The 373,391-nt window shown below is 72.1% G+C and carries 320 protein-coding genes, 10 tRNA genes and 3 pseudogenes; 170 read left to right on the forward strand and 163 right to left on the reverse strand.

Annotated elements, in window-relative coordinates:
• Positions 1-55: 55 nt before the first annotated feature.
• Positions 56-129 (reverse strand) — tRNA-Lys (locus tag ACFV46_RS00005).
• A gap of 186 nt (positions 130-315) precedes the next feature.
• Here ACFV46_RS00005 and ACFV46_RS00010 point away from each other — a divergent pair.
• The 4 genes from ACFV46_RS00010 (at position 316) to ACFV46_RS00025 (ending at position 4,233) form a co-directional block, all read left to right on the forward strand.
• On the forward strand, positions 316-1,647 hold the full coding sequence (locus tag ACFV46_RS00010; RefSeq protein ID WP_385496501.1) for a peptidoglycan-binding protein: 1,332 nt from the start codon (positions 316-318) through the stop codon (positions 1,645-1,647).
• Between the two features lie 120 nt (positions 1,648-1,767).
• Complete coding sequence (locus tag ACFV46_RS00015) at positions 1,768-2,898, forward strand: SPFH domain-containing protein (protein ID WP_376726747.1); 1,131 nt, start codon at positions 1,768-1,770, stop codon at positions 2,896-2,898.
• A 119-nt stretch (positions 2,899-3,017) separates the two neighbouring features.
• A complete protein-coding gene (locus tag ACFV46_RS00020; protein ID WP_361924630.1) occupies positions 3,018-3,623 on the forward strand; it encodes a lytic polysaccharide monooxygenase in 606 nt (201 codons plus the stop codon).
• Between the two features lie 94 nt (positions 3,624-3,717).
• Positions 3,718-4,233 carry a DUF3592 domain-containing protein gene (locus tag ACFV46_RS00025; RefSeq protein ID WP_385496502.1) on the forward strand — a complete coding sequence of 172 codons (516 nt, stop codon included), beginning with the start codon at positions 3,718-3,720 and terminating at the stop codon, positions 4,231-4,233.
• A gap of 286 nt (positions 4,234-4,519) precedes the next feature.
• Here the strand turns inward: ACFV46_RS00025 and ACFV46_RS00030 are convergent.
• The 6 genes from ACFV46_RS00030 to ehuB all read right to left on the reverse strand — a co-directional run bounded on the left by ACFV46_RS00030 (position 4,520) and on the right by ehuB (position 8,652).
• A tRNA-Lys gene (locus tag ACFV46_RS00030) sits at positions 4,520-4,593 on the reverse strand.
• 97 nt (positions 4,594-4,690) lie between these two features.
• Entirely contained in the window at positions 4,691-5,449 is a 759-nt protein-coding gene (locus ACFV46_RS00035; RefSeq protein WP_361924634.1) for an IclR family transcriptional regulator C-terminal domain-containing protein, read from the reverse strand.
• A 171-nt stretch (positions 5,450-5,620) separates the two neighbouring features.
• Positions 5,621-6,412: an ectoine/hydroxyectoine ABC transporter ATP-binding protein EhuA gene (gene ehuA / locus ACFV46_RS00040; RefSeq protein WP_385496503.1), complete on the reverse strand. Its 792-nt coding sequence runs from the start codon at positions 6,410-6,412 to the stop codon at positions 5,621-5,623.
• Positions 6,402-7,052 carry an ectoine/hydroxyectoine ABC transporter permease subunit EhuD gene (gene ehuD / locus ACFV46_RS00045; protein WP_376726743.1) on the reverse strand — a complete coding sequence of 217 codons (651 nt, stop codon included), beginning with the start codon at positions 7,050-7,052 and terminating at the stop codon, positions 6,402-6,404. The genes ehuA and ehuD overlap by 11 nt, the downstream gene beginning before the upstream one ends.
• A complete protein-coding gene (ehuC, locus tag ACFV46_RS00050; RefSeq protein WP_361924640.1) occupies positions 7,049-7,750 on the reverse strand; it encodes an ectoine/hydroxyectoine ABC transporter permease subunit EhuC in 702 nt (233 codons plus the stop codon). Before ehuC ends, ehuD begins: the two co-directional genes overlap by 4 nt.
• Entirely contained in the window at positions 7,747-8,652 is a 906-nt protein-coding gene (gene ehuB / locus ACFV46_RS00055; protein WP_385496504.1) for an ectoine/hydroxyectoine ABC transporter substrate-binding protein EhuB, read from the reverse strand. Before ehuB ends, ehuC begins: the two co-directional genes overlap by 4 nt.
• Before the next feature lie 97 nt (positions 8,653-8,749).
• Between ehuB and ACFV46_RS00060 the strand changes: the two genes are divergently transcribed.
• Positions 8,750-9,244, forward strand: coding sequence for a DUF3830 family protein (locus ACFV46_RS00060; protein WP_376726741.1), 495 nt, complete (start codon positions 8,750-8,752; stop codon positions 9,242-9,244).
• Here ACFV46_RS00060 and ACFV46_RS00065 read toward each other — a convergent pair.
• Both ACFV46_RS00065 and ACFV46_RS00070 read right to left on the reverse strand, forming a co-directional pair.
• Complete coding sequence (locus tag ACFV46_RS00065) at positions 9,221-10,654, reverse strand: amidase (RefSeq protein ID WP_385496505.1); 1,434 nt, start codon at positions 10,652-10,654, stop codon at positions 9,221-9,223. The two genes, ACFV46_RS00060 and ACFV46_RS00065, sit on opposite strands and share 24 nt — an antisense overlap.
• 30 nt (positions 10,655-10,684) lie before the next feature.
• Positions 10,685-11,653, reverse strand: a complete 969-nt coding sequence (locus tag ACFV46_RS00070; protein ID WP_385496506.1) for a D-2-hydroxyacid dehydrogenase — start codon at positions 11,651-11,653, stop codon at positions 10,685-10,687.
• A gap of 219 nt (positions 11,654-11,872) precedes the next feature.
• Here ACFV46_RS00070 and ACFV46_RS00075 point away from each other — a divergent pair, with 219 nt between their 5' ends.
• From ACFV46_RS00075 to ACFV46_RS00085, 3 genes are all read left to right on the forward strand, one after another.
• Entirely contained in the window at positions 11,873-12,664 is a 792-nt protein-coding gene (locus tag ACFV46_RS00075) for an aspartate/glutamate racemase family protein (RefSeq protein WP_361924888.1), read from the forward strand.
• Positions 12,665-12,701: 37 nt separating this feature from the next.
• Positions 12,702-13,433 (forward strand): decarboxylase, encoded by a 732-nt coding sequence (locus ACFV46_RS00080; protein WP_385496507.1) that lies wholly within the window; start codon positions 12,702-12,704, stop codon positions 13,431-13,433.
• 101 nt (positions 13,434-13,534) lie between these two features.
• Entirely contained in the window at positions 13,535-14,638 is a 1,104-nt protein-coding gene (locus tag ACFV46_RS00085; protein WP_361924652.1) for an LLM class flavin-dependent oxidoreductase, read from the forward strand.
• Positions 14,639-14,647: 9 nt separating this feature from the next.
• On the opposite strand, the gene ACFV46_RS00090 is transcribed toward ACFV46_RS00085, so the two are convergent.
• Positions 14,648-16,468, reverse strand: a complete 1,821-nt coding sequence (locus tag ACFV46_RS00090; RefSeq protein ID WP_385496508.1) for a putative bifunctional diguanylate cyclase/phosphodiesterase — start codon at positions 16,466-16,468, stop codon at positions 14,648-14,650.
• Between the two features lie 345 nt (positions 16,469-16,813).
• Here ACFV46_RS00090 and ACFV46_RS00095 point away from each other — a divergent pair, with 345 nt between their 5' ends.
• The gene (locus ACFV46_RS00095) at positions 16,814-18,175 is read left to right on the forward strand and encodes a M6 family metalloprotease domain-containing protein (RefSeq protein ID WP_361924656.1); all 1,362 of its coding nucleotides are present in this window, start codon (positions 16,814-16,816) and stop codon (positions 18,173-18,175) included.
• 126 nt (positions 18,176-18,301) lie between these two features.
• Here ACFV46_RS00095 and ACFV46_RS00100 read toward each other — a convergent pair.
• The 7 genes from ACFV46_RS00100 to ACFV46_RS00130 all read right to left on the reverse strand — a co-directional run bounded on the left by ACFV46_RS00100 (position 18,302) and on the right by ACFV46_RS00130 (position 24,857).
• Positions 18,302-18,375, reverse strand: a tRNA-Lys gene (locus ACFV46_RS00100).
• Positions 18,366-18,968, reverse strand: coding sequence for a bifunctional DNA primase/polymerase (locus ACFV46_RS00105; RefSeq protein WP_361924658.1), 603 nt, complete (start codon positions 18,966-18,968; stop codon positions 18,366-18,368). The genes ACFV46_RS00100 and ACFV46_RS00105 overlap by 10 nt, the downstream gene beginning before the upstream one ends.
• A 140-nt stretch (positions 18,969-19,108) precedes the next feature.
• A complete protein-coding gene (locus ACFV46_RS00110; protein ID WP_361338729.1) occupies positions 19,109-19,474 on the reverse strand; it encodes a hypothetical protein in 366 nt (121 codons plus the stop codon).
• A 389-nt stretch (positions 19,475-19,863) separates the two neighbouring features.
• Entirely contained in the window at positions 19,864-21,198 is a 1,335-nt protein-coding gene (locus tag ACFV46_RS00115; protein WP_385496509.1) for an AAA domain-containing protein, read from the reverse strand.
• Entirely contained in the window at positions 21,195-22,802 is a 1,608-nt protein-coding gene (locus ACFV46_RS00120; RefSeq protein ID WP_385496510.1) for a hypothetical protein, read from the reverse strand. Before ACFV46_RS00120 ends, ACFV46_RS00115 begins: the two co-directional genes overlap by 4 nt.
• Positions 22,793-23,938 carry a hypothetical protein gene (locus ACFV46_RS00125; protein ID WP_385496511.1) on the reverse strand — a complete coding sequence of 382 codons (1,146 nt, stop codon included), beginning with the start codon at positions 23,936-23,938 and terminating at the stop codon, positions 22,793-22,795. Before ACFV46_RS00125 ends, ACFV46_RS00120 begins: the two co-directional genes overlap by 10 nt.
• Complete coding sequence (locus ACFV46_RS00130; protein ID WP_376726735.1) at positions 23,889-24,857, reverse strand: phosphatase PAP2 family protein; 969 nt, start codon at positions 24,855-24,857, stop codon at positions 23,889-23,891. Before ACFV46_RS00130 ends, ACFV46_RS00125 begins: the two co-directional genes overlap by 50 nt.
• A gap of 189 nt (positions 24,858-25,046) precedes the next feature.
• On the opposite strand from ACFV46_RS00130, the gene ACFV46_RS00135 reads away from it, so the two are divergent.
• Positions 25,047-25,643: a histidine phosphatase family protein gene (locus tag ACFV46_RS00135; protein WP_361924668.1), complete on the forward strand. Its 597-nt coding sequence runs from the start codon at positions 25,047-25,049 to the stop codon at positions 25,641-25,643.
• Positions 25,644-25,658: 15 nt separating this feature from the next.
• Here ACFV46_RS00135 and ACFV46_RS00140 read toward each other — a convergent pair whose 3' ends face one another.
• Positions 25,659-27,137, reverse strand: a complete 1,479-nt coding sequence (locus tag ACFV46_RS00140; RefSeq protein WP_385496512.1) for a hypothetical protein — start codon at positions 27,135-27,137, stop codon at positions 25,659-25,661.
• A gap of 295 nt (positions 27,138-27,432) precedes the next feature.
• Here ACFV46_RS00140 and ACFV46_RS00145 point away from each other — a divergent pair, with 295 nt between their 5' ends.
• Both ACFV46_RS00145 and ACFV46_RS00150 read left to right on the forward strand, forming a co-directional pair.
• Complete coding sequence (locus ACFV46_RS00145; RefSeq protein WP_361924671.1) at positions 27,433-27,867, forward strand: hypothetical protein; 435 nt, start codon at positions 27,433-27,435, stop codon at positions 27,865-27,867.
• A 59-nt stretch (positions 27,868-27,926) separates the two neighbouring features.
• Positions 27,927-28,793, forward strand: a complete 867-nt coding sequence (locus ACFV46_RS00150; RefSeq protein WP_385496513.1) for a spermidine synthase — start codon at positions 27,927-27,929, stop codon at positions 28,791-28,793.
• Here the strand turns inward: ACFV46_RS00150 and ACFV46_RS00155 are convergent.
• The 5 genes from ACFV46_RS00155 to ACFV46_RS00175 form a co-directional block, all read right to left on the reverse strand.
• A complete protein-coding gene (locus tag ACFV46_RS00155) occupies positions 28,790-28,915 on the reverse strand; it encodes a hypothetical protein (RefSeq protein WP_361924675.1) in 126 nt (41 codons plus the stop codon). The genes ACFV46_RS00150 and ACFV46_RS00155 overlap by 4 nt on opposite strands.
• A 105-nt stretch (positions 28,916-29,020) precedes the next feature.
• Positions 29,021-29,476, reverse strand: a complete 456-nt coding sequence (locus ACFV46_RS00160) for a type VII secretion target (RefSeq protein ID WP_361924677.1) — start codon at positions 29,474-29,476, stop codon at positions 29,021-29,023.
• 20 nt (positions 29,477-29,496) lie between these two features.
• Positions 29,497-29,967, reverse strand: coding sequence for a hypothetical protein (locus ACFV46_RS00165; RefSeq protein ID WP_361924679.1), 471 nt, complete (start codon positions 29,965-29,967; stop codon positions 29,497-29,499).
• Between the two features lie 58 nt (positions 29,968-30,025).
• Positions 30,026-31,687: an alpha/beta hydrolase gene (locus ACFV46_RS00170; RefSeq protein WP_385496515.1), complete on the reverse strand. Its 1,662-nt coding sequence runs from the start codon at positions 31,685-31,687 to the stop codon at positions 30,026-30,028.
• A 158-nt stretch (positions 31,688-31,845) separates the two neighbouring features.
• Positions 31,846-32,373 (reverse strand): hypothetical protein, encoded by a 528-nt coding sequence (locus tag ACFV46_RS00175; RefSeq protein ID WP_385496516.1) that lies wholly within the window; start codon positions 32,371-32,373, stop codon positions 31,846-31,848.
• Between the two features lie 110 nt (positions 32,374-32,483).
• On the opposite strand from ACFV46_RS00175, the gene ACFV46_RS00180 reads away from it, so the two are divergent.
• From ACFV46_RS00180 to ACFV46_RS00190, 3 genes are all read left to right on the forward strand, one after another.
• The gene (locus ACFV46_RS00180; protein WP_361924684.1) at positions 32,484-33,224 is read left to right on the forward strand and encodes a response regulator transcription factor; all 741 of its coding nucleotides are present in this window, start codon (positions 32,484-32,486) and stop codon (positions 33,222-33,224) included.
• Positions 33,221-34,624: a sensor histidine kinase gene (locus ACFV46_RS00185; protein WP_385496517.1), complete on the forward strand. Its 1,404-nt coding sequence runs from the start codon at positions 33,221-33,223 to the stop codon at positions 34,622-34,624. Before ACFV46_RS00180 ends, ACFV46_RS00185 begins: the two co-directional genes overlap by 4 nt.
• A gap of 113 nt (positions 34,625-34,737) precedes the next feature.
• Positions 34,738-36,207: a cellulose binding domain-containing protein gene (locus tag ACFV46_RS00190; protein WP_385496518.1), complete on the forward strand. Its 1,470-nt coding sequence runs from the start codon at positions 34,738-34,740 to the stop codon at positions 36,205-36,207.
• A gap of 195 nt (positions 36,208-36,402) precedes the next feature.
• Here the strand turns inward: ACFV46_RS00190 and ACFV46_RS00195 are convergent, their stop codons facing one another.
• From ACFV46_RS00195 to ACFV46_RS00210, 4 genes are all read right to left on the reverse strand, one after another.
• Complete coding sequence (locus tag ACFV46_RS00195) at positions 36,403-37,821, reverse strand: GH1 family beta-glucosidase (RefSeq protein ID WP_385496755.1); 1,419 nt, start codon at positions 37,819-37,821, stop codon at positions 36,403-36,405.
• 135 nt (positions 37,822-37,956) lie between these two features.
• Positions 37,957-38,859, reverse strand: coding sequence for a carbohydrate ABC transporter permease (locus ACFV46_RS00200; RefSeq protein WP_283291205.1), 903 nt, complete (start codon positions 38,857-38,859; stop codon positions 37,957-37,959).
• Entirely contained in the window at positions 38,856-39,884 is a 1,029-nt protein-coding gene (locus ACFV46_RS00205; RefSeq protein WP_151784157.1) for a carbohydrate ABC transporter permease, read from the reverse strand. Before ACFV46_RS00205 ends, ACFV46_RS00200 begins: the two co-directional genes overlap by 4 nt.
• Positions 39,881-41,206, reverse strand: a complete 1,326-nt coding sequence (locus ACFV46_RS00210) for an ABC transporter substrate-binding protein (RefSeq protein ID WP_361924692.1) — start codon at positions 41,204-41,206, stop codon at positions 39,881-39,883. The genes ACFV46_RS00205 and ACFV46_RS00210 overlap by 4 nt, the downstream gene beginning before the upstream one ends.
• A gap of 378 nt (positions 41,207-41,584) precedes the next feature.
• Here ACFV46_RS00210 and ACFV46_RS00215 point away from each other — a divergent pair, with 378 nt between their 5' ends.
• Positions 41,585-42,643: a LacI family DNA-binding transcriptional regulator gene (locus tag ACFV46_RS00215; protein WP_376726730.1), complete on the forward strand. Its 1,059-nt coding sequence runs from the start codon at positions 41,585-41,587 to the stop codon at positions 42,641-42,643.
• A 76-nt stretch (positions 42,644-42,719) separates the two neighbouring features.
• Here the strand turns inward: ACFV46_RS00215 and ACFV46_RS00220 are convergent.
• From ACFV46_RS00220 to ACFV46_RS00235, 4 genes are all read right to left on the reverse strand, one after another.
• Positions 42,720-42,792: transfer RNA gene (locus ACFV46_RS00220), tRNA-His, on the reverse strand.
• A gap of 107 nt (positions 42,793-42,899) precedes the next feature.
• Entirely contained in the window at positions 42,900-43,502 is a 603-nt protein-coding gene (orn, locus tag ACFV46_RS00225) for an oligoribonuclease (RefSeq protein WP_361924696.1), read from the reverse strand.
• Positions 43,503-43,578: 76 nt separating this feature from the next.
• On the reverse strand, positions 43,579-44,808 hold the full coding sequence (locus tag ACFV46_RS00230) for a helix-turn-helix domain-containing protein (RefSeq protein WP_361924698.1): 1,230 nt from the start codon (positions 44,806-44,808) through the stop codon (positions 43,579-43,581).
• A gap of 377 nt (positions 44,809-45,185) precedes the next feature.
• Entirely contained in the window at positions 45,186-45,503 is a 318-nt protein-coding gene (locus ACFV46_RS00235) for a hypothetical protein (protein WP_062670240.1), read from the reverse strand.
• 348 nt (positions 45,504-45,851) lie between these two features.
• Between ACFV46_RS00235 and ACFV46_RS00240 the strand changes: the two genes are divergently transcribed.
• A complete protein-coding gene (locus ACFV46_RS00240; RefSeq protein WP_361924700.1) occupies positions 45,852-46,379 on the forward strand; it encodes a universal stress protein in 528 nt (175 codons plus the stop codon).
• Positions 46,380-46,478: 99 nt separating this feature from the next.
• On the opposite strand, the gene glmS is transcribed toward ACFV46_RS00240, so the two are convergent.
• From glmS to ACFV46_RS00255, 3 genes are all read right to left on the reverse strand, one after another.
• On the reverse strand, positions 46,479-48,296 hold the full coding sequence (glmS, locus tag ACFV46_RS00245; RefSeq protein WP_361924702.1) for a glutamine--fructose-6-phosphate transaminase (isomerizing): 1,818 nt from the start codon (positions 48,294-48,296) through the stop codon (positions 46,479-46,481).
• A gap of 14 nt (positions 48,297-48,310) precedes the next feature.
• Entirely contained in the window at positions 48,311-48,568 is a 258-nt protein-coding gene (locus ACFV46_RS00250) for a hypothetical protein (RefSeq protein WP_055623450.1), read from the reverse strand.
• 85 nt (positions 48,569-48,653) lie between these two features.
• Entirely contained in the window at positions 48,654-49,511 is an 858-nt protein-coding gene (locus ACFV46_RS00255) for a DUF4429 domain-containing protein (RefSeq protein WP_385496520.1), read from the reverse strand.
• 81 nt (positions 49,512-49,592) lie between these two features.
• On the opposite strand from ACFV46_RS00255, the gene ACFV46_RS00260 reads away from it, so the two are divergent.
• A complete protein-coding gene (locus ACFV46_RS00260) occupies positions 49,593-51,173 on the forward strand; it encodes a beta-N-acetylhexosaminidase (RefSeq protein WP_385496521.1) in 1,581 nt (526 codons plus the stop codon).
• Between the two features lie 273 nt (positions 51,174-51,446).
• Here ACFV46_RS00260 and ACFV46_RS00265 read toward each other — a convergent pair whose 3' ends face one another.
• The 10 genes from ACFV46_RS00265 to ACFV46_RS00310 all read right to left on the reverse strand — a co-directional run bounded on the left by ACFV46_RS00265 (position 51,447) and on the right by ACFV46_RS00310 (position 64,420).
• Positions 51,447-53,219 (reverse strand): IucA/IucC family protein, encoded by a 1,773-nt coding sequence (locus tag ACFV46_RS00265; protein ID WP_385496522.1) that lies wholly within the window; start codon positions 53,217-53,219, stop codon positions 51,447-51,449.
• Positions 53,216-53,758, reverse strand: a complete 543-nt coding sequence (locus tag ACFV46_RS00270; protein WP_385496523.1) for a GNAT family N-acetyltransferase — start codon at positions 53,756-53,758, stop codon at positions 53,216-53,218. The genes ACFV46_RS00265 and ACFV46_RS00270 overlap by 4 nt, the downstream gene beginning before the upstream one ends.
• Positions 53,755-55,038 carry a lysine N(6)-hydroxylase/L-ornithine N(5)-oxygenase family protein gene (locus ACFV46_RS00275; protein WP_385496524.1) on the reverse strand — a complete coding sequence of 428 codons (1,284 nt, stop codon included), beginning with the start codon at positions 55,036-55,038 and terminating at the stop codon, positions 53,755-53,757. The genes ACFV46_RS00270 and ACFV46_RS00275 overlap by 4 nt, the downstream gene beginning before the upstream one ends.
• The gene (desA, locus tag ACFV46_RS00280) at positions 55,022-56,464 is read right to left on the reverse strand and encodes a lysine decarboxylase DesA (protein ID WP_385496525.1); all 1,443 of its coding nucleotides are present in this window, start codon (positions 56,462-56,464) and stop codon (positions 55,022-55,024) included. The genes ACFV46_RS00275 and desA overlap by 17 nt, the downstream gene beginning before the upstream one ends.
• Positions 56,465-56,598: 134 nt before the next feature.
• Positions 56,599-57,432, reverse strand: coding sequence for a siderophore-interacting protein (locus tag ACFV46_RS00285; protein ID WP_376726727.1), 834 nt, complete (start codon positions 57,430-57,432; stop codon positions 56,599-56,601).
• Positions 57,433-57,535: 103 nt separating this feature from the next.
• Positions 57,536-58,582 (reverse strand): ABC transporter substrate-binding protein, encoded by a 1,047-nt coding sequence (locus ACFV46_RS00290; RefSeq protein ID WP_385496526.1) that lies wholly within the window; start codon positions 58,580-58,582, stop codon positions 57,536-57,538.
• A 185-nt stretch (positions 58,583-58,767) separates the two neighbouring features.
• Positions 58,768-59,928, reverse strand: a complete 1,161-nt coding sequence (locus tag ACFV46_RS00295) for an acyl-CoA dehydrogenase family protein (RefSeq protein ID WP_361924719.1) — start codon at positions 59,926-59,928, stop codon at positions 58,768-58,770.
• A 6-nt stretch (positions 59,929-59,934) separates the two neighbouring features.
• A complete protein-coding gene (locus ACFV46_RS00300; RefSeq protein ID WP_385496527.1) occupies positions 59,935-60,870 on the reverse strand; it encodes a hydroxymethylglutaryl-CoA lyase in 936 nt (311 codons plus the stop codon).
• Entirely contained in the window at positions 60,867-62,795 is a 1,929-nt protein-coding gene (locus ACFV46_RS00305; protein ID WP_385496528.1) for a biotin carboxylase N-terminal domain-containing protein, read from the reverse strand. The genes ACFV46_RS00300 and ACFV46_RS00305 overlap by 4 nt, the downstream gene beginning before the upstream one ends.
• Positions 62,796-62,803: 8 nt before the next feature.
• The gene (locus ACFV46_RS00310; protein WP_385496529.1) at positions 62,804-64,420 is read right to left on the reverse strand and encodes a carboxyl transferase domain-containing protein; all 1,617 of its coding nucleotides are present in this window, start codon (positions 64,418-64,420) and stop codon (positions 62,804-62,806) included.
• Positions 64,421-64,507: 87 nt separating this feature from the next.
• Between ACFV46_RS00310 and ACFV46_RS00315 the strand changes: the two genes are divergently transcribed.
• From ACFV46_RS00315 to ACFV46_RS00325, 3 genes are all read left to right on the forward strand, one after another.
• A complete protein-coding gene (locus ACFV46_RS00315) occupies positions 64,508-65,122 on the forward strand; it encodes a TetR/AcrR family transcriptional regulator (protein ID WP_361924727.1) in 615 nt (204 codons plus the stop codon).
• Positions 65,123-65,228: 106 nt separating this feature from the next.
• Positions 65,229-66,386, forward strand: a complete 1,158-nt coding sequence (locus ACFV46_RS00320) for an acyl-CoA dehydrogenase family protein (protein WP_361924890.1) — start codon at positions 65,229-65,231, stop codon at positions 66,384-66,386.
• A 35-nt stretch (positions 66,387-66,421) separates the two neighbouring features.
• Positions 66,422-67,294 carry an acyl-CoA thioesterase II gene (locus ACFV46_RS00325; protein ID WP_361924729.1) on the forward strand — a complete coding sequence of 291 codons (873 nt, stop codon included), beginning with the start codon at positions 66,422-66,424 and terminating at the stop codon, positions 67,292-67,294.
• An 18-nt stretch (positions 67,295-67,312) separates the two neighbouring features.
• Here ACFV46_RS00325 and ACFV46_RS00330 read toward each other — a convergent pair whose 3' ends face one another.
• The 3 genes from ACFV46_RS00330 to ACFV46_RS00340 all read right to left on the reverse strand — a co-directional run bounded on the left by ACFV46_RS00330 (position 67,313) and on the right by ACFV46_RS00340 (position 70,109).
• Positions 67,313-67,696, reverse strand: a complete 384-nt coding sequence (locus tag ACFV46_RS00330) for a nuclear transport factor 2 family protein (protein WP_361924730.1) — start codon at positions 67,694-67,696, stop codon at positions 67,313-67,315.
• A 74-nt stretch (positions 67,697-67,770) separates the two neighbouring features.
• Entirely contained in the window at positions 67,771-68,565 is a 795-nt protein-coding gene (locus ACFV46_RS00335; protein ID WP_361924731.1) for a phosphatase, read from the reverse strand.
• Positions 68,566-68,627: 62 nt separating this feature from the next.
• Positions 68,628-70,109 carry a PucR family transcriptional regulator gene (locus tag ACFV46_RS00340; RefSeq protein ID WP_385496530.1) on the reverse strand — a complete coding sequence of 494 codons (1,482 nt, stop codon included), beginning with the start codon at positions 70,107-70,109 and terminating at the stop codon, positions 68,628-68,630.
• Between the two features lie 186 nt (positions 70,110-70,295).
• Here ACFV46_RS00340 and ACFV46_RS00345 point away from each other — a divergent pair, with 186 nt between their 5' ends.
• Genes ACFV46_RS00345 through ACFV46_RS00355 form a run of 3 tightly spaced genes read left to right on the forward strand, consistent with a single transcriptional unit; the run spans position 70,296 to position 74,491 of the window.
• A complete protein-coding gene (locus ACFV46_RS00345) occupies positions 70,296-71,765 on the forward strand; it encodes a sodium:solute symporter (protein WP_376726721.1) in 1,470 nt (489 codons plus the stop codon).
• Between the two features lie 57 nt (positions 71,766-71,822).
• Positions 71,823-72,803 (forward strand): agmatinase, encoded by a 981-nt coding sequence (gene speB / locus ACFV46_RS00350; RefSeq protein ID WP_361924736.1) that lies wholly within the window; start codon positions 71,823-71,825, stop codon positions 72,801-72,803.
• Positions 72,800-74,491 (forward strand): thiamine pyrophosphate-binding protein, encoded by a 1,692-nt coding sequence (locus ACFV46_RS00355; RefSeq protein WP_385496531.1) that lies wholly within the window; start codon positions 72,800-72,802, stop codon positions 74,489-74,491. The genes speB and ACFV46_RS00355 overlap by 4 nt, the downstream gene beginning before the upstream one ends.
• A 24-nt stretch (positions 74,492-74,515) precedes the next feature.
• Here the strand turns inward: ACFV46_RS00355 and ACFV46_RS00360 are convergent, their stop codons facing one another.
• Positions 74,516-75,322, reverse strand: coding sequence for an endonuclease I family protein (locus ACFV46_RS00360; RefSeq protein WP_385496532.1), 807 nt, complete (start codon positions 75,320-75,322; stop codon positions 74,516-74,518).
• A 211-nt stretch (positions 75,323-75,533) separates the two neighbouring features.
• Between ACFV46_RS00360 and ACFV46_RS00365 the strand changes: the two genes are divergently transcribed.
• The 3 genes from ACFV46_RS00365 to ACFV46_RS00375 all read left to right on the forward strand — a co-directional run bounded on the left by ACFV46_RS00365 (position 75,534) and on the right by ACFV46_RS00375 (position 80,722).
• Positions 75,534-76,412, forward strand: coding sequence for a serine hydrolase (locus ACFV46_RS00365; protein WP_361924742.1), 879 nt, complete (start codon positions 75,534-75,536; stop codon positions 76,410-76,412).
• Positions 76,413-76,511: 99 nt separating this feature from the next.
• Complete coding sequence (locus tag ACFV46_RS00370; protein WP_385496533.1) at positions 76,512-80,228, forward strand: ABC transporter ATP-binding protein; 3,717 nt, start codon at positions 76,512-76,514, stop codon at positions 80,226-80,228.
• Positions 80,229-80,332: 104 nt separating this feature from the next.
• Positions 80,333-80,722: a hypothetical protein gene (locus ACFV46_RS00375; protein ID WP_361924746.1), complete on the forward strand. Its 390-nt coding sequence runs from the start codon at positions 80,333-80,335 to the stop codon at positions 80,720-80,722.
• Positions 80,723-80,741: 19 nt separating this feature from the next.
• On the opposite strand, the gene ACFV46_RS00380 is transcribed toward ACFV46_RS00375, so the two are convergent.
• From ACFV46_RS00380 to ACFV46_RS00400, 5 genes are all read right to left on the reverse strand, one after another.
• Positions 80,742-81,359: a hypothetical protein gene (locus tag ACFV46_RS00380; RefSeq protein WP_376726716.1), complete on the reverse strand. Its 618-nt coding sequence runs from the start codon at positions 81,357-81,359 to the stop codon at positions 80,742-80,744.
• Between the two features lie 128 nt (positions 81,360-81,487).
• Complete coding sequence (locus tag ACFV46_RS00385) at positions 81,488-83,323, reverse strand: glycoside hydrolase family 3 protein (protein ID WP_385496534.1); 1,836 nt, start codon at positions 83,321-83,323, stop codon at positions 81,488-81,490.
• Between the two features lie 336 nt (positions 83,324-83,659).
• On the reverse strand, positions 83,660-84,892 hold the full coding sequence (locus ACFV46_RS00390; RefSeq protein WP_361924751.1) for an MFS transporter: 1,233 nt from the start codon (positions 84,890-84,892) through the stop codon (positions 83,660-83,662).
• A gap of 116 nt (positions 84,893-85,008) precedes the next feature.
• Positions 85,009-85,809, reverse strand: a complete 801-nt coding sequence (locus ACFV46_RS00395; RefSeq protein ID WP_376726714.1) for a sugar phosphate isomerase/epimerase family protein — start codon at positions 85,807-85,809, stop codon at positions 85,009-85,011.
• Between the two features lie 79 nt (positions 85,810-85,888).
• Positions 85,889-86,935 (reverse strand): LacI family DNA-binding transcriptional regulator, encoded by a 1,047-nt coding sequence (locus tag ACFV46_RS00400; RefSeq protein ID WP_385496535.1) that lies wholly within the window; start codon positions 86,933-86,935, stop codon positions 85,889-85,891.
• Positions 86,936-87,251: 316 nt separating this feature from the next.
• Between ACFV46_RS00400 and ACFV46_RS00405 the strand changes: the two genes are divergently transcribed.
• From ACFV46_RS00405 to ACFV46_RS00415, 3 genes are read left to right on the forward strand one after another with little or no spacing between them, the layout of a single operon-like run.
• Positions 87,252-88,409 (forward strand): Gfo/Idh/MocA family protein, encoded by a 1,158-nt coding sequence (locus ACFV46_RS00405; RefSeq protein ID WP_385496536.1) that lies wholly within the window; start codon positions 87,252-87,254, stop codon positions 88,407-88,409.
• Positions 88,406-89,563 carry a dihydrodipicolinate synthase family protein gene (locus ACFV46_RS00410; protein ID WP_385496537.1) on the forward strand — a complete coding sequence of 386 codons (1,158 nt, stop codon included), beginning with the start codon at positions 88,406-88,408 and terminating at the stop codon, positions 89,561-89,563. Before ACFV46_RS00405 ends, ACFV46_RS00410 begins: the two co-directional genes overlap by 4 nt.
• Complete coding sequence (locus ACFV46_RS00415) at positions 89,560-90,390, forward strand: sugar phosphate isomerase/epimerase family protein (RefSeq protein ID WP_385496538.1); 831 nt, start codon at positions 89,560-89,562, stop codon at positions 90,388-90,390. Before ACFV46_RS00410 ends, ACFV46_RS00415 begins: the two co-directional genes overlap by 4 nt.
• Before the next feature lie 63 nt (positions 90,391-90,453).
• Here ACFV46_RS00415 and ACFV46_RS00420 read toward each other — a convergent pair whose 3' ends face one another.
• From ACFV46_RS00420 to ACFV46_RS00450, 7 genes are all read right to left on the reverse strand, one after another.
• Positions 90,454-90,840 carry a DUF937 domain-containing protein gene (locus ACFV46_RS00420; RefSeq protein ID WP_361924760.1) on the reverse strand — a complete coding sequence of 129 codons (387 nt, stop codon included), beginning with the start codon at positions 90,838-90,840 and terminating at the stop codon, positions 90,454-90,456.
• Positions 90,841-91,072: 232 nt separating this feature from the next.
• A complete protein-coding gene (gene rbsD, locus ACFV46_RS00425; protein ID WP_361924762.1) occupies positions 91,073-91,462 on the reverse strand; it encodes a D-ribose pyranase in 390 nt (129 codons plus the stop codon).
• On the reverse strand, positions 91,459-92,361 hold the full coding sequence (locus ACFV46_RS00430; RefSeq protein WP_376726709.1) for a ribokinase: 903 nt from the start codon (positions 92,359-92,361) through the stop codon (positions 91,459-91,461). The genes rbsD and ACFV46_RS00430 overlap by 4 nt, the downstream gene beginning before the upstream one ends.
• 107 nt (positions 92,362-92,468) lie before the next feature.
• Positions 92,469-94,421, reverse strand: a complete 1,953-nt coding sequence (locus tag ACFV46_RS00435) for a substrate-binding domain-containing protein (RefSeq protein ID WP_385496539.1) — start codon at positions 94,419-94,421, stop codon at positions 92,469-92,471.
• Positions 94,411-95,931 (reverse strand): sugar ABC transporter ATP-binding protein, encoded by a 1,521-nt coding sequence (locus ACFV46_RS00440; protein WP_385496540.1) that lies wholly within the window; start codon positions 95,929-95,931, stop codon positions 94,411-94,413. The genes ACFV46_RS00435 and ACFV46_RS00440 overlap by 11 nt, the downstream gene beginning before the upstream one ends.
• The gene (locus tag ACFV46_RS00445) at positions 95,928-96,965 is read right to left on the reverse strand and encodes a LacI family DNA-binding transcriptional regulator (protein WP_385496541.1); all 1,038 of its coding nucleotides are present in this window, start codon (positions 96,963-96,965) and stop codon (positions 95,928-95,930) included. Before ACFV46_RS00445 ends, ACFV46_RS00440 begins: the two co-directional genes overlap by 4 nt.
• A gap of 157 nt (positions 96,966-97,122) precedes the next feature.
• Entirely contained in the window at positions 97,123-97,686 is a 564-nt protein-coding gene (locus tag ACFV46_RS00450) for a hypothetical protein (protein ID WP_385496542.1), read from the reverse strand.
• A 126-nt stretch (positions 97,687-97,812) separates the two neighbouring features.
• Here ACFV46_RS00450 and ACFV46_RS00455 point away from each other — a divergent pair, with 126 nt between their 5' ends.
• A complete protein-coding gene (locus tag ACFV46_RS00455; RefSeq protein WP_385496543.1) occupies positions 97,813-98,409 on the forward strand; it encodes a TetR/AcrR family transcriptional regulator in 597 nt (198 codons plus the stop codon).
• Here ACFV46_RS00455 and ACFV46_RS00460 read toward each other — a convergent pair.
• Together ACFV46_RS00460 and ACFV46_RS00465 are read right to left on the reverse strand one after the other, a co-directional pair.
• Entirely contained in the window at positions 98,390-99,739 is a 1,350-nt protein-coding gene (locus tag ACFV46_RS00460; protein WP_385496544.1) for a HEAT repeat domain-containing protein, read from the reverse strand. The two genes, ACFV46_RS00455 and ACFV46_RS00460, sit on opposite strands and share 20 nt — an antisense overlap.
• A 77-nt stretch (positions 99,740-99,816) precedes the next feature.
• On the reverse strand, positions 99,817-100,227 hold the full coding sequence (locus ACFV46_RS00465) for an ATP-binding protein (protein WP_086872351.1): 411 nt from the start codon (positions 100,225-100,227) through the stop codon (positions 99,817-99,819).
• A gap of 147 nt (positions 100,228-100,374) precedes the next feature.
• On the opposite strand from ACFV46_RS00465, the gene ACFV46_RS00470 reads away from it, so the two are divergent.
• On the forward strand, positions 100,375-101,211 hold the full coding sequence (locus tag ACFV46_RS00470) for a helix-turn-helix transcriptional regulator (protein WP_385496545.1): 837 nt from the start codon (positions 100,375-100,377) through the stop codon (positions 101,209-101,211).
• Between the two features lie 6 nt (positions 101,212-101,217).
• Complete coding sequence (locus tag ACFV46_RS00475) at positions 101,218-101,394, forward strand: DUF397 domain-containing protein (RefSeq protein ID WP_361924781.1); 177 nt, start codon at positions 101,218-101,220, stop codon at positions 101,392-101,394.
• On the opposite strand, the gene ACFV46_RS00480 is transcribed toward ACFV46_RS00475, so the two are convergent.
• Positions 101,381-101,698 carry a hypothetical protein gene (locus ACFV46_RS00480; RefSeq protein WP_361924782.1) on the reverse strand — a complete coding sequence of 106 codons (318 nt, stop codon included), beginning with the start codon at positions 101,696-101,698 and terminating at the stop codon, positions 101,381-101,383. The genes ACFV46_RS00475 and ACFV46_RS00480 overlap by 14 nt on opposite strands.
• Before the next feature lie 98 nt (positions 101,699-101,796).
• On the opposite strand from ACFV46_RS00480, the gene ACFV46_RS00485 reads away from it, so the two are divergent.
• Together ACFV46_RS00485 and ACFV46_RS00490 are read left to right on the forward strand one after the other, a co-directional pair.
• Complete coding sequence (locus ACFV46_RS00485; protein ID WP_385496546.1) at positions 101,797-104,052, forward strand: ATP-dependent RecD-like DNA helicase; 2,256 nt, start codon at positions 101,797-101,799, stop codon at positions 104,050-104,052.
• 266 nt (positions 104,053-104,318) lie between these two features.
• Positions 104,319-105,608 carry a citrate synthase gene (locus tag ACFV46_RS00490; protein ID WP_151784104.1) on the forward strand — a complete coding sequence of 430 codons (1,290 nt, stop codon included), beginning with the start codon at positions 104,319-104,321 and terminating at the stop codon, positions 105,606-105,608.
• Between the two features lie 625 nt (positions 105,609-106,233).
• Here the strand turns inward: ACFV46_RS00490 and ACFV46_RS00495 are convergent.
• The 3 genes from ACFV46_RS00495 to ACFV46_RS00505 form a co-directional block, all read right to left on the reverse strand.
• Positions 106,234-108,537: a heavy metal translocating P-type ATPase gene (locus tag ACFV46_RS00495; RefSeq protein ID WP_385496547.1), complete on the reverse strand. Its 2,304-nt coding sequence runs from the start codon at positions 108,535-108,537 to the stop codon at positions 106,234-106,236.
• A gap of 7 nt (positions 108,538-108,544) precedes the next feature.
• Positions 108,545-108,784, reverse strand: a complete 240-nt coding sequence (locus ACFV46_RS00500; RefSeq protein WP_376726698.1) for a heavy-metal-associated domain-containing protein — start codon at positions 108,782-108,784, stop codon at positions 108,545-108,547.
• A gap of 182 nt (positions 108,785-108,966) precedes the next feature.
• A complete protein-coding gene (locus ACFV46_RS00505) occupies positions 108,967-109,677 on the reverse strand; it encodes a TetR/AcrR family transcriptional regulator (RefSeq protein ID WP_385496548.1) in 711 nt (236 codons plus the stop codon).
• Positions 109,678-109,836: 159 nt separating this feature from the next.
• Between ACFV46_RS00505 and ACFV46_RS00510 the strand changes: the two genes are divergently transcribed.
• Positions 109,837-112,080 carry an MMPL family transporter gene (locus tag ACFV46_RS00510; protein ID WP_385496549.1) on the forward strand — a complete coding sequence of 748 codons (2,244 nt, stop codon included), beginning with the start codon at positions 109,837-109,839 and terminating at the stop codon, positions 112,078-112,080.
• Positions 112,081-112,133: 53 nt separating this feature from the next.
• On the forward strand, positions 112,134-113,186 hold the full coding sequence (locus ACFV46_RS00515; RefSeq protein WP_385496550.1) for a zinc-dependent alcohol dehydrogenase family protein: 1,053 nt from the start codon (positions 112,134-112,136) through the stop codon (positions 113,184-113,186).
• On the opposite strand, the gene ACFV46_RS00520 is transcribed toward ACFV46_RS00515, so the two are convergent.
• A complete protein-coding gene (locus ACFV46_RS00520; RefSeq protein WP_385496551.1) occupies positions 113,158-113,769 on the reverse strand; it encodes a GNAT family N-acetyltransferase in 612 nt (203 codons plus the stop codon). The two genes, ACFV46_RS00515 and ACFV46_RS00520, sit on opposite strands and share 29 nt — an antisense overlap.
• 51 nt (positions 113,770-113,820) lie before the next feature.
• On the reverse strand, positions 113,821-114,021 hold the full coding sequence (locus ACFV46_RS00525; protein WP_361924797.1) for a MerR family transcriptional regulator: 201 nt from the start codon (positions 114,019-114,021) through the stop codon (positions 113,821-113,823).
• Between the two features lie 410 nt (positions 114,022-114,431).
• On the opposite strand from ACFV46_RS00525, the gene iolC reads away from it, so the two are divergent.
• The 10 genes and pseudogenes from iolC to ACFV46_RS00575 all read left to right on the forward strand — a co-directional run bounded on the left by iolC (position 114,432) and on the right by ACFV46_RS00575 (position 127,927).
• Positions 114,432-115,382: a 5-dehydro-2-deoxygluconokinase gene (iolC, locus tag ACFV46_RS00530; protein ID WP_361924799.1), complete on the forward strand. Its 951-nt coding sequence runs from the start codon at positions 114,432-114,434 to the stop codon at positions 115,380-115,382.
• Positions 115,379-115,588 (forward strand): hypothetical protein, encoded by a 210-nt coding sequence (locus ACFV46_RS00535; protein ID WP_385496552.1) that lies wholly within the window; start codon positions 115,379-115,381, stop codon positions 115,586-115,588. The genes iolC and ACFV46_RS00535 overlap by 4 nt, the downstream gene beginning before the upstream one ends.
• Before the next feature lie 237 nt (positions 115,589-115,825).
• Positions 115,826-116,029: pseudogene (locus ACFV46_RS00540) on the forward strand (3D-(3,5/4)-trihydroxycyclohexane-1,2-dione acylhydrolase (decyclizing)); the annotation flags it as partial.
• 14 nt (positions 116,030-116,043) lie between these two features.
• Positions 116,044-117,546: a CoA-acylating methylmalonate-semialdehyde dehydrogenase gene (mmsA, locus tag ACFV46_RS00545; protein ID WP_361924801.1), complete on the forward strand. Its 1,503-nt coding sequence runs from the start codon at positions 116,044-116,046 to the stop codon at positions 117,544-117,546.
• Between the two features lie 197 nt (positions 117,547-117,743).
• Positions 117,744-119,141, forward strand: coding sequence for an APC family permease (locus ACFV46_RS00550; protein ID WP_361924803.1), 1,398 nt, complete (start codon positions 117,744-117,746; stop codon positions 119,139-119,141).
• A gap of 113 nt (positions 119,142-119,254) precedes the next feature.
• Complete coding sequence (locus ACFV46_RS00555) at positions 119,255-121,906, forward strand: alpha/beta fold hydrolase (protein ID WP_385496553.1); 2,652 nt, start codon at positions 119,255-119,257, stop codon at positions 121,904-121,906.
• Complete coding sequence (locus ACFV46_RS00560; protein WP_385496554.1) at positions 121,903-122,766, forward strand: ABC transporter permease; 864 nt, start codon at positions 121,903-121,905, stop codon at positions 122,764-122,766. The genes ACFV46_RS00555 and ACFV46_RS00560 overlap by 4 nt, the downstream gene beginning before the upstream one ends.
• 177 nt (positions 122,767-122,943) lie before the next feature.
• Entirely contained in the window at positions 122,944-124,488 is a 1,545-nt protein-coding gene (locus ACFV46_RS00565) for a von Willebrand factor type A domain-containing protein (RefSeq protein WP_385496555.1), read from the forward strand.
• Between the two features lie 79 nt (positions 124,489-124,567).
• The gene (locus ACFV46_RS00570; protein ID WP_385496556.1) at positions 124,568-126,487 is read left to right on the forward strand and encodes an AMP-dependent synthetase/ligase; all 1,920 of its coding nucleotides are present in this window, start codon (positions 124,568-124,570) and stop codon (positions 126,485-126,487) included.
• Positions 126,488-126,574: 87 nt separating this feature from the next.
• The gene (locus ACFV46_RS00575; RefSeq protein ID WP_385496557.1) at positions 126,575-127,927 is read left to right on the forward strand and encodes a glycoside hydrolase family 26 protein; all 1,353 of its coding nucleotides are present in this window, start codon (positions 126,575-126,577) and stop codon (positions 127,925-127,927) included.
• Here ACFV46_RS00575 and ACFV46_RS00580 read toward each other — a convergent pair.
• Genes ACFV46_RS00580 through ACFV46_RS00615 form a run of 8 tightly spaced genes read right to left on the reverse strand, consistent with a single transcriptional unit; the run spans position 127,918 to position 137,243 of the window.
• Positions 127,918-129,027 carry a GNAT family N-acetyltransferase gene (locus ACFV46_RS00580; protein WP_361924814.1) on the reverse strand — a complete coding sequence of 370 codons (1,110 nt, stop codon included), beginning with the start codon at positions 129,025-129,027 and terminating at the stop codon, positions 127,918-127,920. The genes ACFV46_RS00575 and ACFV46_RS00580 overlap by 10 nt on opposite strands.
• Positions 129,024-129,707 carry a lipopolysaccharide biosynthesis protein gene (locus tag ACFV46_RS00585; protein WP_361924815.1) on the reverse strand — a complete coding sequence of 228 codons (684 nt, stop codon included), beginning with the start codon at positions 129,705-129,707 and terminating at the stop codon, positions 129,024-129,026. The genes ACFV46_RS00580 and ACFV46_RS00585 overlap by 4 nt, the downstream gene beginning before the upstream one ends.
• A complete protein-coding gene (locus ACFV46_RS00590) occupies positions 129,704-130,846 on the reverse strand; it encodes a glycosyltransferase (protein ID WP_385496559.1) in 1,143 nt (380 codons plus the stop codon). Before ACFV46_RS00590 ends, ACFV46_RS00585 begins: the two co-directional genes overlap by 4 nt.
• Entirely contained in the window at positions 130,843-131,634 is a 792-nt protein-coding gene (locus ACFV46_RS00595) for a polysaccharide deacetylase family protein (protein WP_385496560.1), read from the reverse strand. Before ACFV46_RS00595 ends, ACFV46_RS00590 begins: the two co-directional genes overlap by 4 nt.
• Entirely contained in the window at positions 131,624-133,309 is a 1,686-nt protein-coding gene (locus tag ACFV46_RS00600) for a lipid II flippase MurJ (RefSeq protein WP_385496561.1), read from the reverse strand. The genes ACFV46_RS00595 and ACFV46_RS00600 overlap by 11 nt, the downstream gene beginning before the upstream one ends.
• Positions 133,306-134,643 carry an O-antigen ligase family protein gene (locus ACFV46_RS00605; RefSeq protein WP_385496562.1) on the reverse strand — a complete coding sequence of 446 codons (1,338 nt, stop codon included), beginning with the start codon at positions 134,641-134,643 and terminating at the stop codon, positions 133,306-133,308. Before ACFV46_RS00605 ends, ACFV46_RS00600 begins: the two co-directional genes overlap by 4 nt.
• Positions 134,644-134,649: 6 nt before the next feature.
• Entirely contained in the window at positions 134,650-136,107 is a 1,458-nt protein-coding gene (locus ACFV46_RS00610; protein ID WP_385496563.1) for an exopolysaccharide biosynthesis polyprenyl glycosylphosphotransferase, read from the reverse strand.
• Positions 136,104-137,243, reverse strand: coding sequence for a glycosyltransferase (locus ACFV46_RS00615; RefSeq protein ID WP_385496564.1), 1,140 nt, complete (start codon positions 137,241-137,243; stop codon positions 136,104-136,106). The genes ACFV46_RS00610 and ACFV46_RS00615 overlap by 4 nt, the downstream gene beginning before the upstream one ends.
• 370 nt (positions 137,244-137,613) lie before the next feature.
• Here ACFV46_RS00615 and ACFV46_RS00620 point away from each other — a divergent pair, with 370 nt between their 5' ends.
• Together ACFV46_RS00620 and ACFV46_RS00625 are read left to right on the forward strand one after the other, a co-directional pair.
• Complete coding sequence (locus ACFV46_RS00620) at positions 137,614-138,264, forward strand: hypothetical protein (protein ID WP_385496565.1); 651 nt, start codon at positions 137,614-137,616, stop codon at positions 138,262-138,264.
• A 162-nt stretch (positions 138,265-138,426) separates the two neighbouring features.
• Complete coding sequence (locus tag ACFV46_RS00625) at positions 138,427-138,708, forward strand: hypothetical protein (RefSeq protein WP_361924892.1); 282 nt, start codon at positions 138,427-138,429, stop codon at positions 138,706-138,708.
• A gap of 157 nt (positions 138,709-138,865) precedes the next feature.
• Here ACFV46_RS00625 and ACFV46_RS00630 read toward each other — a convergent pair whose 3' ends face one another.
• The 4 genes from ACFV46_RS00630 to ACFV46_RS00645 form a co-directional block, all read right to left on the reverse strand.
• Positions 138,866-139,186, reverse strand: a complete 321-nt coding sequence (locus tag ACFV46_RS00630; protein ID WP_361924830.1) for a hypothetical protein — start codon at positions 139,184-139,186, stop codon at positions 138,866-138,868.
• 60 nt (positions 139,187-139,246) lie between these two features.
• Positions 139,247-139,567, reverse strand: coding sequence for a hypothetical protein (locus ACFV46_RS00635; protein WP_361924832.1), 321 nt, complete (start codon positions 139,565-139,567; stop codon positions 139,247-139,249).
• 61 nt (positions 139,568-139,628) lie between these two features.
• Positions 139,629-139,976 (reverse strand): hypothetical protein, encoded by a 348-nt coding sequence (locus ACFV46_RS00640; protein ID WP_361924833.1) that lies wholly within the window; start codon positions 139,974-139,976, stop codon positions 139,629-139,631.
• A 442-nt stretch (positions 139,977-140,418) separates the two neighbouring features.
• Positions 140,419-140,685 carry a hypothetical protein gene (locus tag ACFV46_RS00645; protein WP_361924835.1) on the reverse strand — a complete coding sequence of 89 codons (267 nt, stop codon included), beginning with the start codon at positions 140,683-140,685 and terminating at the stop codon, positions 140,419-140,421.
• 326 nt (positions 140,686-141,011) lie between these two features.
• Here ACFV46_RS00645 and ACFV46_RS00650 point away from each other — a divergent pair, with 326 nt between their 5' ends.
• From ACFV46_RS00650 to ACFV46_RS00670, 5 genes are all read left to right on the forward strand, one after another.
• Positions 141,012-141,770, forward strand: a complete 759-nt coding sequence (locus tag ACFV46_RS00650) for a beta-glucanase (protein WP_361924837.1) — start codon at positions 141,012-141,014, stop codon at positions 141,768-141,770.
• A gap of 98 nt (positions 141,771-141,868) precedes the next feature.
• Complete coding sequence (locus ACFV46_RS00655; protein ID WP_385496566.1) at positions 141,869-142,459, forward strand: vitamin K epoxide reductase family protein; 591 nt, start codon at positions 141,869-141,871, stop codon at positions 142,457-142,459.
• 112 nt (positions 142,460-142,571) lie between these two features.
• Positions 142,572-143,072: a tyrosinase family oxidase copper chaperone gene (locus ACFV46_RS00660; protein WP_385496567.1), complete on the forward strand. Its 501-nt coding sequence runs from the start codon at positions 142,572-142,574 to the stop codon at positions 143,070-143,072.
• A complete protein-coding gene (locus tag ACFV46_RS00665; RefSeq protein ID WP_361924841.1) occupies positions 143,056-143,916 on the forward strand; it encodes a tyrosinase family protein in 861 nt (286 codons plus the stop codon). The genes ACFV46_RS00660 and ACFV46_RS00665 overlap by 17 nt, the downstream gene beginning before the upstream one ends.
• A gap of 64 nt (positions 143,917-143,980) precedes the next feature.
• A complete protein-coding gene (locus ACFV46_RS00670) occupies positions 143,981-144,559 on the forward strand; it encodes a DUF2087 domain-containing protein (protein ID WP_385496568.1) in 579 nt (192 codons plus the stop codon).
• Positions 144,560-144,576: 17 nt separating this feature from the next.
• Here ACFV46_RS00670 and ACFV46_RS00675 read toward each other — a convergent pair whose 3' ends face one another.
• Positions 144,577-145,536: a D-2-hydroxyacid dehydrogenase family protein gene (locus ACFV46_RS00675; RefSeq protein WP_385496569.1), complete on the reverse strand. Its 960-nt coding sequence runs from the start codon at positions 145,534-145,536 to the stop codon at positions 144,577-144,579.
• Between the two features lie 90 nt (positions 145,537-145,626).
• Between ACFV46_RS00675 and ACFV46_RS00680 the strand changes: the two genes are divergently transcribed.
• Both ACFV46_RS00680 and ACFV46_RS00685 read left to right on the forward strand, forming a co-directional pair.
• Positions 145,627-146,535, forward strand: coding sequence for an NAD-dependent epimerase/dehydratase family protein (locus ACFV46_RS00680; RefSeq protein WP_385496570.1), 909 nt, complete (start codon positions 145,627-145,629; stop codon positions 146,533-146,535).
• Positions 146,532-147,314, forward strand: a complete 783-nt coding sequence (locus ACFV46_RS00685; RefSeq protein ID WP_385496571.1) for an SDR family oxidoreductase — start codon at positions 146,532-146,534, stop codon at positions 147,312-147,314. The genes ACFV46_RS00680 and ACFV46_RS00685 overlap by 4 nt, the downstream gene beginning before the upstream one ends.
• A gap of 13 nt (positions 147,315-147,327) precedes the next feature.
• Here ACFV46_RS00685 and ACFV46_RS00690 read toward each other — a convergent pair whose 3' ends face one another.
• Entirely contained in the window at positions 147,328-147,762 is a 435-nt protein-coding gene (locus tag ACFV46_RS00690) for a hypothetical protein (RefSeq protein ID WP_385496572.1), read from the reverse strand.
• A 175-nt stretch (positions 147,763-147,937) separates the two neighbouring features.
• Between ACFV46_RS00690 and ACFV46_RS00695 the strand changes: the two genes are divergently transcribed.
• Positions 147,938-148,705: a hypothetical protein gene (locus tag ACFV46_RS00695; RefSeq protein WP_385496573.1), complete on the forward strand. Its 768-nt coding sequence runs from the start codon at positions 147,938-147,940 to the stop codon at positions 148,703-148,705.
• A gap of 227 nt (positions 148,706-148,932) precedes the next feature.
• On the opposite strand, the gene ACFV46_RS00700 is transcribed toward ACFV46_RS00695, so the two are convergent.
• Entirely contained in the window at positions 148,933-149,310 is a 378-nt protein-coding gene (locus ACFV46_RS00700; protein ID WP_376726673.1) for a DUF6223 family protein, read from the reverse strand.
• A 230-nt stretch (positions 149,311-149,540) separates the two neighbouring features.
• Between ACFV46_RS00700 and ACFV46_RS00705 the strand changes: the two genes are divergently transcribed.
• Both ACFV46_RS00705 and ACFV46_RS00710 read left to right on the forward strand, forming a co-directional pair.
• Positions 149,541-150,668 (forward strand): sensor histidine kinase, encoded by a 1,128-nt coding sequence (locus ACFV46_RS00705; protein WP_385496574.1) that lies wholly within the window; start codon positions 149,541-149,543, stop codon positions 150,666-150,668.
• Entirely contained in the window at positions 150,665-151,327 is a 663-nt protein-coding gene (locus ACFV46_RS00710) for a response regulator (protein WP_376726671.1), read from the forward strand. The genes ACFV46_RS00705 and ACFV46_RS00710 overlap by 4 nt, the downstream gene beginning before the upstream one ends.
• Positions 151,328-151,540: 213 nt before the next feature.
• On the opposite strand, the gene ACFV46_RS00715 is transcribed toward ACFV46_RS00710, so the two are convergent.
• Positions 151,541-151,696 (reverse strand) — tRNA-Arg (locus ACFV46_RS00715).
• Between the two features lie 464 nt (positions 151,697-152,160).
• Here ACFV46_RS00715 and ACFV46_RS00720 point away from each other — a divergent pair.
• The 5 genes from ACFV46_RS00720 to ACFV46_RS00740 all read left to right on the forward strand — a co-directional run bounded on the left by ACFV46_RS00720 (position 152,161) and on the right by ACFV46_RS00740 (position 156,563).
• A complete protein-coding gene (locus ACFV46_RS00720; protein WP_385496756.1) occupies positions 152,161-152,508 on the forward strand; it encodes a type II toxin-antitoxin system RelE/ParE family toxin in 348 nt (115 codons plus the stop codon).
• 14 nt (positions 152,509-152,522) lie between these two features.
• Positions 152,523-152,981 carry a helix-turn-helix domain-containing protein gene (locus tag ACFV46_RS00725; protein ID WP_385496575.1) on the forward strand — a complete coding sequence of 153 codons (459 nt, stop codon included), beginning with the start codon at positions 152,523-152,525 and terminating at the stop codon, positions 152,979-152,981.
• A 1-nt stretch (position 152,982) separates the two neighbouring features.
• Entirely contained in the window at positions 152,983-153,471 is a 489-nt protein-coding gene (locus ACFV46_RS00730; protein ID WP_385496576.1) for a protein-export chaperone SecB, read from the forward strand.
• A gap of 976 nt (positions 153,472-154,447) precedes the next feature.
• Entirely contained in the window at positions 154,448-155,032 is a 585-nt protein-coding gene (locus ACFV46_RS00735) for a hypothetical protein (protein WP_385496577.1), read from the forward strand.
• Between the two features lie 289 nt (positions 155,033-155,321).
• Positions 155,322-156,563, forward strand: a complete 1,242-nt coding sequence (locus tag ACFV46_RS00740; RefSeq protein WP_385496578.1) for a helix-turn-helix domain-containing protein — start codon at positions 155,322-155,324, stop codon at positions 156,561-156,563.
• A 415-nt stretch (positions 156,564-156,978) separates the two neighbouring features.
• Here the strand turns inward: ACFV46_RS00740 and ACFV46_RS00745 are convergent.
• A pseudogene (locus ACFV46_RS00745) lies at positions 156,979-157,379 on the reverse strand (NUDIX hydrolase).
• Positions 157,380-157,546: 167 nt separating this feature from the next.
• On the opposite strand from ACFV46_RS00745, the gene ACFV46_RS00750 reads away from it, so the two are divergent.
• Positions 157,547-157,972, forward strand: coding sequence for a hypothetical protein (locus ACFV46_RS00750; RefSeq protein WP_385496579.1), 426 nt, complete (start codon positions 157,547-157,549; stop codon positions 157,970-157,972).
• Positions 157,973-158,207: 235 nt separating this feature from the next.
• On the opposite strand, the gene ACFV46_RS00755 is transcribed toward ACFV46_RS00750, so the two are convergent.
• A tRNA-Arg gene (locus ACFV46_RS00755) sits at positions 158,208-158,280 on the reverse strand.
• Between the two features lie 321 nt (positions 158,281-158,601).
• Here ACFV46_RS00755 and ACFV46_RS00760 point away from each other — a divergent pair.
• The 7 genes from ACFV46_RS00760 (at position 158,602) to ACFV46_RS00790 (ending at position 168,183) form a co-directional block, all read left to right on the forward strand.
• Positions 158,602-160,209 (forward strand): dynamin family protein, encoded by a 1,608-nt coding sequence (locus ACFV46_RS00760; protein WP_385496580.1) that lies wholly within the window; start codon positions 158,602-158,604, stop codon positions 160,207-160,209.
• Positions 160,210-160,212: 3 nt separating this feature from the next.
• On the forward strand, positions 160,213-162,468 hold the full coding sequence (locus ACFV46_RS00765) for a GTPase (protein ID WP_385496581.1): 2,256 nt from the start codon (positions 160,213-160,215) through the stop codon (positions 162,466-162,468).
• 287 nt (positions 162,469-162,755) lie between these two features.
• Positions 162,756-163,223: a single-stranded DNA-binding protein gene (locus ACFV46_RS00770; RefSeq protein ID WP_385496582.1), complete on the forward strand. Its 468-nt coding sequence runs from the start codon at positions 162,756-162,758 to the stop codon at positions 163,221-163,223.
• 261 nt (positions 163,224-163,484) lie between these two features.
• Positions 163,485-164,903, forward strand: coding sequence for a Cys-Gln thioester bond-forming surface protein (locus tag ACFV46_RS00775; protein WP_376726657.1), 1,419 nt, complete (start codon positions 163,485-163,487; stop codon positions 164,901-164,903).
• 491 nt (positions 164,904-165,394) lie between these two features.
• On the forward strand, positions 165,395-167,059 hold the full coding sequence (ettA, locus tag ACFV46_RS00780; protein ID WP_361924077.1) for an energy-dependent translational throttle protein EttA: 1,665 nt from the start codon (positions 165,395-165,397) through the stop codon (positions 167,057-167,059).
• 6 nt (positions 167,060-167,065) lie between these two features.
• Positions 167,066-167,494 (forward strand): thioesterase family protein, encoded by a 429-nt coding sequence (locus tag ACFV46_RS00785; protein WP_151784065.1) that lies wholly within the window; start codon positions 167,066-167,068, stop codon positions 167,492-167,494.
• On the forward strand, positions 167,491-168,183 hold the full coding sequence (locus ACFV46_RS00790) for a hypothetical protein (RefSeq protein ID WP_385496583.1): 693 nt from the start codon (positions 167,491-167,493) through the stop codon (positions 168,181-168,183). The genes ACFV46_RS00785 and ACFV46_RS00790 overlap by 4 nt, the downstream gene beginning before the upstream one ends.
• Before the next feature lie 21 nt (positions 168,184-168,204).
• Here the strand turns inward: ACFV46_RS00790 and ACFV46_RS00795 are convergent, their stop codons facing one another.
• Entirely contained in the window at positions 168,205-168,618 is a 414-nt protein-coding gene (locus ACFV46_RS00795) for a globin (RefSeq protein ID WP_361924074.1), read from the reverse strand.
• 98 nt (positions 168,619-168,716) lie between these two features.
• Between ACFV46_RS00795 and ACFV46_RS00800 the strand changes: the two genes are divergently transcribed.
• Positions 168,717-169,730 carry a methyltransferase domain-containing protein gene (locus ACFV46_RS00800; RefSeq protein ID WP_385496584.1) on the forward strand — a complete coding sequence of 338 codons (1,014 nt, stop codon included), beginning with the start codon at positions 168,717-168,719 and terminating at the stop codon, positions 169,728-169,730.
• Between the two features lie 79 nt (positions 169,731-169,809).
• Here the strand turns inward: ACFV46_RS00800 and ACFV46_RS00805 are convergent, their stop codons facing one another.
• The 15 genes from ACFV46_RS00805 to ACFV46_RS00875 form a co-directional block, all read right to left on the reverse strand.
• Positions 169,810-171,183 (reverse strand): FHA domain-containing protein, encoded by a 1,374-nt coding sequence (locus ACFV46_RS00805; protein WP_385496585.1) that lies wholly within the window; start codon positions 171,181-171,183, stop codon positions 169,810-169,812.
• Positions 171,184-171,277: 94 nt separating this feature from the next.
• Positions 171,278-172,618 carry a VWA domain-containing protein gene (locus tag ACFV46_RS00810; protein WP_385496587.1) on the reverse strand — a complete coding sequence of 447 codons (1,341 nt, stop codon included), beginning with the start codon at positions 172,616-172,618 and terminating at the stop codon, positions 171,278-171,280.
• 95 nt (positions 172,619-172,713) lie between these two features.
• Positions 172,714-174,087, reverse strand: coding sequence for a PP2C family serine/threonine-protein phosphatase (locus ACFV46_RS00815; protein ID WP_385496588.1), 1,374 nt, complete (start codon positions 174,085-174,087; stop codon positions 172,714-172,716).
• A gap of 3 nt (positions 174,088-174,090) precedes the next feature.
• Positions 174,091-176,604, reverse strand: a complete 2,514-nt coding sequence (locus tag ACFV46_RS00820; protein WP_385496589.1) for a tetratricopeptide repeat protein — start codon at positions 176,602-176,604, stop codon at positions 174,091-174,093.
• A 16-nt stretch (positions 176,605-176,620) separates the two neighbouring features.
• On the reverse strand, positions 176,621-177,937 hold the full coding sequence (locus ACFV46_RS00825; RefSeq protein ID WP_385496590.1) for a hypothetical protein: 1,317 nt from the start codon (positions 177,935-177,937) through the stop codon (positions 176,621-176,623).
• 67 nt (positions 177,938-178,004) lie between these two features.
• Positions 178,005-179,066 carry a glutamate ABC transporter substrate-binding protein gene (locus tag ACFV46_RS00830; protein ID WP_385496591.1) on the reverse strand — a complete coding sequence of 354 codons (1,062 nt, stop codon included), beginning with the start codon at positions 179,064-179,066 and terminating at the stop codon, positions 178,005-178,007.
• A gap of 14 nt (positions 179,067-179,080) precedes the next feature.
• On the reverse strand, positions 179,081-180,553 hold the full coding sequence (locus ACFV46_RS00835; protein ID WP_385496592.1) for a hypothetical protein: 1,473 nt from the start codon (positions 180,551-180,553) through the stop codon (positions 179,081-179,083).
• Positions 180,554-180,787: 234 nt separating this feature from the next.
• On the reverse strand, positions 180,788-181,759 hold the full coding sequence (locus ACFV46_RS00840) for an N-acetylglucosamine kinase (RefSeq protein WP_385496593.1): 972 nt from the start codon (positions 181,757-181,759) through the stop codon (positions 180,788-180,790).
• Positions 181,750-183,015, reverse strand: a complete 1,266-nt coding sequence (locus tag ACFV46_RS00845; protein ID WP_385496594.1) for a 6-phospho-beta-glucosidase — start codon at positions 183,013-183,015, stop codon at positions 181,750-181,752. The genes ACFV46_RS00840 and ACFV46_RS00845 overlap by 10 nt, the downstream gene beginning before the upstream one ends.
• Before the next feature lie 7 nt (positions 183,016-183,022).
• Positions 183,023-183,913, reverse strand: a complete 891-nt coding sequence (locus ACFV46_RS00850; RefSeq protein ID WP_385496595.1) for a carbohydrate ABC transporter permease — start codon at positions 183,911-183,913, stop codon at positions 183,023-183,025.
• Positions 183,910-184,857 carry a carbohydrate ABC transporter permease gene (locus tag ACFV46_RS00855; RefSeq protein WP_385496596.1) on the reverse strand — a complete coding sequence of 316 codons (948 nt, stop codon included), beginning with the start codon at positions 184,855-184,857 and terminating at the stop codon, positions 183,910-183,912. Before ACFV46_RS00855 ends, ACFV46_RS00850 begins: the two co-directional genes overlap by 4 nt.
• A 6-nt stretch (positions 184,858-184,863) precedes the next feature.
• A complete protein-coding gene (locus ACFV46_RS00860; protein ID WP_376726646.1) occupies positions 184,864-186,192 on the reverse strand; it encodes an ABC transporter substrate-binding protein in 1,329 nt (442 codons plus the stop codon).
• Between the two features lie 101 nt (positions 186,193-186,293).
• Positions 186,294-187,505: an ROK family transcriptional regulator gene (locus ACFV46_RS00865; protein ID WP_361924048.1), complete on the reverse strand. Its 1,212-nt coding sequence runs from the start codon at positions 187,503-187,505 to the stop codon at positions 186,294-186,296.
• Between the two features lie 170 nt (positions 187,506-187,675).
• Complete coding sequence (locus ACFV46_RS00870; RefSeq protein ID WP_385496757.1) at positions 187,676-188,989, reverse strand: MFS transporter; 1,314 nt, start codon at positions 188,987-188,989, stop codon at positions 187,676-187,678.
• A gap of 73 nt (positions 188,990-189,062) precedes the next feature.
• Positions 189,063-190,157: a mechanosensitive ion channel family protein gene (locus ACFV46_RS00875; RefSeq protein WP_376726644.1), complete on the reverse strand. Its 1,095-nt coding sequence runs from the start codon at positions 190,155-190,157 to the stop codon at positions 189,063-189,065.
• 326 nt (positions 190,158-190,483) lie between these two features.
• On the opposite strand from ACFV46_RS00875, the gene ACFV46_RS00880 reads away from it, so the two are divergent.
• Positions 190,484-191,020, forward strand: a complete 537-nt coding sequence (locus ACFV46_RS00880; protein WP_019760491.1) for an HNH endonuclease — start codon at positions 190,484-190,486, stop codon at positions 191,018-191,020.
• Between the two features lie 48 nt (positions 191,021-191,068).
• On the opposite strand, the gene ACFV46_RS00885 is transcribed toward ACFV46_RS00880, so the two are convergent.
• From ACFV46_RS00885 to ACFV46_RS00905, 5 genes are read right to left on the reverse strand one after another with little or no spacing between them, the layout of a single operon-like run.
• The gene (locus ACFV46_RS00885) at positions 191,069-191,668 is read right to left on the reverse strand and encodes a hypothetical protein (protein ID WP_361924045.1); all 600 of its coding nucleotides are present in this window, start codon (positions 191,666-191,668) and stop codon (positions 191,069-191,071) included.
• The gene (locus ACFV46_RS00890) at positions 191,665-192,993 is read right to left on the reverse strand and encodes a hypothetical protein (protein ID WP_385496597.1); all 1,329 of its coding nucleotides are present in this window, start codon (positions 192,991-192,993) and stop codon (positions 191,665-191,667) included. The genes ACFV46_RS00885 and ACFV46_RS00890 overlap by 4 nt, the downstream gene beginning before the upstream one ends.
• Positions 192,990-193,751 (reverse strand): ABC transporter ATP-binding protein, encoded by a 762-nt coding sequence (locus ACFV46_RS00895; RefSeq protein WP_385496598.1) that lies wholly within the window; start codon positions 193,749-193,751, stop codon positions 192,990-192,992. The genes ACFV46_RS00890 and ACFV46_RS00895 overlap by 4 nt, the downstream gene beginning before the upstream one ends.
• A gap of 28 nt (positions 193,752-193,779) precedes the next feature.
• Positions 193,780-194,631 carry a zf-HC2 domain-containing protein gene (locus ACFV46_RS00900; RefSeq protein WP_385496599.1) on the reverse strand — a complete coding sequence of 284 codons (852 nt, stop codon included), beginning with the start codon at positions 194,629-194,631 and terminating at the stop codon, positions 193,780-193,782.
• On the reverse strand, positions 194,628-195,227 hold the full coding sequence (locus tag ACFV46_RS00905) for an RNA polymerase sigma factor (RefSeq protein ID WP_385496600.1): 600 nt from the start codon (positions 195,225-195,227) through the stop codon (positions 194,628-194,630). The genes ACFV46_RS00900 and ACFV46_RS00905 overlap by 4 nt, the downstream gene beginning before the upstream one ends.
• A 175-nt stretch (positions 195,228-195,402) precedes the next feature.
• Here ACFV46_RS00905 and ACFV46_RS00910 point away from each other — a divergent pair, with 175 nt between their 5' ends.
• The 3 genes from ACFV46_RS00910 to ACFV46_RS00920 are packed head-to-tail and all read left to right on the forward strand — an operon-like array spanning position 195,403 to position 198,131.
• Positions 195,403-195,663: a hypothetical protein gene (locus tag ACFV46_RS00910; RefSeq protein WP_361924035.1), complete on the forward strand. Its 261-nt coding sequence runs from the start codon at positions 195,403-195,405 to the stop codon at positions 195,661-195,663.
• Positions 195,664-197,805 carry a 4-alpha-glucanotransferase gene (malQ, locus tag ACFV46_RS00915; RefSeq protein ID WP_385496601.1) on the forward strand — a complete coding sequence of 714 codons (2,142 nt, stop codon included), beginning with the start codon at positions 195,664-195,666 and terminating at the stop codon, positions 197,803-197,805. It begins immediately after the preceding gene.
• A 50-nt stretch (positions 197,806-197,855) separates the two neighbouring features.
• The gene (locus ACFV46_RS00920; protein WP_151784042.1) at positions 197,856-198,131 is read left to right on the forward strand and encodes a hypothetical protein; all 276 of its coding nucleotides are present in this window, start codon (positions 197,856-197,858) and stop codon (positions 198,129-198,131) included.
• Positions 198,132-198,248: 117 nt separating this feature from the next.
• Here the strand turns inward: ACFV46_RS00920 and ACFV46_RS00925 are convergent, their stop codons facing one another.
• Complete coding sequence (locus ACFV46_RS00925) at positions 198,249-198,827, reverse strand: TetR family transcriptional regulator (RefSeq protein WP_385496602.1); 579 nt, start codon at positions 198,825-198,827, stop codon at positions 198,249-198,251.
• 60 nt (positions 198,828-198,887) lie between these two features.
• Positions 198,888-199,361 carry a DUF1203 domain-containing protein gene (locus ACFV46_RS00930; protein WP_385496603.1) on the reverse strand — a complete coding sequence of 158 codons (474 nt, stop codon included), beginning with the start codon at positions 199,359-199,361 and terminating at the stop codon, positions 198,888-198,890.
• A gap of 112 nt (positions 199,362-199,473) precedes the next feature.
• Between ACFV46_RS00930 and pepN (ACFV46_RS00935) the strand changes: the two genes are divergently transcribed.
• Complete coding sequence (gene pepN, locus ACFV46_RS00935; RefSeq protein WP_385496604.1) at positions 199,474-202,053, forward strand: aminopeptidase N; 2,580 nt, start codon at positions 199,474-199,476, stop codon at positions 202,051-202,053.
• Between the two features lie 70 nt (positions 202,054-202,123).
• On the opposite strand, the gene ACFV46_RS00940 is transcribed toward pepN (ACFV46_RS00935), so the two are convergent.
• A complete protein-coding gene (locus tag ACFV46_RS00940; protein WP_385496605.1) occupies positions 202,124-203,140 on the reverse strand; it encodes an aspartate-semialdehyde dehydrogenase in 1,017 nt (338 codons plus the stop codon).
• A 338-nt stretch (positions 203,141-203,478) separates the two neighbouring features.
• Between ACFV46_RS00940 and ACFV46_RS00945 the strand changes: the two genes are divergently transcribed.
• Together ACFV46_RS00945 and ACFV46_RS00950 are read left to right on the forward strand one after the other, a co-directional pair.
• The gene (locus ACFV46_RS00945) at positions 203,479-204,036 is read left to right on the forward strand and encodes an RNA polymerase sigma factor (RefSeq protein ID WP_376726635.1); all 558 of its coding nucleotides are present in this window, start codon (positions 203,479-203,481) and stop codon (positions 204,034-204,036) included.
• A gap of 1 nt (position 204,037) precedes the next feature.
• The gene (locus ACFV46_RS00950; RefSeq protein ID WP_385496607.1) at positions 204,038-204,790 is read left to right on the forward strand and encodes a hypothetical protein; all 753 of its coding nucleotides are present in this window, start codon (positions 204,038-204,040) and stop codon (positions 204,788-204,790) included.
• A gap of 54 nt (positions 204,791-204,844) precedes the next feature.
• On the opposite strand, the gene ACFV46_RS00955 is transcribed toward ACFV46_RS00950, so the two are convergent.
• Positions 204,845-208,132 (reverse strand): S8 family serine peptidase, encoded by a 3,288-nt coding sequence (locus ACFV46_RS00955; protein ID WP_385496608.1) that lies wholly within the window; start codon positions 208,130-208,132, stop codon positions 204,845-204,847.
• A 364-nt stretch (positions 208,133-208,496) separates the two neighbouring features.
• Here ACFV46_RS00955 and ACFV46_RS00960 point away from each other — a divergent pair, with 364 nt between their 5' ends.
• Positions 208,497-209,690 (forward strand): serine hydrolase domain-containing protein, encoded by a 1,194-nt coding sequence (locus ACFV46_RS00960; RefSeq protein ID WP_385496609.1) that lies wholly within the window; start codon positions 208,497-208,499, stop codon positions 209,688-209,690.
• Positions 209,691-209,776: 86 nt separating this feature from the next.
• On the opposite strand, the gene ACFV46_RS00965 is transcribed toward ACFV46_RS00960, so the two are convergent.
• Together ACFV46_RS00965 and pepN (ACFV46_RS00970) are read right to left on the reverse strand one after the other, a co-directional pair.
• The gene (locus ACFV46_RS00965; protein ID WP_385496610.1) at positions 209,777-210,829 is read right to left on the reverse strand and encodes a hypothetical protein; all 1,053 of its coding nucleotides are present in this window, start codon (positions 210,827-210,829) and stop codon (positions 209,777-209,779) included.
• Positions 210,830-211,038: 209 nt separating this feature from the next.
• On the reverse strand, positions 211,039-213,621 hold the full coding sequence (pepN, locus tag ACFV46_RS00970; RefSeq protein WP_385496611.1) for an aminopeptidase N: 2,583 nt from the start codon (positions 213,619-213,621) through the stop codon (positions 211,039-211,041).
• A gap of 162 nt (positions 213,622-213,783) precedes the next feature.
• Here pepN (ACFV46_RS00970) and ACFV46_RS00975 point away from each other — a divergent pair, with 162 nt between their 5' ends.
• Positions 213,784-214,422 carry a DsbA family protein gene (locus ACFV46_RS00975; protein ID WP_361924009.1) on the forward strand — a complete coding sequence of 213 codons (639 nt, stop codon included), beginning with the start codon at positions 213,784-213,786 and terminating at the stop codon, positions 214,420-214,422.
• A gap of 3 nt (positions 214,423-214,425) precedes the next feature.
• On the opposite strand, the gene ACFV46_RS00980 is transcribed toward ACFV46_RS00975, so the two are convergent.
• Genes ACFV46_RS00980 through ACFV46_RS01025 form a run of 10 tightly spaced genes read right to left on the reverse strand, consistent with a single transcriptional unit; the run spans position 214,426 to position 224,337 of the window.
• On the reverse strand, positions 214,426-214,659 hold the full coding sequence (locus ACFV46_RS00980) for a hypothetical protein (protein WP_385496612.1): 234 nt from the start codon (positions 214,657-214,659) through the stop codon (positions 214,426-214,428).
• Complete coding sequence (locus ACFV46_RS00985) at positions 214,659-215,714, reverse strand: glycerophosphodiester phosphodiesterase family protein (RefSeq protein ID WP_385496613.1); 1,056 nt, start codon at positions 215,712-215,714, stop codon at positions 214,659-214,661. Before ACFV46_RS00985 ends, ACFV46_RS00980 begins: the two co-directional genes overlap by 1 nt.
• 58 nt (positions 215,715-215,772) lie before the next feature.
• Positions 215,773-217,197, reverse strand: a complete 1,425-nt coding sequence (locus tag ACFV46_RS00990) for an FGGY family carbohydrate kinase (RefSeq protein ID WP_385496614.1) — start codon at positions 217,195-217,197, stop codon at positions 215,773-215,775.
• Positions 217,198-217,217: 20 nt separating this feature from the next.
• Positions 217,218-218,246, reverse strand: a complete 1,029-nt coding sequence (locus ACFV46_RS00995; RefSeq protein WP_385496615.1) for a 2-hydroxyacid dehydrogenase — start codon at positions 218,244-218,246, stop codon at positions 217,218-217,220.
• Positions 218,243-219,322, reverse strand: coding sequence for an ABC transporter ATP-binding protein (locus ACFV46_RS01000; protein ID WP_361923999.1), 1,080 nt, complete (start codon positions 219,320-219,322; stop codon positions 218,243-218,245). Before ACFV46_RS01000 ends, ACFV46_RS00995 begins: the two co-directional genes overlap by 4 nt.
• A complete protein-coding gene (locus ACFV46_RS01005; RefSeq protein ID WP_385496616.1) occupies positions 219,300-220,124 on the reverse strand; it encodes a DeoR/GlpR family DNA-binding transcription regulator in 825 nt (274 codons plus the stop codon). Before ACFV46_RS01005 ends, ACFV46_RS01000 begins: the two co-directional genes overlap by 23 nt.
• Positions 220,121-221,206, reverse strand: coding sequence for an ABC transporter ATP-binding protein (locus tag ACFV46_RS01010; protein WP_385496617.1), 1,086 nt, complete (start codon positions 221,204-221,206; stop codon positions 220,121-220,123). Before ACFV46_RS01010 ends, ACFV46_RS01005 begins: the two co-directional genes overlap by 4 nt.
• Entirely contained in the window at positions 221,203-222,033 is an 831-nt protein-coding gene (locus ACFV46_RS01015; protein ID WP_361923994.1) for a carbohydrate ABC transporter permease, read from the reverse strand. The genes ACFV46_RS01010 and ACFV46_RS01015 overlap by 4 nt, the downstream gene beginning before the upstream one ends.
• Positions 222,030-222,911, reverse strand: a complete 882-nt coding sequence (locus tag ACFV46_RS01020) for a carbohydrate ABC transporter permease (RefSeq protein ID WP_385496618.1) — start codon at positions 222,909-222,911, stop codon at positions 222,030-222,032. The genes ACFV46_RS01015 and ACFV46_RS01020 overlap by 4 nt, the downstream gene beginning before the upstream one ends.
• A 4-nt stretch (positions 222,912-222,915) precedes the next feature.
• The gene (locus ACFV46_RS01025) at positions 222,916-224,337 is read right to left on the reverse strand and encodes an ABC transporter substrate-binding protein (protein ID WP_385496619.1); all 1,422 of its coding nucleotides are present in this window, start codon (positions 224,335-224,337) and stop codon (positions 222,916-222,918) included.
• A 170-nt stretch (positions 224,338-224,507) separates the two neighbouring features.
• On the opposite strand from ACFV46_RS01025, the gene ACFV46_RS01030 reads away from it, so the two are divergent.
• Positions 224,508-225,971, forward strand: coding sequence for an FGGY-family carbohydrate kinase (locus ACFV46_RS01030; protein WP_385496620.1), 1,464 nt, complete (start codon positions 224,508-224,510; stop codon positions 225,969-225,971).
• Positions 225,968-226,618 (forward strand): histidine phosphatase family protein, encoded by a 651-nt coding sequence (locus ACFV46_RS01035; protein WP_385496622.1) that lies wholly within the window; start codon positions 225,968-225,970, stop codon positions 226,616-226,618. Before ACFV46_RS01030 ends, ACFV46_RS01035 begins: the two co-directional genes overlap by 4 nt.
• 121 nt (positions 226,619-226,739) lie before the next feature.
• On the opposite strand, the gene ACFV46_RS01040 is transcribed toward ACFV46_RS01035, so the two are convergent.
• From ACFV46_RS01040 to ACFV46_RS01075, 8 genes are all read right to left on the reverse strand, one after another.
• On the reverse strand, positions 226,740-227,381 hold the full coding sequence (locus tag ACFV46_RS01040; RefSeq protein ID WP_385496623.1) for a superoxide dismutase: 642 nt from the start codon (positions 227,379-227,381) through the stop codon (positions 226,740-226,742).
• 104 nt (positions 227,382-227,485) lie between these two features.
• Positions 227,486-228,877 (reverse strand): amino acid permease, encoded by a 1,392-nt coding sequence (locus ACFV46_RS01045; RefSeq protein ID WP_361923982.1) that lies wholly within the window; start codon positions 228,875-228,877, stop codon positions 227,486-227,488.
• 121 nt (positions 228,878-228,998) lie between these two features.
• A complete protein-coding gene (locus tag ACFV46_RS01050) occupies positions 228,999-229,895 on the reverse strand; it encodes a TauD/TfdA dioxygenase family protein (protein WP_385496624.1) in 897 nt (298 codons plus the stop codon).
• 27 nt (positions 229,896-229,922) lie between these two features.
• Positions 229,923-231,263 carry an LLM class flavin-dependent oxidoreductase gene (locus tag ACFV46_RS01055; RefSeq protein WP_385496625.1) on the reverse strand — a complete coding sequence of 447 codons (1,341 nt, stop codon included), beginning with the start codon at positions 231,261-231,263 and terminating at the stop codon, positions 229,923-229,925.
• 50 nt (positions 231,264-231,313) lie between these two features.
• Complete coding sequence (locus tag ACFV46_RS01060; RefSeq protein WP_361923977.1) at positions 231,314-232,027, reverse strand: ABC transporter ATP-binding protein; 714 nt, start codon at positions 232,025-232,027, stop codon at positions 231,314-231,316.
• On the reverse strand, positions 232,003-232,854 hold the full coding sequence (locus ACFV46_RS01065; protein ID WP_385496626.1) for an ABC transporter permease: 852 nt from the start codon (positions 232,852-232,854) through the stop codon (positions 232,003-232,005). Before ACFV46_RS01065 ends, ACFV46_RS01060 begins: the two co-directional genes overlap by 25 nt.
• 5 nt (positions 232,855-232,859) lie before the next feature.
• A complete protein-coding gene (locus ACFV46_RS01070) occupies positions 232,860-233,924 on the reverse strand; it encodes an ABC transporter substrate-binding protein (protein WP_385496627.1) in 1,065 nt (354 codons plus the stop codon).
• Between the two features lie 215 nt (positions 233,925-234,139).
• Positions 234,140-235,354, reverse strand: a complete 1,215-nt coding sequence (locus tag ACFV46_RS01075) for an ROK family protein (protein ID WP_385496628.1) — start codon at positions 235,352-235,354, stop codon at positions 234,140-234,142.
• A gap of 464 nt (positions 235,355-235,818) precedes the next feature.
• Here ACFV46_RS01075 and ACFV46_RS01080 point away from each other — a divergent pair, with 464 nt between their 5' ends.
• A complete protein-coding gene (locus tag ACFV46_RS01080) occupies positions 235,819-236,400 on the forward strand; it encodes a biotin transporter BioY (RefSeq protein WP_385496629.1) in 582 nt (193 codons plus the stop codon).
• A 75-nt stretch (positions 236,401-236,475) separates the two neighbouring features.
• Here ACFV46_RS01080 and ACFV46_RS01085 read toward each other — a convergent pair whose 3' ends face one another.
• Entirely contained in the window at positions 236,476-237,204 is a 729-nt protein-coding gene (locus ACFV46_RS01085) for a hypothetical protein (RefSeq protein WP_385496758.1), read from the reverse strand.
• 240 nt (positions 237,205-237,444) lie between these two features.
• On the opposite strand from ACFV46_RS01085, the gene ACFV46_RS01090 reads away from it, so the two are divergent.
• The gene (locus tag ACFV46_RS01090) at positions 237,445-240,198 is read left to right on the forward strand and encodes a protein kinase (protein WP_385496630.1); all 2,754 of its coding nucleotides are present in this window, start codon (positions 237,445-237,447) and stop codon (positions 240,196-240,198) included.
• A gap of 100 nt (positions 240,199-240,298) precedes the next feature.
• Here the strand turns inward: ACFV46_RS01090 and ACFV46_RS01095 are convergent, their stop codons facing one another.
• Complete coding sequence (locus ACFV46_RS01095) at positions 240,299-241,771, reverse strand: amino acid permease (protein ID WP_361923965.1); 1,473 nt, start codon at positions 241,769-241,771, stop codon at positions 240,299-240,301.
• A 219-nt stretch (positions 241,772-241,990) separates the two neighbouring features.
• On the opposite strand from ACFV46_RS01095, the gene ACFV46_RS01100 reads away from it, so the two are divergent.
• Positions 241,991-242,482, forward strand: coding sequence for a ribose-5-phosphate isomerase (locus tag ACFV46_RS01100; protein ID WP_361923963.1), 492 nt, complete (start codon positions 241,991-241,993; stop codon positions 242,480-242,482).
• Positions 242,483-242,558: 76 nt separating this feature from the next.
• Positions 242,559-243,368: an Fpg/Nei family DNA glycosylase gene (locus ACFV46_RS01105; RefSeq protein ID WP_385496633.1), complete on the forward strand. Its 810-nt coding sequence runs from the start codon at positions 242,559-242,561 to the stop codon at positions 243,366-243,368.
• Positions 243,369-243,384: 16 nt separating this feature from the next.
• Here ACFV46_RS01105 and ACFV46_RS01110 read toward each other — a convergent pair whose 3' ends face one another.
• Positions 243,385-244,641, reverse strand: coding sequence for a GNAT family N-acetyltransferase (locus ACFV46_RS01110; RefSeq protein ID WP_385496634.1), 1,257 nt, complete (start codon positions 244,639-244,641; stop codon positions 243,385-243,387).
• 162 nt (positions 244,642-244,803) lie between these two features.
• Here ACFV46_RS01110 and ACFV46_RS01115 point away from each other — a divergent pair, with 162 nt between their 5' ends.
• Positions 244,804-245,982, forward strand: coding sequence for a PP2C family protein-serine/threonine phosphatase (locus ACFV46_RS01115; protein WP_283290988.1), 1,179 nt, complete (start codon positions 244,804-244,806; stop codon positions 245,980-245,982).
• Between the two features lie 32 nt (positions 245,983-246,014).
• Positions 246,015-246,491: an HD domain-containing protein gene (locus ACFV46_RS01120; protein ID WP_385496635.1), complete on the forward strand. Its 477-nt coding sequence runs from the start codon at positions 246,015-246,017 to the stop codon at positions 246,489-246,491.
• A gap of 15 nt (positions 246,492-246,506) precedes the next feature.
• On the opposite strand, the gene ACFV46_RS01125 is transcribed toward ACFV46_RS01120, so the two are convergent.
• Positions 246,507-247,709, reverse strand: a complete 1,203-nt coding sequence (locus ACFV46_RS01125; protein WP_385496636.1) for an acyltransferase family protein — start codon at positions 247,707-247,709, stop codon at positions 246,507-246,509.
• Positions 247,710-248,262: 553 nt separating this feature from the next.
• On the opposite strand from ACFV46_RS01125, the gene ACFV46_RS01130 reads away from it, so the two are divergent.
• From ACFV46_RS01130 to ACFV46_RS01145, 4 genes are all read left to right on the forward strand, one after another.
• Entirely contained in the window at positions 248,263-248,457 is a 195-nt protein-coding gene (locus tag ACFV46_RS01130) for a hypothetical protein (protein WP_004001285.1), read from the forward strand.
• Positions 248,458-248,566: 109 nt separating this feature from the next.
• Positions 248,567-250,705, forward strand: a complete 2,139-nt coding sequence (locus ACFV46_RS01135) for a serine/threonine-protein kinase (protein ID WP_385496637.1) — start codon at positions 248,567-248,569, stop codon at positions 250,703-250,705.
• A 44-nt stretch (positions 250,706-250,749) separates the two neighbouring features.
• Complete coding sequence (locus tag ACFV46_RS01140) at positions 250,750-251,541, forward strand: alpha/beta fold hydrolase (protein ID WP_385496638.1); 792 nt, start codon at positions 250,750-250,752, stop codon at positions 251,539-251,541.
• 31 nt (positions 251,542-251,572) lie between these two features.
• On the forward strand, positions 251,573-251,983 hold the full coding sequence (locus ACFV46_RS01145; RefSeq protein ID WP_361923949.1) for a VOC family protein: 411 nt from the start codon (positions 251,573-251,575) through the stop codon (positions 251,981-251,983).
• Between the two features lie 1,278 nt (positions 251,984-253,261).
• Here ACFV46_RS01145 and ACFV46_RS01150 read toward each other — a convergent pair.
• Together ACFV46_RS01150 and ACFV46_RS01155 are read right to left on the reverse strand one after the other, a co-directional pair.
• A complete protein-coding gene (locus ACFV46_RS01150) occupies positions 253,262-253,846 on the reverse strand; it encodes an AAA family ATPase (RefSeq protein WP_385496639.1) in 585 nt (194 codons plus the stop codon).
• Entirely contained in the window at positions 253,816-254,574 is a 759-nt protein-coding gene (locus ACFV46_RS01155) for a GntR family transcriptional regulator (protein ID WP_344410674.1), read from the reverse strand. Before ACFV46_RS01155 ends, ACFV46_RS01150 begins: the two co-directional genes overlap by 31 nt.
• A gap of 205 nt (positions 254,575-254,779) precedes the next feature.
• Here ACFV46_RS01155 and ACFV46_RS01160 point away from each other — a divergent pair, with 205 nt between their 5' ends.
• The 5 genes and pseudogenes from ACFV46_RS01160 to ACFV46_RS01180 all read left to right on the forward strand — a co-directional run bounded on the left by ACFV46_RS01160 (position 254,780) and on the right by ACFV46_RS01180 (position 258,506).
• Complete coding sequence (locus tag ACFV46_RS01160) at positions 254,780-255,010, forward strand: hypothetical protein (protein ID WP_385496640.1); 231 nt, start codon at positions 254,780-254,782, stop codon at positions 255,008-255,010.
• Positions 255,007-255,741 (forward strand): helix-turn-helix domain-containing protein, encoded by a 735-nt coding sequence (locus ACFV46_RS01165; RefSeq protein WP_385496641.1) that lies wholly within the window; start codon positions 255,007-255,009, stop codon positions 255,739-255,741. Before ACFV46_RS01160 ends, ACFV46_RS01165 begins: the two co-directional genes overlap by 4 nt.
• 35 nt (positions 255,742-255,776) lie before the next feature.
• Positions 255,777-257,159 (forward strand): replication initiator protein RepSA, encoded by a 1,383-nt coding sequence (gene repSA / locus ACFV46_RS01170; RefSeq protein ID WP_385496643.1) that lies wholly within the window; start codon positions 255,777-255,779, stop codon positions 257,157-257,159.
• Positions 257,160-257,161: 2 nt separating this feature from the next.
• Positions 257,162-257,373, forward strand: a pseudogene (locus tag ACFV46_RS01175) (excisionase family DNA-binding protein).
• The gene (locus ACFV46_RS01180) at positions 257,373-258,506 is read left to right on the forward strand and encodes a tyrosine-type recombinase/integrase (protein WP_385496644.1); all 1,134 of its coding nucleotides are present in this window, start codon (positions 257,373-257,375) and stop codon (positions 258,504-258,506) included. Before ACFV46_RS01175 ends, ACFV46_RS01180 begins: the two are co-directional and overlap by 1 nt.
• Before the next feature lie 69 nt (positions 258,507-258,575).
• On the opposite strand, the gene ACFV46_RS01185 is transcribed toward ACFV46_RS01180, so the two are convergent.
• Positions 258,576-258,646: transfer RNA gene (locus ACFV46_RS01185), tRNA-Gly, on the reverse strand.
• Between the two features lie 131 nt (positions 258,647-258,777).
• Between ACFV46_RS01185 and ACFV46_RS01190 the strand changes: the two genes are divergently transcribed.
• The 5 genes from ACFV46_RS01190 to clpX all read left to right on the forward strand — a co-directional run bounded on the left by ACFV46_RS01190 (position 258,778) and on the right by clpX (position 263,531).
• A tRNA-Pro gene (locus ACFV46_RS01190) sits at positions 258,778-258,854 on the forward strand.
• A gap of 210 nt (positions 258,855-259,064) precedes the next feature.
• Positions 259,065-260,459 (forward strand): trigger factor, encoded by a 1,395-nt coding sequence (gene tig / locus ACFV46_RS01195; RefSeq protein ID WP_283290971.1) that lies wholly within the window; start codon positions 259,065-259,067, stop codon positions 260,457-260,459.
• A 269-nt stretch (positions 260,460-260,728) separates the two neighbouring features.
• A complete protein-coding gene (locus tag ACFV46_RS01200; RefSeq protein ID WP_055570713.1) occupies positions 260,729-261,337 on the forward strand; it encodes an ATP-dependent Clp protease proteolytic subunit in 609 nt (202 codons plus the stop codon).
• Positions 261,338-261,389: 52 nt separating this feature from the next.
• Entirely contained in the window at positions 261,390-262,070 is a 681-nt protein-coding gene (locus ACFV46_RS01205; RefSeq protein ID WP_151783989.1) for an ATP-dependent Clp protease proteolytic subunit, read from the forward strand.
• A 177-nt stretch (positions 262,071-262,247) separates the two neighbouring features.
• Positions 262,248-263,531, forward strand: coding sequence for an ATP-dependent Clp protease ATP-binding subunit ClpX (gene clpX / locus ACFV46_RS01210; protein ID WP_062669900.1), 1,284 nt, complete (start codon positions 262,248-262,250; stop codon positions 263,529-263,531).
• A gap of 85 nt (positions 263,532-263,616) precedes the next feature.
• Here the strand turns inward: clpX and ACFV46_RS01215 are convergent, their stop codons facing one another.
• On the reverse strand, positions 263,617-263,865 hold the full coding sequence (locus ACFV46_RS01215) for a hypothetical protein (protein WP_361923947.1): 249 nt from the start codon (positions 263,863-263,865) through the stop codon (positions 263,617-263,619).
• A gap of 392 nt (positions 263,866-264,257) precedes the next feature.
• Positions 264,258-265,184, reverse strand: coding sequence for a hypothetical protein (locus ACFV46_RS01220; protein ID WP_385496647.1), 927 nt, complete (start codon positions 265,182-265,184; stop codon positions 264,258-264,260).
• A gap of 136 nt (positions 265,185-265,320) precedes the next feature.
• Between ACFV46_RS01220 and ACFV46_RS01225 the strand changes: the two genes are divergently transcribed.
• The 13 genes from ACFV46_RS01225 to ACFV46_RS01285 all read left to right on the forward strand — a co-directional run bounded on the left by ACFV46_RS01225 (position 265,321) and on the right by ACFV46_RS01285 (position 284,219).
• Positions 265,321-267,945 carry a valine--tRNA ligase gene (locus ACFV46_RS01225; protein ID WP_385496648.1) on the forward strand — a complete coding sequence of 875 codons (2,625 nt, stop codon included), beginning with the start codon at positions 265,321-265,323 and terminating at the stop codon, positions 267,943-267,945.
• Positions 267,946-268,033: 88 nt separating this feature from the next.
• Positions 268,034-269,536, forward strand: coding sequence for a bifunctional folylpolyglutamate synthase/dihydrofolate synthase (locus tag ACFV46_RS01230; protein ID WP_385496650.1), 1,503 nt, complete (start codon positions 268,034-268,036; stop codon positions 269,534-269,536).
• A gap of 7 nt (positions 269,537-269,543) precedes the next feature.
• On the forward strand, positions 269,544-269,900 hold the full coding sequence (locus ACFV46_RS01235) for a DUF4233 domain-containing protein (protein WP_385496651.1): 357 nt from the start codon (positions 269,544-269,546) through the stop codon (positions 269,898-269,900).
• Between the two features lie 65 nt (positions 269,901-269,965).
• Positions 269,966-270,379 (forward strand): nucleoside-diphosphate kinase, encoded by a 414-nt coding sequence (gene ndk, locus ACFV46_RS01240; RefSeq protein ID WP_361923938.1) that lies wholly within the window; start codon positions 269,966-269,968, stop codon positions 270,377-270,379.
• A gap of 267 nt (positions 270,380-270,646) precedes the next feature.
• A complete protein-coding gene (locus ACFV46_RS01245; protein ID WP_004001297.1) occupies positions 270,647-271,666 on the forward strand; it encodes a rod shape-determining protein in 1,020 nt (339 codons plus the stop codon).
• A gap of 147 nt (positions 271,667-271,813) precedes the next feature.
• A complete protein-coding gene (mreC, locus tag ACFV46_RS01250; RefSeq protein ID WP_361923936.1) occupies positions 271,814-272,836 on the forward strand; it encodes a rod shape-determining protein MreC in 1,023 nt (340 codons plus the stop codon).
• 13 nt (positions 272,837-272,849) lie between these two features.
• On the forward strand, positions 272,850-273,521 hold the full coding sequence (gene mreD, locus ACFV46_RS01255; protein WP_361923934.1) for a rod shape-determining protein MreD: 672 nt from the start codon (positions 272,850-272,852) through the stop codon (positions 273,519-273,521).
• Between the two features lie 176 nt (positions 273,522-273,697).
• On the forward strand, positions 273,698-275,959 hold the full coding sequence (gene mrdA / locus ACFV46_RS01260) for a penicillin-binding protein 2 (RefSeq protein ID WP_361923932.1): 2,262 nt from the start codon (positions 273,698-273,700) through the stop codon (positions 275,957-275,959).
• Entirely contained in the window at positions 275,956-277,155 is a 1,200-nt protein-coding gene (gene rodA / locus ACFV46_RS01265) for a rod shape-determining protein RodA (RefSeq protein WP_361923930.1), read from the forward strand. Before mrdA ends, rodA begins: the two co-directional genes overlap by 4 nt.
• Before the next feature lie 73 nt (positions 277,156-277,228).
• Complete coding sequence (locus ACFV46_RS01270) at positions 277,229-278,731, forward strand: CHAD domain-containing protein (RefSeq protein ID WP_385496654.1); 1,503 nt, start codon at positions 277,229-277,231, stop codon at positions 278,729-278,731.
• 88 nt (positions 278,732-278,819) lie between these two features.
• On the forward strand, positions 278,820-280,793 hold the full coding sequence (locus ACFV46_RS01275; protein WP_385496655.1) for a TIGR03960 family B12-binding radical SAM protein: 1,974 nt from the start codon (positions 278,820-278,822) through the stop codon (positions 280,791-280,793).
• A gap of 257 nt (positions 280,794-281,050) precedes the next feature.
• Positions 281,051-283,678 carry an NACHT domain-containing protein gene (locus tag ACFV46_RS01280; RefSeq protein ID WP_385496656.1) on the forward strand — a complete coding sequence of 876 codons (2,628 nt, stop codon included), beginning with the start codon at positions 281,051-281,053 and terminating at the stop codon, positions 283,676-283,678.
• A gap of 133 nt (positions 283,679-283,811) precedes the next feature.
• The gene (locus ACFV46_RS01285; RefSeq protein WP_385496657.1) at positions 283,812-284,219 is read left to right on the forward strand and encodes a hypothetical protein; all 408 of its coding nucleotides are present in this window, start codon (positions 283,812-283,814) and stop codon (positions 284,217-284,219) included.
• 4 nt (positions 284,220-284,223) lie between these two features.
• Here ACFV46_RS01285 and ACFV46_RS01290 read toward each other — a convergent pair whose 3' ends face one another.
• Positions 284,224-284,796: a hypothetical protein gene (locus ACFV46_RS01290; protein ID WP_385496659.1), complete on the reverse strand. Its 573-nt coding sequence runs from the start codon at positions 284,794-284,796 to the stop codon at positions 284,224-284,226.
• A 369-nt stretch (positions 284,797-285,165) separates the two neighbouring features.
• On the opposite strand from ACFV46_RS01290, the gene ACFV46_RS01295 reads away from it, so the two are divergent.
• The 12 genes from ACFV46_RS01295 to ACFV46_RS01350 all read left to right on the forward strand — a co-directional run bounded on the left by ACFV46_RS01295 (position 285,166) and on the right by ACFV46_RS01350 (position 304,312).
• Positions 285,166-286,188, forward strand: coding sequence for a hypothetical protein (locus ACFV46_RS01295; RefSeq protein ID WP_385496660.1), 1,023 nt, complete (start codon positions 285,166-285,168; stop codon positions 286,186-286,188).
• A 48-nt stretch (positions 286,189-286,236) separates the two neighbouring features.
• On the forward strand, positions 286,237-287,019 hold the full coding sequence (locus ACFV46_RS01300) for a TIGR03936 family radical SAM-associated protein (protein ID WP_361923917.1): 783 nt from the start codon (positions 286,237-286,239) through the stop codon (positions 287,017-287,019).
• A 261-nt stretch (positions 287,020-287,280) separates the two neighbouring features.
• Positions 287,281-291,345, forward strand: a complete 4,065-nt coding sequence (locus ACFV46_RS01305) for a ribonuclease E/G (RefSeq protein WP_385496662.1) — start codon at positions 287,281-287,283, stop codon at positions 291,343-291,345.
• Between the two features lie 247 nt (positions 291,346-291,592).
• Positions 291,593-291,913, forward strand: coding sequence for a 50S ribosomal protein L21 (gene rplU, locus ACFV46_RS01310; RefSeq protein WP_004931419.1), 321 nt, complete (start codon positions 291,593-291,595; stop codon positions 291,911-291,913).
• 14 nt (positions 291,914-291,927) lie between these two features.
• Positions 291,928-292,182 carry a 50S ribosomal protein L27 gene (gene rpmA, locus ACFV46_RS01315; RefSeq protein WP_055620927.1) on the forward strand — a complete coding sequence of 85 codons (255 nt, stop codon included), beginning with the start codon at positions 291,928-291,930 and terminating at the stop codon, positions 292,180-292,182.
• A 138-nt stretch (positions 292,183-292,320) separates the two neighbouring features.
• Positions 292,321-293,757 (forward strand): GTPase ObgE, encoded by a 1,437-nt coding sequence (obgE, locus tag ACFV46_RS01320; protein ID WP_361923913.1) that lies wholly within the window; start codon positions 292,321-292,323, stop codon positions 293,755-293,757.
• A 231-nt stretch (positions 293,758-293,988) separates the two neighbouring features.
• A complete protein-coding gene (locus tag ACFV46_RS01325) occupies positions 293,989-295,506 on the forward strand; it encodes an FG-GAP-like repeat-containing protein (RefSeq protein WP_385496663.1) in 1,518 nt (505 codons plus the stop codon).
• Positions 295,507-295,549: 43 nt separating this feature from the next.
• Complete coding sequence (locus ACFV46_RS01330) at positions 295,550-297,034, forward strand: FG-GAP-like repeat-containing protein (protein ID WP_385496664.1); 1,485 nt, start codon at positions 295,550-295,552, stop codon at positions 297,032-297,034.
• 208 nt (positions 297,035-297,242) lie between these two features.
• Positions 297,243-298,802, forward strand: a complete 1,560-nt coding sequence (locus tag ACFV46_RS01335; protein ID WP_385496665.1) for an alkaline phosphatase D family protein — start codon at positions 297,243-297,245, stop codon at positions 298,800-298,802.
• A 374-nt stretch (positions 298,803-299,176) separates the two neighbouring features.
• Positions 299,177-300,676 (forward strand): D-ribitol-5-phosphate cytidylyltransferase, encoded by a 1,500-nt coding sequence (locus tag ACFV46_RS01340; protein WP_376726591.1) that lies wholly within the window; start codon positions 299,177-299,179, stop codon positions 300,674-300,676.
• Between the two features lie 147 nt (positions 300,677-300,823).
• Positions 300,824-302,866 (forward strand): hypothetical protein, encoded by a 2,043-nt coding sequence (locus ACFV46_RS01345; protein WP_361924284.1) that lies wholly within the window; start codon positions 300,824-300,826, stop codon positions 302,864-302,866.
• A gap of 276 nt (positions 302,867-303,142) precedes the next feature.
• Complete coding sequence (locus ACFV46_RS01350) at positions 303,143-304,312, forward strand: glycosyltransferase family 2 protein (RefSeq protein ID WP_385496759.1); 1,170 nt, start codon at positions 303,143-303,145, stop codon at positions 304,310-304,312.
• Here ACFV46_RS01350 and ACFV46_RS01355 read toward each other — a convergent pair.
• Together ACFV46_RS01355 and ACFV46_RS01360 are read right to left on the reverse strand one after the other, a co-directional pair.
• Complete coding sequence (locus tag ACFV46_RS01355) at positions 304,284-306,326, reverse strand: hypothetical protein (protein ID WP_385496667.1); 2,043 nt, start codon at positions 306,324-306,326, stop codon at positions 304,284-304,286. The two genes, ACFV46_RS01350 and ACFV46_RS01355, sit on opposite strands and share 29 nt — an antisense overlap.
• Before the next feature lie 116 nt (positions 306,327-306,442).
• Complete coding sequence (locus ACFV46_RS01360; RefSeq protein ID WP_385496668.1) at positions 306,443-307,849, reverse strand: polysaccharide pyruvyl transferase family protein; 1,407 nt, start codon at positions 307,847-307,849, stop codon at positions 306,443-306,445.
• 190 nt (positions 307,850-308,039) lie between these two features.
• Here ACFV46_RS01360 and proB point away from each other — a divergent pair, with 190 nt between their 5' ends.
• The 5 genes from proB (at position 308,040) to ACFV46_RS01385 (ending at position 313,187) form a co-directional block, all read left to right on the forward strand.
• Positions 308,040-309,167, forward strand: coding sequence for a glutamate 5-kinase (gene proB / locus ACFV46_RS01365; protein ID WP_383655947.1), 1,128 nt, complete (start codon positions 308,040-308,042; stop codon positions 309,165-309,167).
• Between the two features lie 197 nt (positions 309,168-309,364).
• Positions 309,365-309,820, forward strand: coding sequence for a hypothetical protein (locus ACFV46_RS01370; RefSeq protein ID WP_361924281.1), 456 nt, complete (start codon positions 309,365-309,367; stop codon positions 309,818-309,820).
• Between the two features lie 84 nt (positions 309,821-309,904).
• A complete protein-coding gene (locus ACFV46_RS01375; protein WP_151783966.1) occupies positions 309,905-311,191 on the forward strand; it encodes a glutamate-5-semialdehyde dehydrogenase in 1,287 nt (428 codons plus the stop codon).
• Positions 311,192-311,352: 161 nt separating this feature from the next.
• Positions 311,353-311,949 carry a hypothetical protein gene (locus ACFV46_RS01380; RefSeq protein WP_361923899.1) on the forward strand — a complete coding sequence of 199 codons (597 nt, stop codon included), beginning with the start codon at positions 311,353-311,355 and terminating at the stop codon, positions 311,947-311,949.
• Positions 311,950-312,104: 155 nt separating this feature from the next.
• Positions 312,105-313,187, forward strand: coding sequence for a hypothetical protein (locus ACFV46_RS01385; protein ID WP_385496670.1), 1,083 nt, complete (start codon positions 312,105-312,107; stop codon positions 313,185-313,187).
• An 18-nt stretch (positions 313,188-313,205) separates the two neighbouring features.
• Here ACFV46_RS01385 and ACFV46_RS01390 read toward each other — a convergent pair whose 3' ends face one another.
• Positions 313,206-314,312, reverse strand: a complete 1,107-nt coding sequence (locus ACFV46_RS01390; RefSeq protein WP_385496671.1) for a M48 family metallopeptidase — start codon at positions 314,310-314,312, stop codon at positions 313,206-313,208.
• A gap of 127 nt (positions 314,313-314,439) precedes the next feature.
• Between ACFV46_RS01390 and ACFV46_RS01395 the strand changes: the two genes are divergently transcribed.
• The 9 genes from ACFV46_RS01395 (at position 314,440) to ACFV46_RS01435 (ending at position 319,642) form a co-directional block, all read left to right on the forward strand.
• Complete coding sequence (locus ACFV46_RS01395; protein WP_361923894.1) at positions 314,440-314,601, forward strand: hypothetical protein; 162 nt, start codon at positions 314,440-314,442, stop codon at positions 314,599-314,601.
• A 129-nt stretch (positions 314,602-314,730) separates the two neighbouring features.
• The gene (locus ACFV46_RS01400) at positions 314,731-314,895 is read left to right on the forward strand and encodes a hypothetical protein (protein ID WP_361923892.1); all 165 of its coding nucleotides are present in this window, start codon (positions 314,731-314,733) and stop codon (positions 314,893-314,895) included.
• A 76-nt stretch (positions 314,896-314,971) separates the two neighbouring features.
• A complete protein-coding gene (nadD, locus tag ACFV46_RS01405) occupies positions 314,972-315,610 on the forward strand; it encodes a nicotinate-nucleotide adenylyltransferase (RefSeq protein ID WP_376726585.1) in 639 nt (212 codons plus the stop codon).
• A gap of 25 nt (positions 315,611-315,635) precedes the next feature.
• On the forward strand, positions 315,636-317,303 hold the full coding sequence (locus ACFV46_RS01410; RefSeq protein ID WP_385496673.1) for an LCP family protein: 1,668 nt from the start codon (positions 315,636-315,638) through the stop codon (positions 317,301-317,303).
• A gap of 97 nt (positions 317,304-317,400) precedes the next feature.
• The gene (gene rsfS, locus ACFV46_RS01415) at positions 317,401-317,847 is read left to right on the forward strand and encodes a ribosome silencing factor (protein ID WP_361923889.1); all 447 of its coding nucleotides are present in this window, start codon (positions 317,401-317,403) and stop codon (positions 317,845-317,847) included.
• Positions 317,844-318,515: a histidine phosphatase family protein gene (locus tag ACFV46_RS01420; RefSeq protein ID WP_151783962.1), complete on the forward strand. Its 672-nt coding sequence runs from the start codon at positions 317,844-317,846 to the stop codon at positions 318,513-318,515. The genes rsfS and ACFV46_RS01420 overlap by 4 nt, the downstream gene beginning before the upstream one ends.
• Before the next feature lie 108 nt (positions 318,516-318,623).
• A tRNA-Ala gene (locus ACFV46_RS01425) sits at positions 318,624-318,696 on the forward strand.
• 501 nt (positions 318,697-319,197) lie between these two features.
• Positions 319,198-319,431, forward strand: coding sequence for a hypothetical protein (locus tag ACFV46_RS01430; RefSeq protein WP_003976229.1), 234 nt, complete (start codon positions 319,198-319,200; stop codon positions 319,429-319,431).
• 138 nt (positions 319,432-319,569) lie between these two features.
• Positions 319,570-319,642, forward strand: a tRNA-Ala gene (locus ACFV46_RS01435).
• A 132-nt stretch (positions 319,643-319,774) separates the two neighbouring features.
• On the opposite strand, the gene ACFV46_RS01440 is transcribed toward ACFV46_RS01435, so the two are convergent.
• Together ACFV46_RS01440 and ACFV46_RS01445 are read right to left on the reverse strand one after the other, a co-directional pair.
• Entirely contained in the window at positions 319,775-321,397 is a 1,623-nt protein-coding gene (locus tag ACFV46_RS01440) for an NADH-ubiquinone oxidoreductase-F iron-sulfur binding region domain-containing protein (RefSeq protein WP_361923887.1), read from the reverse strand.
• Positions 321,394-322,719 carry a cytochrome b/b6 domain-containing protein gene (locus ACFV46_RS01445; RefSeq protein ID WP_376726583.1) on the reverse strand — a complete coding sequence of 442 codons (1,326 nt, stop codon included), beginning with the start codon at positions 322,717-322,719 and terminating at the stop codon, positions 321,394-321,396. The genes ACFV46_RS01440 and ACFV46_RS01445 overlap by 4 nt, the downstream gene beginning before the upstream one ends.
• Positions 322,720-323,165: 446 nt before the next feature.
• Between ACFV46_RS01445 and leuS the strand changes: the two genes are divergently transcribed.
• From leuS to ACFV46_RS01490, 9 genes are all read left to right on the forward strand, one after another.
• Complete coding sequence (gene leuS / locus ACFV46_RS01450) at positions 323,166-326,039, forward strand: leucine--tRNA ligase (protein WP_385496674.1); 2,874 nt, start codon at positions 323,166-323,168, stop codon at positions 326,037-326,039.
• Between the two features lie 132 nt (positions 326,040-326,171).
• The gene (locus tag ACFV46_RS01455) at positions 326,172-326,936 is read left to right on the forward strand and encodes a hypothetical protein (protein WP_361923881.1); all 765 of its coding nucleotides are present in this window, start codon (positions 326,172-326,174) and stop codon (positions 326,934-326,936) included.
• A 90-nt stretch (positions 326,937-327,026) separates the two neighbouring features.
• On the forward strand, positions 327,027-327,872 hold the full coding sequence (locus ACFV46_RS01460; RefSeq protein WP_361923879.1) for a DegV family protein: 846 nt from the start codon (positions 327,027-327,029) through the stop codon (positions 327,870-327,872).
• 122 nt (positions 327,873-327,994) lie between these two features.
• Positions 327,995-329,038 (forward strand): helix-hairpin-helix domain-containing protein, encoded by a 1,044-nt coding sequence (locus ACFV46_RS01465; RefSeq protein WP_385496675.1) that lies wholly within the window; start codon positions 327,995-327,997, stop codon positions 329,036-329,038.
• Entirely contained in the window at positions 329,035-331,635 is a 2,601-nt protein-coding gene (locus ACFV46_RS01470) for a ComEC/Rec2 family competence protein (protein WP_385496676.1), read from the forward strand. Before ACFV46_RS01465 ends, ACFV46_RS01470 begins: the two co-directional genes overlap by 4 nt.
• A gap of 4 nt (positions 331,636-331,639) precedes the next feature.
• Complete coding sequence (locus tag ACFV46_RS01475) at positions 331,640-332,488, forward strand: arylamine N-acetyltransferase (RefSeq protein WP_385496677.1); 849 nt, start codon at positions 331,640-331,642, stop codon at positions 332,486-332,488.
• Between the two features lie 67 nt (positions 332,489-332,555).
• On the forward strand, positions 332,556-332,801 hold the full coding sequence (locus ACFV46_RS01480; RefSeq protein ID WP_361923872.1) for a hypothetical protein: 246 nt from the start codon (positions 332,556-332,558) through the stop codon (positions 332,799-332,801).
• A gap of 69 nt (positions 332,802-332,870) precedes the next feature.
• Entirely contained in the window at positions 332,871-333,860 is a 990-nt protein-coding gene (gene holA / locus ACFV46_RS01485) for a DNA polymerase III subunit delta (protein ID WP_385496678.1), read from the forward strand.
• Between the two features lie 122 nt (positions 333,861-333,982).
• Entirely contained in the window at positions 333,983-334,378 is a 396-nt protein-coding gene (locus ACFV46_RS01490; RefSeq protein ID WP_361923868.1) for a nuclear transport factor 2 family protein, read from the forward strand.
• 201 nt (positions 334,379-334,579) lie between these two features.
• On the opposite strand, the gene rpsT is transcribed toward ACFV46_RS01490, so the two are convergent.
• The gene (rpsT, locus tag ACFV46_RS01495) at positions 334,580-334,846 is read right to left on the reverse strand and encodes a 30S ribosomal protein S20 (RefSeq protein ID WP_015660447.1); all 267 of its coding nucleotides are present in this window, start codon (positions 334,844-334,846) and stop codon (positions 334,580-334,582) included.
• Positions 334,847-335,085: 239 nt separating this feature from the next.
• Between rpsT and lepA the strand changes: the two genes are divergently transcribed.
• Positions 335,086-336,954: a translation elongation factor 4 gene (lepA, locus tag ACFV46_RS01500; protein WP_361923866.1), complete on the forward strand. Its 1,869-nt coding sequence runs from the start codon at positions 335,086-335,088 to the stop codon at positions 336,952-336,954.
• Between the two features lie 240 nt (positions 336,955-337,194).
• On the forward strand, positions 337,195-339,069 hold the full coding sequence (locus ACFV46_RS01505; RefSeq protein WP_385496679.1) for an AMP-dependent synthetase/ligase: 1,875 nt from the start codon (positions 337,195-337,197) through the stop codon (positions 339,067-339,069).
• 64 nt (positions 339,070-339,133) lie between these two features.
• On the opposite strand, the gene ACFV46_RS01510 is transcribed toward ACFV46_RS01505, so the two are convergent.
• Positions 339,134-339,709, reverse strand: coding sequence for a two-component system response regulator (locus ACFV46_RS01510; protein ID WP_376726576.1), 576 nt, complete (start codon positions 339,707-339,709; stop codon positions 339,134-339,136).
• Positions 339,710-339,927: 218 nt separating this feature from the next.
• On the opposite strand from ACFV46_RS01510, the gene ACFV46_RS01515 reads away from it, so the two are divergent.
• Together ACFV46_RS01515 and hemW are read left to right on the forward strand one after the other, a co-directional pair.
• Complete coding sequence (locus tag ACFV46_RS01515) at positions 339,928-341,979, forward strand: SpoIIE family protein phosphatase (protein ID WP_385496680.1); 2,052 nt, start codon at positions 339,928-339,930, stop codon at positions 341,977-341,979.
• A 27-nt stretch (positions 341,980-342,006) separates the two neighbouring features.
• The gene (gene hemW, locus ACFV46_RS01520) at positions 342,007-343,239 is read left to right on the forward strand and encodes a radical SAM family heme chaperone HemW (RefSeq protein ID WP_376726575.1); all 1,233 of its coding nucleotides are present in this window, start codon (positions 342,007-342,009) and stop codon (positions 343,237-343,239) included.
• A 98-nt stretch (positions 343,240-343,337) separates the two neighbouring features.
• Here the strand turns inward: hemW and ACFV46_RS01525 are convergent, their stop codons facing one another.
• Both ACFV46_RS01525 and ACFV46_RS01530 read right to left on the reverse strand, forming a co-directional pair.
• Positions 343,338-344,159 carry a DUF3097 domain-containing protein gene (locus ACFV46_RS01525; RefSeq protein ID WP_385496681.1) on the reverse strand — a complete coding sequence of 274 codons (822 nt, stop codon included), beginning with the start codon at positions 344,157-344,159 and terminating at the stop codon, positions 343,338-343,340.
• Between the two features lie 31 nt (positions 344,160-344,190).
• Complete coding sequence (locus tag ACFV46_RS01530) at positions 344,191-344,934, reverse strand: MBL fold metallo-hydrolase (RefSeq protein WP_376726573.1); 744 nt, start codon at positions 344,932-344,934, stop codon at positions 344,191-344,193.
• 178 nt (positions 344,935-345,112) lie between these two features.
• Between ACFV46_RS01530 and hrcA the strand changes: the two genes are divergently transcribed.
• The 8 genes from hrcA to ACFV46_RS01570 all read left to right on the forward strand — a co-directional run bounded on the left by hrcA (position 345,113) and on the right by ACFV46_RS01570 (position 354,427).
• Entirely contained in the window at positions 345,113-346,129 is a 1,017-nt protein-coding gene (gene hrcA, locus ACFV46_RS01535) for a heat-inducible transcriptional repressor HrcA (protein WP_361339355.1), read from the forward strand.
• Positions 346,130-347,266, forward strand: coding sequence for a molecular chaperone DnaJ (dnaJ, locus tag ACFV46_RS01540; RefSeq protein ID WP_361923855.1), 1,137 nt, complete (start codon positions 346,130-346,132; stop codon positions 347,264-347,266).
• A 77-nt stretch (positions 347,267-347,343) separates the two neighbouring features.
• Positions 347,344-348,426, forward strand: a complete 1,083-nt coding sequence (locus ACFV46_RS01545; RefSeq protein ID WP_361923853.1) for a nitronate monooxygenase — start codon at positions 347,344-347,346, stop codon at positions 348,424-348,426.
• On the forward strand, positions 348,423-349,169 hold the full coding sequence (locus tag ACFV46_RS01550) for a 16S rRNA (uracil(1498)-N(3))-methyltransferase (protein WP_385496682.1): 747 nt from the start codon (positions 348,423-348,425) through the stop codon (positions 349,167-349,169). Before ACFV46_RS01545 ends, ACFV46_RS01550 begins: the two co-directional genes overlap by 4 nt.
• 59 nt (positions 349,170-349,228) lie before the next feature.
• Positions 349,229-349,762 (forward strand): hypothetical protein, encoded by a 534-nt coding sequence (locus ACFV46_RS01555; RefSeq protein WP_385496683.1) that lies wholly within the window; start codon positions 349,229-349,231, stop codon positions 349,760-349,762.
• A gap of 74 nt (positions 349,763-349,836) precedes the next feature.
• Positions 349,837-353,052 (forward strand): S41 family peptidase, encoded by a 3,216-nt coding sequence (locus ACFV46_RS01560; RefSeq protein WP_385496684.1) that lies wholly within the window; start codon positions 349,837-349,839, stop codon positions 353,050-353,052.
• 103 nt (positions 353,053-353,155) lie between these two features.
• Positions 353,156-353,509 (forward strand): histidine triad nucleotide-binding protein, encoded by a 354-nt coding sequence (locus ACFV46_RS01565; RefSeq protein ID WP_361923845.1) that lies wholly within the window; start codon positions 353,156-353,158, stop codon positions 353,507-353,509.
• 6 nt (positions 353,510-353,515) lie between these two features.
• Positions 353,516-354,427, forward strand: a complete 912-nt coding sequence (locus ACFV46_RS01570) for a ribonuclease Z (protein WP_376726569.1) — start codon at positions 353,516-353,518, stop codon at positions 354,425-354,427.
• Positions 354,428-354,431: 4 nt separating this feature from the next.
• On the opposite strand, the gene ACFV46_RS01575 is transcribed toward ACFV46_RS01570, so the two are convergent.
• Positions 354,432-355,688, reverse strand: a complete 1,257-nt coding sequence (locus ACFV46_RS01575) for an MFS transporter (protein WP_385496685.1) — start codon at positions 355,686-355,688, stop codon at positions 354,432-354,434.
• Positions 355,689-355,886: 198 nt separating this feature from the next.
• Positions 355,887-356,675: an IclR family transcriptional regulator gene (locus ACFV46_RS01580; protein ID WP_385496686.1), complete on the reverse strand. Its 789-nt coding sequence runs from the start codon at positions 356,673-356,675 to the stop codon at positions 355,887-355,889.
• Between the two features lie 94 nt (positions 356,676-356,769).
• On the opposite strand from ACFV46_RS01580, the gene ACFV46_RS01585 reads away from it, so the two are divergent.
• Positions 356,770-357,735: a 5-dehydro-4-deoxyglucarate dehydratase gene (locus tag ACFV46_RS01585; RefSeq protein ID WP_385496687.1), complete on the forward strand. Its 966-nt coding sequence runs from the start codon at positions 356,770-356,772 to the stop codon at positions 357,733-357,735.
• 89 nt (positions 357,736-357,824) lie between these two features.
• Positions 357,825-358,982, forward strand: coding sequence for a carbohydrate kinase family protein (locus tag ACFV46_RS01590; protein WP_385496688.1), 1,158 nt, complete (start codon positions 357,825-357,827; stop codon positions 358,980-358,982).
• 49 nt (positions 358,983-359,031) lie between these two features.
• Here the strand turns inward: ACFV46_RS01590 and ACFV46_RS01595 are convergent, their stop codons facing one another.
• Both ACFV46_RS01595 and ACFV46_RS01600 read right to left on the reverse strand, forming a co-directional pair.
• Positions 359,032-359,385: a cytidine deaminase gene (locus tag ACFV46_RS01595; protein ID WP_376726564.1), complete on the reverse strand. Its 354-nt coding sequence runs from the start codon at positions 359,383-359,385 to the stop codon at positions 359,032-359,034.
• Positions 359,386-359,413: 28 nt separating this feature from the next.
• On the reverse strand, positions 359,414-360,232 hold the full coding sequence (locus tag ACFV46_RS01600; protein WP_376726811.1) for a helix-turn-helix transcriptional regulator: 819 nt from the start codon (positions 360,230-360,232) through the stop codon (positions 359,414-359,416).
• 148 nt (positions 360,233-360,380) lie between these two features.
• Here ACFV46_RS01600 and ACFV46_RS01605 point away from each other — a divergent pair, with 148 nt between their 5' ends.
• A complete protein-coding gene (locus tag ACFV46_RS01605; protein ID WP_385496689.1) occupies positions 360,381-361,835 on the forward strand; it encodes an MFS transporter in 1,455 nt (484 codons plus the stop codon).
• Here the strand turns inward: ACFV46_RS01605 and ACFV46_RS01610 are convergent.
• From ACFV46_RS01610 to era, 5 genes are all read right to left on the reverse strand, one after another.
• Positions 361,797-362,156, reverse strand: coding sequence for an MmcQ/YjbR family DNA-binding protein (locus ACFV46_RS01610; RefSeq protein WP_376726562.1), 360 nt, complete (start codon positions 362,154-362,156; stop codon positions 361,797-361,799). The two genes, ACFV46_RS01605 and ACFV46_RS01610, sit on opposite strands and share 39 nt — an antisense overlap.
• Positions 362,153-363,460 (reverse strand): hemolysin family protein, encoded by a 1,308-nt coding sequence (locus ACFV46_RS01615; RefSeq protein ID WP_376726561.1) that lies wholly within the window; start codon positions 363,458-363,460, stop codon positions 362,153-362,155. The genes ACFV46_RS01610 and ACFV46_RS01615 overlap by 4 nt, the downstream gene beginning before the upstream one ends.
• A complete protein-coding gene (gene ybeY / locus ACFV46_RS01620; protein ID WP_062669419.1) occupies positions 363,457-363,954 on the reverse strand; it encodes an rRNA maturation RNase YbeY in 498 nt (165 codons plus the stop codon). The genes ACFV46_RS01615 and ybeY overlap by 4 nt, the downstream gene beginning before the upstream one ends.
• Positions 363,955-363,967: 13 nt before the next feature.
• Positions 363,968-365,041, reverse strand: a complete 1,074-nt coding sequence (locus ACFV46_RS01625) for a PhoH family protein (protein WP_376726560.1) — start codon at positions 365,039-365,041, stop codon at positions 363,968-363,970.
• 144 nt (positions 365,042-365,185) lie between these two features.
• Positions 365,186-366,148 (reverse strand): GTPase Era, encoded by a 963-nt coding sequence (gene era / locus ACFV46_RS01630; RefSeq protein ID WP_361923825.1) that lies wholly within the window; start codon positions 366,146-366,148, stop codon positions 365,186-365,188.
• A 150-nt stretch (positions 366,149-366,298) separates the two neighbouring features.
• Here era and ACFV46_RS01635 point away from each other — a divergent pair, with 150 nt between their 5' ends.
• Positions 366,299-366,637, forward strand: coding sequence for a P-II family nitrogen regulator (locus ACFV46_RS01635; RefSeq protein ID WP_361923823.1), 339 nt, complete (start codon positions 366,299-366,301; stop codon positions 366,635-366,637).
• A gap of 5 nt (positions 366,638-366,642) precedes the next feature.
• Here the strand turns inward: ACFV46_RS01635 and ACFV46_RS01640 are convergent, their stop codons facing one another.
• Positions 366,643-367,491, reverse strand: coding sequence for a helix-turn-helix transcriptional regulator (locus ACFV46_RS01640; protein WP_385496690.1), 849 nt, complete (start codon positions 367,489-367,491; stop codon positions 366,643-366,645).
• Positions 367,492-367,610: 119 nt separating this feature from the next.
• On the opposite strand from ACFV46_RS01640, the gene ACFV46_RS01645 reads away from it, so the two are divergent.
• Positions 367,611-368,465, forward strand: coding sequence for an NAD(P)-dependent oxidoreductase (locus ACFV46_RS01645; RefSeq protein WP_361923819.1), 855 nt, complete (start codon positions 367,611-367,613; stop codon positions 368,463-368,465).
• A gap of 6 nt (positions 368,466-368,471) precedes the next feature.
• On the opposite strand, the gene ACFV46_RS01650 is transcribed toward ACFV46_RS01645, so the two are convergent.
• The 3 genes from ACFV46_RS01650 to ACFV46_RS01660 are packed head-to-tail and all read right to left on the reverse strand — an operon-like array spanning position 368,472 to position 371,235.
• Positions 368,472-369,827, reverse strand: a complete 1,356-nt coding sequence (locus tag ACFV46_RS01650; RefSeq protein WP_376726810.1) for a GH1 family beta-glucosidase — start codon at positions 369,825-369,827, stop codon at positions 368,472-368,474.
• Positions 369,828-369,877: 50 nt separating this feature from the next.
• The gene (locus ACFV46_RS01655) at positions 369,878-370,144 is read right to left on the reverse strand and encodes a protealysin inhibitor emfourin (RefSeq protein WP_385496692.1); all 267 of its coding nucleotides are present in this window, start codon (positions 370,142-370,144) and stop codon (positions 369,878-369,880) included.
• Positions 370,145-370,164: 20 nt separating this feature from the next.
• Positions 370,165-371,235, reverse strand: a complete 1,071-nt coding sequence (locus ACFV46_RS01660; protein ID WP_385496693.1) for a M4 family metallopeptidase — start codon at positions 371,233-371,235, stop codon at positions 370,165-370,167.
• A 348-nt stretch (positions 371,236-371,583) separates the two neighbouring features.
• On the opposite strand from ACFV46_RS01660, the gene leuA reads away from it, so the two are divergent.
• On the forward strand, positions 371,584-373,305 hold the full coding sequence (gene leuA, locus ACFV46_RS01665; RefSeq protein ID WP_361923811.1) for a 2-isopropylmalate synthase: 1,722 nt from the start codon (positions 371,584-371,586) through the stop codon (positions 373,303-373,305).
• The last annotated feature ends 86 nt before the right edge of the window (positions 373,306-373,391 follow it).

Raw genomic sequence — 373,391 nt, forward strand, 5'->3', positions numbered from 1 at the left:
GGGGGCCGGAACGCCGGAAGCCCCTCGCGCGCGCGCGGGGCTTCCGGACCGTCTGTGCGCCGCCAGGGACTCGAACCCCGGACCCGCTGATTAAGAGTCAGCTGCTCTAACCAACTGAGCTAGCGGCGCCTGCTGACGTCGTCACTCTACATGACCTTCGCCGGTGCTCCCGACCACCCGCCGCGGGGCGCCGGGGCCGGAGGAGGGGGCCCTGTAAACCATTCGGACCGTCAACATGCGGGTCCCGGTGACAGTTGGGAAACTGTCGAGGTGCACAGCCGAGGAATGTTCCGTCTGGAGTGTGAAGGGAATCGCATGGGAACTCGGACTCCGGTGTTCGAGGAATTCGATCCGGCGAGTGACTGCGACTGCCCGGGATGCGTCCACTGGCGGCGCGTCCTGCCGCATTCCACGACCGGCCGCCACCCGGCGGCCTACCGGGCCCTGGTGCTCGCCGCCACGGCGTCCAGCGCGCTCGCCGCCGCTCACACGGTCGCGGCGGCCACCCCCCAGGCTTCCGACCGGCCGGGCGTCCCCGCAGGTGACGAGCCCGGTACCCCGCAGGGCCGCAAGGCCCCGCTGCACGGTCCCGGCGGGGCACCGGCCGCCCCGGCCGCCGCGACGGAGACCCCCTCCACCACCCGGACGGAGATCATCAACCGGGCGAAGAAATGGGTCGCGGCGAAGGTGCCGTACAGCATGTCGAAATTCTGGTCGGACGGATACCGGCAGGACTGCTCCGGATTCGTCTCGATGGCGTGGAGCCTGCCCGGCAACGAATGGACGGGAAGCCTCGCCCAGTACGGCGTCCGTATCAAGAAGGAGGATCTCCAGCCCGGGGACATTCTGCTGTTCCACAATCCGGCGGACCCCCAGAAGGGTTCACACGTCGTGATCTTCGGCGGCTGGACGGACCACACCCACTCCTCCTACGTGGCCTATGAGTCGGCGCCCCCGCACGCCCGCCGCCAGACCACCCCGTACGCCTACTGGAGCCACTCCGACCGCTATGTCGCCTACCGCTACAAGGGGCTGGTGAAGGGCACGGCGGGCGCGAAGCCGGAGACCGCCGGGCCGGACCAGCCGAAGCCCCCGCAGCAGCCGGCGGGTGCGGCGCCCTACCCGGGGCGGGCCTACTTCGGCCCCGGCGCGAACAACAAGCACGTCACCCGGCTGGGCCGCATGCTCGTCGAACGCGGCGCCGGCCGGTACTACACCTCGGGCCCCGGCCCGCGCTGGACGGACGCCGACCGCCGTGCGACCCAGGCGTTCCAGCGGGCCCAGGGCTGGCGGGGCCAGGACGCGGACGGGCTGCCCGGCCCGGCGACCTGGAAGCTGCTGGTCACCGGCGAGGGCAAGGACGTCCAGGGCGGGCCGGGTGCGCCGGAGCGGCCCGCCTCGCACGGCGTGCCCGGCTATCCGGGGCGGGCCGCGTTCCGGCCGGGCGCGGAGAACGCGTATGTCACCAGGCTCGGCGAGCGGCTGGTGAAGAAAGGGTTCGGCAGCTCCTACAGGTCGGGGCCGGGGCCGCGCTGGAGCGAGGCCGACCGGCGTGCCGTCGAGGCCTTCCAGCGCGCCCAGGGCTGGCGGGGCGGCGCGGCGGACGGCTACCCGGGGCCGGAGACCTGGCGGCGGTTGTTCGCGTAGCCGACCCGGCGCGCGGAGGCGCGCGCACCCCCTGGGGGCGGTCCGGGCGCGGGGTGCGCGCGCCGGGCGCCGCACCTCATTTCCCTGTGACGCATCTGGCGCGGAGGCTGGAGGCAACGCATGACCACGACCACGTCCCACACCCCGGAGCCCGACGGGCTCGACGGGCCGGCTGAGCCGCCCGTGCGGCCCGCACGGCTGATCCAGAACGAGTCGACCACCGAGATCCCCGTCCATCTGCTCTTCCGTGACGAAGCGGACCCGGTGCCGGTGCCGCTGCGCCCGACGGTGGTGGCCCGCCGGCAGGGCACGGGGGAGCAGCCCCGGGTTCGCCGGCCGGTGCAGCCGAAGCCCCGGCCCGAACTCCGGGTCGACCCGGAGCTGGTGGAGCGGCCCGCCCGGGTGCTGCCGGGCGCGGTCGGGCTGATCGCCGGGATGTGCGCGGCGGCCGGGGCGCTGGCCACCTCCTGGTGGGCGGGGGTGCTGCCCGCGGCGGCCGTGCGCGCGCTGGGGCTGCCGGCGGTGGCCGGGGCCGGGCTCGGACCGGCGCAGTGGGCGGCGTACACCGGCGCCGGTGCGCTCGGCCTGTTCGGCTTCGGCGGGCTGGCGCGCGGGCGCACCGGCGCGGCCTGGGTGCTGGGGCTGTTCGGCCGCTACCGGGGGACCGTGCGGCGGACCGGCCTGCTGTGGGTCAACCCGCTGCTGCTGCGCCGCCGGGTCGACGTACGGCTGCGGCACTGGCGCAGCGAGCCGATGCAGGCGGCCGACGGCAGCGGGGTCGCGCTGCGGGCGGTCGTGCTGGTGGTGTGGCGGGTGCGGGACACCGCGCGGGCGACGCTCGCGGTCGAGGACCACGAGGCGTACCTGCGCGAGTGCGTGGAGGCGGCGCTGGCGCGGGTCCCGGTGGAGATGCCGGGTGCGTCCCGGGGCGCGGTGGAGGCGTCGGGGGACGCGCTGACCCGGCTGGTGGTGCGGGACGCCGGGGCGGTGGGGCTCGAGGTGTTCTCGGTACGGCCGCTGCGGGTGGAGTACGCCCCCGAGGTGGCCGCCGCCATGAACCGGCGCCGGATCGCGGTGCTGGACGCCCAGAACCGGGCGACCGTCCTCACCTCGGTCGTGGACTCGGTGGAGGACACGGTGACCCGGCTGACCACGCGGGGCCTGGTCGACCTGGACGACTACGAGCGCAAGGCACTGGTGAAGGACCTGACGGTGGCGTTCTGCTCGGGGCGGGGGGAGACGGCGGGCTGACGGAGTGCCGAACGAGGCCCGCTATTGGTATGGACATGTTCAAGCGTCAGCAATAATCTGGGACTTGGTCTAGACCTGCAAGCTCACCGAACCTCCCCCACGTTCCCAGGAGCAGCAGCATGCGCAGAAGGACCAAGCTGTACGCCGCCGCGCTCGGACTCACCACGGCCGGAGCGCTCGCCCTGTCCACGCAGGGCGCGAGCGGGCACGGGTACACCGACCTCCCCATCAGCCGCCAGAAGCTGTGTCAGAACGGCACCGTCGCCAACTGCGGGTCCATCCAGTGGGAGCCGCAGAGCGTCGAGGGCCCGAAGGGCTTCCCCGGCGGCGGCCCGGCCGACGGGCAGATCTGCAACGGCGGACTCGGCCAGTTCAGCCAGCTGAGCGCGCCGAGGACGCCGTCCGGGGCCGCCTGGCCCACCACCCGGGTCACCGGTGGTCAGAACTACACGTTCCGGTGGCAGTTCACGGCCATGCACGCCACGACCGACTTCCGGTACTACGTCACGAAGCAGGGCTGGAACCAGGACCACGCCCTGTCCCGCTCCGACCTCAACCTCACGCCGTTCTTCACGGTCCCGTACAACGGCCAGCGCCCGCCGTCCACGCTCTCGCACAGCGGGCGGCTGCCGACCGGGCTGAGCGGCCACCACGTGATCCTCGCGGTGTGGACGATCGCGGACACCGGCAACGCGTTCTACGCGTGCTCGGACGTCACGTTCTGAGGTTCCCTTGAGTCAGGGTCCCGGCCGGCGTGGGTACGTTCCTGCCACGCCGGCCGTTCGAGGCCGGCGCCGCTGACCACGGGGGACCCTCATCATGGACGCACTTTTCTACGTCGTGCCCTGCCTCATCCTGGCGGTCGTGCTCTTCATCGGCCTGCGCGTGACGCGCCGCTCGTGGCAGATCCGCGCCGCCTGGAACAGCGGGCTGACGGCCGAGGGCCGCTGTCTGCGCACGTTCACGACCACGCACGGCGGCGGGCGCGACACCTCGGTGCACACGACGCTGCACCACGTGTACGAGTTCACCGCGCGCGACGGCCGCGTCGTGCGCTTCGAGGAGGAGGACGGCCCGGCGACGACGGTGGTCGGCGACTTCGTCACCGTCCACTACACGGAGGGCCCCAGGATCGCGGCCACGGCCCGCAGGCCCGGCCACCTCGGCCTGGCGGCCTCCACCCTGGGCGTCCTGGCCGTCCTGAGCGTGGCCGCGGTGATCTGCGTCACCTTCATGGCCACGTACCACGGCATGTCGTCGGAGTTCGGCTTCGGCGAGGACACGGGTGACGCGGGGGACACGGTGGTCGTCGACGGGGTGACGATGACGCCGTGAGCTTCGGAGGACCTGCCCGCGGGCAAGTCGAAGGGCCCCTCGCTCCCACGAGAGGCCCTTCCGGTGTGCGCCGCCAGGGACTCGAACCCCGGACCCGCTGATGCTGTGTCTTCCCGGGGGGCGACCCCCGGACCCCCGGCAGTGACCACCGGCGGGCGGGATGGGTGGGTGCGCCCGCGAGGAGCGTGCGGTGTCCGCAGGCGTCGGGGGTCGGTGGGCTCGCCCGCGTGGGGGGTGTGGGCACAAGTCGAAGGGCCTCCCGCTCCCACGAGAGGCCCTTCCGGTGTGCGCCGCCAGGGACTCGAACCCCGGACCCGCTGATTAAGAGTCAGCTGCTCTAACCAACTGAGCTAGCGGCGCATGACTCACGCCGACCGCGTTCTCACTGCTCCCGCGGTGGGCGACGAAGAAAATACTACCCGGTCCTGAGGGGTGCTTCCGACCACCCGGCGCGGACCTAGATCGCCAGGGAGAGGAGCACCGGCGCCGCGTTGCGGTTGAGGGCGTCCGCCGCCTGGCGCAGGCGGTGGGCGTGGCGGACCGGGAGGGACAGGGCCAGGCAGCCGACGGACGAGCCGGCCGTGATCGGTACCGCCGCGCAGACCGTGCCCACCGCGTACTCCTGCAGGTCGAGGTGGGGGACCGTCGGCGGCTGGGACTCCAGGCGGGACAGCAGCACCTTGTCGCTGGTGATCGTGCGCGAGGTGAGCCGGGCCATCTTGTGCCGCGAGAGGTGGTCGCGCCGCCCGTTGTGGTCGAGCTGTCCGAGCAGGCTCTTGCCGATCGCCGTGGCGTGCGCCGAGTAGCGGAAGTCGACCCACTCGTTCACCACGGGGGTGGCCGGGCCGGCGGCGAACTGGTCGATCCGGATCTCCCCGTCGACGTACCGGCTGACGTAGACGGCCGCGCCGACCGAGTCACGCAGCCGGTCCAGAGTGCGCTGGAGGTTCTCCCGCAGCGCCCGCGCCCTGCTCTCCGCGGAGCCGAGGCGGGCCAGCGCCTCCCCGGCGACGTAGGCCCCGTCGGTCACCTGCTCGACGTACCCCTCCCGGCGCAGCATCCGCAGGAGGCCGGTCAGGCGCTCCCGGCCGATGCCCGTGTGCCGGGCGAGCTCCGTGCCGGTGACTCCGGTGCCGTGCCGGACCACGGTCTCCAGGACGCGCAGGGCGTCCTGTGCCGAGTGGTACGGCGTCGTCGGCTCGTGCTGCAGCGCCACGGTCCCCCCTGCGGTCGCACAGTGCTTCCCGATGCGGGTTCTGGTCAGCCGGTCCCCTTCACGATAGCGGCCGAGGGGGCCGTGGCGAGCGGTCGTCGACGAGATTCCGGCGCCCTCAACTGCGGCAGCGGCACTCTGGCACATGTCAGCGTCATGGGCCCGGGAGCGACGTCACAGGACAGCGCCGAGGAACTCCCGGGTGCGCTCGTTCTCGGGGTCGTTGAAGATCTTCTCCGGGCTGCCGGACTCGATCACGCGGCCGGCGTCGAACATCAGGACCTGGTCCGAGATGTCCCGGGCGAAGTTCATCTCGTGCGTCACACAGAGCATGGTGATGTCCGTGCTGCGCGCGATGTCCCGCAGCACGTCGAGGACGCCCGCGACCAGCTCCGGGTCCAGGGCCGAGGTGACCTCGTCCAGCAGGAGCACCTGCGGGCGCATCGCCAGCGCCCGCGCGATCGCCACCCGCTGCTGCTGCCCGCCGGACAGCTGCGTCGGGCGGGCGTCGCACTTGTCGCTCAGGCCCACCATCTCCAGCAGTTCCCGGGCGCGCACCTCCGCCTCGTCCTTGGACATGCCGAGGACGGTGACCGGGGCCTCGGTGATGTTCCGCAACACGGTCATGTTCGGGAACAGGTTGAACTGCTGGAAGACCATCCCGATCTTCTTGCGGATCTCCCGGACCTGCTTCTCGCCGGCCGGGTACAGCTGGTCCCCGTCGACGGTGATCCGGCCCTCGTCCGGCTTCAGCAGGGTCATCAGCAGCCGCAGGATCGTGGTCTTGCCGGACCCGGACGGGCCGATCAGCGTCACGTGCTTGCCGGCGTCGACCGAGAAGTCCAGGTCGTCCAGGACCGTGTGGTCCCCGAACCGCTTGGTGACCCGCTCCAGCCGGATCAGCTCACCGGTCGCGCGCGGGGTCTCGGGCTTCTCTTCGAACGGGGCGTGGGTGTCAGTGGACAAGGCGTCGCTCCAGGGCTCGCAGGGCAAGGGAGGCCAGGTAGGAGATGACGATGAAGGCAACGCCGATCACCGTCAGGGGCTCGGTGAACTGGAAGTTCTGCTGGGCGAACAGCCGTGCCTCGCCCAGCATCTCCAGCACGGTGATCGCCATCAGCAGAGGCGTGTCCTTCAGCATCGAGATGACGTAGTTGCCGAGCGCGGGCACCACCCGGCGGACGGCCTGCGGCAGGATCACCACAGTCCACGTCCGGCGCAGCGGCAGGTTCAGCGCCGTCGCCGCCTCCCACTGGCCCACCGGCACGGCGTCGATCCCGGCCCGGTAGACCTGCATGGTGTACGTCGAGTAGTGCAGCCCGATGGCGAAGACGCCGGTGGTCAGCGCCGAGGCGGTGATCCCCCACTCGGGCAGCACGTAGAAGAGGAAGAACAGCTGCACCAGCAGCGGGGTGTTGCGGACGAACTCCGTGACGGCGCCCACCGGCCAGGTCACCCAGCGCGTGGGCACCCGCATGAGCAGCGCCCACACCAGTCCCAGCGCGAACGAGATCAGGGAGCCCAGGACCAGGATCTGCAGGGTGACCAGCAGCCCGTCCCAGAAGTACGGCATGAAGTCGGAGACGGCGCTCCAGTCCCACTTCACGAGACACCACTTCCCTCGGGCACGCGCACGGCGGCGGTCTCCTTCTTCGGCGCCTTGCCGACCCCGGCCTTCAGCCGCTTCTCCAGGCCGCGCATCAACCGGGTCAGGGCGAAGGCGATCACGAAGTAGATGAGCAGGATGTACGTGTAGATCTCCGCGCTCTCCTGGAGCGCGAGGCGCACCAGGTTGCCGCTGAACGCCAGGTCGCCCATGCCCATGATCGACACGAGCGCGGTGCCCTTCAGCAGCTCCACGAGCAGGTTGGAGAACGGCGGGATCATCTCCGGCACCGCCTGCGGCAGCAGGATGAGCCTCATCCGCTGCCAGGGCGTGAAGCTGAGCGCGATCCCGCCCTCACGCTGGGCCGGGTCGACCGCGGCGAGGGCGCCGCGCACGATCTCCGAGCCGTAGGCGCCGTAGGTCAGGCCGAGGGCGAGCGTGCCCGCCCACAGCGGGACCAGCTGCCAGCCGAAGGCCGGCGGCAGCACGAAGAACACCCAGAAGATCATCACCAGCGCCGAGGTCCCGCGGAACACCTCGGTGTAGAAGCCCGCTAGGAAGCGGACGAACGTCAGCCGGTGGGTGCGCGCGACGCCGACCACGAAGGACACGGCGGTCGCCAGCAGCGCGCTGAGGACGAGCAGCTGGACCGTGACCCAGACGCCGTTCAGTACGAGTTCCCAGAGTCCCGAGGTCATCCGCCGCACAGCTCCTTCGCGGTCAGATCCGTCATCTCGTCCTCGGTGAAGCCGAAGGGCTCGAGGATGCGGAGCAGTTCGCCGCTCTTCTTGAGCTCGGCCAGTTCCTTGTTGAAGGCGTCCCGGAGCCTTGTCTCGGTGGGGCGGAACGCGAACGCGCCGCCGTCGACGTGCGGTTGCCCGTCCACGAGCGGCTTGAAGGGTTCCGTGGACTCCGCCTTGGAGGACTTCTTCACCACCTCGCGGGTGGTCAGCGCGGTCCCGGCGAAGACGTCGACCCGTCCGGCCTCGACGGCGTTCAGGCCGGCGACCTGGTCGGGCACGATCAGGATGTCGCTCTCCTTGTACCCGGCCTCCACGGCGTACGCGATCTCCGCGTACCCGGTGCCGGTGGCGAACTTCGCCTTCTTCTCGACGACGTCCTTGTAGTCGCGCAGGCCCATCGGGTTGCCCTTGCGCACGATGAAGGCGTCCAGCATCTGGTAGTCGGGGTCGGAGAAGATGACCTGTTCGCAGCGCTCGGGGTTCACGTACATCCCGGCCGCGACGACGTCGAACTGCTGGGAGTTCAGGCCGGGTATGAGCGAGCCGAACTCCGTGGGGACCGGCTGCACCCGGTCGACGCCCAGCCGTTTGAAGATGACCCGGGCCAACTGCGGTGCCTCGCCGGTCAGTTCGCCGTCCTTGTCGATGTATCCGAAGGGGATCTCACCGGCGATGCCCAGCCGGACCACGCCCGCCGCACGCAGCCGTTCGAGCAGGTCACCGCCGTCCTTCGTCGACGCCGTGGCCACGCGCGAGCAGCCCGCGGCCCCCAGCACACCGAGCGCCGCCACCCCCGCGAGCAGCGACCGGCGTGTGGTCCCCGAGGTGTCTCTGTCGTTCCCATTAGGTGGAGCCATGGCGGCGCGGCTACCCGAAGCGATGCGGGTTATTCCGGCCAGTTTCGGCCCCGTTCGGCGATCGGGCGGTCTTGACCGGCGCGGGACCATGGAGGGCATGGCCGACCGATATCTCGAGATCTCCCTGGTCGAGCGCGGAATCAGCTGCACGGCCCGACTCCTGGACGACCGGGCGCCGCTCACCTGCGAAGCCGTCTGGAATTCTCTCCCGCTGTCCGGCGACGTCTACCACGCCAAATACGCCCGTAACGAGATCTACGCCCTTTTCCCGCCTTTCGCGGAGACCGAACCACCGTTGGAGAATCCGACCGTCACTCCCATTCCGGGTGATCTGTGCTATTTCTCCTTCGCCGGCGCCGAACTCGGTACCTCCGCCTACGGCTACGACCGGGAGGTCCGCCCCGGCACGACCGTGGTGGACCTGGCCCTCTTCTACGAGCGCAACAACCTGCTCCTCAACGGGGACGTCGGCTGGGTGCCCGGCATCGTCTGGGGCCAGGTCGTGGACGGCCTGGAGGCGATGGCCGACGGCTGCAACGACCTGTGGCGCACGGGGGCCGCGGGGGAGTCACTGCGCTTCCGCAGGGTCTGACCCGCCGGGCGCGAAGGGCGGCGCGGGCACGCCGGCCGCCCCCGCCTCGTACAGCGCGTGCGCCGCGCGCAGCACCAGGTCGTCCCGGTGCCGGGCGGCCACCAGCTGCAGCCCCACGGGCAGCCCGTCGGCGTCGGTGCCGACCGGGACCGAGGCGGCGGGCTGCTGCGTCATGTTGAACGGGTAGGTGAACGGCGTCCACCCGGTCCACCGTCGGTGCCCGGACCCCTTCGGCACCTCCCCGCCCGCCTCGAACGCCGTGATCGGCAGCGTGGGCGTGACCAGCAGGTCGTACGACGTGTGGAAGCGGCCCATCCGGCGGCCCAGGTCCCGCCGGACGTCCACGGCGGCCAGATACTCCAGCGCGCTGCGCCGGGAGCCGAGGGCGCAGATCTCCCGCAGTCCGGGGTCCAGGAGGGCGCGTTCGGCCGGTCCGAGGCGCTGGACGACCCGGGCCGCCCCGGAGAACCACAGGGTGTGGAACGCCTCCACCGGATCGGTGAGGTCGGGGTCGCGCTCCTCGACGTACGCCCCGAGGTGCGCCAGCCGCTCCACCGCCCGCCGGACCGCCGTCGCCACCGCGGGACGCACCGCGACCTGGCCGCCCAGGGTCGGTGAGTAGGCGATCCGCAGACCGCGCACACCGTCCGCGAGGGCGGCCGCGAAGGAGCGGGGCACGGGCGGGAGCGCCGTCCCGTCACGGGGGTCGGGCACACCTATCACGTCGAGCAGCAGCGCCGCGTCGGCCGCGTCCCGGGTCATCGGGCCGACGTGCGCGAGGGAACCGAAGGCGCTCGCCGGGTACAGCGGCACCCGCCCGTACGTCGGTTTCAGGGCGAACACTCCGCAGAAGGCCGCCGGGATACGGACGCTGCCGCCGCCGTCGGTGCCCAGGGCGAGCGGTCCCGCGCCCAGCGCCACGGCCGCGGCGGCGCCCCCGCTGGAGCCGCCCGCCGTGCGGGACAGGTCGTAGGGGTTGCGGGTGACGCCGGACAGCGGTGAGTCGGTGACGCCCTTCCAGCCGAACTCGGGTGTCGTCGTCTTGCCGAGGAACACGGCGCCCTGCTCGCGCAGCCGGGCCACCGACGGCGCGTCCTCGTCCCAGCGGCCCCGCTCCGGGACGGTCCGGGAGCCGCGCAGCGTCGGCGTGCCCCGCGTCAGCAGGATGTCCTTCACCGTGACCGGCACCCCGTCGAGCGGCCCGGCCGGTGTGCCCTGGCGCCACCGCCGCGCCGACTCGGCGGCCCGCGCCAGAGCCTCGTCGGCCGTCAGCCGGACGAACGCATTGACCCGGGGCTGGATCCGCTCGGCCCGCTCCAGCGCGGCACGGGTCGCGTCGACCGGGTCGAACCGCCCGGTGCGGTATCCGTCGCGGAGTTGTACGGCGGTCAGTCCGGCGAGTTCCGTCATGCGCCCTCCAGGCCCGTGTCCGTGCGCGGTTCAGCGGCCGGGTACGTACCCGCGCTGTTTGTCCACCACGTTCAGCAGCGGTCTGCCCGCCTCCCAGCGCTCGTACAACTCCACGAACTGGGTGCCGAGCCGATCGCGCCAGCCGACCGTGTCCCCGCTCATGTGCGGGGAGACGAGCAGCCCCGGCACCTGCCACAACGGGCTGTCCGGGCCGAGGGGTTCGTGCTCGAAGACGTCGAGCGCCGCCCCCGCGATCCAGCGCTTCCGCAGCGCCTCGGCCAGCGCCTCGGTGACGACGAGTTGCCCGCGTCCGACGTTGACGAACCGGGCCGAGGGCTGCATGACGCCGAAGCGCCTCAGGTCGAACATCCCGCGGGTCCGCTCGGTCAGCGGTGCCGCCGCGATCACCCAGTCGGCGCGCGCGATCAGCCGGTCGAGGTCCTCGGGACCGTGGATACCGGTCCGCGCGACCCGCCCCACCAGCGCGGTCGTCACGTCCAGCGCCTTCAGGGTGCGGGCGATCGCCCGGCCGATGGGGCCCGAGCCGACGACACACGCGCGGGTCCCCGCCACCTGCTGTCCCTCGCGGTGCCGCCACTCACGGGCGCGCTGGAGGTCCAGGCTGCGCGGCAGATCCTTGGCCATCGCCAGGACCAGCGCGGCCACGTACTCGGCGATGGGCTGGTCGAAGACACCGCGCGCGTTGGTGACGACCGTGTCGGACGCGGTGAGTTCCGGGCACATCAGATGGTCGACGCCCGCGCTCGCGGTGTGCACCCAGCGCGGCCGGGGCCCCTCGCCGGGCCAGGCGTGGCGCACGGCGTGCGAGGTGAAGTCCCAGACGAGCAGGACGTCCGCGTGCGGGAGCCGGGCGGCGAGTGTGGACGCGTCCGCGTGCTCGACCCGGACGCGTCCGGTGAGCCGGCCCAGCCGGGGCGGGGGGTCCGCGTCGAGCACGAGGAGCGTGGGCCGGGACGCGGGCGGGACGGGTGGGGTCATGCGGGGTCGCTTCTCCGGAGGTGTGGGGCGGCGGGGGCCGGGGGCCGGCTCTGGGAGGATGCGGGTGCGGTCGAACGGAGTCCCGCGCCGGGTACGGGCCGTCTGACATGCGAGGTTTGACCACGCTCGCACCCGAACCTACCTTCGTCAACACGGGCGCACGCACGGTCCGTTGCTCAGCCGTATCTCGCCGTGAGGACGGTGCCCGCCATGGACGCCATGGACCTCTCCTTCCTCGGCGGACCCCGCCCGCAGCGCGGTGTCGGTGTCGTCGCCCCCTTCGACTTCGCGCTGGACCGGGAGCTGTGGCGGTGGGTCCCGGACGAGGTCTCCCTGCATCTGACGCGGACGCCGTTCGTGCCGGTCGAGGTGAGTCTCGATCTGGCCCGGCTGGTCAGCGAGCACGAGACGCTGGGCGACGGAGTGCGCACCCTGACCGCCATCAGTCCGGAAGTGGTCGCGTACGCCTGCACCTCGGGCAGCTTCGTCGGCGGCGTCGCGGGCGAGCGCGCGATGTGCGAGGCCATGACCCGGGCCGGCGCGGTGCCCGCGGTGACCACTTCCGGGGCACTGCTGGAGGCGCTGGCCGAACTACGGGTGCGGCGGGTGGCGCTGGTGACGCCGTACACCGAGTCGGTGACCCGTTCTCTGGAGGAGTACGTGGCGGAGGCCGGGGTATCCGTCGCGGGGTGCGCGTACATGGGGCTCACGCGGCACATCTGGAAGGTGCCGTACCGGGAGGTGGCCGAGATGGCGCACCGGGCGGTGCGCGCGCCCGCCGACGCGCTGTTCATCAGCTGCACCAACCTGCCCACCTACGACGTGCTCCCGCAGCTGGAGGCGGAGCTGCGCATACCGGTGATCTCGGCCAACCAGGTGACGATGTGGGCTGCGCTGCGCCGGTTGGGTACCCGCGCGGTGGGACCGTATCAGGCGCTGATCGATCCGGCGGCGCGCGGCGGCCCGGTCCTCCCGGACGTGCCGGACGTGCCCGAACAGGAACAGCAGTAGCAGCCCGACCAGAGCACCGACCAGCAGAAAGGCCGACATGACCGCACTGGGATTCCTCTACCCGGGCCACTCCGCCGAGGACGACTACCCGCGTGTCGAGCAGCTGCTCGCCAGCGACATCCGGCTCGACGTGGTGCACACCGACATCGGTGAGGACGCGCACCGGGTGGACGCGCTGCTGAGGATGGGCTCCGCCGAGCAGCTCGCGACGGGCATCGAGGAGCTGCGGCGGACCGGCGCCGAGGCGGTCGTGTGGGCGTGCACCAGCGGCAGCTTCGTGTACGGCTGGGAGGGCGCCCACGACCAGGTGCGCTCCCTGGCCCAGGCGGCGGGCATGCCGGCGTCGTCGACGTCGTTCGCCTTCGTCCACGCGATGGCTGAGCTGGGGGTGCGCCGGGTGGCGGTCGGCGCGACCTACCCGGACGACGTGACGGGGCTCTTCACCGAGTTCCTGCGCTCCGGCGGAGCGGAGGTCGTCGCGGTGCGCGGCGCCGGGGTGGTCACCGCGGCCGAGGTCGCGACCTGGGAGGAGAAGGAGCTGTTCGCGCTGGCGCGGGAGGCCGACCACGCCGACGCCGAGGCGGTCCTCCTGCCGGACACCGCCCTGCACACCGCCTCCCACGTCCCGGCCCTGGAGGAGGCGCTCGGCAAGTCGGTCCTCACTGCCAACCAGGTCACCGTCTGGGAGGGGCTGCGGCTCACCGACCGCCGGGTGCACGCCCCGGCCCTCGGCTCGCTGTTCACCCGGGAGCCGATCGTGCAGGTGTGACCCGTGTCGGGCGGGCCGTCCGCGCGGGCCGGGAATAAAGCGGAGACCCCCTCCTGTTATCGCCGTACGCACACCGCACGGAGACGACGCAGGAGGCAGACGTGGCCGCAGACGACACCGGGGCCGACGGGATCCGGGGTACGGCACACGGCACGGCACCGACACCGCTGTCCGTGCTGGACCTCGTCACCGTCAGCGCCGGCCACACCGCCACGGAGGCGCTGCGCACCAGCGTCGAGCTGTCCCGGCTGGCCGAGGCGCGCGGCTTCCACCGCTACTGGGTCGCCGAGCACCACTCCATGCCGGGCGTGGCCTCCTCCTCCCCGGCCGTGATCCTGGCGCACCTCGCCGCCCACACCGAGCGCATCCGCCTCGGCTCCGGCGGCGTGATGCTCCCCAACCACGCGCCGCTGGTCATCGCCGAGCAGTTCGGCACCCTGGAGGCGCTGGCGCCGGGGCGCGTCGACCTCGGCCTCGGGCGCGCTCCCGGCACCGACGGCGCCACCGCGGCGGCCCTGCGCCGCACGGACCACCTCAACGAGGGCGCCGACGACTTCCCCGAGCAGCTCGGGGAACTGATCCGCTTCCTCGACGACGACTTCCCCGACGGGCACCCCTACCGCCGCATCCACGCCGTCCCCGGCCCCGTGCAGGCCACGTCGCCCGGCGGTGTCCAGTCCACCCACCGGCCGCCCGTCTGGCTGCTCGGCTCCTCCGGGTTCAGCGCCCGGCTCGCCGGCGTCCTCGGTCTGCCGTTCGCCTTCGCCCACCACTTCTCGGCGCGCAACACCGTCCCGGCACTCGACCTGTACCGGGAGACCTTCCGGCCCTCCGCCGTCCTCGACCGGCCGTACGCCCTCATCGGCGTCGGCACGCTCGCCACGGACGACGAGAAGGAGGCCCGGCGCCAGCTCAAGGCCGCCGCGCTCAGCATGATCCGGCTGCGCACCGGCCGCCCCGGCCTCGTTCCGTCGGTGGAGGAGGCGGAGCGCTACGCATTCACGGAGATGGAGCGGGACTTCGCCGACTCCTGGAACGCCAACGTCGTCCACGGCACACCCGACGAGGTCCGTGCCGGACTGGACGACCTCCAGAAGCGCACCGGCGCCGACGAGTTGATGCTCACCAGCAACGCCCCCGGCATGGACATCCGGCTGCGCTCGTACGAACTCATCGCCGACGCCTACGGGTTGCCGACGGCCTGACCCGTCCCGTCAGACCTTCACGCCGAGCAGCTCGGAGATGCGGTCCGGGGACACCGGCCGGGAGTACAGCCACCCCTGGCCGGTGTCACAGCCGATCCGCCGCAGCCGTGAGGCCTGCGCCATCGTCTCCACGCACTCCGCGGTGACCGTCAGGCCCAGCCGGTGGGCGAGCTGGATCATCGCCTCGACCACCACCTCGTCGGCCGGGTTCGGCGTCGCCGCCGCCGTGTCGTCGCCCTCGTACTGGAAGCCCCGGACGAAGGCGCCGTCCAGTTTCAGCACGGACACCGGCAGCCGGCTCAGATACGCCAGGTTCGAATAGCCCGTGCCGAAGTCGTCGATGGCGATGCGCACTCCCATGTCGCTGAGCGCCTGCAGATCCCGCAGGGGCCGTCCCGCCGAGCCCATCACGGCCGACTCGGTCAGCTCCAGCTGGAGCAGCCGGGGTTCGAGCCGCGTCTCCTCCAGGATCCGGGCCACGTCCGTCACCAGGTCGGAGTCCCAGACCTGGCGCACGGCCACGTTCACGCTCACGAAGATCGGCGGTTCGCCGGGGTGCGCGGCCTGCCAGTCGACGGCCTGCCGGCAGGCCGTCGCGAGGATCCAGCGGCCGAGCGGCACGATCGAGCCGTCCTCCTCCGCCAGTCCGATGAACCGATTCGGCGGCAGCACGCCGAACTGCGGGTGGTTCCAGCGGACCAGCGCCTCCACCCCGCGCAGCCGTCCGTCCTCCATGCTCACCAGCGGCTGGTACTCCAGCGCGAACTCCCCGCGCTCGATGGCCGGCCGGAGCGTGGCGGCGAGCGCCTGACGGGTGATGAGGTGCGCGCTGCGCTCGGGGTCGAAGAGCGTCCAGCGGTCCTTGCCGTCGGCCTTCGCCCAGTACAGCGTGGTGTCGGCGGCCTGCATCAGGGCGGTCGGTGTCGTGCCCGCCGCGTGCCGCTCGACCACGCCGATCGACGCCGACACCGACAGCCGCCGGCCGGGCAGGTCGAACGGCTCCCGGACCGCCTCCAGCAACGACTCGGCGAGGTCGGCCAGTTGGTCGGTGCCGGTCGAGTCCTCCACGAGCAGGGCGAACTCGTCGCCGCCGAGCCGCGCGACCAGCGGCGGGATCGACCGGCTGCGCCCGGCCTCCTCGGCGCAGCGCGTGAGCCGTTCGGCGACGGCGGCCAGCAGCTTGTCGCCGATGCGGTGCCCGAGGGTGTCGTTGATCGCCTTGAAGCCGTCGAGGTCCAGGTAGCACAGGCCGATCCGTCCGGTGCTGCCGCTCTCGTCGTACGACTCCACCTCCAGCGCGGCCGACAGCCGTTCGAAGAAGAGGGTGCGGTTGGGCAGCCGGGTCACCGGGTCGTGCATCTGCAAGTGCCGCAGCCGCGCCTGGAGTTCGCGGTGGGCGCCGATGTCGGCGACGGACAGCAGGACGGCGTCCGTCTCGTCGCCGGGCAGCGGCGCGACGGTGACCCGGGCCCACAGGGAGCGCCCGTCGGGGTGCTTGAGGCGGCGCGTGCAGCGCAGTTCGGCCTGCCGGCCGCGCAGCACCTCCCGGTACGCGTGCCAGGTGCGCGCGTCGGAGGCGAGGTCCACCAGGTCGGCGGCGACCGACCCGGCCAGTTCGTCGTCCCCGGTGCCGAGCAGGTCGGCGAAGCTGGGGTTGGCCCCGGTCACCAGGCCCTCGCGGTCGACCACCGCCATCGCCAGTGGCGCGGCGCGGAAGACGGCGGCGTAGGGCGGCCCGCCGGTACCGGGGGACGGCTGTTCACCACTCTCTGTGACGGCCGGCCCGATGAGGTCTGCCGCGGGCGCCGGCCCTTCGGACGTTCCGCTCACCGCTCGCTCCCGCAGTGCACTCGATCTTCGGATGGGTCTCATCGGAATGGGTGGCCGGGTGGCGATCCGGTCGCCGGGCCGTGTCCGTGCAGGAAAGTGTCAGGAAAGTGTGCCGATCATAGAGGCTGGCTCAGGGGCCTTCCACCTACTGTCCAGTGTTCCCCTGCGGGCCGCGCTCGCGCCAGATCGTTTCTGCCCGCACGTGGACGGCTTCTTAGGGCCTCCGACCAGTTGTGACGTTCTGTGAGCGAACCGGGGTGTCGCCCTGGCGGTTCCTGAGCACTCTCACCCGTCCGGTGCAGCTGAACAGGACGTAGTACGACAATCCGACACAGGCTGGGTGCGGTGTCCCGCGAACCGTTCCCGGAGGTCGTCGTGCCGCGTCAGTTCCCCCTGCTCCGTGGGACGGGCCTGCCGCGGGACCGGCGCCGACTGCGCAGCACCGCCGCGGTGTTCACCACCATGTCGGCGCTCGCGGCCACCTCGCTGATCGCGGGCCCCTCGTCCGCCGAGCCGTTCGACGCGGCACCCTGCGCCCTCGCCCGCACCGACGCCCACCACTCCGAGGGCCTGGACACCTGGAACGCCGCCTATCCGCGCCCCACCCGGAAGCTGGACGCGGTGATGGTCTTCCTGTCCTTCCCGGACTCCCCGCCGCAGACCACCCCCGCCGAGCTGGCCGCCGACCACTTCCCGGCGACCAGCCACTTCTTCGAACGCGCCTCCTACGGCAGGTTCAGCCTGCGCGCCCACCCGATGGGGCACTGGCTGCGCATGCCGAAGCCGTCCACGGCGTACGCCATACAGCGTGACTGGCGGGCCGCCGACCGCGCCGCCTATCTGCGGGACGCGCTCGCCGCGGCGGACCCGGAGGTGGACTTCTCCCGCTACGACATCGTGTACTTCGTCGCCGACCCGGACGCGCCCGGCGTCGACTCCGACGCCACGAAGGTCGTCAACCTGGAGCGGCCGCTGCGGGCCGACGGCACGGACATCCGGCGGGTCGTCACCGTCTTCGAGAACCATCCGCCCGACCGCCTGGTCCTCGCCCACGAGACCGGACACGTCTTCGACCTGCCGGATCTCTACCACCGCCCCGTGGACGGCAAGGGGGACTGGGACACCTACGTCGGGGACTGGGACCTGATGGGCAGCCAGTTCGGGATGTCGCCGGACCTGTTCGCCTGGCACAAGTGGAAGCTGGGCTGGCTGGACCCCCGGCAGGTGGTGTGCGTACGGGGCATGGGCTCCTCGACACGGCTCACCCTGGAGCCGCTGGCGGCCGGCGCGGGCGTCCCGGTGCCGGTCGGGGCCGCCGGGGCGCCCGGGTTCTCCGGCACACCCGGCACGGTGCCCGGGTTCGGGCTGGGCCACGGCATCAAGCTCGCCGTCGTGCGCACCGGGGCCGACAGCGTGCTGGCCTTCGAGGTCCGCAGCCCGGCGGGCAACGACGTCCAGGCGTGCCGGGAGGGTGTGCTCGTCTACCGGGTGCGCAGCCACACCGAGTCCGGCGGCGGGCCCATCGAGGTGGTGGACGCGCATCCGCGCAGCGAGGCGTGCTGGGAGGAGTCCGTGTATCCGCCGCTCGCGGACGCGCCGGTCGGGCTCGGCGAGAGCTTCACGGTGCCGGAGGACGGGGTGCGCGTGGAGGTGGAGGGACGGTCCGTCTCGGGGGCGTGGACGGTGCGGATCACGACGGTGCGGTAGCGCCCGCGCCCGGCCCGGGGTCGCGCGACCGGGCCACGAACGCGCCGCGTGGGACGGTGCGCCCGGGCAGCCTGTCCCCGGCATGCGAAAAGCCCCCCGCTCGCGCGAGGGGCTTCTCACTGTCTGTGCGCCGCCAGGGACTCGAACCCCGGACCCGCTGATTAAGAGTCAGCTGCTCTAACCAACTGAGCTAGCGGCGCCTGCTGACGTCGTAGACCTTAGCACCCTGATCGGCGTGGGGAAAAATCGATATCCGCACGGTCGCCCGCGCCGCCCGCACGGCCGCCCAGAGGAGTACCTCCGGGCCCGGTAACCAGGGATTACGGGTGTCCGGCGCCACCAGCCAGCGGGAGTCGCGCGGGGGCTCGGCGGCCGTGCGCGCGCCGGTCGCGGAGGGGACGGTCACCGCGTCGCCGGCGCCGTGGCACAGCAGGGGCGGGATGCCCTCCGTACGGCCGAAATCCTCCCAGCGCAGCAGGGAGGGCAGCCGCTGAGCGGTGCCCGGAGCGGCGAACATCAGCAGCCGGCCGCGATGGGCGGCGACGGGTCCGGACCCCGGGCCCTCGTTCCACAGCCGGTCGAGCATGCGGCGCCCGAAGACGGCGGGCGCGCTGACGACGTCGAAGACCGAGCCGCACGGCAGGACCACGGGGGCCTGCGGGCGCTCGCGCCACAGGGCGAGCGTGCTGCGCGGATACGTTCCTGCGGAGGCGAGCCAGGCGGCGCCGTCGCGGGTGACCCCGGTGACGTCGCAGCGGTCGTCCTGGAAGAGTGCGTCCGGTGTGCTGCTCATGCCGTCTACATCTACCGACGGTGAGCGTCCCGTATCGCTGGGTTGCCGAAAGGCGGGACAGGAAAGGGCGCGAACGGGTATCTTGCGCACCCTCCTGGCATATGCCGGGTGAGGCCGGGTGATGAGACGCCGGGCCGGGGTCACACGGGGTCGACGGTCCCCGCGCCCTCCACGCCGCGCAGCAGGTCCCTGCCGAACTCGACCATCTTCTTGGCGTAGTCCTCGGTCCACTCGGCCCGCTCGGCGATGTCGGCGGGCGTCAGCCGGTCGAACCGCCGCGGGTCCGCGAGCTGGGCCGCCGCCATGGCCTGGAACTCCATCGCGCGGTCCGTCGCCGCCCGGAACGCCTGCGTCAGCTCCGTCGCCCGGGCCAGCAGGGCCCGCGGGTCGTCGATCGACTCCAGGTCGAAGAAGTGCTCCGGGTCGGCCGCCGCCTGGGTGGGCTCGAAGAGCAGGGGCGCGGGGCGTAGCCGCGGTTCGTTCCTGTGCGGCGTGGGCTCCGCCATGTCGTGTCCTCCTCGTACGTCACCGATCCCCGGTACCGATACCCACCCTGGCGGGCGCGCACCGCGGCGGACCGGTCCATCGTCCATTGTCCCGCGCCCACGCAAGGGGGCGCCGGGCTCCCGGGCCCGCCGACTCCACGCTCTTCAAGGCGACGGGGGCACGAGATGTTCCAGAGGGTGACGCGTCTCGCAGCCGGCTGACGGCCGGGCACCCGTCGAGCACTACGGCCGCCAGACCACCCGGTGTTCGGCCAGGCGGGCCAGGACCGCGTGATTGGCCTCCCAGCCGTCCGGGCTGTGTCTTCGGCCGCCTCCGGCGGCGGTGCCGGACTCCGTCCGGCGGTCGGGCGGGGTGGTGACGCCTGTCGGCCGGGTGGGCCGGGGCGCTGTCAGGGGCGCCAGACCACCCGGTGTTCGGCCAGGCGGGCCAGGACCGCGTGGTTGGCCTCCCAGCCGTCCGGGAACTTCACGAGCGTGCCCAGCTGGACCGGTTCCGTGGACGGGTAGTCGTCCAGGAGATCGCCGACGCCTGCCCGGCACACCACGATGCACGCGTGCCGGTGCCGGGAGGCCAGGACGCACAGGCGGCCCGTCTCCAGGTGGAACGCCGTGGCGTCGGGGCGACCGGACAGCGGGTGCAGGACGACCGTCACGTCGTACTCGCGGCCCTGGAGCCGGTTCGCGGTGTCGACCGTGACGTCCGGCACCCCCAGCTCGGCCAGGGCCGCGCGGACCGCCGCCGCCTGGTCCCGGTGCGCGGTGCCGACCGCGATCCGGGCGGCCGTCAGCGGCACCGGGTCGGGGGAGCGCTCCGAGGTGGCCGCACCGCCCCGGTCCAGCAGCCGCCGGACCACCGCGGCGACCGCCCCCACCGCCTCCGGGTCCGTGCGCGGGGTGTGCCGGGCGGGCAGCTCCAGCAGCCCCCAGCCCGACACGGCCGCCTCGTCGATCACCCGGTCGGGCCCGGAGCCGTCCGACGCCACGGCGAAGGAGAGCCGCCGGTCGCCGGGACCGGTGCCGCTGCGGAACGGCGTGTACGGGTAGAAGGCGTCGGAGACCAGGGGCGCCGCGGACGCGGGCAGCCGCCACGACACCGGGAGCCGGTGCTGGGGCAGCTCGGGGTTGTGGGCCAGCAGCGTGGTGACGGCGGACGCCGCCGGGTCGTACGACAGGCCCGCCCACTGCTCGCCGCCCACGATCGAGAACGGGTCCAGCTGGCCCGGGTCGCCGACGAACAGCGCCCGCTCGAACAGCCCCGCCACGGCGAGCAGCGCGTCCGAGCGCATCTGGTACGCCTCGTCGACGATCGCGTGCGGCCAGGGCTCGTCGGTCTTCACATGCCCCCACTTGGCCGCCGTGGAGACGACCACCGGCAGCCCCCCGAGATCCCCCGCCTTCGCCGACGTGCGCACCTGCGGATGCGCGTCCAGCGCCTTGTCGTACGGGTCGGCGTCACTGCTGTGCAGCCGGCCCACGGGCAGCTCGGGGTTCTTCGCGGCGAGCGACAGCACCAGATCGTCCACCTGCGCGTTCGTCTGCGCCACGATCATCAGCGGCCGCCCCGCCTCGGCGAGTTCCAGCGCCGCGCGCACCACGAGCGTGGACTTGCCGGCACCGGGCGGGGAGTCGACCACCACACCGCGCGCGGTGCCGTGCAGCGTGTCGTGGAGGATCGCCCCGGTGGCCTCGGCCGCCGCGGCGCCCGGATCGAACGTGACGGTCACAGGACGTCCTCCTCGGTCAGCGCGTCGGCGGCCTCGGGCACCTGCTCCCCGGGCGGCCCGCCGTGCGTCCACGGTGTCTGCTCGGGCTCGGGCAGCTTCGGCCCGCCCCGCTGCTCGTGCTCGAACAGCGTGAAGCACACCAGGTCGCCCTTCTCGGGCACCGACCCCTCCTCCGGCTCCTTGCCGCGCCCCATCTTGTCCAGCACCCGCAGCACCACCAGGACCTCCCCGTCCGCGTCGACGGCCCCCTCGTACCCGACGAACTCCGCCGACTGCGGCTTCCCGCCCAGCGAACGGAACACCTTGGCGCGTTCGCCCAGATGCGGCCGGTCCTGCGTGCGGACCGTCACCAGGGGGCGCGGGCTGGGCCGCTTGCCCTCGCTGTACGCCATGACCGCGTCGACGACCTCGCCCGCGAACGCCTCCCCGGCCAGCCGCCGCCCCGCCATCACCAGCGGGTCGTCCAGCGCCTCCTGCGCCTCCAGCCGGGCCTGCTCGCGCTCGCGCGCGGCCAGCTTGGAGGCCGCGGTGACCGCGTCGTCGCGGCGCGGCTGCGGCGGCTCCCCGGCGAGCACCCGGTCCCGGTGGCCGGTGAACGACCACCGGTCGCGGGTCCACCGCTCCTCCACCCGGCTGCCCTCGGGCAGCTCCCGCAGCCGGTCCAGGCCCCGCCACACCGCCTCCCAGGTCGGCAGGGTGCGGCTCTCGACGAGGGCGCGGATCTCCCGCTCGGCGGCGGTGAGGTCGCCGAGCCGGTCGTCGGCCTCCAGCCCGTCCTCGGCGGCGGCGAGGGCGGTGCGGGCGCGGTCGTAGCGCTCGATGGCCGGGGCCAGCAGCTTGTTGTCGAACGCCGGGTCGGTGGCGGGGCCGGCCGGCGGGCACAGCAGCTGGCCGTCCCGGTCCCGGGCGAGCTCCGCGCGCAGGGCCGCCTCGGCGCCGGACTCGCCCTCGGGCGGGTCGATCCAGGCGAGCAGCGCGCCGAGGTGCTGGTCCTCCAGCGTGGACTGGCCGGTCGCCCAGTGCCGGGTCAGGACGTCCGTCATGGCCAGCAGCAGCGAGGAGCCGGGCACCCGGGCCCGCTCGCCGAAGTGGGTCAGCCACCGGCCGAGCAGCGGCACGCGCGGGGGCGCCGGGTACGGGGTCTCCGGGTCCTGCTCCGCCGTCCGGCGGAACCGCATCGACCGGCCCAGCAGCCGGACGAACTCGACGCCCGCGCGGCTCGGCACGATCAGCTGCGGGGCGTCCGCGCACAGGTCCACCTCGACCTTGACCCGCTTGCCGGTCTCCGGGTCGGTCTCGGTGCGCTCGGCCGCCTCCACGGCCTCGGCGTGCGCGTCGATGTACGGCAGGACGATGTCCGCCAGCTCGGCCAGGAACGCGAACCGCAGGTCCCGGTCGCGCGGCTGCGGCACGGCCAGCAGACGCGGGGCGTCCCGGTCGGTGCCGACCAGCGCGCCGAGCGGGGCGCCGGCCTCGCCCGCGGTGGTCAGCGGCACGAAGACCAGCGGACGGTCGGACAGATGCCGGTGCCGCACGGTGGCGGCGGGCTGCGCGCGGCCGGACTCGACCGCCTCCAGCCGGGCGAGGGTGGCGATCAGGGACACGGGGCCGCCTCCTTCGCCGCGAGGGCCTCGGCCCGCAGCCGGGCCGCGCGGCGCAGGGCCGCGACCGCCGGGTCGTCCGGGTCGCCGGACGTGCCGCGGGCCGCCGACAGGACGTCCTCGACCGTGCTGAGGCCGCCGAGCTCGGCCCGCACCGACCGGCCCAGCGAGGTCACCGCGCCGGACGCGCGGGAGCGGGCCCGGCAGTGGAACGCCAGCTCGCACGCGGACAGGCACTCCGGCGCGTAGCTCGCCGGCACGGACTCGACGGCGGCCGTCAGCTCGGGGGCGGGCAGCTCGGGCGAGAAGCAGGTGCCCTCGGGCAACGCGGCCGCGATGTCCTCGATGCGGGTGAGGCGGGCCAGCTGCCGGGCCGTCACCGCGCGCTGCTTGCGGACGTCCACGGCGGCGGCCGTCGGCAGGTTGGAGAAGTCCTTCGGGCAGACGAGGAGGACCCGGTGGCGCACCCTCGGGACCTCGGCGCCCCCCGCGCCGAGGCGGTCGGCGGCCTCCTCCAGGGCCAGCACGTACACCGCCGCCTGCCGGGCCGCCGCGCCGACCTTCGCGGGGTCCGCCGAGCCGTCCAGCATCGGGAAGGACTTGATCTCCACGACGGTCCAGCTGCCGTCCGGGTGCACGACGACCGCGTCCGGCTCCAGGAAGGCCGGCGACCCGGCCACGTCCAGCGCGAGCATCGGGTGGTCGAGCAGCGTCCACTCGCCGCGCGCCTCGGCGGCCTCGCGCAGCGCCAGCTCCGTACGGGCCGTCCGCCCCTCGGGGCCGGTCGCGGTGAGCTCGGGCACCCGCGCGCGGGCGGGCGGCTCGGCGCGGCGGTCCAGCCTCTCGTGCACCAGCCGCAGCAGCTCCGCGCCGCCGTCCGCCTTCACCTTGGCCTCGAAGGCGTTCCCCCGGGTGAAGGCGAACTGCGACTGGCCGAAGGCCGAGGGCGCGCCCAGCGCGCCGGCCAGCGCCGCCTTGTTCACCCCGGCGCCGTCCAGGAGGGCGCGCCGTCTGCAGCCCGGGTTGGCGGCGAGGGCCGCCAGGGCCCGGGCGTCCAGCGCCTTGGCCGGGACGTCGGGACCGCGCAGCTCAGCGAGCCGGTGCCGGAGCCCCGTCCCCCGTGTCCTGGGGGGCGGCACTCGGCTCGGCTCCGGATCCGAACCGGGACTCGCGCTGCCGTGGAATTCGCTCACCCGCGGAAGTCTGGCATCCGGCACTGACAACCGGGACGGGGGCGTCGCCCGGGACCGCCGTGGCGGAGGCGGCGGAGGTGACCGCGCGCCGCGTGGCGTACCAGGAGCGCACGCGCTCGGCGGCGCGCAGCACGTACGGCGTCAGCAGCAGCCCCACGCCCATCACGGCCGCCCCGGCGACCGCGTCGAGGAAGTAGTGGTTGGCGGTGCCCATGACCACGATCGTGGTGATCAGCGGGTAGGCGACGGCGGCCGTCTTCGCCAGGCGCGTGCCGCCGTGGCGCCACAGCATGACCCCGCACCACAGCGACCAGCCGACGTGGAGGCTCGGCATGGCCGCGTACTGGTTCGTCATGCCGCCCATGCCGCGCGGGGCGCTCGCCTCTCCGCCCCACCAGCCGTACGAGCTGTACTGCGCCATCGTGTCGACGAAGCCGTAGCTCTCGGCGAGCAGCCGGGGCGGGCAGGTGGGGAGCAGCGTGAAACCGATCAGGCCGATGAAGGTCGACGTCATCAGCCAGGTGCGGGCCGCGCGGTAGCGCACGGCACGGGAGCGGAACAGCCACACCAGGATCACGGGCGTGACCAGGTAGTGCAGCGACGCGTACCAGAAGTCCGCCGGGACGCCGATCCACGGCTCGCGCGTGAAGAGCCGGTTGAGGGGGTGCTCCGCGTTGAGGAACAGCGCCTTCTCGATGTCCAGGATCGCCACGCCGTGGTCGACGGCCGTACTGACGTCGCCCCGGGCGAGCAGGCGGCCCGCCGAGTAGCAGGCGTAGACCAGCAGGATCAGCGGCAGCTCGGTCCACCAGCGCAGGCGGGTTCGAGGCGTCGCCTCCACGCCAGCTATGTCGGCGTGCGGCATCCGATCGCCTCCCCCTTCTCGTCACGGCGTCCGGTGGACAGGTCGTGACACTTTACGGTGTCCCGGGGCTCGCCCGTCGGCCGCCCTGGCCCACTAGACGCAGAGATCGCCCCCCGGGTTGCCCGGCTGGGCCGTACGCGATGATGGACGGGTTCCACCGCTCGTACCTCCCCGGAAGGTCCCCCGCCCATGGCATCGCGCATGCTGCTGGCCCGGCACGGACAGACGTCCTGGTCGCTGGCCGGAAAGCACACCGGCAGGACCGACGTCCCCCTCCTGGAGGAGGGCCGCCGGGGCGCGAAACTGCTGGGCGAGCGCCTGCACCGAGCGCCCTTCGACGGGCTGGCGGACGTCGAGGTGCGCACCAGCCCGCTCTCCCGCGCGCGGGAGACGTGCGACCTCGCCGGCTTCGGCGAGCGCGCCCGGACCTGGGACACGCTGATGGAGTGGGACTACGGCGCCTACGAGGGCATGACGCCGGCGGAGATCCAGGCCGTCCGGCCCGGCTGGCTGATCTGGCGGGACGGCGTCCCCGGCGGCGAGAGCCTGGCCGAGGTCACCGCCCGGGCCGACGAGGTCGTCGCCTGGGCGCGCGAGGCGGACCGGGACGTGCTGGTCTTCGCGCACGGGCACATCCTCCGGTCCATCGGCGCGCGCTGGCTGGGGCTGCCGCTGGACTTCGCGTCCCGGCTCCGGCTGAACCCGACCTCGCTGTCGGTCCTGGGCTGGGCCTACGGCGAGCCCGCGATCGAGAGCTGGAACGACCTGGGGCATCTGAGCCCCTGACCTCCGGGGCCTCCCTCACGCGGTGCGCGGCAGCGACGCGTGCCGGTCCAGGAACGCCGACACCCCGCTCGCACGCCGGTGCGGCAGCAGCACCCGGGCCGTACCGGCCAGCATGGTCTGCACCCGTGACGACTGCACCTGGTCCAGCAGGTCCAGCACCCGCATCCCGGCCGCCGCCGCCTCGTCCGGGCTGCCGCCACGGGCCAGGTCGTCCGCCAGCTCCGCCGTGTAGAGCGCGATGTTCCGGGTGAAGTGGGGGTCCTGCAGACGCGCCGCGCGCCCCGCGTGCCGGGCGGCGCGCCGCCAGTTGCCCAGCGTCGACCAGCACTGCGCCTCCAGGATCTCCAGCTCGGCCTCCCCGTAGAAGCTCATCCACTCGGGGTCGGCGTCCGAGCGGCCCCGGTCGTAGAGGGCCTGCGCGCGGACCAGCGCCTGCTCGCACCCGGTGCGGTCGGCGAGCCCCGCCCAGCCGCCCGCCTCGCGCAACGACAGCAGGCTCATCAGCCGGGACGAGCCCAGGGCGCGCGCCACACGCTGGGCGGCCTGCGCGGCACGGACCGCCTCCCGGGGCCGGCCCGCGTCACGGGCGAGGAAGGAGGTGTTGCAGAAGGCGTGCGCCTCCAGGGCCGGGTCCCCGGCCATCCGGGCGGTCGCCAGGGCCTCCGCGTAGTGCGAGCGCGCGTCGTCGAAACGGCCGGAGTCATGGGCCAGCCAGCCCACCGAGATGGCCAGCTCGCCCGCGCCGGAGTGCAGCCGGTCGCTGGTCGCCTGCCGGGCCGTACCGGCGTCGAGCAGTTCGTACGCGGCGCGCAGCGGTGCGGCCGCGCGCCGGTAGAGACCGTCGGCGCCGTGCCGGTCGTCCAGCAGCCGGATACGGCGTACGGCGTCCTCGAGCGCGCCGGCCTCGCGTACCCCGACGCGTCGGTAGGGGCGGTCGGTGGCGGCGGCGTCGTGGGCCAGGCCCAGGGGGGCCAGCGAGGCGGCGGCCACCGTGGCGCCCCCACCGGTCATGAATGCGCGACGCAGCACGTCGCTCTCCTCGTGGTTCTCGTGGTTCTGCGCGGTGCCGAACGGCACGTGCGCGGCGTACGGATCCTGCGGGTTCTCACGGTCGTACGGCTCGTCGGCCCCTCTCGTCCCACCCGTGACGCGGGCCGGGCGCGCGAGGTGCACGCCGGGCGCCTCCTCCATCGCGCGCGCCCGGCGTCCGCGGACGGACGAGCGGGGCGCGAAGCCGAGGTCGGTGAGCGTGCGGCCGGGGAACATGTGCAGGAACACCCGTTCGTACGCGTAGTTGGGACAGCGGATCTCGCCGGCCTCCACCCGCCCGATGTACCGCGCGTCACAGCTGACCCGCTCACCGATCTCGCGAGCGGCCCGGCGGACCGCCGCGGCGAACTCGGCCGGCGAGAGCTGCCCGCGCAGCTGCCGGAAGGCGGTGTTCGGCCGCGATGGCCTGGGGGGCTGGGACGAGGTCGGGTCTGACGACGCCATGGCCGGGTCCTCTCGTGCGAACCGTCGAACCATGCCGGGGTGCGGGACGGGACGGACCGTGATCCGGTGATCGTGAGCCGTGCCCTCTGATCCGTGGGACGTCCTTGTCCCCGGCGGGCAAGAACGTACCTGCTGTAGCGAAGCCGCCACACAGTGTTTAGCTACAAAACGGATATCTCATCCGGGATCTGCCATGAACTGCCATCCTTTGCGGCGGACTTCCGCCGTAGCCGTTGACGCCGTGCCGCGTTGAACTGTCCGGATCTGCTGAAAGGGTTCTGTGGTGGAGGTCGGGATGGAGACCAGCCAGAGCAGCGTTCCCCGAGCCGCGTCGGCGGCGGGGCACACGCCGACCGGGGGGTGCAGCGAGCCGCCGGGCACGGGGTGCGACGTGGTCACGGTCCCGGCGCGCCAGGGCCTCGAGGCGGTCGACATCCTGCGGCGCGGCGCCGGGGACGGCGTCGGGCCCGTCCTGCACGACGACGGCTGCGACACCCTCGGCTTCGTGGTCCCGCCCGGCACGGCCGCCGCCTGGGACGTGCCCGGTAGCACCTGCACCGGAACCGACGGACGCGGCTTCAGCCTTGCCGCGGACCCCGAGCCGCCCGTCGACGGCTCCGACTGGCTGCTGCCGCCCGGCGAGGCCGACCTCGCGACCGACCCCGCGGTGCTGCGCGCGGCGCTCGGCGAGGCCGCCCGGCTGATCCGGGCCGCCGACGACTGCCGGTGACGGACGGCTGAGAGGCGGTCACGGGCGAGGCGCGTGCCGCACGCCGCGATAATGGCCGCATGGGAAAGTCCAGGAAGTCCCGGCGCGGGGCCGCCGCGGCCTCCGTCACCGAGACGGTCGACGGCGGGCTGGCGGAGCTCATACCGGACCCGGACCGGGCGCGGGCCTGGACCCTGCTCCTCGACGGGGCGCCCCAGTCGCACGTCGACCTGGACGACCCCGCCTACCTCTCCTTCGAGTACCAGCGCCGGCTCGGGCACGTCATCGACCTCGTCGCCCCGCCCGGCAAGCCCGTGCAGGCCGTGCACCTCGGCGGCGGCGCCCTGACCCTCGCGCGCTACGTCGCCGCCACCCGGCCCCGCTCCACCCAGCAGGTCGTGGAACGGGACGCGCCCCTCGTCGGCCTGGTCCGCCGGGAACTCCCCCTCGACCGGAACGCCCGCATCCGGGTCCGCTCCACCGACGCCCGCGAAGGGCTCGCCAAGGTGCCGGACGGCTGGGCGGACCTCGTCATCGCGGACGTCTTCAGCGGCGCCCGCACCCCGGCCCACCTCACCTCGACGGAGTTCCTCGACGACGTACGGCGGGCGCTCGCGCCGGGCGGCTGGTACGCGGCCAACCTCGCCGACGGGCCCCCGCTCACGCATCTGCGCGGCCAGATCGCCACCGCCGCCGCCCGGTTCGCCGAGGTCGCCCTGGTCGCCGACCCCACGGTGCTGCGCGGCCGGCGCTTCGGCAACGCGGTCCTCGTCGCCGCCGACCAGCCTCTCCCGGTCGCCGACCTCACCCGTCGCGCCGCCTCCGACCCGCACCCGGGCCGCGTCGAACACGGGCGCGCGTTGAGGGACTTCACGGGTGGCGCGACCCCGGTGACGGACGCGTCGGCGGTGGACTCCCCGGCTCCACCGGACTCGGTGTTCACCTAGGTCTTCCCGAGGCAGTCCTCGAAGTGGACCTTCTCCGTGTCCGGAAGCAGTTCCACGTCGGTGAGCTTCGCCATGTACGCGGTGTAGCCCTTGGGCCCCTTCAACGCGTCGTCCTTTGCCATGCGGGGCAGCGGGGCGTTCGGATCCGCGCCCTCGGAGGTGCAGTCCGCCTCAGAAGGAGGGCGGCGAGCGGACGACGGCGGTGCGGAGCGTGCCGGCCCGTGACATCAGCCGAAGTCGTTCGTGCCGGGGGTGGGGTGCGTACTGACGGGCTCGTCGTACGTGGGCATGGTGGTGCCGTACGAGGCACGCGGGTCGGGGAGGCCGCTCGGGGTCGGGCGCAGGACGGCGGGCATCACGCCGGGCGTGGCCTGGGTCGCGGTGTCCGTCTTCTCGAAGTCCTGCGAGGCCCGCTGGTCGTTCCATTCGTGGCCGTCCGCGGACGACCGGAGGTTGTCACGGCCGGCCTCGATGCGGGCGTGCAGTCCGTCGAGGGCGGGCTTCCAGCTGGTGGCGATCTCCGTCAGCGCGGGGCCGAGGGACCAGCCGGTGAGGGAAGCGGCCGCCGTCCTCGACTCCTTGACGGCCTTGTCGGCCGGTTCCTTCAGGGTGTGCGCGATGCCGTCGCAGGCGCCGGCGGACGCGCGCAGTTCGGCCGGGTCGACGTCGGTGGTCCGGGACACGTTCGGCTCCTCTCAGCCGGTCAGAACTGCTGCTGCTTCACGCCGGGCGGGAGCATGCAGGGGGTGCGTACCGCGAAGGAGAAGCGCTGAGGCTTGTCCTCCCCAGAACCGACTGTGTCCGCCTCGACCGAGTAGTTGTTCTTGTTGTTGCGGGCCGTGAGGACCGCTGACTCGTAGGCGTTCTTGAACTCCCGGTAGGAGGTCACCTCGTAGCCTCGCTTGGGGAGCTCGTCGCGCAACTGGCGCACAATGCGGGTGTGGTCGGTGACCGGAGCGGGGGAGTAAATGTAGTAGAAGAGGCTGTACCGTCCGTCCTTTGCCACCTCGTCGTTCTTTCCGAGGCAGTCCTCGAAGTGGACCTTCTGCGTGTCCGGAAGCAGCTCCACGTCGGTGAGCTTCGCCATGTACGCGGTGTAGTCCTTGGCCCACCGCAGTGCCTCCTCCTTCGCCATGCGCGGCAGCGGGGCGTTGACGTCGTCACCCTGGGACACACAACCTCCAGTTGAGAGCAGGATCGCGAAGACAGCGAGCAGCGTGCGGAGAACGGACCTAGAGCCCGGGGACGATGTAGCCCTCGGGGGGCAGATCGGAGCCTTGCTTCGGAGCCTCCGCGGGCGGCTTGCCCACGATGATCGCGCCTTGATTGCGCAGCGAGACGCTCCCTTCGTCCCAGTAACCGCTGTGTCCATGTGTGTCGACCTGGAGGTTGTTCCCACCGAAGCCTCCCAGCATCGGGTCGCGGCCGAGGGTGTAGCCGGAGGTGTTGTTGGCGACGGCGTCGTCCTCCGCGGTACCGATCCATACATGCTCTGGGTCCATCTGAAGGTCGGAGGCATGGTCCACGGTCATGCCGGGGCTGCCGACCGCGACGACGTCGTCCGCCCCCAGCCCGTTGCCCCCCGCTGCTGCGGCGCCCACCACCGTGGTGCCGTAGCTGTGCCCGAGGACGGTGGTGTGACTGGGCGACCCGTCGTGAGCGGCTTGGGTGCCCGCGACGAACTGCCGCAGGTCCGGGGCCGCGTCCTCGGCCCGGTCCCGCGTGGCGACGCTGCCGGGGTCGGTCGGTTTGAACTCGGGGGCGTCGTAGCCGATCCACGTGATCATTGCCACGCTCTTGCCGTCGGACTGCTTCGCGGCGGAGGAATGGAGCCTGTCGATGCGGGTGAGCTGGCCGTCCACACCGCTCATCTCCGTATTGGTCCCCGGTACAAGGATGCCCGTGTGCCGGGCGGTGTCCGGGTTGCCCATCGCGATGATGGCCCGGCCGTCGTCCTTGGAGTCGTAGCCGAGGAGGTACAGCTCCTTGCCCTTTGGGGCGCTGTCCGACGCTTCGAGCCGGTCGTTGAGCATCAGCAGGTTGTCGAGGCGTTTGTTGACCGTCTCGTCGCTGTCCCCGGGGAACCCTTCGTCCCAGTTGCCTTCCTGGATCAGATTGAGTTCTTGGCCGAGCGCCGTGCGGTTGGCGTCGTCCCGTACGTCCGTCGGCAGACCGTCGGTCGCTCCGATCTGCTTCGGATAGAGCGTGGTGTAGGCCTGGCGCTCCTCCGGGCTGAGGGCCTTCCACCACTCGGCGGCGGCTTTCGGGTCATCGTCGGGTATCTGCGGGGCCTTGACGCCCACGGCCTTCATCGCGTTCTTGACGTCCTGGGCGGACTCCGCCGCCGCGTCATGGCTGAGCGGGTCGGTGAGGATGTCGCCGTTCAGCTCCCCGAGGGCGCGGGCGCCGTCGTTGCTCGCCTTGTGCGCGGCGGCCAGGGCGTCGTCCATGGCGGCACGGTGCTCCGTGAGCAGCCTGTTGCGGTCGGCGATGAGCTGCTGGGCCTCGGGATCCTGGCGCGGGAGGTCCGAGGTCGTCCGGTCGCTCACCCAGCCCTCGTCGTCGACGTCGAAGCCGTCCTGCTCCGCCCGCCGCACCGCGTTGCGCAGATCGGTCTGGGCCTGCTCCATCCAGAACCGGGTGGTGTCGAGGACCTCGGCGATGGCCATGGCCTCCGTCTCGACCACGCCGATGCGCGACTCGACGTCCTCCAGGTAGAACAGGGCAGCGTCCGCGTCGTCGCCCTTCCAGGACCGGTGCAGCGGCCCGGTCACCTGCCGTCGGTGGCGGTCGGTGAGCGAGTCCGTGGTCGTCGACAGCCCGCGCCAGACCTTGACGGCGGCTTCCAGGTCGGAGAAGTCCTGCTTCATCAACCGCGCGAAGTCAGACGCCACGTCGGCTCCCGCCCGCCCGGTCGGAGCGCTCCCCGGAGCATGGCGAAACAGCCCAAGTGTGCATGATGCAACCCCCGTTGCCGCTCACTCATGAGTTCGAAGCGCTCAGCGTAGCCGATGCGTTTCCGGGGACTCTCGGGGGTGCCGGGACGGATGGGTCAGTAGGTCCCGATCTCCACCCGAGGCGGCCCGTCGTGCCACGTGCAGAACACCGACACCCGGTCCGCGCCCGCGCTGAACTCCACCCGGATCCAGGACTCCGTCTTCCACACCTGCATCGACCAGCCCGCGCCGGGCGCTGCCGAGACGAGGGACGCCGAGGACGTGCCGATGTCGAAGACGACCCGGCCGCCGTCGGTGTCGTAGCTCTTGACCTGGCCCGAGGTGTCCGGCGAGGACGGAGGGCCGGAGGTCTTCGGCGGTGGGGCCGAGGTGGCCGCAGTGCTGGGCGTGCGGCTCGGCTTGGGGGAACGCGGGGATGGACTCGGCGACGGCGTCGGACGGTTGGTGGAGGACGCCAGCGGCTCGGAGTCCCTCGTCGTCACGTCCGCCGCCGTGATCGGCAGGGCGCGCGGCCGGTCGTAGACCGTGCCGGCCATGACCGTGTGGACACCCCACCACGACAGCGTGACCGCCGCGCCCGTGGCGAGCGACCACGCGAGTACGTGTACGACTCCTCTGTGCATCGCGGGCCATACTGCCCCACGCGCCCCACGGGTGTCGCGTCCCCGTCCACAGAGGCCGAGTTGTCCACAGGCCCGGACCGGTCTCACCGGCATGGCGTACGGTGCGGCGCATGGCAAGTGTGCTCGTGGTCGAGGACGACCAGTTCGTGCGCTCGGCGCTCATCCGGCACCTGACCGACGCCGCCCACACGGTGCGCAGCGTCGGTACCGCGCTGGAGGCGCTGCGCGAGGTCGCCCATTTCCGTTTCGACGTGGTCATCCTGGACCTCGGTCTGCCCGATCTCGACGGCTCCGAGGCCCTGAAGATGCTGCGCGGCATCACCGACGTCCCGGTCATCATCGCCACGGCACGGGACGACGAGGCGGAGATCGTCCGGCTGTTGAACGCGGGCGCCGACGACTATCTGACCAAGCCCTTCTCGGTGGAGCACCTGTCGGCGCGGATGGCGGCCGTGCTCCGCCGGGCCCGGGCCGCCGGGGTGGAGGCGGCACCCTCCAGCGTGCTGCGCGTCGGCGGGCTGACCGTCGACCCGCTGCGCCGCCAGGCGGAGTTGGACGGGGTGCGGCTGGACCTGACCCGGCGCGAGTTCGACCTGCTCGCCTTCCTCGCCGGGCGCCCCGGTGTCGTCGTCCCCCGCAAGGAGTTGCTCGCCGAGGTCTGGCAGCAGTCGTACGGTGACGACCAGACCATCGACGTCCATCTGTCCTGGCTGCGCCGCAAACTGGGCGAGACGGCGGCCAGCCCGCGCTATCTGCACACGCTCAGGGGCGTCGGAGTGAAGCTGGAGCCGCCCGCCGTGCCGTCCTTCGGCGCGGAAGGCGCGCAGAGCCCGGGGGAGCAGCCGCGATGAGATGGGCCCTGGTCAAGGTCAGCCTGGCGGTCACCACCATGGTCGTGCTCGCCTTCGCCGTCCCGCTCGGACTCGTCATCCGGGAGATGGCCCGCGACCGCGCCTTCTCCAACGCCGAGCGCCAGGCCGCCGCCGTCGCCCCCGCGTTGTCCATCACCACCGACCGGGACCAGCTGGAGCGCGTCGTCGCCTCCGCCGGGTCCGACGACGGCATGGCCGTCCACATCCCGGCGTCGGGCAAGAGCGCCGCCGTCGACCTCGGCCGGCGCCGGGCCGCCGCCGGCGACATCGCGACCGTGCGCCGGCTGGGCCGTGCCTCCACCACCGACGTACCCGGCGGCTCCACACTGCTCCAGCCCGTCGCGCTGAGCACCGGCGAGATCGCCGTCGTCGAGGTGTACGTCCCCGACGCCGAGGTCACCAACGGCCTCGCCACCGCCTGGGCCGTCCTGGCCGGCGTGGCCATCGCCCTGATCGTCGGCTCGGTCGCGGTCGCCGACCGGCTCGGCGTCAGGATGGTGCGGCCCGCGCAGCGCCTGGTCGAGGGCGCGCACGAACTGGGCGAGGGCAAGCTCGGCGCCCGCGTCCCCGAGGAGGGGCCGAACGAACTGCGGCTCGCGGCGGTCGCGTTCAACGCGATGGCCGACCAGGTCGTGCAGCTCCTCGCCAACGAACGGGAGCTGGCCGCCGACCTGTCCCACCGGCTGCGCACCCCGCTGACCGTCCTGCGGCTGAACGCGGCCTCCCTCGGGGACGGCCCGGCGGCCGACCAGACCCGGGCCGCGGTGGCCCAGCTGGAGGGCGAGGTCGACACGATCATCCGCACGGCACGCGAGGCCAAGCCGCAGACCGTCGCGGCCGGGCCGGGCGCCGGGTGCGACGCGGCCGAGGTGGTGCGCGAGCGGATGGCGTTCTGGTCGGCGCTGGCCGAGGACGAGGGCCGCAAGGTGCGGGTGGCCGGCGTGGACCGGCCGGTGCGGATACCCGTCGCCCGGGCCGACCTGGCGGCCGCACTGGACGCCCTCCTCGGCAACGTCTTCCGGCACACCCCCGAGGGCACCGCCTTCGCGGTCGACGTGCACAACGGCGAGGACGCCGTGATCGTGCTCGTCTCCGACGCCGGGCCCGGCATCGCCGACCCCGAGGCCGCCATGGCCCGCGGGCACGGCTCGGGGAGCGCCGGGTCGACCGGCCTCGGCCTGGACATCGTGCGCCGGCTCGCCGAGTCCACCGGCGGTGACGTACGGATCGGCTCGTCGGTGCTCGGCGGGACCGAGGTACGCCTGTGGATACAGCTCGACGGCCGGGCACCGGTCCGCAGGGGACATCGCGGTGCCGTCCGGCGCCGCCGCCCCGGCCGACTGGTCTCGACCTTTAACCGCTCCCGATCCCTTCCTTAAGCGCGCCCTAAGGTCCCCGGCCACCGTCCGGATCAGGACCTTTGTCCGATTCCCGCTCGCTAGCGTGCTGCCGCACCCACCCCCCACTCCCGAACAGCGAAGGCAGACACGCGATGAGCACCCACCGGCGCAGGATCAGCGGCAGGAACAAGGCGATCGGCGGTCTCGTCGCCGCGGCCGTGGTCGGCGGCGGCGCGCTCGTGGTCACCGGGACGGCCCAGGCGGCCGGCGCCGGCGCCGTCTACACGAGGACCAGCGACTGGTCGACCGGGTACACCGCGCAGTACGTCGTCACCAACGACACCGGCGAGGTGAAGAAGGACTGGAAGCTGGAGTTCGACCTGCCGTCCGGCTCGAAGCTCAGCTCCCTGTGGAACGCCGAGTCCAGTGTGCGCGACGGCCACGTGACCGTGACCCCGCCGAAGTGGGACACCGACGGTCTCGCGCCCGGCGAGTCGATCACGGTCGGCTTCGTGGTGAACGGCACCGCGTCGCCGAAGAGCTGTCTGATCGACGGCACGAAGTGTTCCACCGACGGCACCGCGACGCCCGAGCCGAGCGGCCGCCCCACCGAGACCGCGACGCCGAAGCCGACCGCGACGGCCACGGCATCCGAGCCCACCGCCACCCCCTCCGGTTCCGCGACCCCCACCGGCAAGCCGTCCCAGAGCCCGGGCACCGGCACCAAGGCCTCCGCCGGCTTCGCCCCGTTCGTCGACACCTCGCTCTACCCGGCGTTCGACCTGGCCGCGAGCGCGGCGGCGACCGGCGTGAAGGACTACAACCTCGCCTTCGTCACCGACGGCGGCGGCTGCACCCCGAAGTGGGGCGGTGTCACCGACATCGGCGCCGACGCGGTGGCCGCCCAGATAGGCGACCTGCGCGCCAAGGGCGGTGACGTGCGCATCTCCTTCGGCGGCGCGGCCGGCAGCGAGCTCGCCACGACCTGCTCCTCGGCGGACGCGCTGGCGGCGGCGTACGGCAAGGTCGTGGACGCCTACCAGCTGACCAAGGCCGACTTCGACGTCGAGGGCGGCGCGCTGCCCGACAAGGCGGCCAACACCCGCCGTGCGCAGGCGATCGCCAAGCTCCAGAAGCAGCACCCGGACCTGGACGTGTCCTTCACCCTCCCGGTGATGCCGGAGGGCCTCACCCAGCCCGGCGTCGACCTCCTCGCCGACGCGAAGCAGAACGGCGTGCGCATCGGCGCGGTCAACATCATGGCGATGGACTACGGTCCCGCCTACAGCGGCGACATGGGCACGTACGCCGAGCAGGCGGCCACCGCCACCCAGGCCCAGATCAAGGGTGTGCTCGGCCTCTCCGACGACGCGGCCTGGAAGACGGTCGCGGTCACCCCGATGATCGGCGTCAACGACGTCGCCAGCGAGATCTTCAAGGTCGACGACGCCACCCAGCTGGTGGACTTCGCCAAGTCCAAGGGCCTGGGCTGGCTGTCGATGTGGTCGGCGACCCGTGACCAGCAGTGCGCGGGCGGCGAGAAGCCGGCCGCCGACGCCACGTGCAGCTCGATCCTCCAGGACAAGTTCGCCTTCTCGAAGGCGTTCGCGGCCTACAACTGACGGCCTGCAACCGACGGCCTCAACCGACGCCGCCCGGCTCTCACGCCCGGCGACGCGCGGCCCGCGCACGACCGAGCGGGCCGGTCCACCCACGGGGGGCGCGCCCCGGCCGGTCCACCCCCCACCCGGCCGGGGCGCGGCACGTCCCCTATATACGCGCCGCGCCCCGCCCCCCGGCTGGTACCGCCCGGTCGGCTAGAAGACCTCGTCGACCTCGGGCAGCGTGCCCGTGCGGGCGGCCTTGCCGTACCAGTGGGCGCTCGACTTCGGCGTCCGTTCCAGGGTCGTGTAGTCGACGTACACGGCGCCGAAGCGCTTCTCGTAGCCGTACGCCCACTCGAAGTTGTCCAGCAGGGACCACAGGTAGTAGCCCCGGACGTCCGCGCCGTCGGCGATCGCGCGGCGGACCTCGGCGAGGTGGCCGTGCAGATAGGCGACGCGCTCCGGGTCGTGCACGCGGCCCTCGGCGTCGGGCTTGTCGTCGTAGGCGGCGCCGTTCTCCGTGATGTACAGCGGCAGGCCCGGCACCTCGCGCTCGTACCGCATGATCAGGTCGTACAGCCCGGTCGGGTCGATCGACCAGCCCATCGCCGTCCGCTCGCCGGGCGGCTGGTGGAACAGCACGTCGTCGGCTGCCGGCCACGGCGAGTGCTCGCTCGCCCCGTGCCCGTCGGCGCGCGGCCCGGTGTGGTCGGGGCCGGCCGCGGAGACCAGCGCGGGCGTGTAGTAGTTGAGGCCCAGCGCGTCGAGCGGCTGGTTGATGGTGGCGAGGTCGCCGTCCTGGACGTACGACCAGTCGGTGAGCTGCCGGGTCGCCGTGAACAGGCTCTCCGGGTAGGCGCCGTGCAGGATCGGGCCGTGGAAGATCCCGTTGGCCAGGTCGTCGATCTTCCGGGCCGCCGCCAGGTCCGCCGCGTCCTGCGTCAGCGGGCGCACGGTGGAGGAGTTCAGGCTCAGCGCCACCGTGTTGCGCGCCGGCATCACCGAGCGCAGCGCCTTGGCGCCGAGGCCGTGCGCGAGGTTCAGATGGTGGGCCGCGCGCAGCGTCGCGACCGGCTCGGTGCGGCCCGGCGCGTGCACCCCGGAGCCGTAGCCCAGGAAGGCGCTGCACCACGGCTCGTTGAGCGTGATCCACTGCTCCACACGGTCGCCGAGCGCCTCGCCGACGATCTGCGCGTACTCGGCGAAGCGGTAGGCGGTGTCGCGCTCCGGCCAGCCGCCCGCGTCCTCCAGCTCCTGCGGCAGGTCCCAGTGGTAGAGGGTGACAGCCGGCTTGATGTCCTTGGCCAGCAGCTCGTCCACCAGCCGGCGGTAGAAGTCCAGGCCCCGCTGGACCGCGGGCCCGCGCCCCGTGGGCTGCACCCGTGACCAGGAGATCGAGAAGCGGTACGCGCCCAGGCCGAGGCCGGCCATCAGCGCCACGTCGTCGCGGTAGCGGTGGTAGTGGTCGACGGCGACGTCACCGTGATCGCCGCCGGCCGTCTTGCCCGGGGTGTGGGCGAAGGTGTCCCAGATCGACGGGGTGCGTCCGTCCTCCCGGACCGCACCCTCGATCTGGTACGCCGAGGTCGCGGCGCCCCAGAGGAAGGTGGAGGGGAAGGACACGGGGGACATGGGCTCAGGCATGGAAGCGCTCCCATAGGAGGTCGTGATGACCGACGGGTACGGGTAGGGGGGAGGGGAGGGGGATGGGCCGGGGGCCGGGGCGACGTGACGCGGCCCCCGGGTGGCCGTGCGACGGGAAGCGCGTCAGCCCTTGACCGCGCCCTGCATGATGCCGCCGACGATCTGCTTGCCGAACAGCAGGAAGGCGATCAGCAGGGGCAGCGTGCCGAGCAGGGCGCCCGCCATGATCACCGCCTGGTCCGGGACATAGCCGGTGCCCAGCGAGTTGAGCGCGACCTGCACGGTCGGGTTCTCCTGGTTCAGGGCGATGATCGGCCACAGGAAGTCGTTCCAGGCGAACACGAAGGTCAGCAGGCCGAGGACGGCCATGGCCGGCCGGGCCGCCGGGAACACCACGTGCCACACGACCCGCAGACTGCTCGCGCCGTCCACCCGCGCCGCCTCGATCAGCTCCGTCGGCAGCGCCTGGAGCAGGTACTGCCGCATGAAGAACGTGCCGAAGGCCGTGCACAGGGTCGGCAGGATGACCGTCTGGAGCTGGTTCGACCAGCCGAGGTCCGCCATCCACAGGTACAGCGGCACGACCGCCAGCTGCGGCGGGATCATCATCGTGCCGATCGTCAGCAGCAGCAGGACGCCGGAGAACCGGAAGCGGAGCTTGGCGAAGGCGAAGCCGGCGAGCGTGGAGAACAGCACCGTGCTGATGGTGATCATGCTCGCCACGAAGATCGTGTTGAACATGGCCGTGCCGAGGCCGCCCTCCTCCCAGGCCCGCTCCATGTTCTTGAAGAGGTTCCCGCCGAACCACAGCGGTGGAGGCGTCTCGGCGAGGCGCTGGTTGGTGCGCGAGGCCGCGATGGCCGTCCACACCAGGGGCGCCAGCGAGACCAGCGCGAACAGGGTGAGCACGACATAGGTGAGCGGACCGGCGTGCAGCTGCTTGCCGGCACCCATCACCCGGGTCCGCTCGCGGCGGGGCTTCGCGGGCTCCTCGGCCCGAGGAGGCGTGAGTTCTGTCGCGGTCATTGGGACTTCCTCAGCCGTCGGGAGATCAGCAGCTGGATCACGGCGACGATCAGCAGGATCAGGAACATCGTCCAGGCGATCGCCGACGCCTTGCCGAGGTTGCCGATGATCCAGCCCTGGTCGTACATGTACAGACCGAGCGTCTGGTACTGGTGCTCGGAGCCGCCCTTGGAACCGGAGACCCCGCCGAACAGCAGGGGCTCACCGAAGAGCTGGGTCGCGCCGATCGTGGAGACGACCACGGTGAACAGGATCGTCGGCCGCAGCTGCGGGATCGTCACATGGATGAACTGCTGCCAGCGGTTCGCGCCGTCGATCGCCGCGGACTCGTAGAGGTCGGCGGGGATGGCCTGCATCGCGGCCAGGTAGATCAGCGCGTTGTAACCGGTCCAGCGCCAGATCACGATGGAGGACACCGCGAACTGCGAACCCCAGTCGGACTCGCGCCAGTTGACCGGGTCGATACCGACGAAGTCCAGCAGCCAGTTGATCATGCCGCCGTCCCACGAGTACAGCAGCACGAACACCAGCGTCGCCGCCGCCACCGAGGTGGCGTACGGGGTGAGCATCACGACCCGCCACACGGTGGAGCCGCGCAGCTTGTAGTTGAGCAGATGGGCCAGGCCGATGGCCATGACCAGCTGCGGCACCGTGGAGATGACGCCGATGGTGAAGGTGTTCCACAGCGCGTTCCAGAAGAAGTCCGAGGACAGCAGGTTCTCGTAGTTCTTCAGACCGGCCCAGGTCTGGCCGTCGAGGTTGGCCAGCTGCACGTCGTGCAGCGAGTACCAGGCCGTGTAGAGCAGCGGGACGAGCGAGAACGCCCCGAACACGATGAAGAAGGGGGCGATGAACGCGTACGGCGACGCCTTCATGTCCCAGCGGTACAGCCGGCTGCGCCAGGAGTCGTTCCCCGGAGGCGGCGTACCGCGACCGTGAGCGCGGGGCGCCGCGCCCGGCTGATCACCGGGCGCGGCGTCGGCGCTCGACGCGGGATGCGCGAGGGCCTGCTTGGGACTGCTCACTGTCCGAGCACGTCCTTGATCTCCGCGGTGGCGGCGTCCCAGCCCTGGGCCGGGGACTTGCCCTTCTGCTCGACCTGGAGGATGCCGATGTCGGTGATCGCGGTGCCGATCGGCTGGTCCTTGGTGCCCAGGTACTGGGTCGGGATCGTCTTGGCGGAGTCCGAGAAGATCTGGGTGATCGGCGCGCCGGAGAAGTACTCCTGCGTGGCGGACGCCGGCTTCAGGCTGCCGTACGCCGACGGGGTCGACGGGAAGCTGGCCTGCTTGGCGAAGACCTTCGCCTGCTGCTCGGGCGCGGTCAGCCACTTCGCCAGGGCGATGGCCTCCTTCTGGTGCTTGCCCGCCGTCGGCACGCCGATGAACGAACCGCCCCAGTTGGCCGCGGTCGGCGCCGCCGCCACGTCCCACTTGCCCTTGCCGGCCTCACCGGACTTCTCCTGGATGTAGCCGATCATCCAGGCGGGGCAGGCCACGGTGGCGAAGGTGCCGTTCGCGTAGCCCTGGTCCCACGGCTTGTCGAACTGCTTGAGCTTGGCGGACATGTCGCTGGTCGCCACGTCCATGGCGACGTTCCACGCCTTCTTCACGCCGGCGGACTTGTCCCAGACGACGTTGCCGTCCTTGTCGTAGTACCGCTCGGTCTCGCCGCCGAGGGCCGCGTTGTAGACGGAGGACGCGGAGTCCACGAACTTGGTGCCGCTCGGCGCCTTCTTCATGTACTGCTTGCCGAGGTCGACGTACTTGCCCCAGTCGCCCTTCCACTGCTCGGCGAGCTTGGCGCGGTCGGTCTCGAGGCCAGCCTTCTCGAAGAGGTCCTTGCGGTAGCAGATCGCCATCGGGCCGATGTCGGTGCCGAGACCGATGAGCTTGCCGTCCTTGGTGGTGGCCTGGGTGTTCTTCCAGTCCAGCCACTGGGACTTGTCGACCTCCTTGCCGAGGTCGACGAACTTGTCGGCCTGGGTCTGGACGGCCTCGGTGATGTTGCCGACCTCGATCGCCTGGATGTCGTCGGTGCCGGAGCCGGCCTGGAGCCGGGTCAGGGTCTTGGGCCAGTAGACGTCGGTCCGGGTGGTGACGTTCTCCTTGATGGAGATGTCGGGGTGCAGCTTCATGTACTCGTCGTAGAGGCCGGCCTGCTTGTAGCCGAAGACACCGAAGGTGCCGATGGTCAGCGTGGTCTTGCCCCCGCCGCCGTTGCCACCGCCCTCGTTCGAAGAGCCGTCGTCCGAGTCCTCGGCGCAGCCGGCGAGCAGCCCTGTCGTCAGCGCGGCTATGGCCGCGAGGGCCATCAGCCGGCGGGACCCGCGGGTACTCGTGCGCATTGCGTCCTCCTGTTGCCTGACGTGCCGACCCCCCGGCCAACTGCACTGTTGGGCCCGTTCATCTTGCTAGCTGCGGCTCGGGCGGGGAACGTGCGGGACATGTATGTGTCAGGTACTGTGGGAGCGCTCCCACATGTGATGAGTTGAAGGTTCGCCGGTCGGGGCGGGGGTGTCAAGGGACCGGACACGCACTCGTGCGTTCAGTTATCGGCCTGTTAACAAACGTCGCGCCCCAAGTGCTCAGGGAGTCAAACCGGCCAAGTTCCGGCGGCACTTGGCCGAGGGGGGCAAGTCGATCACTGCCCCCGCCGACAGCTCCGTCCCGGGCGGGGCTGTTAAATTCCAGGCCGACGACACGGTCAACGGGAGGCGGAGCCCATGGCAACCCACGGAACGCGGGGCCGCAGCGGCGGCCGGCCCACCCTCGAAGAGGTGGCGGCCCGGGCCGGCGTGGGCCGTGGCACCGTCTCCCGGGTGATCAACGGCTCGCCGCGGGTCAGCGACGCCACGCGCGCCGCGGTGGAGGCGGCGGTCGCCGAGCTGGGCTACGTCCCGAACACGGCGGCCCGCGCCCTGGCGGCGAACCGCACGGACGCGATCGCGCTGGTCGTGCCCGAGCCGGAGACCCGCTTCTTCGCCGAGCCGTACTTCTCGGACATGCTGCGGGGCGTCGGCGCCGAGCTGTCCGACACCGAGATGCAGCTCCTGCTGATCTTCGCGGGCAGCGACAAGGAGCGCCGCCGGCTCGCCCAGTACCTGGCCGCGCACCGCGTGGACGGCGTCCTGCTGGTCTCCGTGCACGCCGACGACCCGCTGCCCGACATGCTGGCCCAGCTGGAGATCCCCGCGGTGATCAGCGGTCCGCGCTCCGCCGCCGAGACCCTGACCTCGGTGGACTCCGACAACTACGGCGGCGCCCGCTCGGCCGTCGAGCACCTGGTCTCGCACGGCCGGCGCCGGATCGCCCACATCACCGGCCGCCTCGACGTCTACGGCGCCCAGCGGCGTGTCGACGGCTACCGCGACGCCATGCGGGACGCCGGCCGGCCCGCCGACGAGCTGCTGATCGAGGCGGGCGACTTCACCGAGGAGGGCGGCGTCCGGGCGATGCGGGCGCTGCTCGCGCGCTGCCCCGACCTGGACGCCGTGTTCGCCGCCTCGGACGTGACGGCGGCGGGCGCCCGGCAGGTGCTGCGCGAGGCGGGCCGGCGCATCCCGGACGACGTCGCGCTCGTCGGCTACGACGACTCGGCCATCGCCCGTCATATGGATCCGCCCCTCACCAGCGTCCGTCAGCCCATCGTCGAGATGGGCCGCAAGATGATAGATCTCCTGCTCACGGAGATCGCCGACCGCAGGCCCGCGGTGTCCCGGGGCCTGGCGGAGCGGACGCAGGTCGTGCTGGCCACGGAGCTGGTGACCCGCGCCTCGTCCTGAGCGCGGGGCAGGGCCCGGCAGGGGCCGGGAATGCGATCAGCCGGTGACCTCGGGAGGTCACCGGCTGATCGGTGAGGGTGAGTGACGGGACTCGAACCCGCGGCATCCTGGACCACAACCAGGTGCTCTACCAGCTGAGCTACACCCACCATGACCGGCTCCGGGTTTCCCCGACCGGCCGAGAAAAAGTGTACAGGGTCCGAAGGGGTGCTCGCGCACACATTCCGCGGCGCCCCCCGGCACCCCTTCCGCACCCCTACTGAGCAGGCAGGACGTGCTTCGCGGCGATCGCCTTCGCGGTCTCCGAGTCGGGGCCCGGCTGCGCCACGAAGACGGCCTCGCGGTAGTACCGCAGCTCGGCGATCGACTCGCGGATGTCGGCGAGGGCGCGGTGGTTGCCGTTCTTCTCGGGGCTGTTGAAGTAGGCGCGCGGGTACCAGCGGCGGGCCAGTTCCTTGATCGAGGAGACGTCCACGATCCGGTAGTGGAGGTAGTCCTCCAGCGTCGGCATGTCGCGCAGCAGGAAGCCCCGGTCGGTGCCGACGGAGTTGCCGCACAGCGGCGCCTTCCCCGGCTCCTTCACATGCTCGCGGACATAGGCGAGGACCTGCTCCTCGGCGTCGGCGAGCGTCGTGCCGCCGGCGAGCTCGTCGAGCAGACCGGACGCGGTGTGCATCTGACGCACCACCTCCGGCATCGTCTCCAGCGCCGCGTCCGGCGGGCGGATGACGATGTCGACCCCCTCGCCGAGGACGTTCAGCTCGGAGTCGGTGACGAGGGCGGCAACCTCGATGAGCGCGTCGTCGGACAGCGAGAGGCCGGTCATCTCGCAGTCGATCCACACCATGCGATCGTTCATGCGACCACCCTAAGGCGGGCGCTCCCGTTTGGGAGGACCGGTGCCGCCCCCGGCGCACGCCGGGGGCGGCACGGTGTCATGCTCCGCTGCGCTGCCCGGGCAGGCTCGCCCGGCCGCCGACGTACAGCTCGCGTCCGTGGTCGGCGGACGCGGACGACCCCACGGAGGCGGGGGTGCGCCGGGTCTGCAGCGGGACCGGTCCGCCCTCCGGGTAGGGGGAGGGCGGCGGGCCCTGCGGTGTGTGGCCGGTGCCGACCGCGGGCTCCGGCTCGGTGGGCCGGTCGCCCTGCGGGCGCCGGGCCCGGTACGCCGCCCGGTACGCGGCCGGCGACGAGCCGAGCTGGCGGCGGAAGTGCCCGCGCAGCGCGACCGGCGAGCGGAAGCCGCAGCGTCCGGCGACCTCGTCGACCGAGTAGTCGGACGTCTCCAGCAGGCGCTGCGCCTGGAGGACCCGCTGGGTGATCAGCCACTGCAGCGGGGCGCTGCCGGTCAGCGAGCGGAACCGGCGGTCGAAGGTGCGGCGGCTCATGTACGCGCGGGCCGCCAGCGTCTCGACGTCGAACTGCTCGTGCAGGTGCTCCAGCGCCCAGGCGACGACCTCGGCGAGCGGGTCGGCGCCGATCTCCTCCGGTAAAGAGCGGTCCAGGTAGCGCTCCTGGCCTCCCGTCCGGCGCGGCGGGACGACCAGGCGGCGGGCGAGCGCTCCGGCCGCCTCGTTTCCGTGGTCCGTCCGCACGATGTGGAGACAGAGGTCGATTCCGGCCGCCGTACCGGCCGACGTCAGCACGTCGCCGTCGTCGACGAACAGCTCCCGTGGATCGACGTGGACCGACGGATAGCGCTTGGCCAGCGTCGGTGCGTACATCCAGTGGGTGGTCGCCGGACGGCCGTCCAGCAGGCCGGCCGCCGCGAGGACGAAGGCGCCGGTGCACAGCCCGACGATGCGGGCGCCCTCCTCGTGGGCCCGGCGCAGCGCGTCGAGCGCCTCCTCCGGTGGTGGTGAGGTGATCGAACGCCAGGCCGGCACGACGACCGTGCCCGCCCGTGAGATCGCCTCCAGGCCGTGTGGCGCGGTGAGTTCCAGGCCCCCTGTGGTCCGCAGTGGGCCTTCCTCGCCGCCGCACACCAGCAGTCGGTAGCGCGGCACGCCGGCGTCCTGGCGGTCTATCCCGAACACCGACAGCGGTATGGAACTCTCGAAGATGGGGCCGCCGCTGAACAGCAGCACCGCGACGATCTCCTTGCGGCGTCGCCCGGAGAGTTTCCGGGCCGCGGCTTCCGGCGCGGCAGTGGAGTCGTGGCTCATCCTGCTAAGCCCCCCTCGGTGGTCGCGGCTCCTCGGTTGTGTCGCTCCTGCACGTTTCCCCTCGGTCCTGCACGAGTCCCCCGCCGTAGACAGTCAAGATCGAATCTACTGTGTCGCGCCGTGCCGCAGTGGCCGGTTCGGCACTCGGCACATTGTCGACTTGGCAACTTGGCGTGAAGCATTCGATCACGAAGCGTTGCACTCCCGCGCCGTGCAGGGAAGTACGCCTTGTGGCAGTGGCCGATCCCCATACGGTGCGCGGGGGCCTCCGGGTCCTTTTCGCGCAGGTGGGGCGGGGGTTGGGGGGTGTGGAGGGCAGGGGATGCCCGCGCAACGGAAGTTGGCTGAAAACCAACGTACGCGTGCGCGGAAACCGGTCAGCCGCCCGGTGTAATCCGTCCCGTGTGCCGTCCACCGCGATGCGCACCGGTCCCGGTGCGATGGTGACGGCCGCGACGACGCGGGGAGGGGCCGGCGCGCTCCATGTCCCGGGCGCGGGCCGCCCCTCGCTCCGACTGGCGCAGCAGCAGGCGGCAGGCGGCGGTGACGGCCGCGAGACCGAGGGCGGTGCCGGCGGCGCCGGCGAACGAGGTGCCGTACCAGAGGAGCACGACGGGGACCAGGACACAGCTGAAGGCCGCCCAGCGGACCACCTCGGTCACGCTGTCCTCGGAGGGGGTGCGGGGTCCGGTCATGCGTGCGTGTGCTCCTGGGGTCCCTGGCGGACGGCTCGTGGTGATCAACGCGGGGACGGGCCGTCGGTCACTGGTGGACGACCGGCTTCCCGCCGGGCGGGACGTGCGCCGGCGCAAACCGCCTGTACACCGCAGCAACCATTGCGTTACGGGCGCACCCTCGTGCATGCTCCCTGGAACCCGTACGGACCGCTGCGGGTATCTGGGCTAAGGAGGAGTGCCGCCGTACCCTTGGGGTATGGGCTTGGGAAGACCATTCCCGGACACCGCTCAGCCACAGACCGCCACATCCGTCAACGAGCTCCGCTCGCGAGCCCGTCCATAAAGGATCACAACGCCGAGACAGCCATGGCCGGTCACGAATTCTTCGAACCCGCGGACCGCAAGCGGCCCGTCGCCGATCCCACGGCGGCCGATCCCCTCGCGGCGGAAGAGTCACGCCACCCCTGCGATCCCGCCTTCAAGCACGGCGTCGTCGTGGGCTTCGACGGTTCCACGTCCAGTGAGCGGGCCCTCGCCTACGCCATCGGCATGGCCCATCGGTCCGGGGCGGGCCTGATCATCGTCCATGTCGCCAACCGGCTGCCCACCACGGTGTGGGCGGGCTGTGAGCCGCCGGTCTTCGTCGACGTCCCGGACCACCGCACCGAGGTGCTCGGCCTCGAACTGGCCTGCGCCGACTACCTCGCCGAGGTCGCCTGGATCCTGGTCGAGCGCGGCGGCGACATCTGCCACGAACTCGAGGAGGTCGGGGTGGAGTACGAGGCGGACGCGATCGTCGTCGGCTCCACGCACGGCCTCGTCGGACGGCTCTTCGGTTCGGTCGCCGGGCGGCTCGCCAAGCGGGCCAAGCGCCCGGTCGTCGTCATTCCCTGACGCGCCCTCCCCGCACGGACTTCGCGCCCTTCGGCGCACGGAACCCCTCGCACGCCGTGGCGTCACGAGGGGTTCCGGGGTGTACGGGGGCCGGTCCGGCTACTCGACGGTGACCGACTTGGCGAGGTTGCGCGGCTTGTCGATGTCCCGGCCCAGCGCCAACGCCGTGTGGTAGGCGAGGAGTTGCAGCGGGATGCCCATGAGGATCGGGTCCAGCTCGTCCTCGTTCTTCGGGACCACGATCGTCTGGTCCGCCTTCTCCTGCGGCTGGTGCGCGACCGCGAGGATCTTGCCGCTGCGGGCCTTGATCTCCTCCATCGCGGCGCGGTTCTTCTCCAGCAGGTCGTCGTCGGGGACGATCGCGACCGTCGGCAGGGCGGGCTCGATCAGGGCCAGCGGGCCGTGCTTCAGCTCGGAGGCCGGGTAGGCCTCGGCGTGGATGTACGAGACCTCCTTGAGCTTCAGGGACGCCTCGCGGGCGACCGGGTAGCCCCGGACGCGGCCGATGAAGAGCATCGAGCGGGCGTCGGCGTACTGCTTGGCCAGCTTCTCGATCTCCGCCTCCTGCTCCAGGATCTCGGCGATCTGCGCGGGCAGCTTGCGCAGGCCCTCGATGATCCGCTTGCCGTCGCGCACGGACAGGTCACGGGTGCGGCCGAGGTGCAGGGCGAGGAGGGCGAAGGCCACCGTGGTGTTGGTGAAGCACTTCGTGGAGACCACGCAGACCTCGGGGCCGGCGTGCACGTACACGCCGCCGTCGGCCTCGCGGGCGATCGCGGAGCCCACCACGTTCACGACGCCGAGGACCCGGGCGCCCTTGCGCTTGAGCTCCTGCACGGCCGCGAGGACGTCGTAGGTCTCACCGGACTGGGAGACGGCGACGTAGAGCGTGTCGGGGTCCACGACCGCGTTGCGGTAGCGGAACTCGGAGGCCGGCTCGGCGTCCGCGGGGATACGGGCCAGCTCCTCGATCATCTGGGCGCCGATCTGCCCCGCGTGGTACGAGGTGCCGCAGCCGAGGATCTTCACCCGGCGGATCTGGCGGGCCTCCCGGGCGTCCAGGTTGAGGCCGCCGAGGTGCACGGTGGAGAAGCGGTCGTCGATACGGCCGCGCAGCACGCGGTCCACGGCCTCGGCCTGCTCGTGGATCTCCTTGTGCATGTAGGTGTCGTGGCCGCCCATGTCGTAGGAGGCGGCCTCCCACTCCACGGTGGTGGGCTCGGCGGTGGTGCGGGTGCCCTCGGTGGTGTACGTGCGGAAGTCGTCGGCCTTGAGGGTGGCCATCTCGCCGTCGTCCAGGGTGACGATCTGCCGCGTGTGGGCGACCAGCGCGGCGATGTCGGAGGCGACGAACATCTCCTTCTCGCCGATGCCGAGGACGACCGGGGAGCCGTTGCGGGCCACGACGATGCGGTCCGGGAAGTCGGCGTGCAGGACGGCGATGCCGTAGGTGCCCTCGATGAGGCGCACGGTCTCGCGGACCTTGTCCTCCAGCTTCTCCGCCTCGGAACGGGCGATGAGGTGGACGAGGACCTCGGTGTCGGTCTCCGACAGGAACTCGACGCCGTCCGCCTCCAGTTTGCGGCGCAGGTCGGCGGCGTTGTCGATGATGCCGTTGTGGACGACGGCGACCTTGCCCTCGGCGTCCAGGTGCGGGTGGGCGTTCACGTCGGAGGGGGCGCCGTGGGTGGCCCAGCGGGTGTGGGCGATGCCGGTGGTGCCCTTGAAGCGCGCCGGGACCTTGGCCTCCAGGTCGCGGACCCGGCCCTTGGCCTTCACGGTCTTGAGGCCGGCGGTCTTCGGGGAGGTGACGGCGATGCCCGCCGAGTCGTACCCGCGGTACTCCAGGCGCTGCAGGCCCTCCAGGAGCAGGGGCGCGACGTCACGCTTCCCGATGTATCCGACGATTCCGCACATAGGAACAGGTACCCCTAGCCGTAGACGATCCGGCGCAGCTGCCGGAGCGAGAGCTCCGGCGGTGCCACCGCCCGGTATTTCAGGTCCGCCTCGATCCGTTCGAAGATCGTCGCGTTCACCAGGCCCTGGGCCTGGAGCTCGCGGTGGCGGCGACGGACGAACTGCTCGGTCGTCTCGTCGAAGTAGGCGAGCACGTCCTGGATCACCCTCAGCGCCTCGCCCCGGTTCAGGGGCGTGCTGCGGGTCAGATGATCAACAAGGTCGTCGTGCACTCGCTAGATCCTGGGGTATCGGAGATCTCTTCGCAAGAATTCTGCCCGATTTCGGGCAGGGGTGCGCTCGCGGCGGAGCTGTCTGCTACAGGCGCTTCAACACGGCCTGCTTGGCGGCCGTGAACTCCTCGTCCGTCAGGACGCCTGTGCGGTGCAGGTCGCCGAGTTCGCGCAGCCTGCGCAGCAGCACGTCGTGGTCCTCGCCGTCCGCCTGGCGCGGGACGGTGTCCCGGGGGGCGGGTGCGGCCGGATGGGGGATGCGGGCCTGTACGGCCGCCGCGACCAGCGCCATCAGCGGGTCCTTCTTGAACCCCCACAGCTCGACCGCGTGCGGGTCGTACTTCGGCGGCGTCGTGGCGGAGCCGTGGCGCACGACGAAGCGGAGGTGGCCGTTCTCCAGGCCCGCGGCCGGCTGCCACTCCACCGCGCGGACGTCCGTGACCGGGATCGTGCGGGGCCCGCCCGCGGCCTTGGCCTCCTCCGTCTTCCAGTTCCACTCCAGGCGGACCTGCTCCCCGTCGAAGGCGGCCGTGCCGTCCCCGGCGGAGAAGGACAGCGGCAGCGAGGGGCCGGGCAGCAGATACCGGTCGACCGGGCCGGCCGGGACCTCGTCCAGCAGCAGCGCGTTGCGGACCTCGTCCACGACGTACTCCGCGACGCCGTACCGGTCGGGCTCCACCAGCAGTTGGTACGGGTCGTGGGGCTCGGTCAGCCGGCCGCCCGTGGCGATCAGCAGCGGGTCGGCGCCGTCGCGGAGCCGCAGCCGGAGCCGCCCGGCCCGCTTGCCCTGCTCGAAGGAGATCCCTGCCAACGCCTCGACCGGCACGACGAGTTCGCCCAGAGCCGCGCGCAGCAGGGCGACGCCCCTGTCGCGGCCGGGGATCAGCCGCAGGGCGTCGCCGTCGAAGATCCAGGTGCCGTCCTTCTGGATGATTTCCGCCATGGGGTGGATTGTTCCATCCGGGTCACGAGAGAGTGGTCCAGACCTCTTGGAGCGTCAACTGCCCATGGAAGGGACGGTTTTGTGAAACACAGAACGCTGCGCCTTCTCGGTTCCCTGGTCCTCGTCGCCCTCGGCGTCTCGGCGACCGGGGCCACCCCCGCACCCCGCCCGACGTCACCCACCCCGTTCGACCACGTCGTCCCCGCGCCCGCGCACGCCACCCCGGGCGAGCACCCGTACCGCATCACCCGCGGCACCCACATCCGGGTCGACGGCTCCGCGGAGGCGCGCCGCGTCGGCGAGTACCTCGCCGGTCTTCTGCGCCCCTCCACCGGCTACCGCCTCCCGGTCACCGACCGGGGCGCCGGGGGCATCCGGCTGCGCCTGCACCAGGGCCCGTTCGGCGCCGAGGGCTACCGCCTCGACAGCGGGCCCGCCGGCGTCACCATCACCGCGGCGGCCCCGGCCGGCCTCTTCCACGGCGTGCAGACGCTGCGCCAGCTGCTCCCGGCCGCCGTCGAGAAGGACTCCGTGCAGCCCGGCCCCTGGCTGGTCGCGGGCGGCTCCCTCCAGGACACCCCGCGCTACGGCTGGCGTGGCGCGATGCTGGACGTCTCCCGGCACTTCTTCACCGTCGAGCAGGTCAAGCGGTACATCGACCAGCTCGCCCTCTACAAGATCAACAAGCTGCATCTGCACCTCAGCGACGACCAGGGCTGGCGCATCGCCATCGACTCCTGGCCGCGGCTGGCGACCTACGGCGGCTCCACCCAGGTCGGCGGCGGCCCCGGCGGCCACTACACCAAGGCCGACTACCGGGAGATCGTCCGGTACGCCTCCTCCCGCTATCTGGAGGTCGTCCCCGAGATCGACATGCCCGGGCACACCAACGCCGCCCTCGCCTCGTACGCCGACCTGAACTGCGACGGCGTCGCACCCCCGCTCTACACGGGCACCGCGGTCGGCTTCAGCTCGCTGTGCGCCGGCAAGGAGATCACCTACGACTTCGTCGACGACGTGATCCGCGAGCTGGCCGCGCTGACCCCCGGCCGCTATCTGCACATCGGCGGTGACGAGGCGCACTCCACCAGCCACGAGGACTACGTGGCGTTCATGGAGAGGGTGCAGCCGATCGTGGCCCGGTACGGCAAGACCGTGGTGGGCTGGCACCAGCTGACCGGCGCCACCCCGGCGAAGGGCGCGCTCGCGCAGTACTGGGGCCTGGACGGCACGAGCGCCGAGGAGAAGGAACGGGTCGCCGCGGCCGCGCGCAACGGCACCGGGATCGTCCTGTCCCCGGCCGACCGCGTCTACCTCGACATGAAGTACACCGCCGACACCCCGCTGGGGCTGTCCTGGGCGGGCCTCGTGGAGGTGCGCCGGTCCTACGACTGGGACCCGGCCGCGTATCTGCCGGGGGCGCCCGCGTCGGCGATCCGCGGTGTCGAGGCCCCGCTGTGGTCGGAGACGCTGACCCGGTCCGACGAGATCGAGTACATGGCGTTCCCGCGGCTCCCGGGCGTCGCCGAGCTGGGCTGGTCGCCGGCCTCGACGCACGACTGGGACGCCTACAAGGTGCGGCTCGCCGCACAGGCGGAGCGGTGGGAGGCACTGGGCATCGACTTCTACCGGTCGCCCCAGGTCCCCTGGCCCTCGGCCTAGGTCGTGTCCGCGAAGTCCCGCCTGCCGCCCGGCGCCCGGCACGCCCTCTCGGCGCACCGGCCGGCCACCCGCGTACAACCAGTACGCGGGAGTCCGCCCGGCACTCCCCCGAGCTCTTCGAGCAGGGGGGACCCCCAGAGCACGCACCGGACACCGCTCGGCCCGCCCTACGGGCGAACGATGGGACTTTGCGGACACGACCTGGCGCACACGGCACACGACGACGGGCGCGCCCGGAGGACCGTACTCCGGGGGCGCCCGCCTGTCCGTGGGTCAGAGCCCCGCGATGGGGTTCTTCAGGGTGCCGACGAGCTGGAGCGCGCCCGCCGGGTCCGTGAGGTCCACCATCTGCCGGTTGTTCCGCAGCTGGAGCCGGTTGAGGCAGGACAGCGCGAACTCGGGCACGAAGATGTCGTACCGCTCGAACTTCTCGGCGAGCTCGGGCACCGACCGCTGATAGTCGCGGGTCACCTCGGCGACCGTCCCCCAGAAGGCGTCCTCGTCGAGGACGCCCTCGGTGGCGAGGTCGGCCGCGAGGAAGCGGAAGAAGCAGTCGAAGACGTCCGTGAAGACGGACAGCAGCTTCGTGTCCTCGGGCACGTCCACGCGCACCCGCTCGACCGCCGGCGGCAGCACCGCGTCCGGGTCCATCACGGCGATCTCCTCGGCGATGTCCTTGAAGATCGCGCGCCGGACCACGCCGTCCTTCAGGACCAGGATGACGTTCTCGCCGTGCGGCATGTACACCAGGTCGTAGGCGTAGAAGCTGTGCAGCAGCGGGACGAAGTAGGCCCGCAGATAGTGCCGCAGCCACTCCACCGGGTCCAGGCCCGACCGCTCGATCAGGGCGGCCGCGAACGACGCGCCCTCGTGGTCGACGTGCACGAGCGAGGCCATGGTGGCGAGGGTCTCGCCGTCCTCCAGGCGGGCCACCGGGCTCTCGCGCCACAGCGCCGCCAGCATCTTCCGGTACGGCGAGTACCGGTCCGTCGCCGCCTCGTACTCCAGATGCCGGTAACCGACCGCGGCCCGCTCCCGGATGATCGTCAGGCCCGTCGAGCGCAGCACCGGATCGCCGTCGACGAGCTGGGCCAGCCAGTCGTTGATGGCGGGCGTGGCCTCCATGTACGCGGCCGAGAGGCCCCGCATGAAGCCCATGTTGAGGACCGACAGGGCCGTCTTCACATAGTGCTTGTGCGGACTGGTGCTGTTGAAGAAGGTCCGGATGGACTGCTGGGCGAGGTATTCGTCGTCGCCCTCACCGAGCACGACCAGGTGCTCGCGGGCGACCTCGGCGGCGAAGGTGACGGCCAGCTTGTTCCACCACTGCCACGGGTGCACGGGGATGAGGAGGTAGTCACCGGGGTCGAGGTCCCGCGCGCGCAGCACCCCGTGGAACCGGTCCACGGTCTCCGCGCCCAGCTCCTGGCGCAGGAACGACTCGTACTCGACGCCGGCGCCCGCCGTGAACGCGGCGCGCGAGCGGTGGGCCGCCAGCCACACCAGCCGGACCGGACGCGCTGCCTCCGGGGCGTACTCCAGGTACTCGTGGACGCCGAAGCCGAGCCGCCCGTTGTTGGCGACGAAGCAGGGGTGGCCCTCGGTCATCCCGGCCTCGATCGCCTGGAACCCGGACCGGGCCAGCTCGGCGGCCGGGATCCGCGGCTTGGTCAGCTTGAAGCAGGTGCCCGAGAGGGTGGAGGAGATCTCCTCCAGGTACACGGGCAGGATCTCGTCGCTCAGCCCGAGGGACTTCTGCAGCTCGACGAAGAAGTCCAGCGCCTCCAGCGGGAGTTCGGTGTCGTCGCGGTGACGGGCGATCGAGTCGTCGTCGATCTGCCAGTGGTCCAGGGCACGCCGCACGGCGGTGAACGTGTACCGGGTGCGCTCGTCGTCGCTGCGGACCGTGTAGCGCCCGTCGCCGGACGGCTCGGGGGTGAGCAGGCGCTCGTGGGAGAACTCGGCGAGCGCCTTGCGGATCAGGAGGCGGTTGGCCCGCGTCCAGCGGTGGGGGGACAGATGCGCCACGGCGTCGGACAGGCTCATACGGTCGCTCCTCGGGCCGCCTCGAACTGCTCACGGGTGCAGAAGCTCAGCAGCGCCTTCTTCTCGGGCTTCTGTATCTCGCGCTCGGGCACGAACCCCACCGCCGCGTTCAGGGCGTGGACGGCCGTGTTGGCGACGTCCGGCTCCACGACGACCCGCCGGACCGCCGGGTCCTCGAAGAGGTGCTCCATCACGGCGGTGATGACGGCCCGGGTGAAGCCGTGCACGGGACGGTCGGTCGCCGGCGTGAGGAAGTGCATGCCCACGTCGCCCGGCAGCGGGTCGTACAGGCCGGTCAGCTCCCGGTGGGCGGGGTCGTACTTCTCCATCAGGAAGGCCGGCGCCCCGTGTTCGTCGAGGCCGAGCAGGGCGTGGTGGTGCTCGTCGGCCGCGATCTCCATGTAGGCGCGCTCGACGTCCTCCAGCCTCGCGTCCTGCATCATCCAGAACGCGGCCTTGGGGTGGGTCACCCAGGAGTGCAGGAGCTCGGCGTCCCGCAGCGGGTCGAGGGGGCGGAAGGTGAAGGTGCGGGTGCTCATACGGAGAACTCCTGGAACGCGATCGTCTTCTCGACGGGGTAGTACTCGGTGCCGAGCAGCTCGCGGATGATGTACGCGTTGCGGTACGGCCCCATGCCCAGGTCGGGGCTGGTGATGCTGTGCGTGTGGACGCCGGCGTTCTGCAGGAAGATCCCGCGGCCGGTGACGTCGACGGCGTAGTTGCGGGCGACGTCGAAGTTGCCGCGGCCGTCGTAGACGAGGCGGTCGCGCACCGGGCGCAGGAACTCGGGCTCGGCGTACTTGTAGCCGGTCGCCAGCACCAGGCCCTGCGACTCGATCGTGAAGTCCTTGCCCTGCTCCTCCTGGCGGAAGTCCAGGGTGTACGTGCCGTTCTCGTGGCGCGCGCCGGTGAGGGCGGAGTTGGTGAGCAGCCGGGTGGGGACCGGACCGCCGAGGCTCTTTTGGTAGAGCAGGTCGAAGATCTCGTTGATCAGGTCGCCGTCGATGCCCTTGAACAGGCCCTTCTGCTCGGCCGTGAGCCGGTAGCGGGTGTCCTCGGGCAGCGCGCGGTAGTAGTCGACGTACTCGGGGGACGTCATCTCCAGCGTGAGCTTGGTGTACTCGAGCGGGAAGAACCGCGGGGAGCGGGTGACCCAGTTCAGCCGGTAGCCGTGGACGTCGATCTCGCTGAGCAGGTCGAGGTAGATCTCGGCGGCGGACTGCCCGGAACCGACCAGTGTGATGGACTCCTTCCTCTGCAGCTCCGCCTTGTGCTGGAGGTATCGGGAGTTGTGCAGGAAGTCGCCGCCGAGGCCCTCGCACGCCTCGGGTATGTGGGGCGGGGTGCCGGTGCCGAGGACGAGGTGGCGGGCCCGGTAGAGGTCGCCGGCCTCGGTGCGCACGGCGTAGACCGCGGCCTCGTCCTCGTACGTCACCTCGGTCACCGTCGTGCCGAAGCGGATGCTGCTCAGCCGGCTCGCGGCCCAGCGGCAGTAGTCGTCGTACTCGACGCGCAGCGGGTAGAAGTTCTCGCGGATGTAGAACGAGTACAGCCGCCCCTTCTCTTTCAGGTAGTTCAGGAAGGAGTACGGCGAGGTCGGGTCGGCGAGGGTCACCAGGTCCGACATGAACGGCGTCTGGAGGTGGGCGCCGTCCAGGAACATGCCCGCGTGCCACTCGAAGTCGGGCTTCGACTCCAGGAACACGCCGTCGAGTTCGGCGATCGGCTCGGTCAGGCAGGCGAGGCCCAGGTTGAACGGGCCGAGCCCGATGGCCACGAAGTCGTGGATCACGGGCGGGTTGTCAGGACGCGCGGTCAAGGGAGTCTCCCAGGTACTGCTCGGCGTGGCCGGCGATCAGGTCGAGGACGGCGGCGATGTCTCCGGTCGTCGTCTCGGGGTTGAGCAGGGTGAACTTCAGGTAGTGGCGGCCGTTGACCTTGGTGCCCGCGACCACGGCGTCACCGGAGGCGAACAGGGCCTTGCGGGCGTACAGGTTGGCCCGGTCGATCTCGGCCGGATCGGTGACGGCGGCCGGGATGTGGCGGAAGACGAGGGTGGACAGTCTGGGCTCCACGACCACCTCGAAGCGGGGGTCGGCGGCCAGCAGCCGCCAGCCCGCCGCTGCCAGGTCGCACACCTCGTCGAAGAGCTGCCCGATGCCGTCGGCCCCCATCGTGCGCAGGGTCATCCACAGCTTGAGCGCGTCGAAACGGCGGGTCGTCTGGAGGGACTTGTCGACCTGGTTGGGGATGCGCTCCTCGACCATGCGGCGCGGGTTGAGGTACTCCGCGTGGTAGGTGGCGTGCCGCAGGGTCGCGGCGTCGCGGACCAGCACGGCGGACGAACTGACCGGCTGGAAGAAGGACTTGTGGTAGTCGACGGTGACGGAGTCGGCGCGCTCGATGCCGTCGATGCGGTCCCGGTACTTCACGGAGGCGAGCAGGCCGCAGCCGTAGGCGGCGTCGACGTGCATCCAGGTGTCGTACTGCTCGCAGAGCCCGGCGATCTCGGGCAGCGGGTCGATGGAGCCGAAGTCGGTCGTGCCCGCGGTGGCGACGACGGCCATGGGGACCAGACCGTCCCGGGCGCAGCGCTCCAGCTCGCGGGCGAGCGCGACGGTCTGCAGGCGCTTGTCGTGGTCGACGGGGACGGACACCACGGCGTCCGGGCCGAGTCCGAGGAGCTTGGCGGACTTCTTCACGCTGAAGTGGCTGACCTCGGAGGCGAAGACACGCAGTTTCGCCAGGTCGTCCGTCTTGGCCTCCTCACGGGCCAGCAGCAGCGCCTGGAGGTTCGACTGGGAGCCGCCGGAGGTGAACACGCCGTCGGCGGCCGGCCCGAGGCCGATCCGGGCGGCGGTCCAGTCGACGAGCTTGCGCTCGATCAGGGTGCCGCCGGCCGACTGGTCCCAGGTGTCCAGGGAGGAGTTGACGGCGGAGAGCACCGCCTCGCCCACCACCGCCGGTATGACGACGGGGCAGTTGAGGTGGGCGAGGTAGCGCGGGTGGTGGAAGTAGACGGCGTCCCGGAGGTAGACCTCCTCCAGCTCGTCGAGCACCGCGGTGGTGTCGTGCAGCGGGCGGTCGAGGTCGATCGCGTCGACGGCGGGCGCGAGGTCGTCGACCGGGATGCCGGTGAACGGCCGGTCGGTGGCGGCGAGTTTGGCGGCCACCCGCTCGATGCCTTCGGTCACGGAGCGGCGGTACCGCTCCGCGGTCGTGTCGTTGAGCAGGTGCGAGCGCATGGGGAGGTCCTCCGGTGGGGACGGGGCTCTGGGGAGCGTGCCAACTTAGGTTAGCCTAACCTAAGTTCACCTTGCTTATGCCGCGTTCGGACGTGACCGGGGTCACGAAGGGGGCGCGCGCCGGGCGCCCGAGCTCACGCCGAAGCGCGCAACTGTTCCTCGCTCATGCCCTGCCGCCAGTAGCCCACGAAGGTCACCCTGCGGCGGTCCAGGCCGCGTTCGGCGACGAAGTGCCGGCGCAGCGCCTTCACGCAGCCGGACTCACCGGCGAGCCAGACGTACGGCCGCTCGGCGGCGGGGATTCGGGCGGCCCGGACGGAGTCCAGGGCCAGGGGAGTGCCCTCGGGGTGCGCCCGGTCCCGGATCAGCCAGGTGATCTCGGCGTCGGCGGCGGTCGGCAGGTCCTGGACGTCCCCGGCGTCCCGCACCTCCAGCCACACCCGGGCGCGCGTGCCGGCGGGCAGCGTCTCGAGGACGGCGGCGACGGCGGGCACGGCGCTCTCGTCGCCCCACAGGACGACCGGCCCGGTGTCCGCGGGCGGCCGGAAGCGGATCGCCCGGTTGTCCGCGATCGCGGGGCCGAGCACCAGCACCCGGTCGCCCGCGGCGGCCCGCGCCGCCCAGGAGGAGGCCGGGCCGGCCGGAGTGTGCAGCACGAAGTCGACGTCGATCTCACCGGCGTCGCGGCGCAGCGCGCGCAGTGTGTACGACCGCATCACCGCCCGTACGCCGTCCGGCAGTTCACGCCAGCCGTGCCACCAGCCGTCGCCCAGTTCGACGGGGACGCGGGGCTCGCTCTGCCCCGGGTGCGGCAGGAACAGCGACAGGGACTGGTCACGCCCGTCGGAGTGGAAGTGCTCCAGGTCCGCGCCTGCGAAGGTGACCCGGACCAGGGACGGGGTGAGCCGCCGGGTCCGTTCGACCTGGAGCGCGAAGAAGCGGAAGGGGGCTGCGACGGCGGTGGTCATAAGGGGCGACTCCCGGATCGACGTCGGTGTGCCTGCTCACAAGGGGTGCGGGGGACCGGCAGGACCGGCCCGCGGTCGCCCCGCGCCCTCGACCGGCCGCTTCTCAGGCGACCTTCTCGGCCTTCTCGATGGCCTCTGCCAGGTTCGTCAGCAGCGGCGTGCACTTGGCGTACGACAGGATCGGCTCGGGCGAGCGCGGGATGACCTGCCCGGCCTTCACGGCGGGCAGCTTCTTCCAGGTGCCCTCGGAGATGTCGGCCGGCTGGATGGTCTGGGTGCGGTCGTCCATCATGATGATGTCGGCCGGGTACTTGTCGACGTTCTCCCAGCTCAGGCTCTCGTACCAGCCGCCGCCCTCCTTCTTGGCGCTCTCCGGCGGCTCCACGAAGTTCACGCCGAGGGCCTTGAAGTACTCCAGGTCGATGGAGAGGTTCGTGCCGGAGACGTAGAAGATGTCCTGGCTGGCGGAGCCGGCCATCACCTTGATCTCCGGGCGGGCCTTGGCTGCCTTGCGCAGACGCTCGGCGGCGGCCTCGAACTCCTTCTTGGCCTGGGCGGCCTTGCCACTCTTCAGGTCGGCGCCGAGGGACTCGGCCAGCGCCCACACCCGCTCCAGCGGCTGGGTCAGCTGACGGTCGTAGACCGAGACGGCCACGCTCGGGGCGAGCTTGGCGATCTTGTCCTTGGACGCCTCGGGGACGTACCAGAGGGTGCCGGCGCTGTCGAAGGTCGTGGAGATGAGGACCTCGGGGGCGAACGCCGCGTACTTCTCGACGCTGAACTGGTCCCAGACGTTGCCGAACACCGTCAGCTTGCTGACGTCCATGTCGCCGGCCTGCACGTCGGCCTTGCCGTCCTTGGTCTTCGTCGGGCCGAAGACGCCCTTGACCTCGATGCCGTAGTCGTACAGGGCGGCCGCCACACCGACGAAGGCGACGATCCTCGTGGGGACCTTGTCCAGCTTCACGGTGGTGCCGCGGTCGTCCTCGAACGTCCACGGGCCGGACTTGCCGGCGCCCGCGGCCTCGTTCGACCCACCGCTCTTCGCGTCGTCGTCGCCGCAGGCCGCGAGCACGGCGCCGAGGCCGAGGGCGCCACCGGCGGCGAGGACGCCGCGGCGGGTGAGGTGGGTGGCTCTGGCGTTGGACATGGCTACGCTGCTTTCGAACAGGGCTGATCACCGCTGGACAGTTCAAAGGTAGGTTAGCCTAACCTCAGCTGATGTCCAGAGGGTGGGGCGCTGTGAGCGGTCCCGCGCCCGGCCCCGCACGCCGTGAGGCCCAACGCCCCGGTGTCGCCGGGACGTTGAGCCTCGTTCGGATCGTGCTCGGCGGCTCAGCCCACCAGGCCCAGCTCCCGCGCGATCAGCATGCGCTGCACCTCGCTGGTGCCCTCGCCGATCTCCAGGATCTTGGAGTCCCGCCACATCCGGGCCACCGGGTACTCGTTCATGAAGCCGTAGCCGCCGTGGACCTGCGTGGCGTCCCGGGCGTTGTCCACCGCGACCGTGGACGAGTACAGCTTCGCCAGCGCCGCCTCCTTCTTGAACGGCTCCCCGGCCACCAGCCGGGACGCCGCGTCGCGCCAGGCGAGGCGGGCCGTGTGCGCCTTCATCTCCATGTCGGCGATCTTGAACTGGATGGCCTGGTTGGCGCCGATCGGACGGCCGAACGCGTGGCGCTCCTTGGCGTACTTCACCGACTCGTCCACACAGCCCTGCGCCAGACCCGTGGCCAGCGCGGCGATCGCGATCCGGCCCTCGTCCAGGATCCGCAGGAACTGCGCGTACCCGCGGCCCTCCTGGCCGAGCAGGTTGGCCGCGGGGACACGGACGTCCACGAAGGACAGCTCACGGGTGTCGGAGGCGTTCCAGCCGACCTTGGAGTAGGGGGCGGCGACCGTGAAGCCCGGGGTGCCGGCGGGCACGATGATCGAGGAGATGAGCGGCTTGCCGTCCGGCTTGCGGCCCGTCACCGCCGTCACCGTCACCAGACCGGTGATGTCGGTGCCGGAGTTGGTGATGAAGCACTTGGTGCCGTTGATGACCCACTCGCCCGTCGACTCGTCGAGGCGGGCCGTCGTCCGGGTCGCGCCCGCGTCGGAGCCGCCGTCCGGCTCGGTCAGACCGAACGCGCCGAGGATCTCACCGGAGCACAGCTTCGGCAGCCAGGTGCGCTTCTGCTCCTCGGTGCCGAACAGATGGATCGGCATGGCGCCCAGCGAGACACCCGCCTCCAGGGTGATGGCCACCGAGGAGTCGACGCGGGCCAGCTCCTCCAGGGCGATGCCCAGCGCCAGGTAGTCGCCGCCCATGCCGCCGTGCTCCTCGGGGAAGGGCAGGCCGAACAGCCCCATGCGGCCCATCTCCCGCACGATCTCGTACGGGAACTCATGACGCTCGTAGAAGTCGCCGATCTTCGGCGCCACGACATCGTGGGCGAACTCCTCCACCGTGCGGCGGAGGTCCTCCAGTTCGGGGGAGAGACGGTGGTCCATGGCGGTTCACTGCTCCTTGTGGGAGAGGGCTCGTACGGTGCGGGAGGGGCTGGGCCGTCCCAGGTGGCCGGCCATCCACGCGCTCGTGGCGACGAGGTGGCCGAGGTCGACCCCGGTGTCGATGCCGAGGCCGCGCAGCATCCACACGAGGTCTTCCGTGGCGAGGTTGCCGGTGGCGGACTTGGCGTACGGGCAGCCGCCCAAACCGCCCGCGGAGGCGTCGACGGTGGTGACGCCGTGCTGGAGGGCGGCGTAGGTGTTGGCGAGGGCCTGCCCGTAGGTGTCGTGGAAGTGCACGCCGATGACGTCGGTCGGCACGCCCTCCTCATTGAGCCGGGAGAGCAGCGCGCGGACGTGGCCCGGTGTGGCCACGCCGATGGTGTCGCCGAGGCTCAGCTCGTCGCAGCCCATCGCGACGAGCGCCTTGCACACCCGGACGACCTGGGGGAGCGGTACGGCACCCTCCCAGGGGTCGCCGAAGCACATCGACACATACCCGCGCACCTGCGCGCCCTCGTCCTTGGCGCGCCGCACCACCGGCTCGAACACCGCGAGGGACTCGTCCAGCGTGCGGTTGAGGTTGGCCTTGGCGAAGGACTCGGTGGCGCTGGCGAACACCGCGATACGGCGGGCGCCGAGCGCGAGCGCCCGGTCCAGGCCGCGGTCGTTGGGGACCAGGACCGGCAGCTCGACGCCCTGGAGGTCGGAGACGAGCGGGAACAGCTGCTCGGCGTCGGCGAGTTGGGGGACCCACTTCGGATGGACGAAGCTCGTCGCCTCGATCGTCGTCAGACCGGCCGCGGCGAGCCGGTGGACGAACTCCGCCTTGACCTCGGTGGGCACGGTCGACTTCTCGTTCTGCAGGCCGTCGCGCGCGCCGACCTCGTGGATGCGCACCCGGGCCGGCAGGCCCGGCGCCGGGACGGTCATGGGCAGCGTCATCGCTCCTCCTCCGCCGGCGTGACGACCGCGAGGACCTGGTCCATGGCGACCGTCGTGCCGGGTGTGACGTCGAGTTCGGCGACGGTGCCGGCGTGCGGGGCGGAGATGACGTGCTCCATCTTCATCGCCTCCACCACGAGCAGGCTCTGGCCCGCCGTCACCTCGTCGCCCACGGCGACCTTCACCACCGTCACCGTCCCGGGCATGGGCGCGGTCAGCGAGTCGGCGCCCGCGTGGGCGGCACCGGTGAGCGAGGCGGCCACCGGGTCGTGGTCGCGCACGTGCCAGGCGTCGCCGTCGCGGCCCAGCCAGTCGGCGGCCCGCTGGAAGGTGTGCCGGACGCCGTCGAGGGTCACGGACACCTCGTCGTCCGTGACGACGGCGGAGCCGCGCGGGGTGTACTCCACGGGCTCCCGCACCCGCAGGGGGAAGCTCACCGGGCGCGGGGTGCCGCCGAGCCGCCAGCCGCTCGGCACGGAGAACGGGTCCGTCCAGCCGTCGCCGGCCGGGCGCAGCGCGTCGAGGCGGACGGCCGCCGCCGCCTCGTACACCTCCTCGGGCACCTCGGTGGGCACCAGGTCGTCGACCACGCGCTCGACCAGCCCCGTGTCCAGCTCGCCCGTCACGACCGCCGGTTGCGCCAGCAGCCGCCGCAGGAAGCCCGCGTTGGTCGGCACGCCCAGCGTGACCGTCCCGGCGAGGGCCGCGCGCAGCCTCCGCAGCGCGGTCGCGCGGTCGGGGCCGTACGCGATCACCTTGGACAGCATCGGGTCGTACAGGCTGCCGACCTCGGTGCCCTCGCTGAGCCCGGAGTCGGTGCGCACGCCGTCGCCCTGCGGCTCACGCAGCCTCAGCACCGTGCCGCCGGACGGCAGGAAGCCGCGCGCCGGGTCCTCGGCGCAGACGCGGGCCTCGACGGCGTGCCCGGTGAGCCGGATGTCGTCCTGCCCGAAGGCCAGGCGCTCGCCGGCCGCCACCCGCAGCTGCCACTCCACCAGGTCGATGCCGGTGATGAGCTCGGTGACCGGGTGCTCCACCTGGAGCCGGGTGTTCATCTCCATGAAGTAGTACGAGGACGGGTCGCCGCCCGGCACGATGAACTCCACGGTGCCCGCGCCCCGGTAGCCGCAGGAGCGGGCCGCCTGCACGGCCGCCTCACCCATCGCCGCGCGCGTGGCCTCGTCGAGGAGCACGCTGGGCGCCTCCTCGATGATCTTCTGGTGCCGGCGCTGCAGCGAGCACTCGCGCTCGCCGAGGTGCACGACGTTGCCGTGCCCGTCGGCCAGGACCTGGATCTCGATGTGCCGGGGGCGGTCGATCCACCGCTCGACCAGCAGGGTGTCGTCGCCGAAGGAGGCGCGGGCCTCGCGGCGGGCGGCGGCGATCTCGTCCGCCAGCAGCGCCGCGTCCCGCACCAGCCGCATGCCCTTGCCGCCGCCGCCCGCCGACGGCTTGAGCAGCACCGGCATGCCGATCTCGCGGGCGGCGCCGGCCAGTTCGGCGTCGGAGAGGCCGCTGCCGCTGGAGCCCGGCACCACCGGGACTCCGGCCGCCTTCACGGTCTCCTTGGCGCGGATCTTGTCGCCCATCAGGGAGATGGCGTCGGCGGGCGGCCCGATGAAGGTCAGCCCGGCGTCGGCGCAGGCGCGCGCGAAGCCGGCGTTCTCCGCGAGGAAGCCGTAGCCGGGGTGGACGGCCTGGGCGCCGGTGCGGGCGGCCGCCTCCAGCAGCCGCTCCACGGACAGATAGCTCTCACCGGCCGGCGCGGGACCGATCCGGACCGCCGTGTCGGCCTCGCGCACATGGCGGGCGTCGGCGTCCGCGTCGGAGAAGACGGCCACCGAGCGCACGCCCAGCGCGCGCAGCGTCCGGACGACCCGGACGGCGATCTCGCCCCGGTTGGCCACGAGTACGGTGTCGAACATGGTCCCCCTCACATCCGGAAGACGCCGAACTGGGGGTCACCCAGGGGCGCGTTGGCACAGGCGGTCAGGGCCAGACCCAGCACCTGGCGGGTCTCCAGCGGGTCGATGACCCCGTCGTCCCAGAGCCGGGCGGTGGCGTAGTAGGCGTTGCCCTGGCGCTCGTACTGCTCGCGCACGGGCGCCTTGAACGCCTCCTCGTCCTCGGCCGGCCAGGTCTCGCCGCGCGCCTCCAGCTGGTCGCGCTTGACGGTGGCGAGGACCGAGGCGGCCTGCTCACCGCCCATGACGGAGATCTTGGCGTTCGGCCACATCCACAGGAAGCGCGGCGAGTACGCCCGGCCGCACATCGAGTAGTTGCCCGCGCCGTACGACCCGCCGACCACGACCGTCAGCTTCGGGACGCGCGTGGAGGCGACCGCGGTCACCATCTTGGCGCCGTGCTTTGCGATGCCGCCGGCCTCGTAGTCCTTGCCGACCATGAACCCGGAGATGTTCTGCAGGAACACCAGCGGGATGCCGCGCTGGTCGCACAGCTCGATGAAGTGGGCGCCCTTCTGGGCGGACTCCGAGAACAGGATGCCGTTGTTGGCGACGATGCCGACCGGGTGCCCGTGGATGCGGGCGAAGCCGGTGACGAGGGTCTGCCCGAACTCGGACTTGAACTCCGCGAAGCGGGAGCCGTCGACCACGCGCGCGATGATCTCGCGCACGTCGTAGGGGATGCGGGAGTCGACCGGCACGGCGCCGTACAGCCCGGACGCGTCGACCTTCGGCTCGACGGCGGGCGTCACCTCCCAGGGGAGGTCGCGGCGGGCGGGCAGGGTGGCGACGATGTTCCGCACGATGCGCAGCGCGTGCGCGTCGTCCTCCGCGAGGTGGTCGGTCACGCCGGAGACCCGGGAGTGGACCTCGCCGCCGCCGAGCTCCTCCGCGGTGACGACCTCGCCGGTGGCGGCCTTCACCAGCGGGGGCCCGCCGAGGAAGATCGTGCCCTGGCCGCGCACGATCACGGCCTCGTCGCTCATCGCGGGCACGTAGGCGCCGCCGGCCGTGCAGGAGCCGAGGACCGCGGCGATCTGCGGGATGCCCACGCCGGACATCCGGGCCTGGTTGTAGAAGATCCGCCCGAAGTGGTCGCGGTCCGGGAAGACCTCGTCCTGCATCGGCAGGAATGCGCCCCCGGAGTCGACCAGGTACAGGCAGGGCAGCCGGTTCTCCAGGGCCACCTCCTGGGCGCGCAGGTGCTTCTTGACGGTCATCGGGTAGTAGGTGCCGCCCTTGACGGTGGCGTCGTTGGCGACGATGACGCACTCGCGGCCGCTGACCCGCCCGATGCCCGCGATGACGCCCGCCGCCGGGGCCTGTCCGTCGTACATCCCGTCGGCGGCGAGGGGAGCCAGCTCCAGGAAGGGCGAGCCCGGGTCGAGCAGGGTGTCGACCCGGTCGCGGGGCAGCAGCTTGCCGCGCGCGGTGTGCCGGGCGCGGGCCTTCTCACCCCCGCCGAGCCGCACCGCGGCCAGTCTGGCGCGCAGTTCCTCCCCGAGCGCCCGGTGGGCCTCCTCGTTGGCCCGCCAGGTCTCCGACGCGGGATCCGCCGCGCTCTGGAGCTCCGGTGCCTCGTGCATCCTCGCGGTCCCCTCACCTTGTTAATGAGCGTTAACGCATTTCCATCAGGTTAACGACCGCTAACCTCCCTGTCTAGAATCGTTCCCATGGCCACCAGAACCGACGCCCCCACCCGCCGCGAGCAGATCCTCAAGGAGGCCGCGCGGCTCTTCGCCGAGCGCGGCTTCCACGGCGTCGGTGTCGACGAGATAGGCGCCGCGGTCGGCATCAGCGGCCCCGGCCTCTACCGGCACTTCCCCGGCAAGGACGCGATGCTCGCCGAGCTGCTGGTCGGGATCAGCGGCCGGCTGCTGACGGGCGCGAAGCGGCGTCTGGCGGAGGCGGACGGGGTGCCGGCGGAGGAGGTCCTCGACTCCCTGATCGAGGGCCACATCGACTTCGCCCTCGACGACCGCCCCCTGATCACCCTGCACGACCGTGAGCTGGACCGCCTGCGCGACAGCGACCGCAAGCTCGTGCGCCAGCTCCAGCGGCAGTACGTCGAGCTGTGGGTGGAGGTGGTGCGCCGGGTCTATCCGGAGCTCGGCGAGCCGGCCGCCCGCTCGGCCGTGCACTCGGTGTTCGGCCTGCTGAACTCCACCCCGCACCTGGGCCGTCCGGGTGCCCTGCCGGGGCGGGGGGCCACCGCGGGACTGCTGCACCGGATGGCGCGCGGGGCCTTCGGGGCGGCCGGGGACGGGGCGTGCCCGCCGGGGGAGTGACGAGCGTTACGGTCGTTGTCGGCCGTTCCACCCTGGACGTCCTTCGCTACTCGCCGGTACCTTTGATGAGCAAGCGCTTAGACATGTACCGGTGGAGGTGGACGGCGTGCGCCGTACGGTGTTCAACGAGGATCACGAGGCGTTCCGGGAGACCATCCGGGCCTTCATCGAGGCCGAGGTCGTGCCGGTCTACGACGAGTGGTTCGCGGCGGGCCAGGCGCCCCGCGACTTCTACTACAAGCTCGCCGAGCTGGGCGTCTTCGGCATCCGCGTCGACGAGGAGTACGGCGGCGCCGGCATCGACTCGTACAAGTTCGAGGCGATCATGTACGAGGAGACCGCCCGCGCCGGTGTGCAGTTCGGCGGCTCCGGTGTGCACGTGCTGCTCGGCCTGCCGTACCTGAAGATGCTCGCCACCGACGAGCAGAAGAAGCGCTACCTGCCGAAGTTCGTCACCGGCGAGGAGATGTGGGCGCTGGCGATGACCGAGCCGGGCACCGGCTCCGACCTCGCGGGCATGAAGACCACCGCCAAGCTCTCCGAGGACGGCACGCACTACGTCCTCAACGGCGCCAAGACCTTCATCACCGGCGGTGTGCACGCCGACCGGGTGATCGTGTGCGCCCGCACCGCCGCGCCCACCGCCGAGGACCGCCGTCACGGCATCTCCCTGTTCGCCGTGGACACCAAGTCCGAGGGCTACTCCATCGGCCGCAAGCTGGACAAGCTGGGCCTGCGCACCTCCGACACCGCCGAGCTCGCGTTCGTCGACGTCAAGGTGCCCGTCGAGGACCTCCTCGGCGAGGAGAACAAGGGCTTCTACTACCTCGGCCACAACCTCGCCTCGGAGCGCTGGGGCATCGCCTACGGCGCCTACGCCCAGGCCAAGGCCGCCGTCCGGTTTGCCAAGCAGTACGTCCAGGAGCGCACCGTCTTCGGCAAGCCGGTGGCGTCCTTCCAGAACACCAAGTTCGAGCTGGCCGCCTGCCAGGCCGAGGTGGACGCCGCCGAGGCCGTCGCCGACCGCGCCCTGGAGGCCCTCGACGCCGGTGAGCTGACGCCCGCCGAGGCCGCCTCGGCGAAGCTGTTCTGCACCGAGGTCGCCCACCGGGTGATCGACCGCTGCCTCCAGCTGCACGGCGGCTACGGCTTCATGAACGAGTACCCGATCGCGCGTCTGTACGCGGACAACCGCGTCAACCGCATCTACGGCGGAACCAGCGAGATCATGAAGACGATCATCGCGAAGGACATGGGCCTGTAAGGCTCCTGACATTCCCTGCCAGTAGAAAAGGTGCCATGAACGAGGCACTTCAGAGCCTCCTCGATCTGCTCGACCTGGAGCAGATCGAGGTGGACATCTTCCGCGGCCGGTCCCAGTCCGCCGTCGTCCCGCGCGTCTTCGGGGGACAGGTCGCGGCCCAGGCGCTCGTCGCCGCGGGCCGCACGGTGCCCGCGGACCGGCCCGCCCACTCCCTGCACGCGTACTTCCTGCGCATGGGGGACCCGGGGGCGCCGATCGTCTACAACGTCGACCGCATGCGCGACGGGCGCTCCTTCACCACCCGCCGGGTGGTCGCCGTCCAGCACGGCAAGCCGATCTTCGCGCTGTCGGCGTCGTTCCAGACGCACGAGGAGGGCCTGGACCACCAGGCCCCGATGCCGCCCGCGCCCGACCCGGCGTCGCTGCCCACCTCCGAGGAGCGGCTGCGCGGCTACGGGCACCTCGACCCGGCGGTCGTCGAGCGGTTCCTGGAGGCCCGCCGGGCGGTCGACCTGCGCTACGTCGACGAGCCGCCGTACGGCCGTTACGGCGAGCCGCGCGAACCGCACTCCCAGGTGTGGTTCCGCACCAACGGCAAACTCGCCGACGACCCCCTGCTGCACGTCGTGCTCGCGACCTACGTCTCCGACATGACCCTGCTCGACTCGGTGCTGCTCGCCCACGGGCGCGGCGGCTGGGCCGTCGGCGACGTCGTCGGGGCCTCCCTGGACCACGCCATGTGGTTCCACCGCCCGTTCCGCGCCGACGAGTGGCTCCTGTACGACCAGGAGTCCCCGTCGGCCCACGGCGGCCGAGGCCTCGGCCAGGCCCGCATCTACACCCAGGACGGCCGCCTCGCGGTCTCGGTCATCCAGGAGGGCGTGGTCCGCGTCCCGCGCGCGGACTGAGCCCCGGGCGGGGGCCTGTCAGGCGCCCGCCGCGGCGGGCTCGACGTCCCCTGCGAAGACGATCATCTGGTCGATCAGGCCCCGCCGCAGATGGACGACGTCCGTCCCGGCCAGACGCGGCCCGCCGCCGGGCGTGGTGAAGACCCACCGGTAGCGGGCCCACTCGCCGGGCATGTCCACCCCCGAGCAGCGCACCATGGTGCCGGGCCCCGCCGGGTGGCGGCGCAGCTCCAGCACGAACCGCTCGACCGCCTCCACGCCCTCGCTGCGTCCCAGCGGTCCCCAGAAGACCACGTCGGACGTGAGGGCCTGGGCCAGCAGTTCGGTCACGTGCCGGTCGTCCGGGACGTTGAAGGCGGACAGGAACATGTCGATCGCCGACTCGGCGGCTGCTTCCTCCATGCCCTCAGTCATATCAGCCGCCGCGTCCCGCCCGGCCCGAACGGGCGGGTGCCGTGCGCCGGTTCGGGCACGCCTCAGGCGTCGCCCAGGCCCGCCTCCGACAGGAGGTACGCCGTCATCGGGTCGTAGTGGCGCGGGCTGACCACGTGGTCGTCCAGGGGGACGGCCACCTGGAGCGTGCCCTCGGACTCGGCGAGGAACAGGGCCGGGTCGTTGCAGTCGGCGTAGCCGACGGAGTCCACGCCGTGCTGGGCCGCGTACCCCGCCCAGCCGTGGTCGGCGACCACGAGGTCGGGCAGCGGGCGGCCCTCGCGCTCCAGGCCGGTGAGGATCGCCTTCATCGGGTCGCCGGAGTGCGTGTGCCACAGGGACGCGCCGTGCTCCAGGACGGCCACGTCGGCGAACTGCGCGACGTAGCCCTCCTCGGTCTGCAGGCCCTCGGGGATCACGACGATCTCGCAGCCGGCGGCGCGCAGCGCGGCGGCCGTCGCGCGGTGGACGTCCAGCAGGCCCCCGGGGTGGCCGGTCGCGAACAGCACCCGCTGCGAGCCGTCGGCCGCCTTGCGCAGCCGGGCCGCCAGGCGCTCCAGCGCGGCCACCGTCAGCTCCGGGTCGATGGTGTCCTGGCCGTGCCGGTGCTCGGCGTCGTCGCTCACGCCGACGCGCTCCGCCATCACCGCCAGCACGTCCTGCTCGTCGGTCCAGCGGTCGCCGAGCTCCAGGCCGAGCCAGTAGTGGCGGTTGCCGTTCGCCAGCTGGCGGTAGTGGGAGAGGTTGTTCTCGCGGGGGGTCGCGACGTCGCCCGCGATACGGGTGCGGACGAGGTGGTCGACGAGCTCGGCGCGGCTGGGTGTCCCGGGTATCGGCATGGTTCCCATTGTGAGGCAGACGACGGGCCGGGAGCCCTGCTCCGGAGCGCGTGCGACGCGGGTCACTGGCCCGAATCGGTCGCTTCGGCATGCCGCAGGGCGAACCACAGCTCCATCCGCACGTCCGCGTCGTCCAGGTCCGCGTCCAGCAGCGCGGCGCACCGGGCGATCCGCTGCCGCACGGTGTTGCGGTGCACGGACAGCGCCACCGCCGTGCGGTCCCAGCTGCCGTGCAGCGACAGCCAGGTGCGCAGGGTGTCCGCGAGGGTGCCGGTCAGCGGCGCGAGCAGCGCGCGCGCGTGCGCCCGCGCCGCGTCCCCGGACACCAGGTCGGCCAGGGCCGGCCGGTGCGTGCCGTGCCCGGACACCGGCGTGCGGGTGGCCCGCGCCCGCCCCAGCGCCCGGGCCGCCTGGGTGTCCGCCACGGGCCACTCCCCGGCCGGCGCCGGGGCGCTCACCCCGAGGGTCCAGCCGGGCTGGGCGTCCGGCGCCCGGTCCGCCGGCACGAGGACGCGCACGACGTCCCGCCCCACGTCGACCAGGGGCGAGCCGAGGGCCGCGCCGAGAGCGGACGCGGCCATCGGATCGCACGGCGGCGTGTCCGGCGCCGCGTGCACCACCAGCCAGGTCTCCGCGCCCAGCAGCGGGGCCACCGTGTGCGGCTCGGCCCCGAGCAGCAGGCGCACCAGGGCGGAGGAGCGGGCCGCCCCCGAGCCGCTCTGGTGCTCGCCGGTGAGCAGGGACAGCAGGACGGCGGCCACGGAGGCGACGGTGTGGTCCCCGGACCGGTGCCGGGGCGCGGCCACCCCGAGGACGAAGCCGTGCCCGGCGCCCAGCGCGTAGGCGGCGAGACGGGTGTCCCCGGCCGTGTCGGTGGCGGAGGTGGGCGTGCCGGGCCCCGAGGGCCGTACGACCGCCGCGAGCGCGGCCAGCGCCTGACCGGCAGCCGGGTCCACCGCCCGGCCCGCCTCCGCGACCCGCGTCCCCTCGGGGCCATACAGGACGGTGTGCCCGCCCACCCGCTGGGCGAGCTGCCGCAGCACCGCCCGCACGGGGTCGGGGCGCGCGGCGGCGGCCGCCAGGCCCTGCTGGGCCTCCGTCACGCGCCGCAGTTCGGCGAGCCGGGCCTGCGCCATGAGCTGCCACACCGCGCGCGCGATCCCGGAGAACGTGGTGCGCGGCGGCACCTCGAGCAGCGGCAGGCCGTGGGCGTCGCACGCCTCGACGAGGGCACGCGGCACGGTGTCGTGCACGGGCGCGAGCCCGAAGCCCAGGGCGGCACCCCCGGCCGCGACGATCCGCGCCACGTAGTCGTCGAAGTACGTCCCCGTCCCGGCCGCCTCCGGGACGTGCACGCCCGCCGACAGCAGCAGTTCGCCGCCCAGCAGATAGGGATACGGATCGGCCATCTCCGAGGTGTGCGCCCAGTGGATCACCGTGTCCGCGTCCGCCGGCCCGGCGATCTGGCGCAGCCCCAGGTCCTCACGGGCCAGGAGCGCCGACAGCGGCACGGGCGGGGTGGGCGGAACCGCGTGGTCCGGCATGGATGGTTCCTCCACTCGCGGCGTTCCGAATGGATGAAACGTACACTTCGCAGCCACTTTCCGGCCACCTACTGTCGGTGCAGCCGGTGGCCGCGGGTACGGGCGGTTGTCCCTGCGGTCCGCCGCCGGCGTCCCCACCCCCATCCGCACGACACGCCACCGGGATCAGCGCGAAGGAGGCCCACCATGGCCGTCGACTACACCGTGATCGTCGTCTATCTGGCCGGCATGCTGGCCATGGGCTGGTGGGGCATGCGCCGCGCCAGGTCCAAGAGCGAGTTCCTGGTCGCCGGACGCCGGCTCGGCCCCGCGATGTACTCCGGCACCATGGCGGCGATCGTCCTCGGCGGCGCGTCCACCATCGGCGGTGTCGGCCTCGGCTACCAGTACGGCCTCTCCGGCGCCTGGATGGTCTTCACCATCGGCCTCGGCCTGCTCGCCCTCTCCGTGTTCTTCTCCGCGCGGATCGCCCGGCTGAAGGTCTACACCGTCTCCGAGATGCTGGACCTGCGCTACGGCGGCCGGGCCGGCGTCATCTCCGGTGTCGTCATGTGGGCGTACACCCTGATGCTCGCGGTCACCTCGACCATCGCCTACGCCACGATCTTCGACGTGCTGTTCGACATGAACCGCACCCTCGCGATCGTCCTCGGCGGCTCCATCGTCGTCGCCTACTCGACGCTCGGCGGCATGTGGTCGATCACCCTGACCGACATGGTGCAGTTCGTGGTCAAGACGATCGGCGTGCTGCTGCTCCTGCTGCCCATCGCCGTCGTCAAGGCCGGCGGGTTCGGCGAGATGAGGGCGAAGCTGCCGACCGGGTACTTCGACCCGCTGGGCATCGGCGGCGAGACGATCTTCACCTACGTCCTGATCTACACGTTCGGCATGCTCATCGGCCAGGACATCTGGCAGCGCGTGTTCACCGCCCGCAGCGACACCACCGCCAAGTGGGGCGGCACCGTCGCCGGCACCTACTGCCTCGCCTACGCCCTGGCCGGCGCCGTCATCGGCACCGCGGCCAAGGTGCTGTACCCGGACCTCTCCAGCGCCGACGACGCCTTCGCAACCATCGTCAAGGACGAGCTGCCCATGGGCGTGCGCGGCCTGGTGCTGGCCGCCGCCCTCGCCGCCGTGATGTCGACCTCCTCCGGCGCGCTCATCGCCTGCGCGACCGTCGCCAACAACGACATCTGGTCGCGGCTGCGCGGGGTGGTCCGCCCCGACGGCGAGGCGCACGACGAGGTGAAGGGCAACCGTGCCTTCATCCTGCTGATGGGCCTCGCCGTGATCGGCACGGCCATCGCGCTGAACAACGTCGTCGAGGCCCTGACGGTCGCCTACAACCTGCTCGTCGGCGGGCTGCTCGTGCCGATCCTCGGCGGGCTGCTGTGGCGGCGCGGGACGGCGCAGGGGGCGCTCGCCTCGGTCGTCGTCGGCGGCGTCGCGGTGATCACGCTGATGGCCACGCACGGCATCCTCGCCAACGAGCCCGTCTACTACGGCCTGCTGTCCTCCCTCGCCGCGTACGTCGCCGTCTCCCTGCTGACGAAGCCCACCGACGCCGCCGTCCTCGCCGTCTGGCGCGAGCGCCTGGCCGGACGGGACCCCCAGGACCCCGAACGCGCGTCCGAACCGGTGCCGGCCGGCCAGTAGAGTCAGAGGCACATATCCCGCATACGCCCTACGGCGTAGGAAAGAAGGCATTTCCTCATGAGCAGCAACGAGACGCCCCGCGGCCCCGTCGACTCCTCCCGCGTCCCGCGGTACGCGGGCCCCGCGACCTTCGCCCGGCTCCCGCGCCTCGACGAGGTCGGCCGCGCCGACGTCGCCGTGGTCGGCGTGCCGTTCGACTCGGGCGTCTCGTACCGGCCGGGCGCCCGCTTCGGCGGCAACGCCATCCGCGAGGCGTCCCGGCTGCTGCGTCCCTACAACCCGGCCCAGGACGCGTCCCCGTTCGCCCTCGCCCAGGTCGCGGACGGCGGCGACATCGCCGTGAACCCGTTCAACATCAACGAGGCCGTCGACACCATCGAGGCCGCCGCCGACGACCTGCTCGGCACCGGCGCCCGGCTGATGACCCTGGGCGGCGACCACACCATCGCCCTGCCGCTGCTCAGGTCCGTGGCCAAGAAGCACGGCCCGGTCGCCCTGCTCCACTTCGACGCGCACCTCGACACCTGGGACACCTACTTCGGCGCCGAGTACACCCACGGCACCCCGTTCCGCCGGGCCGTCGAGGAGGGCGTCCTCGACACCTCCGCCCTGTCCCACGTCGGCACCCGCGGCCCGCTCTACGGCAAGCAGGACCTCACCGACGACGAGAAGATGGGCTTCGGCATCGTCACCTCCGCGGACGTCTACCGCCGCGGCGCCGACGAGGTCGCCGACCAGCTCCGCCAGCGCATCGGTGACCGCCCGCTGTACATCTCCATCGACATCGACTGCCTCGACCCGGCCCACGCGCCCGGCACCGGCACCCCCGAGGCGGGCGGCATGACCTCCCGCGAGCTGCTGGAGATCCTGCGCGGCCTCGCCTCCTGCAACCTGGTCTCGGCCGACGTCGTCGAGGTGGCGCCCGCGTACGATCACGCGGAGATCACGTCGGTGGCCGCCTCCCACACGGCGTACGAACTGACCACGATCATGTCCCGCCAGATCGCGGCGGCGCGCGAGGAGGACGAGGGCAAGTGACCCACGACCACGACCTGGTACTCCGTCCGACGCGGGAGCAGATCACCGCCGCCCTGAACCCGCCGGCCGGCCGCAACGGCGGGGACCTGGTCGTGGAGACGCTGGCCGGGCTCGGCGCGACGACCGTGTTCGGGCTGCCCGGCCAGCACGCCCTCGGCATGTTCGACGCGCTGCGCCGCAGCGACCTGCGCTACATCGGGCTGCGCGTGGAGAACAACGCCGGGTTCGCCGCCGACGCCTACGGCCGGATCACCGGCGAGGCGGCCCCGCTTCTGCTGTCGACCGGACCCGGGGCGCTGACCTCGCTGGCCGCGCTCCAGGAGGCCGCGGCGGCCTCGGCGCCGGTCCTCGCGATCAGCAGCCAGATCCCGACGGCGGGCCTCGGCGGCGGCCGGCACGGCTATCTGCACGAACTCCCCGACCAGGCGGCCTCGTTCCGGGGTGTCGTGAAGTCGGTCCACACCGTGCGCACCCAGTCCCAGATCCCCTCCGCGATCGAGGCGGCCTGGAAGTCGGCGCTCACCGCCCCGCACGGGCCGGTGTGGGTGGAGATCCCGCAGGACGTCCTGCTCGCCGGGACCTCGATCCCGGTCGTCACCGGCGGCGACGCCTTCCCCGAGGAACTGGTGCCGCGCCCGGAGCTGACGGCGGTGGCGGCCCATCTGCTGTCCCACGCCGAGCGCCCGGCGATCATCGCGGGCGGCGGAGTGGTCCGCGCGGACGCCTCGAAGAAGCTGCTCCAACTGGCGGAGACCCTCCAGGCGCCGGTGGTCACCACCCCCGGCGGCAAGGGCGCGTTCCCCTGGGAGCACCCGCTGTCGCTCCAGTCGTGGATCGAGGACCGGCACACCACCGACTTCCTGGAGGACGCCGACGTCCTGCTGGTGGTCGGCTCCGGCCTCGGCGAACTCTCCTCGAACTACCACACGTTCAGGCCGCGCGGCCGGGTCGTCCAGATCGAGGCCGACCTCGGCAAGCTGGAGTCCAACCACCCCGCGCTGGGCATCCACGCCGACGCCCGCCTGGCGTTGCAGGCGCTGCTGGAGACGGTGTCCGGGCGCCACGACGAGAGCGCCCCCGAGCGGGTGCGCGAGGTGCTCGCGAAGGTCGCCGCCCGGATCGCCGCCCAGGACCTCACGCTGGAGCAGGAGGTGCTGGCGTCCGTGCGCCGGGCCCTGCCCGCCGGCTCCCCGTCGTTCTGGGACATGACGATCCTGGCGTACTGGGCCTGGTCGGCGTTCGACGCCAAGGGCCCCAACCGCATGCACTCCGCGCAGGGCGCCGGCGGCCTCGGCTACGGCTTCCCGGCGGCGCTCGGCGCGGCGGCCGCAGACCCGACCCGCCCGGTGCTCGCGGTGTCCGGCGACGGCGGCGCCCTCTACTCGATCGCCGAGCTCGCCACGGCCCGGCAGTACGGCCTCGACGTCACCTGGCTCATCGTCGACGACGGCGGCTACGGCATCCTGCGCGAGTACATGACCGACGCCTTCGGCGAGGCCACGGCGACCGAACTGACGCGTCCGGACTACGTGGCGCTCGCCGAGTCGTTCGGCGTCCCCGGGGTCAGGACCACGCCCGAGGCCCTGGAGACGGACCTGTCCAAGGCCCTGTCCGAACCCGGCCCCTCGGTGGTCGTGCTTCCGGCGGTGCTGCGCATGTTCGCGCCGACGCACCTCGGAACGGAGTGATCCGGAGGGCTGCCGGCCGGGGGGCTACCAGATCGACTCGACCCACTCCGGGTGGTCGATGAACGGGTTGCGGTTGCCCTGGTACGACGTGTGGATGACGTCGTTGCGGCGCTTCTCGGTGCTGTCCGGCGGGTCCTCGTCGTTCCACTGCTTCAGCACCGAGAGGCGCCCGTGGTACGGGACGCTGCCGTTGATGGAGTCGTTGGCCTCCAGGTCGGGCCGGCCGTCGTCGCCCTCGTAGCGGACGGCCATGTAGAGGATCATCCGGGCCACGTCGCCCTTGACGGCGTCGCGGGGCTCGAAGGAGTTCGAGTCGGTCAGGCTGCCACCGGAGTTGGTGAAGCTGCTGCCGCCGTTGTCGAAGTCCTTGTTGCCGCGGATGGAGTTGACCTGGACGTCCTCCGCGCGCAGGTGGTGCAGGTCGGTGCCGGGTCCGGCCGAGGTGCCGAAGTCGCCGTGGGACTGGGCCCACACGTGCTCGCGGTTCCAGTCGCCGGTGCTGCCGCCGTTCAGCGACTTGCTGCGGGAGATGCCGCTGTAGAGCAGCTTGACGTTGTTGCTGTTGGCCGGGTCCTGGTCGGTGACCTTCAGGGCGTCCCAGACGGCCGAGTAGGACAGCGTCGTCTGCTTGCTGATGATCCCGTGGAGGGCGCTCTTCAGGGCGGGCCCGGTCTTGCCGAGCGCGGCGGAGTAGTACGTGTCGTCGTACGCCGTGGTGGTCGCGGCGGCCGGGGCGGCGGTCAGGGCCGGGGCGGTGAGCCCGGCCAGGAGGGCGGCCGTGGTCAGGCCCACGGACGTCCAGCGCCGGGGGCGTGGGGATGTCGCCGGCATGGGGGGTCTCCTCTCGCGTGTCTACGCGGGTTGAGCGAAGGCGGCATCCGGAGCGTGACATGGGCATGCAGGCGTGTCGAGATCTGCTGTGTGTCCATCAGGTGAAGGAGCGCCGCAATCCGGTGCAAAAGCAGGCGAGTTGCGGCTCTGTGTCCTTAACCAGGGGCCGTATCCGTACAACCATTCGCGCGCCCTCGTTGGTCAACCAGCCATGACTCACGGGACAGCGAGCGAGAACTCCACGGGCGCGGCCAGGCGCGCGCGAGCGGTCGTCGCGGCGGGCCTGGGCGCCGGCCTCGTCATAGCGCCCCTCGCCGCCGCCGCACCGGCCGCGGCGGCGACCCCCACCGTCAGCTGCACCTCGGCCAAGGCGGGGCTGGCCGACAAGCTGAAGCGGGACATCACCGCCGCCCTGGCCAACCGCAAGGGCACCGTCGCGGTCGGCCTGTACGACCGCTCCACGAAGACCACCTGCACACTCCGGGCGACCAGCGCCTACGACTCGGCCAGCGTCGTCAAGGTCACCGTCCTGGCCACGCTGCTGTGGGACGCCAAGAAGCACGACCGGTACCTCACCGACCGCGAGGCGTCCCTCGCCAAGGCCATGATCACCAAGTCGGACAACGCGGCGACCACCACCCTGTGGAAGCAGCTCGGCATGACCAAGATCAAGGGCTTCCTCGCCGCCGCCGCCATGACGAAGACCGTCCCCGGTGCGAACGGCTACTGGGGGCTGACCCAGATCAACGTCACCGACGAGCAGAAGCTCCTCAAGCTCGTCACCGCCAAGAACTCCGTGCTCAGCGACAACTCCCGCGCCTACATCCTCAAGCTCATGGGCCAGGTCGTCTCCTCCCAGCGCTGGGGCACCCCCTACGGCGTGCCGTCCGGCGTCTCCGTGGCCGTCAAGAACGGCTGGCTGCAGCGCGCCACCCAGGGCTGGCGGGTGCACAGCGTCGGCGCCTTCAAGGGCGGCGGCCACGACTACATGATCACGGTGCTCAGCCACGGCAACAGCACCATGAACTACGGCATCGCCACCATCCAGGGCGTCGCCAAGGTCGTCCACAAGGACCTCAGGGCGAGCTGACCGCCCCGCCACCCCCGCCGGATTGTTGCGGCGGGATGAAATCCGAGCTCACCGGCGTTGGTGCCTTCCGGTAGACCAGGACCAACGGGAGGCACGGGCGTGGCAGCGCAGCCAGGATGGGCACGACGACTGTGGGGCTACGCCTGGCGCTACCCGAAGGACGTGATCCTCGCCCTCGGCTCCTCCCTCGGCGGCATGGCCGTCATGGCGCTCGTCCCGCTGATCACCAAGGTGATCATAGACGACGTGATCGGCGGCGAGCGCAGCATGGCCGTCTGGGCCGGGCTGCTGATCGCCGCCGCCGTCGCCGTCTACGTGCTGACCTTCGTCCGCCGCTACTACGGCGGCCGGGTCGCCCTCGACGTCCAGCACGACCTGCGCACGGACATGTTCCGGACGATCACCCGGCTCGACGGGCGCAAGCAGGACGAGCTGTCCACCGGGCAGGTCGTCGGCCGTGCCACCAGCGACCTCCAGCTGATCCAGGGCCTGCTCTTCATGCTCCCGATGACCATCGGGAACTTCATGCTCTTCCTGATCTCGCTGGGCATCATGACCTGGCTGTCGCCACCGCTGACCCTGGTCGCCCTCGCGGTGGCCCCCGCCCTGTGGTGGATCGCCCGGCGCAGCCGCAGCAGACTCCACCCCTCCACCTGGTACGCCCAGGCCCAGGCCGCGGCCGTCGCCGGCGTCGTCGACGGCGCGGTCAGCGGCGTGCGCGTGGTGAAGGGCTTCGGGCAGGAGGAGCAGGAGACCGGCAAGCTCCGCGAGGTCGGCCGCCGGCTCTACGCGGGGCGGCTGCGCACCATCCGGTTCAACGCCACGTACACCCCCGCCCTCCAGGCCGTCCCGGCGCTCGGCCAGGTCGCCATGCTCGCCCTCGGCGGCTGGCTGGCGGTGCGCGGGCACATCACGCTCGGCACCTTCGTCGCCTTCTCCACCTACCTCGCCCAGCTGGTCGGCCCGGTCCGCATGCTCGCCATGGTCCTCACCGTCGCCCAGCAGGCGCGTGCGAGCAGCGAACGCGTCCTGGAGCTGATCGACACCGAGCCCTCGATCGAGGACGGCACCCGGACCCTCCCGGCCGACGCCCCCGCCACGGTCGAGTTCGACGACGTCTCCTTCGGCTACGACGAGGAGCGTCCCGTCCTCGACGGCCTCAGCCTGGAGATCCGCGCCGGGGAGACCCTCGCCGTGGTCGGCGCCTCCGGCTCCGGCAAGTCCACCGTCTCCCTCCTGCTCCCGCGCTTCTACGACGTCACCCGCGGTGCCGTCCTCGTCGGTGGCCACGACGTGCGCGAGCTGACCCTGGACTCGCTGCGGGCCGCGATCGGCCTCGTCCCCGAGGACTCGTTCCTCTTCTCCGACACCGTCCGCGCCAACATCGCCTACGGCCGCCCCGACGCCACCGACGAGCAGATCGAGGCCGCCGCCCGCGCCGCCCAGGCCGACCGCTTCATCGCCGACCTCCCCGAGGGGTACGGCACCACGGTCGGCGAGCACGGCCTGACCCTCTCCGGCGGCCAGCGCCAGCGGATCGCGCTGGCCCGCGCGATCCTCGCCGACCCCCGCCTCCTCGTCCTCGACGACGCCACCTCGGCGGTGGACGCCCGCGTCGAGCACGAGATCCACGAGGCGCTCAAGCACGTCATGGAGGGCCGGACGACCCTCCTCATCGCCCACCGCCGCTCCACCCTCGGCCTCGCCGACCGCATCGCGGTCCTGGACGCCGGCCGGCTCGCCGACATCGGCACCCACGAGGAGCTGCAGGAGCGCTCCGCCCTCTACCGCCGGCTGCTCACCGACCCCGACGAGCTCGGCGGGGTCTCGCCCGGCCATACCCAGCCGGCCTGTCCCCAGGAGGACACCTCCGTCCGGGACGAGCTGGACGCCGAGTTCGACGCCGAACGCGGGGTCACGCCCCGGCTGTGGACCGGCGACCGCGAGCCCAAGGACCTCGCCCTCGCCCAGTCCCCGGCCACCCCGGAACTGCTCGCCCAGGTCGAGGCCCTGCCCCCGGCGCTCGACGTCCCCGACGTCGACGAGGCGAGCGCGGTCCGGCCCGAGCGGTCGTACGGGCTGCGGCGGCTGCTGCGGGGCTTCGGGCGCCCGCTGCTGATCAGCCTCGCCCTGGTCGCCGTCGACGCGGGCATGGGCCTGCTGCTGCCCATCCTGATCCGGCACGGCATCGACTCGGGCGTCGGCCGGGCCGCACTGGGCGCGGTGTGGGCGGCGTCCCTGCTCGGCCTGCTCGCGGTCGGCGTCCAGTGGGCCGCCCAGGTCGGCGAGACCCGGATGACCGGGCGCACCGGCGAGCGGGTGCTGTACGCGCTGCGGCTGAAGATCTTCGCCCAGCTCCAGCGGCTCGGCCTGGACTACTACGAGCGCGAGCTGACCGGCCGGATCATGACCCGGATGACCACGGACGTGGACGCGCTGTCCACGTTCCTGCAGACCGGCCTGGTCACCGCGTTCGTCTCGGTCGTCACCTTCTTCGGCATCATGGGCGCCCTGCTGGTGCTCGACGTGCAGCTGGCGTTCGTGGTCTTCGCGACCCTGCCACCGCTGATCGTCGGGACGTACTTCTTCCGCAGGGCGAGCGTGAAGGCGTACGAGCTGGCCCGTGAGCGGGTGTCGGTGGTCAACGCCGACCTCCAGGAGTCGGTGGCGGGCCTGCGGATCGTGCAGGCGTTCCGGCGCGAGCGCGACGGCGGCGCCCGGTTCGCCGAGCGCAGCGACAGCTACCGCCAGGCCCGGATCCGGGGCCAGTGGCTGATCTCGATCTACTTCCCGTTCGTGCAGTTCCTGGCGTCGGCGGCGGCCGCGGCCGTGCTGATCGTGGGCGGGGTGCGGATCGAGGCGGCCACGCTGACGACCGGCGCGCTGGTGGCGTACCTGCTCTACATCGACCTGTTCTTCGCGCCGGTCCAGCAGCTCTCCCAGGTCTTCGACGGCTACCAGCAGGCCACGGTCTCGCTCGGCCGCATCCAGGAGCTGCTGCGCGAACCGACGTCGACACGGGCCGCCGAGGAGCCGCGCGAGGTGCGGGAGCTGCGGGGCGAGATCGCCTTCGAGGGCGTGCGCTTCGCCTACGGCGACGACGAGGAGGCGCTGTCCGGCATCGACCTGCGCATCCCCGCCGGGCAGACCGTCGCGTTCGTCGGGGAGACCGGCGCCGGCAAGTCCACCCTGGTCAAGCTGGTCGCCCGGTTCTACGACCCGAGCGCGGGCCGCGTCACCGTCGACGGCACCGACGTACGGGACCTGGACCTGACGTCGTACCGCCACCGGCTCGGGGTCGTGCCGCAGGAGGCGTACCTCTTCGCCGGCACCGTCCGCGACGCCATCGCGTACGGGCGTCCCGACGCCACCGACGCCGAGGTCGAGGCGGCGGCACGGGCGGTGGGCGCGCACGAGATGATCGCGACCCTCGACGGCGGCTACCTCCACGAGGTCGCCGAGCGCGGCCGCAACCTCTCCGCCGGGCAGCGCCAGCTGATCGCGCTGGCCCGCGCCGAGCTGGTCGACCCCGACGTGCTGCTCCTCGACGAGGCGACGGCCGCCCTCGACCTGGCCACGGAGGCGCAGGTCAACCAGGCCACGGACCGGCTCGCGGGCCGCCGTACGACCCTGGTGGTGGCCCACCGGCTGACGACGGCCGCGCGGGCCGACCGGGTGGTGCTCATGGACCACGGCCGGGTCGCCGAGGACGGCACGCACGAGGAGCTGCTCGCGCGCGGCGGACGGTACGCCGAGCTGTGGCGGACCTTCCTCGGGCAGGCCGAGCCGGAGGAGCCGGTCGGCGTGGGCCGGTGAGCCGGGCCCCCGCGCCCGCGTGACGGCCGTGCAACCATCCGGCCTACGCCAGGCGTCCGTACACCAGTACGCTCATCGCCGGTGTGTACGGGGAGGACTTGACAGTGGACAAGGGTGGGATACGCCGACGACTGGCCGTCTGCCTGGCGTTGGTGACCGCGTCCGGGCTGCTCGCGATCGCCGTCCCGGCACAGGCGCACGCCGCGCCGAGCCGCTGCGAGGGACGCAAGGTCAGGACGTATCCGTTCTCCACCGGGACGCTGTACGTGTACAAGAAGAACGGCTACGTCTGCGCGATCACGCTGCCGAAGAGCCCCGGGCGCAAGCAGCCCATGATGGTCAGCGTGCGGGCCTACCGGGCCAACCCGGTCACGGACGAGGGCCGGTACACCCGCCGGGCCGGACCGGTGACGGTCCACGCCGGGCACCGCTGCGTCTGGGTCAAGGGCAAGGTGGGAAGCGGCTCGGTGAGCAAGGGCTGGATCCTGTGCTGACCGGGCGCGCGAGCCGCCGTCACAGCCGCCGGGCGCAGCCGACCGGCTTCTCGCCGCCGACCTTCACATAGAGGGCGGTGGACGAAGGGCACTGGGACCGTCGGTCCACGATCCGGGTCACCTGGTAGCCCGGCTCGTGCTCGCCCTCGCCGTCGCAGGCCGTCTCCCGGACCTGCCCGTCGCCCGAGCCGTAGACGCAGTCGCCGACGATCGTGCGGGGGCCGCCTCCGCCGCCGGGGTCGCCCGGGTGGGGCGGGGTGAGGTTGCGCATACACGCGTAACCCTGCGGAACGGCGCCGTCGCCGTCCTCGTCGGAGGTCCGGTCCTGGGCGCTGATGTGCAGGACGAAGTCCGTGGTGCCCGGGCACGGCGGGCCGTCGCGGACCGTGCCGTCGTGCCGGGCCACGACCCGCGCGGCCGCCCGCTCGCTCACGCACGGAACCTCGGTGAAGCTGGTCCGGCCGAACGAGCTGCACTCGTCCACCGCGAGGAACACCGCGCCGTGCCCACCGGGCGCCGGCGCGGTGGCGCCCGTGCCCGGCGGGCCGTCCTGCGGTGAGGCCGCCGGCCCCTGGCACCCCGTCAGCAGCGCGGCGAGCACCGCGCACACGGCCGCCCCACCTCGTCCTCCACGCATCGCACCCCCCGGTCCAGCGTGACCCGCGACCACGGGAACACGCCAGACATACGGGGTCCTTTGCGCCGGTCGGTGACGAGAGCGCCCGTTGTGTGGCGTACGGGCGCTACGTCCGATGCGTCAGGAGGTCAGCGGCCGCGGTACGACAGCCCGTGGCCGACCGGGAACAGCGTCCTGGCCGGGTCGTCCGCGCGCTGCACCGGCACGGGCAGCCTGCCCTGCGGGGCCACCCGCCCGGCGATCACCCGGGCCGCGGCCCGCAGTTCGACGTCCGTCCAGGAGTAGGCCGCCAGGAAGGCCTTCACGCCCGGCAGATGGGCCACGTCGTACGGGTTGCGGACGGCGACCGCGACCACCGGCTTCCCTGTGGCGAGCAACTGTTCGACGAGTGTCTTCTGCGTACTGGACGCCGTGACGTTGTACGTGCCGACCACCACCGCGTCCGCCTCGCGCGCCGCCTCCACGGCCCGCGCGATCGTCGCCGCGGACGGTGCCGTGCCGGTCGACAGGGCGGTCGCCGTGAAGCCCAGCTCGGTCAGTGCCCCGGCGAGCACACCCGTCGGCGGGCCCGTCGTTCCGGACGGGGAGGCCGGGTCGGCGCCGACGACCAGCACCTTGCGGTGGGACCGGCGCGACAGCGGCAGCAGCGCCCCCTCGTTGACCAGCAGGGTCGTGGTGCGCTCGGCGATGCGGTCGGCGGCCTTGAGATGGGCCGGCGTGCCCACCGAGCGGTCCACGCCCGACTGGCTGACGTAGGGGTCGTCGAACAGCCCCAGCTTCGCCTTCAGGCGCAGGATGCGCAGGATCGATTCGTCGAGCCGTGCCTCGGTCAGCTCGCCGTCCTGCACGGCCTTCAGGACCGCGTTCCACGCCACGTCCAGGTCCGGCGGGTTCAGCAGCTGGTCCACTCCCGCCTTGAGCGCGAGCACCGGGACGCGGTCGTCGCCGTACTTGGTGCGGACGCCCTCCATGCCGAGCGAGTCCGTCACCACCAGCCCGTCGTAGCCGAGCTCCTCGCGCAGGATGCCGGTGAGGATCGGGTGGGAGAGCGTCGCCGGGTCGCCCGAGTCGTCGAGGGCCGGGACCATGAGGTGCGCGGTCATGATCGAGTCGATGCCGGCGCGGACGGCGGCCCGGAACGGCGGCGCGTCCAGCTTCTCCCACTCCTCCCGGCTGTGAGTGATGACCGGGAAGCCGGTGTGGCTGTCGACGGCGGTGTCGCCGTGGCCGGGGAAGTGCTTGGCGGTCGCCGCGACCTGACGCGCGTGCTGGTACCCGGCCACCTCGGCGGCGACCAGGCCGGCCACCGCGTCCGGCTCGGAGCCGAAGGAGCGCACGCCGATGACCGGGTTCGCCGCGTTCACGTTGACGTCGGCCACGGGGGAGTAGTTCTGCCGGATGCCCAGCGCCCGCAGCTCCTCACCGGCGAGCCGGCCGAGGGTGCGGGCGTCGGAGCGGGAGCCGCTTGCGCCGACGGCCATGGCGCCCGGGAAGAGCGTGGCCGGTTCCCCGACCCGGCACACGATGCCGTGCTCCTGGTCGGTGGAGATGAGCACGGGCAGACCGCGCGGCTGGGCGAGCGACGCCTTCTGGATGCCGTTCGACAGAGCGGCGATCTGGTGCGGGTCGCGGGTGTTGTGCGCCCAGGTGAAGTAGATGATGCCGCCGACCCGGTACCTGGCGAGCAGCTCGGCGGCCGTGCGCACGCCGATCTCCTGGAGGTTGGCGTCGATGTCCGCCTGGTCCGGGTCGGTCGCGGAGTGGCCGTAGACCCGCATGACGAAGAGCTGCCCGACCTTCTCGGGCAGCGTCATCCGGTCGATGAGGGCGCGCAGCCGCCTGTCGTCGTGCGGGGCGGCGTGCGCGGTGCCGCCGAGGGCCAGGGCGCCGGTGATCCCGGCGGTGGCCGCCAGGACCAGGCGTCTTGAAGGCGATGCGGTGCTTCCCGTGCTGGTGTCGGGCACGTGCGCTCCTTCCGGAGGTGGCGCGGTGAAGGAAACTTCCAAGGAGTCACCAATATCCAGGAAGTTTCTGCCAGTCAAGGGAATGGACCGTAATCGAAGAGGGGCCGCCATCGGCGCAGTTGGAGGGGGGCGCGCCGATGACGGCGTGCTGCCGGCCGCGGCACGGCTGGAGAGGGTGGTCAGCGATCGCAGCCAGCAGCGAGGCCGACACCGCGCCACGGTGACTCTTCCGGCAGCCTGCCCTTTGGACGAGGGGCGAACGGGCTGGGTTCCCGGGAACGGGCACCGTCCGCGAAGTCGGGACGCGGGTGGCGGATGGGGCGGGCGGGGCCGCCCTCAGCCCTCGGAGCGGACGCCGTCCCGGAGTTCCGGGGTGCTCGCCCCGACGTACGTCACCGCGAGCACGCACAGCAGGCCGCCGAGGACGAGGGCGGTCGCCCCGGACGTCCAGCCGGCGACGAGGCCGCCGCGCAGATTGCCGAGGTGCGGGCCGCCCTGGCCGACGATCTGCTCGGCGGCCGTGACCCGGCCCAGCAGGGCGTCCGGGGTCCGGGTCTGGACGATCGTGACGCGCGAGACCACCGACAGGGAGTCGGCGCCGCCCGCCACCGCCAGCAGCCCGAGCCCCGTCCACGGGTCGCCCACCAGACCGAACAGGGTCAGCGCCACACCCCAGGTGCCGGCCCCGCACAGCATCACGAGGCCGGGGCGGCCCAGCCGGGTGACCGGACCCGACAGCGCCGTCGCCGTGACCCCGCCGACCGCCACGGCCGACATGAACAGGCCGAGCGTGCGCGGATCACCGCCGAAGCGCTCCTCGTTGACGAGCGGGAAGAGGCTGACCGGCATCGCCAGCACCGTGGCGGCCAGGTCGGTGATCAGCGCGCCGCGCACCACGCGGTTCCCGGCCAGGAAGCGCAGACCGTCCAGGACGCCGTGCACTCCGGCCCGCGACGGCTCGCCCTCGGGCGGCAGCGCGGGCAGCCCGAAGGCGCCGTAGAAGGCGAACACGAAGGTCAGGGCGTCGATCAGATAGCAGGCGCCGACGCCGAGCCAGCCGAGGAACAGACCGCCCACCGCCGGGCCCAGCAGCATCATGGACTGGCCGGCCACCTGGTTGAGGGCGAGGCCCGCGGCCACCTGCTCCTTCGGCAGCAGCCGCGGCACGAAGACCCCCGCGGCCGGTCCGCCGATCGCCCCGAAGCAGGAACCGGCGGCCACGAGCACGAGGACCCCGATCACCGGGACGTGACCGGTGAAGCCCTGCACCGCCAGCAGCAGCGCGCAGACCGCCTGGCCGACGGTGGCCGTCAGATAGATCCGGCGCCGGTCGCCCCGGTCCACCCACGAGCCCGCGAGCAGCCCCACGACGACCATGGGCACGACCTGCGCGAGACCGACCGCGCCGCTCCAGACGGCGCTGTGCGTCATGTCCCAGACCTGGTAGAGCACGGTCACCATGGTCATGAAGCCGCCGAGCATGGACACCGTCCGCCCGATCAGCAGCCGCCGGAAGACGGGGGAGGCGCGCAGCGGCCCCACGTCGATCAGGGCACGCGTGAGGCTCATGACGGCAGGGCGGGGTGGAGGGCGGGCTCAGGCACGAGGGGGTACGTTATAGCGCCCCTAGAAGCCCGGCCACCGAATTACCCGGCCGTCGCATCAGGACCGGGGCACCGTCCCGCCTACGCGGACTCGTTCAGCAGCCGGGACAGGTGGTCGCGGCCGGGGTCGAGCAGGCCCTCCAGCGGGGCGGCGTCCTCGTGCCACCGCTTCTCGTACTCCCAGCACAGCCAGCCGTCCCAGCCGTGCCGGGACAGGACCTCGACGCACTCGGCGAGCGGCAGCACCCCGGCGCCGAGCGGCAGCGGAGCCGTGTCGTCGGTGGCCGCGATGTCCTTGACCTGGACGTACCCCAGATGGGGCGCGAGCGCCGCGTAGCTCTCCGCGGGCTGCTCACCGGCCAGCCAGGTGTGCATGACGTCCCACACCGCGCCGACGTTGCGGTGTCCGACCAGACCCAGCACGCGCATCGCGTCGGCGGCCGCCCGGTGCGAGTCGTGGGTCTCCAGCAGGACGCGCACGCCGCTGTCCGCGGCGTACTCCGCCGCCGTTCCGAGCCGCCGCGCGGCGATCGCGTCCGTCGCCTCGGAGGTCTGCTCCGGGTCGGCACCGGGGAAGATCCGCACGTAGGGCGCGCCGATGTCGTGGGCGAGGTCGACGAGCGTGCGGACCTCCTCGATGACGGGCCCGTCGTCCCCGGGCGCCGCGATCCGCGTGTATCCGGCGACGGCCAGCGGCTCCACGCCGGCCGCCTTGAACTCGGCGGCCACGTCCGCCCGTTCACCGGGGCCGAGACCCGGATGCACCGGCTCCTCGGGGTGGGAGCGCAGCTCCACGCCGTGGTAGCCGTGCGCGCTCGCGAGCCGCAGCACGTCGGGGAGGGGGAGACCGGGGACGCCGAGGGTGGAGAACGCCAGCTTCATGTACCTCACCTTGCCAGGGAAACGAGGTCCACACCTCCGGCCGGACACGCGCCGCGCCGGGGCGGGGGCGGGTGCCGCCTCAGCCCCGTGGCACTGCGGAGGACCCCCGCACCATCAGTTCCCCGCGGATCGTCGCCAGGTCGCCCGGGGGCGGCTCCTCGCGGCCCATGGCGATCCGGCCCGCGCGGGCGCCCGCGTCGGAGAGCGGGAGGCGGACCGTCGTGAGGGAGGGCACCGCGTCGACGCCGAACGGCAGGTCGTCGAAGCCGGCCACCGACACGTCGTCCGGGATGCGCAGGCCGGAGTCGCGCAGGGCCGCGCAGGCGCCCAGCGCGACGGAGTCGTTCGCGGCGACCACGGCCGTCAGGGACGGGTCGCGGCGCAGCAGTTCCAGCGTCGCCTCGTAGCCGGCCTGCCGGTCGTAGCGGCCGTGCACGATCAGGCGGTCGTCCACCGGTATGCCGTGCGCCTCCAGCGCGGCCCGGTGGCCCTCCAGCCGGTGCCGGGTGGTCGTGCGCTCCAGCGGGCCCGCGATGTACCCGAGCCGCCGGTGCCCGAGGCCGATCAGGTGCTCGGTCAGCTCACGGGCGCCGCCTCGGTTGTCGAAGGCCAGCGCGATCGCGCCGGTGTCCGGCGCGGGCGGCCGCCCGCACAGCACCACCCGGGTCCCGGCGTCCGACAGCCTGCGCAGCTTCGCCGCGACGGCCTCCGCGTGCGGCGCGCTCTCCACGGCACCGCCGGTCAGCACCACCGCGGCGGCCCGCTGCCGCTGCAGCAGGGTGAGGTACGTCAGTTCGCGCTCCGGCGACCCGCCCGTGTTGCAGACGACCGCCAGGCGCTCGCCGCCCGCCCGGCCGCCGGGCCCGCCGATCTCCGACTGGATGGCGGCGGCCATGATCCCGAAGAACGGGTCGGCGATGTCGTGGACGAGGATGCCGACCAGGTCGGAGGTGGCGGCGGCCAGCGAGCTGGCGGGGCCGTTGAGCACGTAGTCCAGTTCGTCCACCGCGCGCAGCACCCGTTCGCGGGTGGAGGCGGCGACGGGATAGTTGCCGTTCAGCACGCGCGACACCGTCGCGGGCGAGACCTGGGCGCGGGCCGCCACGTCCGCCAGGGTCACCGTCATCTCGTCGTCCTCCGGTCGCGCATGTCGTGGAACCCCCCATGGGCCGCCCGTGCTCGGGCCGCCCCCTCGTAGACAGGCCGATCGCGGCCGCGGTTCCGTGTGTATGTCGAGCAGACCTTAAGGCCAACCACCCCTCTTGTTCGTCCCCTCGAACAACTCAACCCCGTCACGGTCTTGTCTTCACCCCGGCCCACGGCTAGCTTCCCCCTGCGGAAAGCGCTTGCCGTGACGCTGGGCGAGAGAGGGTGCACGCGGTGTGCGCACCCGCGCGACGGACCGCGCGAACGCGGCGCACGGCACCTACGGAGGGAACGACGTGACACGCAGGACGGTGCGTATCGCCATGAACGGGGTGACCGGGCGCATGGGCCACCGCCAGCACCTGGCCCGCTCGATCCTGGCCCTCCGCGAACAGGGCGGCCTCGACCTGGGCGACGGCACCGTGCTGTGGCCGGAACCGGTCCTGGTCGGCCGCCGCGAGCACGCCCTGAAGGCCCTCGCCAGGCAGTACGGACTGGACCCGGCGCACCTCTCCACCGACCTCGACGCGGTCCTCGCCGACCCCACCGTGGGCATCTACTTCGACGCGCAGGTGACCTCCGCGCGCGAGGAGGCCCTGCGCAAGGCGATCGCCGCGGGCAAGCACGTCTACACCGAGAAGCCGACGGCCACCGGGCTCGCGGGCGCCCTGGAACTCGCCCGGCTCGCGACCGCCGCCGGCGTCCGGCACGGCGTCGTCCAGGACAAGCTCTTCCTGCCGGGCCTGCGCAAGCTCAAGCGCCTGATCGACGGCGGCTTCCTCGGCCGGATCCTGTCCGTGCGCGGCGAGTTCGGCTACTGGGTCTTCGAGGGGGACTGGCAGGAGGCCCAGCGCCCGTCCTGGAACTACCGCGCCGAGGACGGCGGTGGCATCGTCGCCGACATGTTCCCGCACTGGGAGTACGTGCTGCACGAGCTGTTCGGCCGGGTCACGAGCGTCCAGGCCCTCGCGACCACCCACGTCCCGCGGCGCTGGGACGAGAACGGCAAGCCGTACGACGCCACCGCCGACGACGCGGCCTACGGCATCTTCGAACTCGAGGGCGGCGTCGTCGCCCAGATCAACTCCAGCTGGGCCGTGCGCGTCCACCGGGACGAACTCGTCGAGTTCCACGTCGACGGCACCGAGGGCTCGGCCGTCGCCGGGCTGCGCCGCTGCCGCGTCCAGCACCGCGGCACCACCCCCAGGCCCGTCTGGAACCCGGACCTCCCGGCCGCGTACTCCTTCCGCGACCAGTGGCAGGAGGTCCCGGACAACGAGGAGTTCGACAACGGATTCAAGACCCAGTGGGAGCTGTTCCTCAGACACGTGTACGCCGGCGCCCCCTACTCCTGGGACCTGCTGGCCGGCGCCCGCGGCGTCCAGCTCGCCGAACTGGGCCTGAGGTCCTCGGCCGAGGGCCGCCGCCTCGACGTACCGGAGATCACCCCGTGACCCTCCACCTGCCCGACGCGCACGGAGCCCTGCGCGCCTACGAGCCCCGCACCGAGCCCCTCGCCCTCACCCCGGGCGCCCCCGCCGCCTCCCGTACGGTCCTCGCCGCCGCCCACGTCGTCGCCGACCCGTACGCCGACGTCACGCCCGGCTCCCCGGCCGCCGTCGACTGGGACGCCACCCTCGCCTTCCGCCGGCACCTGTGGTCCCACGGGCTCGGTGTCGCCGAGGCCATGGACACCGCCCAGCGCGGGATGGGACTGGACTGGGCGGGCGCGGCCGAACTGATCCGGCGCGGCGCCGCCGAGGCCCGGGCGGCCGGCGGCCGGATCGCCTGCGGGGCGGGCACCGACCAGCTCACCGGCGGCCCGGCGACCCTCGCCGAGGTCCGCGCCGCCTACGAGGAACAGCTCACGCTCGTCGAGGAGTCCGGCGCCCAGGCGATCCTGATGGCCTCCCGCGCCCTCGCCGCCACCGCCCGCGGCCCCGAGGACTACCTGGAGGTCTACGGCCACCTGCTCCGCCAGGCCGCGGACCCGGTGATCCTGCACTGGCTCGGCCCCATGTTCGACCCGGCCCTGGAGGGCTACTGGGGCTCGGCGGACCTCGACGCGGCCACCGACACCTTGCTGCACGTGATCGCCGCCCACCCCGGCAAGGTCGACGGCATCAAGGTCTCCCTGCTGGACGCCCGGCGCGAGACCGGGCTGCGCCGCCGCCTCCCGAAGGGCGTGCGCTGCTACACCGGCGACGACTTCCACTACCCCGAGCTGATCGCGGGCGACGGCCACGGCTTCAGCCACGCCCTGCTCGGCGTCTTCGACCCGCTCGGGCCACTGGCCGCGCAGGCGGTCCGCGTCCTCGACACCGGCGACCGGGACGGCTTCCGCGCGCTCCTCGACCCGACCGTCGAACTCGCCCGCCACCTCTTCCAGGCACCCACCCGCTACTACAAGACGGGGGTGGTGTTCCTGGCCTGGCTGGCCGGCCACCAGTCCCACTTCACGATGGTCGGCGGCCTGCAGTCCGCCCGCTCCCTGCCCCACCTCGCCCGCGCCTACGAACTCGCCGACCGCCTCGGCCTGTTCCCCGACCCGAAGCGGGCCGAGGACCGGATGAGGACCCTGCTGGCCCTGTACGGAGTGACCCCGTGAGCGACCTCGCCCGCTTCAGCATCAACCAGATGACCGTCAAGCAGCTCCCGCTCCCCGAGCTGGTCGCCGCCTGCCGCGACCTCGGCGTCCCGGCCGTCGGCCTGTGGCGCGAGCCGGTGCAGGAGTACGGCGTGGAGGCGGCCGCCCAGCTCGTCCGGGACGCCGGCCTGGCGGTCACCACCCTGTGCCGGGGCGGCTTCCTCACCGCCACCGACCCGGCCGAGCGGGACCGGGCCCTGGACGACAACCGGCGGGCCGTCGACGAGGCGGCCACCCTCGGCACGGACGTCCTGGTGCTGGTCTCCGGCGGCCTGCCGGCCGGCTCCCGCGACCTGCCGGGCGCGCGGGAGCGGATCGCCGACGCCCTGGCCGGACTCGGGCCGTACGCCGAGGCGCACGGCGTGAGGCTGGCCGTCGAGCCGCTGCACCCGATGTTCGCCGCCGACCGCTGTGTCGTGTCCACCCTCGCCCAGGCACTGGACCTCGTGGAACGCTTCCCGGCCCGGCAGGTCGGCGTCACCGTGGACACGTACCACGTCTGGTGGGACGACGACGCGCCCGCGCAGATCGCCCGGGCGGGAGCGAGCGACCGGATCCACGCCTTCCAGCTCGCCGACTGGATCACCCCGCTGCCCGCCGGCGTCCTGAACGGCCGGGGCCAGCTCGGCGACGGCTCGGTCGACCTGCGCCGCTGGCGGGAACTGGTGGAGGCGGCCGGCTACACGGGGCCCGTCGAGGTGGAGCTGTTCAACGAGACCCTGTGGGCCCGCGACGGCCGGGAGGTACTGGCGGAGACGGTGGACCGCTTCACCCGGCACGCCGTCTGAGGCACACGCCCACCCGACGCGCCGCCACCGGCTCTCCGGCGCCGGCGTCGCGGGGCCGCGGCCTCACCGTCCGGACGCCCGCCGGTCCAGTGCCGTCAGGACCGCCGGGACCAGCGCGCCCACCGTCCGGGCCACGGCCGGCCGGGGCAGCCCGGTCCTGGCGGCCACCTCGGTGGTCAGCGGGCCCGCCTCCTCGGCGAGCAGGCCGGCCATCAGACCGCCGGTCGCGGGACCGCCCACGGTGGCCACGCCGAGCAGCGGGGCGCCGGGCGGGGTGGCGACCGTCTCCGCCTCCCCGGCCAGCGCCGCCACGGTCGTGCAGATCACCTGCCGCGCCCCGGTCTCGTCCGTGCCCAGCAGTCGCGCGATGTCCCCGACCGCCTCGTCGCCGAGCTCGTCGAGCACGTCGTCCTGGAGGGACACGAGGGGATTCTCGTCCAGCTCCTGCATACCTAGAACGCTACGTCCGCCCAGGTGGAACGGCATGCGGAGGGCGGGCCGCGGCACTGCGCAAAAAATCTTGGGCGAACCGTGCAACCCTCCCCGCACCTCGCGGGTCGTACTTCGCGTCAGGACCTTTGGAGGGGGATCTGGGGGGATCGCGGGGGTTCTGACGGGAGGGGACGCGAGGGGCCCGGTCGACGGACCGGGCCCCTCGAAACGTCTTCGCGGCCGGCCGGGCTCAGAAGAAGACGCCGCAGCGCAGCAGCACGTTCGCGTACGGCCGGGCCTCACCCGTGCGCACCACCAGCCGTGCCCCCGCCGACAGCTCCTTGAGCCGCTCGTGCGGCACCAGCTCCAGGGCGGGACAGGTCTCCGCGAGCAGCGCGGCCGCCTCCGGATTCGCGTCCCGGACCTCCGTCGCCGCCGTCGCGCCCTCCACCACCAGCTCGGCCAGCAGCCCGTCCAGCACCTCGGCGAACGACGGCACCCCGGCCCGGAACGCCAGGTCCACGACCCGCGGCCCCGCCGGGATCGGCATCCCCACGTCACACACCAGGACGCCGTCGCCGTGCCCCAGCTCGGCCAGCGCCCCGGACAGCCCCCGGTTCAGGATTCCGGCCCGCTTCACAGCGCCTCGACCTCCGCCGCCGTCGGGAACGACACCTGCGCGCCCTCCCGGGTCACCGCCACCGCACCGACCCGGGCCGCGTACGCCGCCGCCTCGGCCAGGCCCGCGCCGGTGCCCAGCCGCCAGGCCAGCGCCGCCGTGAACGCGTCGCCCGCACCGGTCGTGTCCACGGCCCGCACCTCCACCGCCGGCACCCGCACGACCCCCTCGGAGGAGGCCACCAGCGCCCCCTCGGCGCCGAGCGTCACGACCACCGAGCGGGGCCCCTTGGCGAGCAGGATGCGCGCCCAGTCCTCGGGGGAGTCGCCGACGGCGGCGTCACCGAGGATGACCCGTGCCTCGTGCTCGTTGACGATGAGCGGGTCGCAGGCCGCGAGGATGTCCGCCGGAAGCGGCCGCGGCGGCGACGGGTTGAGCACGAAACGGCTGCCGTCCGCCAGGTTGCGCACGACCTCCGCGACCGTCTCCAGCGGGATCTCCAGCTGCGTCGAGACCACCCGCGACGCCTGGAACAGGCTCGCGGCGGCCCGTACGTCCGCCGGGGCGAGCCGCCCGTTGGCGCCGGGGGAGACCACGATGCTGTTGTCCCCGGACGGGTCCACGGTGATCAGCGCGACCCCGGTCGGCGCCCCGCCGACCAGCACCCCGACCGTGTCCACGCCGGCCGCGCGCTGCGAGTCCAGCAGCAGCCGGCCGTACGCGTCGTCGCCGACCCGCGCGAGCAGGGCCGTACGGGCGCCGAGCCGGGCCGCCGCGACGGCCTGGTTGGCGCCCTTGCCGCCCGGGTGGACGGCCAGATCGGAGCCGAGCACGGTCTCGCCGGCACCCGGTCGGCGCTCGACACCGATCACCAGGTCGGCGTTGGCCGACCCCACGACCAGCAGGTCGTAGTCGTACATGAGGTTGCTCCCCTGATTCCGGTCCCCGTGATGACGCCGGGACGGGCGGCCGCCACCGGATCCATGCTCCGGCAACGACCGCCCACCCGTGGGCCGTTCGGCCGATGTCAGCCCTTGAAGCCGGCCACGTCGTCCTTGGTGACCACCTTCACCGGCACCTTCACCGTCTGCTCGACCTTCTCGCCGTCCAGGGCCTTGAGGGCGTTGTCCACGGCGATCTTCCCGAGCTGGCTCGGCTGCTGGGCGACGGACGCGTACAGCGAGCCGCCCTCCACCGCCTTCAGCCCGTCCGGCGTGCCGTCGAAGCCGACCACGGACACCGACTTCCCGGCCTTCGACCCCAGCGCCTTGATGGCGCCGAGGGCCATCTCGTCGTTGGCGGCGATGACGCCCTGGACGTCCGGGTGCGCCTGGAGCAGGTTCGACATGACGTCGAGGCCCTTGGTGCGGTCGAAGTCGGCGGGCTGCTGGGCGACCACCTTGATGCCCGGGAAGGCCTTGAGTCCGGCGGCGAAGCCCTGCGCCCGCTCACGGGCGGCCGAGGTACCGGCCTGCCCCTGGAGGATCACGATCTTGCCCTTGCCGCCCAGCTTCTCGGCGATCGACTTGGCGGCCAGCTCACCGCCGGCCACGTTGTCGGAGGCGACGAGCGTCGCGGTCTTCGCGTCGTTGACCCCGCGGTCGACGGCGACGACCGGGATGCCGGCCTTGTCGGCGGCCTTCACGGAGTTGCTCGCCGCGTCCGAGTCCACCGGGTTGACGACGATCGCGCCGACCCCGGAACTGGTGAAGTTCTGCAGCTGGTTGGCCTGCTGCGAGGCGTCGTTCTGGGCGTCCGTCACGGTCAGGTCCACGCCCAGCTTCTTCGCCTCGGCCTGGGCACCGGCCCGGATCTGCACGAAGAAGGGGTTGTTGAGCGTCGACAGTGACAGCCCGATCCGCTGGTCCGACGCCTTCGAGCCGTCGTGCAGGAACGAGGTCGCACCGACGATCGCCACGGTCACGACGGCCGCGAGCGCGTACGTCCCCGCCTGCCGGCCCTTCCCGCCGCCCGAACCGGTGCCGGCCGCGAGCGGCGTGGCGCCCGCCTTGCGGCGCAGCGTGTCGAAGAGGACGGCCAGCGCGATCACGACACCGATGACGACCTGCTGCCAGAACGCGGAGACGTTCAGCAGGTTCAGTCCGTTGCGCAGCACGGCGAGGATCAGCGCGCCGATCAGCGTGCCGGACGCCTTGCCGGTGCCGCCCGCGAGGGAGGCGCCGCCGATGACGACCGCGGCGATCGCGTCCAGCTCGTAGCCGTCGGCGGCCTGCGGCTGAGCGGAGGACAGCCGGGAGGCGAGCACGACACCCGCGACAGCGGCGAACACACCGGACAACGCGTAGATGGCGAGCTTCTGCCGCTTCACCCGCAGCCCGGACAGCCGGGCCGCCTCCTCGTTGCCGCCGATCGCGTACATCGACCGGCCGATGTAGGTCCGGCCCAGCACGAACGCGGCGATCAGGCCCATCACGACCATCACGAGGACCGGCACCGGCAGCCAGCCGCCGAGCGTGTCACCGAGGTGCGAGACCGAGTCCGGGAACGGGATCGGCGAGCCCTCGGAGATCACCAGCGACAGACCACGCGCCACCGACAGCATCGCGAGCGTCGCGATGAACGGCGGGAGCTTGCCGTAGGCGATGAGGAAGCCGTTGACGAGTCCGGCCGCGATGCCGGTCGCCACCGCCAGCAGCACCGCCAGGACGATCGGCACCCCGTGCGAGGTCGCCGACCAGGCCAGCACGGTGGCCGAGAGCGCCGCCACCGAACCCACCGACAGGTCGATGCCCGCCGAGACGATGACGAAGGTGACGCCGAAGGCGAGGACGGCGGTCACCGCCGCCTGCACACCGACGTTGAGCAGGTTGTCGGTGGTCAGGAAGTCACCCGACAGCGCCGACATGGCGATCACCAGGACGATCAGCGCGGTGAGGGCGCCGTTGTCGAGGAGCAGGCGGCGCAGCCCGCCGGTCGCGCCACCGGCGCCCGGGTTCCTCTTGAGCGTGTCAGTGGCCACGAGCGGCCTCCTTGTCGGTCGTGGGGTTGCTGACGGCGAGTGCCATCACGGAGTCCTGGGTGGCCTCGTCGGCGGACAGTTCGCCCGCGATCCGGCCCTGGGCCATCACCAGCACCCGGTCGCTCATGCCGAGCACCTCCGGGAGGTCGCTGGAGATCATGAGGACGGCGGCGCCGTTCGCGGTCAGTTCGTTGATGAGCTGGTAGATCTCGACCTTGGCGCCGACGTCGATCCCGCGCGTGGGCTCGTCGAGGATCAGCACCCGGCTGTCGGCGAGCAGCCACTTGCCGATGACGACCTTCTGCTGGTTGCCGCCGGAGAGCGTGCGCACGTGCTGGCCGAGCCCGGCCATCCGCACGCCCAGCTGCTTCGCGATCCGCGCGGCGGCCTCCTGCTGGCCCTTGCGGTCGACGAGCCCCGCGCGCGTGGCGGCCCGCAGGGTCACCAGGCCCAGGTTCTCCTCCACGGACTGGTCCAGGACCAGCCCCTGGCCCTTGCGGTCCTCGGGGATCAGCCCGATCCCGGCGGCCATGGCGGCGTTGACGTCGTGGCCCTTCAGCCTGGCGCCGTCGACCTTCACGGCGCCCTTGTCGTACGGGTCCGCCCCGAACACGGCCCGTACCACCTCGGTACGACCCGCGCCGACCAGCCCGGCGATGCCGACCACCTCTCCGGCGCGCACCTCGAAGCTCACGTCGTGGAAGACGCCGTCGCGGGTGAGACCTTCGACGGTGAGCAACGCCGGGCCGGTGTCGGCCCGTTCGCGCGGGTACTGCTGCTCGATGGAGCGGCCCACCATGAGCCGGACCAGTTCGTCCTCCGGCGTGGACGCGGGGACCTGCCCGACGCTCCGGCCGTCCCGGATGACGGTGACCCGGTCGCCGAGGGCGGCGATCTCCTCCAGGTGGTGGGTGATGAAGACGATCCCGACGCCGTCCTCGCGCAGCCGCCGCACGATGCCGAACAGCGTCTCCACCTCCTCGGAGGTGAGCACGGCCGTCGGCTCGTCCATGATGAGCACGCGCGCGTCCAGGCTGAGCGCCTTGGCGATCTCGGCCATCTGGAGCCGCGCGATGCCCAGTTCACGCACCCGCGCGCGGGGCGAGACGCTGAGGCCGACCCGCTTCAGCAGGACCTCGGCGTCGGCCTCCATCCGGCCCCGGTCGATCATCCCGAACCGGCGCGGCTGCCGCCCCAGGAAGATGTTCTCGGCGACCGTCAGATCGGGGACCAGGTTGAACTCCTGGTAGATCGTGGCGATCCCGAGGCGCTCGGAGTCCTGCGCCCCGTGGATGCGCACCTCCTCGCCGCCGACCAGGATCCGGCCGCCGTCGGGCGTGTACGCGCCGGAGAGCATCTTGATGAGGGTGCTCTTCCCGGCGCCGTTCTCACCGAGCAGCACATGGACCTCGCCCCGGCGCAGGTCGAAGTCGACACCGTCCAGCGCGACCACGCCCGGGAAGGTCTTCCGGATGCCCTCGATGCGCAGCAGTTCGTCCGGATCGCTCACGACGTGCTCCTTTGCACTGCGGTGGGGTTCTGCCCCGAGGCGGGGTCCGCGCCGCAGGAGCGGCGCACCACGAGTCGGGCGGGCAGGGTGACGGACGCGCCGGTCCGCCCCTCGACGCGGTCGATCAGGGCCCGTACGGCGGCCCGGCCGAGCTCGCCGGTCGGCTGGGCGATGGCGGTGATCGGCGGATCGGTGTGCACGAACCACCGGATGTCGTCGAACGCGGCGAGCGCGATGTCGTCCGGCACGCGAAGGCCCCGCGCGCGGACGGCGTCCAGCGCGCCCAGCACCATCAGGTTGTCGGCGGCGAAGACGACCTCGGGCGGCTCGGGCAGGTCGAGGAAGCCCTCGGTGACCCGGCGTCCGCTCTCGGCCTGGAAGTCGCCCTGCCCCGTGTAGGCGTCGGGGAGTTCGAGCCCGAAGGCGGCCAGCGCCTCCCGGAAGGCGTCCACGCGCTCGCGGCCGGTCGTGGTGGCCGCGGGGCCCGCGATGATCGCGAGCCGGCGGTGCCCGAGCGCGTGCAGATGGGCGACGAGGTCGCGGACGGCCTCGCGCCCGTCGGAGCGCACGACCGGCACGTCCACGCCGGGGATCCAGCGGTCGACGAACACCATCGGCGTGCCCGCGCGGGCGGCGTCCAGCATCAGCGGGGAGCCGCCGTCGGTGGGGGAGACCAGCAGCCCGTCGATACGGCGGTCCAGCAGGGTCCGTACGTGGTGGTCCTGGAGGTCGGGGCGCTCGTCGGCGTTGCCGATGATGACGCTGTACCCGAGCGCGCGGGCCTCCTCCTCGACGGAGCGGGCGAGCTCGGTGAAGTAGGGGTTCAGCACATCGCTGATGACCAGGCCGAGCGTGCGGGTCTGGTCGGTGCGCAGGGATCGGGCGACGGCGTTCGGGCGGTAGCCCAGGGCCGTCACGGCGGCCGTCACGCGCCGGCGGGCGTCCTCGCTGACCGAGGGGTGCCCGTTCAGGACGCGCGACACCGTGGCGACGGAGACGCCTGCCTCGGCGGCGACGTCCTTGATGCTCGCCATGACCGTTCCACCTCCTCGTGGAATCGATTACACGGAGGATTGGAATCGATTACACGAGCGGAAGCAAGAGGTGGTGGGTGGCCGAAACCAAACCTTTACCGACGGGTGGCCGGCGCGGGTGCGGCCCGCGGGCCCGGCTCCCGGCCACCCGCGCGCGTCAGTCCGCCTGCCGGGCCCGGCCCAGGCGCAGGGCGGAGACGAGGAAGAAGATCCCGCCGAGGAAGGCGTATCCGGCCAGGGCGCTCAGTGAGGGATCGGCCTGACCGGCCTGCCCGAAGAACGACGCACCGGCGAGCGTCGAGATCCCGCCACTGGCGATCATGGCCCCCTGTCCGCCCATCCGCCGCCGGGAGACGCCGACAAGCAGCTGGACGAGACCCGCGGTGATCGCCCAGACGCCCCAGACGCGCAGCACGGCCGGGAGGCCGGAGGTGGCGGCGACGGCGAGGCCGGCGGCGGTGAGAGTGCTGAGCGCGACGTTCACATACAGCTGCCGGACCGGACCGCCGCTCTCGCGGGCGGACCGCAGGTCGACGACTGCACAGGCCACGTCGAACAGCGGATAGATCACCAGCAGGGCCCCGGCGGCCGGCGTCAGACTCCCGGCGGTGGCGAACAGCAGGGCGGCCCAGAGGGCGGCGAAGGCGAAGCGCAGCAGGTAGAGCTTGCGGAGGGCGGTGGGGGCGTCGGTGGCGGGGGGTGTGGTGAGGGTGGTGTCCATGACGGGCCTCCGGGCGGCTGGGCGGTGAGGGAGAACGTTCGGTCTCTTTGGTGCTCATCAAAGGCGTGAAGGATGACACCTGTCAAGACCGAACGTTCTCCCTCATGGCTTGGTAGCCTCGGGACCATGAGTCAGGGCACAGCGAAACCGGGCAGGTCGGGCGGCGTGTCGGAGGCGCGGGCGCGGCTGCTCGGCACGGCGACGAGAATCTTCTACGCCGAGGGCATCCACTCCGTGGGAGTCGACCGGATCATCGCCGAGGCCCAGGTGACCCGGGCGACGCTCTACCGGCACTTCACGGGCAAGGAGGAGCTGGTCCTCGCATACCTGGATGTGGCGGACCAGGGCATCCGGTCACAGGTGGCGAACGCGCGCGAGGGCGCGGAGTCCCCGGCGGACGAGGTCAGGGCGGTGGCCGGAGCGATCGCCGACGGCATCCGTTCGCCCGGCTTCCGGGGGTGCGCGTTCCTCAACGCGGTGGCGGAGTACCCGGACCCGGCGCATCCGGTCCACCAGGCCGTGCTGGCGCACCGGCAGTGGTTCCTGGAGACGGTGACGGAACTGCTGGCGCGGGCCGGCCACGAGCCCGCCGACGAGGCGGGGCGGCATGTCGTGATGCTGCGGGACGGGGCGATGGCGGCGGGGTGCCTGTTCGATCCGGAACTGGTCTGCGCGACGTTCCTGCAGGGGGTGGAGGGCGTCCTCAACCGACGGTCGGAATGAGGCCGTTGTCCCAGGCCCAGTGCCAGACGGCGTTCCACCGATGGTCGTACTCGGGCACGGCGTGGGCGGACCGGATGCGGTGGTACGCCTCAGCGGTACGGGGGTCGTCACGCAGGGCGAGCCCGTAGCCGGCCTCCAGCAGTGTCGGTGGATCGTCAGGGTCCAGGAGCGCGGCCAGGGCGTCGGCGACGGCGGGGGTGCGGTCCGGGCAGGACGCGAGGTGGGACGCGGCGGGGGTGTGCAGGTCGGGGTCCGGGTCTTCGGCCAGCCTGAGCAGTTGCTGTACGGCCTCCGGGAGAAGGCCGGCGTGACGCAGGGCCACGCGGCAGGCGCCGAGCCGTACCTCGGCGTCCGGGTCACGGAGGAGGGCGCGCAGCGTCCGGCGGGCCTCCGGTGCCAGAGGGGGGTCGTCCCCGAAGGGGAGGAGGAGCGGGGGCACCACCCGGCGTACCGCCACGTCGGGGTGGCCGGCGTAGCGCAGCGCGGCGGCCTCCCGGCCCGGATGTTCGTACTCGTCCAGGGCTCGCAGGACCCTTTCGAGCATCGCGGGGTCGGTCTCCTCGGCGGCCCAGGCGCTCACGAAGTCGCCTTCGCGGCGGGCGTAGGGCGAGTCGTCCGCGACGACCCCGCGGACGCGTACGTACTCCGCCACGAAGCGGCGGTGCGCCGGGTCGGGGTGGTGCCGGTGGGCCACCAGGGCCGACCAGGTCTCCTCACTCTTCCGATCGAGAAGGACCCGGAGCACTTCCCACCAGGTCGCATGGTCCTCGTCCGGTTGGGCGACCGCTCGGGCGATCAGTTCCTCGACCGGGGTCAGGATGCGGAAGGCCCACTCCAGGGCGGTGAGGATGCCCGCGTGGCCGTCCCGGACGGACAGACCGCTGAGGGACACCTGGTGCGCGAAGTTGAACCCGTCGCTGTCGTCGTCGACCCGGACCCTCTCCACCGGTCCGGACGTCCCGGTGCGACGCCTCAACTCCCCGGCCACGCCGGACTCGTGCCAGTTCCTGGCCAGGGCGAGGAGCCGCTCGCGTGCGGCCTCGGCCAGCCGCAGCCGGGGCTCGCGCCCGAGGACGGCGGTGACGAGCGCGGGGGAGCCGCTGTCGACAGCCCGCCACAAGGGGGTGGTCCCATCGGGCAGCACACGGTCGGGATCGGCCCCGCCCTCCACCAACACCCCGGCGACGGTGGAGTCGAAGGCGGCGACGGCCTCGCACAGGAGGGGCAGCCCGTCCGCGCCCGGCGTGTCCGGATCGGCGCCGTCGTCCACCAGCGTCATCACGGCCAGGTGGTCCCCGGCCCGGACGGCGTCCACCAGCGGTCGGCTCAAGCGGCTCTCCCTCGAACGAGACGAGCGTCGAGCATCGGTCGTGTTCCGGCTCGGGGCAACTGCATTTCCTACGGCGGTCAGCCCGCCGCCAGCTCGCACCAGACGTACTTGCCCCGGTTGCCGTCACGGGCGGAGGGCTGCCACCCCCACACGTCGGCGCAGGCCCGCACGAGGGCGAGACCGCGCCCGTCCTCGTCGTCGGCGGTGAGCGCGAACGCGCGGGGCGGCTGCGGGGGTTCGGGGTCGGCGTCCCAGGCGCCGATCCGCAGAGTGCCGGGAGGCGCCCAGCGCACGCGCAGCGCGGCGGGGCCCTTGGTGTGCCGTACGGCGTTGGACACCAACTCGGCGGCGAGCAGTTCGGCGACGTCCACGAGCCCGATGAGCCCGTGCATGGTCAGGATCAGGCGCAGGGTACGGCGACTGACGGTGACGGCACGGAGGTCGTTGGGGAGGTGGAGGGAGTACTCCCAGGGGGCGCTTTCGGGCATGCGGAAGTCCGTCTCGGTGAGGGGTGCGCAGCGTGGTCGCCGCGTCACTGACGGTAGACCTTAAAGTTTCGGCGCAACAAGTCCGTCGCGTAATCTGAACCCGAACGAGTCGCGTCGATGGGCGCGTTGGGAGTCGAGGAGCGTTCCATGCCCACCAGGCGCGAACCGACGGCGCGGCAGCTGCGCCTCGCGACGGAGCTGCGGAAACTCCGCGAGGCGGCGGGGCTCACGGCTCGGCAGGCCGCGGCCATGCTGGGCGTGAGCAACGTCCAGATCAGCCAGATCGAATCGGGTCTCTCAGGCGTGAGCGAACAGCGACTGCGTCGGCTGGCATCCCACTACGCCTGCACGGACGAGGAGTTCGTCGACGCGCTGGTCGCGATGGCGACGGACCGGACGCGGGGCTGGTGGGAGGAGTACCGCGGGCGGCTGCCGACGTCGTTCCTGGATCTGTCGGAGCTGGAGCATCACGCACGCTTCCTACGCCATGTGGCCATCCTGTATGTGCCCGGCCTCCTGCAGACGGAGGACTACTCACGTGCCGTCTTCTCGTCCAGGCTGCCGGAACTCACCGCTGAGGAGCTGGAACTGCGTATCGAGCACCGAAAGGCGCGTCAACAGTTCGACCTCCCTTACGAGGCGGTGATCCATGAGGCCGCACTTCGCATCCGAGTCAGCGACCGGGCCACCTCCAGAGCACAGCTCACCCGGCTTCTGGAACTGTCGGAGGCGCCTCACATCACCTTGCGCGTCATTCCGTTCGAGTTGGACGGCTTCGCCTTGGCGTCCAGCACGATGACGTACGCGGGTGGTTCATTGCCCAGGCTGGACACCGTGGTCCGCGATGCCCTCCATGGCTCGCACTTCATTGATTCCGAGGCGCAACTCAACACCTATCGAACGAGTTTCCGTAAGGTGGAGGGTGTGTCGCTCGACCCCGGGCGGACACGAGACTTGGTCCACGCTCTCGCGAAGGAGCTGTAGGAGCCCATGGATAACTGGCGCAAGTCGTCCTATTCAGGCCCGGGTGACGGCAACGAGTGCGTCGAGATCGCGAACTCACCCACACACGTGGCCGTCCGCGACTCCAAAGCCCCCGCCCGGGCCGCCCTCACCTTCCCGGCACCCGTCTTCGCCCGCTTCCTCGCGAGGCTCAAGGAGAGCTGACGTCAGTCGGGAGTGCTGTCGCAGACGGCTCGTGGCCCGGCAGAGAGAGCCGCACGCGTGTCAGGTCCTCGGCCTCCACCCGCACCCGCAGGCCCCAGTGGGCGCTGAGGCGGTGGGCCACGTCGACCAGGCGGCGGCGGTCCTCCACGGTGTACGCCGGGTAGCGCGCGTACCCCTTGCCGGCGATCTCGTCGCCGAGTTCGCGGACGAGCAGCGCCCGGTAGCGCCGTTCCTCCTCGTCGGTCAGGGGCGAGGCGGTCTCCTCGCCGGGCAGCAACCGGACGTTGTAGAGGTCGCGTACCACTGGGCGCCCGCCTTCCGTCGCACTGTCGTCCGCGCGAGCCTACCCGGCCGTGGCCGGACCCCCTCCGGACTGTCACACCCCACCGGTACCGTCGGATCATGTCCAACCAGTCCGTAACGGCCGGTGGGGAGCGGCGGCTCGCCACGCTCGAAGGCGTGCTGGAGCGCATCACCTACGCCAACGAGGAGAACGGCTACACGGTCGCCCGCGTCGACACCGGCAGGGGCGCCGGTGACCTGCTGACCGTCGTCGGCGCGCTGCTCGGCGCGCAGGTGGGGGAGTCGCTGCGGATGGAGGGCCGCTGGGGCTCGCACCCGCAGTACGGCAAGCAGTTCCACGTCGAGAACTACACGACCGTGCTGCCCGCCACCGTCCAGGGCATCCGGCGTTACCTCGGCTCAGGGCTGGTGAAGGGCATCGGGCCCGTCTTCGCCGACCGGATCACCCAGCACTTCGGCGTGGACACGCTACGGATCATCGAGGAGGAGCCGAAGCGGCTCATCGAGGTGCCGGGGCTCGGGCCGAAGCGGACGAAGAAGATCGCCGACGCCTGGGAGGAGCAGAAGGCGATCAAGGAGGTCATGCTCTTCCTCCAGACCGTCGAGGTGTCCACCTCCATCGCCGTGCGCATCTACAAGAAGTACGGCGACGCCTCCATCTCCGTCGTGAGGAACGAGCCGTACCGCCTCGCCGCCGACGTCTGGGGCATCGGCTTCCTCACCGCCGACCGGATCGCCCAGTCCGTCGGCATCCCGCACGACAGTCCGGAGCGGGTCAAGGCCGGTCTGCAGTACGCCCTGTCGCAGGCCACCGACCAGGGCAACTGCTACCTCCCCGAGGAGCAGCTGATCAAGGACGCGGTGAAGCTGCTCCAGGTCGACACCGGCCTCGTCATCGACTGCCTGGCCGAGCTGGCGCAGGTCCCGGAGGACGGCTCGGACCCCGGTGTCGTACGGGAGAAGGTGCCGGGCCCCGACGGCGCCGCCGAGCCGGTGACGGCCGTCTACCTGGTGCCGTTCCACCGGGCGGAACTGTCCCTGTCCGCCCAGCTGTTGCGGCTGCTGCGCACGGACGAGGACCGGATGCCGGGCTTCGGGGACGTCGACTGGGGCAAGGCGCTGGGGTGGCTCAGGGGCCGTACCGGCGCCGACCTCGCGCCCGAGCAGGAGGCCGCCGTCAAGCTGGCGCTGACCCGGAAGGTCGCCGTCCTGACCGGCGGGCCGGGCTGCGGCAAGTCCTTCACGGTCCGCTCGATCGTGGAGCTGGCCCGCGCCAAGAAGGCGAAGGTGGTGCTCGCCGCGCCCACCGGCCGCGCCGCCAAGCGCCTCGCCGAGCTGACCGGCGCCGAGGCGTCCACCGTCCACCGCCTGCTGGAGCTCAAGCCCGGCGGTGACGCGGCGTACGACCGGGACCGCCCGCTGGAGGCCGACCTGGTCGTGGTCGACGAGGCGTCCATGCTGGACCTGCTGCTGGCGAACAAGCTGGTCAAGGCCGTACCGCCGGGCGCCCACCTGCTGTTCGTCGGGGACGTGGACCAGCTGCCCAGCGTCGGCGCCGGCGAGGTGCTCAGGGATCTCCTCGCCGACGGCGGCCCCGTCCCGGCCGTCCGGCTGACGCGCGTGTTCCGCCAGGCCCAGCAGTCCGGGGTCGTCATCAACGCGCACCGGATCAACGCCGGGCAGCACCCGGTCACCGACGGCATGAAGGACTTCTTCCTCTTCGTGGAGGACGACACCGAGGAGGCCGGCCGTCTCACCGTGGACGTGGCGGCCCGGCGCATCCCGGCCAAGTTCGGTCTCGACCCGCGCCGGGACGTGCAGGTCCTGGCCCCCATGCACCGGGGACCGGCCGGTGCGGGCGCGCTCAACGCCCTGCTGCAGCAGGCGGTCACGCCCGCCCGCCCCGACCTGCCGGAGAAGCGCTTCGGCGGTCGGGTCTTCCGTGTCGGCGACAAGGTCACCCAGATCCGCAACAATTACGAGAAGGGGGAGAACGGCGTCTTCAACGGCACCGTGGGCGTGGTCACCTCGCTCGACCCGGTCGACCAGCGCCTGACGGTGCTGACGGACGAGGACGAGGAGGTGCCGTACGACTTCGACGAGCTGGACGAGCTCGCGCACGCGTACGCGGTGACGATCCACCGCTCCCAGGGCAGCGAGTATCCCGCGGTGGTGATCCCCGTCACGACGGGAGCATGGATGATGCTCCAGCGGAACCTGCTGTACACGGCGGTGACGCGGGCCAAGCGTCTGGTCGTCCTGGTGGGCTCGCGCAAGGCGATCGGGCAGGCGGTGCGCACGGTCTCGGCGGGGCGGCGCTGCACCGCGCTCGACTTCCGGCTCGCGGGCGGCTGAACGCGTCCTCCGGGGGCCCCTGAGGGCCCCTCCGTGACCTGCGGTTTCGTAAGGCCGTGAAAAAAATGATCGATCAAATGAGTCGTGAAGGTCACAGAGCACTACCGGATGGGCAAGACAGGGGGCAGGATGGCAGGTTGGCGGCACTCAGTGCCGTCAATAGGCCCAATGGTCGACCCCGAGTGCACTCTCCTGAGCCGAATGGGGGAGGGTAGAGACAGTCAGGGCAACCTCGAAGATGAGGCACAACGTCGGTGAGGGAAGACGTGAGCGACAACTCTGTAGTAGTGCGGTACGGCGACGGCGAGTACACCTACCCGGTGATCGACAGCACCGTCGGCGACAAGGGCTTCGACATCGGCAAGCTCCGCGCCCAGACCGGTCTGGTGACGCTGGACAGCGGCTACGGCAACACGGCCGCGTACAAATCCGCCATCACCTACCTCGACGGCGAGGCGGGCATCCTCCGCTACCGCGGCTACCCGATCGAGCAGCTGGCCGAGCGCTCCACCTTCCTGGAGGTCGCCTACCTGCTGATCAACGGCGAACTGCCGACGGTCGACGAGCTCTCGTCGTTCAAGAACGACATCACGCAGCACACCCTGCTGCACGAGGACGTCAAGAACTTCTACAAGGGCTTCCCGCGCGACGCCCACCCGATGGCCATGCTGTCGTCGGTCGTCTCGGCGCTGTCCACCTTCTACCAGGACAGCCACAACCCGTTCGACGAGACGCAGCGCAACCTCTCGACGATCCGGCTGCTCGCGAAGCTTCCGACGATCGCCGCGTACGCGTACAAGAAGTCGATCGGCCACCCGTTCGTCTACCCGCGCAACGACCTCGGCTACGTCGAGAACTTCCTGCGCATGACGTTCTCGGTGCCGGCCCAGGAGTACGACCTCGACCCGGTCGTCGTCTCGGCGCTGGACAAGCTGCTGATCCTGCACGCGGACCACGAGCAGAACTGCTCGACCTCCACGGTCCGCCTCGTCGGCTCCTCGCAGGCGAACATGTTCGCCTCGATCTCCGCCGGCATCAACGCCCTGTGGGGCCCGCTGCACGGTGGCGCCAACCAGTCGGTGCTCGAGATGCTCGAGGGCATCCGCGACGCCGGCGGCGACGTCGACTCCTTCATCCGCAAGGTGAAGAACAAGGAGGACGGCGTCCGCCTGATGGGCTTCGGCCACCGGGTCTACAAGAACTTCGACCCGCGCGCCAAGATCATCAAGGCCGCCGCGCACGACGTCCTCTCCGCTCTCGGCAAGTCCGACGAGCTGCTGGACATCGCGCTCAAGCTGGAGGAGCACGCGCTCTCCGACGACTACTTCGTCTCGCGCAGCCTCTACCCGAACGTGGACTTCTACACCGGCCTGATCTACCGGGCCATGGGCTTCCCGACCGAGATGTTCACGGTCCTGTTCGCGCTCGGCCGCCTGCCGGGCTGGATCGCCCAGTGGCACGAGATGATCAAGGAGCCGGGTTCCCGTATCGGCCGCCCGCGCCAGATCTACACGGGCGTCGTCGAGCGCGACTTCGTCCCCGTCGAGGAGCGCTGAGCCGCCCCTCGGATCCTGGAGCCCCGTGTCCGACCGTCACGGTCGGGTGCGGGGCTTCCGTGCGTCACGGGGCAGCGGAAGAGGCCGGAGAGCGAGCGGCGCGAGATAGAAGAAGGCGCCCTGGCGGCGGTCCCCCCACGGGCCGACGTCCAGGGCGCCTTCCCATGTCCCGGTGCGGATTCCCCCCACGGGATCCGGCCGGGCGTCTGTGAGGACAGCGCCTGAATCGCTGTTGAGCACAATGAGCAGAACTCGACGTACTCATGTATGCGGTTGTTCTGTGCGGTCTGCCGGGACAGCGCACGCTCGGGAGGGCCGCTCAAAGCTTCCCGAGATGCGTGCCCCGGCAACGCAACTCTGAGGAAGTCCCCCAAGACATCCTCAGATGCCAGTGGGCGCCCCCCAAGACGCCGCCTGACATCGTCAACTTAGACCTTCGAACCCCTTCGATGGTTACGTTCACATCACTGTGATCTGCGTCTCTTGCATATGTCCGTTAGGTACGCAAGAGAGCCGATACGGCGACTGGGGCTCCAGCGTAAGGATGATGCGTGAGCCTTGTGAAGAGCTTATGTGAGCCTGGCGCCGGACTCCAGGGGGGTCCGGGGTGGTTCTTCCTACGAATTCACCGGAACGTCCGCAGACGCAGGCTGTTGGTCACCACGAACACGGACGAGAAGGCCATCGCCGCCCCCGCGATCATCGGGTTCAGCAGCCCCGCCGCGGCCAGCGGCAGCGCGGCGACGTTGTAGCCGAAGGCCCACACCAGATTGCCCTTGATGACGGCCAGGGTCCGCCGGGACAGCCGGATCGCGTCCGCGGCCACCCGCAGGTCACCACGGACCAGGGTCAGATCGCTCGCCTCGATCGCCGCGTCCGTGCCCGTGCCCATGGCCAGGCCCAGATCGGCGGTGGCGAGCGCCGCCGCGTCGTTGACGCCGTCGCCGACCACGGCCACCGAACGCCCCTCGCGCCGCAGCCGCCGTACCGCCTCGACCTTGTCCTCGGGCAGGACCTCCGCGATCACCTGATCGATACCGACCGTGTGCGCCACCGACTCGGCCACCCGCCGGTTGTCCCCGGTCAGCAGCACCGGGGTGAGCCCCAGCGCGCGCAGCGCCCGTACGGCCTCGGCGCTGCTCTCCTTCACAGTGTCCGCGACCGCGAGGACACCCCGTGCCACCCCGTCCCAGCCGACCACGACGGCCGTACGGCCCTCCCGCTCGGCCTCCTCGGCGGCGCGGGCCAGCTCGCGGGGCAGAGCCGCCGTGTTCTCGGCGAGGCGGCCCACCGCCACCTCATGGCCTTCCACGCGCCCCCGGACGCCCTTCCCCGGCACGTTCGTGAAGTCCTCGACCGCGGGCAGCCGTCCGGCCCGCTCCTCGGCGCCCGCGGCGACCGCCCGGGCCACCGGGTGCTCCGAGGCGTGCTCCACGGCGCCCGCGAGCCGCAGCAGCGTCTCCTCGTCCGTCCCCTGGGCGGCGTACACGCCCTGGAGCGTCATACGGCCCGTGGTGACCGTGCCCGTCTTGTCCAGCAGGACGGTGTCGACCCGGCGCGTGGACTCCAGCACCTCGGGCCCCTTGATGAGGATGCCGAGCTGGGCGCCGCGTCCCGTGCCGACCATCAGGGCCGTAGGCGTGGCCAGGCCCAGTGCGCACGGGCAGGCGATGATCAGCACCGCGACGGCGGCGGTGAACGCGGCCGCCGTGTCGCCTGTGGCGCCGAGCCAGACGCCGAAGGTGGCGACCGCGAGGGCGATGACCACGGGCACGAAGACCGCGGAGATCCGGTCGGCGAGTCGCTGCGCCTCGGCCTTGCCGCTCTGCGCCTCCTCCACCAGCCGCGCCATCCGCGCCAGCCGGGTGTCCGAACCGACCCGGGTCGCCTCCACGACGAGCCGGCCGCCCGCGTTGACCGTCGCCCCGGTGACGGCGTCGCCGACGCCCACGTCCACCGGCGCCGACTCCCCGGTCAGCAGGGCGGCGTCCACGGCGGAGGCGCCCTCCACGACGGTGCCGTCGGTGGCGATCTTCTCGCCGGGCCGGACGACGAACCGGTCCCCGACGGCCAGGTGCGCCACCGGCACGCGCACCTCGCGTCCGTCCCGCAGGACCCCGACGTCCTTCGCGCCCAGCTCCATCAGGGCGCGCAGGGCGTCTCCCGCGCGGCGCTTGGCCCGTGCCTCCAGATGACGGCCGAGGAGGATGAAGGTGATCACCCCGGAGGCGACCTCCAGGTAGATCTGGGAGGCGCCGTCCCCGCGGGACACCGTGAACGTGAAGCCGTCGCGCATCCCGCTCATGCCGGCGTCGCCGAGGAACAGGGCCCACAGCGACCAGCCGTACGCCGCCAGCGTGCCTACCGAGACCAGCGTGTCCATGGTGGCCGCGCCGTGCCGGGCGTTGGTGAACGCGGCCCGGTGGAAGGGCAGCCCGCCCCACACCACGACCGGGGAGGCGAGGGTCAGCGCCAGCCACTGCCAGTCGTCGAACTGCAGGGCCGGGACCATCGACAGCAGGACGACCGGCAGCGACAGCAGCGCGGAGACGGTCAGGCGCTGCCGGTAGGAGTGCGGCCCGGAGTCCTCCGTGCCCTCGGGTCCCGAGGTGGGCTCCTCGGGGGCGGGCAGAGGCGGCTCCGGCTCGCGCGCGGTGTACCCCGTCCGCTCCACGACGGCGATCAGGTCGGCGACGGAGACGCCTACGGGGTGGCTGACCCTCGCCTTCTCGGTCGCGTAGTTCACCGAGGCGGTCACGCCGTCCACGCGGTTGAGCTTCTTCTCGACGCGGGCCGCGCAGGACGCGCAGGTCATCCCGCCGATGAGCAGCTCGACCTCCGAGACGGCGGCCGCCTCGGGGGCGGTCGGGGCCGTGGGGGCGGCCGGGGCCTCGGCTATGGCCGGTTCGCCGGTGGTGGTGCGGGGCATGGCGGGATCAGATCCGGCCGACCAGTTCGAAGCCGGCCTCGTCGACGGCCTCGCGCACGGCGGCGTCGTCCAGCGGGGCGGCCGAGACCACGGTGACCTCGCCGGTCGCGGCGACGGCCGTCACGGAGCTGACGCCGGCCAGCTCGGAGATCTCGCCGGAGACGGCCCCTTCGCAGTGCCCGCAGCTCATGCCGCTCACCTTGTAGACGGCGGTGACGGAACCGGTGGTGTCGGTCTGGGCGGTCATGTCGTTCTCCTCGTCGAGGCGTGTGGGGCCGAGGGGGCTCACGAGGTCCCCTTCCGCAATCAACCGTATACCCCTATGGGGTACTGCTCAAAGAGGGGTCGGCCCTGTCGGCACAGCACGCGTGTTCGGCGGGTACCGCGCCGAGGCGCCGGGATGCGGGGCACGTCACGAGCGGGCGCGTGTCACGCCGTGGGTGCCGGTCCGGGGGTGCCGGCGTGGCCCATCCGGTCGCCCACCAGCGGCCCGAGGTAACGGATCAGGACGTGCTTCAGCTCCCGCACGTACGCCTCGCGCTCGGCGCCCTCGTGGGCGAGCACCAGCTCCAGGCCCGTCTTGTACAGGCCCAGGCACATCTGGGCGGTGCGGTTGAGCTCGGCCGGGTCCGCGCCGGGCAGCAGCGACGAGAGCAGGGTCTCGATCCGGCTCAGCAGGGTCGCGTGCAGGGCGTCGTGCTCCTCGGCCATCCGGCCGGGGACGTCCGGGCCGTGCATCAGGGTGAAGAACACCGGGTGCTCGCAGTTGAACGCGATGAACCGGTCCACGGCCGCGGTGACCGCATCCTCCAGGGAGGTCGTCGGATCGACCGGCGCGAGCGCCTCGCCGTACGTCTCGCGCATCTGCCGCATGAGGCGCCCGCCCAGCTCGATGGCGATCGCCTCCTTGTTCGGGAAGAACTGGTAGAGCGTCCCCGGTGAGACGCCGGCCTCGCGGGCGATGGCGTTGGTGCTGGCCGCCGAGTAGCCGGTGGTGGTGAAGACGGCGGCCGCGGCCTCCAGCAGCTGGGCGATACGGCGCTCACCGCGGGCCTGGCGGCGGCGCGGCTGCTCCTTCTCCTGACTGTCCCGGCTGTCCTGGCCGTCCCGGCTGTCCTGGCCGTCCTGGTTGGCGGACACGCGTCATCCCCAGCTTTCCGAACGCGATTGACAAACGCGAGTCGCCGCTCGCATTCTAGAAACGCGAGCGATCGCTCGTGTTTGCCAGTCTATGGCAGTGACGCTTCCATGCTGCCCTCCTTGCGCACAGCCGGATCAGGGTGAAGGGGACACCGCACCATGAAAGACGCCGACAGCTCACCCCGGGTCGGAGGCTGGACCCGCTTCGTGACCGCACGGCCCCGGCTGTCCCTGCTGGTGGCCCTGGTGGTGACCGCGCTCGCCGTGCTGGCGGGCAGCGGGGTCGCCGACCGCCTGGGCAGCGGCGGCTGGGAGGACCCGGACGCCGAGTCCACCTACGCCACCCGGGCCCTGGAGCGCGCGTTCCCCGCCTCCCAGCCGAACCTGCTGCTCCTGGTGGACGCGGGCGAAGCCTCCGTCGACGACCCGGGAGTCGCCGCCGAGGCCGAGAAGCTCGCCGGGCGCCTGACCCGTGAGAAGGGCGTCGTCGGAGTCGGCTCCTACTGGCGGGCCGACCGCGCCTCGGCCCCCGCCCTGCGCGCTGAGGACGGGCACGAGGCGCTGATCGCCGCCCGCATCACCGGCGACGAGAAGCAGATGGGCGAGACCCTGGACCGCATCGCGCCCGAGCTGCGCGGCGCGCACGGCCCGGTGCAGGTGTCCGTCGGCGGTCCCGTCGCCGTGCGGCACGAGATGCAGACGACCATCCAGGAGGATCTGATCCGGGCCGAGGTGATCGCCCTGCCGATCACCCTCGCCCTGCTCGTGATGGTCTTCGGCAGCGCGGTGGCGGCCCTGCTGCCCCTCGGCATCGGCATCGTCGCGATCCTCGGCACCAACGCGGTGCTGCGCGGGCTCACGGAACTCACCGACGTGTCGGTCTTCGCCATGAACCTCACCACGGCCCTCGGCCTCGGACTCGCCGTGGACTACGCCCTGTTCATCGTCCGCCGCTTCCGCGAGGAGCTGGCCGCCGGGGCGGAACCGCTGACGGCGGTCGGCACCACCCTGCGCACCGCCGGGCGCACCGTGCTGTTCTCGGCGCTCACGGTCGCCGTCTCCCTCGCCGCGATGCTGCTCTTCCCGCAGTACTTCCTGCGGTCCTTCGCCTACGCCGGTATCGCGGTGGTCCTGCTGGCCGCGGCAGCCGCGCTGATCCTGCTCCCGGCGGCCCTGATCCTGCTCGGGCACCGCGTCAACGCGCTCGACCTGCGCCGGCTCTTCCGGCGCGGACGCCGACCGGAGACCACCGAGGACGCCGCGCGCCCCCGGGGCGGGGCGTGGGCCCTCACCGCGCGGCTCGTCATGCGCCGCGCCCCCTTCTTCGCCCTCGGCACCACCGCCGTGCTGGTCCTGCTCGGGCTGCCCTTCCTGGGTGTGAAGTTCGGCACCGCGGACGACCGGCAGCTGCCGTCCGGTGCCGAGTCCCATGTCGTCCAGCAGCACATCCGCGACGGCTTCCCGGGCAGCCCCGGCGGCGGTCTGGAGGTACTTGCCGAGGGGCGGGCCACCCCGGCCGAGTACGCGGCGTACAAGGAGCGGATCTCCGCGCTGCCGCAGGTGCTCCGGGTCGACGGGCCGCTGGTCCGGGGCGAGACGGCGTACTTCACCGTCCTGCCCGAGGGCGAGGCGGTGGACGGCCCGGCCCAGGCCCTCGTGGACGACCTGCGCGCCGCACCGGCACCGTTCGACACCAAGGTGACCGGGGCGGCGGCGGTCCTGGTCGACTCCAAGGACGCCATAGCCGGGCGTCTGCCGGCGGCGGCCGCCTTCATCGCCGTCGTCACGCTGCTGCTGGTGTTCCTGCTGACCGGCAGCGTGCTGATCCCGCTCCAGGCCGTGGTGCTCAACGCGCTCAGTCTGACGGCGATGTTCGGCGCGGTGGTCTGGGTCTTCCAGGACGGGCATCTGTCCGGCCTGCTGGGCTTCACCAGCCCCGGATCGATCGAGACGACCCTGCCGGTGCTGATGTTCTGCGTCGCCTTCGGACTCTCCATGGACTACGGCGTGTTCCTGCTGTCCCGCATCAAGGAGGAGTACGACACGACCGGCGACCACGAGCAGGCCGTCCGGCACGGGCTGCAACGCACCGGCGGCCTGATCACCGCCGCCGCCGTGATCCTCGCGGTGGTGATGGTCGCCATCGGCACCTCCCGGGTGACCAACACCAAGATGCTGGGGCTCGGCATCGCGCTGGCGGTGCTGATGGACGCGATGATCGTCCGCAGCCTCCTGGTCCCGGCGGTCATGCGGCTCACGGGCCGGGCGACCTGGTGGGCCCCGGGACCGTTGCGACGGTTCCACGAGCGCTTCGGCGTGAGCGAGTCCGACGGCACCCCGGCGGCCGGGCCGGCCGTCGAGAAGCCGGACCCGGCCCGGGAGAGGGTGACGGCACGCGGATAGCGTGACGCGGACCCGCCGGGCAGCGGGAGTGACGAGGGCCGAAGGAGTCGGGGATGCGCGCTGTGGTGTTCGAGCGGTTCGGGGAGCCGGCCCAGGTGCGGGACGTGCCCGACCCCGCTCCCGCGCCGCACGGCGTGACCGTGCGGGTCGAGGCGACCGGCCTGTGCCGCAGCGACTGGCACGGCTGGCAGGGGCACGACCCGGACATCACGCTGCCGCACGTCCCCGGCCATGAACTGGCCGGAGTGGTCGAGGCCGTCGGCGACCGGGTGACCGGCTGGCGGCCCGGCGACCGGGTCACCGTGCCGTTCGTCTGCGCCTGCGGATCGTGCGGGGCCTGTGCGGCGGGCGACCAGCAGGTGTGCGAGCGGCAGACCCAGCCCGGCTTCACCCACTGGGGCTCCTTCGCCGAGTACGTGGCCCTGGACCACGCCGACGTCAACCTCGTCGCCGTGCCCGAGGAGATGTCCTTCGCGACGGCGGCCTCTCTGGGCTGCCGGTTCGCCACCGCGTTCCGGGCGGTCGTGCGGCAGGGCCGGGTCGCGGCGGGGGAGTGGGTCGCCGTGCACGGCTGCGGCGGGGTCGGCCTGTCCGCGGTGATGATCGCGGCGGCCTCCGGCGCCCGGGTCGTCGCGGTCGACGTGTCACCGCGCGCCCTGGACCTGGCGCGGAAGTTCGGCGCGGCCGAGTGCCTGGACGCGTCCGGCACGCCCGACACCGCGGCGGCCGTCCGCGACCTCACCGGCGGCGGCGCGCACCTCTCCCTGGACGCGCTGGGCTCCCCGGTCACCTGCGCCGCCTCCGTCGGCTCGCTGCGCCGCCGCGGCCGGCATGTCCAGGTCGGCCTGCTGCCCTCGGGTTCCGGCACGACCCCCGTCCCCATGGCCCGCGCGATCGCCCTGGAGCTGGAGATCCTCGGCAGCCACGGCATGGCGGCCCACGGCTACCCGCCGATGCTGGAGCTGGTGCGGGCCGGTGTGCTGCGACCCGATCTGCTGGTGACGTCGACGATCCCGCTGGACGGCGTGCCGGACGCACTGGAGGCCATGGGGGCGGCGCCGGGCGCCGGGGTGACGGTCATCGACCCGTGGAGCCGGACCCGCTGAGCGACGGCAGGTCGGGCAGATCCGGGTGGCCGCGATGGGCCGCCCACTCCTGCTCGAGCACCGCCATCAGCACCCAGTCCCGCCATCGGCCGTCCCGGAAGTCGGCCTCCCGCCGCACGCCCTCCCGTACGAAGCCGACCTTCTCGTAGACCCGCAGGGCACGGGTGTTGTGGCCGTACGCCTCCAGCTCGATCCGGTGCAGCCCGAGCCGCTCGAAGCCATGGCCGACGATCAGCCGGGTGGCCTCGGTGCCGAGGCCCCGCCCGCGCCCCCGCGGCCCGATGAGCGTGCGGAACGTACAGCCGCGGGCCCGCGCGTCCCACTCGAACAGCACGACCTCGCCGACGAGTTCTCCGGTGGCCCGGTCGGTGACGGCGAGATCGAGCCGGTCGGTCTGCGCGGACCGCGAGCCGTACCAGTCGCGCAGCCGCTCCTCCGTCAGGTCGGCGGCCGGCTCGCCGGTGAAGCGGACGACGTCGGGATCCCCGATGATCTCCGCCATGACGGCGGCGTCGGCCTCGGTGAACGGCCGCAGCACGGTCCGTTCGCCGGTCAGTACGGGTTTGACGGAGAAATCGCTCATGGGCACGACTGTGCCCCACGGGCCAGGTGGGGCACAGGTGGTTTTCCCGGGTCAGTCCGGCCTCAGGCCCCGGTTGCGGGGCCGTGCGGCCACCCAGGCGCGGACGGTGTCGGCGTACCAGAAGGGCTTGCCGCCCTCGACGTGGTCGGGCGGCGGCAGCAGTCCGTGTTTGCGGTAGGAGCGCACGGTGTCCGGCTGCACCTTGATGTGCGCCGCGATCTCCTTGTAGGACCAGAGCCTTCGGTCGGTCATCGGTGGCACCTCCTCGCGCGCGCCGCGGTGGCGGCCGGGGGACGGCCGTCGGGGGGACCGGGCGCTGCGCCTGGCGTTCACAAGCCTGTGTCCGGTCAACGACGCTGCGTGACGACGGGCAGGGTCTGTGCGCCGGGTGTGACGCAGGCCCCGCGTACACGCGACATGCGTGACACGGGGGTGGTCTTTGTGACAGGCGTGCAGCAAAGGCGCACGCGGGCGCGTCGGCGCGGCGCGTTGACAACCCCGCCCCTTCGCGGACGCCCCTCAACCACGCCCGGCGGCACCCTCGTTCGAATGTCTGGACAAAACATTGACATGCTCCCCCGGGAGGGCTAGAAAGCCGTGGAGGGCCGCCTCGCCGGTGACCCGCGACCCACGACTCGTGACGAGGGAGACCGAGGGCACCGATGGCGTACGACGTGATCACCATGGGCCGGATCGGGGTGGACCTCTACCCGCTGCAGACGGGCGTCCCGCTGTCGCAGGTCACGTCCTTCGGCAAGTTCCTCGGCGGCTCGGCGACCAACGTGGCCGTCGCCGCCGCCCGTCTCGGCCGCCGGACCGCCGTGATCACCCGTACCGGGGACGACCCGTTCGGCACCTACCTCCACGAGGCCCTGCGGGGCTTCGGCGTGGACGACCGCTGGGTCACCGCGGTCCCCGGACTGCCCACCCCCGTCACGTTCTGCGAGGTCTTCCCGCCGGACGACTTCCCGCTGTACTTCTACCGGCGGCCCAAGGCCCCCGATCTGGAGATCGACGCCCACGAGCTCGACCTCGACGCCCTGCGCGACGCCCGCGTCTTCTGGGTCACCGGCACCGGCCTGAGCGAGGAGCCCAGCCGGACGGCGACGCTCGCGGCCCTCGCCCACCGCGCCAAGTCCGGTGTCACGGTCTTCGACCTCGACTGGCGCCCCATGTTCTGGAAGGACCCGGAGGCGGCCCGCCCGTTCTACGCCGAGGCGCTGAAGCACGCCACCGTCGCCGTCGGCAACCTCGACGAGGTGGAGGTGGCGACCGGCGTCCGCGAACCCGACGCGGCCGCGCGGGCGTTGCTGGACGCCGGGGTCGAGGTCGCCGTCGTCAAGCAGGGCCCGAAGGGTGTCCTCGCCGTCGACCGGGACGGCGGCCGGGCCGAGGTGCCGCCGCTGCCCGTGACGGTCCTCAACGGGCTCGGCGCCGGTGACGCGTTCGGCGGCTCCCTCTGTCACGGCCTGCTGGAGGGCTGGGACCTGGAGACGGTGATGCGGCACGCCAACGCGGCCGGCGCCATCGTCGCCTCCCGCCTGGAGTGCTCCTCCGCCATGCCGACGACCGGCGAGATCGAGGCCGCGCTCGCCGCGGGGGCCGTCCGATGAGCCTGGACGTCGCCGGACTCGTCCGGACGCGCGCCCGGCACCCGCAGGCCGTCGCCGAGGCGGCGGCCTACCGGATCCGCCGTCCCCTCCTCGGCGGCTCCGGCCGGCTGCCGACGGTGTGCGGCCTGGTGGCCGGGCCGTCGCTGCTCCATCCGTCCGACGGTGACGTCACCGTCGCCGTGGACATCGCCGTGGGGCTGCTGTGAGCCCGCCCTGACGACGGGCCGGACCCCGTGCGCTCGGGCGCGCGGACCGTCCGGCCCCGCACGACCCGCCGGCCCGCCCCTCGCGGCGCCGGCGCACCGAACGCCTCCGGCGCGGGAGGCCGCTTTGCTTTGGCAGGAGCGAAGAGCGAGCGATGACTCCCCGCCCGCTACGGCCCCGCGCCGGAGGTCCCCGACCCGCATCATCGAATCGTGGGGAGGAGGCAGCCGTACGCGACCCGCGTGGCGCTCGCCGACGCGCGCGCCGCCGACACTCCCACATGTGTCTACGCCGGGACCGAAACGGCCGACACTGTGTCGGGCCCGCCGTCGGCGCGGGCCTGGTGGGATGTACCTGGGGCCGAGACCGCGACCGCAGCGTCGGCGGTGAGGGCCCGAGAGCTGTACGAACGGCACGTGTCCTCCCGACGCCGCCATCTGTGAAGGAGTAACCGGGCATGACGAAGATCGTCAACCACTGGATCGGCGGGAAGACCGCCGAAGGCGCGTCGGGCACGTTCGGGCCGGTCACCGACCCGGCGACCGGCGCGGTCACCACGAAGGTCGCCTTCGCCTCGGTCGAGGAGGTGGACGCGGCGGTCGCCGCCGCCAAGGAGGCGTATCTGACCTGGGGCCAGTCCTCGCTGGCACAGCGCACCTCGATCCTGTTCAAGTTCCGCGCGCTGCTGGACGCCAACCGCGACGCGATCGCCGAGCTGATCACCGCCGAGCACGGCAAGGTGCACTCCGACGCCCTCGGCGAGGTGGCGCGCGGCCTGGAGATCGTGGACCTCGCGTGCGGCATCACCGTGCAGCTCAAGGGCGAGCTGTCCACGCAGGTCGCCAGCCGCGTCGACGTGTCGTCGATCCGGCAGCCGCTCGGTGTCGTCGCCGGCATCACGCCGTTCAACTTCCCGGCGATGGTCCCGATGTGGATGTTCCCCATCGCCATCGCGTGCGGCAACACCTTCGTGCTCAAGCCGTCCGAGAAGGACCCCTCGGCGTCCATCAAGATCGCCGAGCTGCTCGCCGAGGCGGGCCTGCCCGACGGCGTCTTCAACGTCGTGCACGGCGACAAGGTGGCCGTCGACCGGCTGCTGGAGCACCCGGACGTCAAGGCCGTCTCCTTCGTCGGCTCGACCCCGATCGCCCGGTACATCCACACCACCGCCTCCGCCAACGGCAAGCGCGTCCAGGCGCTCGGCGGCGCCAAGAACCACATGCTGGTCCTGCCGGACGCCGACCTGGACGCGGCCGCCGACGCCGCCGTGTCGGCCGCCTACGGCTCCGCCGGTGAGCGCTGCATGGCCATCTCCGCGGTCGTGGCGGTCGGCGCGATCGGTGACGAGCTGGTGGAGAAGATCCGTGAACGCGCCGAGAAGATCAAGATCGGTCCCGGCGACGACCCCACCTCCGAGATGGGCCCGCTGATCACGGCCGTGCACCGCGACAAGGTGGCGTCCTACGTGAAGGGCGCGGCCGACGAGGGCTGCGAGGTCGTGCTGGACGGCACCGGCTACACCGTCGACGGCCACGAGGACGGGCACTGGATCGGCATCTCGCTGCTCGACAAGGTGCCCACGTCCGCGAAGGCGTACCAGGACGAGATCTTCGGCCCCGTCCTGTGTGTGCTGCGCGCCGAGACGTACGAGGAGGGCCTCGCCCTCATCAACGCCTCGCCGTTCGGCAACGGCACCGCGATCTTCACCCGGGACGGCGGTGCCGCCCGCCGCTTCCAGCTGGAGGTCGAGGCCGGCATGGTCGGCGTCAACGTGCCGATCCCGGTGCCGGTCGGCTACCACTCCTTCGGCGGCTGGAAGGACAGCCTCTTCGGCGACCACCACATCTACGGCAACGACGGCACGCACTTCTACACCCGCGGCAAGGTCGTCACCACCCGCTGGCCCGACCCGGCCGACGCCCCCACCGGCGTCGACCTGGGCTTCCCGCGCAACCACTGACGCCGGCTCCGGGGCCGTCCGCATCGCGGACGGCCCTGTTTTTTTGTCCCACTCCGCTGCGGTTCCCGCACCCGCGAAACCCGTACGGGCGCGGGCCTTGATGCGACGTTAACGCGCGAAATCATGATCGTGGACAACTGATTCCGTAGCAGGACGCCCATTGACGTGACGGTTTCCGTCGATGTTGCATCCCCCTCGTGACCGACACCCTCACCCCCGCCGAGGCCCCCGCCGTCGAGGCGTCGGACAGTCCCCGGCAGCTCAAGCGCTCCATCGGCGTGGTCGGCGGCACGCTGCTCACGCTCTCCTGCGTGACCCCCGCGTCCACGCTCTTCGTGGTCGTCCCCGACCTGTTCGGCTCGCTCGGCACCGCCACGGCCCTCACGATCGCCGTCGGCTCCCTGCTGTGCGTCGCCGTCGCCTTCTGCTACTCGGAGCTCGGCACCCTCATCCCGAGCGCCGGCGGCGAGTACGCGATGGTGTCCACGCTCGCCGGACGCCTCGCGGGCTGGCTGGTGTTCGTGCTGTCCCTGCTCGTCGTCATGGTCGTACCGCCCGTGATCGCGATGGGCACCGCCGACTACCTCGCCCCGATCGCCCACCTCGACCCCGCCCTCACCGGCGCCGGCGTCATGCTGCTCGCCACCCTGGCCGGCCTGCTCGACCTGCGCGCCAACGCCTGGATCACCGGCGTCTTCCTGGTCCTGGAGGTCATCGCGGCCGCCGTCGTGGCCGTCCTGGGGTTCGCCCACGCCGAGCGCGGCCCCGCGAGCCTCGCCTCCCTGGAGGTGGCCGGCGCGGACGGCCGCACCGACACGGTGACGGCGCTGCTGGTCGTCTCCGGGCTCGCCATCGCCCTGTTCATCACCCAGGGCTTCTCGACCGCCGTCTACCTCTCCGAGGAGCTGGAGAACCCGCGCCGCAACGTTGCCCGCACGGTCCTGGCCACCCTCGCCATCTCCACGGTCATCATCCTGGTGCCGGTCGTCGCCATCACCCTGGGCGCCTCGGACGTCGCCGAACTGACCGGCGGCGACCTCTCCGCCATGGTCACCGCCTGGTCGAACTCCGCCGTCGGCACCTTCGTCAGCCTCTGCGTGGCGCTGGCCATCATCAACGCGGGCATCGTCATGGTCATCCAGAACTCCCGCGTGCTGTTCGCCTCGGCCCGCGACAAGGCGTGGCCCCGGCCCGTCAACGACGGCCTCGCCCGCCTCGGCCGGTTCGGCTCCCCGTGGGTCGCCACCCTCGCCGTCGGCGTACCCGGCGCCGCCCTGTGCTTCGTCAACCTGGACACGCTCTACGGCGTCACGGGCGTCTCGGTCACCGGCATGTACCTGCTCGTGGCCGTCGCCGCCCTGCTCGCCCGGCGCGGACAGCACCGCCACACCTCGGCCTGGCGGATGCCGCTGTGGCCCGCGGTGCCGGTCGTGCTGATCGTGGTCCTCGGCTACATCCTCACCCAGCAGGAACCCGTCCATCTGGCGTGGACCGGCGGCATCACCGCCGTCGCCACCCTCTACTGGGCCCTGTACCTGCGCCCGCGCCGCACCACCCGCTGGCTGGTGACCCTGCCGGACGACGCACGGGACTGACCGGCGTACCGCGCCTGGTGTACGCCGACGGCGCCGCGTACCTCCACAGGAGGTGGTGCGGTTCGGTCCCCGGTCGACAACAGACCGACAGGTTCCACCCGTACCGTTGACGCATGGATCTTCGACTGCCCGGACGGGGCGCACCGCGCGGGCCGCGGCGGCTGCTGGCCGCCGCGGCCGCCGCCGTGGTGCTGGCCGGCGCCGGGACCTGGACCGCGGTCGCCTCCGGCGGCGACACCCCCGAGGTGCGGCGCGCCGACCGGGTCATGGCCATGGACGGCGGAGTGCGCCTCGACACCTCGTACTTCACCGCGCCGGGCGGCGGTCGGCGCCCCGCGGTCCTCCTCGGGCACGGCTTCGGCGGCAGCAAGGACGACGTACGCCGGCAGGCCGAGGACCTGGCGCGGGACGGGTACGCCGTCCTCACCTGGTCCGCGCGCGGCTTCGGCAGGTCGACCGGCGCGATCGGCCTGAACGACCCGAAGGGCGAGGTCGCCGACGTCTCCCGGCTGCTGGACTGGCTCGCCCGGCAGCCCGAGGTCCGCCTCGACAAGCCCGGCGACCCGCGCGTCGGCCTGGCGGGCGGCTCCTACGGCGGCGCGATCGCGCTGCTGGCCGCCGGACACGACGACCGCGTCGACGCCATCGCCCCGGCCATCACCTACTGGAACCTCGCCGACGCCCTCTTCCCGAACGGCGTCTTCAAGAAGCTGTGGGCCGGCATCTTCGTCAACTCCGGCGGCGGCTGCGCCGAGTTCGAGCCCACGCTCTGCGCGATGTACGAGCGGGTCGCCGAGTCCGGCGTTCCCGACGCCAAGGCCCGCGCCCTGCTGGAGGAGCGCTCCCCGTCCGCCGTCGGCGACCGCATCGACGTGCCCACCCTTCTCTTCCAGGGCCAGTCCGACTCCCTCTTCCCGCTCGGCCAGGCCGACCAAGCGGCCCGCGCCATCCGGGCCAACGGCGCCCCCGTGGACGTCGACTGGATCGCCGGCGGGCACGACGGCGGCGACATGGAGGCGTCCCGCGTCCAGGCCCGCACCACCGCCTGGTTCGACCGGTACCTCAAGGGCGACAAGGGCGCCGACACCGGCCCCGCCTTCCGGGTCACCCGCACCGGGGGCATCGACTCCACCGACGGCGAGGCCCAGCTGCGGGGCGCGAGCGCCGACGCGTACCCCGGACTGGCCGACGGCGTACGGCGGGTGCCGCTCACCGGCGGCGAGCAGTCCGTCGCCAACCCGGCCGGCGCCAGCCCGCCCGCCGTCTCCGCCCTGCCCGGCCTCGGCGGCTCCGGCGGCCTCACCCAGCTGTCGTCGCTCGGCGTCGGCGTCTCGCTGGACTTCCCCGGGCAGTTCGCCCGCTTCGAGTCCGCGCCCGTCGCCGACAACCTGCACATCACCGGCTCCCCGACGGCCACCGTGCACGTGCGCTCCAGCGGCGACGACGCCGTCCTGTTCGCGAAGGTCTACGACGTCGGCCCCGACGGCCGGCAGCAGGTCCTGCCTTCGCAGTTGGTCACCCCACTGCGGATCACGGGCGCCAAGTCCGGCAAGGACGTGCGGATCACCCTCCCGGCCATCGACCACGACGTCGAGAAGGGCCACCGGCTGCGCCTGGTGCTGTCCTCCACGGACCTCGGCTACGCCTCCCCGGCCGCCCCGGCCACGTACACGGTCGCCCTGAGGAGCGAGCTGTCCGTCCCGACCGCACCGGGCGTCACCAGCGCCGCCGCGCCCCTGCCGTCCTGGGTGTGGTGGCTGCCCGCCGCCGGCGCCGTGCTCGCCCTGGTCCTGCTGCTCACCGCCCGCCGCCGCACCGCGGCCCCCGCGCCCGACCCGGAGCTGGCCGAGGTCCCGCTGCGCATCACCGGCCTGAGCAAGCGGTACGCCCGCGCGCAGGACCGGTACGCCGTGCGGGAGCTGTCCTTCCAGGTGGAGAAGGGCCAGGTGCTCGGCCTCCTCGGCCCGAACGGGGCGGGCAAGACGACGACCCTGCGCATGCTGATGGGCCTGATCCGGCCCGACGCCGGGGAGATCCGGGTCTTCGGGCACGCCATCCGCCCCGGCGCCCCGGTCCTGTCCCGGGTCGGCGCCTTCGTGGAGGGCGCCGGCTTCCTGCCGCACCTGTCGGGCCGGGAGAACCTGGAGCTGTACTGGAAGGCCACCGGCCGCCCGCCGCAGGACGCGCACCTGGACGAGGCCCTGGAGATCGCCGGTCTCGGTGACGCCCTCGCCCGCGCGGTGCGCACCTACTCCCAGGGCATGCGCCAGCGCCTCGCCATCGCCCAGGCCATGCTCGGCCTGCCGGACCTGCTCATCCTCGACGAGCCGACCAACGGCCTCGACCCGCCGCAGATCCGTGAGATGCGCGAGGTGATGATCCGGTACGCGGCCGCGGGCCGTACGGTGATCGTCTCCAGCCATCTCCTCTCGGAGGTGGAGCAGTCCTGCACCCATCTCGTGGTGATGGACCGCGGCCGGCTCGTGCAGGCGGGGCCGGTCGCCGAGATCGTCGGCTCCGGCGACACCCTCCTCGTCGGCACGGCCACGGCCGTCGACGGACCCGTCGTCGAGAAGGTCGCCGCCCTGCCCGGGGTGGTCTCGGCCGTCCCCACCGACGACGGGCTCCTGGTGCGGCTCGACGCCGAGGGCAGTGCCGAGCACCTGGTCGCCGAACTCGTCCGGCTGGAGGTGCCCGTCCGGTCGGTCGGCCCGCACCGCCGTCTGGAGGACGCCTTCCTCACCCTGATCGGAGGTTCCGCATGAGCACGCTCACCGAGCGCACCGAGGTCGCCTCCGGCTACCGGGCGGGCCGCACCCTGCCCGTGCGGGTCGAACTGCTCCGCCAGCTCAAGCGGCGCCGGACGATGGTCATGTTCGGCATCCTCGCCGTGCTGCCGTTCGTGCTGGTGGCCGCCTTCGCGATCGGCGGCGAGCCGGACGGGCGCGGCAACCGCATCACCCTGATGGACACGGCCACGGCCTCCGGCGCCAACTTCGCCGCGGTCAACCTCTTCGTCTCCGCGGGCTTCCTGCTCGTCATCCCGGTCGCGCTGTTCTGCGGGGACACCGTCGCCTCGGAGGCCGGCTGGTCGTCCCTGCGCTATCTCCTCGCCGCGCCCGTGCCGAGGGCCCGGCTGCTGTGGTCGAAGCTGGTGGTCGGGCTCGGTCTGAGCCTGGCCGCGATGGTGCTGCTGCCGGTGGTCGCGCTGGCCGTGGGCTCGGCCGCGTACGGCTGGGGCCCGCTGCAGATCCCCACCGGCGGTTCGCTCGCCACGGGCACGGCGGCGCGGCGCCTGCTGGTCGTCGTGGCGTACCTCTTCGTGTCCCAACTGGTCACCGCAGGGCTGGCGTTCTGGCTGTCGACGCGGACGGACGCCCCGCTGGGCGCGGTCGGCGGCGCGGTCGGCCTCACCATCGTCGGCAACGTCCTCGACGCCGTCACCGCCCTCGGCGACTGGCGCCACTTCCTGCCCGCGCACTGGCAGTTCGCCTGGGCGGACGCCGTCCAGCCGCACCCCGAGTGGTCCGGCATGATCCAGGGCACCGCGGTCTCCGTGACGTACGCCCTGATCCTGTTCACGCTGGCCTTCCGGCACTTCACGCGCAAGGACATCGTGTCGTAGGGCTCCTTGGGCCCTTCAGGTCCCCGCCAGGTCAACGGAAGATCACCCACCGGTCTCGACGGGGGGCCGTCGTGCCCTCTTCGAGACCCATCCGCAACGCCCCGTACCGCACGTTCCGGCTCCCCGGCCCGTCACAGTCACAGAAGGCGGCGTCAACGGAACCAGGGGGAACGGACGATGGAGCGGCATCGCGTACGACGGCTGAGGGGGGCGCTGCTCGCGCTCACGGCGGGCGGCCTGCTGCTCACCGGGTGCAGCGGGCAGGACGGCGGTCCCACGACGGCGGACCGCGGCAGCGGGAGGAACGGCTTCCCGGTCGCCCCCGAGAACGACGGCGACGTCCCGGGCGAGCAGAAGAACGGCGAGGACGGCGGCCGCGAGTTCGCGCCCGAACCCGACCTCGTCTCCACCTTCGCCCTGGACGTGGACACGGCCTCCTACGGCTACGCCCGCCGCACGCTCGCCGGGGGGCGGTTGCCCGATCCCACGACGGTCCGCCCCGAGGAGTTCGTCAACAGCTTCCGCCAGGACTACGACCGCCCCGACGGCAACGGGTTCACCGTCACCGTGGACGGCGCCCGCACCGCGCGCGCGGACTGGTCCCTGGTCCGGGTGGGCCTGGCGACCCGGCCCGCCGAGGACGCCTCCCGGCGCCCGCCCGCCGCCCTCACCTTCGTCGTGGACATCTCCGGCTCCATGGCCGAACCGGGCCGTCTGGACCTGGCGAAGGACTCCCTCGGCGTGATGACGGACCGGCTGCGCGACGACGACTCGGTCGCCCTGGTCACCTTCAGCGACGAGGCCGAGCGGGTGCTGCGGCCGACCCGCGTCGGCGGGCACCGGGGCGAGATCCACGACGCCATCGACAGCCTGTCGCCCACCGACTCCACCAACCTCGGCGCCGGCGTGGAGACCGGGTACGAGACGGCCGAGGACGGCCTGCGCAAGGGCGCCACCAACCGGGTCGTGCTGGTCTCCGACGCCCTCGCCAACACCGGTGACACCGACGCGGACACCATCCTGGAACGGGTCTCCTCCGAGCGCCGCGAACACGGCATCACCCTCTTCGGGGTGGGTGTCGGCAGCGACTACGGCGACGCCCTGATGGAACGCCTCGCCGACAAGGGCGACGGCCACACCGTGTACGTCTCCGGGGAGAACGAGGCGCACAAGGTCTTCAGCCAGGACCTGCCCCGCAACGTCGACCTGACCGCCCGCGACGCCAAGGCCCAGGTCGTCTTCGACCCGGAGACGGTGGAGGAGTTCCGGCTGATCGGCTACGACGACCGGCAGGTCGCCGACGAGGACTTCCGCGACGACCGCGTCGACGGCGGCGAGGTCGGCCCCGGCCACACGGTCACCGCCCTGTACGCGGTGCGCACCGCACGGCACGCCGAGGGCCACCTGGCCACGGCGAGCGTGCGCTGGCTCGACCCGCGCACCCGCGCCCCGCACGAGGAGTCCGGCGGCATCGAGACAGACGCCCTGGAGGACTCGGTGTGGAGCGCGAACCCCCGCTTCCAGGTCACCGCCACGGCGGCCTACTTCGCGGACGCCCTGCGCGGCGGCGGCGACGACGGCCGGACGGTACTGCCCGGACGGGAAGGACTGGGCGAACTCGCCGAGCGGGCCGAAGAGTTGAGTGCGGAGACCGAGGACCAGGACGTGGCCCGGCTCGCCGACGCCATCCGGCAGGCGAGCCGTCTCACCGGCCGGGACTGAGCGTGCCGGACCCATTGACCTTTACTTACGCCTGAGTAAGTTTACTCTCCGGTAAGTACGACGGGCACCGGGAGCCGACATGGGCGTACGCAAGGATCTGAAGCGGGCCGCAGGACGCACCGAACTGCTGGAACGCGCCGAGGCCGAGGTCGTCAGGGATGCCGACGGCGTGGTGCGCGAGGCCCGCACCCCGGCCCTCGCGTCCCGCCCCACCACCGGCAGCACCGCCGACCTGCCCTACATAAACGCGGCCGAGGCACCGGACGCCGTGGTCCTGCGCCGCCCCACCGGCGACGGCTGGCGGCCGGTGACCGCGACCGAGTTCGCCCGTGAAGTCACCGCCGTGGCCAAGGGGTTCATCGCGGCCGGCCTGGAACCCGGCGGCCGGGTGGCCGTGATGTCCCGCACCCGTTACGAGTGGACGCTGCTGGACTTCGCGGTCTGGGCGGCCGGCGGGCAGAGCGTCCCCGTCTACGCCACCTCCTCCGCGGACCAGGTCGAGTGGATCGTCCGCGACTCCGGCGCCCGGCACGTCGTGACCGAGACCGCGCGGAACACGGCCACGGTCACGGCGGGCACCGCGGCGCACGAACAGTCGCCGCGCGTCTGGGAGCTGGACGACGACGCCCTCGGCACCCTCATCGCGCTCGGCCGGCACCTGTCCGACGAGGAGGTCGGCAAGCGCCGCGCCGCCCTCACCCCCGACACCGTCGCGACGATCTGCTACACCTCCGGCACCACCGGCCTGCCCAAGGGCTGCGTCCTCACCCACGGCAACCTGCACGCCGAGGCCGCCAACACCGTCGAACTGCTGCACCCCGTCTTCCAGGCCGTCACCGGGCAGACCGCCTCGACCCTGCTCTTCCTCCCGCTCGCCCACATCCTCGGCCGCACCATCCAGATCGCCTGCCTGATGGGCCGTATCGAGATCGGCCACTGGCCCAGCATCAAACCCGAGGAACTGCGGCCCGCACTCCGGGAGTTCCGTCCCACCTTCCTCGTCGGCGTCCCCTACCTCTTCGAGAAGATCCACGACACCGGCCGGGCCACCGCCGAGAAACTGGGCCGCGGCGCCTCCTTCGACCGCGCCCACCGCGTCGCCGTCCGCTTCGCCGAGGCCCACCTCGGCCACTTCCTCGGCACCCGCGAGGGCCCCGGCCCGGGGCTGCGGGCCGCCTGGGCCCTGTACGACCTGCTGGTCTACCGCCGGGTCCGCAAGGAGCTCGGCGGCCGTCTGCGCTACGCCATCAGCGGCGGCTCCCCGCTCGACCGCGACCTGAACCTGTTCTTCTACGCGGCCGGCATCCTCGTCTACGAGGGCTACGGCCTCACCGAGACCACCGCCGCCGCCACCATCGTCCCGCCGCTCAGGCCCCGCCCCGGCACCGTCGGCCGGCCCGTCCCCGGCACGGCCGTCCGGATCGCCGGCGACGGCGAGGTCCTCGTCAAGGGCGGCATCGTCTTCGGCGCCTACCGGGGCGACCCGGCCGCCACCGACGCCGTGCTGCGCGACGGATGGTTCGCCACCGGCGACCTCGGCGCCCTCGACGCGGACGGCTACCTCACCATCACCGGCCGCAAGAAGGACATCCTCATCACCTCCGGCGGCAAGAACGTCTCCCCGGCCGTCCTGGAGGACCGCCTGCGCAGCCGCCCGCCCGTCGGCCAGTGCCTCGTCGTCGGCGACGGCCGCCCCTTCGTCGGCGCCCTGATCACCCTCGAACCGGACGCGGTGGCGCACTGGCTCTCCGTACGCGGGCTGCCCGCGGACACCCCGATGTCCGAGGTCGTCCAGGACCCCCGGATGCGCGCCGACGTCCAGAAGGCCGTCGACCACGCCAACGAGGCCGTCTCCCGCGCCGAGTCGATCCGCGTGTTCCGGCTCGTCGAGGGGGAGTGGACCGAGGAGAACGGCCTGCTCACCCCCTCGCTGAAGGTGAAGCGGCACGCCGTGACCCAGGCGTACGCGGCCGACATCGAGGCGCTGTACGGCAGCTGATGGCCCGTTCGGCGGCGCCCCGATGGTGCCGCCCCGGCGGATATGACTTCCTGTCACTTACAGGGAAGTGCCCGCCGAGGAGGACGCATGGCCCGTGACCGCCGACGGTCCACCCCGAGAGGAACGGCGCTGATCACCGCCGCGGTGATCGCCGCGGCGGCCCTCACCCCGGGCACGGCCCTCGCGGCCGGCTCCGCCTCCCACCCGGACCCGGCCCGCCCGGTCCCCGCGGCCGACCCGGCACCCCCGGCCGCCGCGTCGCCGCAGCCGCCGCAGGGTGCCCACGCCCCGGCCGGGGCACCCGCGCAGGCGCCCGCGTTCGGCGCGTACCTGCACTACGGGCCCGCCGGGGTGCAGCGGATGCAGCAGCTCACCCGCTGGCTCGGCGGGCAGGAACCCCGCGTCGGGCACACCTATCTGCCCGGCGACCTGTGGACCAACATCGAGGGCGGACACGGCTTCCTCGACAGCTGGGCCGCCTGGCGGCGCGCCAAGTCCGACCGGATGCTCGTGCTCAACGTGCCGATGATGGAACGCAACGAGAGCGACCTGCCCGACGCGACCGTCCGGACCCTGCTGCGGCGCGCCGCGTCCGGCGCCTTCGACGCGCACTTCGAAGCCCTCGCCGAACGCCTGGTCGCCCTCGGCATCCCGGACACGGTCATCGTGCTCGGCTGGGAGATGAACGGCATCACCTACACCCACCGCTGCGGCCCGGACCCGGCGAGCTGGAAGCAGTACTGGCGCCGCATCGTCCGCGTCATGCGCGCGGTCGACGGGCAGCGCTTCCGCTTCGACTTCGCCCCCAGCCGGGGCAGGGACGCCATCCCCTGGCCCGCGTGTTACCCCGGCGACGACGTCGTCGACATCATCGGCATGGACGCCTACGACCAGCCGCGCGGCCTCACCTTCGACGAACAGATCACCGAGCCGTACGGGCTGCAGCACCACGTGGACTTCGCCCGCCGCCACGGCAAGCCGATCTCGTACCCGGAGTGGGGCCTGTTCCGCAACGGCGACAACATCACGTACATGCTGCGCATGCTGGCCTGGATGGACCAGCACAAGCCGCTCTACAACACCATCACCGACTACTGCCCGCACGGCGTATGGCTGTGTTCCGACAACCCCCGCGCCTCCGCCCTGTACCGCCTCCTGCTGTCCGCCCCGCTGTACTCCCGCCCCCAGCCGGCCCCCGCCACACCGGACGCCACCCCGTCCCCGGCCACCCTCCCGTCCCCGGCCACCCTCCCGTCCCCGGCCACCCTCCCGGCCCCGGCGACACCACCCGCCGCGCCGGAGCCGGCCACCGCGCCGAGCCCCGCGCCCTCCATCTCGCAGGCCCCGCACTGCACCCTGCTGGACCTGGAGAAGTGGCTGGAGCAGCAGCTCGGCGGCCAGCTCTCCGCGTGCCTCACATGGGCCGAGCGCTACCGCTGAGCCACCGGCTCGGCGTCCTTGCGCAGCACCTCCTTGGCCCGCCGCCGCGCGGCCGCCTCCGCGAGCGCGGCGCCCAGGAGCGGGGCGGTGCGCCGCCGGGCCAGCAGAAACCGCTGGTTGACGACGGTCGTCGGCAGCCAGCGGTACTTGTACGGCTCCGCGCCCCGCAGCAGGCTCAGCGTGCGCAGCCCGTCCGACCCGAGGTGCCCGGTCGCCCCGTGCAGCAGCATCGTCGCCACGTCCACCCGGCGCTGCCGCAGCCCCGGGTCGAAGCCGTACAGGTACATGCCGGCCAGCGCACCCGACAGCAGCGAGATGTTGACCGCCACCACCGAGCCGTCCAGCACGAACTCCGTCGTCGCCGCCTCCCCGGAACGGGCCAGCGGGACCGCCGCGCGGACCAGGTGCTCCATGAACCGCGGCCGCAGATGCTCGGGCGACACCTGCCGGCCCGCCCACTGCAACCGGTGCAGCTCCAGAAGCCGGCGCAGCGCCGCCTCCGTCTCCTCGTGCGGCACGACCCGCCACTGCACCCCGAGCCGGGACAGCTGGTTGACCTTGCTGCGGACCCGCCGGGCCCGGCCCGTCGGCAGCCGCCCCACCAGCTCCTCCATGGGGAGCGCGGGCAGCTCCAGGCAGAGGGAGTCGCGCAGCCGCTGCCGCGGACCGCGCCAGCACAGGAACACCCGCTCCATCGCGCCGCCCGGCCGCACCTCGCGGAAGTCCACCAGCGCGGTACGGGCCAGGTCGGCCAGGGCGTCCGCGAGCGCCGCCGCGGCCGGGGCGCCCGCCGACTCGTCGACCAGCACATCGCAGAAGTCGGTGATGGATCCGCCGAGCGGCACCAGCGCCGGCAGCGGGCTGTGCACCCGCATCAGCGGCGCCGCCGCCACCAGGTCGTCGCCCCGGCGCACCAGGACCAGCCGCAGCCGGCCCGGCCTGCCGTACGACAGCCACCACGAGTGCAGCCAGGCGTGGCTCTGGAACGCCGTCGCCGACGGGCACGCCCGGTGCAGCCGGCCCCACGCCTCGGCGAGGCCGGCGAAGGTGTGCTCGTCGGTGCACACCTCCACCGTCAGCCTCCGTGCGGACGCCGTCATCCGCGCGTCTCCTGGGCGTCGGCGGCCCCGGCCGGACCCGGCACCGAGGCCCGGCCCAGGTCGTCGTCCGCGCCCGGCCCACCGGACCGCCGGCGCGGCCGGGCCAGCATCGCCAGACCGCCGAGCAGCCCACCGGCGCTCGCGCCCACCAGCGCGGTCAGCCCCGGCGACGCCGACGACGGCTCGCCCGGCCGCAGCGCGCGCGACAGGTTCTCCAGCCGGATGCCGGTCCGGTCCTTGGCGTACCCGGCCTCGGTGACCAGCGCGCGGGACACGGCGTTGGCGATGTCGACGGCCTGCCCGGGGCTGGACGAGGTCGCCGAGACCGCGACCATCGGCGCGTCCGGCGACGTCGCCACCTCCACGCTGTCGCGCAGCGTCGACACCGGGACACCCGCCCACATCTGGGCGTCCCCGAGCACCGCGAGCTGGGTGGCGACCCGGCCGTAGGCCTGCGCGAAGCCCAGCGCGTCGGTGCAGTCGGCCTCGGTCGTTCCGTTCGGCACGGCCACCACGGAACTGGTCGCCGTGTACTGCGGGGGCTTCACCAGCCCGTACACGCCACCGGCCAGGGCACCGGTCAGCGCCGTGGCGGGCACCAGCGCCCACACGGGCAGCCGTCCGAGCCGGGCACGGGCCCGGTCCCACAGCGGAGCGCGCTCAGCGGGGTTGTCTGTCATGAGGGACTCACTTCCAGGTTCGAGCCGGCCGAAGCGGCCGTGTACAGATCCATCAGCTGCCGCGCGGTCCGCGCGATGTCGTAGTGCCGCACCACGTCCGGGGCGCACCGCTCACCCGGTCCGGCCGCCCGCAGCCGCAGCAGTTCCCGCGCGTACGCCCCGGCCCCGCCGACGACCCGCCGCGCGCCGGGCACCGCCCGCGCCGGCAGGTCCTCGACGGCCGGGCAGCTCGCGTACCGCACGGGCAGCCCGGCGGCCAGCGCCTCCAGCACCGCCAGCCCGAACGACTCCTCCGGCGACGGCGAGGCGAGCACGTCCATCGCGGACAGCAGGGCGGGCAGGTCGGGCGCGCCGTCGTGCGGGTCGGGCAGGTACGGCCGTTCACCGGTCAGCACCAGCCGCCCGGCGACGCCGAGTTCACGTGCGGCGCGGCGCAGCGCCGCCTCCTCGGGCCCGCCGCCGACCAGCAACAGCCGTACGTCGCCCGGCAGCTGGGCCAGCGCCGTCACCAGCACGTCGAACCGCTTGCCGGGCGCGAGACGCCCCACACCGCCGACGACGTACGCGTCCTCGGGCAGCCCGTAGTACGCCCGCGCCTCCTTGCGGCGCACCTCGTCGTAGGAGAACCGGGGCGCGTCGATGCCGTTCGGGATGACCCGGATGCGCTGCCCCGGCACCCCCCAGCGCCGCAGCCGCTGCGCCACCGTCGGCGACACGGCGACCGTGACCCGGCCGAGGCGCTCGCCCGCCAGGTACAGCGCCCGCACCCCGGGGCTGTGGGGGCGCCCCTCGAGGCGGGTCGCGCCGATCGAGTGCTCGGTGGCCACGACGGCCCGCACCCCGGCGAGCCGCGCGGCGAGCCGCCCGTACAGGCAGGCCCGGTACAGATGCGTGTGCACCAGGTCGTAGCCGCCGCCCCGGATCAGCCGGGTCAGCCGCGGCACGACGTCCAGGTCCCGGTTGCCGGCCATCCCCAGATGGGCGACCCGGACCCCGTCGGCCGCGAGACCCGCGGCGACCGGGCCGGGGTTGGTCAGCGTCACCACGTCGCAGCGCGCCGGGAGGTGCCGCAGCAGCAGCCGCAGCTGCTGTTCCGCGCCGCCGATGCCGAGACCGGTGATGACGTGCAGGACCCTCACGCCGCCTCCAGGGACCGGCCGTAGACGCGGGCCAGCCGCCGCTTCAGCTCCAGGCGCAGCGAGCCGTCCGCCTGCCCCATGTGGATCCGGGGCAGCGCGAAGTCCCCCCGGCCGAGCGGGGAGGGCGCGATCGCGCACGCGTACCGGTAGCCGGCCCGGCGCACGGCGTCGACGGCCCGCACGTCGTGGTAGCCGTACGGGTAGCAGAACCCCACCACGTCGTCGCCGATGAGCGCGGCCAGCCGGTGCCGGCTCTCGGCGACCTCCCGGTGCAGCACCTCGTCCGGCGCGCGGGTCAGGTCGAGGTGCGTCATCCCGTGCGAGGCGACCTCCATCCCGGCCGCCGCCGCCCCGCGCACCCCGTCCTCGTCCAGCAGCGGCTTGCGGGGACCCGTCGGCTCCCACACATTGGTGCCGCCGAGCAGCCCGGGCAGCACGAACACCGTCGCCGTGAAGCCGCGGCGGCGCAGCACGGGCAGTGCCTCGGTGACGAAGTCGGTGTAGCCGTCGTCGAAGGTCAGCCCGACCAGGCCGCGTTCGGTGCCCCGGTCCCGCGCGGCGAGCAGCTCCCGCACGCTCACCCCGCGCAGCCCGCGCCCGGCCAGCCAGGCGAGCTGCCGCTCCAGACGGGCCGGGGTGACGGTCACGTTGTACGGGTCGTCGGGGTCGGTGGAGACGGAGTGGTACATGGCCACCCAGGCGGCGGAGTCCCGTCTGCGGCGGCCCCCCACGACGGGCTGGGGCACGGGTTCGGCCACGCGCGGCGCGGCGGAGATGTCAGCGACCATGACGGAGCTTTCGTGTGAGAGGGCTGCGGACGGAATGCGGGACGGGAAGCAGCAGGGAGCGGGCGCCCGCCGCGTCGAGGAGCCACGCCAGCGCCACGAACACGGCGCTCGCACAGGCGCAGCCGGCGGCGGCGGACAGCGCGGGGGCGTCGGCCAGACCGGCGCCGAACAGCCCGGCCAGGGTGGCGCCCAGGGCGGCGCCCACCGGGCGGGCCAGTGCGCCCGCGACCCGGGGGACCCGCACCGGCACCGACTGCGGGCCCAGCCCGAGCAGCAGGAGCAGCGCGGTCAGGGTGATGCCGGTCGCGTTGGCGGCGGCGATCCCGCGCGCACCCCACGGCCCCACGGCCCAGGCGCTCAGCCCGATGGTGGCGACCGCGCCGATGCCCATGACGGCCGGCGGGTACCAGCTGGTGCGGCCCGTCGAGAAGTACGACCGCACGAGCGCGCCCACCAGGGTGTGCCCGAGCAGCCCGAGCGCGTACACCCGCATCACGGCGGCGGTCGCGGCGGTGTCCCCGGCGGTGAACGCGCCCCGCTGGAACAGCAGCTGCACGATCGACGGCGCGCAGGCCACCACGACGCTCGTGCCGAACAGCACCACGCAGGCCATCAGCACCAGGTCCCGCTCGACCCGGTCCCGGGCCCGCCGGACATCGCCCTCGGCGACGGCCCGCGCCACCACCGGGAAGGTCACGACGCACACCATCATCGCCAGCGACATCGGCAACTGGGCGACCTTCTGCGCGTAGTTGAGGTGCGAGATGGCACCGGCCGGCAGCCCGGAGGCGAAGTACCGCTCGATGAGGACCTGCGACTGCCGGCCCACCGCGAACAGCAGCACCGCGCACACCAGACCCATCGTGAACGCCCGGGCACCGTCCCGGTCCTGACCGGGCGTCCCCGCGGCGCCGGTCCCGGCCGGCCGCCGCGCGAGGCGCCGCCACAGCGACGGCGCCTGCGCGAGCGCCATGGCGCAGCCGCCGAGCGCGACCCCGAGCGCCGCCGCCCGCACACCCCAGCGGGCGGCGAGCACGGACATCGTCGCGATGATGACCGCGTTGTACGCGATGTAGATGGCGCCCGGCGCGAGATAGCTGCGGTGTGCGCGCAGCGCCGCGCTGCAGTACCCGGCCAGCCCGAAGCTCAGCACACAGGTCCCGGTCAGCCGGGTGCAGTCCACCGCGAGGGACGCGTCGGAGAGCCCCGGCGCGAGTACCGCGACCAGCAGCGGCGCCCCCAGCACGAGCAGCGCGGCCGCGCCGGCGAGGGCCAGGCACAGCCGCGGCAGGGAGGAGGCCACCAGGGACCGCACCGGGTCGGGCCCGGCCGTCCCGCGCCCGCGCCGCGCCAGGGCCAGGCTGAACGCCGGCACGAGCACGAACGCCATGCCGTCCTCGATCAGCAGCGTCGACGCCATCTCCGGGACCGTCCAGGCCACCAGGAACGCGTCGGTCTCCGCTCCCGCGCCGAAGAGATGCGCGAGCGTCTGGTCCCGGCCGAGCCCGAGCACCGCCGCGGCCATCGACAGCGCGGCCGACAGCAGCGTCGCCCGCGCGAGGAAACGGCCCGAGACGGCGCCGGGGGAGCGGGGTGCCGCCGCCGGGGCGGGAACAGCGGGAGGCGGGCCGCTCCCGTCCGGGGCATCCGTGCGTTCCGCCGCGCGGGACCTCACCGGGCCCCCGCTTCCCGGGCCGCGTCCCCGGACAGCGCCCACCAGGCGGCCAGCCCGAGGCACACCGCCGTCAGCACGGTGGACGGCCCGCCGATGTCGGCGTACAGGAAGTTGACGAGCTGCCACAGCAGCAGGCCGCAGGCCGCCAGCGCGCAGTCCCGGACGCCGCCGGCGCCGCGCCGCAGCCGGCGCAGCGCGCACACCAGCAGCGCCAGCCAGCTGCCCGCGACCGTGACCACGCCCAGCAGCCCCTGCTCGCTCAGCAGCAGCAGATACATGTTGTGCGGCGACAGCAGCGGCTGCCGCACGAACGCCTGTCCGGCGCCCTCGGTGTCGCTGCCCGACGACAGCGCCAGCGAGGCGTGCCCGTCGCGGTGCGCGGGGAAGCCCTTCAGGCCCACACCGGTCAGCGGGTGCGCGCTCCACATGTCCGTCGCGGCCGCCCACATCGTGTACCGGTCGACGACCGACTGGTCCGGCGCGTCGGTGACCTGCGTGATGCTGGTCAGCCGCTCCTCCAGCGCCGCCGCGCCCACCCCGAACCCGCCCACCAGCACCACGGTCGCCGCGACGACGGCGGCGAACACCTTCGCCGCCCGCCGCATCCCGGCCAGCAGCAGCACGACCGCGCAGGTCACCGCCGTGGCGATCCAGGCGCCCCGGCTGAACGACACGGCGAGCGGCACCAGCAGCACCGCCGCGCACCCGGCCGCCGTCAGCCGCTGCCGCACCGACCGCGTGCCGAGCGCCAGCCCGGTCGCGGCCACCACGCCGAGCGCCACGACGTTCGCCATCCCCATCACGTCCGACGGCCCGAACGTCCCCACCGCCCGGACGAACGCACCCTGGTACGACGCCCCGGTGCCCGTCAGGTACTGCTTGACGCCGATCCCGCCCTGCCACAGCGCCAGGCCGACCAGCGACCACAGCAGCAGCCGCGCCCCGCGCCGGTCGCGCACCAGCAGGGTCACGGCGACCGGGATCAGCACGAACACCTGGAGGTGGCGGGCCAGTCCGGTCAGCGCGTCCCCGGAGGTCGCGGCGCCCGTCGCGGCCAGCGCGATGCCCACCACCGGCAGCCCGAGCACCAGCGCGGCGGTCCGGGACAGCGGCCGCCGCCCGCGCACCACCGCCCGCCCGACGGCACACAGCACGGCCAGCGCCGAGGCCGCGTCGGCCGGAGTGACGGAACCGCCCGCCCGGACCGGCAGCCCGAGCAGCACGACGATCGCCACGACCGGCAGCACCGGCAGCAGCGGCAGGACCGGGCGCAGCCGGGGCGGCACCGGCAGCGAGGGCGTGATCCGGGGCAGGACCTCGGGAGACGTCGTCATCGAAGCTCAGCTCCCCGTCGGCCGGACGAACTGGGCCGCCGTGCGCAGCAGGATGCAGACGTCCTGCCACAGCGACCAGTCGTCGATGTAGGCGTTGTCGTAGCGGGCCCGGTCCTCGATCGAGGTGTCGCCGCGCAGCCCGTTGATCTGTGCCAGCCCGGTGATCCCGGTGCGCATCCGGTGCCGCGCCGGATAGCCGGGGTGGGCCTGGCTGAACCGCTCCACGAAGTACGGCCGTTCGGGCCGCGGGCCGACCAGGCTCATGTCCCCGCGGAAGACGTTCCACAGCTGGAGCAGCTCGTCCAGGGAGGTACGGCGCAGGAAGTGGCAGAAGCGGCTCATGTCCTGCTGGTTCGCCACGCTCCAGCGGGTCGCCGCCTCGTGCTCGCTGGCGGGCCGGTGCGTGCGCAGCTTCAGCATCGTGAACGGCCGCCCGTCACGCCCGACCCGCTCCTGCCGGAAGACGACGCCGGGCCCGTCCATGACCCGCAGCACCAGCGCGCACCCCAGCAGCACCGGGCCGGTCAGCACCAGCAGCGCGCCCGACAGCAGCACGTCCAGCAGCCGCTTGAGGCCCGCGCCGGGCCGCCGTCCGTCCTCCTGCCGCAGCGGCCTGCGCGGGAACCCGGCCAGATGCCCGGTCCGGCCGCCCAGACCGTACGGCCCGCGGTCGGCGTCCAGCTCCCACAGCGCGCACCCCGACGCGGCCAGCCCCCGCAGCAGCGCCGCCTGTTCCACGCGGGTCGCGGCCCCCACGACCAGCACCGCCCCCACTCCGTCGCGGGCCACCGCCCGGCGTGCCTCCAGGGCCGTCGTGCACACCGGCAGCCCTGTCTCGTCGACCACGTCACCGCGCTCGTCCGGGCTGTCGGCGACCAGCCCGACCGGCCGCACCCCGCAGTCCGGGCGGCGCAGCAGCGCGGCGGCCACCTGCCGGGCCGTCGCGACCGGACCGACGACCAGCGCCGGACACGGCCGCCGCCGCAGCGCCCGGCGCCGCAGCCCCTGCACCACCGCCCGGCCCGCGCACGCCGCCGCACCGTGCACGGCGACGACGGCGATCAGGGCCGACGGCGACAGCGACCGCAGCGGCGACAGCGCCGCCACCACCGCCCAGCCGACCGCGATCCGGCCACAGACGGCCGGTACGTCGTCCAGCGCCCCCCGGACCAGCGACGTGTCGTCCAGCCCGGCCCACCGGTTCAGCGCGAGCACCCCCACCGCCAGCACGGCGAGGACCAGCGGATCCCGGTGGGCGGCGGGCAGCGCCAGCGCCCCCGCCAGGACCGCGACGCCGTCGGAGAACCACAGCGGCAGCCGCGCGTCCGGCCGCCGGCGGCGCGGCCCGCGCCCGGCGGCCGGACCGCGTCCGCCGGGGAGCCCACCGGGGGCCGGAACGGAGAGGGCGCCCTCGGGCGCCCGGTGCTGCCCCGCGGGCGAGGCGACGAAGCTTTCCGCGGTCATGTGGAGATGCACTTCCTGCCCTCGTAAGGTCCGACGACCGGCGCGGTGGGACCACCGAGCAGCTCGCGGTACACGTCGGTCACGGCGTCCGTGGCGCGCCGCAGATCGTGGGCGGCGAGCGTGTGCGCCCGGGCCAGCGCGCCGAGCTCCGCGCGCAGCGGCGCGTCCAGCAGCAGCGCCGTGAGCGCCCGGGCCAGCGCCCCGGGGTCGTCCGGCGGCACCAGGCAGGCCGCGCGCGCCGCGGACGGCAGGCTCTCGTGGGCCCCGGCGACGTCCGTCACCACGACCGGCCGGCCGCACGCCATGGCCTCCAGCGGCGCCAGCGCCATCCCCTCCCACCGGGACGGCAGGACGACGACGTCGGCGGCCCGGTACCAGGGCGCGGCGTCCGCCACGGCCCCCGCGAACCGCACCGGGGCGGGCGCGCCGCGCCGCAGCCGCTCCCCGTCCGGACCGTCACCGACCAGCACCAGCCGGGCGCCCGGCACGCGCCGCGCCACCTCCGGCCAGGCGGCGAGGAGCACGTCCTGCCCCTTCTGACGGCACAGCCGGCCCACGCACACCACCAGTGGCGCGCCCTCCGCGTCCGCCCGCCCGCCCTCCGGCCTGAACCTGCCGGTGTCCACCCCGTTGGGCACCACTCGCCACTCGGCCCGGATCCCGTGCCGCCGCCCGGTACGCCGCTCGGCCTCGCTCACACAGAGCACCCGGGACGCCCAGCGCGCCCCCCACCGCTCCCAGCCCAGCGCCATCCGGTTCACGACGGGACCGGCGGCCTCGAACGACCAGGCGTGCGGCTGGAACACGGTCGGCAGGGCGCCGCGCACCGCCAGCCGGGCCGCGAGCCCCGCCTTCGCGCTGTGCGCGTGCACCAGATCGGGCCGCACCTCACGCACCAGCCGTGCCAGCCGCCCCACCTCGCCGGGCAGCCGGGGTCCCGGAGCACGGGTCGCGTCCCAGCGCCGTACGGCGCAGCCCAGCGCGGTGAGCGTGTCCGTCAGGGTGCCGCCGGGCGGAGCGGCCACCGTCACCCGCCACCCGGCGGCGAGCTGAGCCGCCGCCAGGTCCGCCACGACCCGCGCCACACCGCCCTCGACGGGCTGGGCGACATGCAGGATGTGCGGCACAACGCGCATGACCGAGGCTGCCCTTCCGCAGAAAAGAGTCCGAACCAGCAACACGAATGTGTGGCGCGCGTCCCCGCTGTAAGATTCCGCACCTGTTCACCTGGCCCTGTGCTCCGAACGGCCTTCTGGACACATGAGATGAACAGCACCAGCCACTTATCCATATTTATCGCCGATAGGGTCGGCGATCGTGGAGCGGACCCGTTTCCCGAGCGGTTTCCCGTGGCGGACCACCCGTTTGGAGCCGTGGTCCGGGTGGTTTCCGGCGTCCACCCGATCAGCAGGTCCCGTGCCCTGTTCGGTGCCGCCGAATTCGACAGCCCGGCCGACGGCGGAGACGGTGATCGCACGACCCGAAACTCGCCGGAGGGATACTCCATTGCGTGCTCCGACCACCCGGCACATCGCCTCCTCGGCCCTGTGCGCGGCTCTCCTCCTGGGTGCGGTGGCGCCGGCTCTCGCCGCCGGCCCCGACGACACCCGCCCCGCCTCCCGGACGGCCGCCGCGGACCAGCGGGCGGTGCTGCGGGGACAGACCGGTGCGCTGGCCGGCCTCGGCACCGTCCTGACCCCCGTGACCCGGCTGCTGGACTCCGCGCTCGCCGCGGACGACGACCCGCTCACCGCGGCGGAGGCGAAGAAGCTCGCCGACGCGGCCCGGGAGGCCGTCGCCCAGGCCCGCGAGGAGGCGCTGGCCGAGGCGGAGAAGGAGCTGGCGGCCGCCCGTGAGGAGGCCGAACAGGCCCGCGAGGAGGCCGCGAAGGCGCGCGAGGAGGCCCTCGCCGAGACCGGCGTGGGCACGGAGGCCACCGCCTCCGACCTCACACCGGGCGCCCTCGACGCCCTGGGCAAGGCCGTGGACGACCTCCTGGCCGCCCTGCTGTCGGGCGGGACCGCGCAGGTGGACCCGGCGGCCGACGACGTGGTGAAGAAGCTCGTGGACGTCTCCGTCGCCACCCTGCTCGACCGCGGCCTGCCCGCCACGCGTCTGCCCGGCCTGCCGCCCGCCGAGACCGGGACCGGTGCCTGAGGCGAAGCAGCCGCCGATTCCACGGCCCGTCGGACCGGCCCCGCCGGCCCGACGGGTCTTTTCGTATGAATTCCAGGAACTCGACGACCGCGGAGTTTCCGCCGAGTTCCCGTGTCGTTAGCCCAGGAGAACCACGTATGGATTCACCTGGAAAGGCACATGATGAAGAACCTGAAGGCTGCTGCCGTGGTCGCCGGATCGCTGGCGATCGCCGGCGCCGCTGTTCCCGCCTCCGCCGTGAACATGCCGGGGAAGGGAATCGCCGACAACGGCACGGCGGTCACCCGGAGCCTTCCCTCCGCCACGAAGAACGTGCAGCGCACGGCGGAAAAGGTGAAGGCCAATGTCCAGGACTCCGGCGTCGTGAAGACCCCGGTCTTCGGCGGCACCCTGCCGAACCCGGTCGACGGCAAGCTGCTCGGCGGCCTTCCGATCAACAGGTGACGTCGCCGCGTCGTCCGGCGCGACGCGAAGGGGCCGGCTCCGTACCCACGGAGCCGGCCCCTTCGGCATGGAGGGGTCAGCGCCCGGACACGCCGATGGCGGCCCACCGGGGAACCGGGGACCGCCATCGGACGACGCTGTGCTCAGAACGGACCGCTCAGAACAGCAGGCCGCCCAGGTGCACCGAGTCGCGACCCTGCTCGACCTTGCCGGTGTTGCAGCCGACGTACTTCGAGTTCGGGGCGATGACGGCGCCGAGGACGGCACCGTTCGACCACGGGGCGATGCAACGACCGTCGATCAGGGTGCCGTTGACCACGGCGAGGCCCTGCTGCGGGCCGTTCACGACGACCGGGGACGAGGAGAAACCGCTACCGCCCTTGACGGTGGTGTCGCCGTTGTCCGCCGCGGCGGAGCCGCCGGTCGCGAGAACGATGCCCGCGGCGATGGCCGAAATGGCCGTAACCTTGTTACGCATGTACTGAGCCTTTCCGGGCTGCGTGTGGGTTTACCTGCTGCGAATCGCTCGGAGCAGGGGTCAGAAAAGGAGGCCGCCCTTGTGGAGGGAGCCGCGGCCCTGCTCGACGGTGCCGGTGTTGCAGCCGACGTACTTCGAGTTCGGGGCGATGACGGCGGCCAGGACGGCACCGTTGGACCAGGGGGCGATGCAACGGCCGTCGACGGCGGTGCCGTTGAGGACGATGACACCCTGCTGCGGCTCGTTCACGACGACCGGGGAGGACGAGAAGCCGCTGCCGCCCTTGACGGTGGTGTTGCCGTTGTCGGCCGCGGCGGAGCCGGCGGTCGCGAGGACGATGCCCGCGGCGACCGCGGAAATGGCCGTAACCTTGTTGCGCATGTGCTGAGCCTTTCCTGGCTGCGTTGTGGTTTTACCTGCTGACACGCGGTCGGAGCAGGAGTCAGAAGAGCAGGCCGCCGCCGTGGACGGCCTTGCGGCCCTGCTCGACCTTGCCGGTGTTGCAGCCGACGTAGTGCGAGTCGGGCGCGATGACGGCCCCGAGGACGGCACCGTTGGACCACGGCACGGCGCAGCGAAGGTCGACGAGGGTGCCGTTGGCGATCAGAACGCCCTGCTGCGGCGCGTTCACGACGACCGGCGACGAGGAGAAGCCGCTCCCGCCCTTGACGGTGGTGCTGGAGCTGGTGGAGCCGTCGCCGCCGTAGCTGCCGCCGGCGGAGGCGATGCCGGCGCTGCCGACGACGGTGCTGAGGGCGAGGGCCGTGATGACCGCGAACTTCCTGGGCAACTCGGTTCCTTCCTGAATTCACGGTTGCGCACGCTTACGAAAAGGAAACCCGTATATGCAGGCATAAGTCACGGCGAGAACAATCAAACGCGCAGAGATTCCTTCGGATGGCTCAATGAGCGCGCCATGCGGGTCGGTCCGCTTTAGGCTCATTCCGGGGCCGTCCGTGCTATTGGCGCCAAGGCCCGAATATGGCTTCGCTCACGGCCTGATGGGCGACATGCGTCCGGCCCACCGGCAAGGGGAGGGCCGGTGGGCCGGAGAGTTGGTTCACGGGGGCCGGTCGGCCGGCGGGCCCGTCGTCCACGGAGCTGGAATCGCGGGTCCGTATCCAGCGTCCAGGGCCTGCCGCCGCGTTTCGGCCGCCGGGAACCGGATCAGAGTCTCGTGATGTCCGGAGCCGGCTCTCGCCGGGCTGCCGGCGTGTGAGAAGGCCGGGCCGTCACTTCTTGGGAAGCAGGGTGCCGAGTCCGGCGGAGGTCGGCGCCTTCAGCGGGTGCACCTCGACGGAACCGCTGCCCGCCGGGTTCTTCACCGGGATCGTGGGCTTCTTGGCCGCGTTCGGGTCCATGCCGTCCAGGTAGATGCCGGACACCGAACCGGACTTCTGGTCGAACGCGGTGCCGTTGGCGACCTTGCCCTCCTTGGCCAGCCGCGTCACGACATCGGTCGCCGGCAGGACCGCCGGGGACACCTTGGTCGGGGACATCAGCCCGAGCGGACCCGTGGACGAGCCCGCACCCCCCGTGGCGGCCGACGCCGCGACGGCCGAACCGCCCACAAGACCCGCACCGATAGCCAACGCCGCAGTGGTGAAAACTGCCTTCTTCATGATTCACCTCGCATGAAAGTTCCTCTGATCCAACGGTGGGAGAACATAGCAGTCCCCCCGCGGCAAAAATGCGCCCCATTGCTCCATACGCGTGAAACCGGTCGGGGTGAAGAATGCATTACGCAGAGGCATTCGGAGGGATTGGCATCTGGTCCGCGAATCAATTCATCGTATGGTGCCCCTAGTTCTGGTACACCACGTGCATGATCGGAAAGCTGAATTTCAGCGCGCTCGCCACCATGATCACCGAGGGTGTCAAGTTCGCGGCACCCCGGAACCCGGAGCGGACCCTCGTCTGGGCGGAGGAGTTCGACGCCCCCATCGACTGGGGCGCCCGATGGGTCGGTGACCGGACCAGCGCCTACCGCTACTGCGACCACAACCCGGACGACAACAAGCTCGACTGGCTCGACCCGCACTGCGTCACCGTCTCCGGCTCGGTGGCGACCTTCGCCGCCGCACCGTGCGGGCGCACCCTGGAGAACGGCCTGCCCGCCTGGCGCACCGGCCTGCTCACCACCGAGTACTCCGAGGAGGGCTTCCAGGTCAGGACCGGCGACCACATCGAGACCCGGGTCCTGCTGCCCTCCGCCACGGGGGCCTGGCCGGCCCTGTGGACCTGGAAGGACGGCGCCAACGAGGTGGACACCTTCGAGTACCACCCGGACAACCCGCATCTGCTGGAGCTGTCCAACCACGTCCGTGACGCCACGAGTTACCACACCGACGGCCGCGCCATCGCCCCGGATACCTGGGTGACCATCGGCACGACCTACGGCGAACGGTGCGTCGAGTGGTTCGTCGAGGGCGAGCGCGTCTACGCCGACGGCACGGGAGTCGGCCCCGACTGGTCGGCGTACCTGGTCCTCAACCTGTCGCTGTGCGCGGGGGAGCACCACCCGCCGCCCTGCGGCCCGGCGCCCATCACCTTCGGCGTGGACTACGTGCGCGTCCACCGCTGACCGCCGGCATCCCTCGATCGGGCGGCCGGCCCGCAACCGGTCGGCTGCCCGGGTGAGCGCGGGCCGGACCGCCGCCCCGCCGCCGGTAGGGTCGCGCGATGGCCACCGACACCACGGCGCGCGGCAGCCGCCCGTACGCCCTGCTCCTCGTCCTGTGCGGAGCGGCCGGGCTGCTCGCCTCCTGGGTCATCACGCTCGACAAGTTCAAGCTGCTTCAGGACCCGGACTTCACCCCCGGCTGCAGCCTCAACCCGGTGCTGTCCTGCGGCAGCGTGATGGAGAGCGACCAGGCCGAGGTGTTCGGGTTCCCCAACCCCATGCTGGGTCTGGTGACGTACGGCGTCGTCGTCTGCGTCGGCGTGAGCCTGCTCGCGGGCGCCGCGTTCCCGCGCTGGTACTGGCTGGCCTTCGAGGCGGGCTGCCTCTTCGGTGTCGGGTTCGTCTCCTGGCTGCAGTTCGAGTCGCTGTACCGGATCAACGCGCTGTGCCTGTGGTGCTGCCTGGCCTGGATCGCCACCATCACCCTGTTCTGGTACGTCACGTCCTTCGTCGTCCGCACCGGCCTCCTGCCCGCCCCCACCCCGGTGCGGTCCTTCCTCGCCGACTTCACCTGGGTCCTGCCGGTCCTGCACCTCGGCGTCATCGGCATGCTCATCCTCACCCGCTGGTGGGATTTCTGGACAAGCTGACCATTGCTGCACCCGGGGCGACACGACCCCCCTCGGGCGCCGGAGGTGACCGCGCGGCGACCCGGACTGTTACTCGTACGAACAGCCGAACAGTACGAGGGGTGAGTGAGCCATGGAGTTCAGCGCGGGCCAGGAACCGCCGAAGGAACGGCGGACGGACACCTCCGCGACCGGTGAACCGATGCCGCCGACCCGCAGGGAGGCGGGCCGCCGGCTGCTCACCGCCGCCGTCGTGACGCTGGCCCCGCTCATCACCGCGTCCCGCCCGCACCCCACCGGCCCCGACGCCCCCGTGCCCGGCGCCGACGCGCCCTTCGACGAGACCTACCTGGGCCGCCGCATCCGCGGCGCGCCGGTCGCCCTCGGCAGCCGTGCCGCCCCCGCCGTCGAATGGCAGGTCACCGTCGACGGGCGCCCCCTGCACCTGATGCGCCGCGCCGACGGCTCCTGGCTGAGCATGGTCGACCACTACGGCTGGTACCGGACCCCGCTGGAGGCGACCCGCGCGGCCGTCGACGAACTCGGCCCGCGCGGCCGGCTGCGCGACCTCGCCCCCGGCCCCCTCCACGGCGGCCACCCGCACAGGGAGGCACCGCATGGCGTACGTGCGTAAGGACGTCAGCCGGCTGACCCGCACGGAGCGCCGCCGGTTCGTCGAGGCGCTCCTCGAGGTCAAACGGCGCGGTGTGTACGACGACTTCGTACGGCTGCACATCGCGCACTTCGTCGGCGACGGCGACCGGGGCCTGCGCGCCGCCCACATGGCGCCGTCCTTCCTCCCCTGGCACCGCCGGTTCCTGCTCGACCTGGAGAACGCGCTGCGCCGTGTCGACTCCTCGGTGACGGTGCCGTACTGGGACTGGACGCGCGACCGCCGCACCACCGGTGTGCCCTGGACCGACGACCTGCTGGGCGGGAACGGCCGGCAAGGCGACCGGCAGGTGATGACCGGCCCGTTCGCCTACCGCGGCGGCCACTGGACCATCCGGGCGGGCGTCTCGGACGGCGTGTTCCTCACCCGTGACCTGGGCCGCTCCCGCGGACCGATCGACCTGCCCACGAAAGCCGACCTCCAGCAGGCGCTGGACGACCCCGTGTACGACGTCGCCCCCTGGAACTCCACCTCCTCGCGAGGCTTCCGCAACAAGCTGGAGGGCTGGGGCCGCGGCCGGGACTCGTGGCGCAACCACAACCGCGTGCACCGCTGGGTCGGCGGCCACATGGTCGGCGGCGCGTCCGTCAACGACCCCGTCTTCTGGCTGGTCCACGCCTTCATCGACCTGCAGTGGCAGCGCTGGCAGCAACGCCACCGCAAGCACCGCTACCTCCCGGCACGCCCGCCCGGCAAGGACAGCGACCAGTACCGGCGGATCGTCGCCCGGCACGAGAAGCTGCCGCCGTGGGACGTGACGCCGGACGAACTGGAGGACGTCTCCGCGATCTACCGGTACGCGTAGTACGTGGCCCCGGCCGCGGGAAAATCGCTCGGCGCGGCGATCCCGGGCCCACTAGCCTCCCCGCATGGTCACCGAACCCGACACCGCGGAACCGTTCGCCCGGCTGTTCGCCGAGGAGAGCCGCGCCCGCGCCTTCGCCGCCGTGGCACTCGGCGCGGGCACCCCCGAACAGGTCGCGCGGACCGCCGCCCTCTCCTCGAGGGAGACAGCGGCGGCCCTGCGGCGCCTGCGGGAGGAGGGCGCGGTCACCACGGGCGAGGGCGGAGACCTGCGCGTGGCCTACGAGGTGTTCCGCGCGCGGGCCCGGGCGGACGCCCGGCGCGACCCCGGGACCAAAGAGCGGGGAACCGGGCAGACCGAGGTGGTCCTGCGCACCTTCGTACAGGACGGCCGTCTCGTACGGCTGCCCGCGCGCTGGACCCGAAAGAAGCTCGTCCTGCGCCACATCGCCGAGCAGACGTTCGAGCCGGGTATGGAGTACCCCGAGCGCACGGTCGACGCGAAGCTGCGCGCCTGGTGCGAGGACAGCGACGAGATCGACCATGTGACCCTGCGCCGCTACCTCGTGGACCTGCACCATCTGCACCGCAGCGACGGCGTCTACCGCCGCCCGGCCGCACCCCCGCACGACGGGGCCGCCTGACCCCTTCCCCCGCCGGCTCAGGGAAGCCGCCGCACCGGAGCCCCGTCCAGGTAGGCCCGGATGTCCTCCACGGCCTGCCCGTAGTACGTGGCGTAGTTGGCCTGCGAGACGTACCCGAGGTGCGGGGTGGCGAGCAGCCGGGGAGCCGTGCGCATCGGATGGCCGGCGGGCAGCGGTTCCACGTCGAAGACGTCCACGCCGGCGCCCGCGATACGGCCCTCGTGCAGGGCGGCGAGCAGGGCGTCCTGGTCGACGATCGCCGCCCGGGACGTGTTGATGAGATACGCCGACCCCTTCATCAAGGCGAGTTCGGGCGCACCGAGCAACCCCCGGGTGCGGTCGCTGAGCGCGAGATGCACGGACACGAAGTCACTGTCGGCCAGCAACTCCTCCTTGGACGCGGCCAGATGGACGCCCACCTCGTCGGCGTACTCCGTGGTGAGGTTCTGGCTCCAGGCGGTGACCCGCATCCCGAAGGCCAAACCGACCTGGGCCACCCGGCTGCCGATCCTGCCGAGACCCAGCAGCCCGAGGCGCCGCCCGTGCAGGTCGGCGCCGACCGTGCTCTGCCACGGCCCACCGGACCGCAGCGCCCGGCTCTCCTCGACGATCCCGCGCGCGAGTCCCAGCAGCAGCGCCCAGGTCAGTTCGACGGGCGGTGTCGAGGAACTGGCCGTCCCGCAGACCGTGACGCCGTGCGCCTCGGCGGCGGCGTAGTCGATGACCGAGTTGCGCATCCCGGACGCGACCAGCAGCTTCAGCCGGGGGAGCCGGGCGAGGAGGGAGGCCGGGAAGGGGACCCGTTCGCGCAGGGTGACCACGATGTCGAAGTCGGCGAGCGCCGCCGCGAGGGTGTCCTCGTCCGGGAAGTGCGTGGTGAACGGCACGACCTCGACGTCGTCCGCGACCGGCGACCAGTCGGCGATGCCGGTGGCCACGTCCTGGAAGTCGTCGAGCAGGGCACAGCGCAGACGCACGGGATCACTCCTCCGTCGGTTCCGATGGGGGGACTCTACGGAAGGGATCCGCGACTGGCGGTTGTACGGTGATCGTCAGGGAGGGACACCTTGTCACCACGCGTACTCGTCACCGGAGGCAGCGGTTTCGTCGGCGGCCATGTCGTGGCGGCGCTCGGGGAGTTGAGGGAGGGCGGGGCCGGCGGGCCTGAGGTCCGGCTGCTCATGCGGGGCGCGCCGGACACGTCACCCGGACTGGAGACGGCACGGGCGGACCTGACCGCCCCGGCGACCCTGCGGGGTGTCTGCGACGGTGTCGACGTCGTACTGCACTGCGCCTCGCACGTCGGCGCCGACGAACGGCTGACGCGGTCGGTGAACGAACACGGCACGCGCGCACTCGTCGAGGAGGCGGTCCGGGCAGGGGTGCGGCGGATCGTGTACGTCAGCACGGCCGCGGTATACGGCCGGGGCCCCTTCACGCGTGCCCTTCCGGCCGAGGTGCCACTGGCCCCCGCGTCCCCGACGAGCCGCGCCCGGGCCGCGGCGGAACGCTGCGTACTGGACGCGGGCGGCGTGGTCCTTCGCCCCCACCTGGTGCTGGGCGCCGGCGACCGGTGGGTGGTGCCGGGGGTGGGGGCCCTGCTGGCCGGACTGGGGGCGCGTTTGCACTGCGAAACCCGCCACTCCTTCGTGAAGGTGACGGCACTGGCGAAGGCGGTGGCGGCGGTGGGCCTGTCGGACGACGCCCCGACAGGAGCCCACCACGTGAACCACCCGCGCCCGGCGCACACGTCGGAACTGGTGGAGGCGGTGTCGGGGCACCTGGCACTGCCCATGCCGGGACCTCCGCTGACGCTGGAGGAGGCCCGGGCGAAACTACGGGACGAGCCCCGTCTGCTGCACCACCTGGACATGCTGGCGGTGGACCACTGGTTCGTGGACGACGAATGGTGGGACGGGGTGTCCGGGGACGGGGCCGAGGACGTCTCGGTGGCTTCCTGCCTGGGAACGCCGTGACGGCCGGCGTACGCCCGTTGGCGGGCAGGGTGGCGCTGGTGACGGGGGCGGGCCGGGGCATCGGCGCGGCGATCGCCCGACGGCTGGCCCGGGACGGGGCGCTGGTCGCCGTGCACTACGGACACAGCGAGGACGCGGCACGGGACGTCGTGGCGGGGATACGCGAGGCGGACGGGCGTGCGTTCACGGTGGGGGCGGTACTGGGGGTGCCGGGGGACGCGGAGGCGGTGTTCGAGGCGTTCGACGCGGGGTTGACGGAGGAACAGGGCCCCGGGGACGGCGCGCTCGACATCCTGGTGAACAACGCGGGGGTGAGCGGTTCCGGCCCGGTGGGGCAGGCGGTGCCCGAGATCTTCGACCGCATGATGGCGGTCAACGCGAAGGCACCGTTCTTTCTGGTGCAGCAGGCGCTGCCACGGCTGCGCAGTGGCGGCCGCGTCATCAACATCTCGTCCCTCGCGTCCCGGCGGGCGTTCCCCGAATCGCTGGCGTACGCGATGTCCAAGGGCGCGCTGGACACGATGACACTGGCCCTGGCCAAGGAACTCGCCCCGCGCGGGATCACGGTGAACGCCATCGGCCCGGGGTTCGTCGAAACGGACATGAACGCCCGCCGCAGGACGACCCCGCAGGCCCGAGCGGCCCTGGCCTCCCGCTCCGCCTTCGGCCGCATCGGCACGCCGGCCGACGTGGCGGACGTGGTGGCCTTCCTGGCCTCGGAGGACTCACGCTGGATCACGGGGCAGTACGTGGAGGTGAGCGGGGGCACGGACATGTGAGGGGGCCGAATCGTCAGGCATCGAGCCCGCCGACCACGGCGAACCCGGAGGCCTCGTCCCACGGGACGGCTTTCCACAGGCTGCTCAGGGCGGCCCAGATCCGGTCGACCAGGGCCCAGTCCGGGCGGTCGCCGCCGAGGGTGACGGTCGCGAGCAGATCGCACCCCCAGATGCCGTGCTCGTCCTGGGGTGACGCGGCGATCACGGACTCCGCGATCGCGGCCACGCCCACGTGCACTTCGAGGGTCAGCAGATCAGCGGCCGGCCTGTCGTCGCACTCCCTGCCAGGAGTACCGAGCCTGAAGACGGCGACGTCCTCCTCGTATGGCCCCCTCCACTCACCGACGAGCCCGGTACCGTCCTCCAGGAGCCGATCCAACAGCCGATCCAGCGCCTCGTCGGCGCTCTCTTCGCCGGACCGGCAGAAGAAGCTGAGTTGGTAGGTCACGATTCCCTCCGGGCGGGGTGGACACCGACGGCACCCGGTTCCGCGTTCCACCTCCACCGGTCCGCAGGCTTCACGTCCTCGTCCGGAACGGCGTAGAGACCGCGCACCTAGCCGTGTAGGGTGTCGATCTTCGGCCGGCGGAAGCCGTACGGAGTCCTCGAAAGCCAGGCACATCATGCGTATGGCCGAGCATCCAGCACGCCGCCGTCTCAGCGCGGCACTGGACACCCTCTCCGTCACCTTCCGGGGTATGACCGCCCAGCCGGACGAGCACAACTGCGAGTGCCACTGGGGCAGTCCGCAGGAGCTGTCCCTTCTGAAGACTCCTGATGTGGAGCTGGACCCGGACCTCTTGCAGCGGACCTGGCGGGCGACCGACTGGGGCGACCACTCCGCCGTGCTGCGGCGCATCCTGCCCCAGTTCGCCACTGCCCTGGTCGCTGGTCGGGTGGAGCCGCTGTTCGGGCTGGAAGAGGCCGGGTACTCCTTCGCCCGAGCCCGCTGGCAGCAGTGGCCCGACGAGCATGCCGATCCGGTGGGGGAGTTCCTGCGTGCCTGGTGGGTGCAGAGCCTCACCGATCCGGATGCGGCCGTGCCGGCGCACCAGGTCTTCGCGATGTGCGCCGAGGCGTCCGGAACGGTCGGCCCCTGGCTTGCCGCCTGGGACGAGGAGACCGGGCACCTCAGCGACCGACGCCTCGCCGAGGCGGCCGCGGAATGGGAGTACGAGCTTCTGGGAGACGGTCTGCCGTGGCACGTCGACTGGTATGAGCACGACGAGGAGGAGATGCGCATCGAGCTGACCACCTGGCTCCTCGGCCCCGCCACCGTACGGCTTCGCGAGTCGGGCGCTCCGGCGGACCTGCAGCACCGGATACGGCTCCTCGGACTCCCGGAAAGGGACCGCTACACGGATCCGCACTGGCCGGGCCACCGCTACTGACGGCCGGCGGCCGGCGCGACGGCTTCGGTGACCGCGCGACCTGTTCCGACGCGACCTCGTGCCGCCGGATCGGTAGCCCGCCACTGATCACCGGCCCCGCCCGTCAGCGGGGCTGACGAAGCCCCCGGCGGTGACCAGCCGCCGCGGGCCTCCGTCGCTGTCGGTCGGCCTGGTGCGTACAGCTCGTCGCAACACGCGTCGCACCACGCGTCGTGACCGCGCGCCGCTCAGACGGTCGTCCCCTCCGCTCGCGACCCTGAACTGCTGAACCGGGTCAGAGCCCGGCGGCCGAGGAACACCGCGCCCAGCCCCAGCGGAACGGCCACGACGGCGCCGACGATTCCGTTGCCGGTCCCGGGACCGCCGCTGGCCGTGGCCAGGTGGAGCACCGCGAGGACCGTACCCACCGTTCCCACCGCGACGGCCGCCCACCCGCCGGTGCGTGCGCTGCTGGTACCGGCCCGCCGACGGGCGACGCGACCCGCCACCAGCCAGCCGATGGCCAGCCCCAGCGCCCCCGTTCCGAGGGCCAGGTTGGCCCCCGTCCGCCCATCACCGATGATCCCGCCCTCAGCGGCCGCGATCAGTACTGCTGAAGCGCTCATGACGCCCTCCTTCGCTGCTGTTCCTCGCAGGTGCGACTCCACCTCCCTCACAGCGTGCTCACTGTTCTCCAGCGGGTCGTCCAGCAGCCGCAGGCACTTTCCGCTGCCGCCGCCGCGGCATCCGGCTACCGCACCGGCGGCAGACAGCGGTCGGCTACCGCAAACGTGGTAGCCGACCGCTCGTCCATGAGCCGGACTCGCCCGCCACCGCATCCCGTTACGGTGCACCTATGAACAAAGGACGGTTCGCTGTCCCAGCCGGCGTCACCGACTGGGCGACCGCCCTGGCCGTGGCGGCGCTGATGCTCGGCACCGGCCTGTCCGGGCCGCACCCCTCCGGGGGACGTGCGCTGCTCGGTTCCGTGCTGCTGGCGGCCGGAGGTCTGGCGCTGGGTGCGCGCCGGCGAGCGCCGCCGGCGGTCCTGGTCATCACCGGGCTGTGCGCGGTGGGCTACCTCGGGGCCGGCTTCAACGCGCTCGCCGTCTCCTACCTGGTCGCCGTCTACGCCTCCGTACGAGCCGGGTACCGCTCCCTCACGCTGGCTGTCTCCGTGAGCCTGCTGGTCGTCCTCCACCTCACGGCCGGGGTCGCCCACGACTGGGCCGCGCGCGAGGCCATGACGCAGGCCCGGCACACCCTTGAACTGGCCTGGCTGATCGCCGCCTTCGCCGCGGGGGAGGCGGTGCGCCAGGCCGAACGGCGAGCGGACGAAGCCGAGCGCACCCGTGAGGAGACCGCGCTCCGCCGGGCCGACGAGGAGCGGTTGCGCATCGCGCGGGAACTCCACGACTCGCTCACTCACCAGATCTCGGTGATCAAGGTGCAGTCCGAGGTGGCCGTCCACGTGGCCCGGCGCCGCGGCGAGCAGGTGCCGGAACCCCTGCTCGCGATCCAGCAGGCCGGCCGGGAGGCGAGCCGGGAGCTGCGAGCGACCCTCGAGGCACTCCGGGACGACGACACCACCCCGCCCCCCGGACTCGATCACGTCCCTGACCTGGTGAAAAGGTTCCAAGGGGCCGGGCTGGCGACGACGCTGACCGTCGGAGGCCATCCGCGCGCGGTGCCGGATGCCGTGAGCCGCACCGCTTACCGGATCGTCCAGGAATCTCTCACCAACGTCACCCGGCACGCCTCCGCCACCACGGCCTCGGTGCTCATCGACTACCGGCCGAACGGCCTCCGAGTCCTCGTCGACGACGACGGGAAGGCCACCGTGCACACGGCACCGACTCCCGGATGGGGGCTGCTCGGCATGCGCGAACGGGTCTCGGCCCTGGGCGGTCGCCTGCGCGCCGAGCCGCGCAGCGCGGGCGGCTTCACCGTCCAGGCCGAACTCCCCACGGACGGAGCGTCGTGATCCGCGTCCTGCTGATCGATGATCAGCCGCTCATCCGCAGCGGCTTCCGCGCGCTGCTCGACCTCGAGGACGACATCGAGGTGGTGGGCGAGGCCGCCGACGGAGACGAGGGCCTCGCGCTCCTCAGAGAACTTCTGCCCGACGTCGCGCTCATCGACATCCGGATGCCCGCCATGGACGGCATCGAGGCGACTCGACGCATCGCCGCGGACCCCGCCCTGGCCGGCGTACACGTCGTCATGCTGACCAACTACGGCATGGACGAGTACGTCTTCGACGCGCTGCGGGCGGGTGCCGCCGGCTTCCTGGTCAAGGACGTCCTGCCGGAGGACTTCCTCCACGCCGTACGCGTGGCGGCCCGCGGTGACGCGCTGCTCGCGCCTGCCCTCACCCGTAGGCTCATCAGCCGGTACATCACCCAGCCGCCGCCCACTCGCCTCGGCAGAGGGCTGGAGGCCCTGACCGGCCGAGAACGCGAGGCCGTCGCCCTGGCCGCCCAGGGGCTGTCGAACAGCGAGATCGCCGACCGCCTGGTCATCAGCCCGGCGACCGCCAAGACGCACATCAACCGGGCCATGACCAAGCTCCACGCCCGCGACCGCGCCCAACTGGTGGTGCTGGCCTATGAATCCGGCCTGGTGACCCCCCGCGGCTCGTGACCCGCACGGCCGTGGGGCGTGGGGGGGCTGCTGCGGGACGCGGGCCTGCCCGGTGTCGATGCGGACGATCAGTGCGGCGAACTGGTGACCCACACGGACGGCGGCCCCGGAAGAGGCGGCGTACAGCCGCAGGGGCCTACCCGACACGGGGCTCCCGTACCCTACCCACCCTGAACAGCAAAAACGCCCTCCCGAGGGAGGGCGGAGACTGGGCGCCCCCGGCAGGACTCGAACCTGCGGCCAAGCGCTTAGAAGGCGCTTGAGCTGACCACCGGATCAGTGGGCTTGACCAGGCACTTTTCTGGATGCTGAGCGCGGGCGTTTGGCGACTTCGACACGCATTCGACTCGGCCCTGAGTGGTCTACGGCCGCTGTGCGCTCAGCACCGTTCGGAATGACGCAGGTGCCCGACACCCGCTTCGGAGGTTCGTTCTCTACTCGGTCTGGCGGCGGCCTGCCTCACGCAGTGGTGTCACGTACACAGGGCGGCAGGGTGCCCCGTTGTCCAGGACGCTGAACAGGAATGAGTGATTCCGATGATGTTGACGTATCCATGTGGGTCAAGGGATTGCCTCGCGAGCGCAGGTCTGGGTCTGACGGACATCCGTTCTGGCCGCCACCCAGTCAGGGGATTATCACCGCACGTAAAGGCAAAACAACTGTACGTAGCTTGCGGTCATCGGTCCTAGCCGATACTCTCGAGATAGTCAACCAAGACCCTTCCGTGGAGGTAACTCACAGCTACACTTCCCTTACGCAAGCAAGGGGCGGGGAGCCGCGTGTGGTACGCAGCGCCTCCGTAGTGCTGGAGTGCGTCTACGGGAGGGGGCAGTCTGACCAGTCGACGATGGCGGTTCTACAAGACCCGTAACGACAAGGATGTTGTTCGAGAGGATCTTAAGAGCCTTGGGGTGGGGGCCCGTGCGGCTATCCTTGAAGCGATGAAGCGTGTCGTAAGGCAAGAGCACATGCCTTACGAACAAGAATCGGTTGGCAATGGCATCTTTGCCGTCCGTGTTTTCTTTGGTGACTGCACTTACCGACTTCTCTACTCACCAGTCGGCAGTCATGATCAAGTGCTTCTTGCCCTTCATGTCATCAATAAGAAAGACAGGAAGCTTCCCAAGGTAGCAAAAGATCTGGCCATCGAGAGACTGAAGGACTGGACAGTACGCGACTAGACTCAAGGGGTGTCATGAACCGAGACGAGCTGGATGACCTCGATGAGCTGATCGGGGAGGAACTGGCGCATCCCGAGTTCGAGGCTGCCTTCGAGGATGCACGTAGCCGCAGTTCACTACTTCGCCGAATGGTTGCGCGGCGTAAGGCGCGAAAGATCAGTCAGGCCGCCGTTGCAGAGCGCATGGAAACTACTCAATCTGCAGTTTCTGAGCTTGAATCGGGTGGAACGGATCCGCGTTTGTCGACCATGCAGCGCTACGCCAGGGCAATAGGTTGCCGACTTGACGTTCGACTCAAGGATGACGGAGGCGACTGGCGTTTCAGTAATGCGTACGCAGTGGGAGCCGTCCGGCGCGAGCGTAGCAGTGTCCATGCCGAGTGGTCTGTGGATGGAGCGGACACCACGTTCACCGGAAGTTCTTCTTGGTCTTCTGCTGTGTATGCACTGCGCCGCGAGGGTGTGAATCACTGAAATGCAGACGCAAGCCGAATATGCGGAATCGCTACGCCTTGCTTCGGTGTTGCATGAATCTGCCTATCTGCAGGGGATTCGCCTCAACTCTCTTGAGGCGAAGGTTCTTGATCGGAAACCCGACCCGCCATACAGCGTAGTTACCGAACTGCGTCCAACCGTGTCGCTCGGAGCTAAATCCATCACTTTCGCAGTGCAGTATGAAGTGAAGGCTCTAGCGGACGAAGACGAAGTTTTCCGTATCGCGTGTGAGTTCCAAGCCGGATATGAGCACAACTTGGACGACGTAACGGGAGACATGGCGTCTACGTACGGGGATGTAATTGTTCTCGCGACGCTACATCCCTATGTGCGCGAACTTGTGCACAGGGTGAGTTCGGATCTCGGATTTCCAGGTCTCTTCCTTGACAACCTCGACAGTAAAGATCTGTTTCGGTTGTTGAGCGAGGAAAAGATCAAGAAGCGCAATGATGAACATGGCGCTGTCTAATTCTTCTCGCTATCTCCACGAGGAGCGGGACCTGAAGGGGCGAGCCGGAGGGGACACGCGCACGGTGCCGGGTCATCCCGCCCTCACTCGCATCCTGCGGCAGCACATCGAGGACGAGGGACTCAAGCCGGATGATCTCCTGTTCCAGGGGGAGAACGGCGGCATCCTGGCGGGTTCCGTGAGTCGCCGGGCCTGGCGGAGTGCTCGCAAGGCCGTACTGCCTCCCCACCTCTTCGAGTCGCCGACCGGTAAGCGGGTGTACGACAACCGGCACACCCGCCTGACCAAGTGGCTCAACGACGAGTACCGCCCACTCAGGTGGCCGAGTGGGCCGGGAACAGCGTGCCTGTGCTTCTCGCCACCTACGCACGATGCGTCGAAGGGCAGCTGCCGGACCTGAAGAGGCGGCTCGAAGCCGCGGGGGATCTGCCCGACCTGGCTGACGCCGACTGAGCCGCCTGCTGGCGTAAGACTTCGACACGTATTCGACACAGCGACCCGCAAAAACCCGGTGACAGCCGGACAGCCCCGGAGTCTCCCCATGATCGGCAGGGGGGTGCCCGGGGCTTCGTCGTGTGCGCTGAACCTGTCCTGAACAGCAAAAACGCCCTCCCGAGGGAGGGCGGAGACTGGGCGCCCCCGGCAGGACTCGAACCTGCGGCCAAGCGCTTAGAAGATGCGGGCAAGCCTCGGTGGGGCCGTCTGGACTGCCTACGCCGGCGCCATGCTGGGCTGTTGAAGTTCACTGCCGTCCGCCGTCGTTGCCGTCAGGATTGCCGTCACCGCGAGGATCCGAACTGGGCGGATATCTGCTGCTGTTGGCACGCAAGCCGTACGTGCGGTGAACCCTGGTGGGGCGGTGTGTGCGCTCCCTTTGTGCGCTGGTTGCGACCTTGTGTGACTTGCCTGGCCGCAGCACCGTTCAGGGTGGACGCTGCTCGGCGCCTGCAAGACCACCAAGGAAGGGCGGTACGTTGTGGGTTCAGCCAGCCAGTGGGCACGTGAGACCTTCGGAGACATAGCCAGCGAACTGGCCGACATCATCCCGGCTTGCCTCGCCCGGGCTCATGATCGAGCACGCACAGGGCAGGAGGGCGTCCATACCCAGACGCTCGAAGCCTACGGGCATGGCCTCTATGCGGTGCAATACGAGGAACTGGCCGCCGGCATCTCCGAACTTGGCGAACCAGTGCGCCTCCAAGGACGCACGATGATGCTTGTCCGCGGGAACCTCATCTACCCACTCCGCTACGCGAAGAAGGACGTGCCCGTCACGGCGGCACGTCTCCGCCGAGCCACGGGCTTCCGGGCAGACCTGATCCGACGCCACGGCCCGCCGGCCATGCAGCAAGCACTCGACTTGGACCTAGGGGAGCTTGAGGACGCCGAGGTCCACCCAGACCTGGAGCTGCTACCCGAAGACGTGCGGCTTGTCCTGGTCGCACACGCCTGCTCAATGGAGAAGGGCGTCATGCGCATTGAGTGGGGCTCCGCGGAGCTACGTAGGGAGGACCGGTACCTGATCTGGCACCGCCACGAGCCGCTGCCCGTCGCGGGTTGACCCGCAGCGGTGAACAAGCGGACGAAGCCTCGGCGGCTGAGGATGCAAGTTCTTCGGGTGCAGGCATAACCCTTCCAGTGTGGCAGATCAACTCTGGGGGCCCAGGCCGGAGCGGGGTGGGGGCGGTCATCCACGGGTGCCGTCTGTCATCGTCGGCCAACCTCGCACGGCCCAGGGACGGCCCAGGAGGCTGCGCCGCCCATCGAGCACGTTGCCTGGGGCGTACGATCGGTGCACATCCCGATCAGTTCATGGGACTAGCCGTTCAGCGGCCGATAGTCTCAAGGTCATGGCGACACCCGAAGAGATCGAAGCCCTCCTGCGCCGACCCGAGGGAGTAGATCTTGAATTCAAGAATGCCAGAGTACAGCCTCGCACACTCGGCAGGATTATCTCCGCATTCGCCAATACTCGCGGCGGCACAATCATTGTCGGTATTGACGAACGACCGAATGTAACAGGGGACAGGCTGACCGGCGTCGATCCGCGCGCATTTGAACGCCTCGTAGGAAGTACGCGCAAGCGCCTAGACCCCCAACCGGAGATGCGAGCATTTTGCGTAACCGCGCAAGGTAAAAAGTTCGGCATAATCCGCGTAGAAGCGTCCCAAAACGCACCTGTATCTAACGACGGACAAGTGGCCATACGAGTGGGGTCGAGCATCGCAACGATACCCGCATCGAATTACACTCCCCATTCATCCAGTGCCTCTAACTCAAATCAAATACTTCCCGAAGTTCGAGTGGGTTCGCAAAACCGAAGCCGAGCGTTCCGGCGTCGCAATGTCCTAATTGTTGTAATCGCGGCCCTCGTTCTGCCTGGCGCGCTTTTTTTGGTCCGGTTCCTACAAGGAAAGGATCCTGCATCTCTCGCACCTGGAGCAGCCCTGTTGGGCCTCTCGATTCTATTCGCTGGACTGATGGTCGAACTCGTTGGATGGAGACCTCAGGACGAAGACCTCGCCCAAACGCGAGAGCGGGTACGGCAGGCCGAAGCCGAACTGGAAGAAGAACTCCGCTCCCCCCATGCCGATGCTTCGCATTCAGAAGCGGAGGATGAGGAGCAGGTGCGCTTGACGCTTTCTGCCCTCTGGACGGTGACCCATCGCCGACTGGACCACTACCACGGCATTGCACTAGAACAAGCAGCTAAATCGTTCCGCAACGCCCAGATCGCCATGGCTGTCGGTTTCATCTTGCTAGTCGCCTTCGCCGCAGTGGCCTTCTTCGCCAGCACGACGGCTGGCGCCGTCGTAGCAGGTGCACTCGGCGCAGTCTCCGCTGCTCTTTCTGGCTACGTGAGCAGAACTTTCGTCGCATCACAGGAAACTGCTGCCGAGCATCTGCGCGCGTACTTCGATCAGCCGCCTGAGTTCTCCCGATATCTAGCTGCTGAGAGGCTGATTGCTGATGCCCGTCTCGAAACACAGCAGCGAGCGGAAATTCTTAGCTCCTTGGTGCAGGCGATGATCGTAGGGCCACCTGCAGATCGGGATGCCCAGGATAATCCGCAACCCAGCCAAAGCAGGTAGACGCTGTCAACGTCAGCTCACCACTCACCTGAGCTCCCATCCCGTCTGCCGTCGACCCACACACCGTGGAGCGGGCGCGATTCAGGGCGTCAAGGTGGAGCGCGCCACTGTATGAACGACCTTGACGCCCTGAATCGTGACTGCTCGGCTCTGCCTGGGTCGACGGCAGACGGGATGGGAGCTCCCCACACGCGCCACCACGGCGGCACTACGCGAACGGCGCTCCCGTCCTCTCGGAGCCTGAGCGCCCCCGCCGGAGGCACCTCTCTGACCTGCGGATGAGTCCACGCTTCTGCCCGCTGCACGTAGCGCGCCGCCGGGCGCGGCCAGCCGGGGCGAAGACAGGAGGCAGGCCGCGCCGCAGAGGCGGCGCGCGCCCGCGCCGTGCGCGGGCCTCGATGAAGTAGGGAAAGTCTTATCCCGCTGTGATGAGGTGCCGGCCGTCGTGACTTTGTACGTGAAGTCCGTTGCCGTACAACTGCCGTACAACGCATCCAGGAGTCTGATCGCGAAGACCTCGGACATGCGCTCCGCCACCTCGTCGGGAGTGAGCCACGCGACCGCGGTCGACTCGTCGGCCGTCCGCTCCTCGCCGCCGGATGGGTTGCAGCGGAAGACCAGGGCCACGATGCCTCGGGTCGTGTTCTGGTAGACGCCGGTGAGTTCGTCCACCTCGACCTGGACGCCTGTCTCCTCCAGGACCTTGCGGGCCACGCCCGCTTCGGGGGTGTCTTCGAGTTCGGGTACGCCGCCGGGGAGCTCCCAAGTTCCTTTGTCTGTGCGGCGGGTCGCCAGGAGGTGCCCGTCCTCGCGCACCACGGCTCCGGCTACGGATACCGAGTTGGAAGCGCTGCCTGATGAACGCGGAGCAGGCGGCGGCGCTCCTTGACTGCATCCGCCGGCGTCCCCGTGGTGGCAAACGGCTGCATGCCTTCTTCGCCACGCTCTACTACTGAGGTCCACGTCCCGAGGAAGCCATAGCCATGCGTGTACGGGATGTGAGCCTGCCCAGTGCTGAGGCTGACGATCAGTGGTGCGAACTGGTGATCTACACGGCGACTCCAGAGGTCGGGAAGCAGTGGACCGACACAGGAGAGATCCACGAGGAAAGCGACCTCAAGGGCCGGGCCGAGGGGGACACGCGTACCGTGCCGGGTCATCCCGCGCTGACTCGAATCCTGCGGCAGCACATCGAGGACGGGGGACTCAAGCCGAGTGATCTCCTGTTCCAGGGGGAGAACGGCGGCATCCTGGCGGGTTCCGTCATTCGCCGGGCCTGGTGGAGTGCTCGCAGGGCGGTACTGCCTCCCCACCTCTTCGAGTCGCCGACCGGTAAGCGGGTGTACGACAACCGGCACACCCGCCTGACCAAGTGGCTCAACGACGGGGTGCCGCCCGCTCAGGTCTGAAGAGGCGGCTCGAAGCCGCGGGGGATCTGCCCGACCTGCCTGGCGCCGACTGAGCCGTCCGCCGGCATAAGACTTCGACACGTATTCGACACAGCGACCCGCAGAAACCCGGTGACAGCCGGACAGCCCCGGAGTCTCCCCATGATCGGCAGGGGAGTGCCCGGGGCTTCGTCGTGTGGCGCTGAACCTGCTCTGAACAGCAAAAACGCCCTCCCGAGGGAGGGCGGAGACTGGGCGCCCCCGGCAGGACTCGAACCTGCGGCCAAGCGCTTAGAAGGCGCCTGCTCTATCCACTGAGCTACGGGGGCCGGTTGTGGTGGCCTCGTTCGTGCTGCCCGGGTGTGGGCCGTTCCGTGACGTTGCCGGGGACAAGGATAGGGCTCCCGCATCCGTGTCCCTGTCGCTTCGCCTCCGTGGCTCGATGTGGAGGTTCAGTGAAGCGGTCCTGATAATCGCAGGCAGGTACGAATCGTGCACTGCTTTTGGCCTCTCGCGCACCGGGTGTTGTGCACTCGTTATGCCTGGACTATGCCTCTGTCCCGGTCGCCCCTTCCGTCCCTTGTGTCCTATCGGCACGCAGACATGGCCATATGCTTCAGAAATCCCCTAAAATTGGGCATTCTTCGCATGTGGTGACCTTGGACGTACGGCCTCAGCTGCTCGACGCACTTTCCGCCCTGCGCGACCGTGTCGCGGCCGCACGCTTCCCGCTGCCCCTGGCAGGGGCGCCACGCGCGCGTGCCAACCGTGACGAACTGCTCGCCCAGCTCGACGACTATCTGGTGCCCCGCCTCAGAGAGCCCGAAGCGCCGCTCCTGGCCGTCGTGGGCGGGTCCACCGGCGCCGGCAAGTCGACGCTCGTCAACTCCCTCGTGGGCCGGCGCGTGACCGAAGCGGGGGTGTTGCGACCGACGACCCGCACCCCGGTGCTGGTCTGCCATCCGGAGGACCATCACTGGTTCAGCGGAATGCGTGTCCTACCCGACCTCACGCGCGTGTGGGCCCCCGAACAGGACCCGGCCGAGGAGCTGATGCTGCCCGGTGAGGAGGCCGAGCGCGTCCTGCGGATCGAGACCGCGGACACGCTCCCGGCCGGCCTCGCCCTCCTCGACGCGCCCGACATCGACTCCCTGATCGCGGACAACCGCGCCCTGGCCGCCGAGCTCATCTGCGCGGCCGACATCTGGATCATGGTGACGACGGCCGCCCGGTACGCCGACGCCGTGCCGTGGCATCTGCTGCGCACCGCCAAGGAGTACGACGCCACCCTCGTGACCGTCCTGGACCGGGTCCCCCACCAGGTCGTCGCCGAGGTGTCCCGGCAGTACGGCGCCCTGCTCACCAAGGCCGGACTCGGCGAGGTGCCCCGCTTCACCGTCCCGGAACTGCCCGAGTCGGCGTGGGGCGGCGGACTGCTCCCGGCGACGGCCGTGGCATCGCTGCGCACCTGGCTCACCCATCAGGTCCAGGACCCGGCGGCCAGGACCCACGCCATGGCCCGTACCGCCAACGGCCTGCTCGACTCCCTCAAGTCCCGCATGCCCGAGCTGGCCGGGGCCGCCGCCGCCCAGTACGCCGCCGCGCTCCGGCTGACCGGCGCGGTCGACGCCGCGTACGACAGCGAGTACGCACGCGTGCGTGGCCGTCTCCAGGCGGGTGCCGTACTCGCCGGCGACGCCCTGAAGCGGTGGCGGGCCTTCCCCCTGGACTGCACCGCGGGGGAACTCCTCGACTCGCTCGTCGAGAGCCTCAGCACCCTGCTGCTGTGCGCCGTCACCGCCGCCGACGAACGCGTCGACGACGCCTGGCGGCGCGAACCGGCGGCCGCCGCCCCTGAGCTGACGGCCCGGGACCCCCGGCCCGAGAGCGTGGAGCACCGCATCGGCGTGGCGGTACGGCGATGGCGCCGGGAGCTGGAGGAGTACGCCGAGGACGAGGTCACCGAGCTCGACCGCAGCGTCGCCCCGGACCCCGAGGTCGTCACCGCGCTCGTCGCCACGGCGCTGCTCGGCGGGCGCCGGGCACGGTCCGCCGGGGAGGGGCTCGCCGAGCGGATCGGGGCCCACGGGGCGCTGCGGCTGCGCGACCGCGCCGGACGGCTGCTCAACGAGCACCTGGACCGGGTCATGCTCAGCGAACGTGAGCGCCGGCTCGCCCCGCTCGACGCCCTGGAAGTCCATCCCGACCCCCAGGCCGAACTCATCGCCGCGTTGTCCGTACTGCAGAAGGAGAGGTGACCGGTGACTGCCGTCACTGACCAGGACCACACGGAACACGCCGATCAGCAGGAGGACGGCGGCCACCGAGGCCATGGCGGCCACGGCGTTGTCGGGGAGAGCGCCCCGCGCGGGGCCTCGCCGGCGGACGGCCTTCCGGCCGGGGTCGCTCGCGCGGTGGACGGGCCCGACTCGCACGAGGCCGGCGCCCAGGAGCCCGACCGACGCAAGCTCTGGAGAAAGCCCGCCAAGCGGGAGGTCCCGGCGGGCGGTCCCACGGACGACGGCCACACGCGTGTGGCGGCCGACAGCGACCCCGCGCGCGGGACCGCCGCCGAGGCACGCGGTCGTACGGGCGCCGACACGCCGGCGCCCGACGACGCGTCCGGCCACCCCGTCGGCGTACCGGAGGCCGGGGGACGGCCGGAGGCCGAACCGTCGCCCGCGCGGGGCGGCCCCGCGCAGAGCGCCGAGGGATCGGCGAAGGGCGGCAGGTCGTCCTCGGGTGCGGAGGCTGCCGACGGCTCCTCAGCCGGCACCGCCCCCGGATCGTCCTCCGGGGGTACGGAGTCCTCGACGCCCTGGGACGACGGGCTGATCGCGCGGCGCGTGAACGAGACCACCGCCGGGGAGCAGACCGCGATCGTGGAGCCCCGTGTGTCCGTGTCCCCGCACGCCGTGACGCCGCTCGCCTACGACGGGCCGTTGCGTTCCCGGCTCGACGCCCTGCGTGAGCTGGTCGGTCTGTCGCGTACGCGGCTCGACCACCGGACGCTCTCGGAGGCCGGACGGGTCCTCGACGAGGCGGCCGCCCGGCGCAGGCTGTCCGGGCAGCACACGGTCGTCGCCATCGCGGGTGCCACCGGCAGCGGCAAGTCCCAGCTGTTCAACGCGCTCGCCGGCGTCACCATCTCCGAGACGGGCGTACGGCGGCCGACGACCGCATCACCGCTCGCGTGCAGCTGGAGCGACGGCGCGGCGGGGCTCATCGACCGCCTCGGCATCCCGCCCCGGCTGCGCCGCCGGCCCGCGCAGAACGCGGCGGCCGACGGCCAGCTGCGCGGACTCGTCCTCGTCGACCTGCCGGACCACGACTCGGCGGCCGTCCAGCACCGGGAGCAGGTGGACCGGGTGCTGGGGCTCGTGGACGCGGTCATCTGGGTGGTCGACCCGGAGAAGTACGCGGACGCGGTGCTGCACGAGCGCTATCTGCGGCCCATGGCGGGACACGCCGAGATCATGTTCGTCGTCCTGAACCAGATCGACCGGCTGCCCGGGGAGGCGACCGACCAGGTCCTCGACGATCTGCGGCGGCTCCTCGACGAGGACGGCATCGCGCTGGGCGAGCACGGGGAGCCGGGTGCCGTCGTCCTGGCCCTGTCCGCGCTGACCGGGGAGGGCGTCGGCGATCTGCGGGAGGCGCTCGGGCAGTTCGTGGCGGAACGCGGTGCCGCGGCGCGCCGGATCGCCGCCGACGTGGACTCCGCGGGACTGCGGCTGCGGCCCGTGTACGCGGCGAGCCGGCGGACCGGGCTCAGCGAGGAGGCGCGGGACGAGTTCTCCGCCCGGCTCGCGGACGCCATCGGCGCCACCGCGGCGGGCGAGGCCGCCGAGCGGGCCTGGCTGCGCCACGCCAACCGCGCGTGCGGGACGCCCTGGCTGCGGCTGTGGCGGTGGTACCAGGACCGGGGCGAGTCGACGACCGGACGGCTCTCCCCGCGCGTCCAGGCGGACGAGGAGGCCACGGCACGTCAGCGGGTCGAGCAGGCGGTGCGGACGGTCGCGGAGCAGGCGTCGGCCGGGCTTCCCACGCCGTGGGCGCAGGCCGTGCGCGAGGCGGCCGTGCGGGGTGCCCAGGGGTTGCCCGAGGCGCTGGACGACCTGGGGGCGCGGGCCGGACTGCCGCCCGGGCGGCCGCCGCGGCCGGGCTGGTGGCCGGCGGCCGTGCTGGTGCAGGCGTCCATGACGATCCTCCAGGTCGTCGGCGGGCTCTGGCTGGCGGCGCAGATCATCGGTGTCACGACGCCCAACCTGGGCGTGCCGGTGCTGCTCATGGTGGCCGGCATCATCGGCGGGCCGCTCGTCGAGTGGGGCTGCCGGATGGCGGCCCGCGGACCCGCGCGACGCTACGGCCAGGAGGCGGAACGGCGGTTGCGGGAGGCGGCGGCCGGGTGCGGGCGGGCCCGGGTGCTGGATCCGGTGGCGGCGGAGCTGCTGCGGTACCGGGAGGTCCGGGAGCAGTACGGGAGGGTGATGGGGGTGGGGTCGCCGGCGAGGTGACCCGGGCGGTTGGGCCGATGGGTGGCGCGGGGGGTCACCCACACGAGTGCCGGAGATATCCACAGCTCGGGCCGTGGTCCACAGGGCTCAGCGGGCTCGGCCCGACGGAGGCAGTCTGGCTCCGCGGCGATCGCGATGGACGAGTTCGGTCGCGATCGGCCGCGGCGCCGGCGGCGCATCCCGGATGTACCGGGGCGTGCCGCCGGCAGGCCGGACGCAGCCGTACGGGACGGGCCCGTACGCGTTTCGGCCCGGTACACAGGGGCCGGGCCTGGAGGGGGTTCGAGATGAACGAGACGATCATCTGCGCGGTGGGGAACGTGGCGACGCAGCCGGTGTACCGGGAGCTGCCGACGGGGCCGTCGGCGCGGTTCAGGCTGGCCGTGACCTCGCGGTACCTGGACCGGACGAAGAACGAGTGGACCGACGGGCACACCAACTTCTTCACGGTGTGGGCGAATCGGCAGCTCGCGACGAACGCGGCCGCGTCGCTGAATGTGGGGGACCCGGTCGTGGTGCAGGGCCGGCTGAAGGTGCGGTCGGACGTGCGCGAGGGGCAGAGCTGGATGTCGGCGGACCTCGAGGCGACGGCGATCGGGCACGATCTCGCGCGGGGCACCTCGGCGTTCCGGCGAGCGTCGAGGCCGGAGCCGGGCGCCGCCACCGGGACCGCGCAGCCCGAGCCGGAGTGGGAGACACCGCCGCCCGCGGTGCCGGAGAGTCAACAGGCGGAAGACGCCGTGGTGGTGACGTGAGGTCAGTCACAGGTCCGAGCTGACCGGACTGCGGCTTATCGGCGAATGCGCGCCGAACGACCCCGGTGGATTTGTCGATAAGCCCTGCCCGCAAAGGATCTTGGCGATAACGATTACGAGTCGGATCGGCCGTCCGGCGGGATCCCGGGGAAGCGTGGTGCGCCGCGTACCTAGGATGCCGGGCATAGCTCACGGGGCTTCTGATTCTGCTGGTGGGACCGTACCCCCCACGTCAACGGGTCCTGCTCGAAGGGGAATTTAGTGTTTGCTGCGTTCTCCGCGCTGTCGGTGCGCGGGCGAGGGGCGGCCCGTTTCGCCGCCACGACCCTGGTGTCCGGACTGGTCGCCGCCTCCGTGGCGGTCGGCGCCGGCACCGCCGCGGCCGACAGTGCGACGCTGAACCAGGGCGGGGCGACCGCCACCATAGGCGGCCTGAAGACGTACGGTGCCGCGGTCGTGCACACCGAGGCCGGTGACCAGCAACTCTCGGCGGGCCTGTTCGAGATGTCCGTCGACGGCGGCGGCGCCCTCCAGACGTACTGCGTCGACATCCACAACCCCACGCAGCGTGACGCGAGATACCACGAGACCCCGTGGAGCAGCACTTCGCTCGGCGCCAACAAGGACGCGGGCAAGATCCGCTGGATCCTGCAGAACTCCTACCCGCAGGTGAACGATCTCGCCGCGCTGGCCGACCGGGCCGGGTTGGACGGCGTCCTCACCCAGCAGGACGCGGCGGCCGGTACGCAGGTGGCCATCTGGCGCTACTCGGACGGCGTGGACGTCGAGGCCGTGGATCCGCAGGCCGAGCGGCTCGCGGACTACCTCGAGGGGAACGCGCGGAACACGGCCGAACCCCGTGCGTCCCTGACGCTCGACCCGCCCGCGGTCTCCGGTCACCCCGGTGAGCGGCTCGGTCCGGTGACGGTGCACACGGACGCGGCCAGCGTGTCCGTGGCGCCGCCCGCGGACGCCGCGACCAGCGGGGTGCGGATCGTGGACCGGGACGGCGAGGCCGTCACCTCGGCCGTGGACGGCAGCCAGCTGTTCTTCGACGTCCCCGAGGACGCGGCGGACGGCCAGGCCGACCTGACCGTGCAGGCATCGACGACCGTGCCGGTCGGACGCGCCCTGGCGGCGGACAACCGCAGCCAGACGCAGATCCTCGCCGGCTCCAGCGAGTCGACCGTCTCGGCGACGGCGAGCGCGACCTGGGCGAAGACCGGGGCCATACCGGCACTGTCCGCGGTGGAGAACTGCGACAAGGGCGGCGTGGACATCACCGCGTCCAACAAGGGGACCGAGGCGTTCACCTTCGAACTGCTCGGGATCGAGTACACCATCGCGGCCGGCGAGTCGCGCACGGTGACCGTCCCGCTGCAGGAGGACCAGGCGTACGACTTCACGATCCAGGGGCCGGGCGGCTTCCAGAAGCGGTTCGCGGGCGTGCTGGACTGCATGACACGGGCCGGCGAGGCCGACGCGGCGGGCAGCACGACGCAGACCCTGAGCGAGCCCAGCCCGGTCACGGTCGGCTCCCCGTCCGACGACACCAACCTCGCCGCGACCGGTGGCTCGGACATGACCCCACTGATCGCGGGCCTCGCGATCGGCCTGGTCGTGATCGGCGGAGCGGTGCTGGTCGCCATCCGTAAGCGGGAAGCACGGACCCAGGGCTGAGCCCGGACGCCAGCCTGCGCCCCCAGCGGAACGCAGGCCGGCGGACCGGTCGGGCCCAGGTGGACAGGCCCTTCCGAGGACGGATGTGGCGGGTGGCCACCCGTAGTCACAGTCACGGCGCGTCCTCAGCACACCCCCGGGGCCCGTAGACCTCGCGCAGCCGCCGCGGACGGATCTCGTGCTCCGCGATCCACCCGGGCGGTGGTTCGAGGCCCAGCGCCACCGTCAGACGGTCGGGGTCGTGGACCTGGAGGGGGAGCCGGCCATTGCGCCCGTCCGCTCGTCGGGCATGTTCTGGTCATGATCCCCCCGGAGTCGGCGGGCGCCCTACGCGGCGTGAGCGTCCGCTGTGACGGTGGGGTCGCCGGGGGCGATGGGAAATCCCCAGGTCAGCGCCGCCCCGGCATACGCGTTTCCGCACAGGGGTGGCGGTGCGGCAAGATGGGGTGTATCTGCCCACTGCCTGATTTCAAGCTGCCGGACGGTTTCTCTTGGCTGAGTTCATTTACACCATGCGCAAGGCGCGCAAAGCGCACGGCGACAAGGTGATCCTCGACGACGTCACCCTGAACTTCCTCCCTGGTGCGAAGATCGGCGTCGTCGGCCCGAACGGCGCCGGCAAGTCGACGGTTCTGAAGATCATGGCGGGCCTCGAGCAGCCGTCGAACGGTGACGCGTTCCTGTCTCCCGGCTACACCGTGGGCATCCTGCTGCAGGAGCCCCCGCTGAACGAGGAGAAGACCGTCCTGGAGAACGTCCAGGAGGGTGTCGCCGAGATCAAGGGGAAGCTCGACCGCTTCAACGAGATCGCCGAGCAGATGGCGACCGACTACTCGGACGCGCTGCTGGAGGAGATGGGCAAGCTCCAGGAGGAGCTCGACCACGCCAATGCCTGGGACCTCGACGCCCAGCTCGAGCAGGCCATGGACGCCCTGGGCTGCCCGCCCGGCGACTGGCCCGTCACCACGCTCTCCGGTGGTGAGCGCCGCCGCGTCGCGCTGTGCAAGCTGCTGCTGGAGGCGCCCGACCTGCTGCTCCTCGACGAGCCCACCAACCACCTCGACGCCGAGTCGGTGAACTGGCTGGAGCAGCACCTCGCCAAGTACGAGGGCACCGTCGTGGCCGTCACCCACGACCGGTACTTCCTGGACAACGTCGCGGGCTGGATCTGCGAGGTCGACCGCGGCCGTCTGCACGGCTACGAGGGCAACTACTCCAAGTACCTCGAGACCAAGCAGACCCGTCTCAAGGTCGAGGGCCAGAAGGACGCCAAGCGGGCCAAGCGCCTCAAGGAAGAGCTCGAGTGGGTGCGGTCGAACGCCAAGGGGCGCCAGGCCAAGTCCAAGGCGCGTCTGGCCCGCTACGAGGAGATGGCCGCCGAGGCCGACAAGATGCGGAAGCTGGACTTCGAGGAGATCCAGATCCCGCCGGGCCCCCGTCTGGGCAACGTCGTGGTCGAGGTCAACAACCTCACCAAGGGCTTCGGTGACAAGCTGCTCATCGACGACCTGAGCTTCACGCTGCCGCGCAACGGCATCGTCGGCGTCATCGGCCCGAACGGCGCCGGCAAGACCACGCTGTTCAAGATGATCCAGGGCCTGGAGACGCCGGACTCCGGCAGCATCAAGGTCGGCGAGACCGTCAAGATCTCGTACGTCGACCAGAGCCGCGAGAACATCGACCCGAAGAAGACGCTGTGGGCCGTCGTCTCCGACGAGCTGGACTACATCAACGTCGGCCAGGTCGAGATGCCGTCGCGGGCGTACGTGTCCGCGTTCGGCTTCAAGGGCCCGGACCAGCAGAAGCCGGCCGGTGTGCTCTCCGGCGGTGAGCGCAACCGCCTGAACCTCGCGCTCACCCTGAAGCAGGGCGGCAACCTGCTGCTCCTCGACGAGCCGACCAACGACCTCGACGTCGAGACGCTCTCCAGCCTGGAGAACGCGCTGCTGGAGTTCCCCGGCTGCGCCGTGGTCGTCTCCCACGACCGGTGGTTCCTGGACCGTGTGGCCACGCACATCCTCGCGTACGAGGGTGACTCCAAGTGGTTCTGGTTCGAGGGCAACTTCGAGTCGTACGAGAAGAACAAGATCGAGCGGCTCGGACCGGACGCCGCCCGTCCGCACCGTGCCACCTACAAGAAGCTGACCCGGGGCTGATCGATCTTGCGGCACCTCTACCGCTGCCCACTGCGCTGGGCGGACATGGACGCCTACGGCCACGTCAACAACGTGGTGTTCCTCCGCTATCTGGAGGAGGCCCGTATCGACTTCCTGTTCCGCCCGGAGAAGGACTTCCAGCAGGGGTCCGTGGTGGCGCGCCACGAGATCGACTACAAGCGGCAGCTCGTGCACCGGCACACCCCGGTGGACATCGAGCTGTGGGTCACGGAGATCAGGGCCGCGTCCTTCACCCTCACCTACGAGGTGAAGGACGGGGACGTGGTCTACGTCCGGGCGTCGACGGTGATCGTGCCGTTCGACTTCGAGGCGCAGCGGCCGCGCCGGATCACCGCGGAGGAGCGGGAGTTCCTCCAGGAGTACACGGACGACGGCCGGGAGAAGGCCGGCGAGGAGGAGGCCGTCGCCGCATGACGGTGCTCCAGCTCGCCGACGAGGGGGAGGCGGCGGATCTCGCGGCCTTCCTCTCCCGGCTGCTGCACTACGACCGCGGCGCCGCCGTCCGCCTCCAGGCCGCCGGCACGGCCCTCGCCGTGTTCGGGCGGCCGCCCTCCTTCGAGGTGCTGGCGATCCGCGCGGTGCGGCTGGCCAAGCCGTACGAGAACGGCCTGGACGTCACGCTGGACGTGACCGTCTCGGCCGGTGAACTGCTGGAGTCCGTCGACGAGTCGGCTGCGACGGCCGTCGTCCCGGCGGCGGTCACCGGCCCGCCCTGGGCCGGGGTGCTGCCCCCGCGCGGCGGCTGGCGGCACGAGCCGGGGCTGCCCGCGCCGGACGCGCTGCGCGCGCTGGTGGGCGCGGCGGTCGCCGAGTTCCGCTCGCGCACCGGGGAGTTGCCGCCCGAGCGGCGCACCCGGGCCGAACTCGACCGGATCGGGCGGGAGATCTGGTCCCGCACGGTCGGCGGCACCGGGCTGCCCGTGCGGGCCGTGCACGCGGCGCAGTCCCTGGGCTTCCTGCGCGGCCGCGCGGACGCGGCGCAGACGGACCGGCAGCCGGTGGAGCTCCTCTCGTCCGGCGCCTGGTTCCGGCTGCGCACGCCCTTCGGGTCGGTCGCCGTACGCCGGGCGGGGCTCGGTGCGCTGGACGTCAGCGTCCGCTGACGACAGGGCCCCGGAGGGTGGTCAGCCCGCCGTGTTGACCATGGACGCCGCCGCGTACGTCAGGTAGTTCCACAGCGTCCGCTCGTGCTCCTCGGAGAGGCCGAGCTCCTCCACGGCGACCCGCATGTGCTTCAGCCAGGCGTCGTGGGCCGCGCGGTCCACGGTGAACGGGGCGTGGCGCATCCGCAGCCGGGGATGGCCGCGGTTCTCGCTGTACGTGCTGGGTCCGCCCCAGTACTGGATCAGGAACAGGGTCAGACGCTCCTCGGCCGGACCCAGGTCCTCCTCCGGGTACATGGGCCGCAGCAGCGGGTCCTCCGCCACACCCTCGTAGAAACGGTGGACGAGGCGGCGGAAGGTCTCCTCCCCGCCGACCTGCTCGTAGAAGGTCTGCTCCTGAAGCGTGCCGCGCCGAATCTCATTCACATCGTCCATGGTCTCAGACGCGGGGACGGAGGACTCCAGGCTTAGGACCACCGCCCGGGAAGGCCGGGGCGGTCGCCGCGGGACGGGTTCCGCAGGACAGTGGACCCATGGGCGCGCAGGCACCGGACCACGACCTGAACGACACCGACGACACCGACGAGCTCGACGAACTCGCCGTCTCGGCGCGCGCCGCGCTGGTGCGCGAGATCGAGCTCAGCGGGGCGTGGGACGCCGACCCGGTGTGGCGGGACGCCTTCGAGCAGGTGCCCAGGCATCTCTTCGTGCCGTACTACTACGTGGGCGTCACCGGCGGTTACGAGCGGCGCTGGGGCGAGAGTCCGGACCCGGCCGCGCGGGCCCGCTGGATGCGCGGGGCGTACGCCGACACCCCGCTCGCGACCCGGCTGCGCGACGGCGAGCTGCTCTCCTCCAGCAGCCAGCCGTCCCTGATGGCGATGATGCTGGTGGCGCTGGAGGTGGCGGACGGGCACCGGGTGCTGGAGATCGGCACCGGCACCGGCTACAACGCGGCCCTGCTCGGTCACCGGCTCGGCGACGACGGCCTCGTCACCACCATCGACCTGGAGCCCGAGATCACCGAGTCCGCGCGACGGCATCTGGAGACCGCGGGCCACCGTCCCGCCGTGGTGACGGGCGACGGGGCGCGCGGGGTGCCCGAACGCGCCCCCTTCGACCGGATCATCGCGACCTGCACGCTGCCGTCCGTCCCGCGGGCCTGGCTGGCCCAGTGCCGCCCGGGCGCGCGCGTCCTGACGCCGTTCGCCACCGGACTGGTCGTGCTGACCGTGGCGGACGCCGGGCACGCCGAGGGGCGCTTCCTGGCGACGCCCGCCTACTTCGTGCCGCTGCGCGGGGCGTCCCGGTCGGAGCCGGAGCCCGTCGAGGTGGGCGGGCTGCCGCGCGGCGCCCGGGACCACGAACTGTTCCGCTTCCTGCTGGCGCTGACCCGGGGCGGCCTGGACCCCCAGGAGGCGTACGCGCTCTGGGAGCGGGAGGACCGGCCGCGGCGGGAGCGGTACGGGATCACCGTGCGCGGCGAGCGGGCGTGGGCCTGGCTGGACGACCCCGAGGGACCGTACGCCTGGCCGCTGCCCGGCTGACCCCCTCTACGGCGCAGGGGCGGTCGTACGGCTCGACGAGGCCGTACGACCGCCCCTGCGGGCGTGCTGAGCGCGCGGGCTAGCCGCGCCGGATCGTGATCGTCGTCCACGCCCCGACGTGCACCCGGTCGCCGTCCTGGAGCGGGACGGGGACGAAGGGCTGGATCGGGTCCTCGGAGTTGTTCACCGTGGTGCCGTTCGTCGAGTTCTGGTCGACGACCGCCCAGGTGCCGTCCGGCTGCTGGACGAGCACCGCGTGCTGGTGCGAGACGCCGGGGTCCTCCGGCGGCACGGACAGGTCGATGTCGGGGGACTCGCCGGTGGAGTGCCGGCGGCGGCCGATGGTGACCTGGTTGCCGGTGAGCGTGCGCTGCTGCTCGGGCGAGTACGCGGGCAGGTTCAGACCCGCGGCCTCCGGGCCGGAGCGCTGCATCATGGCCATGAAGTACTCGCGGTCCGGACCGATGGTCGCCGTCCAGGTCGCCGGCTGCTGCTGGTAGCCGGGGCCGGGGGGCGGGGCCTGTCCGGGGCCCTGCTGCGGGTAGCCGTAGCCGCCCTGTCCGGGGCCGCCCGGCGCGCCCTGTCCGGGGCCGCCCGACGGGGGCGAGATCACCCAGTCGTCCCCGCCGCCGCCGAAGGACGGGCCGCCCTGCTGCGGGCGGCCGCCCTCCTGCGGGAAGCCGGGCGGGGCCTGCGGGGCCGAGGGGCCGGGACCGGCCGGGTGGAAGGCCTGCGGGGCGCCACCGCCCGCGCCGGGGCCGGGCTGCGTAGGTGCGGGCGGCGGAGGAGCCTGCCGAGAGGGATCGCCGAAGCCGCCGGGACCGCCCGGACCGCCACCGGGACCGCCAGGACCACCGGGGCCGCCTCCGAAGCCGCCAGGTCCACCGGGGCCGCCGGGACCGCCCTGGCCGCCGCGGCCGGGGTGGCCGCCCGGCCCCTGCGGGTCCGCGCCGAACGGCGGGATCGGCTCCGCGGGGCGGTTCACCTGGGACGGGCGGGAGCCCTGGTAGTCGTAGGAGTCACCGCCGCCGAACGACGGCGGGGGACCGGACTGCTGCTGCTGGAAGTGCGAGGGCAGGCCGGGGCCGCCGGGCGCCGGAGGGCGCGGGGCGGCGGGCGTGTACGAGGTCGCCGTGTTCGTCAGGAAGTTCCACCGGCACTCCTCGCAGAACGGCGCACCGCCCTCACGGGGCGTGCGGCACTGCGGGCACAGCTCGGGCTCCGGACCGCCGGGCATGGGCGGACGCCCACCCTGCTGACCGGGGTGACCACCGGGGCCACCGGGACCGCCATGGCCACCGGGAGCGCCATGGCCACCGGGCGGCGGGAAGCCGTAGCCGCCGGCGGGCGGGGGCGGCGGCGGAGGGGGAGGTACGGCACCGGCCATGCGGTGACCGCAGACCTCGCACCAGTCGTCGGAACCCGACTGGTGTCCGTTCGGGCAGGTCGGCATGTCGGCGCTTCCCCCTCTCCTTTCCGGTCGTTCCCGACCGGATTTCTTCCCACCCCGAGGGGCCAGGCTCGATGCTTCTACTGGGTCCTGCTGGTCACTTCTTTACACGAACAGTCTTTGTCGACCGGGTCTCGAGTGTCATCTCGTCGGCCTCCGCGACCTTCGCCTTCAGTCGCACAGTACCCGTCGCGACATCGACCACGTCCACCACCTTCGCAAGGAGTTTCGCCGTATCCGCGTTTCCGGAGGCCCCGGCGAGCTGAACGGCGCGGCCCAGTTTGGCCGTTGCTCCATCGATATCGCCCGCTTTGCGGAGATCCAACCCTTCCTGGATGGCCTGGGCCAGTTCGGCCTGGCCGGTGTAGTGGGCGACTTGGGGGTTGATCGACGTCGAAGCGGTCATGTCGTCGGTCCAAACCGCCCGTACGAGACCTTGTGCGCCCAGGTTCTGAGCACTTCCGTCCGGTTGGGGCACGACCAGGGAGACCCTTGCGGCCAGCATCTCCTGGCCGAGGCCGGCGGCCGGGACCTCCACGCATACGTGGTAGTCACGGGACTCGTCGCCCCAGGAGCCCGTGGGATAGTCGCCGGCGCGCGGTCCCGCCTCGGTGCGGCGGCCGGTCAGGTCCTCGACGGTGGGCGCGACCTGCTTCACGAACCTGATCGTGGTGCCGACCGGGGTCCACACCCGCAGGGCGACGTCGGCGACCTCCTTGCCCATCGCGGTCTCCATCATCCGCGTGAAGTCGGCGGCGAGACCGGCCGGGTCGGCGACGATGTCGGCGCTGCCGAGCAGGGCGGAGGCGATCGATGTGACTTCTTTCACTTCCCAGTCGGTGCCCACGCCCCGTGCGTCACAGGTGAACCGACCGGCACACGCGTCCAGCGTGGCCTTCAGGTCCTCGGCCGACTCGTGCTCGTTGCGGCCGTCGGTGAGCAGGATGCCGTGCCGGATGGCGACGTCGGCGGAGGAGAGCAGCCGGTCGGCGAGGCGCAGCCAGGTGCCGATGGCGGTGCCGCCGCCGGCGCTGAGCTTGCGCAGCGCCTGCTTGGCCTGCTCGCGGGTGGTGGCGTCGGCGACGGCGAGGCGGCCGCCGCCCGGGTACACCTCCTTGGCGACGTGGGTGCCGCCGATCACCGCGAAGTGGACGCCGTCGCGCAGGGTGTCGACGGCGGCGGCCGTGGCGTCGCGGGCGTTGCGCATCTTGGTCGGCGGATAGTCCATCGAGCCGGAGCAGTCGACCATGAGCGCGACGGCCGCGTCCGCGTCCGGTCCGGCGGGGCGGGCCGCGGCGGGCGCGCCGGCGAGGGTGCCGCCCCCCGTGGAGGTGACCGTGACGATCGCGTCGACCTGGGTGCCGCCCTCCGGCAGGTACTCGTTCTGGTACACGTCCACCGAGAACCGCGGCACGCTTGGTTTCGAGAAATTGGCCATGTCTATTCAAATCCCCCTGAGAACCCCGTGCTGGGGTCATGGCTGCCGACGGACCGGTCCCCTCCGGTCCGCTGAGGCCGTCCCCGCGGCAGGCCTCAGGCCGATCCTGCCCCTGCCGGCGGTGCCGGGAACGGCAGGACGGCCACTGTTACGTTGTCGTGCCCGCCGCCGTCGAGGGCGTGGCCCACGAGCACCCGGGCGGCGTGCAGGGGGCGCGTGGCGGCGTCGGCCGGGACGATCTCGGCCATGTGCTCGGCGGCCTCGGCGTAGTTCCACAGGCCGTCCGTGCAGACCACGACGACCCCCGGGCGGTCGGGCTTGAAGGACGCGGTGTGCGGCTCCAGTTCGTAGGCGTCCGCGCCCAGCCAGCCCGTGATGGCGTGGGCGCGCTCGTCGGCGTACGCCTCGGCCTCGTTCATCAGTCCCGCCGCGACCATCTGCGCGGCCCAGGAGTCGTCCTCGGTGAGCCGGGCCGGGGGAGCGGAGCGGTCGGCCGGGACCCAGTAGACGCGGCTGTCCCCGACCCAGCCGACGACCAGCAGGTCGGGAGTGACGACGGAGCCGACGATCGTGCACGCCGGGGCGTTCTGGTGGGGGGCCTGCTCACGGGCCGTGGCCGGTTCGGCGGCGAGCGCGTTCACCGCGTTGGAGGCGGCCACGATCGCCTCGTGCAGGGCCTGCTGCGGATGGGTGCCGCGGGGCAGCGCGGCCAGCAGCGACTCGGAGGAGGCCCGGGCGGCGGCCAGGGAGGCGTCGTCGGGGCGGGTCGCCGAGGACACCCCGTCGCAGACCATGGCCAGCGTCACCGGGCGCCCGTCGGGCAGGGTGGTGCAGGCGACGGCGAACGCGTCCTCGTTGCGGTGGTGGCGCAGCCCGCGGTCGCTGACGGCGGCGACCGGGCCGGCCTCCTGCTCCATGTGGTCCCGTTCGCGGGGCTGGGCGTGCCCGCAGTTCTCGCAGTAGCCGTCGCGGTCGACCCGGCCGGCGCGGCAGGCGACGCACACCTTGGTGCCCTCGGGCGGGGTGGGCGCGCCGGCGCTCACCCGGGGGTCGGGGGCCTGCAGGGCGTACGCGTCGGGCTCGGCCGGGCGGTCCAGGCGCACCCCGGAGGACGGCGCGTCGGGGGACTCCGCCGGGACGGGGACGCCGTCCGGCACGGTCGGGGTGCGCGGGGCGGGGTCGCTCTCGCCGGCCTGGGCCGGGAACGGGGGAGGGCCGGGCTCGGGCGCGGCGGGGGCCGGGATGCCCGGCGGCGGCACCGGTGGCGGGGGAGGTGTGCCCGGCGGCAGGTCGTGACCGCCGGTCCCGGTGCCCGGGGCGGCGGAGCCGTTCAGGGCGATGGTGGGGTGGTCGTCCGGCCGTGCGGGCACGGTGGACAGGTCGTATCCGCACGCACCGCAGAAACGGTCACCCGAGTCGAGCGGCCAGGCGCAGCTCGGGCAGGCGGACAACTGGGGCATCTGCGACATCAACTACACCCACGTCCGGGGGCGGTAACGGTTGGCACGTTCCACCAGGTCGATCCTCTCCTCGCCGCCCGGGGCCAGCCGGGCCAGCATGCGGTACGAGCGCTCCAGGCCGAACCGCAGCCCCCGTTCGTCCAGGCCGCTGCCGAGCAGCGTCCGTCCTCCGGGGGCGGACGGGGCGGAACCCTGGCCACCGGAGAGTATCCAGTCCAGCGCCGCACCGAGCACTTCCGCCGACAACTGCTCCCGGCGCGCCGGGTCCAGGCCGTACGCGTCCAGCGCCTCCACCTGCCCCGCCGCGGCCGTCAGGTCGTCCAGGAACGGTACGTCCCCGGCGACCGCGGTGCGTTGACGCAGCCGGGCGCGGACGGCCGCGACGCGGGCCGCCGTGTAGTGGATCGAGCTCTCTGGGACGGACTCCAGGGTCGCCACGGCCCCCCGGCGGTCCCCCGTCGCGAGCTGGACGCGGGCCAGGCCGAAGGCGGCGCCGACATGGCTGGGGTCGGTCGTCCACACGAGACGGTAGTACTCGGCGGCGTTGTCCAACTGGCCCAGCACCTCGGCGCACAGGGCGAGCGCCAGCTTCGGGGCGAGCTCCCCGGGGAAGGCGTCGTAGATCGCGTCGAAGGCGAGCGCGGCGCCCGCGTGGTCCCCGGTGACGAGCGCGGCCACACCCCGGTACCAGACGACCCGCCAGTCGTCGGGGCGTTCGTCCTCCAGCTTCAGCAGGGCCTCGTGCGCGGCGGCCGTGTCGCCGCTCTCCAGCCGGGCCCGCACCTGCCGCAGCCGGGACTCCGTCGACGGCGCCGGTACGGCGGCGAGCGCGCCGAGCAGCTCCGCCGGGGCGGTGGTCAGCAGGCCCGCGAGGAAACCGGCGTTCGGGTCCGTGGGATCGACGAGGGGGACCGGCAGCGCCAGCGCGGCGGCGGGGGCGTCGGCCTCCTTGACGATCCGGACCGGGGCAGGCGCGGTCACGGCCGGCGTCCGGCGGGCGGCGCCCCTGCGGGCCGGCACCGGGCGTGCCCCCAGCCGGGAGACCTCCCCGGCGGACTGAGGGAACAGCACCGTGTCGGTGACCCGCACCTCCGGCCCGAACAGCGTGGACAGCGCGGGCCGCGCCCGGCCCGACTGGAGGGAGACGACCTCGCGCAGCACCCCCGTCAGCTGCTCCGCCATCTCCTGCGCGGAGGCGAAACGGCGGGCGGGGTCGGGATCGGTGGCGCGGACCAGGAGCCGGTAGAAGGACTCGTACCGGCGGAACACCTCGATGTGGTCCGGGTCGGGCAGCGAGTCGGCGTAGACGTTCGTGTAGCCCTGGAAGTCGAAGGCCAGCACGGCGAGGGTGCGGGCGACCGTGTAGAGGTCCGAGGCGACCGACGGGCCGGTCTCGGCGACCTCCGGCGCCTGATAGCCGACCGTGCCGTAGACGGCCGACTCGTCGTCGTCCATCCTGCGCACCGCGCCCATGTCGATCAGCTTGAGCTGGTCCTCGGTCTGGATGGCGTTGTCGACCTTGAAGTCGCAGTACAGCAGGTTGCGGCTGTGCAGATGCCCGAGGGCCTCCAGGGCCTCGATGCCGTAGGCGCACGCCTGCTCCACCGGCAGCGGGTCGCGGCGGCCCGACTCGGTACGGCGCGCGTTCGCTATCTCCTTCAGGGACTTGCCGCCGACGTACTCCATCACGATGTAGCCGTCGAGGGAGCCGGTGCGCTGGTCGAGGTGCTCGACGAAGTTGTAGATCCGCACGATGTTGGCGTGCTCGATCTCCGCGAGGAAGCGCCGCTCGGATATCGCCGCCGCCATCGCGTCCTGGTCGCCGGTGTCCAGCAGGCCCTTGAGCACCACCCAGCGGTCGGAGACCGCCCGGTCCACGGCCAGGTAGATCCAGCCCAGCCCGCCGTGCGCGAGGCAGCCGACGACCTCGTACTGGCCGTGCACGACGTCCCCGGCGCGCAGCTTGGGCACGAACGAGTACGGGTGCCCGCATTTCGTGCAGAACCCCTCGGTGCGGCCCGGCCGGTCGCCGCGGGCCCGGCCGACGGGCGCGCCGCAGTCGGAGCGGGAGCAGAACCGCTTGCGCTCCGGCACCTCCGCCTTCTCCAGCACCATCGCGCGCGGGTCGGGCCGCGGCACGTCCGGCACCTGGACCAGTCCGGCGCCGAGCCGCCCGCGCCCGCTGGAGCCGGCCGTGGAACCCGAGCTGCGCACGGACACCGAACGGCCCGTGGACCGCCCGGACACCGAGCGCGACAGCCGCCCGGACACCGAGCGCCGCGACCGTGAGGACCGCGATGTCTGCGAGGACGTGCGCGAGCCGCCCCGGCCGGTGGAGCGTGAACCGCCGCTGCCCGATCCGCCCTTGCCGCCCGCCGCGACCCCGGTGGGCGGCGAGCCGACCGTGCCGGTCGCCGAGACGACCGGGGCCAGGCCGCAGGTGTCGCAGTACAGCTCGCCGCCGCCCATGTCCTCGTACCGCCCGGTGCAGTCCGGGCGCTGACAGGTCTGCCCCGCCTGGCTCATGTCTCCCCCCTGCCCCTCATGTCCCGCTCCCGGCCCCGTCCTCGGGGGTGCGCGGACCCGGGATGCGGCCACCGGTGCCGCCGAGCAGCTCGGCCGCCGCCTGCTGGTAGCGCAGGACCGCCTGCTCGGCGACGCGCAGGTCGCAGGGCGCGCTCCACAGCATGCGGCGCGCCGCGTCGTAGCGCTCGACCAGCAGCGGGTCCTCCGCGAGGCCGTGCCGGGCCACCTTCGCCTTGTACGCGTCGAGGCGGCCCCGCAGCTCGGCGCGGACCGCCAGCGGCGCCGTGACCGCCGTCAACGACTCGCGGGCGCGCAGCAGTTCGTCCTCCGCCTTCTGCTCCAGGGACTCCAGCAGCGGCGACAGCCGGTGCCACTGGGCCTGCCGGCGGTACTCGGCGGCCGTCGCCAGCTGCTCCTGGAGCACCGTCGGAGGACCGCTGACGACGGGCACCTCGGTGGCGGCGATCTTCGCCAGTACCTCGCCGCGCGCGGTGCGGGCCTCGGCGAGCGTGCGGTCCGCGCGGGAGAGCACGTCCCGTAGGCGAACCAGTCGCTGCTCGGCGTCCTGGCGGACCGTCAGGACGGCGTCGATCTCCCGGCGCACGTCCTCCAGGGCGCGTGCCTCACGGTCGTAGACGGTGGTGTCCGGACGGCCGCCGCCCGGCGCCGAACTGCCCTGCGTGGGCACCCAGTAGGCCAGCGGGTCCGACACCACCTCGGCGCGCAGCCGCGTCAGCGTACGGGTGATCCGCTCCAGGTCGTCGCCCGCCGGATGCTCGCCGGGGCGCACCCCGACGGAGTGCGCGAGCCGGCGGGTGCGCTGGAGCTCGGCGGCGAGTAGATCGATCCGGGCGGGCAGCGCGGACCAGACGGCGTCGGCGGCCACGACCATGTCCAGCGAGGTCGCGTACAGCTCGTTCATCCGGTCCACGAGCGTGGCCAGGGAGAACCGCTCGCTCAGCCGGCCGGGACCGCCCGGCAGGGAGGGCGAGTCGGCGACCGTCACGCACTCGCCGCGCAGCAGCTCCGTCAGCTCCACCAGGTCCTCGCGACTGGACCAGCGGCGCCGCGAGCGGATCTCCCGCGCCGAGCGCAGCGCGCCCGTGTAGGCGTCGAAGTACGCCCACAGCAGCGTGATCGACGCCTCCACGGACGTCCAGCGCTCCTTGGTCACGCCGGTCAGCTCGGCCCCTTCGAGGAGTCTGCGGCCCGCGTGGTCCTGGAGGGCGAGCAGCGAGGTCTCGATCGCCTCGTGCTCCTGGCCGAGCCGCGCCAGCGCACGGTCCACCTCGTCCCGGTCCATCACCGGCCCGGCGGGGTCCGTGACGCCCATCGATCACCTCTCGCTGCGTTGAGTTCCGTCAGTCGTCTGTCCGTGCCGTCCCGCGCCCGCGGGCCGCCTACGCGTAGTGGGCCTCGGGCGGGGTCGCCGACGCCGACTTCCTGCCGTCCGTGTCCATGGTCGGGTGGAGCCACTTCTCGTACGAGGCCGCCCAGCCGCCGTCCTCGACGTAACTCTCCAGGATCCGGTTGACCCGGCGGACCAGATCGTCGGATCCCCTTTTCATCGCCACTCCGTAGTACTCGTCAGTGAACAGGCCGCCCTTGAGCTCGACGGCCGGATCCTGCGCCGCCTGGCTCGCCGCGAGCGCGCCGTCCGTGACGACCGCGTCGACCTCCCCCAGTTGCAGTTTGACCAGACAGTCGAGCTGGTTGGGGACGGTGGTGCGGATGTCGGTGGAGGCGGGCAGGACGCCTTCCTTCCTGCCCGCTTCGAGGTTGTCGTACGCGGTCGATCCCCGGGCCGAGCACACCTTGCGGTCCGCGAGGGACGCGTCGAATCCGGTGACCGCCGACGTCTTGGGCGCGAGGACCTGCTGGCCGGTGACGAAGTAGGGCGCGGAGAAGGCGACATGGTCCAGCCGGTCACAGGTGATCGTCATGGTGCGCACGACCATGTCGACCTCGCCCTTCTCGACCGCCTCGATCCGCCGGCTGGTCGGGATCGCCTTGAACCGCACCGCGTCCCGGTCGCCCAGGATGTCCTCGGCGATCCGGTGGACCAGGTCGATGTCGAACCCCTCCAGCTCGCCCGAAGGGTTGTTCGGATCGAGGTAGCCCCAGCGGTAGCTGTTGGTGTCGACGCCGACGACCAGACGCCGGTCCTCACGGGCCTTGATCGCGTCGACGACCGGGGTCTTCCCGCCGCCGGACGGCGACAGGCTCCGGTCCTGGGGGTCCTCGCACTTCTCGGCCCTGGCCTGCCCGGCGTGGGTGACGCCCTGCCCGGCCGGGGCGGCGCCGTCATCGGCGGACTGGGACAGGGGCAGCAGCAGCGCCGCGGTCACCGCCAGGGCGCAGAGAAGGGCCATCGCGCCGACGCCGCCCCAGCCGCGCAGCCCCGCCCGCAGGCGCCGCCACCGCCGGGCGGAGCCGGCACGGGCGCCGGCGTGTGCGTTCATCGTCCTGCCCCCTCTCACCGGTACTCCGACAGCCTGCGGCCGATGCCGAGGACCGCGCCCGCCGCGCCCAGCACCGCGAGGACGGCGGCACCGGCCGGAACGCCCGTCAGCGCGTCCAGGCCGCCGCCCGCGGCCCGCCGGAACTCGCCCTGCTCGTGGGTGAGCGCGGTCGCCAGCGCCTTGTCGACGTTGTCGAAGCACACGCTCGTCGGCTCCTTCGCGGTGCCGATGATGCGGTCGCGGGCCGCCTGGTAGTTCCCGGAGTCGTTGTCCGCGCGCGCGAGGTCGTGGCGGTCCTTCCAGACCTTCATGAAGCCGTTCGCGTCCCGTACGGGCTTGCCGCCCGCCGCGTCGTCGGCGAGGTCCGCCGCGCGGGCGAGCGCCGTGCGCAGGGCGTCGATCTGCCGGTCGTAGCCCCACTCGTAGGCGTCGACCGTGCTGCCGTCCTCCAGGGCGCGGGTGTCGGCGCCGCGGCGGACCAGGGTGAGGTTCTCGTCGCTGCGGGCGGTCAGGGAGGCGATCCGGGCCTCGTGCAGCACCGTCAGGGAGCGCACGCCGTGCTCGTAGGAGTCGTCGAGGCCCGCGCGGGCCACGGTGTGGCTCACCGTCAGCCACAGCAGGCCGACGGTGGCCGCGGCGGTGGCGGTCACGAGGCCGTGGTTGAGCACCCGGTTGGTGCGCCGGTAGGTGCGGTGCTGGGCCCATCCCAGGGCGGCCAGCGCGAGGACGCCGAGGCCGAGGGAGGCCCACGGGAAGGACCGGGCGTCGGCGTAGTCGGCGCCCAGGCGGCCGTTCTCCGATCGGTACAGCTTCTCCGCGGCCGGCAGCATGCGCTGCTGCATCATCTCGTTGGCCGCGCGCAGATAGGCGCCGCCCACCGGGTAGCCCTGGCGGTTGTTGGCCCGCGCCGTCTCCACCAGGCCGTTGTACTCGGGCAGCAGCCGGCTCAGCGAGGCGATCGTGCGGGCCGAGGCCGAGCCCGGTTCGGAGTTGGCGGCGGCGGTGACGAGCTTGGCGGCGGCCGTGCGGATGTCCTTCTCGTAGCCCGCGCGCATCGCCGGCTTCTCCTGGAGGCCCGCGAGATAGCCGCTGGCCGCCGCGGTGTTCGCGTCGGCCAGGGAGCGGTAGATGTCGGCCGCGTCCGAGCTGAGCGGCTGGCTGCGGTGCAGGACGTCGTCGGCGGCGGCCGTCCGCTCCGTCATCTGCCAGGCGGCGACGGCGCCGAACGCGACGACGAGCAGCGCGAGGACGGCCCCGAGGATGCGCAGCCGGCCCGGCTCGGTCGTGGCGGCCGCCCGGAGCTGGTCGAAGCCCTCCGCGAACGCGGTGCGGCGGGCCCGCGGGACGGGTGCAGGCGCGGCGGAGGCGGGCGCCGACTCCGGTGCGGGGGGCCCGGGTTGGGGCGGCACGGACGGCAGCGTCGGCACGCTCCGGGCCGGCTCCCGGCCCGGTGGTGGCGGCGCGCTGCCGCCCGGTGTCCGTGTCATGCCGACCTCCCCCATGGCCATCCGTCGCGGGCCAGTATCGCCGCCCGGACCGGCGTCCGCACCGGCCTCGACCGATCTTGGTCCGGTCACGGCGGCGGCCCCGGTCCCCGGCACCGCCGGACACGCCCCCGCACCACCCCCTGCCCATGAGAACGCCGTGGGAATCGGTTCGGTTCCACCTCGTCGCGCCGGGCGTCGGGGGAGTGCGGGGGTGTGTCCGGGAGCGGCGGCCGGCTACGGCTCGAAGTGCCGCCGCAGCCGGGCGTGCACCTCCTCGGGGGCACCGACCGCGTCCAGCCCGAGCAGGGCCGCGCCCAGCACCGGCCGCGCCGCCACCACCCGCGGTACGGCCTTGGGGGCGCGGGCCGCCAGCAGGTCCCGTATCCCGTCGTCCAGTTGGGGGTGGCGGGCCGCCAGGACGCTGCCGCCGAGCAGGACCGGGGTCTCCTCCCCGAGCAGACCGAGCCGGGTCAGGGCGACCGTCGCCATGGTGACCACCTCGTCGGCGAGCCGGTCGACGAGGGAGCGCGCGACCGCGTCGCCGGACGCGGCCGTGGCGAACAGCACCGGCGCCAGTTCGTGCCGGCGCCGCTCCGGGAGGTGCCCCAGATGCAGGGCCTCGATCAGCGCGTACATGGAGGACAGCCCGAAGTGCGCGGGCAGCGCCTGGGCCAGGGACGTGGCCGCGCCCCGCCCGTCCTCCGCGCGGGCCGCGTGCCACAGCGCCTCCTCCGCCAGGCCCCAGCCGCCGCCCCAGTCCCCGGACAGCCGGCCGAGCGCCGGGAAGCGGGCGGTGCGCCCGTCCGGACGCATGCCCACGCAGTTGATGCCGGCGCCGCAGACGACGGCCACCCCGCGGGGCTCGGTGACCCCGGCGCGCAGGATCGCGAAGGTGTCGTTTCGGACCTCGACACGGGTGCCCCACGCGCGTGCGTGCAGCGCGGCCGCCAGGGTCTCCTCCTCCACCGGCAGGTCGGCGTTGGCCAGACAGGCCGACACATGGTCGGCGCGGGTCACGCCCGCGGCCGTGAACGCCTCCTCGACGGCCTCGGCCAGCGTGTCCATCGCCTGCTCGACGCCCACGGCGGGCGGCCGGAAGCCTCCCGCGCGGGCGGTGGCCAGGACGGTGCCGTCGCCCGCCACGACGGCGACGTCGGTCTTGCTGTTGCCCGCGTCGACGGCGAGGACACGTGCGGTCATGCCCACGCGAGGTGCTCCCGGTTGTGTGCGATCAGCTCGTCGGTGAGCTGCTCGGCGTACTCGAACTGGCCGACGAGGGGGTGCGCGAGGAGCGCCCGGAACACCCGGTCGCGGCCGCCGCGCAGGGCGGCGGAGAGCGCCAGGTCCTCGTAGGCCGTCACCTGCGCCATCAGACCCGAGTACAGCGGGTCGAGACGGGGCACGGGCAGCGGCGCCGGGCCGTTCTGGCCGACGGCCGCCTGCACCTCGATCACCGCGTCGTCGGGGAGGAAGGGCAGCGTGCCCCGGTTGAGGGTGTTCACCACCTGGTAGGGGCTGCCGGCGCCGTTCAGCAGGGCGGCCGCGAGGTCCACCGCCGCCTCCGAGTAGTACGCCCCGCCCCGCTTGGACAGCAGTTCCGGCTTCTCGTCGAGCGCCGGGTCGGCGTACAGGGCGAGCAGTTCACGCTCCATCGCGGCCACCTCGGCGGCGCGGGACGGCTTGGTGCGCATCTCCCGGACGACCGCGTCGTGGGCGTAGTAGTAGCGCAGGTAGTAGGACGGGACCACGCCCAGCCGGTCCAGCAGGACGCGGGGCAGACGCAGGTCGGCGGCGAGGGCGTCGCCGTGCTCGGCGAGCAGCTTCGGCAGGACGTCCGCGCCCTCGGGGCCGCCCAGACGCACGCCGGTCTCCCAGGTGAGGTGGTTGAGGCCGACGTGGTCGAGGTGGATGTCGGCGGGGGAGGCGCCGAGCAGGGCGGCGAACTTGCGCTGGAAGCCGATCGCCACGTTGCACAGGCCGACCGCCCGGTGCCCCTCCTGGAGCAGGGCGCGCGTGACGATGCCGACCGGGTTGGTGAAGTCGATGATCCAGGCGCCCGGGTTGGCGCGCCGGACCCGCTCGGCGATGTCCAGGACGACCGGCACGGTGCGCAGCGCCTTCGCGAGACCGCCGGCGCCGGTGGTCTCCTGGCCGACGCAGCCGCATTCCAGGGGCCACGTCTCGTCCTGCTGCCGGGCCGCCTGGCCGCCGACGCGCAGCTGGAGCAGGACCGCGTCGGCCCCGTCGACGGCCGCGTCCAGGTCGGTCGTCGTGGTGATCCTCCCGGTGTGGGCCTGGCGGGCGAAGATACGGCGGGCGAGGCCGCCGACCAGCTCCAGGCGGTCCGTCGCCGGGTCCGTCAGGACCAGTTCCTCGATGGGCAGGGTGTCGCGGAGACGCGCGAAGCCGTCGATGAGTTCCGGCGTGTAGGTCGAGCCTCCGCCGACCACGGTGAGTTTCACTTGAGATTCAACCCTTTACTCCGGTGAGCGTGACGCCCTCTACGAACGCCTTCTGGGCGAGGAAGAACACGAGGATCACGGGGGCCATGACCAGGACGGTCGCCGCCATGGTGAGGTTCCAGTCGGTGTGGTGCGCCCCCTTGAACGACTCCAGTCCGTACGACAGGGTCCAGGCGCCCGGGTTCTCGGACGCGTAGATCTGCGGCCCGAAGTAGTCGTTCCAGGCGTAGAAGAACTGGAAGAGTGCCACTGCGGCGATACCCGGTTTCGCCATGGGCAGCACCACCCGCAGCAGGGTGCGCAGTTCGCCGCAGCCGTCGACCTTCGCCGCGTCCAGGTACTCGTCGGGGATGGTGGTGAGGAACTGCCGCAGCAGGAAGATGGAGAACGCGTCCCCGAACGCCATCGGGACGATCAGCGGCCACAGCGTGCCCGACAGGTCCAGCTGCTTCGCCCAGAACAGGTACATCGGGATGATGACGACCTGCGGCGGCAGCATCATCATCGAGACGACCAGCATGAGCGTCAGATGGCGGCCCCGGAAGCGGAACTTGGCGAGCGCGTACGCCACCGGGACGGACGAGACGACGGTGAGGACCGTGCCCAGCCCGGCGTACAGCAGCGTGTTGCGCCACCAGGTCAGGAAGCCGGGGGTGTCGAGGACCTGGGTGTAGTTGCCCCACTCCCAGGTCCGCGGGACCAGGTCCCGGGTCAGCGTCTGCTGGTCGCTCATCAGCGAGGTCAGCACGACGAACACGAACGGCAGGACGAAGAACAGGGCGGCCGCGACGCCCAGGGAGTGCACGGCGATCCACTCCAGCACCGCCCGGCGGCGCGCGGTGCGTTCGGCGGCGGTCGGGGCGGCCGGCCGGGCGGGCCGTTCCAGCACCTGGGTCATGGCCGGTCACCTGCCTGGATGAGCCCGCCCCGGCGTCGCATCAGCAGCGCGGTGAACGCCATGGCGAGGGCGAAGAGGACGAGCGCGACCACACAGGCGGAGCCGTAGTCGAAGCGCTGGAAGCCGAGGTTGTAGACGAGCTGGGGGAGGGTGAGCGTCGACTTGTCGGGGTAGCCCGGCTCGAACTGCTGGCCGGAGCCGCCGATGACACCGGAGGCGACCTTCCCGGCGACCAGCGGCTGTGTGTAGTACTGCATGGTCTGGATGACCCCGGTGACGACGGCGAACATGACGATCGGCGAGATGTTCGGCAGGGTGACGTACCGGAACCGCTGCCAGGCCGAGGCGCCGTCGAGCTCGGCTGCCTCGTACTGCTCCTTCGGCACGTCGAGCAGGGCGGCCATGAAGATGACCATGAGGTCGCCCACCCCCCACAGCGCGAGCGCGGTGAGGGCCGGCTTGGACCAGGCGGGGTCGGTGAACCAGCCGGGCGCCGGCAGGCCGAGGTCGCCGAGCACCGAGTTCACCGGTCCGGTGCCGGGGTTGAGCAGGAAGACGAAGGCCAGCGTCGCGGCGACCGGCGGGGCGAGGTAGGGCAGGTAGAACAGGGTGCGGAAGACCCCGACACCGGTCCTGATCTTCGTGATGAGCAGTCCGACGCCCAGTCCGAACACCACCCGGCAGGTCACCATGACCAGCACCAGCCAGAGCGTGTTGCGCAGCGCCGGCCAGAACAGCGGGTAGTCCTGGAAGACGTAGGTCCAGTTGTCCAGGCCCCGGAACGCGGGGGTGCCGAAGCCGTCGTACCTCATCAGCGAGAAGTACACGGTGGACACCAGCGGGTAGGCGAAGAAGACGCCGAACCCGATGAGCCACGGTGACAGGAAGGCCACCGTCCGAAGCGCCGACCGGCGGCGCTTCGCGCGGAGTGTGTACGTCGCCATCGGGGGCTACTTCGCCTGCTCGATGTCGGTGTCGATCTGCTCGGCGGTCTTCTCCAGGCCGGCCTTCAGATCGGTCACCTTGCCGGACTCGTACTGGAAGCCGAAGTCCTGGAGGGTCGTCTGGTAGGTCGAGCCGTTGACGGACGCCGGCGGGGTGTTGGAGTGCGGGTTCTGCGCGATGTCCAGGAACGTCTTGAAGCCGGGATCCACCTTCAGGTCGGGCGACTTCAGTGCCTCGAAGGTGGAGGGCACGTTGTGGATGGCGTTGGCGAAGGACACGACGGCCGCGGTGTCGGTCGTCAGGTACCTCACCAGCTCCCAGGCCGCGTTCTGCTTCTCGCTGCGCGGGGCGATGCCGATGATCGTGCCGGAGAGGAAGCCCTTGCCGTACTCGTCCACCTCGTCGTCGGCGACGGGCAGCGGCGCGGTGCCGATCTCGAAGTCCGCGCCGGCGTCCTGCGCCATGCCGAGCCGCCACTCGCCGTCGAGCTGCATGGCCACCTGGCCGGTGTGGAAGGGGTGCTTGGCGCCCCACTCGTCACCGAAGGTGTTGCGGTACTTCTCCAGCTTCGCGAAGCCGCCGAGGTCGTCGACGAGCTTCTTCTGGTAGGTGAACATCTCGGCGAACGCGGGGTCCTTGGCGATGTTCGACTTGCCGTCCTCGTCGAAGTAGGCGTGGTCCCACTGGGACATGTAGTGGTCCACGACCGTCTCGTAGCCGTGGTACGTCGGCATGAAGCCGAGCTGCTCGTAGCCGTCGCCCTTGGTCTTCGTGAGCTTCTTCGCGACCTTCGCGAACTCCGACCAGGTCTTGGGCGGGGACGTGACGCCCGCCTTCTCGAAGGCGTCCTTGTTGTAGTAGAGGCCGTAGGCGTCGCCGAGCAGCGGCAGGGCGCAGCGGGTGCCCTCGAACTGCGTGTAGTCGAGCATCGGCTTCGGGATGAGCTTGCCGAGGTCGAGCTTCGACTTCTCGATGAACGGCTCGAGGTCGAGGAAGGCGCCGGAGGAGCAGAACTTGCCGACGTTGGAGGTCGTGAACGACGACACCACGTCGGGTCCGTTGGAACCGCCCGCGCGCAGCGCCTGGTTGAGCTTGTCGTCGTTGATGTTGCCGACGACCTTCACCGTGATGTTCGGGTGGGCCTTCTCGAACGCGTCGACGTTCGCCTGGATCGCCTTCACCTCGGCGGGCGCGCTCCAGCCGTGCCAGAAGGTGATCGTGGTGCGCGCGTTCGGGTCGTCGTGCGCGCCGGCCTCCGAGGAGCCCGTACAGGCCGTGGCGAGCAGGGCCAGGGAGGCGGACGCGGCGAGGGCCGCCGCGGACCGGCGGGGCATCGAGGATATGACGTTCCTGGACTTTCCGGGCATGGCGAGGTCTCCCAAGGGCGGGACGGGGTGGGTGTGGGTGGTGCGGGAGTGGGGTGGTGGGGTGCGGGTCAGCGCGAGGTGTCGAAGACCTCGTCACGGGTGGCGGCGAGGGCGCTCTCCAGCGCGCCGCGCAGCACGGGGTGTTCACGGACGTCGCCGACGACGAGCCGGGGCCGGGCCGCGGCCAGTTCCTCCAGTTCGTCCTGGACGAGGGTGCGCAGGGTGTCCCCGCCGGCGGTCAGCGAGGCGCCGCTGAGGACGACGAGTTCCGGGTCGAGGACGGAGACCAGGGAGGCCAGACCGGTGGCCAGCCGGGTCGCGTAGGTCTCCAGGAGCCGCCGGTGGGGGCCGTCGTCCCGGGCGGCGGCCCGCTCGACGAGGGCGGCGGCGACCTCGGCGTACGGCCCCGACGGGATGTCCGGGACGCCGAGTTCACGGGCGAGGCGGGGGACGGCCTGGGAGCCGGCCAGCTCCTGGTAGCCGCCGCTGTTGGCCTTGGTCACCTGGCGGACGAGGGGGGCGCCCGGCACGGGCAGGAAGCCGACCTCGCCCGCGCCGCCGGTCCAGCCGCGGTGCAGCCGGCCGCCGAGGACCAGGGCGGCGCCGAGACCGCCCTCGTTCCACAGCAGCACGAAGTCCTCGTGGCCGCGGGCCGCGCCGAGCCGCTGCTCGGCCACCGCCGCGAGGTTGACGTCGTTCTCGTACTCGACCGGCATCGGCAGCGCCGCGGCGAGTTCGTCGAGCAGCGCGGGGGAGTGCCAGCCGGGCAGATGGGAGGCGTAGCGCAGGCGGCCCGTGTTGGGGTCGAAGGCGCCGGGAGTGCCGATGACGAGCCGGTGGACGTCGGCCCGGGTCAGTCCCGCCGCCTTCACCGCCCCGTCGAGGGCGTCGGTGACCTGCCGCACGACCGGCTGGGCCGGCCGTCGGCCGGGGGTGGGCAGTTCGTACGAGCCGACGGTGCGGCCGGTGACGTCGGCCACGGCCGCGAGGACGCGCTCCGGGGTGACGTCGAGGCCGGCGGCGTACGCGGCCCGCGGGTTCACCTCGTACAGCTGGGCGTTGGGGCCGGGGCGCCCTTCCGTGGTGCCGGTGGCCAGGACCAGGCCGGCGGCCTCCAGGCGGGCCAGCAGCTGGGAGGCGGTCGGCTTGGAGAGGCCGGTGAGCTTGCCGATCCGCGTGCGCGACAGCGGCCCGTGCTCCAGGAGGAGGTCCAGGGCGGCGCGGTCGTTCATGGCGCGCAGGACGCGCGGGGTGCCCGGCGTACCGGCGGTTCCTGCCATGGGGTGCGACACCTGCCTCTCGGCTGCCCAGCTTCCCAGTGATCACCGGGTGACGTCCATCCCGGACGCCCCGTGTGATCACTGTTAGGAAAGTTTCCTATTCGCTGCGGAGGAAACTAAGCCGGTGGGGAAGGCGGAGTCAAGGGATTCCGTCGGGCGAAACGCGCTCGTCATCTGGGGAGGTCGGGCCGCCGGGCGCCGGGGGCCGGAGCACCGGGGAGCGGGGCGGGCGTCCGCTCGCGCCAGGGCAGCAGCAGCGGCGTCGCCAGCAGCAGGACGCCGGCGAGCGCGATCGCGGCCCGAGGGCCCGTCACCATCGCCAGCACGCCCCACAGCGCGGTCATCGCCGCCGTCACCGTCTTGCTCGTGATCGACCACGCCGTCAGGGTGCGGGTCACCCGGTCCGGCGGGGTGCCCTCCAGACGCCGGGTGGCGAGCACCGGGGTGAACACCGCGGAGCTGGTGATCAGGCCCAACTCCACGGCCATCACGAGCACCAGACCGGCCGTGCCCGGCCCCACGAAGGCCAGGCCCACCGACCAGCAGGCGCGCAGCGTGCCGGCCACCAGCAGCACCCGGCGCTGCCCGTGCCGGGCGACCAGCCGCCGGGACAGCCGGGAGCCCAGCAGACCGCCCAGGCACGGCACGGCGAAGGCCAGCCCGTACTGCCAGGGCGTGAAGCCGAGACGGCCCAGCATCAGCACCGCGAGGAGCGGGGACGCCACCATGATCAGGGCGTTCACGAGGACGGTGTTGAGGAACAGCGGGCGCAGCACGGCATGGCCGAGGATGTGCCGCCAGCCCGCCCGCAGATCGTCCAGCCGAGGGCCCCGCACGCCCGCGGGGCGCTCCGGAGGCTCCTCCGTCCCGCCCACGGCCCGCAGCCCCAGCGCCGACAGCAGATAGCTCGCCGCGTCCGCCAGGACCGTGGCCACCGGCCCGAACACCCCGACGGCGACACCGCCCACGGGTGGGCCCAGCGCGGTCGCCGTCCAGGCCGTCGCCTCGAAGCGGCTGTTGGCCGTGAGCAGGTCCTGCGGCGGCAGCAGGGACTTCAGGAACGCCCCGCTCGCGGCGCCGAACGTGATGTCGGCGGCGGCCGTCAGCACCGACACCACCAGCAGCTGGGCAAGGCTGAGCACGTCCAGGGCGTACGCCACGGGCACGCTCAGCAGCGCCGCGCACCGCAGCAGGTCCGCCGCGACCATCACCGGCCGCTTCGGGCGGAACTCCACCCAGGCGCCGAGCGGCACCGCGAGCACCGCGCCCACCGCGAGCCCCGAGGCCGCCAGCAGCGCCACCTCGGTCGGCCCGGCGTGCAGCGCGAGGACCGCGATCAGCGCGAACGCGTCGAAGGCGAGCCGCGTACCGAACGCACTCACCGCGTAGGCGGCCCACAGCCAGCCGAAGCGCCGTCCCAGGGACCGCTCGCCCACCGTCTTCACCGCCGCCCGCCCTCCGTCGCCCCAGGCATCCAAGCCGATCCGGCCCACCGGGGCGAACGGGCCGGTCACGGCGTGCCGGACACCGGCCGGCCCGGTGGGCGAGGAGGGGTCGCTACTTCGTCACGCCGGGGGGCGTCAGGGGTGTGGCCGCCTGGGACTGGGGCGAGCTGGTGCTGGCGTAGGCGGAGGGGGCCGCCATGGCGGCGGTGGGGTCGGGCGCGGGCGTGTCGTCCGGGGCGGGCGCCGGACGGCCGATGATCGGGATGTCGGCGGCGTCGAAGGCGCGCTTGACGCGCCAGCGCAGCTCGCGCTCCACCGTCACGGACTTGCCCGGCATGGTCTTCGCGGACAGCCGCACCACCATCGAGTCCAGCGACACGCTGTCCAGGCCCAGCACCTCGACCGGTCCCCAGAGGAGCTCGTTCCACGGCTCCTCCTTCGTCATCTTCTCGGCGACCTCGTCGAGGGTGGCCTTGATCTTGTCGAGGTCCTCGTCGGCGCGGACCGTGACGTCCACCGCGGCCATCGACCAGCCCTGCGACAGGTTGCCGATGCGCTTGACCTCGCCGTTGCGGACGTACCAGATCTCGCCGCCCTCGCCGCGCAGCTTCGTCACCCGCAGGCCGACCTCGATCACCTCGCCCGAGGCGACGCCCGCGTCGATCGTGTCGCCGACGCCGTACTGGTCCTCCAGGATCATGAAGACGCCGGACAGGAAGTCGGTGACCAGGTTGCGGGCGCCGAAACCGATCGCGACGCCCGCGACACCGGCGGACGCCAGCAGCGGCGCCAGATCGATCTCGAAGGTGCCCAGGACCATCAGGGCGGCCGTGCCCGCGATCAGGAAGCTGGCCACCGACCGCAGCACCGAGCCGATCGCCTGCGAGCGCTGCCGGCGGCGCTCGGCGTTGACCAGCAGACCGCCCAGCGCCGAGCCGTCCACCGCCTGCGCGCTCCGGCTCATCCGGTCGATGAGCTTGGTGATCGCGCGGCGCACGACCACTCTCAGCACCGCCGCTATCACCACGATCAGCAGGACGCGCAGACCGATCGCCAGCCAGGTCGACCAGTTCTGCTCGACCCAGGTGGCGGCCTCGGCCGCGCTCTCGTGGGCGTCCCGGATCGAGGGGACCGCCGGGGTCGTCGTCTCCGAGGGGACCGGCGACGGCGTGGCGTCGGCGGCCGGCAGGACGGCGGGCAGGGACACAGCGGGTACCTCCAGTGCAGCGGCCCGCCCCGTCGGCAGTGGTCAAGGTCGGCCAAGGTCACGAAAAGGTCACCGGCGGGGCGGGCTCACCACACTATCGGGGCATCGCGCGCACATCGTCCCCATGTTCGGGGGAGGAAGGCCGCTCACCTGGGGATGAACTGGTGGGATGAACCGTTCATCGCTCTGGGGAGGCATCGGATGTGGTCGAAAACACTCCCAGCCCGTTACCGGGACATGGTGGCGCCATCACCAGGCATGAGGGGAAACTGACTACAGATCGTCCCGGCGCGAGCCACGCGCCGCCGACGCCCAAGGAGGCATCCGTGCCGCATGTCCTGGTCCTCAACGCGTCGTACGAGCCGCTCGGCGTCGTACCGCTCCGCCGCGCGCTCGTCCTCGTCCTCGAGAACAAGGCCGTATGCCTCGAGGAGTCCGGCGCCTATCTGCACAGCGCAACCGTCACCGTCCCCGCACCCAGCGTGGTCCGGCTCAAGCGATTCGTGCGCGTCCCCTACCGGGGGCCCGTTCCTCTCACCCGCAGGGCGCTCTTCGCGCGCGACGGGGGCCGGTGCATGTACTGCGGTGGCGTCGCAACCAGCGTCGACCACGTCATCCCGCGCAGTCGCGGGGGCAAGCACGTCTGGGACAACGTGGTGGCGTCCTGCCGCCGCTGCAACCACGTGAAAGCCGACCGCCATCTGTTCGAGATCGGCTGGCGGCTGCGCCACAAACCGGCTCCGCCGACCGGTCTCGCCTGGCGCATCATCGGCACCGGGCATCGCGACCCGCGCTGGTTGCCGTACTTGCAACCGTATGGGGCGGATGACGCCTTGGCCCGGATCGACGGCATTTCCGCCTGAGATTCCGGGCCTTCGCGTATGCCGGCGCACGGGGGCGCGGCTCCCTTCTCAGGGAGTTCCGCGCGCCCCCCGCACCGTGTACGCGCCGCCGCCCACGGCGAACAGCACCGCGGCCGTCGCCCACGCGCCGCCGCCGGCACCCGGCTCCAGCAGCCATGCCCAGGCGGGCAGCGCGGTGCCCCGCAGCCCCGAGACCCCCATGTACATCGCGCTGACATAGCCGAACACCGGCAGCCAGCTCAGCCGCGCGCCCAGGACCACCGCCGCGCCCGCCGTCAGGCCGACGCAGCCCAGGACGTTGCGGATCATGGCGGGCGGGCCGAAGGTCTGCGCGCTGGACAGGACCGCGAGCGGGAGCAGCGCGGCGGCCAGCGCCGTCAGGCACAGCAGATGGGTCAGGCGGCGGCGCCACCAGGGGCGCACCGCCGTACGGTCCAGCTCCTCGGAGGCGGAGTGCAGGCTGGTGCCGATGGCCGTCGCGGCCACCAGTGGGGCCAGGGCCACCACCGGGACCCTGCGCTCCGGGTCGAGGTAGGAGTCCAGGGAGTGGGCCGCCCACACCGCCAGCACGGTGGTCGCGGCGAGCGCGGCGACCGTCTGCGGCAGGGCCCGGGAGCGGGCGTACAGGACGAGTCCGGTGCTGGTCACAGGGTCGGCACCCCGCTCCGGTCGCAGTCGCCGGCCGTCGCGAAGTACTTCGACAGCCACGCCCGCCGCTCGTCCTCCGCCATCCCCAGGAGCCGGGCGCGGGCCCGCTGCCGGGCCTTCAGGTCGGCGCGGTCGGCCGGGGAGCCCTGGGCGGCCAGGTCGTCGAAGAGCTCCTCCTGCGGGTTCGGGGCCAGGTAGTGCTCCACGGCGGCGTCCGTGCGGGCCACGGCGGGCTCCATGCCGTCGCAGTCGCGGCCGGCGAGGGCCATTCCCGCCTCCCAGGCGTACTGCCCGGGGTCGACGAGCTTCCCGCGCACGACCGACCGGCCGATCGGGGTGACCATCGGAAGCGCGGCCTCGTCGGCGCGCGGACGGCCCGGGCGGTCCTCGAAGCGGACGGGGACGTGCTCCACGCCCCGCAGACGGCCCGTCAGCCCGGACAGGGCCTCGGTGATCTGCGGCAGCAGCTTCTCGTACCGGGCGTTCACACACACCTGCGGGGTCGTGGAGGTGTCGCAGACCTGGCGCCCGGCCACCGGGTTGGCGCGGGTCGGGTCGCCGGACTGGACCAGGACCACCGCGGCGGCCGTCGCGCAGGCCAGCGGCACCAGGGCGAGGGCCCGGCGGCGGGCGGTGAGCGCCAGGACCGCGGCGGCGGCGAGCCCGCCCACCCACACCACCGACACCCACGGCTGCCACCACACCGGCACCCGGTCGGCGGAGGTCCCGGTCAGCGGGGACAGCGCGGACCAGGCGTCGTCGTGGTCGTAGGACAGGAATCCGAGCACCGCGTACCCGGCCGTCGCCAGCACCGGGGCCGCCAGCCGCCAGGCCACGGCCCGGCCCACCACCTGGCCCGCGAACGCCGCGCCGCCCAGGAGGAGCGAGTCGGTGAGCGGGACCACCAGGTAGGGGCTGTCCCCGGTGGCGCAGTACCAGGTGGCCAGCAGCGCGCACCCGGCGGCGACGAGGTGCCCCACGGCCACCCAGAGGGCGACCGGCACCGCCGACGCGAGGAAGCGGGGGAGCGCACCGCGTACGGCGGTCTCCAGCAGGTCGCCGGTCCCGCGCCGGCGTTCCCGTCCGCCCTGCCAGGACCCCGCGGCCAGCGCCAGAGGGATGCCGAGCAGGACGGCGGCCGTGTGCGTGTGGTCCCGGGTCTCCGCCCAGCCGCCCTGCCAGCTCTCCGCCGGCACGGCGAGGGCGACGATCAGCGTGAGCAGCACGGCCGCCCCGGCGAGCGGAGCGAACCCGGTCAGGAACTCCGGGCGCAGGGGAGTGGCCCTGGCGACCGTCGGGGGCCTTCTCTCCAGGAGCGTGGTCATCGGGCCGCCACCTCCCGGTGGGCGCGCAGGGCCGCCGTGTAACCGCGCTCGATGGGGTGGTCGCCGGCGCCGTCCGAGGCGGCGCCGAGGGCCGTCAGGGCGTCGGGGGTGCCGCGGTAGGCGAGCCGTCCCCCGGCGATGAGCGTGACCTCGGTGCAGGCCGCGGCCACGTCCTCCACCAGGTGTGTGGAGACCAGGACGGTGGCCTCCGCGCCGAGTTCGCGCAGCAGTTCGCGGAACTCCACGCGCTGCTCCGGGTCCAGGCCCGCCGTCGGCTCGTCCAGGAGCAGCACCGCCGGGTCGTTGACGATGGCCTGGGCGATACCGACGCGGCGGACCATGCCGCCGGACAGCGTCCTGATCTTCGCGTCGATCCGGTCGGCCAGCCCCACCCGGGCCACGGCACGCTCCACGGCGGTCGGTATCCCCGCCGCGGGCATCTCCTTCAGCCAGGCCATGTAGGCGACGAACTCGCGCACGGTGAAGCCGGGGTAGTAGCCGAAGTCCTGCGGCAGATAGCCGAGCCTGCGGCGGACCTCGGTGCGGCCGCGCGGGTCGGCGATGTCCTCGCCGAGCATCCGCACCCGGCCGCCGGTCGGGGCGGCGACCGTGGCCAGCACCCGGATCAGCGAGGTCTTGCCCGCGCCGTTCGGGCCGAGCAGCCCGTGCACGCCCCGGCCGAAGCCGAGGTCGAGGGAGTCGAGGGCGACGGTTCTGCGGTGCCGGACATGCAGACCGGCCACCTGAATGGTGGTCAAGGAAGCTCCAGAGCCGTGAGGAGTGGGGTCAGTGCCGTTCGAGGCGGTCGTACGCCGTGCGCCGGGCCGCCAGCAGCGCGGCGCACAACGCCGCCGCCACCGCCCAGCCGCCTTGCGCGGCGGCGCCGCCGACGTACAGGGAGAGCTGGTCCGACAGATGCCGGGACACCGCGCCGTCCGGGGTCGCCAGCACCGGGGCGAGGACGGCGCACAGCCAGCCGCCGCCGGTCACCGCCGTCGCCGCGCGCAGCCCCAGCCAGCCGCCGAGGGCCAGCGCGGCCAGTGTCAGCGTGAGCCCGGGCAGCAGCCAGGCGGCGGCGCCCGGCGCCCCCGAGGACGGCACGGCGACCCCGGCGAGGGTCAGCAGCGGCAGGCTCACCGCGAGGACCACCGCGGTGCGCACCAGCGCCAGCCGCAGCCCCGCCGACGGCGTGGACGCGGCCAGCTCGTGCAGCGGGTCCGCGTGGCGGCCGTACGACAGGGCCACCCCGGCGACCGGGACGACCGGCGCGACGGCCAGCAGCAGGGGGCGGGCCCCCGAGAAGTCGGCGACGTGCGCGAGCAGCACCGCGCCGAGCGCCACGAGCAGGACGGCGGGCAGCCAGGCCCCGCGCACGGCGGGGGCGACGGCCCAGAGGAGACGGGGGGCGCGCAGCGGCACGGGCTGGACCGCCGGTGCCTGCGGTGCCGCGTCCAGGACCGCCTGCCTGAGGTCCGCCAGGGCCGGTCCCGCCGCCGTGGCCCGTACCGCCCGCGACACCCGGCCCGCGCAGGAGGCGCAGGACTCCAGGTGCTTCTCCAGGGACCAGGCGTCGGCGTCGGGCAGGGAGCCGTCGGCGTAGCCCGCGATCAGGGGGTCGGGTGCGTGCCGGCCGGTCATGCCGTACCTCCCATGGGGGACGGGGTCAACTGGGCGAGCGCGGCGCGCAGTTCGGCGCGGGCGCGGGTCGACCGGGACTTGACGGTGCCCTCGGGGATGCCGAGCAGCCGGGCCGTCTCACGGGTGGTCAGCCCGTCCACCACGGTGGCGCGCAGCACGTCCCGCAGCTCCGGGGAGATCCGGGTCAGGGCGGTGCCGACGTCGCCGTACTCCAGCCCCGTCAGCACCCTCTCCTCCGCGGAGGGCGCCGACGGGGCCGGTCCGGCGCCGGCCGGAGCCGCGTCGATCGGCGTGGTCTCCAGCCGTCCGGCCCGCTGCTGCGCCCGGCGCGCGTCGATGAGCCGGCGGGCCGCGATCGTCCACAGCCAGCCGCCCGCCTCCTCGCCGCGGTGCGCCCCGGCCGAGCGCCACACGGTGACGAACGTGTCCTGGAGCACCTCGCGCACCACCTCGGGGTCCGCGCAGCGCCGGGTGAGCCGGGCGTGCAGCCAGCCCGCGTGCCGGTCGTACAGGGCGGCCATCGCCGCCGGGTCGCCGGCCGCGACGGCCCGCAGAAGGGCCCCGTCCCCCTCGTCCTTCTCCCGATGGCCCCCCATGGGGCGGAACAGTCTCACACCCCGTCTATCGACGGCCCCGGCGGCGCCGGTTCGCGATCGGACGACGGAATGGGATGTGACCCAGGCCACGTTGTCCTGATGGAGACGTCTGCCCTCGCGCCCGCTGGGTAGGGCTGCCGTATCCCGCCGTCGTACCGAGACCCCAGGAGGCCCCGTGACCACCGCACCGGCCCTGTCCAAACCTGAGGCGCCCTTCGCGCCCGAGACGCTCGTCTGTGTCTTCAGCGCCGAGGGCGCCTGTGCCGCAACCCCCCTCACCAGCGAACCCCCGCTCCCCGACGCCGAACCCCTCACCAGCGAGCCGCCGCTCGCCGACGCCGTGCCGCTGACGAGCGAGGCCGCCTACTGGGACATGGACGTGGATCCGGGTATGGACACCGGTATGGACATGGACATGAGCGCCCCGAGGCCGTAGATGACACAGACGCGGTCGGCCGACACCCCTGCCGAAGGGTCCGGACAGCCTCAGGACCCGCCCTCCGACGATCTGTCCCGGCTCGCCGACCTGTACGGCGTCGCCCCCTCCTACCGGCCGTCCCCCGACCGTACGGTCACGGCCTCCGCCACCGCCCTCACCCGCGCGCTGACCGCCCTCGGCGTCGACACGAGCACCCCGGCCGCCGTCGCCGCGGCCCTCGACGCCCGCGAACGCGCCCTGCGCGAGCGCCTGCTGCCCCCGACGGTGGTCTGCTGGAGCGGCACCGCGCCGCGCGCCCTCGACGCGCTGCCGCCCGGCACCCGGCTGACCGTCACCACCGAGGAGGGCGAGACCCGCGAGGGCACCGCCCGGCTCCCACCCGGTGTGCACCGGCTGACCGCGGCCGCGCCCGACGGCCGCACCGCCCACAGCCACCTCGTCGTCGCCCCGCCCCGGCTGCCCTCACCCCCCGGACGGGCGTACGGACTCCTCGTCCAGCTGTACTCCCTGCTGTCCCACCGCTCCTGGGGCATGGGCGACCTCGGCGACCTGGCCGCCCTCGCCGACTGGGCCGGACGCTCGCTCGGCGCCGGCTTCGTCCAGGTCAACCCGCTGCACGCGGCCGTGCCGGGACCGCCCACCGACCCGTCCCCCTACCGGCCCTCCTCCCGGCGCTTCCCCGACCCGGTCCATCTGCGGGTCGAGGACGTCCCCGAGTTCGCCCGGGTCGCGGACCGCGACCGGGTGGCCGCCCTGCTGGAGCGTGCCGCGCGGCTGCGCGAAGGAGTGCTGGACAAGGGCGCGCTGATCGACCGGGACGCCGTCTGGGAGACCAAGCGCGAGGCGCTCGAACTGGTCCTCCGGGTGCCGCTCGACCCCGGCAGGCAGGACGCGTACGCCGCCTTCCTCGCTCGCGAGGGGCAGGCGCTGGAGGACCACGCCACCTGGTGCGCGCTGGCCGAGGCGCACGGCCCGCACTGGCGGCGCTGGCCGGCCGGTCTGCGGGACCCCCGGTCCGCCGAGACGGCCCGCGCGCGGCGCGAACTGGCCGCCCGCGTCGACTTCCACCGCCGGCTGGCCTGGCTCACCGACAGCCAGCTGACCGCCGCCCAGCGGACGGCGAGGGAGGCGGGGATGCCCGTCGGGATCGTCCACGACCTGGCCGTCGGGGTGCATCCGGACGGCGCGGACGCCTGGGCCCAGCAGGAGTACTTCGCGGCCGGGATGTCGGTGGGCGCGCCCCCGGACGCCTTCAACGCGCGCGGCCAGGACTGGGGGCTGCCGCCCTGGCGCCCGGACCGGCTGGCCGCGTCCGGCTACGAGCCCTACCGGATGCTGCTGCGCGGTCTGTTCGGGCACGCGGGCGCCCTGCGCATCGACCACGTCATGGGGCTGTTCCGGCTCTGGTGGGTGCCCGAGGGGGAGCCGCCGACCGAGGGCACGTACGTCCGCTACGACGCCGAGGCCATGCTCGCCGTGCTGGTGCTGGAGGCGTCCCGGGCCGGAGCCGTGGTGATCGGCGAGGACCTCGGCACCGTGGAGCCCGGCGTACGGGAGCGGCTGCGGGCGCACGGGGTGCTCGGCACCTCCGTGCTGTGGTTCGAGCGGGACTGGGAGGGCGACGGCCGCCCGCTGCCGCCCGAGTCCTGGCGCGCCGACTGCCTGGCCACCGCGACCACCCACGACCTGCCGCCCACCGCGGCCCGCCTCACCGGCGAGCACGTCGAACTGCGCGACCGGCTCGGCCTGTCGACCCGCTCGCTGGCGGAGGAGCGCGCGGAGGCGGCGGCCGACGCCGCCGAGTGGCTGGAGGTGCTGTCCCGGCTCGGGCTGACGGACGGCGAGGACGGTGTGATCGGTGAGGAGGCCGGCATCCGGGCCGTGCACCGCTTCCTGCTGCGCACCCCGGCCCGCATGGTCGGCGTCTGGCTGCCGGACGGCGTCGGCGACCGCCGTCCGCAGAACCTGCCGGGGACCTGGGACGAGTACCCCAACTGGCGTCTGCCGATCGCCGACGCGGCCGGCCGGCCCGTGACCCTGGAGGAGCTGACGGCCTCGCCCCGGGTCCGCGCGCTGCTGGAGGTGCTCCGCGAGGACACGGCCCGCACCGGCCCGCCGGCCGGCGCCGGCGGCCCGTGACAGCACCCCCGGACGCGCGCGCCCCGGCGGGGTTCGGTACTTTTGGGCCCGTGGACAAGAAGAACGCCCTGCGCGCCGGCGCCCTGGCCTCCGGTACGACGCTGATGATGCTGCTGATGTCGTCCCCCGCCCTCGCGCTCACGCGTGACGACGGCGACGACCCCGGTCAGGGCCTGAGCGTCATCGAGACGCTCTCCCTGTACGTGATCGCCCCGATCGTGATCTTCGCGGTCATCACGGGTCTGGTCATGGTGCTGGACAAGTCGCACAAGAAGAAGGACCCGACCAGCTCCAACATCACCACCAAGGCCGACGCGACCGCCTGACGCGAGCTCGACCGAGTCCGCCGCGCGCTGTCGAGGGCGCCGGTCCCGTTCCGGGTACGCGTGGGCGTGCGCCGGCCGGGACCGGCGCCCTCGTGCGTCGAGCCCCCGGCCCGGCCGCTACGCCGGGTGCGGCGCGGTCAGGTACCGCTGCACCGTCGGTGCCAGCCACGCCACGATCTCCTCCGGGGACAGTGCCACCGCGGGCGGGAAGCGCAGCACATAGCGGGTGAGCGCGAGGCCGAGCAGCTGTGAGGACGCCAGCGCGGCCCGGGCCGGGGCCTGCTCGGGGTCGGGGCACACCCGCCGGGCCAGCGGCAGCAGCTGGTCCGCGAAGACGCCCTGCATGCGCTCGGCCCCGGCCTCGTTGGTCGCGCCGACCCGCAGCAGGGCCGTGAGCACCTCGTTCTTCTCCCACAGCGCCAGGAAGTGGGTCACCAGCGCCTGTCCGGCCGTGTCCCGGCCGACGGACGCCGGGTCCGGCAGCCTCAGGTCGATCGCCACGGCCGCCGCGAACAGGCCCTCCTTGTTGCCGTAGTAGCGCATCACCATGGAGGGGTCGATGTTCGCGTCGCGGGCGATGGCGCGGATGGTGGCGCGGTCGTAGCCGTCGGCGGCGAAGCGCTCGCGGGCCGCCTCGAGGATCGCGGTACGGGTCGCGTCGGAGCGGCGGGGTGCCCGGGGCTTGCTCTCGTTCATACCAACAACCGTAGGCCAACATGCATGGGCCAACAAGTGTTGGCAGCCCTGGCCGCCCGCTCAGCCCCTGCGGACCTCGTACAGGAAGCAGCCGTACTCCACGGCCCGCACATGGACGAACTCCACCGCCGGATCGGCGAACGCCCGCGCGAACGCCGCCTCGAAGGCGCCCGGCTCCACCAGCTCGCCGCCGAGGATCCGCCCGTCCGTCGCGTAGCGGCGCACGACCCGGTGCGCCCGGTCGAAGGGCAGCGCGCCGGAGGCCGGGCCGCCGCACTCCCCGGCGTGCACGAACACCGGTCCCTGCTCGTCGTAGGCGCCCGGATCGACGCCCGCGCCGGCCGCCCGGCGGCGCAACGGGGCGTACGACACGAGGGCGACGCGCTCGCCGGGCCCGCTCCGGCGCAGGCAGCAGCGCAGCGGCGCGCCGCCCTCCTCGTCCGTCACGGGAACCGTCCGGCGCCCCGCGTCGTCAGTGGAGCGCAGTTCCTTCAGGACCGCCGGACCGATGGCATGGATGAGGAAGGTCGTCATGGACCGAGCCTCGCGTGCGCGGACCCCGCCCACCGGCGGGTAATGGACATCGCGTTCCGGTCAGGTCCCATGGAAGGATGACCGAACCCACACATATCGAGGAGATGACCGCGTGCCTGGCACAAACCTGACCCGCGAAGAGGCACAGCAGCGGGCGAAGCTGCTCACCGTTGACTCGTACGAGATCGATCTCGACCTCTCCGGCGCGCAGGAGGGGGGCACGTACCGGTCCGTCACGACGGTGCGTTTCGATGTCGCGGAGAACGGCGCCGACTCCTTCATCGACCTCGTGGCACCGACCGTCCACGAGGTGACCCTGAACGGCGACCGGCTCGACCCGAGCCAGGTCTTCGAGGACTCCCGCATCACCCTGCCGGGCCTGCTCCAGGGCCGCAACGTCCTGCGCGTCGTCGCGGACTGCGCGTACACCAACACCGGCGAGGGCCTGCACCGCTTCGTCGACCCCGTCGACCAGCAGGCGTACCTGTACACCCAGTTCGAGGTGCCCGACGCCCGGCGCGTCTTCGCGTCGTTCGAGCAGCCGGACCTGAAGGCCACCTTCCAGTTCACCGTGAAGGCGCCCGAGGGCTGGACGGTCATCTCCAACTCGCCGACGCCCGAGCCGCAGGACAACGTCTGGACGTTCGCGCCGACGCCGCGGATCTCGACGTACATCACCGCGCTCATCGCCGGCCCGTACCACTCCGTGCACAGCGTGTACGAGAAGGACGGCCAGTCCGTGCCGCTCGGCATCTACTGCCGCCCCTCCCTCGCGGAGTACCTCGACTCGGACGCCATCTTCGAGGTCACCCGGCAGGGCTTCGACTGGTTCCAGGAGAAGTTCGACTACGCCTACCCGTTCGAGAAGTACGACCAGCTGTTCGTCCCGGAGTTCAACGCGGGCGCCATGGAGAACGCGGGCGCGGTGACCATCCGCGACCAGTACGTCTTCCGCTCCAAGGTGACCGACGCGGCGTACCTGGGCCGCGCCGAGACGATCCTGCACGAGCTGGCCCACATGTGGTTCGGCGACCTGGTCACCATGGAGTGGTGGAACGACCTCTGGCTGAACGAGTCGTTCGCCACCTACACCTCCATCGCCTGCCAGGCGCACGCCCCCGGCACCCGCTGGCCGCACGCGTGGACGACGTTCGCCAACCAGATGAAGACCTGGGCGTACCGGCAGGACCAGCTGCCCTCCACGCACCCGATCATGGCCGACATCCGCGACCTGGACGACGTCCTCGTCAACTTCGACGGCATCACCTACGCCAAGGGCGCCTCCGTCCTCAAGCAGCTCGTCTCCTACGTCGGTCAGGACGAGTTCTTCCGGGGCGTGCAGGCGTACTTCAAGCGGCACGCCTTCGGCAACACCCGTCTGTCCGACCTGCTCGGCGCCCTGGAGGAGACCTCCGGCCGCGACCTGAAGACCTGGTCGAAGGCATGGCTGGAGACGGCCGGCATCAACGTCCTGCGCCCCGAGATCGAGACCGACGAGAGCGGCACGATCACCTCCTTCGCCATCCGCCAGGAGGCCCCGGCGCTGCCCGCGGGCGCCAAGGGCGAGCCCACCCTGCGCCCGCACCGGATCGCGGTGGGCCTCTACAACCTCGACGAGGCGTCCGGGAAGCTGCGCCGCGACGAGCGCCTCGAGCTGGACGTCGACGGCGAGCTGACCGCCGTGCCGCAGCTCACCGGCACGCCCCGCCCGCAGGTCGTCCTGCTCAACGACGACGACCTGTCGTACGCCAAGGTCCGCCTGGACGAGCAGTCCCTCGCCTTCGTCACCGAGCACCTCGGCGACTTCGAGTCCTCGCTCGCGCGCGCCCTGTGCTGGGCGTCGTCCTGGGACATGACCCGCGACGGCGAACTCGCCACCCGCGACTACCTGTCCCTGGTCCTGTCGGGCATCGGCAAGGAGTCCGACATCGGTGTCGTGCAGTCGCTGCATCGCCAGGTGAAGCTGGCGATCGACCTGTACGCCGCCCCGGCCGCCCGCGAGACGCTGCTGAACCGCTGGACGGACGCCACGCTGGCCCATCTGCGCGCGGCCGAGCCGGGCAGCGACCACCAGCTGGCGTGGGCGCGCGCGTTCGCGGCCACCGCCCGCACACCGGAGCAGCTGGACCTGCTGGAGGCCCTGCTGGACGGCTCCCAGTCCATCGAGGGCCTGACCGTCGACACGGAGCTGCGCTGGGCGTTCGTGGAGCGCCTGGCCGCCGTGGGCCGCCACGACGAGCCGGAGATCGCCGCCGAGTACGAGCGGGACCGGACGGCCGCGGGTGAGCGCCACGCCGCCACCGCCCGCGCCGCCCGCCCGAGCGCCGAGGCCAAGGCCGAGGCGTGGGCGTCCGTCATCGAGTCCGACAAGCTCCCGAACGCCGTCCAGGAGGCGGTCATCGCGGGCTTCGTCCAGACCGACCAGCGCGAGCTGCTCGCCCCCTACACGGAGCGGTACTTCGAGGTCGTCAAGGACATCTGGGACTCCCGCTCGCACGAGATCGCCCAGCAGATCGCCATCGGCCTGTACCCGGCGCTCCAGGTCTCCCAGGAGACCCTGCGCAGGACCGACGCGTGGCTGGCGGAGGCCCAGCCGAACGCGGCCCTGCGCCGGCTGGTCTCGGAGTCCCGCTCCGGGGTGGAGCGGGCGCTGAAGGCCCAGGCCGCGGACGAGGCGGCCGAGCAGCAGTAACCGCTCCCGCCCACGGCGAAGGGGCGCCCACCGCGACCGGTGGGCGCCCCTTTCCGTACCGGCGCGGCCGTCAGGCCTTCAGCTCGGCCGCGACCAGCTCCGCGATCTGCACCGCGTTCAGCGCGGCGCCCTTGCGCAGGTTGTCGTTGGAGAGGAACAGGGCGAGACCGTGCTCGACCGTCTCGTCCTGCCGGATCCGGCCGACGTACGACGGGTCCTGGCCGGCCGCCTGCAGCGGGGTCGGGACGTCGGTGAGGGCCACGCCGGGCGCGCCCGCCAGCAGCTCCTTGGCGCGCTCCACGGTGATCGGGCGGGCGAAGCGGGCGTTGACCTGGAGGGAGTGGCCGGAGAAGACCGGGACGCGCACACAGGTGCCGGAGACCTTCAGCTCGGGGATCTCCAGGATCTTGCGGGACTCGTGGCGGAGCTTCTGCTCCTCGTCGGTCTCGTTCAGGCCGTCGTCCACGATCGAACCGGCCATCGGCAGCACGTTGTACGCGATCGGCGCCACGTACTTGTGCGGGGCGGGGAACTCCGCCGCCGAGCCGTCGTGGGTCAGCTTCGGCGCGTCGTCGCCGACCTTCTTGACCTGCTCGAACAGCTCGTCGACACCGGCGAGGCCGGAACCGGACACCGCCTGGTAGGTGGCGACCACCAGGGCCTGAAGGCCCGCCTCGGCGTGCAGCGGCCTGAGCACCGGCATCGCGGCCATCGTGGTGCAGTTCGGGTTGGCGATGATGCCCTTGGGGCGGTCCGCGATGGCGTGCGGGTTCACCTCGGAGACGACCAGCGGGACCTCGGGGTCGCGCCGCCACGCGGAGGAGTTGTCGATCACCACGGCGCCCTGGGAGGCGACCTTCGGGGCGAGCGCCTTCGAGGTCGAGCCGCCCGCCGAGAACAGGGCGATGTCCAGGCCCGAGTAGTCGGCCGTCGCCGCGTCCTCCACCGTCACGCCGTCCAGGACCGTCCCCGCCGAACGGGCCGAGGCGAACAGGCGCAGCTCGGTGACCGGGAAGTCGCGCTCCTTGAGGATGCTGCGCATGACCGTGCCGACCTGACCGGTGGCTCCGACGATTCCGACCCTCACGGCGACTCCTTCTGAGTGGCTTGTCTGTCTCTGCTGCATGGCCGAGGCCTTTCCATCATGCGTCCGACCTCGGGCGACCTGTCCAATTCTTTGCCCGGGATGCCCACACAATGGGACGCCGCGAGGGCGCCGCCCGGCTCCAGTTGTTCCGCTCACACCCGTGCTGAGCTGGAAGAACCGGCCCGGCGGCGGCCCCGCGCCGCAAGCTCGCCTGCCCATCGCCCCCACCGCTACGCGAAGGTGTGACGTACGCCTCTGTCTGGCGTCGGGAAAACGGGGGACCGCGCCGAACGTTTCGGTGCCTCCCCGCGTCATAGGCAGACACGGCGAGGGGAGGGGTGGCTGTGCTGCGCAGAAAGGCCCGCCGCGGCCAGGGGGGCGGTGCCGTCCGGGACGTCGACGTCCTCGACGACCCGCTGGACGCGGCCCAGGAACGCCGGGTGCGGGCGGTGCTCGCGCTGGGCGGGGTGCCGCAGGCGGACCTGCCGGACGGGGTGCAGCAGGTCCGTCTGCGGCTGCTGGAGCGGGCCGCGGACGGCCACGAGGCGCCGCGGGACGTGTCCGCGTGGGCGGCCGTCGTGGCCTCCAACCTGGCGATGGACTGGCACCGGGCCCGCAAGCGGCAGGAACGCCTCGGCGAGCGGCTCGCCGCACTGCGCCAGCCGGTGGCGCACCCCTCCGGCGAGGAGACCAGCCTGCTCTCCCTCGCCGTCGCGCGCGGTCTGGACGAGCTGCCCGACATCCTGCGCCAGGTGGTGGTCCTGCGCTTCTTCGCCGACCTGCCGGTGCGCGGGATCGCCGAGGAGCTCGGCATCCCCGAGGGCACGGTCAAGAGCAGGCTGCACACGGCGGTACGCGCGCTGCGGGCCCGCCTGCACGAGGACGAGGTGGTGTGACGTGTCCGCCGAACACGACGGGGCCGACGCCCTGATGACCGCGATCACCGGCGACCCGCTGCCCCCCGGCGCCCGGGAGGACGCCGCCTACATGGCCGAGCACCGGGCCGCAGAAGCCGACCTGGCGGTGCTGCGCGAACAGCTCGGTGTCATCGGCCGCGCGCTCGCCGAACCGCCCCCTCCGGTCCCGGCCCCGGCCCCCGAGCCCGTACGGCCCGTGCGTGCGCCCGCCCGGCCCCGGCGCCGGGCGTTCACCCTGGCCCTCGGCGGGCTGGCGGTGACCGCCGCCGCCTCGGTGATGGCGGGCCTGGGCTGGCTGGTCGCGGGCGGGGCGGGCGAGGGCGACAGCGCGAGCGCGGACGCCGGCTCGGCCGCGGAGAAGCAGTCCGACGCGGCCGCCGCCCCGGCCTTCGGCAGCCCCCGCTACCTGGCCTGCTCCCGGCTGGTGGCCGAGGGCGAGGCCACGGCCGTCGAACGGCTCCCCGGGACGACGACGGTACGGATCACCCTGCGCCTGACCCGCACCTACCACCCGGACGCGGACACGCCGGGGAACAAGCCCGACCCCGACCAGGTGTTCGTGGTGGACGACAGCGTCGTCCCCGGCATCCGCTCCGGCGACCCGGTGCTCGTCGGCGTCCCGCGCGACGCGCGGCAGCCGGACTTCTGGGCCGTCGGCGAGCGGGACATCGCCCCGGAGCGGGCGGCGATCACCGCCGCGCTGCCCGAGGCCCGCGGGCTGGCCTGCGGATGACGAAAGGGGCGGGCGCCCTGGTGGACGCCCGCCCCGGATGGCCCTGCCCCGTGGTTACGGAGTGACCTTCTCGATCTTCACGCTGGCCACGCCCGCGGCGGTGCCGCGCGCGTTCAGCAGCTGGACCTGACCGAAGAACTCACGGCCGGCCGGCGCCTCCGCGGCCGCGGTGACCGTGGCGTCGACGGTGACCGAGGCACCCGTGGCGAGCTTCACCGGCGCCGACTCGTCCACCTTGACGGTGCCGAGGGTGGCGGAGAAGAACACGTCCAGGTAGTCGTACGCCGTCGTGCCGCTCGGCACCGAGTAGCCGGCCACCTCGATGGTGTACGTGCCGGGGGCCGGCTTCGGGATGGAGACGGCCTCCTCGGAGTCGCCGTCCGCGGAGCTGGCGACCTGGTTGCCGGCCGCGTCGTAGACGGCCAGGTCGAGGTCGGCGGCCGCGTCGGAGACGTTGCCGATGGAGACGTCCAGCGACGCGGCGCCCGCGGGCACCTCGACCGTGGTGGTCTGCGTGTCGCCCTCGGTGATCGACGGACGCGCCGACTTCGAGGAGCCGAGCGGACCGCCGGCCAGCTTGCCGTCGATCGCGGCGTACTTGTTCGTCACCTTCCAGGAGGCGGTGGCCGGCGTGCCGACCTTCGCCTCGGGGATGGTCACGGTCGCCGGGTCGAACGTCGCGCCGAGCACGGTGACGTCCAGCTTGTACGGGTTGTCGAGCAGCGGCGAGGTGCGGCGCGCCTCGACCTCGATCTCCCAGACGCCGGGCTGCGGGTCGGCGTACGCGCGCACGTCCGGCTTGCAGCCGTTGCCGTCGAGGTAGTTGTTGTAGCAGTACGGGGTGCCCGTGTTGTCCGACGGGACGCCGTAGGGGTGGATGGCGATGAACCGGGTCTGGCTCTTGTCCTTCAGCCCGCCGATCGCGACCTCAAGCGACTTGGCGCCCTCGGGCACGGTCACGAAGTAGGACGTGGTGCTGTTGCGCTGGACCGAACCGGAGGCCGCGTAGGTGTACTTCAGCGGCGCCGAGACCACGACCGTGTTGAGCACCAGCTTGTCGGTGCCCTCGGTGCGCGGGTCGTCGACCTCGAGGATCGCGCTCTTGAGGCCGGCCGAGGACGGCTTCGCGGCGATCTTGACCGTGACCGGCTTGTTCAGGCCGAGACGGATCTCGTCCGAACCGACGATCTTGAAGGTGCCCCCGGCGTTGTTCTCCAGGTGCAGCTCGTGCCGGATCGCCCTGTCCTCACCGGACGTACGGGTGATGGTGACGTCGTACGTCTTCTTCTGGCCGGCCTGGAGGCCGCCCTCACGGTCGTAGATGCCGGTGCCGTAGCCCGGCGTCTTCAGGAACTGGTCGATCGCGGTGTCGACCGGCGCCTTGACCGTGTACTCGTGGGCGGTGGCGCCCTTCTTGACGGACTTCCAGGCGTCCACGATGTTGATGAGGCCGGCACCCTCCTCGTACGCCTGCACACCCTTGATGTGGTCGGCGGTCGAGGTCAGCGCGGTGCGCAGCTTCGCCGGGGTGAGGTCGATGCCGTTCTGCTTCGCGGCGCTCAGCAGCAGCGCCGAGGCGCCCGCGGCCTGCGGGGACGCCATCGAGGTGCCCTGCAGCATCGAGTAGCCGGCCGGCAGCGCGTAGCCCGCCTCGGCGACCGGGCCGCCCGGCAGCCAGGTCTGCGTGGTGTTGATCGCGGCACCCGGGGCGGAGAGCGTCGGGGTGAAGCCGCCGTCCTCACGCGGACCGCGCGAGGAGAAGGGCATCATCTGGTACTTGGTCTTCACCTCGGAGCCGTAGTTGGCGGCCCAGGTGTCCTTGGAGATGGTCGCGCCGACCGAGATGACCTTGTCGGCCAGACCCGGGTCGCCGATGGTGTTCGCGCCGGGGCCGGAGTTGCCCGCGGAGATCACCAGCTGCACGCCGTAGGTGTCGATGAGGCGCGTGTAGAGCTCGGCGCGCGCGTTGTTGCCGTCGTTCAGCGCCGGGAGGCCGCCGATGGACATGTTGACGATGTCCACGCCGCGGTTGACGACGAGGTCGATCATGCCCTCGGTCAGCGCCACGTTGGTGCAGCCGCCGGTCCAGGTGCAGGCGCGCGAGGCGACCAGCTTGGCGCCGGGCGCCGCGCCGTTCATCTTGCCGCCGAACAGGCCGTTCGCGGCGGTGATGCCGGCGACGTGCGTGCCGTGCTCCGACTCGATGACGCCGATGTTGACGAAGTCGACCTTCTTGCCGACCCAGTCGCCGCCGTACGGGTCCATCGGCACGTCCTTGCGGATCTGCACGACGAACGGCTGGCGCTCCACCACGTCCGTGGACGGGTCGTCGGTGCCGAAGTACCCGACCTGGTAGCCGTCCTTGTACGGCTTCATCGGGGTGTCGTCACCGAAGTCGCCGTTGTTGTTCAGGTCGACGCGGACCGTGCCCTTCGCGGGGTCGTACAGGACGCCCCACGTGTCGGTCGTGTCGCCGTCGCGGTTGGCGTCGCCCGCGGCGTCGCCGCCGGCGGTGTACGACTCCGCGAAGGTGCTCACCTGGTACGAACCGGCGGGCGCCTTCCAGGTCTTGCCGCCGTAGGTGAAGGAGGGGCCGGAGACGGAGGTCGTCATCGGGCGCCAGGTGCGGTCGCTGTCGACGATCGGGTCGGTCGCGGTGACCCAGTCGACGATCTTGCGCTCGCCGGTGGTGGTCTTCTGCAGCGCGGGGTGACCCAGGTCGATGCCGGAGTCCAGGATGCCGATGGTGATGCCGCGGCCGTCCGCCTTCGGGTTCTTCTTGACGAAGTCGACGGCGCCCGTCTCGAAGGACGGGTTGTACGGGTTCTCCGCGGGGGTCTTCTTGTTCGGACCCGAGTACTTGGCCGCCGAGGCCGTCGACTTCTTCGTCGAGACGGCCGGGTCGTCCAGCGGGATCTCCTGGCGCAGGTCGATGCCGTGCACGGAGGAGAGCTTCGTCGCGGCGGAGATCGCCGCGTCGGCCTTGCGGGTGGGGACCGTCGCGCGGACGTAGCCGAGCTTGTCGTAGCTCTGGCCCACCGAGCCGACCTCGTCCAGCTGCTCGGCGACCTTCTCGGTCTGGCCGGGCGCGGTCGCGACCATCATGGTGACGTACTTCTCGCCGCTCGCCTTGGCCTCGGCCAGGCGGTCGGCGTCGTCCGAACCGAGCTTGTCGTGCGCGGACTTCACACTGGGGTCCGCCGTCGCGGGAGCGGTGTCGGCCGCGACGGCGAGGGGTATCGGCCCTGCCGCGGAGAGCGCGGCGACCAGGCCGGCGGCCACGGCTATGCGCACCGCGCGTCTCGCGCCCGGCTTCGGTTCGCGCTGGGGGCTGTTGATCATCGGCATCCCTTGGAGGTAAAGGAGCATCGGGCGTCCGGAATGCGATCCCGGACGATCGCACAGCTTTATGCAAGGGAAGGGCGATAGGGAAGAGTTGACCGAATCGAAATGGACTGATGGGGAAAACCCCCTACGACTTTGCGGGTGATCAGCGGTGAAAGGGGGCAAGCCGTGCGGGGGGTTCCGGCACCCCCTCGGGGCCTTCGGTCGTCTCAGCATCCGGACACGGGGGGTCGCGGTCGCCCGCCCGTGCGCACCTGACCGAATCACGCTCAACCCCCGTCCCCCCGCTCAACTCCCGCCGCGCCCGCCCGGTCTCTCCCCCCGACCGCGCTCGACGGGAGCGCGACGAAGGGGGAGAGACATGCACGTACGGACGACCCGCGCGGCCCTCGTGGCGGCCACGGCCGTGGCACTGTCGGCCGCCCTGGTGGCGCCGGCGGTGGCGACTCCGTCCGGGACCGGGCACGCGGCGACGCGCGCGGCCGCCGAGGCCGTCGTCGAGGCGGGTGTGCCGGGTGTGACCGTGACCGCCAGGGACGGCCGGGGCGGCTGGTCCGCCACGCCGGGTGTCGGCCGGATCGGTACGGGGAAGCCGCGGTCGGCCGACGACCGGTACCGGGTCGGCAGCATCACGAAGACGTTCGTCGCGACCGTGCTGCTCCAACTGGAGGCCGAGGGACGGCTGTCGCTGGACGACACGGTGGAGAAGTGGCTGCCCGGTCTCGTGCGGGGCAACGGCCACGACGGGCGCCGCATCACTCTGCGGCAGCTCCTCAACCACACGAGCGGTGTCTACGACTACACGGCGGACGACGGCTTCGTGCGCGACCACTTCATGAAGGACGGCTTCCTCGAGCATCGCTACGACACCAAGAGGCCCGGGGAACTGGTCGCCGTCGCCATGCGGCACGAGCCGCAGTTCGCGCCCGGCGCGCGGTGGAGCTACTCCAACACCAACTACGTGCTCGCCGGCCTGGTCGTCGAGAAGGCCACCGGCCACCCGTACGGCAGCGAGGTCGAGCGGCGCATCATCCGGCCGCTCCGGCTGACGGCGACCTCTGTGCCCGGCACCCGCGTGACCATGCCGCGCCCCGGCAGCCGCGCCTACGGCAAGCTGGCCGAGACGGCGACCGGGCCGACGTACGACGTCACCGAGCTCAACCCGTCGATCGCGTACGCGGCGGGGGAGATGATCTCCGACTCGAAGGACCTCGACCGCTTCTACACCGCCCTGCTGCGCGGCCGGCTCCTTCCGCGCGAGCAGTTGAACGAGATGACCACGACCGTGCCCGCCGTCGCGAACGTCCGGTACGGGCTGGGCCTGATGCGCGTCGAGCTGTCCTGCGGGGTCACCGTCTGGGGCCACGGCGGCGGCATCCACGGCTCGGTGTCCGACGTGGCCGTCACCCGGGACGGCCGGCACGCCCTCGCCCTCAACCTCAACGGCGACTGGGCGGGCGGCACCGAGGCGGTCGTCGAGGCCGAGTTCTGCGGCGAGGACGCCGGGGCGGCGGCCGCCGGGCGGGTCCACCGGAGCCTTCCGGGCCTGCGCTGACACGGCGAGGAGGGGCCGCCGGGCGGACGCGGCCCCTCCTTCCCCCCCTTCGACGCCCCCGGATCGGCGTTCAGGTCGGACACGACCTAGCGGGGCAGCACCACGACGTACGCGGCCGGGTCGCGGTCGACCGCCGCCATCAGGGCCGTACGGATCACCGCCGCCTGCTGCTCCATCCCGTGGCGCAGCTTCTTCGGGGTGATGTGGACGACCGTGATGCCGAGCCGCTCCAGCGTCTCCCGCTTGCGGGCGTACTCGGACCACTGGGCGTCGTCGTCGCCCTGGCGGGGCGCGCGGGTGTCCAGCTCGACCGCCACCGAGTGCTCCGGCCAGAAGGCGTCCAGGCCGCCGAGGTGGGGGCCGCCGGGCAGCCGCAGGTCCACGTTCCACACCGGGTCCGGCAGGCCGTGCTCGCGGACCATCGTGTAGAGCAGGTCCTCCGCGCGGGCCCGGCCCTCGGCGAGCAGGGAGTCGACCGCGTCCACCACGTGCGGGCGGTTCAGCAGCTTCGCCTGCGTCAGCTCCCGTACGACGGCCGCCGGTTCGCAGTGGCCGCCGCGCACGGCCTCGGTGAGCAGCCGGCGGACGGCGCGGGCGTCCTTCAGCTCCGCCACCGCGTCGGCCAGCGCGCGCGGCACCGGCGCCACCGGCAGCCCGGTCACCTGCTCCGGGACGGGCAGCGCGGCGGTGCGCAGGACACGCGCGCAGCCCGTGGAGCGCAGCCGGCGCATCCGCGGCACCAGGACGTCGACGGTGTCCAGCGCGGTGAGCGGCGGGGCGGCCGAGAAGCCGTGCAGGGTCAGGGCGGCGAGCCCGGTGATCATCGCCTCGGGGTAGGCGGGCGCGGCGGGCGCCTCGCCCCCGCTGGGCTGGGCGGGCACCCCGGCCGTCCGCTCCCGGGCGGCGTACATCAGCACCGCGTGCAGCCGCTCCTCGCTGGTGGGCGGCCCGGGGTGGAGCAGATAGACGCCGGGCAGGAGCTGCTGCCAGGGACCGCCGGGCCGGCACTGCTCGTTCGTCTCGGCGGCGGAGACCCCGTGGGCCTTGAGGCGGGCGGCCGTCATGACGCGGCGGTGGACCTCGGAGAGGTGGTGCAGGGGGCGGGGGGAGAGGGGGGAGAGCGGGGTGTTGTGGTTCATGACCCGGAGGCTTCCGCGTCCGATGAGCGCTTTAACCGCTGTTACACGTCCGTCGACAAATGCGGACAACACCGCACTAAAGGACGGGTGTTCGGATGCCGACTAGAGACGGAAAACCCCTGGTCCGTTCGGGTGGGACCAGGGGTTACGGCTGCTATTGCCTGAATTCCGTAACGGTCACGGACCGCCGTGATCGTTGGCCAAAGGTGTCAGTCGGTTGACGCCGTCGCGTCGCACGCCTGCGCCCGCAGCGCCCGTGCCAGATCGTCCCGCGACTCCAGCACCAGCCGCCGCAGCGCCGGCGCCGCGTCCTCGTGGGCCGTGAGCCACGCGTCCGTCGCGTCCAGCGTGGCCGGCGACTGCTGGAGCGCCGGGAACAGGCCCCGGACCACGTCCATGCCGATCTGGATGGACCGCTCCCGCCACACCCGCGCGATCGCCGCGAAGTACTTCTCCGTGTACGGCGCGATCAGCTCCCGCTGCGACCCCTGCGCGAACCCGCCGATGGTGGCCTCCACCAGCGCGTTGGACAGCGCGTCCGACTCCACGACCTGCGCCCATGCCTGCGCCTTCACCGCCTCCGAGGGCCGGGCGGCCAGACAGCGCACCTGGTGCCGCTTGCCCGACGCCGTGTCGTCCCGGGCCAGTTCGTCCGCCAGCTCCGACTCACCGACCACGCCGTGCGCGGCCAGCGGCTCCAGGAACGCCCAGCGCAGTTCCTGGTCCACCACGAGCCCCTCGACGGAACGCTTGCCGTCCAGCAGACCCGACAGCAGCTCCAGCCCCTGCTCGTCGGTGACCCGTGCGAAGAACCGCGCCCACGCCAGCTGCTGCTCGCTGCCCGGCCCGGCCGCGTGCAACTGCTCCGACGCGCCCTCGGTCAGCAGCCGCGCACCGCGCTCGCGCCACTCGGGCGCCGCGTAGTGCGTCAGCGCCGAGTCGGCCCACGCGTGCAGCATCTGCAGCACGCCGATGTCCGACTCACGGCCGCCGAACCGCAGCACCAGGCCGATGAACTCCCGGGCCGGCAGCAGCGCGTCCCGGGTCATGTTCCACAGCGCCGACCAGCACAGGGCACGCGCCAGCGGGTCGGTCAGCTCGCCGAGCGCCTCCCGCAGCGTCGCCAGCGACGTCGCGTCGAACCGGGTCTTGCAGTACGTCAGGTCGTCGTCGTTGACCAGCACCAGGTCCGGTGCCTCGGCGCCGGCCAGCTCCGCCACGATCGTCCGCGGCCCGTCGACGTCCGCCTCGGCGCGCGCGTAGCGCTCCAGCGCCCCGTCCGCGCTCCGCCGGTACAGGCCCACCGCCACCCGGTGCGGACGCAGCTCGGGGTGCGACTCGGCGGCCTCCTGCACCACCGCCAGCTCGTCGACGCGGCCGTCGGCGTCCAGCAGCACCTGCGGGGTGAGGGCGTTCACGCCCGCCGTCTGGAGCCAGGAGCGCGCCCAGGCGCCCATGTCCCGGCCGCTGGTCTCCTCCAGCACCGCCAGCAGGTCGCCGAGCCGGGTGTTGCCGTACGCGTGCCGCTTGAAGTAGCGGCGGGCGCCCTCCAGGAAGGCGTCCTGGCCGACGTACGCCACGAGCTGCTTGAGCACGCTCGCGCCCTTCGCGTACGTGATGCCGTCGAAGTTGAGCTTGGCGTCCTCCAGGTCACGGATGTCGGCCGTGATCGGGTGCGTGGAGGGCAGCTGGTCCGCGCGGTACGCCCACGCCTTGCGGCGGTTGGCGAAGGTGATCCAGGCGTCCTTGAAGCGGGTCGCGCCGACGTTGGCGAACGCGCCCATGAAGTCCGCGAAGGACTCCTTCAGCCACAGGTCGTCCCACCACTCCATGGTGACCAGGTCGCCGAACCACATGTGCGCCATCTCGTGCAGGATCGTGTTGGCGCGGCCCTCGTACGACGCCCGGGTCACCTTCCCGCGGAAGATGTACTCCTCCCGGAAGGTCACCAGCCCCGGGTTCTCCATCGCGCCCAGGTTGTACTCGGGCACGAACGCCTGGTCGTACTTCCCGAAGGGGTACGGGTAGTCGAAGTGGTCGTGGAAGAAGTCCAGCCCCTGCTTGGTGATCAGGAAGACGTCGTCGGCGTCGAAGTGCGGGGCGAGCCCCTTGCGGCACATGGCGCCCAGCGGGATCTCCAGCCGGGTGCCGTCGGCCAGCTCCCGGGTGTAGGAGTCCGTCACATAGTGGTACGGGCCCGCCACGACACAGGTGATGTACGTCGAGATCGGCTTGGTCTCCGCGAACCGCCAGACACCGTCCGCCCGTTCACCGGCGCCGTTGCTCCACACCGTCCACTGCTCGGGCGCCCGCACCTCGAACCGGAACGGCGCCTTGAGGTCCGGCTGCTCGAAGTTGGCGAAGACCCGGCGCGCGTCGGCCGGCTCGTACTGCGTGTAGAGGTAGACCTCGCCGTCCTCCGGGTCGACGAAGCGGTGCAGGCCCTCGCCGGTGCGGGAGTACGCGCACTGGGCGTCGACGACCAGCTCGTTCTCGGCGGCGAGGTCCTCCAGGGCGATCCGCGAGCCGTCGAAGACCTCGCTCGGGTCCAGGTCCCGCCCGTTGAGGGAGACCGACGTCACACTCGGCGCGATCAGGTCCGCGAAGCTCGACGCGCCGGGCTCGGCACAGCGGAAGCGGATCGTGGTGACCGAGCGGAAGGTGCGCGGCTCACCGTCCCCGGGCCCCTCGCCGAGGGCGGACCGCACGTCGAGGGACACCTCGTACCCGTCGACGGCCAGCAGGGCGGCCCGCTCCCGGGCCTCGTCGCGGGACAGATTCTCACCGGGCACGCGTGGCACTCCCTTGTGTCGTGGATACGGCCGCACCGGATACCGCTACGGCCACGGCTGAACAGGACCGATCCTGCCATGCGCCCCTGACACGGGGCAGCCGGGAATGGGCGGGCGGGCCGGGGTTGTTCCCGTGGGAAACGTTTCCGCTCGAGGAGAGACATGTCGGACAAGACCCCCGTCGACTTCTGGTTCGACCCGCTGTGCCCCTGGGCCTGGATGACCTCCCGCTGGGTCCTGGAGGTGGAGAAGGTCCGTGACATCGAGGTCCGCTGGCATGTGATGAGCCTCGCGGTGCTCAACGAGGACAAGCTCGACGAGCTGCCCGAGGAGTACCGCGACATGCTCGCCACCAAGGCGTGGGGTCCCGTCCGTGTCGTCATCGCCGCCCAGGAGGAGCACGGCGCCGACGTCCTCGGCGACCTCTACACCGCGCTCGGCACCCGCATCCACAACAAGGGCGAGGGCCCCGGCCGGGAGACCGTCGCGGCCGCCCTGAAGGACGCCGGGCTGCCCGACTCCCTCATGGAGCACTGGGACGACACCCCCTACGAGCCGCAGCTGCGCGCCTCCCACAAGGAGGGCATCGACAAGGTCGGCCAGGAGGTCGGCACCCCGGTCATCGCCGTCCCCGGCGACGACGGCGAGCAGATCGCCTTCTTCGGCCCCGTCGTCACCCCGGCCCCGAAGGGCGAGGACGCCGCCCGGCTGTGGGACGGCACCCTCGCCGTGGCCTCCGTGCCGGGCTTCTACGAGATCAAGCGGACCCGGACGAAGGGCCCCGACTTCAGCAACCTGTAAGGGTCACCCGTCGGCTGCGGTCCCCTCTTCGAGGAACTTCTCGGGGAGGCGGCCGTAGCCGCCCTTGTTCATGTGCGGGTAGTACGTCAGACAGCCCTTGGCGGTGCACCGCCACAGGTTGTCCACGTAGAAGGCCGGCCCCTCCTTCTCCCGCACCCACGCCTTCTCGTCCTTCTCGAGGAACCGGAAGATCTGCATGGTGCCGCAGGTCGGGCACGCCAGTGTGCGGGTCCTCATCAACCCCTCCTCGCCATCACCGCCAGGTCCGGGAAGTCGGTCACCACCGCGTCGACCCCCAGTCCGTAGTACAGCGCGTACTCGGCGAAGGCGTCCCCGAAATCGTTCGGTCCGGTTCCCCGCCGCAGATCCGCCGGCAGGAACTGGTTCTCCGCGCGGAAGGTGTACGCCCCGACCCGCAGCCCCGCCGCGTGCGCGTCCGCGACGAGGGACGACCCGGCCACCGAGGACTTGTCGGGCCCGATCCAGCCGGCGTACTCCCCGATCCGGGCGAGCCCGGCCGGCGTCATCATGTCCCGGTACGTCGTCGGGTCCCCGGCCGACACCAGGTCGTACGGCCCGCCCGTGGTCCCCAGCGCCTGCCACAGCTCCAGCCCCAGCCGCGCCGCCGCGATCCGCTTCAGACTGCTCGGCTCGAAGGACTGCACCACGCACTCGCGCCTGCCCAGCCGGTTGCGCCGCACCGCCTCCACCAGCTTCGGCTCCAGCGGCAGCCCGACCGAGCGGAAGTAGGTCGGATGCTTGGTCTCCGGGAAGACGGCGATCGTCCGGCCGTGCTCCTTCGACAGCCGGCGCGCCAGGTCGACCACCTCCTGGAAGGTCGGCACCTCCTCGCGCCCGTCGAACACCGTGTTGCGGTTGCGGACCTGGGGCAGCCGCTCGACCGCCCGCAGCGTCTTCAGCTCCGCGAGCGTGAAGTCCTCCGTGAACCAGCCGGTCACCGCCCGCCCGTCCACCGTCTTCGTCGTCCGGCGGTCCGCGAACTCCGGGTGCGCGGCCACGTCCGTGGTCCCCGAGATCTCGTTCTCGTGCCGCACCACCAGCACATGGTCCTTCGTCGGCACCAGGTCCGGCTCGATCCAGTCGGCCCCGGCCCGCACCCCGTACGTGTACGCGGCCGCCGTGTGCTCCGGACGCCAGCCGGCCGCGCCGCGGTGGCCGATGACGAGGGGCCGGCGCGGGCGCGCCGGGGCGGCGGAGGAGAGGGCGGGCACGGCGGCCACCGCCGGGCCGGCGGCCGCGGCGAGCAGCAGCGATCGACGTCTCACGGGCATGGGGATCCCTTCCCTGGTAGGGGAGTTGCCGAGCCGTTCGAATAGACGGAGGTGGGAGTCAGGGGCGCGCCCGCCGCCGGGCCACCGCCAGCCGTTCCAGGTGCTCCTCGTACGCCCGCGCGTAGTACGCGGCACGGTCCGCGTCGGGTTCGATCACCGAGGTCGGCCGGGTCCAGGCCGCCGTGTCCAGCGGCACCCCGCACCGCCCGGCCGCCGCGAGCACCGCGCCCCGCGCGCCGACCTCGCCCTCGACGACCCGCAGCGGCCGCCCGAGGACGTCGGCCAGCAGCCGCATCCAGGCGGGGCTGCGGGTGCCGCCGCCGCAGACGGCCAGGGTGCCGGTGAGCCCGGCCGCCGCGAGACAGTGCCGGGCGGCGAACCCGATGCCCTCGCAGGTCGCCCGGATCAGATCGGCGGGCGTCGACTCCAGGGAGACGCCGGTCAGTTCGGCGCGCAGCCGGGGCTCCACGAACGGCGCCCGCTCACCGGACGGCGCGAAGTACGGCAGGACCCGCACGCCGTGCGCCCCCGGCGGGGTCGCGGCCAGCAGCCCGTCGACCTCCTCGTGCCGGACGCCGGTCGTCGTCAGCACCCAGTCCAGCGCCGCCGTGCCCACCATCGCCGGCATCGCCCGCAGCCAGTGCCCGGGGCGGTCGGTGCCGATGTACAGGCCGGCCGGCTCGCCGCCGAGGTCCAGCTCGTCGGTGGCGACCAGCGCGGCCAGACACGTCCCGACGATCAGCAGACCGTCGCCGGGCGCGGTCGCCCCCGCGCCCAGCGCACAGGCCGGCAGGTCGTACGGCCCGTTCACGACCCGTGTCCCGGCGGGCAGCCCCTCGCCGCGTGCCGGGGCCGTCGCCACCGGGTCGCTGACGGGGGCGAGCAGCCCGCGCCGGTGGGTGAGCCCCAGCAGCTCCACCACCTTGTCGTCGTAGGCCCGGGTCACCGGGTCCAGGAACGGCATCGACGCGTCCGAGACGTCCGTCGTCGCGTCCGCGCCCGTCAGCCGCCGGAACACCATGTCCTTGCAGTACAGGGCGACGGACGCGGCGTCCAGCGCCTCCGGCTCGTGGGCGTCCAGCCAGGCCAGCAGCGGCCCCGGGGACCCCGGGAACATCGCGCCGCCCGTACGCCGGAACACCGCCTCGGCCGTGCCGTCCGCCAGCCACCGGTCGAGCAGTTCGTGTGCCCGGCCGTCCATCCAGGAGGCCGCGGGCCGCACCGGCCGCCCCCGCCCGTCGACCAGCCACACGCCGTCGCCCTGCCCGGTGAGCCCGGCCAGCTCGACCGGCTCCGGGACCCGGGCGGTCAGCTCCTCCAGGACGGCGACGACCGCCCCGTACACCTCGTCCATGTCCTGCTCGACGACGCCCTCGCGCAAGGTCAGCTCCACCGGGCGGGCCGCCACGCCCCCTTCGCGTCCGTCGCCGTCGAAGGCCGCCGCCTTCACCATGGACGTGCCCACATCGATACCGACGTACATGCCAGCCTCCTCGGGTCCCGTCACGTCAGGCAGTGCGCCTCCGGCTCGCCGCGCACCCAGCGCCCCACCTCCGCCGCGGCGATCGCCGCCGCCTTCTCCGCCACCGCCCGGGACGCGCCGCCCAGGTGCGGGGTGAGCACCACCCGGTCGGTGAGCGCGCGCAGCCGGGACCGGGCGGGCAGCGGCTCGGTCGCGTACGTGTCCAGGGCCGCCGCCGACACCTGGCCGCTCTCCAGCGCGTCGCACAGCGCGTCCTCGTCGAGGAGCGGGCCGCGAGCCGCGTTCACGACGACCGCGCCCCGGGGCAGCAGGGCCAGCTCGCGCGCGCCGAGCAGCCCGCGGGTCTCGTCGGTGAGCCGGGCGTGCAGGGTGATCGCCCGCGAGGCCCGCAGCAGCTCGTCGAGGGAGGCGACCCGCAGGCCGTGGATCTCGCCCCGGACGTACGGGTCGTGGACCAGCACCCGGGCGCCGAACGCGCACAGCGCGCGGGCGACCCGGCTGCCGACGGCCCCGTAGCCGACCAGGCCGACCGGCAGGTCCTCCAGCTCCAGGCCGCTGTGCGCGTACGTGTAGTAGGTCGCCCCCTCCCAGCTGCCCCGCCGGGCGAGGAGGTCGTGGGCCTGCGGGATGCGGCGCAGCGCGGACAGCAGCAGGCCGACGGTGAACTCGGCGGTGGCGGCGGCGTTGCGGCCGGGCGCGTAGCAGACGCGGACGTCGTGCCGTTTCGCCGCGTCCAGGTTGACGTTGACCGGGCCGCCCCGGCACACCACCACCAGCCGCAGGGCGGGGCAGGCGTCCAGGACCCGTTCGGTCACCGGGCCCATCTGGGTGACCAGCACCTGGGCGCCGGCGAGCGCGGCGATCAGCTCGTCCTCGGCGTCGCTGGCCTCCGTCACCTCGGCCACCGGGCCGAACGGCTCCAGCGGCCAGCCGAGGGTCAGTTCGGCCGTCTCGCAGTCGACCTCCCGGGCCAGGGCCGCACGGATCAGGGACGGCAGGATGAAGTGGTCGCCGGCGGCCACCACACGCACACGGTTCCCGTGGGTCATCGCAGGGCATCTCCTGTCTCGGCGTCGAAGACATGGGTGAGGCGGGGATCGGCGGTGACCTGGACGCGGTCGTCGTGGGCGAGGCGCACCTCGGGGCCGGTGAGGGCCACCAGGGGCCGGTCCACCCCGTCCACGGCGAGGGTGGCGAGGCCCGACTCCAGCAGCGGTTCGTGGGCGACGACCCGGGCGGCGAGGCCGTCCTCGCCGCCGAGCGTCAGGTCCTCCGGGCGGACGCCGACCACCACCTCGCGGCCCGCCGTGACCGGCACCGGCAGCGCGATCCGGGCCGTCGCCGACAGCCGGGCGTGGCCGTCGGCCGTCGCCGTGCCGGGGAGCAGGTTGATGGCGGGTTCGCCGACGAAGTCCGCGACGAAGACGGTGGCGGGGCTGTCGTAGATCTCGTACGGGGTGCCGAGCTGCTGGATCACGCCGTCCTTCATCACGGCGATCCGGTCGGCCAGCGACAGGGCCTCCTCCTGGTCGTGGGTGACCAGGATGGTGGTGTGGCCCAGGTCGCGCTGGATGCGTTTGAGTTCGCGGCGGGTGGTGTCGCGCTGGGCGGCGTCGAGATGGGACAGCGGCTCGTCCAGAAGCAGCACGTCGGGTTCACGGATCAGCGCGCGGGCCAGGGACACCCGCTGCTTCTGGCCGCTGGACAGCCCGGCCGGGCGGGCGTCGAGCACCCCGGTCAGATCGACGCGTTCGGCGATCTCCCTCACCCGGCGGGTCACGTCCGCCCGGTCGGCGCCCCGACGGGCCCGCAGCCCGAACGCCAGGTTCTCCGCGACCGTCAGCGGCGGGTACAGCGCGTAGTTCTCGAAGGCGACGCCGATGTTGCGCCGCTGCGCGGGCAGGCCGGTCACCGACGCGCCGCCGACCAGGATGTCCCCGCCGGTCACCGTCTCCAGGCCGGCGATCATCCGCAGCGTGGTGGACTTCCCGCAGCCGGACGGGCCCAGCAGGCCGAGGAGTTCGCCCGAGCGCAGGGCCAGGTCGATGCCGCGGACGGCGGGCACGGGCGGACGGCCCCGCGCCCGGTAGGTCTTGCGCAGATCACGTAGCTCCAGCTCGGTCATCGCCGCCCCTCGTCGCGGGTGAAGTGCACACCTCGTAGCGGACCTTGTGCTCGTCCAGGTCCCGCAGGGCCTCCGCCGACGCCCCGTCGTCCACGAGAAGCAGGTCGAAGCGGGACAGCGGGACCACCCGGTGCAGGGCGGCACGGGCGAGCTTGGTGTGGTCGATCAGCAGGACGTTGCGCGCGGCCGAGTCGAGCATCGCGCGCTTCACCGACACGATGTGCTGCTCCTGGTGGTAGGCGTAGCCGCCGCGCACGGCGGACGTGGAGGCGAAGCAGACGTCGACGCGCAGCTGCTCGATCGCCTCGACACAGGACACGCCGAGGAAGGACGAGTGCAGCGGGTCGTAGTCGCCGCCGAGGGCGATCAGATGGATGCCGCGCTGGTCGGCGAGCAGGTTGACGGCCTCCAGGAAGTTGGTGACGACCGTCAGCGGGGTGATCTCGCCCAGCCGCAGCCTGCGGGCTATCTCCAGGGTGGTGGTGGAGTCGTCCAGCATGATCGCCATGCCGGGCTCGACGAGCTTCAGGGCCCGCTCGGCGACGGCGGCCTTCTCGGCGCGCATGGTCTTCAGCCGGTACTGCACGTTGGACTCGAACACGCCGGAGGGCTGCGCGGTCACCCCGCCCCGGAACTTGCGGACGATGCCCTGCCGTTCGAGTTCGTCCAGGTCCCGGTGGATGGTCATGAGGCTCACCCCGAACCGTTCGGCCAGGTCGGCGGCGGTCGCCGTCCCGTCGGCGAGGACCTGCTCGGCCATCGCGGCCTGACGGGCGGCGGGGCCCTGCTGTGCGTGGTTCATGGTCCGATCCTTCGTCCTGGACGCTCCGGCCGGTCGGCCTCGAACAGCAGCAGGTTCTCAGGCCGGACCGACAGTCGTACCGGATCGTCGGGACGAAGACCGGCCGCCTCGCCGCGCGGGACGACGAGTGCCGCATGCTGATCGCCGAGCCGGACGGTGACCTCCACGGAGCGGCCCAGCACCTCGGTGACATAGACCGTGCCGGCGAGGGTGTGGCCGGGGCCCGCGCCCAGGGTGAGATCGCGGGGCCGGACGCCGATCAGGACCCCGGTGCCCGGCGCCGCCTCTGCCCGCAGGTCCAGCTCGACCGCACCGTCCGCCGACCGGAAGCCGCCGCCGGGTGTGACGGTGCCGGGCAGCAGGTTGATCCGGGGACGGCCGAACGCCCGCGCCACCTCCGTGTCATGGGGCCGGTACCAGATCTCCTCCCGGGTGCCGGTCTGCACGATCCGCCCGTCCCGGATGACGCCGATCCGGTCGCCGAGCGCCAGCGCCTCCACCGAGTCGTGGGTGACGTAGAGGGTGGTGGTGCGGCGTACCGACCCGATCGCCTTCAGTTCGGCCCGCATCTGCTGGCGCAGCTTGGCGTCGAGGTGGGAGAGCGGCTCGTCCAGGAGGAAGGCCCGGGCGGGGCGGACGAGGACCCGGCCGAGCGCGACGCGCTGGCGCTGTCCGTTGGACAGCTGCCCGACCGGCCGGTCCAGCAGGCCCGCGATGCCCAGCAGATCGGCCACCTCCCCGATCCGCTCGCGCGCCCGGGCCGCGGGGAGGCGGTGGCGCGGCGAGCGGAGCGGGAAGGCGAGGTTGTCGTACACCGACTTGTGCGGGTACAGGGCGTAGCTCTCGAAGCACATGGCCACGCCCCGGTCGTACGGCTCGACCCCGCGCTGGTCCCGGCCGTCGAGTTCGACGGCCCCGGCGTCGGGGAGCTCGAGCCCGGCGACGGTCTTCAGCGTGGTGGTCTTCCCGGCGCCGGACGGGCCGAGCAGGCAGAAGAACTCGCCCTCGCGCACCTCCAGGTCCAGCCCGTCGAGCGCCCGGACGGCGCCGAACGCCTTGGAGACGCCCCGCAGCCGGATCACGACTTCACCGCCCCGAACGACAGCCCCCGCACCAGATACCGCTGGATGGTCAGCGCCAGCAGCAGCGGCGGGACGACGGAGACGAGCGCGGCGGCGGCCGTCAGGTTGTACTTGGGCCGGTCGCCGCCGAGGAACGACAGCGCGCCGACGGTCACGGTCTGGGCCTCGCTGGAGGTGAGGATGAGGGGGAAGACGAAGTTGTTCCAGGCGAAGATGAAGGCCAGCAGCGACACGGCCGCCACCCCCGGTTTGACCAGCGGGAGCGCCACCTTCACGAACGCCTGCTTGCGGCTGTAGCCGTCGAGCAGGGCCGCCTGTTCGAGTTCGGGGGTGAGGTCCGCGAAGTACGAGCGCATGATCCACACGATCAGCGGCAGCGTGACCAGCTGGAGCACCCACACCATGCCGACGTAGGTGTCGAACAGCCCGAGCTTCTGGTACAGCACGAACAGCGGGATGATCACGGTGAGTTCGGGCGCGAACCGGAACGACAGCAGCGTGAACATCAGGTTCTCGGAGCCCTTGAACCGCCAGCGCGCCGAGGCGTACGCCGCCGGCAGCCCCACGAGCAGGGACAGGAGCACCGCGCCCACCGACACGACCAGGCTGTTGACGAAGAACCGCACGAACGGGATGCCCTCGCTGTCGCCGAGGACCGTGCGGTAGCCGTCGAGGGTGGGGGAGAAGGAGAAGTAGGTGGAGAACAACTGGTTCGCCGGCTTCAGCGACAGGATCACCATCCAGGCGATCGGGAACAGCGCGAAGACGAAGTAGAGGAGGAGGGCGGCATCCGCCAGCCATCCCAACAGGCGCCGTTTGGAAGTCATTTCACCTCCGCAGCCTTCCGCTGGATCTTCCCGAGGTGTTTCACCAGCACCATCGCCGCGAGGTACACCACGGCCCAGAGCACGATCGTGTAGCTGATGCCGAACGAGTAGCGCTGGAAGCGGATCGCCTCCAGATAGGCGCGGATCTGCAGGACGACGGTGGAGTCGCCCGGCCCGCCCTCGGTGAGGGCGTAGATGATGTCGAACACCTTCAGCGAGTCCATGAACCGGAAGATCACCGCGACCAGCACGTACGGCCACAGCATCGGCAGGGTCAGCCGGCGGAAGGTGTACCACCAGCCCGCCCCGTCGACGGCCGCCGCCTCGAACGGCGAGACGGGCAGGGAGCGCAGCCCGGCGAGCGCGAGGATCGCCACGAACGGGGTGTAGACCCAGACGTCCACGGCGATGGACGACAGCAGGGCCCCGGTCGGGGTGTCCGTCCACTGCACGCCGCCCAGCCCGAAGGGCCGCAGCAGATGGTTCACCACCCCGACCGACGGCTGGAGCATGAGCTTCCAGATGATCGCCGCGATCACCGGCGCGATCATCAGCGGCAGGATGAGGATCTTCTCCAGCACCCGCCCGACGACGGACGACCGGTGCAGCAGCAGGGCGACGGACACCCCGAGGACCGTCTCGGCGGCGGCGGCGCCGACCGCGTACAGGACCGTCACCCAGGCGGAGTTCCAGAACGCCTCCTGGGTGAAGACGGTCGTGTAGTTCTCCAGCCGCACCAGGTCCGGCTGCGGCTTGCTCGCCGAGAAGTCGAACAGCGTGTAGTACAGGCCGAGCCCGAAGGGGTAGAGGATCCCGCAGGTCAGCAGCAGGGCGGGCACGATCAGGAGGTACGGGCGCAGGGCGGGCCGCCATCCCATCGCGCTAGCCGAGCTTGCCGGCGAGATCGCCCGCCAGGTCGTCGAGCACGGGCTTCGCGCCCTGGCCGCCGTAGATCTCCTGGAGGGCGGCGGCCCAGCTGGTGGTGGCGTCGAAGAACTGCTCCTGCGGGGTGAACTGGATCCTCGTCTGGTCGACGACGGTCTCGAAGGTCTCGATGAAGCCGGGCAGGTGCCGCATCTTGTCCTTGTAGGCGGGGTCGTCGGCGATCGACTTCCGCACCGGGTCGATGTGGTTGTGCCGGATCGCGCCTTCGCGCAGGTGCTCCTTGCCGGTCGCCCACTGCAGGAACAGCCAGGCGGCGCTCTTCTTCCTGCTCCTGGCGTTCATGCCGAGCGACCAGATCCACATGTTGGTGGCCAGCGAGCCGTCGGGTCCCTTCGGACCGGGGTGAAAGGCGATCTTCCCGGACGCCGGGCTGGCGCCCTCGACCGCCTGGAAGTAGGCGGCGGTGTCCGCGTCGAACAGCATCCCGGCCTTCTTCGCGCCCAGGTCGCTGGAGCACTGGTACCAGGTGTACGACGTCCACGACGGCGGGCCGCCCTGCTTGACCATGGCGGCCCAGTCCCGGGTGAACGCCACGGCCTCGGGGCTGTTCATCGCCGGGGTGAGCCTGCCGTCCTCGACCGTGAAGTCCTTCAGCCCGTTGCGGGCGTACATGGTCATGAAGCCGGGGTGGATCGTCGCCCAGCTCCGCGAGCCGCGCACGGCGATCCCGTACATGCCGTCGAACCCGGCGCCCGGCGCCTTCCGCTTGATCGTCCCGGCGATGTCGCGCAGCTCGTCGAAGGTCTCGGCGGGCCGCAGGCCCAGCTTCCTGAACACGTCCGTGTTGTAGGCGACGACGTTGGTCTCCCAGCCCCACGGCAGCGCGTACTGCCCGCCCTGCCCGAGCGGGGCGCCCGCCTTCAGGGACCACTGGTCGGCCTGGAGGAGGTTGGGGAAGAAGTCGGCCTGGTCCCATTCGGGGGCGGTGGCCGAGGAGTTGCGCATCCAGGGGCCGAGGTCCTCCAGCCACCCGGGCGGCCCGTACTGCCACACCATGTACGCGCCCAGCATGAAGACGTCGTAGGAGGCGCGTCCGCTGGACAGGTCGACGGTGAGCTTGTCGAAGTAGTTGTCCTCCGGGAAGACGTCGTACTCGACCTCGATGCCGGTCTTCTCGGTGAACGACTTCAGGTCGGCGATCAGCGCGTCCGTGTACGGGTGCTTGTTCAGCAGGGCCTTGACGGTCGTGCCCTTCTCCCGCTTCCAGTCGAAGGAGCCGGTGACGTCGTCCGCCGCCGAGCCGTCGCTCTTGTCGTCCCCGCCGCCGAACCCGGTCCCGCAGGCGCTCAGCAGGGGAGTGGCGGCCAGAGCGGCGCCCAGCGCCAGGAAGCGCCGGCGGTCGTGCGCGTGCGTGTCCATCCGTGACCTCCACGTGGGGCTCGGGCCATACGGGTGCGAGGTTCTGCAACACGGCGAGTCGACTCGTCAACAGAGGGTGGGACCACGGAAGTTGGGCGTCAATCCCTCGCGCACGGGAAAATATCGGTGCAGAGTGAGAAGTTAACGTTTCCAACTGTGCGGGAGACCGGATGGCGGACCGCGACGACGTGGCCTGGCTCGGCATCGACCTGGGCACGCAGAGCGTGCGCGCCCTGCTCGTCACCGGGGACGGCACGGTGCTCGGCGGCGGGTCGGCGCCGCTGACCGGCCGGCGCGACGGCGTACGGCACGAACAGGACCCGGCCGGCTGGTGGGACGGCCTGTGCGCGGCCACCCGCGCCGCGCTGCGTGGACGGGCCGGCACCCGGATCGGAGGGCTCGCGCTCTGCGGCACCTCCGGGACCGTCCTGCTCACCGACGGCGCCGGCCACCCCACGAGCCCCGCGCTCATGTACGACGACGCCCGCGCCACGCACCAGGCGGCGCGGGCGCGCGCGGCGGGCCTCGCCGTGCAGGACACCTGGGCGCTGCCGAAGGCGCTCTGGCTCACCGAGACCCACGGGCCGGGCCGCGTCACCCACCAGCCGGACCTGATGGTCCTGCTCCTCACCGGTGCCCTGCCCCCGGCCGACTCCAGCCACGCCCTGAAGACCGGCTACGACCCGGAGCGCGACGCCTGGCCGGACGGGCTGGCCCGGCTCGGCCTGCCCGACGAGGCGGTCCCGGACGTCGTGCCGCCCGGCACCCGGCTCGGCGAGGTGTCCGCGTCCGCCGCCGACGCCACCGGCATCCCCGCCGGCACCCCCGTCGTCGCCGGCATGACCGACGGCTGCGCGGCCCAGATCGCCTCCGCCGCGCTGCGCCCCGGCGCCTGGAACTCGGTCCTCGGCACGACCCTCGTCCTCAAGGGCGCGTCCCTCACCCCGGTCCGTGACCCGGCCGGCGTGGTCTACAACCACCGCGCCCCAGACGGGAGTTGGCTGCCGGGTGGCGCCTCCAGCGTGGGCGCGGGCGTTCTCACGGCCGCGTTCCCCGGCGCCGACCCCGCCGCCATGGACGAGCGGGCCGCCGCCCACGAGCCGTCCGGCGCCGTCACCTACCCGCTGGTCTCGCCCGGCGAGCGGTTCCCGTTCCTGGCGCCCGGCGCCACCTCCCTCGTCCTCGGCGAACCGGAGTCGGACGCCGATCTGTGGGCCGGGCTCCTCCAGGGCGTCGCCTTCGCCGAACGCCTCTGCCTGGACTATCTGCACCACCTCGGCGCCCCGGTCGACGGCCCGCTCACCTTCACCGGCGGCGCCGCCCGCAGCCCGTACTGGAACCAGCTGCGCGCCGACGTGCTCGGCCGGCCCGCGCGGGTGCCCCGGCAGACCGAACCGGCCCTGGGCATGGCCGCGCTCGCGGCGTACGGCACGGGCGCGGCGCCGGCGCTCACGGACGCCGCGGAGGCCATGGTCCGCCTCGGCCCGGCCGTCGAACCGCGCCCCGGGCGCACCGTCCTCTTCGCCGAGCCCTACGCGCGCCTGGTCGACGAGCTGAGCGCCCGCGGCTGGCTCCCCGCGCCGGTCGCGGCGCACGCGTACGCCCGCCTCGACGGGGATACTGCCGACTCATGACGACGCCCACGAGCACGACGCTGCTGCTGGCCCGGCACGGCCAGACGATCTGGCACGCCGAGAACCGCTACGCCGGGGTCAGCGACGTGCCGCTCACCGACACCGGACGGGCCCAGGCCGAGGCGCTGGGCCGGTGGGCCGCCGGCCACCCGGTCGACGCGATCTGGACCTCACCGCTGTCCCGCGCCGTCGTCACCGCCGACCCGGCCTGCCGTGCCCTCGGTCTGACCCCGCGACGCGAACCGGGCCTGCGCGAATGCGACTTCGGCGTCCTGGAGGGCCGTACGCTCGCCGAGTTCGCCGCCGAGGACCCGGCCGCCGCGGAGGCATATCGCGCCGACCCGGTGGCGCACCCGTTCCCCGGCGCCGAGGACCCGGCCGCCGCCGCCCGGCGCGGCGTCGCCGCCCTGCGCCGGATCGCCGCCGCCCATCCCGGCGGACGGGTGCTCGTGATCGCCCACAACACCCTGCTGCGGCTGGTCCTGTGCACCCTGCTGTCGATCCCGGCGCGCGAGTACCGCCGGGTGTTCCCGCGGCTGCGCAACACCGCCCTCAGCGAACTGCGCCTGGACGCCGACGGATCGGCCGCGCTTCTCTCCCTGAACGTGCCCTGCGAGCCCGAGCCGCGCGGCACGACGACCCCATGACCCCATGCCCCCATGACCCCGAAGGCCCCCGCGAGTCACGTCCTCGCGGGGGCCTCCGTTTTTCCGCCTGCCCTTGCGTGAGCGGTGAGAAGACGATCACGAGGCAGGACGACTCACACGATCAGGGAGCGAGCAGCAGCACGTCGGCGCGGGAGCGGGCGGCCGTGTACCGGGCGGCCACGTCCTGCCAGTCCACGACCCGCCACATCGCCTCGATGAAGTCCACCTTCTGGTTGCGGTACTGCAGGTAGAAGGCGTGTTCCCAGGCGTCGAAGACCAGGATCGGGGTGGCGCCCTGACCGACGTTGCCCTGGTGGTCGTAGACCTGCTCGACGATCAGCCGGCCGCTCAGCGGCTCGTACGCGAGCACCCCCCAGCCCGAGCCCTGCGTGGTCGCGGCCGCCTTGGACAGCTGCGCCTTGAAGCGGGCGAAGGACCCGAAGGACTCGGCGATGGCGTCGGCGAGCTCGCCCACGCCGTCCTTCTCCAGCGGCTCGCCGCCTCCGTCGCCGGACATGTTCCGCCAGTAGATGCTGTGCAGGATGTGCCCCGACAAATGGAAGGCCAGGTTCTTCTCCAGCCCGTTGATCGCCCCCCACGTCTCCTTGTCCCGCGCCTCGGCCAGCTGCTCCAGCGTGTCGTTGGCGCCCTTCACATAGGCCGCGTGGTGCTTGTCGTGATGCAGCTCGATGATCTCGGGGCTGATCACGGGCGCGAGCGCGGCGTAGTCGTAGGGCAGGTCCGGGAGTGTGTAGACGGGCATGGAGGTCCCCTCAGAGCTCTTGTTGCAAGTAGCTTGCAATAACAAGCTAACAGCAAAAAGCCCCCGTGTGGATCACACGGGGGCTTCGCGGAGTGCCGGTCCGGTCAGGTCCTGGCGCGGGAGCGCTGCCAGGCGTACCCGGCCGCCGCCAGGACCAGGGTCATCCCGCCCGTCGAGTACAGCTGCACCCGGGTGCCGGGCTCGCGGGCCATCAGCACGAAGATCGCGGCCATTCCGGCCAGCGCCACCCACGTCAGCACCGGGAACGCCCACATGCGCACGACCAGCTTCTGCGGGGTCTCGCGCTCCAGACGGCGGCGCAGCCGCAGCTGGGAGACCGCGATGAAGATCCAGACGACCAGGATGACCGCGCCGATCATGTTCAGCAGCCAAGGGAACACGTCGTCGGGACGCCAGTACGACAGGACGACGCACACGAAGCCGAAGACGGACGAGGCGAGGACCGCGACCCTCGGCACCCCGCCCGCCACCCGGCCCAGCGCCGCCGGGCCCTGACCCCGCCGGACGAGGGAGTAGGCGATGCGCGAGGAACCGTAGATGTTGGCGTTCATGGCGCTCAGCAGGGCGACCAGGACCACCACGTTCATCAGCTGCCCGGCACCGGGAATGCCCAGCCGGTCGAGGGTGGCCACGTACGGGCCCTTCTCGACCACCGCCGCGGAGTCCCAGGGGACCAGGGTGACCACGACCGCCATCGAGCCGATGTAGAACAGGGCGATCCGCCACATGGCCGTGCGCACCGCGCGCGCCACCCCGCTGACCGGGTCCTCCGACTCGGCCGCCGCGATGGTGACCGTCTCCATGCCGCCGTAGGCGAACACCGACGCCAGCAGGCCGACGATCAGTCCCTCGGTGCCGTTCGGCAGGAAGCCGCCCTCACCGGTGAGGTGCGCGGTCCCGGGCGCGTCCGTGCCGGGCAGCAGACCGGCGATGGCCAGCCCGCCCAGCACCAGGAACAGCGCGATCGCGCCGACCTTCAGCGCGGCGAACCAGAACTCGAACTCGCCGAAGTTCTTCACCGCGGCCAGGTTCGCGCCGCAGAACACCACCATGAACAGGGCCACCCACGCCCACTCCGGGGTGCCGGGCAGCCAGCCCGTGACGATCTTCGCCGCGCCGATGCCCTCCAGTCCGACGGCCGTGCACAGCAGGACCCAGAAGGACCAGCCGGCGGTGAACCCCGCCCAGGGGCCGATCGCCCGCTCGGCGTGCGCGGAGAAGGAACCGGAGGAGGGATACGCGGCAGACATCTCGCCGAGCATCCGCATCACCAGCATCACGAGGAGGCCGGAGACGACATAGGCGACGACGATCGACGGTCCGGCGGCGGCGATCCCCGCACCGGACCCCACGAACAGACCGGCGCCGATGACACCGCCGAGGGCGATCATCGACAGATGGCGCTGCTTGAGGCCGTGGGACAGGGGGACGTCGGCCGCCCGCGCGGGCGTCGACTCGGTGGTGCTGTTCTGCATGGGCGCGGCTCGTCCAATGCGTGAGAGGGCAAAAAACCCCCACAGCATGGGCGGCCTCTCCGCTCAGAAGGAGAGGCCGCCCACTATGCGGACACCAGCCGCACCCTGTGTGATCCCTGTGTCACGCCGCGACGGCCGTGTAGTGCGAGGCGTCCCCCTCGATCGAGTAGCTCGCCTTGCCCTCGATGCCGACCGGCACGTCACCGGCGACGGTCACCCGGTGCAGCCGGCGCGGCAGGCCGTCGTAGTTGTCGATCGCGTAGTGCTGGGTGATGCGGTTGTCGAAGACGACCAGCTGGTTCTGCGACCAGCGGTGGCGCAGGATGTTCTCCGGCCGTGTGACGTACGCCTGGAGCAGGTCGAGGACCTTGCGGGACTCGCCCGGCGACAGACCCACGATCCGCTGCGCGAACCCGCCGATGAACAGCCCGCGTTCCCCGGTCAGCGGGTGGACGCGCACCACCGGGTGGACCGTGCGGTACGTGATCGACGTGAACTGGGCGCGCTGGGCGGCCTGCCGCTCGTCGATCTCCTCGTCCGGCACCGCGTAGTCGTAGTCGTTGGTGTGCTCCGCCCACAGGGTGTCCGCGAGCTTCCGCAGCGGTTCGGGCAGCTGGCGGTAGGCGGCCGCCGCGTTCGCGATCAGCGTCTCGCCGCCGTACGGCGGGAGGGTGATGCTGCGCAGGGTCGTGGCCTGCGGCGGGTTCAGCACGAAGGTGACGTCGGTGTGCCAGTGGTTGGCGGCCCGGCCCCGCTCGCTGTCCACGGGCAGCACGTTCGGGGCGCCGGCGATCGAGGAGACCGTCGGGTGGGCGGTGGTGACGTCGCCGAAGTGCCGGACGAAGTCCTGGTGGGAGGCGTCGTCCAGGTTCACGTCGTCGATGACGAGCGCCTTGTGGACGTTGAGGGCCTCGCGCAGCGCGGTGACGGTCTCCTCGGCGAGCGGCCGGGAGACGTCGACGCCGGACACCCGGGCGCCGATGTGCGCGGTGATCTTCTGGATCTCGAGGTCTGACACGGGCGGTCCTTCCGGTTCGGGTCTGCTTCAGACCAGGGCGTTCTCGCGGACGGTGTACTGGTTGGCGGGGCGCGGCAGGCCGTAGCGCTCGCGCAGCGTGCGGCGCGGTCCGTACGCGGTGCGCAGCAGGCCGCGCTCGCGCAGGACCGGCACCACGTGGTCGACGAAGGCGTCCAGACCGGACGGCAGCACCGGCGGCATGATGTTGAAACCGTCGGCGGCTCCTTGGGTGAACCACGTCTCGATGGCGTCGGCGATCTGCTCGGGGGTGCCGGCGAAGGTGAGGTGGCCGCGCCCGCCGCCGAGCCGCCCGATCAGCTGCCGGACCGTGAGGCGCTCACGCCGGGCCAGTTGCACGACGAGCGTGTAGCGGCTCTTGGCGCCCTCGACGGCGTCCTCGGACGGCAGGTCGGCCGGGAGCGGGCCGTCCAGCTCCAGGGTGCCGGGCTCCAGCTGCAGCAGGCTCTCCAGCCGGGCCACCCCGTGCGTGTGCACGATGTGGTCCTCCAGCTCCCGCTCGGCCGCCCGGGCCTCGGCCTCGGTCGAGCCGATCACCGGGACGATGCCCGGCAGCACCTTGATGTGGTCGGGGTCCCGGCCCGCCTCGGCGGTACGGGCCTTGAGGTCGGCGTAGAAGGCCCGCGCGTCCTCGATGGTCTGCTGCGCGGTGAACACGGCCTCCGCGTGGCGCGCGGCGAAACGCCTGCCGTCCTCGCTCGACCCGGCCTGCACGAGCAGCGGGTGACCCTGCGGGGTGCGCGGGACGTTGAGCGCCCCCTCGACCCGGAAGTACGTCCCCCGGTGCCGCGGCGGATGGATCTTGCTGTCGTCGCCCCAGACGCCGGCCGCCTTGTCGGCGACGATCGCGTCGTCCTCCCAGCTGTCCCACAGCTTCCGGGCGACGTCCAGGAACTCGTCGGCCCGGGCGTACCGCTCGGCGTGCGCGGGCTCCGCGTCCAGGCCGAAGTTCCGGGCGGCCTCGGCACCCGCGGTGGTGACGATGTTCCAGCCGGCCCGGCCGCCGCTCACGATGTCCAGCGAGGCGAACTTGCGGGCCAGGTTGTAGGGCGAGTTGTAGGACGTGGAGGCGGTGGCGATCAGCCCGATGTGCTCGGTGGCCGTCGCCAGCGCGGTCAGCAGCGTCAGCGGCTCCAGGGCGCCGGCGGGCCGCTGCGCGAGGTTGCTCCACAGCTGGGGGCCGTCGGCGAGGAAGAGCGAGTCGAAGGTGCCGCGCTCGGCGGTCCGCGCGAGCCGCACGTAGTGGGCGAGGTCGACGTGCGCGTACGGATCGCTCTCCGGGAGCCGCCAGGAGGCCTCGTGGTGGCCGGTGTTCATGAGGAACGCGTTGAGGTGGAGCTGTCGGGTCATGGGAGTCCTCGGTCGGGGGGAGAAGGGGGTGCGGTCGCGTGGCCCGGTGGTCACCTCAGGTCCTCGGTCACGCCGAGCGCCGCGAGCAGCCGTTCGCGGTACGCCGACCGGGGCGTGTCCCGGTCGATCGTCACGTCGAGCGCGATCCGGCCGTGCTCCAGGACGAGCACCCGGTCGGCGAGCACGATCGCCTCGTCGACGTCGTGGGTGACGAGCAGGACGGACGGGCGGTGGCGCTCCCACAGCTCCCGCAGCAGGTGGTGCATCCTGATCCGGGTCAGGGCGTCCAGCGCCCCGAACGGCTCGTCGGCCAGCAGCAGTTCGGGCTCGCGCACCAGGGAGCGTGCCAGCGCGGCCCGCTGCGCCTCACCGCCGGACAGCTCGTTCGGCCAGGCCCGCTCCCGGCCTTTCAGACCGACCTCGGCGAGGGCCTCGCGGCCCCGCTCCGCCGCGTCCTTGCCGTCGAGGCCGAGGAGGACGTTGTCCAGGACCCGGCGCCAGGGCAGCAGCCGGGAGTCCTGGAAGACCACGGACACCCGCTCCGGCGCGGTCAGCTGCCCCGATCCGGTGACCTGGTGGTCCAGGCCCGCGACGGCCCGCAGCAGCGTGCTCTTGCCGGAGCCGCTGTGCCCGAGCAGGGCCGTGAACTGGCCGGCGGGCAGATCGAGGTCGATGCCGTCGAGGACGGTTCGTCCGTCGAAGGACCGGGTCAGGCCGCGCAGTTGCACGGCGGGACGGGTCAGCTGCTCAGTGTGCGGCGCCACGACAGCACCCTCCGTTCGATGAGGCGGACCGCGCTGTCGGAGACCAGGCCGAAGACGCCGTAGACGACGAGGCCGACGAGGATGACGTCCGTCTGGCCGTAGTTCTGCGCCTGGAACATCATGTAGCCGAGGCCGCTGGTGGCGTTGATCTGCTCCAGCACCACCAGGCCCAGCCAGGACCCGGTCACGCCGAGCCGCAGCCCGACGAAGAAGCCGGGCAGCGCGCCCGGGACGACGATCTGCCGGATGAAGCGGAACCGGTTCAGGCCCTGCACCTCGGCGAGTTCCACGAAGCGGCTGTCGATGCCGGACAGCGCGGCATGGGTGTTCAGATAGATCGGGATGTAGACGACGATGGCGATGATCGCGATCTTGAAGGTCTCGCCGATGCCCAGCCACAGGATGAACAGCGGGATGAGACCCAGCGTCGGGATGGCCCGGTTGAGGTTGACCGTCCCGTCGATCAGCGCCTCCCCGGTCCGGGTCAGCCCGGACGCCAGCGCGAGGACGACTCCCGCGACGAGCCCGAGGACGAACCCGGTCGCCGCCCGCTGCAACGACGTCAGGATGTCGTCCGGCAGGGTCCCGTCCGTCCACAGGTGGGCGCCGGTCTCGACGACCTTCCAGGGCGCCGGGATCGCGCCGGGGTCCAGCGCTCCGGCGGCGGAGGCGGCGGCCCACAGCACGACGAGCAGCAGGGGGCCGGCGAGCCGGGCGGCGGGCAGACGCCGGCCGGGCGTCAGGGGGCGCCGCCGGCGGACGCGGTGGTCCGGTCCGGTCAGGGGCGGTGCCTCGGGCACGGTCGTGGTGGTGGTCGTGGTGGTCATGGCGGTCACCTCCGGTATTCCGCGGGCACGGCCTTGGCCGCGATGCCCTCGAAGCGGTGGTCGAAGAGCTCGCCGACGTCGAACTTCTTCACGAAGCCGCCCTCCGCGAGCAGATCGGCGGTCTCCTGCTCCCACTCGACGGCCTCGCGCCAACTCGGCGGGAACAGCGGCTTGTTGGCGAGCTTCGTGATCGCCTCGGCCTGCGCGAGGGACAGGTTCTGCGTCTTGACGTAGAACTCCCGGTTCCAGACGTCCGGGTGCTCGTACGCCCACACCTGGCCCTTGGCCCAGTACGGGATGTAGGCGGCGACCGCGGCGGCCTTGGCCTTGTCGTTCAGCACCGACACCGGCGCCCACAGCAGGTTCAGCAGGTCGACGACGTCGGTGACGACCGTGCGGGCGCCCTTGCCCTCGTACTGCTTCAGATAGGCGGGGGCCTGGCTGTTGGCGAGCGGGGCGATGTCGACCTGGCCGGACTGCAGAGCCGTGAGGAACTGGTTGCTGGTCAGCGGGACCAGCTCCACGTCGTCGTACGTCACGCCGGCCTTCTTCAGGGCCCGCAGCAGGACGACGCCCTGCGCCTGGCCCTGCGAGAACGCCAGCCGCTTGCCCTTGAAGTCCGCGACCGTCCGGATGTGGCTGCCGGGCCTCGTGGCGAAGAGGTAGTTGGGCCTGCGGGTGATGTTGATCGCCACGATCTTCGCGTCGAAGCCCTGGTAGTGCGCCTGGATCGGCGGGATGCCGGCGTTGTTGGCCACGTCCAGCGAGCCGGAGCGGAAGGCGTTGATGACATCGGGACCCGCGCCGATGTTCAGCCAGCCGCCCACTTCGAACGGTGGATCGCCCAACTTGGCCAGCTTGAACTGCAGTTGCTGGGTGTTCTGGTACGAGGCGATCTTCAGGGAGGTGCCCGCGGGCACCTTTGCGGCGAGCGGGGCGGTCGAGGCGCCCTCGCTGCCGGCGGCCGCGCTTCCGGCGCAGCCGCTGAGGCCCGCGACACCGGCCACGGTGCCGAGCACCGAGGTGAGGAAGAGCCGTCGGTCGATGCCGGACACGGGGGAGGAAGGCATGGGAGTACTCCAGGGAGTGCGAAAGGAAATGAGCATGCGGAATTCAGGAAGCGGGCCGGAAAACGGCCGGGAAAAAGAGAATTCACGCAGGGGAGGATGAGCGCTTCACACGCGGCGACGTGTCAGCAACAGTGGGTGCGACAGCTCACGAACAGGCTCATGACCAGCATGTTCCCGGTCCTGTACGAGCCCTGTCAATATTCGGAGTTTCTGAATTAAATAGCCTCAGGTGGTACGCCCGCGGCCGCGCCCAAAGGGTCCCGGTAGAGGACGTCCAGAGCCACCGAACCACCCGCCGTCGCCAGTACGGAATCCGGGAAACTCGACGGCACGACCGACGCCGCGCGCGCGTCGCCCACCCCGGCGCGCAGCGCCCCGAGACAGTCCTCGCGGCTGAGGACACCGATCTCCGTGACCACCACGGTCTCCGGATTCAGCACGTCGAGCAGCAGCCCCACCGCCCGGCCCGTCGTCCGGGCCCGCTCGGTCAGCAGCCGCACGGCCACCGGGTCCCCGTCGCGCGCGGCACGCACGACGTGCTGCGGGTTCCTGCCGCCGATGACCCCGGCCGCCCGCGCCCGGCGGCACAGGGTCCGCTCGCTCAACTCCGCCTGGAGACACCCGGTCCGGCCGCACGCGCACCGCTCCGTGCCGCCCGGCACCGGCAGATGCGCGATCGCGCCGGCCTGCGAACGCGGACCGTGGTGCACCTCGTCGTTCGTCGCGAACGCCGCGTCGACCACGTTGCCGACGAACAGGTGCAGCACACTGCGGCTGCCGCGCGCCCGCCCGAACAGCCGCTCCGCGTTCACCAACGCCCGCGCGTGGCCGTCCACATGGACCGGCAGCCCGGTGCGGGCACCGAGCGCGTCCCGCACCGGCACCTCGCGCCAGCCCAGCAGCGGATGCTCGACGACCACCCCCGTGGCCCGGTCCACCCAGCCCCCGGCGGCGAACCCGACACCGAGCGGCCGGACGCCGGGCCGTGCGCCGAGCAGTCCGGCCAGCGCGCCGGCGGCCTCGTCCAGGACGTCGTACGGATCGACCGCGCCGGAGTGCGGCACCTCCCGCCGTGCCACGACCCGGCCGCGCAGATCGAGCAGCGCCACCGTGGTGTACGGCACCGCCACATGCACCCCGCCGACCACGAGCCGCGAGGCGTCCAGGTCGACCGGTACGTGCGGGCGCCCGACCCCGCCGGACGGCCGGGGCGCCACCGCCTCGCGGATCAGCCCCAGCCCGGTGAGCCGGGCGCAGTGGTCGGTCACCGACGCCGGGGACAGCCCGGTCAGCCGGGCGATGGTGCTGCGTGCCACGGGCCCGTGCTCCAGCACCGACCGCAGGACGACGCTGGCACTGGTCCGGCGCCGGTCACGGTCGGCGACACGGGGGATCGGGGACGAAAGAGTGGGTGCCGCGGTACGGGGCATGGGGGAACTTCCTCGGGATCCGGTCCGACACTGCGCCGTGCTGAACGGCGAGCCGGGCCGGGTCACCCGGGCCGGCTCACCCCGGACGGCGACAGGCGGTGGCGCCCACGCGTCGCAGATCGACGTGGCGACGCGACGTGAAGTTCCGGGACTGGGCGACCATGCGTTCGAAGCTAGCAAAGCGGGCCCGCGCTGCCCAGACGGCGACCGACGGGCGAGACGGTTCTTCATACGCGGGCAACATGATTGGTGGAACCCTACAGTGGCCCCGGACCCCGCCCCTGTGAGCCGAACGTCCCTGCCTCAGTGACCGGCGTCACCTCGCACCGGGTGTACCGCACCACCTTTGTCCGGAGCCCACCAAGCCCATGATCCCGCCTTTGTCGACCACTGACGGTGAGGGACCGCGACACCCTGGGATAGCGTCGCAGCGTCCCGTACCGCCCTCACCTCGCGGAGTCCCCATGAGCACCGCTGCCGCAGCCCCCGCACGCACCGGGCAGGTCCTCGCCGATCTGCTCCCCGCCTCCCGCGTCCGCGACATCGCGCTCGTCGCCGGCGGCGCCGCCCTCACCGGCCTGGCCGCCCAGATCTCCGTGCCCGTGCCGGGCTCCCCGGTGCCGGTGACCGGCCAGACCCTCGCCGTGCTGCTCGTCGGCACCGCGCTCGGCGCCGGTCGCGGCTTCCTCTCGCTCGCGCTGTACGCGCTGGCCGGCATGGCGGGCGTGCCGTGGTTCGCGCAGGGCACCTCCGGCGCCGCCGCCCCGTCCTTCGGCTACGTCCTCGGCATGATCCTCGCCGCGACCGTCGTCGGCGCCCTGGCCCGCCGCGGCGCCGACCGCACCGCGCTGCGCACCGCCGGCGCGATGCTGCTGGGCGAGGCGGTCATCTACGCCGTCGGCGTGCCCTACCTGGCCCTGGCCACCGGCATGTCGGCGTCCGCCGCGATCGCGGCCGGCCTGGTGCCGTTCCTGATCGGCGACGCGGTGAAGGCGGCGCTGGCGATGGGCGCGCTGCCCACGGCGTGGAAGTTCCTGAACCGCTGACACGACGTCACTTTCAGCAAGAGGCTCGCCGGTCGCACGCGACCGACGAGCCTCTGCTCTTTTCTTCCAGGGTGCTCAGCCCTGCGGGGACCGCCGGGGCCGCCGCAGCTGGGACCACCACAGCCCCGCCGCGCCGGCCGCGAGCAGGGCCGCCCCGGCCGCGCCCAGCGGCAGGACGTCCCGGCCCGGACCGGTCCTGGGCAGCTCGTCGGGGCCCGGGGCGACCGGCTTGTTGTCGGTACCGAGCAGCAGCGGTGTGGCCGGGGCGTCCGGCGACGGGTTGGTCGTGCCGAAAGGCACCGGGCCCTGCTGCCAGTACGTCTTCCTGCCGTCACCGGTCTGGACGGGCAGGCAGATCTTGCCCTCCTTGCGTACGTCGAACGTCGCGTCCACGGCGTAGGACTTCGACTCACCGGCGGGGAGATTGTCGAGAGGGCAGGCGAAACCGCTGTTCGAACCCTCGGGGAGATTTCCCTGGTCGATGGCCGAACAGCCTTCGACATTCTTGACCGTCAGGCCGTCGAAACCGACGACCAGAAGCTGGATCTTTCCGCTGTCCTTGGTCCCTTCGTTCTTGACGGTGGCAGTGATCTCGGTTTTCTGCGAACTGTTGTCCACCGAGATTTTCTCGGGCAGTTCGGTGGTGAGCTTCACTCCCGCCGGTGCCTCGTCGATGACCTTTCCCCCCTTGCTGCTGCCGGGTCCCTGGTCATCCGCACCGGCAGCGGAAGAGAAGATCATCACTGCCGAGAAAGATGCCGCGACCAGCGATCCCGCGATGGCCGTCGTGCGACGAGAACTCATGTTCGTCCCCCTTGCCTGCGCCTGAATTCGCAGTACTTGAAGAGCTACCACAAGATTTCTCCGCACTATGCTGATACGGACTGAAGTGTGACCATTGTGTTTCAATGGCGGATGTCCGATGTGGCATCGAGGGGGTGCAGCGGATTGCCGGGGAATACGCGAAGCGGTGGGGTTCCGGGTTTACTGGTGACGGGACGCTACCGATTGGTCGAGAGTATCGGCCAGGGGGGAATGGGGCGTGTGTGGCGAGCGGTCGACGAAATGCTCGACCGGCTGGTCGCCGTGAAGGAAATGCGGATAGACGGCCTCGACCCCGAGGACACCCGCACCCGCCGTGAGCGCACCCTGCGCGAGGCGCGGGCGACGGCCCGGATCGACCACCCGCACGTCGTCCGGGTCTACGACGTCGTCGACGAGGGCGAACACCTGTGGATCGTCATGGAGTTGGTGGCCGGCCGCTCCCTGGAGCGCATCATGGCGGAGGACGGCCCGCTGGGCCCCGCCGAGACGGCCCGGATCGGCCTCGGCCTGGTGGCGGCCCTGCGGCAGGTCCACGCGCGCGGGGTGCTGCACCGGGACATCAAGCCGGGCAACGTCCTCGTGGAGACGGAGGCCGTGCGCGGGCGCGGGCGGGTGGTGCTGACGGACTTCGGCATCGCGGCCATCCAGGACGCCAAGGCCCTCACCATGGTCGGCATGCTCGTCGGCTCGCCCGACTACATGGCGCCCGAGCGGATCTCCGGGCGCCCGCAGGGGCCGCCGTCGGACGTCTGGTCCCTGGGCGCGACGCTGTGCGCCGCCCTCGCGGGCCGGTCCCCCTTCTCCCGCGACACCACCCTCGCGACGCTGCACGCCGTGCTGTACGAGGAGCCCGAACTCCCCGCCGTCGCGGGCCCCTTGCGCCCCGTCCTGGCCGCCCTCCTCCAGAAGGACCCGTCGTCCCGCCCGGACCTCGACGCCCTGGAGACGTCCCTGCAACGGGTGGCGTCCCCACCCCCGACCCCGACGATCCCGGTCACCCCCGCCCCCACGGCAGCCCCGCACCCCCTCCCCGAGACGAAGCCGGGCACGCCCGTACCCGACCCCCGCATACGGGGAGAGGTGCACGACGCCGTACCGGCACAGCAGGCGTCCGCCGAGCAGGACTCGGCCCCCACCCGTCCCGAAGCCGGAACGGCCGTCGCCCCCTCGCAACCCGCGCCGTCGGCCGCCCCCCTCAACGGCCCCACGCCGGCCCCTGACACCCCGCCCACCGGGCCGACCACCCCCGGCGAATCCCTCGCCCCCGCACCCGGCACCGCCCCCGAGCCGTCGCCCGCACCCTTGCCGGGCGCCCACACGCCGACCTCGCCCTCAGACCCCCCACCCGCCGGGACGACCGCCCCCGGCCCGTCGCCCGCCGATGCGGCCGACCCTGGCCCGCCGCCCGCGCCCCGGCCCGGCGGCACGCCGCCCCCGCTCCCCGACCCCACACCGGTCGGTACGGCCGACCCCGACCGGCCGCCTGCACCTTCGCCCAGCGGCCCCACGCCGCCTGCCAGCCCCCCGCGCGCCGGGAGGTCCGAGGGTGACCCGCTGCCCGCGCCCCGCCCGGGCGGCACGCCGCCCCCGCTCCCGGGCTCTGCACCGGTCGGTACGGCGGACGGCGACCGGTCGCCTGCGCCTTCGCCGGGCGGCCCCACGCCACCTCCCAGCCCCCCGCCCGCCGGGAGGGCCGACGGTGACCCGCTGCCCGCGCCCCGCCCAAGCGGCACGCCGCCCCCGGCCCCCGGCCCCACACCGGTCGGTACGGCCGACCGCGACCGGCCGCCTGCACCTTCGCCCGGCGGCCTCACGCCACCCCCCAGCCCCCTGCCCGGCGCGGCGGCCGACCCTGGCCCGCTGCCCGCGCCCCGGCCAGGCGGCCCCACGCCTTCCCTGCTTCCCGACCCGGCACCCGCCGCGGCGGCCACCCCAGACCCGTCGCCCGCCGGACCGGCCGCCCTCAAGGCGTCGCCCGCCGGTACGGCCGATCCCGGCCAGCGGCCCGCACCCTCCCCGGGCGACCCGTCACCCGCACCCTCCCCGGGCGACCCGTCACCCGCACCCTCCCCGGGCGACCCGTCACCCGCACCCTCCCCGGGCGACCCGTCACCCGCGTCCTCGCCCGGGAGCCCCGCGTCGCCCCTGGTCCCCGGCCCCCCTGCCAGCGGGACCACCCCCAGCCTGGCTCCGGCCGGGACCGCCACCCCCGGCCCGCCGCCCGGCCGGACGACGGGCCCCGACCCGTCGCCCGCCGCCACCCCCCGCTCCCACACCCCCTCACCCCCGCCCCCCGGCGTCTCCCTGGCCCACTCCGAGGCGGCCACCCAGCGGCGGGTCGACAATCCCCTGCACGAGTCGCCCCGGCCCAGGCGCCGCCGTATCGCCGTAGGAGTCGCCCTCGCGGCCGTCGTTGTCGCGGGCGCCATCGTCGCCGGTGTTCTGCTGGACGGGAGCGGGTCGTCCGGCGGCGGAACGGCGGCCGGGCCGTCGGGGTCCGCGAGCGTGTCCTCCTCGCCGACCGTGGAGGGCACCTCGCGGCCGCAGAGCCTGCCGCCCGGTGCCCACCGGGAGGCGGGCGGGTTCGCCTGGGCGACCCCCGAGGGCTGGAAGCGCGACGTCAAGACCGGTGCCGAGGTGCACTACACCGCACCCGACGGCACCCAGGAACTCGCCGCCAAGTCGTCCCTCGCGCGCGGCGACCTCATGGACTCCTGGGAGCAGTCCGAGCAGGACGCCCGCCAGGGCGCCGACTACCGCAAGATCCGTCTGGAGCGCACCACGTTCCGGGACCACCCGGCGGTCGTCTGGGAGTACTCCTTCACCCTCCAGGGCGAGCCCTGGCACGCCCGTCTGCTCGGCTTCACCGTGGAGGGCAGGTCGTACCAGATCAACACCTGGTACCGCCCCGAGGCCGAGGAGCAGGCCCTCAAGACCTACGGCCGGGTCAGGGACAGTTTCACGGTGCTGTGACCGGCCGAGCACGGCAGCGAAAAGGGGAGGGGCGGCGGGAGCGCCTCAGCGCGTCCAGCCGCCCCTCCCCAGGGGCACTCGGCGTCGTGGCCTGCGGGCGTCAGCCCGTGGTGACCTCGTCCAGCGGAGCGTCCTCCGCGTCCTCCGTGTCAGCGGCAGCGCCCCCGCGCCCGGCCCCGACCTTCTCCTTCACGAAGGCCACCACCAGCACCAGCGCGGCCACCAGCAGCGACAGCAGCACCGTCTGCCGGCCGTCGTGCTCGGTGTCGGTGAGCATGTAGCCCAGCACGAAGACGATCAGCGCGGCCGTCGCCCACGTCAGGTACGGGTACAGCCACATCTTCACGACGAGCTTCTCCGGCGCCTCGCGCTGGATGATCCGCCGCATGCGCAGCTGCGAGAAGCAGATCACCAGCCAGACGAACAGGGCGACCGCGCCGGAGGAGTTGACGAGGAAGAGGAAGACCGAGTCCGGGAACTTGTAGTTGAAGAACACGGCCACGAACCCGAACGCCACCGACGCGAGGATCGCGGTGCGCGGCACGCCGTTGCCGGTCGTGCGGCCGAAGCCCCGCGGCGCGTCCCCGCGCTGGCCGAGCGAGAAGGCCATGCGGGAGGCGGTGTAGAGGCCCGAGTTCAGGCAGGACAGCACCGAGGTCAGCACGATGAAGTTCATGATCTGACCGGCGTGCGGGATGCCGAGCGAGTTCAGCGCGGCGACATAGGACCCGTCGTCGGCGATCGCCTTGCTGTCCCAGGGCAGCAGCGACACCACGACGAGGATCGAGCCCAGGTAGAAGACGGCGACCCGCCAGATGATGCTGTTGGTGGCCTTGGTGACGGCCTTCTGCGGGTGCTCCGACTCACCGGCGGCCAGCGTGGCGATCTCGCTGCCCATGAACGAGAAGACGACCAGCAGCACACCGGTCAGGATCGCCCCCGGACCGTTCGGCAGGAAGCCGCCGTGCCCGGTGAGGTTGCCGAACCCGGCCTGGTCGCTGTCGACGCCGGGCAGCACACCGAAGATCGCCAGCAGGCCGACCACGATGAAGCCGGCGATCGCGACGACCTTGATCCCGGCGAACCAGAACTCGAACTCGCCGTACGACCCGACGGACACCAGGTTCGTCGCGGTCAGCACGATCATCACGATGAGGGCCCAGGCCCACTGCGGGACGGCCGGGATCCAGCCCTCCAGGATCACCGCGCCGGCGGTCGCCTCGACCGCCAGCACGACGACCCAGAAGAACCAGTACAGCCAGCCGATGGAGAAGCCGGCCCAGCGCCCGAGCGCCCGGTCGGCGTGGGCGGAGAAGGAACCCGAGGTCGGGTTGGCCGCGGACATCTCACCGAGCATGCGCATCACCAGCACCACGAGCGTGCCGACGAGCGCGTACGAGAGGAGGATGCCGGGTCCTGCCGTGGCGATACCGGAGCTGGACCCGACGAAGAGTCCGGCGCCGATGACACCACCGATCGCGATCATGGAGAGATGGCGGTCCTTGAGCCCGGCCTGCAGGCCGTGGCCGCCGACAGCCGGTGCGGCCGTCTTCTTTGTCGGCTGCGAAGTCATGGAACGGAATTTCCTTTGCGCCGTGGGGAGCGGTCCTCGTACGGAGCGGATGACGTCGGTGTACGAGCCGGACCAGTGAATCGGAGGAGAACCGATTCGGGAACCTTTGATTCGGGATTGTTACTTGAGGTTTCCTTGAGGTTCCATAGTGCATCTCACATTTTCAAGGGGTGGCCACCCGACGCTGCTGCCCCACGGCGGCCGTGTCACACTCGTTGCATGCGCGTGTATCTCGGCTCCGACCATGCGGGCTTCGAACTCAAGAACCACCTCGTCGACTGGCTGAAGGCGGCCGGTCACGACCCGGTGGACTGCGGGCCCCACATCTACGACGCCCAGGACGACTACCCGCCCTTCTGCCTCCGCGCGGCGGAGAGGACGGCCGCGGACCCCGAGGCCCTCGGCATCGTGATCGGCGGCTCCGGCAACGGTGAGCAGATCGCCGCGAACAAGGTGAAGGGCGTCCGCGCGGCGCTCGCCTGGAGCGAGGAGACGGCGGCGCTCGGCCGCCAGCACAACAACGCCAACGTCGTGGCCGTCGGCGCGCGCATGCACACCACCGAGGAGGCGACGAAGTTCGTCGAGACCTTCCTCGGCACCCCGTACTCGGGTGAGGACCGTCACACCCGCCGGATCGACATGCTCAGCGCCTACGAGACGACGGGCGAGCTCCCCCCGATCCCGGCCCACCACCCGCAGCAGGAGCAGTAACGCCGACCGGCGGCCGGGGGGAGCCCCCCGGCCGGACCGGACGGACCGGTCACCGGGAGACGACGAAGGAGCCACCGTGCCTGAGGGGCACACCATCCACCGGCTGGCCCAGGACTACGCCGCCGCCTTCCGCGGCACCTCCCCCCGGGTCACCAGCCCCCAGGGCAAGTTCTCCGACGCCGCCGCCCTCCTGGACGGCGCCGAGCTCACCCGCACCGACGCCCACGGCAAGCACCTCTTCCTGGGCTTCCGCGACACCGACTGGGTCCACATCCACCTCGGCCTCTTCGGCAAGGTCGCCTTCGGGCCCGCACCCGCGCCCCCGCCCACGGACACCGTGCGGCTGCGCCTCGCGAACCACGCCGCCCACGTCGACCTGCGCGGCCCCACCACCTGCGCCCTGATCACCGGCACCGAGAAGCAGGCGATCCACGACCGCCTCGGCCCGGACCCGCTGCGCGACGACGCCGACCCGAGCGAGGCGTACCGGCGGATCTCCCGCAGCCGTACGTCGATCGCCGCCCTGCTCATGGACCAGAAGGTCATCGCCGGGGTCGGCAACGTCTACCGGGCCGAGGTCCTCTTCCGGCACGGCATCGACCCCTACCGCGCCGGCCGGGACATCACCCCGGCCCAGTGGGACGCGATCTGGGCGGACCTCGTCGCGCTCATGCGCGAGGGCGTGCGCACCAACCGCATCGACACCGTCCGCCCCGAGCACACGCCGGAGGCCATGGGCCGCCCGCCCCGCGTCGACGACCACGGCGGCGAGGTCTACGTCTACCGCAGGGCGGAGCAGCCCTGTCACCTGTGCGGCGGCGAGATCCGCACCGCCGGCCTCGCCGCCCGCAACCTCTTCTGGTGCCCCGGCTGCCAGACGCCGTGACCCCGCGGGCCGCGCGTCAGAAGCCGTGCGGCAGCCAGGGCGCCACCGGGGAGACGAAGCCCGTCGCGGCCTCGTCCAGCGCCCCGCGCCGCAGCTCCCGCACCCGTCCGGCGGCGCCCAGCGCCCGCAGGCTCACCCCGCCGAGATAGGCCGCCCCCAACTCCCGTACGGACAGGGCCAGATCGGCCGCGTCCGTCGTACGCCCGCACGACGCGCCCTTCGCATCGCCGGTGAGCCGCCAACGCCCCGTGTTCCAGGGGCAGAAGGCGTCCTCGACCTCGAACACCACGTCCACCGGGGCCTGGTAGGTCCGCGCCTCCAGCGCGGCGCCCACGTCCACCGGACGTACGTGCAGGGCGTCCTTCACACGGATCCCGCACCGCCGGATGTCCGAGACCTGGTACTGCCACGCCTCGTCCACCGGCCGCGACCGCGTCACCACCTTCGACGTCAGGTCGATGTCGAACAGGAACCGCCACAACGCCGACTCCGCCGCCGGGTCCAGGGCGTGGAGGTCGCGCAGCCGCACGATCCCGTCGGGTCCGCCGTGCCCCCACTCCGGCTGCACGCTGAACCGCGCGTACCCGACGACCGTGTCGTCCCGCTCCGCCACCACGCACTGCAGCGGCGAGCCGCCCCCGCGATCGCTCTCCGGGTCCAGGATCCCGAGCCGCTCCCAGCCGGGCAGCCGCGCCATCATCCCCGGCCGCCGCGGCACCCCGGCCGCGTACACCGCCTCGCACGCGTCGAGGACGTCGGCCGGCGCCGCGTACCGCAGCCGTACGTCATCGGTGCCGGGCGGCACCGACAGCCGCACCCGGGAGGTGTCGATCTCGGCGCTCGCCGCGAACGTGCCGACGCCGTAGCCGAACCGGCCGTAGATCGCCGGTTCCGACGCGGTCAGCACCGCCAGGGGACGGCCCGACGCGCGGACGTCGTCCAGCTGCCGGCGCATCATCGACGTCAGCACACCGCGCCGGCGGTGCGTGGCGGCGACGCCGACCATCGTGACGCCCGCCGCGGGCACGGACGCCCCGCCCGGCACGGTCACCCGGAAACTGAACGCGCCGGCCGTGCCCACGCACATGTCCCCGTCCCAGACGCCGAGGGAGTGCTCGACCTCGGTCAGGGACCGGAACAGCTCCCGCTCCTCGGTTGCCTCCGGCACTCCGCCGAAGGCGCGCACGAGGGAGTCGTACCAGATGTCCCACTCGTCCTGCCGCAACGGCCGTGGCCGAAGTCCGCCCGCGTCGCCCGCGCTCTCTTTCACCATGGACCATGCGTACCAGCGAGGTGCGGACGGGGCGAGGCAATTTTCCGGTGACGGCGACGCGACGGCCACCTGTGAAGTTCACTGTGAAGTTGAACCTCGGACGGGGGACAAGTGGGACCTCCCGTGCCAAGCGACTGGTCCGATGGATAGGGTCCCGAACTGATGGCAGCAGGACGAGAGCGGCGCACGGCGGCCGAGACGTTCACGGCCCGGTCGAAGATGCAGTGGCACCGGGTCCGCACCGCCCTGCGCAGAAGCGCCGTGGACTACTTCCGCGGCGACGGCTCGGACTGGGTCGCGCTCGCCCTGCTGCTCGTGACCGTGCCGCTGATCTGCGCGGCCACGATGATGAACCCGGTGTGGTTCTCCCCGGCCGCGCTGGTCCTGCCGATCGTGGCGGGCGGGGTGCTGCTGCGCCCCGCCAGCCTGCTCGGCCTGTACGCGGCGGCGGCCACCGCGCTCATCGTCGAGTCCGTCCAGCTCGGCCCGTACACCGAGGGGCCGTCGCGGGTCACCCCGGGGGTCGTCCTGGTCGTGGCCGCGTGCGGTTTCTTCGGGCTGCTCATCGCGCAGTTCCGCAGCCGGGTCGGCGTGCCCTGGCGGCGCGGCGGCACCATGCTCTTCGACCTGCGCGAACGCATCCGGGTGCAGAGCAAGCTGCCGCAACTGCCGCACGGCTGGCACCGCGAGATGGCCCTGCGCCCGGCCGGCGGCCAGTCCTTCTCCGGGGACTTCGTCGTCGCGGCCCGGACCAACGGCGGCCGCACACTGGAGGTCGTGCTGACCGACGTCTCCGGCAAGGGCATGGACGCCGGCTCCCGCGCGCTGCTGCTGTCGGGCGCCTTCGGCGGCCTGCTGGGCAGCCTGCCCCCGCACGCGTTCCTGCCCGCCGCCAACGGCTATCTGCTGCGCCAGGACTGGGACGAGGGCTTCGCCACCTCCATCCACCTCGTCCTGGACCTCGACTCGGGCGACTACGAGCTCTACTCGGCCGGGCATCCACCCGGCCTCCAACTCAGCGCGGGCAGCGGGCGCTGGGAGGAGAAGGCCGCCGAGGGCCCCCTCCTCGGGGTGTACGACGGCGCCCAGTTCGACCCCGTGAAGGGCTCGCTGCGGCCCGGCGACGTCCTGATGCTGTTCACGGACGGTCTGGTCGAGACGTCCGACCGGGACATCGCCGAGGGCATCGACCGGCTCACCGGGGAGGCCGACCGGTATGTCGCGGGCGGGTTCCACGGCGCGGCCTGGCACCTCATCGAGGCGGTCGCGAAGGACGTCAACGACGACCGGGCGCTCCTGCTGATCTGCCGCGACGGGCCGACGGCTTCGGCGGCGCCCTGAGCGGCACACCGGGGGAGCGGCACACTGTGGGGGTGACCGAGACACCGCGGGACACCCCGCAGCCCACGCTGTCCCTCGCCGAGGTGGAGGCCCTCGCCCGCGCCGCGCACGCGGAGCAGACCGACAAGGCCGGGCGGCCGTACAGCGAGCATCTGAGCGCCGTCGCGGAGGGCGTCCGCGCGCGGGGCGGCGACGACGACCAGATCGCCGCCGCCTGGCTGCACGACGCCGTGGAGGACGACGCGCTGTCCGAGGAGTGGCTGGAGCGGGCCGCGCTGAGCCGTCGTACGAAGGACGTCGTGCGGGCCGTCACCAAGCGGGCCGGGGAGCCGCCCGAGGACTACGCGGCCCGCATCCTCGCCACCCCGGGCGCGCTGCTGGTGAAGGAGGCCGATCTGGCGCACAACGCCGATCCGGCGCGGCTCGCGGTCCTGGACCCGAGGACCCGGAGACGACTGACCGAGAAGTACACGCGGATGCGCGCACTTCTCGGTCTCGTCGGCGGTTGAGCTCCCGGGTACGGGTCAGGCGTCGACCTTCTCGCGGGCGGTCGCGCCCTCGCGGCGCTCGCGGGCCCGGGCCAGTTCGGCCGCGTCCCGCTTGAACGCCCACTCCATCTTCGGCTCCATCGCGAACCGGAAGACGCGGCGCACGGGCGCGGTGCACAGCAGCGTGACGCCGACGGCGGCGAGGACACTGACGAAGGCGACGCCCTCGGGGCGGTGCAGCCAGTCCGCCTCGAACCAGCCCTGGTAGTCACCGGCCTTCACGACGAAGCCGTGCAGCAGATAGCCGTAGAGCGTGCCGGCGCCGAGCGTGGTGAACCACATGGGGCGGCGCGGCACCCAGGCGAAGAAGCAGGCCGTCAGCAGCAGCGAGCAGCCGAACATCGCCAGCACCATGACCGGACCGGTCCACCAGGGCGCCTGCAGCTCCTGCGCGGCGTCGCGGTGGTAGAACCACGCGGTGTTCATGCGCGGCACCGCCCAGTAGGCGACGAGCAGCGTGACCACGCCGATCGGCACCGACAGCAGCCGCGTCGTGCGCGTGCGCACCATGTGGAAGTGCTCCGGCTTCATGATCAGACCGAGCACGAAGTACGGCAGGAACTGCAGGACCCGCTGGAGGTCCAGGTCGTCGCCGATCTCCGGGGTGACGGTCGCCATCATGGCGAGGCCGAGCGCGATGGGGAGCGGCCAGCGCACGACCTTCCACAGGGGTGTGGTCAGCCGCCAGATGAACAGCGCGCACAGGAACCAGGTCAGGTACCAGGGGTCCAGGATGCTGATGTCCATGCCGGGGTCGTCGTCGATCCAGCGCTTGAAGAGCGGATAGGCCGTCTCGAACACGATGTACGGCACCGCGACACCGGTGATCAGCCGCTTCATCCGGCTGGGGCTGGCGTCGAAGCTGCGGGAGAAGAAACCGGAGATGATGATGAACGCCGGCATGTGGAACGTGTACACGACCGTGTACAGCGTCTCCAGGGTCCGGCTGCCACCCTTGATCGGCTCCCAGGCGTGTCCTATGGCGACGAGGACGATCGCCAGGTACTTCGCGTTGTCGAAGAACGCGTCGCGCTGCTTGGCGCCGCCGGACGCGGCTCTGGCGTTGCCCTGGGCCTTCCTGTTCTGCGGAGAGCGCGGACTCGGCACTCCGTCCGCCGGCTGCTGTGCCGGGGGGAGTGGCGCTCTGTTGTGGCCTTGCGGTCGCAGCGAGTCCGTCACAGACCCTCCCGACGAGAACCGGGGGAGAGGATCCCGGACCGCGCTGCGCATGCGGGGGACGAGGCAGCGTGGAACATCTGAGGCACCCTAGCGTTGTCTGAGTGATTTCGTAAAACCCGCGAGGTCATTAACGTTTATTGTGCGCGACCTCGCACGGGGGCGGCTAACGGCCCCCTGGCAGACCCCTGTTGAACGCCCGGCTTGTCCGGATTCATACCGACAAGGTGAGCCATATGGCCAGGAGATGCCGCCGATGAAATGATCAACCCTCCATGAATTCGAAATAGCTGCGAACACGTTGTGTGGCGATGGAAACGATCCCGTTGAATTCGCCGCGCGGGTGTCTCCTCGAAATGCTGTACGGGCAGGGCGGGGGCGGGCGTTCACACCCCAGCGCGCACCCCGGCGCGACGGCACCCCCGGCACCCCTGTGGCGAACGAAACGTCACGTGCCGCATAGGCGGGCCCGGTTGGTGGCACGATGGTTCTGGCGGGGTGCGCGGGGTCGCGTCCCCGGGCCGGGAGAGCGGACCGACCGAGGGTGTGATCTGTTGTGGCCATTTCGCTGTCAGTGGTGCTGCTGTTGGCGATCGTGCTGGTGGTACTGATCCGAGGCGGATCACTGAAGGCCGGTCCCGCCGTCGTCGCCGTGCTGTTCGGCTTCTTCCTGGCCTCCACGGGCATGGCCGACGACATCCAGCGGTTCCTCAACTCGATAGCGGAGACCATCAACTCCATCCAGTTCTAGGGTCGTCGCGCTGCCGCGCCGTCGCTCCCAGGGGCCGTCGGGCCGCCCGGACACCTACGGATACCCTCGTTCGAGATCGTCGAACGGTGCGGAACGGGGGACGTACGGCATGGCGCTGCGCGAGACCGACCCGGCGGAGGTCGGCGGTTACGCGATCGAGGACCGCCTCGGCGCCGGCGGCATGGGTGTCGTCTACCTCGCCCGCTCCGCCTCCGGCCGCCGGCTCGCCCTGAAGGTCGTGCACGCCCAGTACGCCGACGACGACGAGTTCCGCACCCGCTTCCGCCGTGAGGTCGCGGCGGCCCGCCAGGTCAGCGGTGCCTTCACCGCCCCCGTCGTGGACGCCGACGCCGACGCGGCCCGCCCCTGGATGGCCACGCTCTACATCCCCGGCGAGGACCTCGGCACCCATGTCCGCCGCCACGGCCCGCTCCCCGCGCCCAAGTTGCGCGAACTCGCCGCCGGACTCGCGGAGGCCCTGCGCGACATCCACCGCGCCGGGATGGTCCACCGGGATCTGAAACCGGCCAACGTGATGCTCGCCGAGGACGGGCCCCGCGTCATCGACTTCGGCATCTCGCGCGCCACCGAGTTCGGCGCCTCCGACGTCCTCACCCAGACCGGCCGCGTGATGGGCACCCCGCCCTTCATGTCCCCCGAGCAGTTCTCCTCCCCGCAGGACGTCGGCCCCGCCGCAGACGTCTTCTCCCTCGGCTCCGTCCTGGTCCACGCCGCCACGGGCCACGGCCCGTTCGACAGCCCGAGCCCCTACGAGACGGCCCTGCGCGTCGTCGACGGCGCCCCCGAACTCGACGGCGTACCGCCCGAACTGCTCCCTTTCGTCCGGTTGTGCCTGGAGAAGCGCCCCGCCTCCCGTCCCACCACCGGTGAACTCCTCGCCCTCCTGCGCGACGGCCGCCTGCCCGACCCGCGCCCCGGCGACACGACCGCGTCCATGCCGCGGGACGCGTCCCCGCCCCGCCGCCGGGGGCGCCCCTGGCTCGCCCCCGCCGCGGGCGCCCTGGCCCTGGCCGCCCTCGCCGCCCTGACGTTCACCCTCACCTCCGAGGAGGCCACCCCCGGCAACCTGCCCGCCGGCTGGCAGCCCTGGCGCGGCAAGTCCAAGGACCCCGGCGTCGACAAGGAGCCGACCGCCCCCGACGGCCCCTTCACCCGCTGCGCGGCCACCGGCGCCTCCCTGGTCTGCGCCGGCGACGACGTCATGGCGACCCGCTTCGCCCTCGCCGACGGCCGCAACACCTGGGCCCGCCCCGTCGACGACACCCCCGACGAGCTCGGCCTCGGCGACCAGGGCACGATCCTCGCCGCCCGCGCCGGCCGCGTCTTCGTCTACGGCTCCGACGACCGCACCGTCCGCGACGAGAACCACTACCGCTACACCGTCCAGGCCCTCGACGCCGACAGCGGCGACGTGCTCTGGTCCACGGTCACCGGCGACGGCCCCGAGGCGTCCGAACCCAACAGCGAACTCGGCTACGCCGTCGCCGTCCCCGAGGGCATCGTCGCCGTCCACGGCCCGAAGGGGCAGCAGTACGCCCTGCTCGGCGCCGACGAGGGCGAGGTCCGCTGGAAGCGCCCGCTCCCCGACCCCGACAGCCGGATATGCCTGCTGCGCGGCGCCGGCGGCCAGGCGTACCTGGTCTGCCAGAAGTGGTCCCTCGACGACGAGGACGTCAGCGGCACCAGCGTCGCCCAGCTCGACCCGGCCACCGGGCGGCCCCGCTGGACCGTGCGGCTCGACGGCGACCAGGACATCGTCGGCGAGACCGGCGGACGCCTGGTCCTGCTTCCCACGGCGGGCGCCCACCGCACCCTGACCCTCATCGACACCGCCTCGCACATCGTGACGACCGTGCGCCTGTCCGAGGCCCAGCCCGAGACGTCCACCCCCACCCTGCTCGGCGGCCGGCTCCTGTACACCCGCCCCAGCGGCAGCGTCCGCGCCTTCGCCCCCGAGGACGGACGCCGGCTCTGGGAGAGCAACTCCACCGTGGAGTCCCCCGGCCCGCCGGTGGCCTCCACGACCCACCTCTACCTGGCCTCCCCGAGCGGCCGCCTCGCCGCCCTCGACCTGCGCACCGGCAGGGTCACCGCCACGCTCCAGGGCCGCGACGACGGCGGCACCGCGGACGCCGGCGCCGGCGCCCCCCTGACCCTCGTGGGCGACGCCCTGTACGTCCCGTACGGCGTCCGCTCCGTCTACAGCGTGGACGTCCGCGCCCTGTGAAAAGGCGCCGGGCCACGCCCCCGCCTCTGGCATCCTGCGGGTCCATGACCACCACCGCTGCCCCCGACGCCGCCCGCGCCGCCCTCACGCTCGACGGGCGCCGCCTCTCCTACCTCGACTTCGGCGGCCGGGGGCGGCCCCTGCTCGCGCTGCACGGCCACTTCAACGAGGGCCGCACGTTCGCACACCTGGCGCGGGCGCTGTTCCCGCACTGGCGCGTCGTCGCACCCGACCAGCGCGGGCACGGCTTCTCCGACCGGGGACCGGACTTCTCCCGGGAGGGCTACGTCGCCGACGCCAGGGCTCTCATCACCCACCTCGGCCTGGAACGGCCGGTGGTGCTCGGCCACTCGCTGGGCGGGGTCAACGCCTACCAGCTCGCCGCCCGCCACCCGGAGCTGGTGAGCGCGCTCGTCATCGAGGACATCGGCACCGAGATCGACGACGACCTGTCCTTCTGCCTGTCCTGGCCGCACCGGGCACCCAGCCGCGCGGCTCTGATCGAGCGGCTCGGCGACTCGGCCCGCTACCTCACCGACGCCCTGCGCGAGTACGCCGACGGCTGGGGCCTCGCCTTCCGCGCCGAGGACATGGTCACCTCCGTCGGCCAGGTCAACGGCGACCACTGGGACGACTGGCTCGCCACGGACTGCCCCGCCCTCCTCGTCCACGGCACCCGGAGCGACACCCTCACCGAGGCCCACGCGAAGGACCTGGTCTCCCGCCGCCCCCACACCCGCCTCGCCCAGCTCCCCACCGGCCACACGGTCCACGAGACGGACCCCGAGGGCTACGCGGCCACGGTGGGCGCCTTCCTCGGCACCCTGAGGGACTGACGGCCGCGCGGGCCTGTGCCAAGATCGCGGGATGCTGCGACTGACCGATTTCATCATCGACTGCCCGGACACGATGAAGCTGGCGTCCTTCTACTCCGAGGTGACCGGCCGCCCGATCAAGGAAGGCAGCACCGACGAGTGGGCTGGCATCCGGTTCGGCGAGATCGAACTGGCGTTCATCAGGGTGGACGACTACCGCGCCCCCCAGTGGCCCGACAACGAGCACCCCAAGCAGTTCCACCTCGACTTCGAGGTGGACGAGATCGAGCCGGAGCAGCGCCGCGTCCTCGCTCTCGGCGCCACGCTGAGGAAGGACTTCATCGGCCCCGACGGCTACGGCTGGCGGATCTACACCGACCCGGTCGGCCACCCCTTCTGCCTGTGCCGCAACAAGGGCGTCACCTGGACCCCCGACGGCCCGACCTGGCCGGGCCGCGACTGACGGGGGAACCGCCCCCGTGGAGACAGGCCGGGAAAACGATCAGGGCCAGGCGGAGGAGTAACCCTCCGGCCTGGCCCTGAGCCGTACAGAGCGGGCGACGGGAATCGAACCCGCGTAGCTAGTTTGGAAGATCGCGTATGCGCGTGGCCGTTGACCTGCTCGGATGCTGAGCTGTGCCTTCTCTGATCGCTGCTCGACCTCCCCTGCTACTCCCCGCTGTTCCCCCATCGTGCGGGCACGCGAAGGGCACGCCAGGTTGTGCGGTTCGAACTCCCTTTGGCAGAAGTAGTCCTGGGATGTGTTACCTTCGCCTCTGGATGGTGCGTGGACCCAGGTGGTCTGCCCCATCTCCCACCTGAGGGGACTCGGCCAGGTGTCGAGCGATCAGGACGGTGGCCCTTATGGCCTGCTGCCCCGGTAGCAGCAGTGCCCAGGGGATAAGCCACCCGACAAGGAAGGCTGCTCGTTCTCAGAGGAGCCGCAGGAACGAAGTTTCGACTGGAGGGCACACCCTTCGGTCACTGCTCAGCATTGACCTGAGCATGCATTTCAGGCAGTTGTGGCTGCCTGCTGCTGAGCCCTGATGCCGGGCAGGACCCAGCTCTGACCATTTTGGATGTGGTCTGAGCTGAGCCTGTCCTTGTGGGTATCGGTTCAACCACCTTGTTGTGAAAGGTGTACGGACCCATGGGGACCGGCTTCGTTCCGTCTACCAAGGCGCTCGTCTTCACCATTGGGATCTTGTTTTCAATGGTGGTGGGCCTCCTGGGGACTTTCATTCTGCTCGTTGTACAACCACTGGCTCTGGCTGTCTTGGGCGGTGGTACGGCCTTCAGTACTTCGATGGGCCTCTGGATCGCGGCTATGGCGCTGTGGAGCCGCCGCTGATTGACCTGCTGCTCCCGCTAGCTGCAGTGATTCCGCAAGGGCGGCGTAGCGACTTTGGCCGGGAGCTGCTTTGGCGCGAGTGATCATGGCCCCGTAAGCTTCCGGCGCGTCGGGCAGTCTGTGGACCTGCCCGCTAAAGCACGACGTTGGGGCCATGATCTTCGAGGCTCGCGCCAAAGTGGCTGGCTAAAGTCGCGGAGCCGACCGCCCCAGCCACAGCGGGTTTCCCTCCTCGCCCGCATGCACGCAGCGCGCCGCCGGGCGCGGCCAGCCGGGGCGAAGACAGGAGGCAGGCCGCGCCGCAGAGGCGGCGCGCGCCCGCGCCGTGCGCGGGCACTTGATGAGGTAGAGAAACCTGTAACTCGTGCCCTGGCGGCCTCGTGCTTCCGGCTATGAGCGGTCCAGCTCCGCTTGCAGAGTCTTGAGTACGGACTCGGGGTCCCCGTCATAGACAAGGTGCGGTTCGTCGGGCTTCGGGGCCACGAATCGCTTCCGGTAGCGGATCAGGTCGCTCTCGGCGAAGTAGATCGAGTTCGGGTCGTCCTCGTGACGGGCGTTGCGCTTGCTCACGCGCGACCACAACTCCTCGTGGCTGGCCTCCAGATAGACCAGCACCGAGACTGCGCCACCTTCAGCGGCAACGGATCGCCAGTGAGCGCGGTCTTCCAGCGTCCAGAAGCCGTGATCCACCACCACATCGTGTCCGGCCTGGAGCTGCTCGCGGAGCAGGACCGAGGTCTCTTCAAGGATCGGTCGCTCAAGCGTCGGGAACGTCCCTCGAGGGAAGTCGACCCCGTACACGCCGTGTCGGCGGAACATCTCCTCGTCCGGGCAGAGCCTGACGAAGCCACGGGCTGTCAGCTCACGGGCAAGAGTGGTCTTCCCTGAGCCGGGCAGTCCTGCCATGAGGACGCAGAACGGTTGACGAGCGGGGTTCACGTCCGTCACTGGGTGACTTCCGATTCCGTCTGCCACGTACGACCGGGGCCGCCGAGGTCCACGCCGTACTCGACGACGGTGCCTTCGCTGTCCACGAACTTCGCGGTCATGACGACCACCGGTTCCCGCGGGGCCTTCGCGGGGTCCAGCTCCAGGAGCTCCGCGTCCTCGGGGGTGAGCAGTCGTGCCGATGCGGTGTCGAACCGGTGCGTGATGGGTCGGCCGGTGGCCTGCGCGATGAGTTGCAGCGACGTTCCGCCCGTCAGCCGCTCGCTGCTCGTTAGTTGTGGGATCAGCTCTCCGTACCGGACCGGGATCCATGACGTCGAGTGGGCGACGATGCCGTGCCGGTCGCGGTAGACCCGGCTGCGCCGGATCACCTCGGAGCCGGGCTTGATGTCCAGTGCTTGTGCCACTTCTGCGGGCGCCGGCACAACCGAAGCCCGGTGCGAGTCGGACCGTTCGCCGGTTCCCCAACTGGAGCCGGTGCGGCGCCCTCGATCCTGGCGCTGCGAGCCGGAGGACATCGGGGCGGGGCGGTCCAGGACCTCGGTGCCGATGCCGTGAATGCCTCGAACAAGACCCTCGTTGCGCAGCTTCCGCAACGCCTTCTCAGCGGTCGCGGCGCTGACCTTCCACTCCTGCGAGAGGTTCTTGATGCTCGGCAGCAGCGAGCCCGGCTGGAGTTCTCCGGACGTGATCAGCTCCGCGTAGTGGGCGGCAATCTGCGCGTAGGGCGCCCGATTGTCTGCCTGGTCCGCCATTGCGTCGGCTCCCTTGTCTCTGTGGCTACTTCCCTAGCGTACCGCTTGACACCCTAAGGTGCCCTAGGGAACCTTAGGGATGTACCGCCGCACGGATGAGAGAACTCGGCACGACCTACGTCTGCCCAGGGACGGCGCCTCAACCGCCAAGAAGATTCGCCGCCCCTGGCTCCCTCGAAGGGAAGTCCCATCATGCCCGTGACGCTTGCTGACGCGCACCCGGCGCCGTTATCTGCCCCGCCTGTCCCGCCGCGATGACGCTGTAGTCCTGGCCTCGCCGTGCTGGGCCTGCGGCGCGTTCGGAGGACTCGACTGGATCAACGTGGACGGCATCGGCGTTCTGGTCCACGGTCAGGAACGCTGCCCGGTGGCCGTGCCCTTCGTATGGGAGACGGGCCAGCCGGTGACCTCGCTCGCTGAGGCGGTGGCCGCATGACCTCCGCCACGATCACCGGGAATGAGCGGCTGCGTGCCGCCATGGTCGCCGCGAACGTCACCATCGAGGGCCTGGCCGACCACCTGGGCATCGACCCGAAGTCGGTGGATCGCTGGCTGAACACCGACCGGACCCCGCACGCCCGCAATGCCGAGGCCGCCGCCAAGTACCTGCACGCGGACGCTTATCACCTGTGGCCCAGGCTGGGCGAGCGTCACCGCTCCACGCCGACCGCACAGGATGAGGTCGTCGCCTGCTACCCGATGCGCTCCACCGCCCCGTATGCCCTGTGGCGCACGACGCTAGCCGGTGCCACGACGGTCATCGACCTGGCGGTGTCCAACCTGCTGTTCCTGGCCGACGCGGTCTGGGACCTGCCGACCCTGCTGGCCGACAAGGCATCGGCCGGCGTCCGCGTCCGGATCGTCACCCCGGAAGATCCGGCCGGACCGGTCACCGGGCTAAACGACGTCTTCCCCTCGCTGCTGACGGTCCCCGGCCTGCGCCTGTCGACGCACCCCGGCCTGCGGGCCGACGTCCTGCGCGCGGACGATGACCTGCTGGTCACCACACCGATCGACGGCTCCACCCCGGCTCTGGCTCCGGTCCTGCACCTGCGCCGGTTAGGCCCGGCGCCCCTGACCGGCGGCTACCTGGCCACCCTCGATCACCTCTTCGCCACCGCCACACCCGCCCGGCCGGTGGCGCACCTGCGGGCGGTGGCCGCGTGACCCACCTGCCCGTATCCACGGCTGCCGTCGCTGACGTGGCGGCAGCCGTGGGTACCGACCCCCTCACCCTCGCCGACCTGCTCCGGGTCGCCAACACGCCGGGATTCGACCGCTGGCAGGAGCAGATCCGCCGCACGGGCGGCTGCTCCAACCCGATCCACCTGCACGGCTCGACGGTCACCCGCGACGCGAAGACCGGCGACGTCCTCTACTCCTACTCCACCGATCAGGAGCCCGGCGGACGCCTGCGGGTGGCCTGCGGCAACCGGCGTGCCTCGCGGTGCCCGGCCTGTGCCTGGACCTACGCGGGCGACGTCTACCACTTGATCCGTGCCGGGATCACCGGCGACAGCCGCATGGGCATCCCCGGTCGGGTGCGTCACCACCCCGGAGTGTTCGCCACCCTCACCGCGCCCTCGTTCGGCCCGGTCCACAACCGCCCCGCCTCGGGCCGCTGCCGCTGCGACTCCCAGCATCCCGCCGACGATCCGGCCCTCGGCACCGCCCTCGACCTCGAGTCGTACGACTACGCGGGGGCGGTGCTGTGGAACAACCATGCGGGGGACCTGTGGCGGCGCTTCACCATCTACCTGCGCCGGGAGGTCGCAGCCCGCGCGGGCATCACCCAGGCCGCCCTACGGGAGACCTGCCGGGTCTCCTTCGGCAAGGTGGCCGAGTTCCAGAAGCGGGGCGCGGTGCACTTCCACGCCGTGGTGCGCCTCGACGGCCCGGAAGGCCCCGACGCCCCGCCCCCGGCCTGGGCGACCGTCGCTCTCCTCGAGGCGGCGATCCGGGCGGCGGCTGCTCGGGTCGCGGTGCCCGTCCCGTCCGCCGGCGCTTTTGCTGCGCGCGTTCTGCGGTGGGGATCGCAGGTCGACGTCCAGGCGATTGGCGGTATGGACGGGGTGGAGCTGACGGATCAGGCGGTCGCCTCCTACGTCGCCAAGTACGCCACCAAAGCCGCCGAGGCCACCGAGACCGTGGACCGCCGTATCGGAGAGCTGTCGGAACTGGACAAGCTGGCCTTGCCCGCGCACACCCGGCGCCTGATCGAAGCCTGCCGGGACCTGGACGACGCCTACCCGGACCGGCTGCTGTGGCGCTGGGCTCACATGCTCGGCTTCCGCGGCCACTTCATGACCAAGTCCCGCGCCTACTCGACCACGCTCACCGAGCGGCGCCAAATTCGAGCCGACTACCGAGCCCGTCAGGAACGCCGCGAACGTGGCCTGCCCGACCCGGACGACGTTGAGGGCAGCACGCTCACCCTCGCGCACTGGACCTACGCGGGGCACGGCCACAGCCCCGGTGAATCCTGGCTCGCCGCGACCATCGCCCGAGACATCCGCCTCAACCGAGAGACAGCACGCGAAGCCCTGACCGAGCTGCAAGACCGAGAGACCACGGGGGAGTGGTGACCATGGAACGCCTTCTCGACGTGCACCAGGTGGCCGAGCTCTGCTCGGCACCACCGTCCGCTTTCCTCGGCGCCTGATCGAGGAACGACGGATCGCCTTCGTCAAGATCGGTCGGCACGTCCGCATCCCGGAGAGTGCCGTTGCGGCCTTCATCGCCGAGAACACCGTCCAGCCGGTCACGGCTCGTCCGGGGACGCTCAGGAGGGTTGCCTGATGGCTGTGAAGCGCCGACAGTTCGGCCGTGTGCGCAAGCTCCCTTCCGGCCGCTACCAAGCCCGGTACGTCGGCCCTGACGGCGTCCTGCGGCCCGCCCCGGACACCTTCCGTACGAAGAGGGACGCGGACGCCTGGCTGGCGGACAAGCAGACCGAGATGCGGCGTGGCGACTGGCACGACCCGGATGCCGGGAGGGTGCCATTCGGCTCGTACGCCGCCGCATGGATCGCTGAGCGGGAGCTGACGAACACCACGCGCCAGCTCTACGGCTCGCTCCTGCGGCACCACCTGGAGCCGACTTTCGGGAGCGTCAACGTCACCGACATCTCGCCCCCCTTCGTGCGGCGCTGGCGTGCGGACAAGCTCGCCTCCGGTACCGGCCCGACAACGGTCGCCAAGGCGTACGCCCTGCTGAGGGCGATCCTGGGCACGGCGGTCGCCGACCAGATGATCCGGCGCAACCCCTGCACGATCCAGGGCGCCAGCACCGTGCACACCCCGGAGCGCCCCACCGCCACGGTCCAGGAGGTCTACGACCTGGCCGACGCGATCCAACCCCGCTACCGGGTGCTCGTGCTGATGGCCGGGTTCCTCGGACTGCGCTGGGGCGAGCTGATCGGGCTCCACCGCCGGGACATCGACCTGGAGGCCGGCGCCCTGCGGGTCCGCCGAGCGGTCACCGAGCTGAACAACGGCGAGCGTGAGATCAAGGCCCCCAAGAGCGCTGCTGGCAAGCGGACAGTTTCGATCCCGGCTGTCATCGTGCCGGACATCCGTGATCACCTGGAGCGCTACGCCGAGCCCGGGGCGGACGGTCGCGTCTTCGTCGGGGCCAAGGGCGCGACCCCGCGTCGGAACCACTTCAACCGGCTGTGGCACAAGGCGTGCGAGTCGGCAGGGGTCAAGGGCCTGCACTTCCATGATCTTCGGCATACGGGCAACACCCTGGCGGCGTCCACGGGAGCCAGCACGCGTGAGCTGATGGCGCGAATGGGCCACAGCACCGCGCGGGCCGCGCTGATCTATCAGCACGCGAGCGCCGACCGTGACCGGCTGATCGCCGAGGCGCTGAGCGGCCTGGTCGACAGGGGGCGCAGACCTAAGGGGCACGCAGGGGGCACGGCGGGCTGAACACCGCCCCGCAAAACGATCAGGGCCAGGCGGAGGAGTAACCCTCCGGCCTGGCCCTGAGCCGTTCAGAGCGGGCGACGGGAATCGAACCCGCGTAGCTAGTTTGGAAGACTAGGGCTCTACCATTGAGCTACGCCCGCACAGCGACGCGCCGCAGGTCAGTGACCGCGGCACTGAAGGCATCGTAGCGGGTCGGCCCCCCTCGTCGCACACCCCCGCAATGCGGAGGCCGCGTCGGCTGCGGGCATGTACCCTACGTGTCGCACCAGCACGGGGTGTGGCGCAGCTTGGTAGCGCGTCCGCTTTGGGAGCGGAAGGCCGTGGGTTCAAATCCCGCCACCCCGACCACGACCGGTCACCGCCGGCCCCCGCACGGCCACCTCGTGTGATCGCGGCCGATGATCGCCTTTGGGGCGCGTCCCTCGCTGCCGTTACTATGCAAGCTGCACGCCCGTGTGTCTCTCCGTACGAAGTCACGAAGTCCTCCCGGGCGGCGAATCCGCCGGACCGTTCTGGTCCCGGCAGAACCCGAGAAGTCAGCCACAAGGAGACCGAACCGTGAAGAGCGCCGTGGAGACCCTGAACCCGACCCGGGTTCGGCTCACTGTCGAGGTGCCCTTCGAGGAGCTCAAGGACAGCCTCGACGCGGCGTACAAGAAGATCAACCAGCAGGTCACGGTGAAGGGCTTCCGCAAGGGCAAGATCCCGGCCCGCGTCATCGACCAGCGGTTCGGCCGTGGCGCCGTGCTGGAGGAGGCCGTCAACGACGCGCTTCCGAAGTTCTACACCGAGGCCGTCAACGAGGCCGAGATCGACGTCCTGGGCCAGCCCGAGGTCGACATCACCGAGCTGAAGGACGGCGAGACGCTGAACTTCACCGCCGAGGTCGACGTCCGCCCCGCCATCGAGATCCCGGACTTCTCCGGCATCGAGGTCGAGGTCGACGCCGTCGAGGTCACCGACGAGGACGTCGAGAAGTCCGTCGAGCAGCTGCGCGAGCGCTTCGCCTCGACCTCCCCGGTCGAGCGCGCCGCCCAGGACGGCGACGTCGTCACCATCGACCTGGAGGCCAAGGTCGACGGCGAGGTCCTCGAGGACGGCATCGCCAGCGGTGTCTCGTACACCATCGGCTCCGGCGAGCTGCTGGACGGCATCGACGACGCCGTGAAGGGCCTGGAGGCCGGTGGCGAGGCCACCTTCACCTCCGAGCTCAAGGGCGGCTCGGCGGCCGGCAAGGAGGCCGAGGTCACCGTCAAGGTCACCCAGGTCGCCGCCCGTGAACTGCCCGAGCTGGACGACGAGTTCGCGCAGCTCGCCTCCGAGTTCGACACCCTCGACGAGCTCAAGGCGGACAGCCGCAAGCGCCTCGAGAACATGAAGCAGTACGACCAGGCCACGCAGGCCCAGGAGCGCGTCCTGGAGAAGCTGCTGGAGCTGGTCGAGGTGCCCGTCCCCGAGAAGCTCCTCGAGGACGAGATCAACACCCGTAAGCACAACCTCGAGCACCACCAGCTCGGCCAGATGGGCCTCGACCTCGCGAAGTACCTGGAGATCCAGGGCAAGACCGAGGAGGAGTTCGACGCCGAGACCAAGGAAGCCGCGGTCAAGGGCATCAAGACGCAGTTCGTCCTCGACGAGCTCGTCAAGCAGGAGAAGCTGAACGTCAACCAGGAGGAGCTCACCGAGCACCTCATGCGCCGCGCCGCCTCCTCCGGCATGTCCCCCGACCAGTTCGCCCAGGCGGTCGTCGAGGGCGGCCAGGTTCCGCTCCTGGTCGGCGAGGTCGCCCGCGGCAAGGCCCTGGCCGTCGTGGTCGAGAAGGCCACCGTCAAGGACACCAACGGCGAGGTCGTCGACCTGGACGACGAGGACGAGGTCGAGCAGGCCACGGAGACCGTCGAGGCCGCCGAGGGCACCGCCGACGAGGCCGCCGAGGAGAAGTCCGAGGGCTGAGCCGGCGACAGCGCCAGCACACCTGGGAAGGGCCCGGAGGATCACATGATCCCCGGGCCCTTCCGGCATGCTCCCGGCGCGCCGCCGGGCACCGCGGACCCCGAGGCGCTACGCCCCCGGCGAACACCTGCCGCTCCGGGATTCCCCGAAGGGACCAGCGCGTTAGGGTCCATGAGTATGAGGGCAGGGGAGTCCCCGTTGCCCACGCAGGACACGTGAGACGGCCCGGCGCCGTCGTAAGACGAGCAGGTGGATACGTGACGAATCTGATGCCCTCCGCCGCCGGTGAGCCTTCCATCGGTGGTGGCCTCGGTGACCAGGTCTACAACCGGCTGCTCAACGAGCGGATCATCTTCCTCGGCCAGCCGGTCGACGACGACATCGCGAACAAGATCACCGCGCAGCTGCTGCTCCTTGCCGCAGACCCCGACAAGGACATCTACCTCTACATCAACAGCCCCGGCGGCTCGATCACGGCCGGCATGGCGATCTACGACACCATGCAGTTCATCAAGAACGACGTCGTGACGATCGCCATGGGTCTCGCGGCCTCCATGGGGCAGTTCCTGCTCAGTGCGGGCACCCCGGGCAAGCGCTTCGCGCTGCCGAACGCCGAGATCCTGATCCACCAGCCGTCGGCCGGTCTGGCCGGTTCCGCCTCGGACATCAAGATCCACGCCGAGCGGCTGCTGCACACCAAGAAGCGCATGGCCGAACTCACGTCCCAGCACACGGGCCAGTCGGTCGAGCAGATCACCCGCGACTCGGACCGCGACCGCTGGTTCGACGCTTTCGAGGCCAAGGAGTACGGCCTCATCGACGACGTCATCCCGACGGCCGCCGGGATGCCGGGCGGCGGCGGCACCGGGGCGGCCTGACGGCCCCCTGCGCAGCCCCCAGCCGACCGCCACAGCCCCTAGGAGACAGACAGTGAACGACTTCCCCGGCAGCGGCCTGTACGCCCGCACCGAGGCCGAGTACACCGGCCCGCGCGCCGAGTCCCGCTATGTGATCCCGCGGTTCGTCGAGCGCACCTCGCAGGGCATCCGCGAGTACGACCCGTACGCGAAGCTCTTCGAGGAGCGCGTGATCTTCCTCGGCGTCCAGATCGACGACGCCTCCGCCAACGACGTCATGGCGCAGCTGCTGTGCCTGGAGTCGATGGACCCCGACCGCGACATCTCGGTCTACATCAACAGCCCGGGCGGCTCCTTCACCGCGCTCACGGCCATCTACGACACGATGCAGTTCGTGAAGCCGGACATCCAGACGGTCTGCATGGGCCAGGCGGCCTCCGCCGCCGCGATCCTGCTGGCCGCCGGTACGCCCGGCAAGCGCATGGCGCTGCCCAACGCCCGTGTGCTGATCCACCAGCCGTACAGCGAGACCGGCCGGGGCCAGGTCTCCGACCTGGAGATCGCCGCCAACGAGATCCTCCGGATGCGCTCGCAGCTGGAGGAGATGCTGGCCAAGCACTCCACCACGCCGATCGAGAAGATCCGCGAGGACATCGAGCGCGACAAGATCCTCACGGCCGAGGACGCGCTGTCGTACGGGCTGATCGACCAGATCATCTCCACCCGGAAGATGAACAACAGCGACGTCCGCTGACGCGGACCGGGTATTGTCTGCTGCCCCTTGGCACGGTTTGGGATGGTGCACGTCAAAGTGAACCGCGCCAAGGGGGGCCCGAACGGGGGCCCAGGCAAGGTACCGTCGACATAAGGCAGCACCAGGAGCCGCTGGACGCGATGTCCAGTCGTCTCCACGGCGAAGGGGAAGCACACCGTGGCACGCATCGGTGACGGCGGCGATCTGCTCAAGTGCTCGTTCTGCGGCAAGAGCCAGAAGCAGGTCAAGAAGCTCATCGCAGGCCCTGGTGTGTACATCTGCGACGAGTGCATCGATCTCTGCAACGAGATCATCGAGGAAGAGCTCGCGGAGACCAGTGAGGTCCGCTGGGAGGAACTCCCGAAGCCGCGCGAGATCTACGAGTTCCTCGAGGGGTACGTGGTCGGCCAGGAAGCGGCCAAGAAGGCGCTCTCGGTCGCCGTGTACAACCACTACAAGCGCGTCCAGGCCGGCGAGAACGGCGGCGGTCAGAACCGCGAGGACGCCATCGAGTTGGCGAAGTCCAACATCCTGCTGCTCGGCCCGACGGGCTCCGGCAAGACGCTCCTCGCGCAGACGCTGGCCCGCATGCTCAACGTCCCGTTCGCCATCGCCGACGCGACGGCGCTGACGGAGGCCGGGTACGTCGGCGAGGACGTCGAGAACATCCTGCTGAAGCTGATCCAGGCCGCCGACTACGACGTCAAGAAGGCCGAGACCGGGATCATCTACATCGACGAGATCGACAAGGTCGCGAGGAAGAGTGAAAACCCCTCCATCACGCGCGACGTGAGCGGCGAGGGCGTGCAGCAGGCCCTCCTCAAGATCCTCGAAGGCACGACGGCCTCGGTCCCGCCCCAGGGCGGCCGCAAGCACCCGCACCAGGAGTTCATCCAGATCGACACGACGAACGTCCTGTTCATCGTGGGCGGCGCGTTCGCCGGACTGGAGAAGATCATCGAGTCCCGGGCCGGCGCCAAGGGCATCGGCTTCGGCGCGACGATCCGCTCGAAGCGGGAGCTGGAGTCCAAGGACCAGTTCGAGGACGTCATGCCCGAGGACCTGGTCAAGTTCGGCATGATCCCCGAGTTCATCGGCCGCCTCCCCGTCATCACCTCGGTCCACAACCTGGACCGCGAGGCGCTCCTGCAGATCCTGGTCGAGCCGCGCAACGCGCTGGTGAAGCAGTACCAGCGCCTCTTCGAACTCGACGGCGTCGAGCTGGACTTCGAGCGCGAGGCCCTGGAGGCCATCGCCGACCAGGCCATCCTCCGCCAGACCGGCGCGCGCGGCCTGCGCGCCATCATGGAGGAGGTCCTGATGTCGGTGATGTACGAGGTCCCGTCCCGCAAGGACGTGGCCCGCGTCGTCATCACGGCGGACGTCGTCCACTCGAACGTGAACCCCACCCTGATCCCCCGAGACGCCCGCCGCGGCCCGGGGGAGCAGAAGTCGGCGTAACCGCCACCCCGTCGACAAGACGCCCGGCACTCGAGCGGAGTGCCGGGCGTTTCGTCGTGCTGTGGGTCGGGGCCGAGCCGATCGTCTAGTCAGGGTTGCGGCGGGTCTCTCCGTAGCACACCCCGACCAGCCTGTCGCCGTCGAAGAGCCCTCCATCGATACGGACGGTCTCGATGCCCTGGGAGTCCGTGGCGCTGGTGTTCAGGGTGCCAGTGGTTCCCGCACCCTTGGTGTTGTGGTGCCAGCTCCAGTTGTGGGTATCGCCGTCCCGCTGCTTCGTCACGAGACGGATCGCCGGGTGAAGGCCGTCGGCAAAGGTGTCCTTGGCCTCCATGTGGAGGTTGGTCAGCTGCTCAGGGCTCGCCCAGTTCCACGAAGCTATGAGCCGGCCTTGGACGGGGCTGGTCACGCTTGCGCCCGCGATCACAGCTGGTCGCGGCTTCGTAAGCCGCAGCCGGACTCGCTGAGACGGCGATGAGCGTCGCCGCCGCGGTGCCCAGCACAGCGGAGTAGCGGTATCTAGGTCGCATGACATCCCTTCAGTTGAACCCGACAGCGCGGTTCGCTTGAGTTCAGAGATCATTCTGCGGCGCAGCCTTTCGAATAACTGTGCGTTTCCTGTCTGTGTGACCAGGACCTCACCCGGCGTATCCGAGTGTGTCGGGTCCTGCAGACAGAAAGGGTCCCCAGCCGATCGGCTGGGGACCCTCGATACCCGGTGCCGTGTCAGGCCTTGACGCGTACGTCCTTGCGGAGCTTGGCGGCCAGGTCCGCGGTGTTCGCGACCGAGCTTCCTTCGCCGCCGGCGAAGGACGCGATGTCGAAGTAGGTCACGATGGCCACCGTGCTGTGGTCGCCCCACACGCACATGGGCATCTTGATCGACTTGGGTGCGCCGTCGGTCGCCTCGTCGTTGGAGATCTCGGCGACCTGGCACTTCATGATGCCGTTCTCGAGCCCGGACGGAGAGACCTTCTCCGGGCTGCCGACCAGCTTGCCCTCGGTGGCGCTGCCCTGGTCCTTCTCCGACTCCGTCTTCATCTTGGCGAACATCGCGTCCACGACGGCCTCGGGGTCGTCGATGGTGCCGTAGACCCCGTGGAACGAGAGCGTCTTGGCGCTGAGGCCCTCGCCCTTCTGGTAACCGGCGCCGACGTCCGTGGGGTTGTCCACCCCCCACTTCTCGAACTCCGACTTGTCGCTGTCGGTCATCGAGTCCGCGGCGCCCCCGCTCTCCGACTTCTTGTACTCGCCGTTCAGGACGTTCGCGGGCGTCGTCAGCTTGTGGGCGCCGTCGTCCGCCACGTCGGACGAGCCGCTACCGCTGCCCCCCAGAACGAAGTACGCGCCGACCGCGATCGCCGCCACGACCGCCACCGCGCCGATGATCAGGCCGGCCTTCTTGCCGCCGCCGGACGGCTGCGGGGGCTGGGGCATGCCGTACGGCTGCTGGCCGTAGGGGGGCTGCTGCGGGGGGACACCCTGGGGAGCCTGCTGCGGGTAGCCGTAGCCCGGCTGGGGCGGCGGCGCCTGCTGCGGGTAGCCGTAACCGGGCTGGGGTGCCTGCGGCTGCTGGCCGTACGGACCCGGCTGGCCGTACGGACCGGGCTGCTGGGGCTGCCCGCCGTACGGGCCCGGCTGGTTGTAGCTCATTTCTGGGTTCCCCTCCAGACGCTTATGTGTTCCTGACATCCTGGCGCAGAGTCGTCGGTCCCACGGCATCGGGGTGCCCACCGTTACAGAACAAAGGCGTTTCGGGACACGCCCGAGACACCCCTAAACTGACCTCGTGACCGAGAACGCTCAGCAGCAGCCACCAGCGCCCGACACCGAACTGCCGACCCAGTACGCGCCGGCCGATGTAGAGGGGCCGCTGTACGAGCGCTGGGTAGAGCGCGGTTACTTCGAGGCGGACGAGAAGAGCGACAAGCCGCCCTACACCATCGTCATCCCGCCGCCGAACGTCACCGGCAGCCTGCACCTCGGGCACGCCTTCGAGCACACGCTCATCGACGCCCTGACCCGCCGCAAGCGCATGCAGGGCTTCGAGACGCTGTGGCAGCCCGGCATGGACCACGCCGGCATCGCCACGCAGAACGTCGTCGAGCGCGAGCTCGGCAAGGAGGGCAAGTCCCGCCACGACCTCGGCCGTGAGGCGTTCGTCGAGCGCGTCTGGAAGTGGAAGGGCGAGTCCGGCGGCCAGATCTCCGGCCAGATGCGCCGCCTCGGCGACGGCGTCGCCTGGTCCCGTGAGCGCTTCACCATGGACGAGGGCCTCTCCCAGGCCGTCCAGACCATCTTCAAGCGCCTCTACGACGACGAGCTGATCTACCGCGCCGAGCGCATCATCAACTGGTGTCCGCGCTGTCTGACGGCGATCTCGGACATCGAGGTCGAGTACCAGGACGACGACGGCGAGCTGGTCAGCATGAAGTACGGGGAGGGGGACGACACCATCGTCGTCGCCACGACCCGTGCCGAAACCATGCTCGGTGACACTGCCGTCGCCGTTCACCCCGACGACGAGCGGTACAAGCACCTCGTCGGCAAGCTCATCAAGCTGCCGCTCACCGACCGCTCGATCCCGGTCGTCGCCGACACGCACGTGGACCCCGAGTTCGGCACGGGTGCCGTCAAGGTCACCCCGGCCCACGACCCGAACGACTTCGAGATCGGCCAGCGTCACGACCTGCCGGCCATCACGATCATGGACGAGCACGCGGTCATCACCGCCCACGGCCCCTTCCAGGGCCTGGACCGCCTCGAAGCCCGCTCCGCCATCGTCGCCGCGCTGCGCGCCGAGGGCCGGATCGTCGCCGAGAAGCGCCCGTACGTCCACTCCGTCGGCCACTGCTCCCGGTGCAAGACCACCATCGAGCCGCGCCTGTCCATGCAGTGGTGGGTCAAGGTCGGCCCGCTCGCCAAGGCCGCCGGTGACGCGGTCCGCGACGGCAAGGTCAAGATCCACCCGCAGGAGATGGAGAAGCGGTACTTCGACTGGGTCGACAACCTCCACGACTGGTGCATCTCGCGGCAGTTGTGGTGGGGCCACCGCATCCCCGTCTGGTACGGGCCGAACGGTGAGGTCGTCTGCGTCGGCCCCGACGAGGAGCCGCCCACCGGCGAGGGCTGGCGTCAGGACACCGACGTCCTCGACACCTGGTTCTCCTCCGGCCTGTGGCCGTTCTCCACGCTCGGCTGGCCCGAACAGACCGAGTCGCTCGCGAAGTTCTACCCGAACTCCGTCCTGGTCACCGGCTACGACATCCTCTTCTTCTGGGTCGCCCGGATGATGATGTTCGGCCTGTACGCGATGGACGGCACCCCGCCGTTCCACACCATCGCCCTGCACGGCATGGTCCGCGACCAGTTCGGCAAGAAGATGTCGAAGTCCTTCGGCAACGCGGTCAACCCGCTGGACTGGATGGACAAGTACGGCTCCGACGCGCTCCGCTTCACCCTCGCGCGCGGCGCCAACCCGGGCGTCGACGTCCCGATCGGCGAGGACTGGGTCCAGGGCTCCCGGAACTTCGCCAACAAGATCTGGAACGCGACCCGCTTCGCGCTGATGAACGGCGCGACCGTCGAGGGCCCGCTGCCCGACGCGTCGAAGATGTCCTCGACGGACCGCTGGATCCTCTCCCGCCTCAACTCCGTCGTCGCCGAAGTCGACGCGTTGTACGACGACTTCCAGTTCGCCAAGCTGTCCGACGCCCTGTTCCACTTCGCGTGGGACGAGGTCTTCGACTGGTACGTCGAGCTGTCCAAGACGACGTTCCAGGCGGGCGGCGAGGCGGCCGAGGTCAGCAAGCGCGTCCTCGGCGAGGTCCTCGACGTCACGCTGAGGCTGCTGCACCCGGTGGTCCCGTTCGTCACCGAGACCCTGTGGACCACGCTGACCGGCGGCGAGTCCATCGTGATCGCCGACTGGCCGGCCGACAGCGGCTTCCGCGACCAGGGCGCCGAGCGGGAGATCGAGTCGCTCCAGTCCGTCATCACCGAGGTCCGCCGCTTCCGCGCCGACCAGGGCCTCCAGCCCGGCCAGCGGGTCCCGGCCCGGCTGACCCTGGACGGTACGGCCCTCGCCGCGCACGAGCCGGCCATCCGCCAGCTCCTGCGCCTCCAGCCGGAGGGCGACGCCTTCACGGCGACGGCGACGCTGCCGGTCGCGGGCGCGGAGGTCGCGCTCGACCTGTCCGGCGTGATCGACGTCGCGGCCGAGCGCAAGCGCCTGGCCAAGGACCTCGCCGCCGCCGAGAAGGAGAAGGCCCAGGCCACGGCCAAGCTCGGCAACGAGGCGTTCCTGGCGAAGGCCCCCGACCAGGTGGTCGACAAGATCCGCGGCCGCCTCGCGAAGGCGGACGAGGACATCGCCCGCATCACGGCCCAGCTGGAGCGCCTGCCGCAGGCGTAGGCGGTACGACGGCCAGGAGGCCCCCGGTGCTCTCGGGCACCGGGGGCCTTGCCGTACGCCGGGCTGCCGGCCTCCGTAGACTGGCCCCGTGAGCGACCAGAACGAGCCCGACCCCCTGGACCTCTTCGACGAGATCATCGCGGAGGAGACCGACCGCGACCCCGACCTCGCCGTCATCGAGGCCGGCAGCCGCACCCTGCGTACCCAGGGCGGTCCTCAGCAGGCGGACGTGCCCGCCCGCCCCGAGGACCCCGAGGTCGACAAGGCCCTGCGCGAGGTCGAGGCGGAGCTGGCGACCCGCTGGGGCGAGACCAAGCTGGAGCCCTCGGTCGCCCGGATCGCCGCGCTCATGGACCTGCTGGGCGAGCCCCAGCGGTCGTACCCGTCGATCCACATCACCGGGACCAACGGCAAGACGTCGACCGCCCGCATGATCGAGGCCCTGCTCGGCGCCTTCGAGCTGCGCACGGGCCGCTACACCTCGCCGCACGTCCAGTCGATCACCGAGCGGATCAGCCTGGACGGCGCCCCGATCTCCGCCGAGCGCTTCATCGAGACGTACCAGGACATCAGGCCGTACATCGAGATGGTCGACTCTTCGCAGGAGTTCCGCCTGTCGTTCTTCGAGGTGCTCACGGGCATGGCGTACGCGGCCTTCGCGGACGCGCCCGTCGACGTCGCCGTCGTCGAGGTCGGCATGGGCGGCTCCTGGGACGCCACCAACGTCATCGACGCGGACGTCGCCGTCGTGACGCCGATCGACCTCGACCACACCGACCGGCTCGGCGACACCCCCGGCGAGATCGCGGGCGAGAAGGCCGGGATCGTCAAGCAGGACGCCACCGTGATCATGGCGCAGCAGCCGGTGGACGCCGCCCAGGTGCTGCTGAAGAAGGCCGTCGAGGTGGACGCCACGGTGGCCCGTGAGGGCCTGGAGTTCGGGGTCGTCGCCCGTCAGGTCGCCGTCGGCGGGCAGCTGGTCACCCTGCGCGGCCTGGGTGGCGAGTACCCCGAGGTCTACCTCCCGCTGCACGGCGCCCACCAGGCGCACAACGCCGCGGTCGCCCTCGCCGCCGTCGAGGCGTTCTTCGGGGTCGGCGCCGCCCGCGCCGAACCGCTGGACATCGACACCGTCCGCAAGGCGTTCGCCGCCGTCTCCTCCCCGGGCCGTATGGAGGTCGTCCGGCGCTCCCCGACCGTCGTGCTGGACGCCGCCCACAACCCGGCGGGCGCTCGCGTGACCGCCGAGGCGATCGGTGAGGCGTTCGACTTCAGCCGGCTGATCGGCGTGGTCGGCGCGAGCGGCGACAAGAACGTCCGGGGCCTGCTGGAGGCGTTCGAGCCGATCTTCGCCGAGGTCGTCGTCACCCAGAACACCTCGCACCGCGCCATGGACGCGGACGAGCTCGCGGCCATCGCCGTCGAGGTGTTCGGCGACGAGCGCGTCCAGGTCGAGCCGCGGCTGCCGGACGCCCTGGAGGCCGCGATCACGCTGGCCGAGGAGGAGGGCGAGTTCACCGGCGGCGGTGTCCTCGTCACCGGGTCCGTCATCACGGTCGGCGAAGCCCGGCTGCTGCTCGGGAAGGGCTGAGTCCGCCATGCGTACGCTCTGTTCGTCGACGCTGATCGGCGAGTTCTTCGTCATCGGCTTCGCCGGTCTGGTCGCCATGAAGGACCCGGACCTGTCCATGGCGACCGTGTGGACGGTCAGCGGCATCGCGATGTTCCTGTGCGTGCTGCTGTGCGGCCTGGTGACCCGGCCCGGCGGCGTGGCCCTCGGCTGGGCCCTGCAGATCGCGCTGATCGCGTCCGGCTTCATCGTGCCCATGATGTTCTTCCTGGGCGTCGTCTTCGCGGCGCTGTGGTGGGCCTCCGTGCACTACGGCCGCAAGGTCGACGAGGCGAAGGCGAGATTCGCCGCGCAGGCGGACTCCTCCACACCTGACGCTGCGTAACGGGCGCCCGGACACGCCCTGTAACCTCTTCCCACCGCACACCGGCAGTAAGAAGGAGCCCTCCCGTGACCCAGCGCACCCTCGTCCTGCTCAAGCCCGACGCCGTCCGGCGGGGCCTGACCGGCGAGATCATCAGCCGTATCGAGCGCAAGGCCGGCTGGCGGATCACGGCGCTGGAGCTGCGCACCCTGGACCAGGACACGCTGGAGCAGCACTACGGCGAGCACAAGGGCAAGCCCTTCTACGAGCCGCTGGTGGAGTTCATGGCGTCCGGCCCGGTCGTCGCCCTGATCGTCGAGGGCGAGCGGGTCATCGAGGGGCTGCGCCAGCTGGCGGGCCCGACCGACCCGATCGCCGCCGCGCCCGGTTCGATCCGCGGTGACTACGGCGTCATCGTGCGGGAGAACCTGATCCACGCCTCGGACTCCGAGGAGTCCGCCGAGCGCGAGGTGAAGATCTTCTTCCCCGGCCGAGCCTGATCCCTCCGGCCGCTCCCCAAGAGGGGCGGCCCCAGGTAATCTGCCGCCCGTGGCATATGCCGGGCGATCGAGGGAACGAGTGCCCCCGATGGCCCGTCTCCACAAGCGGGGCGCCTCGCCATCTGCTGACAATGGCGGAGACCCTCCCGCAGTGTTCGTGCAGGCGCGTCTACGATGGAAGCCTTCACGTCACAGCACCCACTTCGCCGACCTGAAAAGCCGTCAAACGCTGCCAGGAAGGCCAGACGAATCCTGATGGGGAACTCAATGTCGTTCATCGGCCGTGACATGGCTGTCGACCTCGGGACCGCCAACACGCTGGTGTACGTCAGGGGTCGCGGGATCGTACTCAACGAGCCGTCCGTCGTCGCGATCAACACCAACACCGGTGGCATCCTCGCGGTCGGCGCCGAGGCGAAGAAGATGATCGGGCGCACGCCGGGCAACATCGTCGCCGTGCGGCCGCTGAAGGACGGCGTGATCGCCGACTTCGAGATCACCGAGCGGATGCTCCGCTACTTCATCCTGAAGATCCACAAGCGGCGGTATCTGGCTCGTCCGCGGGTCGTCGTCTGTGTGCCCTCGGGCATCACGGGCGTCGAGCGCCGCGCCGTCATCGAGGCGTCGTCCCAGGCCGGCGCCCGTCAGGTGCACATCATCGAGGAGCCCATGGCCGCGGCCATCGGCTCCGGCCTGCCGGTCCACGAGGCCACGGGCAACATGGTGGTGGACATCGGCGGCGGCACCACGGAGGTCGCGGTCATCTCCCTCGGCGGCATCGTCACCGCCCAGTCCATCCGGGTCGCGGGCGACGAGCTGGACAACGCGATCATCCAGCACATCAAGAAGGAGTACTCCCTCCTGCTGGGTGAGCGCACGGCCGAACAGATCAAGATCACGATCGGCTCGGCGTACGACCTCGACTCCGACGAGCACACCGAAATCCGTGGCCGGGACCTCGTCTCCGGGCTGCCGAAGACCGTCGTCATCTCCGCGGCCGAAGTCCGCAAGGCCATCGAGGAACCGGTCAACGCCATCGTGGACGCGGTCAAGACGACCCTCGACAAGTGCCCGCCGGAGCTGTCCGGCGACATCATGGACCGAGGAATCGTTCTGACCGGCGGCGGCGCCCTGCTGCGCGGGCTCGACGAGCGGCTGCGCCGCGAGACGGGCATGCCGATCCACATCGCCGAGGACCCGCTGGACAGCGTGGCGCTCGGCTCCGGCAAGTGCGTCGAGGAGTTCGAGGCGCTGCAGCAGGTGCTCGACGCCCAGCCGCGCAGATGACGTGACTCTTTCGTTCCGCCGTACGAGATGATCTCCTCTCGTGCGGCGGATCGTCGATTCGGAGGCTTAAGCTCCCGCATATGCCTCCGCACAGCTGAACACCCCAACCCCCGCACATTCCAATGAGGAAGGGCACGGCCGCCGCACGTGAGGGACACACGAGAGAGCCGGCTGCTCCTGGTGCTGCTGGTCGCCATCGCGTTCGCACTGATCACGGTGGACATCCGCGGCGGTGAGGACTCCCCGGTCGACGGTGCCCGCCAGGCCGCCGCCGCGGCCTTCGGCCCGGTCGAGGACGGTGTGTCGGCCGCGGTGAACCCGGTCGGCAACGCTGTCTCCGCCATCCGGGACTCCGGTGAGCGTCACGACCGGCTCGCCCGGCTGGAGCAGGAGAACGCCGCCCTCAAGGCGAAGCTCGGCAGCGACGACCGCAGCCGCAGCCGCCTCAAGCAGCTCGACAAGATGCTCAAGGTCGCGGGCGAGGGCCAGTACGGCATCAAGGGAGCCCAGGTCATCGCGATAGGAGCGGCCCAGGGCTTCTCCTGGACCATCACCATCGACGCCGGCGCGAACGACGGCATCCAGCGCGACATGACCGTCCTGAACGGCGACGGACTGGTCGGCCGCGTCACCACCGTCGGCCCGAACACCGCGACGGTCCTGCTCGCCAACGACCCCGACTTCACCGTCGGCACCCGTATGGAGGCCAGCGACGAGCTCGGCTTCGCCTCCGGCCAGGGCGACCGCCCGCTGCGGGTCGAACTCCTCAACGGCAAGGCCGAGGTGAAGAAGGGCGACCGGCTCGTCACCTTCGGCTCGCAGGCCGACAAGCCGTTCGTCCCCGGCGTCCCGGTCGGAGTCGTCTCACGCGTCGACCCGTCCGGCGGCGGCCTGACCCGCACGCTGTACGTCACGCCCTACGTCGGCTTCTCCAAGCTCGACATCGTCGGCGTCGTCGTCCAGGCGCCGAAGAAGGACCCGCGCGACACGGTGCTGCCCGCCAAGCCGAAGCCGAAGCCCACGCCGACCGTCACGGTGACCGTGACGCCGGGCGCCGAGGTGCAGGACGGCGGAGGGCAGCAACAGCAGGGCGACGCCCAGGACCAGCCCCTGGCCGGGGGCCTTCGACCCCGCGCCGACGACCTGTACCAGTACGAGCAAGACCAGTAGGAGCTGAGCCCTCATGCGCGTCAACCGGATCCTGCTCTCCACCTCCCTGGTCGTCGTCGCCCTGGTCGTCCAGGTCAGCGTCCTCGCCCGGCTCCATCTGCCCGGCGCCGTACCGGATCTGCTGCTCCTGACCGTCCTCGGCCTCGCCCTCGTCTACGGCCATGTCGGCGGCGCCCTCGTCGGCTTCGGCGCGGGTCTGCTCGCCGACCTCGCCCCGCCCGCCGACCACGCCGCCGGCCGCTACGCGCTGGTGCTGTGCGTCATCGGCTATCTCGCTGGCCTGTTCAAACCGGACAACGGCAAGCTCAGGTCGGCCACCGGGCCCATGGTCGTCGTGGTCGCCGCCGCGGTCGGTACGACGCTGCTCTACGCGGGCGTCGGCGCGCTCGTCGGCGACACCGCCGCCCGCCATGTCGGCCTCGGCAGCCTGCTGTTCACGGCGGCCCTGTACGACCTGCTGCTCGCACCCTTCGTCGTTCCCGGGATCATGGCGCTCGCCCGGCGCGCGGACAACGACCCCCTCGCCGAGACCGGCAGCCAGGCGAAGAAGACCGACATCTCCTCCGGCTGGCTCTCCGGCGGCACCGGTCTGCGGATCGGCGGCCAGCGGGGCGGCCTGAAGGTCAGGACGGTCCGGGCGCGCACGGCACGCGCCGGGCGCATCAAGGGGGTCAAGCGCCTGTGAGGCCAGCGGAGTTCACCCGGACGGGTGAGCCGGGAGGGAACCCCGGCTCATCGACGGGACGTTCCACACTCGTACACGCACAGCCGTACGGGCGATCCGCACAGATGTCCGTCCCTGTGTCCTCGGACCGGCCCTCGCGCCACCGGCACACGCACTGAGAGGGGGAGGCAGCCGCAGTGAGCAACATTCCCGAGACCGGCCGGACGCCCCGCGTCCAGATCCGGCTCGTCGTCATCCAGATCCTCGTCCTCTCCCTCCTGGGCACCCTCGGCGGACGCCTGTGGTACCTCCAGATCCGCGAGGGAGAGGCCTACGCCAAGGAGGCGTCGGGCAACCACGTCCAGCAGGTCGTCCAGCCCGCCGTCCGCGGCTCCATCCTGGACGCCCGCGGCGTGCCCCTCGCGGACAACGAGACCCGGCTCGTGGTCTCCGCCTCCCGCACGGACCTGCTGAAGATGCCGGACGACGGCAAGGCCGTCCTCACCAAACTGGCCGCCGTGCTGGGCATGAAGCCCACCGAGGTCATGGAGAAGGTCCGGCTCTGCGACGCCAAGACCCCCCAGCCCTGCTGGAACGGCTCGCCGTACCAGCCCATCCCCATCACCGACGAGGCCACCCCGAAGCAGGCCCTCCAGATCCGGGAGCGCGCCGAGGACTTCCCCGGCATCACCGCCGAGCCGCAGGCCCTGCGCCGGTACCCGAGCCCCGGCGGGGCCAACACCGCTCAGGTCCTCGGCTACCTCTCCCCGGTCACCGACGAGGAGCTCCAGCAGGCCCAGGACACCGAGTCGCCGTACCTGCGCTCCGACCAGGTCGGCCGGTCCGGCCTGGAGCGGCAGTACGACAAGGCGCTGCGCGGCAAGGCCGGCGTCACCCGCTACGAGGTCGACAACCTCGGCCGGGTCATCGGCGAGGCCGAGGCCGACCCGGCGCAGCCCGGTGCCAACCTCGTCACCAGCATCGACGCCCGCGTCCAGCGGGTCGCCGAGTACGAGCTGAACGAGGCGATGAAGGAAGCCCGCAAGGAGTGGGACCGCAACACCAACGAGCCGTACAAGGCCGACTCGGGCGCGGTCGTCGTCATGGAGGCCAAGACCGGCCGCATCGTCGCGATGGCCTCGAACCCCACCTACGACCCCAACGCCTGGGTGGGCGGCATCTCCGCGAAGGACTACAAGAAGCTGACGGGCAAGTCCTCCAACTACCCGCTGCTCAACCGCGCGATCCAGGGCCAGTCGGCGCCCGGCTCGATCTTCAAGGTCATCCCGACCGCCGCCGCGGTCAACGCCGGCTACTCCTTCGACGGCCCCTACGAATGCTCCAGCTCGTACTCCATCGGCGGCCAGGTCTTCAAGAACTTCGAGTCCAAGGGCTACGGCGGCATCAGCCTCGGCCGTGCCCTGGAGGTCTCCTGCGACACCGTCTTCTACCGCCTCTCCCACCAGGAGTGGCAGCGCGACGGCGGCAACAAGCCCAAGAAGAACGCCAAGGACTGGTTCTACAAGACGGCCCACCAGTTCGGCCTGGGTTCCGAGACCGGTATCGACCTGCCCAACGAGGTCACCGGGCGCGTCCCCGACCGCAAGTGGAAGCAGGACTACTGGAAGGCCAACAAGGACGCCTGGTGCAAGTACGGCAAGAAGGGCGGCTCCTACGCCGAGCAGATCGCCTACGAGAACTGCCTCGAAGGCAACCGGCTGCGCGCGGGTGACTCCGTCAACTACTCCATCGGCCAGGGCGACACCCTCGTCACCCCCATCCAGATGGCCACGATCTACGCGGCCATCTCCAACGGCGGCACGCTCTACGACCCGACCGTCGGCAAGGCCGTCGTCAGCCCCGACGGGAAGAGCGTCGAGGAGATCAAGCCCACGTCGCACGGCAAGCTGCCGATAAGCCGTAAGACGCTCGCCCGGATGGACGACGCCCTCGCCGGTGTCGCCACCCGTGGTACCGCCGCCTGGCGGTTCGCCGACGTCGGCTGGCCCCAGGACAAGATCCCGATGCACGCCAAGACCGGTACCGCCGAGGTCTACGGCAAGCAGACCACCTCCTGGTTCGCGACGTACACCAAGGACTACTCGGTCGTCATGACCATCTCCCAGGGTGGTACGGGTTCCGGCGCCTCCGGCCCGGCCGTGCGCAACATCTACGACGCCCTGTACGGCGTCTCCGACGACGGCACGATCAACAAGAAGAACGCGCTGCTGCCCACCCCGCAGAAGAAGCTGCCGAAGGTCCGCACCGACGGCACCATCACCTCGCCGAAGGTCTCCAAGGACCCGGCGAAGGAGCAGCGCGCCACCCAGAAGAACGAGGCGGACCCGGACCCCCAGCAGCTCGCCGGGACCGTGTCGACGCAGTCGCCCGAGAACCGGGACACCCGACGACGAGGGCGCAGAAGCCGTAGGCGCGGAAGCCGGAGGATGCTCACATGACCGGCGCCAACAGCTTCCAGGTCTCCGGGTACGGGCCGCAGCGGGCGGGCTGGTCCCGCCTGCTCGCCCGGGACTCGCTCGCCCGCCGGCTGGACTGGCCGATACTGCTCGCCGGTGTCGCCCTGTCCATGTTCGGTGCCGTGCTGGTCTACTCGGCGACCCGCAACCGCACCGAGCTCAACCAGGGCGACCCGTACTACTTCCTGATCCGGCACGTGCTGAACACCGGGATCGGGCTGGCGCTCATGGTCGGGACGGTATGGCTGGGCCACCGCGCCCTGCGCACGGCCGTGCCCATCCTCTACGGCCTGTCCGTCTTCCTGATCCTGCTGGTGCTCACCCCGCTCGGCTCCACGATCAACGGCGCCCACTCCTGGATCAAGCTCCCCGGCGGCTTCTCGCTCCAGCCCTCGGAGTTCGTGAAGGTCACGATCATCCTGGGTATGGCGATGCTGCTGGCCGCGCGCGTCGACGCGGGCGACAAGCAGTACCCGGACCACCGGACGGTGGTGCAGGCCCTCGGTCTGGCCGCCGTGCCCATGCTGATCGTGATGCTCATGCCCGACCTCGGCTCCGTCATGGTCATGGTGGTGATCGTGCTCGGGGTGCTCCTGGCCTCCGGCGCCTCCAACCGCTGGGTGTTCGGGCTGATCGGCGCGGGCACCGCGGGCGCCATCGCCGTATGGCAGCTCGGCGTCCTGGACGACTACCAGATCGCCCGCTTCGCCGCCTTCGCCAACCCCGAGCTCGACCCGGCCGGCGTCGGCTACAACACCAACCAGGCGCGGATCGCGATCGGTTCCGGCGGGCTGACCGGCTCCGGGCTGTTCCACGGCTCGCAGACCACCGGCCAGTTCGTCCCGGAGCAGCAGACCGACTTCGTCTTCACGGTGGCGGGGGAGGAGCTCGGCTTCGTCGGCGGCGGACTGATCATCCTGCTCCTCGGGGTCATCCTCTGGCGGGCCTGCCGTATCGCCCGCGAGACCACCGAGCTGTACGGGACGATCGTCGCGGCCGGCATCGTGGCCTGGTTCGCGTTCCAGGCGTTCGAGAACGTCGGGATGACCCTCGGGATCATGCCGGTCACCGGTCTGCCGCTGCCGTTCGTGTCCTACGGAGGATCGTCGATGTTCGCCGTCTGGGTGGCGGTGGGACTGCTCCAGTCCATCCGGGTGCAACGCCCGATGTCGGCCTGAGCCGCCCGCACGCCGGGCGGCTCAGGGCAGGCAGAAGCTGTCGCCTCCCGCTGAGTCCGATTACATTCGGTTCATGGCGGACACCAAGCGCGAGATCGAGCGGAAGTACGAGTCCGACGGCGGCGGCCTGCCCGACCTGACCGGTGTCGCAGGCGTCGCGGCCGTGATCGAGAAGGGGGTCGCGCATCTGGACGCCACCTACTACGACACCACCGACGAGCGCCTCGCCGGAGCGGCGGTCACCCTCCGTCGCAGAACCGGCGGCTCCGACGCCGGCTGGCATCTGAAGTTCCCCGTCGCCCCCGGAGTGCGGGACGAGATCCAGGCCCCGCTCTCCGACACCCTTCCCGCCGAACTGGCCGCCCTGGTCCGCTCACGCGTCCGCCACGCCGAGCTGGTCCCCGTGATCCGGCTTCGCTCCGACCGCGACGCCCGCGACCTCGTGGACGCCGACGGGCGTGTCCTCGCCGAGCTCAGCGTGGACACCGTCCGGGCCGAGCGGCTCATCGGAGGGGGCGGCCGGACCGGATGGACCGAGATCGAGGTGGAACTGGCGGACGACGTCGACCCGGCTCTCCTGGACAAGATCGAGAAATGGCTGCGCAAGGCGGGCGTACGGCCGTCGGCGTCCCCGTCGAAGCTCGCCCGGGCCCTCGCCGAGACCGCGCCGAAGAAGCTCGCCCACGCGTCCGCGGAGCGGTCGCAGACCGCGGGCGACCACGTCCTCGCGTATCTGCGCACCCAGCGCGACACGATCGTCGCCCTCGACCCGGCGGTGCGCCAGGACGCCGAGGACTCCGTGCACAGCATGCGCGTCGCCACCCGCCGCACCCGCAGCGCCTTCAAGTCCTTCGGCAAGGTCCTGGACCGGACCGTCACCGACCCGATCACCGACGAGCTGAAATGGCTGGCCGGCGAGCTGGGCGTGGACCGGGACCGGGAGGTCCTGGACGCACGCCTCTCCGCGTCCCTCGCCGAGGTGCCTCCCGCCCTGGTCGCCGGGCCCGTCGCCGAGCGGCTGAGCACCTGGGCCGGGGACCGGCCGGGCAGCACCGGCGCCCGCCTCATCGGCGTCCTCGACTCCCACCGCTATCTGGCGCTGCTCGACGCCCTCGACGGGGTCCTCGCCGATCCGCCGCTGCTGCAGGCCGCCGGGAAGAAGCCGGCCAAGGTGCTCGCCAAGGCCGTACGCAAGGACTTCGGCAAGGTGGCCGCGCTCGTGCGGCAGGCGCTGGAGCTGGAGGCCGGCACCGAGCGCGACGTCGCCATCCACGAGGCCCGCAAGAAGACCAAGCGCACCCGGTACGCGGCGGAGGCGGCCGTACCGGCCCTCGACGGCCCGGCCAAGGACCTGGTGAAGTCCCTGAAGGCCCTGCAGAACCTGCTGGGCGAGCACCAGGACAGCGTCATGGCCCGCAGGACCCTGAGCGAGCTGGCCGCACTGGCCCACGCCGCGGGCGACAGCGCCTTCACCTTCGGACTGCTGTACGGGCGGGAGGAGCAGCGGGCGGCCGCCGTGGAGGCCGAGCTGCCCGGGTTCTGGGCCGGGATCGAGCACCGGGCGGACGCCCTGTGACCCTCGGGGCGTGCTGGGGGCGTCCGGGTCCGCGTTAGGCTAGATGGTCACCCCTGTCAGTTCAGTCCAGCTCACGAAGGTTCGCGAGATGTCTGCCGAAACCGCTGCGGCCGCCGAGTCCGTGTTCCCGCAGCTCGAAGCTCTGCTCCCGCATGTGCAGAAGCCGATTCAGTACGTCGGCGGAGAACTCAACTCCACGGTCAAGCCGTGGGAGTCCTGCGACGTCCGCTGGGCGCTCATGTACCCCGACGCCTACGAGGTCGGGCTGCCCAACCAGGGCGTCATGATCCTCTACGAGGTCCTGAACGAGCAGGAGGGCGTCCTCGCCGAGCGCACCTACAGCGTGTGGCCGGACCTGGAGGCCCTGATGCGGGAGCACCGGGTCCCGCAGTTCACGGTGGACAGCCACCGCCCGGTGAAGGCGTTCGACGTGTTCGGCCTGTCCTTCTCCACCGAGCTCGGCTACACGAACATGCTGGCCGCCCTGGACCTCGCGGGCATCCCGCTGGAGTCCAAGGACCGCACGATCGACGACCCGATCGTCCTGGCCGGCGGGCACGCCGCGTTCAACCCCGAGCCGATCGCCGACTTCATCGACGCCGCCGTCATCGGCGACGGCGAGCAGGCCGTGCTGGACATGACCCGGATCATCCGGGAGTGGAAGGCGCAGGGCCGGCCCGGTGGCCGCGAGGAGGTCCTGTTCCGTCTCGCGAGGACCGGCGGGGTCTACATCCCGGCGTTCTACGACGTCGAGTACCTGCCCGACGGCCGGATCGCCCGCGTGGTCCCCAACCGGTCGGGTGTCCCGTGGCGTGTGTCCAAGCACACGGTCATGGACCTCGACGAGTGGCCCTACCCGAAGCAGCCCCTCGTCCCGCTGGCCGAGACGGTCCACGAGCGCATGTCCGTGGAGATCTTCCGCGGCTGCACCCGCGGCTGCCGCTTCTGCCAGGCCGGCATGATCACCCGCCCGGTCCGCGAGCGCTCGATCACCGGCATCGGCGACATGGTCGAGAAGGGTCTGAAGGCGACCGGCTTCGAAGAGGTGGGCCTGCTGTCCTTGTCGTCGGCGGACCACTCGGAGATCGGCGACATCGCGAAGGGTCTGGCGGACCGGTACGAGGAAGACAAGATCGGCCTCTCCCTCCCCTCCACCCGCGTGGACGCCTTCAACGTCGACCTGGCGAACGAGCTGACCCGCAACGGCCGCCGCTCCGGTCTCACCTTCGCCCCCGAGGGCGGCTCCGAGCGCATGCGCAAGGTCATCAACAAGATGGTCTCGGAGGACGACCTGATCCGCACGGTCGCCACCGCGTACGGCAACGGCTGGCGCCAGGTGAAGCTGTACTTCATGTGCGGCCTGCCGACGGAGACGGACGAGGACGTCCTGCAGATCGCGGACATGGCGACCAAGGTGATCGCGAAGGGCCGCGAGGTCTCGCGCTCGAACGACATCCGCTGCACGGTCTCGATCGGCGGCTTCGTCCCCAAGCCCCACACCCCGTTCCAGTGGGCCCCGCAGCTCTCGGCGGAGGAGACGGACGCCCGCCTGGAGAAGCTCCGGGACAAGATCCGCGGCGACAAGAAGTACGGCCGCTCCATCGGCTTCCGCTACCACGACGGCAAGCCCGGCATCGTCGAGGGCCTGCTCTCCCGCGGCGACCGCCGCATCGGCGCCGTCATCCGCGCGGTCTACGACGACGGCGGCCGTTTCGACGGCTGGCGCGAGCACTTCTCCTACGACCGCTGGATGGCCTGCGCCGACAAGGCGCTGGCCCCCTACGGCGTGGACGTCGACTGGTACACGACCCGCGAGCGCACGTACGAGGAGGTCCTCCCCTGGGACCACCTGGACTCCGGCCTCGACAAGGACTGGCTCTGGGAGGACTGGCAGGACGCCCTCGACGAGACGGAGGTCGAGGACTGCCGCTGGACCCCGTGCTTCGACTGCGGCGTGTGCCCGCAGATGGACACCCACATCCAGATCGGCCCGACGGGCAAGAAGCTGCTGCCGCTGACGGTGAAGAACGCGGCACCGGCGTCTGGCGGTCACTCTCACTGAGGTGGGCGAGGCGCTCGATGGGGCCTTGCTGACCTCGTAGGCTGATCGTGAGCCCCCTCTCACAGCAGAGGGGGCTCTCTTGTGTCTGTCTCATGCGGGCGGGCAGCCACGTCAAGGCCCAACTGCCTCGGGTGAAGAACGATCTTCGACGGACTCAAAACGGTAGGTTTCTGCTCCCGGGGCGAGATGCTTTCACTTTGGCCCCAGTCGTGCCTTCAACGGCCATGGCCCGCCTCGCAGTTCTATGCTGAGGCATCATGGAACCGGTGAGCATTGGGGCTCGACTCGCGTCGAGCGTCGTTGTCCCGTTGGTGAAGAAGCTGTTCGTGGCGGACGGGCCCGGTGCAGGTCTGGTGGACCGCCCTGTACGCGTCTCACAACTAGTTTCATTCCGCGGAGAGAAACGGACTCTCTCGGACTCTGATCTTCACAAGGTCGCAGAAGAGTTGGTGGAGCGCGCAGCGCAGTCGACCGGAGTGTCGGAGCGCCTCGCTAGTTACGAGCAACGTGCGGTGGTGAACGCGGTCACACACTCGCTCAGTTCCTTGGGTCATATCGACATGGACGACGTCCAAGCGGTCCGGCTCGGCCACCTGGAACTGTCTCGACTTCTGCGGTCGAGAAATCAGGCAGCCACACTTGGTCTCTCGAGTGATGCAGTTCTCCTGCACGCGAGTGTCATGGATACGGCCTGCTTGCACATCCTGCACTTCTTCACTACGAGATCGACGTTCGTGCCGCGCACATTGGTTGAGCAAAGTCGCAGGATCGAAGAGCTTTCTTCCAAACTCGACGTCCTTATCCTGCGGAGCCCCTCTCCTGCGGACGGCGGTTTTGAGAAGAGGTATGCGCGGTACATATCCCAAAAGCATGGCAAGCTGACCATCTTCGGCATTGATCTGTCCGAATCTTCGACTTCATGGCCTCTCGACGCGGCTTATTTGAGTTTACAAGCGACCGAGACCACAGTTGGTGAGGTCCCACTGGTCCTCCCCGCCGAAAAAGTCCTTGCCGGGCGGGATCGCGTGCTGTTGCGAGGAGTGGCAGGTTCCGGGAAGACCACGCTCGTGCAGTGGCTGGCGGTCAGCGCCGTTCGTAACGACCTTGATGAGCGGCTCCCTTACCTGTACGGCCTGGTGCCGTTCGTACTGCCTCTGCGGTCCCTGACCCGAAACGGGGCCAGGCTGCCGGCCCCCGACGAGTTCCTTGCCGCCGTAGGCTGCCCGATCGCCCATGCCCAGCCCACTGGCTGGTACGACCGCGTTCTCACTGCCGGGCGTGGGTTGATTCTGGTCGACGGAATCGACGAGATGCCCGAGGAGGAACGCGAGGAAGCCCGTGGCTGGTTGAAGGACCTCATCGATGCCTACCCCAGGAATCATTGGCTTGTGACTTCACGTCCATCGGCCGTGCGAGAACACTGGCTGGCAGAAGCTGGATTCTCGGAACTGGATCTTTCGCCCATGAGCCGCGACGATATCGCCGCGTTCATCGAACGATGGCACAGAGCTGCCGGAAGCGCGGATGCCTACGGCAAGGAATTGCTCTATGCGATACGGGCCAAGCAGGAACTTGCCCGACTCGCCACCAATCCGCTCATGTGCGCACTGATCTGTGCGCTGCATCGTGACCGTAGAGGGTACCTTCCCGATGGGCGCAAGGAGCTCTACGACGCGGCTCTGTCCATGCTGCTGTCCCGACGGGACCGGGAGCGCGGTGTCTACAAAGTGGGCGACATGCGTATCGGCGAAACCCACCAGGTTCAGCTGATCCAGAAGTTGGCCTACTGGTTGATCCGCAACGGTCGTTCGGAGATGGATAAACGTGATGTGCTGGACCTGCTGTCTCAAGCGCTGACGGCTATGCCGCGTGTTCTGGAGCAGGGCACGGTGAAGCAGGTCTACCAACATCTTCTGGTTCGAAGTGGCCTGCTTATAGAGCCTATCGCAGGTACTATGCAGTTCATTCACAGGACATTTCAGGACTACCTTGGAGCGAGAGCGGCCGTAGAGAGCCTCGATTTCGACTTCCTGGGGGGTAACGCCCACCTCGACCAGTGGGAGGATGTCGTCCGCATGGCTGTGGCTCACGCGCGCCCGGCAGAACGTACCCGCTTGCTCACCAGTCTCGTTGAGCGGGGCGACTCCTCCCCGGATATTCGGCACCGACTGCATCTGCTGGCTGCGGTGTGTTTGGATGACGCGACAGAGCTTGATCCTCTGGTGCGAAGCGAGGTTCAGCGACGTGCCGAGGAACTCATCCCTCCTCGTACCCTCGCTCAGGCTCGCGGGCTCGCAGATGTCGGCCCGGTGGTACTCGAACTACTGCAAGGTCCGGAAGGTATTACGTCGGACGAAGCCTACTTCACTGTGCTGACCGCGGTTCGTGTCGGGACTGATGCGGCTATTTCCGTATTGGCTCGTTTCCGGGCCGTGAATGACTTACGGGTACGTGCTGAACTAGCCCTGGCCTGGAGTCGATTCGACACTGACAGCTACGCGGAAGAAGTCATCGCCCATTTACGGGAGGATGACTTGTACTTTGCGGTTTCGAGCACTCGTGAACTCAAGGCCCTGCGGAGACTCGGCGGAAGATCACTGCTGAGGATAGTGTCACCCATTAGTCCTGAGGACATCAGGCGCTATTGTGTGGCTGATCGCCTCTTAGAGCTGTGCATCGCGGCAGATCTGCGGTGTTCATGGGAGTGGCTCGGCCACTTCCCCCGCCTTAGGCGGTTGACATGGGAGACTTCTCCGCCCGACATCGATGTGACTTCGTTGCGGCAGGTCTTTTCCCTCCGCACTCTTCAATTACCGCCCGGCACGAGGGTGGTTGGAGCAGAACGGTTGTCTCCCGGCCTGGACATCATGATCGGTCCGGGTTGAACAGCTCGCCGAGTCGAGGAGCACGGTGCTGATGGCCTGTCATGCCGGGGAGGGATTGCCGGCCTGTGGGTAGGGCCGCGAGCGGGGAGGCCGTGCTCTGGATCTTCGGGGTGCGGGCTGTTTGGATGCGGGTGTGTCGAGTGTCCTGCCGTTCGTGATGTGTGCCCTCTTCGGGGCCTTGGTGGCCGTCTTGTATCTCAACGAGCGGCAGGGGCGGCTCGCCGCCCGGTTTCTCGATGGGCGGCGCGTCGCGATTCCCTGCCGGATCAGTCCGGCGGGATCCGATCGGTGGGTGCGTGGGACCTTCGTGATCGCGTCGGAGGGCTGGTCGTGGGAGCGGCCTCCGTCGCACACCCACGGGCCGGGACTGCCGTCCGATGCGCGGATCGTGCGGGTGCGCAGGCCCGAGGGGCGGGAGCGGAACCGGCTGCACCACCGGGTGCTGGTGGTGGAGTGCGCTTCCGGTGAGGGGGAGTTCCGGTTGGCCCTGGTGCCGGGGCAGGTGGAGCACGTGGTGATGGTGCTCGCTCCCGCCGGGTGAGGGGTCAGGCGGTCGTCGGTTCTGGGAAGCCCAGGGTGTCCAGCAGGGTGCTGAACAAATCCTCGGCGAAGGGCTCTTGGGAGCGCAGTACCTTCTCGACGGTGGCGCGCTCGGCCGGGGGGTGGGCGCCGGCAGCTGCGGCCCAGGCGAGGGCGCCCTCGGCGTCCTCCGGGACGGCCTCGTCGAGTTCGGCGCGCTTGCGGCGCACGGCCTCGTGGAACGCCGGGGTGTAGAGCCAGGTGATCGGGTCGTCCACGTCGTCGGGCTCCTCCACGAGCAGCCGGGCCACCGCGTCCAGGTTCAGCCACGCCTGCCAGCGGCGGCCCGTGGTGTCCAGCCCGGTGACCAGGGCCAGGTCGCTGTCGGAGACGTCCGCGACACAGGCGGGGGAGCCGGTCCAGTCGACGAGGGCCGGGAGCCGTTCCACGTTCCAGGTGCCCTGCCGGAGCTGGACCGTCTGCCAGCCGCCGGGGCGCCGCTCCTCCAGGCCGGCGGCCTCCTCGGCGCCGTCGAACACCGGGCTCTCCCGCAGCGGACGGCCGCTGCGCGCGAAGATCAGATGCCCAGAAAATCCCATGGGTCCCCCTCCCACTCGTTGCGCGCACCCTACCGACCGGCACTGACAGCGCGGCCTCGCCATCGCCTGAGTGGGAGGGCGTGTACATGTCGGTGAACCAGCCGCCCGCGGGTGGTCCTCGGTGGGGTCCGCGCGGCAGTGGTCAGCCGCCCCGACCGCCGCAGAAGAAGCGCCGTATCCGAGGCGGTCTGTGGGGGTGTGCGGTGCCGGTCGGACCGCCAGGGGTGAGGCGCCGACCACCCTGAGGACCGCTCAGGGCGTCAAGCTGAACATCACCGGCTTCAACCGGACCGCCTCCTCTTGACGCACTGAGCCAGATCCTTCCCGTCCGAGTGCATCCGTACAGGTCGGCGTCGCGTCTACGCCGGTATGGATCTGGAGAAGGCGCCGCCGCGCCGGGAGCCGGAAGGGTGCCTGGTGGTCGCGATCCGCATACCCGTGCGCATCGTCGTGCTGCTGCTCGTCGTACCGGTGCGGATGGTGTGGGACGCGCTCGTCGTCGCCGCGCGCTTCCTGTGGGACGTCGTGCTGCGTCCGCTGGGGCGGGCGCTGTTCGTGTGGCCGTTCGTCGCGCTGTGGCGGTACCTCCTCGCGCCCGTCGGCCGAGGGCTCGGCCGGCTGGGGAACGTGCTGTTCGTCGTTCCCCTGGTCTGGCTGTACCGGTACGTGCTCACCCCGCTCGGCCATGGCATCGCGGCCGCTTCGACGTGGCTCTACGCGCGCGTGCTCGCGCCGGTCGGACGGGCGGTCATGTGGGTGCTGCGGGGGATCGGCGCGGTCCTCGCGGCGCTGGGCCGGCTGGGGCGGTACCTCCTCGTCGTCCCCGCCGTGTGGCTGTACACGTGGATCCTCGCTCCCGTGGGACGCGCGATCGCCTGGACCGTGCGGATCGTCGTCACCGGCGTCGGGCTCGGCCTCTACTGGACCCTCCGTGTGCTGTTCGTGCTGCCCGCCGTGGGGCTGTACCGCTGGGTGCTGGCTCCCGTCGGACGCGTCCTCGCCGTCATCGGCAGGGAGGTGGGGGAGGCGATCGGGCACGCCTGGCGGGTCGCGGGGCGCATCTCGCGCGCCGTCGGGCGCTTCCTCGGGACCCTCCTGCGGTGGATCTTCGTGGAGCCGGTGCGCTGGGTGTACCGGACCGTCCTCACCCCGGTCGGACACGTCGTACGGGACCTGGTGCTGCGGCCTGCCGCCCAGGCGGCGCGCGCCGTCGGGCGGGCGACCAGGCAGGCCCTGGCGTCCGTCCGGGAGTCCGCCCGGCAGGCGCGCGCCGACATCCGCCGGATGCTGTTCGGACAGCCCGAACAGCGCGAGAAGGTGGCCCGCCGGGAACCTCCGGCCCGCGAGACACGTACTCTTGGTAGCAGTACGACCGCTCTCACGAAGGACTGAACGACACTGGGCAAGCGACAGCCCGAAGGCCCGCCGCCCGCACCCGCGGTGCAGCGCATCCGACTGCGTTACACCAAGCGCGGCCGCCTCCGGTTCACCAGCCACCGTGACTTCCAGCGCGCCTTCGAGCGTGCGCTGCGCCGCGCCGACGTGCCCATGGCGTACTCGGCGGGGTTCACGCCGCATCCGAAGGTGTCGTACGCCAATGCCGCACCCACCGGCACGGGCAGTGAGGCGGAGTATCTGGAGATCGCGCTCACCGAGGCGCGGGATCCGCAGCAGCTCAGGGCGCTGCTCGACGAGTCGCTGCCCGCCGGGCTCGATGTCGTGGACGCGGTGGAGGCCCGGACCTCCGGGCTCGCCGACCGTCTCACGGCGTCCGTCTGGGAGCTGCGTCTCGACGGGGTGGAGCCGGCCGACGCCGCGCGAGCGGTCGCCGCGTTCCAGGCCGCCGAGACCGTCGAGGTCCAGCGCATGACCAAGAACGGCGTACGCACTTTCGACGCCCGTCCCGCGGTCGCCCATCTCGAGAGCGTCCAGAATCCGGGAACACACAGTTCGCAGGCTGATAGGCCGACGGACCGGCCCTGTGCGATACTGCGGCTGGTTGTTCGGCACGTGACGCCTGCCGTACGACCCGACGACGTCCTGTCCGGTCTCCGCGCCGTGGCCGACCTGGCGCCGCCGGTCCCCGCAGCGGTGACCAGGCTGGCGCAGGGGCTGCTCGATGAAGAGACCGGCACGGTGACCGACCCGCTCGCGCCCGACCGCGAGGCAGCGACGGCCCCAACCGAGGCCGGGACCGCTGCCGCCGCGACGGCGCCGGCGTAAGGAAGTTCCGCGTAGGGACGGACGTCGAAGCGCCGCCCTCGTACTCGGGAGCCACCTGGGTCGGGCAGCGCACCGACCAGAAGACTTTCGCCAGGCCGTGCGCATGAGGCGTACGGAACCGGCGAGACAGGACACAGAGAGCTCCCGTGCGGCGCCCGCGCCCCGGACGGCGGCAGTCGCGCATCGCGCGAGCCGCGGACGTCACCGGCACACCGCCGGACCAGGCGCGGCGCCCGGGAGCCTGACGGGAGAAACGCCCGCATGCTCGAACCGACCGAACCCACAGAGTCCGCCACGGACTCCGAACTGAACACTCCGAGCGACACCCTGCCGCCGCGCCGCCGGCGCCGTGCCGCCTCCCGGCCGGCGGGACCGCCCGCCGGAACCGCCGAGACGCAGCCTGCCGAGGTGGTCGAGCCGGCCATACCGGCCGCCGAGGCCGACCAGGTCGACGAGGAGAAGGACGACGTCGAGGCCGTCGAGGCCGACGTCACCGCCGAGGCCGAGGAGACCCCCGAGCCCGCGCCTCCGGCCCGTACGCGCCGGCGTGCGGTGCGCCGTGCGTCCGCGCCCGCCGGTTCGCCGGCCGCCGAGGCCGCCGCCGAGGCCGCCGCCGAGACCGTGGTGCCCGCGACGGCCGCCGAGCCGGTCGCCGAGGAGTCCGCCCCGGCCGCCGCCGAGGTGTCCGAGGAGCCCGCCCCGCCGCGCACGCGCCGCCGGGCCACCCGCCGGGTGACCGCGCCCGCCGCGGCCCCCGCGCCCGCGCAGGAGGCCGAGGACGTCGAGCCCGCCGGGAAGCCCAGCGAGACGGTCGCGGAGACCGCCGAGGCCGCTGCTGCCGAGGAGGCCCCCGAGGCCGCCCCGCGCCGTACGCGCCGCCGGGCCACCCGCGGCTCCGCCGCACCGGAAGCCGTGCAGGCCGCCCCGACCGACGAGGCGCCGGTGACCGGGCAGGAGCCCGCCGGGACGCCCGCCGGCTCCGGTGAGAGCGCCGAGGCCGCCGCGCCCGAGGACGAGGCCGCCCCGCGTCGCACGCGCCGCCGTGCCACCCGCCGTACGGCCGCCCCGGCCGCCGCCGAGGAGGTCTCCGAGAAGGACTCCGAGCAGGTCTCCGAGGAGACCGCCGAGGGGACGCCGGTGACCGCCGAGACCCCGGTGACGCCGGGTGTCGAGACCGAGAGCCCCGCAGCGACCGCTGCCGCCGCCGAGGACGACGCCGCCCCGCGCCGCCGTCGTCGCGCCGTGCGCCGTGCCGCCACCGGCTTCGCCGAGCCCGCGCGGTCCGCCGGTGACGCGTCCGAGGAGGCGCCGCGTCCGTCGCGGCCCGCCGTGGCCGTCTTCCAGGCGCCCGTGTTCACCGAGCCGCAGTTCCAGACGCCGCAGCGTGCCGCCGCCGAGGCCGCCGCCGAGGCGGAGACCGAGGACGACGAGGAGCTCCGCGAGGAGCTCCGCGAGGAGCAGCCCGCCGCTCCGCGCCGCCGTCGCCGCCGCCGTGGCGAGGACGCCGAGCCGCAGGCCGTCGAGCCCGCCGCCGAGGACGAGGCCGACGACACCGAGGACGGCGCCGAGGACTCCGCCGACGGCGACGAGTCCGAGGAGACCGGTTCGCGCCGTCGCCGCCGCCGCGGTGGCCGTCGCCGCCGTCGCGGTGAGTCCGGTGAGCCGGACGGCGACGGCAGCGACTCCGACACCGACGAGACCGCCGCCGAGCAGGCCGAGCAGGACGCCGAGGACACCGCCGAGCAGGAGGAGGAGGACGCCGAGGAGGCGCACGACGACTCCGCGGGCTCCGGCTCCAGCAGCAGCCGCCGGCGCCGCCGCAGGCGCCGTCGCGCCGGTGACACCTCCGCGGAGACCGAGCCGGGCGACGGCGACCCCGAGCGCACCGTCGTCAAGGTCCGCGAGCCCCGGCCGAAGTCCGAGCCGTCCGACGAGGTGCAGTCCATCAAGGGCTCCACGCGTCTGGAGGCGAAGAAGCAGCGCCGCCGTGAGGGCCGCGAGCAGGGCCGCCGCCGCGTCCCGATCATCACCGAGGCCGAGTTCCTGGCCCGTCGCGAGGCCGTCGAGCGTGTGATGGTCGTCCGCCAGCACGGCGACCGCACCCAGATCGGCGTCCTCGAGGACAACGTGCTCGTCGAGCACTACGTCAACAAGGAGCAGTCGACGTCCTACGTCGGCAACGTCTACCTGGGCAAGGTCCAGAACGTGCTGCCGTCGATGGAGGCCGCCTTCATCGACATCGGCAAGGGCCGCAACGCCGTGCTCTACGCCGGTGAGGTCAACTTCGAGGCGCTCGGCATGGCCAACGGGCCGCGCCGTATCGAGTCCGCCCTGAAGTCCGGCCAGTCGGTCCTCGTCCAGGTGACCAAGGACCCGATCGGGCACAAGGGCGCCCGTCTGACCAGCCAGGTCTCCCTGCCGGGCCGCTACCTCGTGTACGTGCCCGAGGGCTCGATGACCGGCATCAGCCGCAAGCTGCCCGACACCGAGCGCGCCCGCCTGAAGACCATCCTCAAGAAGATCGTCCCCGAGGACGCGGGCGTCATCGTGCGCACCGCCGCCGAGGGCGCGAGCGAGGACGAGCTGCGCCGTGACGTCGAACGCCTCCAGCAGCAGTGGGAGGAGATCCAGAAGAAGGCCAAGAGCGGCAACGCCCCGACGCTGCTCTACGGCGAGCCGGACATGACCGTCCGGGTCGTCCGGGACATCTTCAACGAGGACTTCTCCAAGGTCGTCGTCAGCGGCGACGAGGCGTGGGAGACCATCCACGGCTATGTCTCGCACGTGGCGCCCGACCTGGCCGAGCGGCTCCAGAAGTGGACCAGCGAGGTCGACGTCTTCGCCACGTACCGGATCGACGAGCAGCTCGCCAAGGCGCTGGACCGCAAGGTCTGGCTGCCCAGCGGCGGCTCGCTGGTGATCGACCGGACCGAGGCGATGGTCGTGGTCGACGTCAACACCGGCAAGTTCACCGGCCAGGGCGGCAACCTCGAGGAGACCGTCACCCGGAACAACCTCGAGGCGGCCGAGGAGATCGTGCGCCAGCTGCGGCTGCGCGACCTCGGCGGCATCATCGTCATCGACTTCATCGACATGGTGCTGGAGTCCAACCGGGACCTGGTGCTGCGGCGCCTGCTGGAGTGCCTGGGCCGGGACCGTACGAAGCACCAGGTGGCGGAGGTGACCTCGCTCGGCCTGGTCCAGATGACCCGCAAGCGGGTCGGCCAGGGCCTGCTGGAGTCCTTCTCCGAGACCTGCGTCCACTGCAACGGCCGCGGTGTCATCGTGCACATGGAGCAGCCCACGTCCGCCGGTGGCGGCGGGGGCAAGCGCAAGAAGCGCGCGCGGGCCGGCGCCGGTCCCGAGCACGTGCACGAGGCGTCCGTCGCGACCGAGCCGGCCGAGACCGCCGAGGAGGAGGCGGAGACGGAGGCCGAGGTCGCCGCCGAGGTCGCCGAGCCGGCCGCGCTCGCGGAGCCCGCGTTCGCGCCCGACGAGGAGCTGTACAGCAGCATCGCCGAGGCGGAGGCCGCCGCGCGCGGCGGCCGCTCCCGGCGCCGTGGGGGCCGGCGCGCGTCGGCCCCGGCCGGTGCGCCGCGGAAGGCCGAGGCGGTTCCCACCGCCCAGGACGTGACCGTCGCCGAGGAGATCGCCCGTCCGGTCCAGCCGGAGCCGGCCGCCGAGGCGACCGCCGAGCCGGCGGCCGTGGAGGACGCGGTCGTGCCGGCCGCGACCGCCACCGAGGCGCCCGCCGAGGAGGCCGCGCCCAAGGGACGGACGCGGCGCCGTGCCACCCGCAAGGTGTCCGCGCCCGCCGGGTCCCCCGCGGGGGCCGAGGCCGCCGTGGTGACGGTCGCCGAGACGGCGCCCGAGCCCGTCGCGGAGCCGGTCGCCGAGGCCGCCCCGGCCGAGCAGGCCGAGGCGCCCGCGGAGCCGGTCGTGGAGAGCGCCGCCCCGGCCCGTCCGCGCCGCCGCGCGGTGCGCAAGGCCACCGCGCCGACCGCGTCGGAGGAGGCGGCCGTCGTGGTCGTCCCCGCCGCCGACGAGGCACCGGCGGCGGGCGAGGCACCGGCGGCCGACGAGGCACCTGCCGCCGACCAGGCGCCGGCTGCCGAGGACGGCGTCGAGGAGGCCGCTCCGGCCAAGAAGACGGCCCGGAAGACGGCCAAGAAGGCCACCGCGAAGAAGGCCGCCACCAAGAAGACGGCGGCCAAGAAGACGGTCGCGAAGAAGGCGACGGCCAAGAAGGCGGCCAAGACCGCCAAGACGGCCGCGGCCAAGTCGACGGCGAAGAAGACCACGGTCACCGCGAGCACCGACGAGTGACGCGTCCCGTGTGACAACACGTGCGGCCGGTCCCTGTGACCGGCCGCACGTGTGCGGGGCCGGGCCCGGTTTGACCCCCTCGGCAGCGGCCCCGTAACCTTGACCCTCGGTGTGTCCGTGGATATAGGACGCGCCACATCCCCGTAAACCTCGTCCTCCGACGCACCGGGTGCTTCGGAGAGGCCGTCCGCGTGCCGGGCGGCTGGACTGCGGGGGTGCCGTTCCCGAGCGAGAGAGTGAGATCCGCGTGTACGCCATCGTGCGCAGCGGTGGTCGCCAGCACAAGGTTGCTGTCGGCGACATCGTTGAGGTTGACAAGATTTCCACTGCCAAGGTTGGCGACACGGTCGAGCTCTCGACCCTGCTCGTTGTCGACGGCGACGCTGTGACCAGCGACCCGTGGGTGCTGGCCGGCATCAAGGTCCAGGCCGAGGTCGTGGACCACCACAAGGGGCAGAAGATCGACATTCTGCGCTACAAGAACAAGACCGGCTACCGCCGTCGTCAGGGCCACCGCCAGCAGTACACGGCGATCAAGGTCACTGAGATCCCCGCGGCTGCGAAGTAAGGGACTGAGGAGACATGGCACACAAGAAGGGCGCATCGTCCACCCGGAACGGTCGCGACTCGAACGCCCAGCGGCTCGGCGTGAAGCGCTTCGGCGGTCAGGTCGTCAACGCGGGTGAGATCCTGGTCCGCCAGCGCGGCACCCACTTCCACCCCGGTGCGGGCGTCGGCCGTGGCGGCGACGACACGCTGTTCGCGCTGCAGGCCGGTGCGGTGGAGTTCGGCTCCAGCCGTGGCCGCAAGGTCGTCAACATCGTCCCGGTCGCCTGAGTCCTGCGACTCACCGCCCTGTACGCAGGGCTTCGACCGAACGATGCGCGAGGCGGACCTCACTTCCCGGTCGGGAAGGCGGGTCCGCCTTTCGCGTGTTAACGAAGAACCACCCCGTACTTTCTGGAGGCACTGACCATGACCACCTTCGTGGACCGCGTCGAACTGCATGTCGCCGCGGGTAACGGAGGCCACGGCTGTGCCTCCGTCCACCGTGAGAAGTTCAAGCCGCTCGGCGGACCCGACGGCGGCAACGGCGGGCGCGGCGGCGACGTGATCCTCACCGTCGACCAGTCGGTCACCACGCTGCTCGACTACCACCACTCCCCGCACCGCAAGGCCACCAACGGCAAGCCCGGTGAGGGCGGCAACCGCTCCGGCAAGGACGGCCAGGACCTGATCCTGCCGGTGCCGGACGGCACGGTGGTGCTGGACAAGGCGGGCAACGTCCTCGCCGACCTGGTCGGGCACGGCACGTCGTTCGTCGCCGCGCAGGGCGGCCGGGGCGGCCTCGGCAACGCCGCGCTGGCCTCGGCCCGCCGCAAGGCGCCCGGCTTCGCGCTGCTCGGCGAGCCCGGTGACCTCCAGGACATCGTGCTGGAGCTGAAGACCGTCGCCGACGTGGCGCTGGTCGGCTACCCGAGCGCGGGCAAGTCCTCGCTGATCTCGGTGCTGAGCGCCGCCAAGCCGAAGATCGCCGACTACCCGTTCACCACGCTGGTGCCCAACCTCGGTGTGGTGACGGCCGGTTCGACCGTCTACACCATCGCCGACGTCCCCGGTCTGATCCCGGGCGCCAGCCAGGGCAAGGGCCTGGGCCTGGAGTTCCTGCGCCACGTCGAGCGGTGCAGCGTGCTCGTGCACGTCCTGGACACCGCGACGCTGGAGTCCGACCGCGACCCCGTCTCCGACCTGGACATCATCGAGGCCGAGCTGCGCGAGTACGGCGGCCTCGACAACCGTCCGCGGCTCGTCGTCCTGAACAAGATCGACGTTCCGGACGGCAAGGACCTCGCCGAGATGGTGCGGCCGGACCTGGAGGCCCGTGGCTACACGGTCTTCGAGGTGTCCGCCGTCGCCCACATCGGGTTGAAGGAGCTGTCGTTCGCGCTCGCCGACCTGGTCGCCAGGGCGCGGGCGGCGAAGCCCAAGGAGGAGGCGACGCGGATCGTCATCCGGCCCAAGGCCGTGGACGACGCGGGCTTCACCGTCGTACGCGAGGACGACGGCCTGTACCGGGTGCGCGGTGAGAAGCCCGAGCGCTGGGTGCGGCAGACCGACTTCAACAACGACGAGGCCGTGGGCTACCTCGCGGACCGCCTCAACCGCCTCGGTGTGGAAGAGGAACTGATGAAGGCCGGCGCCCGCTCCGGTGACGGCGTCGCCATCGGCCCCGAGGACAACGCGGTCGTCTTCGACTGGGAGCCGACGGTGATGGCCGGCGCGGAGATGCTGGGCCGCCGTGGCGAGGACCACCGCCTGGAGGAGCCCCGGCCCGCCGCGCAGCGCCGGCGCGACCGGCAGGCCGAGCGGGACGAGGCGTCGCGGGAGTTCGACGACTTCGAGCCGTTCTGACCGACACGGAAACGACCGGTGTGAGCGACGCCGGGGCCACCACGGTGGTCCCGGCGTCGTCGTGTCCGCGCCCTTCGGCCGGACGCCGTGGCCGGATCGGTGAACCGTGGGGAAACTCGTGGGGTTCCTGAGGGCAACCCCCGGGCGGCCCGGTGAGTCGTACTGGGCGGCGCGCACGAGGATCTTGAACCTCGCCGTGCCTCAACCACCGTTCGATCCAACGGAGTTGCCGTGCCCTCCCGTTCCCACCGCCGTACCCCGCTCTCGCGTCGCAGACGTCTGGGGCTCGCCACCGGTGTCGTGCTCGTCGCCGGGGCGATCGCCGTCCCCGCGGTGAACGCCGCCACCGAGTCCGCGGTGACCGCCAAGGCGAGCGCGAAGCGGCTGCACGACGACTTCAACGGCGACGGGTACGCCGACCTGGCCGTCGGGGCGCCGGGCACCACCGTGAACACCCAGGCCCGCGCCGGCTCGGTGAGCGTGCTCTACGGCTCCTCGAGCGGGCTGTCGACCTCCCGCAAGCAGGTGCTGAAGGGCCCGGGCGTCGAGGACCCCGAGGGCTGGCGGGGCCTGTACGGCAGTCACCTGGAGAGCGCCGACCTCGACGGGGACGGCTACGCCGACCTGGTCTCGGTGATCCAGGACTACAAGGTCGACATCGAGGACGGCTACACGGTCCAGGTCAACTGGGGCGGCCCGAGCGGGCTGTCGTCCCAGCCGACCACCCTCATGTGGACGCCGCTGGTGCCCGCCTCGACGGGGCTGTTCACCGTGGCGGACGTCGACGGCGACCAGCACCCGGACCTCGTGACGCTCAGCAACGACGACTGGCAGAGCTGGGACCCCGAGAAGAGCAACGGCGACGGCACCGTGTTCCACGGCCCGTTCGACCGTGAGGGGCGTCCCGCGAAGAAGGACTACTTCACCATCGCCGGGCAGACGCAGAGCTACCAGTCGCTGACCGCCGGGGACGTCGACGGCGACGGCGCCGCCGACCTCGCCGTGCGGACCACGAAGGCCGACGGGACCCGCGGGGTCGAACTGCTCCTCGGTGGCACGAGCGGCTTCACCCGCAAGGGCCTCCTCAAGGACGCGCAGGGCCGGACCGTCCCCGGTGAGGACGTGGCGATCGGCGACCTGAACAAGGACGGCTACGGCGACATCGTCGTCGGCCACTCCTCGGAGAGCACCACCGGACTGCCCACCAAGGGCGGTGCCGTCGCCGTCGTCCACGGCGGCCCGCAGGGCGTGTCCACCACCCGCAAGGCGGTGTGGATCAACCAGGACACCGCCGGGGTGCCGGGCGCGGCCGAGAAGGGCGACGGCATGGGCACCGGGCTGTCCATCGGTGACACCGACGGCGACGGCTACCTCGACGTGGCGACCGGACTGCCCGGAGAGGACCTCGACGGCGTCACCGACGCCGGCGCCGTGCTCGTGCTGCGCGGCGGCGCGTCCGGTCTGACCGGCACCGGCAGCAAGGCGTTCACGCAGAACACCGCCAAGGTGCCCGGCACCGCCGAGAAGGGCGACCGGTTCGGGGCGGACACCGCGCTCGTCGACGCCGACGGCGACAAGCGCAACGGGCTCGTCGTCGGCGACCCGGACGAGAACGCCACCGACGGCTCCGTGTGGGTCTTCTCCACGACCTCCACCGGCGTCACCGCGACCGGCTCCTTCTCGTTCGGCCCCACCACCATGGGCTTCACCGCGAGCAAGGCCCGCTTCGGCGCCGCCGTCTCCGGCTGACGGCCGACCAACTCCCCCCCCACACGCGGAACTGGAGACCGAGATGCGCACTCATGGACCGGCATGGCGGGTGGCCCTCGCGGTCGTGGCGGCCGCCACGGGCGCCGCCGTCCTTCCCGCGGCCCAGGCGGCCGGCGCCGCCCCGTCGGGCACCGCCGGGATCAGGACCGACTTCAACGGCGACGGTTACGCGGATCTCGCGGTGGCCGCGCCCGACGCGGCCGTCGACGGGAAGACGGGCGCCGGGTACGTCGCCGTCGTGTACGGCTCGGCGACCGGGCTGAAGCCCGCGTCGAAGCAGGTCATCAGCCAGAACACGCCCGGCGTCCCCGACTCCGCCGAGACGGCCGACCACTTCGGCAGCGCGGTGAGCGGCGCCGACCTCGACGGCGACGGCTACACCGACCTCGTCGTCGGCGTCACCGGGGAGGACTCGGTCGAGGGCGGCGCCGGGACCGGGCTCGTCCAGGTCGTGTGGGGCGGCGCGAACGGGCTGTCCGGCGGGGCGGCGCTGGCGTACGGGAAGGACACGTACGACGGGCTCAGCGACCGTGGGAGGCTGGCCGTCGGCGATGTGAACGGCGACGGGAAGGCCGACCTGGTCGTCGTGCAGGGCAACGCCGATCTGCGCGTGATCCGGGGGCCGTTCGGCCGGGACGGGGCCGCGCGCGGCGGCGAGGAGACCGTGCCGGACGACTCCGACGCGCGGTTCCTGGACCTGGCGACGGGTGATGTGAACGGCGACGGCGTGGACGACGTCGTCGGCACCCTGAACCAGGGCGACGAGTACGACGCCCGGCACATCGTGTACTGGCGAGGCACGCGGGACGGCCTCGCCGAGGGCGCCATCCCGCACGACGCGCGGGGCCGGCAGCTGCAGGGCGGTGAGTTCGTCGACGTCGGCGACGTGAACGGCGACGGGTTCGAGGACATCGTCGTGGGCCGTTCCGTCGACGGGTACGACAGCGACCTCGACACCCCGATCCCGCTGGGCGGCCGGGTCGCGTTCGTCCCCGGCTCCGCGACCGGCCCGGTCGGCACCGGGGCGATGTACGTCAACCAGGACAGCGCCGGGGTGCCGGGTGCCGCCGAGCGGGGCGACGGCTTCGGCACCGACGTGACGGTGGCCGACGTGAACGGCGACGGCTACGCGGACGTCTCCGTGGGCGTGCCCGGCGAGGACTTCGACGGGCTGGGCAACGCCGGCGGGACCGTGCTCCTGCGCGGCTCCCGGGCCGGTCTGACCGGGACCGGGGCCCAGGGCGTCAACCAGGACACCGCCTCGGTGCCGGGCGTGGCCGAGACGAACGACGTGTTCGGCGGCGCCACGCATCTCGTCGACGGCAACGGCGACGGACGTGCGGAACTCGTCGTCGGGGCGCCCGGAGAGAACGAGAACGCCGGGTCGGTGTGGGTGTTCCCCTCGTCGTCCGCCGGGATCAGCGCGACGGGCTCGTCCACCTTCGGCGCGGGCACCCTCGGCACGGTCGCCGCGAAGGCGAGGCTGGGGGCCGGCTTCGACGACTGACCCGGCCGCACACCGGACCCGTCGCGGCGCTCCCGCACCGGCGCACCCCACACCCCCAGACGCGCCGGAGCGCACCGCCGTGCCGTGACGGGTCCTCGGATGTCTCCCCATTTGTCATGCACGCGAGGCTCGCTGTTCAGCGCCCGGTCCGCCCGGGAGCGCGAGCATCCGAAGTGTCCACGAGGCAAGCGAGGCAGGGGAGTTCACGATGACCGGGGTATCCGGATCCATGTTGCCCGACCGGCGCCGAGTGCTCACCGCGGGTGCCGCGGTGCTCGGCGCGGCGGCCTCCGCGCAGCTGTGGCTGCCGACGGCCGCCCGTGCCACCGGGAAGCCGCTGCCGGACGGGGTGTTCAGCCTCGGCGTCGCCTCGGGCGACCCGCTGCCCGACGGCGTCGTGCTGTGGACGCGGCTGGCGCCCGACCCGCTGAACGGCGGCGGGATGCCCGGCCGGCCCGTCGCCGTCGACTGGGAGATCGCCGGCGACGAGCGGTTCCGCAAGCCCGTGCGCCGGGGCACCGCCCAGGCCCGGCCCGAACTCGGCCACAGCGTCCACGTCGACGTGCGCGGGCTGCGCCCCGGCCGGACGTACTGGTACCGCTTCCGCGCCGGCGGGCAGCTCTCGCCCACCGGCCGCACCCGCACCGCCCCGCACCCCGCGAGCTCCGGCGGCCGGCTCCGGCTGGCCCTGGCCTCCTGCCAGAACTGGCAGCACGGCTACTTCACGCCGTACGCCGACATGCTGGCCCAGGACCCCGACGCCGTCCTGTTCGTGGGCGACTACATCTACGAGTCGACGCCGTCGTCGACCGGTGTGCGGCGGCACGAGGGGAGCGGTGAGCCGTACACCCTCGACCAGTACCGCAACCGGTACGCCCAGTACCGCACCGACCCCGACCTCGCGGCGATGCACGCGGCCGCGCCCTGGATCGTCACCTTCGACGACCACGAGATCGACAACGACTTCGCCGGCGAGATCCCGCAGGACCCGGACAAGCAGCCGCACGACGCGTTCGTGGCCCGGCTGACGGCGGGCTACCAGGCGTACTACGAGCACATGCCGGTCCGGGCGAGCGCCGTCCCCGACGGCCCGCACATCCGGATGCACCGGCGCCTGGAGTTCGGCCGGCTCGCGCGGCTCAGCGTGCTGGACACCCGCCAGTACCGCAGCGACCAGGCCACCACGCAGGAGGGCGCCCAGGACCCGGCGCGCACCATGCTCGGAGCGGAGCAGAAGCGGTGGCTGCTCGACGGGCTGCGTCGCTCGCCGGCCCGCTGGAACCTCATCGGCTCGCAGATCATGATGGCGGAGACCGACCTGCGGGTCGGCGAGGGCAAGCTCTGGTACTACGACGCCTGGGACGGCTACCAGGCCGAGCGCAACGCGCTGATGGAGGAGCTGCGGCACGTCCGCAACCCGGTCGTGCTCACCGGGGACCGGCACTTCACGATGGTCAGCGATCTGAAGCGGGACTTCGCCGACCCCGAGTCCGAGGTCGTCGGCGCCGAGTTCGTCGGCACGTCCGTCTCCAGCAACGGCGACCAGGACCAGGACGCCTTCCACCGGGAGTGGGACCCGAGGGTGCCGGACAACCCGCACTGGAAGCTGATCGACGCCCACCGCGGCTACCACCTCCTCGACATCGGCCACGACGGCATCGACGCGCGCGTGCGGATCGTGGACACGGTCCGCACCCCGACGGCGACCGCGAGCACGCTGGCCCGGTTGCGGGTCGAGGCCGGCAGACCCGGCGTCGAGATGGTGTGACCCAGGTAACACCCCGTCGTGGCCCCGGAGTCAGGCCTCCGCCGGGTCACAGTGAAGACACGCACCCCCGACGTGGCGGCCGCGCGGTACACCGCGGCCGCCACGTCGCGTACGGTTCGGGGGACATCGTCCAGGGATCCCGTGGGAACGCCCGGACACCATGGCCCGAAGCCCCCGTGTCACGGCCGCGGTGAGCCTGTGCCGTTACTCACAGCAATTCCAGGGACCTTCGAAGTGCCGCTCGGCAAGGACCATGGGTACGAGGTGAATGACAGGTTGCGCGCACATATGCGGCCGAGGACGCTCACCTTGCATCGCGGTAACCCCAAGTGGGACCATTTCGAAGTTCCCAGTCGCCACAAGGTAGGTCACCTGTGTCCCAGCACATAGCCAAGCCCCGTACCACCGCAGTGATCCTGGCCGGTGGAACCGGTCAGCGCGTGGGTCTGTCGATCCCCAAGCAGCTGCTGAAGATCGCCGGCAAGGCAGTCATCGAGCACACCCTGACCACCTTCGAGAAGGCCGACTCGATCGACGACGTCATCGTGCTGATGGCACCCGGATACGTCCCGGACATCGAGAAGATCGTCGCCAAGGCCGGGTTCACGAAGGTCAAGAAGATCATCGAGGGCGGCGCCACCCGCAACGAGACCACCGAGCGCGCCATCGAGGCCCTCGGCGAGGGCCTGGCCGAGGGCGAGGACCTCAACGTCCTCTTCCACGACGCCGTGCGCCCCTTGCTCTCGCAGCGCGTCATCGACGACTGCGTCACCGCGCTGGAGCGCTTCCAGGCCGTCGACGTCGCCATCCCCTCCGCGGACACCATCATCGTCACGCGCACCCACGGTGAGGACGGCGAGTTCATCACCGAGATCCCGGACCGCTCCCGCCTGCGCCGCGGCCAGACCCCGCAGGCCTTCAAGCTGTCCACGATCAAGCGCGCCTACGAGGTGGCCTCCGGCGACCCCAACTTCCAGGCCACGGACGACTGCTCCGTCGTGCTCAAGTACCTGCCGGACGTGCCGATCCACGTCGTCGCGGGTGACGAGTACAACATGAAGGTCACTCAGCCCGTCGACGTCTTCATCGCCGACAAGCTCTTCCAGCTCGCCTCCACCGCCGCCCCCGAGCAGGTGGGCGAGGAGGCGTACCGCGAGCTGCTCACCGGCAAGACGATCGTCGTCTTCGGCGGCTCCTACGGCATCGGCAAGGACATCGCCGAGCTCGCCGAGTCCTACGGCGCCGACGTCTACGCCCTGGGCCGCTCCACCACCGGCACCCACGTGGAGAACCCGGAGGAGGTCGACGACGCGCTGTCCAAGGCGTACGGCGAGACCGGCCGGATCGACTACGTCGTCAACACCGCCGGTGTGCTGCGCATAGGCAAGCTCGCCGAGACCGACAACGCCACCATCGAGGAGGCGCTGAAGGTCAACTACCTGGCCCCCGTGCAGATCGCGCGCTCCTCGTACAAGTACCTGTCCGAGACCAAGGGCCAGCTGCTCCTCTACACCTCCAGCAGCTACACCCGCGGCCGCGCCGAGTACAGCCTCTACTCCTCGACCAAGGCCGCCATGGTGAACCTCACCCAGGCGCTGTCCGACGAGTGGGCCGGCGACGGCATCCGCGTGAACTGCATCAATCCCGAGCGGACGGCCACCCCGATGCGCACCAAGGCCTTCGGCCAGGAGCCCGCGGGTTCGCTGCTCTCCTCCGAGGCCGTCGCCCGCACCTCGCTCGACGTCCTGCTCTCCGAGCTGACCGGGCACGTCATCGACGTCCGCCAGCAGGACCCGACCGCGGCGGCGGGCAAGGCGTCCGGCTTCGAGCAGGCACTGGCCAGTGTGCTGGACCGCCAGGACGGCGTGGCATAATCAGCCATCAATAGCCTTATGCAATTCAGGCCTCTGCGATTCTTTGTTCACAAAGAATTCACAGGGGCCTGAGTCCTTCCCTCTTCAGACCGGCCCCTCTCCCTGAGCAGGTTCTCCGTGATATCCACCGCTATTCGCGTCGCCCGGGTGGGCAGTGCGGCCGAGCTGGCCGCGGCGGTCCTCATGATGCTGGGATTCCCGGCACTCATGCTGGCCGCGCTCGTCCCGAGCATTCCCGCCTTCGCGGCGGCGGCCGCCGTGACGTACCTGGCGGACCACTATCTGCACCGCAAGGGCAGCTACCTGGTCAACCGCCTCAGCAAGGTCCGGGCCGGTCTGTCGATCCGCTTCCTGATCAGGGAGCTGCTGCTGCTCCTGCTGCTCGCCCGGCTCAGCCTGGCGGACAACCTGGTCTACTACGGCGCCATCGCCTGCTTCATCGCCTTCTACGGCCTCCAGGCCCCGCACGGCGCCCTGGTCACCCTGATCCGCAACCGGCGCCGGATGCCGGTCGCCACCCGCAACGTCGACCTCGCCTCGCGCATCCGCATCCCCGACGCCCCGCCGCGCCGGCTGCTGCACCGCTCCGCCGAGAAGATGCTGCACCTCGACCTCGTGGCCGTCGCCGGCATCCTGGTCTCCGCCTGGCTGGAGCACTCCGCCATCGGCTTCGTCGGCATCGGCGTCACGGTGGGCCTCGGCCTGCTCTACGTCCTCGCGCTCATGCCGTACGTGCGCGGCCGGAAGGTCCCGCCGAAGGCCGAGCTGGTCCTGGCCGCCGTGGACGACTGGCTGCGCGCCTACCGGCCCGAGACGGTGCTGTACTTCTCCGGCTCCAAGGACTCCGCGTACCAGGTCAACATGTGGCTGGAGACGATGGAGCAGCTGGACTCCAAGCCGCTGATCATCCTGCGCGAGCGCGCCATCCTGGCGAACCTGGCGCCCACCACGGTCCCCGTCGTCTGCGTGCCCGGCGGTGTGCACCTGATGAACCTGGACCTGAGCACCGTCCGCGTCGCCCTGTACGCCGCGAACGTCGGCAAGAACATCCACCTGCTGCGCGTGCCCACCATGAAGCACGTCTTCATCGGCCACGGCGACAGCGACAAGCTCGCCAGCGTCAACCCGTTCAGCAAGGCGTACGACGAGGTGTGGACCGCCGGCCGCGCGGGCCGCGACCGCTACGCCATAGCCGACGTGGGCGTCCGCGACGAGGACATAGTGGAGGTCGGCCGCCCGCAGCTCGCCCCCATCCAGACCTGGCAGGGCGTCCCCGAGGGCCGTATCCCGACCGTGCTGTACGCCCCCACCTGGGAGGGCTGGGACGGCAACCCCGGCAACACCTCGATCGTGCTCGCCGGCGAGACCATCGTGCGCAAGCTCGTCGCCGCCGACCCGCCGGTCCGCGTGCTGTACAAGCCGCACCCCTTCACCGGCACCGTCAGCAAGGAGGCCGGCGCCGCGCACCAGCGGATCACCGCCCTGGTCGAGAAGGCCGCCGCCGAGCGCGCCGCCGACCCGCGCTTCCCCGCCGACGCGGCCGCGCAGGCCGCCGCCAAGGCCGAGCTGACCCGCATCGAGGCGCGGCTGGCCGAGTTGTCCGGCAAGGCCGGCACCAGCGGCGACGAGGCCGAGGCCACCCGCGACGGACTGCTCGACCCGGTCCGGCACGAGGAGGTCGCCCGGCTGCGCGCCGAGTGGAACGACGCCTATTGGCGCTCCTTCCCGGCCCACGAGCACCGCGTCATCACCGGCGCCGAGCCGCGCCTGTACGACTGCTTCAACGTCTCCGACGCGATGGTCTCCGACATCTCCAGCGTCGTCTCCGACTTCATCGCCAGCGGCAAGCCGTACGCCGTCACGGACTCCGCCGAGCTGGGCGTGGAGGAGTTCAAGCGGCAGAACACGGCCGTGCGCGCCGCGACGATCCTGTCGAACCGGGCGGAGCCGCTGGGCGAGCTGCTGGACGCGGTCCGCGACCCGTCCGGCGACCCGCTGGCCGCCGACCGCACCGAGCTGAAGCGCTACCTGCTCGGCCCGGACGAGCCGACGTCCATCGAGCAGTTCAACGCGGCCGTGGCCGACCTCGCCATCAAGGCCGAGACCCGCAACGTCGGCCAGGAGTCGCGCGCGGCGGCCGTACCCGCCCAGCGGGTCGCGGCGGCCGGGGACGATGTGACGACGGCCTGATCCACGTCCCGGAAAACCCGGCGCGGCCCCCGAGGAACTCTTTCCTCGGGGGCCGCGCCTTTTTCTTTCCGGCCTCTTACTTTTCCCGCCGGGTGAATTCCCTTATCGCCTTCGCATTGTGATCTGACTCACCAAAACCTGCCTCACAGGCAACCCCCCGTCACGGCCGGCCGTCTAGTAGGTAGCGAATGAGGCGATACGGGGGAAATATGCCATTGACGAGGGGGAAACGTGACGCAGCCTGATGTGTCAGTGATCATCGGGGCGTACGAAGCGATGCCGTATCTGGTCGAGTGCCTCGCGTCGGTCGAGGCACAGACCATCGACCCGGAGCGCATCGAGGTCATCACCGTCGACGACGGTTCCACGGACGGCACGGGGGAGTACCTGGAGGAGTTCGCGGCCCGGGCGGCCATGCCGGTGACCGTGATCAGGCAGGAGAACTCGGGAGGCCCGAGCGGCCCGCGCAACGTCGGCCTGGGGAAGGCCACGGGACGCTATGTGTTCTTCCTGGACGCCGACGACCGGCTCGGTCCCGAGGCGCTGGAACGCATGGTCGCGATGGCCGACCGCAACGGCACCGATGTGGTGCTCGGCCGGATCGAGGGCGTCAACCGCGGTGCGCCCAAGTCGATGTGGGGCCGGACGCTGGACCGTACCGACGTCTTCTCGTCCAACATCCGCTACACGCTGAGCGCCCAGAAGCTGTTCCGCCGTGAGCTGCTGACCCGGCACGGCATGCGCTTCGACGAGTCGCTGTGGACCGGCGAGGACGCGCTCTTCACCATGGAGGCGTACCTGCGGGCGGACGGGGTCTCCGTGATCGCCGACTACACCTGCTACTACCTGGTGGGCCGCGACGACGGCAAGCATGTGACGAAGAGCGGCGGCTACGAGCTGCGCTTCGACTCCGCACGTGCCCTGATGCACCTGATAGCCGAGCACCTGCCGGCGGGCGAGCGCCGCGACCTGCTCATGACCCGCCCCCTGGTGGTCACCCTGCTCCCGCAGTTCGGGCCCCGGTTCGCCAAGGACAGTGAGAAGGTCCGCCGGCGCAAACTCGAACTGGCGAAGCCCCTCATGGACGCCTACTGGACCCCCGGCGTCGCCCGCCGGCTCAAGGTCGAGGAGCGGCTGCGGCTGCACCTCGTGGCCGAACAGCGGCCCGAACTCCTGGTGTCGGTGGCCCGGTTCCTCAAGGACAAGAAGCAGCCGGCGGTCCTCCTGGAGCGCGGCGGACGCCGTCTCTACCTCGCCTACCCGCACTTCCGCGACGCCGCGGCCGGCGTCCCGGACTCCGTGTACCTCGCGGAACCGCGCGAGGCCCGCGCCTACCCCGGCTACCGGGAGGGTGGCGCGGGCTCGCTGCTCAGGAGGGCGGCGCGCAAGGCGCGGCGGATGCTGAGATCCGCCGCCGCTACGGGTGGGCGCGCTGCGGCGGTGTAGCGGACCGCCGCTGGTCGGGGATCTCGGTGGGGACCTCCGCCGCCATCCGCTCCGCCATCCGCGCCCGGTGTGCCAGGGCCGCCGAACACAGCGCCTGGACCGCCCGGTTGAAGCGCTCCTGCGACGCCGGCTCGTCCGGCCCCAGCAGGTATTGCTTCAACTCGGCGCGTTCCTGCACCAGTTCGTCCCTCTCGGGATGCCGCACCGCGTCGAGCAGTGCGGGCACCCCGGCCGCGTCCGGGGTCAGGACCGTCGCCGCCCGGACGGTCGGGAACGTCTTGCGGAACACGTCCTCCGTCAGACCGCTGGTGTTGGCCACCGCGTACGGCTTCCCGCTCACCAGGAACTCGCTGATCACACTCGACACATCGCTGATCAGCAGGTCCGCCTGGTTGAAGCAGGAGTACAGGGTGGGCCGGACGTCGACGACGATCTGGTGCTCGCCCTCGGGCAGCGACGCCCAGTACGCCTCCTCCCAGGCGGCCGTCGCCCGCGTCACCGCCTCCGCCCGCCCGGGCTCCGGCGCCGACTGCACGAGCATCCGCTCGACCTGGTCGGCGCCGGGTCGCCCGGCGAGCGTCGTCAGCCGGTCCAGCTCCCGGGTCAGCGCGGCGAGTTCACCGGTGTCGCGGGGGCGCGGCACGGACCGCTCCCGGTTCGCCGCCCGGATCAGCTCGCGGATGCGCTGGTCGGCCGCCCCGGCCCGCGGGTCCACCGAACCGGTCAGCGGATGCGGCTTGTACAGCACCCGCACCCCGGGGTCGGCGAGCAGTGCCCTCACCACGTTCTCGCCGGCCTCGATCACCGAGGTGTTGCCCGGGTTGCCGTCCCAGCCCTCCCAGGTCGGCGCGTACAGGACCGTCGTCCAGGGACCGGTGGGCGGACCCTGGTACGGCAGGACGCCGTCCAGCTGGGGGCGGCCGATCTCCACGACGTCCTTGTCCTCGACGCCGACCTCGGCGTACGCGTACCGCTCCCGCGCCGCGGGACCCGCCACCCACACCTCGTCGTACGCCTTCGCGTACGGGTTGCACGACGACAGCTTGTCGCTCTCCCCATGGTTGACGAAGGTGTGCTTCAGCGTGGGGATGCGCAAGACCTGCGAGGTCTTCCCGGAGTTCGAGGGGTGGATGAGGACCTGGAGGGACGACTCCTCCAGGCGCATCAGCGTGGACACCTTCGGCAGGCACAGGATCGGCACGTCGGTCGGCGCGATCTTCTGCACCATGAACCGCTCGCGCAGCACGATCAGGGGCCGGCCCTCCAGCTTCGCGAGCGGCTCCAGCCACATGTTCGCCTGGTACGCCGAGGACGCGCCGCCGGAGAAGTACAGCCCGGCCGTCGGCCGGTACTCCGCCAGCCAGGCGTCCAGCCACTCCAGCGCCGCCCGCTCACCGACCGGGCGGCGGCCCGGCAGCAGCCGCAGCAGCAGATCGGCCAGGCCCAGGACGGCCAGCCCCAGGGACAGGGCCACACCGAGGGCCGCGCACCGGGGGTCGCCGGTGGCCGCCGTGACGAGCAGACCCAGGGTGGCCGGCAGCCCGAACAGCAGCAGACGGGGGCCGGGGCGGCGCAGCAGCAGCGGCGGCGCGGGGGACAGCCGCAGCGCGGAGGCGTCGATGTTGCGGGTGACGACCGGTAGCGTGCGTGTACGGCGGACCAGCACCGAGGCGGCCTGGATCGCGCAGTGCAGGGCGTAGAAGGCGAGCAGACCCCCGACGAGCGGGGTGTACAGCGGCTCCTGCTGCTCGCCGAGCCGCAGCAGGGCCACGACGAGCAGCAGGTCCCGCAGCACATGCCGCACGGTGATGTCCGCGTGCGACTTGGCGAACGCCGTCAGCACGACGCGCTGCCAGCGCAGCAGCACGCCCTCGACGGCCAGGGACACCGCCGTCGCGGCGAGCAGCAGCGGGACGTGGGGGCGCAGCGCCGCGCCGGCCTGGACGCAGAAGGCGGCGGCCAGCAGGGCCGAGACGAGTGCTCCCGCCGGGATGCGGGACAGGGGTGCGGGCAACGCGGTCACTCCAAGGTCGGCGCGGGACGTCGTGCGTCCGGTTCAACGCTCGGTGGCCCAAGGACGACACGCTCGGGTCGCCGGGTGCCTGGAGTGACCGCGGTGCTGCGGGGTGCCTACCGCCCGGACTGCAGCGCCCGGCGGATGGGGGCGCCCACCACCCGCCGCGCCCGCCGGTAGACCGACTTGGGGAGCGCGCCCCCGGCGGGCGTGGTCCGGGCCAGGTCGCGCCGCAACCGCTCGTTGTCCTTGGCGAGTTCGCCGACCCGGCGCTGCAGGAAGGCGAACCGGCCGGCCATCGAGGCGAGGTCGAACTCGTTCCAGGGGCGGATGCCCGCCGGGAAGGTCAGCGACCGCATCCGCTCGTCGAAGGCGGCGCCGCCGTCCCCGTGCGTGAACGTGTTCTCCAGGCCGTTGCGGTCCAGGAACGCCGTGAACCGCTCGAAGCGCTCCTGGTGCCCGCTCATCAGCGGGCCGAAGTCGGCCTCCTCGTACAGCGACGCCGGGTCCAGGTCCTCGGGCAGCTTGTCGATCCGGCGGTGCGGGATGCCGAAGTACCGGCACAGCTCCAGCGTCCGTGAGTCACCGCACAGCACGGTCGCCGGGGTGCCGGCGAGCAGCGCGGCGATGTTGCCGTGGATGCGGGAGCCGAAGGAGAAGTCGAAGCCGCGCAGGTCGTCGATCCAGGTCACCGGGTCGATGTAGACGCGGACCTTGTCCTCCCGGTACATCGGGTGCTCGGGATGCGTCGGCATCGCCGTGACCAGGCCGTTCGGGTCGGAGAGATCGCGCCAGTACAGCTGCCGGGCGTCGCTGAGGTTCTGCCCGATGAAGCGCAGGTGCGGATAGCGGGCGTGCGCCTGCTTCAGCACCTTGTCCAGGCCCTGCGACTTCACGGCGCTGTGCGAGCCGTTGACCGCGATCCGGGAGCCGGCGCCGAGGGCCGGCTCCTTCTTGGTGACCGTGAGCTCCTTGCCGTACAGGAACAGCGACGGGCAGCCGATCACCTCGACGTCCCGGAAGCCGAGGTCGTTGAGGTACTTCTCGGTGAACTCGCCGCGCACGCCGATCGAGGCGCTGCGGTCCAGCACGGCGGAGACGAACGCGCGTACGGCGGGCTCGATGCCCTTCAGCCGTGCCGCGTTGTAGCCGAGTCCGGCCTGCGCGCCGACGCCGACCACGATCACCGGGATGCGCAGCTTCTCGATCAGCCGGGTGAGCCGTTTGAGCTGCGCCTCGAACGACGGCCGGAACGCGTTCGCCAGCGGGATGACGAAGGCGTCGAACTCCTCGTTGATCCGGCCCGCCGCCGAGACGTCGGTACGGATGCCGTTGGAGACGACCTCCGTGCGCGGGGTCTCGAGAATCTTGTGGGTGGCGTCGCTGAAGATCAGGTTGCCGGAGTTGGTGGCGATGACGTCCTGTTCGAGGGCCTCCTCGACGGAGACGACGTCGTAGGGACTCTTGCCCGAACGGAGGAGAAGTCGCTGTGTGCTGCGGTGATCCTGGGGAGCGTGTGACACGACGTCACCCTAGATTTGCCGCATCTTTGATTTCCAGAGGCAACCGACGCAACCTTTTCACCGTACGCGTGTCGTGAGCAAGCGGTTACCGCCCGCCCTGTCCGGGAGCTGGAATGCCCGCGCGCCGCACGATCCCCTTCGCGTAGATTGCCGGAAGGGGAAACGGCGGACACGAGGGAAAAGAGCAGAGGTGGCAGGGGCAAGGCAGGCCGTGCACGAGGCCCGCAGGATCGTCGTCAAGGTGGGCTCGTCGTCGCTGACCACCGCCTCCGGCGGCCTGGACGCCGACCGGGTGGACGCGCTGGTCGACGTCCTCGCCAAGAGCCGCAGCGGCGGGGAGCGGGAGATCGTGCTCGTCTCCTCCGGCGCCATCGCCGCCGGGCTCGCCCCGCTGGGGCTGCGCCGCCGCCCCCGGGACCTCGCCCGTCAGCAGGCCGCCGCCAGCGTCGGCCAGGGCCTGCTCGTCGCCCGCTACACCGCCTCGTTCGCGCGCTACGGCGTCCGCGTCGGGCAGGTGCTGCTCACCAGCGACGACATGAGCCGCCGCGCCCACCACCGCAACGCCTCCCGCACCCTCGACAAGCTGCTGGCGATGGGCGCCTTCCCGATCGTCAACGAGAACGACACCGTCGCCACGGACGAGATCCGCTTCGGCGACAACGACCGGCTCGCCGCCCTCGTCGCCCACCTCGTCCACGCCGACCTGCTGGTGCTCCTGTCCGACGTGGACGGCGTGTACGACGGCGACCCCAGCAAGCCGGGGACCTCGCGGATAGCGGAGGTGCACGGCCCGCAGGACCTCGCCGACGTCGAGATCGGCAGCGCGGGCAAGGCCGGCGTCGGCACCGGCGGCATGGTCACCAAGGTCGAGGCGGCCCGCATCGCCGCCGCCGCCGGCATCCCGGTGGTCCTCACCAGCGCCGTCCACGCCGCCGAGGCGCTCTCCGGCGGCGACACCGGCACGTACTTCCACGCCACCGGCAAGCGCTCCGCCGACCGTCTCCTCTGGCTCCAGCACGCCTCCACCCCGCAGGGCTCGCTGACCCTGGACGACGGCGCGGTCCGCGCGGTCGTCGAGCGCCGCAAGTCGCTGCTGCCGGCCGGGATCGCCGCCGTGGAGGGCGAGTTCAGCGCGGGCGACCCGGTCGAACTGCGCGACGGCACCGGGCGCGCGGTCGCCCGCGGTCTCGTCAACTTCGACGCCAAGGAGATCCCCCAGCTCCTCGGCCGCTCGACCCGCGAACTGGCCCGGGAGCTGGGCGCGGAGTACGAGCGGGAGGTCGTCCACCGCGACGACCTGGTGCTGCTGACGTCCTAGAAGGGCCTCCTGCCGGCTCTCCGCGCACGCGGGAAAAGCCGAAAACAGGGGGAACACCCCGTTGTGAACGTCGTCATGAGGTGGACGTTCCGCAAAACCGCCCCACGAGCCCTTGCGGCCTGCTCAACTTTGTCTCACGGAGACATTCCGCCGACCATCCGGTCGGTCACTGCGTGAAGGAGGCCGTCGTGAGACGAGTGCGCCCTGGGACGGCGCCCCGCAGTGCCGGTGGGGGCTCGTCCCGCGCGGCCGGCGAGGAGCGCGCCTTGACGAGCGTCGCGGCCGGCGACCGGTTCGAGCAGCCCGAGGAACTGCCCCGCCTGTGGCACGTCACCCTCAGCGTCTCCGGCAGGGAGGCGCCGCTGAAGGACGTCCGCCGCTCGCTCGAACAGCTGGCCCACGACCACCCCTTTCTGCTGACCAGCCGGTACGCGAACGACCACGCGGAGATCCGCTACTGGGAGGAGGCCCGCGACCTGCACGACGCGGCCGCCGTGGCGCTGCGCCTGTGGGGCGAGCACCGCCAGACCGCGGGCCTGCCGCCGTGGGAGATCGTGGGCCTCGAGGTCATCGACCGGGAGACCTACCACCAGCGCATCGCGGAGGGGTACGGGCCGCTGCCGGCCACGCCGGTCGGCGTCCACCCCTTCTGACCGCCCCGTACGTCCCACGGGCCCGCGTCTCGCGGTGCGGAATGCGCGCTGGAACGATACGGCGGGCGCACTACCCTTCCTTGTATGACCTCGCTCTCCCCGTACGACGCCATGACCCCGGTCACCCAGGCCGCCTACCGCGCCAAGGCCGCCGCGGCCGACCTGGCCCCCCTGCCGCGGGCCGAGAAGGACGACGCGCTGCTGGCCATCGCGGACGCCCTGGAGGTCCGCACCAGCGAGATCGTCGAGGCGAACGCCAAGGACATCGCCAAGGCCCGCGAGGCCGGCACCAGCGAGGCGATCGTCGACCGGCTCACCCTCACCCCGGAGCGGGTCCGGGCCATCGCCTCCGACGTGCGGGACGTCGTCGCGCTGCCCGACCCCGTCGGTGAGGTCGTCCGCGGCTCGACCCTGCCCAACGGCATCGACCTGCGCCAGGTCCGCGTCCCGCTGGGTGTCGTCGGCATCATCTACGAGGCCCGCCCGAACGTCACCGTGGACGCCGCCGCCCTCTGCCTGAAGTCCGGCAACGCCGTGCTGCTGCGCGGCTCGGCCTCCGCGTACGAGTCGAACTCCGCGCTCGTCCGGGTGATCCGGGACGCCGTCGGCGGCGCCGGGCTGCCCGCCGACGCCGTGCAGCTGGTGCCGGGCGAGAGCCGGGAGAGCGTGCGCGAGCTGATGCGGGCCCGCGGCCTGGTCGACGTGCTGATCCCGCGCGGCGGCGCCTCGCTGATCCAGACGGTCGTCGCCGAGTCCACCGTCCCGGTGATCGAGACCGGCACCGGCAACTGCCACGTCTACGTCGACGCCCACGCCGACCTCGACATGGCCGTCGACATCCTGATCAACTCCAAGGCACAGCGCGTCAGCGTCTGCAACGCCGCCGAGACCCTCCTCGTCCACCAGGACATCGCGCCGGAGTTCCTGCCGCGCGCCCTGGACGCGCTCGCGGAGGCCGGCGTGACCGTGCACGCCGACGACAGGGTGATGGCGTACGCCAAGGACTCCAAGGCCACCGTCGTCGAGGCGACCGCCGAGGACTGGGAGACCGAGTACCTCTCGTACGACATCGCCGCCGCGGTCGTGGACTCGCTGGAGCGGGCGGTCGAGCACATCCGTCTGTGGACCTCCGGTCACACCGAGGCCATCGTCACCACCTCGCAGCAGGCCGCCCGCCGCTTCACCCAGCTGGTGGACTCCACCACGGTCGCCGTGAACGCCTCCACCCGGTTCACCGACGGCGGTCAGTTCGGCTTCGGCGCGGAGATCGGCATCTCCACCCAGAAGCTGCACGCGCGCGGCCCGATGGGACTGCCCGAGCTGACCAGCACGAAGTACATCGTCACAGGTGACGGGCACATCCGGCGCTGATCCGGGGCCCTCTCCGATTCGGCCGCCGGGCGCCCGCGAGAAGCCTCGGGGCGCCCGGCGCACGCCCCCGGCATATGCGTCCGACACGCGCCCCCGCACACGTCCGTGCCACGGGAAGGGCGTCTCAGCAGGCGGATGAATTTCCATACCGTCTGCCCAAAATGACCCCCCAGGTCTACTCTGGATCCGTGCCGGAGGACGTGGGGGGCACGCCGTTCCCTGACGGCTGGGAGCCCGACGACGACCACGACCACGGGGTGTCGGACGAAGAGTTCGCCTCCGTGGTCTTCGACGAGGCCTTCGTGCAGGCGGCCGTGGTGCACGAGCCGACCGCCGTCGAGCGCCTCCTGGCCGCCGCGCAGGCGAGAGCCGAGGCCTCCGAGGCGGAGGCCCGCCGGGCCCTGGGCCGCGGCGACCGCTTCGACGAGGCCTACGGCGAGCTCACCGGCTTCGGCCGCGACCCCGACTTCGACGACCTGGACGACCGCCACCTTTTCGAGGACGGCTACGGCGGCTCCGGGGCGTTCGGCAAGCAGGTCCGCTGGCATCGCCCGGTCGCCTGGGTCCTCGCCGTCGTGATGGGCGTCGGCATGGTCGCGCTGGCCTTCGCCGCCGTCTACCGGGGCGCCTCCTCCAGCAGCGGCGACCAGGCGCCGGTCCCGGCCACCACCGGACTGGAGCAGGGCGGCGGGCCGGTGCCCTCGGCCTCCGCGGACTACTCCCGGCCGACCGTCTCGGCGATCCCGCGCACCCCGTGACGGAGGGGGCACCACACCCTGACGCAGGGGGCACCGAGCCCTGACGGAGGGGCACCGCGCTCTTTCGGCCGACCGGCCGAATCCGGTGAGGACCCGTCAGAAGTTGTCCTGGGCACGGGCGTTTACCCGGGCTCCGCGAGACCTACCCTGAAGATATGGGAGGGTCAGGAGACCCACCTGAGGGGACACCCGAAGGCGGCCCCGGAGGTGGCGAGGACGAATACCGGTCCGTCGTCTTCGACGAATCGTTCGTGCGGGCTGCCCGCCTCCAGGAGTTCTCCGCCCAGGAGCGCATCACCGATCACGCCCCCGCCGTCCGCCGCCTCCCGCCGCTGCGCAGAGGGCTGTCCCGGCAGGCCCTGATCCTCGTCCTGCTGATGGCCGTCGCCTTCGGCACCGCGATCTACATGGGCGTACGTCATCCCTACCAGGCCCCCGACGGCTCCGGGCCGCCCGCCGAGCCGCTGCGGATGACCGTCATCCCGCTCGCCCCCCGTGGCGAGGTGCCCGGAGCGGGCGACACCGACCTGCTGTACGCGCGCAGCCCCGCCGCGCAGTTCCGCGTCGGCGCCGAGGGCATCCCGCTGCCCGCCGCCCGGCGCACCGCGCACTTCTCGGACAGCCAGGTCACGGGCGCCCTGACGATCGCCAAGGACTACATCGTGCGGTCCTCCCTCTACCCCGAGGTGCTGACCGGCGACCGGACCCGCCCGGTGCGGATGCTCCTCGACCCCGACCAGCTCGACCAGTTCGACCGCAGCTTCAGTCACCCCGCCCCCGACGGACGGCACGCGCCGACCGGCTGGCTGGTGCGCTTCGACCCCTCCCGGACGGAGCTCGCCGACCGGGGCATCCGGGTGCAGGGCACCCTCCAGGCGGCCGAGACCGACGCCGCCACGCTGGAGGTCACCGCCGACCACACCTTCGTCTACGCCCTGCGCCCCGTACGCGAGGCCACCGGCGGACGGAAGGCCGACGCGTCGCTGTTCACCCTGCGGCGGGAGCTGCACTTCCGGTTCGACCGCGAGGACCTGCGGCTGCACCAAGCCCAGCTGGTCGTCTCCTACGTCCAGGCCGGGCCGCTGTCCTGCGCCGAGGACTCCGTGAACCGGCTGCACCCGCTGCTGGCCGGCCAGACCGCCAAGGAGGGCGGACCGGCCGGCACCGACCCGTACGCCACGGGCGGGGCGCCGGCCCTGTGCGGCTCGCTCGCGCCGGGCGCCCAGCCGAAGGTGTGAACCGTCCGCCTCAGGGCGTCAGGCCGGGCCGCCCGCGGCGCCGTCGCCGTCCTCGCGCGCGGGCCCGTCCTTCGGCGCCGAGCCGGAGCCCGTGAAGCCGCCGAAGCCCCTGCGCACCCGGCCGCCCAGGTCGCCCGCGCCGCCGGCGATGTCCGAGACGAGCTTCATCAGCGGGTCCTTGGACGCCTTCACATGGTCGGCGTAGTGGGACGCCGACTCACGGAAGGAGTCGGTCACCGACGTGTCCTTGTCCTCGGAGCGGCGCGGGTAGTGGCCGTCCATGATCCGCTGGAAGTCGCGGGACTCCGCCCACCGCTTCAGCTCGGCCGCGCGGACCGTGGTGAAGGGGTGCGAACGGGGGAGGACGTTCAGGATCTTCAGGACCGAGTCGCGCAGGTCGCCGCCCGCCTCGTACTCCTCGGCCTGCTTCAGGAAGGCGTCCACGTTCATCTCGTGCAGATGGTGGCCGCCCGCGAGCTTCATCAGGCCGCGCATCGACGCCTGGAGGTCCTGGCCGACGAGCAGGCCCGCCCGGTCCGCGGACAGCTCCGACTTGCGGAACCACTCCCGCAGCGCCGTCACGATCGCCATGATCGCCAGATTGCCCAGCGGGATCCACGCGACCCTGACCGCGAGGCTGGTCAGGAACAGCAGGATCGTGCGGTACACCGAGTGACCGGAGAGCGCGTGGCCCACCTCATGGCCCACGACGGCCCGCATCTCCTCCTCGTCGAGCAGCTCCAGCAGCCCGGTCGTGACCACGATGATCGGCTCGTCCAGGCCGATGCACATCGCGTTGGGAACCGGGTCCTGGTTGACGTACATCGGGGGGACCTTCTCCAGGTCCAGGATGTAGCAGGCGTCCCGCAGCATGTCGTTCAGGTGCGCGAACTGCTCGTCGGAGACCCGGACCGAGTCCGACAGGAACAGCAGCCGCAGACTGCGCTCGGGCAGCAGGCCGCTGAGCGCCTTGAAGACCGTGTCGAAGCCGGTGAGCTTGCGCAGGGCCACCAGGGCGGAGCGGTCCGCGGGGTGCTCGTACGCCCGCGAGGAGATCCCCGGGAAGCGCGTGCGCCGCCTGCTCGGCACCTGCTCCCGCCCGCTGTGCTCGTGGCCGTCGGACATGTTTTTCCCCCATGTGCGTGAGTGTGGCCCTTTGCGGACCCTTGTGCGGCCCTTTGCGTCCCCGAGGCTGGGCCCAGCCTAGGCGGAGTTACCGTGGACCGGCACTACAGCGAAGGAGTTCGGCGTCATGGAGCACATCACCGCGGCCGCCTGGGTCACCGAGGCCGCACGCGCGGCCGAGCAGCCGGGCTCGGGCAATCTGCTCCGGATCGTGCTGATCGTGATGGTCGTGGGCTGTGTGCTGACCGCGTGGTTCCTGCTGCGGGGCTACAGGCAGAAGGACGACTGAGCCGCGGGGAAGGTTCCCCGGGCGGGCCGGAGCGCCACCAACGGTGGAGTCGGCGTGATCGCCGTCATGGTGGCCGCATACGATGAGCCGACGTCTTTATCCCGCCCACACCGATAGGTCACGCCGAAGATGAGCTTCCACAGCGCAGCTGCCCAGTTGGTCACCCTCGCCGCCGAGGGCGAGGAGCACGGCGGCAACCACGACAGCATCAGCCCGCTGCTCACCGGCGGCGGCGCCTTCGTCATCCTCCTCCTGCTGCTGTGGGTCACCACCCGCTTCAACCGCGACCGCTGATCCCGGCCGGCCTCCAGGCTCCGCCCGCGCGACCGCCGGCCGGGGCTCTCAGGCGGGGCCGGTAGGGTCTGCACGCATGGGAGAGCAGGACATGCCTACCGGCCCCGGTAACGGACCGACGAACCCCGGCAAGCGCCGTCTCGGCGTCATGGGCGGGACGTTCGACCCGATCCACCACGGCCACCTCGTCGCGGCCAGCGAGGTCGCCGCGCAGTTCCACCTGGACGAGGTCGTGTTCGTGCCGACCGGCCAGCCGTGGCAGAAGAGTCACCGGCACGTCTCCCCGGCCGAGGACCGCTATCTGATGACGGTCATCGCCACGGCGGAGAACCCGCAGTTCTCCGTCAGCCGCATCGACATCGACCGGGGCGGCCCGACCTACACCGTGGACACGCTGCGCGACCTGCGCGCGCTGAACCCCGAGACGGACCTCTTCTTCATCACCGGGGCCGACGCCCTCGGCCAGATCCTGACCTGGCGCGACTCCGAGGAGCTGTTCTCCCTCGCGCACTTCGTCGGAGTCACCCGCCCCGGCCACCAGCTCGACGACGCCGGCCTGCCCGAGGGCGGCGTCTCCCTGGTCGAGGTCCCCGCGCTGGCCATCTCGTCCACCGATTGCCGTGCGAGAGTCGCGAGGAAGGACCCCATCTGGTATCTGGTGCCGGACGGTGTCGTGCGCTACATCGACAAGCGCGAGCTGTACCGCGGCGAGTGAGGCGAGTGAGCCGAGAGGGGCTACGGTGAACGACCGATACGACGCGGGCTACGGGGACGTCCCGTACGAACTGGTCGGCTACGACGAGTACGGACAGCCGGTCTACCGGCAGGTCCCGGCGCAGCAGCAGCCCCAGCAGCACTACGACCCCTACGCTCAGCAAGGCTACGGATACGACCCGTACGCGACCGGCGCCCAGCAGCAGCCCCCGCCGTACGACCCCTACGGCGACACCGGTCCGCAGGCCCCGGCCCCCGCCTACGACCCGTACGACACCGGCACGCAGGCGCCCTACGACCCCTACGGGCAGACCGCCGCCGACGGCCGCCGGCCCCGGGTCGCCGAGCAGACCGCCTACATCCCGCAGCAGGCCGGCCCGGCCGAGGAGCAGGACACCGGCACTGGGGAGCGCGCCGACCGGGACTACCGCACCGAGCAGTTCGCGTTCGTCGAGGAGCCCGACCAGGACTCCGAGGACGTCATCGACTGGCTGAAGTTCACCGAGAACCGCACCGAGCGGCGCGAGGAGGCCCGGCGGCGGGCACGCGCGCGCGTGATCGCGCTCGTCGTCGTCCTCGCCCTCGTCGCGGCCGGCGGCGTCGGCTACCTCTGGTACGCCGGGAAGCTCCCGGGCCTCGGCGGCTCGGACGGGAAGACGAACAGCGCGACGCCCGCCGGCGCGCAGAAGCGCGACGTGATCGTCGTCCATCTGCACAACACCGCCAAGGGCGGCACCTCCACGGCCCTGCTCGTCGACAACACCACCACGAAGCAGGGCACCACCGTCCTGCTGCCGAACTCCCTCGCCCTCGGCTCCGACGACGGCAGCACGACCACCCTGGCCAAGTCCGTCGACGACGACGGCTCCTCCGGCACCCGCGACGCCATCGACACCGTCCTCGGCACCGAGATCCAGGGCACCTGGCGGCTGGACACCCCCTATCTGCAGAACCTCGTCGACCTGATCGGCAACATCGAGGTCGACACCGACGTGAACGTCCCCGACCCTGCCGCCAAGTCCAAGGGCGCCGCTCCCCTCGTCCGCAAGGGCAAGGCGCAGACCCTCAGCGGCAAGACGGCCGTCGCCTACGCCACCTACCAGGGCTCCGGCGAGGCCCGGAACGCGCAACTGCAGCGGTTCGGGCAGGTCCTTCAGGCCGTACTGCGCAAGCTGACCTCGGACGCCGGTGGCGCCACCACGACCGTGCGGACCCTCGGCATGATCATCGAGCCGCCGCTGACCGAGAAGGACCTCGGTGCGTTCCTCGCCCGGCTCGCCGACCTCGCCAAGGGCGGCGACTACAAGACGGCCCTGCTGCCCGTGCGGGACGACGGCACGCTCAGCGAGGAGGCCAGCGCGAGTGTCGTGAAGGACGTCCTGGGCGGCACCGCGAAGAGCCCCGACAAGGACGCCGCCGTCCGCGTGTCCGTCCGCAACGCCAGCGGCGTCGAGGGCAACTCCGCCAAGGCGCGCGTGGTGCTGCTCAACGGCGGCTTCACCTTCCTGGAGGGCGGCACCGCGTCCGCCGCGTCGACCAGCCAGGTCCGCTACGCCGACGCCGCCGACAAGGCCGACGCCACCGAGGTCGCCAAGACCCTGGGCCTGCCCGCGGGCGCGGTCACCAAGGGCGACGTGTCGGCGAACGCGGACGTGACGGTCGTCCTCGGGCAGGACTACCACCCGTCCTCGTGAGCACCCGGCACCCCACGTGCGCCCGTATTCACGTGGGGTGCTGTCACCGGTCCGTGAGACCCTTGGAGACAAGTGCCCACCGACCGAAAGCCTTGTAGTGACCGCTACCGACCGTTCGACCGAGCTCGTCCGCACCGCCGCGCAGGCCGCCGCCGACAAGCTCGCGCACGACATCATCGCCTACGACGTGAGCGACGTCCTGTCGATCACCGACGCCTTCCTGCTCGCCTCCGCGCCCAACGACCGCCAGGTCAAGTCGATCGTCGACGAGATCGAGGAGCGGCTGAACAAGGAGCTCGGCGCCAAGCCGGTCCGCCGTGAGGGCGACCGCGAGGCCCGCTGGGTCCTGCTGGACTACGTCGACATCGTCGTCCACGTCCAGCACAGCGAGGAGCGCGTCTTCTACGCCCTGGAGCGGCTGTGGAAGGACTGCCCCGAGCTCGACCTCCCCGAGGACGCCAAGGCCACCCGCGGCAAGGCCGCCGAGCACGCCGAGCTCCAGGCCGCGGAGGAGGCCGCCGAGCTGGACGGTGAGTGGCGGTGAGCGCCACCGGTGAGGTGACCGCCGGCCGCCCCGGCCGGGGCCGCCGGCTCATCCTGTGGCGGCACGGCCAGACCTCGTGGAACGTGGAGCGCCGCTTCCAGGGCTCCACGGACGTCGACCTCACCGAGGTCGGCGTCTCCCAGGCCCGCCGCGCCGCCCGGCTGCTCGCCGGCCTCAAGCCGGACGCGATCATCGCCTCCGACCTCCGGCGCGCCGCCCGGACCGCCGCCGAGCTGGCGGAGCTCACCGGCCTGGAGGTGACCCACGACGAGGCCCTGCGGGAGACCTACGCGGGCGTCTGGCAGGGCCTGACGCACGAGGAGATCATCGCCCGGTACGGCGAGGAGTACGCCGCGTGGAAGCGCGGTGAGCCGGTCCGCCGCGGCGGCGGAGAACTCGAGACCGAGGTGGCCGACCGCGCCGCCCCGGTGGTGCTGCGGCACGCCGAGAAACTCCCCGCGGACGGCACGCTGGTCGTGGTCAGCCACGGGGGCACCCTCCGCACGACGATCGGCCGTCTGCTGGGCCTGGAGCCGCAGCACTGGGAGAGCCTGGGCGGCCTGTCGAACTGCTGCTGGTCCGTCCTCGGCGAGGGCGCCCGCGGCTGGCGGCTGCTGGAGCACAACGCCGGCACCCTGCCGGAGCCGGTGCTCGGCGACGACGACTGACGCCGACGGTCCCGGCCGGGGCGGCCCGGGACCCGGATTTCACTTTCCGGCAGGTCGCAGGCTAAAGTTCTTCTTGTTCGCCCCGCTGAGCGGGAAGAACAGCGACAAGGGGCTATAGCTCAGTTGGTAGAGCGCCTGCATGGCATGCAGGAGGTCAGGAGTTCAATTCTCCTTAGCTCCACAGCGAGACAACAAGATCCCGCCGATCGATCCGATCGGCGGGATCTTTGGTATCCGGCACGGTGTCCTGACCAACCTCCTCAGGCGCGGCGGCGGTTCGCACGGGACACGTCCCGAGCGAACTGTTCCGCTCCTGCTTGAGTGACTCGGGCCCCGCAGGCGTATACCTCTCCAGGAGGCGTCCAGGCGCGGTGGACGCGCGGTCCCGTACGGCGACGGGCCCGCCGTGTCCGGACTGGTACTGAGGCGTCGCTGACCGTATTGGCCCGGCCGTGGCAGAATCAAACGGCCGGAAGGGGGCGCGTCCCGACGGGAGGGAGCAGTGATGCCTGCGAGCATCCTCGGAGAGGTCGGTCACCTCTTCGAGACGGCATTGGCACGGGACACGATCACTCGCCTCAGCTGCCCTTCCTGCGGTTCCGCCCATGTCGCCCAGCTTCTCGGGGACAACGGCGGAATCTCCTACGTGTGCACGGCCTGCGGCCACAGCTGGAGCTGATCGATGGGTGCACACAGGCGAAAGTGCGACTGGTGCGGCAGCGGAACGCCGATCGTCCGTGACATGGAACCGGTGAACCCCGACTACCAGTACTGGTGCGAGGAATGCGCGCGGGCGCTGATCATAAAAGGCGACCCCATCGAGACCTACCGGGAACTCGAGGGCGAGCCGATCTACGGGCGGCTGCTCGAGGAGCACTGCACGCTCAAGCGCTTCTATTCCTTCGTCACGGCGTGACGCTTCCGCGGGTCCCTCAACTGTCATGAAATCCGACATTGATGGACATGCCGGGCGCAGGGGTAAAGGATTTGGTGCTCCACCCTCTCGACCGGTAATGTTGGCGTCGCCGCCGGGGAGACCGGGCGGACGAAGCAAGGGGCTATAGCTCAGTTGGTAGAGCGCCTGCATGGCATGCAGGAGGTCAGGAGTTCAATTCTCCTTAGCTCCACAGCGAGATCCCCCGGGTCGATGAGACCCGGGGGATCTTTTTCATGTGCGTGCCGCGCGGGTGCCGTTGCGCGGGGACGCACGAAGGGGCCGCCCGGATCGGACGGCCCCTCTCGCGCGCGTGGACGGCCCCTCAGCGGCCCAGCGCCCGCCGGCCCCGGCCCTCGCGGCCCTGGGACAGCACCGGCAGGTTGGAGCGGGACGTGTCCTGCGCCCGCGTGTCCTCCTCGATGCGCAGGGCGAGCGCCGGGCAACGCCGCACCGCCCGAAGGGCCTTGGCCTCCGCGTAGCGCGGCACCCTGGCCTGGGCGACGGTCGGGAAGCCGTCGGCGCCGAGCTGGAAGACCTCCGGGAGGATGTCCGCGCACAGGCCGTGGCCACGGCACAGCGTCCAGTCGACGAAGATCTTCTGCCGGCTGGGGCCGTCCTCCTCGGCCTCGCCGCCGCCCGGGATGCCCGTCGGAGCCCTGCCGCCCTCGAACAGCGGCAGAACGCCCTCCACGGGCCGTCCGCAGCCGTTGCCGAGGACATGGGCGGCGAGGTCGTCCGTGAACGCCTTGATGGTCGACTCGAGGAACATCGCCGAGCCGTCCGGGTGCGAGCAGGCACCGCGCCGCTTCACGTTCTTGGCGACCTGCTTCAGCGCCTCCAGGGCGGCCGGGCCGCCGCCGTTGATGATGTCCTCCATGCCGCGCGCCGCGGCCGGCAGACCGAGGTAGCAGGGCCCGCACTGGCCGGCGCTCTCCTCGGCCAGCCACTGCGCCACCCGCAGCGACTCGCCCAGCGGGCAGGTCTCCTGACTGATCGGCAGAATGGCGCCGGCGCCCAGCGAACCGCCCACCGCGTCCAGCGAGTTGCGCGAGACGATCGCCTCGTTCACGGTCGCCGCGTCGATCCACTTGCCGTGGTAGCCGCCGGTGAGCACGCCCTGCGGGATCGGCGGGGCCCCGGCGAGCTGGAGCACGTAGCGCAGCGGCACACCCGTGGGGACCTCGATGACCATGGGGCGCGCCACCGCGCCGGAGACCGTGAGCATCACGGTGCCCGGCTCGTCGTACAGGCCGGTGTTGCCGTAGCGCTCCGGGCCGATGCGGGCGGCGATGGCCAGCTGGGCGAACGTCTCGGCGTTCGACAGCAGGGTCGGTGCGCCGCCGACGCCGTTCTGCGAGGCGCTGACCTTGCGGCCGGGCGGGATCGCCGGGCCGCCGTCGATGGAGCGGACCAGGGACGCGGCCGCGCCGGTCACCATGCGCACCGGGTTGCGCTGCACGAACGCGCGCAGCGCCGAGCGGCGGCTGTTGCTCAGGCCGCGTTCGGCGAGCGCGGCCTCCATGGACCGCTGGGTGGACTCCCGGGTGACCCCCACCACGAGCGTGCGGGCTCCCAGGGCCTCGGCGACCAGCAGCGCGCCGTCGAGGATCAGGTGCGGGGCACGGTTGATCATCACCGTGTCCTTGCGGCAGGCCGGTTCGTCCTCACTTCCGTTGACGACGACGACCGGCCGCACCCCGCGCTTGATCGCGGACTCGGCGACCGAGCGCAGCTTCTTGTGGAAGGGGAAGCCCGCGCCGCCGCGCCCCTTGAGGTTGATGTTCTCGGCGAGCTTCGCGAGCTGCTCGCCGCCCATCGGTTCCAGCGGCCCGTGCACCTTGAGGTGCATGGGCAGATCGAGCCGTTCCACAAGGTCGAAGCCCGACGTGAGCTGGGGAAGACCGACCACGCGGACTTCGGGAACGTCGGGCAGGGCCTCGTTCACTTAAAGCCTCCGGAAGGCGTGTTCCAAGGTTCGCCCGGACCCGGTGCGTCGAAGTCGTAGGGGGCACCGGGCATCGTTTGGGTGGCGGGACCGCTGTTGTTGTACGTGTCGTTCTGGTTGTACGTACCGAAGACGGCGTTTGTCTCGGAGGTGTCGTACACATCACTCGACCCGTAGCCCGCGGCGCCGCCCGCGTAGGACGGGGCGCCCGGGGTGCCGTAGGCGGGGATGTTGTTGAAGCCGGTGTCGTTGAGCGGGTCGTAGGCCGAGGGGGGCGCCTCGCCGACCGGCGGCGGGGAGGGGATCGGCCAGCTGCCCGTGCCGCCGTCGGCGCGGGGGGTGGGCTGGGTGTCGAACGGCAGGTCCATCCGGGCCGTCCGGTCGGCGCCGTACGGCTCCTGGCGGCCGTCGGAGCGCGGGGAGACGGCACGGTAGGCGGCGGCGAAGCCCCCCGTGGTCTCGGCGGCCGACGCGGGTTGCGCCGGCATGCCGGGCAGGGGTCCGCCGCGTTCGCCGCGCGAGGAGCGCCGCTCGGCGCGCGGGCTGTCGGAGCCCGGTGCCGCCGATCCGGAGGCCGCCCGCGCGCGGCTCTCCTCCAGGCCCTCGCGGACACCCGGCTCGTTGCCGATGATCTGGGCGATTCGGTCGGCGACCTTGCGCTTGACCGGGCGCGGGGCGGCGCGCAGCGCGAGGGCGGCGGCGACGCCGACCACGCACAGCTCGTAGCTGACCATGAAGAAGGTCTTCGCGGGGCGCCCGGCGAACAGGCCGTGGATCAGGGCGGCGCACCAGGCCGGGTAGGCCAGCATGTGCATCGCGCGCCAGCGTGCGGCGACCGGCGCGGGGGAGGCGAACCGGTTGCGCAGGGCGCCGGTGACGCCGACGAAGATCATGAGCAGCGCGGCCAGCGAGCCCAGGCCGATCAGGAAGGCGCTGCCCGGGATCTCGTCGCCGCCGAAGAACACCAGGCTGAACGGGATGATCGCGGCCATCAGGCCGGCATGGTCCAGCGCCAGCTTGACGCCGATGTGCACCAGCAGGAAGGCGATCGAGGCCACGGCGGTGACCCGGTGGACGCCCTGGGCGATGATCCGCTGGCGGGTGTCGAGGATCATCCGGTCCTGGGCGACCAGGCCCCAGATCACCGAGCAGGTGAGACACACGAGCGACAGGACGCCGGCACCGAAGTTGAGGAACTGTTGGAGCCAGCTGCCGCCGAGCAGGACGACCAGGGGGATGAGCAGCAGAACGGCGGCCGACGCCACCCCGTAGGCCGACCGGCCCGGTTGGGGGAGCGAACTGTTACTACGACGAGGGTTCATGGGGGCAACTCCGAGCGGTTCGGGAAGGCGGTCCCGGTGCCGCACTCTAAGTGGCTCCATACCGGGGGGTACGGCGTTTGAGTTATTGCGTTGTTATCTACGGGCCGCGAGGGGCGTCCGATGTCCCTTAGCGTCTGTTACGCCAGGTAACGATTGAACATCGTTCAGCTTTTCCATGTCTTCACAACTCTCAGGTACGCAGACGGGGGCACGGATGTTCAGGCGCGCGCCCGCCGGAACTCCGTCGCTCCCCGCTCCGGCGCTGCGGTACCCTGACGCCATGCGTGCCGTACGCCTTCTGCTTAGCGAGCCGCGCTGATCACTCCCGACCACCGGGCGATTCGGATGGTCGGCATCGGCGCGGCGTCCCCTCCTGTGCGAGGGGATTTTTCGTTTCACGACAATCGCAGCCGCGGGCAGAGACGATCGATGGAGCTTTGAGGATCATGAGCGAGACGAACCCCGCTGCCGCCGCCGAGGTGGCCGCGCCGCACCGCTACACGGCTGCCCTGGCGGCCGAGATCGAGGCACGCTGGCAGGACTTCTGGGACGCCGAGGGCACGTACGCGGCTCCCAACCCCAAGGGCGACCTGGCGGGCGACCCCGAGCTGGTCGCCAGGCCCAAGAAGTTCATCATGGACATGTTCCCCTATCCGTCCGGGGCCGGCCTGCACGTCGGTCACCCGCTGGGGTACATCGCCACCGACGTCTTCGCCCGCTTCCAGCGCATGACCGGGCACAACGTCCTGCACACCCTGGGCTTCGACGCCTTCGGCCTGCCCGCCGAGCAGTACGCGGTGCAGACGGGCACGCACCCGCGTGTCTCCACCGAGGCCAACATCAAGAACATGCAGATCCAGCTGCGCCGGCTGGGCCTGGGCCACGACAAGCGCCGGTCGTTCGCCACGATCGACCCGGACTACTACAAGTGGACCCAGTGGATCTTCCTGCAGATCTTCAACTCCTGGTACGACGACGAGGCGAACAAGGCCCGGCCGATCTCGGAGCTGGTCGCCGAGTTCGAGTCGGGTGAGCGGGCCGTACCCGGCCACACGCGCGCGTGGAGCGAGCTGAGCGCCGCCGAGCGCGCCGACGTCCTGGGCGAGTACCGGCTGGCCTACGCCTCCGACGCACCGGTCAACTGGTGCCCCGGCCTGGGCACCGTGCTGGCCAACGAGGAGGTCACCGCCGACGGGCGCTCCGAGCGCGGCAACTTCCCCGTCTTCAAGGCCAAGCTGCGCCAGTGGAACATGCGCATCACCGCCTACGCCGACCGGCTGCTGGACGACCTGGACGCCCTGGACTGGCCCGAGGCGATCAAGCTGCAGCAGCGCAACTGGATCGGCCGCTCCGAGGGCGCCCGCGTCGACTTCCCGATCGACGGCGAGAACATCACCGTCTTCACCACGCGCCCCGACACCCTGTTCGGCGCCACCTACATGGTGCTGGCGCCCGAGCACCCGCTGGTCGAGAAGTTCACCCCGGACGCCTGGCCCGAGGGCACCCACGAGGTGTGGACCGGCGGCCACGCCACGCCCGCCGAGGCCGTCGCCGCCTACCGCGCGCAGGCCGCCTCCAAGTCCGACGTGGAGCGCCAGGCCGAGGCCAAGGACAAGACCGGCGTCTTCACCGGCTCGTACGCGACCAACCCGGTCAACGGCGAGAAGGTCCCCGTCTTCATCGCCGACTACGTCCTGATGGGCTACGGCACCGGCGCGATCATGGCCGTCCCGGCCCACGACTCGCGCGACTTCGCGTTCGCCCGCGCCTTCGAGCTGCCCGTCGTCTGCGTGGTCGAGCCCACCGACGGCCGCGGCACCGACCCGGCGACCTGGGACGACGCCTTCGTCTCCTACGACGCGAAGATCGTGAACTCCTCCGGCGACCGCGTCTCCCTGGACGGTCTGGGCGTCGTCGAGGCCAAGGCACGCATCACGGAGTGGCTGGAGACCGAGGGCCACGGCGAGGGCACCGTCAACTTCCGGCTGCGCGACTGGCTGTTCAGCCGCCAGCGCTACTGGGGCGAGCCCTTCCCGATCGTCTACGACGAGGACGGCATCGCCCACCCGCTGCCCGAGTCGATGCTGCCGCTGGAGCTGCCCGAGGTCGACGACTACAGCCCGCGCACCTTCGACCCGGACGACGCCGACACCCAGCCCGAGACGCCGCTGTCCCGCAACGAGGACTGGGTCAACGTCACCCTGGACCTGGGCGACGGTCCCAAGCGCTACCGGCGCGAGACCAACACCATGCCCAACTGGGCCGGCTCCTGCTGGTACGAGCTGCGCTACCTGGACCCGCACAACGACGAGCGGCTGGTCGACCCCGAGATCGAGCAGTACTGGATGGGCCCGCGTGAGGGCATGCCGCACGGCGGTGTCGACCTGTACGTCGGCGGCGCCGAGCACGCCGTGCTGCACCTGCTGTACGCCCGCTTCTGGTCCAAGGTCCTGTACGACCTGGGGCACGTCTCCTCCGCGGAGCCGTTCCACAAGCTGTTCAACCAGGGCATGATCCAGGCCTACGTCTACCGGGACGCGCGCGGGATCGCCGTACCGGCCGCCGAGGTCGAGGAGCGCGACGGCGCCTACTGGTACCAGGGCGAGAAGGTCTCCCGGCTGCTGGGCAAGATGGGCAAGTCCCTGAAGAACGCCGTCACTCCGGACGAGATCTGCGCCGAGTACGGCGCCGACACCCTGCGCCTGTACGAGATGGCCATGGGTCCGCTGGACGTGTCCCGGCCGTGGGACACGCGCGCGGTGGTCGGTCAGTTCCGGCTGCTGCAGCGCCTGTGGCGCAACGTCGTCGACGAGACCACCGGCGAGGTGACCGTCGTCGACGCCGAGCCCGACGAGGAGACGCTGCGCGCCCTGCACAAGGCGATCGACGGCGTGCGCGGGGACCTGGAGAACATGCGGTTCAACACCGCCATCGCCAAGGTCACCGAGCTGAACAACCACCTGACGAAGGCGGGCGGCGCCGTCTCCCGCTCCGTCGCCGAGGCCCTGGTGCTGATGGTGGCGCCGCTGGCGCCGCACATCGCCGAGGAGCTGTGGCGCAAGCTGGGCCACGAGGACTCCGTCGTCCACCACGACTTCCCGGTCGCCGACCCGGCCTACCTGGTGGACGACACCGTCACCTGCGTCGTCCAGATCAAGGGCAAGGTCAAGGCCCGCCTGGAGGTCGCGCCGTCGATCTCCGACGAGGACCTGGAGAAGGCCGCCCTGGCCGACGAGAAGGTCGTCGCCGCGCTGGGCGGGGCCGGCATCCGCAAGGTCGTCGTCCGCGCGCCGAAGCTGGTGAACATCGTCCCGGCGTAAGCGCCGCCGCGACGTGTCGGGGTGATCCCCTAAGGGCAGGTTCGGGGTTCCGGTGGAACTCCGGACCTGCCCGTTGCGTTTACCGTGGAGAAGCGGCGTGACACGCGTCGCGGCAGGTAGGAGGAGGAGCCCGTGGAAGCAGTGATCGCAGTCATCGCCCTGCTCTTCGTGCTCTTCGTCGCCCTCGGCGTGTTCGCCACCGTCAAGGTCGTGGGTGCCGCCAAGCGCAGCGCCGACCGGCACATCACCCAGGCCCGCCGCACCGTCGAGGACCACACCCTCAAGGCCAAGGCGTTCGGCCGCCCCGGCCCCGCGGGCGAGGTCGCCCAGCTCCGCCTCGACCTGCGCACCTCCATGCGGGCCACCCAGGAGGCGCTGGAGGCCCTCGCCGGCGAGGACGAGTCGGTCAAGGAGTCCCTCGCCCTCTTCCAGCGGCTCAGCGCCCACGGCCACGAACTGGACGGCGAGCTGCGTCGCCTGGAGTCCGAACCGGACCGCACCACGCTCGCCGCCCGGCTGCCCGGCCTGCGCGAACGCACCGAGCGCATCACGCACTCCGCCGACTCACTGCGCTGGGCGGCCCGCGACCGCGCCCGCCGCTTCGCCGACGACGACCTGGACTCCCTCAGCGCCCAGATCGACATGGAGGCCGGTGCCCTGCGGCACTGGCAGACCGACGCGTCCGATCCCTCGGCGGAGGGCTCCACCGAGCGCCCCGCGCCGCCCCCGTGGCCGCAGGCCCACGCCACGGGCTCCGCGGCGGCACCCGAGCAGACCTGGCCGGACACGCCCCGAACCCGGCAGGCCGAGGAGCCGACGAGGCCCGCCATCACGCCGCCCGCGGCCCGCCCGACGTATCCGTGGCAGAAGAAGCCCCGCCCGGAGAGCACGACTTGAGCCCGCGGCACGATCCGTTCCGGTCACGACGGCACCGGCTGAGCGGGGTCGGGCTGCCGCCCGGGCACTACGCCAGGTAACCTCCAGCTCATGTCCCGCCATGTCGCGATCGTCACCGATTCAACGGCCTACCTGCCGCCCCGGACGATGCAGCGGCACGGCATCACCGCGGTCCCCCTGACCGTGGTCCTCGGCGACCAGGCGCTCCTCGAGGGCACCGAGATCTCGACCCGTTCCCTCGCCCAGGCGTTGCAGAAGCGACGCCCCGTCACCACCTCGCGCCCCAGCCCCCAGGTCTTCGCCGAGCACTACCGCGAGGTCGCCGAGTCCGGCGCCACGGCCATCGTCTCCCTGCACCTGTCCGCCGAACTCTCCGGCACCTACGACGCCGCGGTGCTCGCGGCGCGCGAGGCGCCCGTGCCGGTACGGGTGGTGGACACCGGGATGGTCGCCATGGCCCTCGGCTTCAGCGCGCTCGCCGCCGCCGAGACGGCGGAGGCCGGCGGCACCGTGGACGAGGCCGTCACCGCCGCCGAGAAACGGGCCGGGGGGACCGCCGCCTACTTCTACGTCGACACCCTCGAATACCTGCGCCGCGGCGGCCGGATCGGCGCCGCACAGGCGCTGCTGGGCTCCGCGCTCGCGGTGAAACCCCTGCTCCAGCTGGACGAGGGCCGGATCGACCTCCTGGAGAAGGTGCGGACGGCGTCCAAGGCGATCGCCCGGCTGGAGGAGATCGCCGCCGACCGGGCGGGCGGCGCCCAGGTCGACATCGCGGTGCACCATCTCGCCGCCCACGAACGGGCGTCGGCCCTCGCGGACCGGCTCCGCACCCGGGTGCCGGGACTGGCCGACCTGCATGTCAGCGAGGTCGGCGCGGTGATCGGGGCGCACACCGGACCCGGTCTGCTGGGGGTCGTGGTCTCGCCGCGGTGACCGGCACGCGGGCCTGAGGGTGGGTCACCCGTCGGGGTGGTGTGGATATCCACAACCGGCGTCCCGTCCACGGAAATTGAGCAAGATCATCGCGGCTGCGACGAGTGCCGGATGCTCGTCGCATGGCACTTCGATCACGCACTTCGACGGGTACATCTCCGCGGGTTCGCTCCGCGCGGGTCACCAGTGGGCCCGGACGCGGCCCCGCCTCCGACGGCCGCGTCCGGCATCGGCGCGGTGCGCACGGCGGCGGCCGGGGCAGGGCGGGGCAGCGCCGGGCCTCGGCCCAGGAGCTGCGACGCCGGGCCGAGCTGATCTTCGCCGAACGGGGCGGGGATTGGCGGGAGTCGGGGACGGGGCCGCCGGAAGTGGTGGACACGGTGGCCTCCGACCTCGGCGCCGGGCCCGATGGCCCTCCTGCTCCGGGTGACCCCGGCGGGCGAGGGCTGCGGGGGAGGCTGGGGCCGGTGCTGCGGGAGCGGATGCCGGTGTGGGTGCAGGCGCGGTGCGGTCTGGAGCGGCGCAGTGTGATCGCGCTCGTCGCCCTGCTCGCCCTCGCCGCCGCCCTGGCCGTGCAGCACTTCTGGTCCGGCCGGGTGCAGCCCGTGCGGGCGCCCGAGGTGGTGCGCGCGGCGGCCTCCCACGCCGACGAGACGCGGGGCGGGGCGGCCGAGTCCGGCGCGATGACGTCCGCCGGTCCGGGTGTCGCGGGCTCGCCCGGCGCCGAGATCGTGGTGGACGTCGGCGGCAAGGTCCGTGACCCGGGTGTGCACCGGCTGCCGGCGGGCTCACGCGTCGCCGACGCTCTGCGGGCGGCCGGCGGGGTGCGGCCCGGCACGGACACGGACGGGCTGAACCAGGCCCGCTTCCTCGTGGACGGCGAGCAGGTGATCGTCGGCGCTCCGCCGGGTGCCGCCGGACCCGCCCCGGCCGTGGGGACGGGCGGCGCCGCCGGTCCCGGGGGCGCGCCCACCGCACCGGTGTCGCTCAACACGGCCACGCTGGAGCAGCTCGACACGCTGCCGGGGGTGGGGCCGGTGCTGGCCCAGCACATCATCGACCACCGCACCCGGCACGGCGGCTTCCGCTCGGTGGACGAACTGCGGGACGTGAACGGCATCGGCGACCGCCGCTTCGCCGACCTGCGGAACCTCGTACGGCCATGACGGGGGAGGGGTACGGCGGGCGGGCCGAGGGGGAGACGCGCGGAGGGCAGGCCGAGGAGGAGACGCGCCGCACCCGTGCCGCCGTGCACGCGGCGGCCGGCAGCCGGCTCGGGGCGTCCCACCCGCGCCAGGAGGGGCCGACGGATCTACGGCTGGTGCCACCCGCCCTGGCCGCCTGGGCCACGTCGGCGGTGATGCTGGACGTCGCGCCGGTGTGGGTGACCGGCACGGCGGTCGGGTGCCTGCTCGCGGCGGGTGTCCTACTGAGCCTGGCGCGGGGCCGGGCGCAGGTGGGGCTGCCCTGCCGGTCCGGCTGGCCGCGTGTGACGGTCGCCGCCGTCCTGCTCTGTGTCGCCGCGGCCGCCCTCTCCGCCGGGCTGCATGGAGCCGATCTGCGGCGCGGACCACTGCCCGGGCTCGCCGAGCGGTACGCCACGGTGATCGCCGAGGCGGAGATCACCTCCGATCCCCGGCTGTTCCGGCCCAAGGTTCGAGGCCCGGCACCGGCGCCGACCGCCGTGCTGTTCGACGCGGACGTACGGCGGGTGGAGACGCGGGACGGCAGGGCCGTGGTGACCCGGACACCGGTCCTGATGGTGGTCGACGTCGAGCGGCGGACCTCCTCCTCCACAGGGTCGCCGCCACGGGGAACCGCCGGGGACCGTCCGTCCCCCTGGCTGGCCCTGCTGCCCTCCACCCGGGTGCGGGTGACGGCCCGGGTCGTGCCGCCCTCGGAGAGCGGCGACATCGCGGCCGTGCTGCGGGTGCGGGACCCCGCGGTGCCGGAGGTCGTGGAGGAGCCGTCGGCGGCCCAGCGGCTGGCGGGGCGGTTGCGGGAGGGGCTTCGGGAGGCGACCGACGGGCTGCCCGCCGACGCCCGGGCGCTGCTGCCGGGGCTGGTCGTGGGGGACACCGCGCGGATCACCCCGGAGCTGGACCAGGCGTTCAAGGAGACCGACCTGGCGCACACGCTGGCGGTGTCCGGGAGCAACCTCACGATCATCCTCGTCCTGCTCGTCGGCCCACCCGGGCTCGCCCAGCGCGTCGAGCGCCGGGGGCTCGCACCCCGTCTCGGCCTCCCTCTGCGGACGACAGCGCTGTTCGGCGGGGCGCTCACCCTCGGGTTCGTCGTCGTGTGCCGGCCCGATCCGAGTGTGCTGCGGGCCGCGGCCTGCGGGGCGGTGACCCTGCTCGCCCTGGCCACCGGGCGCCGCCGGTCGCTGATCCCGGCGCTCGCGACCGCCGTGCTGCTGCTGGTGCTGTACGACCCGTGGCTGTCCCGCAGTTACGGCTTCCTGCTCTCCGTCCTGGCCACCGGCGCCCTGCTCACCCTCGCGCCCCGCTGGAGCGCGGCGCTGCGCGGACGCCGGGTCCCGCCGCGGCTGGCCGAGGCGCTGGCCGCCGCTGCCGCCGCGCAGGCGCTGTGCGCCCCGGTCGTGGTGGTGCTGTCGGCCCGGGTGAGCCTGGTGGCGGTGCCCTGCAACCTGCTCGCGGAGTTCGCGATCGCCCCGGCCACGGTGCTGGGGTTCGCGGCGCTGGCGATGGCTCCCTGGGCGATGCCGGTGGCGAAGGCGCTGGCCTGGTGCGCGGGGTGGCCCGCCGGGTGGATCGCGGACGTCGCCCGGACCGGTGCCGCGCTGCCCGGCGCGGGCGTGGACTGGCCGGGCAGCTGGACCGGGGCGGCACTGCTCGCCCTCGCCACGATGGCCGTGCTGCTCGCGGGGCGCCGGCTGATACGGCACCCGTGGTGGTGCGGGGCGTTCGGGGTACTGCTCGTGCTGACGGTGGTGCAGCCGCCACCGCTGACCCGGGTGGTCACGGGGTGGCCGCCGCCCGGGTGGCGGTTCGCGATGTGCGACGTCGGGCAGGGCGACGCGACGGTGCTCGCGGCGGGCGCGGGGACCGGGGTGGTCGTGGACGCGGGACCCGACCCGGTGCTGGCCGACCGGTGCCTGCGCACCCTCGGCATCACGCGGATCCCGCTGGTCGTCCTGACGCACTTCCACGCCGACCATGTGGCGGGCCTGCCCGGCGTCCTGCGCGGCCGGCAGGTCGGCGCGATCGAGACGACGGGTCACCAGGAACCGGCGGAGCAGGCGGAGTTCGTCCGGCGTGAGGCGGCGGCGCGGGGCGTCCCCGTGACGCGGGCCACCGCCGGGGAGGAGCGCCGCACCGGCGGCCTGAGCTGGCGAGTGGTGTGGCCGCCACCGGGGCCGGCGATGGTCCCGGAGGGACCGAACGACGCGAGCGTCACCTTGCTCGTGCGGTCTTCCGGCCTGCGGCTGCTGCTCCTCGGCGACCTCGAACCCCCGGCGCAACGCGCCCTGCTGAGATCGCCGGCCGGGGCTCTGCTGGGCGGGGTGGACGTGCTGAAGGTGGCCCACCACGGTTCCGCGTACCAGGATCCGGGGCTGCTGCGCCGGGTGGCGCCACGGCTCGCGCTCATCTCCGCGGGCGTGGACAACCCGTACGGGCATCCCGCCCCCGGGACGGTCGCGGCGTTGCGGGCCCAGGGCGCGGTGGTGCTGAGCACGGACCGGGACGGGGCGCTTGCGGTCACCGGTGAGGGTGCGGATCTGGCCGTCGCGGGAGACTGAGGGCATGGATTCCGTGGAGATCGATGCCTACCTGAGCCGTCTGGGGGCCGAGCGACCGGCCCGGCCCACCTCCGAGGCGCTGCGCGAGCTGCATCTGCGCCATCTGCGCACCGTGCCCTTCGAGAACCTGTCGATCCATCTCGGCGAGGAGATCGTCCTGGAGGAGAAGCGGCTGCTGGACAAGGTGGTGGGGGCCGGGCGCGGCGGGTTCTGCTACGAACTCAACGGCGCGTTCGGGGCGTTGCTCGGGGCGCTCGGCTTCGAGGTGACGCTGCTGGCGGCGCGCGTGCACGGCAAGGAGGGGAAGCTCGGCATCCCGTACGACCACATGGCGCTGAAGGTCGGGACGGCGGACGGGGGCACCTGGCTGGCGGACGTGGGCTTCGGGGCGCACAGCCACCATCCGCTGGAGCTCTACGCCCGCGACGAGCAGGTGGACCCGGCGGGGGTGTTCCGGATCACCGAGGCCGGACCGGACGCGGCGGGGGCGCGCGGCGGGGACGCGACGGCGGGAGGAGCGGAGGCGGTCGATCTGGAGGTCGTCATGGACGGCAGGCCGGAGTACCGGCTGGAGCGGCGGCCGCGGGTGCTGGCGGACTTCGTGTCCGGCGCGTGGTGGCACAGCACCTCGCCCCAGTCGCACTTCACGCAGTCGCTGGTGTGCTCGCGGGTCACGGAGGAGGGAGGACGGATCACGCTCAGCGGCCGCACGTTCAAGGAGACGGCGGCCGACGGGAGCCGCGAGGAGCGGGAGCTGGGCACGGACGAGGAGGTGCTGGAGCTCTATCGGGAACGGTTCGGCATCACCCTGGACCGGGTGCCGGTGGTCCGCGCGCCCGCCGGGAGCGGGTGACGGCCACACGGTCACGAGCCCGGGGGCCCCGGCCCCCGGCCCTCCCCGGGTGCCGGAGAATTGGCCCGTGAGCGATGTGAGACATGTGCTGGTGCTGCCCGACCGCGACGCGGCCGAGGAGGCCGCCGAGGCGCTGCGGGAGCGGTTCGGCATCGAGGAGGAGCCGCACCTGGTGCGGGACGCCCTGGCCGGGGAGGACGACGCCGAGGACGCGCAGTGGCTGCTGGTGCTTCGCGACGAGCGGGAGCGCCTCGACCCCGGGGAGCTGGACGCGTTCGCGGGGGAGTGGGAGGGCTGGCGGGAGGAGCCGTAAGCCCCAGGGGTGGGAGGCGGCCCCGGGTTCCGGCCGGCGTTGTCGTACCCCCGTGCCATGCTGTACGCGATGGCCAGGAAGAGTGCGAACGACGATCCCCTCGCCCCCGTGACCCTCGCCGTGGGTCAGGAGGAGCTGCTGCTCGACCGTGCCGTGCGGGAGGTGGTGGTCGCCGCGCGGGCCGCCGACGCCGACACGGACGTACGGGACCTCACGGCGGACCAGGTGCAGCCCGGCACGCTCGCGGAGCTGACCAGCCCGTCGCTGTTCGCGGAGCGCAAGGTCGTCGTCGTGCGGAACGCGCAGGACCTGTCGGCGGACACCGTCAAGGACGTCACGTCGTATCTGGCGTCTCCCGCCGAGGAGATCACGCTGGTCCTGCTGCACGCCGGTGGGGTCAAGGGCAAGAAGCTGCTCGACGCCGCCCGCAAGGCGGGGGCGCGTGAGGTGGCCTGCCCGAAGATGACCAAGCCGGCGGACCGGCTGGCGTTCGTCCGGCAGGAGTTCCGGGCCACCGGCAGGTCCGCCACACCCGAGGCGTGCCAGGCCCTGGTCGACTCCATCGGCAGCGATCTGCGGGAGCTGGCGTCGGCGGTGAGCCAGCTGGTCGCGGACGTCGAGGGCACCATCGACGAGGCCGTCGTCGGGCGCTACTACACGGGGCGCGCCGAGGCGTCGAGCTTCACCGTCGCCGACCGGGCCGTGGAGGGCCGGGCGGCGGAGGCACTGGAGGCGCTGCGCTGGTCGCTGTCGACCGGGGTCGCGCCCGTGCTGATCACCAGTGCGCTCGCGCAGGGCGTGCGGGCCATCGGCAAGCTGTCGTCCGCCCGTGGTGGCCGGCCCGCCGATCTGGCCCGTGAGCTGGGCATGCCGCCCTGGAAGATCGACCGGGTGCGTCAGCAGATGCGGGGGTGGACACCCGACGGTGTCGCGCTCGCGCTGCGGGCGGTCGCCGAGGCCGACGCCGGCGTGAAGGGCGGCGGGGACGACCCGGAGTACGCCTTGGAGAAGGCGGTCGTGACGATCGCCCGCGCCGCCCGTTCCCGGGGCCGCGCCTGACGCTCCACCCGCTCGCTCCTCCACTCCGAGGTACGCCCTGATCCGAACGACAGGTGTCACCGAGGCGAGGAGAATCGGGCGTATCAGCTGTTGTCGCCGGACGGTGAAAGGTGGCGATCACGATGGCTGAGCATCCGCACGCGGCTCTCGTCCGTGAGGGGTACGCGGCGTTCCAGCGCGGGGACCTGGAGACGCTGCGCGGCATGATGACCGGGGACTGTACCCACCATGTGCCCGGTTCGCACGCGCTCTCCGGGGACCACAAGGGACTCGACGCGATCTTCGACTACTACGGCCGGCTGGGGTCGGAGACCGGCGGATCGTTCCGGGTGGAACTGCGGGACGTGTTCGTCGACGGGCGCGGGCACGCCGTGTCCGCGCACCACTTCACCGCCGACCGGGGCGGCAAGCACATCGACCAGACCGGATGCATCGTCTTCCGGATCGTCGGGGACAAGATCACCGACCTCGACGAGTGCGTCGCGGACATCGACATGGCGGACGACTTCTGGAGCTGACCTGCTCCGAGGGAGCTGAGGGCACATGCCGAAGGCCCCGCCGCCCGCCCTGGGGAAGGGTGGGCGCCGGGGCCTTCGGACCGAGCTGCTGGATCCGCACCCGCGTGGCGAACGCAGGCCGCGTGCGGATCCGGGGTGCCGGACGGGAGCGGATGAGAGAGGGCCCGCTCGATTCCCTCCGGCGGTCAGATCAGGAAGATGTCAGCCCTTGAGGGACGCGACCTTCGAAGCAAGCGCCGACTTCTTGTTGGCGGCCTGGTTCTTGTGGATGACGCCCTTGGAGACGGCCTTGTCGAGCTGACGCGCGGCAGCGCGCTGGTACTCGGTGGCCTTCTCGACGTCACCCGCGGCAGCGGCCTCGCGGGCCTTGCGGATCGCGGTCTTCAGGGAGGACTTGACGGCCTTGTTGCGCAGCCGGGCCTTCTCGTTGGTCTTGATCCGCTTGATCTGGGACTTGATGTTCGCCACGAATGAGCCTTTTCAGGTTCAGGCACGGGCCAGGAGCCTCCCGAAGCGGAGACCGGTCCCGTGCCAGGTGATTTCTTGAAGGTGTGCCTCGCGCTGAGAGGGCATGAGACACAGCCACCCAGGCTACCAGTGGGCCGAAGAATGGCCCAAACCCGCTCCAGGTCGCCGCCCATGGGACCATGGAACCTACGTATCGATCCGACCCGAGGCATAAGGCGCCTCAAGAGACAGGACCCTGCGTGCCCGCGACCCCTAACAATGTGCCCGAGCCGAGCCGTACCGACCCGGCTCTGATCCGCAATTTCTGCATCATCGCGCACATCGACCACGGCAAGTCCACGCTCGCCGACCGGATGCTCCAGCTGACCGGTGTGGTCGAGCAGCGGCAGATGCGTGCTCAGTACCTCGACCGCATGGACATCGAGCGCGAGCGCGGCATCACGATCAAGTCCCAGGCGGTGCGTCTGCCGTGGGCTCCCACCCACGAACCCGGCAACACGCACATCCTCAACATGATCGACACCCCGGGGCACGTCGACTTCACCTACGAGGTCTCGCGGTCGCTCGCCGCCTGCGAGGGGACCATCCTCCTCGTCGACGCAGCCCAGGGCATCGAGGCGCAGACCCTCGCCAACCTCTACCTGGCGATGGAGAACGACCTCACGATCATCCCCGTGCTGAACAAGATCGACCTGCCGGCCGCGCAGCCCGAGAAGTTCGCCGAGGAGCTCGCCAACCTGGTCGGCTGCGACCCCGACGACGTGCTCCGGGTCTCCGCCAAGACCGGCGTCGGCGTCGACGCGCTGCTCGACAAGGTGGTCAGGGAGATCCCGGCGCCGGTCGGCGTCGCGGACGCCCCCGCCCGCGCGATGATCTTCGACTCGGTCTACGACTCCTATCGCGGTGTCGTGACGTACGTCCGTGTCATCGACGGCCAGCTCAACAAGCGCGAGCGCATCAGGATGATGTCGACCGGCGCCACCCACGAGCTGCTGGAGATCGGGACGAACTCGCCAGAGATGCTCGGCGCCGACGGCCTGGGCGTCGGTGAGGTGGGCTACCTCATCACCGGTGTGAAGGACGTCCGCCAGTCCAAGGTCGGTGACACCGTCACCAGCCAGCAGAAGGGGGCCACCGAGGCGCTCGGGGGCTACAAGGACCCCAAGCCCATGGTCTTCTCCGGCCTCTACCCGCTGGACGGCTCGGACTACCCGGAGCTGCGCGAGGCCCTGGACAAGCTGCAGCTCAACGACGCCGCCCTGGTCTACGAGCCGGAGACCTCGGCCGCCCTCGGCTTCGGCTTCCGCGTCGGCTTCCTCGGGCTGCTGCACCTGGACGTGATCCGGGAGCGGCTGGAGCGCGAGTTCGGCCTCGACCTGATCGCGACCGCGCCGAACGTGGTCTACCGGGTGGTGATGGAGGACGGCAGCGAGCACACCGTCACCAACCCGAGCGAGTTCCCCGAGGGCAAGATCAACGAGGTGTACGAGCCGGTCGTGCGGGCCACGATCCTCGCGCCGACCGAGTTCATCGGCTCGATCATGGAGCTGTGCCAGACCCGGCGCGGCACCCTGCTCGGCATGGACTACCTCTCCGAGGACCGGGTGGAGATCCGCTACACCCTGCCGCTCGCGGAGATCGTCTTCGACTTCTTCGACCAGCTGAAGTCCAAGACGCGCGGTTACGCCTCGCTGGACTACGAGCCCACCGGCGAGCAGACCTCCAGCCTGGTCAAGGTCGACATCCTGCTGCACGGCGACAAGGTGGACGCCTTCTCGGCGATCACCCACAGGGACCAGGCGTACGCCTACGGGGTCCGGCTGGTCGCCAAGCTCAAGGAGCTGATCCCGCGGCAGGCCTTCGAGGTGCCGGTCCAGGCGGCCATCGGCTCCCGGGTGATCGCCCGCGAGACCATTCGCGCCATCCGCAAGGACGTCCTCGCCAAGTGCTACGGCGGTGACATCTCCCGCAAGCGCAAGCTGCTGGAGAAGCAGAAGGAAGGCAAGAAGCGGATGAAGATGGTGGGTTCCGTGGAGGTTCCCCAGGAAGCCTTCATCGCGGTGCTGAGCAGCGATGACAGCGCGGGGTCGGGCAAGGGCAAGAAGTGACCGCGGGTAACGCAGTGTGACCCGGCAAATCGCCGCATCAGGGGGTCCGTCGTGCGAAAGCGCGACGGGCCCTTCTGTGTGCGCGTCGTGACCATTCGGAGGAAGTGACAGGGCGCAGGCTCTTACGCGGGGGGCTGTCGACCTTTAACCTGATGCCTGCTCGATAGTTACTCGCGAGTTAAACAAGCGTGAGTGGAACGTGGAACCAGCCGCACCGTCGCGGGGCCCCCGGAGGATGTCGTGAGCGACACACAGACACTGATCGAGAACCGTCCGCCGAGCGTGGCGGCCCTCTTTCTGGAGCGCGTGGCCGCCACGCCGGACGCCGAGGCGTACCGCTATCCTTCACCGCCCGCCTCCGGGGAGGGCCCGGACGACTGGAAGTCGCTGAGCTGGGCGCAGGCCGCCGAGCGCGTGCACGCCATCGCGGCCGGCCTCATCGAGCTGGGGGTGCAGCCCGAGGAGCGGGTGGCGCTCGCGTCCTCCACGCGGATCGAGTGGATCCTCGCCGACCTCGGCATCATGTGCGCCGGCGCGGCCACCACCACCGTGTACCCGCAGACCAACGCCGAGGAGTCGGCGTTCATCCTCGCCGACTCCGAGAGCCGGGTGCTGATCGCCGAGGACGCGGCGCAGGTCGCCAAGGCGCGCGAGAAGCGTGCCGAGCTGCCGCAGCTCCTCCAGGTCGTCGTGATCGACGCGGCCGGTGTGGAGACCGACGACTGGGTGATCGGCCTCGCCGAGCTGGAGGCCCGCGGCGCGGCCCGGCTGGAGAAGGAGCCCGGCCTGATCAAGCAGCGGGTCGGCGCGATCACCAAGGACCAGCTCGCCACCCTGATCTACACCTCCGGCACCACCGGCCGCCCCAAGGGCGTGCGCCTGCCGCACGACAACTGGGCGTACATGGCGAAGGCGATCGCCGCGACCGGTCTGGTCGGCGGGGACGACGTGCAGTACCTGTGGCTGCCGCTCGCGCACGTCTTCGGCAAGGTGCTCACCTCCGGCCAGATCGAGGTCGGACACGTCACCGCCGTCGACGGCCGCGTCGACAAGATCATCGAGAACCTGCCGGTCGTGAAGCCGACCTACATGGCCGCCGTGCCGCGCATCTTCGAGAAGGTCTACAACGGGGTCGCCGCCAAGGCCCGCGCGGGCGGCGGAGCCAAGTACAAGATCTTCCAGTGGGCGGCCGGTGTCGCCCGCGAGTACGCCAAGGTCACCCAGGACAACTTCCGGCGCACGGGCACCCACTCCGCGCCGTTCGGCCTGGCCACCAGGCACAAGGTCGCCGACACGCTCGTGTACGCCAAGATCCGCGAGGCCTTCGGCGGCAACCTGCGCGCCTGCGTCTCGGGCAGCGCCGCGCTCGCCCCGGAGATCGGCTACTTCTTCGCGGGTGCCGGCATCCACATCCTGGAGGGCTACGGCCTCACCGAGTCCTCCGCCGCGTCCTTCGTGAACCCCGGCGAGGCGTACCGCACCGGCACGGTCGGCAAGCCGCTGCCCGGCACCGAGGTCCGTATCGCCGACGACGGCGAGATCCTGCTGCGCGGCCCCGGCATCATGGAGGGCTACCACGGGCTGCCCGAGAAGACCGCCGAGGTCCTGGAGGCCGACGGCTGGTTCCACACCGGCGACATCGGCGAGCTGTCCCCGGACGGCTACCTGCGCATCACCGACCGCAAGAAGGACCTCATCAAGACGTCCGGCGGCAAGTACATCGCGCCCGCCGAGGTCGAGGGCCAGTTCAAGGCCGTCTGCCCCTACGTCTCGAACATCCTCGTGCACGGCGCCGACCGGAACTTCTGCACGGCGCTGATCGCGCTCGACGAGATCGCCCTGCAGGCGTGGGCCGAGGAGAACGGGCTCGGCGGCAAGCCGTACGCCGAGATCGTGGCCGCTCCGGAGACCGTCGCGATGGTCGACGCCTATGTGCGGGAGCTCAACGCCGGGCTGCAGAAGTGGCAGACGATCAAGAAGTTCCGGCTGCTGCCGCGCGACCTCGACGTGGAGCACGGCGAGATCACGCCCAGCCTGAAGCTGAAGCGCCCCGTCGTGGAGCGCGAGTACAAGGACCTCATCGAGGAGATGTACGCGGGGACGCGGGAGGCCTGACCCCTCCGGACCCTTCCCGTGGAGGACCGCGCGGCGTGCCGCGCGGTCCTCACGTCTGCCGGCGTCAGGAGCCGTGCGGTCCGTCCGCCAGCTCCCGCAGCTCCCGGACCCGGTCGCGCAGCGTCGCGGTGTCCGGCGGGTCCTCCCGGTCCAGGTCCCGTGCCAGGGCGTCCAGGCGCAGAAGGAACTCCGCGCCGCGCGGCGGCCTGCGCGCCAGCAGCCGGGCCAGCTGCTGGTTCTTGCGGTGCAGCTCCAGGAACACGCGGACCTTGGCCCGCAGCACCCACGGGTCGAAGGGCTTCGTCAGATAGTCGGCGGCCCCCGTGGCATACCCGCGGAACGCGAAGCCGGGCTCGTCGTCGGCGCCGGTCAGGAAGATGATCGGGACGTCCCTGGCCTCGTCGAGCCGCTTGATGTTCGCGGCGGTCTCGAACCCGTCCATGCCCGGCATCCGGACGTCGAGCAGCACGAGGGCGAACCGCTGCCGCAACAGCGCCTCCATCGCCTCCTCACCCGACCGCGCCCGGACGAGAGGCTCGTCGAGGGAGGCGAGCACGGCCTCCAGGGCGATCAGGTTGTCCTCCATGTCGTCGACCAGAAGGATGCCGGCACGCTCGTCGGCCGTTGCCTCATCGGTCATGGGAAAGCCTCATTCGGGGATGCCGCCGCGTCGAGCGGGGGACGCGGCTCCGCCGCTCGAATTCGGTCGTCATTCGGTCCGTCTTCGAGCACGGGCGTAGCACGGTTCTCACTCATGGCGGCCCACTTCGGTAACTCGGTGCTTATGGGCGCGGCCAGTCTGTCACTGTGGCGGCGTCGGCTGAGGCGTATTCGTTCGAACTGCTCGGGGAGCTGTCCATGGGGGCCATTCCGGTGCAACGGGAGACCGTCACCCGTGCCTCTGATGCGCCCGCGCACCCGGAGGACGCGCCCCCACGCGCCCAGGACGCGCCCGCGCACCCCCCGAGTGCGCCCGCGCACGGAAGCCCGCGCGGCACCGCGCCCACGCAGCACACGGATACGCCCGCGGAGACCCGCGCGCTCCTCCCCGGCAGTCCCCTCTCCCCGGCCACCGCCCGCACGCTCGTGCGGACCGTCCTGACCGAGTGGGCGTCCTCCGGTCTCCCCGGCGCCGACCGCCTCCAGGAGCGCCAGATCCAGGACGCCGTGCTGGCCGTCAGCGAGCTCGTCACCAACGCCGTCGTGCACGCCGGCACGGACGTCCGGCTGACCTGCCGGCTGGAGCCGGACACCGGTGCCCTGGTCGTCGAGGTGCTGGACCACCACCCCTCGCGCGCCCCGCGCGACACGGAGGCGGAAGGCCCGTACGACGCCACCGAGCACGGGCGCGGACTGCGCCTGGTGGCCCGGCTCGCCGAGTCCTGGGGCGTCACCTACCGCACCGGGTCCAAGACCGTGTGGGCCCGGCTGCCCCCCGAGGACCAGGCGGGCAACGCGGACGGCCCGCGCCCCCACGGCAGGGAGCACGCGCCGGACGGCGGGTTGCGCGTCGCCGAGATCCTCGCGCCGGAGCCGCCCCCGTCCGCGCCGCCCGATACGGCGGGGGAGCACCCCCACCGCGGGGAGCGGGAGCGGGACTGGCTCGACCGGGGCGCCCTCTCCTTCCTCGCCGAGGCGTCCGACCTGCTCGCCGGGCAGCTCGACGAGAACCTGGTCGCCGCGCTCGCCGGCCAGCTGATCGTGCCGCGTCTCGCCGACTGGTGCGCGGTGTGGCTGGCAGACGAGGTCGCCGGGCGCTGGGGACACGGCGGCCCCGGCGAGAGCGGCCCGGTGGACGGCACCGGCCCCCGCCTGGCCCGCGTCTGGCACGCCTCGGAGAACCACATCGAGGATCTGCGCCGCGTCCTGGAGAAGGAGCCCCCGCTCCCGGCGGACGACCACCGCACCGGGCCCGTCGCCCACCCCTGGCCGGGAGCGGCGCTCGGCGAGCGCGGCACACGGGGCACCGCGCTCGCGTACCGCCTGGTCGCCGGGGGCCGCCCGCTGGGCACGCTGGTCATCGGGCGGGCCGGCGTGACGAGCCTCCCCGACGAGATCACCGGGCTCGTGGAGGACCTCGCCCGGAGGGTGGCCCTCGCCATCGGCGCGGCCCGCCAGTACGCGCGCCAGGCCACCATCAGCCGGGTGCTCCAGCGCGGACTGCTGCCCGGAGCCGTCGCCGAGATCCCCGGCGTGGCCAGCGCGCTGGTGTACGAGCCGTGCGACAAGGGCGGCCCGAGCGGCGACTTCTACGACCTCTTCCCGGCCGGCGACGGCCGCTGGTGCTTCGCCATCGGCGACGTCCAGGGCAAGGGGCCCGAGGCGGCCGTGGTGATCGGCATCGCCCGCCCCTGGCTGCGGCTCCTCGCCCGGGAGGGCTACCGGGTCGCCGACGTCCTCGACCGCCTCAACCAGCTCCTCCTCGACGACGCCACCGAGGCCGCCGACGCCGCCGCCCGCGCCCTCGTCGGACCCATCGCCCCCGGCGACGGCCCGCAGACCCGGTTCCTGTCCCTGCTGTACGGCGAGCTGACCCCGTTCGACGGCGGTGTCCGCTGCACGCTCGCCTCCGCCGGGCACCCGCTGCCCCTCCTGCTCGGCGCGGACGGCGAGGTCCACACCGCCGCCCAGCCGCAGACGCTGCTCGGGGTGTTCGAGGACGCCACCTACACCAGCGAGACCTTCGAGGTGCGTTCCGGCGAGACGCTGCTCTGTGTGACGGACGGGGTGACGGAGCGGCGCAGCGGCTCCCGCCAGTTCGACGACGGCGACGGCCTCGCGACCGCGCTGGCCGGCTGCGCGGGCCTGAACGCCGACCTCATCGCGGAGCGCATCCGCAAGCTCGTGCACGAGTTCGGCGGGCGCCCGCCGGAGGACGATCTCGCGCTGCTGGTGCTCCAGGCCGAGTAGCGCGCGCGGTGCGGGACAATGGAGCCCATGCCCTCCGCACTCCCCGACGGCGAGCCCGTCCCCGCCGACGGCGCGCTGCCCCCGCACGCGCTCACCGGCGCGGCCGACCGCCCCCTCGGCTTCTATCTGCACGTCCCGTACTGCGCGACCCGCTGCGGCTACTGCGACTTCAACACCTACACGGCGACCGAGCTGCGCGGCAGCGGCGGCGTCCTGGCGTCCCGGGACAACTACGCCGAGACCCTCGTCGACGAGATCCGCCTGGCCCGCAAGGTGCTCGGCGACGACCCGCGCGAGGTGCGCACGGTCTTCGTCGGCGGCGGTACGCCCACCCTGCTGGCCGCCGGCGACCTCGTACGGATGCTGGGGGCGATCCGCGACGAGTTCGGGCTGGCGCCGGACGCCGAGATCACCACGGAGGCCAACCCGGAGTCGGTCGACCCGGCCTACCTGGCCACGCTCCGCGAGGGCGGCTTCAACCGGATCTCGTTCGGCATGCAGAGCGCGCGGCAGCACGTCCTGAAGGTCCTGGACCGCACCCACACCCCCGGCCGTCCCGAGGCGTGCGTCGCCGAGGCCCGTGCGGCCGGCTTCGATCATGTGAACCTCGACCTGATCTACGGCACCCCGGGAGAGTCCGACGACGACTGGCGGGCGTCCCTTCAGGCCGCGATCGGCGCCGGGCCCGACCATGTGTCGGCGTACGCGCTGATCGTCGAGGAGGGCACCCAGCTGGCCCGGCGCATCCGCCGGGGCGAGGTCCCGATGACCGACGACGACGTCCATGCCGACCGCTACCTGATCGCCGAGTCCGCCCTCTCCGAGGCGGGCTTCTCCTGGTACGAGGTGTCCAACTGGGCCACCACCGAGGCCGGCCGCTGCCTGCACAACGAGCTGTACTGGCGCGGCGCCGACTGGTGGGGCGCGGGACCGGGCGCCCACTCCCACGTCGGCGGCGTCCGCTGGTGGAACGTCAAGCACCCCGGCGCCTACGCGGCGGCCCTCGCGGAGGGACGCTCCCCGGGCGCCGGCCGCGAACTCCTCACCGACGAGGACCGGCGCGTCGAACGCATCCTGCTGGAACTGCGCCTGCGCGAGGGCGCCCCGCTGGACCTGCTCCACGAGGAGGGCCTGCGCGCGTCCCGCCGAGCCCTGTCGGAGGGCCTGCTGGAGCAGGGGCCGTACGACGAGGGCCGTGCGGTCCTGACCCTGCGCGGCCGCCTGCTCGCGGACGCGGTGGTCAGGGACCTGGTGGACTGACCAAGCCGACTATCGTGGGCAGTGGATCACGAAGTTCGGTGATCCCGTGCTGCTCGAACCGCTCGGTGTGGAACTGGACACGGGCGAGTTCGGAACCCTCACGGGCGTCCGGCGTCACCGCCTGCCGTGACGAAGTCGATCAGTTCCTCCACCCGCCCCAGCAGTTCCGGCTCCAGGTCCTTGTAGGAGCCGACCCGCTTCAGGATCGCCTGCCACACCGCGCCGGTGTTGTCCGACGGCCAGCCCAGCGCGCGGCAGACGCCCTTCTTCCAGTCCTGGCCGTGCGGTACCCGGGGCCATGCCTCGATGCCCAGGGACGAGGGCTTCACGGCCTCCCAGATGTCGATGTACGGGTGGCCGACGACCAGCGCGTGCTCGCTCGTCACCGCCTGTGCGATCCGCCACTCCTTCGAGCCCGGCACCAGGTGGTCCACCAGGACGCCCAGCCGCGCGTCGGGGCCCGGCGCGAACTCGTCGACGATCGCCGGCAGGTCGTCGACGCCCTCCAGGTACTCCACGACGACGCCCTCGACGCGCAGGTCGTCGCCCCACACCTTCTCGACCAGCTCGGCGTCGTGCCGGCCCTCCACGTAGATGCGCCCGGCGCGGGCCACCCGGGCCCGCGCGCCCGGGACCGCCACCGAACCGGACGCCGTGCGCGTCGGGCGCGTGGGGCCGGCGGCCGGCTTCACCAGGGTCACCACACGGCCCTCCAGCAGGAAGCCCCGGGGTTCCATGGGGAACACCCGGTGCTTGCCGAAGCGGTCCTCCAGGGTGACCGTGCCCGCCTCGCAGCGGATCACCGCGCCGCAGAAACCCGTACCGGGCTCCTCGACCACCAGCCCCGGCTCCGCCGGGACCTCGGGGACGGACGCGGGCTTCTTCCAGGGCGGGGTCAGATCCGGGGAGTACTGGCGCATTCGGATGACGATAGGAGAACCGGCCCCCCGGTCACCGCGACACGCCGAATCTCGCGGCCAGCCCGTCGCGCTGCCGTCGTACGAACTCCGCGTCCACCACCGCTCCGTGACCGGGCACGTACAGCGCGTCCTCGCCGCCCAGGCCGAGGAGACGGTCCAGCGCGGCCGGCCAGTGCGACGGCACGGCGTCCGGGCCGGCCTGCGGTTCCCCGGACTCCTCCACCAGGTCGCCGCAGAACACCACCTCCGGCTCGCCGGGGAGCCGGCCCGGCACCAGGACCACCAGGTCGTGGGCCGTGTGCGCCGGACCCACGTTCGCCAGCAGGACCTGGCGCCCGCCGCCGAGGTCCAGCGTCCACTCGCCGCTCACCGGATGGCGGGGCACGACCAGCGCGTCCGCCGCCTCCTCCGCCGCGGCCGCGTCCAGGCCGTGGCGCACCGCGTCCCCGCGCAGCTCCTCGCGCGCCCGCCGCCCCTGCAGGACGGTCTCCACGCCCACCGGCCCGTAGACCTCCGCGCCCGCGAACGCCGCGGCGCCGAAGACATGATCGAAGTGGGGGTGGGTCAGCGCGAGATGGGTCACACGGTGACCCGTGAGCCACTGCGCCTGCGTCCGCAGCCGCGCCCCCTCCGCGAGGCTCGAACCGGCGTCCACGACCAGGGCGGTCCCGTCGCCCACGACCAGCCCCACGGTGCAGTCCCAGCCCGGCAGACGGCACCTGCCCACCCCGTCCGCCAACCGCTCCCACCCGAGCTCTTCCCAAGTCACCGTCATACCGCGACGCTAGCGCTGTGACCGGACAGGACACCCCCGCGGAGCACGGAGGTGAAACCGACCGGCCTTGCCCGGGGTGCACCCCACCGCCGTACACTGGCCGGGGACGGCTGGCACTCGGACGGACAGAGTGCCAGGAACGGCGCCAAGGGGACCGACCGCTGGAGGTGTGCGCGAGATGCTGAGTGAACGCAGGCTCCAGGTGCTGCGCGCGATCGTCCAGGACTACGTCGGGACGGAGGAGCCGGTCGGCTCCAAGGCGCTCACCGAGCGGCACAACCTCGGCGTCTCCCCGGCGACCGTGCGCAACGACATGGCGGCCCTGGAGGACGAGGGCTACATCGCGCAGCCGCACACCAGCGCCGGGCGCATCCCCACCGACAAGGGCTACCGGCTCTTCGTCGACAAGCTCGCCGGTGTGAAGCCGATGACCCCGCCCGAGCGGCGCGCCATCCAGAACTTCCTCGACGGCGCCGTCGACCTCGACGACGTCGTCGCGCGGACGGTACGGCTGCTCGCGCAGCTCACCCGGCAGGTCGCCGTCGTGCAGTACCCGTCGCTGACCCGGTCCACCGTCCGGCACGTCGAACTGCTCTCGCTCGCCCCCGCGCGCGTGATGCTCGTGCTGATCACGGACACCGGCCGGGTCGAGCAGCGGATGATCGACTGCCCCGCACCCGTCGGCGAGGCCTCGCTCGCGGACCTGCGCGCCCGGCTGAACAGCCGGGTCGCCGGCCGGCGCTTCACCGACGTGCCCCGGCTCGTCGAGGACCTGCCCGAGGCGTTCGACGTCGAGGACCGCGGCACCGTCTCGACCGTGCTCTCCACCCTCCTGGAGACACTCGTCGAGGAGAACGAGGAGCGGCTGATGATCGGCGGAACCGCCAATCTGACCCGCTTCACACATGACTTCCCCCTCACCATCCAGCCGGTGCTCGAAGCCCTGGAGGAGCAGGTCGTGCTCCTCAAGTTGCTGGGCGAGGCGGGGGATTCGGGCATGACCGTGCGCATCGGGCACGAGAACGCCTACGAAGGACTCAACTCCACGTCCGTCGTGTCGGTGGGCTACGGTTCGGGCGGCGAGGCAGTCGCCAAGCTCGGCGTGGTCGGACCGACCCGCATGGATTACCCGGGAACGATGGGAGCGGTACGCGCAGTGGCACGTTACGTCGGACAGATCCTGGCGGAGTCGTAGGTGGCCACGGACTACTACGCCGTGCTCGGCGTGCGTCGCGACGCGTCGCAGGAAGAGATCAAGAAGGCCTTCCGGCGGCTCGCCCGCGAGCTGCACCCGGACGTCAACCCGGACCCGAAGACCCAGGAGCGGTTCAAGGAGATCAACGCCGCCTACGAGGTGCTGTCGGACCCGCAGAAGAAGCAGGTCTACGACCTCGGCGGCGACCCGCTGTCCCAGGCGGGCGGCGCGGGCGCGGGCGGCTTCGGCGCCGGTGGCTTCGGCAACTTCTCCGACATCATGGACGCCTTCTTCGGCACCGCGTCCCAGCGCGGCCCGCGCTCGCGGACCCGGCGCGGCCAGGACGCGATGATCCGGCTGGAGGTCGAGCTCGACGAGGCGGCCTTCGGCACCACGAAGGACATCCAGGTCGACACCGCCGTCGTCTGCAACACCTGCAACGGCGAGGGCGCCGCGCCCGGCACCTCCGCGCAGACCTGCGACATGTGCCGCGGCCGCGGCGAGGTGTCGCAGGTGACCCGGTCCTTCCTGGGCCAGGTCATGACCTCGCGCCCCTGCCCGCAGTGCCAGGGCTTCGGCACCGTCGTCCCCACGCCGTGCCCGGAGTGCGCGGGCGACGGACGCGTGCGGTCCCGCCGCACCCTCACCGTCAAGATCCCGGCCGGCGTCGACAACGGCACGCGGATCCAGCTGGCCGGTGAGGGCGAGGTCGGCCCCGGCGGCGGTCCCGCCGGCGACCTGTACGTCGAGATCCACGAGCTGCCGCACGCCACCTTCCAGCGGCGCGGCGACGACCTGCACTGCACCGTCACCATCCCGATGACGGCGGCGGCGCTCGGCACCAAGGTCCCGCTGGAGACGCTGGACGGCATGGAGGAGGTCGACATCCGGCCCGGCACCCAGTCCGGCCAGTCGATCCCGCTGCACGGCCGCGGTGTGACCCATCTGCGCGGCGGTGGCCGCGGCGACCTCATCGTGCACGTCGAGGTGCAGACGCCCACCAAGCTCGACCCCGAGCAGGAGCGCCTGCTGCGCGAGCTGTCCAAGCTGCGTGGCGAGGAGCGGCCCCAGGGCCAGTTCCAGCCGGGTCAGCAGGGGCTGTTCTCGCGGCTGAAGGACGCCTTCAACGGGCGCTGACCGGGCGGCCCGATCCCTTCCGCCGCAAGGGGAAGGGCCGATTCGGACTTGTTCGGAGGACGTGACACCATGCGGGCATGTCCTCCGCGCTGACCGATCTCCTGCCGCACCCGATCGTGCAGGCCCCCATGGCGGGCGGTGTCTCCGTGCCGCAGCTCGCCGCTGCCGTGTCCGAGGCCGGGGGGCTGGGCTTCCTCGCCGCCGGGTACAAGACCGCCGACGGGATGTACCAGGAGATCAAGCAGCTGCGGAGCCTGACTCAGCGCCCCTTCGGCGTCAACCTCTTCATGCCGCAGCCGGAGCAGGCCGACCCGGCCGCGGTGGACGTCTACGCCCATCAGCTCGCCGGTGAGGCCGTCTGGTACGAGACCGAGCTGGGGGACCCCGACAGCGGCCGCGACGACGGCTACGACGCCAAGCTCGCCGTGCTGCTCGACAACCCGGTGCCGGTCGTCTCGTTCCACTTCGGGGTGCCCGGCGCCGACGTGCTGGAGTCCCTCCGGCGCGCCGGGACCTTCACCCTCGTCACCGCCACCACCCCGGACGAGGCCCTGGCCGTCGAGCGGGCCGGCGCGGACGCCGTGATCGCCCAGGGTGTCGAGGCGGGCGGCCACCAGGGCACCCACCGCGACAACCCCGAGGCCGAGCGCGCCGGGCTCGGTGTGCTCACCCTGGTCTCGCAGATCCGCGAGACCGTGGGCATCCCCGTGGTCGCCGCCGGGGGCATCATGCGGGGCGGCCAGATCGCGGCCGTCCTCGCCGCCGGGGCCCGCGCCGCCCAGCTCGGCACGGCCTTCCTGGCCACCCACGAGTCCGGCGCGAACGCCGTGCACAAGCAGGCGCTCACCAACCCCCTGTTCACCCGGACCGAGCTGACCCGCGCCTTCTCCGGCCGCCCCGCCCGTGGCCTCGTCAACCGCTTCCTGCGCGAGCACGGCCCGTACGCGCCCGCCGCCTACCCCGAGGTCCACCACCTGACCGCGCCGCTGCGCAAGAAGGCCGCCGCGTCCGGCGACGCGCAGGGCATGGCGCTGTGGGCGGGACAGGGCCACCGCCAGGCCCGCGAACTGCCCGCCGGTCAGCTGGTGGAGGTCCTGGCCGCCGAGCTGGAGGCCGCCTCGACAGCGTTGTCCGCCCACCCGAAGGGACCCACCCGATGACCGCGCCCGTCTTCGTCGTCGACTCCCTGGAGCACGCCGGCGGGCCGTACGTCCTCGACGGGCCCGAGGGCCGGCACGCCGTGTCCGTGAAGCGGCTGCGGGCCGGCGAGGAGGTCGTCCTCACCGACGGGCTGGGGCACTGGGCCGAGGGCGTCGTCGCCGCCGCCGAGGGCAAGGACCGGCTGGTCGTCGACCTGGGCGCGGTCGCCGAGGAGCCCGAGCCCCGGCCGCGGATCACCGTCGTACAGGCCCTGCCCAAGGGCGACCGGGGTGAACTGGCCGTCGAGACCATGACCGAGACCGGCGTCGACCGGATCGTGCCCTGGGCGGCCGCCCGCTGCATCACCCAGTGGAAGGGCGAGCGCGGCGCGAAGGCCCTCGGTAAGTGGCGGGCCACCGCCCGCGAGGCCGGCAAGCAGTCGCGCCGGGTGCGCTTCCCCGAGGTCACGGAGGCGGCCACGACCAAGCAGGTCGCCGCTCTCCTCGCCGGCGCGGCCTTCGCCGCCGTCCTGCACGAGGACCGGGACTACGACAGCGAGCCGCTGGCCACCGCCGAACTGCCCGCCGAGGGCGACCTGATGCTCGTCGTCGGACCTGAAGGCGGCGTATCCCCCGAGGAGTTGGCCGTGTTCGAGGAGGCCGGCGCGCGGGCCTACCGCCTCGGCCGTTCCGTGCTGCGGACCTCGACCGCGGGGACCGCCGCGACGGCCCTGCTGCTGGGGCGCACCGGCCGCTGGTCCTGACACGGCGTGGCCGTATGCGCCCTACCGCGACACGCGGGACAGTGGCAGGCTGCCCTTCCATGGGGGTTTCGCACAGGATCCGGGGCCGTGTGGCACAAGGGGCCGCCGTGACGGCGCTCGCCGTGCTGGGAGCCGGCGGTATGACCGCCTGCGATCCGGGCGGGCTGAGCGCCGCGTCCGTGGCGTTCACGACCGACCAGACCGTCACCAAGGAGCTGGAGCGGCAGAAGGCCGACGTCCAGTGGCTCAACTGCACCGGCTCCTACGACGGCGGCAGCGGCGGGAGTTCGCCGAAGGCCGGCGAGCGGACGGTCGTCAAGGTCGACTGCGAGGGCGAGACCTCCGACGGCAAGGACATCACGGTCACCGGCCGGATCACCCGGGCCGTCAGCGGCTCCTGCGTACGCGGCGACCTCGTGGCGAAGATCGGCGGCAAGCAGTGGTTCCACGTCAACGGCCTCGGCAGGTGCGACGCCACGCCGTCCCCGGTGGGGCCCGGCGACGGCGGGCGGCCCGGCCCGACCGTCACCGTGACCGTCACGAAGACCGTCTACTGCCAACAGCGCCCGAACTGCTGGCCGGAGGGCAAGTGAGCGGTCGGCCACCGGACGTGGGGAACTGCCCCGAAGCCCTGTCCGCGGCCCTCACCCTTCCCTAGGGTGATCGCGTGACACAGCCCGCGACCTCCACCCCGGTCCCGCCCGCCTATCTGCGGTACCCGCATCTGCACGGCGACCTCGTCGCGTTCACCGCGGAGGACGACGTCTGGCTCGCCCCGCTCGACGGCGGCCGCGCCTGGCGGGTCAGCGCCGACAACATCCCCGTCACCTCGCCGCGCATCTCGCCCGACGGCACGACCGTCGCCTGGACGTCCACCCGCGACGGCGCGCCCGAGGTGCACATCGCGCCGGTCGACGGCGGCCCCTCCACCCGCCTCACCCACTGGGGCAGCCAGCGGACCCGGGTGCGCGGCTGGACCCCGGACGGCCGGGTCCTCGCCATCAGCACCTGGGGCCAGGGCGGCAGCCGCCGCACGTGGGCGCACGCCGTCCCGCTCGACGGCGGACCCGCCACCACCCTGCCGTACGGGCCCGTCGGCGACGTCGTGCACGGGCCGCACCTGCTGCTCGCCTCCGCGCCGATGGGACTGGAGGCCGCCCGCTGGAAGCGCTACCGGGGCGGCACCGCGGGCAAGCTGTGGATCGACCGCGAGGGCGACGGCGACTTCGTCCGGCTGCACGAGGAACTCGACGGGAACCTGGAGTGCCCCCTGTGGGCGGGCGACCGGGTCGCGTTCCTCTCCGACCACGAGGGCGTCGGCGCCGTGTACTCCTCCCTCGCCGACGGTTCGGACCTGCGCCGCCACACGCCGGTCGACGGCTTCTACGCCCGGCAGGCCTCCGGCGACGGCACCCGCGTCGTCTACGCGAGCGCCGGTGAGCTGTGGCTGCTGGACGACCTGGACACGGCCGAGCCGCGGCGCCTCGGTGTGCGGCTCGGCGGGCAGCGCACCGACCGCCGGCCGTACCTCCTGAACGCCGCCCGCTGGTTCGGCTCCGCGTCCCCCGACCACACCGCGCGCGGCAGCGCGGTCGCCGTCCGCGGCAGCGTCCACTGGGTCACCCACCGCTCCGGCCCCGCCCGCGCCCTCGCCGCCGAGCCCGGCGTCCGCGCCCGGCTGCCGCGCACCTTCCGCGCGGACGGCGAGGAGTGGGTGGTGTGGGTGACGGACGCGGAGGGCGAGGACGCCCTCGAGTTCGCGCCCGCGACCGGTCTCGCGCCCGGCACCACCCCGCGCCGGCTCGCCGCCGGACGGCTCGGCCGGGTGCTGGAGCTGGCCATGGCGCCCGACGGCAGCCGGGCCGCGGTCGCCGCGCACGACGGACGGCTCCTGTTCGTCGAGCGGGAGACCGGCGAGGTCCGCGAGGTGGACCGCAGCGCCGACGGCCCCGTCTCGGGACTGGTGTTCTCGCCGGACTCCGCCTGGCTGGCCTGGGCGCACCCCGGCCCCGACCCGCTGTCCCAGCTGAGACTCGCCAACACCACCGACCTGTCGGTGTCCGAGGCGACCCCGCTGCGGTTCCGGGACTACGCGCCCGCGTTCACGCTCGACGGCAAGCACCTGGCGTTCCTGTCCACCCGGGCCTTCGACCCCGTCTACGACGAGCACGTCTTCGACCTCGCGTTCGTGGTCGGCTCCCGGCCGCATCTGATCACCCTCGCCGCGACCACGCCGTCCCCGTTCGGCCCACAGCGGCACGGGCGGGCCTTCGACACCCCGGACAAGGACGAGACCCCCGACAGCGAGGGCACCCCGGCCACCCGGATCGACCTGGAGGGGCTCGCCGACCGGATCGTGCCGTTCCCGGTCGAGGCCGCCCGCTACGCGCATCTGCGGGCCGCCAAGGACGGGGTGCTGTGGCTGCGGCACCCGGTGCGCGGCGTGCTCGGGGCGGCCCGGGCCGGCCTCGACGACCCCGAGCCGAAGACCGAGCTGGAGCGCTACGACCTCGTGCAGCGGCGCGTGGAGCATCTCGCGGACGACGCCGACCACTTCGAGGTCAGCGGCGACGGAAAACGGGTGCTGCTGTGGACGGACGGGCGGCTCAAGGTCGTCCCGAGCGACCGGCGCGCCTCCGGCGACGAGGACGGCGACTCCCACGTCGCCGTGGACCTCGGCCGGGTGCGGCAGCGCGTCGACCCGTCGGCGGAGTGGCGGCAGATGTTCGAGGAGACCGGCCGCATCATGCGCGACCACTTCTGGCGGGCCGACATGAACGGCGTGGACTGGGCGGGCGTCCTCGACCGCTACCGGCCGCTGCTGGACCGCGTGGCCACCCACGACGACCTGGTCGACCTGCTGTGGGAAGTGCAGGGCGAACTGGGCACCTCGCACGCGTACGTCGGCGGGCAGGCGTACGGCGGCGGACCCCGGCAGGGCCTGCTCGGCGCCGACATCTCGCGCCACGAGGACGGCGGTTGGCGCATCGACCGGATCCTGCCGTCGGAGACCTCCGACCCGGAGGCGCGGGCGCCGCTGGCCGCACCGGGCGTCGCGGTGCGCCCCGGTGACGCGATCGCCGCGGTGGCCGGGGTGCCGGTGGACCCGGTGACCGGGCCCGGCCCGCTGCTCGTCGGCACCGCGGGCAGACCGGTGGAGCTGACGATCGCGCCGGCCGGCGGCGGGGACGCCCGGCACACCGTCGTCGTACCGGTCGCCGACGAGGAGCCGCTGCGCTACCACGCGTGGGTCGCGGACCGGCGGGCGTACGTCCACGAGCGGTCCGGCGGCCGGCTCGGCTATCTGCACGTGCCCGACATGCAGGCGCCCGGCTGGGCCCAGATCCACCGCGACCTGCGGGTCGAGGTGGCCCGCGAGGGCCTGGTCGTGGACGTGCGGGAGAACGGCGGCGGGCACACCTCGCAGCTGGTCGTGGAGAAGCTGGCCCGGCGCATCGTCGGCTGGGAACTGCCGCGCGGCATGCGCCCGTACAGCTATCCGCTGGACGCGCCGCGCGGTCCCGTGGTGGCCGTGGCGAACGAGTTCTCCGGGTCCGACGGCGACATCGTCAACGCGGCGATCAAGGCGCTGGGTCTCGGGCCGGTCGTCGGCACCCGCACCTGGGGCGGGGTCATCGGCATCGACAGCCGGTACCACCTGGTCGACGGCACCCTGGTCACCCAGCCCAAGTACGCGATCTGGCTGGAGGGGTACGGCTGGGGCGTGGAGAACCACGGTGTCGACCCGGACGTGGAGGTCGTCCAGCGCCCGCAGGACTGGGCGGCGGGCCGGGACGCCCAGCTGGACGAGGCGATCCGGATCGCGCTGGAGGCGCTGGAGACCACGCCGGCGAAGACCCCGCCCGCCCTGCCCGGCCGCTGAGGGACCGCTGAGGGACCGCCGCGCGATCACCCTCCGCGCGGCGGCACCCGGCGGCGATACGATGCCCCGGTCACACCGTCGCCGTCCAACGCCCGGAGGAACCATGGCTGGGGAGCCGCAGGACGACTGCCTGTTCTGCAAGATCGTCGCGGGGCATGTCCCGGCGACGATCGTGCGGGAGACCGAGACGACCGTCGCCTTCCGCGACATCAACCCGCAGGCACCCACCCATGTCCTGATCATCCCCAGGGCCCACCACAAGGACGCCGCCGCGCTCGCCACCGCCGAGCCGGCGCTCGCCGCCGACCTCCTGCGCGAGGCCCAGGCCGTCGCCGACGAGGAGAAGCTGGACAGCTACCGCATCGTGTTCAACACCGGTGCGGGCGCGGGCCAGACGGTCTTCCACACACACGCCCACGTCCTCGGCGGCCGCGGTCTCGAGTGGCCCCCCGGATAAGCGGCCGTGTCCGTCCGTGAACTGGTCGTCCTCGGGACGGCGAGCCAGGTCCCGACCCGGCACCGCAACCACAACGGCTATGTGCTGCGCTGGGACGGTGAGGGCATCCTGTTCGACCCCGGCGAGGGCACCCAGCGGCAGATGCTGCGGGCCGGGGTCGCCGCCCACGACCTGAACCGCATCTGTGTCACCCACTTCCACGGCGACCACTCGCTGGGACTCGCCGGGGTGATCCAGCGGATCAACCTCGACCGGGTGCCGCACCCCGTCACCGCCCACTACCCGCGCTCCGGGCAGCGCTTCTTCGACCGGCTGCGGTACGCCACCGCCTACCGGGAGACCGCCGAGATCGCGCAGGCCCCGGTCGACGCCGACGGGGTCGTCGCCGACACCGGCGCGTACACGCTGCACACCGCCCGGCTGTCGCACCCCGTCGAGTCGTACGGCTACCGCCTGGTCGAGCCCGACGGCCGCCGGATGCTGCCCGAGCGGCTCGCGGCGCACGGCATCAAGGGCCCGGACGTCGGCCGGCTCCAGCGGGACGGCGCGCTCGGCGGGGTCACGCTCGACGACGTCAGCGAGGTCCGGCGCGGGCAGCGGTTCGCGTTCGTCATGGACACCCGGCTGTGCGACGGGGTGTACGCCCTCGCCGACGGCTGCGACATGCTCGTCATCGAGTCCACCTTCCTGGACGAGGACGTCTCCCTCGCGGAGGAGCACGGGCATCTGAGCGCCGGTCAGGCCGCCCGGGTGGCGCGGGACGCCGGGGTGGGGCACCTGGTGCTCACCCACTTCAGCCAGCGCTACACCGACCCCGCGGAGTTCGAGCGGCAGGCGCGGGCCGCCGGTTTCGACGGCGACCTGACCGTGGCGCACGACCTGCTCCGGGTCCCTTTCCCGAAGCGCCGGCCTTCTTGACCTTCTAGGTGGCGGGGGCCAGCCGCTCCGGGGCGGCCTCGGTGGTGTCCAGCGGGATGGCGACGACCTCGACGTCCGCGGTCGCGGCCGGCTCCGGAGTGCGGCGGCCCAGCGCCACCACCGTCAGCGGCACGGCGACCAGCAGCAGCCCCGCCGCCAGGATCACGCCCATCACCGGGAAGCCCGCCCCGGCCGACAGCACGCTCCCGGTGAGCGGGCCCGCCGCCGTGCCCAGCGACGACGCCGAGCCGACGAGCACCGCCCAGCGGCCCCGGCCGTCGAGGGAGGCGGCCAGGCCGATGACGTACGACAGCACGATCGGGTAGACCGTGTTCCAGGCGATCTCACCGGTCGCGAACGTCGTCAGGTCCGTCGCGGACGCGCTGAGCGCGATGCACAGGGCGATGAGGGCGGTGCCGCCGCCGACGGGCAGCGCGCGGCCGAGCCGGGGCCCGAGGGCGCCCGCCCCGGTCACGCCGAGCAGCCCGGCGCCGAGCGCCACGGCGAACACCGCGCCCACGGCGGCCTCCGTCAGATGGGCCTGGTCCAGGCCGATCCGGCCGCTGACGCCCCACAGGGAGTTCTGCGCGAGGGACCACAGGAGCATGCAGCCGGCGAGGATCAGGCCGTGCCGGCGGTGGGGGAGCGGGGCCGGGGGCTGGACCGCGGCCGACGCCGACGGGGCCTCGGCGGCGGGGAGCCGGCCGGTGAGCGGCCAGACCGCGAGTGCGGTGAGCGCGATCGCCGCCAGCGGCCGGTCGTGGCCGGGACCTAGGTGCGGGACCGTCAGATAGAGGGCGCCCGCGAGGGCGGAGACCCCGAGCAGGCCCGCGGTGGTGACCCGGTGCGGGTCGGTGCGCCAGGTGCCGCGTCCCGTGCGGGCCGGGTCCGCCCCGAGGGCGGCGATCCGGGTGGCGGCGACCGCGGTGACGGTGCCGGACCCGAGGCCGCCGGCCATGACGCCGAGGACGACGGCCGGTACGGCGTGCGCGAGCGCGGCCCCGCCGTAGCCGAGCAGCGCCAGGGCCAGCCCGGCCCGGGCGAGCCTGCGGGCGCCGAGGCGGTCGACGCGGGAGGCCAGCAGGAAGCCGGCCGCCGCCGAACTCAACAGCAGGACACTGCCGATGGCGCCGGCCTGGGTGGGGGTGAGCGGAAGGCCCGAGTCGAGCCGGCCGACGACGGTCGGCAGGAGATACGGGGCGAGGTACCCGGCCGTGAAGAGGGCGACGAGGGGCCAGGGGGTGGTGCGGGGGGCGAGCACGGGCGTTCCCAGGGCATGCGAAGGAGAGGCACAGAAGGGGGAGGGGCGCAGGCCGTCGACGGACAGGAACGCGCGGGCAATTTGTATCAAGCACGGGGACGCGCGAAGAAGGGCGGGCGGTGTGATCTGGGGCACGTTCTGTTTGGAGTGGGTGAAGCGGGGTAGCAGCGATGCCTCAGCGGGTCCCGCCGACGCCTCTCACCTGCGCCAGTGCACCGTTCCGCCCGCCGCTCCGGGGGCCGTGGCCTCGATCTTCGCCCGGATCTCCCGCATCACCGCGACGATCCGCTCCTCGTGCCGGGGCGACCAGCGGGCCACCGGCACCGAGCAGCTGATCGCGTCCTGCGCGGGGGTGTCGTAGCGCAGGGCGAAGCCGAGGCCGATGATGCCGGGGACGCTCTCCTCGCGGTCCACCGACCAGCCGCGTGCGCGCACCTCGGCGAGGTCGGCGGCCAGGGACGCGCGGGTGGTGTGGGTGCGGGGTGTCAGCGCCGGGTACGGGCCCTCGGGCAGGGCGGAGTCGGGGCGTTCGGCGAGCAGTGCCTTGCCCAGGGCGCCCGCGTGCGCCGGGAGGCGGCGGCCGACCCGGCTGAGGGTCCGCGGGTACGCGTGCGACTCGCGGGTGGCCAGGTAGGCGACGTCCCGGCCGTCCAGCCGTGCCCGGTGGACCGTCTCGCCGAGTGCCTGCGACGCCTCGTCGAGAGAGGGCCGGACGAGACGGACGCGCGGGTCGGAGTCGAGGTAGCCGGTGCCGGTCAGCAGGGCGTGGATGCCGATGCCGTACAGCGAGCCGGTGACGTCGGTGCGCACCCAGCCCCGCGCGATCAGGGTCTGGAGCAGCGCGTACATCGAACTGCGCGGCACGTCGAGCGTGTCGGCGAGCTCCTGGAGGCGGGCCGGGCGGTCCCCGCGCGCGGCGAGGAGTTCCAGCAGCTCGACCGTGCGCGCCGCCGACTTCACCTCGCGGACGCCGCCTGTATCCGGCATGGGGCGATCGTAGTCGGCGGGTTCGGCCGTTGACGGCACGCCGTTCACTCACCTAATCTACGTTCTCATATATGGACAGCATTCATAGGAGGAGATGATCGGCGTGGGCCTCGCCACGGACACCGACCGGGCCACGGACACCGTCGGACGGCTGCGGGACGGCATGGCCCGCGGCGTGCTGTCCTTCCCGCTCACGAGCTTCCACGCCGACGGATCGCTCGACGAGGACGGCTTCCGCGCGCACCTGGCCGTCCAGCTGGCGTCCGGACCGGGCGCCGTCTTCCCGGCCTGTGGCACCGGCGAGTTCTTCTCCCTGGACGAGGACGAGTACCGGGCCGTCGTCACCGCCGCCGTCGAGGAGACGGCCGGACACGTGCCCGTCGTCGCCGGCGTCGGCTACGGCTGGGCGCAGGCCGCCCGGTTCGCCCGCATCGCCGAGGAGGCCGGCGCCGACGCCCTCCTCGTGCTGCCCCACTACCTCGTCGCCGCCCCGCAGGACGGCCTCGTCGGCCAGCTGGAGGCGCTCGCCGCCCGGACCCGGCTGCCGCTCATCGCCTACCAGCGCGGACCGGTCGCCTACACCCCCGCCGCGCTCGCCCGCATCGCCCGTGTCCCCGGGGTCGTCGGCCTCAAGGACGGCCACGGCGACCTCGACCGGCTCCAGCGCCTCACCCTCGCCGCCCCCGAGGGCTTCCTGTTCTTCAACGGCGCCTCCACCGCCGAACTCCAGGCCCGCGCCTACGCCGCCGTCGGTGTCCCCGCCTACTCCTCCGCCGTCCACGCCTTCGCGCCCGAGATCGCCGACGCCTTCTTCGCCGCGCTCCGGGACGGCGACGACGGCACCACCACCGCCCTGCTGCGCGACTTCTACGTCCCGCTCGCCGAGATCCGCGACCGCGTGCCCGGCTACGCCGTGTCCCTCGTCAAGGCCGCCGCCCGGCTGCGCGGTCGCCCCGTCGGCCCGGTCCGCGCCCCGCTGACCGATCCGTCGTCCGCCGACCTGGCCGATCTGCGCGCCCTCCTCGTGACCGGACTCGCCCTCGTGGGCGCGACCCCGTGACCTGACGGTCGTGCCGGGCGGGGAACGCGTGGCGTTGTCCGTGGCGTGGTGCACACTGGCCAGATCAGGACCACGCCAGGGAGCGCACCGTGACCACGCCCACCGCGCCCACCGGAGAGGGACCCGCGCCGCAGGGGCCGCCGCCCCCGGTCAAGGGGCCGTACCGGCGGGCCCAAGTCGACCCCCTCGCGGGCCTGCGCGGGCCCGCCGACCCGCCCTGGGACGTGTATCTGACCGGCACGGTCTTCCTCGACATCATCTTCACCGGCCTCGACTCGGCTCCGGTGCGCGGCACCGAGTCCTGGGCGCGCGGCATGGGCTCCAGCCCCGGCGGCGTGGCCAACATGGCGACCGCGCTCGCCCGCCTCGGCCTGAAGACGTCGCTCGCCGCGGCCTTCGGCGACGACCACTACGGCGACTACTGCTGGGACGCGCTGGAGCAGGGCGAGGGCATCGACCTCTCGCCCTCGCGCACGGTCCCCGGCTGGCACTCGCCGGTCACCGTCTCCATGGCGTACGAGGGGGAGCGCACCATGGTCTCCCACGGGCACGAACCGCCCCCGGAGGAGCCCGCGCCGGACTGCCCGCCCCGCGCCCGGGCCGCCGTCGCCTCCCTGGTGCCCGGCACCCGGGCCCCCTGGATCGCGCAGGCCGCGAGCAGGGGCACCCGGGTCTTCGCCGACGTCGGCTGGGACGACACCGGCGCCTGGGACCTGGCGGGGCTCGCCGACCTGGAGCACTGCGAGGCGTTCCTGCCCAACGCCGAGGAGGCCACGCGGTACACCGGCACGCGGTCCCCCCGGGAGGCCGCCCACGCCCTCACCGACCATGTGCCGGTCGCCGTGGTCACCCTCGGCGCGGAGGGCGCGTACGCGGTCGACGGGCGGACCGGCGAGACGGCCGTCGTGCCGGCGATCGCCGTCGAGGCGCTGGACCCGACCGGGGCCGGCGACGTCTTCGTGGCCGGGTTCGTCACCGGCACCCTCGCGGGCTGGCCGCTCGCCGACCGCCTCGCCTTCGCCGGGCTGACCGCCGCCCTCTCCGTCCAGGAGTTCGGCGGCTCCCTGTCGGCGCCGGGCTGGGCGGAGATCGGCGCCTGGTGGCGCCAGGTGCGGTCCCTGGAAGGCCAGGACCGCGAGGCCCTGCGCCGGTACGCGTTCCTCGCGGACCTGGTGCCCAAGGACGCGGGGCGGCCGTGGCCGCTGCGCCGGGCGGTCCCGACGATCGGCTTCCGCCGCTCGGCCTGACCGGACCGCCGGCCTGAGCGAGTCGCCCGGCCCGACCGGCGGATCGGTCTCAGTCCGCCTGGACCGTCGTGCGCACCGTGCCGTCCGGGCCCGCCACCAGGACCGGGGTTCCCGGTCCGCCCAGGTCGCGCACCGCCGCGAGGTCCTCGGAGCGGGCGCCCGCCTCCTCGGTCACGACCGCCGCCGCCTCCAGCGACTTCGCGCCCGACGCCACCGCCATCGCCACCGCCGTGCGCAGCGCGCTCAGCTTCAGGGAGTCCAGGGCGACGGTCCCGGCGACATACGTCCGGCCGGTCTCGTCGCGTACGGCCGCGCCCTCGGGCACACCGTTGCGGGCCCGCGCGGAACGGGCCAGGGTGACGATCTTGCGGTCCTCGGGGTCGAGCGCGTTGCTGTCGGTCATGTCCCGAGCATACGGAGCACCGGCGGACTCATCCGGCCACGGGGTACATCGCCCCGCGCCGCGCCTCCGGCGAGGCCAGCCACCGCAGCTTCGCCGCCGTCGCCTCGTCCAGCGGGGTGTGCAGCACGATCGACAGATCCGGGCGCACCGGCATCTGCATCACGCTCGACTCCATGGTCAGCACCCCGACCAGCGGGTGGTCCAGCTCCTTGCGGATCTGCCCCGCGTCCTCGATGTCCCGGCGCTCCCACAGCTCGGCGAACTCCGGGCTGGACGCCCTCGCCTCGGCCAGCACCTCCTGGAACCCCTCGTCGTCGGGGTTGGCCATGCACAGGGCGCGGAACTGGGCGACGACCGAGGAGGCGTTCTCCGCCCAACTCCGGGACCGAGTCCGGTACATCGGGTCGGTGAAGAAGTCGATCAGGCAGTTCCACCGCAGGCCCGGCCGCATGCCCAGCACGGTCGAGGCCGCCTCGTTGTACATCACGCCGTTGTAGTAACGGTCCATGATGTGCGCCGGATTGGGCATCCACGTGTCGATCAGCCGCCGCAGCCCCTCGCACATCTCCCGCTTGTCCGGGGCGACTTCGGCCGCCGGGGGATTGAGCCCGGCCAGCACGTACAGATGCCGGCGCTCGGCGTTGCTCAGCCGCAGCACCCGTGCCACGGAGTCCAGCACCTGCGGGGAGACCGAGATGTCCCGGCCCTGCTCCAGCCACTGGTACCAGGAGGCGCCCACGCCCGCGAGCACGGCGACCTCCTCGCGCCGCAGCCCCGGAGTGCGGCGCCGCGCACCGCCGTCCGGCAGACCGGCCTCGCCCGGGGAGACCCGGGCCCTCCTGCTCATCAGGAACTCACGCAGCTCGCGCCGCCGATGACTCTTCAGCGTGCCCCCGGACACGTGCCGATCCCCCCTGTCGCGTCGGCTGGTGGTGCCACCACCAGGACAACTTGCCGCTCCCCACGACTATTCCGCGAGCGGGAGGCTCATGTCCATGGCGATCGACACCGACCTCACCACCCCCCTCCCGTCCCCACCGCCCGGCACCCCCCGGATGTCACGGCGCGACAAGCTCGTCCTGTTCGTCCTGTGTGCCGCCCAGTTCATGGTGGCCCTCGACTTCTCCGTCCTGAACGTCGCCCTGCCCGTCCTCGGGGCCGACCTCGGCATGGACCGGTCGGCGCTCCAGTGGGCGGTCACCGCGTTCGCCCTGCCGTCCGGCGGCTTCCTGCTCCTGTTCGGCCGCATCGGCGACCTGTACGGCCGCCGCCGCCTCTTCCTCGTCGGGCTCGGCCTGTTCGCCGCGGCCTCCGTGCTCGCGACCCTCGCCTGGGACCCGGCGTCCTTCCTCGCCGGACGGGCCCTGCAGGGCCTCGGCGCCGCCATGATCGTGCCGACCGGCATGTCCCTGCTGACGACGACCTTCGCCGAGGGCCCCGCCCGCGACCGGGCGCTCGGCATCTCCGGGACGCTGATGTCCCTCGGCTTCACCATCGGCGTGGTCGCCGGCGGCGTCCTCACCGACACCCTCGGCTGGCGCTCCACGATGGGCCTGCTCGCCCTGTTCGCGCTGGTCGTGCTGCCCCTCGCGCCCGGCCTGCTGCCGGAGTCCCGCACGCCCTCCCGGCCGCACCTGGACGTGCCCGGCGCGGTCACCGTCACCGGCGGTCTGCTGGCCTTGATCTACGCCCTGACGACCGCCGCCGACCACGGCTTCGCCCGCGCCGACGTCCTCGCCACCCTCGTCCTGGGCGCCGCCCTGCTGACTTCGTTCGCGGTGATCGAGTCCCGCACCCCGGAGCCGCTGGTCTCCCTGCCGATGCTGCGCCGCCGCACGGTGGCCTGGGGCAACCTGGGCGGTCTGGTGACCTTCTCGATGATGTCGACGGTGGTCTTCGTCCTCACCCTCTACCTGCAGGGCGTCCTGGGTCTGTCGGCCTGGGAGACCGGCCTGGTCTTCGGCGTCCAGGGCATCGCCTCGGTGGCCGCGGGATCGCTCACGCCGCGCTTCGTCGGCCGGCTCGGGGCACGCCGTACGCTCGTCGTCTCCCTCGCCGGACAGGGACTCTTCACCGGCGGACTGCTGCTCCTGGACGCGCACTCCTGGTCCGTCTGGCTCGCCACGGCGGCCGTGTCGCTGGCCAGCGTGTTCCACCTGGGCGCGATCATCTCCTACGGCCTGACCGTCACCTCGGGCGTCCCCGACGAGGAGCAGGGCCTGGCCACCGGCCTGGTCACCTCGACCCAGCAGGTCGGCATCACCGTCGGCGTCCCGCTGCTCGGCGTCCTCGCCACCACCTCCGGCGACCTGCTCGGCGGCACCCGGACGGTCATGGCGCTGGACACCGGGATCGTGCTGGCCGCCGCCGTCCTCGTCGCCGCCGGTCTGCGCACCCGCCGGACGCGGGCCTCAGGGACGGTCGAGACGGAGCCGCTCGGCACGCGGTAGACCGGCCACGACCAGGTCGTACGAGTCCTCCACGAGCTCCCGGACCAGCCGGTCCGGGAGCTCGCCGTCCACCGTCACCGTGTTCCAGTGCCGCTTGTTCATGTGGTAGCCGGGGATGATCAGACCGGGGTGGTCGGCGCGCAGCCGCACCGCGTCCTCCGGGTCGCACTTCAGGTTCACCGTCAGGGGCCGGGCGTCGAGGTTCGTCAGCGCGAACAGCTTGCCGAGCACCTTGAAGACGGAGGTGTCCGGGTTGAACGGGAACTCCTCCACCACGGCGTTGAACGACAGGCACAGCGCCCGCAGCTCCTGAGGTGTCACTCCTGACCCGTCTCCTCCGCGGGGGCCGCCACCGGGGCCACCGGCTCCACGAGCACGGTCACGATCTTGTTCCGCCGGCCGGCCGCGGCCTCCGCCGTCAGCCGCAGCTCCCGTCCGTCGGGCAGCTCCACCGTGGACGACGCCTCGGCGATCGGGACCCGGCCCAGCGCCTTCGCGAGCAGACCGCCGACCGTCTCCACGTCCTCGTCGTCGTACTCGTCGAGGCCGTACAGCTCACCCAGGTCGGTGATGTCCAGACGGGCGGTCACCCGGTAGCGGTCGTCGCCGAGCACCTCCACGGGCGGCAGCTCACGGTCGTACTCGTCGGTGATCTCGCCGACGATCTCCTCGAGGATGTCCTCGATGGTGACGATGCCGGCGGTGCCGCCGTACTCGTCGATGACGACGGCGACGTGGTTGCGCTCCTTCTGCATCTCGCGCAGCAGGTCACCGGCGTTCTTGGTGTCCGGCACGAAGACCGCCGGGCGCATCGCGGTGGACACCAGCTCGCTCTCCGCGTCCCGCGAGATGTGCGTCTTGCGGGCCAGGTCCTTCAGGTACACGATCCCGACCACGTCGTCCTCGCTCTCCCCGACGACCGGGATCCGGGAGAACCCGGAGCGCAGGGCGAGGGTGAGGGCCTGGCGGATCGTCTTGTACCGCTCGATCACGATCAGGTCCGTGCGCGGAACCATCACCTCGCGCACCAGGGTGTCGCCGAGCTCGAAGACCGAGTGCACCATCCGGCGCTCCTCGGCCTCGATCAGCGACTCCGCCTCCGCCAGGTCGACCAGCGCGCGCAGCTCCGCCTCGGAGGCGAAGGGACCGCGGCGGAAGCCCTTGCCGGGGGTGAGGGCGTTGCCGACGAGGATCAGCAGCGACGGGATGGGGCCCATGATCCGCGCGAGCGGCAGCAGCACGTACGCCGCCACCGTCGCCGTGTTCAGCGGGTGCTGCCGGCCGATGGTGCGCGGCGAGACCCCGACGGCCACGTACGACACGAGGACCATGACGCCGATGGCGACCAGCAGGGCCTGCGTCGTCCCGGAGAACTCCTGGAGGCAGGCGTACGTGACGATGGCCGCCGCCGCCATCTCGCAGGTGACGCGGACCAGCAGCGCCACGTTCAGATAGCGGGTCGGGTCGGCGGCGACCTGGGCCAGCTTCGCGCTGCCCCGTCGGCCGCCGCGGACGGCCTCCTCGGCGCGGAAGCTGGAGACGCGCGCCAGGCCCGCCTCCGCGCAGGCGGCGAGCCAGGCGACGACGACCAGGGCGATCGCGCCGGCGACGAGCGGCAGACTCATGACACGGTCGGGGCCGGGGAGGGGCCGGTCAGGCCCTTCTCCGCGCGCCAGCCGTCCACGATGGCCGCCTGCAGACCGAACATCTCGGCCTTCTCGTCGGGCTCCTCGTGGTCGTAGCCGAGCAGGTGCAGCACACCGTGGACGGTGAGCAGCTGCAGCTCCTCGTCCATGCTGTGCTGCGTGGGCGCCTCGGCGCCCTGCTTCGCGGCGACCTCCGGGCACAGCACGATGTCGCCGAGCAGCCCCTGCGGGGGCTCGTCGTCGTCCTTGGACGGGGGCCGCAGCTCGTCCATGGGGAACGACATGACATCGGTGGGCCCGGGCAGGTCCATCCACTGGATGTGGAGCTGCTCCATGGCGTCGGCGTCCACCACGATCACCGAGAGCTCGGACAGCGGGTGGATGCGCATCCGCCCCAGGGCGTAGCGGGCGATGTCGAGGATCGCCTGCTCGTCGACCTCGGTGCCGGACTCGTTGTTGACGTCGATCGACATGCTGGTGCTCGGTCTACTTCCCCTTGTGCCCGGACTTGCCCCGGTTCGGCCCCTTGTGGGTGCCGTTCTGGGTGCCGTGCGTGCTGTCGTACTTCTCGTACGCGTCGACGATACGGCCGACCAGCTTGTGCCGGACGACATCCTGCGACGACAGACGCGAGAAGTGGACGTCGTCGACGCCGTCCAGGATGTCCTGCACCTGCCGCAGACCGGACTTGGTGCCGTCCGGGAGGTCGACCTGGGTGACGTCACCGGTGATGACGATCTTCGAGTCGAAGCCCAGGCGGGTGAGGAACATCTTCATCTGCTCGGGGCTCGTGTTCTGGGCCTCGTCCAGGATGATGAAGGCGTCATTCAGCGTGCGGCCGCGCATGTAGGCGAGCGGCGCGACCTCGATCGTCCCGGCCGCCATGAGCCGCGGGATCGAGTCGGGGTCGAGCATGTCGTGCAGCGCGTCGTACAGCGGGCGCAGATAGGGGTCGATCTTTTCGTAGAGCGTGCCCGGCAGGAAGCCCAGCCGCTCGCCCGCCTCGACCGCGGGCCGGGTCAGGATGATGCGGTTGACCTGCTTGGACTGCAGGGCCTGCACCGCCTTGGCCATGGCCAGATAGGTCTTGCCCGTACCGGCGGGGCCGATGCCGAAGACGATCGTGTGCTTGTCTATGGCGTCGACGTACCGCTTCTGGTTGAGCGTCTTGGGGCGGATGGTGCGCCCGCGCGAGGACAGGATGTTCTGCGTGAGCACCTCGGCCGGGGTCTCCTGGCCGTCACCCTCGCCGTTGTCACTCGCTCTGAGCATGGCGATCGAGCGTTCCACTGCGTCCTCCGTCATCGGCTGCCCGGTGCGGAGCACCAGCATCATCTCGTCGAACAGGCGCTGGATGAGGGCGACCTCCGCCGCGTCGCCGACCGCGCTGATCTCATTGCCCCGGACATGGATGTCGGCCGCCGGGAAGGCCTTCTCGACCACGCGCAGCAGGGAGTCGCCGGACCCCAGCACGGTCACCATGGGGTGCTGGGCGGGGACGGTGAACTGTGCTCTCGCCTGCCCCTGCGCGGGTGTGTGAGCTGTGGGTGTCTGAGTCATGGGCCGGCTCTGAAGGCCTTGCTCGTCCTCCTCGAAACGACTCGCCCGCCACTCGGGCGGCCTGGCGTTTTCCAGGGTACGCCGGGGGACCGACAACGCCGTAGGGCTTTTCCCGGGGCGGCCGTGACAGAAGAGGGAGGGGCCTCAGAACCCCAGCTTGCGCAGCTGGCGGGGGTCGCGCTGCCAGTCCTTGGCCACCTTGACATGCAGGTCCAGGAAGACCGGGGTGCCGAGCAGGGCCTCGATCTGCTTGCGGGACTTGATGCCGACCTCCTTCAGGCGCTTGCCCTTGGGGCCGATGATGATGCCCTTCTGGCTGGGGCGCTCGATGTAGACGAAGGCGTGGATGTCCAGCAGCGGCTTGTCGGCGGGCCGGTCCTCGCGGGGCAGCATCTCCTCCACGACGACGGCGATGGAGTGCGGCAGCTCGTCGCGGACACCCTCCAGCGCGGCCTCGCGGATCAGCTCCGCGATCATGACCTGCTCGGGCTCGTCGGTGAGCTCGCCGTCCGGGTAGAGGGCGGGGCCCTCCGGCAGCAGCGGGACGATCAGGTCGGCCAGCAGGTCCACCTGCGTGCCGGAGACCGCCGACACCGGGATGATCTCCGCCCACTCGAAGCCCAGCTCCTTGCCGAGCTGGTCGATCGCGATGAGCTGCGCGGCGAGTGTCTTGCCGTCCACCAGGTCGGTCTTCGTGACGATCGCGATCTTCGGCGTCTTCTTGATCGACGCGAGCTCCTTGGCGATGAAGCGGTCGCCGGGACCCAGCTTCTCGTTCGCCGGGAGGCAGAAGCCGATCACGTCGACCTCGGCCCAGGTGGTGCGGACGACGTCGTTCAGCCGCTCGCCCAGCAGGGTGCGCGGCTTGTGCAGGCCGGGGGTGTCCACCAGGATCAGCTGCGCGTCCGGCCGGTGCACGATGCCGCGCACGGTGTGCCGCGTGGTCTGCGGCTGGTCGGCGGTGATCGCCACCTTCTGGCCGACCAGAGCGTTCGTCAGCGTGGACTTGCCCGCGTTGGGACGGCCCACGAAGCAGGCGAAGCCCGCGCGGTGGGGGGCCTCGGACGGGGCCTCGGAAGACTTGCTGCGAACGCTCATGGCGCCCATTGTCCCTGATCCCCGGAGCCCCGCCGCACACCAGGACCCCCGGTGCCCTTACGCCGCGTGCGCGGAGCGCCTACGATCACGGGGCCCGGCGCCCCGCGCCCCCCCACGCCCCGTGTCCGCCCACCCCGCCCGGAAGGCCCCCCAGCAGGCATGAAGCTGATCACCGCGGTCGTCAAGCCGTACCGGCTCGACGAGGTCAAGAGCGCCCTGCGGGAGCTGGGTGTGCACGGTCTGACCGTGACGGAGGCGAGCGGCCACGGCCGCCAGCGCGGGCACACCGAGGTGTACCGGGGCGCCGAGTACCAGGTCGACCTGGTGCCGAAGACGCGGATCGAGGTGGTCGTCGAGGACGCGGTGGCCGACGACGTCGTCGAGGCCGTCCTCACGGCCGCGCGCACGGGCAAGATCGGCGACGGAAAGGTCTGGGTGCTGCCCGTCGAGACGGTCGTCCGGGTCCGCACCGGCGAGCGCGGCCCCGACGCGCTGTAGCACCCCTACCGCGTGCCGGCCGTCATGTCCTGCAGCCCCACCACCCGCAGCAGCTGAAGGCGTTCGTGCGCCTCCGTGCCGGGGCGGGCGGAGTGCACGACCAACAGGTGGCGGTGCCGGTGGCTCACCATGACCTCGCAGTCCAGCTCCAGCAGACCGACCAGCGAGTGCACGAACCGCTTGGTCGCGTGCTCGCGCCGCGCCACCTCGTGCTCGTCCCACAGCCGGGCGAACTCCTCGCTGCCCGCGAGCAGTTCGGCGACCAGTCCGGCCGGCTCCGGGTCGTCGGGACGGGCCGCGGCCACCGCGCGCAGATTGGCCACCTGGGACCGCGCGAGGCCGTCGAAGTCCTCCGGGGGGAACAGCGCGCGCGAGTCCGGGTCGAGGAAGAAGTTCCGGGTGAGGTTGCGCTCGCGCGGCGGGCGGGACATCACGTCCCCGACCAGCGCCCGGGCCATCGCGTTCTGCGCCAGCACCTCGCCGTGGTCGGTCACCACCTGGGCCGGTGTGTCGTGCAGCCGGTCCAGGATCAGCAGCAGCCCGGGGCGCACGTGCTCCGACCCCGTCGCGTGCCGCGGCGGCTCCTCGCCGGCCAGGTGGAACAGATGGTCCCGCTCGTCGTCCGTCAGCCGCAGCGCGCGGGCCAGCGCGGTCAGCATCTGCCGGGACGGACGCGGGCCCCGGGACTGCTCGAGCCGTGTGTAGTAGTCCACCGACATGCCCGCCAGCTGCGCCACCTCCTCCCGGCGCAGGCCCGGCGTACGGCGCCGGGAGCCGGGCGCGAGACCCACGTCCGGCGGGGCCAGCCGGGCGCGGCCGCGGCGCAGGAAGTCGGCGAGTTCCGCTCGGTTCATGCCTCCAGCGTGCTCCTTGGCGCGCCCCGTATCCAGGGACCGCCGGTCCCCCGATCGACGGGTCTCTCCCGCCCGCGCCGGACCGGTCCGAGGGTGGGGGGTGACGAGAGGAGCAGATCATGCAGACACTGGTGACGGGTACGACGGGACAGGTCGGCCGGCGCTTCGTGCCCAGGCTGCTGGCGCAGGCCGGGGCGGGGGACCGGATCAGGGTGCTGGTCCGGGACGCGGCGCGGGGCGAGCGGTTCGCCGAGTTGGGCGCCGAGGTCGTCGTCGGCGATCTGCGGGACGCCGAGGCGCTCGGCAAGGCGGTCGCCGGCGTCGACGCGGTCGTCAACGTCGCGGCGGCCTTCCGGGGCGTGCCCGACGAGGAGGCGTGGGCGGTCAACCGGGACGCCGCGGTGGCGCTCGGACGGGCCGCGCAGGCGGCCGGGGTGGAGCGGTTCGTGCAGATCAGCACGAACAACGTGTACGGCACCGGCCGCGGGCGCCCGCTGGTCGAGGAGGACGAGAGCAGGTCCGGCGGGCACATGTGGGGCGCCTACCCCGCCTCCAAGGTCGAGGCCGAACGGGCGCTGCTGGCGATGGACGGCCTGGACGTGCGCATCGCCCGGCTCCCGTTCGTCTACGGCGAGGGCGACCCGCATCTGGCGGACGTCATGGCGTGGGCGCCGCGCTGGGCCCCGCAGCAGCGGCTGCACATGGCCCACCACGCGGACGTCGCCCAGGCCCTGCTGCGGCTGCTGTACACGCCGGGCATCGCGGGCCGGATCTACAACGTCGGCGACGACGCCCCCGTCACCACCGTGGAGCTGTACCAGCTCAACGGCATGGAGGTGCCCGCCGGGCTGTACGACAACACCGACCCCGACCCGTGGCACAACATCGTGGACACCCGGCGCATCCGCCGCGAGCTCGGCTTCCGGCCGATCTACCCGAGCGTGTGGACCGCCCGGGACGCCGGGGTGCTGTGACGCCGGTCAGCCGGCCGGGGTCCGCGCCTGCCGCTGGGCCCGCAGCAGATCGCGGAACCAGCGGTAGGACGCCTTCGGGGTGCGCCGCTGCGTGGCGAAGTCGACGTGCACCAGGCCGAAGCGGCGCGCGTACCCCTCGGCCCACTCGAAGTTGTCCAGCAGGGACCACACGAAGTAGCCGCGCACGTCGACGCCCGCCTCCACGGCCCGGTGCAGCGCGCGGACGTGCCCGTCGAGGTAGGCGATCCGCTCCTGGTCGTCGACGCCCTCGTAGGAGCAGCCGTTCTCGGTGATGACGACCGGCGGCAGACGGTCGCCGTAGCGGTCCCGGAAGCCGGTGAGGAGTTCCGTCAGGCCCTCCGGCACCACCGGCCAGCCGAAGTCGGTCGTGGGCACGCCCTCGATGTCCCGTACGGAGAAGGGTAGTTCGGCGGGCATGGTGATCCCGCCGAACTCGATCTCGGTGCCCTGCGGCGCCCCCACCCGGGTCGGCGCGTAGTAGTTGACGCCGTAGAAGTCGAGCGGTTCGGCGATGACCTTCAGGTCGGCCTCCACGTCCCCCGGCATGAGCGCCTCGATGCCGTCCGGGTAGCGGCCGAGTAGCAGCGGGTCGGCGAACAGCCGGTTCAGCAGCAGGTCGTAGAAGTCCGCCGCCTCCAGGTCCGCCTGCTCCCGCGACGCCGGCCAGGTCGGCCCGTGCGAGTTGGTGATCCCGACGTCCGTCGCACCCGCCGCGCGCAGCGCCCGCACGGCGAGCCCGTGCGCCAGCAACTGGTGGTGGGCGACCGGCAGGGCGTCGAACAGCAGCCGCCGGCCGGGCGCGTGGGTGCCCAGGGCGTGGCCCAGCAGGGTGTGCTCGGCCGGTTCGTTCAGGGTGATCCAGGTGCCGACCCGGTCGCCGAGGCGGTCGGCCACCCGGGACACGTGCGCGGCGAAGCGGGCGGCCGTGTCCCGCTCCAGCCAGTCCAGCGCGACGGGCAGGTCCCAGTGGAAGAGCGTCGGCACCGGGCGCACGCCCGCCGCGCACAGCTCGTCCACCAGGCGGTCGTAGAAGTCCAGCCCTTGCGGGGAGTTCACCCGTGGCCAGGAGATCGAGAACCGGTAGGCGTCCACGCCGAGCCCGGCGAGCAGCGCCACGTCCTCGCGGTAGCGGTGGTAGTGGTCGCAGGCCACCTCGGCCGTCGAGGCGTCCTTCACGCGCCCCGGCTCGGCCGTGAACGCGTCCCACACGGACCGCTCGCGCAGCTCCGCCGCGCCCTCGATCTGATGGGCCGAGGTGGACACCCCCCACAGGAAACCGTCCGGGAAACGGGGTACCGGCCGGGTCGCAGCGCGCTCGTCGATCGCCATGCGCCGGATCATCGGCACCGGCGGCGCGTCAAGTCAACGCCCTTACGAGAACTGGCCGTTCCCTAGGCGCCCTCCTTCAGCACCCGGGAGACGAGCGCGCGCTGCTCGTCGGTGAGCCGGGGGTCGGCGCAGTACACCGTCCGGCCGTCCACGGTGATCTCGTAGCCGAAGCCGTCCGGCACCCCGACCGACGGAGTGCCCCGGCCGGACGCCAGCGCGCCCTCGGCCAGGGCGTGCCACTCCTCGGCGTCCGGCCGCCCGGCGGTGTCCAGCTCCGCGTGCCGCTCGATGCCCGCGAACCCGCCCGTGCGCCGTACCTGAATACGCATGGGACCTGTCTATTACGCCGCTACGGGATCCGCACCCCCACCTGCTCCCAGGCCTTCGCGACGGCCCGGAACTCGTCACCGGCGTCACCGAAGCGCTCCCGCGCCGCCTTCACGGTGAGCACCGCGAAGTCGGTGAACAGCGCCCGGTCCGGCAGCTCGCCGCCGGTGAGGACGTCGAACCAGATCTGCCCCGCCCGTTCCCAGGCGTGCCCGCCGAGGGCGGTGGCGGCCAGGTAGAAGGCGTGGTTGGGGATGCCGGAGTTGATGTGGACGCCGCCGTTGTCCCGGCCGGTGCGGACGTAGTCGTCCATCGTGGCGGGCTGCGGGTCCTTGCCGAGGACGTCGTCGTCGTACGCGCTGCCCGGCTCCTTCATCGAGCGCAGCGCCTTGCCGGAGACGCCGGGGGCGAGCAGGCCCGCGCCGATCAGCCAGTCGGCCTCGGCGGCGGTCTGGCCGAGCGTGTACTGCTTGATCAGGGAGCCGAAGACGTCGGACATCGACTCGTTCAGCGCGCCCGGCTGCCCGTAGTAGGTGAGGTTGGCCGTGTACTGGGTGACGCCGTGGGTGAGTTCGTGGCCGATGACGTCGATCGGGATCGTGAAGTCGAGGAAGATCTCGCCGTCCCCGTCACCGAACACCATCTGCTCGCCGTTCCAGAAGGCGTTGTTGTAGTCCTCGTCGTAGTGGACGGTGGCGTCCAGCGGGAGCCCGTCGCCGTCGATGGAGTGCCGGCCGTACACCCTCAGGAACAGCTCGAAGGTGGCGCCGAGCCCCGAGTAGGCGCGGTTGACCGTGGCGTCCCGGCCGGGGTCGTCGCCCTCGCCGCGGACCTTGGTGCCGGGCAGGGCGGTGCCGTGCCCGGCGTCGTGGACGGTGCGCAGCGGCTGGTCCGACGGCGCCTTGACGGGCGGCGCCGAGGCGAGCGCGAACTCGGTGGTCACCCGGCGCCGGCCGCGCAGCTCGCTGTCGCGGACCAGGGTCCTGCGGGCCGGGCCGGAGAGCGCGGGGTCGTCGTTCCGGGCCAGCCGGTCCAGGACGTGCGGCGGTACGACGGTGCAGAAGACGGGCTCGAAGCCCCCGTTGGTCGTCATGAGCCGCACCATTGCACTGCGTGAGGGGGATGTCACCAGCGGCGACCATGATTGGTGAAATAAGCGGATCTGGTCACCCTCCGTGGTTGCTCTGTGTTATGCACGGGTGCCCGGATTGTGGCTTTTCGCACAGGCTCTCGGAGCTCTCCCGAGGTCGCCGGTCCCGCATACTGATATGGACCGCCGCATACCGGAGAGCTCGGCTAGCATGCTTCGCATCATGCTTTTCGGGCTGCTTCTTCTTAGCTGCCGCGGCGAGGGCCTGTAGTCCAGGTCGACTCCCTCCCCGCGGAGCTTCGCGTTGCGTCGTCGGCCGTCCTTCCGGACATCCTGAGGAGCCCCGCAGACATGGCGAACCGCCAGCAGCCCAGCACCATGCCGATCCACAAGTACGGCCGCTACGAGCAGGTCGACATCCCCGACCGGACCTGGCCCGACCAGCGCGTCACCACCGCTCCCCGCTGGCTCTCCACCGACCTGCGCGACGGGAACCAGGCCCTGATCGACCCGATGTCGCCCGAGCGCAAGCGCCGGATGTTCGACCAGCTGGTCAAGATGGGCTACAAGGAGATCGAGGTCGGCTTCCCCGCCTCGGGCCAGACGGACTTCGACTTCGTACGGTCCATCATCGAGGACCCCGAGGCCATCCCGGACGACGTCACCATCTCCGTCCTGACGCAGGCCCGCGAGGACCTGATCGAGCGCACGGTGGAGTCCCTGAAGGGCGCCAGGCGGGCCACCGTCCACCTGTACAACGCCACGGCCCCCGTCTTCCGCCGCGTGGTCTTCCGCGGCTCCAAGGACGACATCAAGCAGATCGCCGTCGACGGCACCCGCCTGGTGATGGAGTACGCGGAGAAACTGCTGGGCCCCGAGACCGAATTCGGCTACCAGTACAGCCCCGAGATCTTCACCGACACCGAGCTGGACTTCGCCCTGGAGGTCTGCGAGGCGGTGATGGACGTCTACCAGCCGGGCCCCGGCCGCGAGATCATCCTCAACCTGCCCGCCACCGTGGAGCGTTCCACGCCGTCCACGCACGCGGACCGCTTCGAGTGGATGCACCGCAACCTGTCCCGCCGCGAGTACGTCTGCCTGTCCGTCCACCCGCACAACGACCGCGGCACCGCCGTCGCCGCCGCCGAGCTGGCGCTGATGGCCGGCGCCGACCGCGTCGAGGGCTGCCTGTTCGGGCAGGGCGAGCGCACCGGCAACGTCGACCTGGTCACCCTGGGCATGAACCTGTTCTCGCAGGGCGTCGACCCGCAGATCGACTTCTCCGACATCGACGAGATCCGCCGTACGTGGGAGTACTGCAACCAGATGGAGGTCCACCCGCGCCACCCGTACGTGGGCGACCTGGTCTACACGTCCTTCTCCGGCTCCCACCAGGACGCCATCAAGAAGGGCTTCGACGCCATGGAGGCCGACGCGAAGGCCAAGGGCGTCACCGTCGACGACATCGAGTGGGCCGTCCCGTACCTGCCGATCGACCCGAAGGACGTCGGCCGCTCCTACGAGGCCGTCATCCGTGTCAACTCGCAGTCCGGCAAGGGCGGTGTCTCCTACGTCCTGAAGAACGACCACAAGCTGGACCTGCCGCGCCGGATGCAGATCGAGTTCTCCAAGATCATCCAGGCCAAGACGGACGCCGAGGGCGGCGAGATCACCGGCGCCGACATCTGGGCGACCTTCCAGGACGAGTACCTGCCGAACCCGGAGAACCCCTGGGGCCGGCTGCAGGTCAGGAACGGCCAGTCGACCACCGACACCGACGGGGTGGACACCCTCAAGGTCGAGGCGACCGTCGACGGCACCGACACGATCCTGGAAGGCAGCGGCAACGGTCCGATCTCGGCCTTCTTCGACGCCCTGGCGAAGATCGGCATCGACGCGCGGCTGCTGGACTACCAGGAGCACACGATGAGCGAGGGCGCCTCCGCGCAGGCCGCCTCGTACATCGAGTGCGCCATCGACGGCCAGGTGCTGTGGGGCATCGGCATCGACGCCAACACCACCCGCGCCTCGCTGAAGGCGGTCGTCTCGGCCGTCAACCGGGCCGCCCGCTGACCGTCCCCCACACGGGGAGCCGTGCGGGGCGCCCCCGCGGCCCCCGCAGGTGGGGCGGGCCGCGGTGGGGCCGCGCCCACCATCAA

The organism is Streptomyces sp. NPDC059852 (assembly GCF_042731455.1).
Taxonomy (GTDB): domain Bacteria; phylum Actinomycetota; class Actinomycetes; order Streptomycetales; family Streptomycetaceae; genus Streptomyces.

What these genes read in the sequence shown, in the direction of transcription:
- ACFV46_RS00010 (WP_385496501.1), top strand. Translation starts at nt 316, where the DNA reads ATGGGAACTCGGACTCCGGTGTTCGAGGAATTCGATCCGGCGAGTGAC.
- ACFV46_RS00015 (WP_376726747.1), top strand. Translation starts at nt 1,768, where the DNA reads ATGACCACGACCACGTCCCACACCCCGGAGCCCGACGGGCTCGACGGG.
- ACFV46_RS00020 (WP_361924630.1), top strand. Translation starts at nt 3,018, where the DNA reads ATGCGCAGAAGGACCAAGCTGTACGCCGCCGCGCTCGGACTCACCACG.
- ACFV46_RS00025 (WP_385496502.1), top strand. Translation starts at nt 3,718, where the DNA reads ATGGACGCACTTTTCTACGTCGTGCCCTGCCTCATCCTGGCGGTCGTG.
- ehuC (WP_361924640.1), bottom strand. Translation starts at nt 7,750, where the DNA reads ATGACCTCGGGACTCTGGGAACTCGTACTGAACGGCGTCTGGGTCACG.
- ehuB (WP_385496504.1), bottom strand. Translation starts at nt 8,652, where the DNA reads ATGGCTCCACCTAATGGGAACGACAGAGACACCTCGGGGACCACACGC.
- ACFV46_RS00060 (WP_376726741.1), top strand. Translation starts at nt 8,750, where the DNA reads ATGGCCGACCGATATCTCGAGATCTCCCTGGTCGAGCGCGGAATCAGC.
- ACFV46_RS00065 (WP_385496505.1), bottom strand. Translation starts at nt 10,654, where the DNA reads ATGACGGAACTCGCCGGACTGACCGCCGTACAACTCCGCGACGGATAC.
- ACFV46_RS00070 (WP_385496506.1), bottom strand. Translation starts at nt 11,653, where the DNA reads ATGACCCCACCCGTCCCGCCCGCGTCCCGGCCCACGCTCCTCGTGCTC.
- ACFV46_RS00075 (WP_361924888.1), top strand. Translation starts at nt 11,873, where the DNA reads ATGGACCTCTCCTTCCTCGGCGGACCCCGCCCGCAGCGCGGTGTCGGT.
- ACFV46_RS00080 (WP_385496507.1), top strand. Translation starts at nt 12,702, where the DNA reads ATGACCGCACTGGGATTCCTCTACCCGGGCCACTCCGCCGAGGACGAC.
- ACFV46_RS00105 (WP_361924658.1), bottom strand. Translation starts at nt 18,968, where the DNA reads ATGAGCAGCACACCGGACGCACTCTTCCAGGACGACCGCTGCGACGTC.
- ACFV46_RS00110 (WP_361338729.1), bottom strand. Translation starts at nt 19,474, where the DNA reads ATGGCGGAGCCCACGCCGCACAGGAACGAACCGCGGCTACGCCCCGCG.
- ACFV46_RS00130 (WP_376726735.1), bottom strand. Translation starts at nt 24,857, where the DNA reads ATGCCGCACGCCGACATAGCTGGCGTGGAGGCGACGCCTCGAACCCGC.
- ACFV46_RS00135 (WP_361924668.1), top strand. Translation starts at nt 25,047, where the DNA reads ATGGCATCGCGCATGCTGCTGGCCCGGCACGGACAGACGTCCTGGTCG.
- ACFV46_RS00140 (WP_385496512.1), bottom strand. Translation starts at nt 27,137, where the DNA reads ATGGCGTCGTCAGACCCGACCTCGTCCCAGCCCCCCAGGCCATCGCGG.
- ACFV46_RS00145 (WP_361924671.1), top strand. Translation starts at nt 27,433, where the DNA reads ATGGAGACCAGCCAGAGCAGCGTTCCCCGAGCCGCGTCGGCGGCGGGG.
- ACFV46_RS00150 (WP_385496513.1), top strand. Translation starts at nt 27,927, where the DNA reads ATGGGAAAGTCCAGGAAGTCCCGGCGCGGGGCCGCCGCGGCCTCCGTC.
- ACFV46_RS00155 (WP_361924675.1), bottom strand. Translation starts at nt 28,915, where the DNA reads ATGGCAAAGGACGACGCGTTGAAGGGGCCCAAGGGCTACACCGCGTAC.
- ACFV46_RS00175 (WP_385496516.1), bottom strand. Translation starts at nt 32,373, where the DNA reads ATGCACAGAGGAGTCGTACACGTACTCGCGTGGTCGCTCGCCACGGGC.
- ACFV46_RS00180 (WP_361924684.1), top strand. Translation starts at nt 32,484, where the DNA reads ATGGCAAGTGTGCTCGTGGTCGAGGACGACCAGTTCGTGCGCTCGGCG.
- ACFV46_RS00185 (WP_385496517.1), top strand. Translation starts at nt 33,221, where the DNA reads ATGAGATGGGCCCTGGTCAAGGTCAGCCTGGCGGTCACCACCATGGTC.
- ACFV46_RS00190 (WP_385496518.1), top strand. Translation starts at nt 34,738, where the DNA reads ATGAGCACCCACCGGCGCAGGATCAGCGGCAGGAACAAGGCGATCGGC.
- ACFV46_RS00195 (WP_385496755.1), bottom strand. Translation starts at nt 37,821, where the DNA reads ATGTCCCCCGTGTCCTTCCCCTCCACCTTCCTCTGGGGCGCCGCGACC.
- ACFV46_RS00200 (WP_283291205.1), bottom strand. Translation starts at nt 38,859, where the DNA reads ATGACCGCGACAGAACTCACGCCTCCTCGGGCCGAGGAGCCCGCGAAG.
- ACFV46_RS00210 (WP_361924692.1), bottom strand. Translation starts at nt 41,206, where the DNA reads ATGCGCACGAGTACCCGCGGGTCCCGCCGGCTGATGGCCCTCGCGGCC.
- ACFV46_RS00215 (WP_376726730.1), top strand. Translation starts at nt 41,585, where the DNA reads ATGGCAACCCACGGAACGCGGGGCCGCAGCGGCGGCCGGCCCACCCTC.
- orn (WP_361924696.1), bottom strand. Translation starts at nt 43,502, where the DNA reads ATGAACGATCGCATGGTGTGGATCGACTGCGAGATGACCGGCCTCTCG.
- ACFV46_RS00230 (WP_361924698.1), bottom strand. Translation starts at nt 44,808, where the DNA reads ATGAGCCACGACTCCACTGCCGCGCCGGAAGCCGCGGCCCGGAAACTC.
- ACFV46_RS00235 (WP_062670240.1), bottom strand. Translation starts at nt 45,503, where the DNA reads ATGACCGGACCCCGCACCCCCTCCGAGGACAGCGTGACCGAGGTGGTC.
- ACFV46_RS00240 (WP_361924700.1), top strand. Translation starts at nt 45,852, where the DNA reads ATGGCCGGTCACGAATTCTTCGAACCCGCGGACCGCAAGCGGCCCGTC.
- glmS (WP_361924702.1), bottom strand. Translation starts at nt 48,296, where the DNA reads ATGTGCGGAATCGTCGGATACATCGGGAAGCGTGACGTCGCGCCCCTG.
- ACFV46_RS00255 (WP_385496520.1), bottom strand. Translation starts at nt 49,511, where the DNA reads ATGGCGGAAATCATCCAGAAGGACGGCACCTGGATCTTCGACGGCGAC.
- ACFV46_RS00265 (WP_385496522.1), bottom strand. Translation starts at nt 53,219, where the DNA reads ATGAGCCTGTCCGACGCCGTGGCGCATCTGTCCCCCCACCGCTGGACG.
- ACFV46_RS00270 (WP_385496523.1), bottom strand. Translation starts at nt 53,758, where the DNA reads ATGAGCACCCGCACCTTCACCTTCCGCCCCCTCGACCCGCTGCGGGAC.
- desA (WP_385496525.1), bottom strand. Translation starts at nt 56,464, where the DNA reads ATGCGCTCGCACCTGCTCAACGACACGACCGCGGAGCGGTACCGCCGC.
- ACFV46_RS00285 (WP_376726727.1), bottom strand. Translation starts at nt 57,432, where the DNA reads ATGACCACCGCCGTCGCAGCCCCCTTCCGCTTCTTCGCGCTCCAGGTC.
- ACFV46_RS00290 (WP_385496526.1), bottom strand. Translation starts at nt 58,582, where the DNA reads ATGTCCAACGCCAGAGCCACCCACCTCACCCGCCGCGGCGTCCTCGCC.
- ACFV46_RS00295 (WP_361924719.1), bottom strand. Translation starts at nt 59,928, where the DNA reads ATGGACCACCGTCTCTCCCCCGAACTGGAGGACCTCCGCCGCACGGTG.
- ACFV46_RS00300 (WP_385496527.1), bottom strand. Translation starts at nt 60,870, where the DNA reads ATGACGCTGCCCATGACCGTCCCGGCGCCGGGCCTGCCGGCCCGGGTG.
- ACFV46_RS00305 (WP_385496528.1), bottom strand. Translation starts at nt 62,795, where the DNA reads ATGTTCGACACCGTACTCGTGGCCAACCGGGGCGAGATCGCCGTCCGG.
- ACFV46_RS00310 (WP_385496529.1), bottom strand. Translation starts at nt 64,420, where the DNA reads ATGCACGAGGCACCGGAGCTCCAGAGCGCGGCGGATCCCGCGTCGGAG.
- ACFV46_RS00315 (WP_361924727.1), top strand. Translation starts at nt 64,508, where the DNA reads ATGGCCACCAGAACCGACGCCCCCACCCGCCGCGAGCAGATCCTCAAG.
- ACFV46_RS00325 (WP_361924729.1), top strand. Translation starts at nt 66,422, where the DNA reads ATGAACGAGGCACTTCAGAGCCTCCTCGATCTGCTCGACCTGGAGCAG.
- ACFV46_RS00330 (WP_361924730.1), bottom strand. Translation starts at nt 67,696, where the DNA reads ATGGAGGAAGCAGCCGCCGAGTCGGCGATCGACATGTTCCTGTCCGCC.
- ACFV46_RS00335 (WP_361924731.1), bottom strand. Translation starts at nt 68,565, where the DNA reads ATGCCGATACCCGGGACACCCAGCCGCGCCGAGCTCGTCGACCACCTC.
- ACFV46_RS00340 (WP_385496530.1), bottom strand. Translation starts at nt 70,109, where the DNA reads ATGCCGGACCACGCGGTTCCGCCCACCCCGCCCGTGCCGCTGTCGGCG.
- ACFV46_RS00345 (WP_376726721.1), top strand. Translation starts at nt 70,296, where the DNA reads ATGGCCGTCGACTACACCGTGATCGTCGTCTATCTGGCCGGCATGCTG.
- speB (WP_361924736.1), top strand. Translation starts at nt 71,823, where the DNA reads ATGAGCAGCAACGAGACGCCCCGCGGCCCCGTCGACTCCTCCCGCGTC.
- ACFV46_RS00360 (WP_385496532.1), bottom strand. Translation starts at nt 75,322, where the DNA reads ATGCCGGCGACATCCCCACGCCCCCGGCGCTGGACGTCCGTGGGCCTG.
- ACFV46_RS00365 (WP_361924742.1), top strand. Translation starts at nt 75,534, where the DNA reads ATGACTCACGGGACAGCGAGCGAGAACTCCACGGGCGCGGCCAGGCGC.
- ACFV46_RS00380 (WP_376726716.1), bottom strand. Translation starts at nt 81,359, where the DNA reads ATGCGTGGAGGACGAGGTGGGGCGGCCGTGTGCGCGGTGCTCGCCGCG.
- ACFV46_RS00390 (WP_361924751.1), bottom strand. Translation starts at nt 84,892, where the DNA reads ATGAGCCTCACGCGTGCCCTGATCGACGTGGGGCCGCTGCGCGCCTCC.
- ACFV46_RS00395 (WP_376726714.1), bottom strand. Translation starts at nt 85,809, where the DNA reads ATGAAGCTGGCGTTCTCCACCCTCGGCGTCCCCGGTCTCCCCCTCCCC.
- ACFV46_RS00400 (WP_385496535.1), bottom strand. Translation starts at nt 86,935, where the DNA reads ATGACGGTGACCCTGGCGGACGTGGCGGCCCGCGCCCAGGTCTCGCCC.
- ACFV46_RS00420 (WP_361924760.1), bottom strand. Translation starts at nt 90,840, where the DNA reads ATGCAGGAGCTGGACGAGAATCCCCTCGTGTCCCTCCAGGACGACGTG.
- ACFV46_RS00430 (WP_376726709.1), bottom strand. Translation starts at nt 92,361, where the DNA reads ATGTACGACTACGACCTGCTGGTCGTGGGGTCGGCCAACGCCGACCTG.
- ACFV46_RS00445 (WP_385496541.1), bottom strand. Translation starts at nt 96,965, where the DNA reads ATGGCGAGCATCAAGGACGTCGCCGCCGAGGCAGGCGTCTCCGTCGCC.
- ACFV46_RS00450 (WP_385496542.1), bottom strand. Translation starts at nt 97,686, where the DNA reads ATGGACACCACCCTCACCACACCCCCCGCCACCGACGCCCCCACCGCC.
- ACFV46_RS00455 (WP_385496543.1), top strand. Translation starts at nt 97,813, where the DNA reads ATGAGTCAGGGCACAGCGAAACCGGGCAGGTCGGGCGGCGTGTCGGAG.
- ACFV46_RS00465 (WP_086872351.1), bottom strand. Translation starts at nt 100,227, where the DNA reads ATGCCCGAAAGCGCCCCCTGGGAGTACTCCCTCCACCTCCCCAACGAC.
- ACFV46_RS00470 (WP_385496545.1), top strand. Translation starts at nt 100,375, where the DNA reads ATGCCCACCAGGCGCGAACCGACGGCGCGGCAGCTGCGCCTCGCGACG.
- ACFV46_RS00475 (WP_361924781.1), top strand. Translation starts at nt 101,218, where the DNA reads ATGGATAACTGGCGCAAGTCGTCCTATTCAGGCCCGGGTGACGGCAAC.
- ACFV46_RS00485 (WP_385496546.1), top strand. Translation starts at nt 101,797, where the DNA reads ATGTCCAACCAGTCCGTAACGGCCGGTGGGGAGCGGCGGCTCGCCACG.
- ACFV46_RS00495 (WP_385496547.1), bottom strand. Translation starts at nt 108,537, where the DNA reads ATGCCCCGCACCACCACCGGCGAACCGGCCATAGCCGAGGCCCCGGCC.
- ACFV46_RS00500 (WP_376726698.1), bottom strand. Translation starts at nt 108,784, where the DNA reads ATGACCGCCCAGACCGACACCACCGGTTCCGTCACCGCCGTCTACAAG.
- ACFV46_RS00510 (WP_385496549.1), top strand. Translation starts at nt 109,837, where the DNA reads ATGAAAGACGCCGACAGCTCACCCCGGGTCGGAGGCTGGACCCGCTTC.
- ACFV46_RS00515 (WP_385496550.1), top strand. Translation starts at nt 112,134, where the DNA reads ATGCGCGCTGTGGTGTTCGAGCGGTTCGGGGAGCCGGCCCAGGTGCGG.
- ACFV46_RS00520 (WP_385496551.1), bottom strand. Translation starts at nt 113,769, where the DNA reads ATGAGCGATTTCTCCGTCAAACCCGTACTGACCGGCGAACGGACCGTG.
- ACFV46_RS00525 (WP_361924797.1), bottom strand. Translation starts at nt 114,021, where the DNA reads ATGACCGACCGAAGGCTCTGGTCCTACAAGGAGATCGCGGCGCACATC.
- iolC (WP_361924799.1), top strand. Translation starts at nt 114,432, where the DNA reads ATGGCGTACGACGTGATCACCATGGGCCGGATCGGGGTGGACCTCTAC.
- ACFV46_RS00535 (WP_385496552.1), top strand. Translation starts at nt 115,379, where the DNA reads ATGAGCCTGGACGTCGCCGGACTCGTCCGGACGCGCGCCCGGCACCCG.
- mmsA (WP_361924801.1), top strand. Translation starts at nt 116,044, where the DNA reads ATGACGAAGATCGTCAACCACTGGATCGGCGGGAAGACCGCCGAAGGC.
- ACFV46_RS00555 (WP_385496553.1), top strand. Translation starts at nt 119,255, where the DNA reads ATGGATCTTCGACTGCCCGGACGGGGCGCACCGCGCGGGCCGCGGCGG.
- ACFV46_RS00560 (WP_385496554.1), top strand. Translation starts at nt 121,903, where the DNA reads ATGAGCACGCTCACCGAGCGCACCGAGGTCGCCTCCGGCTACCGGGCG.
- ACFV46_RS00565 (WP_385496555.1), top strand. Translation starts at nt 122,944, where the DNA reads ATGGAGCGGCATCGCGTACGACGGCTGAGGGGGGCGCTGCTCGCGCTC.
- ACFV46_RS00570 (WP_385496556.1), top strand. Translation starts at nt 124,568, where the DNA reads ATGGGCGTACGCAAGGATCTGAAGCGGGCCGCAGGACGCACCGAACTG.
- ACFV46_RS00575 (WP_385496557.1), top strand. Translation starts at nt 126,575, where the DNA reads ATGGCCCGTGACCGCCGACGGTCCACCCCGAGAGGAACGGCGCTGATC.
- ACFV46_RS00580 (WP_361924814.1), bottom strand. Translation starts at nt 129,027, where the DNA reads ATGACGGCGTCCGCACGGAGGCTGACGGTGGAGGTGTGCACCGACGAG.
- ACFV46_RS00585 (WP_361924815.1), bottom strand. Translation starts at nt 129,707, where the DNA reads ATGACAGACAACCCCGCTGAGCGCGCTCCGCTGTGGGACCGGGCCCGT.
- ACFV46_RS00595 (WP_385496560.1), bottom strand. Translation starts at nt 131,634, where the DNA reads ATGGTCGCTGACATCTCCGCCGCGCCGCGCGTGGCCGAACCCGTGCCC.
- ACFV46_RS00605 (WP_385496562.1), bottom strand. Translation starts at nt 134,643, where the DNA reads ATGACGACGTCTCCCGAGGTCCTGCCCCGGATCACGCCCTCGCTGCCG.
- ACFV46_RS00610 (WP_385496563.1), bottom strand. Translation starts at nt 136,107, where the DNA reads ATGACCGCGGAAAGCTTCGTCGCCTCGCCCGCGGGGCAGCACCGGGCG.
- ACFV46_RS00615 (WP_385496564.1), bottom strand. Translation starts at nt 137,243, where the DNA reads ATGCGCGTTGTGCCGCACATCCTGCATGTCGCCCAGCCCGTCGAGGGC.
- ACFV46_RS00625 (WP_361924892.1), top strand. Translation starts at nt 138,427, where the DNA reads ATGAAGAACCTGAAGGCTGCTGCCGTGGTCGCCGGATCGCTGGCGATC.
- ACFV46_RS00630 (WP_361924830.1), bottom strand. Translation starts at nt 139,186, where the DNA reads ATGCGTAACAAGGTTACGGCCATTTCGGCCATCGCCGCGGGCATCGTT.
- ACFV46_RS00635 (WP_361924832.1), bottom strand. Translation starts at nt 139,567, where the DNA reads ATGCGCAACAAGGTTACGGCCATTTCCGCGGTCGCCGCGGGCATCGTC.
- ACFV46_RS00645 (WP_361924835.1), bottom strand. Translation starts at nt 140,685, where the DNA reads ATGTCCCCGACCAAGGTGTCCCCGGCGGTCCTGCCGGCGACCGATGTC.
- ACFV46_RS00650 (WP_361924837.1), top strand. Translation starts at nt 141,012, where the DNA reads ATGATCGGAAAGCTGAATTTCAGCGCGCTCGCCACCATGATCACCGAG.
- ACFV46_RS00655 (WP_385496566.1), top strand. Translation starts at nt 141,869, where the DNA reads ATGGCCACCGACACCACGGCGCGCGGCAGCCGCCCGTACGCCCTGCTC.
- ACFV46_RS00660 (WP_385496567.1), top strand. Translation starts at nt 142,572, where the DNA reads ATGGAGTTCAGCGCGGGCCAGGAACCGCCGAAGGAACGGCGGACGGAC.
- ACFV46_RS00665 (WP_361924841.1), top strand. Translation starts at nt 143,056, where the DNA reads ATGGCGTACGTGCGTAAGGACGTCAGCCGGCTGACCCGCACGGAGCGC.
- ACFV46_RS00670 (WP_385496568.1), top strand. Translation starts at nt 143,981, where the DNA reads ATGGTCACCGAACCCGACACCGCGGAACCGTTCGCCCGGCTGTTCGCC.
- ACFV46_RS00695 (WP_385496573.1), top strand. Translation starts at nt 147,938, where the DNA reads ATGCGTATGGCCGAGCATCCAGCACGCCGCCGTCTCAGCGCGGCACTG.
- ACFV46_RS00700 (WP_376726673.1), bottom strand. Translation starts at nt 149,310, where the DNA reads ATGAGCGCTTCAGCAGTACTGATCGCGGCCGCTGAGGGCGGGATCATC.
- ACFV46_RS00705 (WP_385496574.1), top strand. Translation starts at nt 149,541, where the DNA reads ATGAACAAAGGACGGTTCGCTGTCCCAGCCGGCGTCACCGACTGGGCG.
- ACFV46_RS00725 (WP_385496575.1), top strand. Translation starts at nt 152,523, where the DNA reads ATGAACCGAGACGAGCTGGATGACCTCGATGAGCTGATCGGGGAGGAA.
- ACFV46_RS00730 (WP_385496576.1), top strand. Translation starts at nt 152,983, where the DNA reads ATGCAGACGCAAGCCGAATATGCGGAATCGCTACGCCTTGCTTCGGTG.
- ACFV46_RS00740 (WP_385496578.1), top strand. Translation starts at nt 155,322, where the DNA reads ATGGCGACACCCGAAGAGATCGAAGCCCTCCTGCGCCGACCCGAGGGA.
- ACFV46_RS00750 (WP_385496579.1), top strand. Translation starts at nt 157,547, where the DNA reads ATGCGTGTACGGGATGTGAGCCTGCCCAGTGCTGAGGCTGACGATCAG.
- ACFV46_RS00770 (WP_385496582.1), top strand. Translation starts at nt 162,756, where the DNA reads ATGAACGAGACGATCATCTGCGCGGTGGGGAACGTGGCGACGCAGCCG.
- ACFV46_RS00790 (WP_385496583.1), top strand. Translation starts at nt 167,491, where the DNA reads ATGACGGTGCTCCAGCTCGCCGACGAGGGGGAGGCGGCGGATCTCGCG.
- ACFV46_RS00795 (WP_361924074.1), bottom strand. Translation starts at nt 168,618, where the DNA reads ATGGACGATGTGAATGAGATTCGGCGCGGCACGCTTCAGGAGCAGACC.
- ACFV46_RS00800 (WP_385496584.1), top strand. Translation starts at nt 168,717, where the DNA reads ATGGGCGCGCAGGCACCGGACCACGACCTGAACGACACCGACGACACC.
- ACFV46_RS00805 (WP_385496585.1), bottom strand. Translation starts at nt 171,183, where the DNA reads ATGCCGACCTGCCCGAACGGACACCAGTCGGGTTCCGACGACTGGTGC.
- ACFV46_RS00810 (WP_385496587.1), bottom strand. Translation starts at nt 172,618, where the DNA reads ATGGCCAATTTCTCGAAACCAAGCGTGCCGCGGTTCTCGGTGGACGTG.
- ACFV46_RS00815 (WP_385496588.1), bottom strand. Translation starts at nt 174,087, where the DNA reads ATGTCGCAGATGCCCCAGTTGTCCGCCTGCCCGAGCTGCGCCTGGCCG.
- ACFV46_RS00820 (WP_385496589.1), bottom strand. Translation starts at nt 176,604, where the DNA reads ATGAGCCAGGCGGGGCAGACCTGTCAGCGCCCGGACTGCACCGGGCGG.
- ACFV46_RS00825 (WP_385496590.1), bottom strand. Translation starts at nt 177,937, where the DNA reads ATGGGCGTCACGGACCCCGCCGGGCCGGTGATGGACCGGGACGAGGTG.
- ACFV46_RS00830 (WP_385496591.1), bottom strand. Translation starts at nt 179,066, where the DNA reads ATGAACGCACACGCCGGCGCCCGTGCCGGCTCCGCCCGGCGGTGGCGG.
- ACFV46_RS00835 (WP_385496592.1), bottom strand. Translation starts at nt 180,553, where the DNA reads ATGACACGGACACCGGGCGGCAGCGCGCCGCCACCACCGGGCCGGGAG.
- ACFV46_RS00850 (WP_385496595.1), bottom strand. Translation starts at nt 183,913, where the DNA reads ATGACCCAGGTGCTGGAACGGCCCGCCCGGCCGGCCGCCCCGACCGCC.
- ACFV46_RS00855 (WP_385496596.1), bottom strand. Translation starts at nt 184,857, where the DNA reads ATGGCGACGTACACACTCCGCGCGAAGCGCCGCCGGTCGGCGCTTCGG.
- ACFV46_RS00860 (WP_376726646.1), bottom strand. Translation starts at nt 186,192, where the DNA reads ATGCCCCGCCGGTCCGCGGCGGCCCTCGCCGCGTCCGCCTCCCTGGCC.
- ACFV46_RS00865 (WP_361924048.1), bottom strand. Translation starts at nt 187,505, where the DNA reads ATGGCAGGAACCGCCGGTACGCCGGGCACCCCGCGCGTCCTGCGCGCC.
- ACFV46_RS00890 (WP_385496597.1), bottom strand. Translation starts at nt 192,993, where the DNA reads ATGACCACGCTCCTGGAGAGAAGGCCCCCGACGGTCGCCAGGGCCACT.
- ACFV46_RS00900 (WP_385496599.1), bottom strand. Translation starts at nt 194,631, where the DNA reads ATGACCGGCCGGCACGCACCCGACCCCCTGATCGCGGGCTACGCCGAC.
- ACFV46_RS00905 (WP_385496600.1), bottom strand. Translation starts at nt 195,227, where the DNA reads ATGGGGGGCCATCGGGAGAAGGACGAGGGGGACGGGGCCCTTCTGCGG.
- malQ (WP_385496601.1), top strand. Translation starts at nt 195,664, where the DNA reads ATGACACAGACGCGGTCGGCCGACACCCCTGCCGAAGGGTCCGGACAG.
- ACFV46_RS00925 (WP_385496602.1), bottom strand. Translation starts at nt 198,827, where the DNA reads ATGAACGAGAGCAAGCCCCGGGCACCCCGCCGCTCCGACGCGACCCGT.
- ACFV46_RS00930 (WP_385496603.1), bottom strand. Translation starts at nt 199,361, where the DNA reads ATGACGACCTTCCTCATCCATGCCATCGGTCCGGCGGTCCTGAAGGAA.
- ACFV46_RS00955 (WP_385496608.1), bottom strand. Translation starts at nt 208,132, where the DNA reads ATGATCAACAGCCCCCAGCGCGAACCGAAGCCGGGCGCGAGACGCGCG.
- ACFV46_RS00960 (WP_385496609.1), top strand. Translation starts at nt 208,497, where the DNA reads ATGCACGTACGGACGACCCGCGCGGCCCTCGTGGCGGCCACGGCCGTG.
- ACFV46_RS00965 (WP_385496610.1), bottom strand. Translation starts at nt 210,829, where the DNA reads ATGAACCACAACACCCCGCTCTCCCCCCTCTCCCCCCGCCCCCTGCAC.
- ACFV46_RS00975 (WP_361924009.1), top strand. Translation starts at nt 213,784, where the DNA reads ATGTCGGACAAGACCCCCGTCGACTTCTGGTTCGACCCGCTGTGCCCC.
- ACFV46_RS00980 (WP_385496612.1), bottom strand. Translation starts at nt 214,659, where the DNA reads ATGAGGACCCGCACACTGGCGTGCCCGACCTGCGGCACCATGCAGATC.
- ACFV46_RS00985 (WP_385496613.1), bottom strand. Translation starts at nt 215,714, where the DNA reads ATGCCCGTGAGACGTCGATCGCTGCTGCTCGCCGCGGCCGCCGGCCCG.
- ACFV46_RS00990 (WP_385496614.1), bottom strand. Translation starts at nt 217,197, where the DNA reads ATGTACGTCGGTATCGATGTGGGCACGTCCATGGTGAAGGCGGCGGCC.
- ACFV46_RS00995 (WP_385496615.1), bottom strand. Translation starts at nt 218,246, where the DNA reads ATGACCCACGGGAACCGTGTGCGTGTGGTGGCCGCCGGCGACCACTTC.
- ACFV46_RS01000 (WP_361923999.1), bottom strand. Translation starts at nt 219,322, where the DNA reads ATGACCGAGCTGGAGCTACGTGATCTGCGCAAGACCTACCGGGCGCGG.
- ACFV46_RS01005 (WP_385496616.1), bottom strand. Translation starts at nt 220,124, where the DNA reads ATGAACCACGCACAGCAGGGCCCCGCCGCCCGTCAGGCCGCGATGGCC.
- ACFV46_RS01015 (WP_361923994.1), bottom strand. Translation starts at nt 222,033, where the DNA reads ATGACTTCCAAACGGCGCCTGTTGGGATGGCTGGCGGATGCCGCCCTC.
- ACFV46_RS01020 (WP_385496618.1), bottom strand. Translation starts at nt 222,911, where the DNA reads ATGGGATGGCGGCCCGCCCTGCGCCCGTACCTCCTGATCGTGCCCGCC.
- ACFV46_RS01025 (WP_385496619.1), bottom strand. Translation starts at nt 224,337, where the DNA reads ATGGACACGCACGCGCACGACCGCCGGCGCTTCCTGGCGCTGGGCGCC.
- ACFV46_RS01030 (WP_385496620.1), top strand. Translation starts at nt 224,508, where the DNA reads ATGGCGGACCGCGACGACGTGGCCTGGCTCGGCATCGACCTGGGCACG.
- ACFV46_RS01035 (WP_385496622.1), top strand. Translation starts at nt 225,968, where the DNA reads ATGACGACGCCCACGAGCACGACGCTGCTGCTGGCCCGGCACGGCCAG.
- ACFV46_RS01040 (WP_385496623.1), bottom strand. Translation starts at nt 227,381, where the DNA reads ATGCCCGTCTACACACTCCCGGACCTGCCCTACGACTACGCCGCGCTC.
- ACFV46_RS01045 (WP_361923982.1), bottom strand. Translation starts at nt 228,877, where the DNA reads ATGCAGAACAGCACCACCGAGTCGACGCCCGCGCGGGCGGCCGACGTC.
- ACFV46_RS01055 (WP_385496625.1), bottom strand. Translation starts at nt 231,263, where the DNA reads ATGACCCGACAGCTCCACCTCAACGCGTTCCTCATGAACACCGGCCAC.
- ACFV46_RS01065 (WP_385496626.1), bottom strand. Translation starts at nt 232,854, where the DNA reads ATGACCACCACGACCACCACCACGACCGTGCCCGAGGCACCGCCCCTG.
- ACFV46_RS01070 (WP_385496627.1), bottom strand. Translation starts at nt 233,924, where the DNA reads ATGCCTTCCTCCCCCGTGTCCGGCATCGACCGACGGCTCTTCCTCACC.
- ACFV46_RS01075 (WP_385496628.1), bottom strand. Translation starts at nt 235,354, where the DNA reads ATGCCCCGTACCGCGGCACCCACTCTTTCGTCCCCGATCCCCCGTGTC.
- ACFV46_RS01080 (WP_385496629.1), top strand. Translation starts at nt 235,819, where the DNA reads ATGAGCACCGCTGCCGCAGCCCCCGCACGCACCGGGCAGGTCCTCGCC.
- ACFV46_RS01085 (WP_385496758.1), bottom strand. Translation starts at nt 237,204, where the DNA reads ATGAGTTCTCGTCGCACGACGGCCATCGCGGGATCGCTGGTCGCGGCA.
- ACFV46_RS01095 (WP_361923965.1), bottom strand. Translation starts at nt 241,771, where the DNA reads ATGACTTCGCAGCCGACAAAGAAGACGGCCGCACCGGCTGTCGGCGGC.
- ACFV46_RS01100 (WP_361923963.1), top strand. Translation starts at nt 241,991, where the DNA reads ATGCGCGTGTATCTCGGCTCCGACCATGCGGGCTTCGAACTCAAGAAC.
- ACFV46_RS01110 (WP_385496634.1), bottom strand. Translation starts at nt 244,641, where the DNA reads ATGGTGAAAGAGAGCGCGGGCGACGCGGGCGGACTTCGGCCACGGCCG.
- ACFV46_RS01115 (WP_283290988.1), top strand. Translation starts at nt 244,804, where the DNA reads ATGGCAGCAGGACGAGAGCGGCGCACGGCGGCCGAGACGTTCACGGCC.
- ACFV46_RS01135 (WP_385496637.1), top strand. Translation starts at nt 248,567, where the DNA reads ATGGCGCTGCGCGAGACCGACCCGGCGGAGGTCGGCGGTTACGCGATC.
- ACFV46_RS01140 (WP_385496638.1), top strand. Translation starts at nt 250,750, where the DNA reads ATGACCACCACCGCTGCCCCCGACGCCGCCCGCGCCGCCCTCACGCTC.
- ACFV46_RS01145 (WP_361923949.1), top strand. Translation starts at nt 251,573, where the DNA reads ATGCTGCGACTGACCGATTTCATCATCGACTGCCCGGACACGATGAAG.
- ACFV46_RS01155 (WP_344410674.1), bottom strand. Translation starts at nt 254,574, where the DNA reads ATGGCGGACCAGGCAGACAATCGGGCGCCCTACGCGCAGATTGCCGCC.
- ACFV46_RS01165 (WP_385496641.1), top strand. Translation starts at nt 255,007, where the DNA reads ATGACCTCCGCCACGATCACCGGGAATGAGCGGCTGCGTGCCGCCATG.
- ACFV46_RS01180 (WP_385496644.1), top strand. Translation starts at nt 257,373, where the DNA reads ATGGCTGTGAAGCGCCGACAGTTCGGCCGTGTGCGCAAGCTCCCTTCC.
- ACFV46_RS01200 (WP_055570713.1), top strand. Translation starts at nt 260,729, where the DNA reads ATGCCCTCCGCCGCCGGTGAGCCTTCCATCGGTGGTGGCCTCGGTGAC.
- ACFV46_RS01215 (WP_361923947.1), bottom strand. Translation starts at nt 263,865, where the DNA reads ATGGAGGCCAAGGACACCTTTGCCGACGGCCTTCACCCGGCGATCCGT.
- ACFV46_RS01220 (WP_385496647.1), bottom strand. Translation starts at nt 265,184, where the DNA reads ATGAGCTACAACCAGCCGGGCCCGTACGGCGGGCAGCCCCAGCAGCCC.
- ACFV46_RS01235 (WP_385496651.1), top strand. Translation starts at nt 269,544, where the DNA reads ATGCGTACGCTCTGTTCGTCGACGCTGATCGGCGAGTTCTTCGTCATC.
- ACFV46_RS01245 (WP_004001297.1), top strand. Translation starts at nt 270,647, where the DNA reads ATGTCGTTCATCGGCCGTGACATGGCTGTCGACCTCGGGACCGCCAAC.
- mreD (WP_361923934.1), top strand. Translation starts at nt 272,850, where the DNA reads ATGCGCGTCAACCGGATCCTGCTCTCCACCTCCCTGGTCGTCGTCGCC.
- rodA (WP_361923930.1), top strand. Translation starts at nt 275,956, where the DNA reads ATGACCGGCGCCAACAGCTTCCAGGTCTCCGGGTACGGGCCGCAGCGG.
- ACFV46_RS01270 (WP_385496654.1), top strand. Translation starts at nt 277,229, where the DNA reads ATGGCGGACACCAAGCGCGAGATCGAGCGGAAGTACGAGTCCGACGGC.
- ACFV46_RS01275 (WP_385496655.1), top strand. Translation starts at nt 278,820, where the DNA reads ATGTCTGCCGAAACCGCTGCGGCCGCCGAGTCCGTGTTCCCGCAGCTC.
- ACFV46_RS01280 (WP_385496656.1), top strand. Translation starts at nt 281,051, where the DNA reads ATGGAACCGGTGAGCATTGGGGCTCGACTCGCGTCGAGCGTCGTTGTC.
- ACFV46_RS01290 (WP_385496659.1), bottom strand. Translation starts at nt 284,796, where the DNA reads ATGGGATTTTCTGGGCATCTGATCTTCGCGCGCAGCGGCCGTCCGCTG.
- ACFV46_RS01295 (WP_385496660.1), top strand. Translation starts at nt 285,166, where the DNA reads ATGGATCTGGAGAAGGCGCCGCCGCGCCGGGAGCCGGAAGGGTGCCTG.
- ACFV46_RS01305 (WP_385496662.1), top strand. Translation starts at nt 287,281, where the DNA reads ATGCTCGAACCGACCGAACCCACAGAGTCCGCCACGGACTCCGAACTG.
- rpmA (WP_055620927.1), top strand. Translation starts at nt 291,928, where the DNA reads ATGGCACACAAGAAGGGCGCATCGTCCACCCGGAACGGTCGCGACTCG.
- obgE (WP_361923913.1), top strand. Translation starts at nt 292,321, where the DNA reads ATGACCACCTTCGTGGACCGCGTCGAACTGCATGTCGCCGCGGGTAAC.
- ACFV46_RS01330 (WP_385496664.1), top strand. Translation starts at nt 295,550, where the DNA reads ATGCGCACTCATGGACCGGCATGGCGGGTGGCCCTCGCGGTCGTGGCG.
- ACFV46_RS01335 (WP_385496665.1), top strand. Translation starts at nt 297,243, where the DNA reads ATGACCGGGGTATCCGGATCCATGTTGCCCGACCGGCGCCGAGTGCTC.
- ACFV46_RS01350 (WP_385496759.1), top strand. Translation starts at nt 303,143, where the DNA reads ATGCCGTATCTGGTCGAGTGCCTCGCGTCGGTCGAGGCACAGACCATC.
- ACFV46_RS01375 (WP_151783966.1), top strand. Translation starts at nt 309,905, where the DNA reads ATGACCTCGCTCTCCCCGTACGACGCCATGACCCCGGTCACCCAGGCC.
- ACFV46_RS01380 (WP_361923899.1), top strand. Translation starts at nt 311,353, where the DNA reads ATGACCCCCCAGGTCTACTCTGGATCCGTGCCGGAGGACGTGGGGGGC.
- ACFV46_RS01385 (WP_385496670.1), top strand. Translation starts at nt 312,105, where the DNA reads ATGGGAGGGTCAGGAGACCCACCTGAGGGGACACCCGAAGGCGGCCCC.
- ACFV46_RS01390 (WP_385496671.1), bottom strand. Translation starts at nt 314,312, where the DNA reads ATGTCCGACGGCCACGAGCACAGCGGGCGGGAGCAGGTGCCGAGCAGG.
- ACFV46_RS01395 (WP_361923894.1), top strand. Translation starts at nt 314,440, where the DNA reads ATGGAGCACATCACCGCGGCCGCCTGGGTCACCGAGGCCGCACGCGCG.
- ACFV46_RS01400 (WP_361923892.1), top strand. Translation starts at nt 314,731, where the DNA reads ATGAGCTTCCACAGCGCAGCTGCCCAGTTGGTCACCCTCGCCGCCGAG.
- nadD (WP_376726585.1), top strand. Translation starts at nt 314,972, where the DNA reads ATGGGAGAGCAGGACATGCCTACCGGCCCCGGTAACGGACCGACGAAC.
- ACFV46_RS01430 (WP_003976229.1), top strand. Translation starts at nt 319,198, where the DNA reads ATGGGTGCACACAGGCGAAAGTGCGACTGGTGCGGCAGCGGAACGCCG.
- ACFV46_RS01445 (WP_376726583.1), bottom strand. Translation starts at nt 322,719, where the DNA reads ATGAACCCTCGTCGTAGTAACAGTTCGCTCCCCCAACCGGGCCGGTCG.
- leuS (WP_385496674.1), top strand. Translation starts at nt 323,166, where the DNA reads ATGAGCGAGACGAACCCCGCTGCCGCCGCCGAGGTGGCCGCGCCGCAC.
- ACFV46_RS01460 (WP_361923879.1), top strand. Translation starts at nt 327,027, where the DNA reads ATGTCCCGCCATGTCGCGATCGTCACCGATTCAACGGCCTACCTGCCG.
- ACFV46_RS01465 (WP_385496675.1), top strand. Translation starts at nt 327,995, where the DNA reads ATGGCACTTCGATCACGCACTTCGACGGGTACATCTCCGCGGGTTCGC.
- ACFV46_RS01470 (WP_385496676.1), top strand. Translation starts at nt 329,035, where the DNA reads ATGACGGGGGAGGGGTACGGCGGGCGGGCCGAGGGGGAGACGCGCGGA.
- ACFV46_RS01475 (WP_385496677.1), top strand. Translation starts at nt 331,640, where the DNA reads ATGGATTCCGTGGAGATCGATGCCTACCTGAGCCGTCTGGGGGCCGAG.
- holA (WP_385496678.1), top strand. Translation starts at nt 332,871, where the DNA reads ATGGCCAGGAAGAGTGCGAACGACGATCCCCTCGCCCCCGTGACCCTC.
- ACFV46_RS01490 (WP_361923868.1), top strand. Translation starts at nt 333,983, where the DNA reads ATGGCTGAGCATCCGCACGCGGCTCTCGTCCGTGAGGGGTACGCGGCG.
- ACFV46_RS01510 (WP_376726576.1), bottom strand. Translation starts at nt 339,709, where the DNA reads ATGACCGATGAGGCAACGGCCGACGAGCGTGCCGGCATCCTTCTGGTC.
- ACFV46_RS01515 (WP_385496680.1), top strand. Translation starts at nt 339,928, where the DNA reads ATGGGGGCCATTCCGGTGCAACGGGAGACCGTCACCCGTGCCTCTGAT.
- hemW (WP_376726575.1), top strand. Translation starts at nt 342,007, where the DNA reads ATGCCCTCCGCACTCCCCGACGGCGAGCCCGTCCCCGCCGACGGCGCG.
- ACFV46_RS01525 (WP_385496681.1), bottom strand. Translation starts at nt 344,159, where the DNA reads ATGCGCCAGTACTCCCCGGATCTGACCCCGCCCTGGAAGAAGCCCGCG.
- ACFV46_RS01530 (WP_376726573.1), bottom strand. Translation starts at nt 344,934, where the DNA reads ATGACGGTGACTTGGGAAGAGCTCGGGTGGGAGCGGTTGGCGGACGGG.
- hrcA (WP_361339355.1), top strand. Translation starts at nt 345,113, where the DNA reads ATGCTGAGTGAACGCAGGCTCCAGGTGCTGCGCGCGATCGTCCAGGAC.
- ACFV46_RS01545 (WP_361923853.1), top strand. Translation starts at nt 347,344, where the DNA reads ATGTCCTCCGCGCTGACCGATCTCCTGCCGCACCCGATCGTGCAGGCC.
- ACFV46_RS01550 (WP_385496682.1), top strand. Translation starts at nt 348,423, where the DNA reads ATGACCGCGCCCGTCTTCGTCGTCGACTCCCTGGAGCACGCCGGCGGG.
- ACFV46_RS01555 (WP_385496683.1), top strand. Translation starts at nt 349,229, where the DNA reads ATGGGGGTTTCGCACAGGATCCGGGGCCGTGTGGCACAAGGGGCCGCC.
- ACFV46_RS01565 (WP_361923845.1), top strand. Translation starts at nt 353,156, where the DNA reads ATGGCTGGGGAGCCGCAGGACGACTGCCTGTTCTGCAAGATCGTCGCG.
- ACFV46_RS01580 (WP_385496686.1), bottom strand. Translation starts at nt 356,675, where the DNA reads ATGCCGGATACAGGCGGCGTCCGCGAGGTGAAGTCGGCGGCGCGCACG.
- ACFV46_RS01585 (WP_385496687.1), top strand. Translation starts at nt 356,770, where the DNA reads ATGATCGGCGTGGGCCTCGCCACGGACACCGACCGGGCCACGGACACC.
- ACFV46_RS01595 (WP_376726564.1), bottom strand. Translation starts at nt 359,385, where the DNA reads ATGACCGACAGCAACGCGCTCGACCCCGAGGACCGCAAGATCGTCACC.
- ACFV46_RS01600 (WP_376726811.1), bottom strand. Translation starts at nt 360,232, where the DNA reads ATGAGCAGGAGGGCCCGGGTCTCCCCGGGCGAGGCCGGTCTGCCGGAC.
- ACFV46_RS01605 (WP_385496689.1), top strand. Translation starts at nt 360,381, where the DNA reads ATGGCGATCGACACCGACCTCACCACCCCCCTCCCGTCCCCACCGCCC.
- ACFV46_RS01615 (WP_376726561.1), bottom strand. Translation starts at nt 363,460, where the DNA reads ATGAGTCTGCCGCTCGTCGCCGGCGCGATCGCCCTGGTCGTCGTCGCC.
- ybeY (WP_062669419.1), bottom strand. Translation starts at nt 363,954, where the DNA reads ATGTCGATCGACGTCAACAACGAGTCCGGCACCGAGGTCGACGAGCAG.
- ACFV46_RS01625 (WP_376726560.1), bottom strand. Translation starts at nt 365,041, where the DNA reads ATGACTCAGACACCCACAGCTCACACACCCGCGCAGGGGCAGGCGAGA.
- era (WP_361923825.1), bottom strand. Translation starts at nt 366,148, where the DNA reads ATGGGCGCCATGAGCGTTCGCAGCAAGTCTTCCGAGGCCCCGTCCGAG.
- ACFV46_RS01635 (WP_361923823.1), top strand. Translation starts at nt 366,299, where the DNA reads ATGAAGCTGATCACCGCGGTCGTCAAGCCGTACCGGCTCGACGAGGTC.
- ACFV46_RS01640 (WP_385496690.1), bottom strand. Translation starts at nt 367,491, where the DNA reads ATGAACCGAGCGGAACTCGCCGACTTCCTGCGCCGCGGCCGCGCCCGG.
- ACFV46_RS01645 (WP_361923819.1), top strand. Translation starts at nt 367,611, where the DNA reads ATGCAGACACTGGTGACGGGTACGACGGGACAGGTCGGCCGGCGCTTC.
- ACFV46_RS01650 (WP_376726810.1), bottom strand. Translation starts at nt 369,827, where the DNA reads ATGATCCGGCGCATGGCGATCGACGAGCGCGCTGCGACCCGGCCGGTA.
- ACFV46_RS01655 (WP_385496692.1), bottom strand. Translation starts at nt 370,144, where the DNA reads ATGCGTATTCAGGTACGGCGCACGGGCGGGTTCGCGGGCATCGAGCGG.
- ACFV46_RS01660 (WP_385496693.1), bottom strand. Translation starts at nt 371,235, where the DNA reads ATGACGACCAACGGGGGCTTCGAGCCCGTCTTCTGCACCGTCGTACCG.
- leuA (WP_361923811.1), top strand. Translation starts at nt 371,584, where the DNA reads ATGGCGAACCGCCAGCAGCCCAGCACCATGCCGATCCACAAGTACGGC.